We start from the raw sequence: 457,880 nt of genomic DNA, 5'->3' as shown, positions 1-457,880 counted from the left end.
GTGTTCGACCTCGAAGGGGGTTAACGTGATGTCACCACCTGCGCCCGATATTGTGATGTCACCATCGATTTCATGCAGGTTCAAGATGGGCGGATAATTGGACCCCGGTGGCTGGACAAAAGCATAGCCAAAGCGCGATATCAGATCGCTCGTGGTGGCCTTATCTGACCACACGTCGAGCCGCTCTTTCATGTTATAGACAATCTGGCGCAAGTCATCGAGGCCGTGAACATGATCGGCGTGGCTATGGGTATAGACCACGCCGTCCAGCGCACCAATGCCTGCATCCAACAACTGGCTGCGCATATCGGGGCCCGTATCGATCAGCACCGCCGTTGTGCCATCCGCGCCATGTTGTTCAATCAAAAGCGAGCACCGACGACGGCGGTTTTTAGGCTCTGAGGGATCGCATTTGCCCCAGTTCCCACCATTTGGCCCAAGTCGTGGCACGCCTCCAGACGACCCGCAACCAAGGATGGTAAAGATACGTTTCATCAGGCGGCCTTTGCAAAAAGGCGGTGGAAGTTATCGGTAGTGGCGCGGGCAAAATCTTCATAGGGCAGGCCAAACACATCAGCCCCCACTTGGGCCGTATGCACTGTGTAGGACGGCTCGTTGCGCTTGCCGCGATAAGGGGGCGGGGCCAGATAGGGGCTATCTGTTTCCACCAAAACACGGTCCAGCGGCGCGGCGGCAAAAATATCGCGCACCTGCTGGCTTTTGGGAAAGGTCGCAATGCCGGACATGGACAGATAAAACCCCAGATCGATCGCGGTTTTGGCCAAATCCGCACCGCTGGAATAACAGTGCATCACACAGTCAAACGCGCCATTGGCATATTCGTCTGTCAGGATCGCGGCCATATCATCATCTGCGGCACGGGCGTGAATAATCAGCGGCAGGCCTGTTTGGCGGGCTGCTTCAATATGGATGCGTAAGGATTGCTTTTGCACCTCGGCACTGTCGGCGGTGTAGTGGTAATCCAGGCCCGTTTCACCGATGCCGACAAACTTGGGGTGCGCCGCAAGTCTGACCAACTGATCGACCGTTGCCATAGGTTCATCGGCCGCACTCATGGGATGGGTGCCAGCGGCGTAGAATACAGGGTCAAAGCTTTCTGCAATGGCGCGCACCTGTGGTTCCAGTCGCAGTTTGGTGCAGATCGTCACCATTTTGGTCACCCCCGCATCAACAGCGCGCTGGATCACGGCGGGGCGTTCTGCATCAAAGTCGGGAAAGTCCAGATGGCAATGGCTGTCGACTATCATAGGCTACCTTTTTGCCGCCAACCGCGCGGCGGCTTGATCAATCTTGAGACCCGTATCAAGGACCAAAGCGGCAGGGTCAAGATTGACGGCCCGTCCATGTCGCAAACGTGCGCCAATCTCTTGCTGTAATCCCGCCCATTCACGGGCAGCGTGCGGGCTGGCACAGAGCCGCACCAGCAAAGATGCCTCGCGCGGTGCGGCCTCGGCCTCTGGCGGTCCCATCAGGCCTGCGCGCGCAATGCGCGACAACAACACGTCAATCTGGCCAAGGAACAATTCGAATTTAGGTGCTTTGCCCCGACCGACCATACCTTCGGCCATTTTCAAAAGTCGCCCACGATCCAGACCCGGGGCATTTTGCAACAAATCGACCAGATCAGCATACGTATCAAGCCCGCCCAGATTGATCAGGCGCAGCGCTTCACCGACCGACCCATCGGACAAAGTGGTCAGATGATGGGTGTCAGCGGGCAGCGGCACGTTGGCCGCGCGCAGCGCGCGTTCCATATCCTGAGGGTTCAGGCGCGACAAATTCAACGTCCGACAGCGCGAGCGAATGGTGGGCAGCAGTTTTGAGGGCTGATGACAAATCAGCAAGAACACCGTGTTCGCGGGCGGCTCTTCCAAAACCTTCAGGATCGCATTGGCCGTTTGGATGTTCATTTCATCGGCGGCGTCCACAATCACCACGCGGGTGGCGCCATCGGTGGCCGAAAGGGACAGGAATTCCTTGAGCTTACGGGCTTCGTCCACGGTGATGACGGTTTTAAGTTTGGTATTGTCTTTGTCGTCAACAGCACGGCGCAGCACAAAAAGCGACGGGTCACTGCCGGCAAGAATGCGCCGCGCAACTGGGTGATCGTCTGCGATGTGCAAAGATGTGGGCGGCTCTGGCGCGCCGAACATGCCGCCATCGTCAAGCGGGGGTGTTGCAATCAGAAACCGCGCAATTTGGTAGGCAAAGCTGGCTTTGCCAATCCCGCGCGGGCCTTGCAGCATCCATGCATGATGCATCCGACCACTTGAAAAACTGTCCAGAAACGAAGCTGCCGCCGCATCATGTCCGATGACCTGCGAGGTTTCACGCGGGTGGGGGGCACCGTCGACGCGGTCTGGTTGGGGCAAATCGGACATGGGGAAGGTGTGCCATGACCGCCGGGCAGGGGGAAGCGGATTTTAAAGGCAGGCAGCTTTCACATCAGCAAAGACGTCCTCGATCGGCCGATTGCCATCAATTACATGCCAGCGTGCAGGGCCCTCGTTGGCCAGCTCCAAAAACCCATCGCGCAGCTTTTGCTGGAAGGGCAGGCCAAAATCCTCGAACCGATCTTCGCCAGAGCCACGCGCCAATCCGCGGCTCAGCGCCACTGCGGGATCCATATCAATCAACAGCGTAAGGTCGGGCTCTCGACCGATCATCAGTGTATGCAGCGCGTCCACTTTGGCACGCAAATCACCCCGCGTGGCCCCTTGGTAAACGCGCGTGCTGTCTGCAAAACGATCGGAAATAACATCACGCCCAGAGGCGAGGGCCGGTTCAATGGTCTGCTCAAGATGATCACGGCGCGCGGCGGTAAAAAGCAAAAGTTCTGTTTCGGCTGACCAGCGATCAGGATCGCCTTCGACCAAAAGGCGGCGAATGTCTTCGGCCCCTATTGAGCCGCCAGGTTCACGGGTTAGAACGGCAGAGGGCAAGGCGTCGGCCAACATGCGCGCTTGGGTCGATTTGCCTGACCCATCAATCCCTTCGAACGTGATAAAGCGGGCCATCTGCTTCAATCAGTTGGCGGAAGAAGGGGCTTGCAACGGGGCGGCAGGCGATGCGGTCACCTGTTGAACCAAGACGCCCGTGGCTGTGCGCATTTTGCCCACAAATCCTGCGGCAGGGACATCATTGGCGGCCACTAATGGCAGGCGCGTTTCTGGCAGGTCATCCAAGGCGATAACCAGTTCGGCAAGTTGATCCCCTGCAGATATGGGGGCTTCCACGGGGCCGGTGTAGCGGACCTGCGCATCGACGGTATTGCCGCTTAACACAGGCAAAAGGAGGGACAGGTCTTGTGCGGGGACCAGTCCAACGGTTGTTTCCGCGCCATTCCAGACTTCGGCTTCTGCGATCACTGTGCCTGCCTTGATAAGCTCTTTTTGAGCAAATTGGCGAAACGCCCAATTTACAATCTTTTCGGATTCTTCGGCACGTGCGGCGCTGCTTTGCAGGCCAGTGAGAACAAAAATGATACGGCGGTCACCTTGTTGCGCGCTGCCAACCAGTCCGTAGCCTGCCTCGCGCGTATGTCCTGTTTTCAGTCCATCCGCCCCGATCCCAAGGCCCAGAAGCGGATTGCGGTTTAGCCTGTTTTCGCTTTCCTTTGGGTCAAAAAGAAACTCTTTTTGCGAAAAAAGCGGATAGTAGGTTGGGTAATCTTTGATCAGACGGTCTGCCAAGATCGCAAGGTCTTTCATAGACATACGGTGGCCTGCAGCGGGCCAGCCGCTGGAATTGGCAAACGTGGAATTGGTCATACCAAGTTCGCGGGCCCGTGTTGTCATCATCTGTGCAAAACCTGCTTCTGTCCCATCACGGCTCAGTGCTTCGGCGATCACAACGCAAGCATCATTACCAGACAGCACGATGATCCCGCGGATCAGATCTTCGACTTTTACGCGTTCACCCGCGCGCAGAAACAATGTGGATCCCCCAAAGCTCATGGCGTGTTGGCTGACCAAAAGCTCTTCGTCCAACTGCAGGCGGCCATCCGCAATGGCGTCAAACGCCATATAAAGCGTCATCAGCTTGGACATGGATGCAGGGGGCAGCGCTTCGTTTGCGTTTTTCGAAAGCAACACGGTTCCCGTGGTTTGATCAATGACGTAGGCGGCGGTTGCGCGTGTCTCGAACGCAGCGGCAGGCAAAGCCAGTCCGATGACAAAAGCAAAAATGCAGGCAAAACGATACATGACAGTCACTTCCTTGGCAGAATGGTGTTCACTTAATTGGTCACGTAGTACGCGTCTTCGAACCCTTTGGCCTTGACCTTCTTGAGCAAGGCTGCGCGGTCCGATGCATTGGGCGCAGGTCCGACAATCACCCGCCAGAAGGCTTTGCCGTTGCTTTCCCCCTTGAGGACTTGTGGGATGATCCCTGCTTGTCGCATCGAGGTCGCGGTATTCTTGGCGTTTTGTTCCACGCTGAAAATGCCGATCTGGATGAACGGCTTGGCCAGTGAAGACGCCGCAGGGCGGGGTGCAGGGGCAGGCGTGGGCACGGGTGTCGCAACGGCTGCGGCGTCTTGTGCCTCGTCGATGGCCGCTGCGGCCCCTTCGATGGGATCAAGTGGTGCGGCTGCAACCTCGGCAGGTGTTTCGATGGCAACAGGGGCGGTATCAGGCGTTGCGGCGGGATCTTCGACTGTTTCGCGGCGCAGGGCGGTGACATTCAATTCCACAGGCTGGCCTGCCAAAATGCCCAGTGCCGTTGCCGCATCAGAAGACGCTTGCAAGCGCGGACCCGGGTTTTCACGTTCGCGGCGGAACAGCGCGCCAATCACGAATTTCCCATTGGCCTGGTTGCGAATGATGACGCGTTCGGGGTCTTTCACGTCAGGGTGCGCGACCCATACCCCACCCAAAGACGGGCGACCGTCCCAAAGCCCTGCTTCGGTCACGGAAAACACGTCTGGTGCTTCAACGTCGCGTTCGATCAGTTTTGTCGCCGCCGCGGCGCCGCTGTCTGATGTTGCTTCGGCATCGCTTTGCGGTTGGAGTAGTGTAAATTGGCCATTCTCATCGCACCCTGCCAGGGTCATCGCACCTAGCAACAAAGCTGCGCGAACTCCAAAAGTCATGCCTGTCATCGTTATATTCCTGTGCCCAAGTCGTCTGCTTCGTTATTTTTGGGCCGGTGTCCCATCGCTTGAACCAAGCAACACGACCCAACCTTTTGGTTCGAAAGACGCAGCCGCGCCATCCATTGGGCTGAAACTACCCTAAACCGAACGGTGTTGCAAAGTATCTTGGCGTGCGTTCGGCGATATTCCACCATCACAAACACGTTCCAAAACCCTTTTAGAATCAACTTCCCTTCGGTAGGGCATGTGGATATGCGGAGGTTTGGCAGAGTGGTCGAATGCACCGGTCTTGAAAACCGGCGGGCGTGAAAGCGTCCCCAGGGTTCGAATCCCTGAGCCTCCGCCATTTTCTCACTTGTCCCTATGCCGTCGGATTGATGAGGATCGCTCTGAAATCATTGACATTTGTAAGGGTCGGGCCGGTTACGATCTGGCTGTCTAGGCGCTCAAAAAACGTGTGTGCGTTATTTTCGTTCAAATGGGTTTCTGGGCTTAGGCCCATCGAGCGCGCATGGGCAAGGGTGGCCGCATCCGCGTAGGCGCCTGCGACCTCTGCGGCTCCGTCAACACCATCCGTGTCGCAGGCCATCACGTGGATATCTGGCTGCTCACCAAGGGCAATTGCCGCTGCCAGCACGAATTCCGCATTGGGGCCGCCGATCCCGTCGCCTGTGCGGGTGACAGTGCATTCACCGCCAGAGAGCAGCAGAAGCGGTGTGCCTGTTGCAGTAACGTCTTCCAAAAGGGATTTTGCCAATTGGGCCTGATCGCGCCCGAGATCGCGGGCTTCTCCCTCCAGCGCGTCACCAAGGATCCGCACGCGGCAGCCGGCGGCTGCGGCTTTCGATGCCGCCGCCGAAAGGGATTGTGACGGGGCCGCGATCACCTTTGTTTGTGCGCGCGCAAGGCGCGGGTCGCCCGGGCGCACTACTGAGCTTTCGGTGGAAAGCGCGGCATCAATTTTCTTTGGTAAATCAATATTATAGCGATCCAAGATACGGCGTGCATCTTCCGTTGCGCTTGTCTCGCCGACGGTGGGGCCCGATGCGATCAAGGCAGGATCATCGCCCGGGACATCTGAAATCAGAAGAGACTGCACAGGTGCAGGATAACAGGCCGCTGCAAGTTGGCCGCCCTTCACAAGGCTGAGATGCTTTCTGACAATATTGATCTGGCCGATGGGCGCGCCAGAGGCAAGCAACGCGCGGTTCACGTCCATCTTGTCTTGCAAAGAAATGGCGCGCTTGGGCGCACACAGCAACGCAGAGCCACCCCCTGAAATAAGCGCCAGCACCGTATCGTCGGGCCCCAGTGAGGAGACAAGATCGTACATACGCCGTGTGGCGGCTTCGCCCGCGGCATCCGGTACGGGATGTGCGGCTTCAACAATTTCGATGTGTTGGCACGGGCGCGCATATCCGTAACGCGTGATCACAAGCCCCTCACAAGGTCCATAGTGGGTCTCGACCGCTTCGGCCATCCGCGCGCTTGCCTTGCCTGCACCGATTACGACCAACCGTCCTTGCGGTCTTGGTGGCAGGTGCTGTGGAACGACTTGCATCGGATCCGCGACATGGACAGCTGCGTCAAAAAGGGCGCGCAGAAAAGGGCGGGGCGAGGACGGAGTAAGGAGCATTTCAAGCCTTTCGGAGCGACTGGTGTGAAGCTGAACCACGACAATACCCATCAGACATGCTCTGTATCTTGCGGGCAAGTGCCCGTGAGTTGTCCTGATGCGCCCAATATCTCGCCGCGACATATGTGTCGTTCAGGCGCTACAAACAGCCCCCGCGTTGACCTTTGGGCTTGGGCAGGCGATTGTGTTAGCGCCTGACAACGTAAGTAAATAGGGCAAATCGCGATTTGGGGGATTATGATATTGGCAGGCAGTGATATTCCAAACAAGCCAGATTTCCTGACCCAAGGGTGTTTGGCGGCTTTGAACGCTGGAACGCATGATGCCCCTTTCGAAGTTTTGGGTGCCCAAAAAAGCGGCAACAGACGGTGGATTACAACCATCCAGCCCGGTGCGGTCCGCGTGGTCGCCACGCAGTCGGGCAAAGAGGTGCCATTGGACCGCATTGATGGTGATGTGTTCAGCGCCCGCGTTCCCGGCAAATCCTACACGCTGACGGTGACCTACCAAGACGGCACGCGCCATACCACGCGCGACCCGTTCTCCTTTGCCCCTGTATTGTCGGACCTTGATCAATATCTGTTTGGCGAAGGCACCCACAAAGAGCTTTGGCGCGTTCTGGGCGCGCATGTGATCAAACATCAGGGTGTTGCGGGTGTGCATTTCGCGGTTTGGGCCCCCAACGCCAAACGTGTGAGTGTCATTGGGGATTTCAACGTCTGGGACGGGCGGCGACACCCGATGCGCCCCGTAGGGGAGACTGGCATCTGGGAGATTTTCATACCTGATCTCGGGGATGGAACTTTGTATAAATATCAGGTCACTGGCGTTGACGATCAAAGGCGCGACAAAGCAGACCCTGTCGGGTTTGGCTCGCAACATCCGCCTGAACAGGCGTCTGTTGTGCGCGATCTTGCAGGCTATGGGTGGCGCGACAAAGCATGGATGAAATCCCGTGCCGAACGCGCGGACCGCTCAAAGCCGATTTCGATTTACGAGGTTCACCTGGGCTCGTGGCGGCGCAGGTATGATGACCATGGTCGGCCCTTGTCATATCAGGAACTGGCCCGCGATCTGATTGGATATGTCAAATATATGGGCTTTACCCATATTGAGCTTTTGCCGATTTCCGAATTTCCGTTTGATGGGTCTTGGGGCTATCAACCTGTCGGTCTTTATGCGCCGACAATTCGGTTTGGCCCCCCAAATGAATTTCGGGATTTCGTGGATGCAGCACATGCCGAAGGGGTTGGGGTATTGCTGGATTGGGTCCCGGGTCATTTTCCCACCGATGCGCATGGATTGGTGCAATTCGATGGCACCGCCCTTTATGAACACGCAGATCCGCGCGAAGGCTTTCACCAAGACTGGAATACATTGATCCCGAATTTCGGGCGCACAGAGGTAAAGAACTACTTTATCGCCAATGCGCTATACTGGATTGAGGAGTATCATCTGGACGGTCTGCGCGTCGATGCGGTGGCCTCTATGCTCTACCGTGACTATTCGCGCGATGAGGGAGAGTGGGTGCCTAATCATCACGGGGGGCGCGAGAATTACGAAGCGATTGCGTTCTTGCAGGAGATGAACACGGCCACTTATGGCGCCGACCCTTCGATCATGACCGTTGCGGAAGAAAGCACCTCGTTTCCCGGGGTGTCACAGCCTGCCCACACTGGCGGGCTTGGGTTTGGCTACAAGTGGAACATGGGGTGGATGAACGACACACTGCGGTACATGGAAAAAGATCCGATCTACCGCCAGCATGATCACCACTTGATGACCTTCCCGATCGACTGGGCCTTTACCGAAAATTTCATATTACCGATCAGCCACGATGAGGTGGTGCATGGCAAAGGCTCCATGCTCGAAAAAATGCCCGGCACCGAGTGGGAAAAATTTGCAAACCTTCGGGCTTATTATGGTTTCATGTGGACCCAACCGGGCAAAAAACTGTTGTTCATGGGGTGTGAATTTGCCCAGGGTCACGAGTGGGACCACGATGCCGAACTTGATTGGACCGCCGCAGAACAGCCCGCCCACAAAGGCGTGCAGCGATTGGTGCAGGATCTGAACCAACTCTATCGCACCACTCCTGCGCTGCATGTCAAGGATTGTGAACACGACGGGTTTGCATGGGTCTGCAACGATCCCGCGCAATCGGTCTCGGCCTATTTGCGCAAAGGCAATGCGGGCGACAAAGATGTTTTGATCATATGCAATTTCACACCAGTCGAGCGCAACGATTTCCGCATAGGGGTTCCAACTGAGGGTCACTGGACGGAACTTCTAAACACCGATGCCGCAATCTATGGCGGCGGTGATCGCGGCAATCTGGGAGGGTGCGATACACAACAGCTGCCAGAACATGGGCACCCTTATTCACTGGCAGTGACGCTGCCGCCGTTATCAGTGATCGTGTTTCAAAGTTAAAACGAACAAAAAGGGGGAGACATCATGGCCACAAAACGGATCACACAACGATCAATGGCTTTTGTATTGGCAGGCGGTCGGGGAAGCCGTCTGAAGGAATTGACGGACAGGCGGGTCAAACCTGCGGTGCCATTCGGGGGCAAGGCGCGGATTATTGATTTCGCTTTGTCCAACGCGGTCAATTCGGGCATCCGTAAAATTGCTGTTGCCACGCAATACAAAGCCCACAGTCTTATCCGCCATACCCAAAGGGGGTGGAATTTCTTTCGGGCAGAGCGCAACGAATTTCTGGACGTTCTTCCCGCCTCGCAACGCGGTGGCAATGAAAGCTGGTACAAAGGGACCGCGGACGCGATTACGCAAAACATAGATATCGTGGATAGTTATAACATTGACTACGTGGTCATTTTGGCAGGTGATCACATCTATAAGATGGACTACGAAATTATGCTACGCCAACACGTGGAAACGGACGCGGATGTGACGGTCGGGTGTTTGACGGTTCCGCGTGCCGAAGCATCGGCCTTTGGCGTCATGGACACCGATACATCTGGTCGGATCACGAGTTTTCTTGAAAAACCAGACGATCCGCCAGGCATGCCCGATGATCCCGAAATGGCGCTGGCGTCCATGGGGATTTACGTCTTTGGGTGGGCGTTCTTGCGTGACTTGCTTTTGAAGGATGCTGAGAATGCGGACTCTACCAACGACTTTGGCAATGATCTGATCCCGAGCATTGTTGCAAATGGCAAGGCAATGGCGCATCGTTTTGACGATAGCTGCGTGCGCGATGACGGCGCGCCTGCCTATTGGAAGGACGTGGGCACGGTGGATGCGTTTTGGGAAGCGCATATCGACCTGACAAATTTTACGCCCGAACTGGACCTGTGGGACCAAGATTGGCCCATCTGGACCTATAACGAAGGCGTGCCGCCAGCCAAATTCATTCACGACGAACGCGACAGACGCGGCGTTGCCATTTCATCGATGGTGGCGGGAGGGTGCATCATTTCAGGAACCGAGGTGCGCAATTCCATTTTGTTCACAAATGTGCACACAAACTCTTACGCCGTGCTTGACCAAGCGGTCGTCTTGCCCAACGTGGTTGTCAAGCGATCGGCGCGGCTGCGGCGTGTGGTGGTTGACAGCGGCGTGGTCATCCCCGAAGGCCTTGTGGTGGGCGAGGACCCGACCGAGGACGCCAAATGGTTCCGCGTCACTGAACGGGGGATCACGCTCATCACGCAAGACATGTTGGATAAAAAGGCCGCTGCTTTATGATCAAGGCGCTGTTTGTCGTCTCAGAATGTGCCCCGTTGGTTAAAACGGGAGGGCTTGCCGATGTTGCGGGGGCCTTGCCTGTCGCTTTGGCCGAACATGGCGTTGCCGTGCGCGTTTTGCTGCCCGGCTACCGGACGGTACTGAGCCAGATTGATAAGGCCGAGGTGGTCGAAACCTATGCGGGTCTTTTCGGTGGGGCCGCTAAATTGCTGGCCTGCCGTTTGGCAGGTGTCGACCTTCTGATCCTTGACGCGCCGCATCTTTATGATCGCGACGGCGCGATATATGCGAATGCAACGGGCAATGACTGGCCCGACAATCCAGAGCGATTTGCAGCTTTGTGCAAAGTCGCGGCGCAGATCGCAAAGGATGGCGCAGGTGGGTGGACGCCTGATCTTGTCCATGGTCATGACTGGCAGGCAGGCCTGACGCCCGAGTATTTGCATGATCTGAACCAACCCACGCCTTTCGTCTTTACCATTCACAACATCGCGTTTCATGGAAATGCGGATGCATCGAAACTAAAGACGCTGGACCTTGAACCAACGCGGTTTACAGCCGATCACTTTGAATTCTGGGGCCAAATATCAGCGCTGAAGGCAGGGCTGATCGGCGCGACCAAGATCAATACGGTGTCCCAGACCTATGCCGAAGAGCTGCTTACACCCGAGTTCGGGATTGGAATGGACGGGGTTTTGGCAGCGCGGCGTGCGGATGTGTTGGGCATCGTGAATGGCATTGATCTGGAGGCGTGGAACCCCGAAACGGACCCCAACATCCAAACCTATAAAACCGCGGCGGGCAAAGCAGCCAACAAAAAGACCTTGCGCAAAACCTTTGGTTTGCGGCCATCCAAGGGGCCGCTTTACGTTCTGGTCTCGCGGCTGACCGAACAAAAGGGCATCGACCTGTTGCTTGAAGCGTTGCCAAGCCTTCTGGCCGATGGTGGCCAGCTGGCCTTACTGGGATCAGGTGATCCACGGCTAGAGATTGCCTTGCTAGAGGCCGCGGATGGCCACGAAAATGTTGCCGTCAAGATTGGCTATGACGAGCAACTTTCCCATCAGATGATGGCGGGCGGGGACGTCATTCTTGTCCCATCGCGGTTTGAGCCGTGTGGCCTGACGCAGCTTTACGGTCTGCGTTATGGCACGGTGCCGTTGGTGGCGCTGACGGGTGGGCTTGCTGATACTGTGATCAACGCGTCACCGGCTGCGCTGGCGCGCGGTGTTGCCACTGGCGTGCAATTCTTTCCAATCACGGCGCAGGCATTGGCAAATGCGTTGGAGCGGATCAACGAACTTTTCAAAGACCGCAAAACTTGGAAAAAAATGCAACAAAACGCGATGAAACAACCTGTCGGATGGCAAACATCTGCGGCGGCCTATCACGACCTATACGTCTCAGCGCTTGAGACCACCAAGTGAGTATTGGCACATTTGAAATTCGGCCGGGCCGGCCTTCGCCGCTTGGGGCAACGCTTGACGATGAAGGTGTGAACTTTGCCATTTTTTCGCGCCATGCAACCAAGGTGATGCTGTGCCTGTTTGACGAGGACGGCAACGAACATCAAAACATTACATTGCCCGAACGCGAAGGGCATGTCTGGCATGGTTACTTCCCTGGTATGAAGGCGGGCCAACAATACGGTGTGCGTATGGATGGCCCCTATGCGCCCGATGAAGGGCACCGTTTCAATCCCTATAAGCTTCTTATCGATCCTTACGCCAAGCGCCTGACCGGTCATCCGATCTGGAACGATGCGTTGTTTGGCTATGACAACGACCACAAAGACAAGGACCTGACCTTTGATAAGACCGATAGCGCGCCGTATATGCCGCGATGTGTCGTGGTCGATCCGTCGTTTGACTGGGGCGATGATGACCACCCGCGCACGCCCATGGAAGGATCAATCATCTATGAAGCGCATGTCAAAGGGTTGACGGCCGGGCGTCCAGACATTTCGGGGCGCGGCACGTATCTTGCGATGGCATCAGATCCGATTTTGGAGCATCTGAATAAGCTAGGTGTCACGGCGGTTGAATTGTTGCCTGTGCAAGCGTTTCTGAACGAAAAGTTTCTGCTGGATCGCGGCCTGACAAATTACTGGGGGTATATGACCTACGGGTTTTTTGCGCCCGATCCGCGCTACATGCAAAATGGCGATATCGCGGAATTCCAACAGATGGTGAAGCGGTTCCATTCTGCGGGGATCGAAGTGATTTTAGATGTGGTATACAACCATACCGCAGAGGGTTCGGAACTGGGCCCAACACTGATGTTTCGCGGTCTGGATAACGCAAGCTACTATCGCTTGGCCGATAATCCACGCTACTACATTGATGATGCGGGATGTGGAAACACGCTTGATTTCGAAAACCCGTTTGTCATTCGACTTGTCATGGATAGCCTGCGTTATTGGGTTGAAGTCATGCATGTCGACGGGTTTCGGTTTGACCTGTGCTCGGCACTTGGGCGCACCGCGCGTGGCTTTGAAAGAGACGGTCCCTTTTTTCGCGCCATCGGCCAGGATCCCGTTCTCAATCAGGTGAAATTGATCGCCGAACCTTGGGATATCGGGCCAGGCGGCTATCAGTTGGGTGCCTATCCATCCCCCTTTGCGGAATGGAATGATAAGTACCGCGACAATGTGCGAGAGTTCTGGCGTGGCGATGCTGGTAAAGCCAAGGATGTGGCGGAGCGCTTGGTGGGGTCAGCCCCGTATTTTGATCATGACGGACGGGCGGCAACCTCATCGTTGAATTTTTTGACAGCGCATGATGGCTTCACCCTTCACGACACGGTCAGCTACAGTCGCAAGCACAATCTGGCCAATGGCGAAGATGACCGCGATGGTCACTCTAATAACCATTCTGACAATATGGGCGTCGAAGGACCGACTGATGACCCTGGTATTGCCGCGGCGCGAACCCGTCGCAAACGGAATATGATTGCGACGCTCATGCTGTCACAAGGCACGCCGATGATCCTTGCGGGCGACGAGCTGAGCAATTCCCAAGGTGGCAACAACAATGCCTATTGTCAGGACAATGAAATCGGATGGGTGAATTGGCCCGACGAAAGCGATCCGTTTTTTGCATTTTGCGAGCAAGCGATTGCCTTTCGCAAAATGCATCCGTTGTTGCGGCAATCGCGGTTCTTACACTCGCGTCAACGCCTGATTGATGGTGAGCCGGATCTATTCTGGCGCAGGGTGGACGGGGCCGCGATGCAACAAGACGATTGGGATAATCCGGAATTGGATACTTTGGTCGCTGAAATGCGAATGGCCTCTGGGTCACCTGAATATGTCAAACGTGAAGGTGCTTTGCTGGTGGTGCTAAACAGAGGCGGGGACATTACAGTCACACCGCCCGACCTGCCGCAGGGCGAGAAATGGGTGCGCCGTTTCGATACAAGCCAAGAAGATGCTATTAAAGTGACAGATGGAATGACCGTTGCGAGTGACAGCCTTGTGGTATTCTCGCACGAGACGCCCAACCGATAGGCAAGGAACGAACAAGAAGGAAAAACGGATGCCGATGCAAAACGTCAGGACCAGCCCGATCGAGGGCCAGAAACCCGGCACAAGCGGGCTTCGCAAAAAGACAACCGTTTTTCAGCGGCCGCATTTTTTGGAAAATTACGTCCAATCCACGTTCGATGGCATTGGTGGGATCGAAGGCAAGACCCTTGTTATCGGTGGGGACGGGCGCTTTTTCAACGATCAGGCCATCCAGATTATTTTACGCATGGCCAGCGCGAATGGTGCCAAAAAATGCATCGTCGGCCAAGGTGGACTGCTGTCGACGCCCGCCGCCTCGCACCTTATTCGTTTGCGCGCGGCAGACGGTGGGCTGATTTTGTCGGCAAGTCACAACCCGGGCGGTCCAGATGCCGATTTTGGCCTGAAGTATAACGGCCCAAATGGCGGTCCCGCGACTGAGGCCGTCACGGATGAAATTTTCAAACGGACCACACAGATCACATGCTACAGGATCGCCGCTGCCGATGACTTGGACTTGTCCAAACTGGGCACTCATTCCTTTGGGGACATGACCGTCGAAATTGTCGACCCCGTCGCCGACTATGCCGATTTGATGAAAACGATCATTGATTTTCCCAAGATACGCAGCCTGTTCGAGGGTGGGTTTCGGATGTGCTTTGATGCGATGCACGCCATTACCGGACCCTATGCGCATACCATTCTGGAAGACATGCTAGGCGCACCAAAGGGCACTGTTATCAATGGCGTGCCAAGCCCCGATTTTGGCAAAGGACATCCTGACCCCAACCCGATCTGGGCCAAGGATTTGATGGACCGCATGTATGGTGCGGATGCGCCAGATTTCGGGGCTGCGTCGGATGGCGATGGCGATCGGAACATGGTTGTGGGGCGCGGCGCGTATGTCACGCCGTCCGATAGCCTTGCTTTGCTGACCGCGCATGCGCATCTGGCGCCGGGCTATCGGGACGGGCTGGCGGGGGTTGCACGGTCTATGCCGACCTCGCGCGCGGTTGACCGTGTCGCGGCAAGCCTTGGGATTGACTGTTTTGAGACGCCAACAGGTTGGAAATTTTTTGGCAATCTGCTGGACGCAGGCAAGGTTACGCTTTGCGGAGAAGAAAGCGCGGGGACAGGATCAGACCACGTGCGTGAAAAGGACGGGCTGTGGGCTGTGTTGCTTTGGCTGAATATTTTGGCAGAAACAGGAAAGCCAGTGTCTGAGCTGATGAACGATCTGTGGCAAGCGCATGGCCGGTGTTACTATTCGCGTTTTGATTATGAAGACGTGGAGAGTGCCAAAGCGGGCGCCATGATGGATGCGCTACGCAGCAAACTGAATGCGTTGGTCGGCGTGAAGGCGGGTGACTTGGTGGTCGAAGCGGCCGATGAATTTTCCTATCTTGATCCGGTAGACTGGTCTCAGTCGTCAGGGCAGGGCATACGGATCGCTTTTGAGGGTGGTGCGCGTGCTGTGTTTCGCCTGTCTGGCACTGGCACCCAAGGGGCCACCATTCGCCTTTATCTCGAACAGCTTGAAACCGATCCTGCAAAACTACAGGTCTCGCCAGACGTGGTTTTGCAAAAGGTGCGCGATGCAGCGTTGTCCATCTCGCAGCTTGAGCCAATGACAGGCCGCACCGCACCTGATGTGATCACGTAATCGCGCCAAGCGGCGCAGCACCGTCCTGTGTCAAATAGGCAAACCCATTACCGTCAAGCACCAGCGCCTCGCCCGTGATCGTTGCGGCTTGGCCTTTGACGATCTGCGTTTGCCCAACAAGCGGGATGGTGTGTGCGTCTTTGGACAGGTTGAACACAAAGCTCATCGCCTTGCCCTCGTGGCTGCGCGAAAAGGCCAAAAGCGGTTCTGGCAGAGAGATAAATTTTGTCTTACCGCGTGCCAGCACCGCATTGGCTTTGCGATAGGCGATCATCTCTTTGTAGTAGGCCAAAATGCCCGTGTCGGTTTGTTGATCGACGGCATTGGCCGCTTGCGGCTCTTTGACGGGCAGCCAAGGTGTTCCCGTCGAAAAGCCTGCGTTCGGCGCATCTTTTTCCCATACCATCGGTGTGCGGCATCCATCGCGCCCTTTTACGGCGGGCCAATAGCGTATCGCAGGTGGATCGGTGAGTTCTTCGAAAACCAACTCGGTTTCGGTTTGGCCCAATTCTTCGCCCTGATAGATACCGATGGTGCCTTCAAATGACATCAACATCGCACATGCCAATCGTGCTATGTGATCGGGCGAAACGGCATGATCTGCCCACCGCGATACCTGTCTTGGCACATCATGGTTGCTGAATGACCAGTATGGGTGGCCATCTGGCGCACCCGCTTGAAACCCTTCGATACAATTGCGGAAGTGTTCGGCGTTGAAATCGGGACCCAACATCGCAAAACTATAGGCCATATGCAGCCTGTCACGCCCTTGGGTGTATTCACCCATGATCTCGATCGAGCGGTGACCCATTTCGCCGACTTCGCCCACCATCATGACATCATCATATTGATCGGTCAAAGCGCGAAGGCGTTCCAGAAACGCCAGGTTTTCCGGGCGTGTTTTGTTATAGATGTTGTTTTGCATTCCATAGAGATCGGTCGCCATCACCTGTGGTGCAGCTTGCGCGGGCGGGTTGGACCGCAGTTTCTGATCATGGAAGTAGTAGTTGACCGTATCAAGGCGGAACCCGTCCAACCCGCGATCCAACCAGAATTTACAGGTATCAAGGATTGCATCGATCACATCGGGATTGTGAAAGTTCAGATCGGGCTGCGATGCCAGAAAATTATGAAGGAAATACTGACCCCGTTGCGGATCAAATTCCCATGCAGGGCCCCCGAAGTGGCTGTGCCAATTCGTGGGCGGGGAGCCGTCGGGCAAGGGATCAGCCCAGACATACCAGTCCGCTTTATCGTTATCACGGCTGGTGCGGGACTGTTTGAACCACGCATGCTGGTCAGAGGTGTGTGACAGAACCTGATCGACGATAACCTTCAAACCACGCGCATGCGCGCCCTCAATCAAAGCATCAAACGCTGCCAAGTCGCCAAACAGCGGATCGACTGCTTTGTAGTCGGATACATCGTATCCCATATCTTTTTGGGGGGACGCAAAAATAGGCGAAAGCCAGATACAATCCACGCCAAGGTTTGCGATATGATCCAGCCGCTTCGTGATGCCTGCAAGATCGCCAACCCCGTCGCCGGTGCTGTCTTGGTAAGAGCGTGGATAGACCTGATAGATTACAGCGCTGCGCCACCATTCTTGCATCGTTCCACGCTCCCTTTAGCGGTAACATCTGCCACGCTCTTAGCGGTCAAACGCAGGGAAGGAAAATGAATAATGCCTCGCGGGCCCTTGCGTATCATTCTAGTTTTGCGCGCGCGCCTCTTTCACCCAAGCAACAATTTTTGTTCGGCTTTCCGCCGTCATCTGGACGGCGTTGGGCGGTGGCATGGCATGGCTTCGTCCGGCTTGAAGATAGATTGCCTCGGCGTGCCGTGCGACGTCAGCAGGCGTTTCCAGAAAAACACCTTTGGGCGCCCATTGCATATTGCCCCACACGGGTTCGCGGGCATGGCACATCGAACAGTTGCCAAGGACTGCGTCATAGGCATCGTCAAAGCTGGCAACTTGGGTGAATTGCGCCTCATAGGGTGTCAGTGCGCGTGCCTCGGCTTCCTCCCATGTCTCATGCCCCGGCACGGTTGAAAGCCACGCAATGACGAGCATCAAAAGCACTGTGACACCCCAGGTCCAATGGGGGCCTTTGCCGGTTTTGTGCATGGTGTTGAAGTAGTGGCGGATGGTGACGCCCGTCAGGAAAATCAGCGATGCGATGATCCAGGCATATTGCGTGCCAAAGGCCAGTGGATAGTGGTTGGACAACATCAAAAAGACCACTGGCAATGTCAGGTAGTTATTGTGGGTAGACCGCACCTTGGCAATCTTGCCGTATTTGGCATCAGGTGTGCGACCCTCCTTAAGGTCCTGCACCACGATCCTTTGGTTCGGCATGATCTGGAAAAACACATTCGCGGTCATGATCGTCGCCGTAAACGCACCCAAATGCAGCAAAGCAGCACGGCCTGTGAAGATCTGATTGTATCCCCACGACATGATCACCAGCACCCCAAACAAAAGCAACATCAGCACCGTGGGCGTGTCCGCCAGTTTGGATTTGCACATCGCGTCATAGACAATCCAACCGACGGTAAGCGAGCCTGCAGAGATCAAAATGCCTTGCCATAGGGCAAGGTCGGCCTTGGTCGGATCAAGCAAATAAAGCTCTCCGCCGACCCAATAGATAATCATCAGCAGGGCCGCGCCAGACAGCCAAGTGGTGTAGCTTTGCCATTTATGCCAGGTCAGATGCTCGGGCATGCGTGCCGGCGCCACCATGTATTTGACAGTGTGATAAAAGCCGCCGCCGTGCACTTCCCATTCTTCACCGTAGGCCCCATCGGGCAGCGCATCATTTGGCTTGAGCATCAGATCAAGCGCAATGAAGTAAAAAGACGCTCCGATCCAAGCCATGGCAGTGATGACGTGCAACCAACGCACGCTGAAAGCGATCCAATCCCATAAGATAGCGATGTCATACATGACGGTTCTCCGACGAATCCAGTTCCCAACACCCTATGCCAAGGTCAATTATTCTGGTATCGCAACCAAACGCCAAGCAGTATCAAAAAAGTCCGAAGAATGTCTTACCTTGATAATATCCGCACGTTTGTTCGTGTCTACGAATTGGGCAGCATGTCGGCGGCAGGCCGTGATCTGCGTATTTCGCCTGCTTTAACATCCTCGCGCATTTCGCAGCTCGAGGACAAGCTTGGTGTGCGATTGTTTCGCAGGACCACCCGAAGTTTGACCGCAACCGAACAGGGCAAGGCATTTTATGGCGGCGCCTGCGAAATCCTTGAATCCGTAGAGGCGGCAGAGGCGCAGGTTGTTCGTATCACCGATAACCCGAAAGGATCGCTTTATGTCGCAGCACCCCTTGGTGTCGGGCGCAGGTTAATCGCCCCGCAAGTGCCCGGGTTTCTTGATAAATACCCAGATGTCAGTGTTCGTTTGCGCCTGACAGATCGAAAGGTGGATTTGACGACAGAAGGCTTGGACCTTGCGTTTTTCCTAGGTCAGCCAGAAGACAGCACCTTACGCATCCGCAAGATCGCAGATGTTGAGCGGGTTTTATGCGCCTCGCCTGACTACATCGCCGCCCGCGGGATGCCAGAAACGGGGGCTGACCTGCTGAACGACAACCACGAGTGTTTGAACCTGCGTTTCCCCGGGGCGACCGAGTTTCAGTGGCCGCTGCAAACCAGCAGTGAGACGAAACGCTATTCTGTCAAAGGGCGCTACGAATCTGACGATGGCGATGTGCTGACCGATTGGGCCTTGGCGGGACGCGGCATTGCTATGAAGCCCGTGTTTGAGATTGCCGATCACTTAGAAAAGGGTCGACTTGTGCCTGTCGCATCGCAAACACCGCCCGCACCCGTCCAAATGGCGTGTTTGTTCACCCACCGCCGGCGGCAGGACCCCAAGGCGCGTATGTTTATGGATTTCGTAATTGAGCGTATAGGTGCTGTCATCCGCGATACGGCGTCATCAGGCTAACTGCCGCGATAAGTGGAATAGCCAAATGGGGAAAGCAAAAGTGGCACATGGTAGTGGCTATGCTCGGACATGCCGAACCGAAGCGGAATAACGTCCAAGAAACGGGGGGCTTCAGGTGCGACACCCGAGGCATCCAGATAGTCGCCTGCATGAAAGACCAGCTCATAAACCCCCGTTTGGAAAACTGCTTCGGGCAGGATTTGTTCATCCGTGCGGCCATCCGCATTGGTCATCAGCGTTTTGAGATGTGTGCGCGCTTCGCCGTCCAGTCTGAACAGTTCGATCTTCAGGCCCTGCGCAGGGCAACCGCGTGCCGTGTCAAGAACGTGCGTTGTCAGATATCCAGACATAGGGCGTCTCCTCAGACCATGATTTCCATCTTATAGACTGATCCGACAGCTCGCATCAAAGGCGCGCATACAAATGGGTCTTTCGAATTTTTTTTGAAAATGAAGAGCATTCTTTTGGCATAAAGTGAAGGCAACAATGAAAGAGGTCGATTCCGTGAACCGATACCCCCGTGACATGACAGGATATGGTCCGAACCCACCCAAAGCTAATTGGCCGAATGGGGCCAATATCGCTGTCCAGATTGTCTTGAATTACGAAGAAGGCGGCGAAAACAACATCCTGCATGGTGATGCGGCATCTGAGGCGTTCTTGTCCGAAATCACAGGCGCGCAGCCTTGGCCGGGGCAACGTCACTGGAATATGGAATCCTTGTATGAATACGGCAGTCGCGCGGGGTTTTGGCGCCTTCACCGCATGCTCAGCGATTTACCCGTAACGGTTTACGGCGTGGCAACTGCCCTGGCGCGTGCCCCGCAGCAGGTTGCGGCGATGAAGACGTCTGGTTGGGAAATCGCCAGTCACGGTTTGAAGTGGGTTGAACACAAGGACATGCCCGAAGATCAGGAGCGTGCTCAAATTGCCGAAGCGATCGCGCTGCATACCGAAGCCACGGGAGAGCCGCCGCGCGGTTGGTACACGGGCCGGTGCTCAAACAACACAGTGCGCCTTGCGGCTCAGACGGGTCAGTTTGCCTATGTTGCGGACAGCTACGCCGACGATCTGCCCTATTGGATGTCCTTTAATGGCACGGATCAACTCATCGTTCCTTACACGATGGATTGCAATGATATGCGGTTTGGCATTCAGGCGGGTTTTACATCGGGCGATCAATTCGAAAGCTATTTGAAAGACAGCTTCGATTATCTGCTGGAGGAGGGGCGCAACGGTCGTCCTGCCATGATGTCTATAGGCCTGCATTGCCGCATTGCGGGGCGTCCGGGGCGCGCGGCTGCCCTGCGCCGGGCCATAGATTACATGAAAAGTCATGACGATGTCTGGTTTGCCACACGCCTTGATGTTGCCGAACATTGGGCCAGCACGCATCCCGCACCCCGAATGCAACGCCCGTCCAAGATGTCACGCACGACCTTTGTCGCCGAGTTCGGAGGCATTTTTGAGCATTCACCTTGGATTGCCGAGAGCGCCTTTGACGGCGAGCTTGGGCCGACCTATGACACCGCGGCAGGCATTCACCAAGCCTTGGCGCGGGTGTTTCGGCGTGCATCAGATGCGCAGCGATTGGGTGTTTTGAAGGCGCACCCCGATCTGGCGGGCAAGCTGGCCGCCGCAGGGAAACTGACAGCCGACAGCACCGCAGAGCAAGCAGGTGCAGGGCTTGATCTGCTGACGGATGAAGAGCGTGACCTGTTTCAAAAGTTGAATGCGCAATACGTCAAACGCCATGGTTTTCCTTTCATTATTGCGGTCAAAGACAATACCAAAGCGTCTATTTTAGAAGCGTTCCGTCGCCGAATTGAGAACCCGCGCGACATCGAGTTCGCAGAGGCCTGCCGCCAAGTCGAAAGAATTGCCGAGCTTCGTCTGCTCGATAAGTTCCAGTCATGACCCATCCGATCATCATCCAGCCCCTGACGCATGATGCCTTCGCGCCTTTTGGTGACGTTCTCGATACCTCGGGTGAGGCGGACATGATCATCAACCAAGGCAAATGCGGACGCTACCATGACCGCGCCACCCTTGAGTTCACCCAAGGCAAAGCAGGCATAAGCCTTTTCAAAGCCGAGCCTCGCACATTGCCATTGGAGCTTGAGATGATGGAACGTCACCCGGAGGGATCTCAGGCGTTCATTCCGATGTCCGAGCATGGGTTTTTGATTGTCGTGGCACCTGATGAGGATGGTCAACCAGGAACACCTTTGGCTTTCGCATCATCGGCAGGACAAGCCATCAATTTCCACCGCGGCACGTGGCACGGCGTGCTGACACCGCTTTGTGAGCCTGGGTTGTTTGCGGTCGTGGACCGCATTGGGCCTGGCGCAAACCTTCAAGAACACTGGTTCGACAGCCCGTATTCGATCGTGCCAGATTAAAAAAAACACGGGACAAAGAAAACAACAGCGAGGGACTGAAATGGCTGATACTTCAATCGGAACACCGCAACAGATGCGCGATCCAAATTACACACCACCGCTTGCAAAAGCGATCCCCTTGGGGATTCAGCATGTGCTGGCGATGTTTGTGTCAAACGTCACACCCGCGATCATTGTTGCGGGGGCGGCTGGCTTCGGGTTTGGCTCAAACAGCCCCGATTTTCCTGAGCTGCTTTATCTCATACAGATGTCCATGTTGTTTGCCGGGGTTGCCACCTTGCTGCAAACCATCAGCCTTGGGCCTGTTGGCGCCAAGTTGCCCATCGTACAGGGCACGTCCTTTGCCTTTATCCCGATCATGATCCCACTTGTGGCGGGTAAGGGCGTTGATGGTTTGGCCGCACTTTTTGGCGGCGTGATCATTGGTGGTCTGTTCCACGCCGTTTTGGGCCTATTCATCGGCAAGATCCGTTTTGCCTTGCCTCCTTTGGTGACGGGACTGGTCGTGACAATGATTGGTTTGGCGCTGGTCAAGGTGGGGATTCAATATGCGGCTGGCGGCGTTCCAGCGATTGGCACGCCTGAATACGGCTCACTTTTGAATTGGTCGGCGGCATTGGTCGTCATTTTTGTCACCCTTGGCTTGAAGTTCTTCACCAAAGGCATGCTGTCTGTATCTGCTGTTCTGATCGGGCTTATCGTTGGCTATTTCTACGCCTTGGGAGTTGGTATTCTGGAGTGGTCCGCCGTGATTGGATCATGGGAACGTTCGGCAGCTTTTGCGTTACCCCAACCTTTCAAATACGGGTTCGAATTTTCTGCAGCGGCGATTATCGGTTTTTGTCTGATGGCGTTCATTTCAGCGATTGAAACCGTGGGCGATGTATCGGGTATCACCAAGGGTGGTGCGGGTCGTGAGGCAACCGACACAGAAATTCAGGGTGCGACATATGCCGATGGTGTCGGCACGGCTGTTGCGGGTATCTTCGGCGGCTTTCCCAACACATCCTTTAGCCAGAACGTCGGCCTGATCGCGATGACCGGCCTAATGTCGCGCCATGTTGTGACCTGCGGTGCAGTCTTTCTGATCATCTGCGGGCTGGTGCCCAAAGTGGGTGGGGTGATCCGCACGGTCCCGATTGAGGTTCTGGGCGGCGGCGTGATTGTCATGTTTGGTATGGTTGTGGCCGCTGGCATTTCGATGCTGTCGGACGTGGATTGGAACCGTCGCAACATGGTGATTTTTGCGATCTCGCTGTCAATTGGTCTGGGCCTTCAGCTTGAACCCGGCGCTGTTGCAGGATTGCCTGATACCGCGCGTATTTTGATGACCTCGGGTTTGCTGCCAGCGGCTTTCATCGCAATCGTGCTCAACCTTGTTTTGCCCCATGAACTTGCCGCAGAGGCCACCGAAGAAGTCTCGGGCAGTATGCAAGGCCACGGTACGGGGTCTTTGCCAAAGGACGATGCCAGATAGGTTCGCACAACCACTAAAAAAAGCCCCCGTCATGATGCGGGGGCTTTTTCATTTTTGGATCGCAACGGCTTAGGAAAGCGTGCGTGCCGCGATCTTGCGGGCCATATCTACCATACGTGCCGAAAAGCCCCATTCGTTGTCGTACCACCCGAATAAACGAAGTTGGGTCTCACCAATCATTTGCAGCTCAGGCAGAGCGATCACCAAGGATTCCGGCCTGCCGCGCATGTCAGACGACACACAGGGATCATCTGTTTTTCCGATGATATGTCCATCGGCGCAGATATTCCTGACTGCTTCATGCACCTCATCTTTGGGTGTGCGCTGCAGCTGCACCACCGCATCGATGGCTGAAACAGACAGACTTGGGACACGCACCGCGGCAACGCTAAGCCGCCCGCTCATTTGCGGGCAGACCTGTGTGATCTGGGTGGCTGCGCTGGTCGTGGTCGGGATCATCGAATTTGCTGCGGCACGGCTTCGTTCAAGCGATGGGCCAGGCACGTCCACGGTGGGCTGACTGCCTGTGTAGCAGTGGATTGTGGTGATATGCGCACGATTGATGCCAAGGCTTTGGTCCAGCCGGCACAGCAAAGGGGCAATCGCGTTCGTCGTACACGATGAATTGGATACGATGCGCGCATTTGCCAGCTCGTGATCGTTGGCGCCCAAAACAGTTGTCACATCCGCGGCCTGTGAGGGGCCGGAAATCAGAACGGACCTAGCCCCCGCGATCAGACCTGCTTGGGCAACCTCGCGTGTGGTAGCGCGGCCTGTGCATTCCAAAAGAACATCAACACCCCCCAGATCAACATCACGCAAGTTTTCGTGGCGATGCAGGGGGATGGCGTGGTCACCGATCCGCAGATCGCCAGCTTCTATGCAAACGGGCAGGGGGCAGGGGCCATAGACGCTATCGTATTTGAACAAATAAGCGCAGGTCTCAATTGGCGCGATATCATTGATCGCGACCACCTTGATGTCGGAATGATGGGGCGACGTAAGCAACTGGCGCAAAACCACGCGCCCGATCCGGCCGAACCCGTTAATTGCGATGCGTAAAGGTGTCATGTCAGGTCTTGGGACAGATTAAAAATCAACCTCGATAGCGATACCCTTTTCAATCGCAAGATCAACCACAGAAGCTGCCACCGCCAAATCCTGTAGGCCCACGCCCGTTCCATCGAATAGGGTAATCTCGTCGTCGCCTGTTCGGCCAGCATGGGTGCCATTTATGACCGCTCCAAGCTGTGCCACATCACTTTCCTTGATAAGACCATCTGCAATGGCGTGCTGCGCCTCTCCGATTGAAATGGATTGTGCGACCTCATCGGTAAAGACGGTCGCCCGTGCAAGAAGCGCCGCTTCAACCTCTTGTTTGCCTTTGGTGTCTGTCCCCATGCAGGCGATGTGTGTGCCTGCGCTGACATGCGCGGCCATCAAAGACGGGGCAAAAGCAGACGTGATCGAGATAATGACATCGGCTTGTGTCATGCCTTCCAGCGCGACCGCTTCGAACGGAACGCCCGCTTCACCCGCAACTTTTTCGATATTGGGGAGCATGTCCGGGTGATAATTCCAGCCAATCACTTTTTCGAAAGTGCCCGTTTCAAGGGCTGCGCGCAATTGGAACGTAGCTTGATGGCCCGCACCGATCATACCCAAAACCTTTGCATCCTTGCGGGCCAGATGCTTGATCGAAACCGAGGACGCTGCAGCCGTGCGCAGGGCCGTCAAAAGGTTTCCGCCCACCATTGCTTTGGCTTTGCCCGTATCGGGATCAAACAAAAAGACCGTTGACTGGTGATTGATCTCGCCCCGTTTTTCAAGGTTGTGGGGCCAGTAGCCCCCCGCCTTCAGCCCCAACGTGAGCCCTGCTTTGTCAAACCCGCCTTTAAACCCGTAAAGCGCATCTTCATGGCCAATTGCCTCGCGGATTACCGGGAAATTATAGGCGTCTTGGGCCGCCATCGCCGCAAAGACTTTTTCAACCGCGTCAAAAGCAGCGTCGCGTGTCATCAGGGTCGCGATTTCGCGCTCGGGAACGATATACATTGGGGATGTCCTTGAAACAAAAAGAAACGGGGCCGCGCATCACGGCCCCGAAAAGGGCCAATCAATAGGCTTTGCCGCGTGCGCTGACAGGCCAGACGGTTTCGACTTTTCCGCCCCGCACACCAACATACCAATCATGCACGTTACATGTTGGGTCACAGTGGCCTGGCACCAACTTGAGCTTGTCATTTACCTTGAGCACAGCTTTGGTATCCATCACCACACCATGTTCATCCGAGCATTTGACGTATTCAACGTCATCGCGGCCGTAGATCGTGGGCAGGCCACTGTCCACCGATTGTGCCTTTAGCCCCGCATCCACAATTGCCTTATCGGCCTTGGCGTGTGACATCACCGTCGTCAGGATGAACAGCGCGTTTTCCCATTCGCCTTCATCGATGCGTTTGCCGTCTTTATCAAGAATACGGCCATAATCGGCATCCATGAACGCGTAGGACCCGCACTGCAATTCATTAAACACGCCGGAATTGGACTCGAAGTAGTATGACCCCGTGCCGCCGCCGCCCACGATGTCGCATTCCAGACCATTGGCTTTCAGACCTGCAATCGCGTCCTTAACCATATCAATAGCGACATGGGTTTTGCTTTCGCGTTCCGCGTAGCTGTCAAGGTGCTGCATTGCCCCTTGATACGCCTGAATACCAGCGAATTTCAGGCCTTCGGCCGCATCAATCATCTTGGCGATATTCACCACATCCTGGGTCGATGTGACACCGCAACGACCAGCGCCGCAATCAATCTCGACCAGGCATTCAATCTGGGTTCCGTGCTTCTGTGCGGCTGCCGACAGGTCAGCCACATTGGCAGGATCATCCACGCAACATAGCGTCCGTGCCCCAAGCTTTGGCATGCGCGCAAGGCGGTCAATCTTGGCGGGTTCTGTGACTTGGTTCGACACCATGACATCCTTGATGCCGCCGCGTGCAAACACCTCTGCTTCAGACACTTTCTGGCAACACACCCCACATGCACCGCCCAATTCAACCTGCATCTTGGCCACGTCTACGGATTTATGCATCTTCCCATGCACGCGGTGGCGCATGCCGTGGGCCTTTGCGTAGTCGCCCATTTTCTTGATGTTGCGTTCCAGCGCATCAAGATCCAGCACAAGCGATGGGGTTTGGATCTCACTTTCATCCATGCCTGGTTTGGCGGGGATATCAAAGCCGACTTCAAATTCTTCGAAACTTGGCTGCTTGTTCATGGGGCACTCCGTTCAATTGGTTGGGCGGCAGGGGCCGCTATTTAGCAATCCTGGTATGTTTCCTATCGGAAACTTTGGGGCGGATAAAGGGCTTTTGTGCTATTGCGGCGTCACCCATGGCAATTTATCCAGATCAACATTTCCGCCCGTGACGATCACGCCAACGCGCTTGCCTGCGAAATAGTCTTTGTTCTTCAGGATGATCGCGAGGGGCACAGCGCAGCTGGCCTCCATGACAATGCGCAAATGCTTCCACGTCAGTTTCATCGCGTCGATAATCTCTGCGTCAGAGGCTGTCTGAATATCGGTCACGTAGTTTGAAACAAAATGCCATGTGCGTTCTTTCAACGGCACCAGCAATCCGTCGGCGATGGTCTTTGGCGCGTCATCGGCAATGATGTGGCCGGCTTTGAAACTGCGATAGGCATCATCGGCTTGTTCGGGTTCGGCTGCAATGATCTGAACCTCTGGTGCAAGCGTTGACAGGGTCAGACATGTGCCTGAAATCATACCGCCGCCCCCGATCGGGGCAACCATCATGTCCAAACCGTCTGTCTGCTCCATGAACTCTTTCGAACATGTCGCTTGGCCGGCGATCACACGTGGGTCGTTATAAGGGTGTACAAAATCGCCGCCTGTTTCGGCCTGAACTTTTGCAAAGGTCTCTTCACGCGATGTGGTCGACGGCTCACATTCGGTGATCTTCCCGCCGTACCGCGCGACCGTGTCTTTCTTGGCTTGTGGCGCGGTTTTGGGCATCACAACATTGCAAGGAATGCCGCGTAGCATCGCGGCATAACTCAAGCAGGACGCATGATTGCCGGATGAATGTGTCGCCACGCCTGCTTTGGCCTGCGCATCATCCAGTCCGAACACAGCATTGGTTGCGCCGCGCACCTTAAACGCGCCAGGTGTCTGGAAATTTTCGCATTTGAAAAACAGCTCGGCGCCCGTCAATTCATTGAGGTAGCGAGAGGTCATCACAGGAGTGCGCACGATATGGGGCGCGATGCGTTCGTGTGCGTCCAGCATGTCTTGGTAGGTCGGGATATACATCAAAAAGCTCCTTACGATCCGTAACGGTAGTGATCTTGGGCGGCCGCCACGCCAGACCCCAGTTTGATGTCGAGCCCCAGATCCACCATCACCATCTCTGCAACGCCAAGGCCCGACAGCATCATTGCATCGGTCAGAGATCCCAAATGCCCGATGCGAAACACCTTGCCTGCAACCTCGCCAAGACCTACGCCAAACGCCATACCATAGGTATCCGCCGCGCGGGTGACGATATCGGTGGCGTTGAAACCGTCTGGTGTGCGAATGGCCGATACGCTGTCCGAATAAACGTCGGGCGAGTTGGCGCAAAGCTTGAGGCCCCACGCGGCAACGGCCTTGCGCACGCCTTCGGCGATGCGGGTGTGGCGGGCAAATACGTTCTCCAGTCCCTCGGTTTCAAGCATTTCAAGCGATGTTTGCATCCCGCGCAGCAGACCAACAGGTGGCGTGTAGGGATATGCGCTGGCGGCATAGCCATTCTGCATATCTTTTACGTCAAAGAACGTGCGTGGCAGCTGCGCGGTTTCGGTTGCCTTCATCGCTTTTTCAGAGAAACCAACGATGGCCAGACCAGATGGCAGCATGAAGCCCTTTTGCGATCCGGTAACCGCAACATCAACGCCCCAATCATCCATCCGAAAGTCCATTGACCCGATAGACGACACGCCATCGACAAACAGCAGCGCAGGGTGGCCCGCCGCATCCAAGGCCTTGCGGACAGCTGCGATGTCGGACTTTACGCCTGTTGCTGTCTCGTTGTGTGTGGCCAATACTGCTTTGATGTGATGGTTGGTATCAGCGCGCAACAGCTCTTCGTAGGTGTCGGCTGGCAAGCCATCGCCCCAAGGTGTTTCAACTATTTGCACGTCCAGTCCGTGGCGTTGGCACATATCGATCCAGCGATGCGAAAACATCCCGTTGCGTGCCGCAAGGATTTTATCGCCCGCACTCAGACAGTTGGACAGCGCCGTTTCCCAACCGCCTGTCCCTGTCGAAGGGAAGATGAACACTTCGGCAGTTTTTGATTTCAGCACGCGACGAACGCCGTCCAAAACAGGATGCAAGATCTCGCCAAATATAGATGAGCGATGGTCAATCGATGGCATCGAACATGCTTGCCTGATCTCCTCAGGCATGTTCGTCGGGCCTGGTATAAAGACGGGATTTTGAAAGCTCATCGTGGATTCCTTTAATATTTGACCCTTTGTAGCGGGATAAAATGAACGCGTATATTTTTTTGAAATACTATTTCATAAATGCCAGACGCAGAAAAATTAAGCATTGTCAGTAGGTTAAATTTTTCATAATATGAATGAGTTTTTTATTTTATGCGGAATTTGATATGGATGGATCAGAAAAACAAGGGTTAGCAGGCAGACGCGCCCGTGGGCGCCCGCGCGACTGGAACGACAAGACGGACCAGAACACGATTAAATCACTGGACCGCGCCATGGAGGTTTTTGAATACCTCAGTGAAGCGCAAGGTAAAGCCCTGACGACAATCGCCAGCGAAATGAAGCAGTCGCCTGCAACGCTTTACCGTGTCCTGACCACCTTGGAAGGGCGGGGTCTTGTGGAGTTCGACACCGATGACCAGACTTGGCATATCGGCTCAAAGGCCTTTGTCATCGGCGCGCGGTTTTTGCGCCGAACCTCGCTTGTAGATCGGGCGCGACCCATTTTGCGAAAACTCATGTTTGAAACGGGGGAAACGGCCAATCTGGGGGCGCAGCGCGATGGTGCTGTTTTGTTTCTTAGCCAAGTGGAAACGCATTCGAACATTCGTGCATTCTTTCCGCCGGGGTCTTTATCGCCGATGCATTCTTCTGGGATTGGTAAGGCGCTGCTGGCGGAAATGACGCCCGAGCAGTTGGCGCTCTACCTAAATGGACACAGCCTTGAAGCCTTCACGCCGCATACAATTACGTCTGCACAGACCCTGTCTGTAGACCTCGAAAAGACGCGCGCACGTGGATTTGCGATTGATGGAGAGGAAAAAAACCTGGGGATGCGTTGCATTGCGGCCCCCGTGTTTGATGTAAATTCGGAAGCCGTGGCAGGCATTTCGGTCTCGGGCCCAACCAGTCGTGTGGGCCTTGAAGACATCCCTCATTTGGCCGCAGCAGTGATGGAGGCCGCGGTCGACCTGACCCATGCAATAGGTGGCGCGGCGCCGCGTTAGCCTTTTGACAGCGGTGTCAAAGGCATGTGGCGATTGACGTCTTTGTAAAGCAGGTAACGAAACTTGCCCGGACCGCCCGCATAACAGGCTTGCGGGCAAAAAGCGCGTAGCCACATATAGTCGCCAGCCTCCACTTCGACCCAATCGTTGTTCAACCTGTAAACGGCTTTGCCTTCCAAAACATAGAGGCCGTGTTCCATCACATGGGTTTCCAAAAACGGGATAACCGCCCCGGGTTCAAAAGTGACAATCGTGACATGCATGTCGTGACGCAGGTCAGCCGGATCTACAAACCGCGTTGTCGCCCATTTGCCATTCGTATCGGGCATGACAGTTGGTGCGATATCCTTCTCGTTGGCAATAATGAGGTCAGGTGTGTCCAGCCCAGGCACGGCTTGATAGGCTTTGCGCACCCAATGAAACCGCGTGACCGCATCTGATGTATTGCGCAATGACCAATCACAGGCGGGCGGCAGATAGGCATACCCACCTTCATTTAACTGATGCGCTTGCCCATCTACGGTCAGCGTAAACCCACCCTCAACGACGAAAAGCACAGTTTGCGCACTTGCGTCTGTTTCTGGTCTGTCGGACCCGCCACCGGGCTGCACTTCCATAATGTATTGTGAAAACGTCTCGGCAAAGCCCGACATCGGGCGTGCGATCACCCAAAGTCGCGTATCTTCCCAAAATGGCAGGAAGCTGGTCACAATATCGCGCATCGTTCCTTTGGGAATAACGGCATAGGCATCGGTAAAAATGGCCCGATCTGTCAAAAGCTGATTTTGCGGAGGATGCCCGCCTTTGGGGGCGTAATATGAAGCCGTCATATCTGGTCCAATCGACAAAAGAATGTGCTCTTACAATGGCTTTCCCGCGTCCCTATCGGAAGAGTGAAAGCGTAGAAAAGTCTTATTGGGTTATTTTGATAATCAAGACGAAATGGATGCTGAAAGGCAAACAGGGCGATCCAGGCCAATGTTCAAGGTCTGGCTTTCCATACCCGACCTTTGCTTGTGGCGACGCGACGCACAGCTTAGCTTTACCCTATGAAAACCATGAATGTGACCTTCGCAGGATCTGGTCGTGCGTTGCCAAAGCTTTGCGTAACGGCTGATGCATTGGATGCCCGCGCAGGCCTTGAAATCGGATATTTGGCGAACAAAACGGGCGTTACCAGCCGGTATTATTGCCAAGAGGAAACGCAAGTTGATCTGGCAGTCGTGGCGGCGCAGCGTGCGTTGCACGATGCCCAAATCGGGGCGGATCAGATTGATTTGGTGCTTTTTGGCGCAAGTGTTGCGTTCCACAGCATTCCTGCGACCGCCCCCCTTATCATGCAACGCCTTGGCATGGATGATGCAGCTGCGGCAGCATTTGATATCAACAGCACATGCCTGAGTTTTCTGACGGCACTTGAAACGGCTGCGCTGCGTATCTCGTCAGGACTTTCGAAAACCGCCCTTGTGATTTCAGCAGAGCACGCCAGTCGCGCCTTATCGTGGGACGATGCGCCAGAAACAGCTGCCCTGTTCGGTGATGGTGCCGCGGCGGTAGTCCTTCGGCCAACCCAAGGCGCAGGCGGTATCAAAGCAAGCCTGATGAAAACCTTTCCATCAGGATATTCTGCTTCAACCCTTCGATCGGGCGGGACCGCCGTTTCACACACCACAGACCCCCTTGCTTTTGAAGCAGGCAGTCAGTTCGCAATGAACGGCAAAGTCCTTTTTCAACTGACCACACGCCATTTCAACGACTTTTTTGACCAGCTTTTGCAGCAGTCAGGGTGGGCGCGCGATGATATCTCTTTGGTTGTTCCCCACCAAGCGAGCCCTTTGGCGCTGCAACACATGGTGCGCCAGCTTGGTTTGAAGTCTTCGCGCGTGATCAATATTGCAGCAGAGGTTGGCAATCAGGTGGCCGCATCACTTCCCTTTGCTTGGGATGTTGCGCGTCAACAGGGGCGCGTTTCGTCTGGCGATAAGGTGTTGTTTTTGGGAACAGCGGCAGGCGTTTCGTTTGGTGGCTTGGCGATGGAGATGCCCTGATATGTCTCGGGTTCTTGTTACAGGTGCGACGGGTTTTTTAGGCGGTGCTTGCCTGCGCAAATTGCGCGCGCGCGGCTATGATGTTGTTGCGACCGGTCGAAACCCCAAGCTGTGCGCCGCGCTAAAGGTGGAAGGAATTACGACGATATGTGCCGATCTGGGGGACGCAAAACCTCAGGAATTGGCAGCAGCGCTTGGTGCAGAAAGGATCACTGCCGTGCTTCATTGTGCCGGGCTTTCGGCCCCGTTTGGGCGTCTTTCGGCATTTATGACATCGAATGTCAGCGCAACCCGAACATTGCTGGCCGCGTCCAAAGCCGTTGGTGTCGGGCGATTTGTCTATGTGTCCAGCCCTACGGTCGGTTTTGCCTTTCGCGATTGCCTGAACCAGTCCGAAGACATGCCACGCCCAAGACCTGTGAATTACTATGCAAAGACCAAGGCAATCGCTGAAAATCTCGTGTTGGATGCGGCCGATGTCGGCCCAGTGGTTTTGCGTCCCAGAGGCCTTTACGGGCAGGGGGAAAGAACACTTTTGCCAAGGATGCTAAGGGCTGCGCAGGCGGGCCCATTGCCCGTTTTTCGTGACGGTGTGGCGTGCATGGATTTGACCCACATTGATGATGCTGTTGATGCCTGTGTTGCCGCTCTTGGTGCGGGGGATCAGGCGGAAGGCGAGATCATCAATGTCTCTGGCGGTGACGTGCGCGGGGTCCGCGAGATTGTGGACCGTGCCTGCGCCAAAATGGAATTTGCCCCGCGATGGCGCAAGGCACCTCTGCGGCCAGCACTTGCACTTGCGGGGCTTTTGGAGCGTGCGGCACTGTTGCGTGCGACCCCCGCCGAACCCCGCGTTACGCGGTATTCCATCGGCCTATTTGCCTATGCCCAAAGTCTGAACCTTGAAAAAGCCGCGTGTCTTTTGCAATGGCACCCACGGATTGATTTTGACGAGGGTCTCGAACGGACGTTCGCCCGATCACCATTGGAGCGTGCGCAATGACGCCGAAATTCGCAAACAGTGCATGGGTCCGAACCCGCGAGAGATTGGTTCTGCGCGGCGGGGCATGGCGACCGATTGATCTGCCTGTGCGTTACGGGATCTTCGAACACCCCAGGATCGGACTGTGCCTGATTGATACGGGCTACACCGCCGCAGCACTTGAGGGCGCAGATCGAAGCCTTGCCATGAAAGTATACGGGTGGGCCTTGAAGCCAAGGTTGATCCCCGAAGGCCAAGCCAAAGCCGTGCTGTCAGGCTTTGGCGCAAGCTGTGAGGACGTAAAAGCCGTCATCGTCACCCATTTTCATGTCGATCATATTTCGGGGCTTGGACTGTTCCCGAATGCCAAGGTCTATATGCGCAAAGATATCCATGATCGTGCGTCAAACCGCGGGACGCTGGCCAATCTAAGGCATGGCGTTTTGCCCGAATTGCTGATGGCCAACGACGCAGGGCACAGTGTTGATATCGCCGAATGCGCGCAGGTTTCCACACTCACACCATTTGCCCAAGGCCATGATCTCTTTGGCGATGGGACTGTGATTGCCATCGACTTGCCCGGGCATGCCGAGGGGCATTTTGGTGTTCTTTTCCCCAAGCTTGAGCGGCCGCTTATGTATGCTGTTGATGCGCAATGGATGCGTGCGGCGTACCAACAGGATCGCGTCCCGGGGTTTCCTGCAGCCATTGTGGCTGATGACCCGCGTGGACAGCTTCGTACGATTGCCGCACTTAAGACTTTCGAAGCCGCGGGCGGCGATATCGTTTTGTGCCACGACCCTGCCGTGACGCAGTATGATTTGGCCAGCGGTCCTGCATCATGATCAACGCGTGGGAAGCGATATCTTCTTTTGCGCTCACCAAACGCATGTCGCGGAGTGGTTTGTCCCGCACGCGGTTTGAACAGTGGCAAGCACGGGATGTTCGGAATTGGCTGACCCACAGGGTGCCGCAGGTCGGTTTTTATGACGGCACGGCCCAAGATTTATGTGATTTGCCGATCACCGATAAAGCAACAATCATGGCGCAATTCGAGGCGTTCAATACCCACCAGATCACGTCTGAACAGGTCCGCGACGCGATGGCGTGTGATTGTCAAATCGGCGCGTTGACTGTTGGGGCTAGTTCGGGGACCAGCGGTCACAAAGGCTATTTTGTCGTAAGTGATGCAGAACGGTATCGCTGGCTTGGCACGATTTTGGCCAAAACCATCGGGGATATGCTTTGGCAAAAACAGCGTGTGGCGTTGCTGTTGCCATCGGTCACCACATTGTATTCTGCAGCGGAGCAAACCCGTCGCATCAATCTGTCTGCATTTGATCTGACCCGTGATCCAGAGGAATGGGGCAGGGGTTTGGTGGCATTCAATCCAACGGTCATCGTCGCACCACCCAAAATTCTGCGTTTGCTTGCTGACATGAAAACGCCCGTCCGACCAGTGCGTATCTTTGCAGGAAGCGAAACCCTTGACCCGATTGATCGCCCTGTAATCGAAGGTTATTTCGGAATGCCCTTGCGCCAGATTTATATGGCAAGCGAAGGCTTGCTCGGCGTGACCTGTGCGCATGGTGCACTGCATCTGGCCGAGGATTCAGTTGCCTTTGAATTTGAGCCTGTGACGGAAAATCTGGTCACACCATTGATCAGTAGCTTTCGTCGCGACACGCAAATCCTCGCCCGCTACCGCATGAACGATCTACTACGCCTATCAGATTCACCATGTGTGTGTGGCTCGCCCCTTCAGGTCGCGGCCGAAGTGATTGGCCGTGTCGATGACATCTTCTGCTTAAAGACACCAAACGGCGAACGGTTTATCCCGCCTGACCGTTTGCGCAATGCTGTCACCGATGCCGATCCTTCCATTCCTGATTATCGCTTGGTTCAAACGGCGCCGGATGAAATTGAGCTAAGTCTTCCCCCTACGGTTTCATCGGAAGCGACGCAAAAGGCCATCGCAGCACTGGACCATCTGACAGACGGCCACGCGAGGATTGATTTGAAAAGCGCAGAACTGCCATGCGACCCACTTCGTAAGTTAAGGCGCGTCGAAGTGCGTTTTAACAATTCACGATGAATGATCGGGCGAAAAACAAGCCGTTGGATGTGGCACGCTTTGTTACGATGTGCCAAGCGGCGCCCGTCACGCAATTTGTCGAAAACCTCCAAACGAAGGTCCACCAATGGACGGTGAACGATCTTGATCTGCCTGTCACTATCACTGTGAAGCCAACCTGTTATATCTGCAGCCCGTCGGTTGCCTACATTGACTATGCCAAGCACGAAACGCGCCATTTTGTGCAGCATCCGTTGCTTAGGGGCCTGCTTGCGGCGCTAATCACATGTCTTGCGTTCGTGGTGCGTCTTAGCGGTTTGGACAGGCAAGTGCAGCTGAACAACTGGCTTTTGTCCACCAATCCTGTGCCTTTTATTGATGCTCCCACGGCCCATGCGCTGCGCGACAGACACCTAAAGACATTCCCCAATCATGCGCTTGTCATACGGTCTCTTAACCAAATGGCAGATAGCCGCACGATTGAGGCGCTTTGCGATATCGGGTTTTGCTTGCTGCCCGCCCGTCAGATATACATCGGACCGCCCGAGGGCAAACTGACCAAATCGGCGCGCGAGGATCGCAGAAAACTGGCCAAAACGCAGTATGATTTAGTCGAAAATGATGCGTTTGAGGTGGGCGATTATGCCCGCGCCGCCGAGCTATATGAGATGCTCTATATCGACAAATACACAGCGCTTAATCCGCAATATACGGCGCTGTATATCCAGCAGATGCACAGATCGGGACTGATGCGCTTGATGGGACTGCGTGATAAAGATGGGCAATTGGTGGCGGTTACGGGGATGTTTCAAAACGGCAAAACGCTGACCCAACCAATCGTGGGCTACGACACCAAGCGCCCTAAAAGCGATGGGCTTTACCGTATGATAATGGCGCTGGCGCAAGACGTAGCCCATAAAGAGCACCTGTTTTTCAACATCAGCGCGGGTGCGGCCGATTTCAAACGCCGCCGCGGGGCTGTCCCAACAATCGAGTTTACAGCCGTTTATGTCGCCCACCTGCCTTTGGGGCAAAGAGTGTGCGTCTGGCTGATGTCCAAGGTGCTTTGGGGCATTGGTATTCCAGTCATGAAAAGGTTCGGCTTATGACGATGCCCCCCCGCCCGCATTGGCAGGCTGTTGCGCTTTCAAAAGATCTGCGACGCAAACCCCTTCGGCTTTTGTTCAATGGTGCGCCTGTGGTCCTTTTTCGCGCGGGCAGTGAAATCAAGGCGATTGAGGACCGGTGCCCGCACCGGTTTGCAAACTTGTCTGATGGCAGGGTCGTGGAGGGGCAAATTGAATGCCCCTATCACGGCTGGCGCTTCGATGGGCAGGGGCAGTGCCGGGCCATACCTGGGCATCAAGGTCCGCTCCCTCGGGTGCGTATCCGTCGGTTTCACGTAGCACAAAAAGACGGCGCAATTTTTATAAGCGGCGATGGGCAGGACCACCCGCCCTTTACGTTTGCCCAATCGGGGCAAGACGTGGTTGTTCACCGTGCGCGCAGCACGACGCGATCAACCGTATTGGACACTGCAGAAAATATCCTTGATGCAACCCATACCCATTTTACACATAAGGGGCTGTTGCGCGGCCTAAGCCACAAGCGGCATCTTGTGGATGTCAAAGTGACAGGAGGGGCCGACTGGGTCCAAGCCGATTACACGGGTGAACCTGCACAGGAAGGACTGGTGAGTAAGTTGTTGGACGGGCTGCGCGTGCGCACCGTTGGCAGGTTTCGCGCGGGCGGGATCGTTGAGTTGGAGTATTGGGGGCCCAGAGGGTTGGTGCTAGCAACGACCTTTCATCTGCGGCAAGCAACCACGGACACAGTTGAAGGTATCGCTTGGCTGGTGGGGCCGCGTCAAAAGGGGTGGGGCCATATCAAGGGGTTGGCGTTCAAACCCCTTTTCAATATCGCGCTTTGGCAGGACAAACGGATTTTGGCTGCGACGTTTGACAACGCATCCCTGCAGCCTCGGCAATCGCCTGTGATCGGCCCGCTTGATTTTCTACGTCGCGACATCGCACGGATTTTGGAAGGTAAGACACCGAACGCCGCGCAAAAGCCGCAGGCGTTCCAGATAATGCTATAGGGCGGTCGTGTCGGGCCCATCCCATTCGATGTCGCGCGTGCTCGCCGTTTGCAAGGAAATGCGATGTTTCAACGCGGTGGCGGCGATTTCACAAAGCGCGCGAAATTGGCGTTTTTTGGGGGCAGGATCAGTGGGCCAATCCAGAATATCTTGTGTGTCTTGCAAAGCCGTTTTGAATTGGCCCAGGCGGCCATGCCTGATTGCATTGGGCAATCCATAGACCCAAAGCGCAAGGCGCACGCCTAACAAACCCGTTGCATCGGGGGCCACAAAAGGACCGCCATCGCAAACGGCATCGGCAAAGGGCGCTGAATCGGTAAAAAAATGCAGGCCACTGGTCGCACGTGGGTTACATTCGATGGGCCAGATCGTGCCGTCGGCCGCCTCAATCAGATCAAAGGAAATCTGCCCCGTCCAAGCGGTCTTTTGCACATATCGCGCGACAAACGCTTGGATCCGATCGCTCATCACAGGCTCAAAACAAACGCCTGCCCCAAGACCTGCCCGAAACAGCGAATGATACGCGGAAAGGGCGATTACGGTCCCGCTGCGGGCATAGGCATAAACGCTGATCTCGCGTCCTTCGATATGTTTCTGGGCGACCCACGCCGCCCTGTGGGTTGGCCTTACGTCCGCCAATTCCGCTTCAGTTGGTTTGATAAGAACCCGGCTGGCAAAACGGGACCACACGGGTTTGAAAACATATTCCGCTGCGTTCGGCACAAGATCCTGAACATCTTGGGTGGTTTGCAAAAGCTGCGTCTGAGGAACTGGAATACCGAAAGAGGACAGCTGTTCGATAAAAGCAAATTTGTTATGCGCTGTCGTCAGATGGTCTAGTGAAGGTGCATCCAGAGGGGCAGAAAGCGCGTCCTGCGCAACCAGCATGGCAAGGTAAAACACCTCTTCACAGGTCGGAATGATAAGGTCGATATCGTAGTCGTTGATCACCGCATTGATGGCATTGGCATAGGGCGTCAGCCCGTCAGCTGGCGCGGGGATTTGAACATAAGTGGCAAAGCGACATGCCGCGCCCAACGGGTGTTTGAAGCTGTCTGCAAGCACAATTTTGTAACCCGCTTGCCCCAACAGACGCGCCAGATGAAGCGCCACTGGCGCGCGTGCGCCGGTGATGAGCAAGGTTTGCATTACGCCAATCGGCGTAGTGTAGAAGTAATCACAAAGGCCAGTGCGGCCACGCAAATGATTGTCGGACCTGACGGCGTATCAAACAAAGCAGACGCCCACAGCCCGCCCCCGACTGAGGCCGCGGCAATCACGGTTGTCACAACCAACATGCCTTCTGGCGTACGCGACAGAGGCCGCGCAGCGGCTGCGGGAACAATCAATAGCGCTGCGATCAACAAGGCGCCGATCACCTTGATCGCCACAGCAACAACCAGCGAAAGCGATAGCGTCAGAAACAGCTGCTCGCGACGGGCATTTATCCCGCTTGCAATGGCAAGATCGGGGTTGAGTGTTGCGGTCAACAGCGGGTTCCAACGCCACGCGATCAAGGCAAGAACCAACGCCGCGCCAATCCACACAACCAGCAGGTCAGCGCGATCAACGGCAAGGATGTCGCCAAACAGATAGGTATCCAGATCAAACCTGACCTCTTGCAGAAATGAAACGGCCACCAATCCAAGCGCCAAAGCCGAATGGGACATTACGGCAAGCTGCGTGTCGCTTCCGTTGGTGCGTTCGGACATGCTGCCCAAGATCATCGCCATTGCGACGGCCGTGCCCAAAACGCCGAACAGAATTGCAACATCAAACGCAAGCGCCAGAGCGACCCCAAGAATGGCGGCATGTGCCGTCGCATCCCCGAAAAAGGCCATCCGCCGCCAAACCATCAAGCACCCTAGGGGCGCTGCGGCCAAAGCGATGCCAAACCCCGCAATCAAAGCGCGAACCAGAAAGTCGTCTAACATCACTCTGCAGCCTCATGGGGGTGGTCATGATCGCTTGCTTCGCCGTGGTGATGGTGATCGTGGTCATGACGATAAAGGGCCAAAGCACCATTCGTGCCCTTGCCAAATAGGGCGCGGTATTCTGGGGCCGATGCAACCACTTCGGGCGTGCCGTGGCAGCAGACATGACCGTTCAGACATATGACGCGATCTGACGCACTCATTACGACGTGCAGCTCGTGGCTGACCATGAGGACGGCGCATCCGGTGTCGCGTCGCACAACCTCGATCTGGCGGTAAAAATCGGCTGATCCTGGTTGGTCCAAGCCCGTTGTGGGTTCATCCAAAATCAGCAAATCAGGGCTGTCCAGCAGAGCGCGGGCCAAAAGCACGCGTTGAAATTGCCCGCCCGAAAGTTCTGACATCTGGCGGTTGCCCAACCCTGTGACGCCCGCCTTATCCAGCGCGGCGAGTGCCTTTGCCTTGGGCCTGCGTTTGGGCAGCGACAAAAAGCGCAGCACCGTTAACGGCAGATTGGCCCCGATACTTAACGCCTGTGGAACATATCCGATACGCAGGCCATCGGCGCGGGTGATCTTTCCCTGAACGGCAACCGCGCCCAACAAAGCACGCAGCAACGTGGTTTTGCCAGATCCATTTGGGCCGACAACCGTGACGATCTCTCCGCGATCAATAGAGAAATCCACATGGTCCAATGCCTGATGGTGCCCGAGATGCACGCTGATATTTTCGGCTTTGATCAAGCTCATCTTCTTATCCTTGGCAGTCGGGGCACAGGCCTTGGGCTTCTTGAACTGTGGCTTCTATCTGAAAGCCTGTGGATTCGGCCACACGCGTTAGTGTGGTCATATGCGTTTGTGCCTCAGCAACGGCATCGCAGGATCGGCAAATCATGAAGGCAGGCGTATGGTCCTGACCCGGGTGGGCGCAAGCAACATAGGCATTCAGCTTTTCGATCTTATGGGCAAAACCATTGCTGACAAGAAAATCCAATGCACGGTATGCCACGGGTGGCTGTGCGGCCAGCCCCTCTTGGCGCAGCACTTCCAAAATGTCGTAAGCCCCGATCGCACGATGTTTTTCAAGAAGAATACGCAGCACACGTTTGCGCGTTTCGGTGAACTTCAATCCGTTTGCTTCGCAATATGTCTGCGCTGCGCTCATGGCAGAGCTGACGCAGACAGAGTGATCGTGGGGGGCAAAGGCCATATGACGCTCCGTTCTCAAGTGGGGTTGTAATACTATAACATTACAGGCAATAAAACCCCAAAACCCCAAAACCCGATTCACCCCAAGGAGAATACACATGTTGCGCAATACCGCTTTATCCGTTGCTTTGATCTGCGCGGGCCCCGCATTGGCCGAGGCCCCGAATGTCATGACCGACATCCCGCCCGTTCATTCTATTGTGTCAGCGATCATGGAAGGGGTCGGAACACCTGATATAATCGTGGATCGCCAGACCTCGGTGCACAATATGCAGCTCAAACCAAGCCAGATGCGCGGGTTGCAGGAAACGGACCTTTTGATCTGGGTTGGACCCACACTATCGCCGTGGATGGAAAAGCCCGTTGCCTCGGCCGTGGGTGAGGGAAAATCCATGGTGCTTGCAGATGTAGAGGGCGTGATCCGTCTGGAAGGCCACGACCATGACCACGATCATGGCGAGGAGGATCATGCAGAGGACGAGCACGCGGATCACGAAGGACATGATGACCATGCAGATCACGAAGGGCATGATGACCACAAAGACGACGCGGCCTCATATGACCCCCATCTGTGGCTATCACCTGACAATGCGATTGTCTGGGTGCAGGCGATCACAGGCAAACTCATCGAGATTGACCCGGAGAACGCGGAAACTTACGCGGCCAATGCCTTGGAGTTCGCAAGCGGTCTGGCTTTGATGAGCCTTGCGCATGCAACCGAGCTTAACGATTATCCGCACTTCACCTACATCGTCGGGCACGATGCATTGGGCTATCTTGAGGCGTTTTATGATCGTCGCTCGATTGCTCAGATTGTGCCAACAGACGGCTCAGCTGCGTCGGTTGCACGTGTGCAAATGCTTCAAGGCTTGATCGCTGAACGCAAGATTAGCTGTGTGCTGCAAGACTATGAAACACCAGACAAAATCGTAGCACAGCTTGTAGCGGGCGAGGATATTCCGGTTCGCCGTATCGACCCGCTTGGTCAAAGCCTTGAATTTGGCCCGGACCTCTACATGGCGGTCATGACTGATCTTCATCAGGCGATGCTGGACTGTGCCCAAGCCACTCCCGCAGCGGCACATGATGACGACCATAAAGAGGAAGACCATGATCATGATGATCACGACGATCATGATCATTAAATAGGTCTGCGCGGCGTTACGTTTGGCTGTCGGCCAAACGCACGCCGCGGATACGCCCCAGAAGGCTTGGGATCTTGTCTTTGAAGCGGAAGAACCCGTGTGTGGCATGTGGCCAAGCCGCTGTATCGTAGGGCCTGCGAAGTTGGGTCAAGGTGATGCCCTTGTCAGACAAGGCGCGCTGCGCGGGTTTGAGAGCATCTCTAGCGGGTCCGACCGGCACATAAGACGTCACGACTTGGTCGAGACCCTGTTCATTGGCCCACTGGGCAAGCTGTTCGGCGTCAATAAACCCTGCCTGTGTTCCGATCCGTTCCGAATACCGCGCCGCCCCGTCGCTGATCAAATCTTGGGTGAAGCTGTGAACTGATGGTGCGACGTGCAAAGGCGATCGGTGTGCGGATGCGTTCAGACAAGCCGTTGCAACGGGTGTGACCTGATCGACGATCCAGCCAATGCTGGTGTCGTCTTCCGTGATCAAAAGACCCGTTCGCGCCCCAGTGATCAGTTCGCCGGCTTCAGGCAGGGGGCTTCTTTCAGGGTTCGGCATGCCTGTCAAAGGTTCTGCGTGCGTTGCAAGGCCCGTTGGTCGAAACCGGCCTTCGGTATATTTTGCAATGTTGTCGGGGCGGGCGAGGTAGGTTTTGCCTTTTGTGTGCAGCCCACCAACCCATCGCCATGACAATGTGTTCGATGCGGGATCGCCATCCAACAAATGCCGCAAGAAAAAATCAGCGCCCAAGGCCCAAGGAAGTCGCAGCGTGAAAATCCAGATTGAGGCAAACCACATCCGCGCGTGATTGTGCAGATACCCCGTTTGCACAAGTTCCTTGGCCCAGTGATCAAAGCAATCAATGCCCGTTTCACCCTTGCACGCCGCCTCCCATTCACTGCGCATGCCGCTTTGTGTCTGCACATCGTTCCAGGATGAATGAACGGCCTGTTTGTAGTCAGACCAGACCGACGGGCGCATCTCAAGCCAGCCTTTCCAATAGGTGCGCCAGAACACTTCCTGTACGTATTTTTCCACCGTTGAAGGGGCATAGCGGCCAAGAACGGCTTGCAAGACCTCGACCTCGGTCAACACGCGGTGCCGAATATAGGGCGATAGCACAGACACATGCGGATGGCCTGAAATATCGTAGTTACGTTTGCTGGCATAGGCGCCAGCTTTGGGGACGAATGATTGCAGCCGTTCAAGGGCTGCGGTGCGGGTTGGGGCGAAAAGCTGTTTTGTCATCTCGGGCCAGATAACGCGGCCAAGCGGTGTTTCAATAAAATGCTCAGCTGCGCCTTGTAGGTCGGGGCGGTGCGACCTACTGTCTGACAGAGTTCGAAACGCGAGCAAGATCGCAAAGCATGAAGTGAGGCGCAGATGCAAGACCCCGTAGAAACCTATATGAACCTCGTGCCGATGGTGGTTGAACAGACCAGCCGCGGCGAACGCGCCTATGATATCTTCAGCCGTCTGCTGAAAGAACGGATCATCTTTTTGAATGGGCCCGTACACGACGGGATGAGCCAGTTGGTGGTGGCACAGTTGCTCCACCTTGAGGCGGAAAACCCGAGCAAAGAAATCAGCATGTATATCAACTCGCCCGGCGGTGTCGTCACAAGCGGCCTGTCGATCTACGATACAATGCAATACATCAAGCCCAAGGTCAGCACTTTGGTGATCGGGCAGGCAGCATCTATGGGCTCGCTTTTGTTGACGGCAGGCGAGGCTGGCATGCGCTTTTCGCTGCCAAATAGCCGTGTGATGGTGCACCAGCCATCGGGTGGGTATCAGGGCCAAGCGACGGATATCATGATCCATGCGCAAGAGACCCAGAAGCTGAAAACACGCCTGAACGAGATTTACGTCAAACATACAGGCAACAAGCTCAAAGACGTAGAAGCCGCACTTGAGCGTGACAACTTCATGTCGCCCGAAGAAGCGAAAGACTGGGGATTGATCGACGAAATCGTGGAAAACCGCGCAAAAGACGACGATTGATCGCAAGCCTTAACGGTTTGTTAAGGCATCCAGCGTCAATGATCCGTGAAAATTAAGAAACGGGCATTTTCGCATTGTGGACCAAAAAGGACTGTCCTAGCATGTGTGCAAGGGCGGTCCTTTCTTCTCTTTAGGACCCGTTAACGGGGACGCACCCCGAAGGATTTGTACGATGGCGAACGCATCAGGCGGCGACAGCAAGAATACACTTTACTGTAGTTTCTGCGGAAAATCGCAGCACGAGGTACGCAAATTGATTGCGGGTCCCACAGTGTTCATTTGTGATGAATGTGTTGAACTTTGCATGGATATCATCCGCGAAGAGACCAAGGCAACGGGCTTGAAATCTTCCGAAGGCGTGCCCACCCCATTGGAAATCTGCGAGGTTCTGGACGACTATGTGATTGGTCAGGCCAAGGCCAAGCGCGTGCTGTCTGTCGCGGTGCATAACCACTACAAACGTCTGAACCACGCGGGCAAAGGCGGCGATATTGAATTGGCCAAGTCCAACATCATGCTAATCGGTCCGACTGGTTGCGGTAAGACACTGCTGGCTCAAACACTGGCGCGCATTCTGGATGTGCCGTTTACCATGGCCGATGCGACGACGCTGACCGAAGCAGGTTACGTTGGTGAAGATGTCGAAAACATCATTCTCAAACTGTTGCAGGCGTCTGAATACAATGTTGAGCGTGCGCAGCGCGGCATCGTTTATATTGACGAGGTCGACAAGATCACCCGCAAATCCGACAATCCGTCCATTACCCGCGATGTTTCGGGTGAAGGTGTGCAGCAGGCTTTGCTGAAAATCATGGAAGGCACCGTTGCATCTGTGCCGCCTCAAGGGGGGCGCAAGCATCCGCAACAGGAATTCCTGCAAGTGGATACAACCAACATCCTGTTCATCTGCGGCGGCGCATTTGCGGGACTGGACCGTATCATTGCGCAGCGCGGCAAAGGATCCGCGATGGGGTTTGGCGCAGACGTGAAAGACGAAAGCCAGAAAACGGTCGGCGAATACTTCCAGGATCTGGAACCCGAAGATCTGTTGAAATTTGGTCTGATCCCTGAGTTCGTGGGCCGCTTGCCCGTGATCGCGACGCTGGAAGATCTGGACGAAGATGCGCTTGTCACGATCCTTACACAGCCCAAAAACGCGCTGGTTAAACAATACCAGCGCTTGTTTGAACTGGAAGACGTGCAGCTGAACTTTACGGATGATGCACTGCAAGCCATCGCCAAGCGCGCGATTGAACGTAAAACAGGGGCACGCGGTCTGCGCTCGATCCTCGAAGATATCCTGCTGGATACGATGTTCGACCTGCCAGGGCAGGACAGCGTCACAGAGGTTGTGGTGAATGAAGAAGCGGTTGGCCCCGATGCCGATCCGCTGATGATCCACGGAGAGCCAGAGAAAGCCGATGCAACGGCCTAAGCATGTGGCCATGACGTAGGTTTGCGCGGTCTCGTTCCTACGGGGCCGCGCTTTTTTGTTGGGGGACATAATGATCAAACGTATCCATTCAGGTAGCGAATTCGAAAGCAAGATCGGCTACTGCCGCGCGGTCGTTGCGGGCGGGTTTGTGCATGTGGCCGGAACCGTGGGCCAAGGCGACGATGTGGTCTCGCAATGCCGCGCGGCGCTTGAAACCATCGAAGATGCGTTGCGCGAGGCAGGCAGCGACTTAACCAAAGTCGTGCGGGTGAGCTATTATTTACCCGACGCGGCCGAGTTCGAACCCTGCTGGCCTATCTTGTCGGAGGCTTTTGGCGCACACCCGCCCGCGGCCACCATGATCGAATGTGGCTTGATTGATTCGAAATACCGGATCGAAATCGAAGTTACGGCGTTGGCATAACATGCGTCGGTTTATTCTTGGTCGCTTGGTGCCGCGCGGTTTGCTGATCGTTTTGATCGTTTTGTTTTGGTAACGAATTATGACGTGGATTATTCGAATTCTGATGGTCGCTTTGATCGGGCTGACGCTTTATGCAGCACGTGATGTCTTGGCCAGTTTAGGGCTGTCAGCGAACACAAGAAATGCGATCGAAGATGCCGATGTGTTCTTTGGCCCGCTGCCAATTTCGGGTGTTCGTTCCTATAAACCGCGCCACATAGGGCCCTATGGATGTACTTACGTGCTGTTGCGCCTTGAAGCCGATGCGCCCGAAATGCCACCCAAGCTGACCGTGTCCAAATGGGGACCAACCGCCAGTCTGGAACAGGACGGCGGATGGCAACCTACGCCGCAGCTCTTCCCTGACAGTCATGGTTCTGCGCAGTATTGCTTCACAGGGTTCCCTGAAAAAATGGACGGTGTCGGCATTGACGGTCACGCGGATGAATTGCTGAGCGTGCTTCAGTCGCAAGGCGCGTGGGTGTCCTTCTTTGGGGGTGGCGAGGGGCAATACATGGCGCTTTACTCCGCAGAACACCGTTTGGCGTTTCGTCTGCGTTGGGGCGACTAGCGGCGCGCCGCTTTGCCCACTTTACCATGGCCTTCAGATGGGCCATATGTGCGGGGACGAAAACGCGAGGCGCTCATGGGTATCCTGAACTTTATCAAACGTGCGGTAACATGGTGGGACGGCCAGTCCCTTGGCACACAGCTTTGGACATGGCGCAAAGGCAAACGCGTGGGCGAAGATGACCAAGGGAATGTGTTTTACGAAACCAAAGACGGCAAGCGCCGTTGGGTTATCTATAACGGCCTTAACGAAGCATCGCGTGTATCGCCTGATTGGCATGGTTGGTTGCATCATACGTGGGACAGTGTTCCGACAGACAAACCCCTTCCACATAAGCAGTGGGAAAAACCGCATATGCCGAACCTGACAGGGACTGCGATGGCTTATGCGCCCGCTGGCTCGATCCGCAAATCCGACCCCAAAGAGCGGTCGGACTATGAGGCGTGGAGCCCAGAATAATGTCAGACACACGGGGCGAGGTGATACTGGGCGGCGCAGTTTTGGCAGCCGCCATCGGCTTTCTGGTTTATGCCGCCCAAGCAACAGGCTTTGCCAACGGTGCATCTGATTTTGAACTTACGGCAAGTTTCAGATCCGCCGAAGGCATCAGCGTTGGAACCGATGTGCGTATGTCGGGTGTCAAGATCGGCACCGTGACGGGGATGGAATTGAACCCCCAAACCCTGCGTGCCGATACGACGTTTGCTTTGATCGACGGTGTCGAGATCCCTGATGATAGTGCGATCACCATTTCATCAGAAGGTCTGTTGGGTGGCAATTTCGTTGAAATCCAGCCGGGTGGAAGCATGTTCGCTTTTGAAGACGGCGCCGAAATCGAAGACACGCAAGGTGCGGTGAGCCTTGTTTCCCTGCTTTTGGCCTTTGTGGGTGGAAGCGATCAATGATCCGCGCGCTCACTGCATGTGTGCTCGGCTTGGCCATTGCAGCCCCTGCCGTGGCACAACAGACCCGAAATGCCCCACAAGGCATCATCCGCGTCCTCGATAAAACCACTGGAACAGTCCAAGACCTAGAGCTTGAGATATTTGAAACCCGCACCGTGGGCCGTCTGAGCGTTGCAATGCAAGAGTGCCGTTACCCCAGATCGAACCCGTCGGGTGACGCTTATATCTTGCTTACCGTCACAGCGCAGGGCAGTGAAACACCTGTTTTTGAGGGCTGGATGATCGCGTCTGCGCCTGCACTGAACGCAATGGAACACCCCCGCTATGATGTTTGGGCGTTGCGCTGCAAGACCTGATCAGCGGCCGGACTGCCTGGGCCTGATGCCCAAAAATCCGCGTCTTGCGACAAACCATGGGCCAAGAGATCGTGATAGGTCTTGCGGGATATTTCGACCCCTCCGAGGCTTTCAAGGTGCGGCGTGATGAATTGCGTATCAAACAATGTGAACCCACCCATGCGCAATCGGTCCACCAGATAGGCCAGCGCAATTTTTGATCCGCCTGTTTGGCTGGAAAACATGCTTTCGCCGAAAAACACACCACGGATTGCGACCCCGTAAACACCCCCAAAAAGCGTGCCGTCGGGTGTTGAGACCTCAATGGAATGTGCAAATCCGCTTGAAAAAAGCTGTTGATACAACTTCTCAATTCTTGTGCTGATCCACGTGTCTTTACGCGCGGCACACTGCTGTAGGACTGCATCGAAGTGTTGATCCGCGGTGACTGCGTATTCCCCCTTGCGCATCTGTTTGGCCAAACTGCGCGAGATGTGGAACCCGTCCAATGGCATCACGCCACGCTTGCGCGGATCAACCCAGTAAATATCGGGATCGTGACGCCCGTCCGACATCGGAAAGATGCCCGCCTGATAGGCGCGCAGCAGCACCTCTGGCGTGAGTGTCTCGTTCATTATGGGATCTCCTGCGCCAAACCATCGCAAATGGGGCGGCAAATGAAAAGGGCCAGATCGGTGATCTGGCCCTGTGTCTTAGTATATAGTGCGTCGCGCTACCCTTGCAGGTTCGTTTCCAGCCAGTGTTCAAGCCAATGGATATCGTAATCGCCCGTCAGAATGTCTTTCTGTCCAAGCAACGCATCAAAAAGCGGGATGGTCGTATCGACGCCATCCACAATCAATTCGCCCAAAGCGCGGTTCAGACGCGAGAGAGCTTCTGGACGGTTGCGGCCATGAACAATCAACTTACCGATCAGACTGTCGTAATAAGGCGGGATCGAATACCCATCATAAAGGGCGCTATCCATGCGGACGCCCAGACCACCGGGCGCGTGATACTGGGTGATCTTGCCAGGGCAAGGCGAGAAATTGGGGAGTTTCTCTGCATTGATCCGCACTTCGATTGCGTGCCCATTGATCACCAGATCGTCCTGGTCGAACGACATGTCAACGCCCGCGGCAACGCGGATTTGCTCGCGCACCAGATCAACACCAAAGATCGCTTCGGTGACAGGGTGTTCCACCTGCAAACGGGTGTTCATTTCGATGAAAAAGAACTCGCCATCTTCATAGAGAAACTCGATGGTGCCCGCGCCGATATAGTTGATATCGGCCATGGCATCGGCGCAAATCCTGCCGATCCGTGCGCGCGTTTCGGGATCAATCGCAGGACCCGGTGCTTCTTCGAAAACCTTTTGGTGACGTCGCTGAAGCGAACAATCCCGCTCGCCCAGATGAACGGCTTTGCCTTTCCCGTCGCCAAAGACCTGAATTTCGATATGGCGCGGTTTGCCGAGATACTTCTCGATATAAACCTCGTCATTGCCAAAATTCACTTTGCCCTCTTGGCGCGCGGTCTGGAAGGCTTGCTCCATCTCGTCGGCGGATTTGGCCAGTTTCATGCCTTTGCCGCCACCACCTGCTGTCGCCTTGATGATCAGCGGATAGCCAATTTCTTCGCCCAGTGCCTTAGCCTCTTCGACTGTTGCAACACCACCTTCAGAGCCTGGCACACATGGCACACCCAGTTTCTTCATTGTGTCTTTGGCGGTGATTTTATCGCCCATGACGCGAATGTGCTCGGATGTTGGGCCGATAAATGTGATGCCGTGATCTTCGAGTATTTCGACAAACCGTGCGTTTTCAGACAAGAAACCATAGCCGGGGTGTATCGCTTGGGCGCCGGTGATCTCGCAAGCCGCCACGATCGCAGGGATCGACAAATAGCTGTCGGTTGAGGATGGCGGGCCGATGCAAATAGCCTCATCCGCCATGCGCACATGCATGGCATCTGCGTCTGCGGTCGAATGGACCGCGACAGATTGCACACCCATTTCACGGCAGGCGCGGATGACCCGCAAAGCAATTTCGCCACGGTTGGCGATCAGGATTTTATCGAACATTGCCAATGCCTTATTCGAGGATCACAAGCGGTGCGCCATATTCGACAGGGGCACCATCTTCGACCAGAATACGTTTGACGGTCCCTGCACGTGGCGCAGGAATATGGTTCATTGTTTTCATGGCCTCTACAATCAGAAGGGTATCACCTTCTTTGACCTGCGTGCCTACGCTGACAAAAGATGGCGCGCCGGGCTCTGCTTGCATGTAGATCGTGCCGACCATTGGCGATGTCACAGCGCCAGGATGATTGGCGGGGTCATCGCTGGCCTCTGCCAAGGGGGCAGGTGCTGCGGCAGGCGCTGCCGCTGCAACTGGTGCCGGCGCTGCGACAGCTGCGGGCGCGGCTGCGACCATTTGGGTTTGTCTGCTCACACGAACGTTCAGACTGTCTGCTTCGCCATAGTCCCGTTTGACCTGCAATTCTGTCAGATCATTCTCGCGCAAAAGCTCGGCCAACGCCTGAATGAACTCAACATCGCTATCGTGGGTTTTTTTCGCCATTTTTGTGTTCCCTAACGCATGCACCCTGTTGTTCGCGGGCGTCTTAGGGCCTGTATAGGTGAAGCCTGACCCAAGGAAAAGCACCCCGATGCGTTTTAACATCGGGGTGCTTTGATGGGACTTCAAGGTAAACGACGGTTCTTAGATATTCATTCTATTTTCGATGAGGTCGTCGACGACGGCGGGTTCGGCGAGTGTTGATGTGTCGCCGAGTGCGCCGAAGTCGTTTTCGGCGATTTTGCGCAGGATGCGGCGCATGATTTTGCCGGAGCGTGTTTTGGGCAGGCCGGGGGCCCATTGGATCAGGTCGGGTTTGGCGATGGGTCCGATCTCTGAGCGGACCCATGTTTCCAGCTCTTTGCGCAGCTCTGGCGTGGGCTCGACCCCGTTCATCAGCGTGACATAGGCGTAGATGCCCTGGCCTTTGATGTCATGGGGGTAGCCGACCACAGCGGCCTCGGCCACTTTGGCGTGGGCGACCAGCGCGCTTTCGACTTCGGCCGTGCCCATGCGGTGGCCCGACACGTTGATCACATCGTCCACGCGGCCGGTGATCCAGTAGTCGCCATCGGCGTCGCGGCGGCAGCCGTCACCTGTGAAGTAATAGCCCGGGTAGTCGGCGAAGTAGGTCTTCTCGAAGCGTTCGTGATCGCCCCAGACGGTGCGCATCTGACCGGGCCAGCTGTCTTTGATGACCAGCACGCCTTCAACGTCATTGCCGTGGATTTCTTCGGCCGATTGTGGGTCCAGCACCGCAGGCTGGATGCCAAAGAACGGCTGTTGGGCCGATCCGGGCTTGAGCGTTGTGGCACCGGGCAGCGGCGTCATCAGGTGGCCGCCTGTCTCGGTCTGCCACCACGTGTCGACGATGGGGCAGCGGCCCTTGCCGACCACGTCGTTGTACCAGTTCCAGGCCTCTGGGTTGATTGGCTCGCCGACGGTGCCCAGAACGCGCAGATCCGACAGATCGCAGCCTTCCACAAAGGAATTGCCCTGACCCATCAGCGCGCGCAGGGCGGTGGGGGCGGTGTAGAACTGGGTGACCTTATGCTTCTCGCAGACCTGCCAGAAGCGGCTGGCGTCGGGGTAGGTGGGCACGCCTTCGAACATGATCGTGGTCGCGCCATTGGCCAGCGGACCGTAGACGATATAGCTGTGGCCCGTGACCCAACCGACGTCTGCGGTGCACCAGAAGATATCGCCTTCGTGGTAGTCAAAGACCAGCTCCTGGGTCATCGCCGCATAGGTCAGATAGCCGCCCGATGTGTGGACAACGCCCTTGGGCTGGCCTGTCGAGCCTGAGGTATACAGAATGAAGAGCGGGTCTTCGGCGCCCATCTCGGCGGGGTGGCTGACGTCCGAGGCCTCAAGGGCCATCTCGTTGTAATCATAGTCGCGGTCTGTCCATGTGGTCTGCCCGCCGGTGCGCTTGACGACCAGACATTTGACGCTGTCCTTGCAGTGCAGCAGGGCCTGATCGGCGTTGGACTTGAGTGGGGTGACGCGGCCGCCGCGCGGGGCCTCGTCGGCGGTGATGACCACCTTGGCGTCACAGCCGTTGATCCGCGCCCCCAAAGCGTCGGGGCTGAAGCCCGCGAACACGATGGAATGGATCGCGCCGATGCGCGCGCAGGCCAGCATGGCATAGGCGGCCTCGGGGATCATCGGCAGATAGATCACCACACGGTCGCCGCGACGCACGCCAAGCTCTTCAAGGATGTTGGCCATCTTGCAAACCGACGTGTGCAGCTGCTTGTAGGTGATGTGCTTGGCAGGCGTGTCGGGGCTGTCAGGCTCCCAGATGATGGCCGTCTGATCACCGCGCGTGGCCAGATGGCGGTCAATACAGTTGGCCGCAACGTTCAGCGTGCCATCAGCATACCAGTTGATCTTGACCGACCCGAGCGTGTAATCCACGTCCTTGACCTGGCTATACGGCTTAATCCAATCCAACCGCTTACCCGCATCCCCCCAAAAACCGTCAGGATCACTGATAGAACGGTGGTACATTTCTTGGTATTTTGCCGCGTCGATATGGGCTGATTTCGAAAATTCGGGGCTCGGGGCGTAGTTCGACATCAGATCAAATCCTCCCAAATGTCATAGTCTTAAAATTTTGGCCCCACACTCTGGGGGAATGCAGGGCCAAGAGACGTCCTCGGAACGTCGCAGGGACGTCAGATCGCGAGATACTCGGCGCGCAATTCGGCGTTGTCCAGAACCTCGGCGGCGGTGCCGTCAAAGACAATGCCCCCGGTGTCGAGGATCACAGCACGGTCGGCCAATTCCAAAGCACGTACTGCGTTTTGCTCGACCAACACGGTTGTCATGCCCTGTTCTTTGATATGGATCAGCGTCTTTTCGATTTCGTCCACGATGACAGGCGCCAGCCCTTCGTAGGGTTCGTCGAGCAGCAAAACCTTGATGTCGCGGGCCAGTGCACGTGCGATGGCCAGCATTTGTTGTTCACCACCTGACAGGGTTGTGCCTTCCTGTTTGCGGCGTTCGCCCAGACGTGGGAACAACTCGTAAAGACGTTCGTGCGACCATCCGATAGGGGGAGCAATTTGCGCCAGCGTGATGTTTTCTTCAACGGTCAGGCCTTGGATGATACGGCGGTCCTCGGGAACAAGTCCCAAACCGACAGAGGCCGCTTCGTGGCTGGACATATTGTGAAGTGGCTGGTGATCCAGCCAGATCTCGCCTTTTGTTACCTGCGGATCACCGATCCGCGCGATTGAGCGCAGGGTGGATGTTTTGCCAGCGCCATTGCGCCCCAAAAGGGCGAGGATCTCGCCTTCGTGGACGTTAAAGCTGACGCCTTGGACGATGTAGCTTTCGCCGTAGTAGGCATGCATATCCCATACAGACAGAAAGGCGGGGGCGGTTTGGGCGTGGTTGGCGTTTTTGCCGAAATCGGGTTTCACGTTCATATCATCAATCCTTTAATCAGCGCTTTCGCCCAGATACGCTTCGCGCACCTTGGGGTGGCCCTTGATCTTGTCGGGCGTGTCTTCGACCAGTGGGGTGCCTTGGGCCAGAACGGTGATCCGGTCTGCAAGGCTGAACACAACATGCATGTCGTGTTCGATGATCGCGATTGTGATGTCGCGCTCTTCCTTGATCTGTTTGAGCAGGTCGATGGTGTTGTTGGTATCGGCGCGCGCCATGCCTGCTGTGGGTTCGTCGAGCAGCAGCAAGCGGGGCTCTTGGGCCAAACACATCGCGATCTCGAGGCGGCGTTTGTCACCGCGCGACATCGAGGCTGCATGCATGTGCCGCTTGTCAGCCAAGTTCATGTCCTCAAGCATGTGCATCGCTTTGTCCTGCACATCCTTTTGGTTGCGCACCGCAGAAATGGCGTTCAGTTCGAACGAGCCATCGCGCTTTGCAAAGCAGGGGATCAGCATGTTTTCCAACACCGACAGATCGGCAAAGATTTCAGGTGTCTGGAACACGCGGCTGATGCCCATTTGGTTAATCTCGTGTGGGCTGCGCCCCAAGACTGATTGACCTTCAAAGGTGACCGACCCCGTATCGGGGATCAGCTTGCCGATGAGACAGTTCAACAATGTGGATTTACCGGCCCCGTTTGGCCCGATGATCGCGTGGCAGCTGTTTTCTGCCACGCTCAGGTTAACGTCACCCAATGCCTGCAAGCCGCCGAAGCGTTTACCGACACCTTTGACTTCAAGAATACCCATGGTGGTTGCTCCTTATTCCGCAGGTTCGGTGGTTGCAGTTGGTTTATCGTCGTCGGCTTGCTTGCGCTTGAACATACGTCCGATGCGCTGGCTGCCTTCGACAAGTCCGCCCGGCAGGAAGATAACGACCAGCATAAAGATAATGCCAAGCGTCAGGTGCCAGCCTTTGCCGATAAAGGGGTAGATCATCCCCACGATCAGATTTTCCAGACCATCGGGCAGGAAAGCAAACCATGTGTGAAGGATGTCCGAGTTGATCTTGGACAGGATGTTTTCCATGTATTTGATCGCACCCGCGCCCAACACCGGACCAATCAAGGTGCCTGCACCGCCAAGGATCGTCATCAAGACAACTTCACCAGATGCGGTCCAGAACATCCGTTCAGGGCCAGCCAAAGGATCCATTGCCGCCATCAGGCCGCCCGCAAGCCCCGCATACATGCCCGAGATGACAAAAGCCGCAAGGGTATAGGGTTTGGGGTTCAGGCCAGTATAGGTCAGACGTTGCTGGTTCGATTTGACCGCCCGCAGCATCATGCCAAACGGCGAACGGAAGATGCGGATTGACAGGTAGAAGGCCAGCAACATGATAACGCCGCTGAAATAGTAGCCTGCCGAGAAGGTGAAAACCCAATCGCCCAGGTTCAGTTCGGTCGCGCTGCGCATCTCCACGCCGAAAAGGCTTGGGACAGGGATGTTGCCGCTCTCTGTAGTTTGCGCGCCCAGAATACGGGGGTCTTGCAGCGTCAGTTGCAGACCTGTTTCACCACCTGTCAGACCCTTTTGCAAAAGGCCCTGTTTGTCAGGACCGTCCATATCCGTGGCCAGCACCGAATAGGCAAGGGCGTAGGACATCATGGCAAAGGCCAGTGTCAGGATCGAAAAGTAAATCCCGGATCGCCGCAAACTGACGTAGCCGATCACAATCGCAAACAGGCCAGACATGGCAATCGCAAGCCCCAAGGCTGGAATGACATTCATCCCGAACAGCTTGAACATCCACATCGCGGAATAGCTGCCCACACCCAGAAACGCGGCGTGCCCGAACGACAGATACCCTGTCAGGCCGAAGAGGATATTGAACCCGATTGCAAAGATACCAAAGATCACGAAGCGTTGCATCAGATCAGGGTAACCCGCGTTGAACTGTGCCATCGCACTGCCTTCGGGGAAAGGGTTGAGAAGGAACGGTGCCAACAGTGTCAGGCCCGCCACGAACATCAGTAGACGTAGGTCTTTCTTTTCCAAACCGAACATGGCTTATTCCTCCATCACGCCTTTGCGACCCATAAGGCCACGTGGACGTGTCAACAGAATGATGATTGCGACCAGATAGATGATCACTTGGTTAATACCGGGGATCAGGTCGATCACGGCTGACATGGATGCCAGGCTTTCAAGGATACCAAGCAGGAAGCCCGCCAAAACCGCGCCAGGCAAACTGCCCATACCGCCCACAACAACCACGACAAACGACAGCACAAGAAAGTCCATGCCCATATGATAGTTGGGCGAGTTGATGGGCGTATACATCACGCCAGCCAAACCCGCGACCGCGGCCGCAATGCCGAACATGATGGTGAAGCGGCGGTCGATGTTGATGCCAAGCAGACCAACGGTTTCGCGGTCCGCCATACCTGCGCGCACAACCATACCAAAGGTGGTGAACTGCAAGAAGGCAAAGACAGCAGCAATGATGATGGCTGCAAAGCCGAAGTAGACCAGGCGCCAGTAAGGATAGATGATCACGTTGGGGTCAAATCCAAGTGCTGCCCCAAAATCGAACGATCCGCGAAAGACCTCAGGGGCAGGGGTCGGGATTGGGTTTGCGCCATAGTAATACTTGATGACTTCCTGAAGAACGATGGCCAGACCGAATGTCACAAGGATCTGGTCGGCATGGGGACGCTTGTAGAAGTGCTTGATCAGGCCGCGTTCCATAATCACACCGATGGAAATCATGACCGGTATGGCAAAGAGGATGGATAGAGGCACCGCCCAGTCCATCATCCACGCACCCGCCGCTTCGCCGAACCATTGTTGCACATAGAACAGATCATCATAGCTTGGGTTGCCCAAGAAGTCTGTCCCCGTGGGCTCGGGCGATTGATAGGACAGGGTCAGCAAGTTCGAGAAGGTAACCGCACAAAAGGCGCCCATCATGAACAAGGCGCCATGCGCGAAGTTTACCACGCCAAGCGTGCCGAAGATCAAGGTCAGACCCAGGGCAATCAACGCATATGCGGAGCCCTTGTCTAACCCGTTCAGAATTTGAAGGATGATTGCTTCCATTGTCCCTTACCGATGCTGGTGTTGGCTGGTGCATAAGCCGATTACACGGACCCCTTTAGGTCGGGTATGTGCGGTGACGGCTTTTGAATGTCGTATGAAGTGCAAGTGGGGCAGACCAAAGCCCGCCCCACGCCTGGGCGATTTACGCGCCCGGGTTACATGTGCCCAATGCACCGCCCGAGAATTGGGGGTGATCTGGTGCGTATGTGACCTGATCAACAGGTGTGACTTCAACGATCTCAAGAAGGTCGAACTCGGATGTCGGGTTTTCTTTGCCCTTCACAACCAGCACGTCTTTGAAGCACTGGTGATCTTCGGCGCGGTAAAGTGTTTTACCATTGCCCAGACCGTCGAATTCAAAGCCTTCAAGTGCTTCGACAACGCCACATGGGTTGAATGTGCCAGCACGTTCACAAGCATCCGCATAAAGCAGGGTCTGCACGTAGCATGTGTGCGCCGCCTGGCTTGGTGGGAAGCCGTATTTGGTGCCGAAGGATTTAACAAACGCTTTGGAGCCTTCGTCTTGCAGCGACCAGTGCCAGTTTGTCGAACCAAAGATACCTGCAACGTTTGCACCAGCACCCTTCGCCATCAGGCGCGAGTAAAGTGGCACAACGATCTGGAAGTCTTTGCCGTTCACTTGCTTGTCACGCAGACCGAACTGGACCGCGTTTGTCAGCGAGTTCACCATGTTGCCGCCGTAGTGGTTCAGAACCAGCGTGTCGGCGCCCGACTGAAGAACAGGCGCGATGTAGGACGAGAAGTCAGTCTGTGTCAGCGGCGTTTTCACGGCGTTCACAGTTTCCCAACCCATTGCTTCGGTTGACGAACGGACGGCTTCTTCTGTGGTATAACCCCAGTTGTAGTCCGCTGTCAGGTGATAGGCTTTACGGTCTGTGCCGTAGTTTGCAGCCAGAACCGGCGCAAGGGCAGCACCCGACATGTACGAGTTGAAGAAGTGACGGAAGCCATTGGCCCGCTTGTCTTTACCCGTGGTGTCGTTGGAGTGGGTCAGACCCGCCATAAAGATAACGCCTGCCTCTTGGCACAGCGCCTGAACAGCAACAGCCACACCGGACGACGAGCCGCCCGAAATCATGACCGCACCGTCTTTTTCGATCATCGACTTGGCCGACGCACGGGCTGCGTCTGATTTCGTCTGTGTGTCACCTGTGACGTAGACGACTTTCTTGCCAAGGATACCGTTGCCTTTGAGAGCTTTGGACGTAAACGTTGGCATCATGCCGCCGTCGCCTTCACCGTTCAGGTGTTCGACAGCCAATTCGAACGCGCGCAACTCGTCTGCACCTTCGTCCGCATATGGGCCAGTCTGTGGCACGTTGAAGCCAAGTGTTACAGTGTCGCCTTGTGGTGCGTTTGTGTAGCCTGCGTGGTTTGCAGCCGACAGATATGTCGGAACCGCAAGACCGGCACCAGCAACTGCACCTGTTTTGATCACGCCACGGCGTGTCAGATTCATTTTAGACATTGAAGTCCTCCCTAGGGTTTTATCACGAAAATCTGGCGTCCTCCTCAGTCAACCGGATTTACGTCGGCACTATTTGTGCTGACGTCAGCATTGCGGGGGGATGAAAACAAAGCAACAAATGCTTCAAACATATGAATTTTTTTGTAAACAAAATCACACTGCGCGTGTATAGATTGTAAATTCATTTTCTCGCATCTGCAGAAAGTAATTGGAATCTTTAAGGAATTGCCATGCCCGCGTCCGCTCTCACAGGAACCCGCATCCGCGAACACCGTCTTGCCCAGAAGATGCGTCAGGCAGATTTGGCCCGAGACGCGGGTATTTCGGCCTCCTACCTCAACTTAATCGAGCATAATCGCCGCAGAATCGCAGGCAAAGTGCTGGCCGATATCGCACGCGTCCTTGGGGTCGAGGCCAGCAGCCTTGCAGAAGGGGCCGAACGATCGGTCATCGAGGCCATTCAAACAGCGGCAGCCGAAGCACCCGGATTTGATGCAAGTGCTGCATCGGCCGAGGATGTGGCAAGCCGCTATCCCGATTGGGCACGCCTGATCGCCGACCAGAGAGCACGCATCACGCAGTTGGAGCACTCTGTCAACACGCTCACGGACCGTCTGGCCCATGACCCTTTTCTCACCGATGCATTGCACGAAGTGATTTCCAGCGTCACCTCGATCCGGTCGTCCAGTTCGATCCTGAGCAGTGATGAACCCATTGAACCTGACTGGCAAAAGCGATTTCAGCAAAACATTTTCAACGATAGCCGACGTCTTGCCGAAAGCGCCCAGTCCTTGGCGAGCTATCTTGAGGGCACATCAGGCGAGACGGCCAATGCGGGCACGCCGCTTGAGGACTGCTTTGGCGCCCTACAGGCGGCCGAATATCACTTCTCTGCACTGGAAAGCCCAGATGCAAACGCCGAAACGGTCGCCGCTATCGTTGGGCAGGCGGCGCTCAGCTCTGATGCGGCAAGGGCAATACTGCGATCAAATCTTGAACGCTATCTGTCCTTGGCGCAAAGCATGCCGATGGCTGCGTTTGCCGATGTCTCGTCGGTTCTGGCGGACCCTGTGTCATATGCCAGACATATCGGTCAGCCACTTGCGAATGTTCTACAACGATTGTCGTATTTGCCCCAAGAGGTCGTTGGCCAACCCATCGGCTTGGTCCAATGCGATGCGGCGGGCGCGCTGGTGGCGCGTAAACCGATTAAGGGGTTTGATGTTCCGCGCATTGGGTCGGCGTGTTCGCTTTGGCCCGTCTATGCCAGTTGGTCGCGTATGGGGATGCCCATCAAAAGCCTGATCCAGCAAGACGGGCAGGGTCGCCCGGCCCTGATTGCCTATACCGCGACGACAGAGGTGATCCCCGCCAGTTTTGAACGCGCCTGTGTCTACGAAGCGGTGATGCTGGTTCGGTATGCGCAATCAGGCGAAGTGCAATCAACACCGCAGCTGGTCGGTGCCACCTGCCGTGTCTGTGCAATTTCCGATTGCCCTGCGCGGCGTGAGCCATCGGTGCTTGGATCGTTGCGCAGCTCTGCTCCAGATGATGGGCTTTGACAGATGCAGCATATTGAACCAAACTTGCCAGCTATAACGCCAAGTTGACTGAAAACTGTGCGGTTTGAAAACCTGCATCTTGGGCATAAGGGCGAGGGACCAAAAATATGACGGGTGTGCAAGCCAAGGTGCTTCTTATCGAAGACGAGCCGAATATTTCGGAGGCGTTGACCTTTGTGCTGGCCCGCGATGGCCATGACGTGCGCACCCATTCGGACGGGCTGACAGCGTTGGATGCGATCAAGGACTACGGCCCTGATATCATCGTCTTGGATGTGATGCTGCCCAATCGCTCGGGTTTTGATATTCTGGCTGACCTGCGGGCTTCGGACTTTGCGCCACAGACACCTGTTTTGATGCTGACGGCGCGCGGACAGAAAAAGGACCGCGATATGGCTATTGATGCAGGCGCGTCACGTTTTATGACAAAGCCCTTTGCGAATGATGATGTTCGGCAAGCTATAAATGCGTTGTTGCGACAAACCGGTAATCACGCCTAAAATCCCCAACAAGCCGAGCAAGGGAAACCTGATGAAACCGCCAGCAAAATTGCTGTTTTTGGAGCGTAACACCTATCGTCGTCGCCGCATCGGCGACGCCATCAAAATGCTTCCAATCCTTGGCGTCATCCTGTTTTTGCTGCCTTTGCTGTGGGGAAGCCGCCAAGAGCCTGCGCTGACATCTATCACGGGTCTTTATATTTTTTGCGTATGGGGCGGGCTGGTTATTGGCCTTCTGGTGCTAACACGGCTGCGTGGCAAATCAGCGGCGCCCCCTGAAAGCGATAGCTGGACCAACCCGCAGGATCCCACACAATGATCAACGCCAACATCTTGTTGGTTGTGTCGCTGGCCTATGTGGTCTTGCTGTTTGCGGTGGCATTCTGGGCCGACAGGCGCGCAGAGGCGGGCCGCTCGACATGGCTGCGCAGCCCGTTGATTTATACGCTGTCGCTGTCGGTCTATTGCACGGCGTGGACCTTCTATGGCGCGGTCGGCTTTGCCGCGCGATCGGGGCTTGAGTTTATCACCATCTACCTCGGACCGACCCTTGTTGTCGTGGGGTGGTGGTGGATCTTGCGCAAGTTGGTGCGCATCGGAAAAGCACAACGGATCACATCAATCGCTGATTTACTTTCGTCGCGCTATGGCAAGTCAAATTTGGTGGGCGCGATTGTCACCATTCTGGCAGTGGTCGGAACAACACCATACATCGCTTTGCAGCTGCAGTCGGTCACCTTGTCGTTTGAAGCGTTCAATCAAGTGTCGCCTGCGGCATCGGGGGGCGGTGTGCGCAATACCGCACTTTGGGTCGCGGCAGGTTTGGCGCTGTTCACGATCCTTTTCGGCACGCGAAATCTGGATGTGAACGAACGCCACCACGGGGTTGTCACCGCCATCGCAATCGAGGCCATCGTCAAACTTTTTGCGCTTATTTCGGTTGGTGTTTTTGTGGTCTGGTTTGTGGCCGACGGCCCCGCCGACATCCAGCAACGTATTGATGCCTCAGCGATTTCACAATTTGATGTGGATGGCAGCCGTTGGATGGGTCTGACATTCCTTGCCGCCGCTGCCTTTATATGTCTGCCGCGCATGTTTCATGTGACGGTCGTTGAAAACGAGGACGAGAAAAACCTTGAAATGGCCAGTTGGGCCTTCCCTCTCTACCTCGGTGCGATGAGCTTGTTTGTCATTCCAATCGCCGTGGTCGGGCTTGAGCTTTTACCTGCCGATGCAAACCCTGACCTTTTTGTTCTAACCGTCCCGCTCAGCCAGGGCGCGGACGGGCTGGCATTGTTGTCTTTTCTGGGCGGGTTCTCTTCTGCCACATCAATGGTGATCGTTGCGGCCTTGGCCCTTGCGACGATGGTGTCCAATAACATTGTAATGCCGCTGTATTTGCGCAGCAGAGCAGGGGACGGCGCAACGATTTCGGGGGACGTGCGCAACGTCGTGTTGTTTTCGCGCAGGGTGGCAATCGTGGCGATCCTCACGCTTGGCTATCTGTATTACTCTGTATCGGGGGGCAGCCGCGCGCTGTCTGCGATTGGGCTGATCTCCTTTGCAGGTGTCGCACAGGTGTTGCCTGCTTTGCTTGGGGCGCTTTTTTGGCGGGGCGGAACACGCACGGGCGCCGCCGCAGGCCTGATCACCGGATTTACACTGTGGGCATTTACACTGCTTTTGCCAAATCTGGCAGGCCAGAGCGCATGGTTCGGGCCGATTATGGACAACGGATTGTTCGGCCTTGCGATGTTGCGTCCCGAAGCCTTGCTTGGCGTCACCGCGCTGGATCCGCTGGTTCATGCCATTTTCTGGACCATGCTGCTGAACACTTTGGCATATATCATCGGCTCGGTCAGTTCATTCCCGACACCTCTGGAGCGATTGCAAAGTGTGGAATTTGTGAACGCATTTGACCAGCAATCCAGCCCCAAAGGATGGAGCCAGAGCCGCGCCGAAGCAGAAGACCTGTTGGTGATGGCGCAGCGCATCATCGGTGGCCGCGAAACGCAAAGGCTTTTTGCGGCGCAAGCGCAAACGCAAGGCAAAGACGGTTATCTGCCCGACATCACGCCGGCGTTTATCGAAACACTCGAAAAGCGTTTGGCTGGTTCGGTTGGTGCTGCGACTGCCCATGCGATGATGGCCCAGATTGTCGGTGGCAGCTCTGTATCGGTCGAAGACCTTATCGCTGTGGCCGATGAAACAGCACAGATGATGGAATATTCCAACCAGCTGGAAATCAAATCGACCGAGCTGGAACGCACCGCGCGCCAACTGCGCGACGCCAACCAAAAACTAACAGCCCTTTCCGTGCAAAAAGACGCATTCCTGAGCCAGATCAGCCATGAATTGCGCACGCCGATGACCTCGATCCGGGCGTTTTCGGAAATCTTGCGTGAAGGGGAGTTGAGTGTCTTTGAGCAAAAACGCTACTCAAGCATCATCCATGATGAGGCGCGCAGACTAACGCGATTGCTCGATGATTTGCTTGATCTTGCCGTGCTCGAAAATGGGCAGGTTTCGCTGAATATCGAAGTGGACGCGATTGGCGATATACTGGATCGCTCGATTGCCGCGGTGGCCAAAAAAGACACCAAGCTGGATATCAAACGCCGTAGGATCGCCGAGCGCATAAAGGTTCAGACGGATGTCGATCGCCTGTCGCAAGTCTTTATCAATTTGATCGCAAATGCCCAAAAATACTGCGATGCCGACGCCCCCGTTTTGCATATCGAGGTCAGCCAGGTCGGGGCCGATGTGATTGTTGATTTCATCGACAACGGCAGCGGCATTGATAGCCCGCAACAAGCGGTGATCTTTGAAAAGTTCTCGCGTCTGTCAGATCATCAAAGGGCGGGGGGTGCAGGTTTGGGATTGGCAATTTGTCGAGAAATTGTCTCGAAACTCGGCGGGACCATTCGCTATTTGCCAGGCCATGACGGCGCTGCATTTCGCGTAACCGTTCCAAAAGCGCTTGCTTTGGCGGCACAATAAACGGCTTTTTGGCCCGCGCGATAAGCCTTCGTTAGGAATTTCGCGCTAGTCAGGCCGCATGGCAAAGCAAGTCAGAAACATCCAAATCAGGTCAGCGGCCCCGTGGTTGATCGTTTGAGCGGGCAACCAACAACGCCGTCTGTGTTGGCCAAAAAGCTGCGCAAAGATGGCACAGCCCAACAGGCTGATACCACCTCACTGGTTCGACGGGCGGTGGCGAAAGCCGCAGACCAAACCTACGGCCTGATGCTTGAGGTATCGCAGGCGAAATCCGAAACGATGACGCTTGATCAAGCCGTGTCCGACATCCAAGGGACACCGCTTTTGATTGAATTGGTGCACCTGACAAAAGGGCAGGGCTTCGCCGTTCTGGACGCGGCTTTGCAGACAGCGCTTGTTCAGCAAGCCACGATATCGAAAACCACAGGTGGAGCGCCTGATGATCGGCCTGCAACACTCACTGATGCGCGGCTTGTGGCGCCTTTTCTCAACAGCTTGTTTGCGTTGGGCCCAACTGCGCTTGGTGCCGAAGGATATTCGGCCCAAGATATGCTTGCCTCGCCGCGGATGATCTCCTTGCGATTGCCAGCGGGCGACTTTTGCGTTCACCGATATGGCCTAAGCATTGCAGGCGGGCAAGGCGAAGGGCAGCTTACCCTTGTCATGCCCGTGGCCCAACCCGACCCAACCCAAGACGTGCCGATCACTGCACGGCAAACCTTGTCAGAGCCGTTGCAGGACGCGCATGTCGAACTGTCCGTTGTGTTGCATCGCGTCAGCTGGCCTTTGTCAAAACTCAGGGCCTTGGAGGTGGGAAGCCATGTCCCAATTCCGCGCCACGCGCCCCAGTCGCTGGAGGTTCGTTCGGTCACAGGCGGGCTGATTGGCACTGCAGATCTGGGTATGCTGGATGGGCAAAAGGCTATTCGCTTGCACCGCGACAAGGACCTGAATGTCGTCTCTGCGCGGTCAGCCAGCCCTACGCCTGAGAGTGTCGCTGCCGACTAGTTACCGCTGGCCAACGCATCGATCTGCCCGCGCATCCCGTCCAAGGCATATCCGCCGCGCGCCGCGGCTGCGATGATATCGTCGGTGGGCATTTGTCCCGCGACCGACAAGGCCCAAACCATAGTGGACCGCGTGCCAGACGCGCAATAGGCCAAGATCGGCCCTTCGGCCTGATCCAAAAGCCCCCGCTGCGCTGTCACATGCTCCATCGACAACATCGGCGTTGGAAACTGATTAACCAGAAAGGTAAGCCCATGCGCCTTGGCTTCTTGTGCCATAACCTCCGCACTGTGAGAGGGCGGGTTTTCGGCATCGGGGCGATTGCAAATCACAGTTTTGTAGCCAAGCGCTGCGATGTCGGCCATGTCTTGGGGCTCGATTTGCGGCGCAACGGAAAAGTCGGGGGTAAGCTGTCGAATGTCCATGGTGCTTGTTAAGCCGCTTTTGCGGGGCCGTCCAGCGTGCGCCGCACAGGTGGCGCCACGGCGAAGCCCGCGACAAGGGCTGCAAAAAAGACCAATCCGCTTGTGCCGCCGAAGCTGAGCGATGCCAAAGCGGGTCCAGGACATAGCCCCGCCAACCCCCACCCCACGCCAAACAAAACCGAGCCCATAACGAAGGGGCGGTCAAACACCGTTGGTGCAGCTGCGGGGAACGTGCCGCCCAAAGAAGGGGTGCGGCCCTTGGACAGCAGCCAGGCAGCCGCCATTGGCACAATCGCGCCCCCCATGACAAACGCCAGCGTCGGATCCCAATTGCCAAAAAGATCAAGCCAGCCCTGAACCTTGCGCGTATCGGTCATGCCCGAAACCAACAATCCGGCCCCAAACAATCCGCCAGCCAAAACCGCAAACACCAAACGTATCATCACAGCGCCCCCATCATTCGCAGGATGGCCACGGTGACACCGCCCGCCCCAATGTAGATCAGCGTGGCAACAATCCCGCGCATCGAAAGCCGCGATATGCCGCAAACACCGTGTCCAGATGTGCACCCATTGGCCAGACGTGTCCCAACGCCCACACACAAGCCTGCGGCGACCAGCACAGCGAGATTGGTGGTGGCATAGGTGGATGCCCCGCCACGCAGCAAAACAATAACAGCAGGAACCGCGATAAGGCCGATCACAAAGGCCAAACGCTCGCCCTTCGCTTTGCCCGCACTGCCGTCGACCAAACTGCCAGCAATTCCGCTGGCCCCCATAACCCGTCCGTTGACCAGTAGAAAAACGGCACCCGCGCAGCCGATCATCAGCCCACCAAGCAGCCCGTATATCCAATCCATGTGCATGTGCTGTCCTTTAGAGTTTGTTGAGCGGAACCTTCAGAAAGACATCACCGTCCTGATCGGGTTCTGGCATATGCCCTGCGCGCATATTGACCTGCAATGACGGCACAATCAGCCGCGGCATGGGCAACGTGGCATCGCGGGCTTCCCGCATCTCGACGAAATCCTCGGCCGCTTTTGTTTGCGACAGGTGGATGTTCTTTGCCTTTTGCTCGCCCACGGTGCTTTCCCAAGCAAATTCATCGCGTCCCGGTGCCTTGTAATCGTGACCCACAAAGATACGCGTGTCATCTGGCAGGCTTAGAATCCGCTGGATAGAGGCGTAGAGATCTTTGGCAGACCCACCGGGGAAGTCGCACCGTGCGGTGCCAAAATCAGGCATAAACAACGTGTCGCCCACAAAGGCCGCATCCCCCATCACATAGGTCAAACAGGCGGGCGTATGACCGGGTGTGTGCAACACATCGACCCGCAGTTGCCCGATCATGATGCTATCGCCATGTTCAAACAGCTGATCGAATTGCGACCCATCGCGCTGAAATTCGGTGCCTTCGTTAAAGACCTTTCCAAAAGTATCCTGCACCAGCTTGATGTTGTGGCCGATCCCGATTTTCCCACCAAGGGCGTCTTGCAAATAGGGGGCGGCAGACAGGTGATCTGCATGGACATGGGTTTCCAAAATCCATTGAATATCAAGGTCGTGTTGTTTGACATGCGAGATAATTGTGTCGGCCGATTTTGTGTCGGTGCGTCCTGCGGCATAGTCAAAATCCAGCACGCTATCGATGATACAGGCCGCGCGGCCATTCGGGTCTTTGACAACATAGGACACGGTGTTGGTTGCCGTGTCGAAAAAAGGCGTCACATCTGGCGTCATCATCGCTTGGAACCTTTACATATCAGGCGCTTGCTCGGGCGCGGCGCTAAATTCAGTAATGGGAATGTAATGCACCTTGCCGCCCCGTGCCATCCTTATTGCTTATATTTTCTCTTGGCTGCAAACTGTGCGTAACACCACCGCACAAACGGGGGCGCGCAGGCGCGCAAGAGCAGATGAGCAAAGTAATCCAGACAACGACCCAAGATGGCGTGCGGCACATTCAGCTTTCCCATCCCCCGGTGAATGCAATCACGAAAAAGATGCGCGCGGCTTTGATTGCGGCGCTTGCACAGGCGGGTGGTGATCCGGCGGTTACGCAGGTTCTGATCTCTTCCAAAGGCAACACATTTTCTGCGGGCACCGATATTCGTGACTATCGCCATCCCCAAGGCGCACCCACGCTGGCCCACCTCTGCGATGTGATCGAACAGATGACAAAGCCTGTTGTGGTCGCTTTGCACGGAACGGTCCTTGGGGCGGGGCTGGAAATTGCCTTGGCGGCACATCACCGCGTGGCGGCTTCAGATGCCCGATTTGCGTTTTCCGAGGCCAGTTTGGGCCTTATCCCAAGTGGCGGCGCAACACAGCGGTTGCCGCGTCTGATCGGGGCGCGTGCCGCTTTTGATTTGATGGTGTCGGGCGTGCCAATGCAGGCCCAGACAGCCAAGGAACGCGGGTTGATCGATACGCTGGCGACGGGGGATTTGGTCGGGTCGGCGATGGACGTTGCACGCGCCCTTGGCCCATCAGACCTGCGCCGCACCCGCGATCAAAGACAGCGGTTTGTCCCCTTCGATGCGTTTAGTGCCGAGTTGAAAAGCATTCGCAGCCTTGCCGATGTATTGGACGGCGCACCGCCTGAGGTTTTGGCTGACCTGATCGAAGGGGCCGCCCTTTTGCCTTTTGAAGCTGGTATCGCGGCCGAAGCGGATCGGTTTGAGAACTTGCGCACCTCTCATAGCAGTCAGGCGATGCGATATGTGTATACGGCCACGCGCCGTGCCGCGCGGTCGGGCGTGGCCAAGGGCACAACCGCGCAACCCGTGGCGCAGGTCGGGGTGGTCGGGGCCAGCTCTGCCGGCTGCCGACTGGCCATTCGGTTTTTGCAAAAAAATATACCCGTCACGCTTTTGGATCAGGACGAGGCCACGCGCACTGCGGGGCTTGGGTTTATTGAAAAACAACTGGTCAAAAGTGGTAACGCAAATGGGTTTGCGCTGTTAACACCGTCGTCTGATCTGGGTGATTTGGCGCAGGCCGATGTGGTGATCGAAACGGTCAAGGAAGACCGCGCCTTGAAAGAAGGGTTGTTCCGCGTTCTCGGGGCGCGGTGCAAGAAAGACGCGGTGTTGGCGACGACCACCGAAGCCTTTGATCTGGCGGCTTTGGCGGAAATGTCTGGCCGCCCCGAAGATGTGATTGCCATCCGTATTTCCGACCGTATGCCACGGTCAGACCTTTGGGAAGTGACAAGCCACACACGCAGCGCGGACCGCGCGATTGCCACGGGATGTGCCTTGGCGCGACGGGTTCAAATGCCGCTGGTGCGTGGGTTCGGCGCGCGTGCTTCACTTGCCCAGTCGTTGTTTTACGCAGCCATCCGAGCGGGCGAACATATGGTTATGCGGGGGGCGGATATCAGCGCGGTGGATGGCGCGTTACGAGAGTTTGGCTTCCCCCTCGGGGTATTCCAGTTGATTGATATCAAAGGGGTTTCGACCCTTTCGCACCAGCTGGACGAGCATGGGCAATCCAGCGCTTTGTTGCATCATCTGTCCGAGCATGGATGGGGTGGCGTGCGGTCGGGGCGCGGGTTTTACGACTACGGGGGCAATGCGCCTGTCCCCAACGTGGCCGCGATGGAGCAGGCCAAGGTTTTGGGCGCTGACGAAGGGCTGGAGCCGCGGGTGTTCAGCGCGCCGCGTATTCAGTTGCGTATCTGGACAGCCCTTTTGGCAGAAGGGGCGCGGTTGGTATCAACGGGGGCCGCCAAGCGTCCGTTGGACGTGGATATCGCGGCCATCTGTGGGTTGGGCTTTCCGCACCACCGCGGCGGGCCGATGAAAGCCGCGGATATCGAGGGGTTGTTGTTGATGCACAAAGCACTTCGACGCTACGGCACAGAAGACGCGGTCTGGGCCCCTGATCCGTTGATCGCCGAGGCGTTGAAAACAGCCGACGGTTTTGACGTATTCAACGGTGCCTAGAGCACAAGATCGGGCGTGCCGCGGCGGTGTTTGAGCTTTGCAAAGACATCGATACCCATTTGAAGCGCCATGTGAATGACATCCATCGGAACCCAGTTTTCGCTTATTTTTCCGTCGGTTAGGTGGTAAAAATCCATCACACGCATGTCTATGTGACGCCCCGTCGGGGCCATGCCAAGCCATTCGCCGGTATGGGTTGCCGTCACCGATGGCCAACCGCCAGTGACGGCAAATGGACCATCGCCGATGCGGATGTAGTGACCTGCGCCGCGGCGGTCGGGAAAGGCGCGTAGGAAGGGGATTTGATGGTGGGCGCGAAAGCCTGACAGGCCGCGCGTTGTCCCGATGCCTGCGGGGCCATACCACAAAAAATCATCCGTCCAATAGGCCGAATGATCCATGCTATCGAGGTTGCGCCCGTCGAAATCGCCCAAGGCGGCGTGCATCTTGAGGACGGTCTGCATGGCGGTGGCACCAGCATCGGTATCGGTGGCGTGCAGCCTGACGGCGTGCCCCCCTTTGGGTGGTTGCCATTGGCCTTCAGCGCCCAGTGACGGGGCAAGTGGCCAGACGCCTGCTTGGGCCATAAGGTCCAGAAAATCCAGCATAATATAGCTGTGGCGTATCTTGTCGCCGTCGATGTGATGGGCCTCGCAATATCTTATGGTGGCGACGCCGTGGGTGGCGGGAATGCCCAACAAATCCGCGGTGAATGTGCCTTGCAACACCCCCATACAGGCGACCATATGGGGGGCGCGCGCGGTGGTGACGCGCGGGTCTGGCAGGTTGGGGCCTGCAACGGTCAAACCGGGGCGGCGCTCGAGATCGGGGAACGCGTTGCGCAAGATGGACCACACATCAGATATGCCGTCCAAGTCACTGATTTCATTGAAGGGATGCACGCCGAACCATGTTGCATCCTGGTGGTAGGCAAGGGCCACGGGGGCGCCTTGGGCCACATCGCTGAGCTGCTGTTCAAGCTGTTGTTTCATGGCTGTGAAGTCCACCACGCTGCCCTTTCGTCATTGACTTTGCAATCCTATGCAAGTCAGGTTTGCGCGGAATTTGTAACACTGTCCAGAGACAAATCGAGGAGACCCGAGATGGCTGGTGCCCGCCCTGAACAAGCCGTGCTGACACGTGATACCGACATGAGCAAAACAGATGAAACCCGCGCGGTCATCGAAGGTATGGTGGACGGTTTGAACGACCACCGCATTGCCGACATTGGAGAGTTTTTTGCCAGTAATTTCAGATGGATGGGCAATCAGGGGTGTGGCACGAAAGAGGGGCTGCAAGCCTTTCAGGACAACTGGCAAAAGCCCTTTCAGGCAGCGTTTTCCGACAAGGTCTGCATTGATGAGGCGCGGCTTTACATGGGCGAATGGGCCGCGGCCTTCGGGCGGCAGGAGGCCGTTCATTCAGGCGAATTTCTGGGCATTGCGCCAACAGGCAAGAAGGTGGAAATCCGCTATATGGATTTTTGGAAAGTGGTCGATGGGAAGATCGTTGATAATTACGTGAATGTGGACTTTGCGCATGTGGCAGCACAGCTGGGCGTCGATCTTTTTCAAGGGCACGGATGGGAGGCTTTTGACCGCGCAGAAAAGACGCCGCCCACGCCTTAACCTTCTGTTTATGAATTTTTTTTGCGGCAAAAATCGATGTATGGCCTAGCGTCTGCTATGCGTATGGCAATGCGTCAGACACTTGGGTGACACCAATGCGTACGTTGCATCCCCGCCCGAAACTTTACATGATGTTAACAGGTATGTGCAGGGTAGGCGATTATGGTGAACAGGCGACACTTCGGAACGGGTATGATTGCGGCGTCAGGCATGGTGCTTTTGGCAGGCTGCGGCGGTGCGGATGATCGCGCGGGGCGTGCGGCGCCTGTGGCCAACGATCTGCGCCCGACGCGCAACGCGGGCTACGCACGGTGGGTTGACGGGTTTCAGGCGCGCGCCTTGGGCCAAGGGATCAGCGCCCAGACCCTGAGCCGCGGTTTTCGGGGCACGGGCTATTTGCCAGGCGTGGTGCGGCGTGATCGCAATCAGGTCGAGTTCAAGCGCAGTCTGGAAGATTACTTGTCGATCGCAGTAAGTGACGAGCGGTTGCGCAAGGGCCGTGCGGCCTTTGGCCGGCACCGCGGATTGCTGCGCGATCTGGAAGGGCGTTACGGCGTGGACGCGGAGATTATCTGCGCGATCTGGGGGCTTGAGAGCTTTTTCGGAGAACGCCGCGGCGACATCTCGGTGGTTAGTGCCACTAGCACGCTGGCCTATGACGGGCGGCGGGGTCGGTTTTTTGAACAGCAGTTGATCGCCGCTTTGCGGATCGTACAGAACGGCGATATTCCCGCCAGCCGCATGGTGGGATCATGGGCGGGCGCGATGGGTCACACGCAGTTTATCCCGACCTCGTACCAGCAGTTTGCGGTTGACTACACGGGCGACGGGCGGCGCGACATCTGGAGCGATGATCCGAGCGATGCGCTGGCCAGCACAGCCGCCTATTTGCAGCGCAACGGTTGGCAGCGCGGTGTGCGATGGGGGCGTGAAACCGACAGCGGTGGATTGCAGCCGCAGGCAGGCGGGCCGCGCTTTGCCACGACCGCGAATTTCAGGGCGATCAAACGGTATAACAATTCGGATGCCTATGCGATTGGCGTGGGCCATCTGGCCGACCGCATTGCGGGGGGCGGGCCACTGCGCGCCGATTTTCCGCCCGATGCCAACGGGCTGACCAAGCGCGACCGCGTGGCTTTGCAAAGGGGTCTTACTGCGGCGGGGTTTGACACGGGCGGCGCGGACGGGGTGATCGGGCCGAAGTCTCAGGCCGCGATCCGTGCGTTTCAACGCGCCCGTGGCTTGGAAGTGACGGGGGTTCCGTCGCCTGCGTTGCTGCGGATGCTATCCTAGGATCACGCCTGCAACGACCATCATCAGACCGATGGCCGAGATGAAGAACGCGCCAAGATTGAGCGGCATCAGCTGGCTGAGGCGGGCCTTGAGCGCGTCGTCGTCCAGACCTGCACGCGCGGCTTTGCGCACTTTCGAGATGAACATGAAAATCCCGATCACCCCGATCAGGGTGATGATCGCGCCAGCGGCGATGAGCCATTCAAAGGGGAAGCCATTTTCCATGGCATGAGGCGCTAAACCATCCGTGCGGCGCTTGCAAGAGTGGGGCGCGGGCGGTAGGTGTTGGGCCTTGAAAAACAAACTTAAAAACCGCTGATATGAAGGAGCGCAGGTGATGCAAGATGCTATGGGAAACGTCGTTGAAATGGACAGCAAGCCCGACAGCTACCGTGTGACCGCTGATGAGTTGCGCCAGTTTATCGAACGTTTTGAACGGCTTGAGGCCGAGAAGAAAGACATCGCGGACCAGCAAAAGGAAGTGATGGCAGAGGCCAAGGGCCGCGGCTATGACACCAAGGTGATGCGCAAGGTGATCGCGCTGCGCAAACGCGAGGCCGATGACATCGCCGAAGAAGAAGCGGTGCTGGAGATGTATAAAGAAGCGTTAGGGATGTAAGCGAGGGGGCCATGCCCCTGCTTTGCGTTTACGGCGTGATCAAATTCACGCAGTTTTTATTTAAGGCGTGATCAAATTCACGCCAGGCATGCGCCCGATTTGGTAGACGTCTTCTTCGTAGAAGTCCGAGAGCGTGTCGATGTAGTCTTCGCTCCAGTGGGCCAGTTCGGGCGGGAATGGCACGTCGATGCGGTCGTCCATCGCGTATTTGTCGAGGAACGCCACCATGATGCGGCGCAGGTGCACTTCGGATGTGGGCGGGTTTTCGGCGATATAGGCGCGAAAGCGGACCATGCCTTCGCGTTCCATGATCTTGGACAGCAGGAAGTGCGGGTTCAGCAGGTCGATGGTGGGGTCCACCCCGCCGATCTCGCGCATCAGTTGTAGCCACAGCAGGGGGCTGTCCTCGTTGCACCAAGTAGTGATCTGGGCGTGGGGCAGGACCGATTGGATGCGGGCGATGATTTGTGACCAGCGGATGGTCAGCGGGTCAACGCCGCCCAGAAGTTCGGGGCGTTTGTCGTCATCGACTTTGCCGTAAAGATCGGGGATGAGCGTGCCGGGGTCGCGCAGGGCGAGGAAAATCTCGATCTGGTCGCCTTGGAAAATGCTGCCAAACCCCGCAAGTTTTTCTTCGAGCTGGCTGTAGAACAACCCGTCTTCGAACACGCGCTGCGGCACGCATAAAAAGCTTTCGTGGCTCATCACAAGGCGGTCGACATTGTCCTCTTCGATGATGGCATCCAGAATGATTTCGCGGGCATCGGGCGAGGGCTGGGCGCCTTTCAAGCTCTGGATTGTTTCGCGCAACAGGCGGCGATAGCGCCCCGGACCAGGCACTGCAGTGCCTTCACGCGACAAGATTGCCTTGTTTTTCAACAGGCATTTCAAGAGCTTGTCTTCATCGGTGCAATGGGCGCCGATATGAAGCGCGATTTGCATGTCCGTCCCCTTTTGGGTCTGCTCGCTGGTGCGGCCCTGCGCGGGCTCTGTTTTCTATCACGGCAGATATGACAACGGAATGGGGCCGTTTAAAGACATCTGCACGGCATTTGATTGCCTGAGTGATGCGCGGGGCAGGGTGAGGCGCAATTTTCCGCAAATTTCGCAAAAAAGGGTCTTGCGCGGCGCAATGCTACGGTCTATTTCGCCGCTTAGTGCCCCTATAGCTCAGCTGGTAGAGCAACTGATTTGTAATCAGTAGGTCCGCGGTTCGAGTCCGTGTGGGGGCACCATTTCACCAATAAAATCAATGACTTGACCGTTTCGAAAAAACACGTTCGAGTTGCGTGAAATTCTAGGAACCCTATAGGAAGCCGATTTAGGGGTGTTGCGCTATTGCGACTGCCAATCGATTGATTCCCGTAAGTTGCCTGAACGGGGCTGATGCTATGTAGCCTCAGTCGGGGATGTAGCCCATTTCGGTGAGGTGCCGAGAAGGCTCGATTTTACGATTGCGCTGATTTGCTCAATTCTGCATCGTAAAGTTGTAATGATGTGAGCGCCCAATGTCTGAGATTTCAAGTTTTATCGAAAAGTGGAAAGTCTCGGGGGGCAGTGAACGCGCCAACTACCAAATGTTTTTGAGTGAGCTTACCGAGGTCTTGGGCGTGCCCAAACCTTTGCCCGTGACGGACACGAACGAAAACGACCATTATAGGTTTGAGCGGGGGGTCAAGTCGGGAATAGCAGGTGATCAAAGTAGTAAGTTCATCGACCTTTACAAAAAAGGGTCATTTATCCTTGAAACAAAACAAGGCACGCAAAAGCGGTCAGGCGAAACCGATCAACTGACCCTACCAGATATGCCCAAGGTCACACGCACAGGGCATGGGGTGCGGGGCACGCGCGCTTGGGACAAAATGATGGATAAGGCCCGTGCGCAGGCCGATGGGTATGCGCGTTTAATTGCGCGCGATGACGGGTGGCCACCGTTCCTTATTGTTTGCGATGTGGGCTATGTGATCGAAGTTTATTCCGACTTTTCGGGGCAGGGGCACGGCTACACACAGTTTCCAGATGGCAATTCGTTTCGCATATTCATAGATGATCTTGCCGACGAAAAGATCCAAGACCGTTTGCGCGCCATTTGGACCGATCCCCAAAGTCTTGATCCGTCCAAAACTGCCGCGCGCGTCACGCGTGAAATATCGGAACAACTGGCCCGCCTTGGTAAATCGTTTGAGGCTTCGGGACACGCACCCGACAAGGTTGCAGCCTTCCTTATGCGCTGCCTGTTTTCGATGTTTGCCGAGGACGTAGACCTGATCCAGCGTGAGAGTTTCACGAACCTGTTGATCGAAATGCAGGCCAGCCCTGAACATGTGGCGCCTGCTTTGGAGTCTCTTTGGCGGGATATGAACACAGGCGCCAAGTTTTCCCCGATCTTGAAAGCAAAGGTTCTCAAATTCAACGGCGGTTTGTTTGCGGATGCAGAGGCGCTGCCCCTTGATAGTGCGCAGATTGCCCTGTTGATCGGGGCGGCCCGTAAGGACTGGCAATTCGTGGAACCTGCGATCTTTGGCACTTTGCTGGAACGCGCCTTGGACAAACGGCAACGCCATAAACTTGGCGCGCATTATACGCCGCGCGCCTATGTCGAACGGCTTGTGGTGCCTACTATCATTGAACCGCTGCGCAAGGATTGGGAAGCGGCCCGCACCTCGGCCTATACGCTTGCCAAGGATGGCCAGACACATCAGGCGCTGGACAAGGTGCGCCGCTTTCATCGCAAACTGGTGGACACCCGCGTGCTGGACCCTGCCTGTGGCTCTGGCAACTTCCTTTATGTGGCGCTGGAATTGATGAAACGGCTGGAAGGCGAGGTCACGGCCCTTCTGGACGAGCTTGGCGATGATGAGATCAACCCGGCCATGGCAGGCTTTACCGTTGATCCGCACAACTTTCTGGGGATCGAATTGAACCCTTGGGCTGCGCGTGTGGCCGAATTGGTGCTGTGGATCGGCTATCTGCAATGGCACTTTCGCACCTATGGCAAGGCCGCCCCTGCGGAACCTGTGCTGAAAGACTTTCACAATATCGAGAACCGCGATGCGGTGCTGACCTACGGTGCCAAATCCCCGCGCATGGCCGAGGATGGCACGCCCGTCACCCGTTGGGATGGCATCACCACCAAAACCCATCCCGTCACGGGCGAACAAGTCCCTGACGAGACCGCGCGGGTGCAGGTCTATGACTACACCAAACCCACCGCCGCCAAATGGCCCGAGGCGGATTTCATCGTTGGCAATCCGCCGTTTATTGGCGCGTCACGGATGCGCGATGCCTTGGGCGATGGCTATGCCGAGGCGCTGTGGGCCGCCTATAAAAAGATGCCGCAATCTGCGGATTTTGTGATGTTCTGGTGGGAAAAAGCAGCGCTGGCTGCGCGTGGGTATGCCGCCAAGACGGGCAAGGGCACGCGGCGCTTTGGGTTTATCACAACCAATTCCCTGCGCCAGACGTTCAACCGCCGTGTGCTGGAACCGCACCTGAGCGATACCAAGAAACCCCTGTCGCTGATCTACGCCATCCCCGATCACCCTTGGGTGGACGCCGCCCAAGGCGCTGCCGTGCGCATTGCCATGACCGTGGCACAGCTTGGTCGTCATGAGGGACGGTTGCTGACCATTGCAGATGAGGTGAAAGGCGAGACCGAAGACGAAGGCCGCGTCGTGCATTTCGATATGGAAGTGGGGAAGGTCTTTGCGAACCTGCGGACAGGTGCGGATGTCGGAGGGGCGAAGGCGCTGAAGGCGAATGAGGGGCTTTCACATCGAGGTGTTACTTTAGGTGGTCAAGGGTTCCTTTTAACATCAAGCGAGGCCCGAACATTCTTGAGTGGTTCTGACAAAAAATTGGTTTTCCCATACCAAAACGGACGCGATCTAATATCGGGAGTCAGTTATAGGTTCGTCATTGATGCATTTGGCTATTCGCCAGAAAAACTTCGCAGTGTATATCCGCGTAGTTATCAGCAATTACTTGATCATGTGAAGCCAGAAAGAGAGCAAAACAATCGCAAGTCATACCGAGATAATTGGTGGGTTTTCGCAGAAGCTAGAAGCGAATTTAGGAACGCAAAAAAAGGGCTGACGCGGTTCATAGCCACGACGAGAACGGCAAAATACCGTAATTTTGTCTTTGTTGAGAGCGCTACAGTAACTGAAAGCGCAATCGTTAATCTGGCCTTAGAAATGGCTTCGTCACTAGCAGTGGTTTCATCAAGACATCATATACTATGGTCATTGGCCGCTGGAGGTTGGCTAGGAGTGGGAAATGATCCAGTCTACAACAATTCAAAATGCTTTAATACTTTCCCCTTCCCAGACCCCAATGACACGCAAAAGGAAACCCTCCGTGCTTTGGGCGAGGAACTGGATGCGCACCGCAAGGAGCGTCAGAAACAGCACCCCACGCTCACTCTGACCCAGATGTATAACGTGCTGGAAAAACGCCGTGCGGGTGAACCCATCGAAGGCCGTGATCTTGAGATTTACAACGACGGGCTGATCGGCATCCTGCACGATATTCACGACCGCATAGATGCCGCTGTTGCCGATGCCTATGGCTGGCCCACTGATCTGACCGACGACGAGATTTTGCACCGTCTGGTTGACCTCAACACTGAGCGCGCCCGCGAAGAAGCCGCGGGCCACATCCGCTGGCTGCGTCCCGACTATCAGAACCCCACAGGCGCACAGGCGGCGTCAAAGGATCAAAAGGAAATGGATATGGGTGTGGCCGACACCGCCGACAAACCCGCATGGCCCAAGGATATGATGGACCAGGTCGCCGCCATCCGCGATGCCCTGTCCGATCTGGACACAGCCACCCCCGCCCAGGTCGCGCGGTCCTTCAAACGCGGGCGCGCGGCGACGGTTGAGCACCTGCTGACCAGCATGGTGGATTTGGGATTGGCTGCCCCTGCGGGCGACGGGGCCTATAGGGTGGCGCGATAGGGAAGCGGATGCGGATGGTGCGTGGTTTGACGATACTGATGTCTGTTGGTTTGGCTCATACGGCTTTTGCCGATGGAGCGGTCAGGTCTGATCGGCATTAACCCCGAATACGTGCTGCATTCAGGGGTAATTGCGCATGGTTAACGGTGCATATCGCTTGGGCTTTTGAACACATACCGATCCTTGGCCCTTTGCAGCTGTTTTGCGTAATGATCGGGATTTGCGCGTAATTTGGACTGCATGACTTGGCAGGTTTTACCGATATGCCCTTCCAAGTTATCGAAGGTTACACCCTGCAAAGCTGCGATTGTGACGGTGCATCCCAAGGATTGTTTGACGATCAGGTCAATGTGGGCCGCGCGGTCGACTTGCTTGACCGCGCTTGGGTCCACATTGGCCCTCATTTCCGCCAAATCCTGTGCAAAGCTGTGCAAGGCCACCTCCCAAATGGGGTGATTGGGCCACCGTGAGCGGTTGGTTTCGCCGCCCTGTGGGTCCGCATAGCGCGTGGCAAGGCCCATCTTTTGCACCAAATCCCCATAGCAGGTGAACAGTTGGGACCACGTTTTGATGTCCCATTGACGTAACGCGGGTTTGCCTGCCCTGAACTCTATATGCCAGATGCGGCTTGCTGTGGCGTCCTTTGGGTCCAACGTGGTCCCTTGGGGCAGGTCGCCTTGTGCTATCATGCGGTCAATGTTGCCTTGCCAGATGGTCCACCAATAGGCTTTGCGCTTGGCGGTCACCTCGGCCCGCTTGTCGTAGATCGTCACTTGCTTGCGGGCGGAACTGCCCAATGTGACTGATCCGGTGCGCCCTGATGTGCCATGCACCGCAAAGCTGTCGCTGTCCGCATATGAGCCGTGTCGCGTGTTGCTATGGGTCACAAAGTGACGTGGGTTGAGTGTGAAGTCGGGGGCCCAAATATCTGTGCAGATATCGACACGCGACAGGCTGACTTGGTGGTCGTCATACCTGATCCCGAGGGCGTCGCACACAAGGTCGATGTGCGCCCGCACGCGTCCCAAGTCCCCCACGGCAAGCGCTTTTGAGCCTATGATAAGACGCACGCCCCACGGATCTTTGGCGTTTGGTGTTTTGAAGGCAAAAGCGGCCCCGAAATCCCCCGTGTTGCACAATAGCGCATAGCCTTTGCCGCCGTGCGGTTTGACGTGCATCTGCACGCCGTTGATGTGGGTAAGCACGGGTTCGCCATCGTCGTCGGCCCTTTGCGTTTCGGCCAAAAGAGTTTCGAACATGTCATGCGGCAGGTTGGCTTCTATCGACAGATGGATGGTGTCAAAGCCTGTGTGCAGCACGGTGTAAGGGGTGCCATCGGGTGGCATGTATTTCTGGAGAGGGGGTGTTACTAGAACCCCCTCTTGCCCGTTCGGTTTGACGGTTTGGCCACCTTTCGCCTCGTCGGTGTCTCCGACGGGGCAGGCAGGGTTTTGGGGCCGAATGGTGTTGTCGTTGGCTTGATTAACGGGGTGCATTGGCGGCTCCTGTGATCCAGTTTTCGGCGCGTTGGGCGCATTTTGACAGGTTCAACAGATCGGCATAACCAAAGCTGGATGTGCTTTGCCATTGGCCTTGCGCGTCTTTGTATGAGCGGGCCAGGTCGACGGTGTAGAACCCGTCATTGTCCCAGATGGTTGCGGTGATCAGCCCGAGGCGAACCTTGTGGGCAGGTAGTTTCGACATAGGAAAATCCTTTCGGTTTGAGTTAATGGCAGGCAAAGAAAGGGCGCGAGATCGCGAAACCCCGCGCCCGTTTGAGAACCTTTCGGCCCCAAAACCCCCTAGGTTCCTGCCAAGGCCCTAGGGGTAAAACTGATGTGTGTTAGGTGGTCTGTGAGGTATTGCTGACCGTGCGGTCTGCGATCCATTTTTCCAGATCGGAACGGCGGTAACGGACAGACCGGGCCGAGACCTTTACAAAGTCAGGCCCGCCGCCGCGATGCCGCCAATTTTGCAGCGCGCGGACGGAGTAGCAGAGGATCGACGCTGCCTCGCGTTCGTCGACGAGGGTGGTTGGGGGGAAAGCAGTATTTGGCATTTCGACCTCTTTTTCGCATGGTTGCTTAGTGTGAGGTCAACGTGCACCAGCGAAAAACCAAAAAAAATGACAGTAAATTGGTTTCTAATTTATTGTTTTTTGGTTTTTCCCGCATTGCATCAAGGCGGTGCTAAAAAGAACTGAAATAACGGGATAAATAATTTCTGATCGTCTCGTTGCTAGGCGTCGTGTCGCTGTATTTTTCTGGAAAAGAAATGCAAAGTCGCTGCCTAATTACTGGGAAATGCGCAACGAGTTTGCCTTTAGGGCTAATCGCGCCCTCTTTATACAATGCGTCGATGCATTCCTCTAAATCACGTTTCATCGAAGGCCGCCCTACTTTGGGTTGATCGATCACAGATATTTTTGGCAATTCACAAATTCGAACCTCTACAAAGTGTAAGCCCTCTATTCGAATATCGTTTTTGTCCCAGTCGATGTGTCTGTGGTCAAAGGTCTTTTCGATAGTGATTGGGACGTCCTTTGCGCGGCGTGGCGGCTCAAATCCAAGGATGTAAACACCGTTCTGATTCACATGTTCAAAAAATCTTTTGTAAGTCGCCGCTGTCATTTCTTGCTCATTATGCATGATTTCCAGCTGCGCTTTGTTTTCTTGAGTAAAAGTGGTGCCTTTCTGTTGCGCCCTCAAATTTGCTTCTCCAAAGCCCCGCACCAGAGATGAGAAAAGCCCTTGCTGTTGCTGTGTAAGAGCAGCCTGTTCTGTTTTATCAGCCAAGGCATACAAAACGGTCTTTAGGGATTTCCCATTTTTCCATAAGTCGGGGGGACACATCATCATGATAAACTCCGTTTAGAAACCGCCACGCCACACTACCCAAAGCTGCTGCCAATCGTCCAGCGACCTTGCCAGCCGCTTTTTGCACGGCATCATCCGCCAGATGCGCGTAGCGTAGGGTGGTGGATAGGTTTTTGTGGCCCAGAATTTCCTTGAGCGTGAACGGATCAATGCCGCTTTGCATCACCATCGACGCATAGGTGTGGCGCAGGTCGTGGATGCGCACGTCATCGAGGCCTGCGGTTTTCCTGATCTTGCGCCACGGCTTTTGAAGGTCGTTGTAATACCCGTCGCTGTGGCTTCCCAAAATGACATTGGGGTTCCCGTCGCGCCGTTCCAGACTGTCGAGGATCGTGCGTGCTTCTTGGGGGAGGGGAATACGGCGGCGGCCTGTTTTGCTGTCGGGTAAATCCAAGTGGGTGGGCATCACATATGACCATTTGAGGCGTTGAATTTCTCCCAATCGGCATCTTGTTAAGAGCAAAAGATAGAAGGCTGCAAAAACATAGGTGGTGATTTCGCCGGTCCGTAAAAGTGTGAACATCGCTTCCCCAAGGCGTTCTTGCTCGGGTTCGCTAAGATAGCGTTTCTTTTCCAGTTCACGGTAACGCTTGATGCGGCGTGTCGGGTTTGAGTGCATCGCACGGATGCCCGAATCTTCGGCCAAATTCAGCATTTTGGACATGACCATAACGGTTCGGTTGGCCTGATAAGGGGTGTCCGCGCGTTTCAAATGAAGGGCCTGCACGTCTGCAAACGTAAGTTCGGATGCTTTGATGCTACCCAGTGCGGGATAGACGACGTTTTGCAGAAGGTTGGTGTAATCATAGTGTGTTGTCGGTTTGCAGTGCAGCGCGACGTGTTCTTTTAAAAACTGGTCTCCCAGTTCTTTGATCGTCGGGCTGGAAAGTCGCGCTTTGCGTTCTGCTGATGGATCAGAGGCGTATTGTTGCTGACTTATGCGCCATGTGTGCGGCCAAACCCTTCGATCAGGTGGCGCAGGCCGAGGCGGGCGCCGAAGATAATGGCGGCCAGGACCAGTGGTGCGCTGTAGGTCCAGATGGACATGGCCGAGATGCCTTGGCCGATAGTGCAGCCCAGAGCAAAGACGGCGCCCACCCCCATCAGGGACGCGCCAAGCACCTGACGGCCCAATTCGCGCGGGTCTTCGCATGCTTCCCATCGGAAGTGGCCTTTGATCAGGCTGCCTGCAAAAGCCCCTGCCAGAACGCCGATGACAGAGCCGACACCAAAGCTGAGGCCGCCGCCGCTGGATGTCATCAAAAACAGGATCGTTTCACCCAAGGGGGCGGTGTAGGTGTGGCTGAAGGTCTGGGTTTGGGAAAAGCCGTTTTGGGCGATCCAGTGGGTGCCGACCCATCCGCTGGTGATGGCCAAACCGACGAGGGCGGCCCAAAAAAGGCCCTTTGGGCTGGCGCGAAGGGCGGTGCTGCGTAAGGCATAAAGCGCCAGAGCTGTGCTGAGTATCGCGATGCCCGCCCAATCGGGCAGGCCCAAGTGCGCCGCGCCAAGTTCGGGCAGGGTGCGGCTGGCCACGGGCAGGGCGGACAGATCGGTCACTATCACCCGAAAGGCGGCCAATGGACCTGAGAGTGCAACATAGGCTGCAATGCCCATAACCAGCACGATCACGAAGGCGCGCAGATCGCCGCCGCCAAAGCGGGCCAACGCGCCGAACCCGCAGTTGCCCGCCAGTGCCATGCCGTAGCCAAACATCAGCCCGCCGATGATGGCCACAAGGGGCGACCAGGGGGCGAGGTGATAAAGCGTGGTGCTGAGATCCAGCAGGCCAAGTGCCACGAAAAGCGCGTTCAAAAGGCCCGCAACGGCGATTGCCAAAAACCACATCTTCAGGCGGCGGTCATTGCCTTGGTAGTAAAAATCCTCGACGGCGCCGAGGGTGCAAAACCGGCCCAAACGCGCCGCAAGTCCCAACAAAACCCCGCCGAGCAGACCGATAAGGGCCAGTGCCCAGTCATCTGACAGAAACTCCATGTGATCTCCCCTCCCAAGGCTCACAGGTGTCGAACGGTACGGCGCAGCTATTTCGATTTACAAAAGAGGTCGTAAACCAGATCCAGTATCTGGATCGCGCGATCGTCGGCCAAGCTGTAGTATATGATCAGCCCTTCGCGGCGCGGTGTCACCAGTTTTTCTGCGCGCAGCCGTGCGAGTTGTTGTGATACGGCGGCTTGCCGCGCGGACATCAGCTCTTCCAGTTCGGTGACCGATTTTTCGCCAGAGGCCAGATGGCACAGGATCATCAGTCGGCCGGGATGGCTGATCGCTTTGAGGAAATCAGAGGCTTCATCGGCGCTCGACATCATGCGATTGATGTCATCGTCGGACATATCTTTATGAAGGACGGGAAGGGACATCGGCGCTCGTGATAGGTTGAGGTGTTGTTGTGTCATAACCTGTTCGCGTTCTGTGGTGCAATCTTTGTTGCCATGTGGACTTGTGAGTGCCGCCGCGTCATTGGCGGTTGCCTAATTTTCAATCGTTGTATGTTCGGGATGCGCGTCCAGAAGTTGGCCGAGCAGGAACCAGAAAAATTCATCACCAGCGTAGCCTTCCAACCTGCCAAGTTCCTGACCGTCCTGGACCAGAACAAAGGTAGGGGTGAAAACGGGCGTGGAGGTGAAGGTCAGATCGTCTGGCAAGGCCCGCAGATCGACGCGCCGCAATGGGGCGCGTTGGCCTTCTTCCGTTTTGGGGTAGGCGGGGCCAATTTCGGCGTTCCATTGGGCGCACCAATGGCATCCCGCCTGTTCGACCATGATCAATTCGGCAGACCATAGCGCACCGGGTGTAACCGCCAAAAGAGCCGAAAAGACTAGGGACTTGATCCGCACACCACCTGCTCCGTTGACGTTCTGGTTTCAATATATGATATATTGAATATAGTTGAATGCAAGTGCGAGAGGCCAAACGGTGTTTGATGTAACCATTCTGAGCGCTCTTGCAGGCGGGTTGATCGTGTTCTTTTCGCCCTGCGTTTTGCCGATTGTCCCGTTCTATCTAAGCTATATGGCTGGCGCGTCGATGTCCGAGATCAGCGGTGATGGTCAACTGTCTGCCGGTGTGCGAAAGCGGGCGTTTTTGGCCTCTATCATGTTTTCGCTTGGGATTATCACGGTTTTTGTGCTGCTTGGCGCGGCGGCCTTCGGGCTGAGCCAGAGTTTTCGCAGCGCGCAAACCGAATTCAGGATTGTCGCGGCCCTGATCGTTTTTGTGATGGGGCTGCATTTTCTGGGGGTTATCCGCATCGGGTTTTTGAACCGCGCCTTTCAGATGGAGGCAGGAGACACCCAGAACATGTCGGTTCTAGGGGCCTATGTGGTTGGGTTTGCCTTTGCGGCGGGCTGGACACCATGTGTAGGCGGCGTGCTGACGGCCGTGGTGTTTACCGCCAGCACGGAATCCACGGCGCTGGAAGGTCTTGGGCTTTTGCTGGTGTTCGGCGTGGCGATGACGGCGCCGTTTGTTGTGGCATCCTTGTTTATCGGGCCGTTTTTAAAATTTGTTGCAAAGTTTCGCCGCCATTTGCCCAAGGTTGAAAAGGCGATGGGGCTGCTGATGATCTTGTTTGCAGTGCTGATTGCCACTGATAGCGTGAACTACATCGCCCAATGGATGCTTGAGACTTTCCCTGCGTTCCAAAATATCTAGAGGAGTTCGTTATGTCCCGTTTGTTTGCGATGATACTTGCCCTGCCATTTCTGGCGTTGAGCGTAAGTGCGGCCGAAATTGGTGATGACGGTCTGCACAAGACTACATGGATGCGCGATACCTTTAAAGACCTGCGCGAAGATCTGGAAGAGGCGAATGCGGAAGGCAAACGCCTTGTTGTGATGATAGAACAGCGCGGCTGCATTTATTGCACCAAGATGCACAACGAGGTCTATCCGCGTGACGAAATTGCCAACTATATCACCGACAATTTTTTCGTTGTGCAGATCAACCTTCATGGTGATCTTGAGGTCGTTGATTTTGACGGGGAGGTGCTGAGTGAAAAGCAGGCCGCCCGAAAGTGGGGGATGTTGTTTACACCGTCTGTGATGTTCTTTCCCCAAGAGGTTGAGGCCGATCTGACGGCACAACAAGCCACGGTTGCAATGATGCCGGGTGCGTTTGGCGCACAAACGACTCTGGATATGTTTACATGGGTGAATGAGGAGCGATATCTGGATACATCCCAAGAGGATTTCCAGCGATATCACGCCCGTAAAATCCAGGAACGCAGAGAAAGTAATTAATTCTTTCAATAGGTTGACCAACTAAAATCACTTATTCGAATATAGTGATTGCTTGCTTACATTTTTGTGTCCTACAGTATGCCGACAACAAATGTGGAGTGGAGGACACATGCGAACCCCAATAATGTCTTTTTGTGCGGTTGTGGCGACCAGCTTTGCGCTGAACGCCGCGGAAGTGTTGCCAACAGATGTAAAATACGAAGATGGCGCTGTGGCCCAGTCCCTGACAGGTGTTGCGGGTGATCCCGCAGAGGGCCGCAAAATTGTAAGCAACAAAAGCCTTGGTAACTGCGTGGCGTGCCACACAGCGACCGATTTGGCAGAGATCCCATTCCACGGTGAGATTGGTCCGATGCTTGACGGTGCAGGCGACCGCTGGAGCGAAGCAGAGCTGCGCGGCATTGTGGCAAACGCCAAGATGATGTTCGACGGATCTATGATGCCTTCGTTTTACAAAACCGAAGGGTTCACCCGCCCGGGCAAGGCCTACACAGGCAAGGCGGCGGATGACACATTCGCGCCGTTGCTGACAGCACAACAAATCGAAGATGTGGTTGCCTATCTGGTAACCCTCAAGGATTGACCCCGAGGTCGCAGGCCCAGGGCCGCGACCCACAAGATCAGGAGTTAAATATGGAACTGACACGACGCAATGCATTGCTGATGGGCGCTGGCGCGCTGGTTGTTGCGGGCATCCCTTTCCGCGTTTCGGCGGCAGGTGAAGATGCGATTGCTGCTTTTACAGGTGGCGCAGATGTTGCGGATGGCGGGGATATCACGCTGACCGCGCCAGAGATTGCCGAAAACGGCAACACTGTGCCAATCGAGGTGTCGTCAGAGGGCGCGGCTGAAATCCTCGTTCTGGCGATGGGCAACCCGACACCGGGCGTTGCGAACTTCAAATTCGGTAAGCTGGCCGCATCGCGCGCTGCTTCGACCCGTATCCGTCTGGCCGGCACACAGGATGTTGTGGCGATTGCCAAGATGAACGACGGCACATTTGCGAAAGCATCCAGCACCGTAAAAGTCACAATCGGCGGCTGCGGCGGCTAAGGTAAAGATATAGGAGAATACGACATGGCAAGTGGTGCAAAACCCCGCGTTAAGGTCCCAAAGACAGCGGCTGCCGGTGATACGATCACCATCAAGACCCTGATCAGCCACAAGATGGAATCGGGTCAGCGTAAAGACAAAGAAGGCAATGCGATCCCACGGTCGATCATCAACCGCTTTACCTGCGATTTTAACGGTGAAAACGTGATCGATGTGGCGATGGAGCCTGCGATTTCGACCAACCCGTTCTTCGAGTTCGAAGCCCTTGTGCCAGAAGCTGGTGAGTTCAAATTCACGTGGTATGACGACGATGGTTCGGTCTACGAGGAAAGCAAAACGATCGCGATGGCCTAAGGGCACTGCGTTTTTGTCATATAATAATCCGGGGAGGAGTAATAATGACACTACTCAAAAACACATTGAGCGCAGTTGCCGTTCTTTCGATCATGGGTGCCGCGGTCTCTGCCGAGCCAGCAGATGACACGCTGATCCTGAATGAAGAGACCGAGATGGTGACCAAGACAGCTGCGCCTTCGCATCTGTCGGACGCTTTGGACGAGATTTATTCGGGCTGGCTTTTCCGCGGGACAGAAACCCGCGCAATGCAGGCCGATGATTTCGACAATCCCGGTATGATCTTTGTGGAGCAGGCCGAAGAGGTCTGGAACACCCCCGAAGGGTCCGAAGGCAAATCCTGTGCAAGCTGCCATGGTGCCACGGACTCAATGGCGGGTGTGCGGGCTGTCTATCCCAAGTGGAACGAGGCAACAGGCGAAGTGCGCACGCTGGAGATGCAGGTCAACGATTGTCGTGAAAACCAGATGGGTGCTGAAAAATACGGCTACACATCAGGTGATATGACGAACATGGTTGCTCTGATCTCGTCGGTATCGCGCGGTTTGCCCATCAATGTGGCCATTGACGGCCCTGTGGCCGAGACGTGGGAGAAGGGCAAAGAGCTTTACTACACGCGCACAGGCCAGTTAGAGCTGTCATGCGCGAACTGTCATGAAGACAGCTATGGCATGATGATCCGCGCCGATCACCTGAGCCAGGGTCAGATCAACGGTTTCCCTGTATACCGTTTGAAAAACACCAAGCTGAATTCGGTGCATGCTCGTTTCAAAGGCTGTGTGCGTGACACACGTGCCGAGACATACAACCCCGGTAGCCCCGAGTTTGTCGCACTTGAGCTTTATGTCGCCTCGCGCGGCAATGGTTTGTCGGTCGAAGGTCCGTCGATCCGTAACTAACGCTTAGAAATGCCCCCGCCATGAGACTGGCGGGGGTATTTTTTCCCAACAATATTCAAAAATTCGCATGAAGATGCAGTGGAGAGAGTAGCCCGATGATTTCACGCCGTGATTTTTTGCAAAGCAGTATGGCCGCCAGCGCAATTCTTGGGGCGTCAGGCTTCGGAAATTGGTCGCGACTGGCCGCGCAACAGGCGCTGACCCAAGACCAGCTTTTGCAGTTCGATACCTTTGGCAATGTGTCGTTGATCCACGTCACAGACATTCATGCGCAGCTTAAACCGATCTATTTCCGCGAACCTTCGATCAATATCGGGGTTGGTGATAACCGCGGGAAGGTGCCCCATGTGACGGGCGCTGATTTCCGCAAGATGTATGGCATCAACGACGGTTCGCCATCCCATTATGCGCTGAGTTCGGATGACTTTACGGCGCTTGCGCAAGGCTACGGGCGCGTTGGCGGGTTGGACCGCATGGCCACTGTGATCAATCAGATCCGATCCGATCGCCCCGATGCGTTGTTGCTGGACGGCGGCGACACATGGCACGGCAGCTACACCTGCTATCATACGCAGGGCCAAGATATGGTGGATGTGATGAACGCGCTGAAACCCGATGCGATGACATTCCACTGGGAATTCACCTTGGGGTCCGAACGTGTGAACGAGCTGGTTGAAGGGTTGCCTTTTGCGGCACTGGGTCAGAACATTTTTGATGCAGAGTGGGATGAACCCGCTGAATTGTTCCCGCCCTACAAATTCTTTGAGCGTGGCGGTGTCAAGATCGCCGTCATCGGTCAGGCCTTCCCCTATATGCCCATCGCCAACCCGGGCTGGATGTTCCCCGAATATGCCTTTGGCATCCGCGACGAGAATATGCAGGAGATGGTTGATGAGGTCCGCGCACAAGGTGCGGAACTGGTGGTTGCCCTGTCGCACAACGGCTTTGATGTCGACAAGAAGATGGCCACGATCGTCAAAGGCATTGATGTGATCCTGTCAGGTCACACCCATGATGCTTTGCCTGAACCTGTGACGGTGGGCGAGACGATCATTGTCGCCTCAGGCTCAAACGGTAAGTTTGTCAGCCGCGTTGATCTGGACGTGCGGGACGGTAAGATGATGGGCTTTCGTCACAAGTTGATCCCGATTTTTTCGGACGTGATTGCCCCCGATGCGGAGGTCGCGTCGGTCATCAACAAGGTGCGCGCGCCTTATCAAGAGGCGATGGGCGAGGTCATTGGCCAAACCGGATCGCTGCTTTATCGCCGTGGTAATTTCAACGGCACATGGGATGATCTGATCTGTGATGCGCTGATTTCGGAGCGTGAAGCCGATATCGCGCTATCGCCCGGTGTGCGGTGGGGGCCAAGCCTGTTGCCAGGGCAGGACATCACTCGCGAAGACATCTGGAACGTCACATCAATGACATACGGCAAGGCCTACCGCACTGAAATGACGGGGGAATTCCTGCATGTCGTGATGGAGGACGTGGCCGATAACCTGTTCAATCCAGATCCCTATTATCAGCAGGGCGGCGACATGGTGCGCACAGGCGGACTTGGGTATCGCCTTGATATCACCAAACCGCAGGGCGAACGCATCACCGATATGACGTTGCTTAAAACAGGTGAAAAAATTGGTCCCGCCAAGACCTATCAGGTCGCGGGGTGGGCCTCTGTCAACGAAGGCACCGAAGGGCCGCAGATTTGGGACGTGGTGGAAAACCACATTCGCAAGCAAGGCACCGTCACCATTGATCCAAACAACAGCGTCGAAGTGATCGGCGCGTGACCCAAGATTAACGAGCTTATGAAGGAGGCACACAGGATGTCAAAACCCTCAAAAGGCACATCACGGCGCGGGTTTTTGCGCGGCGCGGCGGCTGCAGGCGCGGGCGCCGTTGCGGCAGGGGCGGCCAAGGCCAATACACCCGACCCCCTGATCACCGAGGTCCAATCATGGGCCAGTGGTCTGGGCGATGGCGTGGACGCCACGCCCTACGGCATGCCCATCGAATTTGAGGGCGATGTGGTGCGGCGCAATGTCGAATGGCTGACCGCGGATACCATCAGTTCGATCAACTTCACGCCCATTCATGCGCTGGACGGCACCATTACCCCGCAGGGCTGCGCGTTTGAGCGTCATCATTCGGGTGCGATTGAATTGCGCAAGCAAGACTACCGTTTGATGATCAACGGGCTTGTCGACCGTCCGCTGATTTTTAGCTATGATGATCTGGAACGCTTCCCACGTGAAAACCATGTGTATTTCTGCGAGTGTGCGGCCAATACGGGTATGGAATGGGCGGGCGCACAGCTGAACGGTGCGCAGTTCACCCACGGCATGATCCACAACATGGAATACACAGGCGTCCCGCTGCGCACGCTTTTGGAAGAAGCAGGCTTGGATACGGCGGGCGATCTGTCGGACAAATGGGTGTATGTGGAAGGGGCTGATGCGTCGTCCAACGGGCGTTCGATCCCCATGGAAAAGGCCCTAGATGACTGTCTGATCGCGTTCAAAGCCAATGGTGAGGCCCTGCGCAAAGAGCACGGCTATCCTGTGCGGCTGGTTGTGCCCGGGTGGGAAGGCAACATGTGGGTCAAATGGATCCGCCGCATTGAGGTCATGGACGGCCCCGTTGAAAGCCGCGAGGAAACCAGCAAATACACAGACGTTATGGAGGACGGCACCGCCCGCAAATGGACATGGGCGATGGATGCCAAATCGGTTGTCACCAGCCCAAGCCCGCAAGCGCCGATCAAACACGGCAAGGGGCCGTTGGTGATCACGGGGCTGGCGTGGTCGGGGCGCGGGGCGATTACCCGCGTTGATGTCTCCAAGGATGGTGGCAAGACCTGGGAGACGGCACGGCTTGCCAAACCGGGCGAGAAAATGGCGCTGACCCGTTTCTATCTGGATACGGATTGGGACGGTGAGGAAATGTTCCTGCAATCCCGCGCGATGGATGAGACGGGCTATGTCCAGCCAACCAAAGCGCAGCTGCGCGAGGTGCGCGGTCTCAATTCAATCTATCACAATAACTGTATCCAGACATGGTGGGTGCGCCCAGACGGGGAGGCGGAAAATGTCGAAGTTTCTTAAGGTAGGTGCGGCGCTGATGGTGATGGCGACCCCTGCGTTCGCCGAGGGCTTTGGCCTTGGGCGCACAGCGTTGCCAGAAGAAATTGCCGCTTGGGACATCGATATCCGTCCTGACGGGACGGGGCTGCCCGAAGGGTCTGGCGATGTTTGGACAGGTGAAGAGGTGTTCGCAGATCAATGCGCGGCCTGTCACGGCGATTTTGCCGAAGGTGTCGACAACTGGCCCAAGCTGGCCGGTGGTGCCGATACTTTGGCCGATGAAGACCCGTTGAAAACGGTCGGCAGCTACTGGCCCTATCTGTCGACAACGTGGGATTACGTGAACCGCTCGATGCCTTTTGGTAACGCGCAGTCTTTGGAACCCGATGATGTTTATGCGATTGTGGCCTACATCCTGTATTCCAACGATCTGGTCGATGATGATTTTGTTTTGTCAAAAGAGACCTTTGCCGCGTTCGAGATGCCAAATGCAGGCGGCTTTTTCGTGGATGACCGCATGGAAACCGAATTCACCAAATGGGTCGGCGAGCCATGTATGGAAAACTGCAAAGACAGCGTTGAAATTACGATGCGTGCCGCTGTTCTGGATGTCACGCCCGAAGAGGAAACGACAGAAGACACAGCCCAACAAGATGCCGCTGTGATAACCGAGGACGCCACCGAAGAGGCGGCTGAGCCTACAGCTGTGCAAGTCGCAGCCGTTGACCCTGAATTGGTCAAAGCGGGTGAAAAAGTGTTCAGAAATTGCAAGGCCTGTCATAAGGTTGGGGACGGGGCCAAAAACGGGTCTGGTCCTATGCTGAACGGCATTATCGGGATGACGGCTGGCAGTGTTGAAGGGTTCCGCTATTCCAAACCCATGGCTGCGGCTGGCGAAAACGGTTTAGTGTGGACGCAAGAAAACCTGCAAGCCTTCCTCGCTGATCCGCGTGGCTATATGAAAGGTACCAAGATGAGCTTTCGTGGCTTGAAAAAAGAAGAAGATTTGAAGGCGATCACGGCTTATCTGTCAACATTTGACGGTAGCTGAGATGCGCGTTGCGTTTGTCCTCCCCCTTGCTCTGGCTGCGCTTGTCGTGGCCGGGGCAAGTTTTGCAGAGGCGATTGGCGACGCCGAAAAGGGTGAAAAGATCTTTAATCAGTGCTCTGGATGCCATCAGGTTGGCAGCGGCGCCAAAGACCGGATTGGCCCGCATCTTAACGGCGTTTTTGGCAGCAAAGCGGGCGATCACGAAGGATATCGCTACTCCAATTCGATGCAGCGTGCGCGTGCCGATGGTCTGGTTTGGACCGCGCAAACGCTTGATACATTTATCGAAAATCCCAAAACACTTGTTTCCAAGACACGGATGAGTTTCCGTGGTATCAAGAACGCCCAAGAGCGGGCGGACCTTTTGGCATATTTGCGGATCTATTCAGATGATCCTGCCAATATACCCGAGGCCGAACCAACCGCCATTGGCACGGACCATGACCTTGATCCGGCAATTCTTGCGCTCAAAGGTGATGCTGAATACGGCGCGTATCTGAGCAGCGAGTGTTTGACCTGTCACAGGGCAGATGGATCGTCAGATGGCATACCTGCGATCACGCAATGGCCCGAAGAGGACTTTGTGATCGCGATGCACGCCTACAAGCGAAAGCTGCGCCCGCATCCAGCGATGCAAATGATGGCGGGTCGTTTGTCAGATGACGAAATTGCAGCTTTGGCTGCATATTTTAAGGACCTCGATTAACGGGGCCATTTTCTGGGAGGAAAACTATGAAACTTAACAGACGCATGTTCATCGGAACGGGTGCGGCGGCTGCAGCCTCGTTGCAAGCGCCTGCCGTTCTGGCAGCGGGCCACGGCAAACCGCGCGTGGTTGTCATTGGTGGCGGCGCGGGAGGCGCTACAGCCGCGCGCTACATCGCCAAAGACAGCAAGGGCGAGATTGATGTGACCTTGGTGGAACCAACGCGCACCTATTACACCTGCTTTTTCTCAAACCTCTATCTTGGTGGCTTCAAAGAGATGGATGATCTGGGCCATAGCTATGGCACCTTGGCCGCGAAATACGGGATCAATGTCGTGCATGACTGGGCCGTGGATGTTGACCGCGACAGCAAGACAGTTGCGCTGGCTGGTGGTGCATCGCTGCCCTATGACAAACTGATCCTGAGCCCCGGAATTGATTTCGTGGACGGCGCCGTTGAAGGCTGGTCGGTTGCGGCACAAAATGCCATGCCGCATGCCTACAAAGGTGGATCGCAGACCGAACTTCTCAAAGCGCAGATCATGAATATGCCAGAAGGCGGCACATTTGCGATGGTCGCCCCGCCAAACCCGTATCGCTGTCCGCCCGGCCCTTATGAGCGGATTTCGATGGTGGCCCACCAACTCAAGGCGAACAACCCAACCGCCAAGATAATCGTGGCGGACCCCAAGCCGAAGTTTTCGAAAATGGCGCTGTTCCAGGAAGGGTGGGGCAACCACTATGACGGTATGGTCGACTGGATTGGCGAGGACTTCGGCGGCGGCAACGTATCGGTGAACCCTGATGCGATGACACTGACCATCGACGGCGAAGAAACCAAGGTTGATGTGTGTAACGTCATCCCTGCGATGAAAGCTGGCCGTATCGCCGAGATGGCAGGCGTGACCGATGGCAACTGGGCGCCCGTCAATGCCGCGGACATGAGCAGTAAAGCCGATGCAGATGTCTATGTGTTGGGCGATGCAAGCCAACAGGGGGATATGCCCAAGTCGGGCTTTTCGGCCAATTCGCAAGCCAAGGTCTGTGCGAACGCGGTCCGCGGTGCGCTGACGGGATCACGTGTTTTCCCTGCGAAGTTCTCCAACACGTGCTGGTCGCTGATTGACACAAATGACGGTGTCAAAGTGGGCGCAACCTATGAGGCGACAGACGAAAAAATCGCCAAGGTGGATGGCTTTATCTCGCAAACAGGTGAAGACGCAGAGACCCGCAAGGCGACTTATGAAGAATCGGAAGGTTGGTACACAGGTATCACCACCGATATGTTCACCTAAAAAAGTGCCCCCGTCTGACATGGGTCAAGGCGGGGGTGCGCGCCGCGTGCTAAAAGATCAGCAATAGAGAAGGGAATACCATGAAACGACTTCTTATCGCTGGACTTATTGCGGTATGCACCGCACCTGCAATGGCCGAAGATCAGGCTGTGACCTACCCGTTTGAGGGCAGTTTTGACGATGCCACCTTTGCCGTTGAAAGCGCGATTGTCGGCCGCGGACTGGTGATTGATTACGTCAGTCACACGGGCGCTATGCTCAACAGGACGGGCGCAGATGTGGGCAGCGACGTAGAGATTTTTGCCCAAGCCGATATCTTTTTGTTCTGTTCGGCCAGCCTGTCGCGCACAGTTATGGAAGCCAACCCGATGAACATCGCCCATTGTCCTTACGGGATTTTTGTGGCCGATCAAGCGGGCGAAATCCTGATCGGTTACCGCGAATACCCTGAAGGCGAGATGCAACAGGTTGAAACCCTTCTCAAGGAAATCGTCGAAGAGGCGTTGGAGTAATCCAGCCCGTCGGCGCCCCTTTATTTGACAGAAATCAACGCACTATTTGGGGGCGTCTGCTGCGGGTGTGCCATAGCAACCAAAGGTGACATGTGCTCGAAAATCTGCTGGATACGTTTGGGGACGGGGGTGTCTTGATGATTGCAGGCGCCTGTGTCGGTATTCTGTTTGGATGTGCAGCACAACATTCCCGGTTCTGTCTGCGGGCTGCGACGGCCGAAGTGGCAGAGGGGCGATTTGCACAAAAACTTTCGATCTGGCTGGTGGCGTTCCTGGCTGCGCTGTTCTTGGTTCAAAGCTCGCTAGCAGCGGGCTGGCTGGATGTGTCGGACGCCCGCCAACTTGCCGCCACGGGCAGCTTGTCAGGGGCGATCATCGGGGGCGGTTTATTTGGCGTCGGCATGATCCTTGCACGCGGCTGTGCCAGTCGGCTTTTGGTTCTGTCGGCCACGGGAAACCTGCGTGCCATTATCACAGGGCTGGTTCTGACGCTGGTGGCCCAAGCCTCGCTAAGGGGGGTGTTGTCGCCCGCGCGTGAAAGCCTGTCACAGCTGTGGCTGGTCGATGGTGGCCCCGCGCGCAGCATGCTGGTGCAGTTGGGCTGGTCGCCTCTGTTTGCGGCCATATGTGCGGGGGTGGGACTGGTGATCGCCTTGATGTTTGCGCGGCGCAGCGGGCAGGCAGGATCACGCGTCTTGGCCGCCGCTATGGTCGGTGGCGCCGTCTGGCTTGGCTGGATGATGACCTTTGCGATTTCCCAAACCTCTTTCGATGTGGTGGCCGTGTCATCTGTGACATTCACAGGACCATCGACCGACACGTTGATGGGGTTGGTGAACTCAACCGATTTGCCGCTTGGCTTTGGTGTTGGTCTTGTTCCTGGCGTTTTCGTCGGGGCGGCGGTCATGGCCCTTTTGAGCGGGGAGTGGCGCATACAAAGATTTGGCCCCGACACCCCTATGGAGCGTTATCTTCTGGGCGCTGTCTTAATGGGGTTTGGCAGCATGTTGGCCGGTGGCTGCGCCGTTGGCGCAGGCATGTCGGGCGGATCCATCCTTGCGCTGACGGCATGGGTTGCGGTGTTTTCAATGTGGATCGGCGCGATGCTGACCCACCGCATTTTGCAAAGCGTTCAGCGCTCGGTCCACGTCTGAAGGCTACTCAAATTCCATCTGTTCGTAGACGCGGCCCGCGTTTTTCGTGGCCAATTCCTCATAGGTATCAAGGTTTTTATATGGGGTCTGGTCCACGTAGTAGGCCTCGGCCAGATCACCGCCCGCGTCCAGATGTGCGCCGATCTTGCCGCGCAGATATTCCAGATAGCCTTTGGTGTATTTGCGCACCTGATCCATGTTGGTGGGATGGCCGTGGCCTGGAATGACATAGGTGGCATTCAACGCCTCGAATTCCGTATCCCATGTCTCAAGCCAGTCAGCGGTCATCGTATCTTCAAAGATCGGCAACATACGCTCGTGAAAGGCCATATCGCCCGAAATAACAAGGCTTTGGTTTGGCAGCCAAATGACGATATCGCCCGGGCTGTGGGCAGGGCCCAGGTAGCGTGCCTCAATTCGGAAATCCCCCAGTTCGACGATGTAATTGTCGCTGAAACCTTCGGTGGCAGGTTGCACCACCGTGCCTGCAGCCTTGTCGCGGTTGTAGCGTTGCATGCCTTCAAGGATCGACCCGCCGATCGCTTCCACTTTGGCGATAGCGTCATCATGGGCAATCACGGGGATGCCCTGTTCGGTCCAGTAGTTGTTTCCGAGGACCGCATGGCCTTGGCCGTTTTCATTAAAAACCATTTTGACGGGTTCATCTGTTACCGCCTTGATTTCGTCGTGTAAGGCTTTGGCCAGCCCATATGCGGCGCCGCCGTTGACCACGACCACCCCGTCGCCCGTTACGATGAACGAAAGGTTGTTGTTGTGACCTGCGTTTTCATAGGTGGGTGGGGCCGTGGCCCCGATAGCAGACCAAACGCCCGGGATCACTTCAACGGGTTTGTTATAGAGCAACGAGCCGGGGTATTTGTCCGCGATGTCTTCATGGGCAAATGCGCTGGTTGCGACAAGGCAAAGGGCAAGGGCGATCCGCATCACATCTCTCCCGCAATGAAACGATAGCCGCTGTCTTGACGCTCGATCCGGCCCAGTCCGCCTTGGGGCAGGTGAAAGCCCAACAGCGCAATATCATCTGCAACCAATCGGTCCAATAGGGCCTGGCGTGTGCTGGCACCCAGTTCGGGGTTCTGGTCAGAGCCGCTGGCCCAAGCGGGCCGCGCAAGGGCGACGTGATGGTTGCCGATGGCGTCGCCCCCCACCAGCACGGCTGATGTGCCAGAGCGCAGCTCGAAGGACGTATGTCCAGGGGTATGTCCGTGGGTTGCAATGGCCTGCACACCCGAGAATACCTCGTCCCCGTCTTTGAAAAACGTGATCGTGTCGGCAATCGCCTCCAGCCTGCGGGCCGCCCCCACAGCAAAGGACGCACGATCTGCGCCGATGCTGTCAACGGTTTCAGGATTGGTCCAATAATCCCATTCCACCTGACTGATCATATAAGACGCATTGGGGAACATCGGATCATCGAAATCATCCAGCACACCCCACAGGTGATCGGGGTGGGCGTGGGTAAAGACCACATGGGTGATATCGTCAACGGCCACGCCAATCGCATCCAGACTGTCTTGCATCATGCCAGCCGATGGCATGAACCCGCTGCCAGAGCCTGCATCAAACAGGATCGTCGCATCCGGGGTTTGATAAAGCGTCAGATTGCATGGGGGGCTGACCGCATCGCGGGACACATTGGCCGCTTGCAAAATGGGGGCCAACTCATCCTGCGGAAGCGCGGCAAAAAACATGTCTCCCGGTAGGGACAGGCTGCCATCGCTGATGCTGTGCAATGTAGCCGCGCCAAGCTGCACTTGCGTTTGTGCAAAGGCCCGACCCGCCGCACATGTCGCCACAAAGGCACCCGTATGTTGGAGTAGCGTTCGACGACTGATCATGGTCCATCCCCCTGAATTCAATTCCTTGAATGTAGGTGGACAGCGCGTCTCTAGGCAAGTGTTAATCACGCGATACCGCAGATTGGGTGGTGCGCGGGGTTATTCGTTTGACGCGATGACCTTGTCGACTTCGGGCGTATCAAGTGTGGACCATGTGGTGTCAACCGATGGCGCATCGGGCATATCGCACGAACGCGTGTGAAGATTGACCTTGGCGATGAAATTCGCGGTCACAGGGGCCGTAACGAACAAGAACCCGATCACCAGCAATTCATGCATCGACGGTTCACCCATCAAAAACGAATGAAGCACAGATGCGATCAGGAACGAACCGATCCCGAGTGTGCCTGCCTTGGTTGGTGCATGCAGGCGCGTCATCCCGTCATTGAGTTTCAGAAGGCCGATTGCAGCAACAAACGTGAACAACAGCCCCACACAAAGGAAAAAGGCGATGGCAAGGGGAAGAAAGGTTTCGGCAATCATTCGATGATGTCCCCCCGCAAAACAAACCGCGCATAGGCGATGGTCGATACAAAGCCAAGCATCGCAATGATCAGTGTCGCCTCAAAATAGATCTGGGTGCCTTGGTAAATCCCAAGCAGAACAATCAAGCCGATGGCGTTGATCACCATTGTGTCCAGCGCAAGGATGCGGTCAGCGGTGCTTGGACCGATCCATAGGCGGATCACGGCCATGATCTGCGACAACGCGGTGATCGCAAACGCCCCCATCAGGGCATAATTCATCAGGTCGGCGGGGGCAAAGCTCATTGGAAAATCTCCATCAGGCGGCGCTCATATCGGGTTTTGATCTCGTCTCGCACGGCGGCGGGGTCGGGCGCATCAAGGGCGTGCACCAAAAGGCTATGCCCTTCATCAGACAGGTCCGCCGACACGGTTCCGGGGGTCAGGGTGATCGTGCCTGCCAACAAGGTGATCGCTTCTGGCGTTTTCAGATCCAGCGGGATTTCGACCCATGCAGGCTTCATCTTGCTGTTCGGTTTGGTCAATACAATCCATGCGACATGGATGTTGGCCACGATAATATCGTAGATCACCAAAAGCGTGTAGGACAGCATCTTGCCACCACGAAACCCCTGTGGACGATCAGGCCACCAGCGTGCCGTGCCGATCGGGATGACGATCCCGAGGATGATGCCAAAGACAAACATGCCTGCCGAGAATTCGTTTTGCAGCAAGATCCAGGATATGGCCATCAAAACGGTCAGAAGCGGGTGGGGGAACAGCCAGCGCAAAAGTGATTGAAGCATCAGTGATCCTCCCCTTTCTTATCATCGGCTTTGGCGTCTGACAGCTTGCCCGGCGTATCCAGAACCGTCGAGATATAGGCATCGGGCGCATAAAGCTGCGCCGCAATTGCGTTGGTGTAGCGTGTCATTGGACCGGCAAAAACCGTATGGGCGACCAGCAGGGCCAGCAATCCGCAAACGGCGATATAGGACATGGCCGTTGGTGTTTGCGGTGCCTTTGCGTCCGCTGGACGTTCGATGGATTTGGCCTTCCAGAACACTGTGCTGCCTGCGCGGCCAAATCCCACCACCGCCACAAGGCTTGATGTCAGGATCACAGCCCAGACCCAAACCATCGTGCTTTGTTCAATCGCCGAATGCAGGATGAGCAATTTGCCCAAAAAGCCCGAAAGCGGCGGCAAACCCGTCATGGCAATCGCAGCGATAAAAAACAGCCCCGCCGTCAGATGGGCGCCGCCGATGCTTGGCTGGTCTGTCAGGTCAAGGTTTGTGCGCCCTGTGCGCACCAGATCAGAGATCAGGAACAACGCAGCCGCGGCAAGCGTTGAATGAACGATGTAGTAAACAGCGGCGGATGTCGCCTCGGGCGTGAAGAGCGAAATCGCAATCATCACCATACCCATCGACCCGATCACGGCAAAGGTGATCAACCGGTCCAGCTTTTTTGCGGCCAGCACGCCGATCATCCCAAGCGCCAGCGAAACCAAGGCAGCAGGCAACAGCCACGCGCCATGCAATCCTGCGGTCACTTCGACCTCGGGGCCAAACACCATCGTGTAGACCCGGATAATCGCATAGGCACCCACCTTGGTCATGATCGCAAAAAGGGCGGCCACGGGGGCAGGGGCTTCTGCATAGCTTGAGGGCAACCAGAAATGCAGCGGCACAAGGGCGGCCTTGATCGCGAACACCAACAGCAACAAAACGGCTGCGATACGGATGCCGACGGTTTCTTCCGGGCTGACAAGTGCCACACGCTGCGCAAGATCGGCCATATTCAGGGTGCCTGTTTCTGCGTAGATCGAGCCCAAAGCAAACAGGAAAAGCGTTGAACCAAGCAAGTTGAACAGCACATACTGCACGCCTGCTTTCAAGCGCACAGTGCCGCCCGAATGGATCATCAACCCATAAGAGGCGATCAAAAGAACCTCGAAGAATACAAACAGGTTAAACAGATCGCCCGTCAGAAACGCGCCCATGATGCCCATCAGTTGGAATTGGAACAACGCATGGAAATGCTTGCCCCGATCATCCCATCCCGATCCGATCGCATAGAGCAGCACGAACAGGCCAAGCACCGCCGTTAGAAGCACCATCAGCGTTGACAGACGGTCGCCCACCACCACGATCCCGAATGGCGCAGCCCAGTCGCCCAGTTGATAGAGCAAAACTGTGCCATCGCTTGTGGCCCATGCAAGGCCCGCAGCCACCGCGATCAGACCGATGACACCCGCCACGGACAGAACGCGCTGGATGCCGATGTGATACCGCGCAGCAAGCACGATGAATGGCGCCAGAATGGCCGGCAGAATGACAGGCAGGATGATCCAGTGGGTCATTTGCTGTCTCCTGCGTCTGTCGGCGCAATATCGTTTACCGCGTCATCATCGGCCCCCAGATACGCACCAAGCGCGATCATCACGACCACCGCGGTCATGCCAAAGCTGATGACAATCGCGGTCAGCACCAAGGCTTGGGGCAGCGGGTCTGCATAGGTGGTGGCATCCGTCAGGATAGGCGGTGCGCTGACCGTCAGGCGACCCGATGTAAACAGGAAGATATTCACCGCATAGGTCAGCAGCGAAATTCCCATGATCACCGGGAACGTGCGCAGCCGCATGACCAGATACAGACCTGCGGCTGTCAAAACGCCAATAGCAGAAGCAACAAGAAATTCCATCGATCAGGCCTCTGCTTTCGGGGCGTCATCGCGTGACGGGTTAATATCCATCGGGTGTTCTGGGTCCTCCACATGGGCGCGGCGCGCAAGCCGCGAGAAACTTTCAAGCGATAGCATCACCGCACCAACGACCGCGAGGAACACGCCCACATCAAAAAGCGCCGCTGTCGCCAGCTCAAATTCGTTGAAGGGTGGGATGCGGACATATGTGAAATCCGACGTCAGGAACGGCTTGGCAAAGAACCAACTGCCAATCCCCGTAAGCCCTGCCACCAGCACCCCTGCGCCAATCACGCCGTGATAGGGGTAGCGCAGGCGCGACGATGTCCACGCAAAACCGCTGGCCATATATTGCATCACAAAACCGATTGAGACGACCAGACCCGCGATGAAACCACCGCCTGGTTCATTGTGGCCGCGCAAGAAGATGTAAAAGCCCACCAGCATCACAAGCGGCATGATCACGCGGGTCATCACAACCATCATCATCGGGTGCATGTCGCCTGCGCGCGGCTGATCTGGAAGGCGGTTGAGCAAACGCGCCCGCACAGGACCGTTCAACAAAGCTTCGGTCAGCGCAAATATAAGGAGGGCGGCAATGCCCAGAACAATAATCTCGCCATAGGTATCAAACCCGCGGAAATCGACCAAAATCACATTCACCATATTGGTGCCACCGCCACCTTTGTAGGAATTGGCGATGTGGAACTCGCTGATCGAAGGCGCCACGGTATCGCGCAACATATAGTGAAACGCCAATGCAAAGGTCGCCAGCCCCCCGACAATGGCAATGCCTGCATCGCGCATCCGCATAAGCACAGGGCTTTCAACAGGGGTGCGGTTTGGCAAGAAATTCAGCGCCAACAACAGCAAGATGATCGTGACAACCTCAACCGTCAGTTGCGTCATGGCAAGGTCAGGGGCGCTAAAGACCACAAAACCAACCGAAACCATCAGCCCGACAATCCCGATCAGGATAAGCGATAGAAGGCGGTGGCGATGCAACACCACCATGCCAAGCGTTGCGGTGACCAGCAGCGCCCACCCCGCAATCTCGACCACGCCAGCAGGTTGAACCGCGCGCGTCGGGGCACCGACGGTCCCCGTTGTCCATGCATGATAGCTGATGGCGATGACTGTGATTGCAAAGATCGCCGCATAGCGGGTGAAAGCGCCATTGTGCAGCGGGTGGGTCAGGGCTTTGGCCAGTGCAACGGCACTGGCGATGACAGCCTCGAAAATCGTCTTGGCTTCGGGGCGTGGTGTGGCGTCCCAAGCCGCTTGCAGCGGTTTGTAAATCGCCATCACGATCAAACCACCGACCACCGCAATGATCGACATGAAGAGCGCAGGCACAAAGCCGTGCCAAATCTTGAAGTAGTTTTTCGGCACCTCTGCGGCGTCACCAAGCACCGATGCGGTGACCGTCTTGATGAAAGGTTCGGCCAAAAACGGTGCCACGCCAATCGCCACAACAATCACCACCAGCAAGGCAGGTGGACCCCACATGCCAACGGGCGGATCATGCGGGGTGGCAGGATAGTCATCGCGGACAGGGCCAAAAAACGTATGCCCGATCAGGCGGAAGCAATAGGCCGCCGAAAACAGAGATCCGAACGTTGCAAGCGCAGGCACCAGATAGGGCGAGCTAAAGAGCACTGTGCGCTCTGCCTCTTCCAGCATCATCTCTTTAGACAAAAAGCCATTCAAAAACGGAATACCTGCCATAGAAAGTGCGGCCAGCGTGGCGATCACAAAGGTCACAGGCATCAACTTGCGCAAGCCTCCAAGGCGGCGGATATCGCGCGTATGCGCTTCGTGATCGATGATGCCTGCCGACATAAAGAGGGCGGCTTTGAACGTGGCATGGTTAAGGATGTGGAACATCGCGGCCATCGCACCAAAGGCCGTGCCGGTGCCAAGCAGCATGGTGATCAGCCCCAGATGGCTGACCGTCGAAAAGGCCAGCAGAGACTTCAGGTCATGTTTGAACAAGGCAATCACCGCGCCAAGCACCATCGTGATCAGCCCCGCGGTGGTGACAATCACAAACCATTCAGGCGTGCCTGACAGCACAGGCCATAGTCGCGCCATCAGGAAAATCCCCGCCTTCACCATCGTGGCCGAGTGCAGATACGCCGATACAGGTGTGGGCGCGGCCATCGCGTGTGGCAACCAGAAGTGGAACGGGAATTGCGCTGATTTGGTAAAGCATCCTAGAAGGATCAGGATCAGGGCGGGCAAATACATCGGCGAGGCTTGGATCGCCTCACGGTTTTGCAAGATCACAGACAGATCATAACTGCCCGCGATATTGCCAAGGATCAGCGCACCACCGATCAACGCCAGCCCGCCCATCCCAGTGACCGTCAGCGCCATGCGCGCGCCTTGGCGGCCTTCGGGAAGATGCTTCCAATATCCGATTAGCAGGAAGGACGAAAGGGAGGTCAGTTCCCAAAAAACGATCAAAAGCAATATGTTGTCGGACAGAACAATTCCGACCATCGCGCCTTGAAACAGCAAAAGATAGGTGAAAAATTCGCCCATATTGTCTTTGCGCGACAGATAAAACCGCCCGTAGGTGATGATCAAAAGACCGATGCCAAGGATCAAACAGGCAAAGAAAAACCCAAGCCCATCCAGCATTAAGGTCACGTTCAACCCAAGATCAGGCAGCCAGGTCACACCTGTCTGCACAACCTCTCCGGCCAGAACGGCGGGCAGGTTGGTCAACAGCCCGACAAGCGCGGTCAGGGTGATCATAAACGTCACGCCCGCGCAGGCATTGCGCCCCGCTGAATTCATCAAGCCGGGCAACAACGACCCGACAAACGGCAAAGCAACGATAAGGAAGAGGGACACGCGAACTCCTGATCTTATGTGGGCTCAAACGAAATGAGTGGACCCGTTTTGTGGCAATTTTGAAAGCACCTCAAGAGCAATCGTGTCGTATAACACATTGCAGGATTGGAATAATTCCCAATCCGCACTTGCGCTGGAGACGCCACCAAACGTGCGACTTCGCGAAATTTTCGTAAATGTAGGCCCAAATCTGGCGGCTGCAAGACCGCGCAAGGCAAGATTTAGCGCTAAACCGCGCCAGTATGGAGTAAAATTTGCTTCCAAATGGCTGTTTCATCAATCAGCGCGTATTCACGGCGCAGCCCCCACGGTCCGAATTCGGCCTGTGCCAGCCCCATGATATAGACAGGCGCGCCCGTCGGCGTCCCGAAGCTGCCCCAACCATCATGTGTGCCTTCCAGTGACCACAGCAGCGATGCCCGCGGGCTCATCATCGCGTCATCATTGCCGATCACTTGCAGCACTTTGAACGTGGCCGATGGAAAGGCAGAGCGAAGGCCAAGCCATGTTTGATCGACAAAACCATGGCCAAAGCCGCTGGCGTGGCGCCAATAATGTGCCTCCACCGCGCGGTCGTAGTGCGCAGGGATCACGCTGAACGCGCCTTGCATCATTTGGGTCAGCAGATCGGCATAGCGGCTGCCGATCTGAGTTTCATTGCCGCGCCCCGTGTAAGGGCCTTGCTGGTCGATTGCGGGGCTAAAGGGCGTCACACAGGCCTCTGGCCCGCCTTCGCGGGCAATCAAATCGCGGGTGAAATCCACGATATCCCATCCCATCTGTTCAACAATGGCGCTTTGATCGCGCACAAGCCATTCATCATTGATGTAGTTGGCCTGTGCATGACAGTTGGCGATGATCCTGTAGGCCAGTTTGCGACCCGTGGGGGCGCCATACATGCCCGCCCCTGTATGGGTGGCGGTGCAATACAAACGATGTGACGACAAAAAGCCGTCATTGGGTGCATCGCACCAGATCACGTCTTCCCCAAGAAGTTCGCGATCAGGAAATTCGGCAAGGGTTGATTGCGTGGCGGGGATCACGCCGCTGTTGCCAATCACCATCGAAGCAGGCGAGCGCACATGAATGTCGTCGCTGTAGTAGTCGCGCAAGGAATGGATGCGACGGTCTTCCCAGATCTCTTTGGTGACACCAATGATATAGTCAGGGACATCTTTGAACTTCGGGTCGAAGCCGGCTTTGAAAGGGTGGGTCATGGGCGCCTTAGTCAACGGGGATACCAGACGGCACGGCCAAGGGTTTGCCCATCGGTCGCATGTCGTGGTTTTTGTCGGTCAAGGCGTGCATGAAGGCGACAAGTTGGTCAACCTCCGCATCGCTCAGATCAATTGGGGTGATGTCGATTTTTGACGCCTGCCGTGCCATCTCGCGGCGGTCTGACTGTATCACGAAATCAATTTGCTGCACCTTTTCGGGCACATTGGGCAATTGCGCCAAATCCTTGGTCCAACCCTGTAACGCGGCGGCGGGATTAAGGTGGTGTCGGATCATACCTTCCAAAGTGGGATAGGCACCGTTGTGCCCATACGGACCCGTTAACGCCACATTGCGCAACATGGGTGTGCGGAAACGGTAGGCATCTTCCAACACATTGGTTTCGCCCATGCGCCCCACATCGCGCGGGATCGGATCAAACTTGCGCGTGCGCCCCGGTCCAAATGCGGGCAGGGCCAGCGCATGGAAGGATTGATCCGACAACAGCGCGCCAGAATGGCAACTGCTGCAATTTGCCTTGCCGAAAAAGAGCGCGCGGCCCGCTTCGGCCTGCGCGGGCAGTGGCGTGCCATCGCGCAAGAAGGCATCATAAGGCGTGTCGAAACTGCGCCATTCGGTGGTGATGAAAGCGCCCAGTGCATTGCCAATATGGGTGATGTCTATGTCGCCCGCGGTTTCCACATCGTCAAAGGCCGTTTTGAACAAAAAGACGTATTTCTCAATCTCGCTGACGCGATCGGCGATAAGGGGCCAGGCGCGGTCAATCCGGATCTGCGTGGCATGGGTGACATCATTTTCGCCCAGATTGCCCGCCATTTCGAATTGCGCGGTCAGCGGAAACAGGGATTGGGCGGCCACAATGTTATCAAGCCCTTGCGGCAGCCATTCTTCGGCAGGTGAATTGAAACCGTTGCCGAAAAGGTCCGATGGCGTCAGCCGCCCATCATGAAACACAACGCGCACATCTTTATGGCCCAAATTCCACAGGGCAGGGGCGTTGCGCGGCACGCGTTTGCGAATGGCGTCCTGTCCCATGCCTGCTGTGCGCTTTGTGCCAAGGCCCATGCCGCCTTCGCCGATCCCAAGCGATAACCCGTCGGTGCCTGCAAGATCATGATGATGGCAGGTCGCACAGGCGATGTTTTTGTTGCCTGACAGAACTTTGTCATAAAACAAAAGCTGGCCCAGTTGGGCTTGCAACGGGTCGGCGGCAACGTAATCATTGGCCGTGATCAGATCGGCCTGCGCGGTGGTGCCCAGTCCTACAAGGAATGCGATATGTGGAAGTATATTCTTGCGTTTTGCCTGCTTGCGGCCCCCGCCCATGCCGAATTGGAAGAGGCGCGCGACGCGATGGAGGCGGGGGACTTCACCCGCGCTTATGAGCTTTTCTGGCCAGCGGCGCGTTCGGGCAATGCCGACGCCGAAGAATTGATCGGCGTGATGTATGCGCTTGGACTTGGGGTTGAGCAAGATTACGAGCGCGCGTTTGAATGGTATCTGCGCAGCGCGATGAAAGGGCATCCGGGCGCGCAAAGCGGCGTGGGATGGTATTACGAGGTTGGACTGGGCATGCCCGCGCCCGACCTGACCCGCGCTTACATGTGGTATGTCCTGAGTGCCATTGGAGGCGACCCCGATGCGGCGATCAGTCAGGAAGAAGTCGTGAAAAAGATGACGCCAGATCAAATTGAAAAAGCCCATGTGTTGATCGATGATTATCGAGTGTGGATGTATCCCTTTCGCTGAATGTAACCGAAAGGGTGCGGCAGGGAAGCCCTGTTCTGTGCAACGGCTTGTTTCCCAAACAGCATTTAACGCCAAAGGTCTTAACACATCGTAGGGCCCGCGCACGCAGCTTGGCCAATGCCGCAACGCCGCGCTGGCTTTGTTATCCTCAGGTTTCGTAGATTTGTAAGTGTTCTGGCCTTGTGTGTCAGCGCCAAGCGGCGCAAACTGGTGTCCGACCGCGAAAAGAGTTTGGCTTGAAATCTGCTGGGCACTGCCCCACCTATCAAGCCTATGACCGGAGACGGCCGCTGCACTGTTGCAAAGGATTGCTGCCAAGCGGGATCCCTGCCGTCTGCCAAACGAGAGGAAGAGCTATGCAAGACCCCCTTAACGCCTCGTACCCCGTATTGCCCCTGCGCGATATTGTGGTGTTCCCCCATATGATCGTTCCGCTGTTTGTGGGCCGTGATAAATCTGTGCGCGCCCTCGAAGAGGTGATGGCAGATGACAAACAGATTTTGCTGTCCAGTCAGGTTGATCCCTCCGTCGATGATCCGACGTCTGACGGGATTTACAAAGCTGGCGTGCTGGCCAATGTGCTGCAACTGCTCAAACTGCCCGACGGCACCGTCAAGGTGCTGGTCGAAGGTATCGCGCGGGTGCGGATCACGGAATACCTTGAAAACGACCGCTTCTTTGAAGCGCGTGCCGACTATTTGACCGAAATGCCCGGTGATGCCGACACGATCGAGGCATTGACCCGATCGGTTGCGGAAGAATTCTCCCGCTACGCAAAGGTCAAGAAAAACGTCCCCGAAGAGGCGCTTTCGGCCGTCGAAGACACGGATGAGCCTGCCAAACTGGCCGATCTTGTGTCAGGTCATCTTGGGCTTGAAGTTGATCAAAAGCAGGACCTTCTGGAAACGCTCACCGTGTCAGAACGCCTTGAAAAGGTGTATGGCCTGATGCAGGGCGAGATGAGTGTTTTGCAGGTTGAAAAGAAGATCAAAACCCGCGTCAAAAGCCAGATGGAGCGCACACAGCGCGAGTACTATTTGAATGAGCAGATGAAGGCCATTCAGAAGGAACTGGGCGATGGCGAAGACGGTGCTGGCGAAGTGGCCGAACTTGAAAGCAAGGTGGCTGAAACCAAGCTGAGCCAAGAAGCCCGTGAAAAGGCCGACGCCGAGATCAAAAAGCTTAAGAACATGTCGCCCATGTCGGCCGAGGCGACGGTTGTGCGCAACTATCTCGATTGGATGCTGTCGATCCCGTGGGGTAAAAAATCCCGCGTTAAGAAAGACTTGGGCAATGCCCAGAAGATCCTCGACCGTGATCACTACGGGCTTGAGAAGGTCAAGGAACGCATCGTTGAATATCTTGCGGTGCAGCAACGCTCGGCCAAGCTGAAAGGCCCGATCCTGTGTCTGGTCGGACCACCCGGCGTGGGGAAAACCTCGCTCGGCAAATCTGTGGCGAAGGCAACGGGGCGCGAATTTATTCGTATCTCGCTTGGCGGTGTGCGCGACGAAAGCGAAATCCGTGGTCACCGACGCACCTATATCGGGTCGATGCCAGGCAAGATCATTCAGGCGCTGAAAAAGGCGAAAACCACCAATCCGCTTATCCTGCTTGATGAGATCGACAAGATGGGTCAGGATTTCCGTGGCGACCCCGCCTCGGCGATGCTTGAGGTTCTGGACCCAGAACAAAACGGCACATTCGTCGACCACTACCTTGAGGTGGAATACGACCTGTCGAATGTCATGTTCCTGACCACTGCGAACTCCTACAACATGCCGGGCCCTCTTTTGGACCGCATGGAGATCATTTCGCTGGCGGGCTACACCGAGGACGAAAAGGCCGAGATCGCCAAACAGCACCTTATCGACAAGCAAAAGAAGAACCACGGCCTGCGCAAAGGCGAGTTCGAGTTGAGCGATGATGCGCTCAAAGAGGTTATTCGCACCTATACCCGCGAAGCAGGTGTGCGAAACCTGGAACGCGAGATTGCAAAAGTTGCACGCAAGGCTGTGACCAAGATCGTCAAGAAAGAAGAGGAGGCGATCACCGTCACCCCTGACAACCTTGATGATTATCTTGGTGTGCCCAAATACCGCTACGGTCTTGCCGAAAAGGAAGATCAAATCGGTGTGGTCACGGGGCTTGCCTATACCTCGGTGGGGGGCGAGTTGCTTCAGATCGAAGCGCTGCGTTTGCCGGGCAAGGGCCGGATGAAGACAACGGGTAAATTGGGCGATGTGATGAAGGAATCCATCGACGCGGCCTCAAGCTATGTGCGGTCGATCAGTCCGCAGATCGGTGTGAAGCCGCCAAAATTTGACGCGCTGGACATCCACGTCCACGTGCCAGATGGCGCGACGCCCAAAGATGGTCCAAGCGCTGGTTTGGCGATGGTGACATCCATTGTCTCTGTCCTGACGCAAATCCCCGTGCGCAAGGATATTGCCATGACGGGCGAAGTCAGCTTGCGCGGAAATGCCATGCCCATTGGCGGGTTGAAGGAAAAACTTCTCGCGGCTTTGCGCGGTGGCATCAAAACGGTGCTGATCCCTGCAGACAACGAAAAGGATTTGCCTGAAATCCCCGATAACGTGAAAGAAGGGCTGGAAATCATCGCAGTGACCCATGTGAGTGAGGTGCTTGAACACGCGCTGATCCGCCAACCCGAAGCCATCGAATGGGACGAGGCGGCAGAAGAAGCGGCCGCGGCGGCAGCCTTGGCTGAACGCAGCGGTGGCACCAGCGCCACGGCCCATTAAGCAATCGGTCATCAGACCAAAGAAAGTGCCCCTGTTGATCAGGGGCATTTTTCGTTTGGGGGCCAGCGGCGTTGTTGACGCATGGGTAAGGAGAGTGTTGTCCTTTTGACTCAATTCTAAAGGAGTTTCCCCTTCGCCGTCTGGTAAGTTTTATGCGACACTGTTACCAATTACGAAACAATCCACAAAGGGCAGTGAAACAATGGCAAGATCGACCACACGTAAAACCACCACGAAAAAGACACCCGTGAAAACAGCCGCGCCAACTGCGCAGGTTGTATCGGCCGCAAAACCAGTTGTTGCGGGTCCGATGCTCAAGAAAAAAGAGCTGATTGAACGCGTTGTCGAAAAGAGTGGCATCAAAAAGAAAGACGCCAAACCAGTGATCGAAGCGATGCTGGATGTTTTGGGAACGGCCATCGCCTCGGGCGAAGAGCTGAACCTGCAACCTTTCGGTAAGGTCAAAGTGAACCGCGAAAAAGAGATGTCGGGCGCCAAGATTTTTGTGTGTAAAATCCGCCAGACCAAACAGACGCCATCGGATGGTCCAAGCGATCTTGCGAAGGCCGCAGAGTAATACTATCTCCTGAACTGACGGGTGATTAGCTCAGTGGTAGAGCGCTTCGTTCACATCGAAGATGTCAGGAGTTCAAATCTCTTATCACCCACCATTTTTCTCCGCGGTGTGATGTGCTGCGGGGCAGTTTCAAGTTGAGAGGGTTATAGATGACAATTCAAAAGACACTTGTGATCGGTGCGATGATCGTACCGCTGGCTGCATGTGGCGGCGGAAGCGCTGGCTCGGGCGATGCGCGCGTCGATGCTCTCGCTCAAGGGATTGTCGAAACGGGCTGGAATGGCTCGGTGAACGATGTTGCAAACCTTGTGGATGTCGATCCCGCAACCTTGCCGACGACCGCGGATCTGACTGGTCAGGTGGGTGTGGCTGTTTTTAACACAGAGACGACTGTTGTTGGAGATGTCAACGCAACCGCTGATTTTGACAATGGGGCTTTGACAGGCTCCGTTTCGAACCTCGCCGAATTTGACGATACAAACGAGTGCGATGTGATCCAAACCTGCACAGTCGGTCTGCTACAGGAACTCACAGGGACGCTTGATCTGGATGCGACTATTTCAGGCACCGCCTTTGATGGCGACATCTCTGGGACTTTGGGTGGCTCGGACGCCGATGGTGGCCCTGCAAGTATCCAAGTAGACGCTGTCATCGCAAACGGAAATGGCGTGTTCGGTACGGTTGACGGTGATCTGACGGGCATTGCAAACGTGGGTGGTTCCGTAACAATCACATCTGGATTTGGGACCGAGACGAGCGCAATTGGCGGTGTCCTTATTATTGAAGAAACCCAGTGAGGTGACGACATAGTGGGGGGCCTTAACCTGCCACCGTTGATGGTTTTGCGGCATGGCCAAACCGAATGGAACCGTGAAGGGCGCATGCAAGGCGCGCTCGACAGCCCTCTGACAGCTTTGGGCCAGTCGCAGGCTCTGGCGCAGAACCGTATTTTGAAAAATGTCGATGTGGGCCATTGGGACTGGGTCAGCAGCCCCCAAGGTCGTGCGCGGGCGACCGCGGCGATCGCAGCGGCGGGGATCACTGATGACGTGCGCACCGATCCTGCCCTGGTCGAGATTGGCGTGGGGGCGTGGTCGGGCCAGCTGCGGGCCGAGTGTCTGGCATCGCTGCCGCCTGATGTGACCGTGCAGGATGGGCCTGATGGGGCGTTGGAGCTATATGAATACGCGCCCAACGGGGAAGGGTTTGAGGCGTTGCGCGCGCGGTGCGAGGCCTTTGTGTCCGCATTGGACAGGCCAAGCGTGCTGATAACTCACGGGATAACCAGCCGTATGATACGTGCAGTCATCCTTGGATTGCGCAATGATCAGTTGGCTGAATTGCCCGGCGGTCAGGGCGTTGTTTATTCTTTGATAAAAGGGGTGCAAAAACGTCTCGAATAGGTCTTGCACACCAGATCGGTTTGAGGCTAAACCCTGCGCCAACGGGTCGTTAGCTCAGTTGGTAGAGCGCTTCGTTTACACCGAAGATGTCGGGAGTTCGAGCCTCTCACGACCCACCATTCCCCTCGCTAATACAGACATTCGTTAATCCACGCACATAAGCTGTGTGGATTGGGCGGTTTTGTGCATTTCCGTTTGGCGCTACCTGTATGCAAACGAAACGGAGTTAGTCACATGAGCTGGAACCCTGCACTCGACCCGCATTGCCCAACGGGGGATGACGTGGATGCCATTGAAACGGTCATCGTGCCGCGCGCCCGTGATTTGGGCGGGTTTGAAGTGCGCCGTGCCTTGCCTGCACCGAAACGCCAGATGGTTGGGCCTTTCATCTTTTTTGATCAGATGGGACCGGCCGAGTTTATCACCGGGCAGGGGATTGATGTGCGGCCGCATCCCCATATCGGTTTGGCCACTGTGACATACCTTTACCAAGGAAAAATTCATCACCGCGATAGCCTTGGCACGGATCAATGGATTGAGCCGGGGGCGGTCAATTGGATGGTGGCTGGCAACGGAATCACCCATTCTGAACGCACCGATGGTGAGGTGCGCCACAATCCCCATTCGCTTTTTGGCTTTCAGACATGGGTGGCAAGCCCGAAAGAGTTTGAGGACGCGCCCGCTGATTTTATCCATGCCCCAAAAGACAGCCTGCCGCTGTTGCAGGCCGAAGGCAAAGAGGTGCGGTTGATCCTTGGTGATGCCTACGGCGAGACCGCGCCTGTCGAAACGCAATCGGAGATGTTTTACGCCGATGCCGTGCTAGAGGCGGGGGCGGCCATCCCCATGCCTGACAATCATGAAGATCGCGGCGTTTACGTGGTTCAGGGCAGTATTGATGTTGCCGGGCAGAGGTTTGAGGCGGGCCAGATGATGGTGTTTCGCCCTGGCGATCAGATTAGTCTGAAGGCCGGCGAGCAGGGCGCACGCCTGATGCTTTTGGGGGGCGCGACCCTGGACGGGCCGCGATATATTTGGTGGAACTTTGTGGCATCGTCGAAAGACCGAATTGATGCGGCGAAAGAGGCTTGGCGCGCCGAAGATTGGGCGCATGGGCGCTTTCAATTGCCGCCCAATGACAATGCAGAGCATATTCCGCTGCCTGATCGCTAAATTATTTGTCATTGTGCCGCGAAAATGCCGTTCAAGCGGCTTGACGGGGTCACATGGCGTGGGTATCTGCTCAGGACGCTTTGGTTCAAAGTGTGCAGCGGGCGGTTGTAGCTCAGTTGGTTAGAGTACCGGCCTGTCACGCCGGGGGTCGCGGGTTCGAGCCCCGTCAACCGCGCCACTGCTGCAGATGGAACCAAACGTAAGATGCGCGGTTGTAGCTCAGCTGGTTAGAGTACCGGCCTGTCACGCCGGGGGTCGCGGGTTCGAGCCCCGTCAACCGCGCCACTTATTTCAGGACATCGTAAAAAATGAGCGGCTTGCGCCGCCCATCCTGTTTTTATGGGGGCGCTGCCCCCAACCCCCCGAGGTATTTGGGCAACAATGAAGGGTTAGTCGGCCAAAGCTGCCAGCACGCGGGCCCATGACCGGATGCCTTTGTGAAAGCTTTCGAGGTCGTATTTTTCATTTGGGGAATGGATCGCGTCATCGTCGCGGCCAAATCCGATCAGCATGGCATCTGTGTCCAATTCGGTTTTGAAATGTCCTGCGATGGGGATGGATCCCCCGCAGCCCACAAATGCCGCGGGGTTCGGCCATTCGTCGGACAGGGCCAGGCGCGCTTTTTCGAAAGCGGGGTCTGCCGTTGACATTTGCACCGCTTGGCTGGCGCCGTGATCGGCAAATTCGACTGTGCAATCATCTGGCAAGGCATCCTGAACCATTTGGCGGAAGGCCTTTCTGATTGCATGCGGGTCTTGCGTGCCGACAAGGCGGAAGCTGATTTTGGCACTGGCTTTTGCTGGCAGCACTGTTTTGAAGCCATCCCCTGTGTAGCCGCCAGTGATGCCGTTGACTTCGCAGGTGGGGCGCGCCCAAAGCATCTCGAGCGCGGTTTTGCCGTTTTCGCCTGCCAATTCGGATAGGCCGACCGCGTTCAAGAACGCATCGTGGTCAAAATTGAGGTCGTTCCATTGCTGTTTCAGATCGGCAGGCATTTGCGGCACGCCTTCATAGAAGCCGGGGATTGTGACCTTGCCTTTGCCGTCATGCAGCGAGGCGATGATCTTTGCCAAAACGCGAATGGGGTTGATGGCCGCGCCGCCATACATGCCTGAATGCAGATCAATGCGGGGTCCAGTGATCGTAATTTCTTCGCCCAGAAGCCCACGCAATTGCGTGGCGATAGCAGGTGTTTTGGGGTCGAACATGCCTGTGTCGCAGATCAGCGCAAGATCAGAGCGCAGTTCTTTGGCGTTGTCGCGCATGAAGGGCACAAGCGAGGGCGATCCGCTTTCTTCTTCGCCTTCAAAAAAGAAACTGACGTTCACAGGAAGGGTGCCATGCACGGCGTGCCATGCGCGGCAGGCTTCGACGAAGGTCATCAGCTGGCCTTTGTCGTCAGCGGCTCCGCGGCCCCGGATCACCTTGCCTGATTTGGTTGTCTCGATTTTGGGGTCAAACGGATCATTGTCCCAAAGATCAAGGGGATCAACGGGTTGGACATCGTAATGTCCATAAAACATTACGTGCTTGCCTGCGCCGTTTGTATGGGCCACGACCATCGGATGCCCCGGCGTTTCGCGTTTGCTGGCATTTGCACCAAAAGAGGCCAGATCGGCAACCAGCCAGTCGGCGGCTTGGTCACAGGCCTGTTTATACGCCGGATCGGTAGAGATGGACGGGATGCGCATCAATTGAAACAGCCTGTCCGTGGCCGCTTCGAGATTGGCGTCGATATGGGCGAGGACGGGATCGATCTGTGACATTGCCGGACCTTTGTGATGAGACATTTTCGCGAGCCTATCAGCTTCGGTTGAGGTGTCCAGTCAGCCGCGATACTGTGGCGGCACGGCATACCAAAGGGGCGGAATCATGCGTATTGTTAGCGGTTTATTGGCGGGTGTTTTAGCTGTTTCGCAGGCTTATGCGGATGCGCCGTTTGGCAATGAGGATGCAAAAGATGCTTTGTTTGCGCTTAAAGGGCGCAGCGTGGAAATTTTTAAGCAGGATTTTTTGACGCAGCGGGATGTTGCGCTTTTGGAGCAGGTGGCCGAGAGCCAGCTTTACTATGCTGCAATCGCGGCCTCGCCTGAGGACGGTATTTTGAACAAGGCGACCATTGCGGCAGCCAATCACCATTCGATCGAAGTTGCAGAGCAAGAGGCGCTGTCAGCTTGCAATGAGGCTCGGGACGGCACGCAGGAGTGTGTGGTGGTCGCCCATATCAAGCCACGCGGTTGGGTGCCGCGGGATCTGCAGTTATCGCATGATGCAACGGCGGCGTGGCGCAGCCAGTATCGCCGCGTGCGAGGCGAAAAGGCATTTGCGGTGTCGCCTTCTACGGGGCGGTTTTCTGCGGCGAAAGGGGACGGTGCGGCAGCGCTTGCGGTGAGCAGTTGTGAGGCGCTGGCAGAGGCGCAGGATTGCACGGTTTTGTTGCAGGATTGACCTATATCAAAGCGACATTTTGTAACCTTTGCATATTTCACAACTAGCCTATTTACGAAGGTAGCTGTTTGGGAGACTGCCGTGACCTACAACGATCAACTCGATGCCGCTTTGCAACGCCTTCACGATGAGGGGCGTTATCGCACGTTTATTGATATCGAGCGCACACGCGGCCAGTTTCCACATGCTGAGTGGACGACAGAAGACGGGACCCGCAAACCTGTGACGGTTTGGTGTGGCAACGACTACCTTGGTATGGGGCAGAATGAAGAAGTTTTGGATGCCATGCATGAGGCGCTGGAGGCAACGGGCGCAGGATCGGGCGGAACGCGCAACATCAGTGGCACCACAGTGTATCACAAACGTCTTGAAGCGGAATTGGCAGACCTTCACCAAAAAGAAGCGGCTTTGCTGTTCACCAGCGCATATATCGCCAATGACGCGACGCTGAGCACCTTGCCCAAACTTTTCCCCGGTTTGATCATCCTGTCAGACGCGTTGAACCACGCCAGCATGATTGAAGGCATCCGCCGCAACGGTGGTCAGAAACGCGTATTCAAGCACAATGATCTGGATGATTTGCGCCATCTGCTGCAGCAGCTGCCAGCCAATGCGCCCAAGTTGATTGCGTTTGAATCAATCTATTCGATGGATGGTGATTTTGGCCCGATTGAGGCGATCTGCGATCTGGCAGATGAGTTTGGCGCGCTGACCTATATTGACGAGGTTCACGCGGTGGGCATGTACGGGCCGCGCGGTGCGGGTGTGGCGGAACGTGATAATCTGATGCACCGCATTGATATCATTAACGGAACCTTGGCCAAAGCATATGGTGTGATGGGGGGCTACATCGCCGCCAGCGCCAAGATGTGTGATGCCATCCGCTCTTATGCGCCGGGCTTTATCTTTACCACTTCATTGCCGCCAGCTGTTGCTGCGGGTGCTGCAAAGTCGGTAGAGGTGCTCAAGCGCCGTCAGGATTTGCGTGACGCACACCAGACCCAGGCAAGCGTTTTAAAAACGCGGTTTCGCGCGCTTGGACTGCCCGTTGTCGATCATGGAAGCCACATTGTGCCCGTGATTGTGGGTGATCCAGTTCACACCAAGAAGCTGTCGGATCATCTATTGGCCGATCACGGCATTTACGTTCAACCCATCAACTTCCCCACAGTGCCGCGCGGCACAGAACGGTTGCGGTTTACGCCATCACCTGTTCATGGACCCCACGAGATTGACGCGCTTGTGTCGGCGCTTGATGGCTTGTGGTCTCATTGTGCGCTGAATCGTGCTGACTTGACGGGTTAGCATCCTCGGCGGTGTAATTCCCCCTGTTTTATGGTATGAAAACTTGCAAAAGACGTGGGGACGTCTCGAATCGCTGTGAAAAAGCGAGAGATTTGGGACAAGGCAAGTAAGGGTAAGACATGATCGGGCGCATGTTCTCTCAGAATAACGAGACAAACGAGGGCGAAACACCTCGTGGATTTGACGCTTTTGATATGCGCCTTGGCGACGTCATGCGCGGCGAACGTGCAACGCTTGGAAAATCCTTGCTGGATGTTCAACGCGAATTGAAAATCAAAGCATCCTATATCTCAGCTATCGAAAATGCCGATCCTTCGGCTTTTGACAGCCCCGGTTTTATTGCAGGGTATGTGCGGTCTTATGCACGGTATTTGCATCTGGATCCTGAATGGGCGTTTCAGGCGTTTTGTCAGGAAAGCGGCTTTGCGACGGCGCATGGAATGTCGGTTGATGCCTCCAGCCCGCGCCCGTCTCGGCCCGTTGTGGCCACAGGATTGGCGACCCGCAATGTATTCGAAGAGCCATCGACCCCTTTTGTCCCCAAACCCGACAGCGTGTTTTCACAGATCGAAGCAGGTGCCATCGGCTCGATTGCGGTGATGATCGCCTTGGTAGCGGGTCTTGGGTATGGTGCGTATTCCATCGTACAGGAAGTCCAGCAGGTTGAATTTACTCCCGTCGACCAGACACCTGTTGTTGCAGCAAGCGTTGACCCGCTGGCAACATCGCCTGTCGCGCCATCCCTGAACGGACCCGAAATGGCAAGCGTGGCCCCAGTTGCACCGAACACCGAAGCGTTGGACCGCCTTTATCGTCCGGCCGCTTTGGATGTTCCTGTTCTAACACCCCGTGATGAGCCGATCGCGGCGATTGATCCACGGTCCGTTGGGGCGTTTGTCGAAACACCAACAGAAGAAAGCAGCCTTCTGGCCGCAGCAAGCACACCGCAGGTTGTAGATGGACCCACGCCAGACGTTGTTCTGTTTGCCGTCAGTCCCACTTGGGTGCGCGTGCGGGGCGCTGATGGCAGTATCTTGTTTGAAAAGGTTTTGGACAAAGGCGAAGAATACGCATTGCCTGTCACGGAAGAAACACCCGTGCTGCGGGCAGGAAATTCCGGATCACTCTACTTTAAGGTAAACGGCACGATTGTAGGGCCCGCGGGTCAAGGCACAAGCACCGTTAAAGACGTGCAACTGGCCTCGAACGATCTGAGTGCGTCTTACAAGCAGGTGGATCCTATTGAGGACAAGGCCCTGTTTGCACTTCTCAAGGAATTGAATGCACCTGATGTTTTGCCTGCAAGCGCGAATGCAGCAGAGGCTTTAGCCGAACCTGAAACGCCCGAGCAGATTACGCTTGGTGCGGGTGAAGTCGCGCTATTCGCGGTGCGTCCTGCTTGGGTGCGTGTGCGCGACGGCGACGGCAAAGTGATCTTTGAGAAAATCCTTGAAAAGGGCGAAGAATACCGCGTTCCAGCAGAGATTGCTGGTACCAACCTGCGGGCTGGTAATTCTGGTTCGCTGTATTTCCGCGTAGGGGATCAGGTGATCGGCCCTGTTGGTCCAGGCACGTCGACGGCACGGAATGTATCGCTTGCGGTTGAGGATCTGTCTGCGAAATACCAACCTGCCGACACCGCCGCAGACCCCGCGCTGCGCGACGTTTTGCAACAATAATCTACCTTTCAAAACCTTGTCGTGCGCATCGCGGCGCAATACCTGTGGCCTAGCTATGGCGCGAGGCATTCGCCTTGTGTAAGGTAAAGTTGACACTGCTTACAAAGGTCTTCTGACATATGTCCATCAATCATGTTCGCCCTTGGAAAAACATCTACCGTCGTGAAAGCCGCCAGATCATGGTGGGCAATGTGCCAGTAGGGGGCGATGCACCAATTGCGGTGCAGACGATGACCAACACGTTGACGACCGACGTGAAAGGCACGCTGGCGCAGGTGATTGCGGCAGCAGAGGCTGGCGCAGATATTGTGCGCGTGTCGGTGCCCGACGAAGCCTCCAGCGCGGCGCTGAAGGAAATTACCCGTGAAAGCCCTGTGCCAATCGTGGCAGACATCCATTTCCACTATAAACGCGGGATTGAGGCGGCAGAAAATGGTGCGGCCTGTTTGCGGATCAACCCGGGCAACATCGGCGATGAAAAGCGTGTAAAAGAAGTGATCAAAGCCGCGCGCGATCATAACTGCTCGATCCGCATTGGGGTGAATGCGGGGTCATTGGAAAAACATTTGCTGGATAAATACGGCGAGCCTTGCCCCGATGCGATGGTCGAAAGCGGGCTGGATCATATCAAGATATTGCAGGATAACGATTTTCACGAGTTCAAAATCAGTTGCAAAGCCAGTGACGTATTTATGTCAGCGGCGGCCTATCAAAAGTTGGCCGATGCAACCGATGCGCCGATCCACCTTGGTATCACTGAAGCGGGCGGCCTGGTCAGTGGCACCATCAAATCTGCGATTGGTCTGGGCAATCTTCTGTGGATGGGGATTGGCGATACAATCCGTGTCAGCCTGTCCGCCGATCCCGTGGAAGAAATCAAAGTCGGGTTTGAAATCCTCAAATCCCTTGGTCTGCGCCACCGCGGTGTAAACATCATCTCCTGCCCAAGCTGCGCGCGTCAGGGGTTTGATGTGATCAAGACGGTCGAAACGCTTGAAAAGCGGTTGGAACACATCAAAACGCCGATGTCCCTTTCGATCATCGGCTGTGTTGTGAATGGCCCGGGTGAGGCGCTTATGACAGACGTGGGTTTTACAGGCGGCGGGGCAGGCAGCGGGATGGTCTATCTTGCAGGCAAGCAAAGCCACAAAATGTCCAACGATCAAATGGTCGAACATATCGTGGAAGAAGTTGAGAAAAAGGCGGCTCAGCTTGATGCCGAAGCCGCTAAGGCAGAACAAGCTGCTGAGTAATCAGCCGCGCTCTTCTGCGACCACTTGTTGCATGCCTTCCAGCGGCAAGTAGCCGCGCACCATCTGATCGCCCATCACAAACGTCGGCGTGCCGTTGATGCTCAGGCGTTGGCCAAGTGCCAGATTTTCTGCGATCACCTTTTGGACGGCATCGCCTGTCATGTCTGCGATGATCGCCTCTCCATCAAGGCCAAGTGTTGCCGCAAGCTGCGCCAGAACGGCATCTGATGGGTCCGGGCGCAGATCAATCAGGGCATCATGTGCAGCCTTATATGCTTCGTCACCTGCGGCCAGCTTTACGGCCACGGCGAATTGGGAACTGCGCAATGAGGCTTCGCCCAAGATCGGGAATTCTTTGACAATCAGGCGGATGTTGCCATCGCTTGTCAGAAGTTCGTTCACCTCTCCATGGGCGCGGCGGCAATACCCGCACCGGTAGTCCAGAAATTCCACAATGGTTATATCACCATCGGGGTTCCCGCCGATCCATGAGTTCGGATCGTTATAAAGGTCATCGGCATTGACGCGCAGCATTTCAACATCGCCCGCGGCCTGTTGTTCGGCTTGGCGGGCCTCTAACACGCCGATGGCTTCCATCAGCACCTCCGGGTTATCCATCAAATAGGCGCGCACCTCGCTGCGGAACGCATCCTGTTCGGCACCTGACAGCGCCGTCGAAGCCGCGATCTGTGCAGGGGCTTCTTTCGGCGCGCCGCCAACAGCGGACAGCCCGATCAGGCCCAATGCGCCCAATCCCACGACACCTGCGCCCATTGCCAAAAATGCCGAATTGCTCATTACCGTTTCCTTTTTGCGTTTTGAGAAGCAGACAACACATCTTGTGCCCTTTGCCAAGGGGCAGAGCCCCGCGACAACAGCCCTGCGGCGCGTTTTGCATGCACCTCGGCGTCCTTGAGCCGACCTGCTAATGCATAGCGTTCCGCTGTCAGCAAAGATGCCATGCCGCGATTGCCTGCTTTGGCATAGGCCCCTGCCAGATCACGCATATTGCGGCTGTCCAACGCATCGCGTGCCACCGCTTTGCGCAGCACCTCAAGGGCCTTTTTGTTGCTGGCAGGGGTGTTCTGGGCCAAAAGCGCCCGACCGTACCCCCCCAAAATCAGCGGTTGGTTTGGGGCGAGGTTCACCGCACGCGCATAGGCACGAACCGCCCGATCAAAGTCGCGATTGTCGAGGAAAATGTCAGCCTGCAACTCATGGGCATAGGGGTTGTTGGGCGCGATCTTCAAAAGGTCGGCCGCTGCAGCATAGGCCCGCTTGCGATCAGGTTTGCGCTGATAGGCCACCGCGCGACGCATGGTCGAGACATAGTCGTTTTTGCCGCGTGTCTTGCGCAGGGTCCAACTGGCTGCACGTTCATACGCGGTCACTTTGCCCTGAACGATGCGAAACCAGTAGTCAGCGGTCTTGTCGGTCGGGAAGTCACCAGAATTCGCGGCTGCCAAACCGTCAAGGGCGCGAACACGATCACGGCTGAGCGGATGGGTGCGCACATAGGGGTCTTGCCGCCCGACATTGAGCGCCTCTTGGCCACGAAACAGCTCCATCAATTCGCTGGCGGCTGCGGGATCGACGCCTGCACGCACCATGTAACGCACGCCTGATTGATCGGCGCTGGCTTCTTCGGCGCGTGTGTGGCCAAAAAAGCGGCGTTGCGACGACCGAATTGCGCCCGCGGCGGCGGCGGCGCCTGCGCCTGCGTTATCTGTTGCGGCCCCTGCCAAAAGCGAAAGTGCGGTGCCAATGCCCGCTGCGGTTTGCGCGTTTTTGAAGTTTGCCGCACGCCGTGCCATATGGCCATTTGCAATATGGGCGGCTTCATGGGCAATCACCGCTTGCAGCTGTTCGACCCGTTCCACCCGCATCACCAACCCTGAATGAATAAAGATTGCCGATCCGTTGATGACAAAAGCATTCAGCGACGGATCATCCACCAGCAGGATTTTGGTGCGCGACGCACTCAGCCCCGCGGCTTGCAAAATGGGTTGCGCCATTTTGGCCAGCCCGTGTTCGACTTCTGCGTCGCGCAAAAGGGTCACAGCTTGCGCTGGTAGGGCGGCAATGAAAGCACAGCAGACAATCACAGCATGCAAGACAGAACGATAGATCATTGACGGGCGTCCTTTGCTCGGGTTCAAAACCAATCAGCAGAGTATCGGGGGCGCAGATGACAAATTCAATACACAAGCCAGTGGGGTCAGCGATCCACGGCTCAAAACGGGGTGATGTCGATCCGTTCATTGTGATGGATGTGATGGCTGCGGCCGCGAAAGCCGAAAGCGAAGGGCGTCATATTATTCATATGGAGGTCGGCCAACCAAGCACGCCTGCACCCAAAGGGGCGCGGCTTGCGGTGGCAAACGCAATGGGTGGTGACCCGATGGGATATACGGTCGCGCTTGGTCTGCCAGCTTTGCGGGCGCGGATCGCGCAATTATATCTGGATTGGTACGGTGTGACGGTGGATCCTGCGCGCATTGTGATTACGCCCGGTTCCAGTGGTGCCTTTATTCTGGCCTTCACCGCGCTCTTTGATGCAGGCGACAAGGTGGCGATTGGAGCGCCCGGCTATCCAAGTTACCGGCAGATTTTGAAGTCATTGGACATTGAGCCCGTCGACATCCCCACAACGGCGGAAAACCGCCTGCAACCTGTCGCGGCAGAGCTTGATGATGTGCAAGGACTGCTTGTTGCATCGCCTGCGAACCCAAGTGGCACGATGCTGGACCATCGCGCGATGCGCGCGTTAATTGAAAGCTGCGCCGAAAAGGGCGCGGCGTTTATCAGTGACGAGATTTACCACGGGATCGAATATGAGGCCAAAGCTGTCACCGCGTTGGAGATCAGTGACGACGCTTGGGTGATCAACTCGTTTTCCAAATATTTCAGCATGACCGGCTGGCGTGTTGGTTGGATGGTCGTGCCGCAAACGCATGTGCGTCGGGTGGAACGTTTGGCGCAAAATATGTTTATCTGTGCCCCGCATATATCGCAGATCGCCGCGCTGGCCGCCATGGACTGCGACGCGGAGTTGCAAGAAAATATGGACGTTTACCGCCGCAACCGTGCGCTGATGCTCGACGGTCTGCCCAAAGCAGGGTTTGACAAGATCGCCCCGCCTGATGGCGCGTTTTACATCTATGCAGATGTGTCAGAGCATACGGACGACAGTTTGGCCTTTGCAGCAGAGATACTGGACAAGGCAGATGTGGCCGTAACGCCCGGGTTAGACTTTGATCCTGAGCGCGGTGCCACGACCATTCGTTTTTCCTATGCACGTCACACCGATGACATCCAAGAAGGGCTGCGCCGCCTTTCGAAATTTATGGCAGAGCGCAGGTAATCATCTTCTTTCTGTTTAGGGCCATTTGGGCTATACTGGCCGAATAATAAAAACGGGGCACAAACGCTTTGATCGCCCGAGCAGTGATATGTTGGCTTTTACTATGCTTGGCCTTGCCCGCTTTGGGGCAGGACCTGTCAGCTCGTGCGCGCTTGGACGTTTCAAAAAGCTATGTCATCGATGGCTGGTGGGGCGATAGCGCCTTGTCCCTGCACCTGTCCCAAGCTGTGCCATATCGCATCCGCCATTTGGATGATCCTTATAGAATAGTAATGGATTTCAACGGATTGCAGGGCGATGTTGATGCATCGGGCGTGGACCAATCAAAGCGTGTCACCGCACTTCGCTTTGGCGCTGTGCGTTCGGATTTATCGCGCTTGGTGCTTAACCTTGATCGGCCCATGATTGTCAAAGATGTGGATTTGCGCAGCCGTGATGACCAAGCCTTTGCCACGCTGTCGATGACACTTGATACGGTGGATGAGGCGGATTTTGCTGTGGCGGTCAATGCGGATCGAACGGATCCTGAGGTTGCTATGGCCGGTCCGCCGAAAGTGGCAGATGTGCAGGCAAAGACCAGACAAACCGGCGAGGGCGGTCTGACAATCGTTCTGGACCCGGGGCACGGCGGAATTGATCCGGGCGCAGAGGTTGGCACACTGCGGGAGGCGCATCTGATGCTGCGCTTTGCGCGTGAGTTGCGCGAGGCATTGGTGCGCGATGGCCACAGAGTTGTCTTGACCCGCAACGAGGATGTGTTCGTCTCACTGGCCCAACGGGTCACAATTGCCCATCAAACGCAGGCCGATTTGTTTTTGTCCCTGCACGCTGATGCGCTTGAAGGCGGCGGCGCGCGGGGTGCAACGGTTTACACGCTCGCCGAAAGTGCCAGCGACGAGGCAAGCGCGAAACTGGCGCAGCGTCATGAACGGGGAGACATTTTGTCGGGCGTTGATTTGACAGGACAAGACGATGTGGTGGCAGGGGTCTTGATGGATCTGGCGCGGCGCGAGACGCAACCGCGCTCGAACGCTTTGGCAGATATGTTGGTCAGGGGCCTAGAGGTTTCGGTAGATGCGATTAACAACCGTCCCCGTCGTGAAGCGGGATTTGCCGTTCTGAAGGCACCTGATGTGCCGTCCGTGTTGCTGGAACTTGGTTTTATGTCCGATGCCCGCGACCTGGAAAATCTTCAAAACCCCGAATGGCGCGCGCAAGCTGTGCTTGGAATTGTTGCGGGTATTCGCCTTTGGGCCGCCCAAGATGCGGCGATTGCGCAGCACCTGCGACAATAGGGCAAAACCTCAGCAAAATGTGAGAGGTAATGGGCGAAAAGGCGCGTCTTTCCCCCTTGGATGCTTTTGACGCCTCATGGCCTTCCATATATAGCAGGGGTAGCGCGCGAACGATGGGATGGCACGATGCTTCGACCACTTTTTTCATTTATCGGGGCGATCTTTAGTTGGATCACCTTAGGGGCCTTTTTTGGTGCCCTGACCATCGGTGCCATTTTTTGGATGTATGGCCGCGATTTGCCAAGTCATGAAAGCCTTGCGCAATACACGCCCCCGACAATCAGCCGTATTTATTCGCGTGAGGGGCAGGTCATCGACGAATTCGCACGCGAGCGCCGTTTGTTTGCACCCGCCGATGAAATCCCCGCATTGGTAAAGCACGCCTTTATCTCGGCCGAAGATAAGCTGTTTTATGAGCATAAAGGCTATGACCCCCGCGGCATGGCGGCAGCGGTTGTTGATGCGGTGAAATCGCGTGGCCAAGACGTGCGCGGCGCGTCTACGATCACACAGCAGGTGATGAAGAACTTTTTGCTGTCGGGTGATCGATCTGCCGAACGCAAGATCAAAGAGCTGATCCTCGCGGCGCGTATCGAAGACACGTTGGAAAAAGAGCAGATCCTTGAGCTTTATCTGAACGAGATTTTCCTTGGGCAGAATTCCTATGGCGTGGCTGCCGCGGCCCAGACCTATTTCAACAAGCCATTGACCGAATTGAACGTGCAAGAAGCGGCGTATCTGGCCGTATTGCCCAAAGCCCCGTCGCGTTATCACCCTGTGCGCCAACGTGATCGGGCCGTAAATCGCCGTAATTTTGTGCTGCGCGAGATGTTTGAAAACGGCTATATCCCCCGTGATCTTTATGAACAGGCGCGCAATGCCCCCCTTTTGACAGTGCAGAACGGTGATTTTGAAAGTTTCAAAGGCAGCTTGCCACCGCGTGACTATTTTACTGATGAAATTCGCCGCCAGTTAACCCAGGATTTCGGGGAAGACGAGTTCTTTACGGGCGGCATGTCAGTCCGCGCCACCGTAGACGAAGACATGCAAATCGAAGCGGCCGATGCCTTGCGGCGTGGGTTGGAGCGCTATGACCGTGGCTTGGGACGCTGGCGCCCCACCGGGCTTACGCTTCCTGCTGACGTTTTGGGTGATGAAGACGCATGGCGCGCGGCCTTGGCCGAGGTCAATATCGCCCGCGACATTCATCTGGAAAACAAATGGCACCCTGCGGTCGTTCTGAGCGTCGAGGGCAACAGCGCCCGCGTTGGCATAGAAGGTGTGCCCGAAGGTGAGGATGGGCACTTTGTGCCAGCCAAAGACGTGCAATGGGCGCGTCGCGTCAATGAGGACGGCAGTCTGGGTCCACGTGCGACACGCCCTGCGGACCTGCTGCGGGTGGGCGAGGTGATCCACATTCGCAAAATGACCGCGGATGCCGACGGGAGTTTTATCCGCTGGACCATCCGTCAGGTGCCAGAAGTGCAAGGCGGCTTTATGGCCATGGATGTGAACACGGGCCGTGTTTTGGCAATGCAGGGTGGGTTTAGCTATCAACACTCGGTCTTTAACCGCGCGACACAAGCGAAACGCCAGCCCGGTTCGGCCTTCAAACCGTTTGTTTATGCGGCTGCTCTCGACAGTGGTTACACGCCTGCAACCGTCGTGGTTGACGCACCGATCGAGATTAATACGCCGCAAGGGCTGTGGCGCCCCAAAAACGCATCGAACCGTTATTACGGCCCAACCCCCGTGCGTACAGGCATCGAACAGTCGCGCAACCTGATGACAATCCGTCTGGCCCAAGAGGTCGGGATGGGAACCATTGCCAACTATGCCGAACGCTTTGGCGTATACGAGCCTGGAACGATGGGGCGCTTTTTGGCCAATTCACTGGGCAGTCAGGAAACCACTCTTTTCAATGTGGTCGCCTCTTATGCGATGTTTGCCAATGGCGGTGAACGGGTTGAGCCGACGCTGGTTGACCGCGTGCAAGACCGATTTGGCCGCACAGTTTACAAACATGACCAGCGGATTTGTGATGACTGTCAGCTGGCGTCTTTGGAAGAAGGGGCTGCGCCGCGTATCGTGTCCGACCGCGAACGAGTGATGGACGCTGTTACGGCCTACCAATTGACCTCGATGATGGAAGGTGTCGTGAAACGCGGCACAGCCAAGAAAACAGTGGGGCTGAGCGTGCCAGTGGCAGGTAAGACAGGCACAACCAATGATGCCAAAGACGTCTGGTTTGTGGGCTTCACCAGCAACATCGTAGCAGGATGTTATATCGGGTATGATACGCCGCGTCCTCTCGGCCAAGGGGCAGGGGGCGGCAGCATGTGCGGCCCTGTGTTCAATCAGTTTATGCGCAAAGCCACCGCAAAATACGGTGGCGGCAAATTTAGCGTTCCCAAGGGCTGCGAATTTATCAAAATTGATCGCCTGACAGGGTCGCGCCTGCCAGCAGATGCCTCGGGCGAGCATGTGATCTCTGAATGTTTCCGTGAAGGCGAAGAGCCCATCTTTGGCGTTACCTTTGACGGTGGGTTTGCCATGGGCGCCGACTTGCCGCTTTATAACGCGCCGGAAACCCAAGTGGTCAAAGAGGTTGTGACCTCTTCAGGCAAAAAGGCCAAGGTTGCACCCAAAGCCAGCTTTGGCACACTTAGTTCGGGTGGCTTGTACTAGCCAAAACGCAAAATACAGGCGGGGGGCGAAGGGGCAGTGCCTTGCCGCCCCTCGTGTCGTCAGTTAGAACCGCGATGCTGATAAACGGGGCTAAGACATGCGTGCAGAAATCCAAAACATTGTCGACGATATCGAAAAGTCGCTTGAGTTGGTGCGCCAGCGTATGGACATCGAGACAGCGGCGTATCGGCTGGAAGAATTCAACGCCCGCACCGAAGATCCCGACCTTTGGAATGATCCCGATAACGCCCAAAAGCTTATGCGCGAACGGCAAGTTCTTGTGGATGCCATAGAGGTTGAAAAAAGCCTGACGCAGACGCTGTCTGACAATATGGAATTGATCGAACTGGGCGAGATGGAAGGCGACGCGGACATCGTCAAAGAAGCTGAAGACGCCCTACGCCAACTCAAACAAGATGCGGCCAAAAAGGAATTGGAAGCCCTGCTGAACGGCGAAGCCGATGGCAACGATACCTTTCTGGAAATCAATGCAGGTGCAGGGGGCACCGAAAGCTGCGATTGGGCCAGCATGCTTGCGCGGATGTACGTGCGATGGGCCGAAAAGAAGGGCTATAAAGTTGAACTGCAGTCTGAGAGCGCCGGTGACGAAGCGGGGATCAAATCAGCAGCATACAAGATTAGCGGGCCAAATGCGTATGGCTGGTTGAAGTCCGAAAGCGGCGTGCATCGTCTGGTCCGTATCTCGCCCTATGACAGCGCGGCCAAGCGCCATACCTCGTTCAGTTCGGTCTGGGTTTATCCCGTGGTGGACGACAACATCGAAATCGAGGTGAACCCTGCAGATATCCGGATTGATACCTACCGGTCGTCTGGTGCGGGCGGGCAGCACGTGAATACCACCGACTCGGCGGTGCGGATCACCCACAACCCCACGGGGATCGTTGTGACCAGCTCTGAAAAATCACAGCACCAGAACCGCGATATCGCCATGAAGGCGCTGAAATCGCGGCTTTACCAGATGGAGTTGGACAAACGGAACGCAGCGATCAACGAAGCGCATGAAAACAAGGGCGATGCGGGGTGGGGCAACCAGATCCGCAGCTATGTGTTGCAGCCCTATCAAATGGTAAAAGACCTGCGCACCAATTTCGAGACCTCTGACACCAAAGGGGTTTTGGACGGTGATCTTGATGGGCTTATGGGCGCAACGCTTGCGATGGACGTTTCGGGTAAATCACGCGCCGAAGCCAATTTGGAAGACTGACATCCCCCCTTGGCAAAGCACAGAGTGCCGCGCTAGCCTTGGGCTATGACAACCCTGACCAACCGCCGTCCACACGGACCCGCTTTGCTGAGATCGCCAACACTGGGCGATATCGTCCATGCCCTGCGTCTGGGCTGGCGTGATATGCGTCGCGCACCGCTCTACGGGATCTTCTTTTCCAGCGTATATGTGTTGCTTGGCTGGTTGATCGCGGGTGTGACCTATCGCACGGGGGAAAGCTATTGGATGGTTCTGGCCGTTTTGGCATTTCCGATGATCGGCTCGCTTGCAGCACTGGGGTTTTATGAAATCAGCCGCAGGCTGGAAGTAGGAAGCCCGCTGAATTTCGGGGAAATCCTGACAGATGTCTGGCTGCATAAAGAAGGGCAGGTGCCTTGGCTGGCTGTTATTATCGTTGTGATGATGTTGTTTTGGTTCTTTCTGGGCCACATGCTTTTTGCCCTGTTTTTGGGCAATCAAACAATGACCAACGTGTTCAGTAGCTTTGAGGTTTTTCTGTCAGGTGATGGCCTGATGATGCTGGCCGTCGGCACGACTGTGGGGGCGGTTTTTGCAGGTCTGATTTTTGCGATGACCGTTGTGGGATTGCCGATGCTTGTAGACCGCGACGTTGATTTTATGACAGCGTCGTTGATGTCCATCGGAGAGGTGAAAGATGCTCCGCTCCCCTATCTGATGTGGGGGGGGATTATCGCCATCGCCACGTTTATTGCGTTGATCCCTTGGTTTTTGGGGCTTTTTGTTGTGCTCCCCCTGTTTGGGCACGCCACATGGCATCTTTATCGCAGCATGATTGAAGATGTGTCCAACGACTAGAGGCACAACGAAAAAGGGCGCCACGAAACGGGCGCCCTTGGGTTGATCTGATAGGATTGCTTAGGATTTCGCAGGCGCTGCCTTATCGGTTGCTGGCTTGGCTTTTGTCGCCGACAGCGGATCGTCCTGCCGCTGGACCGAGCCTTCGAAATGCGCGCCGCTTTCGATTGCGATTGTTTTATGGATGATGTCGCCTTCGACCCGTGCAGTTGATGTCAGGCGCACCTTCAAGCCACGCACACGGCCAACCACATGGCCATGCACCACGACGTCATCAGCGATGACTTCACCGCGGATCGTTGCGCTTTCGCCGATTGTCAGCAGGTGGGCCCGAATGTCGCCATCTACTTCGCCTTCGACCTGAATATCGCCTGCGGTGCGCAGGTTGCCTTTGATGTGCAGATCAGACGAGATCAGCGAGGCAGGGGCCTTGGGCTTTGGCGCAGAGGGTTTGAACTCTGGCGCAGGTGCTTTTGCAGGGGCCGCAGGTGCTGCTGCTTTGGTGTCATCAGCCTTGGGTGCGGGATCGTTGATTTTGCTTTTAGAAAACATTTTGTGCAGCCTTGATGTAGATCATTGGGTTAACGGGCCGTCCGCCCACACGAATTTCATAGTGAAGGTGGGGGCCTGTTGACCGTCCAGAATTGCCAATATCACCGATACGCTGGCCTTTCGAGACCCTTTGGCCAACTTTCACGCGGATTTTTGATTGGTGGGCGTAGCGTGTTTCGATGCCAAAAGCATGCTGAATTTTCACCACACGTCCATATCCTGAGGACCAGCCGGCAAAAGTCACAACACCGTCCGCCGGTGCATAGATGGGGGTGCCAATAGGCGCCGCGAAATCGGTGCCATTGTGCATGCGGCCCCAACGCGGCCCAAAGCCTGATGTGAAGCGGAAATTGCTTTTGACGGGCATTCCGAAGGGCGCTTTTTCAGCGGCGATTCGGTATAGGTTCAGCCGGTCCAGTTTGCTCATGATGTCGTTGGCACGCGCGGCGTTGGGATCGGCTTCGCCTTTTGTTGAAAACGACAGTGGCGTCAGAGGACCGCCCTGACCAGAATAACCGCGGCGAACTTCGCGCAGCAGGTTGTCTGTAGACAGGCCCGCTTGGCGGAACATTTTATCAAGCGGCGCAACAGAGACGGTCATTGCTTCTTCGAGGCTGCGGAAAATCTCGTCATTGCGGTCCTCAAGCACTTTGATCTCTGCTGCCATTTCATCGGCGGCAATCAAAGCGGCCTGCGCATCCGCCACAACGGTATCACGTTCGGTGGCCGTATCAGACAACGCACCTGCCAGAAAATCGACGGTCGTCTCCAGATCACGTGCTTGGACAAGCGGGTTTTGCGCCGCACCGTTTTCGCCCTCAAGCGAGGCGGTCAGGTTTTCCAACGCGCCTTTTGCAAAGTCACGCTCTTCGGACACACGTAGCAAAGTCTTTTGAAACGCCTCCATGCCGATCTCAAGCTCGCGGCGGCGTTCTTCGGTGGCCAGAAGCTGCGTTTGCATGTCGGAAATCTGGTTCAGCGCGGCGTTGAACCGTTCTTGTGCCGCAATCGCTTCGCCTGCGCGTGTGTCTCGTTCTGATGCAAGTTCGTTCAGGCGAGCTTGGTAAAAGGCCTGGTCACGTTTGGCTTGATCCCGAAAATTACCCGCGCCGATGTTGTCCATTATCAGGATTGCGGTTGCAAAGATGCTCCAAGCGATAATCGCCGAGCTGCCTGCCAACGCAACAAGCTGCGTCAAAGGTTTCATCAGGATGAAACGCGTTTCGGTGTCCGAGCGCAAGAAAAGCCGGCGTTCGGGCAAGATACGTTCCAAGCCGTGATTGATACGGTTCAAGATTGATGGCTTCACAGGTGACTGCCCCGTTTTTAGTGTCCCAACTTCACTAGCCTCGTTCCCCAAAACGGACCGCGTGGGTGGGGTGTAACAATCCACCGTCCATGCTGCAACAAATTTGAGTGAATCGAAGGGCTTGAGGGTGAAAACGCTACGGAAACGGGCAGGTTTTCGCCGACGTGATCAGCGCGGTTAGGGAACCTTTGGCGCAGGTATCTCGCCCGCGTCGGTCAGTGGCCAGTAAAAATCAGGCGGCAGGCCTGCCTCGGCGCGTTTTTCTTCGTTGAAAGGCGGCTTGAGTGTGCTGTGAAAATACCGCCTGACCAAGCCATGAAAAGTGGGCGTCGGGTCAAGCGCATCACGCCCGCACAAGTAGTGAAACCATTTTGATCCGTAGGCCACGTGGTGCACCTCTTCGGAATAGATCACATCCAGCGCGTTCACGGCGTCCATATCTTTGGCCTGCTTGAACAGTTTTATCATCCCGGGGGTGACGTCCAATCCACGCGCTTCCAGCACCATTGGCACCACGGCCAGCCGCCCAAGCAGGTCTTGTGCAGTGTCCTCTGCGGCGGCCCACATGCCAGCATGCGCATCCAGATCGCCGTACTGTGATCCGTAGCGCGCCAGACAGTCCGACAGAAGGCCGAAGTGCTTGCTTTCTTCATCCGCGGATTTGACCCAATCGTCATAAAACCCGATCGGCAAATCCACGCGCCCGCCGAACCGCGCGATAATATCCCAATGCAGGTCAACGGCGTTCAGTTCGATATGCGCGACGGCATGCAACATTGCCGTGCGTCCTTCGGGCGTGCCGGGGCCACGGCGCGGCACATCACGTGGGTGCAGCAGGTCTGGCTTGGCGGGTCGGGCAGGGCGCAAAGGTGGTTCAGCCATTCCGATCGGGATGGGTTTGTTGGCTTTACGCGCCTCAAACCAAGTCTTGGCGTGCCGCCGCGAAAGCCGTGTTTTTTCCTTTGCATCCGCGGTTGTCAGAACCTCGCATGCCATCTGTGTCAGGGTGGTCATGGTCAAAGCGCTTGCGCGGCTTCCAAAACAGCATCTGCGTGGCCCGGCACTTTCACCTTGCGCCACACTTGTGCGATTTGTCCTTCGGAATCAATCAGATACGTGGCCCGTTCAATGCCCATATAGGTTTTGCCATACATGCTTTTTTCTTTCCAGACGTCATAACGTTCACACACGTCGCCCTCTTCATCGCTGATCAAAGCGACCTTCAATCCATGTTTGTCGCGAAATTTGTCATGCTTTTTGACGCTATCTTTGGACACGCCGACAATCACTGTGTTGGCGGCCTCAAAAGCGTCCAGATGTTCTGAAAAGGCGATTGCCTCTTTCGTGCAGCCGGGTGTGTCGTCACGCGGGTAGAAGTACAAAACGATGTTTTGTCCTTTTAAATCCGCCAAAGATAATGTTCCACCACCGTCACGCGGAAGGTTGAAGTCTGGTGCAGCTTGGCCGATGTCAGGCATGAGGCGATCTCCGTGATGGTATGATATCTATTCCCCTTTCGTTTTAGTGTTGTTCCTAGGAATATAAAGAGATGAACGACGAAACATCTGCACAAGGCGCACCAGAAGAGGTGACACAGCCCAATCGCCCGCGGCGCGCGTGGTTTGGTGTGCGTGCTGTGCAGTTGTTCTTTTCAATGCTGGTTCTGTTTTGTGTCGGTTTGGTCTTGGCGGTGGTGGTTTCCATTGACCGCCCGATACCCGCGCCTGACTGGCTCAAAGCGCAAGTTCAGTCGCAACTTTCCGATGCGCTTGAAAATGGGGATGTGGAGATCGGCGAGATTAGTGTGGTTCTGGACCGCGAACTTCACACCCACATTCAACTGCAGGACATCCGCCTTGCGTTCGCCGAAACGGGAACAGTGGCCCGCCTTGCTGACGTGCGCATCGATTTGCTTCGGCGTGCCTTGCCGCGCGGAGAAATCAAGGCAAAACGGGTCGAGCTTACTGGATTGCAGATGAACCTGCGCCGCGATGAAGAGGGGCGGTTCAATGTATCTTTCGGGGAAGACACCTCTGCCGTAAGAGCCCTGCAATTTGGTGATTTTATAAATGAAATCAATAGCCTGTTTTCATTGGAAACAACCCAAACCATTGATGCCGTTGTTGTTGAAGGCGTGACGCTGCGATATGTGGATGCGCTTTCAGGACAGGTTTTGGTGGCCGATGGCGGGCGCATTACGGCCGAGCAGGACAGGCAGGGCATTCGCCTGCGCACAGACATTGCCGTGTTGTCGGGTGGGGTCGATGTCACCACGATGGAGATCACCTATGAGGCACCGCGTCAGCCTGATGGTGTTACATCTGGTGGAACGGTTGGGGTCAACCTAGTGTCGGCGCCTGCACAGCTGATTGCCAGTCAGGTGCCCGCGATGGCATGGCTTTCTGTGCTGGACGCCCCCCTGTCTGGGGCCATGCGATTTGATCTGGATACGGCAGGCACCATTGGCACTGTCTTTGCAACTCTGGATATCTCGCAAGGATCGCTTTCGCCCCAAGATGGCGCACGCCCCATCCGATTTGAGGGCGCGCGCACGTATTTCACCTATGATCCAGCCGCTCAAAGCCTTTCGTTCGATGAACTTGCGTTGCGCAGCGACACGCTCTCCGCATTGGCATCGGGCACTGCCTATCTCGGCGCTTTCCAAGATGGATTTCCCCAAGACGTGGTCGGGCAATTTCAGTTCTCCGAACTGGTGGCCAATCCCGAAGGTTTGTTTCGAAATGCGCCCACGTTCAAGGATGCCGCGATTGATTTCCGTTTGGCGCTGGACCCGTTCACACTGGATATTGGCGACGCTTTTGCCATACCCGATCTTGGCGAGACCGACGCCCCTGTGCTGCGAACGAAAGGCAAAGTCGCTGTGAGCATCGATGGCTGGTCGGTCGCGCTGGATACGGTGGTTGAGCGTATCGCGGCACGCACGGTGATGGATCTTTGGCCTGCCAACGCAAAACCGCAGACCCGTGCATGGTTCGACCAAAACCTTCTGGGTGGAGAGATTTTTAACGCAGGCATGGCGCTCAGACTGATCCCGAATGCAGAGCCTGTTGTCGAAAGCAGCTTCGAGTTTTCAGACGCAAATGTCCGTTTTATGGCCCAGATGCCACCAATCGAAGGTGGTGCGGGTTTTGCGACGCTTCAAGGTGAGCGCTTTGTGCTTGCTTTGGACAAAGGGTTCGTGACTGCGCCGCGCGGGGGACGTATTCAAATCGCTGGTTCGGACATGCGTATCGCCAACTTGTTTATGCGTGATCCACCCGCTGAGATTCGTTTGAAAACAGACAGCACGATCACCGCAGCCCTGTCGTTGATCGATCAGGAGCCGCTGCAATTGATGCGTAAAAACGATCAGCCGGTCGATCTTGCAGATGGGCGGGCGCGGCTGGATGTGGATCTGTCCTTACCGTTGGCAGAGAAAATTGGCACCGATGATGTCGATTATGCGGTGCGGGGACTCTTGCAGCAGGTCACAACCACCAAATTGATCGAGGATCGGACCCTGACGGCGCAAGCCCTGAACATTCAGGTCGCGCCCCAAGGCATGTCGGTGGAAGGCGGCGTTCTGCTATCGCGTTTGCCAGCCGAGGTGCGCTGGTCGCAACAGTTTGACGGGTCGCGCACCAGCGCGTTGTCTGCCGATGTCGTCTTGGACGAACGGTTTTTAGATACCTTCAACATCGCATTGCCTGATGGTGCGCTGCGCGGCGCAGGACGCGCGCGACTAACGGCGTCATTAGAGGCAGACGGTGGTGGCAGCTATCAGCTGCGCTCGGATCTTGGCGGTGTCAGGTTATCAATTCCCGCGCTGAGCTGGCGCAAGGGGCGCAACCAAACAGGGACGCTGGAGGTCGACGGCAGATTTGGCACGCCGCCGCGGATTGATCGGCTTGTGCTGCGTGCCGCTGGCCTGGACGCGCAAGGCACAATCACGGTCTCGCCCAACGGTGGATTGCAAACGGCGCAGTTTAATCGGCTGCGGGTCGGCAACTGGCTTGATGCACCTGTCACGCTTACGGGCCGCGGGGTCGGGGCCACGCCTGCGGTCCAAATTCGCGGTGGCACGTTAGATCTGCGGCAAACCAGTTTGGGCACCTCAGGCGGCAATTCGGATGGTGGCCCCATCACTTTGGCGCTGGACCGATTGATCCTGAGCGATGGTATCACATTGACGAACATGCGTGGTGATCTGAGCACGCGCGGCGCGTTTAATGGCAAATTTCGGGGGCAGGTGAATGGCGGGGCAGCGATTACGGGCACCTTGGTTCCCGGACCACAGGGGACAGCCATCCGCATCCAGTCAAGCGATGCCGGCGCTGCGGCGCGCGGCGCCAATCTGCTTCGGCAAGCACGCGGTGGCACGCTGGATCTGACCTTGCAGCCGACAGGGGCCGAAGGGACATATGACGGGGTGCTCAAGGTCACAAACACACGGGTTTTTGAAGCCCCTGCTTTGGCAAGCCTTCTGAACGCAATAAGCGTCATTGGCCTGCTTGATCAGATGGGCAGTGGTGGGATTTTGTTTACCTCGGTGGATGCCTCCTTTCGTTTGAGCCCTTCAAACCTGACAGTGTTTTCCAGTTCGGCAACGGGGCCATCGATTGGCCTGTCGATGGATGGCAGATACAGGTTGGCCGACGGCGCGATGGATATGCAGGGCGTTGTCTCGCCGCTTTATGCCCTGAACGGTATCGGGCAGATATTTACGCGACGCGGCGAGGGGCTCATCGGGTTCAACTTTACTTTGCGCGGCTCTTCCAGCCAGCCGCGCGTTGTGGTTAACCCGCTTTCAGTTTTCACCCCTGGCATGTTCCGCGAAATTTTCCGCCGTGCGCCCCCTCAACGAAACTGAGACTTTGCGAATATGAAACTGTCCGACTTTGATTTTGATCTGCCAGATCACCTGATCGCGACGCGACCCGCACAGCCGCGCACGCATGCCAAGTTGTTGGTTGCAAGCGGTCCAAGTAACGTCATTGATGCGCAAGTCTTTGATCTGCCAAAGTTTTTACGGTCGGGCGACAGGCTGATCCTGAACAACACCAAAGTCATTCCCGCACGGCTGACGGGGACGCGGACCCGTGATAGCGGCCAAGGCCCTGTGGCCGCCAAAATTGAAGTGACCTTGCTGACACCCCAACCGCACGGCGGGTGGTCAGCCTTGGTCAAACCGCTCAAAAAGGTAAACGAGGGCGAAACCATCAGGTTTACCGACGACTTGGAGGCGGTGGTCGAAGGAAAAGTGGATGGGCAAGCCATTTTGTCTTTCAACCTTGCAGGCGATGACTTTGACGCTGCGCTAAATGCGGCGGGTGCCATGCCCTTGCCCCCTTATATTGAGGCCAAGCGAAAAGCCGACGATCAGGATAAACACGACTATCAAACGGTGTTTGCCCGCCATTCGGGTGCGGTTGCGGCCCCCACAGCCAGCCTTCATTTTGATGAAGATTTGTTGCGCCAAATCGCGGATATGGGCGTGGCCTTCACCGAAGTAACGCTACACGTGGGCGCGGGCACATTCCTGCCAGTCAAGGTTGATGACATCACCGATCATAAGATGCACGCAGAGTGGGGGCAGGTGAGCCCTGATGCGGCAGCCCAAATCAACGCAACCAAAGCGGCGGGAGGCCGCGTCATTCCAGTGGGCACCACCGCCTTGCGGCTGATCGAAAGTGCCGCGGCACAGACAGGCCAGATCACCCACTGGACAGGCGAGACCGATATCTTCATCACACCGGGCTTCGACTTTAAGGTTGCCGACGGTTTGATGACCAATTTCCATTTGCCAAAATCTACGTTGATGATGCTTGTATCGGCGCTGATGGGCTGCGACCGTATCAAATCCATTTACGCGCATGCGATCGCAGAGCGATATCGCTTTTTCAGCTATGGCGACAGCTCTTTGCTATTGCCCGAAATCGAATGAAGTGTCTGGAAACGGCATCGCTGTGTCGCACCTACGGGTGACGCAGGGTGCGGTCCGCTGATAGGGCTAACCAAAGGATCGAACGGAGATAGCAATGCTTGAAGTCCTCAAAAGCTCTTGGGCGCTCCTTCTGGGGATGATGTTGCTGATGGTTGGCAATGGCGTGCAAGGCACGTTGCTTGGCATCCGTGGGGGGCTGGAAGACTTTGGCACCTTCGAGATGTCCGTGGTGATGTCGGCCTATTTTGTGGGCTTTCTGGGGGGGTCGAAACTGGCACCGGAAATGATCCGTCGGGTCGGGCACGTGCGCGTCTTTGCGGCCCTTGGCAGTTTGATATCAGCGGTGTTGATCCTCTATCCCGCCTTCCCAAGCATTTTGCTGTGGACGTTTGGGCGGGTGATCATCGGGTTTTGTTTTTCTGCGGTCTATGTAACCGCGGAAAGCTGGCTGAATAACTCAACCGATAACGAACATCGCGGCCAAGCATTGTCACTTTACATGATCGTGCAAATGTTCGGGATTGTGTCTGCCCAGGGGCTATTGGTGCTTGGCGACCCGTCTGGGTTTATCTTGTTCATCGTGCCGTCTGTTTTGGTCTCGATCAGCTTTGCGCCCATTTTGCTGTCGATCAGTCCGACACCTGCGTTTGAGGCCACCAAACCCATGACCTTGCGAGAGTTATATGGCATCTCGCCTTTGGGATGCATCGGCATGGTCCTGCTTGGCGGGGTCTTTGCGGCGCAATTCGGCATGGCGGCTGTCTACGGGACAGAGCGTGGGCTGAGCGTTGGTCAAATCTCGGCCTTTGTCTCATCGATCTATATCGGGGCATTGTTGCTGCAATATCCGATTGGCTGGATTTCAGACAGGATGGACCGCCGCCTATTGATTTTCGCAGTGTCGGCGATTGGCGGTGGGGCAGGGGTGCTTGCTTATCTGTTCGATCAGAACTTCACTATTTTGCTGGTCTCGGCCTTTATCATCGGCGGCATGTCCAACCCGCTTTATGCGCTGTTGCTCGCCTACACCAACGACTTTTTAGAGCATGAGGACATGGCTGCGGCCAGTGGCGGGCTTGTCTTTATTAACGGCGTGGGCGCGATTGCAGGGCCGCTTGTCGTGGGGTGGATGATGGGGGTGATCGGGCCAGAGGCGTTCTTTTTGTTTGTCGCGTTGCTGATGATTGGGCTGGCGTTTTACGCCGCCTACCGTATGACGCAGCGCGCCTCGACCACCGAGGTCGAAGACATGGTATCCTATGCGCCTATCCTTGCCACAACCAGCCCCGTTGCGGTGGAAGTCGCACAGGAATACTACATCGAAACAGAGTTGGAAGACGCATCCGACGGCATTTCAGGCGACTAAAACCTGCATAAATGTGTCAAAATGCAGCAAAACGTGTCGCTCAGCGCTCTTGCGTTGCTCCCAGACACGCTTAACCTTGAGTTATCATGTCCAATCGCGAAAGGAAGCGAGATGACAAAACCTGAGGACGTTCTGGCCTATTGGATCGACGAAATCGGTCCCAAAGGGTGGTATGCGGGCGGCGAGGTGCTGGACGCGGAAATTACCCTTAAATTCCGAACGGCATGGAACGAGCTGATGGACGGCGGCATGTCCATGTGGCTGACGTATCCATCAGGCACCTTGGCTTACATCATTCTGGCCGATCAGTTTTCGCGCAACATGTTCCGCGGTTCGGCTCAGGCCTTTGCCAGCGATCGTCAGGGACTGGCCGCCGCTAAGGCAGGGATCGACAAAGGGTGGGACATGCGCATTGATGAGCCTGCGCGACAGTTCTTTTATCTGCCACTGATGCATTCCGAAAATCTGTGCGATCAGGAACGCTCTGTGCGGCTGGTGCTGACACGCATGCCGGACACGGGCGCAGACAACCTGCTTCACGCCCGTGCGCACCGCGAAGTGATCCGACGTTTCGGGCGCTTCCCCTATCGCAACGATGCTCTGGAGCGGGCGTTCACAGCCCATGAAGAAGCCTTCATCGAAGAGGGCGGTTACGGCCAGACGCTTCAACAGTTGCAGGCCTAAACCCGCGTATCAGCGATACCATGCATCCGCGTCACTTTGCGCGGGTGCAATTCCTTTGCATATCTGACAAATAATAGTTTAACGCTAAACTACTTTTGTGATGACCTGCGAGGACTGACTTTCATGGCAACTAAATCCTTTGATCTTATTGTAATTGGTGCGGGCCCCGGCGGCTATGTTGCGGCCATCCGCGGCGCACAGCTTGGGATGAATGTCTGCGTGATCGAGCGTGAAAACCTTGGCGGCATCTGCCTGAACTGGGGGTGTATCCCGACCAAAGCGATGCTGCGCAGCTCCGAGGTGTTTCACCTGATGCACCGCGCCAAAGACTTCGGCCTCAAGGCCAGCGGTATCGACTATGATCTTGACGCGGTCGTCAAGCGCTCGCGTGGTGTGGCAGGGCAACTGTCCGGCGGTATTGGCCATCTGCTCAAGAAAAACAAAGTCACTGTCATCATGGGCGAGGCAACAATCCCTGCCAAAGGTAAGGTCAGCGTCAAAACCGACAAAGGCCGAGAAGACCTGAGTGCCAAGAATATCGTCTTGGCCACCGGTGCACGCGCACGCGAATTGCCTGGCTTGGAAGCGGATGGGGATCTGGTCTGGACATATCGCACCGCGCTGACCCCGCCGCGCATGCCCAAAAAGCTGCTTGTCATCGGATCAGGGGCGATTGGGATTGAATTTGCCAGCTTCTATAACACGCTTGGTGCCGACACGACGGTTGTCGAAGTCATGGACCGTGTGCTGCCTGTCGAAGATGCTGAAATCAGCGCTTTCGCCAAGAAGGCCTTTGAAAAACAAGGCATGAAGATCATGGAAAAAGCCATGGTCAAACAGCTTGATCGCGGTAAGGGCAAGGTAACGGCGCATATCGAGAAAAATGGCAAAGTTGAAAAAATCGAATTTGATACGGTCATTTCGGCGGTCGGAATTGTTGGAAATGTGGAAGGGCTTGGCCTTGAAGCATTGGGCGTCAAAATTGATCGCACCCATGTGGTCACAGATGAATTCTGCCGAACCGGTGTTGATGGCCTCTTTGCGATTGGTGACATCGCTGGCGCACCTTGGCTGGCGCATAAGGCCAGCCACGAAGGTGTGATGGTTGCTGATTTGATTGCTGGCAAAAACAATGTTCATGCGGTTAAACCCGAAAGCATTGCAGGGTGCACCTACTGCCATCCACAAGTTGCAAGCGTGGGCTATACCGAAGCAAAAGCGAAAGAGCTTGGGTTTGATATCAAGGTCGGTCGCTTCCCCTTTATCGGCAATGGCAAGGCGATTGCCTTGGGCGAGCCTGAGGGTATGGTTAAAACCATTTTTGACGCCAAAACGGGCGAGCTTTTGGGCGCGCATATGGTTGGTGCCGAGGTGACCGAGATGATCCAGGGCTATGTGATCGGGCGCAAGCTTGAGACCACAGAAGAAGATCTGATGGAAACCGTATTCCCCCATCCAACACTGTCCGAAATGATGCACGAAAGTGTGCTGGACGCATACGACCGCGTCATTCACATGTGATCCGTAAATACGCGCGAAAGACAAAGGGGCGGTTGCGTAAAGCAGCCGCCCTTGTCATGTGGGGCGCATGGAACGGACGCAAACAGACTGGCTGCTGGTAGGCCTTATCTTCATTCTTGGGCTGTTTGCTGCGGCGCAGTTCGGCAAGGTGTCACTTCTGCTGCCCGATCTGGCTGCGCACTACGACACTGGTATGGCAAGCGTGGCGCCGCTTGTGTCGATGGTTGGCCTGATCGGTATTGCGTTTGGGGTGATCGCTGGTGCCGTTGCTGCGAAATACGGACTGAAAACAGTGCTTTTGGTGGCAATTTGGCTTGGCGCGGCCTTGTCCTTGGCCCAAAGCCTTTTGCCGGACTTACCCGTTTTGTTTGTGCTGCGCCTTTTTGAGGGGGTTTCTCATCTGGCGATTGTGGTGGCGGCACCACCCATCATGGCCGCGGCGGCCAATGATGCGCACCGCGCCATCGCCATGAGCATTTGGGCGATGTTCTTCGGGGTATCATTTGCAATTCTGGCTGCCATTTTACCGGCGCTGATCGCGATGATCGGGGTGTCTGGCGTCTTTCTGAGCCACGGGGTTGGCCTTGCAATTATGGCCCTTGTCCTGATGTGGCGCATCCCATCGATAGAACGCGAACCGGCGGTCATCGAACCCATCCAAGCCCATAAGCGCGCTTATTCATCTGCCCGCATTGCAGCGCCCGCGATGGCCTTTGTGTTTTATACCTTGATCTACATCGCTTTGCTGACGTTTCTGCCTATCGAGCTTGGCAAGCCGTCCTTGGGGACGTGGTTGCCGCTTTTCAGCCTGATTGGCACGTTCGGGGCAGGCTGGTTAGCGCGCTGGATCCACCCCTATATTCTGGCTGGTCTGGGCTTTGTCTTAACCATCGTGTGCGTCCTCATTGCCATGTGGGGTGGTCTTTGGGTGCTGGCCCCTCTTTTCGCGCTGATGGGCCTAATTCCGGGGGCCTGTTTCGCGGCAATTCCCCATTTGAACGCCTCGACGAAAGACCGCGCACGCGCGTCGGGTGTCTTGGCACAGATGGGCAACATCGGAACGTCATCAGGCACGCCGATCTTTGCGCTTGCGCTGTCAGCAGGCGGGCTTTCGGGGCTGTGGAGTGTCACGCTACTGGCATGTTTGATCGGCTTGGGGCTGGTCTGCGTGATGTGGTGGGCGCTTTCGCGTCAGCAATAGGCGGGCGTTCCTCTTTCGTTCGCAATTTTCCCTTGGCCATGCCCCTTTGGCCGCCTATGTAAGACCTAAGAGCCATGGGGGGCGACATGCCAGAGCTGAAAAAGATCGAAGTACGCGGCGCACGCGAACATAATCTCAAGAACATCGATGTTGATATTCCGCGCGATCAGCTGGTGGTCATCACGGGACTGTCTGGCTCAGGTAAATCCAGCCTTGCCTTCGATACGATCTATGCCGAAGGGCAGCGCCGCTATGTCGAAAGCCTTAGCGCTTATGCCCGTCAATTCCTTGATATGATGGAAAAACCGGACGTCGATCATATCACGGGGCTGTCGCCTGCTATTTCGATTGAGCAAAAAACGACGTCGAAAAACCCCCGCTCTACTGTCGGCACCGTGACAGAAATCTACGACTATATGCGGCTTTTGTTTGCCCGCGTTGGCACACCCTATTCTCCCGCAACAGGCGAGCCGATTGAGGCGCAGCAAGTTCAGGATATGGTGGACCGCGTCATGGCGATGGAGGAGGGCACGCGTGGCTACCTTCTGGCGCCCATCATTCGGGACCGCAAAGGCGAATATCGCAAAGAATTCATGGAGTTGCGCAAGCAAGGGTTCCAGCGCGTCAAGGTGGATGGCGCGTTTTATGAATTGGACGAGCCGCCCACATTGGACAAAAAGTTCCGCCATGATATCGATGTGGTCGTTGACCGGATCGTCGTCCGCGAGGGGCTGGAAACACGGCTGGCAGACAGCTTTCGCACAGCACTCGATCTGGCAGACGGGATCACCATTTTGGAAACGGCCCCTGCCGAGGGCGATCCCGAGCGCATTACGTTTTCGGAAAAATTTGCCTGTCCCGTGTCAGGCTTCACAATCCCCGAAATTGAGCCACGGTTGTTTTCGTTCAACGCGCCGTTTGGGGCCTGCCCTGACTGCGATGGTCTGGGCCATGAATTGTTTTTTGACGAGCGGCTGGTGGTTCCGGATGCAACGCTGAAAATCTATGATGGCGCACTGGCGCCTTGGCGCAAAGGCAAGTCCCCCTATTTCCTGCAAACGATCGAAGCCATTGCGAAACACTACAAATTCAACAAATCAGCACGTTGGAAAGACTTGTCTGAAAAGGTGCAGCAGGTGTTTCTCTATGGTTCTGGAGACGAGGAAATCCCGTTTCGCTATGATGAAGGCGGCCGCGTCTATCAGGTGACACGCACCTTCGAAGGCGTCATCCCGAATATGGAACGACGTTACCGCGAAACAGATAGCAGCTGGATCCGCGAAGAATTTGAGCGCTATCAGAACAATCGCTCCTGTGGGACCTGCGGGGGATACCGTCTGCGGGCCGAGGCTTTGGCAGTAAAAATTGCGGGTCTGCACGTGGGGCAGGTGGTCGAAATGTCGATCCGCGATGCCTTTGACTGGTGCGAAACCGTTCCAAGCCAACTGAGCAAGCAGAAGAACGAAATTGCGCGCGCTATTCTCAAGGAAATACGCGAACGCCTTGGGTTTTTGAACAACGTTGGTTTGGAATACCTGACGCTGTCGCGCAATGCGGGCACGCTTTCGGGCGGTGAAAGCCAGCGCATCAGGCTTGCAAGCCAAATTGGATCGGGTCTGACAGGTGTTCTTTATGTTCTGGATGAGCCATCCATCGGGTTGCACCAACGCGACAATGATCGGCTTTTGACAACCCTGAAAAACCTGCGCGATCAGGGCAATACCGTGATCGTGGTCGAGCACGATGAAGAAGCCATCCGCGAAGCGGACTACGTCTTTGATATTGGGCCGGGTGCAGGTGTGCACGGCGGACATGTTGTGGCCAAGGGAACGCCGGCACAGATCGCCAAAAACAAGAAAAGCGTGACAGGTCAGTATCTTACGGGAGCCCGCGAAATTCCGTTCAGCGCGGACCGACGCAAAGGCAACAAAAAGAAGATCACGGTCAAGAAGGCCACTGGCAACAACCTGCAAAACGTCACGGTTGATTTCCCGTTGGGCAAATTCGTCTGTGTGACGGGCGTATCAGGCGGCGGGAAATCGACGCTCACGATTGAGACATTGTTCAAAACCGCGTCCATGCAACTAAACGGTGCGCGCCAGACGCCCGCGCCCTGCGAAACCATCCGCGGTCTCGAACATTTAGATAAGGTCATCGACATTGACCAACGCCCCATCGGACGCACCCCGCGCAGCAATCCTGCGACGTATACAGGTGCGTTCACCCCGATCCGTGATTGGTTTGCCGGTCTGCCTGAGGCCAAGGCGCGCGGCTATAAACCAGGGCGCTTCAGCTTCAACGTCAAGGGCGGGCGTTGCGAGGCGTGCCAGGGCGACGGTGTCATTAAGATTGAGATGCATTTTCTACCTGATGTGTATGTGGAGTGCGAAACCTGTCGTGGCGCTCGGTATAACCGCGAAACTCTTGAGATTCGGTTTAAGGGCAAATCCATCGCCGATGTGCTGGATATGACCGTTGAGGACGCGCAGGAGTTCTTCAAGGCCGTGCCGAGCATTCGAGAAAAGATGGACGCGCTGATGCGGGTGGGTCTGGGCTATATCAAGGTCGGACAACAGGCGACGACCCTGTCAGGGGGGGAAGCGCAGCGGGTGAAACTTTCTAAGGAATTGGCAAAACGCTCTACTGGTCGTACTTTGTATATTTTGGACGAGCCAACGACGGGTCTGCACTTCGAAGATGTTCGAAAACTGCTAGAAGTGCTGCATGAATTGGTCGAAGGCGGCAACACGGTGATCGTGATTGAGCATAATCTGGATGTCGTCAAAACCGCAGACTGGATCATCGATATTGGTCCCGAAGGCGGGGATGGTGGTGGAACCGTGGTGGCCGAAGGCACGCCAGAACAGGTGGCCCAAGTTGCGGCATCCCACACGGGCAAATATCTTAAACCGATGCTTGAGGCCAAATCGCTGGCGGCTGAGTGATCAAAAGGTCAGTTGCGGCCAATCGTTCGGGATGGGCATGAGCATTTTGGACACTTCTACGGCAGGCACGCTTTCTATCGTATGCGGCCAGTTGGGGCTGCGGTCCTTGTCGATGATCGCTGCGCGGATCCCTTCGATAAAGCTGCCGTTTTCAGCACTGCGGCCCGTGTAGCGATATTCGGTTTCCAGTGCTTTTTCGATGCTATCAAAAGGGCGCACGCGGTGGATCATCTCGATGGTGGCAGCCATCGCCAACGGATCATTGCGCCCCATCTTTTTCAGGGTTTCCGTGGCAAAAGCACTATCCACAAATGTCAGCGGACCCACGATATCGGTGAGGCTTTCGCCACCAAAATAGCGATCAATATGGGGTTGCAGGCGGGCCAGCGTGCCGGCGGGTGGGGTCTGGGCACTTCGGTCCACCGCCTCCCAATCACCCGTTTCAATCAGTGCTTGCTTGAGTGACGGCCAATGCGCTTCGGGGATGTAGAAATCCGCAAACTCCGCATAAATGGCATCGGCGGCGTCCATACGCGTGGCGGTCGTGCCCAGATACTCGCCCAACCGGCCCCTTGCGCGTGCCAGCAAAAGCGATCCACCGACGTCCGGCACGAGCCCGATCCCACATTCGGGCATCGCGATTTGGCTGCTTTCGCACACAATACGGTGCGAGCCATGACAGCCCACGCCAACACCGCCGCCCATCGTAAACCCTTGAAGAAAGGTGATGACGGGCTTTGGGAAATGAAACAAGGCGCGGTTCATCCGGTATTCATCGGACCAGAACCGGCGCCCGTAGTCGAAATCACCCGCTTTGGCAGTGGCATACATCTCTGCAATGTCGCCGCCCGAACAAAATGCACGCTCTCCTTCGGCATCAATGATCACCAACGCAACGGCGCCATCTTCTGCCCAAGCGCCAAGCGCTTTTTCAATCTCAAGGCACATCTCCCAAGTCAGCGCATTCAGGGCTTGGGGACGGGTTAAAGTGATGCGACCTGCGCGCCCCTCTATGCGGATGTCGATATCTGTCATTTTGCCAAAAGCCCTCGCGCCACGATCATGCGCATAATTTCGTTCGTGCCTTCGAGGATTTGGTGAACCCGCAAGTCCCGCACGATTTTTTCGATCCCGTAGTCGGCCAAATAGCCGTATCCGCCGTGTAATTGAAGGCATTGATCCGCGACGCGGCTGCCGACCTCTGTGACCTGCTTTTTCGCCATGGCGCAGAATGCCGTGGCATCGGGTGACTGGGCGTCAAGTTTCCAAGCCGCTTGGCGCAGGAAGGTGCGGGCGGATTGAAGCTCGATCTCCATATCAGCCAATCGGAATTGCAGCGCTTGGAACTGGTCGATGGATTTACCAAAGGCCTTACGCTCGCCCATGTACCGCACAGTCGCATCAAGGGCGGATTGGGCCGCACCAAGCGAACAGGCTGCAATGTTCAAACGCCCGCCATCCAAGCCCTTCATCGCATAAGTGAAACCTTTGCCTTCCTTACCAAGCAATTGATCTGAAGAAATATTGCAATTATCTAACTGGACTTGGCGGGTGGGTTGGCTGCGCCACCCCATTTTTTCTTCCAGGCCACCAAAGGACAGCCCTGCTGCGCCGTCATCAACAATCACAGCCGACACTCCTTTGGGCCCATCCTCTCCTGTGCGGCACATCACGATGTAGGCGTCCGAATATCCGCCGCCAGAGATGAACGCTTTGGTGCCATTCAGCACGTATCCTTCATTCGTGCGCTCAGCCTTGGTTTTAAGGGCGGCCGCATCTGACCCTGATCCCGGTTCGGTCAGACAGTAGCTGAAAAACGTCTGCATCCCGATCGCTGGCGCAAGGTATTTTTCGCGCACGACGTCCGAGCCAAAGGTCTCGATCATTTTAGCGCACATATTGTGGATCGACAGGAACGCCGCGACAGACGGGCAGGCCATCGAAAGCGCCTCGAACACCAATGTCGCATCCAAACGGCTCAGCCCCGCACCTCCAGCCTCTTCTGATACATAAAGCCCCCCAAACCCAAGCTCTGCCAGTTGCGGCCAAAGCTCTTTCGGGATGGTGCCCTCTGCTTCCCACTGCTGCGCAAAAGGCGCGATCTGTGTGCGGCCAAAATCGCTGGCCATGTCAAAAATCGTGGTCTGTTCTTCGGAGAGTGCGAAATCCATCGTAGCCGTCCTTTTGCAGTCTGCTCGGGTAATATTGAACACTTGTTAAATTAACCGAATGTGCGGTGCGGGCAAGCGATTGCTTGACAGCCCTAGGGGGCGGGGGGCTAGGCTGATGGCACGGGGGCGCGCCATTCCCAACAAAATAAGGAAAATTTGCAACATGCTGGTTCACCAAATTCTGAAAAGCAAAGCCACAGCTGATGTGGTGACCGTGAAATCGGGGACTTCGGTGTCTGATGCTGCAAAGGTTTTGGCGGAAAACCGGATCGGGACAGTGGTGATCAGTGATGATGGCATTGTTGCCAAAGGTATCTTGTCGGAACGCGACATTGTGCGAGAGATCGGCACGCGAGGCGCAAGCTGCATGAACGAGACCGTGGACGATATGATGACAACAAACCTGATCACCTGTGGGTTAAGTGACCGCGCGGGCAAGGTGCTTCAGATGATGACAGATGGCCGCTTTCGCCACATGCCTGTCCTTGAGGATGGAAAGATGGTTGGCTTGATCACGCTTGGCGATGTGGTCAAAGCGCGGATGAGTGAACTTGAGGTGACCAAAGATGCCCTTCAGGGCATGATAATGGGCCACTAAGCGCCATCAATTTACTTGCATATCAGAAGGTTAACAGGCCATCTAGGCTCAGTTGACCGTTGAGGCCCGCCATGCGCATTGGATTGTATCCTGGAACTTTTGATCCCATCACCTTGGGACATATCGATGTCATTCGCCGTGCGACCCGATTGGTGGACAAACTGGTGATCGGTGTGGCGATCAACCGCGACAAAGGCCCGCTGTTTTCTTTGGAAGAGCGCGTCGCGATGGTCGAGGCACAAACCTCGCGGCTGTCGGCGGAGGCGGGGGTGGAGATTGTGACGCATCCGTTTGAGAATTTGTTGATCGATTGCGCCAATGATGTCGGCGCGCAGATCATCGTGCGTGGCCTGCGCGCCGTTACGGATTTCGAGTATGAGTATCAGATGGTCGGGATGAACCGCCAGCTGGACGACAGTGTTGAGACTGTCTTTTTGATGGCCGAGGCGCAGCACCAGGCGATTGCCAGTAAGCTGGTCAAAGAGATTGCCCGCCTGGGCGGTGACGTCAGCAAATTCGTAACGCCACCCGTACAGAAAGCCCTTGTCGCTAAACTGGGCTAACGCATTGATTACTTTCCATAAACCACGCGCGAGGCGATCTTTTCAGCGTCTTCTGGAAAGAGGTCGAGATCCCATCCAACTTGACGTGGCATAGCGCGCAATTCAGCAACGGTGCGACGGTAAGCGAGGCGTTTTTTTACAACTTCTGTTAGCAGTGTCATAGCGCATTTCCTTTCGTTTCGATACGGCTAACATAGGTCTGCTGCACTGCAGCAAGTAGAGGCTTTTTTAGAAAACCCGTCATGCAAAAACTGCAACTGTCGTAAGGTCAGAGCGTCCAAAAAGGCGGTTGGCAGAGCGTCTGCTCACGGTATGGCCTAGCGTCTGGCCAGCGTCAGACGTTTTGGGGTTTGTTGCCCCCTGCGCGTTGCCGCCTATCTGTGTGCCATGACACAAACCGCGCCATTGTTTCCCGACCTTCCCGAGCCGCTGGTTGACCGCTACAGGCGGCTGAGCGGTGAGGTGCTGCCCCGTCTTGCACGCACCAAAGCGCGGCACTGGCCAATTTGTGAGGATCACTGTTTTCAGCGTGTTGTACTGGATCATGTGTGTGGCGGGCGCTGGTATGATCACATCAAACGGCCCGCCTACAAACATCTGAGCACGCCACAGGCCGCCCGCGCGGTTGCCTTGTGCGAGCAGATTATAGATGGCACCGCTGATCTGTGGGCGTTGAACCGCCAGTCGCTGATCTGGCGCGGCAAAGGCGAGGGGGGCTAGCCTATGCCCAGACGCACCTATGAGGGCGATGCCAAGCACGTCGAACATGCCGAGGACCTTGAAGAGATGGTGTCCGACAAACGCGCAGGGTGGCGCGCCAACGCGGCCAAAGGGCGCCGCCGCCAGCGACGGTACAAAAAGCGGCTGACGAAGGAATTGCTGCGCGGCGGCTATGCGGACCCCGACGACGCGCTTTAGGCGTGGCTGGCGGACGCCATAAAAACGCTTTTCACGGGGTCGGATGCGTGCTGTCGATGTAGGCGGTGGGGACCGTGGGTTTGTTTTCGAAGGTGGCAATGGCTTTGCCCGTGGCAAGCTGCGCCAGAACCCCGGGCAGCATCGCCATGTGCATGAACATTTCCAAGGATGTTTTGGAATGCAGGTTCGGACCGCGCAATGGGGCTTCGATGAACCTTATATTGATCTGGGAGGCTTGCCCGTCTTCGTTTACGGCGTGGAGGTCAAGGTTGATTTGTCCGTTACCGGACGCGCTGTTGGAGGCGCGCATCTTGTAGTCTTTCAAATTGAAAGCGATAGAACTGCCGACAGGGATTACGGAAACAAATGTCATCTGGGCGGTTCCTTTCGATGTCAGTTACAAGTGTATTGGATGGACATATCCTGTTCGATGTATTGTCGGCGAATACGTTGGAAGCCGTTATCGATGACCGAGGTTTGTGGCCGTCGTGCGCCGGGGATCACTTGTGTGATTGTATAGTCACCCCCGCAGGTCACGCGGGCTTGGGGTTGGCAGGCATAATATGCGGGCACGGGTTTGCCTTTGTTTTCGCCAAAAACGGCGCGGCCGCCCACCGCGGATGTGTCCACCACGCAATCTGTCTGAAAGAGCGCTTTGCCGTTCAGTTGGCCGACTTGGCTGCCTGTGCCGTTCCATGTGGGGTTGGGGCCACATGCGCTGAGACATAGGGCGGCCAGTCCAAGGCAGGGAAAGAATTTCATGGGGTTTGCTCCCGTTATCGTTGTGCTCTGTCTTGGTGATAGCAAAGCCGCGGTGCGGTGGCTACGGTTTTGGGGGCGACAGATGCCTGCGCCACGCAAAAGACCCGCAAGCGGTTGGCCTGCGGGTCTTTTCCAAAGGGGTTCGGTGCGATTGGGTTAAAGGAATTTGCCCATGGCAACGGCTGTGTCTGCCATCCGGTTCGAGAAGCCCCATTCGTTGTCATACCATGTCAGGATGCGGCAGAAGGTGCCGTCCATCACTTTGGTTTGATCTGTGGCAAAGATCGAGGAATGTGGATCGTGGTTGAAATCCATGCTGACCAATTTGTCGTCGGTCACACCCAAAATACCCTTAAGCGGGCCGTTGGCGGCAGCGGCGGTGATGGCTGCGTTGATCTCGTCCACGCTGGTGGCGCGGGAGGCTTCAAAGGTCAGATCCACAACCGAGACATTGGGCGTTGGCACACGGATCGCCACGCCGTCCAGCTTGCCCGACAGTTCGGGCAGAACAAGACCCACGGCCTTGGCCGCACCTGTGGAGGTGGGGATCATCGACATGGCAGCCGCGCGGGCGCGGTAGAGGTCGGAGTGCATGGTGTCCAGCGTTGGCTGGTCGCCTGTGTAGCTGTGCACTGTCGTCATCATGCCTTTGGTGATGCCGATGGTGTCGTTCAGCACTTTGGCCACGGGGGACAGGCAGTTGGTGGTGCATGATGCGTTGGACACAACGATGTCATCTGCGCTCAATGTGTCGTGATTGACGCCGTAGACGATTGTTTTGTCGGCATCTTTGCCAGGTGCCGAGATCAGAACGCGGCTTGAGCCGTTTTCAAGGTGGGCTGCGCAGGCGTCTTTCGAGGTGAAGATACCTGTGCATTCCATGACGATGTCGATGTCGCCCCACGGCAGATCGGCGGGGTTGCGGATGGCCGTTACGCGGATCGGGCCGCGGCCTACATCGATGCTGTCGTCTGTGGTGGTCACCGTGGCAGGGAAGCGGCCATGCACGCTGTCAAAGCGCAGCAGGTGGGCGTTTGTTTCCACCGGGCCAAGATCGTTGATGGCGACCACTTCGATATCGGTGCGTCCCGATTCAATGATGGCGCGAAGCACGTTGCGGCCGATACGACCGAACCCGTTGATGGCTACTTTGACTGACATGCTGAAGTCTCCCCAGACCTGAGATTGCGTTGTTACCGCTAACAAACGTATTCGGCACAAAAGGTCAAGGGGGCAGGGCGGCTCAGGCGGGGTTGCGCCGCGCCAAAGCTGTCAGCGCGCCCATTGTGATCAACATCGCGCCGCCAAACCGGGCCAGCCATGTCTGCACCGACGGGCGGGTGATGCGGCTGCGCAAAGTGTCGGCCAAAAGCGCATAGGCCAGCGCGTTTACCGCGGCCAGTGCGACGAAGGTCGCGATCAGGATGACGAACTGCGGCAAGAGCGGCGCAGTGGCATCGATGAATTGGGGCACGAAGGCGATGAAAAACGCGATGGATTTGGGGTTCAGCGCCGTGACAAGGGCGGTGTGGGTCAGGATCTCGCCCGCGGCTTTTGGTGGTGCGTTTTGGGTCAGGGCATGGGCGCTACCCGCCTCGCGGACCAGCTTGACGCCCAGAAAGACCAGATAGGCCGCGCCGACCCATTTGAGGATCGTAAAAAGCGTGGCAGAGGCCAGCACCAGCGCGCCCAGACCCAACAAAGACAGGCTCATCGCGATCAAATCGCCCAAGGCCACGCCTGTGGCAGATGCAACCGCAACCCGTTTGCCCTGTGACAGCGCATAGGACAGCACCAGCAGAACCGTGGGGCCGGGAATAAGCAGAAGGGCAGTGGAGGCGGCGACAAATGCGAGCCAGAGGGTGAGGTCCATGGGGGTGTCCCGTTGTGAGTTATGTACACAGCGTAGATAGGGGCCGTGTCGATGGGAAGGGGTTTTATGGGGGCTGGCACTGATTGAGAATTCTGGCCCTGGTAGATGAGGGCTGACTTCGACGGATGTCTGGTTTGCGGACAAAGCACCATTTCGCCGCCGGTGCAGCTATGTCGGCTGTGAAAAAGCCGATCAACAAATGATAGTGTCAAGACAGGTCATGCAACCACGCCGCATGGCAGGTCTGGAAGGCAACGAACGGGGGAGGTCGTGGATCATATCACCCGGACGGAATGCCATGGAAACAGGTCACCATATCCAGCCGCTTCCAGATGCTGCTTGCACCCGTCCGAAAAGAATACGACGCTCGGCAATATGAAGTCTACCCAGATATCGGCGCCGATGAGCGCCGCTTCGGATACGGCGAAATCATCATCCTGCATCATATCGGGCGGATACCATTGTTCTGCGACCTTTCGGTTGTGACGCGGGTTGTGTTTGATCAGGCCTCGACACTCATGCGGGAGTAATACCTTCTTCTGACTCGCGATGTTCCAAAATAGATGACGGTGCGGGAGCGGTTTGCCCGCTTCATCCTCGAACGCAGTAGGGACGAACGACCCATCCCCCAGATCAAGCCGAGCTAGGCAGGCGGCCAAATCCTCCGACACCATGGGCAGCCTGCCGCTGATTTTCGTAAATGGTTTCAACTTCGGTGCGGGACTATCCATCGCCCTGACCCGCTTTGGAAACTCTTCCGCGGCCAACGGCATTCCGCGCTCCAGATAGCCAAAAAGCCTTGTTTCACTTTTTCGCGCTTCTGGCGTGTCTTGTGGTCCTGCATAGGCTGTAAACAATTCATGGTTGACGAATATACGACTGCACCAGACCAAAGGGCGGTCCGGCACTGCGCCAGTAGGGCGCGGCCGTTGCTTTGGGGTCCGCCCGTCCTGCGATGTCGGCACAGCTTTTCTGGTCGGTCTGGATGGTTCCGCAAGGCCCGGCGTGTTGCTTTCTTTCGAAGCGGTCACGCGCCGGTCCATGCGATCTTTGATATCTCCCGCAATGAGCAAACCCACACCGATAGACATCAGTATGTAGGCGCCAGACGGATGTTCAGCCAGCTGGGGAAAGAGATCGTTCAGTCGCTTCAGCCCGAAGCGATACGTGTCGAGAACCACCCCAAACCATATCACGCCGAAGGCCAGAAAGATGCCACCTATGTTTCTGAGAAGGTATCCACTCATGATCTCAACTCCTGATGAGGTCATTTACCTCTTATGGCAAATTGTCACCGTGATGGCCAAATCTTGACTTCGGTGCCAAAATTGCCGGACTGCATCACTGCGTAAGGACGTCGTTCAGACGTGCTGAGCGGTGAAGGTGGACATTCCAGTGAACAATGAAAGCCTTTACAGCCTTCACTGTCTAATGGAAATCGTATGGATACAGCTGTCTCCGAATTTGTTTGGAACCTATTCGAGCTGAGCGTGAAGGGCGCCCCTGATTTCGGAATGACTAATTGAATTGAAAAAACTGTCTCGAAACTATCGAAGATGGCAATGATTTCTGGTCATTCTGATGGTCTTGGCCATTCGAATAGAAAGCAGCATCCATCAAGGTGTGCTTAAAGCCGCTATCAGCAGCATTGCCCTCTACCGCCAGAACGCAACCCATTCGATCATTTCAAGGAACTTGCGGGCCATGAACAAAGTGGCTGTGCTTTCGTTCCATTGGTGATCCCAAAAAAGGGCCCCTACGATCAGGAGCCCCAAGATGATTGCGAGTTTGTTTGTCATGGCTCAGCCCCGATAGTTGCGGGTCTGCTGCCCGCTTTAGTGCATCAAGCGGCCCATGGCGCTGGCCACATCTGCCATACGCACCGAAAAGCCCCATTCGTTGTCATACCATGCCAGAACGCGCACGGTGCGGCCACCCACGACTTTGGTCTGGTCAGGCGCAAAGATGGACGACTGGGGGGTGTGGTTGAAATCGATGCTGACTTTTTGTTCGGCGTCATAAGACAGAACCGCGCCCATATGGCCTGCGGCGGCTTCGGCCACAATCTCGTTTACATCGGCGACGGTGACATCGCGGGCGGCCTCAAACGTCAGGTCAACGGCGCTGACGTTGGGGGTGGGCACGCGCATTGCGGTGCCGTCCAGTTTGCCACTGAGTTCGGGCAACACTTCGCCCAAGGCTTTGGCAGCCCCTGTTGATGTGGGGATCATCGCCATGGCCGCGGCGCGCGCGCGGTAGAGATCTTTGTGGCGGCGGTCCAGCGTCGGTTGGTCGCCGGTGTAGCTGTGGATCGTGGTCATGATGCCGCGTTCGATGCCGATGGCATCATTGAGAACCTTGGCCAGCGGGGCCAGACAGTTGGTGGTGCATGATCCGTTCGAGATCATCCGCTCATCGGCTTTCATATCGCGGTGGTTCACGCCGTAAACAACTGTGCGGTCCACATTGGAGGCAGGGGCGGAAATCAGTACCTTTTTGGCGCCGCGGTTCAGGTGGACGCTGGATTTTTCACCATCGTTAAAAGCGCCTGTGCATTCCAGAACCACGTCGACACCGTCCCAATCCAGTTCTTCGGGGTTGTAGGTCGATTGTACTTCGATCGGACCACGGCCCAGATCCATCGTGTTGCCTTCGGTCGTAATCGTGCCAGGGAAGCGGCCATGCACACTATCGTAGCGCAGCAGGTGGGCGTTTGTTTCAATCGGGCCAGAGGCGTTGATTTTGACGACCTGCACATCGTTGCGGGCCATTTCCGAAATCGCCGCAAGCGTGCAGCGACCGATGCGTCCAAAACCGTTGATACCAAGCGTGACTGTCATAGGGGCCTCCTGAACCATTGGGTTTCGTGTAGGCCAAGCCTGTGACCAAAAAAAGGAAAAATGGGTTTTTGGTCAGGATGTTAGCGGTAAACCAGACAGGGTGTCGCGGATAAACGGCGGTTCGCGCTAACTGTCGTGCGCTAACATGTATGCAAATGTATGCAGATGTGGCTCGGCGAAGCAGAGAGATTCGCAACGTGGGAAAATCGTGGTGATGAAGGCTTTTGCAAAAGCCTTTGGACTGCGCCTTTCGTAAGGCGCAGAGGTAACGGGCTTGGAAGCCCGTTGAGAAATGCTCTTGCAAGAGCATTAGGGCGGGAGGAAAACGTAAAAGGCCCGCCATATGAGGGGCGGGCCTTACTTCCTTGGCGATAGAGAAAGAAACTAATCTGGTAAGCCAGTTTCCATGAAAAATTCATGACAGATTTGATTTAGCAAAGCTTCATTTGGGTTTCTTTGAAAGAGAGCGCCGCAGGCTTTGTATGTTGCCACTAGAACCGTTTGGTGTCGTTGTTCTATTTTTTGCTGTTCTCTCGTTTCGCGCTCTCGTTTGACTCTAGCTTCTTCCAAAGCCAATTTTCTTTCGGCTTCGTCCCTTGCACTAACTGCGTTTTTCTCGGCTAACAGCGCCTCTTCTTCGGCTTCAACAATTGCTGCTTTTTTGAGTGCATCTTTACGAATTGCTATAACTGCGTCAGCAGAATCCTTTGGAAGATACATTTTGGAAATTGGCTCAAATACGAACGGTTCACCATAAACCCATGAAAAACAATCTATTGCGCTGTTCAGTGTAGTCCCGTTTAATGTCGTAAAACGTTTCAGTTTCTCAGTGATTTCAAGGCCAAGTTTTTTATTGTCGGTTAGCTTAGCCTCCGAACATTCGTCAAAAATTGACGCTTGTAAGGCTGTTCCATTGCCAGAAACCGCCAGAACTAAAACCGCCAACAAGCCAGAGCGAAAAATCATTTGATCAGCGACTTTGCTTTGTCGGCCACAGCCTGTGCGGTGATGCCGAACTGTTCATAGAGCACATCTGCAGGTGCCGAGGCGCCAAAACCGTGCATGCCCACAAAGCCCGATTTCTCGCGGCGGCCACGTTCGCCGTAAAGCCAGCGGTCCCATCCAAAGCGGATGGCTGCTTCAACCGCCACGCGCACGGGGCCAGCGGGCAACACTTTGCGGCGCACGCTGTCGTCTTGTTCTTCAAACAGCTCCCAACAGGGCATCGAGACGACGCGCGTGCCGATGCCTTCGGCTTGCAAGATATCGCGGGCGGCCATGGCGATTTCCACCTCAGAGCCTGTGGCCATCAGGATGGCTTGGCGTTTGCCTTCCGCATCGGCCAGAACGTAAGCGCCTTGGGCGACCATGTTCTTGTTTTTGTGATCTGTGCGCAGGGTTTTAACGTTCTGGCGGGTCAGCGACAAAACCGATGGTGTCTTTTTGCTGGTCAGCGCCAGTTCCCAGGCTTCGGCAGTTTCCACCGTGTCGCAGGGGCGGAACACGTTCATGTTGGGCGTGGCCCGCAGCATCGCGAGATGCTCGACAGGTTGGTGCGTGGGGCCGTCTTCGCCCAGACCGATGCTGTCGTGGGTCATGACGAATGTCGTCGGGATCTGCATCAGCGCCGCGAGGCGCATCGCAGGGCGGGCGTAGTCGGTGAAACACATGAAGGTGCCGCCATAGGGGCGGATGCCGCCGTGCAGGGCCATGCCGTTCATCGCACTCGCCATACCGTGTTCGCGGATGCCGTAATAGACGTAGCGACCCTTGCGGTTGCCTGTGTCGAACACGCCCAGATCTGCGGTCTTGGTGTTGTTCGAGCCTGTCAGATCGGCCGAGCCGCCCAGTGTTTCGGGCATGATTGGATTGACGACTTCCAATACCATTTCACTGGATTTGCGGGTTGCCACCGATGGGGCGGTTTCCGAGATTTGCTTTTTCAGCGCTTTGATCGTGGCCGACAGCTTTTTGGGCGCGTCACCTGCGATCACGCGGTTGAACTGGTTTTGCTTGTTGCTCGACAAGGTGTCGAACCGCGCCTGCCATGCCGTGACATCGGCGTTGCCGCGGCTGCCGATGGCTTCCCATTCGGCCTTCAGATCGGCGGGCACTTCAAAGGGGCCCGTGGTCCAGCCGTAGGCGGCTTTGGCGGCGGCCATCTGGTCTTTGTCGGTCAGCGCGCCGTGGCCTTTGGAGGTGTCTTGCGCCGCATGGCCCAGTGCAATGTGCGTTTTGCACGCGATCATCGACGGTTTGCCCGCTTTTTTGGCCGCGGTAATGGCGGCGTCGATGGCTTTGGGGTCGTGACCGTCGATTTCCTGCACATGCCAGTCGGAGGCTTTGAAGCGCTGGACCTGATCGGTGCTGTCAGACAGCTCGACCGTGCCGTCGATGGTGATGTTGTTGTTGTCCCAGAACACGATCAGTTTTGACAGCTTCTGACGGCCCGCCAGCGCGATGGCTTCCTGGCTGACGCCTTCCATCAAGCAGCCGTCACCCGCGATGACGTAGGTGTAGTGATCGACGATCTTTTTGCCGTAGTGCGCGCGCATGGATTCTTCGGCCATGGCGAAACCCACGGAATTGGCGATGCCTTGGCCCAATGGACCTGTTGTCGTTTCAACCCCTTTGGCGTGACCGAACTCGGGGTGGCCTGCGGTGATCGCGCCCCACTGGCGGAAGTTTTTCAACTGCTCAAGGGTCATATCCTCGTAGCCTGTCAGATACAGCAGCCCGTAGATCAGCATCGAGCCGTGGCCCGCCGACAGGATAAAGCGGTCGCGATCTGGCCAATCGGGGGTCTTGGCGTCGAATTTCAGATGGTTTTCAAACAGAACAGTCGCGACATCGGCCATACCGATGGGCATGCCTGTGTGACCCGAATTTGCGGCGGCCACCCCATCGAGGGCAAGGGCACGAAGGGCTGCGGCTTTGCGCCAGTGATCGGGATTTGCTTTGGCGAGGGCTTTGAGATCCACGGGGTAGGTCCTTTCGGGGCTCTGGGGGCTGTTTATTTGCGGGATATGCGGCACGCGCGATAAGATCAACTGTTGATGGGGCGTCAACAGTGCAGAAACGGGTGAAACGCTTGCATTTACCCCTTGAGAGGGCCAAACTTGGACCAGACGCAGTCATAAGAGGTGAGCAGGCCCATGAGCGATATCGAAGATCTGGAACGTCGGATCACCGCCGCGATGGAGCGGATCGGACGCAGCATTGATGGCATGTCAGCCGCCCCTGCCGATGGTGGCGATGCGGTGGCAGACTTACAAAAGCAGCTTGAAGAAGAACGTATGGTCACAGCGCAACTGGAAGCGCGCGTTGCTGCGTTGAAAGAACGCCAGGAACTGGCAGGTGACGTGGAAGCGCGGATGGCTGCGCAGTCAAGTCACATCAAACGGTTGGACAGCGAGCTGCAACAGCTGCAAGCCGCCAATCAACAGCTGCGCGATAACAATGCAGCACTCCGTGATGCAAATGAAAAGGGCGTCGCGGAGCCGCATTTGATCAACAAATCCATGATGGCAGAACTGGACGCCTTGCGCGCCGCACGCGCCGCAGACCGCAGCGAGCTGGACGCCATCTTGTCCGAATTGAAACCGATTGTTGAGGAGAGTGCGTAATGGCAAGTGTGGATATCACAATCGGCGGACGCACATTTGAGGTGGCCTGTCAGGACGGCGAAGAAAGCTATCTTCTGGCCGCCGCAGGCATGCTGGATAAAGAAGCCAGCGTTCTGGTCGATCAGATCGGGCGGCTGCCCGAGGCACGTATGCTGCTGATGTCGGGCCTGATGTTGGCCGATAAAACCGCGGCCTTAGAGGACAAGGTTCGCGTGGCCGAAGCAAAGGCGGCGCAAATTCAGGCGCAACTGGATGAGGTGCAGGCCCGTCCCGCGCCCGAGCCTGAACGTGTTGAAGTGGCCGTCATTCCGCCATCGGTGACAGACACCTTGCAAGAGCTTGCCGCACGTGCGGAAAGTCTGGCAGAGGCTGTCGAGGCAAAAGCAGGGTAGAGGTAAGGTGGATCCTGATCCACCTTACGGACCCATCATGCTCTGTAGCGCTTGAGATACGCGGCAACGCGGCGGCTAAAGACCTTCGGAGCTATTGGTGTGCGTGCTCGATTTTGCCGCTATTAGCAATTTTGATCGACTGGATGGAGCATCATTGATGTCGGAACAATCGGTAGTTGAACCTTCAAACAGCCATCCTTGAGTTTCTGATTCATTTAAAACAAAGACAGATGTCGCATCTTTCATGGGTTGTCCGAAAAGTGGCCCAAAGCAAAAACCAGTTTGAATGGAGGCGTAGTAGATGGTGTCCGTTATACGCCTTTGAGGTAGAACGACGCGAAGCACCCCTGTTTCGGTAAGAGTGATACTTGTTGGCTGCCAAGCTGCGAAAACTTGTTTTGCATCGGCAATTGTGTCGGCAAGCAAAAGTGACGGCGAGGTTAAGCCTGCTAAAATCAAACACCTGAAAAATCTCATTTGGTTGGCCTCGAAGTTAAAATTTTTGAGAAATTGATCTCATTTTCTTTCTCAAAAAGAACAAATCTACCTATGCGATCAGCCGTTGGCATCGCGGATTTGATCTGCTTTGGCTTTGTCGAATGTCACGCCGTTTTCTTCGAACATGGTATCCAGTTCGCCAGACAGCGTCATTTCTGTGATGATATCGCAACCGCCGACAAATTCGCCCTTTACATAAAGCTGCGGGATTGTGGGCCAGTCCGAGAAATCCTTGATCCCTTGGCGGATGTCCTCATCGGCCAGCACATTCACGTCCTGATAGTCGACCCCCATGAAGTTCAGCACACCCGCAACACGGCTGGAAAACCCGCATTGTGGCATCTCTTTGGTGCCTTTCATGTAAAGCACCACAGTGTTTGCGTTGATGGTTTCGGTGATACGGTCGGCTGCATTGCTCATTTGGGTGCGTCCTTTGGGATAAAGCGTTTTGCGTAGTCTTGTGGGTCTTTGGGGATTTTGTAGCTGGTCTGCTGCGTACCACCCCCCCCGCCCGAATTATAGTTAACGTGGATCACGTGATCGCCCTTGCCAGGCGGGCTGCCGCGTTCTGTTCCCTTGGTGTCTCGGATCGACATCAGCCCAAGAAGAACGGTGACGAAACCGATGCCACCAATCAGGTAGAACATCAAATCGGTCATCAGTCGGGGGCCCGTGTTGTCAGCGCCAGCGCGTGCAATTCGCCTTGGCTGCCATCCATCTTGCCCTTCAGCGCGGCATAGACGGCGCGTTGTTGTTGCACGCGGTTCTTGCCCGCAAAGCTGGCGTCGACCACTTCGGCGGCGAAATGCTGGCCATCATCGCCCTGCACGGTGATCTGCGCATCGGGAAAGCTGTCGCGGATCAGGGCTTCGATGTCGTGTGCGGTGATGGGCATGGGTGTTTACCTTTTTTGTTGACCAAAAGATAGGGTGGACCCGCAGCCGCTGCAAGCGTTTCGGGCGAGAGACTTCGAACCATAGGGTTCGTATCAGGCGACAGCGGCAGCGAAGGATGTGCGATAGACCTCGCTCAATTCGGACAAAGGTGCTTCTGATCCGCCCATTTTGACGCAATCGCCAGTGAATTTGCCGACAGAGGTCAGCGTGACACCCGACTGGCCTGCGGCGGTCATCAGCGCCTCGGCTTTGTCGAACGAACAGGCCACCAGATAGCGCGCTTGGTCTTCGCCAAACAAGGTTGGCGTGTCGTCGCTGTCCAGAACCACACCGACGCCAGCGGTTTCTGCCATCTCAAACGCAGCCAAGGCCAGCCCGCCGTCCGCGATATCTGTGCAGGCGTCAATCCATTGGGCATTGGCGCGGATGAAATCGCCGTTCTTTTTCTCTTCGGCCAGATCAACCGATGGCGCGTCGCCATCTTCGCGGTTAAAGACCTCGGCCAGAAGGGCGGATTGCCCCAGATGACCATCGCATGCGCCAATCATCAGCAAGACATGACCGTCGCGCACATCACGCAAGATCAGTTGGTCCCGATTGGCAAGCAGGCCCACGGCCCCTATGGTGGGGGTGGGCAAGATGCCCGTGCCATCGGTTTCGTTATACAGGCTGACATTGCCCGACACGATTGGCATGTCCAGCGCACTGACCGCTTCACCGATGCCTTTGATCGCGCCCACAAACTGGCCCATGATCTCGGGCTTTTCGGGGTTGCCGAAATTCATGTTGTCGGTTGTCGCAAGTGGTGTTGCACCAACGGCGGTCAGGTTGCGGTAGGCTTCTGCCACGGCCTGTTTGCCGCCTTCAACAGGATTTGCTTTGACGTAGCGGGGGGTCACATCGCTGGTAAAGGCCAGCAATTTGGGCGTGCCATGCACCCGCACGATGCCTGCGCCAAAGCCCGGGACGCGCACAGTATCGCCCATCACTTGGCTGTCGTATTGTTCATAGACCCATTGTTTGCCTGCATAGTTCGGGCTGGCCAGCAAAGCGCGCAGACCGTCGATCGGATCAATCTGCGGCACATCATCCAGCGGATCGGCGGGCGGCGTTTCCACCCACGGGCGATCGTATTCCGGCGCGGTGGATGCCAGTTTGGACAGCGGCAGGTCCGCTTTGGTCTCGCCGTTGTGCAAGATCAAGAAGCGGTCTTCGGCGATGGTTTCACCGACGATGGCAAAATCCAGATCCCATTTTTCAAAAACGGCGCGGGCTTCGGCTTCCAGCTCGGGCTTGAGAACCATCAACATGCGTTCTTGGGATTCCGACAGCATCATCTCGTAGGCTGTCATATTGTCCTCGCGTTGCGGCACGTCTTCTAGGTTCAGCTTGACGCCCAAGCCGCCTTTGTCGCCCATTTCCACCGCCGAGCATGTCAGGCCAGCGGCCCCCATATCCTGAATTGAAATCACGGCACCTGTGGCCATCAATTCAAGGGTTGCTTCCATCAGGCGCTTTTCGGTGAACGGATCACCCACCTGCACCGTGGGGCGTTTTTCCTCAATGGTGTCGTCAAATTCGGCCGATGCCATGGTCGCACCACCAACTCCGTCACGGCCTGTCTTTGCACCCAGATAAACGACAGGCATGCCCACACCGGACGCTGCCGAATAGAAAATCTTGTCAGCATCTGCCAGACCCGCTGCAAAGGCGTTGACCAGACAGTTGCCATTGTAGGCCGGGTGGAACCGCACTTCGCCGCCCACGGTTGGCACGCCAAAGCAGTTCCCATAGCCGCCCACACCTTCGACAACGCCGTTCACCAACTGGCTGGTCTTGGGGTGCGAAGGCTCTCCGAACGACAGGGAGTTCATGGCCGCGATAGGGCGTGCGCCCATCGTGAATACATCACGCAGAATGCCGCCCACGCCTGTGGCCGCCCCTTGGTAGGGCTCGATATACGAGGGGTGGTTGTGGCTTTCCATTTTGAACACGACCGCTTGGCCATCACCAATGTCCACAACGCCCGCGTTTTCGCCGGGGCCGCATATCACCTGCGGGCCTTCGGTGGGCAGGGTGCGCAGCCATTTTTTGGAGGACTTGTAAGAGCAATGCTCGTTCCACATTGCCGAAAAAATACCCAGTTCGGTAAATGTCGGCGCACGTCCGATAATCTCGAGAATGGTCTGGTATTCGTCAGGTGTCAGCCCGTGTGCGGCAATGAGATCGTCGGTGATGGCAGGATCGGTCATGTCTGGCAAAGCCCCCTTAGCAGTTGGCGCTGTCTTTAATTCAGCGCTGGCCCGAGGGAAAGGGGCTTTGCGCACCGCACTAGCGGCGGGCGCGCCCCCCAAAAAAAAGCCGGGTCTGCAAAAGCAGCCCGGCAAGTCCAACAGGGAGGTAGAGACGGCAAGCCGCCTCTGATGATGTGCAGATAGGACCACGTATTTGCGCAAACAAGAAAAAAGTGTCGCAGCGCGGGCATAGCCGCTATGCACTTGCTGCATAGCTTGCCCGTTTTTTCGGCGTTTTGCTTTGTTTTCGGACAGTTAGGAAACGCCAGACCCGTCTTTGGCGCGGCGTTTGTCATTGCTGATCTCGTCCTGAACAAAGTCCCGAAATGCCTTGATGCGCTGCGATTGGCGCAATTCTTCGGGGTAGGCCAGAAAGACCGGAACTTCCTGACTGGAAATCTGGGGCAGGACGCGTTCAATCTCGGGTGTGTCATTGACCACGTAATCGGGCAGAACGCCGATTCCAAGATTGCTCAGGATGCCTTGAAGCACCCCGAAATAATTGTTCACCGTTAAAAGGGAAGTGATCTCTTCGGTCATCAACTCTGCCACAAGACGCGCGCCTGCACCCACCTGGATCGAATTGGGGCTTTGACAAATCAGGCGGTGCTTTTTCAATTCCCGCAAGGTTTGCGGCGCGCCATGCTGAGCGATGTAGGATTTGGACGCATAGAGCGCCATCCGCACTGTCATCAGTTTTTTGCGGATCAGATCGGACTGGCTTGGCTCTTTCATACGGATGGCCACATCGGCTTCGCGCATGGGCAGGTCCAACACACGTTCTTCCAGCATCAGGTCAATCTTGAGTTCAGGATATTTGGCATAAAGCGCAGGCAGCCGCGGCGCCAACCACAAAGACCCGAAGCCTGTCGTGGTCGTGACGCGCAGTTCACCAAAAACCTCTTCTTCACTGTCTTTGATACGGGCCGATGCCGCCTCTAGCCGTTTGTTCATGGCTTGTGTCGCGTCAAACAAAAGCTCGCCCTGTTCGGTCAGGATCAAGCCGCGGGCATGGCGGTGAAACAAGGTCACGTTCAGCGATTCTTCCAGTGCGCGAATTTGGCGCGATACCGCCGATTGGGACAGATGCAACGTGTCGCCTGCATGAGTCAAAGACCCCGCATCCGCGACGGCATGAAAAATTCGTAACTTGTCCCAGTCCATTTTGGATCTTTCTTTACTGATAACTGCTCATTTTAAGCGCTAGGTATCGCAAACATGTGATGGCGACGAAAGGCAAAGTTTCGCAAAACACTGTTGATAGGTCAGATATTATGACCTAACGTTGGGAAAATGATCGTTTCGTAGGGGAGGTGCGCAATGACCATGCAAGATGTAAAGCTGTCGGATCGGTTTGATCTGACAAAAGACACAGTTCTTTTGAACGGCACGCAGGCTCTGGTCCGTCTGATGTTGATGCAAAAGGCGCGGGACACGGCCGCCGGCCTGAACACCGCGGGCTATGTAACGGGCTATCGCGGCTCGCCGCTTGGGGCGGTTGATCTGCAAATGGCGCGCGCCCAAAAAGAACTGGGCGCTGCCGATGTCACCTTCCATCCCGGTCTGAACGAGGATCTGGCCGCAACCGCGCTGTGGGGTAGCCAGCAGGCGGAATTGCGCGGCGAGGGCAAATACGATGGCGTTTACGGTCTGTGGTACGGCAAGGGGCCGGGCGTTGACCGGTCTGGCGATGTGTTGCGCCACGCCAATATGGCAGGCACGTCCCCGCATGGCGGCGTTCTGGTGGCGATGGGCGATGATCACACTGGCGAAAGCAGCACAACGTTGCACCAGTCCGAATGGACAATGGTGGACAGCTTTATGCCCGTATTGTCGCCTGCAGGTGTGCAGGAAATCATGGATTACGGCCTGTTTGGGTGGGCGATGGGGCGCTATGCGGGCGTCTGGGCGGGATTGAAATGTATGAAAGACACCGTCGAGGCCACAGCCGTCGTCAACGGTGATCCGCATCGTTTGTCCTTTGTGACGCCGCACTTCGAGATGCCCAAGGGCGGGCTGAACATTCGCCTGGTCGATACCCCACAAGATCAAGAAGCCCGCATGATGGATTTCAAGCGTCATGCGGCAGAAGCCTTTGGTCATGCCAATCAGATCGACAAGCGGATATGGGGCAAGGCGGGGGCCAAGATCGGGTTTGCGGCGGCGGGCAAAAACTGGCTCGATACCGTTCATGCGCTGCAGCTTCTGGGGCTTGATGCCGACAAGGCCGAAGCACTCGGGATCACCACCTATAAGATCGGCATGACATGGCCGCTGGACCGCAAAGGGTTTCTGGACTGGGCGGATGGTCTGGATCTGATCGTCATCGTCGAGGAAAAACGCAAGCTGATCGAGGTGCAGGCCAAGGAATACATCTTTAACAACCGTCAGGGCCGCCGCATCTATGGTGGCACCATGAACGGCGAAGAGCTTTTTTCGGCCAAAGGTGCGCTGGACCCCGTAGAGATTGCCGAGAAACTGGGCCGCATTCTGATAGCCGAAGGGCGCGAAACAGATGACATCAAGAGCGGCTTTCAACGCATTGAAAATGCAAGAAAAGCCGATAATGCCGAAGAGATTGCAACCCGTGTCCCATACTTCTGTTCGGGCTGTCCGCATAACTCCTCGACCAAAGTGCCAGACGGCAGTCGCGCCTATGCAGGCATCGGCTGTCACTACATGGTGCAATGGATGGACCGTGAAACCACGGGCTTTACGCAGATGGGCGGCGAAGGCGCGAACTGGATTGGCGAGGCCCCGTTTTCAACGCGGGATCACATCTTTCAGAACCTTGGTGACGGCACCTACAATCATTCGGGCGTGCAGGCCATTCGCGCAGCCCTGCTGAACGATACAAATATCACCTATAAAATCCTCTATAACGATGCCGTGGCCATGACCGGCGGGCAGGGCAACGATGGGGGGCTGAGTGCGGATCAGATTTGCCGCGAAGTGCTGGCGATGGGTGTCAAACACGTGGCCCTTGTGCATGATCCCAAAGAAGAATTGGACCTGTCGGTCTTTCCTTCGGGCCTTGATGTGCATGAGCGGTCCGAACTGATGCGCCTTCAGGATAAATACAGCAAGATCAATGGCGTATCCGTCATTGTTTACGTGCAAACCTGCGCCGCTGAAAAACGCCGCCGCCGCAAACGTGGGCTGTTTCCCGACCCCGATCAACGCATCTTCATCAATACGGATGTCTGCGAAGGCTGCGGCGACTGCGGCGTGCAATCCAACTGCGTCAGCCTTGTGCCGGTGGAAACCGAATTGGGCCGCAAGCGTGCGATTGATCAATCCTCGTGCAACAAGGATTTTTCCTGCGTTAACGGCTTTTGCCCCTCCTTTGTGACCGTAAAGGGCGCAAAACCACGCAAAGCCGCGACCGCGCAGGTGGAATTGCCTGATTTGCCAGACCCAAATCTGCCTGTGATCACAGGAACCCATAACGTTGTGATCACAGGTGTCGGCGGCACGGGCGTTGTGACCCTCGGTGCGGTTTTGTCGATGGCGGCCCATTTGGATGGCAAGGGGGCCGCGATGATGGAGATGGCAGGGCTGGCCCAAAAGGGCGGCGCTGTGCATATTCACTGCCGTCTGGCCAACAAACCAAGTGATATCAGTGCGATACGCGTGGCCACCGGCGAATGTGACGCGCTGATCGGCGGGGATTTGGTTGTCAGTGCAGGGGCCAAGACGCTTGCGCTGACCAGCCGCGACCGCACGGGCGCTGTTATCAACAGCCACGAGATTATCACAGGCGATTTCACACGCGACACCGAATTTACGATCCCCACAGATCGCCTGTCTGTTCAGCTGGAGGCGCGGCTTGGCGGGCATCTTTCGATGTTCGACGCCTCGGAACTGGCCCGCACCCTTTTGGGGGATGCGATCTTTAGCAACATGATTGTCTTTGGTGCGGCGTGGCAGCAAGGGCTGATCCCGTTGTCCCAAGAGGCGCTAAAACGCGCGATCACCCTGAATGGCGCGGCAGTAGACGCCAACTTGCGCGCCTTCGATCTGGGGCGTTGGGCGGTTGTTGATCCTGACGCAGCCAGCAAATTAACAGCTTCAAAAGTGATCAATAAGCCTAAGTCCTTAAAGGAAAAAATAGACTTCTGCGCAGATCATCTGACGCAGTATCAAGGCAAGCGTCTAGCCAAACGCTACCGCAAATTCGTGGATCAGTTCACCGATCCCAAGCTGAAAGACGCGGTTGCGCGGGGCTATCACAAATTGCTGGCTTATAAAGATGAATACGAGGTTGCCCGCCTTTTGCAAACCACACAGGAAAAGGCGGCCAAGGAATTCGAAGGCGATCTTGCGTTTGAGTATCACCTTGCACCACCCATGCTGTCTGGCACAGGCCCCGATGGGCGGCCCAAAAAACGCGCCTTTGGCCCGTGGGTTGCCAAAGCCTTCCCGCTGTTGGCGCGGTTCAAACGTCTGCGCGGCACCCCGTTTGACCCCTTTGGCTACACCGCCGAACGGCGTATGGAACGCGCGCTGATCAAGGAATATGAGCGCGATATGATTGCTGCCCATGATCGGTTTGACCAACAGCCTGATGCGGTCATTGCCTTGGCTGAATTGCCCCTGCAAATCCGCGGCTTTGGCCCTGTGAAAGAGGCGAATGCAAAAGCCGCTGCAAAGCGCCGCGCCGAAATCAAAGAGGTGATTGCAAGCGATCCCGCCATAGCGGCACAAGCCGCTGAATAACCTTTTGGTCGCAGGACACCGTTCTGTCACTGGTATGCGGCGGATGCTGTGCTAAACTGCGCAAACGTTCGTCAAAGGTATCACAGCCATGCCAAACCGTGCGCAGGATCGCCAAGTCGCCCGCGAGATCACTTATGCCCACTCTGCGTCGTCGCGCCCAGGACGGGCTTTGGTGCGCGTGACTGAAAATGTCACGGGGCGGATCGGCCTGATCAAACGCGTCAAAGGCTATGAAGAGGCCGTGGCCCAAGGGCAGGACTTCTGGAAGGTCATGGTCGAACGCTACGGCCTGACCCTTGATGTGGTGGGCGGCAGTCTGGACAATATCCCCAAAACGGGACCGCTGGTGTTGGTGGCCAATCATCCCTACGGCATTCTGGACGGGCTGATTATGGGGTATATCCTGTCAACGGTGCGCGGTGATTTCCGCATTCTGGCGAATTCGGTTTTTAACAAGGCCGAGGATATCCAGCGTATCATCCTGCCCATCAGCTTTGACCAAACCAAAGACGCGATGCGCCAGAACCTTGAGACCCGCAAAACCTGCCTTGATTATCTGGGGCAGGGTGGTGCCATCGGCGTCTTTCCGGGCGGCACGGTCAGCACAGCCGCCAAACCGTTCGGGCGTGCGCTGGATCCAAGCTGGCGCAGCTTCACCGCCAAGATGATCGGCAAATCAGGGGCAACGGTGGTGCCTGTCTATTTCGAAGGGGCCAACAGCCGTTTGTTCCAACTGGCCAGCCATCTGCACACAACGCTGCGCATGGCGCTGTTGATCAATGAATTCAAACGCCGCGTGGATGAACCCGTGCGCCTGCGCATCGGCACCGCGCTGCCACACGGCGAGATTGCCGCACGTTCCAAAGACCCCAAGGCAATGATGGCGTATTTACGCGAACAAACCTATGCGCTTTCCCCCGATCCGATGGGGCAGAAAGAGCTTGGCTTTGAGTTCGAAGACCAGCACAAAACACAAGAACAACGCATCGAGAAACGGGTATACTGATGGCAGTGGGAATTTTTGACAGCGGCCTTGGCGGGCTGACAGTGTTGGACGCTGTGACCAAACGTTTGCCTGATGTGCCGTTTGTCTATCTGGGCGACAATGCACATGCACCCTACGGCGTGCGCGATGCAGATGATGTCTGTGATCTGACCTCCAAAGCCGTGCACGAGCTTTGGGGCCGTGGGTGTGATCTGGTCATTCTGGCTTGCAACACCGCCTCGGCCGCCGCACTGCGCCGCATGCAAGAAGCAGGCGTGCCAGACGGCAAGCGCGTTCTTGGTGTATTTGTCCCGCTGATCGAGGCGCTGACCGAACGCGAATGGGGCGACAATTCTCCCCCGCGCGAGGTGCAGACCAAACATGTGGCCCTTTTTGCAACCCCCGCGACAGTGCGCAGCCGTGCCTTTCAACGTGAATTGGCGTTTCGCGCCGTTGGCGTCGATGTTGAGGCGCAGGCCTGCGGCGGTGTCGTCGACGCGATAGAGGACGGCGATCTGATCCTGGCCGAAGCCCTTGTGCGCAGCCATGTGGATGCGCTTAAACGCAAGATGCCAGATCCTGACGCGGCCGTTTTGGGCTGCACGCATTATCCGCTGATGGAACATATCTTTGCCGATGCCCTGGGCGAAGGCGTCAAAGTGTTCAGCCAGCCCAATCTGGTGGCCGAAAGCCTTGCCGATTATCTGGCGCGTCGCCCCGATATGATCGGCAGCGGCAAAACCAATCAGTTCCTGACGACAGGGGATCCCAAAACCGTGTCAAACCACGCCACCCAGTTCTTGCGACGTCAGATCAGTTTCGATGCGCTTTAGATTGATCTGACAGGCTTTTTGCCTTAAGCGGCTCACAGCCAAAACGGGAAGACACGATGCACCATAACGTCATTATTCTGGGGGCCTCAGGCTACACAGGCGCGGAACTTGTGCGCCTGATTGCGACCCATCCAAGCATGGAAATTGTGGGCCTTTCGGCCGACCGCAAGGCAGGTATGGAAATGGCTGCCGTCTTTCCGCATCTGCGCCATATGCAGCTGCCAAGATTGCAGCGCATCGAAGAGATTGATTTCAACCGCGCCAACCTTGTGTTCTGTGCGCTGCCCCACGCCACATCGCAGGCGGTGATCCGTGAATTGCCTGCCGATATCAAGGTTGTGGACCTCAGCGCGGATTTCCGTCTGCGTGATCCTGATGTCTATGAGAAATGGTATGGCAAACCCCATGCCGCGCTCGATCTGCAGGCGCAGGCGGTTTACGGTCTGACCGAATTCTACCGCGACGAAATCGAAAGCGCACGCCTTGTGGCGGGAACTGGCTGCAACGCCGCGACTGGGCAGTTTGCGCTGCGTCCCTTGATTGCGGCAGGGGTGATTGATCTGGACGACATTGTCATCGACATGAAGGTCGGTGTCAGTGGGGCAGGCCGCGCGCTCAAGGAAAATCTGCTGCATGCCGAATTGTCGGAAAATGCGGCCGCCTACGGCGTGGGCGGCGTTCACCGCCATCTGGCCGAATTTGATCAAGAGTTTTCCGCCATCGCAGGCACGCCCGTGGAAGTGCAATTCACCCCCCATCTGGCGCCCTTCAACCGCGGCATTCTGGCGACCGTCTATGTGTCGGGCCAGGCCGATCAGGTCTATGGCGCGCTACGCGACGCCTATGAACCCGAAACCTTCATCGACGTGCTGCCCATGGGCGAGGTGCCACAGGTCAAACACGTCCGCGGCTCCAACTTCTGCCATATCGGTGTTGTCGCCGACCGCAAAGAAGGGCGCACAATCGTCGTGGCGGCCCTTGATAATCTGACAAAAGGTAGCAGCGGCCAAGCCTTGCAGAACGCAAACCTGATGTTAGGTGAAGAAGAGACGGCAGGCCTACTTTTGGCCCCCGTTTACCCCTAGCTTTCGCCCCTTCCAAAAGGATGGACTGCCAATGAAAAGCCTCAAGAAACAACGCCGCATCCAAGTGATCGCACTGGCCACGGGTGCGTTGATCGTCTCGTTTGGGTTGATCTGGTATGCCAGCCAGGACGCGTTTCAATTCTTCCGCGCCCCGTCCGAGGTGGTAGAGGCACCGCCCGCACCAAACGAGGTGTTCCGCATCGGCGGTCTGGTCGAAGAAGGCACGCTTATTCGCGGCGAAGGGGCCACAATCACCTTCCGCGTCACCGATGGCGGCGCCTCTGTCCCTGTCAGCTACACAGGCGTTTTGCCCGATCTGTTTGGCGAAGGCGAAGGCATGGTCGGCACGGGTTCTTATATTGATGGCGAGTTCAAGGCGACAGAAATTCTGGCCCGCCACGATGAAACCTACATGCCTGCCGAAGTGATCGACGCGTTGAAAGAGCAGGGGGTCTATGTCGACCCTGACGCAAACGATACTTAACCCTTCAGTAACCCGACCGTGCGCAGGTGTTGACGATTGTTAACCCCGCTTTGGCATCTTGATCCTCGTTCAAACAAGAAACGAGGCAAGACATGCAGACCAGCGTTTATCAAATCGCATCCCAAATCGTTCACCGCGAAGGCGGGTTCGTCAATGATCCCGATGATCCGGGTGGGGCCACCAACTTTGGTGTGACCATTCATACCATGCGCCAGCTCGGGCTGGATCTGGACGGCGATGGTGCCGTGACCACCCGCGATGTGCGTCACCTGTCGCGCGCGCAAGCGATAGAGATTTTCATCGACCACTATTTCAACAAACCGCGCATCGCGGATCTGCCCGATGCCTTGCATGCCACCGTTTTTGACATGCAGGTCAACGCGGGCAGCAATGCCGTGCGCATTTTGCAGCGGCTGCTGAACCGCATGGGTCAACAGGTGGTCGTCGATGGTGCCATTGGCCCGCAAACCATCCGCGCGACCCATGCAGCCTATGCTTTGGCGCCCGCACATATCGTGGACGCCTATGGCATCGCGCGGCGCAACTACTACTACGCCATCGGCGATCGTCGTCCGGCCAGTCGCAAATTTGCCCGCCGCAGGGACGGTGGCAAAGGCGGCTGGATTATCCGTGCCGAAGAATTCATCTCGCCGCGCTATCACCTCAGCGCGACCGAGCATCTGGAAAGGACAGCACAATGGGCCTGATTTCAAACGCTGTTCAAACCCTCTTCGGCCAAGGCCGCAATCTGGTCAAAGACACCGCAGAAGTGTTTACCGAAAACCGTGAAGCCGCCGCCACACGCGCGGCCCACCTGCGCCAGGTGGCGATGGATCAATATGGTGCCGAATTTGCCGCACCGTCCCAAAGCCGCTTTGACCGTGTGATGGACGGGGTGAACCGTTTGCCGCGTCCCGCACTTGCACTTGGCACGCTTGCGTTGTTCATCGCGGCGATGGTTGACCCTTTGTGGTTTGCCGCGCGCATGCAGGGCCTTGCCCTTGTGCCCGAGCCGCTGTGGTGGTTGCTTGGTGCGATTGTCAGCTTTTATTTCGGTGCGCGTCACCAAATCAAAAGCCAGCAATTTCAACGCTCTATCGTCCGAACGTCCAACCGCGCACCGCAGGTGGCGGCGCACATATCGGCGCTGGACCAGATACGCGCCGACAGCATCGGTGCCGCAGATACCCGCACCGATGCAAAGCTTTCCCTGGGCGTCGATACGCCCATGGATAACCCCGCGCTGACAGACTGGAAAACCAGCACAGCGCAGCCCTAAAGAGGCACCCCTACAGGCAAGACGCGCCCCGTTGGTTCTCTGGATCAACGGGGCATTTCCAAGCTGACAGAATTGTCAGAGGCACAGGTGTCGCACCCCATTGGCGACACCCCTTTGACGGACTATACCTAGATTATGATTACAGAACTCGGACATTTCGCCCTGATCCTCGCCTTTGTTGTGGCGATCTTTCAGATGATCGTGCCCATGGTCGGCGCCACCAAAGGTTGGAACAGCTGGATGGCCGCGGCCGAACCTGCTGCGACGGCTCAGTTTTTGCTGACACTGCTCAGTTTCGGCGCGTTGACATATGCCTTTGTGGTATCCGACTTTTCGCTGCAACTGGTCACGCTCAACAGTCACACGGCCAAACCGATGCTCTATAAAATCACGGGCGTCTGGGGCAATCACGAAGGCTCGATGCTGCTGTGGATCCTGATCCTGACCCTCTTTGGCGCGATAGCCGCGTGGTTTGGCCAAGGGTTGCCCCCCACCTTGAAGGCCCGTGTTCTGGCGGTGCAATCCTCGGTTGCCGTGGCCTTCTTTGCTTTCCTGATTTTCACCTCAAACCCCTTTGTCCGCTTGGCAATCCCGCCATTTGACGGGCAGGATTTGAACCCACTGCTGCAAGACCCCGGTCTGGCGTTCCACCCCCCCTTCCTCTACCTCGGTTACGTGGGGCTTTCGATGTCCTTCAGCTTTGCCGTTGCCGCGCTGATCGAAGGGCGCGTTGATGCGGCATGGGGCCGTTGGGTGCGCCCGTGGACCTTGGCGGCTTGGGTGTTCCTGACCATCGGCATCGCGCTTGGCTCTTGGTGGGCCTATTACGAGCTCGGTTGGGGCGGCTTCTGGTTCTGGGATCCTGTCGAAAACGCCAGCTTCATGCCTTGGCTGATCGCAGCGGCATTGCTTCATTCGGCCATCGTTGTCGAAAAGCGCGAGGCGCTGAAAAGCTGGACCATCCTTCTGGCCATCCTTGCCTTTGGCTTCTCGCTCATCGGCGCGTTCATCGTGCGTTCGGGCGTTCTGACCTCTGTCCACGCCTTTGCCAATGATCCCGAACGCGGCGTCTATCTGCTGGCGATTACGGGTGTCTTTATGGGCGGCGCCTTGGTGCTTTACGCATTGCGTGCCGACCGCATGGAGGCCAAGGGTGTGTTCTCTGTCGTCAGCCGTGAAACCGCACTTGTGGCCAACAATGTGCTTCTGGCCGTCTCGTGTTTCGTGGTGTTCATCGGCACCATCTGGCCGCTGGTGGCCGAGATGTTCTTTGATCGCAAGCTCAGCGTCGGTCCCCCCTTCTTTAACATGGCCTTCACGCCCTTCATGGTGCTGCTGTCGATCATCATGCCGATTGGTGCGCTCATGGCATGGAAACGTGCCAAATTGGGCCGCATCAGCGCGTCGCTGACCCCCATCCTGATCCTCTCTGTCGCCATCGGTGCGCTGGCCTATGCGGTGCAATCGGAAAAAACAGCGATGGGTCCGATTGGCATGGCGCTTGGTGCGTGGCTTGTGTTTGGCTCTGCTTGGGAAATCTGGACCCGCACAGGCAAAGGTGGTGCGCGGTTTGCCCGTCTCAAAGGGCTGCCCCGCGCGGATTGGGGCAAAGCGGTCGCCCATGCAGGCATGGGCATCACCACAATCGGCGTGGCCGGCATCATGGCATGGCAGATCGAAGATATTCGCGTGGCCCAAGAAGGCGATCGCTACACGGTGGGCAACCACCAGATTGAGCTGATTGCCGTCGAAGAGGTGCGCGGACCGAATTATTTCAGCACAATGGCCGAAATCGCCGTCTACCGTGGCGGGCGCGAGGTGGCACATCTCTATCCTGAAAAACGCATCTACCCCGTGGCGGGCATGCCAACGACCGAAGCGGCCATCAAAAACGGCATCCTGCGCGATGTCTATGTGGTGATCGGTGATCCGCAACAGGGCGGTGGATGGGCCGTGCGGACCTATATCAAACCCTTTGCAAACTGGATTTGGGCAGGCTCGATCATCATGGCGATCGGTGGCTTCCTGTCACTCACAGACCGCCGTATCCGTGTGGCTGGCGGTGCGCGCAAGGCACAGACCCCCAAGGTCAGCGGAGTGCCAGCAGAATGAAACGACTGCTGTTGATCTTGTGCCTTTTGGCGACACCCGTTTTTGCGGTGCAGCCCGACGAGGTGCTCAGCGATCCGGTTTTGGAAGACCGCGCGCGCGAGCTTTCCAAAGGGCTGCGTTGCCCGGTCTGCCGTAACGAAAGCATCGACGAATCCAGCGCAGAGGTCGCCCGCGACCTGCGTCTGGTGCTGCGCGAACGGCTTGTGGCAGGCGATACTGATGCGCAGGCCATCGCCTTTCTGGTCGAACGCTATGGCGAATACGTGTTGCTGAACCCGCCTGTGAAAGGCTCCACATGGCTGTTGTGGTTGGCAGGGCCGATCATGCTGCTTTTGGCGGGCGGTGTTGCCGCGACCTATCTGCGCGGTCGATCGGACGAAGGCCGCGCCGAAGCCGCGACTCTGTCGGACGAAGAACTTGCGCGGCTGAACGACCTGATCGGCGAGAATTCTGACAAAACGTAGCGTCTTGGTGCGATTTCCTTGGCTGTTCGGCTTCCCCTTTGGGGCAGGTAAACTAAAGTGTTCAGGACACGCCGAATAAAGGACTGCACCTGATGCATTATGAAATGATCCGCTACGATGTGGCCGACAACATCGCCACCATCACACTGAACCGTCCCGAGGTGAAAAACGCCCTGAACGGGTTGATGCGGGCCGAGCTGACCCACGCGGTAAAAGCAGGCGCCAAAGATGCACGTGTTGTTGTGCTGACGGGCTCTGGTGGCGCTTTTTGTTCAGGCCAAGACCTTGGCGATGGTGGCTCTGCGGCCAGTCTGGATCTGGAACGCACTTTGCGCGATGAATATGTGCCCATGCTTGAGGCTATTTTTGACTGCCCCGTGCCGACCATTTCCGCGGTAAACGGCGCCGCGGCGGGGGCAGGGGCCAACCTTGCCCTTGCGGCGGATGTCGTCATTGCCACGCAATCAGCGTTCTTTTTGCAAGCCTTCACGCGCATCGGCCTGATCCCTGATGCAGGCGGCACCTACTGGCTGCCGCGCCAGATGGGGGCGGCCAAAGCCATGGGCGCTGCTCTTTTTGCAGATAAGATCAGCGCCGAACAAGCCAGCGATTGGGGCATGATCTATGAAGCCATCGCAGACGATGCGTTTGAGGCCCATTGGAAGGCCCGCGCGGCACATTTGGCGGCTGGACCGACGCAAACCTATAAACATCTGAAAACAGCGATCCGCAGCTCGTTCGAAAACACGCTGGAAGATCAGCTGACACTTGAAGCCCAGTTGCAAGGCGCGTGCGGTGAAACCCGAGACTTCAAAGAAGGCGTGCTGGCCTTCCTTGAAAAGCGGCCTGCAAACTTCGAAGGACGTTAGGGCGGGAAAAACCTTCAAGAAGGTTTTTCGGCGCGCAAGACTATTCTGGAATAGTCTTGCGCCCGGAACACAGTTAGACGTGTTCGCCTGATTGGATGGCATTGGCAAAAGCGTGGTTTGTATCCCGGTGCTCTGCCTCATCCGCGCGGATGACCAGAACGACTTCACGCAATCGCGCATCCTCTGCCAGCCCCCAGTAGTCCTTTGCGATTTGGGGGGCAGGGACGTTTTCCACTGTGCCCGCATCAATCTGCTCAAGGTATTGCGTATAGCTGATCACGGCTTCCTCTTCGAGATATCCCACAACGCGGTGTGCTGTTTTGGGGGCAAAGAGGTAGAGGAAAAAGTAGAAGTTATAAAAGATTGCCTGCGTGATCATAATAACCCATCGTTCAAAGCGCGACGGCTCTGCGATATGGATGAATGTCATCAGATGCATCCGCTCGTTGTCGGCCTCTTCGATCAGTTCTTTGATCCAGCCTTGGTCATCGCGGATGTGACGGATAGCTTTGAGGTGTTGCAACAATCCCCCCACCATGCCAGGCACCGCGGCCACGGTTTCGAGCACCACAGCGCGGTGCCCGTAGCGGCCTGCAAAGAATTTATCGGCAAAGACCCGTAGGAATTTCACAAAGCGCAGGGCGATCCGGTCGTGGATGTCCTGTGGTTCGTGATGGACCGTTTGGAAGTGGTCTTCCAAGGTCGAAAAGTCATGGTGGTGTTTCATAAAATTCGCGCTCCAAAACCCTTATCTGATTAGATAAATAGGGTTGGAGCGCGATTTTTCAGTGCGACAAATCAGTCGCGTTTTCCGTTCGGTATTACAGCGGAACGTCGACATCGTTCGAGATGAACTGAAGGTCTGCGGCTGCCAGTGTTTGGGCCGTTGCACCCACAACAAAGGCAATTGGTTCGCCGTCCAGCAAGATGAAGGTCCCATCGGGAACAGCCGGTGCCGCGACCTCGGCCTCAGCGGCTTCGTCGGTTGCCTCGGCCACGGCTTCAACCACGGGTTCGTCTGTTTCGGCCGCTTCTGCTTCAGTCGCTTCGACCACTGGGGTTTCGGCTTCTGTCGCTTCGCCCCCAGTCGCTTCGCCCTCAGTCGCTTCGCCTTCTGTCGCTTCACCTTCTTCGGCATCCGTTGGTTCGGCCACGGCAGCTTCTGCAAAGTTCTGATCAAAGGTGATCGCACCAGCGGCGGCCCCTGCGGGCAAGGCGATGACGATTGTATCGTCCTCTGGGGTGAAGTCGGTGATGACAGCAGCGCCGCCTTCGGCACGCGCGTCGCCTGCCAGCACAGCAAAGATATCTTCGCCTTCGCCGCCGACACCCACGTCGGTCGCGCCAAGGATCAGCGTATCGTTGCCTAACCCGCCGCTCAGCAGGTCGGTGCCAGCGCCATCGGTGAAGTCATTGGTGATGACCGTCGCTGCGGCCACGGCTTCGACGGCTTCCTCAACCTCTGCGTCGGTTGCTTCTGCTTCTGCTTCGGCAACAACAGCTTCTTCTTCGGTTGCCTCTTCTTCGTCAGCCGCACCCTCAGTCTCTTCGCCGGCCATGTCTTCGGCTACTTCTTCAACGTCGGTTGGGGCGGTCGGGTCGGCTTCGCCTTCGACCTCAGCTTCTTCTTCTTCGGCTGCAACAATCGGGGCAGGTTCGGAAGCCGCACGGTCTTCGCGCAGGTCGCGCAATTCGTCGAGACCCTGGAAGTTATCAAAGAAGGCATCGCCTGTCAGCGTATCATCACCGACGCCACCAAAGACCGAGTCGTCACCCTTGCCACCTTCAAGGAAATCGTCATCTGCGCCACCAAACATGCGGTCAGCGCCTTCGCCGCCCAGAAGATAATCATCGCCGTCGCCACCGACCAACAGGTCGTCGCCGCGGTTGCCATGCAGGATATCGTCGTCGACGCCGCCAAAGACACGGTCCTGACCAGCGCCACCGCTGAGAATGTCATCCCCTTTGCCGCCCAACAGCACATCATCGCCCGAGGCGCCATGCACAACATCATTGCCGCCGCGTGCTGCGATTTCTTCGTTGTTGGCATCGCCGAAAAAGAAGTCGCCAGCAGATGTCAGTTCTACGGCTTCGTCGGTTGGATTAGGCTCGTTGGGGCCATCATCATCGTCATCGCCAAACAGGTTTCCCAAGAAGAGAATATCGAAGGCAATCGGTATAAGTATCAGTGTCGCAAGAGCAAGCATGTCGGTTTCCCATCCCAGTATATTTGGGTCAGGATATCCGCCCTTGTCTGATTAAGGAATAGTTAAGACAAAAATGTGTTAAATCTGGACGAAATCGGGAACAATTCCCCGTCAGTAATCCGCATTGTTTCGCCCCACGCGCGCAATCGCTGTGCATCTTGCCAAAGAAAAGGCCGCATGCGGGGATGCGGCCTTTCAAATCGGGATGTGATCGCGGGATCAGCGCTGTTCGATATCGACGTAATCGCGCAGTGTTTCGCCGCAATAAAGCTGGCGGGGGCGGCCGATTTTCATGCCCGGATCGCTGATCATTTCTTTCCACTGCGAAATCCAGCCCACGGTGCGCGACAGCGCAAAGATGGGGGTGAACATGGATGTCGGGAAACCCATCGCCTCAAGAATGATGCCCGAGTAGAAATCGACGTTCGGGAACAGTTTCTTATCTGCGAAATACGGATCTTCGAGGGCGGCTTTCTCAAGCTCTTTGGCAACCTGAAGGATCGGGTTGTTTTCGACACCCAGAAGATCAAGCACCTCGTCGGCGGATTGCTTCATCACTTTGGCGCGCGGATCGAAGTTTTTGTAGACGCGGTGGCCAAAGCCCATCAGGCGGAAGGGATCATCCTTGTCCTTGGCGCGGGCGATATATTCGGGGATACGCTCAACGCTGCCAATTTCCTTGAGCATTTCTAGGCAGGCTTGGTTCGCGCCACCGTGGGCAGGGCCCCAAAGGCAGGCAATGCCGGCGGCAATACAGGCAAAGGGGTTGGCCCCTGACGACGACGCCAGACGCACGGTCGAGGTTGAAGCGTTTTGTTCGTGATCGGCATGCAGCGTAAAGATGCGGTCCATCGCGCGGCTGAGGATCGGGTTCACCTCGTAGTCTTCGGCGGGGACTGCAAAACACATGCGCAGGAAGTTGGAAGAATAGTCCAGATCATTGCGCGGATACACAAACGGCTGACCGATGGTGTATTTATAGGCCATCGCCGCGATTGTGGGCATTTTGGCGATCAAGCGGTGGCTTGCAATCTCGCGCTGGCGCGGATCAGCGATGTCGGTGCTGTCGTGATAGAAGGCGGACATGGCCCCGACAACGCCCGTCATAACAGCCATCGGGTGCGCGTCACGGCGGAAGCCGCGGAAGAAGTTCATCATCTGCTCGTGCAGCATCGTGTGACGGGTGATTGTCGTCTCAAATTCTTCGAGGGCTGTGGCCGATGGCAGCTCTCCGTAGAGCAGTAGGTAGCAGACCTCGAGGTAGTGCGATTTTTCGGCCAGTTGGTCGATAGGGTAGCCACGGTGCAGCAATTCGCCTTTGCCGCCATCAATAAAGGTGATGGTGCTGTCGCAAGCGGCTGTTGAGGTGAAACCGGGATCATAGGTAAACACTTTGCCTTCGGCATAAAGCTTGCGAATGTCGATCACCTCTGGACCCACGGTCGGCGCATACATCGGCAATTCGATGGATTTGTCGTCAAAGGTGAGTGTTGCGGTTTTGGTGCTTTCTGGCATGCGAGCGTCCCTTCCTAGCAAGGTGTGCCCCATGTGGACACACGTGTTCAGTATGCGACCTTCAACGACGGTTTACGCAGGATGCGTAACGATCAGATGTCAGCAGCGTGCGCTTCGTTCAAACGGGCGATGGTTTCATCGCGCCCCAAAACGAGCATCATATCAAAGACCGATGGGGTGACAGCGCGCCCTGCAAGGGCCGCCCGCAAGGGCCCTGCCAGCTTACCAAACCCGATCTCGTGGGCTTCGCAGATGGCGTTGGCGGCCTCCTCCAATGCGTCTCTGGACCAGCTAACAGTTTGCAAATGCGGCGTCAATTCCTTCAGTATACCAATGGATACCGCATTAAGCTGCTTTGCGGCCTTTGCATCCACGTCCAAGGGGCGTTTCGTCAGAATAAAGTGAGCCTTTTCAAGCAGATCAGGGAAATGCTTGGCCCGTTCCTTGAGGCAATACATCGCACGTTCCAACCCGTCTGATTGCGCCTGCGACAAAGGAGCCGCATCTGTGACGGCCAAGAAAGCCTCGATTTCCTGCCGCAGTGCAGCGTCATCCGCCATAGCGACCTGCGCGCTGTTGATGCTGTCGAGTTTTTTGAAGTCAAACCGTGCAGGGCTTTTGCCGATGCCGCCCAGATCAAACCAGTCTTTGGCTTGCGCGTCGGTAAAGACTTCGTCGTCGCCGTGGCTCCATCCCAGACGGGCCAGATAATTGCGCATACCGGCCGCCGAATACCCCATCGCCTGGTATTCTTCGACGCCCAACGCGCCGTGGCGTTTGGACAGTTTCTTGCCGTCTGCCCCGTGCAAAAGCGGGATATGGGCGTAGGTGGGCAGGGTCCATCCCATTGCTTGATAAATCATCATCTGGCGCGCGGCGTTGTTCAGGTGATCATCGCCGCGAATGACATGGGTCACGCCCATATCGTAATCATCCACCACGACGGCCAGCATATAGACAGGTGTGCCATCGCTGCGCAGCAAAACCATATCGTCCAGCTGGTCATTGCGGATGGTGACGTCGCCTTGCACCTGATCGCGGATCACGGTTGTGCCGTCTTGTGGGGCTTTGATGCGCACGACAAACGGCGCATCCGGGTGGGTGGCAGCATCCGCATCGCGCCAGGGCGAGCGGAACAATGTGCTGCGCCCATCGGCCTTGGCCGCCTCGCGGAAGGCGGCAATCTCGTCTTGGGTGCTAAAGCATTTGTAGGCCTTGCCCTGCGCCAGCAAGTCATGCGCCACTTGGGCGTGCCGCGGGGCGTTGTCGAACTGGCTGACCACATCGCCATCGTGATCAAGCCCGAGCCACGCCATGCCGCGCAAAATCGCATCGGTTGCTTCGGGGGTCGAGCGTTCACGGTCGGTATCCTCAATGCGCAGCAGGAATTTGCCACCGCGTCCGCGGGCATAAAGCCAGTTGAACAGCGCGGTGCGCGCACCGCCGATATGCAGAAAACCAGTGGGCGAGGGCGCGAAGCGGGTAACGACTGTCATGAGGGCATTAACCTTTGGGTAACCGTGATTGGGGTAAGTCAGGTGGGGTCTAATCGTGCAGAGGTGGAAGAACAAGTGGAACGGGCGTCCTTGCCACTTATCCTATTCGAAACACTGGAAGCGCAGAGGGATCGGACGTTCCTTTGGGCGCCTGTCTGCTTTGCCTTGGGCATCGGGCTGTATTTCGCCTTGCCTGCTGAGCCTGCAAGGGGCGCCCTATGGACGCTTGGCGCAGTCGCTATCGGGCTGGTGTGGGCGGCGTTCAAAGGCCCGCGTCTTGTTGCGCCGCTTGTTGTTCTTCTGGCCTTGGTTGTGGCGGGCATCCTCGGGGGTGCGCTTCGCACTCAGTGGGTTGCGGGCCCGGTGCTGGACTGGCGCTACTACGGCGCGGTTGAAGGGCGGGTCGTGGCCCTTGATCGCTCCCAATCAGGGGCGTTGCGCATGACCTTGGACCAAGTTCATCTTGAGCGTGTGGCGCCTGCAAAAACGCCCCGCCGCGTGCGTATCAGCCTGCATGGGGCCGCGCCCGCGGCTGCGATAGAGATTGGTCAGCGGGTTATGACAACCGCACATCTGTCGCCGCCCAACGGCCCTGTTGAACCTTATGGGTTTGATTTCAGGCGGCACGCCTGGTTTTTGCAGATCGGTGCGTTTGGCTATACGCGCAACGCGGTTTTACTGTGGGAGGATGCGGCCCCCCAAGGACTGGCGCTGCGCATCAACGCGATACGGCAGGCGATCAGCACCGAGGTTTTGTCACAGATGCAGGGGCGCGAAGGGGCTTTTGCGATGGCCGTGACCACAGGGGACCGATCGGCCATGGATGCACAGACTTTGCAAAACCTGCGCCGATCGAACCTTGCGCATTTGCTGGCCATTTCGGGGCTGCATATGGGGCTGTTGACGGGGGTTGTCTTTGGTGCGGTGCGGGCAGGTCTGGCACTGGCGCCAGCGGTCTCGATGCGGGTGCGGCCCAAGAAAATTGCTGCTGTTGTCGCTCTTGGGGCAGGGGCTTTTTATCTTGGGCTATCAGGTGGATCGGTCGCAACCGAACGCGCGTTTATCATGGTCAGCGTGATGCTTGGCGCGGTGTTGGTTGACAGGCGTGCGTTATCGCTGCGCGCCGTGGCCCTGGCGGCGTTGATTGTGTTGTGTTTGCGGCCAGAAGCATTGGTCGGGCCCGGTTTTCAGATGTCGTTTGCCGCGACAGCAGCGCTTGTGTGGGCCTTCGGGCTGCTGCGTGATTTGCAACTGCCGTTGCCCAGATGGGCCAATCCGATTTTATCGGTTGTTGTCTCGTCGGCAGTGGCAGGGGCGGCGACGGCACCCATCGCGGCCATCCACTTCAACCAGATCGTGCATCTGGGGTTGTTTGCCAACGTCATTGCGGTGCCGGTCATGGGGATGGTCGTTGTGCCTGGGGCGGTGATCGCGGCGGTGCTTTGGCCTGTTGGCCTGTCATGGATCGGGTTTGAGGTGATGGCGCTTGGCTGCACTTGGATTTTAACGGTCGCTGATTTTTTCGGCACGATGGATCAAGCGGTGTCTGGGGTGCCGATGCCGCCGCCTGCTGTTTTGCCCCTCATTGCGGTGGGTGGCGTGATCTTTTTGCTATGGCGTGGTGTCGGGAAATGGGTGGGCCCCGCTGTGGGGCTTGTTGCTCTGACGGTTTGGGGCAGTGGCCAGCGGCCCGATGTTCTGATTGCAGGCTCTGGCGGTTTGATTGGTGTGATGACCGATCAGGGGCGCGTCATCAGCCGTGCGCGTGGCAACGGATTTGTGGCGGACAACTGGTTGGAAAATGATGGTGCGCTGAAGGTGAGCCAAGAACAGGCGGCCGCGGGTTGGGCGCGCATGACAAACACGCCGTTTGTGCAAATTGCGGGAAAAAGACAAGTAAATGCGCTGAATTCGTGTGAACCCCCGCTCATTTTTATTGCAAATGTGCAGCCCGAAGAGGCGGTGCTATGCGGAATGTGGACACCAGAAACGCTTGCCCAGACGGGGGCGGTTGCGTTGCGCTTTTCACAGGACGGCTGGCAAATGATGACGGCACAAGATGTGGCGGGCAACCGACCCTGGAGCCGTGTGCCTGCGGGATATGATGACCTTGTTGGCCAGATGCGTGGTCAGGTCAAAGCCCTGCCCACGCAATCCGTTGGCGATCAATATGTGCGGATCAATCCGACCAGCCGACCCTGAACCTTCACCCGATCAGCCGGGAGAATCCGCGTCTCATAAGCGGGGTTGGCAGCTTCCAGCCCGATGGACGAGCCGTGTTTGCGCAAGCGTTTCAGCGTCGCTTCCTGATCTTCGACAAGGGCAACCACAATGTCACCGTCATCGGCCACAGACGTTTCGCGGATCACCACGACATCGCCATCATTGATGCCCGCGTCGATCATGGAATCGCCTTTAACTTCAAGGGCATAGTGGTTGCCTTGGCCGGACAGCATAGCGCCCGGAACAGCAACACTATGGCTGGCGTGTTGAATGGCTTCAATCGGCACGCCCGCGGCGATCTTGCCCATCACCGGCAGTTCGGTCGCGTGGATGGTCACTGTGTTGGCGGCGGGGGGTGTTGCGGCGGGCCTGTCGCCTTCGATGACTTTGGGCGTGAAGCCCGACGTCGGCGCACCGCCCATGCTTTCGGGCAGTTTCACAATTTCAAGGGCACGTGCCTTATGGGCCAAACGGCGGATAAACCCGCGTTCTTCAAGTGCTGTAATCAGACGGTGAATGCCCGATTTGGAGCGCAGATCGAGCGCTTCTTTCATCTCGTCAAAACTGGGGGGGACGCCATCACGCTGCACCCGATTTTGGATGAATTCGAGCAGTTCCAATTGTTTCTTGGTCAGCATGCAAGCGCCCTTTCTGCAACCCGTGTTTTACATATGTTCTAGGCATGTTCTTGTTTTGTGTCAATAATTATCGAGAAGAATGATCTCGGTCTCTTCGCCAATCGCGACGTCGGGGGCGTGGGGCGCACGTTTGATCAGGCAGTTGGCTGCATGCAAAACCTTGATGAGTGCGCTGTCCTGGCGGTCAAACACCTTGACCTGGCCGTCCTGCAAACGGCCGCGCATGTAGTGTTCGCGCGGGCCATTGGCGGGGATGGGTTTGCAGGTGGGCGCTGTGCGCGTGGCGCGGGGCCCTGCGGGCAGGCCGCGCATTTTATTCAGCAGGGGACGCAAAAAAACCTCTCCGCAGACCATTGCGGATACGGGGTTTCCGGGCAGGCCAAGCATGGCCATGTCCCCGATGTTTCCTGCCATGAGCGGTTTACCGGGCCGCATTGCGACCTTGTAAAAGGCGCGGTCCAGCCCTTTGTCCTGCGCCACTTGGCCGACCAGATCGTGGTCGCCCACCGATGCGCCGCCCACTGTCACCAAAAGATCGGCGCCCTGCGCCAGATCAAAGGCCAAGGACAGCGAGGCGGCGGTGTCGCGCGCGATTGGCAACAGACGGGCTGTCCCGCCTGCCGCTTCGACCATCGCGGCCAGCCCGTATGTGTTGGACGCGATGATTTGGTCGCGCGCGGGTGTTTCGCCGGGTTGAACCAACTCGTCCCCCGTGGCGAGGATCGCAATGACAGGTTTGCGTGTGACGGGGACCTGCGCGATGTTCATCGCAGCAAGCAATGCGATGTCGCGCGGGGCCAGAAGGCGCGGGGCTTTGATTGTGTGGCCCGTTTTGAAGTCTTGGCCCGCGGCACGGATATGGCGGGCCTGATCAAGCTGGCTGCCAAGGGTGATTGTGTCGCCTGTGCGCGTCACATCTTCTTGGATGACAACGCGGTCTGCACCCTCCGGCACGGGGGCGCCTGTGAAAATACGGACAGCCTGACCTGCGCCCAGTGGTGTGTCACAGCTATGTCCTGCCGCAGCTTCGCCGATTACGGTCAGGGTCGCACCGCCGGTCCAATCTGCATCGCGTACCGCATAGCCATCCATGGCTGAGCTTGCGAAAGGCGGTTGGGTGAGGGTGGTGGTCACGTCTTGGGCCAGCACGCGACCTGCCGCTTGGCGCAAGGGAACCTCTTCGCTTGGCATGGCATCGGCCAAGGCGAGAACGTAATCAAGTGCCTGCGCGACGGTGATCATTCGGCTTCAAACCGTCCTGATTTGCCGCCATCTTTGAGCGTCACGCGGATTGCGCCGATTTCCATATCCTTTTGCACGGCCTTCAGCATGTCATAGGCCGTTAGCCCCGCCACGGACACGGCGGTGAGGGCTTCCATCTCGACGCCTGTCTGTCCGGTTGTTTTCACCTCGGCGGTGATTTGCAGGCCGGGCAGATCGGTATCGGGGGTCAGATCCACAGTGACTTTGGCGATGGGCAAAGGGTGGCACAGCGGGATCAGATCGGCGCAGCGTTTGGCGCCCATGATGCCCGCAAGCCGCGCAACAGCGATCACATCGCCTTTCTTGGCGCGGCCTTGTTCAACCATTTCAAGGGTTTGCGCGGACATCTTGATGTAGCCCGCCGCAACGGCCACGCGTGCGGTTACGGCCTTGTCAGAGACATCGACCATCTGTGCGCGGCCCTGTTCATCGAAATGCGTCAGGCTCACATCCCACCTCCTGCCGACATCAGGGGATTGCCAATGAGCGCCTTGGTGGCGGCGGCCACATCCGCTTGGCGCATCAGGCTTTCGCCGATCAGGAACGTGCGTGCGCCGTATTTCGCCATATCGGCCAGGTCCTGCGGTGTTGACAAGCCACTTTCACACACGATTGTGCGGTCGCTTGGCACCATGCGCGACAGCTGGCGCGTTGTGTCCAGCGTTGTCTCGAACGTCTTGAGGTTGCGGTTGTTGATGCCCATGAGGGGTGATTTTAGAAGGCAGGCGCGTTCCAGTTCTTCGGCGTCATGCACCTCAAGAAGCACCGACATATTCCATTCGCTTGCTGCCGCCTCAAGCTCTGCGGCTTGGGCATCCGAAACAGAGGCAAGGATGATCAGAATGCAATCGGCATGCAGGGCGCGGGCTTCGACCACCTGATAGGGATCATACATAAAATCCTTGCGCAGGGCGGGCAGATCGACGGCGCCGCGTGCTTGGGTCAGAAATTCGTCGGCCCCTTGGAAACTGGGGGCATCGGTCAGCACTGACAGGCAGGTCGCACCACCCTTTGCATAGGCTTTGGCCAATTCGGGCGGGTTGAAATCTTCGCGGATCAACCCTTTGGACGGGCTGGCTTTTTTGATCTCTGCGATAAGCCCATACCCCGTTTTGGACGCCTGTATCAGATCGCCAGCAAAGTCGCGCGGATGGGGGGCGGCTTTGGCCAAAGCCTCAACGCTGGCCAGATCGGCTTCAGCCTTGCGGGCTGCAACGTCTTCAAGTTTGTAGGCTTTGATTTTGTCGAGGATCGTGTCGGTCATGTGGCCTCCGATGTGATGCGGGCAAGGCCCTGAACCTTGGATTTTGCAGCGCCGCTGTCGATACTCTCACGGGCCAGTTCGACACCTGCTTTCAAACTGTCGGCTTTGTCAGCAACCACAAGGGCGGCTGCGGAATTGAGCAAGACAGCATCGCGGTAGGCGCTGTGCGCGCCCTCCAGCAACGCGGCAAAGGCGCGTCCGTTTTCTTCTGGTGTGCCGCCCATGATCTCGGAAAATTTGCGTGGGGCAAGCCCTGCGTCTTCGGGGTGCACCTCAAGCGCGGTGATTTTACCATCTTGCAAGGCGGCGACGGCCGTGGTGCCCGAGATCGCAATTTCATCCGTGCCGTCAGAGCCGTGGACAAGCCATGCTTTTTCAGACCCGAGCTCTTGCAAGGTTTCGGCCATCGGGAAGATCAGATCAGGGGCAAAGGCGCCTGTCAGCTGGCGTTTGACACCAGCGGGGTTGGTCAGCGGGCCAAGGATGTTGAAGATCGTTTTGCATCCCAATTCCTGACGCACAGGCATAACGTGGCGGATAGCAGGGTGGTGCATCGGCGCCATCATGAAGGCGATGCCCACCTCGGCCAAGGCCTGTTCAACCACATCCGCGCCAACCATGACGTTGATCCCCATCTGGCCAAGCGCATCAGCCGCCCCAGACAAGGACGACAGGTTTTTGTTTCCGTGTTTGGCCACGGGCACGCCAGCCCCTGCCACAACAAAAGCCGTGGCGGTGGAGATATTCAGCGTGCCTTTGCCGTCACCACCTGTGCCGACGATATCCATCGCACCGTCGGGTGCCTTCACCGCATTGCATTTGGCGCGCATGACGGCGGCGGCGGCGGCATATTCGGCCACGCTTTCACCGCGTGCGCGCATGGCCATCAGCAACCCGCCCATTTGTGCAGGCGTGGCTGTGCCTTCAAACAGCTCCTCAAAAGCAGCCTCGGCTTGGGTACGCGACAAGGGCCCTTCGGAGGCGGCAAAAATCAGGGGTTTGAGAGCATCGCTCATGCGGGCACCTTTAGCGTGTCTGTGAAGTTCTTGATCAAGGCGTGGCCGTGTTCGGAGCGAATGGATTCAGGGTGAAACTGCACGCCGTGGATCGGCAAATCGCGGTGTTGCAGCCCCATGATTGTGCCGTCTTCCAGATCGGCTGTGATTTCAAGACAGTCTGGCAGGCTGTCACGCTCAACCACCAAAGAATGATAGCGCGTGGCTTCAAAAGGGGATGGCAGGCCTGCAAACAGCCCTTTGCCAGAGTGCCTGACGGTGCCCATTTTGCCGTGCACAATTTCCGAATGGCGCACCACTTTGCCGCCAAAGGCCTCGCCGATGGTTTGATGGCCCAAGCAGACGCCCATCAGCGGGATGCGTGTTTCGGCGGCGGCTTGGGTCAGGGCAAGGCAAATGCCCGCTTGGGCTGGATCACAAGGCCCGGGCGACAGCAAAATGCCAGCGGGGTTCATTGCCATTGCCTCTTGCACATCGATGGCATCATTGCGTTCAATGCGCACCTCGACCCCCAATTCGCCGACGTAATGCACCAGATTATAGGTGAAACTGTCGTAGTTATCGATCAAGAGCAGCATTTGGCGCGACCTTTGGTTTGCAATAATCCGTATCCTCGACGCGATGGTGTAAAAAGGGGGTGCGCGTCGTGGTTTTGTCGCGGTATAGATGGTCAGGCTTGAGGGGCAAGGTCAAGGTGCATCCGCGCATGGTCTGGCCGTCCAAAAGAAAGAAAAGCGGTTCGCGTGCTGCGTGAACCTGGCGAAAGATAGGGGTATCTCAGGGTGGCTAGGGGCGTAATTGCAGGTGTTGTTTGGGGCGTGGTTGTTGGCAGCACGGGTGTGGTGGCTACGCATATGATCGCGCCGCCTGTTTCGGTCGCGCCCACGGATGTTGTCGATGTAGCGCCCATTGCGGCCGGCCAGGCGCCCGAGATTGCAGCCACCGATCCCCAAGCCCCCGCTGCGCCGTCGTCGCCACAGCCCGAAAATATGGCGCCTGTCCTTGAAGGTGCTGATGTCGCGCAAGCCCCTGTTGCGGATACCGAAACGGCCGAGCGTCCGCAGACAACAGCGCAGGCCCCCGATCTGGGCGACGACGCACCAACCGCGCCGCCCGTGGGGGTTGAGGTGCAGATCGAAGCGCCGGTTTTACCAAACCCGCAAGCCCTGGCTCCGACAGCCCCCGCGCCAGAGGCCGAACCCGAAGCCATAACGCAGACCGAAGCGCCAGCAGATACTCAAGTCGATGCGTCAGCAGCCGAACCCACCACCAGCCCCGATGTCACCGCGCCAGAGGCTGAGGACATCGCGGCATTGGCAGAGCCCGAGGCATCGCAAGACACAACACAGCCCGCCGCGCAAACAGAGCAAGCACCCGCCGAACCAGAGCCTGCACCACAGCAGATACCATCGGTGGTTGAGACATCGCAGGGTGGCACCATCGGCAATCTGGCAGAAGGCGTGACCACAAACAGACTGCCAACAATCGGCGCAGACGCCCCAACGGATGAAGCTGCGCAAGATACAGCCGCACCCCAGACCACACCCGAGGCCACTGGCCGCGCCATCGAAGACTTTGCCGTGACCGTGGATGTGGACCCGACCAAACCACTGATGTCGATGGTGTTGATTGACGACGGCAGTGTTGAGATTGGCCCAGAGGCGCTTCAGAGCTTTCCCTATCCGATCAGTTTTGCGGTCGATGCCAGTTTGCCAAATGCTGCCGCACTTATGCAGCAATACCGCGCAGCGGGTTATGAGGTGATGGCGCTTACGAACATCCCCGAAGGCACGCAACCCAGTGATCTGGAGGTCGCTGTCGAGGCCTATCTGTCATCGGTGCCCGAGGCTGTGGGGCTGTTTGAAGTCTCGGGTCGCGTTGTCCAGACCGACCCCGACCTGCGCGCACAGATGATTGATATCGCCGCTGACCGTGGACTTGGATTGCTGAGCTATCAGGCAGGTCTGAACCCGCTTCAACAGGACGCCGCACGCAGCGATGTGCCTGCCGCGGTGGTGTTTCGTGATCTGGACGGCGACGGGCAGGACGCCAGCGTCATCCGCCGCTTTCTGGATCAGGCCGCGTTCCGCGCGTCGCAAGAGGGCGGAGTGATCATGGTGGGGCGTGTGAAACCCGAAACGATCAGCGCACTTTTGATCTGGGGTCTGGGACAACGCGCAGCGCGCGTGTCTTTGGTGCCGATTTCCACATTACTGACAGCGCGGTAGGCATCGGGCGGCTCAGCCCGCTGCGTTGCCGCCTGCATCCATGTCTGTAAACCGCACCGCATCTTCGGCGGCTTTTCGGATCGCGTTGGATTTGTGGACGGTTTCTTGATATTCCGCCTCGGCGTCGCTGTCATAAACCACGCCGCCGCCTGCCTGAATATACAGCTTTTCGTCCTTGACCACGGCCGTGCGCAGCGCGATGCACATGTCCATGTCGCCGCCTGCGCTGAAATAGCCGCAGCCCCCGCCGTAGACACCGCGCTTTTCGGGCTCAAGCTCGTCAATGATTTCCATCGCGCGGATCTTGGGTGCGCCCGACACGGTGCCAGCAGGCATGCCCGCAAAGAAGGCCGATAGCGCGTCCTGATCATCTGCCAGCTCGCCCACCACATTGCTGACGATGTGCATCACATGGCTGTAGCGTTCCACGATGAATTCTTCGGTGGGTCGGACAGTGCCTATTTTGCTGACTTTGCCCGTGTCGTTGCGGCCCAGATCCAGCAGCATCAGATGCTCGGCCAGTTCCTTTTTGTCGGCCAGCAAATCAGCCTCTAACGCGCGGTCCTCTTCGGGGGTGGCACCACGCGGACGGGTGCCAGCAATCGGACGGATCGTCACCTGTGAACCAAATACGCGCACAAGGATTTCGGGGCTGGCGCCAATCACCTGAAAACCGCCGTAATTGAAATAGAACATGAAAGGCGAGGGGTTGGTGCGCCGCAAACTGCGATAGAGCGCAAAGGGCGGTTCTTTGAAATCCTGCGTCCAGCGCTGTGACGGCACCACCTGAAAAATGTCGCCTGCGCGGATGTAGTCTTTGGCGACCTCAACCGCGTCTTTATATTCCTGATGGGTGAAGTTGGACACCGCATTGGCAGGCGCAGGGTCTGCGGCCATGGCGCGGGTGTCGCGGGGCAGTGGCCGGTCCAGATCGCGCAGCGCCTCTTGGACGCGGTCAGCGGCCTGTGCATAGGCGGCCTTGGCCGACAGCCCCGCGTTGGTCCAGGCCGGCGACACAAGGATGACCTCGCCTTTCACGCCGTCTAGAACCGCGATGACTGTGGGACGCAGCATCACCGCGTCAGGCAGACCAAGGGGGTCGGGGTTCACGCCCGGTAGGTGTTCGACCAGACGGATCATGTCATAGCCCAGATAGCCGAAAAGCCCTGCCGCCGCCGCAGGCAAATCGGCTGGCATATCGATGCGCGTTTCGTCGATGAGGGCGCGCAGATTGGTCAACGGGTCTGCGTCTTGGGCCACAAAGCTATCTGCATCTGTGCGCGCCATGCGGTTCACCTCGGCCTGTGTGCCGCGGCACCGCCAGATCAGATCGGGGCGCATGCCGACAATCGAATAGCGCCCACGCACTTCGCCGCCTGTGACCGATTCCAGCATGAAGCTGTTGGTATCCGCGCCCGCCAGTTTCAGCATGAGCGATACGGGCGTGTCCAAATCAGCAGGCAGGCGCGTGTAGACCAGTTGGTTTTTGCCCGCCTCATAGCCTTTGGCAAAGTCATCAAACGAGGGGGTGAGGGTCATAACTTATTGAAATCCTGCGTGAATAGCGTTGATCGCACCTTGATCCAGCTGGATACGTGCATCTGATTGGATGCGGGCTGTGAAAGCGTCCAACAGGTCCTGGCCCATGTCTTGTTCGGTGGCCGACGTGAGCGCATCGCGCAAGGATGCAACCTCGGCGTCGGCGGCATCTGGATCGTTGATGGCGTCCAGTCGCAACACATAGATGCGCTCTGGCCCTTCAATCACCTGAACATCGCCTGCGGCCATTTCAAAGGCGGGACCGACCAGATCAACGGTCTGCCCGGGGATGCCATCACTGCGCAGAATGTCGGTTTCGATTGTTTCATCAAGGCCCTGATCAGGCAGGGCCGTGCCGTCCCGAAGCGCAGCAGCAACGGCTTCGGCCTGCGCCAGCAACGCTGATTTCTGTTCAGCCGAACGCCATGCAGTAACGGCCGTTTCACGGACCTCTTCAAGCGGTTGCAGGCGTGGTTCAAGCACCTCGTCCAAGCGCATCGCAAAAACGCCGCCATCTTCGAGTTCCAGTACTTCGGGGAAGTCGCCATCGCTGATGGCTGCCGCGGCTTGACGGAACGCATCATAGGCTGCGATGTCCGTGTCGACGCCTGCATGCCAGTCAATCGTGCCAAGTTGCAAATCGCTTTCGGCGGCCAGATCTTCCAGCGTCGCACCTGATGCGAGGCTTTCGTCATAATCGCGTGCACCACTGGCAATCAGGCGGCCTGCACGGTCTGCCACGATCTCGGCAGCCAGATCATCGCGGGCTTGCTCAAATGTGGTTTCCTGGGCGGCCAGAATGGCATTTACACGGAAAATCGCGGGGCCGAGGTCTGTTTCAACGACGCCAGTGACGCCTGTATCGTCCAGCGCAAAGACGGGATCGGCAGAGCTGCCCAGATCAAGTGGCGTAACGGTACCCATATCAATATCGCTCAGGGTCAGGCCACGGTCTTCGACAATACCGTCAAAGCTGCTTGGATCGACAGAAAGTTGGGCGGCCGCTGAGGCTGCAGCTTCGGCATCGGGAAAAATCAGACGTTCTACCAAACGGCGCTCTGGCTGGACATATTCGGCCAGACGTTCTTCATAGAGCTGGCGCAGCGTTTCATCGTCCACATCAACGGTTTCGGCCATCATGTCGGGTGTGAGCCAGACATAGGTGATCCGTTTTGTTTCGGGCAGGGTGAATTGATCGGGGTTGGCTGTGTAAAAGGCCACCAGTTCTGCATCTGTTGGCGCACCAATGGGCGTTTCCAGATCCTCTGGACGCAATGATGCCCATGTAAAGTTGCGGCGTGCGGCAACATAATCAAAAAGCGTATCCAGATAGGTCGGAGAGGCCGTGGCCCCCGTCATTACCGCAGCTTGCAGGATAGAGCGCGCCGACTGGCGGCGTAAATCGGCTTCAAACTCTGCTTCCGACAGGCCCGAGCGTTGCAGGGTGAAGGCATAGGCCTCGCGGTCGAAATTGCCCTGAAGATCGCCAAAAGCAGGGATGGCAAGGACCTGGCGGCGCACTTCTTCGTCGCCCACCGACAGACCCATCTCGCGGGTTGCGTTATCAAGGGCGGTTTCGCCAATCACCCGCTGTAACACAACGCGGTCAAGCCCGAATTCCTGCGCTTGCTGGAAGGTCAGGTTTTGACCCAGTTGTGCGCTAAAGGCGCGCAGATCATTGTCCAGCGCGCGGCTGTAGCTGGCGGCAGGGATGTCCTGATCGCCGACGGTGCCGATGGACCGAATGTTTGTGCCAAAGCCGCCTGTGCCGAAACCCACAAGGCTGACCGCCAGAAGGCCAAGCAAGATGTAGCCTAGTGATTTGCCGTTTTTGCTCGCCATCGAATTATCCGCCCCAAAATGGTGTTTGGATTTGTTTATGCGCCCTATGCGCGGCCTTCAAGGTGTGCTGCGCGTTTTAGGCGTCTCGGGCGTGCGGCAGATCAATGTCTGCCAAACGGCGATACAGCTGTTCGATGCCCGCACGGTCGATATTGGCGAATGCGATGCGCAGTTCCGCGCCGCCGGCTGTGTCATGGCTTGGCCGAAACATTGTGCCGGGAAGGGCAAGGATGCTCTGGTTTTGAACCATCCATTTGGCCAGCGCATCGGACCGCATTGCAAACGGGTGGCGCATGTAGGCAAAATAGGCGCCGCAGCCCATCAACTGCCAGCCTTTGGCGGCAAGCACGGCAAAGCCATCTTCAATCGCGGCACGGCGATCTAGTATTTCGAGACGTTCGCCCGCAAGCCAATCGCCGAGGTTTTGCAGCCCCCAAAGTGCCGCCTTTTGACCAAGCTGGTTGGGACAAATGGCAACCGTATCAAGAAATTTTTCGACCTCTGCCAGAAAAGCTGTGCTGGCCAGCATGGCGCCCACGCGGTGTCCCGTCAGGCGGTAGGCTTTGGAAAAGCTGTAAAGCTGGATCAACGTGTCGTCCCAGTTGTCTTGGGCCAGCAGTTGATGGGGCGGCTCGTCGCGGCTGTCAAAGTCGCGGTAGGTTTCATCGATGATCAGCTTGATCCCGCGTGCATGCGCCAGATCGAAAAAAGCCTGCACGGTCGCAGCCGGGTATTCCACGCCGCCTGGATTGTTCGGAGTGACTAGCACAATGGCACGGGTGCGATTTGTGATGTGGCGTGCAGCGTCTTGGGCCGTTGGGATCAGGCCCGCGCCACAGGGCAGGGCAACGGTGCGCACGCCCGCCATATCAAGCCACATTTTGTGATTGAAATACCAAGGCGTCGGCAAAATGACCTCGTCGCCTTCGCCGCAGATGGCGGTAATCGCGGCGGAAAAGGCCTGATTGCAGCCAGAGGTGATGGCCACTTGGTCGGGGCGGGCGGTGCCGCCGAAGTGAGTAGACCATTGGCTGGCCAGTTCGGCACGCAAGGCAGGCAAGCCCAGAACGGGGCCGTAAAGATGTGTGTCATCCTCTTCCATCATCGCCGCCATTGCCGTGCGCATGGCCGCGGGGGGCGGATCAACAGGGGCCGCTTGGCTGACGTTGATCAAAGGCAGGGCGCCGAAGTCAGCGCCGTCAAGCCAGCGTCGCGCCTCCATCACGGGTGGGGCGAAGGTTGCGGCGGTGCGCGCGGTCATCCATCGGTCCCGCGGTAAGGTTGCACATATTGGAGCGCCATATCCCACGGGAAAAAGATCCATGTGTCCTGGCTGACCCCTGTGATGAAGGTATCCACCTGTGGCTCGCCCTGTGGTTTTGCGTAGACGGTGGCGAAATGCGCGTTGGGATAGAGGCTGCGCACCAGTTCAAGTGTTTTGCCGCTATCGACCAGATCATCCACGATCAAGATACCCGTGCCATCGCCCATCATCTCGGGATCGGGGCTTTTGAGGACTGTCGCATCGCGTCGCTGGTCCGCTTTGCCGCCGCCCGAGTGATAGGATTTCACGCTGATCGTATCGACTGTGCGGATATCCAATTCGCGCGCGACGATCATGGCAGGGGCCATGCCGCCACGGGTGATGGCAACAACGGCGCGCCATGCCCCATCATCAGGCCCATGCCCGTCCAGACGCCATGCCAAAGCACGGCTGTCACGGTGAATTTGGTCCCAAGAGATGTGAAAGCCTTTTTCGTGTGGCAGACGGTCGGTCATTGGTGAAGTCCTTTAAGTCAGAGCAATCTTTGCGCCCAATATGGCAAGAATACCGCCAAAGCTTCGGTCTAGCCATAGCTTGAAACGCCCGTAGGCGGCACGCGCCCGTGGTTGGGAAAAAGCCCATGCCACAACGATATACCACGCCGTTTCAACCCAGAAGATGTTGAACAGCACAATGGCCTTGTCTGCCACGGTCGCCCCAAGCGGGATGAACCCGACAAAGACAGCGCCAAAAAAGATCGCGGGTTTGGGGTTGGCCAGCATCGCCACGGTACCAAGCCGTATGGCCGACCACAGGCTGCGCGGCGCGGCACCTTGGGTGATCTGGGGCATCGGATCGGGCGCGTGGCGCCACATCATATAGGCAAGGTAGATCAGGAATAGACCGCCAATAAGCTTGGCCGCCGTGAACACTGTTGGTAAAACCTCAAACACCAAAGCCAGCCCTGCAATCGCGGCAAAGGCCCACACGCAGGCACCTAAGCCGAAGCCGATGGCAAGGCCTGTTGCTGGCACAAACCCTTCGGATGCGGCCGTGCGGACCGATAATACAAACGATGGCCCTGGCGAAATCGCTGCCAGCAAATGGACAAAGGCAACGCCGATGAAGGCCGCAAGGGTCATGCGCCGTCAGTCTTTCTTGGGGGGTGTCATGTCAGGGGCGTCAACCGCTTTCATGCCGACCACGTGGTAGCCTGCATCGACATGCAGGTTCTCGCCCGTGGTGCCGCTGCCCAGATCGGACAGCAGGAAGAGCGCGGATTTACCCACTTCGTCGATGGTCACGTTGCGGCGCAGGGGCGAGTTATATTCGTTCCACTTCATAATGTAGCGGAAATCGCCGATGCCGCTGGCGGCCAGCGTTTTGATCGGGCCTGCCGAAATCGCATTCACGCGGATGCCGTCTTTGCCCAGATCTTCGGCCAGATATTTAACCGATGCCTCTAGGGCGGCCTTGGCCACACCCATGACGTTATAGTGGGGCATGACTTTTTCGGCGCCGTAGTATGTCAGCGTCAGGCATGAGCCGCCGTTGGTCATCAACTTCTCGGCACGCTGCACAATGGCTGTGAATGAATACACAGAAATATCCATCGACATTGCGAAATTGCCGCGTGACGTGTCCACATAGCGGCCTCGCAACTCATTCTTGTCGGAAAATCCAATGGCATGCACCACAAAATCAAGGCTGCCCCATTTCTCCTTTAGCGTGTCAAACAATGCGTCCATCGATGCCTCGTCCGAGACATCGCAGGGCACAACCGTGTCGCTGCCCAGTTGCTCGGCCAATGGGCCAACACGCTTTAAAAGCGCGTCGCCTTGGTAGGAAAACGCCAATTCTGCACCTTGTTCGGCCAAGGCTTTTGCAATCCCCCACGCGATGGATTTATCGTTTGCCAGCCCCATGATGAGACCGCGCTTTCCTGCCATAAGTTGTGCCGACATCGACTTCGCCTTGCATTATTGATCAATTTCCAGCGAGGTGTAAGACAACTGCCGTTGCGCGGCAAGTCTTGCGACACCATGTTGATGACGTGAGGACGGGGGTTGCGCCTTTGTCGCAAGGTGCGATAACGCCGAGCAAAGCGAGGATTTAAACCATGTCGACCCGAGATGGAAAATTTGCAGGCGATGACCCGTTTGCCATTGTGCGCAGCTGGATGGCTGAGGCCGAAGTGTCGGAGATCAATGATCCCAACGCCATCGCCCTGTCGACGGTCGACGCAGACGGGTTGCCCAACGCGCGGATGGTTTTGCTCAAAGACGTGGAAGATGACGCCTTCGTCTTTTACACAAATTACACCAGTAAAAAGGCCCAAGAGCTGGACGGGGCCGAAAAAGCAGCCTTTGTGATGCATTGGAAGTCATTGCGTCGCCAAATCCGCGTGCGCGGTCATGTCAGCCGCGAAGACGGGCCGCAGGCTGACGACTATTACAACTCGCGATCGCTCAAAAGCCGTCTTGGGGCTTGGGCGTCGCAGCAATCACAACCGTTGTCCAGCCGCGCGGCTTTGATGGCCGAGGTGGCAAAGGTCACGGCAAAGCAGGGTCTTAATCCGGCACGACCGCCGTTTTGGGGTGGCTATCGCATTCGCCCTGTGGAAATCGAATTTTGGGCCGATGGGGATCACCGCTTGCATGATCGTTTCCGTTGGACGCGACCAACCGTTGATGCGCCTTGGTCTATTGATCGGCTAAACCCATAGCCTGACGTTTTTTTCCGAGTTTTTTGTTTTCACACAACAATGAAATTGGCGCCCTGTGACGCGGGGGTGCCACGCTTGAAAAGGTGAGGTGCGACGAGCGCGCCTTGGATAATTTGATGACCGACATAACAGAACGACACGCGCACGTTGTCGAGGGCACAGTGAAATGGTTTGACCCGGTTAAGGGGTTTGGGTTTGTGGTATCCGACGAGGGCGGCCCCGATATCTTGCTGCATGCCAATGTGTTGCGCAACTTCGGGCAGGGGTCTGTCGCTGACGGAGCGCGCATTGAAATTGCCATCCAAGAAACCGACCGCGGCGTGCAGGCGGTTGAGGTTGGATATATAGAGCCACCCACTGGCGATGAGACTTCAGGTCTGGACGATTTGGCGGATATCGACGCAGGGGATATCGCGGCATGCCCGCTTGAGCCTGCACGTGTAAAATGGTTCGATAAGTCGAAAGGCTTTGGGTTTGCCAATGTGTTTGGCAGCGGCGAAGATGTGTTTGTACATATCGAAGTGCTGCGCCGGTCCGGCTTGGCCGATCTGCAACCGGGCGAGGCAGTGGGCCTGCGGGTCATAGATGGCCAACGCGGGCGTATGGCAATGCAGGTCACAGCATGGGAAGCGGGCATCGCACGCGAAGAGTAGGGCTAGATTGAATGACGCGTTTGTTTTGTGTGATTGGCTTTTGTCTGGCGCTGTCCTCTCCTGCATGGGCCCAAGCGGACTGCCGCGAGGATACCGTTTATCTGAGGGGGCCATGGGGGCAGGCGCAGTTTTCCGTGGAAATCGCCGATGATGATGACGAGCGCGCGCAAGGCCTGATGCACCGGCAGGATTTGCCACGCGGGGCGGGGATGCTCTTTATCTACGACCGCCCGCAAGCCGTGAGCTTCTGGATGCAAAACACGCTGATCCCGCTGGATATGATTTTTGTTGATGCCCAAGGGGTGGTGCAAAAGATCCATCAGGATGCAGTGCCCATGGACACCACGGGTATTTTTGGCGGTGACGGTATCTTTGCTGTGCTGGAAATCAACGCGGGTTTAAGCGCGTTATATGGAATGGATGAGGGGACGCAGCTGCGCCATCCCCGGTTTGAAAAAGACATGGCGAAATGGCCATGTTAGGGGTTTTCATTTCTCAAAACTGATATTAAACGACACGCAGTCGGGGCGTGGCGCAGCCTGGTAGCGCACCTGTTTTGGGTACAGGGGGTCGCAAGTTCGAATCTTGCCGTCCCGACCACTTCACAAAAAGCAAACAAGATCGCGTTCGGTAGGCATATTTGGTGCCATATCGCGCGGCGGCGTAGGCTGTCGCCAGATCTTGTGGTGGCCTGTGTGTGGGGATTGCATCACCATATGTGGGTCTGGGGTTCACCTTCCCACCAAATCTGGTGGTTTTGCACATTTTTGCAGCACTATTTCTGAGTGATCAAAACTCGGCCTTTTTCCGTATGAAATTCTGAAAAGCGGCGAGTCTGCGGGCCCGGCACAGCAGCAAATTTCCAAAAGCCACTGGTTTTATTGCGAAAATATGAAACCATCCCCAAGGATGATTTCGGATGCAAATTCACCTTGGGTCAAAGTGAATCACTCAATCGCGTCCAAGGCCCATCTACCCGTGGGGGGTCAACAGAAAAGATACACCAAATATGGTAAAAAAAGCGTTGACCCAAACCGTCGCACTGGGTCATGTTGTGCGGGCTGACAGGGTAGCCACAACATATAGTGGCATCTCTGGGGCGAGGACAGGTTCGCAAGAACACAACAATATTTGAGAAAAAACCATCACTGCATCGAAGTATCGAGGCAGCGAGCAGATGAGATTTGTCCACGCCAGCAATTAGAGCGCCGCCGAAACTTCGGGGGCAGGGGATAGACGCTTTTGTATTGGGAAACAGGGCAACATGAAAATTGAACGCAACTTCACCGCAGCCGGCAATGATGCTTACGCCGAGTTGGATTTTGTCACCACAACATCGGAAATTCGCAACCCCGATGGCACAGTCGTTTTCAAGCTGGATGATCTTGAGGTGCCATCGTCGTGGAGCCAGGTGGCCAGCGATGTGATCGCACAGAAATATTTCCGCAAGGCTGGTGTCCCGTCCAAGCTTGAGAAGGTGAAGGAAAAAGGCGTTCCCGAGTTCCTCTGGCGCTCGGTCCCTGCCGAGGGCGCAACAATGGGCGGCGAAACATCCGCCAAACAGGTTTTCGACCGTCTGGCAGGCGCTTGGACCTACTGGGGTTGGAAAGGTGGATATTTCACCACCGAAGAAGACGCCCGCGCTTATTTTGATGAAATGCGGTACATGCTGGCGACACAGCGCGCCGCACCAAACAGCCCACAGTGGTTCAACACAGGTCTGCACTGGGCCTACGGTATCGATGGTCCTGCCCAAGGCCACCACTATGTGGACTACAAGACGGGCAAACTGACCAAATCCACCAGCAGCTATGAACACCCACAGCCGCACGCGTGTTTCATCCAGTCGGTTGCTGACGATCTGGTCAACGACGGCGGTATCATGGATCTGTGGGTGCGCGAAGCTCGTCTGTTCAAATACGGCTCTGGCACAGGCACCAACTTTTCGTCTCTGCGCGCCGCAGGCGAGGGCCTTTCGGGCGGAGGCAAATCGTCGGGCCTGATGGGTTTTCTGAAAATCGGTGACCGCGCAGCGGGTGCGATCAAATCGGGCGGCACAACACGCCGCGCTGCCAAGATGGTGATCGTTGATGCCGATCACCCTGACATTCAGGAGTTCATCAACTGGAAAGTGCTGGAAGAGCAGAAGGTAGCGTCGATCGTTGCGGGCTCGAAAATGCACGAAGAAAAGCTGAACGCGATCTTTGCCGCGATCAAAGCATGGGACGGCGCAGAAGAAGACGCCTATGACCCCAAGGCAAATCCACAGCTGAAAGAGGCGGTGAAATCTGCCAAAAAGGTTGCGATCCCAGAGACTTACATCAAGCGCGTGCTGGATTATGCAAAGCAGGGTCACACAAGCATCGAATTCCCGACGTATGACACGGATTGGGATTCGGAGGCCTATAACTCGGTCTCGGGGCAAAACTCCAACAACTCGATCCGCGTAATAGATGCGTTCCTGAAAGCCGTTGAAGAAGATGGCACGTGGGACCTGATCAGCCGCGTGGACGGCAGTGTGACCAAAACCGTGCAAGCGCGCGAGCTTTGGGAACAAGTGGGCCACGCCGCTTGGGCCTGCGCCGATCCGGGCATCCAATACCATGACACCGTCAACGCATGGCACACATGCCCCGAAGATGGTGCAATCCGCGGCTCCAACCCGTGTTCGGAATATATGTTCCTTGACGATACGGCCTGTAACCTCGCGTCGATGAACCTTTTGACCTTCCTCAAGGACGGTGAATTCCAATCGGCCGACTACATGCATGCCTCGCGTCTTTGGACGATCACTTTGGAAATCAGCGTGATGATGGCGCAGTTCCCATCCAAAGAGATCGCACAGCGTTCGTACGATTTCCGCACGCTCGGTTTGGGCTATGCAAACATCGGCGGCCTGCTGATGAACATGGGCTATTCCTATGACAGCGACGAAGGCCGTGCCCTGTGTGGCGCTCTGACAGCGATCATGACAGGTGTGAGCTATGCCACATCCGCCGAAATGGCAGGCGAGCTTGGCCCATTCCCGGGTTACAAAAAGAACGCAGACCACATGCTGCGCGTCATCCGTAACCACCGCACCGCGGCTTACGGCGCGTCGGATGGATATGAGAGCCTTGCGATCAAACCAGTGCCGCTTGACCACGCATCCTGCCCAGATAAATCGCTGATCGATTTGGCAATGTCGTCATGGGACGAGGCGCTCAAACTGGGTGAAAAGCACGGCTACCGCAACGCGCAAGCCACTGTTGTTGCCCCCACAGGCACCATCGGTCTGGTGATGGACTGCGACACGACAGGGATTGAGCCAGACTTTGCCCTTGTGAAGTTCAAGAAACTTGCGGGCGGTGGCTACTTCAAGATCATCAACCGTTCGGTGCCAGCCGCTTTGGAAAAACAAGGCTACAGCAGCGCGCAGATCGAAGAGATCGTCAGCTATGCAGTTGGTCACGGCACATTGGGTAACGCACCCGGCATCAACCACACATCGCTGATCGGACATGGATTTGGCCCGGCAGAGATTGAAAAGATCGAAAGTGCACTGCCTTCGGCCTTCGACATCCGCTTTGTGTTCAACCAATGGACCTTGGGCGAGGAATTCTGCACCAACGTGCTTGGCATCCCTGCACAAAAGCTGAACGATCCCACCTTTGACCTTCTGGCGCACCTCGGGTTCACCAAATCCGACATCAACCTTGCCAACGATCATGTGTGCGGAACAATGACGCTGGAAGGCGCACCGCATCTCAAAGAAGAGCACTACAGCATCTTTGATTGTGCCAACCCGTGCGGCAAGAAAGGCAAGCGTTTCTTGTCGGTCGACAGCCACATCACCATGATGGCTGCGGCGCAATCCTTCATCTCGGGGGCGATCTCGAAAACGATCAACATGCCGAATGATGCAACGATCGAAGACTGCCAAAAGGCCTATGAATTGTCGTGGTCGCTTGGTGTGAAAGCCAATGCGCTTTACCGTGACGGATCGAAACTGAGCCAGCCTCTTGCGGCCTCTCTGGTCGAAGACGACGAAGAAGCACAAGAGATCCTGGAAACAGGTGGCACGATGGAAAAGGCGCAAGTGATCGCTGAAAAAATCATCGAAAAAGTTGTCGTCAAAGAGATCGTCAAATCGCACCGCGAAAAAATGCCAGAGCGCCGCAAGGGCTATACGCAAAAGGCCATCGTGGGGGGCCACAAGGTCTATCTGCGCACGGGCGAATACGAGGACGGCAACCTGGGTGAGATTTTCATCGATATGCATAAGGAAGGCGCAGGCTTCCGTGCGATGATGAACAACTTTGCCATCGCCGTGTCGGTGGGCCTGCAATACGGTGTGCCGCTGGAAGAGTTCGTGGATGCGTTTACCTTCACCAAGTTCGAGCCAGCGGGTATGGTTCAGGGTAACGACAGCATCAAGAATGCAACGTCGATCCTTGACTATATCTTCCGCGAACTGGCCGTGTCCTATCTGGACCGCACCGATCTGGCCCATGTGAAGCCCGAAGGCGCCACATTCGATGATCTGGGTCGCGGTGAGCAGGAAGGCGTAGCCAACGTCAAGGAGCTGTCCGATGAAGGGGCCGAAAGCGCGAGCCGCACACTTGAAGCGCTCAAGCACATCAGCTCGACAGGGTATCTGCGCAAGCGCGTGCCACAAGAGCTGACGGTTCTGCAAGGTGGCGCAGCGGTGGCGTTCTCGGGATCGGCTGATCCTTCGGCCGCGCTGCAGACCATTGTATCAGAGACGGTGACTGCACCCGCCACATCTGTGGGCACAGGCACCGTCACCATGGACGCCCGCGCCAAAGCCAAGATGCAAGGCTACGAGGGTGAGGCTTGCGGCGAGTGCGGCAACTACACGCTGGTGCGTAACGGGACCTGCATGAAGTGCAACACCTGCGGCGGCACTTCGGGGTGTAGCTAAAAGACTTGCCGCGGCCCCCTGCGCAAGCGGGCGAGGGCCGCGGTGACAACAATCAGGCCGCAGGCAATAAAACTTTGAGCGGTATGAATGATGAGCCTGATTGTTAAACTAGGGGTCCTTCGGGGCCCCTTTTTCTTGTGCCTATTGTGATCGAATAGTGCGGCTTGCGCCGCGCATCATGTTTTAGCTTAGGGGCGCTGCCCCTCAAACTCCCCGAGGTATTTGGACAACAATGAAGCGGTCAGAGGCGGCCGTGTTTTTTGAGGCGTGCTGCCAGTCGCGGCAGGCCGGCATCTGCGCTTTCGAGCGCAAAGACATAGGCGTGTGTAAGGAAAAAGCAGGCCTCGTCGATATTTGCGTTCTCTTCGGACTGGTCGGCCGCATGTGTGTAAAGGCGGATCAGCGCAGCGCTATTCCCGGCAGCATGGGCTGCCAGAAGCTGTGTGTTCAGTTCAGTCGGTTTCACGGAACGTCTGGATTTGGCGTGCGACCCAGTCATGGTAGCAGTGTGTTGGTCCGTCCATCGCCGGGCTAAACCGTCCACCGTCAAAGGCGGGCGCGCGTCTGCCTGATTGCATGCCTTCGACAACCATGATGTCTTCTTCGAACACCTCTTTCCATTGGGTGGCATTTTTCACGCGCATTGCCGGATCGGTTTGGGGTGCGGCGTAATAGAGGTGAATGTGTTCGCGGGTGTGGGCGTGATCAATCGGTTCCAGCACAATCGCGAAGGCATGATCGCGCTGCGCGCCCAGAAGAACGTTGGGATAGACCGTGATGTATTCCGCACCTTCGTTCCAGAACTCTGACAGGTTGGGGAAGTCTGGAAAAACGCGCCCGTCATCGCCTTTGAGTTGGCGGTAGACCAAAGTGCCCTGGCCTGAGTATTTGCCCATTTCGGTGATGTTGTAGTGATCTTCGAGGCGAGAATAGCTGTTAAGGCCCGGGTGCACCCAAGGTAGGTGATAGCTTTCACAGTAGTTTTCGACAGCCAGTTTGTAGTTCGTTTTGACATCAAGCTGGAAAGTACTTTCCGGGCCACCGTGATAGTGGGGGCTGTCAAATTCCGACCAACGTGCGATCAGCTCTGCGTGCATCTCTTCGAACGGTGCGGCGGTGCCCGATAGGTTGATAAAGATGACATCGCGCCAGATGTGGCTGCGCACTTCGATCAGTCCCAAGTCATCTTTGACAATCGTTTCATGTGTGTTGTGGCCCGCGCCACCGACATGCGGCGTGCTAACCAGCTTGCCTGCCGTGGAATAGCACCATGAGTGATAGGGGCAGCGGATCGCGCCTTCGATTTTGCGCGGCTCGGACACAAGGATCATCCCGCGGTGGCGACAGATATTGTTAAACACGCGCACCTGGTCATCTTTGCCGCGCACCAAAAGAAGGGGGATGCCCAGAAATTCGAGCGGTTTTGCATCCCCGATTTCGGGCACATCGGCTGCAACGGCCAACCCTGACCAATTTGCCATGAGGACAGCTTTTGCTTCTTCGGCAAAGGTCGCAGGATCGGTGTAATGCGCATTTGGCAGGCCGTTTGCGGTGGCAACGGGGCGTCGCACAGCGTCAAGCGGATCGGGGCAATGGTCTTTGGCCATGGGATACTCCTGTCACGCGATTCTGCGACTAGTGTCACACCAGCAGCCCCGCCTGACGCGCCTGTTTGCGACCTGCAAGATGCCGCTCAAGTCACTTGATTTGCTAAGAGAAGGCTTGCCGATCAAAGCGCGGGTTTCCGCCATAAGCGTTTGTTTGCAATGCAAAATCGGCCATTCGCGCGGTGGAATGCGCAATTGTGCCCGATCGCCCCGATGCACTGGCGCAGGCCGCCACGCGCCGCCAATTTAGCGTCACACACCGCCAAAGGGGCGGGTGAGACAGTCTTAAAAGGAGACACCTATGACACGTTTTTTCATGAGCGCGATTGCTGCAACCCTTCTGGCAACGCCTGTGATGGCGATGACAGAGATTGATACGGATGGTGACGGGTTTTTGACGCTGGCAGAGATGCAGGCGGCGTATCCGGACATGAGTGAAGAGATGTTCACAGCCATCGATACCAATGGTGACGGTGTGGTGAATGCCGAGGAAGTATCGGCTGCCGAGGACGCGTCACTGCTGCCCAAAACCGACGGCTAACAGCACCTTCCCGAGGGTCCCTATCCCCAGTGGGGACGGCCCCGACACCCATCGTTTTACAGGCGCGTAATCGCGGGGTGTCGGGGTTTTGCTATTCCGGACCGCGGCTGAGCGCGGCCACACCCGTGCGGGCCATTTCGACCAGCCCGATGGGGCGCATCAATTCGGCGAAAGCGTCGATTTTGCCGACATCGCCCGTGATTTCAAACACGAAGCTGTCAAGCGTGCTGTCGACGACATTGGCACGAAAGATTTCGGCTAACCGTAAGGCTTCAATACGTTTGTCGCCTGTGCCCGTGACTTTGAAGAGCGCCAGTTCACGCTCGACGGCGGGGCCTTCGACGGTCAAATCATGCACGTCATAGACAGCCACGATGCGGCCAAGCTGCGCTTTGATCTGGTTGATGATCTGGGGCGTGCCTGTTGTGACGATGGTGATGCGGGACAACCCACCGTCGTGATCCACTTCGGCCACCGTCAGGCTTTCGATGTTGTAGCCGCGTCCCGAAAACAGGCCGATCACGCGGGCCAGAACACCGGCTTCGTTGGCCACAAGAACGGCCAGCGTATGCCGTTCCTCAACGTCCGAAAACGTAGGCCGCAGGTTATAAGCAGAATGGCTGGTTGAGCCTTTTTTGAGCTTGAGAGGGGACATGATTTTTTCCGTTCTATTCGTCAAATTCGATGTATGGCCTAGCGTCTGCTGATGGTATGGCAATGCGTCAGACGTTTTGCCATCCTTGGGTGCGGATCATGCGCGTCCCAAGCCCTTCGAAAGAGGCCGCGCCCGCGGGGGGATGATGCTGTATTACACCATCACAGCGCCGTCGGCTTTGATGACACCTTGGGTTTCCGCTTCGCCCAAAAGCATCTCGTTGTGGGCCTTGCCAGAGGGGATCATCGGGAAGCAGTTTTCATGCTTTTCGACCAGACAATCGAAGATCACCGGACCGTCGTAGTTGATCATTTCCATGATCGCGTCGTCCAGATCGGCAGGATCGGAACAGATGATCCCTTTGCACCCGAAAGCTTCGGCCAGCTTGACGAAATCGGGCAGGGCTTCGGACCATGACTGCGAATAGCGTTCGCCGTGCAGCAATTCTTGCCACTGGCGCACCATGCCAAGCCGTTCGTTGTTCAGGATGAACTGTTTGGCGGGCAGGCGGTATTGCACGGCTGTGCCCATTTCCTGCATGTTCATCAGCCATGACGCTTCGCCCGCCACGTTGATGACCAGCGCGTCGCGGTGCGCGGCCTGAACGCCGATGGACGCAGGTGTGCCGTAACCCATGGTGCCCAGACCACCCGATGTCATCCAGCGTTTGGGGTCTTCGAACCCCAGATATTGCGCGGCCCACATCTGGTGCTGGCCCACTTCGGTGGTGATGTAGCGGTCCATGCCTTTGGTCAGCGCCTCAAGCCGTTCAAGCGCGTATTGCGGTTTGATCACCTTGCCTTCCTGGGTAAACTTCAGACAGCGGACGGCGCGCCATTCGTCGATCTGTTTCCACCATTTCGACAAGGCCTCTGCGTTGGTTTTGCGGCCCTTGGCTTTCCAGACCTTGAGCAGGTCCTCCAGCACGTGTCCCACATCGCCCAAGATCGGGATATCAACGTGGATGACCTTGTTGATCGAGGAGGGATCGATGTCGATATGCGCTTTTGTGCTGTTTGGGCTGAAAGCATCAATGCGCCCTGTGATGCGGTCGTCAAAACGCGCGCCGATGTTGATCATCAGGTCACAGTCGTGCATCGCCATATTGGCTTCATAAAGACCGTGCATCCCGAGCATGCCAAGCCAGTTGTCGCCCGATGCAGGATAACAGCCCAGACCCATCAGGGTAGAGGTGATTGGAAAGTTCGTGGCCGCAACCAATTCGCGCAACAGCTGGCTGGCCGCGTCGCCAGAGTTGATGACGCCACCGCCTGAATAGATGATCGGGCGTTTGGCCTTGGCCATCGCCTCTGCCAATTCCTCAATCGCGGCCATGTCGCCTTTGACCTGCGGCTGGTAGTGCGATTTTTGCGGGGCAGGCGGCGTGTAGGTGCCTGTCGCGAATTGCACGTCTTTCGGGATGTCGACCAGAACGGGGCCCGGGCGGCCGTTGGTGGCCACGTGGAATGCTTCGTGGATGGTTTGCGACAGGTTGTCGGTCTCTTTCACAAGCCAGTTGTGTTTGGTGCAGGGCCGCGTGATACCAACCGTATCAGCCTCCTGAAAGGCATCCGAGCCGATCATGAATGTCGGCACCTGACCAGTCAGAACGATCATGGGGATGCTGTCCATCAGCGCATCGGTCAGACCCGTCACGGCATTTGTGGCACCCGGGCCAGAGGTGACAAGAACAACACCCGGCCGGCCTGTGCTGCGCGCATAGCCTTCGGCGGCGTGTGTCGCGCCCTGTTCGTGGCGCACCAGAATGTGCTGGATGCCCTCTTGTTGAAAAATCTCGTCATAGATCGGCAGCACAGCACCGCCGGGGTATCCAAAGACAGTATCCACACCCTGATCCTTCAGGGCTTGGACGACCATTTTCGCTCCGCTCATCTGGCGTGACATGATGTGTTCTCCGATTTGTCTACGTTTCGCGTTCCGAAATGCTGCAATATTGGGCAAATCGGGGCGCGTCAACAGGGGTGGCGGAGAAAATAACGTATGTTTGGTGTAAATCTTTTCGAAAGTTGCGCAAATATGGCCGCTTGGTGAAATTTTGCAGAAAATCACATGATTGAGATGTCGTTCAGAGCATTTCACCTGTGCCTTGCAGAACACCGTGTTCCATCGCATAGCGGGTCAGCCCCGCGGTGGTGGAAATACCGAGCTTGCGTTTGATGTTTTTGCGGTGCGTTTCCACCGTGCGCACGGAAATATCGAGCGCCAGCGCGACTTCCTTGTTTGATTTGCCCGCAGCCAGTTGCAAAAGGATGGTTTGTTCGCGGCTCGTCAGCACTTCGCGCCCGCCTGCTGTGGGGGGATCAAGCGAGCCTTTGGCGCCCGTGCACAGATAGCGGTCGCCTGCCAGCACGGCGTCGATGGCGGTTTTAATCTCTTCGGTGGGCACATCCTTGAGGATATAGCCGCGCGCGCCGTGGCTGAGTGCGGTGGAAATATATTCGGCGCTGTCATGCATCGACAGGATGACGATGCGGGTGTCGGGGCGGCGTTCCAGAATGATCTCGGTGGCTGACAGCCCGCTGACGCCTGGCATGTTCAGATCCAGCAAGATGACATCGGGAGCCAGCTCTTCAACGCGGTCGATAGCGTCTTGTCCGTTCGAAAGGGTGCCTACGACATGCAGATCGTCGTAGGTTTCCAAAAGCGCCTGAATGCCTTGGGCGACCATCGGGTGATCATCAACAATAAGGATGCGGGTCATGCGGAGGCCTTTGTGGGTGTTTCGGGGGGCAGCAGATGGGTGAGAGGCACTTGCGCTTCTATCACCGTGCCGGATTTGGATGACAGGATGCGCAGCGTGCCGTCAAGCTGTTCGATCCGTTCGGCCATATTGCGCAGACCCAGACCCGAGGGGCCATCGTCATTTTGTTGGGGCAGCCCGCGCCCGTTGTCGGAAATGCGCAAGGTCGCACCATTTCGGTGGCCTTTGAGGTCCATCCGCACGCGGGTGGCATCTGCGTGGCGTTCGATATTGGTCAGCGCCTCTTGGGCGATGCGGTAAAGCGCGATCTTGGCGTCCTGATCCAGACGGTTGCGGAACACCACGGTTTCAAAATCGGTGGCAAGGCCTGTGCGGTCGGAAAATTCATCGGTCAGGGATTTCAGGGCAGGGCCAAGCCCCAGATCATCCAGCACACCGGGGCGCAGATCACGGCTGATGCGGCGCACCTCGCCGATGGCTTCATTCAGACTTTCGATCCCGCGGTTCAGACTGTCGCCTGCGCCCGTGTCGCCTTTGGCAAAACGTCGTTTCGCCAGTTCCAGCGAATAGCGGATGCCCACAAGGATCTGGCTGATCCCGTCATGCAATTCGCGGGCCACGCGGCCGCGTTCTTCTTCCTGGGTGTCAAAAATCCGTTCGGTGAGTTGTTTCAGTTTGGCATCGGCCAAACGGCGTTCGCGGATGTTCAGCACCAGCCCGCTGACAAAAACGACCATCAGCGCACCAAGGGTGATCGCAACGATATAGACAAAGGTGCGATCGATGCGGCGTTCCACATCGGCGCGGGCTGCGGCAACCGTTGCCTGCACATCATCGACGAAGATGCCTGTGCCCACCGCCCATCGCCAGTCCTGCAGACCCGCAACGTAGGTAATGAAGGGCGCTTTTTTGCCCGTGGAGGGTTTGGTCCATTCAAAGCTGTGATAGCCACCACCCGAGCGCGCGATATCAATCAGTTGATCGGTGATCGGCACGTCGTTGATGTCGGTCAGTCCAGACCAGTCCTTGTCGATCAAGAAGGTCTGGCGCGGCGCCACAAGGTTGGTGCCGTCGTAATCAAACACAAAGAAATAGCCGTCTTGCCCGTAGAGCATCGCTGACAAAAGCTGGCGGACTTCTTCTTTGGCCACCGCATCATCAGGCGCGGCGCGGCCGTAGATATTCACAAACCCCGTGCGGGCAATCGACAGGTAATTCTTTAGCTCTTCCTTTTTGGCGGCCAAAAGCTGTGTTTCCAGCGCCGCGATTTCGCGTTCCGCCAGTTCGCGTGACTGATCAAGTACCACCCACCCGATAATCGTGGCCGCGACCACCAAGGGCAGGGTGGCCAGAAAGAATAGTTTTTGGCCGTATGACAGCCTGATGGGGGACGAGCGTTTGCGCATATTGATTCGATAGCGGGGAATCATCGAGGTGTTAAGCCAATATCTGGGCCTATGTGCTGCAAGAATAGCCGATATGCAGGGTGCGCAAGGCTGGCGGTGCAAATGTTAACGCTAAAATTGGTCAGAAAATCGGTCCAAACGTCCGATCTACGTAGTACTTGGTATGGCATCCTTTGAGAGCGCGTCATAGGCTCCGGCCACTGTTAACGATCCGGTGGGTGCGGTCTTTTGGGGCGCACTGCTGACAAAAACTATCTCGGGAGGATACTTATATGGATCGTCGTTCTTTTCTGAAAACTTCGGCTTTGGGTGGCGCAACGGCCGCTGCAGCGTCGACGCTGGCAGCGCCAATGTACGCACAAGGCAACCGCACGCTCACGATGGTTACATCGTGGGGCCGTGGTCTGGCAGGCGTTTTTGACGCCGCACAGCATGCAGCCGACAGCATCACTGCGATGACAGACGGTCAGCTGACTGTCGACATCAAAGCTGCTGGTGAGCTTGTAGGCGCGTTTGAAGTGTTTGACGCCGTAACTGCGGGTCAGGCTGACATGTATCACGCGGCTGACTATTATTTCGTAGGTCAGCACCCTGCGTATGCGTTCTTCACGTCGGTGCCATTCGGTATGACAGCCCAAGAGCTGGCAAACTGGTACTACCACGGTGAAGGTGCCGCGCTGCACGACGAACTGGGCCAGATCTTTGGTCTGAAATCGTTCCTGGCGGGTAACACAGGTGCCCAAGCGGGTGGCTGGTATCGCAAGGAAATCACATCGGCTGCTGACTTCAACGGTCTGAAGTTCCGCATGCCAGGTCTGGGCGGTAAAGCCTTGGGCAAACTGGGTGCATCGGTTCAGAACCTTCCAGGTGCCGAAGTGTATCAAGCACTGGCATCTGGTGCGATTGACGGCACCGAGTGGATCGGCCCATGGGCGGACGAAAAAGCCGGTTTCCAGGAAATCACACAGTTCTACTACACAGCGGGTTTCCACGAGCCGGGTGCGGGTCTGTCGCTTGCGACAAACCGCGACGTGTTCGACAGCCTGTCGCCAGCGCATCAGAAGATCATCGAGATCGCATCGGCGGAAGCACACCAGTGGAACCTTGCTCAGTTCCTCAACAACAACGGTTCGGCGCTGCAGCGTCTGCAATCGGGTGGCGTGAAGGTTTTGGAATTCCCGAACGACGTTTGGGATGCATTCGGTTCAGCATCGGACGAAGTGCACCAAGAGAACATGGGCGACGACATCTACAAGAAAGTCTACGACAGCTACCAAGCGTCGATGATGGCGTCCTCGGGCTGGATCAAGCAGGCCGAAAGCGCCTACCGCGACCAGCGCGACCGCGTTCTGGGCTAAGCCCAACGGCCAAAACGGGAAGGGCGCGGATATCCCGCGCCCTTTTCACACCAAAACAAGCCAAGGCCAGTGCGACCAAAAGTCGGCACGGCTAGAAGAATGAAGCTCTGAACAAGAGTGGGGGGAACATCATGGACGCGATCCTGTGGCTTTTCAAAAGTCTGGGCATGGCCTTTTACAACCTTGGATATGCGATCTTTAATCCATCGTCGTGGTTGGATTGGCTGACGTGGAACAACACCGTCGAAGATAAAGAAAGCCTGATGCGCTTTATCTATTACGGCGGCAGCCAAGAGTTCTTCTTTGTGATTTTCACCGTCCTGATCGTGATGACGATTGTGGGCGTGGTCTATCGCCCCTTTATGTGGGGTGTGGTCCGCGTGCTTGAGGGGTTTGCCAACGGGGTTGGCCGGCTTTTCGCATGGGCGGGTCTTTTGATGGTGCTGCAACAGATCGTAATTGTCTTTATGCAACGTATCTTTGCAGCCTCCGAGCTGTCGTTCGGGTTTGGCCGCGCGCTGACGCATGATGTGTCGTGGTGGTCCGAAGAACTCAAGCTTTATAATGCATTGGTGGTCACGCTGTGCTGCACCTACACCTTTGTGCAGGGCGGTCATGTGCGGGTTGATCTGGTCTACTCAGCGGTCAGCCGTAAGACCAAGAAGGTCATCGATATGATCGGCTCGATCATCTTTATGATGCCGGCGGCTGTGCTGACGTGGATGTATGGGTGGTATTTCTTGTGGCGTCACCTTGTGGTGCCGAACCCGTCGGCGTCTGACACGCTGGACCGTCTGGTGCTCAAGGCCCGTGCGCTGCGCTGGAATGTTGAAACCATCGGTTTTTCGCCCAACGGGTTCAACGCCTACTTCCTGTTCAAGGTGCTGTTGGTTGTGTTCACCGCAATGGTGTTCTTGCAGGCCGTGGCGTTCCTTTACCGCTCGTATCTTGAGCTGCGTGAGGGTCCTGAATCGGACGAAAAATATCTTGACCGTGACAAGCTTGGCGACGCTGACGCCGAACTTGCCGCCTCGATCCACTAATTCAAAGATAGGTCTAATCCCATGTTTCTAGGACTTGATGGCGTCGAGATCGGCCTGATCATTGTGTTCCTCTGCCTGTTCGCAGGTATCTTGTCGGGCTTTCCCGTGGCGTTTGCCATCGGTGGGTCGGCGGTGATTTCTTTTGCCATTATCGCGGCGCTGGACAGCAACGGTTTGCTGATCCACCAAGCGATTGACAAAGACAGCGCCGAGTTTGCGGCCCTGATTGCCGAAGGCATAAGGCCCGAGGCGATATCGATATTCCGATACCCCGAACTACCGCGCATTGGTGAGCCTGTGTTTGTGGCAGGGTGGGAAACCGCGTTGGACCGCAACGTCAGCTTTATCGTGAACCGCATCAACGAGCGCGTGTTGGCGGGCCAGTCAATCGAGACACTACTGGCCGTTTTGATGTTCGTCTTGATGGGCATCACGCTGGAACGGTCCAAGATCGCCGATGACCTGTTGAAAACAATGGCGCGGGTGTTTGGCCCGTTGCCCGGTGGTTTGGCTGTGTCTGTTGTTGTCGTGGGCGCGTTCCTTGCGGCCTCGACGGGGATTGTGGGCGCGACCGTCGTTACGATGGGGCTGCTGTCACTTCCCACCATGTTGAAAAACGGGTATTCGCCGCAGCTGTCGACGGGCGTTATCGCCGCGTCGGGCACCTTGGGGCAGATCATCCCACCCTCTATCGTGATCGTGCTTTTGGGCACGCTGGCAGGAGACCTCTATTCGGCGGCCCAAGAAGAACGCGCACAGCTTGTGGGCTGTTCGGACGCGCTGACCTATCTGGGTGAGCCTGCGGTTGTGTCGGTGGGCACATTGTTCCAGGCGGCGTTGTTGCCGGGGATCTTGCTGGCGTTGCTCTATGCGACCTATGCCTTCGTCTATGCGCTGTTCAACCCGTCCAAGGCACCTGCCGTGGAAATGGGCAGCACCAATTCAGAGCCGATCACCCGCAACGAAGCGCTGACATGGTTCCTACTGGCGCCTGTTGGCCTGATCGCGGGTTTGATCTTGTTGATGAACGTCAATGTCATTGGCAGCCAGTCGGTGCTGGTGGATAGCTTTACAGATGCGGGTCAGACGGCTGATTTGCGCACAGGCGTGTCGCCACAGTGCCAAGAGGCGATGATTGAGCTTCATGGCCAAGAGCGTTGGGACGCAGCTGTCGCACAGCAAGCCGAGATTGACGCCGCAGGTGGTGTTGAACAAAGCCGCGCCCTGACACCTGAAGAGCGTGAGGCACTGGTCCTTGAAAAGGTCGAGAACGCCGCGCCGATTGGCACAGGGTTGGCTGTTGGTCTGCTGCTGCTTGGTCTGGTTTTGACAACGGCCCGTGGTGTGGCCCCGTCGGCCAACAAGACACCGCTGTTGATTGGCGGGCTTGGCATCGTGCTGGCCTTGTTGGTGGACATCGTTTTGATGGGGCCGACCATGACCGCAGGGGCGCGGACGCTGCTGCTGGCCATTCCGCTTGGCCTGACCCTTTGGGGCTGTCGCGGGGCGGCGCAGATGCTGGCGCAGAACGAATTGCTGCGCGTGGTCTTTCCGCCGCTGGTGCTGATTGTGGCTGTGCTTGGGTCGATCCTTGGCGGGATCACCAACCCGACGCCTGCCGCTGCACTGGGTGCGGGTGGCGCGATCATGCTGGCGGCCTACCGCAAGCTGGCCGATCAGGGCAAGTCGGGCAAGATCATCTTGCAAGCGACCTTTGCGATCATCGTGCTGATCCTGATTGGCGTGAACTTTGATCTGCGGATCGGCACGGATGCGACCACGACGGAAAGCGTGATTGCGTTTATCTTTGCCAAAGCCGCGTATCTGTTTGCGATGTTCGGTATCCTGTTTGCCTGCTGGATCCTCTATGCGGGCGGGGTTCTGAGCCCTGTTGTGCGCGAAACGGCCAAGGTGACGTCGATGGTGTTTACCATCCTGATCGGCTCGCAACTGTTGAACCTTGTGGTCATCAGTTTCGGGGGCGAGCATTACATCCAGCAGTTCCTACGCTCGTTCGATAACGAGTGGACGGTGTTCCTGATTGTGATGTTGGTGCTGTTTATCCTCGGGTTCGTTTTGGACTTCCTTGAGATTATCTACATCGTGATCCCGATTGTGGGCCCGGTGATTTACGGCGGCACGATGGATCCCAAGTGGGTGACGATCATGATTGCGGTGAACCTGCAGACATCGTTCCTGACGCCGCCCTTTGGCTTTGCGCTGTTCTATCTGCGCGGGGTTGCACCCAAAGAGGTGACGACGGGTCATATCTATCAAGGGGTGTTGCCGTTTGTGTTGATCCAGGTGGCCGGTCTGGCGTTGCTTGCGGCCTTCCCCGGTGTGGTGACGATTATTCCGAACCTGCTGAACTGATCACTGGCAAGGGGGGCGGCAACCCCCCCTGCACGCAAAAGAAAACGGCGGCCCAAAAGAAGGGGCCGCCGTTTTTCATGTCAGCATGTTAGGGGGCTAGGATTTAACCGATACGGTATCGGGCAATGAAATATTCGCCACTTGTTCAGCAATAGGGTCGACCGACAAAGGATGCGTTTCCGCCTCATAATCGTTGGGATCGGTCATCGTCTCCCACTTGCCGCCACGATATACCTCAAGCCCTGTGAACTTGGCTTTGTAGTCCATTTTGGGCGAACCCGGCACCCAATAGCCCAGATAGACGTAGGGCAGGTCTGCTTCGCGGGCGATCTCGATATGATCCAGAATGATATAGGTCCCAAGAGAATTGCGGGTCAGATCGGGGTCATAAAACGAATAGACCATCGACAGACCATCATCCAAAACATCTGTCAGACAGACTGCCGCCAGATCAGGCCGCTCACCCTGCGCGGGGCTGTTGTATTCCACCACACGGCTGCGCACGGGCGTTTCTTCGACCATGGCCGCAAATTCGAAAATATCCATATCTGCCATACCGCCATCCGCGTGGCGCGTATCCAAATACCGCCGAAAGAGCGAGAACTGTTCTTCGGTGGCCCAAGGGCTTGTCGCCTTGCGTTGCAGATGGGCATTGCGTTTGAGGATACGTTTCTGGCTTTTTGACAGTTTGAAATCGGAGACTTTGATCCGCGCCGACAAACAGGCCGAACAATCTGCGCATGACGGCCGATACAGCACATTTTGCGATCGGCGGAACCCTTGCTTGGACAAGCCGTCATTCAGCTTTTCCGAGAAATCCCCTTGCAGCGCGGTAAACAGCTTCCGTTCCATCCGTCCCTCAAGATAGGGGCAGGGTTGGGGCGCTGTCACATAAAACTGTGGTGCTATGGGTAGGGTGTGGCGCATGGGTCTCCGCAGGTAGTTTTGAGTAAGCTAACAACTGCAAAGCCCTGCGCCAACCCCCCCAATATAGCGAGGGTTAAAGGGTCGCGGCAGACCTGTTCAACGCCACCGTGCCCAAGACATGATCCGTTAGCCCCTGTGCGCGCTGCGTGCTGAGCATCAGCACGATCGAGACCAGCTGAAGCGGCAGGATCGAAAACGACAGATAGAACGCCAAGGTGTGCAAGAAGGCCGTCAGCAGATCAAACCTTTGGCCATCAGCGCGGCGAAATTCGACCGAGGCCAGACGCATCCCCCAAGTGGCCGAGCGATTGGCCAGTGTGACCACGCGGTACGCAAACCCGATCAAAGCCATGATGCCAAAAAAGACAAAAAACCCGATGCCGAAGGTCAGAAGGGATACAAGCACTGCAAGAGCGGTGATGATAACCAAATCAACCAACCAAGCGATGGCCCGCTTGATGGCGGTGTCGGCATAAAACTCTGACTGGTGAACAGGATCGGGCAGGGTGGTGTGCATATCGGTTGCTGTTGCGCTCATCTGGTTGCGGGCTCTTTCGGGATACATGGGGATGGATTGTGGGGAAGGGAAGGGCCAGCCCCGATTGCGGGCGCGGTGGGGCTGGCAAAGACGGATTTACGCGTCTTCTTTTGTGGGCTCTGGCTTGGCACGGTCGTCCATGAATTGGTCGAACTCAGCCTTGTCTTTGGCTTCGCGCAGACGCTCTAGAAATTGCTCAAAGCTGGCCTGTTCTTCTTCCAGACGGCGCAGGGTATCGGCCTTGTAGGCATCAAACGCGGCGTTGCCTGTATTGCCCAAAGTCATGTGCGATTTGTAGGTGTGGCGTGTGGTGCAGGACCGTGAAAACATGTTTTTCCCCCAGATCATGTAGGCAAGAAGAGCAAGGCCAATGGGCCAAAAGAAGATAAAGCCGAACACCATCGCAGCGATCCACGCGGGTTTTCCTTTGTGATCGAGCCAGTTTTCGGCGCGACGAAACCATCCTTCGCGCGGTTGGGCGGCGTAAGTGGTTTGTGTCGCATGAGGATGCGGGGCGGCGGTGGTCATATGGTCGGCTCCTTCAAAATAGCGGGTTAGAAATTCAATGTGAATGTCTTTCACATTACATAGATGGGGTAGGCGGGCGCCGGGATCAAGGTAAAATGTAAATGTTTTTTACATAAACTTATGTAATTTAATGAAATCAACAACTTGCTTGGCGGTCGCGTGGGTGAAGTCAGTGGGTTTAGACCGGTGAAATCATATAAATCAGCCGAATTCACAAAGATACTGCGCCTTTCGTGATGGTTTTGACGGTCATTGTGGTGTCACTTGCTTGACCAAGGCATGGTGCCGCCGCAAAGCTGGTGGCATGACTTTTGCCTCTCGTATCACCCGCAGCCCGATCGCTTATGACCCCGACATCGGGGCAGACGCCGCCGCCCTGTTTCCCGAGCTCGACCGGGGTATCTTGCAGGTCATTGAGGGGGCCGCAGGCTGTAGTCCCTACCTTAAAAGCCTGATGAGCAAAGAGGCCACGTGGCTTACGGCGGCTTTTGGTGATCCAGAACAGCATCTTGCAGCCGAGCTGGCGGATCTGTCCGCCGTGCCGCTGGCCGAGATGCCCGCACGCATGCGGCAAGCCAAAAGGCGCGTCGCAGTTCTGGCGGGGCTGGCGGATCTTGCAGGCGTCTGGCCGCTGGAAACCGTGACCCGCGCGCTGACGGATTTGGCGGATCGCTGTTTGCAAGTCGGGTTGAGCGCGCTTTTGCAGGCCGAGGCCGCCCGTGGCAAACTGCCCATGCTGACGGCGGATGATCTGGCCGTTGACGGCGGTATGGTTTTTCTGGCGATGGGCAAAATGGGCGCTTATGAGCTGAATTATTCAAGCGACATCGATATGATCTGCCTGTTTGATGATAGCCGCTACGCCCGCGAGGACTTGCCCGAGATCCGTTCTGTCTTTGTGCGGGTCACACGCAAGTTGATGCAGATGATCGGGGATGTCACGCGCGACGGTTACGTCTTTCGCACCGACCTGCGGCTGCGTCCTGATGCAAGTGTGACGCCTGTTTGTATCTCAATGGCCGCCGCCGAGCTGTATTATGAGGCCGAAGGGCGCACCTGGGAGCGTGCAGCCCATATCAAGGCGCGTCCCTGCGCGGGTGATTTAGTGGCGGGGCAGGTGTATCTTGATCGTCTCAGACCCTTTGTCTGGCGCAAGCATCTAGATTTTGCGGCGATCCAAGACGCCCATGACATGCGCCAGAAAATCTGGGCCCACAAAGGCCTATCGGGGCCGATTACCCTGCCAGAACATAACGTCAAACTGGGGCGCGGGGGCATTCGAGAGATCGAATTCTATACCCAGACACGCCAGCTGATCGCAGGTGGGCGCGACGCGGATCTACGGGTCAATGGCACTTTGGTCGGGTTGGATGTTCTGACCCGAAAAGGCTGGACCGATGAGACCGTAAGCCGCGATCTGAAAAATCACTACCGCGTGCTGCGCGAGGTTGAACACCGTTTGCAGATGATCGGGGATGCACAGACCCACAGCCTGCCAAAATCCGACGACGGGTTTGACCGTTTGGCGGCTTTTATGGGGGTGACGACGGCCGATTTGAAGGCGGATTTGATTGCGCGGTTTGAGGCGGTTCATTCGCTCACCGATGATTTCTTTGCGCCCAACGCACCAGAACCGGCCAGCGCTGTGCCAGAATTCGGGGAAGAGATTTTGGCCCGCTGGCCCAGTTACCCTGCGCTGCGTTCGTCGCGCGCAACCGAAATATTCAACCGCCTGCGCCCGGATATTCTACGCAAACTGGCCCGCGCCGCCCGCCCCGAAGAAGCCCTTTTGCAATTTGACGGGTTTCTGCGCGGCCTGCCAGCGGGGGTGCAACTGTTTTCCCTGTTCGAGGCGAACCCGCCTTTGGTTGATCTGTTGGTGGATATTTGCGCCACATCGCCCGCGCTGGCCCAATACCTTGGACGCAATTCATCCGTGCTGGACGGTGTGCTGGCAGGGCATTTCTTTGCCCCATGGCCCGGCCTTGATGCCCTGCGGGATCAGCTATCGCAGGATTTGACCGCCCAAACCGACTATGAAGTCGCCTTGGGTCTTGCGCGACGGTTCAAAAAGGAATGGCATTTCCGTATTGGCGTGCATCATCTGCGCGGTCTGATCACCGCCGCTGAAGCAGGCCAACACTATGCAGACCTTGCAGAGGCGATTATCGCATCGCTCTGGCCCGTTGCGGTGGATGAGTTTGCCAAGAAACACGGGGCCCCGATGGGCCGCGGCGCTTTGCCGATTGGCATGGGGTCTTTGGGGGCAGGGCGGCTGACGGCCACTTCGGATCTCGATTTGATCGTGATCTATGATGCACAAGGGGTAGAGGCGTCAGACGGCCCAAGAGAGCTATCGACGCGCCCGTATTTCGCGCGGCTGACCCAGGCTTTTATCACCGCTTTGACCGCACAGTTGCCCGAAGGTCGGCTGTATGAGGTTGATATGCGGTTACGGCCTTCTGGGCGGCAGGGGCCTGTGGCGACCTCTTGGGCGGCTTATCAAGACTATCAATGCAACGAGGCGTGGACGTGGGAGCATCTTGCCCTGACGCGCGCGCGCGCCCTGCACGCCACGGATTTAAGTAGTGATTGGCAGGCTGCACGCCAAACAGTGCTGCACCTTGATCGGCCCCTGGCCACGCGCGTAGCGGATGTGCAAGACATGCGCAAAAGACTGGCGGATGCAAAACCTGTGCAATCGGTGTGGGACATCACCCGCGGTGCGGGCGGGTTGCAAGACATCGAATTGTTTGGCCAGACCATCGCCTTGGTGTCTGGCGCGACATCTGTCGACACGCTTGCGCAGTTGCAAGCGGGTGTCGCGATTGGATGGTTGTCTGCCGTTGAATTGCAAGACCTGTGCAATGCCTACAGCCTTTTCTGGACTGTGAAGGTTACCTCGAAACTTCTCAACGAAGGGGCCTTTGACCCGAGCGAAATCGGACAGGGGGGATGCGCGATGATGATGCGAGAAACAGCACAAACCACTCTGGACGCTTTGGCAGATGAGCTTATGTCACAACGCAGCAAAACGGCAGCAATCATTGAGGCCAAATACACATCTGCCGCAAACCGCAGCCAGAAAGACGATTAGTCATGTCACAGCAACCAGACGCCAAGATGAAAGATGTTGATCCCAAAGGATTGATCCGCGAAAGCTATCGTATTGAAGGGATCACCATGCCCGAATGCCGATCGATATTTCTGGACTGGGCCATCAATGTCGCGCTTGATCAGGACACGCCGACGCTGATCCGTCAGTTGTTGGCGCATTACGGCGAAGATGACCCCGACCATCCGATGACGGCCGTGCTAAAAGAAGGCCTCGCCGCCCCCGCAACGAAGGGACGCCGTGGAGGGCGTTCGGCCCGCGTGCCTGACGCTTAACTGGGCAGAGCTGCAGCTTGCTTGGCCAAGGCCTCAATACCCGCCCAATCTTTTGCATCGATCAGGTTTTGCGGGCACACCCATGAGCCGCCGACACAAAGCGTGTTGCTAAGGCCAAGGTAGTCAGGGGCGTTGGCAAGGCTGACCCCACCTGTTGGGCAAAAGCGCACCTGCGGGATCGGCGCGCCGATGGCTTTCAGGGCCTTCGCGCCACCGTTTGCTTCGGCAGGGAAGAACTTTTGAACCGTAAAACCCTTTTCCAACAAGGCCATCGCTTCGGATGCGGTTGCAGCACCTGGCAGCAAGGGCAATTCTTCGGTTGAACAGGCGTCCAGCAAAGTATCTGTCGCACCAGGGGAGACGCCAAAAACGGCACCCGCCTGTTTGGCGTTGCTCACATCTTCTGGTGTCAAAAGGGTGCCCGCACCCACCATTCCGCCTTTGGCCTTTGCCATCTCCGAGATCACGTCAAGTGCTGCGGGTGTACGCAAAGTCACCTCTAACGCAGGCAAGCCGCCTGCAATCAAGGCCTCGGCAAGTGGTAGGGCGATATCTGCGTCATGGACGACAAGCACAGGAATGACAGGCGCGAGGCGACACACCTCTTCGGAACGAATGCTTGCGGATGCGGGGCTTAACATTGAAAAACCTTTCAAGTCTTGGGGAAGGCTGGATGCCTTCGGCGAGGATATTTGGAAAACAAAAGAAGATTAAGAGCCTATTAACCTTAACGCGTTATCCATGAAGGGCGGTACAGGCGGGGACGCCGATGACCGTAACGAAAGAAGTCCCTCCGCGTTTGCAATAGGCGCGGAGGGCATAAAACGTGGCGCTGGTGGATATCTTCTTTTGTTCAAAAATATCCAAATCCAGCATTACACAACAACGCCGGCGCCTGCTGTGGATGGACCGACATTGGCACGGAAAACCTCAAACAATTCGCGGCCAACGCCAAAGGCATTGTTGCTCAGGTCGGGGGTTGCGGCTTGACGGCTCTCTACGCCTTCGGTCAGCACATCAAGCGTGCCCTTGTCGGCATCCACGCGGATTATGTCGCCGTCTTGGACCTTTGCCAGTAACCCGCCATGCAGGGCTTCCGGAGCGACATGGATCGCACTTGGCACTTTGCCCGATGCGCCCGACATCCGGCCGTCGGTGACCAGAGCAACCTTGAGCCCACGGTCTTGCAACACTGCCAGTGTTGGTGTCAGCGAATGAAGTTCTGGCATGCCGTTGGCTGCGGGCCCCTGAAAGCGGACCACAACGACAGTGTCGGTGGTAAATTCCCCGCGTTGGAACGCGGCCTTAACCGCGTGCTGGTCGTCAAAGACGCGGGCAGGGGCTTCGATCACATGGCGCTCCGGGGCGACGGCGCTGACTTTCATCATGCCATGGCCAAGATTGCCTTCGAGCTGTTTCAACCCGCCTTCTGGCTGGAATGGATTGCTGGCAGGGCGCAGGATCTTTTCGTTTTCGCTTGTTTTCGGGCCTTCGCGGTAGTGAAAGCCGCCGTTCAGAATTTCAGGCTCGAGGGTGTAATGCGACAGGCCGTGGCCCGCGACGGTTTTCACATCATCATGCAAAAGGCCCGCGTCCAGCAACTCGCCAATCATATAAGCAAGCCCGCCTGCGGCGTGGAAGTGGTTCACGTCAGCCAGACCATTCGGATAGACTTTGGCCATCAAAGGCACGGCGGCTGACAGGTCTGCAAAATCTTCAAGTGCCACATCAACGCCCGCCGCCCGCGCCATCGCGGGCAGGTGCAACACAAGGTTGGTAGAGCCGCCTGTGGCCATCAGACCGACCATACCGTTCACAAAAGCCTTTTCGTCCAGCACGTCGCAGACGGGTGTATAGTTGTTACCCAAGGCCGATAGGCCAACGGCTGTTTTCGCAGCTTCTTCTGTGAGCGCTTCGCGCAAAGGCGTGCCCGGATTGACAAAGGATGCGCCAGGCATGTGAAGCCCCATGAACTCCATCAACATCTGGTTTGAGTTGGCGGTGCCGTAAAAGGTGCAAGTCCCCGGACCGTGATAGCTGGCCATTTCGGCCTTCATCAACTCTTCGCGGCCCACTTCGCCCGTTGCAAATTGTTGGCGGACCTTGGCCTTCTCGTCGTTGGGCAAACCGCTTGTCATGGGGCCTGCGGGGATGAACACCCCGGGAATATACCCGAACGTCCCTGCAGCAATGATGAGACCGGGAACAATCTTGTCACATACGCCAAGGTAGACAGCGGCGTCATAGGTGTTGTGCGACAGCCCCACACCTGCGGCCAAGGCGATCACGTCGCGCGAAAAAAGCGAAAGTTCCATGCCGACCTGGCCTTGGGTGACACCATCGCACATCGCCGGAACGCCACCAGATACCTGTGCAGTTGCGCCAACTTTGGCCACGGCGGCTTTGATTTTGTCGGGGTAGTCTTTGAAGGGTTGATGGGCTGAAAGCATATCGTTGTATGCGGTGATAATCCCGAGGTTCGGAGCCTTTTCAGCGACCAGCGCGTCTTTGGCGTCCCCCATGGCAGCGTAAGCGTGGGCTTGGTTGCCGCATGTCAGGTGGGCACGGCGCGGTCCGTCTTCAGCGGCGCGGCGCATTCGGTCAAGATAGGTTGTACGGCGCGCTTTTGAGCGCTCGATGATGCGCTGAGTGACAGCTTCGATAGTGGGATTCAGTGGCATGATCGCGTCCTCGGTTTTCGTTGAGTGCTCTCTATATGGTTAGCGCTAACAGGTCCAGTGGCGAGGCGCAAAATGTGGCAATTTGGACCGCCCCCGGCCGCGGCAGGCTGTGAAATGGTCCCGAAGCTGCACGAATTGGGGCGCAATTCTGCCCAATTCGGGGTGTTTAACCGCGATCAAGCGGTAAACACCGTCAGGCCATTTGGGGGCCATGATCCAGAAAGGATTGTAAAATGAAAGTTTTGAAACTTCTTGTGGCTGCGGCCGTTCTTGGCACGCTTGGGGCCTGTGCAAATGTTGATACCGCAACACGTGGCGCAGTTGACCAGACACCGTTGAACAGCACCAGCCGTGCTGCGATTGAAAACCAACGCGCCGTTGCGATTGCGCCATCCGTCAACATTGCACAGATCAATGTGCGTGTGCCGCGCAGCCTTCGTGTGTCAGAAGCCAACCGCTATTACCCTTCGGGCGATATTGTCTGGCGCGAGGATCCTATCGGGGATCGTCATGCGCAAGTCGCCAAGGTCATCGACGAAGGCTTGCGCAAGGGCGCAACACGGCTGAACGGTGAACGCCCTGTCATCATCGACGTTCAGGTGACGCGCTTTCATGCGCTGACCGAAAAGGCGCGCTATACTGTGGGCGGGGTTCACGCGATCCAGTTCTATTTGCAGGTGCGCGACGCGCAGACCAAAGAAATCCTGATGCAGCCCCGTATCGTTAAGGCAGATTTTGATGCGCTTGGTGGCAATGCAGCGGTGCAAGCCGAGGCCAAAGGCATCACACAACGTGTTCGCATCACCGACCATCTGGCCAAAGTGTTGGAACATGAGATGACCAAACGCTACGGCTATGTCGCTGAAAGCACAGGTGTGATGGGCGCGATTAACCAACTCTAACGCTATCATCCCGCGAAAAACTGATTTAGAGGGGGCTGCATGACGCAGCCCCTTTCTTCATCCGACCTCCCCGTTGTCCGCCTCAAGCCCAAGGCCGATGCCCGATCCATCCGTTTTGGCGCCCCTTGGGTCTATGCCGCCGACCTTGTCACCGACAGGCGCACAAAGGCGCTGGATGCAGGCAGTCTGGCGGTTCTGGAAGATACCAATCGCACGCCGATGGGTGTGGTGGGGGTAACGCCCGAAAGCCAAATCATCGCGCGGATGCTGGACCGTGATCCGACAGCTAAGATTGATCAGGCGTGGTTTGCATCGCGTTTGCAAGCCGCTCTGGATCACCGCACGCGGTTGTTCGCAGAGCCTTTTTACCGTCTGATCCATGCCGAAGCCGATGGGCTGCCTGGCGTGATCATTGACCGGTTTGGTCAAACGGCTGTCGTTCAGCCCAACGCTGCCTGGGCCGATGCGCGACTTGACGCGCTGTGCGCGGCGTTGGTGGATGTGACAGGCGTGGAATGTGTGATCAAAAGCGCATCCGGTCGCGCGCGCAAGCTTGAAGGGCTTGATGATGTCTCCGCGGTTGTGCACGGCACGGCCCCTGATGCTCCGATCCCTGTGCAGATGAATGGTGCCACATATTTGGCCGATGTCATGGGTGGGCAAAAGACGGGGCTTTTTTACGACCAACGCCCTAACCATGCTTTTGCGGCATCCCTGTCCAAAGGGGCGCGGGTTCTGGACGTGTTCAGCCATGTGGGTGGTTTTGGTCTTGCGGCTTTGGCACATGGGGCTACGCATGTGACGTGTGTGGATGGTGCGCAACCTGCGTTAGACTTGGCTGAGGCTGGTGCGAAGACCATGGGCAAGGGCGCGGCGATGAGCACGCGAAAAGGCGATGCCTTTGATGTGCTGGAAGCTTTGGGCGCGGAAGGGGCACAATTTGATGTCGTCATCTGCGATCCGCCCGCATTCGCACCCAATAAACAGGCGCTTGATCGTGGGTTGCGCGCCTACGAACGTGTGGCAAAACTGGCCGCGCCATTGGTTGCCGATGGCGGGTATCTTGGGCTTTGCTCATGCTCTCATGCCGCTGATATTCAGAAGTTCGCCCGTAGCAATCACCGCGGTATCGGGCGGGCAGGGCGGCGGGCGCAGCATGTCCACACGGGCTTTGCAGGGCCAGACCATCCGCTGATGCCGCAGCTGTCGGAAAGCGGTTATCTGAAGGCCATGTTCTACCGCCTCGTTCCATGAAAGTGATGATCGACGCTTGCGTGCTTTATCCAACTGTGATGCGGCAGGTGGTGATCGGTGCCGCGCGCGCAGGATTGTATCAGCCCCAATGGTCGCCGCGCCTGCTGGAAGAATGGGCGCGGGCTGCTGCACGGCACGGCGGGGCTGACGAAGCCGCCGCACGTTCAGAGGCGGTTATGTTGAACGCCGCATTTCCGCGCGCCAATGTGCAGCCCCGTGAAGGGGATTTGAAACGCCTGTGGTTGCCCGATGAAAACGATATCCATGTTTTGGCGGCGGCGGTTGCAGGATCAACCGACATCATTTTGACCAACAACGCCAAGGATTTCCCCCGCGGCCTGCTGGCCGAAGAAGGGGTCAGCCGGGCTGATCCCGATCAGTTCCTTTTGGGGTTGTGGCAAGCCAACCCCGATCCCATCGCCCAGGTAGTCGAAGACGTGCGCGTCGAGGCTGACAGACTATCTGGTAGCACATGGAGCACGCGTGGATTGCTGAAAAAGGCACGTATGCCGCGTCTTGGCAAAGCGCTAGCTTAGCGCGCCGTTCCACTTGGCTTCATTGGCCTCAATCGCCTTGATACGATCGGCGGTTTTAGGGTGCGATGCCATCCAGACAGGGGGCGCGCCACGTGCGCCTGTCAGCTGTTCAAGCTTGGTGAACAGGGTTTTTTGCGGCTCAACACCGATCCCTGATTTATACAGCAAGGCGCTTGCGTAGGCATCGGCCTCATATTCATCTTCGCGGCTGAGACGTGCTGCCAGAAGGCTGGTCAGGGCATTCGCAATGAAAGGTCCAATGCCCGGAATAAACCGTGAAATGATCATCGCCAGGGCCGTGCGCAACGCGTTCTGGCCCGAAAAGTCGATCATGCGGCGCTTGGAATGGCCCAAAGCCACATGGCCCAATTCATGCGCAATCACGCTGGCCAATTCAGCGCCTGTTACGTCACCTTGCTGGAATTTTTTATAAAAGCCCCGCGTGATGAAAATCCGCCCATCCGGGGCGGCCAGCCCGTTGACAGGCTCAATCTCGTAAAGGTTCACGCGGATACGGTCGACATCCAATGCGGTGGCCATCGCGGACAGATGCGTGTTCAGGATCGGGTCCATCAATTCGGTGCTGTTGGCGTCCAGCTCTTTGGCCGTGCGCCAAGCCGAAAAACGGTAAAAGACATAGCCGTAAAGCACAGCCAAAAGAATGGGTAAGAATTTGATCATGCTTCTTATATGGGGCGCGGTTTTGATATTTCCCAGATTGTTCTGTTCCAAGGCATAAAAAAACGCCCTGCCAAACCGTGGCAGGGCGTTATGCGGTGTGTCAGGGCAGGGAGGGGACCCCGATCACATCGGATGTCTTAGAGGCCGGCGCGCGATTTCAATGCGGCCGCTTTGCCACTGTCACCTTCCGCTTCGGCGTCTGCGATCAGGCGGGCATAATCGATACCGCCTGTGTAGTTGTCACCGTTTTGCAGCGACTGAAGCGAGGCGACCTTGCCGCTGTCGCCATCCTGTTTTGCCTGGTCAATCAGGCGGTCAAAGTCGATGGCTGTGCCACGGGTAGAAACGCGCACGTTGTCGTTTGTGCGATCCAGCAGATAGGCGACCAATGTGGCGTTGCCGTCTTCTTTTGCGGTGATCAGCGCTGCCAAGGTGTTGTCGGAGTATACACCGGGCGCCACGCCTGCGGCTTTAGCAAGCTGGTCTGCCGATGCAGCGGTTGCTGACAGGGCAATAAGGGCGGTTGTTGCGAATGCTGCAAGTTTCATAATCGGTTCCTTTCATTGGCCAAAGGGCCGCTGTTTCATCTGTAGGGGAGCGTGTTGCTCCGATACCAAGGAATATAAACTAAACCATTCAGTTTGAAATATACTAAATTGCACCGCCCATATGTGCAAAAAAGCACATCACGGGCGTGTGATGCGCTATTGAATAACGAAAGGCAGATATAATCACCCTTAACGGGTCAGCAGCTTCATGCCGGTTTCCAACCCCTCAAGCGTCATCGGAACCATCTGATCGTCGAAAATTTCGCGGATCATGTCGATGCTTTGTGTGTAGGGCCAATATTGCTTGGGCACGGGGTTTATCCAAAGGTTGGCGGCCCATTGATCGCGGGCGCGTTGAAGCCAGACCTGGCCCGCCTCCTGGTTCCAGTGTTCGTTTGCGCCGCCTGCATAGGCCACCTCATAGGGAGACATGCTGGCGTCGCCAACAAAGATACACTTGTAATCAGGGCCATAGGTGCGCAGCACTTCATGCGTCGGGATTTGTGCGTCCCACCGGCGGCGGTTGTCTTTCCACACGCCTTCATACAGGCAGTTGTGGAAATAGTAGTATTCCATGTGTTTGAATTCGGCACGGGCGGCGCTGAACAGTTCTTCGACCACTTTGATATGCGGATCCATGCTGCCGCCGACATCCAGAAACAGCAACACCTTCACGGCGTTGCGCCGCTCGGGCCGTGTTTTGACATCAAGATAGCCGTTTTCGGCGGTGCTGCGGATGGTGGTATCTAGATCAAGCTCTTCATGGGCACCGTCGCGTGCCCATTTGCGCAGGCGTTTCAGGGCGACCTTGATGTTACGCGTGCCCAGTTCAACACTATCATCAAGGTTGCGAAACTCGCGTTTGTCCCAGACTTTCACGGCGCGTTGATGGCGGCTTTTGTCTTGCCCGATACGCACGCCTTCGGGGTTGTAGCCATAGGCACCAAAAGGCGAGGTGCCAGCGGTGCCGATCCATTTGTTGCCACCCTGATGGCGGCCTTCTTGTTCTTTCAGGCGCTCTTTGAGGGTTTCCATCAGCTTGTCGAACCCGCCCAACGCCTCAACCTCGGCGCGCTCTTCCTCTGACAGGTGCTTTTCGGCCATTTTGCGCAGCCACTCTTGCGGGATGTCCACGGCGTCCAGAACCTGTTCAGAGGTGATCGCCTCAAGCCCCTCAAAGCTGGCTGCAAAAGCGCGGTCAAATTTGTCGACGTGGCGTTCGTCTTTGACCAGACAGGTGCGGGCCAGATAATAAAAGCCTTCCATATCGTAGGTGGTCAGGCCAGCCTGCATCCCTTCCAAAAACGCCAGATGCTCGCGCAGCGACACAGGGACGCCGTGGGTTCTGAGGTTTTCAAAGAACGGCAGGAACATAAGGCGCGCCTAACGTGCGCTGAGGACCAGATAGAACATGGTCACGATCAGCCCGATAATGCCCCACACAAAGAAATAGTGGATCATGTCATTGCGCTTGCCCTTGCGCAGTTTAGCTGTAACAGCCCCTGCGACACCCCCACCTAAAAAGCCAATCAGCAAAACAAGCGGGTAGGGGATCATGTGGGTCTAGCCTCCGATACGCCACGTCATGGGCGAAAGTGATGCGATCTCTTTAAGACGCGATTTAACTTCTTTGTCCGAGCCAAATCCGTATCGCGCCCAACCAAGACTGTCCACCCTGACAAGTTGCGCCGCAGATGCCCGTCCCTGCAGTGCCAAACCTTCTGCTTTGATCATCATAAGCGTCGCCAAAAGCGCCGCGTTTTCGGATGTCTGTGCGACGGGCAGGTGCAAATCGGCCCATGCGACAGCGGCTTCGCCGTCACCCGATGTCAGCGCGAAAGCCGCCATGTGCACCCCCACATGGGCGCGTTGCAACTCGGCACCGGGGATGCGGGCATAGATGCTGTCGGCCATGCGGAACTGTTCAAATGCCACGTCATTGTCGTGGCCCATGTGCAGCCGCCCTTTGGCAAAATGCGAGAACGCGCGGCGTGCATCGGTCCAGCCTTCTTTTGATGCGATATTCAATGCAGCTTCGGCAGCTTGGCGGCGTTGGGCGGCGGCCATGCTTGGACCCAGGGCGCGTTGCACGGCTTGCGACCAGCTGCGCGGCGTAGAACTTGCAGGGCGGGGCGAGACGTTTTCGCCCGATGGGTTCAACCGCGCAAGGATTGAGGGCAAAGCGGCCGCCACTTGCGCGCGCGTCATACCACTGCGCAATTCAGGCGCATAGGTCGCCCGCAGGATGAGCATGTCAAATCCCGTCAGAACCGTATGGAAATTGTCGTCGTTGAATGTGCTGTCAGGCAAGCGATACAGGTCATTGAGCGGGCCAAGACCTTGCGCCACTTCTTCATGCAGGCAGTCGCGCATTTCTTGTGGGCTTGTGTCACCGGGCAGGAATACGGCGATACGGTCACGGGTTTTCAGGCGCGTCCAGTCCAGGACACCACTGCGACGGGCAGCGCGGTATTCGCTCCAGCTTGAAACGCCGGGGACTACGAAACACGCAGCGTTCGGAACCACGCGGCGCAATTCTTTGGTGCTGATCACCTCGATATTGATCTGTGCATTTGCAACATTTGCAGGGCTGCGTGTGATGTCGATGCGGGCTTCATTGCGCAGGCGGCGCAATAACGTATCAAGGTCGCGATTGACGCTGGAGGGCACAGCATCCCCCGTCATCCGCACTTTGATCGGACCCTCAAAGCGGGTCATGTATGGAATTTTGCGGCCGCTTTCGAGCTGGAATGTCAGATCAAGGAAATCGCGTGCGATATCGCGGTTTGAGCGTTTGGGTGCTTTGTTGCTGATCGTTGAAAAGACCTTCATCGGCGGAAGCTCTGTGTTTGCCGCACGGCTGGCCACATCGGGCGAAAAGTTCGGCGCACAAGAGCTGAGGGCGAAGAGCCCCGCAAGAATAACGGATCGCATTAATTATTCCCAAACATGTCAGAAGGGAACATCGCATTGCGGGTCTGATCCAGCTTGCGGGTAGCGGGGCGCAATGCCAAACGGCACTGGGCAAAACTACCTTTGTAGCGAAGGATCAGGGACATGCTCGGTTCCACGGTTTTTATCGTTGGAACCAGCGTATGCGGGTCAAATTGGGCGAAATTAGGGTTTGCGGGGGAAATTCCCGCGGCAAGCGTCAAATGTGACGCGCCGATAGTGGGGGTGCCGCGATTATTGCGGCCGCGCGCCCCTGTCATGATCCGCGCCGCGCCATAAAGGCAAGTCGCTCAAACAGGTGCACATCCTGCTCGTTTTTCAGCAATGCGCCGTGCAACTTGGGAAGGGCGTTTGTGCCATCGCGCTTGAGGTCGGCTGCGGTCAAATCTTCGGCCAACAACAGTTTGAGCCAATCCAGCACCTCGGAGGTGGATGGTTTTTTCTTCAGACCCGGGGTGTCTCGCACCTCCATAAACTGGGTCAGCGCGGCGCTAAGCAAGTCTGATTTGATATTGGGGTGATGCACCTCGACAATTTTGCGAAGGGTCTCTTCATCGGGAAAACGGATGTAGTGGAAAAAGCAGCGGCGCAAAAACGCGTCGGGCAATTCTTTTTCATTGTTCGATGTGATGATGACAATGGGGCGATGTTTGGCGGTGATCGTCTGGCCTGTCTCATAGACATAAAACGCCATTTTATCGAGTTCTTGCAGAAGATCGTTGGGGAATTCGATGTCGGCCTTGTCGACCTCGTCGATCAGCAGAACCACGCGCTCATCGGCCTCAAAAGCCTCCCAGAGCTTTCCTTTGCGGATGTAATTGGCCACGTCGCGCACCCGTTCATCGCCTAACTGGCTGTCACGCAGGCGACTGACGGCGTCATATTCGTAAAGGCCTTGCTGCGCGCGGGTGGTGGATTTGATGTTCCATTCGATCATCGGAACACCCAAGGACGCGGCCACCTGCAACGCAAGCTCGGTCTTGCCTGTGCCAGGTTCGCCTTTCACCAAAAGGGGGCGCTGCAACGTGACGGCTGCGTTTACCGCAACAGTCAGGTCATCCGTGGCCACATAGCCGTCGGTTCCTGTGAATTTCATAACTGCCTCATTATCGCGCACTTTTATGCGTCGTTAACGGCACATTAGCAGGTTGCGCGAATCAGGCAAGCCTGCAGTTGACGCTGGATATATCGTGCGTCGCGCATACGTTGTTGGTTGGGTTTTCTGCTTGGCAATTGCCTTCCGTTAGGGTAGTGCGCAGGCAGGGAAGCGGTGGGATAGCAGGAGAACGTTATGACCCGCAGCACAGCTAAGGGAAAAACAAAAATGAAAGCAGAGTCCTTTCTGCCCGACGATTATCGTCCTGCCGAAGACGAACCGTTCATGAACGACCGTCAAGTTGAATACTTCCGCCGTAAACTGCTGGAATGGAAAGCGGATTTGCTTTCCGATACACGCGATACCATCGAAGGGCTGCAAGACGGCACGCGCAACATCCCTGATGTTGCTGACCGCGCCTCGGAAGAAACAGACCGCGCACTAGAACTTCGCACCCGGGACCGTCAGCGCAAGCTGGTGTCGAAAATTGATGCAGCCCTGCGCCGCATCGATGAAGGCGAATACGGATATTGCAGCGTGACGGGCGAACCAATCAGCCTCAAGCGCCTTGATGCACGCCCGATCGCGACCATGAGCCTTGAGGCCCAAGAACGTCACGAGCGCCGCGAAAAAGTCCACCGCGACGACTAATCCTATTGCGGATGATCAGAATTCTAGGCATCGCTGCGTAAAACCAGCGGTGCCTTTTATGTTTGAAACAACCCAATTTCACATTGCCGGAGCAGGGGTTGCAGGTCTTGCAACTGCCAATGCACTGGCGCAACGTCGCGCGCCCGTGTCCGTCTATGATCCGGCCCCGGCCATCACAGAAGTCGGCGCAGGCCTTCAGATCAGCCCCAATGGATTTGCTGTGATGGATGCGCTTGGATTGGGCGATGCGTTGCGCGACAGATCGCTTGAAAGCCGCGCGGTCGTGCTGCGCAATCAAGCGGGGCGCGAGGTGTTGCGGATGGATTTGGCACAGCACGCGCATGGGGTCTTTTTGCTGGCGCACCGCGCGGCATTGATCGATGTTTTATATGAGGGGATCAAGGGCTTAGGTGTCGATCTTCACCTAAATAAAGCGGTCGATACACCTCTGTCGGTTCCAGACGATCAGCTTTGGATCGCGGCCGATGGTGTGCGCTCAAAAACACGGGCCAAGATGAACCGCGATGGCAATCCGTTTTTTACCGGCCAAGTGGCGTGGCGCGCCCTGATCGAAGGGGATGGCCCGCCAGAGGCTGAAGTGTTCATGGGCCCCGGCTGTCATTTGGTCAGCTATCCGCTGCGCGGTGGGCTGCGCAACATCGTAGCGGTGCAAGAGCGTAGCGCGTGGGCCGAAGACAGCTGGAATGCCCGAGACGACCCCGACAACCTGCGTGCCGCTTTCAAAGGGTTCGGCGGTCCTGTCCAAGACTGGCTGGCACAGGTTAAGACCGTGCAGATCTGGGGGCTATTTCGCCGTGAAGTTGCACGCGTTTGGCATAAAAACCGCACCGCACTTGTGGGCGACGCCGCCCATCCCACGCTGCCCTTTCTGGCGCAGGGCGCCAACCTTGCTTTGGAAGACGCATGGGTGCTCACCCAATGCCTTGCCGATCATGAAACAGCCGCCGCTGCCTTTGAAAGCTATCAATTCAAACGCCACGACCGCGCCATACGCGTCATCAAAGCCGCCAATAACAACGCCAGAAATTATCACATTCGTAACAAGGGGTTACAGGCAATAGCTCATTCAGGATTGCGGGTGGGATCACGTCTGTTTCCGCAAGCGGCGCTCAAGAAATACGCGTGGATCTACGGTCACGATGTAACACGGTCCTAAAGGTCCAATTCAACCCAGATCGGCACGTGATCTGATGGTTTTTCACGGCCCCTGACGTGGGCGTCAATCTGACAGTCGGTTAGCATATCGGCGGCTTGCGGCGACAGCAGGAAATGATCAATGCGGATGCCATCGTTGCGATTGTAGGCCCCCGCCTGATAGTCCCAGAACGTGTATTGTTCGGGCGCCATATTGCGGGCGCGGAAGGCTTCGGTCAGCCCCAGAGCGCAAAGCGTGCGAAATTTGGCACGGCTTTCAAGGCGAAACAGCGCGTCGTCTTTCCAAGCGGCAGGGTTTGCGCAGTCTTCGGGCTGCGGGATGATGTTATAATCACCTGCCATGAGGAAGGGAATATCGTGTGATAACATAGACTTGGCATGGGCGATCTGCCGATCCATCCAAGCCAGTTTGTAATCATACTTAGGCCCCGGTGTCGGGTTTCCGTTCGGCAAATAGAGCCCGCAAATACGGATCGCCTGTTTGCCAACAACCGTCGCTTCGATCCAGCGCGCTTGTTCGTCGCTGTCATCACCGGGCAGGCCGCGGGTCACATCTTCCAAAGGATGCTTTGACAAGATCGCCACGCCGTTAAAGGATTTTTGCCCGTGCGTTTCGACGATATAACCAAGGTCCTCAATCGGCTCGCGGGGAAAGGCCTCGTCCACGGATTTGATTTCCTGCAGCACAGCTACATCGGGTTGCGCTTCTGACAACCAATCCAAAAGGGCAGGCAGGCGGGCTTTGATCCCGTTGATGTTAAAACTTGCAATTTTCATACAGGCTTAGTGCCATGCAGGTGCGCGACGGGGAAGGCAAAAAAGCAAAATTATCGGTAAGGGTAATGGCCTGTGCAAATCGGGTGTGATGCAGGTGCAGCAAAATGATGCGGGCGCGGCATTTTTCCCATGCAACCGAGTGGAAAATACCATATGATCAAAGATAACATAGGGGGCTATTATGCTTAAATTTCTTTTCAAACGTCGTGGCGCCGAAGTCGAAGCCAAGGTCGAAACGCAGCGCGAACAGTTCGGGCGCGTCACGTCCGAGCTTAACGCCCTGATGGCGTTGCAAGGCGACAAACCCAAAGTCACGATTGACCCTGCATCCGGCACCATCGAATTTGAGTTGCCAGAACAACTGGCCGACGAAGCCTTGGCACTGCCGGCCCCATCGCAGGAGCAAGCAGAAGAAGAACCAGCCGCAGACACCGATGATGCGGTTGTTGAAGGCAAAGCCGATGATGCCGAGCCGAAGGAAGAAAAAGCGGCCTAGCTTTACCGAAATACCGGTCAAAAGCGCGGTGGTCACAAAACCAACCGCGCTTTTTTATTGGAAAACACCGCGGTCAGCCACTCTGATGATTGAATGATTAATGGAAACAGACTGTTCGCCATATTGATGCCCAATTTGCAAGTTACCTTTACGGCAAGCAGTTCAAAAAGGAGATCAATTATGGTCCGAGCAGTTTGTTTAATTATTGCCCTTGGTGGTTTGTCCGCATGTGGTTCACCCGTCGAAACTTCGCGCAGTTATTCGCTGCACACAGGCCCCATTCTGGCAGGCAGGTAAGGCCGTACGGCCAACTTACATCGAAAAACTGGTCCCGCAGCCACAAGAGCTGCTGGCGTTCGGGTTGTTGATCACAAACCGCGCGCCGATCAGTTCTTCGGAAAAATCAATGATCGCGTCTGCCAAAAATGGCAGTGATACACTGTCGACGACAACTTTCTCTCCAGATCCCTCCAAGATCAAATCGTCGTCCTTCGGGTCATCCAGATCAATTTCATACTGGAACCCCGAACATCCGCCGCCTTCGACCGCAACGCGCAAGGCTTTGCCTTGTGCGGCGGCGCCAATTTCGGACAGCCGTTCAAATGCGCGTTCTGTGACTTTGGGCGGAATGGTCAGCATATCTGTCGTCCGTTGAATGTTTGTTTGACCAGTATATAAGCGCAGGCAAAGGCACCACAAGAGAGATGGTAGAATTCCAATGAGGACGGCAGCGCCTTATGCATCAGATCCCTCCCGCGTTCGTGGGCGGCTGTTTGCCGAAGATGAAAGCGCCTTTCGCAGCCCGTTTCAGCGCGACCGTGATCGGATTATCCACGCCAGCGCGTTCCGGCGGCTCAAACACAAAACGCAAGTGTTTGTAGAACATGAAGGGGACAGCTTTCGCACACGCCTGACCCATACGATTGAGGTGGCACAGGTCGCCCGAACAATCGCGGGCGTTTTGGGCCTGAATGGTGAGCTGACCGAGGCTGTCGCCTTGGCCCATGATCTTGGCCATACGCCGTTCGGTCATACGGGCGAAGACGCGCTTGAGGCGCTGATGCAGCCCTATGGTGGGTTTGATCACAACGCCCAAGCGCTCAAAATCGTGACATCGCTGGAAAGGCACTACGCTGAATGGGACGGATTGAACCTGACTTGGGAGTGTCTGGAAGGGATCGCCAAGCACAACGGCCCCGTAACGGGTGCGTTGCCATTTGCGTTGGCTGAATATTCAGCGCGTCACGATCTGGAACTGCACACCCACGCCAGTGCAGAGGCTCAGGTGGCCGCACTGTCCGATGATATCGCCTACAACAATCACGACTTGCACGATGGTTTGCGCGCAGGTCTGTTCAGCGATGATGACATCTGCGTGCTGCCCATCGTCGGTGCGGCCTATGAACAAGTAGACCGTCTCTACCCGGGGCTTGAGGCGAAACGACGTCGACATGAAGCGTTGCGCCGTGTGTTCGGGGTGATGGTCGAAGATGTGATCGACACCTCGCGCGGGTTGCTCGAAGGGCTCGGCTCGGTCGAAGAGGTCAGGGGACTGGGCGCGCCCTGCGTACAGTTTTCACCGGCCCTCTGGGGCGATCTGAAAGTGATCCGTAAGTTCCTGTTCACCCAAATGTATCGCGCCCCTAGCGTGGTGGAGATGCGCAAACAGGTCACTGCCGTCGTGGAAGGCTTGTTCCCGCTATATATGGAGCGGCCCGACCTGTTGCCGACCGAATGGGCCAAGGACGTCGACGCCGCCACCACAGACATCGCGCGCGCCCGCCTGGTGGCTGACTATATCGCGGGAATGACCGATCGGTTCGCTCTGGCTCAGGCCGAGGTGTTGTTGTGAGGCGGTAGGGAGAACGGGTCCGTGGGTGAGGGTTTCAAAGGACTGCATTGCGGACGAAGCGCCATTTCGCCGCGATTGCTCCAATAGCTGCTTTGGACCAAACGAACAGTTTGGAATGGTCATCGCAATTCGATTTGGTGCGCGCGGATGGCTACGTTTCCATGAAGAGAACTGTTCGTACCAACGTTTGGAAAACAGGGAGATGTAAGGACATGAGAGACGGGTTCGATAGCGATACTCTGGGCCTGGGGTGGGACGTGGATTGTCACTTCATCGAATGCACCGAACAGCCCTAGGCTGAGTTGGATCCCCGCCAATTGCTTCACGAGTCGCACGTCTGGACCCGAAAGGCGGTATGAACGGGTCGACGCTACATCGCGCAGTCGCATTTTCAAAGCCTCGGACCGACGCGTGAACGGGCGCGCAAATCCTTCGGGGTCATTCATCGATACCGCGTCGGCGTCCAGCAGAAGAAGGCTGTCCCCGTCTGCGCGGAAATACGGATGCCATCCAAGTGCGAACGGTGCTGGGCCTTCTGTCGTTCCTACGGATTGAGAAACCTCAAAACGATCATCAAACGCCGCGAATGTCATTTCGCAGTGACCCTCAAACGGCCAGTCCGTGCTCGGCCAATCGAGTGACAGCGTTGCAGCATTTGGGGAGCGATATTTCAAACCCCAAGGTCGTCGCGCGCCGTCTCCATGCAACACAAGGCCCGATTCAGGCGGGTGTTCGGGGACGCGGACCATGCCTGTTTCGGTTTGAACGGCGGCATCCCTCAATCGCCCCCCAAAGGGGATGAGCGGAAAAGCCGTAGCTTTTTTGCCGGCATAGGGCGGTGGTCCTGCATCTGGCATCAGTGCCTGCCATTGGCCTGCGTCGTCGCGCCAATCAAGCGATATCAGGCGGCCGCCGTGATGCGGGGCAAGTGTTGCTCGGTAGCGGTCGCTTGCAATTTTGACTAAGGGATCAATCAAGAAAATCTGTTTCGGCGTCGGCGGCAACGGGTCCGCCCATAAGGGGCCATGGTTCAACGTCCGGATCGCCCGTAATATTGGCGATATGCGATTCCGCGTTTTGCTGTGGATGGTATTCGATACGCCGCGCAGTTGGATCATCAACCTCGACACGGGTGTTGCCGGACAGGCCCCAAATCATCTGATAGCCCTGTGTTTCGTCACAAAGGCAGCGATCAAACAGATGCACTGTATCGTCGTATCCGATCCATGTACGGAGTTCGCGCGCGTCAACAGGGGCAGGACGAAAACTGCAAATTCTCACCGAAATCGCACGTATATCAGCCTTCTGTGAATAGACTCGCAGCAACCCTTCAGAGGCGAGTTTTGATACGCCGTAGCTGCCACTGGGCCGATCCGGCAAGTCTGGCACGAACGGTGTGCGCGCTGGAAGGCCGCCAATCGTGTGAATTGAGCTAGCGTAGATGATCTGCGACACACCCTCGCGACGCGCGGCCTCCAGTATCGTTCGCGTGCCGTCGATATTGAGCCGGTTGACCGCTTCCCAGCCCGGTTTGGCATTAGGCGTACCCGCCAGATGGATAACCGAGCGGCAGCCTTTCATCAGGCCCTGCATCGTTTCAAGGTCACAAATGTCGCCTTGCGCGACGCCGTCAGGGCCATCTGCCACATCACAGCCCCGAACAGACCAGCCCGCTTTTGCCAGCCCTTCCATAAGCAGGGAGCCGATACGACCGTTTGCACCTGTAATCAGCACTGAGCCAGACATGCGCGACTCCCTAGTGGCCGTTCTTGGTTTTCCACTCTTCGAATTTTTCGAGGTTCGCAGGGTCGGTTGCTGGATAGAGGCCGATGATTGGCGCGCCACTGTTGACCTGTTCCAGAACAAAGTCTTCGTAAAGCTCCATAGGTGCGCCTTCCTCGGCAATCTGCTTGGCCATATGGCGGGGAATGACCATCACCCCGTCGCCGTCGCCCACAACGATATCGCCTGGGTAAACCGGACAGGTGCCGCAGCTAACGGGCACATTTATATCGACAGCATGATGTTTGGTGAGGTTCGTCAAAGCACTGGGGCCGGCGGCATAAACCGGCATTTCAAGCTCGCCGGCGCCATCAGCGTCACGCACGCCACCATCTGTCACAACGCCTTCCCCGCCGCGCACTTGAAGGCGGGTCAGAAGGATCGAACCCGCAGAGGCGGCGGTGGCATCTTGACGGCAATCCATGACGAGAACATGCCCTTCTGGGCAGGTTTCAATCGCCTTGCGTTGCGGATGATCAGCTTTGCGGAATTCGGTCAGCTGGTCGGTGTCCTCACGGGCTGCCATATATCGCAAGGTAAATGCAGGGCCGACCATACGAGGCTTACCGCCGCCACCTAGACGCCCTACACCCTGAACAAAAGCGTTCCGGATACCATGCTTATACAACAATGTGGCAATAGTGGCTGTGCTGCAATTGCGCAGTGCTGCGATGGTCTCGTCAGAGACGTCAATCGAATGGGTCATGTCTATCCTTCAAACAGTCGCGATTGGGCATTTCGTAAATGGGTCATCATCGCGTGTGCCGCACCGTCGGCATCGCCTTGCGTCAAGGCTTCGATGATCATGCCATGTTCATTTTGAACCAGTGACAGTCGCGGCCCGGAGCTTTCCAAAGACAGTGTCCGGTTGATCGCAATGCCTTGTGCGATGTGGCTGCGCACTTGTTCAAGGCCTGACACGAAGAAACGGTTCTGACTGGCGCGGGAGACGGCAAGGTGGAAGGCAAAGTCCTCCTCAACGCCGGTCTGCCCAGCGGCATTGCGGCTGTCCATGGCATCAAATGCACGTTTGATCCGATCAAGGTCCGCCTCGCTCCGATGCATCGCAGCTAGGCGGGCGGCCTCACTTTCCAATCCGACGCGGTAGTCAAAGCAGCGCTGTAAATCCGTCAAGTTGGCCAGCGGTTCTACCTTTTGAACACGCTCCTGGCCGGCTTGCACGTATGCACCGGAGCCCTGTTTGGACTTGATCAGACCGTCTTCACGCAACCGCGCAAGCGCTTCGCGAACGGTGGGGCGTGATACGCCATATTCGCGGGCGATCTCGGTCTCAGACGATAGTCGGGCGCCTGGGGCCAGCCGGAGCGATTCGATGTCCGCCAGCAGCTGATCGTAAATTTCGTCACTGCGACGACCGCTTGATGATTTTGACGTTTGAACTGATGCCACTTGCGCGCCTCCTTTCGCTAGAAACTACGCTTTGGTCGCTAATTCGTCAAACAAAAATCAAATATGTTTGACAACTTTCTAAGGTTGTCATACCCGTCGATCTACTTGTATTGGGAGGACAGCATGAAATTCACGACATTCACGGCCGCCGCAGTAGCAACTGTTATGGGCACCACCGCATTCGCGCAGGACATCACACTGCGCTATGCGATCCAGAACCCCGAAAGCCATGTCTCGGCCAAAGCCGCTATGGAGTTCGATCGCGTCTTGCGCGAGGAAACTGACGGCGAAATGGGCATTCAGCTGTTCGCTGGTGGCCAACTTGGCGGCGTTAAAGACGTGATCCAGAGCGTCCAGCTTGGCGCGATTGACATGACGATCGTGCGCCCGGGCCACGTAGCCGATCTTGGTGCGACCGAGTTCAATGCGCTCAGCATGCCCTACATCTTCTCGGATGACGAACACCAGGATGCCGTGTTGTTTGGCGACGTTGGTGAACGCATCCTTGCGACGCTTGAGTCAATCGACATTAAGGGCGTCGGCTTCTACCGTGACCTGCCGCGTCACTTCTTTTTCACGGACACTGCCGTGACCGAAATTGCCGACATGGAAGGCCTTAAGCTGCGTTCGCTGACGTCTGAACTGGCCGTCGATACGATTGCCGCTGTGGGTGCTGCCCCAACGCCGATGCCGTTCTCTGAGCTATACGGCGCGCTTCAATCCGGTGTCGTTGACGGCGGCGACCAACCGATCACAGGCTTTGCTGCCCAGCGGTATCAGGAAGTAGCCAAGCACATCATTCTTGACGGTCATGACGCGTCGCCACTGATCGTTCTGATGTCTAAGCGCACTTGGGACGGTCTGAACGAAGCCCAGCAGGCCGCTGTCATGACCGCGCAGGATGCCGCAGCCAACATCTTCGTCCAAATCAATGATGAAAGTGTTGGCGCATTGACGGAAGAGTTGACCGCTGCTGGCGTCACGATTGTTCCGGTTGAGGACAAGACACCTTGGCAAGAAGCCACCGCGCATCTGATTGATGAATACGGTGCGGACTTCCCTGACCTGATCGAAGCCATCCGCGCTGCCGATTAATACGATATGACCGGGTCGCCCTTTGGGGCGGCCCGTATTCTTAGGGGGGCTCATGAAAAATTTGATGAATATGCTGTTTGCTGGCGTCGACATCCTGTGTCGGTCGCTGCTGGTCGCGTTATCGCTCAGCGTGTTGTCGACCGTGTTTGGTCGATATATTCTGAACAGCACACCACGCTGGGGCGAGGAACTCGCCCTGACCTTGATCGTTTGGCTTTCCCTTTTGGCTGTTCCCCTTGGTTTTCGTAACGGCTGGCATATCCGGCTTGACCTCTTGCAACGCTCGCTCGCGCCTGTGGGCAAACGCGGACTGGATGGGCTGAATTGGATTCTATCCTTCGGAATGGGGATATTGTTCGTTTGGTATGGGGTAAAGATTGCCATTCAGAACCTGAGCAACCTTATGCCAGGCTTGGGCATTTCCGCATTCTGGCAATACCTGTCAGTGCCGGTGTCCGGCGTTCTTATCGTGATTGCACTGGCTGAAATCGCGCTGACCCGCACTCCCGAAACGCCCGTAGAAGGAGCGCCCCGCAAATGACCGATCCTATCGCAGTCTCGCTCCTTCTGGGCTCATTCTTCCTTTTGCTCATCTTGGGAACCAACATTGCGTTCTCGATGGCGATCGCAGCCATTGGTACGATGATTTACCTCGACCTGCCGCTTGAAATCGCATTTCAGCGGATCGTTTCGGGGCTTTCGTCCTTTTCGCTTCTGGCGGTTCCGTTCTTTATTCTCGCCGGTGACATCATGTCCGAAGGGGGCATTACTGATCGCTTGCTACGACTTGCGAGGGCTGTCGTCGGTTGGATGCGTGGCGGCCTTGCGATGGTCAATATCATGGCGTCCATGTTCTTTGGCGGCATCTCGGGTTCGGCCATTGCGGACATGTCCAGCCTTGGCAACATCCTGATCCCTGCCATGCACAAGGGCGGCTATGACAAGGATTTCGCGACGACCGTAACCATGGCAAGCTCGGTTCAGGGTATGCTGATCCCGCCAAGCCACAACATGATCATCTATGCAATGGCTATCGGTGGCGGTGTGTCTGTCGGGGCGCTGTTTATGGCTGGGCTGGTGCCAGGTGTGGTGCTTGGCGTCGCGCTGATGGGGTATTCCTATTACATCTCGCGCAAGCGCAATTATCCGGTGGATTCAAACTTCACAGCATCGGAATTGATGACGTCTTTCGTCGGAGCAATCTGGGGGATGATGACCATCTTTATCATCCTGTCGGGCGTTCTCACTGGCGTTTTTACAGCCACGGAAAGTGCCTCGGTAGCGGTGCTATGGGCCGTGATTTGTGCGCTGTTTATCTATCGGGCAACGGACCTGAAAGGGATCTGGCGCGCGCTGGGGTCAACCGTTGTGCCCTTGGCCCAGATCATGATCATCATTGGCGCGGCTGGTGCCTTTGGCTGGGTCATCGCGTTCTTGCGGGTGCCCGATTATCTGGCAAATTCTGTGTTCGACTTTATCGGCAGCAAATATGCGTTCCTGCTGGCTGTGAATGTGCTACTACTGGGTCTTGGACTGCTGGCGTCGATGACATCTATCATCGTGATCATGACGCCGATCATCATTCCGTTCCTCGACAAATTCGAGATCAGCTATGTCCACTTTGGCGTTATCCTGATCCTGAACCTCGGCATCGGGTTGATTACGCCGCCCGTGGGGGGTGTCCTGTTTGTCGGCAGTGCCATCTCGAAAATATCAATCGAAAGGCTGAGCGTCGCGATGTTGCCCTTTTATCTCGTGATGATTGTGGTCCTGCTGCTTGTAACCTTCATTCCGGCAATCTCGCTGTGGCTTCCACGGCTGATGGGGCTGGGCGTATAGAACGAATAAAGGAAACGAACTCGTGTTCAAACAAAAACATCTGATCGCAGGCAAATGGGTCGGCGGGTCCGAAACCTTCGCCAATGAACCAACCACAGGCACGCCTGATACCTTTAGTGTTGGCACGGTCGAGAATGTCAAAGCCGCATGTAGCGCGGCAGAGGGGGCCTTCCCTAGCTACGCAGCGACCAGCCGTGCGGAGCGGGCCGACTTCTTGCGTCGCATCGCCGATGAGATCGACGCGCGCGGCGGCGACATAACGGCCATTGGCACCCGCGAAACCGGCCTGCCTGCGGCGCGTCTTGAAGGGGAACGTGGCCGCACCTGCGGTCAGCTGCGCCTGTTTGCGGATCATATTGAAGATGGGGCCTATCTGGACAAGCGCCATGATACAGCTTTGCCGGATCGCGCCCCGCTGCCACGTCCCGATCTGAAGATGATGCAGCGCCCCGTTGGCCCGGTCGCTGTCTTCGGGGCCTCCAATTTTCCGCTCGCCTTCTCGACCGCAGGCGGCGATACAGCCAGCGCCTTGGCAGCAGGTTGTCCGGTCGTTGTCAAAGGCCATTCTGCCCATCCCGGCGTCAGCGATCTTGTAGCGCAAGCCATTGAGGCCGCTCGTATCGCTTGCGATTTGCATGAAGGTGTCTTCAATCAGGTGCAGGGTGGTAACCGTCACGTCGGCACGGCGCTTGTCCAGCATCCGCTAATTAAGGCTGTCGGCTTCACCGGCTCGCTGGGCGGTGGGCGCGCTCTGTTTGACCTCTGTGCGTCACGCACAGAGCCAATCCCCTTCTTCGGCGAGCTTGGCTCTGTCAATCCGATGTTCCTGTTCTCCGCGGCGCTCAAGTCTCGCGGTGCAGAGATCGGCTCCGCTTGGGCGGGGTCATTGACGATGGGTTGCGGGCAGTTTTGTACCAATCCCGGTATCGCAGTGGTGCTTGACGGTGACGGCATAGACGCCTTCACCGGCGCAGCACATGCGGGCCTGTCAGATACGGCACCACAGGATATGCTGACCGGATCAATGGCGGAGACCTATCGCAAAGGGGCCAGCGAATTGGCCGGACGGCCAAAGGTCGAAACGCTCTTGTCTGCTCCGAGCGACGGGCGGCGGGGCGCACCTGTTTTGCTGAAAGTCAGCGCGAGCGATTGGTTACGTGACGAAACATTGGGTCATGAAGTGTTTGGCCCGCTGGGGCTAATCGTCGTGGCAAAGGACGGCGATGAAATGATGCGTGTTGCGCAGGCCTTGGACGGCCAGTTGACATGCACATTACATCTCGATGACGCCGACGCTACCAAGGCCGCCCTCATGGTTCCGATCCTTGAACGCAAAGCCGGTCGCCTTTTGGCCAACGGTTTTCCGACCGGGGTCGAAGTGGCGGATGCCATGGTCCACGGCGGACCGTATCCGGCCTCGACAAACTTTGGCGCGACCTCTGTCGGTACGTTGTCGATCCGGCGCTGGTTGCGGCCTGTGTGCTATCAGAACATGCCTGATGCGCTTTTGCCCAAGGACCTGCAAACATGAAAATCGAAGCCGTCGAAACCTTCCTTGTCCATGCCGGTGCGCCGGGCGAAACAGCATGGTCCGGCAATACCGGCACAAAGGCCGGCGGGATGAGCATGGGCACGACACGGCATTGGCTGTTCGTCCGTGTCACCGTCGAAGGCGGATTAACCGGCGTCGGCGAGGGAAGCGGCTGGCCACGTGTGGTCGAAACTGCTGTAAACGATCTTGCCCCACTTTTAATTGGCCAAGACGCCCGTCACATCGAAAAGCTGTGGGGGATGATGCACCTCGCCACGATGAGTCATGGGCAGGTCGGCACAGTCGGCGGCGGTGCAGTTGGTGCGGTTGACATGGCGCTTTGGGACATCAAGGGCAAAGCACTGGGCGTTCCTGTCCACGAGCTGTTGGGTGGCAAGGTCCGCGACAGCCTGCCCGCCTATGCTCATGCCTCAACCCCCGAAAAGGCGCGCAAGGCGTGGGACATGGGATATCGCGCGTTTAAATCCGGGAACGTCAAAGGCACAGTTGAAAAGGTCGCCGCACTGCGCAAGGAACTGGGCCCCCAAGCGGATCTGATGGTCGATCTGCACGGTCCACCCTGGCTGACCGTTGGCGATGCAATCGCTATGGGCCGCGCCTTAGAACCCTTTGATTTGATGTTTCTTGAAGAGCCGCTACCGCCCGAAAACCTCGAAGGCTACGGCCGGGTGCGTGATGCCGTGGCCTTGCCGCTGGCCGCGGGTGAACGTCATTCCAGTAACCTGTGGTCTGCCGCTCCGCTTATCCAACGCGGTTTGATCGACGTGGTGCAACCTGACAGCGGCCGCTGCGGCGGCATCACCCAGTTCCGCAAAATTGCAGCACTGGCGGAATCGCATTTTGTTCAGGTCGCACCGCACGCAGGCACCCTTGGCCCTGTGGCTGAATTTGCGGCGCTGCATTCCATGTCCGCGATCCCAAACGCAATGGTGCTTGAAAAGTTCGCGACCGACTGGGAGGGCCGTTATCAGGTCGTCACGCAGGAACCGCAGATGAAGGACGGACGTATGGTCGTGCCGGACGCGCCCGGTCTTGGCGTTGATCTCAACCTTGACGAGGTGCGCAAGTATCCCGGCGGTCACAATGCGTCGATACCCAATACCGTGTCCTATGCGGACGGCACTCAGGAAGAATATGTCTATGTCCAGCCGCGCTGGCAGCGCACGACAGCCTTCGGCCATGAGCGAGATTAAGGTCGACATACTACCCCTTCCGAAAATGAACGTGGGAGAGGGGATTATCTGGTGCGATCGTAAGCAGTGCCTGTGGTGGGTCGATATCGGGCGCGATCAAGTGTGGCGATATGCGCCTGAAACGGGCGAGGCCCAATCATGGCCAATGCCAGACAAACCGGGGTGTCTTGCTCTGACCGAGGGCGATGATATCCTCGTCGCATTGACTGGTGGTTTGCACCGATTTGATCCGAAAACCGGTACACTCGCGTTTGTCGCACCGTTCAAGAGTTTCCCCGAAGGACACCGGCCCAACGATGGCGCAGTGTCACGTGCCGGTCGGTTCTATATCGGGAGCACAGCGCTGGGGAATCGAAGTGCGCCTAATGCACGGCTTTGTGTCTTCGATGGTCACGATATCGACGACCTGATGGGAGGATTGCACGTTTCGAATGGATTGGCGTTCAGCCCTGATGACCGCACCGCCTATCTCTCTGACAGTTGGCCGGATGTCCAAACGATCTGGGCGTTCGACCACGATCCCATGACGGGTGAGCTATCTCAGCGGCGCGTTTATTTCGATGCGGAAATTACAGCCGGACGACCAGATGGCGCCTGTGTCGATCGACAAGGCGGTTACTGGATGGCCGGCGTCGGCGGAGGCGAAATGCTTCGGCTTGATCCATCAGGCGCTATCGCGCTACGAATTCCCGTGCCGACGAGCCGCCCAAGTAAGCCATGTTTTGGAGGAGCGAACCTGTCCACCCTTTTTGTGACGAGCATTGGGACCGGGGAAGACGCCGCAGCCAATGACGGACGAATTATGTCAATCAAGCTGCCTTTTCAGGGTCTTGCGGAGCCCCGGATCAGATTGCTTTAAGACTCGCTGGCCAAAACAATCGGTAATACTATCCTACCAACTGGCTGGGGACTTGAGGAGCAATCATTTCTCGCTGTTAGGTTGGCAAACGCGGCGACAATTCTTCCGGCACCAACCCAAAAACTGTAGCAACCCTCTCTTAGAAAATTGCCCTATCTGCGGGTTTCGAAGCCTGCCGTTAAATGCCATTGATCGGATAAGTCAGAAAATGCATGTGCTGATAATGCCTTGCGCGTGCTCATTCCTATCTATCTTGCGCACTGTCCATCACGAATTTTGTGAAGCAACCCGTATCTTGCCCAGTTCGGCGGATAGGACGTTCGTGCAGAACGCAGCATTAGTCACTTTGGGCTCAAAGCGGTCTTTCGCGGCGGTCTGTATCAATGTCTGCTCTTTGGCAAGGAACCTCTCCGTCCTCCAATTTATTGACCTCCACCCCACGCGTGGTAAGGGGAAAGCTTAAATTTCAGGAGTGACCCCGATGAACCTTTTTGCCGATATGCGCGCGCTTGTGATTTCTTCGCTGGACGAGATGGTGCGCCGAGGTGATCTGCCTGAGGGGTTGGACTTTGCAAATGTCACGGTTGAGCCGCCGCGTGATGCAAGCCACGGCGATATGGCGACAAACGCGGCGATGGTGCTGGCCAAGCCTGCCAAGATGAAGCCACGCGATATTGCCGAAGCGCTGGCCGCCCTGTTGGTGGCCGATGCACGGGTCGTGACCGCCGATGTTGCAGGACCGGGTTTTTTGAACCTGCGGTTGGATGCAAGCCTGTGGCGTGATGTGGTGCGTGCGGCCCTGACGGATGGTGGTTTTGGCCGCTCGGAGATGGGGGCGGGGCGCAAGGTGAATGTCGAATACGTCAGCGCGAACCCCACGGGGCCGCTGCATGTGGGCCATACGCGGGGCGCGGTCTTTGGCGATGCGCTGGCGGGGCTGCTGGAATACGCGGGCTATGACGTCACGCGCGAATACTACATCAATGATGGCGGCGGGCAGGTCGATACTTTGGCACGCTCTGTCTATCTGCGCTACCTTGAGGCGCATGGCCAAGAGGTTGCCTTTGAGGATGGCACCTATCCCGGTGATTACCTGATCGCCGTGGGCGAGGCGCTGAAAGCCAAGGTTGGTGATGCCTACGTGAACCAGCCCGAAGATATCTGGCTGGCCGATGTGCGGGTCTTTAGCACGGATGCGATGATGGACATCGTGCGCGAGGATTTGGCGGCATTGGGCATTGAAATGGATGTGTTTTATTCCGAAAAATCGCTATATGGCACAGGCCGCATCGAAGCGGCGATCGAGGACTTGCGCGGCAAGGGCCTGATCTATCGCGGCACGCTTGAGCCGCCCAAAGGCCAGATGCCCGAAGATTGGGAACCACGCGAACAGACGCTCTTTAAATCAACAGACTACGGCGATGATCAGGATCGCCCGATCCAGAAATCGGATGGCGCGTGGACCTATTTCGCCCCCGACATTGCCTATCACTATGACAAGGTGACCCGTGGCTTTGATCTGCTGATTGACGTCTTTGGCGCCGATCACGGTGGCTATGTCAAACGCATGAAGGCAGCCGTGGCGGCGCTGTCGGAAAACAAGGTGCCGCTTGAGATCAAGCTGGCACAGATTGTGAAGCTGTTCAAAAACGGTGAAGAATTCAAAATGTCCAAACGGGCAGGGACGTTTATCACTGTGCAGGATTTGCTGGCCGAAGTTGGCCGCGATGTGACGCGGTTTATCATGCTGACGCGCAAGAATGACGCGCCGCTGGACTTTGATTTTGACGAGGTGACGGCCCAATCCAAGGACAACCCTGTGTTTTACGTGCAATACGCCAGCGCGCGTGTGCACAGCGTGTTGCGCAAGGCGGCCGATGCGGGGATCGCTGTGGATGATGCGGCGCTGGCCGCGGCCGATCTGGACCAGTTGGCCCATGAGGCTGAATTGGCACTGGCCGCTAAACTGGCTGAATGGCCACGTCTGGTCGAGATTGCCGCACGCACCCAAGAGCCGCATCGCGTGGCGTTTTACCTTTATGATCTGGCATCTGATCTGCACGCACTTTGGAATAGGGGCAATGACGACACCTCGCTGCGCTTTATTCAGGAAGACGCCCCCGCCACGTCACAGGCGAAAATCGCCCTTATCCGCGCGGTTTCAGTTGTTATTTCGTCAGGATTGGGTATCTTGGGGGTAACTCCTGCGACAGAGATGCGCTGATCTAACAAGCCGCACCTGCCGCACCAAAGGGGTATTGAGGCAGCAAAAGAGACCTGAAGGCGCGTCAAACATGATGCGACCAGCGGGCAGTGAGGCGAGATGTATAGCGATTTCGACCGTGACAGCGGCGCAGCGCACCCCCATGCGGGTGGTGAACAGGGTATGCCGTTTTCCCGAAACGTAGGGCGCAAAGCCACAACATTTGTAAACTGGGCAGGGGCGGTAACTTCGGTCGCACTGATCATTGGCGTGGGCGTCTGGGGCTACAAACTGATGGTGCGCGATGTCAGCGGCGTGCCGGTCGTTGCCGCGATTGATGGACCCATGCGCGTACAACCCGACAATCCAGGTGGCCGCGAAGCGCGGCATCAAGGGCTTGCCGTCAATGAAGTGGCCGCTCTTGGCACCTCGGCGCCGCCACCCGATCAACTTGTCCTGGCCCCTGCGCCGGTGGATATTGAGGCCGATGACGCCGTTGGTGTCGTTCTACCTGTATCAGGTGAAAATATTGTAAATGAAGAAGTCCCCATCGAAGTTTCTGGCCAAAATGCTCAGTTGAATGTTGAAAATGTGCAAGACGTATCCGCCACACCCAATGCGCCCGCAACACAAGCGGCGCTAGAAGAGCTGGTCGCGGCAATCGGGGCCAGCACGCCCGCACTGACCGCCACGACGCCTGCGGTCGTCACAGGCGGGCTTGGAACGTCGCTGCGTCCCAAAACGCGTCCGGCCGTTATTCCTGCAAGTGCACCGGCCTCGCAGCCCAACAGTGTTGTAACAGGGGCGGAAATTGCACCGGAAAGCATTCCCGCCGGAACGCGCCTTGTCCAGCTTGGCGCCTTCGATAGTCCAGATGTTGCCCGCGCCGAGTGGCGCAAGCTTGCCAAACAATTCGATGGATATCTTGCTACCAAAAAGCGCGTGGTCCAGCGCGCCGAAAGTGGCGGCAAGATTTTTTACCGCTTACGGGCCGTAGGATTTGAAGATCTGGCAGATGCGCGACGGTTTTGTACGGCTCTGGTGGCCGAAAATGCAGCCTGTATTCCTGTTGTGACCCGATAAGTGGCGCAACGGGGCGCCTATATCCTAGGCTGTGTAGGGCAAAGCCTGACCCCTGATGAACGCGCATTTTTCCGCGCGGCCGATCCTTGGGGCTTTATCTTATTCGCTCGTAACATTGCGGACCCAGAGCAGTTGAAACGGCTGACAGGACAGCTGCGTGAAGCTGTCGGGCGCAATGCAATGATCACCATTGATCAAGAAGGCGGGCGCGTCCAACGCATGCGCGCGCCGCACTGGCGCGAATGGATGCCACCACTGGATCAGATGCGTGCGGCGGGGCCTGCACATGCGGCCCGTGCAATGTATTTGCGGTATCGTATCATTGCAGCGGAACTTCTGGGCGTGGGGATTGATAGCAACTGCGCGCCCATGGCGGATGTGGCGACATCCGAAACGCACCCGTTTTTGCAAAACCGGTGCTATGGCGATGATACGGCGATTGTGGTCGGTGCTGCGCAAGCGGCCAGCCGCGGGTTGCTGGATGGCGGCGTCCTGCCTGTGTTAAAGCACATGCCGGGCCACGGACGGGCGACAGTGGACAGCCACAAGGACTTGCCACGGGTTTCGGCGACTGCGCGCAGTTTGCGGGCCACGGATTTTGCGGCTTTTCGCGCGCTCAATGATCTGCCGATGGCAATGACCGCGCATATTGTGTTTGAAGCCTTCGACAGCAAGCCCGCCACCACATCTATGATCATGCAACAATTGATCCGCGAGGAAATTGGCTTTGGTGGTCTATTGATGACAGACGATATCAGCATGCAGGCTTTGTCGGGCACCGTGGCCGAACGATCTGCCGCCGCGATCAGGGCAGGTTGCGACGTCGTCTTGCATTGCAACGGCGTTTTGGATGAAATGCACGCCGTGGCTGACGCAGCGGGACAGATGAGCCTGACCAGCGCTTTGCGGGCAAAAGCGGCGCTGGCGATGCGGACACCTGCGCAAAGCGTTGACATTGCGGCTCTGGAAGCGGAATTTGAGGAACTTCTGACCGCGTAAGGGCACAGCTGCTTTCATGTCTGCCGATCTCACCTCTGAGGACCCGAAATTCGACACGGACGCCGTGGCCGAACGGCTGGCGGCCGAGGCGCTGATCATCGATGTTGACGGGTTTGAAGGGCCTCTTGATCTGCTGTTGACGCTGTCGCGCACCCAAAAGGTGGATTTGCGCAAAATCAGTGTTCTGCAATTGGCCGAACAATATCTGGCGTTTATCGAAAAGGCGAAAGCGCTTAGGCTGGAATTGGCGGCGGATTATTTGGTGATGGCGGCGTGGCTGGCGTTTCTGAAATCCCGCCTTCTGTTGCCGCCCGATCCGGCCGAAGAGGGACCATCTGGCGAAGAACTTGCCGCGCATCTGGCGTTTCAACTGGAGCGTTTGGCCGCCATGCGGGACGCTGCGGCCAAACTCATGGCGCGCGATCAAAAGGGACGCGACTTTTTTGTGCGTGGTCTCCCCGAGGACGTGGCCCGCGTGCGCAAGATCACATATACCGCCACGTTGATGGATCTGATGCAGGGCTATGCGCGGATCAAAACCAAAGATGAATTCCGGCCCTTCGTGATGGACCGCGAAGCGGTGATGACGTTGGAGCAAGCGTTGGAACGCATGCGCAGTTTGATTGGCTACGCAGGCGAATGGACCGACCTGACCAGTTATTTGCCAGAAGGGTGGGAACTGGATCCCAAGAAACGCAGATCGGCGACAGCGGCAAATTTTGCGGCTTCGTTGGAATTGGCGAAGGCGGGTAAAATTTCGATCAGGCAAGGCGAGATATTTGCGCCCATCCAGATCAAAAAGCGAGACGATGGATAGATGAACGACGACCCACAAGACATTGAAGGTGAAGCTGAAAGCCTGTTTGAGGCCCCGCCCATGGGCGAGCAGGAACGCATGGTAGAAGCGATCTTGTTTGCCAGTGCGGACCCCGTCACCGTCAAGGAGATCGAAGGGCGTATGCCGCTTGGCTGTGACGTGGCAGAGGCGTTGGTTCACCTGCGCAAACGGTATGACGGGCGCGGTGTGAACCTTGTGAAAGTTGGCGATGCCTGGGCCATGCGCACTGCGGGTGATTTGGGGTTCTTGATGCAAAAAGAGACGGTTGAGGTGCGAAAACTAAGCCGCGCTGCCGTTGAGACATTGGCGATCATCGCCTATCATCAACCTGTGACCCGTGCCGAGATTGAGGAAATCCGTGGCGTCGCAGTAAGCCGCGGCACCGTTGACCAGTTGCTGGAAATGGAGTGGATCAGATTTGGGCGGCGGCGTATGACACCGGGCCGTCCCGTTACCTTTGTGGTCACCCAGGAATTTTTGGATCATTTCGGTCTGGAAACGGCACGCGACTTGCCTGGTTTGAAAGAGCTGCGTTCGGCTGGACTGTTGGACAATCGCGCGCCGATGGGCGAGATGCCGATTGGTGGCGATGGTGAAAACGATCCAGACGAAATGGAAGCCCAAGAGGGGCAATCGGAACTCTTTGAGGACTGATGGTCGAAATTCTGCCCATTTTACCCTATATAAAACGGTAATGGCAGTTTTTGGAGCGAATAGATGAACCAGATCATCAACATGATCACACGGATGTTGCTACGCAAAGTGGTAAACAAGGGGATCAACGCAGGGATGGGCGCAATGGCCAACCGCGGACAAAACGGGCAGGGCGCGGATCACGCCCCCGATCAAACTGCCGCGGCCAAGCAAGCCGCCAAAAAAGCGCGCAAAGCTGCGCGTGTGACCCGTAAGTTCTGATCGGAATGTGCGGGCAAGCCCGCCATTGATGCTAATTATCGCGGCTTTTCAGCCACGATAAGGGTGCGAGACGCTGTCTCGCGCTCTGAGGTATTTTCGGCAACAATGAAAGCTAGAGGGCCTTGAAGTGTTTGGACAGTTTAAGGCCCTGGCCTTGATAGTTGCTGGCAATTCCAGCCCCATAGAGCTGTGTGGGCACGTCTGACATACGTTCATAGACCAGACGCCCCACGATTTGGCCGTGTTCCAGCACAAATGGGGCTTCGTGACAGCGGACTTCCAATACCCCGCGCGACCCTTGCCCGCCTGCGCGCGCATGACCGAAGCCTGGGTCAAAGAAGCCTGCGTAATGGACCCGAAACTCACCAACCATGGCCAGATAGGGGGCCATTTCTGCGGCGCAATCAGGGGGGATGGTGACAGCTTCCTGACTGACGAGGATGTAGAACGCCCCAGGATCGAGGATGATCCGTTTGTCGTGAGTGTAGATTGGTTCCCAATACTCGGCTGGATCGTAGTGGGCGATCCTGTCCAGATCGATCACACCTGTGTGGGGCTTGGCACGAAACCCGACAAGTCCTGATGCTGCGCTGTCATTTGACGGGGTCAGGTCGACTGAAAAGCCCAAGCCATTGTCGATATGTGCGGGGCCGTTGACCAAAGGGTCTTCGGCGTGGAGTTTTTTGAGTTCGGGATCACTGAGGATGGCCTGACCCTTGCGAAAGCGGATCTGGTTCAGGCGTTGGCCCGGACGGACGAGCACCGAAAAAGAGCGTGGGCAGATTTCTGCATATAGCGGCCCTGTGTAGCCCCGCGGAATGCGATCAAATTCCGTGCCGCCATCGGTGATGGTGCGCGTCAACAGATCGAGACGGCCTGTGGAGGACTTTGCATTTGCCACAGCGTTGATCGTGTCCGGCAAATCAAGCGATTCCATCAAAGGGACCACATAGACCGCGCCTTTTTCCAGAACGGCACCATCTGACAGATCAATGCGGTGCATTTCAAATTCTTCGAGGCGGTCCGCAACGCTGCGTCCGGTCCCTGCCAGGAAGGATGCACGCACGCGGTATGCAACGCTGCCGAGGCGTAAATCCAGGCTGGCAGGTTGGATTTGTTCAGGCGTGATCGCGGGATTGCCCGTCAGCTGGCCATCCGCGATGAGCGTTTCAATCTCTTGGCAAGGCAAAACACCCATCAGCAGCGATCCTTATATGCAAAACGCCCCTGCGATATCTCGCAAAGGCGTTTTAAGCGGTAAAAAATGGTCGGGCTAGCAGGACTCGAACCTGCGACCTTCCGTCCCCCAGACGGACGCGCTACCAGGCTGCGCCATAGCCCGCTTGTGGTGTCTTTAATCGCAAAGCGGATCACAGCACAAGCGTGTTTTGCGGTAAATTGAAAGTGAGGGCGAGACAGATACACGTCGGTTCGCACGTCAGCTGTTTGCGTTCATTTTTTCCGCCAAGGCGGTCAGACGCGCATAGAGGGGTTTCATACGCGAGGCGTTTGCCGTCATCGTCTCTTGCGATGCCGCGCCAAGGGCGGCCAGACCTGACGGGACCACTGATGCGTCATCATCTGCCGGATCGTCTGGCGTTGTTACCACGAGTGGTTTGGGAGGGGTCGGGGCCGAGGCGGCAGGTTGGATATCCGTTGCGGTTTCAGGGGATTGCCGCGCATCTTCGTTCGAAGCATTTTCTGGCTCTGGCTCTGGCTCTGGCTCTGGCTCTGGCTCTGGCTCTGGCTCTGGCTCTGGCTCTGGCTCTGGCTCCGCTTGGGTCGGGAACTCTACGACCTCTGCTTCTGGAACAGCGGTTTCGACAGTCGCGGGGGCTGTCTGTGGCGCTTCTGGCGTATTTTGGGGCGCTGCGTCGTCGCCTTCGAATGGCGGCGAGAATGACGCAACATGCTTGGCGCCTTGCTCAGATAGAAGCTTTTGCACGCCTTTCACCGTCATTCCCTGATCGTGGAGCAAGGTTTTTATACCGCCAAGAAGTTGCATGTCAGACGGGCGATAGTAGCGCCGACCACCAGCACGCTTTACCGGTTTCACAGATGAAAATTTGCTCTCCCAGAAGCGCAGCACATGGGGTGCCACGTCCAGCCATTCGGCCACTTCCGAGATGGTGCGAAATGCGTCTTTGGTCTTGGCCATGGGCCGTCCTTACCGCTTTTGCCTATCGCTTGTTGCCTGAGGCCACGCGCTCTTTCATCAAATGCGAGGGGCGGAACGTCAAAACACGGCGCGGCGGGATCGGGGCGCTTTCGCCTGTCTTTGGGTTGCGCCCGACGCGGGCTGCTTTGTCGCGGACGCTGAATGTGCCGAAAGACGAGATTTTGACCTGTTCACCGCGCACAAGGGCATCCGACAAATGATCAAGGACGGATTCAACCAGAGAGGCACTTTCGTTGCGAGATAGGCCGACCTCGCGAAATACAGCTTCGGATAAATCCATGCGCGTCAGAGTTTTTTCGGCCATTTGTTTTCTCCCTCGATCAGTTGAGGGAGTGTGGCCTGCGCAGAATAATGAGTCAATAACAACGGCTTAAAGAACGCAGCTAAGGTGCGGAAATCCGCGACGTGGGGGGCTGTCTTACCAGCGCAGAACCACCGATCCCCAAGCAAGGCCGCCGCCGATGGCTTCGGTTACCACCATATCGCCCTGTTTGATCTGTCCGCGTTCAACACCAACCGACAGGGCAAGTGGGATGGACGCGGCAGAGGTGTTGCCGTGATCTTGCACCGTAACAACAACGTTTTCCAGCGGAAGCCCCATTTTGGTGGCGGTTGCCTTAATGATCCGAAGGTTCGCCTGATGGGGCACGACCCAGTCAACATCGCGTGTCTCGACGCCTGCTTTTTCCATGGCTTTATGCGCTGTGGCGGCCAGTTTTTCAACGGCGTGGCGGAAAACCTCTTTGCCTTCCATGCGCAATTTACCGCTGTTTTGGTCGTTTACGCCGCCATCCACATAGAGCAGGTCTTTGTAGGTGCCGTCACTATTGAGGTCCGTGGCCAGGATGCCGCGGTCGGCTTTTGTGCCATCCCCTGTGCCTGCTTCCAGCAAAACCGCACCAGCACCATCACCGAAAAGCACGCACGTGCCGCGGTCCGTCCAATCCATGATGCGGCTGAATGTTTCCGCGCCGATCACCAAAACGCGTTTGGCCTGCTGCGACACGATCAGTGCATTGGCATTGGCCAGCGCATAGACAAATCCCGCACAGACCGCCTGAACATCAAAGGCAAAGCCGTTTTTCATGCCCAATTCGGCCTGAACCATCGTCGCCGCAGACGGGAAGGTCAGATCGGGGGTAGACGTGGCAAGGACAATGGCATCAACCTGCGCGGCATCCACACCTGCCATATCCAGCGCTTTGCGTGCAGCATGGGCGGCCATCTGGCTGGTGGTTTCGCCGTCGGCTGCAAAATGGCGCCGCTCGATGCCCGAACGCGCCTTGATCCATTCATCTGTGGTCTCAAGTGTGGCTTCGAATTCGCTGTTTGGAACGACACGGGCAGGAAGATAGTGGCCAACGCCTTTTATGATCGCACGGGTGGTCATGGGGGTCAGGTGTCCTCTTTGTCCATATCAGCGATCAATTCATTGGCGCTGGCAATTCGTGCGGCCAGCCGTTCGGTAAAGCCCGATTCTGCCAAAGTGCTGGCCAGATGTACGGCCGAGGCTATGCCAAGGGCGTCTGCACCGCCATGCGACTTCACGACCGTGCCGTTCAGACCAAGAAAGACACCGCCATTTACGCGGCGCGGGTCAATCCGTTTGGTCAAACGGCGCAGAGATGTGAGGGCCAAAAGAGCGGCTAGACGCGACAGGGGGGTATGTTTGAACGCTTCTTTCAGAAAATCGCGGATCAGGCTTGCGGTGCCTTCCCCTGTTTTGAGTGCGACATTGCCAGTAAACCCGTCGGTGACAATCACGTCCACACGGCCTGATGGAATATCACCGCCCTCAACGAATCCCACATAGTCCAGATCGGCACGTTTCGCGGCGCGGCCGATCAGTGTGTTGGCAACCTTCAGTTCTGCACGGCCCTTGTGTTCTTCGGTGCCGACGTTCAAAAGACCGATGCGCGGCCGCGCAAGGCCCAGACCGTTGCGCGCGTAAGACGCGCCCATCAATGCGTATTGCAGCAAATCATGCTCATCAGCGCGGATATCAGCGCCGACATCCAACATGACGTTAAAACCGCCCTTGCTGCGCGACGGCCAAAGGCAGGCAATGGCAGGGCGATTGACGCCCTCAACCTTGCGCAGGCGGATCATCGATATGGCCATCAACGCGCCTGTGTTGCCGCAAGACACCGCAACGTCCGCGTCGCCATTGCGCACCGCATCAATCGTCGACCACATAGAGGTGTTTTTGCCGTGCCGCATGACGTGGCTTGGCTTGTCTGTCATCTGAACCACGGCTTCGGCGTGACGGATTTCAACCACATCCCCCAGTTTCCGCTTTTCCACCAAGGGCCGCAACACGTTCTCGGGCCCGTGCAGGATATACCGCAGGTCAGGGTCTTTGTGCATGCAACGTGCAAGACCCGCAACAACCGTTGCGGGCCCGTTATCGCCACCCATGGCGTCAACCGATACAATGGTCGTGCTGCGCTTTGCGGACCCAGATGTCACTTGGTTAGCGGCCAAACCGCTGTGATCTATCGGGTGGTCTGCTGGCATTGCGCCTCACATTAAGTTGGTTGTTGGAAGCAGCTTACGCCGCGTCGTCTTCATCCAACTCAACTTCGTCGACCAGTGCAACCACTTCTTTGTCGTCATAGTGGCCGCAAGCTGCACAAACGTGGTGCGGGCGCTTGAGTTCGCCACAGTTCGAACATTCGTTCGGATTCGCAGCCGTCAAAGCGTCATGTGCGCGACGGTTGTTGCGACGGGATTTTGAAATCTTATTCTGGGGGACAGCCATGTCTCAACCTCAGGTATTTGCAGGGGACCATTTGGTGCCCTTAGGTGTCTGTTGTGGTGCGTGTGCGGCGCAGCTAAGGGATTCCCGCCGCACTGTCCAGCCCCGTTTGATCGGATTGGTATATCTCAGAGCCGCGACCTACAGCCAAACCCCCCATAAGCGCAAGCATTTTTACATTTGTCTGCGCGTTGCATCGCCATTTTTGTGGCAGACGCCGAAAGACAGGCTAACCTCACCTGCATGCGGGACAGTCCCGCCGACAGATCAAAGGATCCTGAAACATGCGTTATTCCATGAAATCCCTGAGTGCTGCATCGCTGATCGCGCTTTGCACGGCCGCGCCAGTGCAGGCCGAAACCTTCAAGTGGGCGGGCACGACCGATCCGCAGACAATGGACCCCCATGCCGTCAATTCGGCCCCTGTTCTTGGCTTTTTGAACAATGTTTACGAAGGGCTTGTGCGGCGCGGCAAAGATATGGCGGTTGAGCCGGCGCTTGCGACCTCTTGGGAACCCATCGGAGATGGCGAGGGCTGGCGCTTTACACTGCGCGAAGGGGTCACCTTCCACGGGGGGCAGGCGTTTACGGCCGAAGATGTCCTTTTTAGCTATCAGCGCGCCAGTTCTGAAACCGCGGACACGGCCAGCTGGTTTGCCCCTGTGTCGCAGGTTAAGGTCGTCGATGACTTCACCGTTGATATCATGACCACGGCGCCAAATCCGATCTTCCCTGATAGTATTGCCAACTGGATGATCATGGACAGCGGGTGGGCCGCTGAAAATGACGTGGTGGCGCCCACCAAAGAGGGCGAGAATTTTGCCACGCTCAATGCCAATGGCACAGGCGCGTTCCAGTTGGTTGAACGCCAGCCCGGTCTGAAAACGGTGCTGGAACCCAATGCCACTTGGTGGGGCGAGGCAGAGCACAACATTACCCGTGCGGAATTCACCCCGATCCAGAACTCGGCCACGGCTGTTGCTGCGCTGCTGGCGGGCGATGTGGATATGATCAACCCTGTGCCCATTCAGGATGCGGCGCGCTTGCAAGGTGCGGACGGCGTTGATGTGATCCAAGGCATCGAGGCGCGTGTCATTATGCTTGGGTTCCCGCATGCCGCCGACAGTTTGAAATACGCCGCCGATGCAGGCGCACCAAACCCGTTTCAGGACGTGCGCGTGCGCAAAGCCGTGGCCCACGCGATCAATGTGCCAGCGATTTTGCAGACAATCATGCGCGGCAACGCCGAACCTGCCAGCCAGTTGGTCAGCCCCGCGATGCGCGGCTACACATCTGCATTGGCCGATCGCCCCGCCTTTGACGTCGAGGGTGCAAAAGCACTTCTGGCCGAGGCGGGCTATGCGGATGGGTTCTCATTTGGTCTCAAATGCCCCAATGACCGCTATCTGAACGACGAAGCCGTGTGTCAGGCGGTGGTGTCGATGCTGGCGCAAATCGGCATTTCAGCCGAGCTGGAGGCGATGCCTGTGCGCGGCTATTGGGCCGAACTGCGTGAAGATAATTTTGACATGTATCTGCTTGGCTGGTCGCCAGGCACGTTTGACGCAGAACACCCTGTGCGCTTTTTGGCCCATACGCCGGACACCGAAAAGAAACTGGGCAGCTGGAACTTCGGGGACTTTTCGAACGCACGTGTGGACGAACTGCTGCCGATGATTCAATCCGAGATTGACGATACCAAGCGTCAGGCGATGTTGGATGAGGTTGCGCAGATTTTGCAGGACGAACAGGCCTATGTGCCGCTTTATGTGCAGCCGCTTGTTTGGGGCGCGCGGGACAATATCTCGCTTACGCAACGCCCCGACAACTTCTTTATCCTGCGGTGGGTGACGGTAGGCTAGGGCGCAATCCTGTGCGCGCCGTTAGGTTTCGTCGCTTTTCTTCAGCAAATCTGCCAAGCCCGCAAAGGGCTTGGCATCATCATCTGTCATCGCCTCTTTGCCGGGCTCGGTGACGCTGATCTCAACGGCAGGGGCATCTTCCGCGCGTGGAAACGCCGGGATCGCCAAGGCCAGCGCCTCTGACAAAATTGCCATCAGATCAATCTCTTCGGGCAAGGCCTCGATGCGGTCGTCTTCGGGCATTTCGATCTCCGAGGCGTCTTCGACTTCGGGGGGGGTGTCTGTGTAAAGCCGCTCGACCTCTTCTTCGATCCGCGTGGTCACAGGCGCGAAGGTGCTCACGCAAGGTTGCACCACCGTGGCGCCCAGATGGGCAGACAAAAACCAGTTGCGCTTGCCTTGCGGACTGATGTGCCCCTCAAACCGCAACTTGCGCAGATCATCGACCTCAAACATCTCTTGGAGGGCCGCAAGCGCGGCACCCGTGGGGGCGATGTTGAAACGTGTTGGTTTGCGTGACGCCAGATCAGCCAAACGCAATCGTGTCGGGGCAGAGGTCATGGGGCATCTTTCCATTCTTGAACACATCGTGCGCGTTCTATAAGCCTGAGCCAAGCAAAGGCCAAGGGCAGGGGCATGATCGGCACAATGACACGACTAAAGGCGCGGATCGCAAAAGCAATTCTTATCGGCGGGGTTGTCATCAGCTTGGCTGCATGTGCCGCACAATTTCGCAATCACGGCTATGCGCCGACCGATGCGGAACTGGCCGAGGTGCTGGTGGGTGTTGATATCCGCGATTCCGTGATCGAACTTGTTGGTCCCCCCACAGCGGGCGGTGTGACCAACGACGCAGGCCTCTACTATGTGGCAAGCCGCTGGAGATACTTTGCCTATCAACAGCCCCGGCCCATTGATCGTCAGGTCGTTGCGATCACGTTTGATGATGCGGATTTTGTCGCCAATATCGAACGCTTCACCCTTGAAGACGGCAAAGTTGTTCCGATTTCCAGACGCGTGACCGACAGCAATGTCCAAGGCGTGACGTTCCTGCGCCAGTTGCTTGGCAACCTTGGACGCTTTGATGCGGGCACGGTGCTGAACCCCGACGGATAACGGTGTTGGCGGGGGCAGCCCCCCGCCAAGCATTGTCTAATCGTCCTCAGGCTCAAACTCCAAAGCGACGCCATTGATGCAATAGCGCAGGCCTGTCGGGTTTGGACCATCGGGAAAGACATGCCCCAGATGCCCGTCGCAGCGATTGCAATGCACTTCTGTGCGGCGCATGAAAAAGCTGTTGTCCTGACTTTCGCCAACCATTTCACCGTCCAGCGGCTGATAGAACGATGGCCAGCCTGTGCCGCTTTCAAACTTATGGGCCTGATCGAACAGCGGCGCACCACAGCCCTTGCACATATATGTGCCGGGCTCTTTGGGGAAATCATCATGCGTGCCTGCGCGTTCGGTGCCGTGTTTGCGCAGCACTTTGAACGCCAGATCGTCCAGTTGCGCACGCCATTCGGCGTCTGATTTGACGACTTTATCCATACCGTCTCCTTTTTTGCCCGTATCTTGGTGCCTTGGTCATCCCAATGCTTGCTAAGGGCGTGACCTTGTGTGCAACACTAAATAGGGTCAGATCGGCAATCACCAAGGGGCCGGTGGTGCAAAGCGCGATGAACAAAGGACACATCACTGTGACGGCACAGGCGAAAATCACGCAACGCTACATCGTCCAAGAGGCGCACAGCCCAGATGCGATCCGTGATGTGCAGCGCCTGCGCCATCGTGCCTTTTTCGGCCGCCCGGGAATTGATCAAGACCGCTTTGATACCGCATGTCGCCATTTTGCCGTGCGCGATCAGCGCAATGGCGCGGTCGTTGGCGGGTTTCGCGCATTGGTTCTGGCCAATGGGGCCCAGGCCGCGCAGAGCAGTTATTCGGCGCAGTTTTATGATCTGGCTCCATTGGCCGTCATTCAAAAACCGCTGTTGGAACTGGGCCGCGTCTGTGTCGAGCCTGACACTACAGACCCCGATGTCTTGCGTTTGGCGTGGGGGGCTTTGGCCCAGATTGTCAATCAGCTAGACGTCGCATTGATCTTTGGCTGTTCCAGCTTTGCGGGCGCGGATGCCACACGCCACAGCGCCGCGCTGTCACGCCTGAACGCGCGTCATTTGGGGCCAGCTGCTCTCAGGCCCAAGATCAAATCCGCTGACGCGGTTGCCTTGCCGCTGATAGAAGGCGCGCAAAACACGCCGCTTCCGCCCTTGTTGCGTACCTATCTGATGATGGGCGGTTGGGTTGGTGACCATGCGGTGCAAGACACGCAAATGCAGACAACCCATATTTTTACCGCCCTTGAAATCGACGCAATTCCCGAAAATCGCCGCCGTCTTTTGATGGCATGGCAGGGCTAGTGCTTGACGGGCGCGTGGTGGCCCTCTAGCTGCAGCTCATGGCACGCGCACCCCTATTACAGCTTTCCGACATTTCGCTGACCTTTGGCGGCGAACCCGTATTTTCTGATCTGTCCCTGATCGTTCAGCAAGGCGACCGTGTGGCGCTTGTGGGGCGCAACGGATCGGGTAAATCCACCTTGATGAAGGTCATGGCCGCATTGGTGGAACCCGATACAGGCGACCGTGTGGTGCCGCCGGGCTTTAGCGTGGGGTATATGGAACAAGACCCAACGATGGAGGGCTTTGCCACGCTTGGGGATTACGCCACCAGCGGGCTTGATCCGTCCGAGATGTACAAGGTCGAAATGGTAGCGGAAGGGTTAAAATTTGATCCTGCAGGCGATGTTAACACAGCCTCGGGCGGTGAACGCCGACGCGCGGCGCTGGCCAAGCTGATGGCCGAAGCGCCCGATCTGATGCTGCTGGACGAACCCACGAACCATCTGGATATCGAAGCGATCAACTGGCTTGAGGCCGAGCTAAAACAAACCCGTAAAGCCTATGTGCTGATCAGCCACGACCGCGCCTTTTTGCGGGCCTTGACCAAAGCCACCCTATGGATCGATCGCGGCGCGGTGCGACGCCAGGAAAAGGGGTTTGATGCGTTTGAGGCATGGCGCGACAAGACCTGGGAAGACGAAGACATGCAGCGCCACAAGCTTGATCGCTTGATCAAGGCGGAAGGCAAATGGGCCGTAGAAGGCATCTCTGCGCGGCGCAAACGTAACCAAGGGCGGGTGCGTGCGCTGCAAGAGCTGCGCGCAGAACGATCCAGCATGATCCGCCGTCAGGGGGCCGCCGCGATGACGCTAGAGGCCGGGCCGACATCTGGCAAGAAAGTCATTGAAGCGGTGGGAATTTCAAAGGCTTACGGCGAAAAACGTATCCTCGATGATTTTTCGATAAAAGTGCACCGCAAGGACCGCGTGGCCTTTGTGGGTCCAAACGGCGCAGGCAAGACAACGCTGCTCAAAATGCTGATCGGCGACGAAACACCTGACAGCGGATCGGTGAAAATGGGCACCAATCTGGAATTGGCGGTTTTTGATCAAAGCCGCGCACAGTTGGATCCTGACATGACCCTTTGGGACAGTCTGACAGGGGACAAGGATATGCGGGTGTCGGGCAAAGCCGATCAGGTGATGGTGCAGGGCAACCCGCGCCATGTGGTCGGCTATCTCAAGGACTTTTTGTTTGACGAACGTCAGGCGCGCGCGCCTGTGCGGTCTTTGTCGGGCGGTGAGAAAGCGCGGCTCCTTTTGGCGAAAATCATGGCGCGGTCGTCGAACTTGTTGGTCTTGGACGAACCGACCAACGATCTGGATGTTGAAACGCTGGACCTGATGCAAGACCTTTTGGGTGATTACGACGGAACGGTCCTGCTGGTCAGCCACGACAGGGATTTTCTGGACCGCGTCGCCACAACAACCATCGCAATGGAAGGCGATGGCCGGGCCACGGCCTATGCTGGCGGATGGAGCGATTACCAAGAACAGCGCCAAGAGGTAGCTGCGGCACAGATGGCCCAAACAAAGACCCCCAAACCGCAAGACAAACCAAAAGCGGTCGAAAAACCATCGGGCCTGTCATTCACACAAAAGCATCGCTTAGAGGCCTTGCCCGCTGAGATGGAGCGCCTGCAGGCCGAGATTGCGAAGCTGGAACACTATCTGGCGCAACCCGACCTTTATACCGCAGAACCTGTGAAGTTCGCCAAAGCCACCGAGGGGCTGGTCGAGCGGCAAAACAAGCTGGCCGCGGCAGAAGAAGAGTGGCTGGATCTGGCCGAAAAATCCGAAAGCTAGGGTGCACCCGACATCGCAGGTCACGCCGCCTGCGGCGCAGGTATTTGTGCAACAATGAAAGAGCGGGCGGCTTAGCCTTTCAGGCCAAAGCGCGGCGTCTGGCACGGATGTATTTTGCCGCAGATCGGTAGTGACTGGGTCCTGCGGCTTCGGCCCAACGGCCTGTGGTCCATGTATTTTTCGCCCCCTTCATCGGGCCGCCATAAAGCGCGCTTTCCGGCAATTTGGTTATGAACAGCAAAGGTGTTTCATGGGCCGTGGCGAACATCTGCTTGGCTTGCGGCCAATCCACAGTGGCTTGTTTGGCACGCAAATCGGCATTGTAGCGCGGCAACGCGTTCCATTTATAGCCCGCGGCAGGGAAGGCCGCGTCTTTGCCGGCTTGCCCGTCCGCATACCATCCCATGAACAAGGTGATCCAACGGGCGCGGTGCGCGATGATATCCTTGATGGATATATCATCACTGTCTTTTTTCTGCGCCTCGGTGCTGCTGATTGCGTCGATCAGGCTTTGAAGTTTCTGGTATTCCTTGACCGTTATCTCTTGCAAAGCACGTTTTGATGTCGCTGGCATAGCGGGCCTCCTGCAAAAACGATATCAGGTGGCCGCCGTGCCGGCTTTGATGCGGATCAAGGCATGCGTAAGGCGCCGTCAAGGCGAATGACCTCGCCGTTCAGATAGTCACATTCGATGATAAACTGCGCCAGGCGTGCAAATTCGGCCGGGTCCCCCAAGCGTTTGGGAAATGTGACATCGGCTGCCAGGTCATCCATGATATCTTCTCCCAGACCCTCCAGCATGGGCGTGCGAAAAATCCCCGGTGCAATGGCCATCACGCGGATCCCCAAGCTGGCCAGATCGCGGGCCATCGGAAGTGATAGTCCCGCAATACCGGCTTTAGAGGCTGCATAAGCGGTTTGGCCCTTTTGCCCGTCAAAAGCGGCGATGGAGGCGGTGTTAATCACAACACCCCGCATGGGGCCGTCATTTTGCGCCATTTTGGCGGCTGCAAGGCGTGCCACGTTGAAACTGCCTACAAGGTTGATATCCACCGTGCGCCGAAAGGACGCCAGTTGATGCGCCCCGTCACGGCCCACGGTTTTTTCACCCGTCGCAATACCGGCGCAATTGACCGCGACGTCCAGTTTCTCAAGATCGGCAAGCGCGGTCTGCACGCTGGCGTCATCCGTTACATCGGTTTGTGCAAACCGCGCACCGATCTGCGCGGCAACCTGCGCCCCTTTTGGGTCAAGATCCAGCAAAAGCACCTCGGCCCCTGCCGCCAAAAAACCTTTGGCCGTGGCCAAGCCAAGGCCAGACGCGCCCCCCGTTACAATGCAGCTTGCACCTTTGATGTTCATCGCAAAACCCCTTGCTTCATTGTTGCTTAAAATACCTAAAAAGCGCGGCAGGCCAAGGGCACCCGAGATGGATAATTGAGGAACGGGTTATCCACTTCCAGCTGACAGCCACATGCCCTTGCACTCATTCAGATTGCCGCCGCCGTGCTTGGCCGCGCGGCAAAGCAAAGTGTTGCCGACCGTCTTTGACTGCGCAGACATCTGCCGCATGGCGGTTGTGATGGGCGAAACGCTGCGCGGGGTTGCACGATTGTCGCGTTTTCCGCACGCATTTCGGGCGTCCGCCGAGCGTCAAAAAACTGTGATCGGACAAATTCAAAACGGGGTGATCAGCCTGTGACACGTGTCGCGCAACAGGGCGCGAGACGCATCCAAAGGAGAACGACAGATGACGTTTCAACACATGAAACCCCGTGCAATCATTGGCGCATTGGCTTTAACGGCAATGGTGGGGGGCGCGCAGGCAGGCTCAATCGACGCGCCGATCGAGGACACCCCCATCCAACCCGCACCTGTGCCTGTTGCGGCCAGTGGTGATTGGTCGGGATTCTACGGCGGCCTGCAGCTTGGCTACGGCGATGTCGGCACCAGCGGTGCGGCTGATCTGGACGGCGATGGTCTGGTCGGCGGTCTTAGCCTTGGCTATGATCTCGACCTTGGGAATTGGGTCGTTGGCGGTGGCTTGGATTTCGACGTGACTGATATCGACATCGGCGGTGCCACAGACCTTGATAGCGTGCTGCGCCTTAAGCTGCGTGGGGGCTATGATCTGGGCGAAAGTTTGATCTATGGCACGGGTGGATGGGCGCAGGCCGACACCAGCGATATCGGCAGCGATGACGGTTATTTCATTGGTGCGGGGTATGAGCAGTTCATCACCGATACGATTACCGTGGGGGGAGAGGTGCTCTACCATGACTTCGACGACTTTGATGGCAGTGGCATCGACGTGCGGGCCACCACCGCTCAGGTCAAACTCAACTATCGTTTCTGAGCAGTCAAAAGGGCGTCTACCGCGTCGCCCGCCATGCCGTGTGACAAAGGAATAAACGTGCCGTCGCCAAAAATGGCGGCGGCCGCGTCATGGATGGCGTGGTGTGTGACGCGCGCCAACGCCGAGCCCAAGGAGACCCGCGCAACACCTGCTTTTGCAAAATCAGAAAGCGTGTAGCGTGCGAACGGACCTGCAGCCAAAGCGTTTACAGGGATGGAAACACTGGCACAGATGCGCGTCAGGTCGTCCATTGTCTTGGGCAATGGCACATAGACGCCGTCAGCTCCTGCAGCCTCAAACGCCTGAATGCGGGCAATGGCTTCGGTGATGTCATAATGACCGGTCATGATACCATCTGCGCGGGCCACCAGAAAGAAATCCTGCGGCGCGGCACGGGCTGCGGCTGCAGCCGCTTTGATCCGCTCTGCGGCAAGCTTCGGATCATAGGGGGTGCCAGCAGGGAAGGCGATATCTTCGATGCAGATACCGGCCAGTCCAATTTCGGCAGACAGGCGCACGGTTTCGGCGCATGTGTCGGGGGCGTCACCAAAACCGTTTTCAAAATCACCCGAGACAGGGATCCCGACAGCCGCAATCAGGTCTTGTGCATGGGCCAAGGCTTCGTCGCGGCTGATGGTGCCGCCGTCAGGCCGCCCAAGTGTGAAGGCCTGGGCAGCACTTGATGTGGCAATGGCCTGCGCCCCCAAGGCCTGCAGCATTTTGGCAGACCCCGCGTCCCAGGCATTGGCCAAAACAAAAGGGTTGAAGGGGCGATGCATCGCACGAAAGGTCATTCGGTTCTCCATCTAGTGTGCAGATTTTTCAGGAAAAATCTGCTGGCGAAAAATCATTCTGGAATGATTTTGGGTCAGGATGCGAGGGTCTGCGCAAAGGTCAAAAGACGGCGTAATGCCGCTTTGAAGGCTGTGTCATCTATGGTCATGGCCACACGTATGTGGCCAGCGGCGGCGGTGCCGAAGCTTTCGCCGGGCATGGTGGCGATGTGGTGGGTTTCAAGAAGGGCATTGGCAAAGGTTTCGCCGCTCAGGCCTGTTGCGCGGATATCGAGCATCAGATACATCGCGCCGCCGTTGGGGATCGCTTTTATAATCGTCTGCTGCCCCAAAAGGTCCATGGCGATGGCGCGTCGGCGCTTGAAGGGGGCGGCCACCTCGGCCTCAAGTTCGGGGCGCGCAGTTAGGGCAAAGACGGCGGCATCCTGAATGTAGCCAGGCACACCGTAGGTGGTGTGGGTGGCCAAGGTGATCATATGCTCGATGATCGGCGCAGGGCCACAGACCCACCCCACGCGACTGCCTGTCATGGCGTGGCTTTTCGACATTGACCCCACCACCAAGACGCGGTCTGCCATGCCCGGCAGGGCGCGGGGTGACAGATGCGTGCCCTCCCAGATCTGGGTGTCATACACCTCGTCCGAGATCAGCCAGAGGTCATGGTCGCGGGTTGCTTGGGCGATATGCTTCAGGGTCTGGCCGGAATAGACAACACCTGTGGGATTGTTTGGCGTATTTATCAACAAGCTGCGCGCGCCTGCGCAATTTTCCAACGCCTTTTCAGTGGGTTGGAAGGCGGTGTCGGGAGTTGTGACAATTGCTTTTGGCACGGCGCCCACGGCGCGGATTGTGCCCGGGTAGGTCGCATAATACGGATCAATGTAGCAGGCGATATCTCCGTCGTCGCAGGTGGCGTGATGTGCCGCGAAGAGTGCGGATTGCCCACCGGGTGTGATCATGATGTTGGCGGCTGTCGTTGGCACGCCAGTGCGCTGCGCGATCCGCGCGGCCACGGTGTCGCGCAGATGTTGGGTGCCTGGCACCATCGCATATCCTGTATGTCCTGACAGGGCCGAACGGTGCATCGCGTCCAGAATGGTGGGGTGTGTGCGGATGTCGTGTTCGCCGATTGTCAGCTCGGTCACGGGCGTGCCGGCGGCGATCATGGCGCGGGCGCGGTAGAACACGTCCCACCCGTCCGAGCCGCCGCCGGTAAGAGTTGATATGCGGTGCGAGGGTTTCATGGGGGGATGGGGCCGAAAAACCGCTGTTGCGTCAAGTCCCGCCCTGAAAATGGTAACAATTTGTTAGGGTTAAGCGAAAATATCGCTGCCACGCAACGTATGGCCTAGCGTCTGCTCACGGTATGGCACTGCGTCAGACGTTCGGTGGTGTAAGGTTTTGGTAACACATCAGAGAATCAGACGATCATGGCCGCGATTGAGACCTATGTGCAGATTGCTGTGACCAGCCGCCAGCCCACCCATGACCAGGCGTTCGCACGGCGTGCCTTGCAAGTGCTTTATGATGCGGACGCGCGGCTGCACCCCGACCGCGTGGGTCTGGATGACACGGACCTGCGCAAACGGCTGTCCTGCGCGAAAGCGGCGGAGGTAGAGCCGCTTTCGGCCATATGCACCGATCCTGTAACCGATTTTTCGCGCGAGGGGTGCCCGATGCACCCGCTGTTTCCGACGTATTAGCCCGATCAGGCCTGTTTGCATCTGTTCACCGCGCCACAGTTGCAGCCGATCGTTACGCAAGAGGTGTCTATCGCCAACCTTGGGCGGGATGCGGCCAAGCAGATCATCGGGCGGGAGGGGTTTGAAATCAGGCGGGAGCCTGTGCGGCCAGAAGGCATTTCGTAAGCACCGCCTTGTAGGTGCTGTAGTGGCCCAGGCCTTCGTGGCGGTGCAGCACGGCATTGGGCAATGCCTTCATCAGTTGATCTGCCATGCGTATGGGCGCCCATGTATCAGCGGTGCCGTGGTGCAGGGTCACGGGCGCTGTGATCTGCGGCAAAAGCGCGGACCAGTCTTGGACATATGCCGTCAGGGCCGCGCGGTAGGCGGGGCCGTGATACAGTAGACTGTCGCGCAGAACGCTGATCAGTTGTGATTGGTGGCCTGCCGCAAAGCTTTGATCGGCTGAGCAGGTATCTTGGAAGAGCATCGCGAGGAAGCGGTTAGGGGCTGCGCGCAAAAACAGCGATTGCCCCAGATGCAGGCCACGCAGGCCAAGGGGGGAGCGAGCTGCTTTGAACACGGGCGCGCCTGCCACGCCGTGCAGATCGGCAGGGGTGCGGATGGGGGCTGCGGGGGATATGAGCGTGATCTGGGTCACGCGGTCAGGGTATGCCGCGGCGTAGGTCAGGGCGCGGTGCGCCCCAAGTGAAAAGGCGATCAGGTGGCCATTGTGGGTCGATAGGGTGCCGAAATCTGTGGGGGCGTGGCCTGCAAGGGCCACCTCTGCTGCGGCGCCGGGGATGCCGTGGAAATAGAGCGGCTGTGTCATAGGCTGGCTTGGACCTTCTTGGGCAGGCTTGCGCGGATGGTGGCATAGCTGGTGGTCAGCCGCGCACGCAGATCGTCTGTGTCTTGGAAGCTGTCCCAAGCGATCCACATCCAGCCGCCACGTTTGAGGTAGGGGGCGGGTTTGGCCACGCCGATGTCAATGAGGAATGCAGCCTGTTCGGGATCGGCGGCTTTGAGGCTGATGCCATCGGTTTTCCATAGCGCGAAGAGCTTGCCACCCACTTTGTAGGTATGGGTTTCGGGGCCAAAGGGTTGATCGTATGTGGCGCCTGGCTGGGCTGCGCAGATGTCATGGGCGGTTTGCATGGGGCCACTGTGCCGCAAGCGGGGGGTTGGCGCAATCGGGGCAGGGTGATAAGCCGCGCTGCAAGCCAAAACGGAACGTCTGACATGACCATCACGCTCTATAACACCAAGACCCGCCGCAAGGAGGCATTTGCCCCTTTGGACCCAGAAAATGTGCGCATGTATGTCTGTGGACCCACCGTCTATGACCGCGCGCATCTGGGCAATGCGCGGCCTGTGGTGGTGTTTGATGTGCTGTATCGGTTGTTGCGCCATACCTACGGCGCAGATCATGTGACCTATGTGCGCAATTTCACCGATGTGGACGACAAGATTAACGCCAAAGCGGCCGAGACCGGGCGCGCCATTGGCGAGATCACGGATGAGACCATCGGCTGGTTTCTGGACGACATGGGCGCGTTGGGCGCGTTGGAGCCTGATGCCGCGCCGCGGGCTACGGCCTATATCGCGCAGATGGTGGCGATGATTGAGGGGTTGATCGCCAAGGGCCATGCGTATGAGGCCGAGGGCCATGTGCTGTTTTCCGTGAGCAGCTATGCAGAATATGGCGCGCTGTCGGGACGATCTGTCGATGATATGATTGCAGGTGCGCGTGTGGAAGTGGCGCCCTACAAGCGTGATCCGATGGATTTTGTGCTGTGGAAGCCTTCGGATGCGGGCACCCCTGGTTGGGACAGCCCGTGGGGGCGCGGGCGGCCCGGTTGGCACATCGAGTGTTCGGCTATGGCGCATGATCTGCTGGGGCCGTCCTTTGATATTCACGGGGGTGGCAACGATCTGCAATTTCCGCACCACGAGAACGAGATCGCGCAGTCGCGCTGTTCGGGTCATGATTTTGCACAAGTGTGGATGCACAACGAGATGTTGCAGGTCGAGGGCAAGAAGATGTCCAAGAGCCTTGGCAATTTCTTTACGGTGAAAGACCTGCTGGATCAGGGCGTGCCGGGCGAGGTGATCCGGTTCGTGATGCTGAGCACGCATTACAGGAAGCCGATGGATTGGACGGCTGAGAAGGCTGCGAGTGCTGTGAAATGCTTGGGCAAATGGGCCGAGATTGTGGGCGATGCGGATGCGGGGGATGTGCCTGCTTCGGTGGTCGCTGCGCTGTCGGATGATTTGAATACGGCAGGCGCGATTGCCGAGATGCACAAGCTGGCAGGCGCAGGCGATGGCGCTGGGCTGAAGGCGGCGGCGATGATGGTCGGTTTGGATTTGTCGGCAGGTGACACAGTCGATTTGAGCGAGTTTGAGGCACGGTTTGCGACAGTGCGTGCCGCGGCGATGGCGAGCAAGGATTTCGCGGCGGTGGATGCATTGAAAGCGGCGTTGTTGGATGCGGGCGTCGAGGTTCAGATGTCGAAAGACGGTGTTGCGTTGAAAACGGGACCTGCATTTGATGCAGCGAAGTTGGAGGCGTTGAAATGATGCGACGCAAAGTGACGTGCCAGACCGCGGGGGGGCGTGTGCGCCCGCCCATGGGGGCGGTCGGGCGCGGCACGTGCAAAGCACGCGCCAGTTGGAGCGGGTAAATGACCGAACGCCTTTACATCTATGACACCACGCTGCGCGACGGGCAGCAGACCCAAGGGGTGCAGTTCAGCACCTCCGAAAAGCAGCGCATCGCGCAGGTGCTGGATCAGCTGGGCGTGGACTATATCGAAGGCGGCTGGCCCGGGGCGAACCCCACGGACAGCGAGTTTTTCGAGGCGGCCCCTGCGACGCGGGCCACCATGACCGCCTTTGGGATGACCAAGCGGGTGGGCCGCTCGGCCGAGAATGACGACGTGCTGGCGGCGGTCATGAATGCGGGCACGCTAGCGGTGTGTCTGGTGGGCAAGGCGCATGACTATCACGTGACGCAGGCCTTGGGCGTGAGCCTTGAGGAGAACCTGCACAGCATCCGCGACAGCATTGCGCATATCGTGGCGCAGGGGCGTGAGGCGCTCTTTGATGCCGAGCATTTCTTTGACGGATTTGCCGCCAATCCCGACTATGCGCTGGCCTGCGCCAAAGCGGCCTATGACGCTGGCGCGCGGTGGGTGGTGTTGTGCGATACGAACGGTGGGGCGTTGCCAGCCGCGGTTGCGGAGGCGACACGCGCGGTGATTGCGGCAGGGGTTTCGGGCGATCATGTGGGTATTCACACGCATAATGATACAGAAAACGCAGTGGCCAATGCCTTGGCCGCGGTGGATGCGGGCGCACGGCAGATCCAAGGCACGCTGAATGGTCTGGGCGAGCGGTGCGGCAACGCCAATCTGACGACCTTGCTGCCGCTTTTGGCGCTGAAACCCGCCTATGCAGAGCGGTTTGAAACAGGTGTGACGGCACAGGCGCTGGAGGGGCTGACGCGCGCCTCGCGGCTTTTGGATGATATTTTGAACCGCGTGCCTGCGCGGCAGGCGGCCTTTGTGGGGGCCTCAGCCTTTGCCCATAAGGCGGGGTTGCACGCGAGTGCAATTCTCAAAGACCCGAGCACCTATGAACACGTCGATCCCGCCCGCGTGGGCAATGCGCGGAGTGTGCCGATGTCGAACCAGGCGGGGCAAAGCAACCTGCGCAAGCGGCTGGCCGATGCGGGGCTTCAGGTCGCCAAAGGCGATCCCGCGCTGGCCCGTATTCTGGAGCGGGTGAAGGCGCGCGAGGCGCAGGGCTATTCCTATGACACGGCGCAGGCGAGCTTTGAGCTGCTGGCGCGGGACGAATTGGGGCAGCTGCCGCAGTTTTTCGAGGTCAAGCGCTACAAGGTGACGGTCGAGCGGCGCAAGAACAAATACGACCAGATGGTCAGCCTGTCAGAGGCCGTGGTGGTTGTGAAAGTGGGCGACGACAAGATGCTGTCGGTCAGTGAAAGCATGGACGACACCGGCAGCGACCGCGGCCCCGTGAACGCGCTGGCCAAGGCGCTGGCCAAGGATTTGGGGCCTTATCAGACGCTGATCGACGATATCCGGCTGGTGGATTTCAAAGTGCGGATCACCGATGGCGGCACAGAGGCGGTGACGCGGGTGATCATCGACAGCGAGGACAGCCAAGGGCGGCGCTGGTCGACCGTGGGGGTCAGCGCGAACATCGTAGATGCGAGTTTCGAAGCACTTCTGGATGCGGTGAACTGGAAGCTGGTGCGCGATGTGTGACGCGGGCGTTTGGGCGGTGGCCGCGATTTCGAAATCGCGGGGGCAAGAGCCTTCGAAGGCTCTTGCGGGGTGGCGCCCGTGAGCTTTGAGGCCTGCGCTGCGCTGGTGGAACGCGGGGATGCGGATCGCTTCGCCGCCGTGATGGCCGCCCCTGTGGCGGTGCGGCGTGTGCTGTTCCCGCTCTTTGCGTTCAACGTCGAGGTGTCGCGCGCGCCTTGGGTCACAAAAGAGCCGATGATCGCAGAGATGCGCCTGCAATGGTGGCGTGATGCTTTGGAGGAGATCGCCAAAGGCACGGCACGGCGACATGATGTGGTGGATGCGCTGGCGGGTGTTCTGGATGCGCAGGCCTGTACGGTTCTGGACGGTTTGATCGCGGCACGGCGGTGGGATTGCTACAAAGACAGCTTTGAGGATGCGGCGCATTTCGAGGATTACATCGGTGCGACGTCTGGGGCTTTGCTGTGGACTGCGGCGCGGCTGATGGGCGCGCAGGACGAGGCGGCGGTGCGTGGTTATGCGCGCGGTGTCGGCATGGCCAACTGGTTGCGCGCGATCCCTGCGCTTGAGGCGGCAGAACGTAAGCCGATGATTGATGGCACGCCGCAGGGCGTGGTCGATCTGGCGCGGTCGGGTCTGGCGGATCTGGACCGCGCGCGCGGTCCATTGCGGCGCGAGACCGCGGATGTCAGAGCGGTGATGCGCACGGGCTGGCGGGCCAGGGCCACGCTAAAGGCCGCGATTGCCGTGCCTGAACGGGTGATAGAGGGCAAGCTGGACGAAAGCCCCTTTGCGCGCAACGCGGGCCTGACGTGGAAGGCGCTGACGGGCGGGTTTTAGACCGCTTCTTTGGGGCGCATCACCAGCCAGATCAGCGCGCCACCTGCCAGCGCCAGCATCGGCACCATCGCCAGATTGACGGCGGTCCAGCCCTGAACGACATCACCGCCCGAACAGTTCATCAACCCGCCAGAGGCCAGCGAGGCGAGGGTAACAAGACCGTAGATCAGCATGTCGTTCATACCTTGCATCCGCCCGCGCTCGGCCGGGGAATGGGCGCTGGTCAGCATTGTTGTCGCGCCGATAAAGCCAAAGTTCCAACCGATGCCCAAAAGGACCAGCGCGAGGTAGAAGTTAAACAAATCAATGCCTTGCAGCGCAACGACACCCGCAGCCGCAAGAATGATAAGCCCCGTGGCGATGATCTTTTCAACGCCAAAGCGCACGATCAGATGGCCCGTAAAGAACGACGGCCCGAACATGGCCAGCACATGGCCCGTGACCACATTGGCCGCATCCGCGGTGCTGTAGCCACAGCCCACAACCGCAAGCGGCGTGGAGGTCATCACGAGGTTCATTAACCCGTAGGACACCATCCCGCAGATTACCGCGACAAGGATGCGCGGATCGCGCATGAGTTGCCCGCGTGTGCGCCCACCGCCCAGATCGCCTTTTTCCACCTTGGGCGGCTTGGGAATGTCGAGGCCGAAGAAGATCACAAAGCCTATGACGTTCAGCAATGCGGCGGCGATATAAACGCTGAAATAGCGCATCTCGGTGTTGTCGGCGCTGCCCGAGGTCAGAAAGCTGACCAATTGCGGACCGATGATGGCCGACAGAAGCCCGCCTGCCAGCACGTAAGAAATCGCTTTGGGGCGGAAGGCGTCGGAGGCCGTATCGGCGGCGGCAAAGCGGTAAAACCCTTGGGCGGCCATATAGGTGCCCGTGATGAAACTGCCAAAAAGGAACAGATAGAAGCTGTCGATCCAGATGGCGTAGGCGCCGATGGCGGCCCCCATCATGCCTGCGAAGGTGCCAACAAGGAATCCTGTGCGGCGTCCCTGGCTTTGCATCAGGTTCGACATCCACGGTGCCGAGGTCATGGTGCCAAAGACAATCAGCGAGATGGGCAGGGTCGCAAGGCAGGCGATAGGTGACATGATCTGGCCTGTCAGCCCACCCACCACAAAGATCATGGTGATCTGGCTGCCAAGCAGGGCTTGGGCGGCAACAAGGACGGCCACGTTGCGCTTGGCGCGGCGGTCGTCGACGTAAGGGCTGGATGTATCTGTCATATGCGGATCGCTAGACCTGTTTTATGACGCTGGCAAGCCTGCGTCGATGATATGCGCAAAGGAGCCGCAGGTGCGCGCGGCACGCAGCCCCATCGGCGGCAGCGCGGTGCCTTCGGCGTCTGTGGCTTTGAAAAGCGGGGTGCCGTCGGCGCGTAGGGTCGTGGCGTAGTGAAATTCGTGGCCTGTGTAGCTGCCGTGCAAAAGCGGGTGATCGGTGGTCAGGGCGCGGTAGCCAAGGTGCAGCTTACGCGCGGCAAAAGAGGTCTCTAACGCAAGCAGTCCTGCCATGCGGTGGCGCGTGCCATCCGCATCGATTAGGCCCTCGCCAAGCGCCATGTATCCACCGCATTCGCCGTATATATCAGATGTTTGCGCGGCGTTTCTAAGGCTTTGCATGAAGTTCGAGTTGGCGGCCAGTTTGCCTGCGTGAAGCTCTGGGTAGCCGCCCGGCAGAAAGACGAAATCGGCGGGCGGCACGGCGTCATCATTCAGGGGCGAAAAGGGTGTGACCTGAGCGCCTGCGCGGCGCCAGTCGTCCAGCATATGCGGATAGCAGAACCCGAAGGCGAGGTCCTGGGCCACGGCGATGGTTTGCGCGGGCGGGCGCATGGGGTGCGATGTGCCAAGGGGCACCTTGCGTTCCATCGACAGGCGCAGCAGCGCGTCGGTTTCCAGATGCGCGTCCATGATATCGGCGGCGTGGTCCAGAAATGCGTCAAGATCGGCGCGTTCACCTGCCTGCTGCAAACCAAGGTGGCGTGAGGGGTGTGCCAGCCCCGTGTCCCGCGGCACCGCGCCGAACACAGGCGTGTCGCCAAGGGCGCGGCGCAACATCGCCTCGTGACGGGGCGAGCCGACGTTGTTGAGAATCACGCCAGCCAGATAAATGCGCGGGTCGTGGTGCTTGAACCCATGATAGATCGCCGCGACCGACCCTGCCATGCGTGCGCAATCGATGATCAGAACGACAGGTTGACCAAGGATGCGCGCCAGATCGGCGGTGCTGCCGCGACTGTCGGGCGGGGCGCCGTCAAAAAGGCCCATGGCCCCTTCGATCAGCAGGGTTTCGCCTGCTTTGTGACGGGCCAGACTGCGCAGACGGTCGGGCGTCATGGCCCATGCATCAAGGTTAATGCAGGGGTGGCCAGATGCGGCGGCATGAAAGCGGGGGTCGATGTAATCCGGTCCTGATTTGGCCGAACGGATCGCAGCGCCGCTGCGCGAAACGGCCCTTAGAAAACCAAGGGTCAGGGTTGTTTTGCCGCTGCCAGAGGAAGGCGCGGCAAAGATCAGGCCGCCCATGGCTCAGGCGCTTTCGGCGGGGCGGCCACGGCCAAGCGGATCAAGGTTGCGCACAGGTTCGCCCATCATTTGGCCTTTCCAGTCAAGGACTTGGCGCATGGTCACGGCTTGGCCGACGCAGATGATTGCGGGTGGTTCCAGGCCTGCTTGGGCGATGTCGGCCTCAATCGTGCCAAGGGTGGTTTCCAGCACGTGTTGTTGGTCTGTGGTGGCGGTGGTGACAACGCCCACAGGTTCGGACGGGCTGCGCCCGCCTGCGATCAATTCCGACGCGATGCGCGCGATATGCTTCATGCCCATGTAGATCACGATGACCTGCGAGCCTTGGGCAATGGCGCGCCAATTGAGCGACGAGGGCGTGTTGCCCGACTGGTCATGACCCGTCACGAAGGTGACCGATTGGTTCACATCGCGGTGGGTGACGGGGATGCCCGCATAGGCCAGCCCGCCGATGCCTGCCGAAATACCGGGGATAATACGCACGGGCACGCCGTGTTGGATGAGGGTCTGTGCCTCTTCCCCGCCGCGTCCGAACACAAACGGATCGCCGCCCTTGAGCCGCAAAACGCGTTTGCCCGCGCGGGCCAGATCGACAAGGCGCAGCGAGATGTCGCGCTGCTTGGCCGAAGGTTTGCCGCCGCGTTTACCTGCGTAGATATGTTCGGCCTGCGGCGCCCAGTCCAGAATCGCCTCTTGCACCAGCGCGTCATAGATCACCACATCGGCCTGACGCAGCGCATTCAGTGCATGCAGCGTCAAAAGCCCCGGATCACCGGGGCCTGCGCCACAAAGCCAGACCCATCCGGGCTGAAGCTGAGGCCAATCATGCGAAGGCAGTTGAGTCGTCATGGGCCTGTTATGGCGCGGCCTGCGGCGCGATGGAAGGGCGCAAAACGACCCAAGTTAGCGGCTTGGCGTCAGAGTTCACCGCGGTATAGTCTGGCGTGAGGAATTGAGGGCAGATGGCGCGCAAACCGACAGGAGAGTTACGGCGGGGCTGGACGACGGGCGCCTGCGCCACGGCGGCCGTGAAGGCGGCGCTGATGCGGCTGCGCGATGGCGCGTTTGGCGCGGATGTTGGTATTACGTTGCCACGCGGCGAAACCCCGGTGTTTCCGCTGGCCCATCATGCGGCAGGCGATGGGTGGGCCGAAGTGGGCATCACCAAAGATGCAGGCGACGACCCTGATGTCACCCACGGTGCGCTGGTGATTGCGCGCGTGGATCTGGATGGCACAGGCGTGACGTTCAAGGCGGGTGAAGGGGTCGGAACTGTCACCAAAGAGGGGTTGCCGATTGCGGTGGGCGAACCTGCGATCAACCCGGTGCCGCGCCAGATGATGCAAGGTGTTGTGGCGGAATTTCCAGAATTTCCAGATGTTTGCATCACCATCAGCATTCCCGACGGGGCGCAGATTGCCCTGAAAACATGGAACCCGCGTTTGGGCATCGAAGGGGGCTTGTCGATCCTTGGCACCACGGGCGTTGTGCGCCCCTTCAGCTGTGCGGCGTGGATCGCCAGCATCCACCGCGGCATTGATGTGGCCCGCGCCGAGGAGCTAACCCATGTGGCGGGCTGCACGGGCGCGACCAGTGAAAAGGTGGTGCAGGGCATGCACGGTTTGCCCGATCACGCCATGCTGGACATGGGCGATTTTGCAGGGGGCCTTTTGAAGTATCTGGCCAAACACCCCGTGCCGCGCATCACAATCGGCGGGGGCATCGGCAAGATGACCAAGCTGGCGCAGGGGGCGGTGGATTTGCACTCGGGCCGCTCGCAGGTAGATTTTGCGGCCCTTGCAGAGGTTCTGGAGCGTCCAGAGGTCGCCCAAGCCAACACCGCACTGGCCGCCTATGAGTTGGTCGGTGCCCCCATGGCCGAATGGGTGGCGCAACACGCACAGGCCAAGGCTGCCGCAATGGTGCCGAATGTTGTGGTGGATGTGGTTGTGATTGACCGCGCAGGCACCGTGCTGGCGCAAAGGGGATAGGCAGGCATGAAGGTTTTGTTGCTGGCAGGCACGGGCGAGGGACGGCGCATTGCAGCCGAATTGCACCGCATGGGCGTGCCTGCGGTGGCCAGCCTTGCAGGGGAGACGCGCGAGGCCATGCCGCTGGCTTTGCCAACACGGGTTGGCGGTTTTGGATCGGCGCAGGGGTTTGCGGACTATCTGCGCAAGGAAAAGATCACCCATGTTCTTGATGCCACACATCCTTTTGCGGTCAATATTTCGGCCCGCAGTGCACAGGTTGCTGCGCAGCAGGGGGTGAAATACCTGCAATTTTTGCGCGACCCTTGGGTGGCGGGGCCAAATGATCTGTGGACCGAAATCGACACAGAAGAGGCGGTTGCGGGACTTCTAAGCACACCGTCGACCGTGTTTCTGGCCACGGGGCGCAAGACACTTGCCAAGTTCAAAAACCTTGAAGGGCACCGCGTGTTGGTGCGCCAGATTGATCCGCCCACCAGCCCCATCCCGTTTGAGGGCGGAGAGTTCATTATCGGACGTCCCCCGTTTTCGGTCAAACAGGAGGTCGCGCTGTTTGAAGCGCTTGGTGTAGATTTGCTGGTGGTCAAAAACGCAGGCGGGCAGGCCAGTTATTCAAAGCTGGAAGCGGCCAGCGTGCTTGGATTGCCGGTAGCGATGATCCGCAGGCCCGCGCAACCCGATGTGGCGCGCGTGGCACATATCGAGGCCGCCCTTGATTGGGTGCGGGCCAGATAGATGGGCGAGCGGATCATCACCGGTGATGCCTGCGTGGCCGAAGGGGCTGCGTGGCTGGCGGCCCATGAGCCGCGCTTTGCCCCTGCGCTGGATGCGGTTGGCCCTTTGCCGCTGCGTCTGCGCAAAGACGGGTTTTTGGCGCTGATGGATGCGATCATCAGCCAGCAGGTGAGTGTGGCTGCGGCGCGCGCGATCTCGGCCAAGTGTCGCGCAGGGGGGCTGACGGGCCCGCGCAAGGTGATGTGGGCCAGCGAGGACCAGATTCGCGCCTGCGGGTTAAGTGGCCAGAAGGTGCGCTATATCAAGGCCCTGGCCGCAGCGAATATCAACTATCGCGGGTTGCGCGATGCGCCCACATCGCAGGTGATTGACACGCTTGTGGCCGTGCCTGGCATTGGTGTCTGGACCGCCGAGATTTACGCGATGTTCAGTTTGGGGCGTGCGGATGTCTTTGCGCCCGGTGATCTGGCCTTGCAAGAAAGCACGCGGGTGCTGTTTGATCTGCCTGCACGCCCCACCGAAAAAGAGCTGCGCGCGATGGCGGCGCATTGGTCGCCGTGGCGGTCGGTTGCGGCCCGCGCACTCTTTGCCTACTACCATGTGGCAAAGGACAGGGAAGGCATCACATGACACGAGCACTTGAAGCACTGCGGCGCGAACCGCTTTCTGGCGAAACACGATCTGCGGTGGTTTTTCTGCATGGCTATGGTGCGAATGGCCAAGACCTGATCGGTCTGGCCGATCCGCTGGCCGAACATATGCCCGACACGCTGTTTATCAGCCCCGATGCGCCCGAAACCTGTGACGGGGCGCCGATGGGACGGCAGTGGTTCCCGATCCCGTGGATTGATGGCTCGTCCGAGGAAGTCAGCCGCGCGGGTATGCTGGCCGCCGTGGATGATCTGAACGCCTTTCTGGACGGTGTGATGGTCGACGAAGATCTGTTGCCCGAGCAGGTGGTTGTCTTGGGCTTCAGTCAAGGCACGATGATGGCGCTGCATGTTGTCCCGCGCCGCGAAGATCCGATTGCAGGGCTTGTGGGGTTTTCGGGGCGCCTGTTGGAGCCTGACCAACTGCCCGACGAGGTGCAATCGCGCCTGCCCGTGCTTTTGGTGCATGGCGATCAGGATGATGTGGTGCCCATCGACAGCCTGCCTGCCGCGGTTGAGGCACTACAGGCTGCCAAGTTCAAAGACGTCTATGCCCATGTCATGAAAGGCACGCCCCACGGCATTGCCCCTGACGGGCTGTCGGTGGCGCTGGCCTTTATGCGCGAGCAACTGGGCTATCAGTAACTAGTCTGTGCGGCGGGTCGCGGTCAGCGCGATCTGCACATCAACTCCGAACAAAAGCGACGATTCATCGGCCATGCTGGCGCCGATGTTAAAATCCATGCGGTTCAATCGCACGGTGCCTGACATGGTTGCCGTGTCGCCCTCAAGCGTCATGGTGAAGGGGAAGCTGACAGGCATGCTTTGATCGCGGATCGTCAGCGTGCCTGTGGCCATGTAGGTTTCATCATCGCCCCCTGTGATCGTGCCCTCATAAGTGGCGGTGGGGAAGGTATCGGCATCAAAGAAATCGGGGCCAAGGGCCTGATCGGTGACAGAGCCAAGCTGGAGCGAGGGGATATTGATCGTCGTGGTCACGCGCCCCGTTGCGTCCGCCCCATCGGGCGTTGAGGGCGGGGTAAAGGCGATATCGGCGGTCCAGTCGGCGAACGCGCCATCGACCTGACTGCCGAACTGCGTGATGGTCAGCCCGATGGTGCCATCGACGACCTGCCATTCACCTGTGGCTTGTTCCAGCGCGTCGACCTGTGCGGCCTCTGACGTGGAATACAGCCCTGCGGCCCCCCCGATACCAAGGGCGATCACCCAAACGCCCAACGCACCTGCCAGCGGAAGGGCGCGGCCATGGGGCTGCGTGGTCGGTTCCAGACATGCGCCACCTGCCATGCGGCGCAGCGTGTCGTCGCGGTCCACAAAATGGTGTTTCAGCGCGCCTGCGATGTGCAAGGCCAGCGCGATCACCATGACCCGTTCAAAAAGCAGATGAAGATTTGCTGTCACCTCGGCCACCTGTGCTGTCTGCGCGACAAAGGGCAGGGATTGGCCAAACGGCCACCAGATCGGCGCGAAGCCAGAGGTCGATGCGTGATGGATCCAACCCGTGAGCGGCACCAGAACCAGCGAGCCGTAAAGCAGCCAGTGCACCACAGCCGACAAAGTATGTTCCCACCCTTTATGACGGGCCAGGGGCGCGGGTTTGGGTTGCGTTACCGCCCAGAAAATACGGGCGAGGGCCGTGAAAAAGATCACCAAGCCGATGGTCTTGTGCAACGAAAACAACGTCGCAGTCAGTTGGATCGTTTCAGACGATGCCGTGCCCGCTTTGATGCCAAGGCTGAGGTTATGGGCGATCACCCCCAAGGGGATCACCGTGAAAATACCAATCGCAATGGTCCAGTGGAAAAAACGGGCCACGCTTCCGTAGCGTGTGGCGGTGTTGGCGATGGCCATGGCGGGTCTCCTGTCGGTGCTGAACGATATGTAGCCCCTCGGCGGCCTGCGGCCAATCGCACGCGGTGCACATCATTTGTGCGAATGGATTGCAGGGGGAGATGGGGCAGGATAAACCAGCGCTTAATAAAGAGATAACGCGAAGGACAGTGCCAATATGAGCCGAGCATTTCTATTTCCCGGGCAGGGGGCGCAAACCATCGGGATGGGCAAGGCCCTGGCCGATGCATACCCCGCCGCTAAGGCCGTGTTTGAAGAGGTGGATGACGCCTTGGGCGAAAGCCTGTCCAGCCTGATCTGGGAGGGCGCGCAAGACACGCTGACCCTGACACAAAACGCACAGCCTGCGCTGATGGCCACATCATTGGCCGCCGTGCGGGCGTTGGAGGCCGAAGGATTTTCCATTGCGGGTGGCGCCTTTGTGGCGGGCCATTCGCTTGGGGAATATTCGGCGCTGGCCGCCGCGGGGGCCTTTTCGGTGGCCGATACAGCACGTCTGTTGCGCATCCGCGGAGAGGCGATGCAAGCAGCCGTCCCTGTGGGTGTGGGCGCGATGGCAGCACTTTTGGGGTTGGATTTCGCCGCTGTGCAAGCGGTGGCCGCCGAGGCCGCAGGTGATGAGGTCTGTGAAGCCGCCAATGATAACGACCCCGGTCAGGTGGTTGTTTCGGGGCACAAAGCGGCTGTTGAACGCGCGGTCGAGATTGCCAAGGCCAAAGGCGCCAAACGTGCGGTTTTGTTGCCGGTCAGTGCTCCGTTCCATTGCTCGCTTATGCAGCCCGCTGCGGACAGGATGGCGGAAGCGTTGCAAGATGTGACGATCCACGCGCCGTCGATCCCTGTGGTGGCCAATGTGCGCGCTCAGGCGGTCAGTGATCCTGACACCATCCGCACCCTTTTGATCGAACAGGTCACATCATCGGTGCGCTGGCGCGAAAGCGTGGCATGGATGAGCGCCCAAGGTGTAAACGAAGCTTGGGAAATCGGTGCAGGCAAAGCACTGTCCGGGATGGTGCGCCGCATAGATCGCGACATTGCGTGTCAAGCGATTGGCACGCCCGACGATATCGCGAAACTGTCATCATAAGGCCAAAAATCCTCCAGAGGATTTTTCGGCCCACAGGATTTTTCTGGAAAAATCCTCTTAGTCAAAGGAATGGAAGCAATGTTCGATTTATCTGGTAAAAACGCACTCGTTACGGGGGCATCGGGCGGAATTGGTGGCGAAATTGCAAAGGCGCTCCATACGGCAGGCGCCACCGTTGGTCTGTCTGGCACGCGCACCGAACCGCTTGAGGCGCTGGCCGGCGAACTGGACGAGCGTGCCCATGTGCTGCCGTGCAACCTGAGCGATGCAGAGGCGGTGACGGCGCTGCCCAAACAGGCGGCCGAGGCGATGGGCGCGGTGGATATTTTGGTCAACAATGCAGGCATCACCCGCGATAACCTCTTTATGCGGATGTCGGATGAGGAGTGGGAGACGGTGCTGAATGTCAATCTGACCAGCACGATGCGCCTGTGCAAAGGGGTGATGCGCGGCATGATGAAGGCCCGTTGGGGCCGTATCGTCAACATCTCCAGCATTGTGGGGGCCACGGGCAACCCAGGGCAGGCCAACTATGCCGCGTCCAAGGCGGGCATGGTCGGCATGAGCAAATCACTGGCCTATGAAGTGGCCAGCCGCGGCATCACGGTAAACTGTATCGCGCCGGGCTTTATCACCACGGCCATGACCGACAAGCTGACCGATGATCAGAAGTCGGGCATCCTGACCCAAGTGCCCGCTGGACGCATGGGCGAGGCCGCAGAGATCGGCGCAGCTGTGCTCTATCTGGCCAGCCCCGAGGCGGGATATGTGACAGGCGCGACCTTGCATGTGAATGGCGGCATGGCCATGTTATAAGCCAATCGCGGTCCTTGGCGTCGGGTGACGCAAGGGCCGCGAAAGCGTTTGCGTTGTCTGAAATCTATGATAAAGGCGGCGCAGAATTTGAAGGTCTCACGGAATCGTGGGCGCCTGCGACCCGCCCTTTGGGGCAAAACCCTGAGGCCCTAGGCTTCAATAAAAGAACGAGGATTGCCATGAGCGACGTTGCTGATCGAGTGAAGAAAATTGTAGTTGAGCACCTTGGTGTGGAAGAAGACAAGGTTGCGGAAAACGCGTCCTTCATCGACGATCTGGGCGCAGACAGCCTCGACACAGTTGAGCTGGTCATGGCGTTTGAAGAAGAGTTCGGCATCGAAATCCCTGACGATGCGGCCGAAACAATCCAGACATTTGGCGACGCGGTGAAGTTCATCAGCGAAGCAGCCTAATTTCTGTTTGATACGTCAAAGCGGCGTCCCTTGGGGCGCCGTTTTGCATTTTTAAGCGCCTTTTTTCAATTTAGACGGGCAGGGCAGCGCTTATAAGCGCAACCGCCTCTTGCCCCTGAGTATTGTGGCGCGGTAAGAAGCAGCCACTATGGACAGTAGTAATTTGGGAGTAGTCCACATGCGTCGTGTCGTTGTCACAGGTCTTGGAATGGTCTCGCCGCTGGCAGACGGGGTGGATGCGACGTGGTCGCGTCTGCTGGCTGGCAAATCAGGCGCGGGCACAATCACCAAATTCGATGCCAACCACCTTGGCACCAATTACGCGTGCGAAGTGCCATACGGCGATGGCAGCGATGATACGTTCAACCCCGATACCTACCTTGCGCCCAAAGAGCAGCGCAAAGTCGATGATTTTATCCTGTATGGCATGGCCGCCGCCGATCAGGCGATTGCCGATGCAGGCTACACGCCTGAAACCGAAGAACAACAATGGCGCACCGGCGTCATGATCGGTTCGGGTATCGGCGGGTTGAATTCCATTGCCGATACGGCTGTGTTGATCAACGAAAAAGGACCGCGCCGCGTGTCGCCTTTCTTTATTCCGGGCGCGCTGATCAATCTGGTCAGCGGTCAGGTCAGCATCAAATACGGGCTCAAGGGCCCCAACCACGCGGTGGTCACCGCCTGTTCCACAGGGGCGCATGCGATTGGCGATGCGGCCCGTCTGATTGCGCTGGATGACGCCGATGTCATGATCGCGGGCGGCGCTGAAAGCCCGATTTCCGAGATCGGGATCGCCGGGTTCAACGCCTGCAAGGCGCTGTCGACCAAACGTGCCGATGATCCGACCACCGCCAGCCGCCCTTGGGACGCAGACCGCGACGGGTTTGTCATGGGCGAGGGCGCGGGCGTTGTGGTGCTGGAAGAATATGAACACGCCAAAGCCCGCGGCGCGAAAATCTATGCCGAAATACTGGGCTACGGCCTGTCAGGTGACGCCCATCACATCACGGCCCCACCCCCCGATCACGAAGGGGCGGAACGCGCCATGCGCGCCGCCGTCAAGCGCGCGGGCATAGAGTCAAGCGCGATTGACTACGTCAACGCCCACGGCACATCGACCATGGCGGACACGATTGAGCTTGGCGCGGTTGAACGCGTGCTTGGCGACAGTGCCGCAAGCTGTTCCATGTCCTCTACCAAATCGGCCATCGGGCATCTGTTGGGCGCGGCTGGCGCGGTTGAGGCAATCTTCTGCATCCTGGCGATCCGCGATCAGGTGGCCCCGCCGACATTGAACCTTGAAAATGTCGATTGTGCGCACACGATTGATCTGATCGGCCCTGAAAAGCGCGAACGCGACATCAACATCGTCCTGTCCAATTCCTTCGGCTTTGGCGGCACGAATGCCAGCTTGATTATGGGTAAGGTGTAAGCGGATATGTGGCGGCACGTGGTCTCGAATGTCCTGACACTGGCGATTGTCGTGCTGTTCCTTGTGGGAGGGGTTATCCTGTGGGGGGCCAACACCTACAGCGCCCAAGGCCCGCTGGACCGCGCGATTTGCCTGCAAGTGCAATCAGGCAGCACCATGCGCCGCGTCAGTCAGAACCTTGCCGATCAGGGCGCGATTTCCAGCGCCTCTATCTTTCGGATGGGCGCTGATTATTCGGATAAAACAGGTCAGCTTAAGGCAGGCAGCTTTCTGATTGAGCAAGGCGCCAGCATGGAAGAGATCGTAGATATCGTCACACGCGGCGGGCGCAACACCTGCGGCACGCGCGTTGTCTACCGGATCGGCGTGACACGCTCGCTTGTGCAGGTCAGTGAATTGGACCCGGCCAGTGGCGATATGGTCGATCTGGCACGGTTTAACCCCGCGACCGAAGACACACCCGATGCCTATACCCAAGTCAAAGACCAACAGGATACGCAATTCCTGATCGCGTTGGCCGAAGGCGTGACCAGCTGGACGATTGTCGAGGCGCTGAACGATCTGGATTTGCTGGAAGGCGAAATCACCGCCATTCCGCCAGAAGGCAGCCTTGCCCCCGATACCTATGAAATCAGCGAAGGCCAGAACCGCGCGGATGTGCTGGCCCGTATGGCCGCACGTCAGGACACCATTCTGGCCGAAGCCTGGGCCAACCGCGCCGAAGGCCTGCCGCTTGAAAGCCCTGAAGAGGCGTTGATCCTTGCCTCGATCGTTGAAAAAGAGACAGGTGTCGCCGAAGAACGCAGGCAGGTGGCCAGCGTGTTTATCAACCGTCTGAACCGCGGCATGAAATTGCAAACGGACCCCACTGTGATCTATGGCATCACCAAAGGGCAGGGCACCCTTGGGCGCGGTCTGCGCCGCAGTGAATTGCGTGCCGCAACGCCGTGGAACACATATGTTATCGACGCGCTGCCGCCCACGCCCATCGCCAATCCGGGGCGCCTGTCGATTGAAGCCGCACTGAACCCCGATGAAACGCCCTACATCTTCTTTGTGGCCGATGGCACGGGCGGGCACGCCTTTGCCGTGACGCTGGAAGAGCACAACCGCAATGTTGCGGTCTGGCGTCAGATCGAGGCGGAACGCGCGGCGGAAACGCAAGAAAACTAACGCCACATTTGCGAGAGGGGGGCGCGATTTCGAAATCGCGCAGTGCTGCGTTTTCCAAAACGCAGCCCCCTCAAGCCTCTGATTTTCCAAGATATTAAAGGTTTGTTAATCCCCACCGCGCGGTGGGGTGTTGCGTCTGCCCTGCGCTTTTATTGCCTGGCACAACCATAACGTGTAATTTCCATATCACGCTAGCAGAGCCAAGGCGCTGATCCACACCAGATCACCCCCCACACTCTGTCGGTCTTTGGCGGGGCAATGAAAAACCCAACCATAGGCAAGATTACAAATGAGCAACATGACACACAAAGGCTTCGACGAAGCCTCCAAAACGACTGCGCTGGAAACGGATCTGCAAAGCACGCTTGCACAAGTGCGCTTTTACGAAAAACGGATCACCGACCTGCTGGATGACATCAACAACGGCGTCTTTGACGACGCCCCGAAAATTCAAAATGCGATCACCAGCCTGCTTCGGGCCAAGGACGCAACAATCGCGGAAAGGGCGCGGCTTTATGACAAAGAGCTTAAGCAACAAGGCAAGCATTCCGAGCATGACATCGACTTCGATGCAGCCCGAACTGCGCTCGGCTGTCGCCTGGCTAAGCTGCGCACCTGCTGCCACGCAAAGCGCCTTTCTGAATGATCTGAGCGCCGATGAATTACGCGCCTTGCCCTTCCTGTTCGAGGTCTGGGCGCATGATCATCAACTCCCCCCCGCGGCAACGGCTGCGGGGGACACCTGGCGCACATGGGTCATCATGGGCGGGCGCGGTGCGGGCAAAACCCGTGCCGGTGCGGAATGGGTCCGTGCGCAAGTCGAAGGCAATCTGCCGCTTGACGAAGGGCGCGCCAAACGCGTCGCACTGATCGGGGAAACCTATGATCAGGTCCGCGATGTCATGGTCTTTGGCGACAGCGGCATTCTGGCCTGTTCGCCCCCCGATCGCCGCCCCGAATGGCAGGCCTCCAAGCGCAAGCTGGTTTGGCCCAATGGGGCCCAGGCACAGTGTTTTTCGGCAACCGAGCCTGAATCCCTACGCGGTCCGCAATTTGACTGCGCTTGGGTCGATGAATTGGCCAAATGGAAAAAGGCCCGCGATACGTGGGATATGCTGCAATTTGCCCTGCGTTTGGGCGACAACCCGCAGCAATGCGTCACCACCACGCCGCGCAATGTTGGTGTGCTCAAAGACGTGCTGGATGCGCCATCAACGGTCACAACCCACGCCCCGACCGAGGCCAACGCCGCTTATCTGGCCGGCAGCTTTCTGGAAGAAGTGCGCACGCGCTATGCAGGCACCCGTCTGGGCCGCCAAGAACTGGATGGCGTGCTTTTGTCGGACGCAGACGGCGCGCTTTGGACGACCGACCAGCTTGAAAGATGCGCGGCCAAATCCATCCCGCCGCTGGACCGCGTTGTGGTGGCCGTTGATCCGCCCGTCACAGGGCATGCAGGATCGGATGAATGTGGCATCGTCGTTGTGGGCGTCGTCACCCAAGGCCCGCCGCAGGACTGGTGCGCCTATGTGCTGGCCGATTGTTCGGTCACCGCCGCGTCGCCCTTGGCATGGGCCAGCCGTGCCATTGCCGCGTGCGATGATCACAGCGCCGATTGCATCGTGGCCGAGGTAAATCAGGGCGGCGATATGGTCGAACAGATGATCCGCCAGATCGATCCGCTGGCCCCGTACAAACCCGTGCGCGCCACACGTGGCAAGGCCGCCCGCGCCGAACCCGTGGCGATGCTTTATGAACAGGGCCGCGTGCGCCACCAGCGCGGCCTCAGCGCGCTGGAAGACCAGATGTGCAAAATGACCGCCCGCGGCTTTGAAGGGCGCGGATCGCCCGACCGTGTCGATGCGCTTGTCTGGGCGCTCAGCGAGACCATGCTTGATCCCGCTGCCGCCCTCCGAAACCCCACCATTCGTAGCCTTTAACCCCTGATCAGGAGCCGTCCCGATGATGAATTTCCTTCGCGGAAAAACCGCCACGCCCCCCGCGCAACAGGGGCTCGACCACAAAGCCCGCGCCTATCGCCCTGTGGGCGTGTCAGGCGGTGGCATCGCGTGGTCTGCACGCGACACAGGCTCGCTCACACGCTCTGGGTTTACAGGCAACCCCGTGGGCTTTCGCGCCGTCAAACTGATCGCAGAAGCCGCAGCCGCCTTGCCGCTGGTGCTCCAAGACGCCAGCCGCCGCTACGATGCGCACCCCGTGCTGGACGCTTTGGCCCGCCCTAACGCAGGGCAGGGCCGCGCCGAACTTCTTGAGGCGCTTTACGGCCAGATCCTTTTGTCGGGCAACGGCTATCTTGAGGCCGCGATGGACGCACACGATGCGCTGGCGCTGCATGTGCTGCGCTCTGATCGTGTGGTCGTTGTTCCGGGCGCCGATGGCTGGCCCGTGGCCTATGACTATGTGGTTGGCAGCAAAACCCACCGTTTCAACGTGGGTGATGTCAGCCCCATCTGCCATATCAAGAATTTCCACCCGCTGGATGACCACTATGGTCTGTCCCCCATGCAGGCAGCCGCCACGGCGCTGGATGTGCATAACGCCGCCTCGCGGTGGTCCAAGGGCCTTCTGGACAACGCGGCACGCCCCTCTGGTGCGATTGTGTATCAAACCCCTGACGGCGCAGGCACGATGACCACCGATCAATATGACCGACTGGTCCACGAGATGGAAACCCACCACCAAGGCGCGCGCAACGCAGGACGGCCGATGCTGCTGGAAGGCGGGCTGGACTGGAAACCGATGGGCTTTTCGCCCTCCGACATGGAGTTCCAGAAAACCAAGGACGCCGCCGCCCGCGAAATTGCCACCGCCTTTGGCGTCCCGCCGATGCTGCTCGGGATCCCGGGCGATGCGACCTATGCCAATTACGCCGAAGCCAACCGCGCCTTTTACCGCCTGACGGTTTTGCCGCTTGCCACGCGCGTTACGGCCGCATTGGCCAAGTTTCTGGCGCAGTTTCACGACGATCAGGTCACGCTCAAACCCGACCTTGATGGCATCCCCGCACTGGCCGCTGAACGCGACCAGCAATGGAAACGGGTGGGCGATGCGGCCTTTTTGTCGGATGCCGAAAAGCGCAGCCTTCTGGGGCTGCCCGCCCTGTCGCTGGAGGACACCGCATGAGCGATCCCGATCTATCCCTGATCGACTGTCTGCCCGCCCAACGCATCACGCTGCACGAACGGGTCAGCCAGTTGCAATTCGATGCTTTGGCCACGCGGCTTGATCGTCTCGAAGACCTGCTGGAACGGCTCGAACGCCGTCTGTGGCTGATCGTGTTCGGTGTTGTTGGCGTGATCCTTGCCCAAGCCTTTCAATCTGTTCTGTCCGTCACCCCATGAAGGAGACTGCACCCATGACCCCACTTCAACGGCCCCTCGAACGCAAAGACTGCGCCACGGCTCTCAACCTGCAAGCGCGCGGTGGCGCAGGCGTCAGCGTTGCGGGCTATGCCTCGCTTTTCGGACTGCCCGATCAGGGCGGCGATATCGTCGCGGCGGGCGCCTATACCCGCAGCCTTGCGCGGCTGGCCCAAAAGGGCGGCACCGTGCGCATGTTGTGGCAACACGACCCCGCCCAACCCATCGGCGTCTGGGACGAGGTGCGCGAGGACGCCCGTGGTCTGTTTGTCAAAGGCCGCCTGCTGATGGATGTGGCGCGCGCCAAAGAAGCCGCGGCGCTGCTTGAGGCAGGCGCAATGGACGGGCTGTCCATCGGATACCGCACCATCAAGGCGGGCAAGGACGACAAGGGCCGCAGGCTGTTGTCTGAACTGGAGCTTTGGGAGGTGTCACTTGTGACCTTCCCGATGCTTCCCCAGGCGCGGGTCGCGGCCAAGGGCCATGCCCTTGATGCGCCCTGTGCCTTCACCCGCGCGTTACAAGACGCGCGCACCCAACTGGCGACCTGAAGGCGCCACTCACCACCAGTAAACAGGATTTTATCCATGCAAACCCCCGAGACCACGTCACGGGCCAGAGAGCGTGTGCCTTCTGCCCCTCAAACGACCACCAGCCAGACCTTCGACGAGGCGCTGACAGGATTTGTCAGCGATCTCAAGCACTTCAAGGCGGACATCACCGCGCAACTCAACACACAGGACACAAAGATGACCATGCTTTCCACGAAAATGACTGCCGCCCGCCCGATGCTTGAAGGGGCCCGTCAAGACGCGCCACACCAAAAGGCCTTTGACGCCTACATCCGTTCGGGCGACGACGATGGCCTGCGCGGGTTGGATATTGAAGGCAAATCGCTGAACACTTCGGTGGCAGGCGACGGGGGCTATCTGGTCGATCCGGTCACATCGGCCACGATCAAATCCGCGCTCTCCTCAACGGCGTCAATCCGGTCCATCGCATCGGTCGTCAATGTCGACGCCACATCCTATGACGTGCTGGTCGACCACGGCGACATGGGGTCGGGATGGGCCAGCGAAACGGCCGCCCTGACCGAAACAGGCACCCCCGCGATTGAACGTGTGTCCATCCCGCTGTACGAGCTTTCGGCCCTGCCAAAAGCCAGCCAGCGCCTGCTGGACGACAGCGCCTTTGACATCGAAGGATGGCTTGCAGGCAAGATCGCCGACAAATTCGCCCGCGCCGAAGCGGCCGCCTTCGTCAGCGGTGACGGTGTCGACAAGCCCATGGGGTTCCTGAGCCACCCAACGGTTGAAAACGACAGCTACGCATGGGGCAACATCGGTCACATCATCACCGAAGAAGCAGGCGGTCTGGGCGATCCTGATAAGCTGGTTGAGCTGGTCTACACCCTGGGCGCCGAATACCGCGCCAATGCGACCTTTGTGATGAATTCCAAAACCGCAGGCGAAATCCGCAAGGTCAAAGACAGCGAAGGCCGTTTCTTGTGGTCTGATGGTCTGGCCGCGGGCGAACCTGCCTTGCTGCTTGGCTATCCTGTGCTCATTGCCGAGGACATGCCAGATGTGGCCATCGACAGCTATGCCATCGCCTTTGGGGATTTCAACGCAGGCTACACCGTGGCCGAACGCCCCGATCTGCGGGTATTGCGCGATCCCTTCAGCGCCAAGCCGAATGTCCTGTTTTACGCCACCAAACGCGTGGGCGGGGACGTCACGGATTTTGCAGCGATCAAGCTGCTGAAGTTCGCGGCCCTCTAAACCGCGCATCAGACAGACCGGCCCCGCGCCACCATGCGGGGTCGCTCTCAGGGCAGGGCGCGTCTGCGGCGTCTAGCTGCTCCCCCCCGATGACCGAGCGTTGCAATCGCGCGCCCTGCCTGCCTTTTGATCCACCCCATTCATAGGACCCTCCCATGACCCTTCAGACCCTTATCTCTGTGCCCGATAGCGCCTTGCCGGTGGCCGCCCTCAAAGCGCATTTGCGCCTTGGCACGGGCTTTAGTGACAATACGGTCCAAGACCCTGTTCTTGTGGGGTTTTTACGCGCGGCCATGGCCTTGATCGAAGCGCGGATCGGCAAAATCCTGATGCGCCAGACGGTCGAATGGACCCGCGATGACCTGCCTGCGCAATTCGTGCTGCCCGTGGCCCCCGTCACGGCGATTGAACAGGTGTTGCTTGCCCAGTTTGATGGCCCTGATGTGGATGTCACCGACACGTTCCATCTGCACCAGGACCCCCACCGCCCTGTGCTGCAAGGCAGGGCTGCGCTTTTGTCCCAAGGCGACCGCGCGGTGATCCGCATGGTCATCGGTCTGGCCGAGGATTGGGCGGATGTGCCGTCTGATCTGGCGCAGGCGGTGTTGCTTTTGGCCACGCATTACTACGAACACCGCGACCAGACGGGGCTGGACCAATCATGCATGCCCTTTGGTGTGACGGCCCTTTTGCAACGCCACCGCCAGATGCGGCTTGGGGGTGCAACATGAGCGCGCCGCGTCTGAACCGCGCGGTCTGGCTGCAACAGCCCACCGCAACCCCTGACGGGGCAGGCGGCTACAATACGGGCTGGACGGAAATGGGCATGCTGTGGTGTGCGATCAAACACGGCTCGGGCCGCGTCAGCACCGGTGACGGCGGCGCTGTGTCCAAGATGGCCCACCGCTTTATCGTGCGCGCCTCGCCCGTAGGCACCTCTAGCAGGCCCATGCCAGGCCAGCGCTTTGTCGATGAAACGGGGCATTTCACGATCACCGCCGTGGCCGAACATGATCCGATGGGCCGCTTTCTGATCTGCTTTACCGAAAAGGAGATCGCGGTATGAGCTATGCAATCGCGGCTGATCTTCAGGCCCATATCTATATGCGTTTGACCACGGGTGATGGTGCGACTGCGCTGAACGGCGTGCCAGTTTACGACGTGCCGCCACCTGCCAGCACAGATGAAACCTTTGTGCTGATCGGCATGGACAAGACCCGCAGCACCCGCGACAGCGCAGGGGCGCAAAGCCGTCACCAGCTGGTGATTTCGGTCATCTGCAAAACCAGTGGCTTTCATCAGGCCAAGACCATCGCAGGCCGTGTGAGCGATCTTTTGCAGGCTGCCCCGCACGGCGTTTTACCCTCTGGCACATTGCTCGATCTGCGTTTTGCGCAGGCCACCGCGCGGCGCATCGACAACGGCGCAGGCCGCAGGATTGACCTGCAATTTGTGGCCCAGGCGGACACTGAAACGCCAACCCCAACCCTCTAAACCCAATCACTGACGGAGTTTCGATATGACAGTTCAAAACGGCAAAGATCTTTTGATCAAGATGGATATGACAGGCGATGGCCTGTTTGAAACGGTCGCAGGCCTGCGGGCCACGCGCATCAGTTTCAACGCCGAAACGGTTGATGTGACCAACATCGCCTCGCAAGGCGGCTGGCGCGAATTGCTTGGCGGTGCGGGTGTCCGCTCGGCGGCAATCTCGGGGTCAGGTGTGTTCCGCGATGCGGCCACGGATGAACGCGCACGCGCCACATTCTTTGACGGGGCCACGCCCGATTTTCAGGTGGTGATCCCCGATTTCGGGATTGTCGAAGGGGCGTTCCAAATCTCGGCGCTGGAATACAGCGGCAGCTTTGACGGCGAGGCGACCTACGAGATCTCGATGGCCTCAGCCGGTGCGCTGAGCTTCACGGCGGTCTGAGCCGATGGTCAACCCCCATCGCGGCGAGGTCGAAGTGCCCATCAACGGCGTGCCATTTACCGCACGCCTGACCCTTGGCGCATTGGCCGAGCTGGAACACGCGCTTGGCGAGGACAGTCTGATGGCGCTTGTCGAACGGTTCGAAAGCCAGCGTTTTGCCGCCACCGATATCCTGCATTTGCTGCATGCAGGTCTGCGTGGCGGGGGCGGCTGGCACGGCGGCACCGATGATCTGATGGCCGCCCATATCGGCGCAGGACCACTGGATGCCGCGCGGCTGGCCGCACAGCTTCTGGCCCGCGCCTTTGGACCGGTTGATGCCAGCTGACGGTCTGGACTGGGGCGCATTGATGCGCGTGGGTCTGGGGCAGGCAGGTCTGCCGCCGGCCACCTTCTGGGCCATGACACCTTATGAATTCAGCCTCTCGCTTGGGCTGGAGCCACCTCAAACCCCTCTGCGCTTTCAGGGCTTTGCCGATCTGATGGCAGCCTTTCCCGACGGCGCAGATGATCAAAAAGGACACCAAGATGAGTGACGCCGACGACTTTGACGCGCTGGACGACGAGATCGCCAGCCTTGGCACATCGTTGCAACAGGCCACGCAAATGGCCGCCGCCTTTTCGGGCGAATTGGGCAAGGTGCAACGATCGTTTTTGCAAACCAGCCAGACCAGCGGCGTGCTGGCCAAGGGCATGGACCGCGGGCTGCGCCGTGCGTTTGACGGTGTGGTCTTTGATGGCATGCGCGTCTCTGACGCCATGCAGCAGGTGGGCCAGACCTTGATGAAAGCGGCCTATTCGGCGGCAATCAAACCTGTGACAGGTCATTTTGGACAGCTTTTTGAGGGCGCTTTGGGCGGTATTCTGGGCGATGCGATGCCCTTTGCAAAGGGCGGTGCCTTTTCGCAAGGGCGCGTGCAGCCGTTTGCCAAAGGCGGTGTTGTGGCCGCGCCCACGACCTTCCCGATGCGCGGCGGCACGGGGCTGATGGGCGAGGCGGGGCCAGAGGCGATCATGCCGCTGACCCGCGGCCCCGACGGATCGCTTGGCGTCAAGGCGCAGGGCGGGGCTGCGCGGCCCGTGACGGTGGTGATGAACATCACAACACCGGATGTGCAGGGCTTTGCCCGCAGCCAATCGCAGATTTCCGCGCAGATGACCCGTGCCTTGGCACGCGGTCAGCGCAATCAATAAACCAATTCGGAGGGCCACGACATGGGGTTTCACGACGTCAGATTTCCAACCGCGCTCAGCTTTGGGTCCATGGGCGGACCAGAGCGGCGCACCGATATTGTCACGCTGGCCAACGGCCATGAGGAGCGCAACACCCCCTGGGCCCATTCGCGCAGGCGCTATGATGCAGGGATCGGGCTGCGCAGTCTGGATGATGTGGAAACGCTTGTGGCGTTTTTTGAAGCGCGGCGCGGCCCGTTGCACGGGTTTCGCTGGAAGGATTGGTCGGATTGGCGCTCGGCCCGCGCCAGCCGCACGATCACGCCCGAAGATCAGGTCATTGCCAAAGGCGACGGGATGCAAACCGTCTTTCAGCTGCAAAAGCAATATATATCGGGCGCATTTTCTTATGAACGGCCTGTCACCAAACCCGTGGCTGGCACAGTGATTGTGGCGCTGGACCGCGAACCGCAGGTGCTCGACGTTGATTTCACCGTCGACGCAGGCACCGGCAAACTGACCTTCGCGGTGCCGCCCGAAGTGGACGTGCAAATCACCGCAGGCTTTGAATTTGACGTGCCAGTGCGCTTTGACGTGGACCGCATTCAGACCTCGGTTGCCACATTTCAGGCGGGCGAAGTGCCTGACGTGCCAGTGGTCGAGGTGCGGGTATGAGCGGCGCGAACACTCTGATCGCCCATCTGGAAAGCGCCAGCACAAGCGTGTGCCGCGCGTGGCATCTGCGCCGCGCCGATGGGCAGGCCTATGGGTTTACCGATCACGACTGTGATCTGGAATTCGACGGCATGATCTTTCGCGCCGACAGCGGCCTGACGGCGCGCGCGGTGCAGCAAACCACAGGATTGGCCGTGGACAATACCGAAGCTGTGGGCGCGTTGATGTCGGATGCCCTGCGCGAGGATGACATCCAGGCAGGCCGTTTTGACGGCGCCGAGGTCACGGCGTGGCTGGTGAACTGGCAAGACGTGACGCAACGCAAAACCGTGTTCAAAGGCACCCTTGGCCAGATCGAGCGTGCGGCAGGGGCCTTTACGGCCGAATTGCGCGGTCTGACAGAGCCTTTGAACCAACCGCGCGGGCGCGTCTTTCAGCGCACATGCAGCGCGGTTCTGGGCGATGCGACCTGTGGATTTGATCTGGGCCAACTGGGATATGGCGGTCTGGGGACCGTGACCCAAGTGCGCTCTGACAGTGTGTGCGTGGTGACATTCGACGACAGCTTTGCGCCTGACTGGTTCGAACGCGGTGCGTTCGAGGTGCGCACGGGCGCGGCCACGGGGCTGCAAGGCCAGATCAAACGCGACCGCGTCGAAGGCGACGGACGCCTGCTAGAGCTGTGGCAGGACCTGCGCGCGCCTGTGGCTGTAGGCGACCGCATCTATGCGCGTGCGGGCTGTGACAAACGGCAGGCGACCTGCAAGCTGAAGTTTGCCAACTTCCTGAACTTTCAGGGTTTTCCAGATATTCCCGGCGATGACTGGTTGATGAGCTATCCTGCCATCACCAGCGCCAAAAGCGGGGGCAGCCGCCGATGAGCCGCGCAGATATCATCGTGGCGGCTGCACGCAGCTGGATTGGCACGCCCTATCAGCATCAGGCCGCGCTGAAAGGCGCTGGCGCGGATTGTCTGGGGCTGGTGCGCGGCGTCTGGCAAGAGGTTCTGGGCGATGCGCCTGTGGACCTGCCTGCCTATAGCGAGGACTGGAACGAAGCACGCGGATCCGAACATCTGTGGACCGCTGCCGCCCGTATTCTGGCGCCTGCGCACAGCCAGGCAGAGGGGCAGGTGCTGTTGTTTCGCATGCGCGACGGCGGCATTGCCAAGCATCTTGGGATCACCGCCACACGCGACGGTGCGCCCAGTTTTATCCACGCTTATTCGGGCCACGGCGTTGTTGAAAACGCGCTGACGGCCCCGTGGCGCAAGCGCGTGGTCGCGCGTTTCGCCTTCCCAACACAAGGAGATTGACCCATGGCGACACTTGTTCTTTCAGCCGCAGGCATGGCGCTTGGCAATGCCGTGGGCGGCACGGTTCTGGGCCTGTCATCTGCCCTTGTGGGGCGCTTTGTGGGCGCCAGCATCGGGCGTTCGATCGACACGCGTCTGATGGGCGGCAGCCAAGCGGTTGAAACGGGCCGTGTGGACCGGTTTCGCCTGACAGGTGCCTCAGAAGGCACGGCCATCGCCCGCGTCTACGGGCGCATGCGCACGGGCGGGCAGGTGATCTGGTCGTCGCATTTTGAAGAAACCAAAACCACCAGCGGTGGCGGCAAGGGCAGCCCCAAGCCCAAGGTGACCAGCTTTAGCTATTCGGTGAACCTTGCGATTGCGCTGTGTGAAGGTCCGATTTCGGGGGTGGGGCGCATTTGGGCCGACGGGGTCGAGATTGCCCGCGATGAGCTGACCATGCGTGTTTACACAGGCACCCCTGACCAGATGCCCGATCCCAAGATGGAAGCGATTGAAGGGGCAGGCGAGGTGCCAGCTTACCGCGGCACGGCCTATGTGGTGTTCGAGGATCTGGCGCTGGCGCCTTTTGGCAACCGCGTGCCCAGTTTTTCGTTCGAGGTGCTGTCGGGGGGCAACCAAGACGCCGATCTGCCCGATGTGGCCGATGCCGTGCAGGCCATCGCCTTGATGCCGGGGACGGGCGAATATGCGCTGGCGACCCAGGCGGCTTATGTCGACAAGCCCGAAGGGACGGTGGCCGTGAACGTCAATTCGCCTTCGGGCAAGGCTGATCTGCCTACATCGATTGATACGCTCGGGGCAGAGGTGCCAGGCTGCAAGGCGACATCGCTGATCGTCAGCTGGTTTGGCGATGATCTGCGCTGCGGGTCGTGCCGGGTTGAGCCTCTGGTCGAACCCAATGGGGCCGATGCACAGGACCCCGTTGGCTTTCGCCTGACGGGTGGTGGCAATTTCGAGATACTGGACCGGCTGCGCTGGCGCATTGGCGATCACGTGCGCGGCGATGCAAAGGCGGTCCCCGTGGATACGCAGGGACGCGCGGTTTACGGTGGCACGCCTGCGGATTTTGCCGTGCGCGAGGCGATCACCTATTTGCGCGATAGCGGACAGGAGGTGCTGTTTTACCCATTCGTGCTGATGACCCAGATGGCGGGCAACACATTGGCTGATCCCTATTCGGACGCGCAAAGCCAGCCTGCCTTGCCGTGGCGCGGACGGATCACGGCCAGCAAGGCGCTTGGCCAGGATGGCAGCCCCATCGGAACGGCGCAGACCCGCGCCGAAGTGGATGCGTTTTTCGGGCAGGCACAGGTGTCGGACTTTGGCGAGGCGGATGGCGAGATCGTCTATTCCGGCCCCGATGAATGGAGCTACCGCCGCTTTATCCTGCACTACGCCAAGCTGTGCCAGATGGCAGGCGGGGTGGATGCGTTTTGCGTGGGCACCGAAATGCGCGGCCTGACATGGCTGCGCGATGATCAGGGCTTTCCTGCCGTAGATCAGTTTATCGCACTGGCCCGCGACGTGCGTGCCCTTCTGGGGCCCGATACCAAGATCAGCTATGCCGCCGACTGGTCGGAATACTGGGGGTATCAGCCGCAAGACGGCTCAAACGACCGTCTGTTTCACCTTGATCCGTTCTGGGCCGATGACAACGTGGATTTCGTGGCCATCGACAATTATTTCCCGTCCGCGGATTGGCGCGACGGGACCGATCACGCCGATGCCCATTGGGGCAGCATCTACAACCCCGACTACCTTCAGGCCAATATCGAAGGCGGCGAAGGCTATGACTGGTTTTACCATTCGCCCGAGGCGCGGGCCGCGCAAATCCGCACGCCGATCACCGATGGCGCTTACGGCGAGCCTTGGGTCTACCGTTTCAAAGATGTGCGCGGGTTTTGGGAAAACCTGCACCACGACCGCATTGGGGGCGTGCGATCAGAACGGCCTACGGCTTGGGTGCCGATGTCAAAACCCATCTGGTTTACCGAAATCGGCTGCGCGGCCGTCGACAAGGGGGCCAACCAGCCCAACAAGTTTCTGGATGCCAAATCATCTGAAAACGCCTTGCCGCATTTTTCCAACGGGGGGCGGGATGAATTGATGCAGATGCAATATCTGCGCGCGCATCTGAGCTATTGGAGTGCGCCGGACAACAACCCCATGTCCGATCTGTATGATGGGCGGATGCTGGATATGGCGCATGCCTATGTCTGGGCGTGGGACGCGCGGCCCTATCCGCATTTTCCCGCCAATCGCGACCTTTGGACCGATGGTGTGAACTATGACCGCGGTCATTGGATCAACGGGCGCAGCTCTGCGCGGGCGCTGGCCTCTGTGATCAAGCAGATTGCCGCAAATGCGGGTGTGCAGGATGTGGATACCACGTCCCTTTATGGCTATGTGCGCGGCTATCTGGATGACGGGGCAGAGACCGCACGCGCGGCCCTGCAACCCTTGCTGACGGCTTATGGCGTGGATGCGTTGGATCAGGACGGCGTGTTGCGGTTTCGGATGCGCGACGGCATCAGCACCGGGCAGGTGGCGCGGGGGGATTTTGCGGTCAGTGACGGGCTGTCGCGTGGCGTGGCCAGCACCCGTGCGCCGCAAGCCGAGATGGCAAGCCGCGTGCGTCTGACCTATGTGGAAGCCGATGGCGATTACGCGGTGCGCAGTCTTGAGGCGGCTTTGCCAAATCAGGACAACACCGCCGTTGCAGGCAGCGAAGTCAGTCTGGCGCTGACCGATGGCGAGGCGCAGCTGATTGCAGAACGCTGGCTGGCCGAAGCGCAGGTGGCCCGCGACACGGTGCGCGCCGCGCTGCCCCCGTCGATGGCGGGTGTGCGGGCGGGCGATACGCTCACGCTTGATGTGGATGGCGCAACGGGTGACTACCGCGTTGATACGATTGAAACATCCGACCGGCTCGAGGTTGAGGCCACCCGCGTAGAAGCAGGCGTCTATGAAGGCGCGGACCTGCTGGAACCTAGCGTCAGCCTTGCGCCCTTTGTGCCGCCTGTGCCGTTTACGGGCATCTTGATGGATCTGCCGCTGTTGCGCGGGGATGAGGTGCCGACCAACCCCTATCTGGCGGCCTATGCGCGGCCGTGGTCAGGGGGGGCGGCGGTCTATTCATCTGTCACGCAAGATGATTTCACCCTGCGCACCGTGGCAGAAACCCCCGCGCGGATTGGCGCCTTGGAGGTTGATTTGCCCAAAGGCCAATGCGCGTTGATCGATCGAGTGGCAACGATGGAGATCAGCCTGCGCAATGGTGTACTGGCCTCGATCGAGCGGGCGCAGCTTTTGGCAGGCGGCAACACGCTTGCGCTTGGGCGTGCTGATGCAGGAGGGTGGGAAATCATCCAGTTTGAAACGGCCGAGTTGATTGGCCCGCGCAGATATCGGCTCAGCGGTCTGGTGCGCGGGCAGGCGGGCACAGATGCGATCATGCCCGATGTGTGGGACGCTGGCACGCCGCTGGTGATCCTTGATGGGGCGGTGCAGCAATTTGATCTGGCCCCCAATCTGCGCGATGTTGCGGTGAACTATCTGATCGGTCCAGATGGCCGCCCGTTTTCGGATGCAGCCTACCGCGCACAAAGTTTCACGACCACGGGCGTGGGCCTGCGCCCCTATGCGCCTTGCCATCTGCGGGCCGAGGATGCAGGCAGCGACTGGGCCATCCGCTGGATCAGGCGCACGCGCAAGGACGGTGACAGTTGGGCAGGGCTTGATGTGCCGCTGTCAGAGGATCGCGAGGCCTATGTGGTGCGGCTGATGGATGGGGCGCAAATCGTGGCTGAATACAGCGCCACACAGCCCTGGATCACCGTGCCAAAACCTGCCAAAGCAGGGCAGGTGGCGGTTGCGCAAATCTCGGATCAGTTCGGCTATGGCCCGTTCCAAACCATTGATCTGCCTGCCTAAAGTGGCAATCATTCGAAATTGTGACCCCCTGCGCCACAAGTTTTGACTTGGCGTGCGGGGCCGCGGGCGTATATGGCTGCGGGTAAGGAGGTGCCAAATGTTTGAACAAAGCACCAAGGTAAGCGAAGTGGATCCGATCTGGGCGCAGGTCCAGCTGGAAGCGCGTCAGGCGATTGTGGACGAGCCGCTTTTGGGCGGGTTGGTCCATTCGTCGATCCTACACCACGACACGCTTGAACGGGCGTTGTCCTATCGTTTGGCGCTGAAACTGGCGTCTGGCGAGATGTCGGAACAACTGCTGGCCGAGATTATTGACGGCGTTTTGGCCGCGGACACGGGCTTGGGGCACGCAGCGCGTGCAGATCTTGCGGCAATCTATGATCGTGATCCCGCCTGTTCGCGTCTGATGCAACCGCTGCTTTATTTCAAAGGGTTTCAGGCGGTGCAGGCCTACCGCGTCAGCCATTGGTTGTGGTGTGAAGGGCGCAAGGATTTGGCCTATTTCATCCAGATGCGCAATTCCGAGATGTTTGGGGTGGATATCCATCCTGGCGCGCAGATTGGCAAAGGCATCATGATTGATCACGCCCATTCGATTGTGGTCGGCGAAACGGCCGTGGTGGGGGACAATGTGTCGATGCTGCATTCGGTCACGCTTGGCGGCACGGGCAAGGAACATGACGACCGTCACCCCAAGATCGGCGATGGTGTGCTGATCGGCGCGGGTGCGCATGTGCTTGGCAATATCCACGTCGGCCATTGCAGCCGCATTGCTGCGGGGTCTGTGGTGTTGGAAGATATTCCGCCGATGAAAACTGTGGCGGGCGTTCCTGCCAAGATTGTCGGCGAAGCGGGCTGTTCGCAACCGTCGATCAGTATGGACCAGCTGCTTGGCAAGTCGATGGGCAAATGAGGTCCTAGCCTTTTGAAAAAGGAAAGCCGCGCGATTGGGCGCGGCTTTTTCTTTTTTTCAGCGTCCCTTGCCGCCGTGGATGGGCGATGTTGGGTTGTGACAAATGGACAAGGCGCCGCGCGGGAAGCGCAACGCCTTTTTGAGGGTCTTTGGATTGGACCTGGGCTTAGGCCAACATGCCCATCGGATTTTCAAGGTTGTCCTTGATCGCGTTCAGCAGGTTGGCACCCATTGCGCCGTCAATCACGCGGTGATCCACCGAAAGTGTTGTGGACATGACTGTTGCTACCTTCAGCTCTCCATCCGCGCCCACGACGGGTTTTTTCGCACCAGCGCCCACGGCCAGGATTGCGGCGTGGGGTGGGTTGATGATCGCGTCGAAGTTGTCGATGCCGAACATACCGAGGTTTGAGATTGCAAAGCTGCCGCCTTGGTATTCATTGGGGGCAAGTTTGCGGTCGCGTGCGCGGGCGGCCAGATCCTTCATCTGCGTGGACAAAGCGGAAAGCGATTTTTGATCCGCATCCTGCAACACAGGTGTAAAGAGGCCACCTTCGATGGCCACAGCCACGGCAACATCTGATGATGTCATCTGCAAGGTGCGGTCGCCTGCCCAGACGGCGTTGGCTTCTGGCACTTGTTGCAGGGCCAATGCGCAGGCCTTGATGATGAAGTCGTTGACCGACAGTTTCACGCCGCGCCCTTCGAGATTTTTGTTCAACTGGCCGCGGAACGCCAGAAGCGCGTCGAGTTCAATGTCGCGGCGCAGATAGAAGTGCGGCACGGATTGTTTGGCTTCGGTCAGGCGGGCTGCGATGGTTTTGCGCATGCCGTCCAGTTTGACCTCTTCGAAGTCGCGGCCCTGATACATCGCGATGACCTGATCTGTGGTCGGGCCTTGCGCCATGGCGGCACCTGCGGCAGGGGCTGCGGCTTTTGGGGCATCTGCGGCGGGGGCCGAAGCGGCAGCGGCGGGTTGGGCCGTTGCATTTTCGACGTCTGCCTTGATGATGCGCCCATGCGGGCCTGACCCTTTGATCGCTGACAGATCAAGGCCTTTGTCTGCGGCGATGCGGCGGGCCAGAGGTGTCGCAAAAAGCCGGCTGCCATCGCTGGATTTTGGCGCAGCGGGGGCAGGGGTCGCGGCCGCGGCCGCAGCGGCGGGCGCGGGGGCCTCATCTGCGGCGGGTGCCGCGTCTTGGGTTTTGGCAGGTGCTGCACCGATGTCATCGGCGCTTTCACCGTCTTCGAGCAAGACCGCGATGGGGCTGTTGACCTTGACGCCTTCGGAGCCTTCGGGAACGAGGATTTTGCCAACAACCCCTTCGTCGACGGCTTCAAATTCCATCGTGGCTTTGTCGGTTTCAATCTCGGCCAGAAGATCGCCCGAGTTGACGGTGTCGCCTTCCTTGACCAGCCATTTGGCCAGCGTGCCCTCTTCCATTGTGGGCGAGAGCGCGGGCATGAGAATTTCTGTAGGCATTGTCCGTGCTCCTTAGCGGTAGGTGACTTGTTTGCAGGCGTCGACCACTTCTTCGGTCGTGACCAGCGCAAGTTTTTCAAGGTTGGCCGCGTAGGGCATTGGCACGTCCTTGCCTGTGCAGCTGATCACGGGGGCGTCGAGGTAATCGAACGCTTCTTGCATGATGCGGCTGCCGATGTAGCTGCCGACGCTGCCTTGGGGCCAGCCTTCTTCGACGGTCACGCAGCGGTTGGTTTTCATAACCGACGCCAGAACTGTGTCCATGTCCATCGGGCGCAGGGTGCGCAGGTCGATGACCTCGGCGCTGATGCCCTCTTCGGCCAGTTTTTCGGCGGCTTCGAGTGCGTATTTCATGCCGATGCCAAAGCTGACGATCGTCAGATCCGTGCCTTCGCGCCAGATCCGGGCCTTGCCGAAGGGGACGGTGAAATCATCCATCACAGGCACATCGAAAGACTGACCATAAAGGATTTCGTTTTCCAGGAAGATCACAGGGTTGGGATCGCGGATCGCGGTTTTCATCAGGCCTTTGGCGTCAGAGGCCGAATAGGGCATGACAACCTTGAGACCGGGCACCTGCATATACCACGCCGCATAACACTGCGAGTGTTGCGCGCCAACGCGGGCAGCGGCGCCATTGGCCCCGCGGAATACCATCGGACAGCCCATTTGACCGCCCGACATATAAAGGGTCTTGGCCGCGGAATTGATAAGGTGATCAATGGCTTGCATGGCGAAGTTAAACGTCATGAATTCCACAATCGGGCGCAGACCAGCCATGGCCGAGCCTGTGGCAATCCCCGCAAAGCCGTGTTCGGTGATGGGCGTGTCGATCACACGTTTGTCGCCGAATTCGTCCAGCATACCTTGGGAGATTTTATAGGCGCCTTGGTATTCGGCAACCTCTTCACCCATCAGATAGACACGGTCGTCGCGGCGCATTTCTTCGGACATTGCATCGCGCAGGGCTTCGCGGACTGTCGTGGATTTCAGCTCGGTGCCTTCGGGCCAGTCGGGGGTCTGGTCCGGCACGGGCGCAAGCGGTGCCGCAGCAGCCGGTGTGGCGGCGGGCGCTTCGACATTGGTCGGCGCAGCAGCGGCAGGCGCGGGGGCGGCATCGGCCACGGCGTCTGCATCTTCACCCTCTTCCAAAAGCACGGCGATGGGGCTGTTGACCTTGACGCCTTCGGTGCCTTCTTCGACCAGAATTTTGCCGATCACCCCTTCGTCGACGGCTTCAAATTCCATCGTGGCTTTGTCGGTTTCGATCTCGGCCATGATGTCGCCCGAGTTGACGGTGTCGCCTTCCTTGACCAGCCATTTGGCCAGCGTGCCTTCTTCCATAGTGGGCGAGAGGGCGGGCATGAGGATTTCTGTTGCCATGATTTAGGCCTCCGCTTCTGCGTAGATGTCTGTCCAAAGCTCGTCCACATGGGGCTCTGGGCTTTCTTTCGAGAATTCTGCCGCTTCGTTCACGATGGCTTTGATCTCTTTATCGATGGCCTTCAGATCGTCTTCTGAGGCGTGTTTGCCTGTGGTCAGCATGTCGCGGATCTGTTCGATCGGGTCCCGTTCGTCTCGCATTTTCTGCACTTCTTCGCGGGTCCGGTATTTGGCAGGGTCCGACATGGAGTGGCCACGGTAACGGTATGTTTTGATTTCCAGAATGTAGGGGCCTTTGCCTGCGCGGCAGTGCGCTACGGCCTTTTCACCTGCGGCTTTGACAGCCAGAACATCCATGCCGTCCACTTCTTCGCCTTCGATGCCGTAAGCGGCGCCACGTGCAAAGTAGGAAGGGGATTTGGTGGACCGTTGGGTCGATGTGCCCATGGCGTATTGGTTGTTTTCGATCACAAAGACCGCGGGCAGATCCCAAAGCTCGGCCATGTTGTAGGTCTCGTAGACCTGCCCCTGGTTGGCCGCACCGTCGCCGAAGTAGATGAAGGTGACGTTGTCGTTGCCATTGTATTTGTCCGCAAAGGCCAGACCCGCGCCAAGAGGCACCTGGGCCGCAACAATGCCGTGACCGCCGTAGAAATGCTTTTCTTTGGAGAACATATGCATCGAGCCGCCTTTACCGCGGCTGTAGCCCCCTTCGCGGCCTGTCAGTTCGGCCATCACGCCTTTGGGGTCCATGCCGCAGGCCAGCATATGGCCGTGGTCGCGGTAGGATGTGATGCGCTTGTCGCCCTCTTTGGCGGTGGCTTCCAGACCGACGACAACAGCTTCCTGACCGATGTAGAGGTGGCAGAACCCGCCGATCAGACCCATGCCGTAAAGCTGGCCTGCTTTTTCTTCAAACCGCCGGATCAGCAGCATTTCGCGGTAATAATGCAGCAGCTCTTCGGCTGATACGTTGGATTTTGCGGAAGATTTCTTCGCAGCCATTTGGGGGCTCCCTTCACCAGTCGGCACAGGTTTTCAAAACAGTTTAACGTTAAACTATCTCCTAAAGCGCACAAAAGCATACCGCAACAGGTATAAATGTCGCGGAAGAAATTATCTGATTTGGGGGGGGCGGCAGGCGCGTTAGCGGATGACGATCTCGTCGTGGCGGACATACCCAAGCACGTCGCGGGCCTGTTGATCCAGAAGGTCCAGATCAAGGAAGGTGTCGGACAGGCGTTTGGTTTTGTTTTCCATCACGCTGACCTGCACGCGCAGGCTGTCGCGTTGGGCGCGCAGGGTTTCGGCATCGGCGTTGATTTCGGCGCGGCTGAAAATGCCGTAGTCGCCCTGAACGGCGGCGAAGGTGAAGTAGAGGCCAAGGGCAAAGGCAATCACAAAATAGACAAACACCCCGATCGCGGGGCGCGCATAAGCTGAGCCTTGGGAATAAAGTGCCATTGGTGTCGTGCCTCAATATCGGACGGACCTCGTTAAGCGGGCCCGATACCAAGACACTACAGCAAGCGATTCGCCGTGTGAATCCCCTTTGTGCTGTTTTTTGGACGCAGTGGCGGGGATCAGCCTGCGATTGAGGCGTCGTAAATTTCGCCGATGGTCTGGGCGAGTGTGGCGTCAAATTCCGCGTCCGTTTGCTGTGCCGACAAGCCTTCGGTCAGCGCACGGCTGAAGCTGGCGACAACGCCTGTGTTCTGGCACAGACGCGCATTGGCCTCGGCGCGCGAATAGCCACCCGACAGGGCCACCACGCGCAACACCTGAGGGTGTTCGCACAGGGCTTGGTATTGGTTGGCCGTCTCGGGCAGGGTCAGTTTGAGCATGATCTTTTGGTCGCTTGGCAAAACCGCAAGCTCTGCCAGAATGGCGTCGCGTAGCATGTTCTCGGCCTGTGCCTTGTCGGCCATGTTGATGTTGATCTCGGGTTCGATGATCGGGACCAGACCGTGCCCGATGATTTGGCGCCCGATGGCAAATTGCTGTGCGACGATGGCCTTGATGCCTTTGGTGTTGGCGTGGTTGATGACACTGCGCATCTTGGTCCCGAAAATGCCCTTGTCCACGGCGCGCGACAGCAGCGCATCCAGATCGGGCATGGGTTTCATCAGTTGCACGCCGTCTTCTTCGTCCTCCAGCCCCTTGTCGGTTTTCAGGAAGGGGACAACACCGCGTTCGTTCCACAGGTATTGCGCGGTGGGGGTGCCGTCGATGTCGCGGTCCATTGTCATCTCAAAGAGGATCGCGCCTGCCACCTTGTCGCCCGTGAAGGCGGGGGATTTGATAATGCGGCGGCGCATGGCGTGGATCAGGTCAAACATTTCCGCGTCATTGGTGTAAGCATCCGCGGTGACACCGTATAGGCCAAGCGCCTTGGGCGTTGATCCGCCAGATTGGTCGAGGGCTGCGATAAAGCCAGATTGTTCGGTGATTTTTGCGGCTTGTGCGGCATTCGACATAGAAAAGACCCCTTAAATATTGCTGTCTTAAAGGGTCTTTAGGTGAGGTTATTGCATCGCACAATCTCGGTTGCGCTAACGGTGCGCGAATAGCGCAGGTCAGCTCATTAAAGCGGCAACACCGGGAAGCGTTTTGCCTTCCATCCACTCAAGAAATGCACCACCCGCGGACGAGATATAGGTGAAATCATCGGCCGCGCCTGCCTGATTGAGGGCCGCGACCGTGTCGCCACCGCCTGCGACCGAGATCAGAGCGCCCGCGCGTGTCAGTTTGGCGGCCTGCGCTGCGGCGGCGTTGGTGGCCGCATCGAAAGGGGTGATCTCGAACGCGCCGAGCGGGCCATTCCAGATCAGGGTTTTGGCGCTCGCCAGTGTTGCGGCGATTTTGGCGACAGACGCGGGGCCTGCGTCAAGGATCATAGCATCGGCGGGGCAGGCATCGGCGGCCACGGTTTCGTTGGCGGCACCTGCTGCAAATTCGCGGGCCACAACCACGTCCACTGGCAGGATCAATTCGCAATTCTGCGCGCGGGCTTTGTCCATCACGGCGCGGGCGGTATCGGCCAGATCGTTTTCACACAGCGATTTGCCCACATCAATGCCTTGGGCGGCCAGAAAGGTGTTGGCCATGCCGCCACCGATCACCAGATGATCGACCTTTTCAATCAGGTTAGACAGCAAATCCAGCTTGGTCGAGACTTTGGCCCCGCCCACAACGGCCACCACGGGCCGTTTGGGCGTGGCAAGGGCTGCTTCAAGCGCGAAAAGCTCGGCTTGCATCAGGCGACCGGCGCAAGCGGGCAGATGGTGCGCCACACCTTCGGTGCTGGCATGGGCGCGGTGGGCGGCGGAAAACGCATCGTTGCAATAGACATCCCCCAAGGAGGCCAGAAACTGCGCCATTTGCGGATCGTTGGCCTCTTCCATGGGTGAAAAGCGGGTGTTTTCGATCAGGATGATGGCATCTGCGGGCAGCGCGTCGATCGCTGTGCGCTCGGGTTTGGCGATAAAGGTCACAGGCGCGCCGAAGGCATCAGACAGGGCAGGGACCAAAGGTTCAAGCGACATTTCGGGCACGACTTTGCCCTTGGGCCGTCCAAAATGGGCCAAAAGAACGGGCGATCCGCCTTTTGCGCGGATGTCGGTGATGGTGGGCACAATCCGATCAATCCGGGTTGCGTCGGTGATCTGGCCTGCGTCATCCATCGGCACGTTAATGTCCACGCGGGTCAGCACGCGTTTGCCAGACAGCGCCATATCATCCAGTGTTTTCCAGCCCATGTCGCGGTCTCCTTGATCGAATGGTGAAGCGCCCTCGTCTTACGCAGCGGCGACCTGCTTGGCAATCGGGTTGATCCGCCCTAGGTTGCCGCGCAACGGACAACAGGAGTTTCCAATGGCTGAAATCAAAGACCCAGAAAATACAATTCTTATGGAACTGAAGGGCGGCACCGTCACCATCGAACTGATGGCAGATGTCGCGCCCGAACACACAGCGCGCATGAAGGAATTGGCGCGCAGCGGACAGTATGACAATGTGGCCTTTCACCGTGTGATCGACGGGTTCATGGCGCAGACAGGCGATGTGGCCAACGGCAACATGGAAAACGATTTCAACCTGCGTATGGCAGGCACCGGTGGCTCAAGCCTGCCTGATCTGCCAGCCGAGTTTTCCAAGCTGCCCCATGACCGCGGCACGCTTGGTGCGGCCCGTTCGGCCAACCCCAACAGCGCAAACAGCCAGTTCTTTATCAACTTTAACGACAACCATTTCCTGAACGGTCAGTACACGGTCTATGGCCGCGTGATCGAGGGGATGGAGCATGTGGATGCCATCACGCGGGGCGAGCCACCTGCGGAACCTGACCGTATGATCAGCGTGAAAGTGGCCGCCGATGCGTAAGGCGCTTTTGGCAATATTGCTCAGCGCGAGCCCTGCATTTGCTGCGGGGATCGAGATTGATGTGGCTGGCGAGGCGAATGGCACGATCAAGATTGATCTGTTTGAAACCATCGCCCCGCAGCATGTCACACGCATTCAGACGCTTGCGGCCGAAGGCCAGTATAACGACGTGGTGTTCCACCGTGTCATCTCGGGCTTTATGGCGCAAACGGGTGATGTGGAGAACGGCAAGATGGGCAGCGACATGCGCCGCGCGGGCATGGGTGGCTCCAGCTTGCCTGATCTGCCTGCCGAGTTCACGGACCAGCGCAGTTTCGAGCGCGGCGTTGTAGGCATGGCGCGGTCGCAAAGCCCCAACAGTGCAAACAGCCAGTTCTTTATCATGTTCGCGCCTGCGCCCCATCTGGATGGTCAATATACCATCGTGGGTGAGGTGACCGAAGGGATGGATGTGGTCGATGCAATCAAGCAGGGCAATCGCAACGGGGCCGTCACCGGCCAGCCTGACCGCATGGTTGAGGTGCGTGTGACCGACTGATCACGCGCTTGTGGCTTTGAGAATGAAGGCTTCTTTGGCTAGGGTTTCACCCATTGGTCAAAGGAGCCTTTTTTTATGATCCGTATGCTTATCGGTTCAGCCTGTCTGAGCCTTGTCGCGCTGAGTGCATCGGCCAGTCCCGAGTTCTGGAAGTTCGAGTGGCCCCAGACCGATTTCGAGACCACGAGTGTGGACAACTGGGTCGAAATCCTGTCGGGTGGTCCGCCCAAAGACGGCATTCCTGCGCTGGATGATCCGCAATTTATTGTTGTGCGTGACGAGGACCAGATCGGCGAGCGCGAACCTGTAATTGCAGTCGAGATCGGGGACGCGCGGCCAAGAGCCTATCCAATCCGCTATCTGACATGGCATGAAATTGTGAATGACACGGTGGGCGGTGTGCCTGTTGCGGTCACGTTTTGTCCCTTGTGCAATTCGGGCATCACCTTTGACAGGCGCGTGCGCGGGCAGGTCTTGTCCTTTGGTGTGTCGGGCAAGCTGCGCAATTCGGATATGATCATGTATGACCGCGAAACCCAGAGCTGGTGGCAGCAGGCGCTTGGGCAGTCAATTGTGGGCGAGATGACAGGCGCACAGCTGACTCAACTGCCGACATGGATGGAAAGTTGGGCCGAGTTCAAGGCGCGCAACCCCGACGGGTTGGTCATGGCGCAGCCTGCGTTTAACCGTCAATACGGGCGCAATCCTTATGTGAGCTATGACAGTTCACACAAACCGTTTCTTTATTCAGGCGATATGCCGCCCCACGGGATCCCTGCGCTGGCGCGGGTGGTGCGCGTCGGCGATACGGCCTGGCCTGTTGCGCGGCTCACCAAGGGCGAGGTGCGCGAAAACGGGCTGGTGTTGTCGTGGAGCAGCGGGCAGGCCAGTGCGCTGGACAAAGGCAGCATTGCCAACAGCCGTGATGTGGGCACCGTGCGGGTCCGCGACCGCGCAGGAAACGATGTGCCCCATGATGTGATGTTCGCTTTTGCGTTTCACGCATTTTGGCCTGAGGGGACGTGGCGGATTGATTAGGCGCGCGTGTGTGTGACGGGCGGATTTTGTGTGAAGGGGCACGCCCCTTCACGCCTGCGGCGCGGATATTTTTAAACAAAAGAAGTTTGGTGTTGGTGCTTTTATTCGGCGGGCCGTTAAGGTTAATCATGTGGCATGAGCGCGAAAGACATCATTGAGCATCTTGGTTTGGAACAGCATCCCGAAGGGGGATGGTATCGACAGACCTGGGTAGGTGAGGGTGCGGGGCGCCCTGAGGGAACCTGCATTTATTTTCTGTTGGCTGACGGCGAGGCGAGCCATTGGCACAAGGTGGATGCAACAGAGATCTGGTTTTATCACGCCGGTGCGCCGTTGGTTTTGTCTGTTTCGCAAAGCGAAGCCGGACCTGCGAAAGACATGCGGCTTGGGCCAGATGTGCTGGCAGGCGAGGCAGGGCATTTGATTGTGCCCAAAGATGCATGGCAAGCGGCACGCACCACGGGCGATTATACGTTGGTAAGTTGCACCGTGACGCCCGGGTTTCGGTTCGAAGGATTTACGCTGGCAGAGGCCGGTTTTGATATTCCACGGGCGTGATCAGTTGCCAGACGGTTGGCTGAGGGTGCCGCCGCCGACGGCTGCTGATACACCTGTGGTAGAGGGACCAGAGGTGGGCAACCCGCGGGCCACGCGCACGGCCAGATAGCCGAACGCTTGTGCTTCGAGCATGTCACCGTTGAGGCCAACGGCATCGACCGGCTTAACTGGCACATTAATTTCGCGCTGTAGCGCATTCATAATAAAAGAATTATTTCGCCCGCCTCCTGTGACGTAGATCGCTGTTGGCTGGCTTGGACAATGGCTGAGACCTGCAGCCACGCTTTGCACCAGACACGCCACCAGCGTGGCGGCTGCATCAAAGGGCGAGAGCGTGTCGATGGCGTGCACCAGTGCGTCGAAACTGTCGCGGTCGAGCGATTTGGGGGGGATTTTGAAGAAATACGGGTGCTTGAGAAACTCGCCAACAATGGCGTGATCCACGGTCCCATCGCGGGCGGTGTCGCCATCTGCGTCATAGGGTTTGCCAAACCAGTCCATCATCACATCGTTGATCGGGGCATTCGCGGGGCCCGTGTCAAAGGCCAAAAGCGCGCCGTCATCTTCGGGCTTTGCCTTGCTTGGGTCGACCCAGGTGATGTTGCCAACCCCCCCGAGGTTCAGGAACGCCACAGGCGCGCAGGCGCCGATGTATTTTGCGCAGGCAAAGTGGAAAAACGGGGCAAGGGGCGCGCCTTGACCACCCATCTGCATATCGGCGCTGCGAAAATCCCAAACGAGCGGTTTGCCCAGAACATCTGCAAGGATTTGTCCATCGCCTGCCTGATGGGTGCGGCCTGCGTCGGGGTCATGGGCAAGGGTTTGGCCATGAAAACCGATCAGTTCTGCATCCTGAAAACGGTGGAGCGCTTGGGCGTGGGCCGTCTCGATCAACTCGCAGGCTTCGGACAGATCATCATCGTCTTGCCAGCGCCCGAGGGCCGCGCGAAGGATAGACTGTTCGTTGTCCGAATAGGGGCGAAAATGATGCGGGCCGAAGCCTTTGATCACGTCGCCATCGGTGACAACAATCGCGGCGTCCACACCGTCCAGAGAGGTTCCCGACATCGCACCGAGGGCGCGCACCATACCGCTTTTCAACATGCTCTTTTCCTTGGGCCTTTGCGCCCTTATAGAGACGTGAAACGGCCCAAGGAAGAACCAATGACATACCATCCCAAATCGGAATTCATCGCCATCATGATGGAACGTGGCTATCTGGCCGATTGCACCGATTATCAGGGCCTTGATGAGGCGCTGATCAAGGGGGTGGTGCCTGCCTATATCGGGTTTGACGCAACGGCCAAATCGTTGCATGTGGGCAGCCTTATCCAGATCATGATGTTTCGTTGGTTGCAAAAGACAGGCCACAAGCCGCTTGTTTTGATGGGCGGTGGCACGACAAAAGTGGGCGACCCCAGTTTTCGCGCAGATGAACGGCCTTTGCTGAACGAAGAGCAGATCAACGCGAATATCGACGGGATCAAGCAGGTATTTGCCAATTACGTCACCTTTGGGGACGGTCCCACGGATGCCACGATGCTGAATAATGCCGAATGGCTGGACGGGCTGAACTACCTTGAGTTCCTGCGCGATATCGGGCGGCACTTTAGTGTGAACCGCATGCTGTCGTTCGAAAGTGTGAAATCACGGTTGGACCGCGAACAATCGCTGTCGTTTCTTGAGTTCAATTACATGATTTTGCAGGCCTATGATTTTCTAGAGCTGAACCGCCGCTACGGGTGCCTGTTGCAGATGGGCGGCAGCGATCAATGGGGCAATATTGTCAACGGGATCGACCTGACGCGCCGTGTGCTGGACCATGAAATATATGGGCTGACCTCGCCTTTGCTGACCACCAGCGATGGCAAGAAGATGGGTAAATCGCAAGATGGCGCTGTCTGGTTGAATGGCGACATGGTCAGCCCCTATCAGTTCTGGCAGTTCTGGCGGAACACCACGGATGCCGATACAGGCCGGTTCCTTAAACTTTATACCGAATTGCCAGTGGACGAATGTGAGCGGCTTGGTGCACTGGCAGGCTCCGAGATCAATGAAGCCAAGATCATTCTGGCCAATGAGGTCACTGCGCTTTTGCACGGGCGTGCCGCGGCCGATGCGGCGGCGGCCACGGCGAAAGAGGTGTTCGAAAAGGGTGGTGTGGGTGATGATCTGCCCACGCTTGATTTGAGCGCGGCAGAGGTGGGCGACGGCATGTCCATCGTGCAGCTGATCGTCAAATCCGGGTTGGCCAAGTCAGGTAAAGACGCCAAACGCTTGATCGCGGAGGGCGGCGCCAAGATCAACGATGCCCCGTTGAGCGATGCGGGACTGATGATTGATGTGGCGGCTCTTGCCAGCCCGATAAAGCTGAGTGCGGGAAAGAAACGTCATGCGCTGGTGAAGCTAAGCTAGAAGCTTTTGTCGCCCCCATAGGCGTCCTCAACAACTCCAAGGATGGCACGGGGGAGGCAGAAATCATGCTTCCCCTTTCTGTAGACCGGGAAGTAATTCGTCGGGCAGGGCGCACCATTGGCGATCCACGTGTCGCCTACTTTTTGATCACAGCTGTCTTTACCCTCAGGAAATCCTGCGATGCCCGTGAAATAGTCCTTACGATAGCGATGCTTTCGTGCGTCCCGTGCGTTGCAGCTATCGCGGGTTGTATCGACATTGATGAAACATACCCGCGCCTGTGTGGTGCATGTGTACGTGCGGCCCAATGTACGCAAGCGCCACACGTTGCGTGTGCAATTTGTGGTCAGATTGCCCGTGCGTTGGAGCATCTCAAGCGAGATCGGATTTTCCGTCTCGCTCCAGCCCATCTTGGTGCGCATCATGTTGTAGATCCGGGCATGCAGGTTTTTTTCCGAGGCACTTCGGGCGCGGTCTTCGCGTTTGAAGTTGGAGGTCGTGTTTTTCACAATCCCCACATCGTCAAAGCAGGCCATTGACCCGATTTCGCCGTCAAGGCGGTCTAAATAGGCATCGGCCAGACCCAAGGACGGGAGGGTCAGGCTTGCAGTCAGAAGAGCAGAAAGAATAAGGTTTTTCATAAACGGGCCTCTCGAATTAAAAATAATCCAAGAGTGCCCGCCCTGTTTTGCCCTGTGAAGTCAGGATTTCCCGACCCCTGCGGCAGACGTATTTTCAAGAAAATACGTGCGGGGCGAAGAGTTTTCGGGAAAACTCTTCTGCCTTGCCCGCGTTACGCTTTTAGGATCGAACGGCCCGCGTATTCCGCGGCTTCGCCCAACTGTTCTTCGATGCGGATCAGTTGGTTGTACTTTGCCAACCGGTCGGACCGTGCCAACGAGCCTGTTTTGATCTGGCCACAGTTTGTCGCCACAGCCAGGTCTGCAATCGTGGCGTCTTCGGTCTCGCCCGAACGGTGCGACATCACATTGGTCATGCGCGCACGGTGCGCCATATCAACGGCCTTGAGCGTTTCGGTGAGCGTGCCAATCTGGTTCACCTTGACAAGCATCGAGTTGGCCGAGCCGCGCTCGATCCCCATGGCAAGGCGGGCAGGGTTTGTCACAAACAGGTCGTCACCCACCAGCTGGCAACGGTCGCCGATTAGATCGGTCAGGGCCTTCCAGCCGTCCCAATCGTCTTCGGACATACCGTCTTCGATGCTGAAGATCGGGTAGTCGTTGACCAGCGCTTCGAGGTATTGGGCGTTTTCTTCCGAGGTCAGCGATTTGCCTTCGCCAGCCAATTCATATTTGCCATTTTTGAAGTATTCTGTTGCCGCACAATCCAGCGCCAGCATCACGTCATCACCCGCTTTGTAGCCTGCTTTTTCAATAGATTTCAGAATGAAATCAAGGGCATCGCGGGTAGAGCTGATGTTGGGTGCAAAGCCCCCTTCATCGCCGATCCCAGTGGACAGACCTGCCGCCGACAGCTCGCCCTTGAGCGTGTGAAAAATTTCGGAGCCCATCCGCACCGCGTCGCGAATGTTGTCGGCATTCACAGGCATGATCATGAATTCCTGAATGTCGATGGGGTTGTCGGCATGTTCGCCGCCGTTGATGATGTTCATCATGGGCACAGGCAGCACGCGGGCGGATGTGCCACCCACATAGCGATAGAGCGGTTGGGCGGTGAAATCAGCGGCAGCTTTGGCGGCGGCCAGCGACACACCAAGGATTGCGTTGGCGCCCAGGCGCCCTTTGTTTTCTGTGCCGTCAAGTTCGATCATCGTCATGTCGATTTCGACCTGTTCGGTCGCATCAAAGCCCACCAGCTCTTCGGCCAATTCGCCGTTTACGGCGGCCACGGCCTCAAGCACGCCTTTGCCTTTGTAGCGCGATTTATCGCCGTCACGTTTTTCAACGGCCTCATGGACGCCAGTGGAGGCGCCAGAGGGAACGGCTGCGCGGCCCATTGTGCCGTCCTCAAGGACCACATCGACCTCGACCGTTGGGTTGCCGCGACTGTCCAGGATCTCGCGGGCGTGAATGTCGATGATGGTGCTCATGTCAGGTCTCCAGTTGGCTACGTTTGGGCGCTCTATACTAAGGGTGGTGCGCGGTGGGAAGCCCGTTTCAACGCGGCCTCACGCAGCAAGGTGAAAAGGCCAGAGCCTACGATGATCGCCGCCCCAAGCAATGTCAGCCAATCGGGGCGTTCTCCAAAGACCGCGATGCCGATGATCAGCGCGAACAGCAGGCGGCTGTATCTAAAGGGTGTCACGAAGGCGACTTCCCCCACACGCATGGCCGCCACGATCATGTAATAGGCAATCACACCGACGATCAGTGCTGCCCCGAGTGTGAGCCATTGGCTTTGCGTGGGCATCACCGCTTCGCCCCAAAAAAGCATCAAGATACCGCCCGCTGGCACAAGCATTGCAAAGGCGAAGGTCGAAAGCTGCATAGATGTGATGTCTTTTGGCACACGGCGCGTGGCCAAATCCCGTATCGCAAGCCCGACCACGCCTTGGACGGCAAAGAAGGAATTGGGTTCAAAATCCGCAGCACCTGGCCGAATGATCAGCAAGACGCCGAAAAATCCGACAAGGATTGCGGCCCATCTGCGCCAGCCCACTTGCTCTTGCAAAAACACGGCAGCCCCCAGGGTGACAACCAATGGCGTGGCCTGCAAAATCGCGGATGCGGTCGACAAGGGTGTCAGGATAATGGCCGTGACAAACCCAACCGTGCCGATCAATTCACCAAGGTTTCGAAGGATGACCCCAGGATGCAAAATGGCGCGTGACCAAAGGGACTGCCCCTGAAGCTGCACCATGATCCCGAAAAGAACCGCACCCCCAAAACCGAAGATCATCAGGATCTGCCCGACAGGCATGGCGCCTGCCAGCGTTTTGATAAAAGCGTCCTCGATGGCGAAACCGAGCATGGCGCTGACCATTAAAATGGCGCCGCGTAGATTGTCATTCATGGCTGTTATCCTGCACGTCCCCGTTGGCCGCAGCCCTAGCAGGTTCCAATTTGCAACGACATCTCAAAAATGATGGCGCTTAGGGTGGGAGATTCACTTTTTGGGAACGCCATATAGCTCCAGCCGGTGACCGCGTAATTCATAGCCAAGTTTCGCTGCGATCTTTTCTTGCAGGGCTTCAATCTCGGGATCGACGAACTCAATCACGGCACCGGAATTCACATCGATAAGATGGTCATGGTGGCTGCGGTCTGCGGCCTCATAGCGGGCGCGGCCGTCGCCGAAATCATGTTTGTCCAAAATGCCCGCTTCTTCAAAAAGTTTGACCGTGCGGTAGACCGTTGCCAGCGAAATACCTGCGTCTTGGGCGCTGGCGCGGTTATACAGCTCTTCGACATCGGGGTGATCTGTCGCGGCTTCCAGCACGCCCGCAATGATCCGCCGTTGATCTGTCATGCGCAGGCCCTTTGCCTCGCAACGGTCAAGAATGCTGGTGTGCATGATGCGCCTCGCCTTGGTGAATGCTCAATTTTTAGCCTGATTTTCCGAAAGGGACCAGTAGCAAGCCGTAGCTAAATGACAAGAAACGGGGAAAAGGGGTGCTGCTTTAACCGTGATTTTACCTCTGTCATGCCACATTCCTTTTGCATGGTTTGAATTGAAAGGATGCGCGATGGACTTTGCGTCAACAGCTTCGGCCTGGCCCTATGTGGCCCTATGTGTCTTTGCAGGCCTTCTTGGCTTTTCTTTGCTGCTCACCTTTGTTGAGGCGCGGATGCGGCGGTTTGCAAACACCGTTTTGCCTGTGCCAACCACGCGGCGCGCACAGCATATAGAAACCGCTATCGCTGCAGTTTTGATCCTTTCAAACCCCGTCCTGATCTGGGGTGGGGTCAAAGCGATCGGGTTGATCTGACATGAAAAAAGCCCCGCAGCATATGCGCTACGGGGCCTTCGGGTATCACAGTTGGGTGGCTTAGCTGTAAAGCGGCTGAACACCCATTTGATTGTGGATCATGTTCACCTGCTGTTGATCCAGACCCATGGCTTGCGCCAGATCGTTCAGATATTGTGCCTCGCCTTGGGTATCCACTTTGATGGCCATCAGCGACATCGCGTAGACTTCGGGTTTCTGCGCATCGGTGGCGGATGCCGCAAGGCCTTGAACATCAATCGGTGCGGCAAGCTGCGCTTTTACAAAGGCGATTTCCTCTGCATCGGCATCATCGCCGAGCGAGCCCAAGATGCGCTCTTGCTCTGTCGCGTCGATCTGGCCGTCGGCTTTGGCGGCCTGGATCATGGCACGCAACATCAGCTCTGCCTTTTGATCGGCATCAGGCTGCGCGGCCCCCATTTGGTCCAGCATGCCAGCCAATGCACCGCCGCCGCCCGTTGCCGCGGCCATGCCACCCGCCGCTGCCAGCAAGCCTGCCAGACCAGCGCCACCGCCAGTGAGCGAGCCGAGCATGTCTTGCATACCACCGCCTTGCTGACCGTCCGTGCCGCCGCCCATCATGCCACCAAGCATGTCTTGCAAGCCGCCGGCCTGACCGCCCTGCGCGCCGCCCATCAACCCGCCAAGCATATCTTGCAGACCGCCAGCGCCGGATTGTGCCGCATCCTGTGCGCCGCCCATCATCTGACCCATCATGTCCTGTAGCGCGTTGCCGCCTGCTTGGGCATTGCCTGCCGCCATCTGTCCGCCTTGCTGCAGCTGGCCGAGCAATCCGCCCAACCCTTCGCCACCAGACGCCTTGTTGACGGCTTGGCTTGCGGCATAGCCGATTGCAACTTTTGCGAGTGTTCCCATAAGACCCATGGATAAATCCCCCTGATTGGTCAGTATTTCATTGGGGGCAGCCTGCCACGTTACCGTCGCCCGCGGAAAGGGGAAAAGCGCGACCTGTGCGTCTTGGCCACAAGGCTTAGGTGCCGCAAAAGGTTGCTTGAACAACTTCTTCGGGGCGGGGGGGGGCGGTCAGGTCATCATCTCGTTGGGCAAATGGGTTGGCAAGCGCCGTATGGAGCCGCTCAAACGGGGCCATATCGCCTGCGACAGCCGCGTCAATCATCTGCTCAATCCGGTGATTGCGCGGAATGATGGCTGGATTGATCGCCTGCATCACCGCTTCCGGGTCCGGCTCTTTGGCGATCCGTGCGGCCCATTCGGCCTGCCAATCGGGGAAGGGGGCTTGGGCCAAATTGCGGAAGGTGTTGGTGAAATCGGCCTCCGCCAGTGCCATTTGCTTCATCAGATCATTCAGCAAATCCATATCGCCATCTTGGGGTGTGGTGATGCCAATTTTGCGCAGGAAAATCCTGTCGTATGCGGCCTCGAATATCGGCCCGAACCCGTGCACCACTTCGGTGAATGTGGCCACCGCCGCATCGCGGTCCGCCTCAAGCGGCAGCAGTGCGGTCGCCAGTTGCGCACAGTTCCAAGCAGCAATGTTGGGTTGGTTGCCATAGGCATAGCGCCCCGTGTGATCGATGCTGGAATAGACCTGCATGGGGTGAAAGGCATCCATAAAGGCGCAAGGGCCGTAATCAATCGTGAGCCCGCCAACATGGGCGTTGTCGGTGTTCATCACCCCGTGGATAAAGCCCAATGACAGCCATTTGGCGACAAGTTCGGCCTGTGCGCGGACCACATGTGCAAGAAAGTCCTTGGGGCTATTGGCCGTCGGATAGTGACGCGCACTTGTATGCTCAAGAAGCGCGCGCAGGCTGTCCGTATCGCCCACGCTGGCAAAATACTGGAAGGTGCCAACACGGATGTGGCTGGTGGCCACGCGCGTCAACACCGCACCGGGCAGCGGGCCTTGTTCGCGCAAAACGGGCGCACCGGTGCCAACCGCCGCCAAGGCGCGGGTGGTGGGCACGCCAAGCGCGTTCATGGCCTCCGAGACCACATATTCACGCAAGACGGGCCCAAGCCACGCCCGACCATCGCCGCCACGCGAATAGGGCGTGCGGCCTGCGCCCTTTAGCTGGATGTCATGGCGTGCGCCCGAACGGTCCAAAACCTCGCCAAGCAAAATCGCGCGGCCATCCCCCAAGCGGGGGTTCCAGTTGCCAAACTGATGACCTGCATAGACTTGGGCGATCGGGTCTGCACCATCGGGCAATGCGTTACCACTGAAATATCTAGCTTTGTCAGTATCTTGCAGGTCGATCTTCAAGTCATCAGCAAGTGGTTGGTTCCATGCCAAGACATGCGGCGCAGGCACTTCGGTGGGCTGGACGCGGGCAAACATGGCGTGCGGCAAGCGGGCGTAGCTGTTGTCAAATGCGATGGTCATGTCAGCGCCAGTTGCATGGTTTGCGCATCAGTTTCGATAAAGCGCAATCGCGCGAACAAGGACTTGGCGCGTGTGTTGTCTGACGGAATATGGGCACGCATGGTCATGACGCCAGCGGCGGCCAGTGCTTTGGGCAGGGCGATCAACACTTCGCTGCCCATGCCGCGCCCGCGGATGTTTTCACGAATAAAAATCTGGTCAATCGTGGCGGTCATCCCGCCCGCATTGACGCACCAGCCAAAACTGACCAGCACAAACCCCACAGGTGCGCGGGCCGGGCCGATAAGATACGCCGCACCGTGGGGCGTGCCATTCAGGATCGGGGCCAGCGCGCCTTCGATTTGTGCAAAGTCCAAAGGGCTGCCTGCAGCGTCTATCATCGTGGCCAAACGGGCCAAGGCATCGGGGCCAGCAAGATGCAAAGACGCGCTCATAATGTGGCCAATCGTGCGGTGAGCAGGGCATAAAACCCGTCAGCATCAACATCTTGCATAAACATCGCGTTGGGGGCGCGGTCGGTCACTCGCCAGTAATCGGCCACTGTCATTCCAAGGGTCAGGGGCGAATCTGTCTCGATCTCGACATTGATGTGGCGCCCGTCAAACAAGTCAGGCCTGATCAAATAGGCAATCACACAAGGATCATGCAGCGGCGCGCCTTCGCTGCCGTATTTTTCCATGTCGAACCGTTCAAAGAAGTCTGTCCAGGCTGCCACCATGTCGCCAACCTGCGTGCCCATATCGCGAAAGGCCTGTATGCGCGGTTTGGTGGTCAGCGCCTTATGGGTGACGTCCAGCGGCATCACCGTCAGCGGGACGCCTGATTTGAACACAATCGCGGCCGCTTCGGGATCGACGAATATGTTGAATTCGGCTGTTGGCGTGATGTTGCCCCCTTCGAAATACCCGCCGCCCATCAGCACAATTTCCTGAATGCGGCCAACGATGTCAGGGGCTTCTTGCATGGCCAAGGCGATGTTTGTCAAAGGTCCGAGCGGGCACAGCGTAACTGTGCCTTCCGCCTCGGAGCGCAGGGTTTCGATGATGAAATCCACGCCGTGCTGGTCTTGCAAGGGCATGGTGGGGTCATCCATTTTTGGACCGTCCAACCCCGTTTTGCCGTGCACATGTTCTGCGGTGACAAGTTTGCGTTGCAACGGCGCGTCGCACCCTGCAAACACCTTGACGTCTGACTTGCCCGCCAATTCGCAAACGATCCGTGCATTCTTTTGGGTGAGGGGAAGCGGTACGTTGCCAGCAACCGCCGTGATGCCCAGAACCTCCAGATCGTCGGGCGAACCGAGCGCCAGAAGAATTGCAACGGCATCGTCCTGACCGGGATCGGTATCGATGATGATTTTGCGGGGCATGTGCCCTCCCGTGGTGGTTAATTGCTGCGTGCGTTGTGGTTAATGTGCGCCCTGTCGGTCAGGGTTTCAATGCGTCTTTGGCCTTGTTCCAAAGCGCGTCCATTTCCGCCAGATCACTGTCTTCGGGGCTGCGGCCTGTTTTGGCCAGTTCCGCTTCGATCCATTCAAAGCGTTTGGTGAATTTGGCGTTGGTGCGCCGCAATGCGGCTTCGGGATCAACCTTGAGATGCCGGGCAAGATTGGCCATGACAAACAACAGATCGCCCATCTCGTCCTCCAGCGCATCGGCATCCATTTGGTCGCGGGCCTGCACAAGTTCTGTGGCTTCTTCCTGAATTTTTTCAAGCACTTGGACCGTATCGGGCCAGTCAAACCCGACCCGTGCCGCGCGTTTTTGCAGCTTCACGGCACGCAACAGGGCGGGCAGGGCCTTGGCCACATCATCCAACACGCCTGCGGCCCCTTTGGTGTCGCGTTCGGCGGCTTTGATCGTTTCCCAGTCCAGCTTTTGCTGCTCGGATGATTTGGCGTTGCTTTCGTCGCCAAACACATGCGGATGGCGGGCCACCATCTTGTCGGAAATCGCATCTGCGACCTCATCGAACGTAAAATGCCCCGCCTCTGACCCGATTTGCGTGTGGTAAACGGTTTGCAGCAAAAGATCGCCCAACTCCCCCTTCAGATCGGCCATATCGCCGCGTTCGATCGCATCCGCGACCTCATAGGCTTCTTCGATTGTGTAGGGCGCGATGGATTGGAATGTCTGCTCTATGTCCCAAGGGCAGCCTGTGGCCGGGTCGCGCAAACACGCCATAATATGAAGCAGACGCGGCATGCCGCCTTTGGGGTCGTGGATCAAATCAGGTTTTTGCATTGCGGGGCCGCCGTGATCGGTGTTTTGTGTCCCCAACAGGAGTATCAGTCCCATGCCCATCATCAACCGAATTGCGGGATTTTCTGACGAAATGACCCAATGGCGTCGCCATCTGCACGCCAATCCAGAGCTTGGGTTTGAGTGTCACAACACCGCAGCTTTTGTGGCAGACCGCCTGCGCGCCTTTGGTGTGGATGAGGTGCACCAAGGGTGGGCAACAAGCGGTGTGGTGGGCATCATCAATGGGCGCGCGGACGGGCCGACGATCGGGTTGCGTGCGGATATGGACGCGCTGCCTATTCACGAAGAAACAGGGTTGGCACATGCCTCTGGCATCGACGGTGTGATGCACGCCTGCGGCCACGACGGGCACACGACAATGCTGCTTGGTGCGGCGAAGTATCTGGCAGAGACGCGCAACTTTGCTGGCCGCGTCGCGCTGGTTTTCCAACCTGCCGAAGAAGACGGTGGCGGCGCGGGGGTTATGGTTGAAGAAGGGCTGCTAAGTCATTTTGATATCAGCCGAATTTACGCGCTGCACAACGCGCCCAACACCCCCGTTGGTCAGTTTTTCACCACTCCGGGGCCGATTATGGCAGCGGTGGACAGCTTTCATATCCACATCACCGGACGCGGCGGACATGGCGCGATGCCCCATGAAACCGCCGATCCCGTGATGGCGGCCGTGGGGGTCGCACAGGCGTTACAAACCATTGTCAGCCGCAACCATTGCGCGCTGGACGATCTGGTCTTGTCGGTCACCCAGATCCACACAGGCAGCGCCGAAAACATTGTGCCCGAGACCGCTTATGTCGGTGGAACCGTCCGCACGTTTGATCCGCTGGTGCAGGACATGGTGGAAAAGCGCATGGGCGAGGTTGTGCAAGGGCAAGCCGCCAGTTTCGGGGTGACGGCCCACCTGCAATACGACCGCTGGTATCCTGCCACAATTAACCATGAAAAACCCACCGAGTTTGCTGTCTCGGTGGCCAGTGCGCTGGTGGGGGCCGATAAGGTGGATGGCGACGCAGGCCGCGAGATGGGAGCCGAGGATTTCGCCTACTTCCTGCAGGCCATCCCCGGCGCATATCTGTTTATCGGCAACGGCAAAAGCGCGGGTCTTCACAGTGCCTCTTACGAATTCAATGATGAGGTCAGCCCAATCGGTGCGTCGTATTTTGCGCGGTTGGTTGAATGTGCGCAACCTGTCGAAGGGGCAGCGTGATGGCGTTGGAAGATGCAAAAACCCAAGTTGATCATGCCTTCACCCGCGACGATCCCAAGGGATTGAGCTTTGAAAACGCCTTTGGCGGCGCGCCGTCGTTTATGCGCCGCAAATACACCAAAGATCTCACAGGCGTCGATATTGCAGTCACAGGTGTGCCGTTTGACCAAGCCGTCACAAACCGCCCTGGCTGTCGTTTGGGACCGCGCGCGATCAGAGAGGCCAGCACCCTGCAGCCGTTCGATCCGCCCTACGGGTGGGGTTTTGATCCGCTGTCCGACTTTACCGTGATAGATTTTGGCGATGTGCCTTTTGACTACGCCAAGGTCAGCGCCGTTCCGCAGGCGGTGACAGATCATACCGCCCATTTCGTCAAGCATGGCGTCAAGCCGCTCACACTGGGCGGGGATCATTCCATTTCCCTGCCCATCCTGAAGGCTTTGGCCGCCAAACACGGTCCTTTATCGCTGATCCATTTCGACGCCCATTCCGACACATGGCCCGATGACGATATGGACAGAATTGACCACGGAACGATGTTTTACAAAGCTGTGAAACTTGGATTGATCGATCCTGCCACCTCTGTGCAAATCGGTATACGCACAACAAATCCCGATACCTTGGGGCTTCACCAGATTGATGCGCGCGCCGTTCACGAAAGGGGCCCCGCGCAGGTGGCGCAGGACATAAAAGCGATCACACAGGGCCGTAAAACCTACCTTACCTTTGACATCGATTGTCTCGATCCCGCGTTTGCGCCCGGCACAGGCACCCCTGTTTGGGGCGGTCTAAGCAGTGGGCAAGCGGCGATTATCCTGCGCGATATCGCGGGGGTTGAGGTGGTAGGCGCGGACGTCGTAGAAGTTGCTCCGCCCTATGATCCAAGCGGCGCAACCGCCATTGCAGGGGCGCATGTCGCGATGGAACTTTTATGCCTGATGACATATACGATGCGGTGATGGCCGCAAAAGCTTGGGGCGGTATGCGCGCGAAATTAGGAACAAGGCGACATGAAAATGATCGGTTGGATTTTAACAGGGCTGGCAGTCGCGGTGGTTGCGACCATGATCTACGTGCGCGTCACCCCGGTGAATACGGATCGCGCGCCCAAACCCCAAAATATGGCGGCGGGCGACTATCCTGTGGCGGGGGGCTTTTATGCCGTCCGTGACAAGGCTGCGGATAAACGGGATGCGCTGATTGACGTGATTGAAAATACGCCCCGCACCCGAAAACTCTCGGACGGTATTTACGTAACGCGCTCGGCCCTTTGGGGCTTTCCCGATGTGACGCGGGTCTGGACACACGACGACACCCTTCATGTCTCGGGGCATCTGGTTTACGGCCGCTCGGATCTGGGCGTCAATCGCAAACGGATCGAAGACTGGTTACAGCAAGCAGGTGTTTAGCCTGTCTCGTTGATCAGTGGGGATGCCTTGGCCGAATGTGGCAGCGGGCGGGACTGCGATGACAGGCACCCGGGGTTCATCTCGCGCCACATAGGCGAATTCAGCGACATCTGGCATTGCGCGGTAAAGCTGCGTCCACCAACGGTCATGCAAATGGACTGCCCGATTTCGATGCGTCCACCTGTACTGTCCGTGCAATAGCAGTCCACGGTTTTCTTGGTCTCAGCAAAGGCTGGTGTGCCAACAACACACAAAACAAGAAGTATCCTTTTCATATTTACCTTTTAGCATGTTTTCATTGTTGTTGAAATACCTCGGGGGTTTGGGGGCAGCGCCCCCATCGCGACCATGGCCCTTGACCCGCAGTCGGCTTTAGGAAAAACCACCACTATGGTTCCAGCAGATACACTCGCCCAAATCATCCAACGGTTTGAATACCTTGAAGCGGCCATGGCCGAAGTCGGGGCCGATATCGCGACCCTGTCCAAAGAGTATTCAGACTTGCGCCCTGTGGTGGAGCAGATCACAGAATACCAGCAACTTCTTGCCGATCTCGAAGAGGCAGAAGCCATGATGGCCGACCCCGAGATGAAAGAGCTTGCAGAAGCCGAACTGCCGCATCTCAAGGCCCGCTTGCCAGAGGTTGAGCAATCGTTGCAACTGGCGCTGTTGCCAAAAGATGCTGCCGATGCGCGTCCGGCGATGATCGAAATTCGTCCCGGCACGGGCGGAGACGAGGCCGCGTTGTTCGCTGGCGATCTGTTGCGCATGTATCAACGCTATGCCGATGCACAGGGTTGGAAATTCGAAATCATCGAAGAACAGGCAACGGAACTTGGTGGCATCAAGGAAGTCACAGCCCATGTGCAGGGGCAGGGCGTTTTTGCGCGGCTCAAGTACGAAAGCGGCGTGCACCGCGTGCAGCGCGTGCCAAGCACGGAAAGCGGCGGGCGCATCCATACGTCGGCCGCCACGGTCGCTGTTTTGCCCGAGGCGCAAGACGTCGACATTCACATCGATCCATCCGATCTGCGCATTGATACGATGCGGGCCAGTGGGTCGGGCGGGCAGCACGTCAACACTACGGATTCGGCGGTGCGGATCGTTCATGAACCCACGGGCATCATGGTGGTCAGCTCTGAAAAATCACAGCACCGCAACCGCGAAATTGCGATGCAGGTTCTCAAAACGCGGCTCTATGATCTTGAGCGGCAACGCGTCGACGATGAACGCTCGGCGGATCGTAAAAGCCAGGTGGGAAGCGGCGACCGCTCTGAGCGCATCCGCACCTATAACTTCCCGCAAGGTCGGATGACGGATCACCGCATCAACCTGACGCTTTATAAACTGGACCAAGTGATGCAGGGCGATCTGGACGAGATCATTGACGCTCTCAGAGCCGAGGCACAGGCCGCGATGCTGGCCGAGATGGAAGGGTGAGCCTGACAGTCAACGCCGCTCTGACCCAAGCGATTGCGGCGCTGCGCGAGGCAGGTATCGAGGGGGCTGCGACGGATGCGCGTCGTCTTATGGCTGCAGCACTTGGGGCGGATGGATCACGCCTGTCACTTGTGGGGCCCGATACGCTGGAACCCGATCAATCGGCGTTGTTGCAGGCCTATGTCACAGCGCGTCTGAGCCGCCAGCCCGTGGCGCAGATAATTGGCAAACGTGCGTTTTACGGGCGCGATTTCAAAGTGACTGCGGATGTATTGGATCCGCGCCCCGAAACGGAAACGCTGGTGGATATTGCGCTGTCCGCGCCGTTTGAAACGGTATTGGATGTCGGCACGGGATCAGGCTGCATCCTTGTCACCCTTCTGGCCGAGGTGCCGAATGCGCGCGGTGAAGGGGTGGATCTGTCCGCCCGCGCCCTTGATGTGGCCCAAGAAAACGCACGCTGGCACGCAGTGGCAGAGCGCGCGGTGTTTTACCGTTCGGATTATTTGGGCGCTGTGACCGGCCCTTATGACCTGATCGTCTCCAACCCGCCCTACATTGCCGCCCGCGAGATGGCAGATTTGTCGCCCGAGGTGCGTGAGTGGGAACCGCATTTGGCGCTGACACCCGGGACAGACGGACTGGCGGCGTATCGGGTGTTGGCGGCCCAAGCTGCGCAGTTTTTGAACGAGACAGGCCGCATCGTGGTTGAGATCGGATATGCGCAAGGCGCAGATGTGTGCGCCTTGTTCAAGCAGGCGATGTGGGATCGCGTTACCTTGCATGCCGATTTAAATGGGCACGATCGGGTGGTCAGTGCCGTCAAATCGGCATCGCAACTGCTCTAAATACCGCCGATGATCGGTTTTTGACGTTTTTGGCTTGCCCTAGGGGCGGTTAAATGGTTTGACGAGGTATCAGCGGTTAAGAGGCCTGCCTCCCGCGTGATACCAAGCTGACAGTATGGGTTCGGATGACGCTCAAAAAAGCGATCAAATTTAGGAACCACCCTGAAAAACTGTCACCAAGATAACCGCGCGTCTGCTGCGCGATAAACTGGGCGAATTGAGACCTATGAGATCCTCCAAAAACCGTTCGCGGAACAAAAACCGCAACAACAATCGACCGTCTGGCGGCAATATCATCAACCGTGTGTTTGATAGCTCTGGACCCGAAGGCAAAGTTCGCGGAACACCGCAGCAGATCATCGACAAATACAACCAGCTTGCCCGTGACGCGCAGCTGTCTGGCGACCGTGTTGCCGTGGAAGCATTCCAACAACACGCCGAGCATTACACCCGTATTTTGGGCGAAGCGCAGCGCGAGGTAGATGCCAAACGCGAAGAGCAGGAACGCCAGAACCGCGAACGTCAGGAACAACGTGATCGTGAACGTGCCGAACGTCAGGAACGCGAAAGCAATGGCAGCGGCGAGCAGGCACAAGCTGCCGAAGAGGGCGGGTTGGTCGAAACACCAGAAGCCAAGGCCGATGCACCCGAAGCAGAGGCCAAAGCGGAAAAACCAAAACGTGCGCGTCGCCCCCGCAAACCCAAGGCCGAAACACAAGATCCGGCAGACGCGCCAGCCGAAGCACCTGCGCCGGACGCTGCCGAATAAAGGCTTAGTTCAGCAAAACCTGATCTGCGCCTTGGGCGCGGATCAACGTGCTGATGGCGCAGTGCGACTGCGCATAAAGGTCCAGATCATTCCTCCACATATGACGATCGCTGTAGCCCTGAGGCAGCTCTTTTGTGACTGTGCAGGTTGATGGCGCGGGGCCTTTGGCAACCCATTCAGCGATGCCTTCTTCGCGCCAGAGTGTCGGATATCTCAGTGGTCCTAGGACAGTGCGACGTCGCGCGATATGGGTCAGCTCATGGGTGACGATGATGGCATCCACACCGCGCGGCGCCAGTTTTATCACAAAAGTCCCATAGGCAATCCCACGTGGCCCTTGTGCCCCGAGCCGTGCGCTGCAGGCGTCGCTTGTGCAGATCAGCACCCGTGCGGCGCTGCTGACTTCGCCAAAAAGACGATCCACCCGCGCGTGACTGGCCGCAACCATTGTCACAAGACGCTGGTGTATTTGCGGATCAGTGGTGTCTGTCCACACAGACGGCGCGATGCGCTGCAGCCCGAACATCGGCGGGAACAGTCCCGCCAGAATGGGACGCGCAAACAGATAAAGGATCAGAGCGATTGGCCAGACCAGAAGGGCGCCGCGTCTGATCCAGACCCTCACGTTTCAAGCCCACGCGCCAACGCGCACCATTGTTCGAGATGCACAGTCTCGGCGCGGTCTGTCGGTTGAATGCCTGCCGCGATCAGACGGTCCTCGATGTCGGGGGCCTGACCTTTGAGAGAGGCGCGCAGCATCTTGCGCCGCTGGTTGAATCCCGCCGCCACAATACGCGACAGGATTTTGGGATCAGCGGGGTAGCGCGGCTCAGGCAAAGCGGTCAGGTGAACAACGGCGGAATGGATTTTTGGCGGGGGGGTAAACGCCTCTGGCGGCAAGGTCATGGCGATCCGCGCGTCTGCGCGCCATTGCGACAGGATCGCCAAGCGGCCGTATTGCTTGGCGCCCGGTTTTGCCACAACGCGTTCAGCAACTTCTTTTTGGAACATCAGCGTCAGGCTGTCCCAAAAGGGTGGCCACTGTGGCGGGGTCAGCCAACGCACCAACAATTCGGTGCCCACATTATAGGGCAGGTTCGCAGCGATGCGGATGGGCGGTGTGAGGTGATCAAGGGGGTCAACCTCAAGCGCGTCACCGTTGATGACCTCAAGGCGGTCTGGATAGGCCTGCGCGATTTCGGCCAAGGCAGGCAAGCAACGCGCATCCTTTTCGATGGCCAGAACACGGCGTGCGCCTTCTGCCAGCAAACCGCGCGTCAACCCACCTGGGCCGGGGCCAATCTCAAGCACATCACAGCCCGCTAAATCACCTGCTTGCCGCGCAATTTTCGCAGTCAGGTTCAGGTCCAGCAAAAAGTTCTGACCAAGCGACTTCTTGGCCGATAGCTGATGGTCAGCAATCACTTGGCGCAAGGGTGGAAGGCTGTCGATCGTTCCCATGGTTCAGCGTGCCGCGGCCATTGCTGCGGCTTGGCGCAGGGCATGGATCAGGCTGGTCGCATCCGCGATATCCTGGCCTGCAATATCAAATGCCGTGCCATGATCGGGCGAGGTGCGCACAAATGGCAGGCCAAGCGTGACGTTCACCCCACTGTCAAAACCAAGCGTCTTGATCGGGATCAGCGCCTGGTCGTGATACATGCAGATGGCCACATCATATCGCGCACGCGCGGCGGCATGAAACATCGTATCCGCAGAAAGCGGCCCTGCGATGTCCAGCCCTTGGCCGCGCAGCGCATCCAGCGTTGGTGTGATCATTTCGATCTCTTCATTCCCCATCGCGCCACCTTCGCCTGCGTGCGGGTTCAGCCCCGCCACCGCAATGCGCGGCGCAGGTAATCCGAAGTCACGGCGCAGGGCGGCATGGGTGATCAGTATCGTGTCGGTCAACTTGGCGGCGGTCAGCTGGTCAGGGACATCGGTCAACGCAATATGGATGGTCACGGGCACAACCCGCAGCGCATCGCAGGCAAGCATCATCACCACTTGGTCGGTGCCCGCCAGTGCCGCTAGATATTCCGTGTGACCGGGATAGTCGAAATCGGCCCCATCCTTGAGCGCTTTTTTGTGGATCGGATTGGTGCACACGGCGCTGGCGTGCCCCGTTTTGACCAGATCAACAGCGCGCGCAATTACGTCTATCACACCTTGCGCGTTTGCCTGATCTGGAAGGCCCGGCGTGGCATGGCCATCAAAGGCGTGGGGCAGCACGGGCAGCGATGTTGCTGTGCGCGCCTCCAGCGGATCGGTGATGACCTGAAAGGCGGTGCCTTGGGGCAGATGACGTGGATCCCCTATCCAGAAAAACGGCACATCGCCTTGCAGCGCCGTCCACGCCTTGATGGTGATTTCCGCGCCGATGCCCGCAGGCTCGCCGCAGGTCAACGCAACAGGCGGTGTGGGTTTACTGTTCACGGATCAATGCGTCGGCCTCAAGATCGGCCAAGAAGCCTTCGGCCAGACGTTCCACACGCTCGTTAAACAGCGCGTTGCGAATGCTTTCGCGGTCTGCATCCTCACCAAGGGCCGTCGTGCGCCCGCAGAGCATCAAAAACACCAGCGTTTGGCCATTGGCGCGGGTCAGATTTGTCGACACCTCTCCATCGTCCAGTTTGGCCAGTTCCAGCGCGATATCCTGTGGAACCTCTGATGGGGGCAGGGCGCCGCGTTCCAGCACCTCGTCTGGTTGGCCCTTTGCAATCCCGTAGAGATCATCGCAGGTGTCAACACGCGACCGGATGCGTTTGGCCTGTGCCAGTGTTTCGGCGGTGCGCCCGCCGGGAATGTAGTAAGCGGCATAATCCACAGCAGCGATTTCCGCAGGGGCAGAGGGTGTTTCTTCAATGTCGCGCAATTGAAGGACGACCAAGGCCTGTCCTGCATTCAGCGGCTGTGTTGTTTCACCCGGTGACAGGCCCAAAAGTAGTTGGCCCAACTGTGGTGGATAGTTGGAAAGCGGCGCCCAGTCCAAACGCCCACCGCGCGCGCGCGATGGTGAAAATGAAAACTCCCGTGCAAGCGCGGAAAATTCGGAAATGGATGTCACACGCGCCGCACGTTCTGCACGGGCACGGCTTTGTTCGGCCAGTTGGGGCACGTTTGGCAGCACGATCTCTGACAGCAGCACCCGCAATCCACCGCCTGATCCTGCCTGGGCCACGCGGCGGTCAATCTCGGCTTCGGTCACTTGGGCGCGTGGCGCAAAGCGTTGGCCGACAAATTGCCGCCAGCCCAGACCGACCGATACAAAATCACGAAAGGATTCTTCATCCACCCCGCCTTGGCGCAGAGCGGCGACAAATTGTTCAGCGCTCAGGTTCGCGCGGGCCGCAAATTCTTCCATGCCGCCAGACACTTCTTCTGGTGTGGGCTGGATGCCTGCACGCGCCATTGCCTCTTGCTTGAGACGTTCTTCAATCAGCTGTTCGCGTGCGACGGTCTCGGGATCGCCCGGGGCATTGAGAAGGCGGATAAAGCGCGCGCGCTGGTCCAGCTCATAATAGGTGATCGCACGATCGTTGACTTTGATCGCCGTGGCGAAGGGGTTGTTTTGCGCCACCGCGACGGGGGCTGTCATCAACGCGCATATCACTGTGATCAAAGCAGTGAAGCGGCGCAGTGGGGTCAGGCGGCCTGTAGATTTAGAGGTCACTGTGTTGTCCTTTGCTCTGCCATCAGGTCAGTTGCAACGATGTGCGGTGTCGACCGTGCCACGCGCACCGCCTGTGCTGAACCCTTTTAGTGAAACCGACAAATCAAAATCCGTCGTTGGGTTCAAGGTTGTGGTTTCAGTAAATCGCCGTGATAGGCCCATATTCACCAAGATACATTCGTTTTCGTAGCGCAGGCCCAGTCCCGCGCTTGCGGCTTCATCTGCGTTGAAGTCATAGCGCAGATCGGCCAGTCCCGTCCAATAGCGGTTGAATTTGTAGCCTGCGTCCAGTGTCAGTTCGGAAAATTCGGTCTGGGCGGGCGCCAGTGCGGGATCGTCGATGGACCAGTAATAGGTGCTTGCCAGGGTCCACAGCTCGTTGCGCCAATCAATACGCAGGTCATTGCGGGTCAGCGACAGATCATCGTCAAAGATCGCGCGGTTGGTCAGTGACAACCCATTGCGGTTTTTGATCTGAAGTGTGGTCAACCAGTCAGAGCGTTTACCGTCCAGCCCCGATGAGACTGTAAATTGGTTATGGTCATCGGAGCGGTAGCTGCGCCCGACAGCGGCCGATAGTGTCCATCCGTTTGGATCAATGCGGGTGTAGCCCAACCCAAGGGTCGCGCGTGCGCCGACTTCTTGCGCATCAACACCCGCAAAGCGGTTGAGCGCATAAAGATTGCCTTCGTCAAAACTGACACGCGTGCTGTCTTCGTTGAACACATCATCGCCATCCGTATCCGACCACGCAAGGTGCACCACAGGTTCGATCAGATGCGAAATTCCAGTCCGTCCCCACTTGTGCAGGGGATAGCGCAAGGTCAATGCCGCAGCGGGTGTGCTGCGCACTTGCGTGCCTTGGAAGTTCGGATCTTGCCCGACGTTATAGGCATCAACCCTCAAGCCCAGATCCAGCCCCAACAAAACCCCGCCGTTCAGCAGCCAGTCGCGTTGGTATATCGCTTCGGCCGAAAGCCGTGCCACATCACGTCCGTTGGCATCTGTCAGCGTGGCATCGGTGTCATCGAACCGGTTGTGGCCGTGGATCGCTGCACCCAGATCAAGCGTGCCCCCGAACCGCGCAGGGCGCAGCCGTGTGTTATATCGCACATCGCCGACCAGTGGCGGCAAAGCATCGGTTTGTTCCCCTGCGCGCAGTGTTTTGTAATAGGTCAACGTCGCGTCGAATGTGTCGTCGCTGCGGGTGCGTGCAATAGAAATGGCACTGTCCAGACGGTCTTTGCTGGAATAGCCATAGTCCAGCAAATAGGCATCGTCGCTGGTGACTTCCAGATCGAAGGTAAGCGTATAGCCACGCGCCAAATCAAACTGGCCTTGGCCGAAGATATAGCCGCGATTGTCGTTCAAAAGATCATCGTTGGTCACCGCGCCAACAAAGTTGATGTCCCCTTTGACAAAGGCTTGGCGATAGCGGAACTCCAGCGTGGTTGTCTTGGACGAAAGGTAAGGGGTGAGTGTCAGATCCTTATCATCGCCAATAGGAATGAAATAGGGAATTTTCAGACCCGTTCCCAGTTGTGACGTTGTGCGCAGGCGCGGCACCATAAAGCCGCGGGCGCGGTCAAGCGTTGGATCGGGCAACCGCATGCGGGGCAGCCAGAACACCGGCACATCCAGCACCCGCAGTTGCACATTGTCGAAATAGAGTTGGCGTTCAAGCTGGTCGTGGACAACGCGTTTGGCACGGATTTGCCACAACGGTTGATCATCGGGGCCGCACACATGACAAGACGAGGCGCTGACCTTGTAAAGCTGCGTGTAACGGCCATCAACGCGGTTCACCTCAAGGGCGGCAAGCTGAAGCTGCTCGGCCAGAACGATACGCGCACCCGACAAGACACCGTTGCGCAGGTCGTCCGATAGCTGTGCCTGATCGGCGATGACAATCAATGTGTCGCCATCGATCAAGGTGATCGGCCCGTCGATCTGAAGCGTGTCGGTGGTTTGATCATATGTCACGCGTGTGGCTTTCACGCGGGTTGTCTCATAAAGAATTTCGACATTGCCTGTCGCCACAAGGCGGTCGCGTCCTTCGATGGTCATCGCATCCGCGACAAGGATTGCTTGCTGCGCCTGTGCGGTTGTCGTCGCAAAGATCAGCGCAAGCGCCCAAAGCCAGCGCATCAGCCGTCCTCCAGATGCAGCAACAACGCCAGCGAGCCGCAGATGCCTGCGATAGGCGGCGCCCAAGCGGCCAGCAGGATCGGGATTTGGCCGTTTTCCCCAAGCACCTGGGCAAAGTTGCGCACAAAATAGAGCCCAAACCCCGTTAAGATCGCCATCAACACCATTTGCCCCGTCTTTCCAAACCGCACATGCCGCATCGTGAACCCGGCCCCAATCATTACCATCGCGATCAAAAAGAGCGGCAATGCCAGTTCCATCTGATACCAGATGCGATGACTTTGCGCCGAAAACCCCGCGCGTTCCAGATCAGAAATGAAGGTGGGCAATTCCCAGATCGGAATGGCGCTTGGCGTGCCGAAACTGTCCTGAATACGGTCGCGGGTCAGATCGGTGGCCACGGCAAGGCTTGCGTAGGTGCGTGCGGCCTGTTCGGGGTTTAAGCGGCCTGTCAGCTCCCACTCTTTTGCATTCAACAAGGTCCACGCGCCAAGCGTCAGTGTTGCGCTATCGGCTTCGATGCGGCGGGTCGGGGTGCCATCTGGCGAGAAGGTCAGAAACGTCACATTTTGCAGCGTGGTTCCGTCAAGATTGGCGCGCACCGCGCGGATCACCGTTTGGCCTGCATCCCCGCCCTGACGCAACCACAGCCCTTCATCGGAAATTGACAGCACCGAGGCGGTATCATCTTTGAATTGTGCCGAACGCAGCTCGTATTGCTTTTGCGTGGCGGCAACGATGGGGTTGAACGCAGCAATGGCAATCACGCCCACAAGTCCCGCGACCAACACAGGCGACATCAGCGATCGCAAAGCGGACCGGCCCGCCGCACGTGTCACCACCAATTCCGACGTGCGCGACAGGCCCAGAAACAAGGTGACAGTTGCGATGATCGTCAACAGCGGCAGGATGGTATAGATCGCCGTTGGCACGTTGAGCACCGACAACCCGATGGTATCGGCAAAACTGACGTTTTCGCCCGAATAGCGGCGCAACTGTTCGACCAGATCAATCAGCATCAAGATCACGAAGAAAATGAACGTCACAACCAAAAAACTGCGCAAGAACTTTAGCGCGAAATAGAGATGCAGCCTCATGCCATCCCCCTTTTGCGGCGGACGAAAAGCGTGGGTTTTGTGGACAGCCAGAGCAAGCCATAGGCTGCGGCCAGCCCCAAGCCCGTGGGCAGATACATCAGCATCCATTGATCGGGATTGGTTTCCACCTGATCGGTCAGCTTATTTTCAATCAGTTTAAGTGCGATGATCAGAAACACAGCGAAATTCACCTGCCGCCACACCCCGAAGCGGCTGAAACTGCCGACCATCAGCGTGGCAAACCCGATCAGCGCACCGACAAGCGCAAAGAGCGGTTGGGTAAAGCGCGAATGGCCTTCCTGCACCAAGGTGCCCCGCGTGCGGTTCGCCTCTGCCAAAATGGCGGGGGACGGGTTGATCAGATCAATTGTGGGCATCTCTCGGAACGAACGGGCCGTATCATCGGTGTCGTCAATCAGCCCGCCGATATCGTAGGCAAAATCGCTGAAGGACGTGATGGACAGCCGGCGTGTTTCGACGGTCAGCGCCTGGGCCTGCCCATCAAACATGACCAGCTTTGGCCCGGTGTCTGACCGCACAAGCAGCGCAGACCGTGCGGTATACGTCACGCGGCGATCAGGTGTGCGATTGTCAGACAGAAACAAACCCTTCAGCTCGCCATTCGACGTCACCTCGCGAATATAGATCGTCACACCGTCGGTCGGGTGTTGAAAGCGGCCTTCGGATAACAAACGCGCGGTGACATTCTGGGAAATCTCGCTGGTGCGGTCGGCAAGACGGCCAGAGCTTATGGGCACCAAAAAATGCGTCAGCACCGATAAAAGCAAAGCAACGGTCACACCAAAGGTGATGATCGGGCGGGCCATGCGATAAGGTGAAAACCCTGTGGCCTGCACCACCACCAATTCACTTTCAGATGACATACGATTGGTGACATAGATGCTGGCTGCCACCGCGGCGATGGGCAAAACCAGCCGTATGGCATTGGGCAGGGTCAGGGCCGTGAATTCCAAAAATACCACCGCCGATTGCCCGTCTGCAATCAGTTGATCAAACAGCACAACCGCCCGGTTGATCCAGTAGACGAAAACCAGAACAAGGCTGAAAAATCCGAACACCACCATCAATTGGGACAGCAGGTAACGGTCAAAGCGGGGCATGGGCGCCAATGCTCCTGTCAGGTGGGTGTCGGCAGACAATTAAGGGCGTTGTAAACCATGCGGCACGGGTGTGAAACTCGTTTCTGGTCAAAGCCCGGGGGCTGCATTAGGTATAAGGCGAAACGCTGCCGACGCTTGCGCGCTGCAAATGCCAATTCTCTAGCCACAGGACATATTCCCATGACCACACCCGTTGATCTGAGCTTTATCGAGACATCGCTTGATGAAATCGCCGAACGCGAAGGGCATCTTGCAGTCTGCGTCGCAAGTTCGGGCAAGCTGGATCAAACAGCGCGGCGTCTGAACCGCCTGTTGAAAGGCGCGGTAGAGCGGTTTGCGGACAGCGAACAGTTCGATGATATGGAAGTGGGTGGCCTGCAAACACTGCGATTCCCCTCTGGCGTGGTGGCGCAATCGGTGCATGTGATCAAACTGGACCGTCGCCCATCGCAAGACGAGGCACGCAAAGCAGGCGTGTCCTTGGGCAAAACCATGGGCAAGTCACCACTCACCGTTCTTGCGGGAAACCTTAAACACGCCGATCAACTGGCGTTGGGGGTGATGCTGCGGGCCTATAATTTCCAAGACCACAAATCGTCCGAGCCGACCCAGATGGGGGCAGTGCAGGTCATGGTCTCCAAACCGGATGAGGAAACCGCAAAGTTAGAGGCTTTGCGCGCCGTGGCCGAAGGCGTGTTCTTCACCCGTGATCTGGTGGCCGAGCCTGCAAATATTCTGACAACGACAGAGTTCGCGGACCGCCTAAAGGCATTGGAAACTCTGGGTCTTGAGGTCGAAGTGCTGGACGAGCCTGAGTTGGAAAAACTTGGCATGCGCACCTTGCTGAGTGTTGGCCAAGGCAGCGACAGCCCGTCCAAAGTGGTGGTGATGAAATGGAATGGCGGCGGCGATGAAGCGCCGTTTGCCTTTGTCGGTAAGGGGGTCGTCTTTGATACGGGCGGCATCAGCCTCAAGCCCGCGGGCGGCATGGAAGACATGACCATGGACATGGGCGGCGCGGGCGTTGTGGCTGGTGTGATGAAGACACTGGCGATGCGCAAAGCAAAGGCCAATGTTGTCGGACTTGTTGGATTAGTGGAAAACATGCCCAGTGGTAACGCGACCAGGCCCGGTGATATTGTTCGATCTATGAAAGGCGACACAGTTGAGATTATCAACACCGACGCCGAAGGGCGCCTCGTTCTGGCTGATGTCTTGTGGTACGCGCAAGAGCGTTTCAAGCCAACAGGCGTGATCAATCTGGCCACACTGACAGGCGCGATTATCATCGGTTTGGGACATGAAAACGCGGGCGTCTTTTCAAATGATGACACGCTTGCCAATGATTTTCTGGCCGCGGCCAGCGCCGAAAACGAAGGGGCGTGGCGGATGCCAATGGGCCCTTCCTATGACAAGCTGATCAAGTCACAGCTGGCGGATATGAAAAACGTAGGAGGGCGCGGCGCAGGGTCGATCACGGCGGCACAATTTTTGCAGCGGTTTGTCAAAGACGACACGCCGTGGATCCACTTGGACATCGCAGGTGTTGCAAGCGTAAAGGCCGATACGACCTACGCGCCCAAAGGGGCAACAGGGTGGGGCGTGATGGCGTTGAACCGCCTGATCGCGGACCAGTTTGAGAGCTGATGGGCGCTGTCTATTTCTATCACCTGACGCGCCGCCCGCTTGAGGCGACCTTGCCTATGCTGCTGGAAAAGGCGGTTGGGGCAGGGTGGCGCTGTGTTGTGCGCGGCACAGACCGCACGGCACTCAGCCGTTTGGACGAGGCGCTTTGGACCTTTGGCAAAGACAGTTTTCTGCCCCACGCGTTGGATGGCGGGCCGCATGATGCGGAGCAACCGATCTTGTTGACCGATCAATCGCAAATGGCGCAATGCGTGATGAGCGTGCATGGCGCAGCGGTGAGCGCCGACGACATCAATGCCAGCGAACGCACCTGTATTCTGTTTGATGGCAATGACCCCGATGCCCTGCAACACGCGCGTGGCCAATGGAAATCCCTGACAGGGGCGGGTGTTTCTGCGCAATATTGGTCAGAAGAAAGCGGTCGGTGGGAAAAGAAGGCCGAGACCTGAGTGTGCCGCGTGCCTAAATCTGCGCGAGGCGCTGATAGTGGCGCAGCACGAACAGCCGAATGGCCGAGGCCAACCCAATATCAGTGCCGCGCCCTTCGTCAATTTGCGCCGCCAAAACATTGATCGGCAAGCCGCGGTCTTCCGCGATGGCGCGAAATGCAGTCCAGAATTCATCTTCCAGCGACACAGATGTGCGATGCCCCCGCAAGGTGAGCGAGCGTTTTTTTGGCCGCTCACTCATCGCGTTTGTGTTGATCAAGCCGTATAACGCGCTGATCTTCCTTCGCTTTTTCCAAATCCCGTTGCGCTTTGCTGCGCCCGAACTTCACCGCATTGGCATCGGCCCGCGCTGATTTCTCGGCGCGGGCCTTCGCCTTTCGGGCTTTGTTCAGATTGATTGGCTTCATTTAGGGCCGATCATCAATTCGGGGCGCACCACACGGTCAAAGGTTTCTTCATCAACATACCCAAGGGCGATCGCCTCTTGTTTGAGGGTCGTGCCGTTTTTGTGGGCCGTCTTGGCCACCGTTGTTGCGTTGTCATAGCCAATCTCGGGGGCCAACGCGGTCACCAGCATCAGGCTTTCATTCATGATGCGGGTAATATTGTCGGTGTTGGCTTTGATGCCCACGACGCAATTATCGGTGAATGCCGCCGATGCATCCCCCAAAAGTTGCATGGATTGCAGGACGTTATAGGCCATCATCGGTTTGTAGACGTTCAATTCAAAGTGGCCTTGGCTGCCCGCAAACCCGACGGCTGCATCGTTGCCAAAGACATGGGCGCACACTTGGGTAAGTGCTTCGCACTGGGTCGGGTTCACCTTGCCCGGCATGATAGAAGAGCCCGGCTCGTTTTCAGGCAACATCAATTCGCCCAAGCCGCAGCGCGGGCCAGACCCAAGCAATCGGATGTCATTGGCGATTTTGAACAGCGATGCGGCCACTGTTTTCAGCGCACCTGACATCTCGACCATGGCGTCATGGGCGGCCAGTGCTTCAAATTTATTGGGCGCGGTGACGAAGGGCAGATCGGTGATGCTGGCCATATTGGCGGCGACTTGTTCGCCCCATCCCTGCACGGTGTTCAACCCGGTGCCTACAGCCGTGCCGCCCTGGGCCAGCTCATAAATGCGGGGCAGCGCCGTTTTGATGCGTTCCAGCCCCATCGCGACCTGATGTGTGTAGCCTGAAAATTCCTGCGCCAGCGTCAGCGGTGTCGCATCCATCGTGTGGGTGCGACCGATTTTGATAATGCCGTCGAATTCCGCAACCTTGGCAGCCAAAGCGGCGTGCAGTTTTTCCAGCCCCGGGATTAGCACATCACGCGCTGTCATCGCCGTCGCGATATGCATGGCGGTGGGGAAGGTATCGTTGGAGGACTGACCCATGTTGCAGTGATCGTTGGGATGCACAGGATCTTTGGAGCCGATCACACCGCCCAGAATTTCGATGGCGCGGTTCGCGATCACTTCATTGGCGTTCATGTTGCTTTGGGTGCCTGAGCCTGTTTGCCAAACAACAAGCGGGAAGTTGTCATCAAACTTGCCTGCGACAACCTCAGAGGCGGCTTGCACAATCGCCTCGCCCAGTTTGGCGTCCAGTTTACCGTTTTCCACGTTGGCCTGCGCACAGGCCTGTTTAATCACGCCAAGGGCGCGCACCACTGCGATGGGTTGCTTTTCCCAACCGATGGGGAAGTTCATGATCGAGCGTTGGGTTTGTGCGCCCCAGTATTTCTCGGAGGGGACTTCGAGGGGGCCAAAGCTGTCGGTTTCTGTGCGGGTGGTTGTCATCATGCTACTCCAGTATGCCGTTGCATGCCGTTTAGCGGGGCTATGTGCCAAGAGCAACGGGCCAAATGGCGCAGGCCGACACAGATCGGATCATGACTTGCGGAAACTGTCCAAGCTGACCACTTCTGCTTCCTTCGGGCCGTCATCTTCGTCCGCCGTATCTTCGACCAATTCGGTCATAGGGGCTTCTGCGATCTCTTCGATATCATCGTCGTCACCCTCTTGCGTTTCAAAGCGTAGGCCGAATTCAACGGACGGGTCTACAAATGTCTTGATCGCATCATAGGGAATATAGAGTGGTTCTGGGCTGTCGCCGAAATTCAACGTGACGGCAAAGCCTTCGTCGGTCACGGTCAGATTGTCGAACCAATGCTGCATAACTACGGTCATCTCGCCAGGATAGCGGTCAGAAAGCCAATCGGCGATTTCGACATCAGGATGCATGGTGTCAAAGGTAATAAAGAAGTGGTGATCACCCGGCAGTCCGCCAGATTTCACATCTTCCAGCACCTTTTGGATCAAGCCGCGCATCGCTTGATGCATCAGGTTTCCGTAGTCAATTTTGCGGTCCATGGCAGGGATCCCTTGCTCCGTTATAGACAGCATAATCCAATTTCTGGGAAACAAAAGGCCGAAGCGCTGATTTATTGACCCAAGGGTAACCGCGGCAACGCGATGTTTATTATTGCGATCGATGCTTTGCGTGCTTGTCAGAAAGCCGCGTGATATGGTATTCGCCTTTACAAACGCTACCTTATTTTGGGGTGGTCCATAATTATGATCGGCTTCTGTCAAAGCCGACACGTCTGGGGGAAATCGAGATGAATACACTTCAAGCAGCTGGTCTTGTTGGCGCAGGCGTTGCCTTTGGTCTGGGCAGTGCATTTTTGATGGGCGGCGGCGAAACGCAGGCGCCGCAGCAGCAGGCCGAAATGGCCACGCAAGCCGCTGAAACGCAAGATGCAGCAGAGGTCACGCGCCAAGCCGCCGATCCGCTTACCTTGAATACCATTTCAAAACTCAATGCGGTTGTGTCCAAAGCACAAACTCCGCTTACACGAACAGAGGATCTGACCGACGAACAGTTGGAAGTTATCGCCTTTTTCGAACGCACAGCCCGCGAGATGAATGAAAGCGGCCAAGCGCGCGGCGGACAGGCATTGCGATTCAATAATATGACAATCGACCGTCTGAACGTGCGCTATTATTACACCGTCGGCCAGACCTTCGACCGTATCAGCCCTGCTGCAGTAATGGCTGAACAGGACGCTTTGGTGCACGAACAAATCTGCAATGACGCATCGATTCAGACACTCATGCGCGATTATGGGTTTGAATATACCTATCGCTATGCGTCTCAGGATTTCCGATTTGTCGGCGAGGTTAAAGGTGATCTGGCCAAATGTGAGGCCTAAAAGGTCCACATATTACGTTACAGGGGCAGCTTCTGCTGCCCTTTTGCGTATCTAGGGAAGGAAAATGCAGGTTTCTGTTGCCAGGTACCTGCGAACCCCGCCTATCGCGGCTAGGCAATAGGGCTTAAGATTTCAGTATTACGCGCTGCTTACGCTGCGAGTGCTACTGGAGCTTTGTTGTCATTTGCAACTAGCTTAAACGAACCGATAACGGTGGTATCTCACCGAGACAAAGCTAACCCCTTTAGACGTTCGTCGATCCTGTTTCGGCCCCATGATCCCCAAATGAGGGATTTTGGTGGAGCCGCCGGGTACCGCCCCCGGGTCCGATCCGCTTATTACGAGCGCGTTTATGTCCATAGTCCCGAGGGACATTCGGTATATAGGCGGACATCCCGGTCTTTGCAATGCGCGGCGTTAGATGTTCCACGTGATTAGCCATGCGGCTGGCAGGGCTTCAAACAGGAAGAACACCAGAGCTTTGGGCATGGGAGGTTTGTCTATTACGATTGAGATAAATCGCCCTGCTGCGGCCCCTGTGTAGGCCACGCCAAGCATCACATATGTCATGGGCTCGGCCGAGATCAGACACACCACCCCGATTGCGACAAACAATCCGCCGGCGCTGGCGCGCATTTCGGACAACCCCATGGTGCTTTTCACGGCCTCAAGATCAAGCGCACTGGCTGTAAAGCGCGGTGCCAGAAAGCCAAACAGTCCCAAACCGATGGTCAAAAGGGCTAGGGCAGGGTTTATCAGATCGAGCATTGTTGACTTTCACGAAAAGTTAACGCCTAGTTTACGTCGAGTTATCTGGTTTTTGTTTGGGCCGCGTACCCAGTTCAGATTTAAGTTTAGTTTGTTTTGTGCCCAAGATCCAACATGATTAAGGGATTTCAATGTCAATACGCTCTAGTTTTTTCACACTTCCGACGATCCGCGTCATTAATGATGTCGATGACATCTATAATTGGTCATCGATCGTAGAAGTGTTCGATCCTGATACAGATGTCGTAACACAGCGCACAATTACGCGTGATGACGGTACGCAACGCGAGTTTCGATATGACGAAACTGGCGTTTTGACCACGCGTGTGCTGCGCGATGCAGAGGCCAACCTGAAGCCGTACGAAAAGATCACCTTCACCTATGACGCAACCGGCGAAATAGCCGGCAAAGAGGTCGAGTTCGACAACGGGGTGCGTCAGGTATCGCAAAACTTTGAAGGGTCTTCATATCGCAATAGGTTCGATGAGGATGATGTTTTCGAGTGGTCTACGAAGACATGGAGTTATGATAACGAGGGGACCCTGACACAACGATCGGTCTTTTTCGACGATGGTGCACGGATCATAAGAGAATTCGATCAAATCGGCAGCGATGTGTGGGAAGAGGTCTCGATTTTTGACGGTGAAGACGACAGATACAACTTTTCTTCGTTTGAACAAACGAAGGTAAATGGTGAGGTGGTCTACTCGCGTGTTACCAAGGATTCGGGGCTACGGATCGAGACTGGTCTGACAGACGAAAACGGGTTGAAATATACTTTTCTTGAAGACTTACCCGTAGGCGGCGATCGTTTTGAAGCGACTGAGGTGCTCGTTGGTATCGACGAGGATCCTGGCATGACGTCCGATGCTTTTGTATGGGCAACGACATTGCGGGTGTTCGACGAAGACGGAAACATGCAGGCCCGCCTACGCACAATGGACGATAATGATGCGACGGCAGTGTTGTTTGCAGAAGATGGATCAATGACCCACCGGTTGCGGTTTGAGTCTGACAACCTGTCACCAGGCGATTTTCTGGGGGAGCCGATCGTGGTGGGGACGCCGGGCGACGCGCCTTCGATAGACCCTGGTGTTGATGACTGGCTGTTCCAGTTGCAGCTATTTGACGAAACAGGTGCCCTTTCGGAAACCAAGTTATACTATTCGATCGGCGAGCTTTTGAATGATCAGGCAGTGCTGGCAGAATTTACCGCGGGGTTTGATTCAGATGGGGATCTGTCGCTGATATCTCAGGTAATTCCGGATTTCTTTGACATCATCGATTAGACGGTTTGACGACACGTCTAACTGTACAAAAAAGCCCCGCAAAAGCGGGGCTTTTTATTGTTTGATGGCCAGGGCTTTAAAAGCCCGCTTTGATCTTTTCAAACTCAGCCGATTGCTGTTCGCGGCGCGCATCATCCATGGGCAGTTGCGCCAGGACGGGCGCATCGATGGGGCCAAGACCTGCGGCAATCAAATCGTCTTGGGTCATCTGGTCGGCCATGGCCGCTGCGTTTGCGTGACCGTAGCCATCATCCATCAGCGCTTGGGTCGAGGACGGATCCAGAAACGCGTTCAGATAATCATAGGCTTTATCCTCAACGCCTTCGCCGTCTTTGAGGTTCACATATCCGCACAACCACAGCGAGGATCCTTCGGCCGCTTCACGTTGGAACCCCACGGGAAATCCTTCGTCCGCAAGCGTGGGATAGGTTTCGTTCCACGCCCACGAGACCAGAACTTCGCCTGTTGCCATCAGTTGCGCCAGCTCGCCCGGGTCAACCCAGTAGGTACGCAGGTTTGCATGCGCCTGACGCAGCCAGTCAGAGGCGGCGGCGAACTGTTCATCCGTGGCGGTTGTCCAGTCGGTGGTGCCCGTTGCCAGATACGCCAAAGCGTAGGCATCATCCACATTGTCAGGGATGGTCATGCGGCCTGCATATTTGGGGTTCAGGAACACATTGAGCGATGCCACATCATCGGCGGGAACTTCATCGGTGTTGTAGGCGATTGCGGTCGAGCCGAAATCAACGGGAATGAAATACGTGTCTTCACCAGCCACGTTTTGGCCCGTCAGATTGGCGTCCAGATTTGCGAATTCAGGGATTTTTGCGGTGTCCCAAGGCTCAAGAATACCAGAGGCGGTCCATTTGTTGACCGATCCTGCGCAAACATGGCTGACATCTGCGCGAAAGCCCGAGCGGATTTTCTGGAAGGCTTCTTCTTCATCGCCGAAGAAGGCAAAGCGGGGGCTTTGGCCGTGCTGTTCCACATATTTGCTGTGGAACGCAGGGAATTCAAAGCCGGAATAGTCGAAAACCAGAAGATCGGCGTCTTCTGCAAAGCTGGCGGTGGCCAACATGACAGCGGTGCTGGCAAGTAGGATATGTTTCATGATTGGAAGGCTCCCCAAAGGTGTTATCGCGCCAGACGCTATGGCGCAGCGCAGGTTGGTGCAAGTGGATAAGGGCGCAAGTCGCATGGGATCGGCGGTTTTTTGAAGGCCCGCCTACGAGGTTTTTTGCGTTGCCTGGCGTGCGGCGAACACCGATAGGGCCAACTGCGTTGTGTAATGGGCCAGATCAGCGAGTTTTTGATCGACCGTCGCGGCATCACGGGCATCGAGCGCATCAGCGATATCGGTGTGCAAACCGATGATATGGTCGCGGCTGCGGGCAGTAAAGGTGATCATGTTCATCAAGGGCTGCATCGCTTCAACCGCGCCGGCAAGCTGATAGGACAACACAGGGTTGGCCGCACCATCCACCAAAGCACGGTGGAAGGCCACATCACTGGCGCACCACGCCTCATCAGACAGACCTGTTTGCCCCTGACGGTGGATCTCGGCCCGCATGGTGGCCAGTTGGTCAGGGGTTCGGCGCTTGGCCGAAAGGGGCGCGCAGGCGCGTTCCAGTGCAAAGCGCGCCTCACAGGCGGTTTCGAAATTCACCGCATTCATCGACAGCAAAAGCGTAGAGGTCGTGATCTGTTGGGCGTGCGCGTCGGCATAGCTGAGGCGGTTGACAAAAGCGCCACCCGTTGCGCCGCGCTGCGTGCGGATGAGAGACTGCGCAGCAAGACGTTTGAGCGCTTCGCGCACCGTCGATCTGCCGACCTCGAAGGTCTCGCACAGCTCGGATTCAGAGGGCAGCCGTTCGTCAACGGGCAGGGCGCCCGAGATGATGGCATCGCGGATTGCAGTGGCAATCTGGATGGATAAATCGGCAGAGGGGTCGAGTTGCGTTTTCATCGGGCTCGCTATTGTCAGACATTTATTGTTTGCCCCGTTTCTAAAAGTCTGACATTTAATTTGCAACGCATGAGTCGCTTGGGAGGGCACGTTGGCTCAACTTATCTCGAAATTGCCGACACGGTCGCTGCTGTGGATCACGTTTTTCGTGGTTATCCTGTTGGCGTGGTGGGTGATGTGGATGATGGCGCAAATGTCGGGCGTGGATATGATCGGCCGGCCTGTTGGCGCAAATATGATGCCCATGGAAACCTTTGGAGCCCTTTTCCCGATGTGGGCCATCATGATGGCGGCGATGATGTTGCCGACACTTGTGCCGACATTGCGCGCTTACGAGGATTTGATGACCAGCGCCAATGGCACCCGCGTGGGATGGACGGGGGTTTTACTTGGCTATTTTGTGGTCTGGGTTGGCTTTGCCGCGTTGATTTCTGTGGCGCAGTTGGCGCTGACATCTGCGGGCATGATTGACGCGCTTGGCATTGCCACGTCACCTTGGTTTGCGGGCGTGTTGCTGATCGTGGTGGGCGCGTTCCAATTCAGCCGCACCAAAGAGGTGTGCCACGGCGTGTGCCACGCGCCGATGATGTATTTTCTAGGCCACTGGCGCACCGGCTTTTTAGGCGGCGCCCGCATGGGGCTTGGGCTTGGCGCGTTTTGTGTGGGCTGTTGTTGGGGGTTCATGGCGCTTGGGTTTGTGGGCGGCGTGATGAGCCTTCTTTGGATGGGGCTTGCGACGTTGTTGATGGTGTTGGAAAAACTGCCAGCCGTGGGCCATGTCATCACACGGCCTTTGGGCTTTGGTCTCATTGCAGCGGGCGCGGGCCTGTGCCTCTACGGAATTCTTTAGGAAAGGTCAGACCATGACTGCGAAAACACGACAACCTGCGGATAAACTGCCGATCTCGCAACGCATCGACCAGCGAATGGATAACAACCCGTTGCGCCGTAAAATGGACCCCACCGATTGGGCCATCAAGGGCGAGTTGTTTTTGAATTGCTCTTGCACGGTCTTTTGCCCTTGTGTGGTCAGCCTTGGGGCGCACCCGCCCACAGAAGGGCATTGCCATGCCTGGATGGCGATTGCGATTGATGAAGGCCATTTTGAAGGCGAGGACCTGTCTGGCCTGAACGTCGGTTTGCTGGTCGATATCCCAGGCCGCATGGGCGAAGGCAACTGGCGTGTCGCGGCCTATGTGGATGAACGCAGCACGCAAAAAGCCTATAACGGACTGCTCAAGATATTTAGCGGGGCAGCGGGCGGCACGACGGGGCTGTTTACTTTCCTTGTGTCCGAAATCATCGGGGCCGAGCGCGAAAAGGTCGAGATTGTCCGCGATGGCAAGAAACGCGGGCTCTATATTGGGCGCAAGATTGCCGGTGAAATCGAGATGATTGACGGTGGCAACCCGGACCACCCCGTTATGATCACCAACTCGAAATACTGGATGGGACCCGATATTATTGCAGCGCGCGGCGTGAAGTCCAAAGTGCGCGACTATGGCCGCGTGTGGGACTTTGGTGGCATGTCCGCTGAGATTTGCCCGATCGACTGGAAAGGCCCCAAGCCATGATCACCGCTGATTATTGCCGCCATATGGCGCGGTATAATCAATGGCAAAACAACGGCTTGCGTGCAGCACTTCTGGCGATGGATGAAGATGATCTGACCCGCGATCACGGGAGCTTTTTTGGCTCGATCATGGCCACGGCGAACCATCTGTTATGGGGCGATATGCTTTGGATGTCGCGCTTTGACGGTGGCGAGGCGCCAACGGGTGGCATTTCCGAAAGTGTCTCGTTGTTTGAAGATGCAGGCACTTGGGATGTCGCGCGGTTTCGCACCGACGGGCGCATTATCAAATGGGCCAAATCGCTGAAATCCATTGATCTGACGGGGCAAATGACATGGTTTTCAGGCGCCCAAAATCGTCATGTCAGCCAGCCCATTCAGGCCTGTGCGATACATATGTTCAACCACCAGACGCATCACCGCGGTCAACTGCATGCCATGCTTACCGCCAGCGGTGTGACCATGCCTGACACCGATCTCGTCTTTATGCCAGAGGACAGCTAAATGGCCATGATTTCCCCCTCGCGGCGTGTGCGTCGCACCCCGTTTTCCGATGGTGTCGAAGCGCAGGGCGTCAAAGCTTACACGGTTTACAACCGCATGCTGTTGCCCACCGTGTTCGAAAGTGTCGAATACGACTACCGCCACCTGAAGGAGGCGGTGCAGGTCTGGGATGTTTCCGTTGAGCGGCAGGTAGAATTGCGTGGTCCGGATGCGGGCCGTTTGATGCAGATGCTAACCCCGCGCGATCTGCGCGGCATGCTGCCGGGGCAGTGCTATTACGTGCCGATGGTGGATGAAACAGGTGGGATGCTGAACGACCCTGTGTGCGTAAAACTGGCCGAGGACCGGTATTGGGTATCGATCGCCGATAGCGACTTGTTGCTCTGGGTCAAAGGCATCGCATATGGCTACCGTCTTGATGTGCTGGTCGATGAGCCTGATGTCTCGCCGCTGGCCGTGCAGGGGCCGCTGGCTGATGATCTGATGGCACGCGTTTTTGGCGAAGGGGTCCGCGATGTGCGGTTCTTCCGCTTCGGCATGTTCGATTTTGAAGGCAACACCTTTGCCGTCGCGCGGTCTGGCTATTCCAAACAGGGCGGGTTCGAGATTTATGTCGAGGGCACGGAAAATGGTATGCCGCTTTGGAATGCGTTGTTTGACGCAGGCAAAGACCTTGGGGTGCGGGCAGGTTGTCCAAATCTGATCGAACGGATTGAGGGTGGTTTGCTGTCCTACGGCAATGACATGACCCGCTGGAACACGCCGCATGAGGCCGGTTTGGGCAAATTCTGCAGCACACAAACTGCGATTGGCTGTGTGGGGCGTGATGCGTTGCTGCGTGTGGCCAAAGAAGGCCCTGTGCAGCAGATACGTCCGATTTCGATTGATGGGGGCCTGCCGCCGTGTGACCGTATTTGGCCCATCGTGGTCAACGGCAAAAAGGTGGGGCAGGTCACATCGGCGGCCAATTCACCCGACTTTGATACAGGCGTGGCCATTGGCATGGTCCGCATGACCCATTGGGACGAAGGCACCAAGGTGCAAGTCGACACGCCAGACGGCATGCGCGACGCAACCGTTTTGGAAAAATTCTGGATTTAGCAGGGAGAGCACGATGTTCAACGCATTGGTGGTAGAGAAAGACGGCGACGGAAAAACAAGCGCATCGGTGCAGCAGATTGGCGAAGACCGTTTGCCCGATGGCGACGTGACGGTGGCGGTCGAATACTCAACTGTGAACTACAAAGATGGTCTGTGCATCGGACCTGGCGGCGGATTGGTGCGCAACTATCCGCATGTGCCTGGCATTGATTTTGCGGGCACCGTCGAAAGCTCGGATGATACGCGCTACAAGGCGGGCGACAAGGTGGTCCTGACGGGCTGGCGCGTGGGCGAGGCGCATTGGGGTGGCTATTCGCAAAAAGCGCGCGTCAAAGCCGACTGGCTGGTGCCGTTGCCAGACGGTTTGGACACACGTCAGGCCATGGCCGTTGGCACCGCAGGTTTCACCGCGATGCTGGCTGTGATGGCGCTGGAAGATCACGGCATCAAAGACGGTCCTGTGTTGGTCACAGGTGCTGCGGGCGGCGTCGGTTCGGTTGCCACAGCGATCCTTGGAAACCTTGGTCATGACGTTGCGGCGGTGACAGGGCGGCCTGATACGGCGGACTACCTCAAGAGCCTTGGCGCGACACAGATTGTGGCGCGCGAAGATCTGAACGAGACCACCAAACGCCCGCTTGAGGCCGAAACATGGGGCGGCTGCGTTGATGCGGTGGGCGGCGAAATGCTGGCCCGCTTGCTTGGACAAATGAAATACGGCGCCAGCGTGTCTGCCGTGGGTCTTGCGGGTGGCGCGGCGTTGCCTGCGACCGTCATTCCGTTTTTGCTGCGCGGTGTGAACCTGCTTGGCATCGACAGCGTGATGCAGCCGTATGACAACCGCCTGCGCGCTTGGCAACGTATAGCCAAGGATCTGCCGATGGATAAGCTGGAGGCGATGATCCAACCTGCGGTGCTGTCTGATCTGCCCGCTTTGGGCAAAGACATCCTGAAAGGACAGGTCAAGGGCCGCGTTGTCGTCGACGTCAACGGCTAGGGATTCGTTTGGCCTTGCAGCATTCAGATGCTGCAAAACAGCAAAGCAAAAATGGCTCCGAATGGTTCAGTTCGGGGCCATTTTTATGGTTAAAAGCGCAAAAAATAAGCGATTTTGCACGGTTTTTCGTCGTATTTCATTTCATGAATGCAACCATGTGCGATAGGCTTTCCTCATAATAAACAGAGAGGGAACCACATGGCCATCAAAGAGCCTTTAACCGAACTGCCAATCAGGACCGCCGAAAAGGGGTTTTATCGCGGCTTCAGCATAGACGTAACGGTTGTCAGCAAAATCATCATCAGTTTGCTTGTCGTCTGGTGCATCGTCTGGCCCACCCAAGCAGGCACGATCCTTGGCAATTGGAATAGTGTGATCCTTGCCAACTTTGCCGCCTGGTATATCTGGGCGGTCGCTTTCTTTATCATTTTCTGTCTGGGCCTTGCGATCTGGCCGACAGCGGGGCGCATGAACCTCGGGTTGGATGGGGAAAAGCCGGAGTTCAGCAATTTCTCGTGGTTTTCCATGATGTTTGGCGCGGGGATCGGTGTGGGCATGCTGACGTGGGCGGTGGCCGAACCCGTGGCGCATTTCGGGTCGAACCCTGAAACCATTCAGGGCCTTACGACAGGCGGCGAAGCCGACAACGTGCGTATGGCCTACAAATGGTCGTTCCTCCATTGGGGGTTGGGGGCTTGGGCCTGTTACGCTGTGGCGGGGCTTTCGCTTGCGTTTTTCAGTTATCGCCGCGGCTTGCCGCTTACGATCCGGTCATCGCTCACACCGCTTTTCGGCAAGGCGCTTTCGGGCAACCTGGGCCATCTTATTGATATTGTTGCAGTTGTTGCGACTATTCTTGGTGTCGCCCAAACCTTGGGCTTTGGCGTTGAACAATTCGTGGCAGGCCTGACACGTATCGGCATTGGCGGTTTGGTCGAAGAAAGCGGTGCGGCCACCACATTCGGCATCGTCGTCGCTTTGCTGGCCATTATGGGGGCATCGACCCTTTCAGCGCTGTCAGGTGTTGGTAAAGGCATCAAATGGCTGTCGAATATCAATATGGTTTTGTCCATCATCCTGTTGGGTTTCTTCATCATTTTCGGGGCCACGTGGTTTGGCGCACAGGCGATGTTTGTCGGCCTGTGGGACTATCTGGTGGCGCTCCCCGAGATGAGCTTCAACGTATTCAAATCAGATGGCGTTGACGGGTCCGAAGCGTTCCTGCTGGCGCAGTGGCAGGGCTGGTGGCCCGTGTTCTACTGGGCATGGTGGATCGCCTTTGCGCCCTTCGTCGGCCTGTTCCTTGCGCGGATCAGCCGTGGACGCACCATTCGTGAGTTCGTCTTGGGGGCGATGATCGTCCCGTCGCTGATGTGTTTTGTCTGGTTTGCATGGGCGGGCGGCACGGCCATCGACCTGGAGCTGAACGGGGAGGCGAACGGCGTCATTTTTGACGCGGCCAACGGTGACAAGATCTTTGCCATGACCGAATTCATGCTGGCCCCGATTGCGGAAGCTCTGGCATGGGGGATGGCGATGCTGATCGTTGTATTGTTGATGACGTTCCTTGTGACCTCTGCTGACTCTGCTGTGTTGATCGTGAACACCATCAATGCGGCAGGCGATGAAGGCCCCAAAGCACGCCCGCACATTCTGTTCTGGGGCGCTGCCCTTGGTCTGGTGGTTGCAGGCTTGCTGATTTCTGGCGGCACATCGGCCATTCAAACGGCGATGGTGATCGGTGCCTTGCCATTCAGCTTTGTGATGGTGTTGATGTGCCTTTCGATGATCAAGGCGATCTGGAACGATGGGCGGCGCGAAGCCATGGGTGTTGCGACAACGGTGCCTGCGGAATAAAGGTGCTTGGCAGTTAGGCAATAGCCCCGCATCTGGCGACAGGTGCGGGGCTTTTTCTATGGGGGTGAGTTGGCTGAACACCCTGTGGGGACATATTCGCAAATATTGATATTTCTGCGATTTCTGTGCATATAATTCTGTATGCAATTGGACACCGATTTTATCCGCGCCCAGTTTCCTGCTTTTGCAGAACCAAGCCTGCGCAACCTTGCGTTTTTTGAAAACGCAGGCGGGTCTTTTACCTGTCGGCACGTGGCGTGGCGCCTGTCGCGGTTTTACCGTGAACGAAAAGTGCAGCCCTATGCGCCTTACAAAGCGTCTTTCCTTGCGGGCAACGAAATGGACGATGCCCGCACCCGACTTGCCCGCATGTTTGGCGTGGCCTCCGATGAAGTGTCATTCGGCCCCTCGACCTCGCAAAACACATATGTGCTGGCCAAGGCGTTCGGGGAATGGCTTAGCCCTGGTCAGGCCATCATTGTCACCGAACAGGACCACGAAGCGAATGCAGGCGTGTGGCGTCGGTTGGAAGATCGCGGCATCGAAATTCGTGAATGGACGATCGACCCCGAGACGGGGGCGCTCGATATCGACGATCTGCATGATCTGATCGACGACAATGTGAAATTGCTTTGCTTTCCCCATTGCTCAAACGTGGTCGGGCAGATCAATGATGTGGCCGCGATCTGCAAAATTGCGCGTGACGCCAGTATTTTTACCTGCGTCGACGGGGTGAGTTATGCCCCACATGGTTTCCCGAATGTTGGCAAGTTGGGCTGTGATATTTACCTTTTCAGCGCTTATAAAACCTATGGCCCCCATCAAGGGATTATGTTGATCCGCCGCCCCCTTGGCATGGCTTTGCCCGGGCAGGGGCATTACTTCAACAATGATACGTTGCACAAACGCTTTACCCCCGCAGGTCCCGATCACGCGCAAGTTGCGGCCTGCGCTGGCATGGCAGACTACATCGATGCGGTTTATGCGCATCACCGAAAAGAAGGGCGCGACGGGGCAGGGCGCGCCGCCGTTGTGGCCGATATGATGCAAAATGCAGAGGCGGCATTACTGGAACCGCTGATGGATTATCTGCGCACAAGATCTGATCTGCGCATCATCGGGCCTCAAACCCATAAGGGGCGTGCCCCCACGGTTGCGCTGGCCCTCAAGACCCCTGGCGAAGAGATGGCCGAGGCGCTGTCGCATCACGGTATCATGGCGGGGGGCGGTGACTTTTACGCTCGCCGATCACTGGACGCGATGGGCGTTGACCCTGACAAAGGTGTGCTGCGTCTTTCTTTTGTGCATTACACCACCCCCGCCGAGGTTGACCTGCTGATCCGTGCCCTAGATCAAACGCTATAAGGCAGGGCGTCCAAGACCCTGCGCAAGTAAGGGCTGACTATGGCACATACCTCTCCGACCATTCTTTGGCTTCGCCGCGACTTTCGACTGGGCGACCATCCCGCGCTTTGTGCCGCAGTCGAACGCGGTGGTCCTGTGATCCCGGTGTTTATTCTGGACGAGGTCGCCGAAACCCACGGGGCTGCGCCAAAATGGCGATTGGAACAGGCCGTTGCGCAATTTGCCGAAACGCTGAAGGCGAAAGGCAGTCGCCTGATCTTGCGGCGCGGGAAAGCCAGTGATGTCTTGGCGCAGTTGGTGCGCGACACCGGTGCGGGTGCCGTTTATTGGTCGCGGGCTTATGTGCCAGATCAACAGGCGCGTGACACCGATGTGAAGTCCACCCTGAAAGATCAGGGTGTCGATGCGCAAAGTTTCAAAGGGCATTTGTTGTTCGAGCCCTGGACCGTCGAGACCAAGACAGGCGGTTTTTACAAAGTGTTCACCCCGATGTGGAACATGGTGAAAACCCGCGATGTGCCTGCGCCGCTTGCAGCACCTGGCGACATACCCGCCCCTGATAATTGGCCCGCCTCGGACAGTTTGCAAGACTGGGGCATGGGAGACGCTATGCAGCGGGGCGCATCGGTTGTGGCGCAGCACGCCTGTATCGGCGAGGAGAAGGCCAAGGGTCGCCTTGGTGCGTTCATCGCGCACAAAGTTCAGGGCTATGACACCAACCGTGATCTTCCGTGGAAAGATGGCACCAGCCGCCTTTCGGAAAATCTGGCCGTCGGCGAAATCAGCCCAAGAAGTTGCTGGCATGCAGGCATGCGCGCGCGCGAGGAAGGAAAAGCAGGGGCAGAAACCTTTCTCAAAGAATTGGTCTGGCGCGAGTTTGCCTATCATCTGGCCCATCACACGCCGCGTATTCTGGACCGTAACTGGAAAGAGGATTGGGACGCCTTTCCATGGAAAACCGATGAACGTCTGGCCGAGGTCAAAGCGTGGAAACAAGGACGCACAGGTATTCAATTCGTGGATGCGGCCATGCGCGAGATGTATGTGACAGGCACCATGCACAACCGCGGTCGCATGATCGTGGCAAGCTATTTGACCAAACACCTGCAGTGTCATTGGAAAATCGGTCTTGCGTGGTTTGAGGACTGTTTGATTGATTGGGACCCCGCCAGCAACGCGATGGGCTGGCAATGGTCCGCAGGCTCTGGTCCAGATGCCACGCCGTATTTCCGCGTGTTCAACCCTGTCACACAGCTCGATAAATTCGACAAAAACCGCGATTATGTGGGCGCGTGGATCGCCGAAGGGCGCAGCCGCCCCGCCGATACGGCACTGGCCTATTTCGACGCCATCCCGCAGGCGTGGCCGATCCATGCCGATGATGCCTATCCATCGCCCATCGTGACAGCCGAAGAAGGGCGCAAGAAAGCCCTTTCCGCATATGAAAACCGAGACTTTTGAAAGGCTTGCCCCTGACGCCTATCCGCGTCACAAGGGGCGTAACACTAAAATACCACACTCCCAAACAGGTAGCGATTTATGATCCTGACCACGACGCAGGGGCAAGACAATCTGCCCCGCTATTTCACCCAAGTCTTTGCCATGGCGCAAAACATGAACCGCGGCCAACTGGACATGGTTTTGCCAGATGGTCGCCGGTTTCGCGCAACAGGCAAGGCGCCCGGTTTTGTGGCAGAACTGGACATCCACAACGATGACATCTTCGGCCGCCTGATCCGCGAAGGCGATCTGGGCTTTTGCGATGCCTATCTTGACGAGTGGTGGTCGACCCCCGATTTGCAGGCCTTTATGGATCTGATCCACGACGACAATGATGAAATCTACGATGGATTTGCAGGGCAGGCCCTGGTCCGGATGTACGAAAAGCTGCGCTTTTGGTGGCAGTCAAATTCAAAGGCGCAGGCCAAGAAAAACATCAGCTATCACTACGACCTTGGCAATGATTTTTACGCCGCTTGGTTGGATGACACGATGACCTATTCATCGGCCCTGTTCAAAACGGGTCAGGAAAGCACCGAAAAAGCCCAAGAACAGAAGTACGCGCAACTTATCGACGAAATGGGCGCGGTTGCAGGCGACCACCTGCTGGAGATTGGCTGTGGTTGGGGTGGGTTTGCCGAATATGCGGCCCGCGAACGTGGGATCAAGGTGACAGGATTAACGATCAGCCAAGAGCAGTTTAACTATGCCGTGGATCGCATTGAAAAGGCTGGACTTTCCGATATGGTGACCTTCAAGTTGCAAGACTACCGCGACGAAAAGGGGCAGTATGACGGCGTTGCAAGCATCGAGATGTTTGAAGCCGTCGGCGAAAAATATTGGCCTGTCTATTTCGAAACGCTCAAGAAGTGCCTGAAGCCGGGCAAGCAGGCGACCTTGCAGATCATCACTGTCAAAGATGCGCGTTGGCCTGTCTATAAACGCGGTCCCGATTTTATCCAGAAATACATCTTCCCCGGCGGAATGCTGCCCGCACCCTCTATCCTCAAGCAAGAGGTGGAAAAAGCGGGTCTTGATGTAGCGAAGTCGGTTGAATTCGGCGAAAGCTATTCCATCACGTTGCGCCGTTGGTTTGATGACTTCAATGCGCAGTGGGACACGATCAAGCCGATGGGGTTTGATGATCGTTTCCGCCGCATGTGGAACTTTTACTTGACCTCTTGCGCTGCGACCTTTTCCAGTAAAAACTGTGACGTAACGCAAATAACAGTGGCGCGGCCTGTCTGATACATAGGGGAACGCGCCCTTGCACATAGGGAGAGCAGCCCGAATGCCAACCGCCGCACGTTTAGTTGCCGCCGTCATCCTTGCCGCGATGGCGTGGTATGTTTCGGACCTGATCCAGCCCTTGATGGTCGAGGACCCGCCGCACCCGCGGTTTCAGCTGATCAACGCGGGCTTGGGCCTGCTGGTTGGATGGACCGTTATCGGCAGCCGCGCCCGCGATACCTATGTCGCGGCATTTGCCCATGGTTTGACGGGGGCCGCGGCTTGGGTTTTCTGGGCGATGCTGGCCCATTCCACGATCAAAATGGTCGAACTGTCGCTGCGCAAACAATATGACGACGCCATGCAAGCGGTCGTGGGCGTCTTTGAGATCGCTTTGAAAGACGGCCAGATCATGGGAAGCGCTTTGGTTGTGACGACGATTATCATCGTTGGAATGGGAGCAGGTCTGGCCGCAACTTGGGCATCGCGACGCTTTGACTAGACCGCTGATCGTTTATGGCACGTTGCGCGACCACACGCTTCTTGAAATCGTTGTGGGTGACACCGCGCACCTGCGGCTGACGCCAACCACACTTCATGGCTATGCGGTTCACTGGGTGCAGGATGCGCCTTTTCCGATGTGTGTGGCGCAGGATGGCGCATGTGCTGAGGCTCTGTTGATCGATGGGTTGACGCAAGCCGATCAAGATCGGCTGGATTTTTATGAAGGTGGCTTTGCCTATGATCTGGTCGATGTGGGCGGTGCGCGGCTTTACGTGCCGCAGCAGGGGCGTTGGCCCAAGGGAGCGCCGTGGTCGCTCGGTGATTGGCAGGCGCGTTTCGGGGCGCTGACATATGCGGCCGCCCGTGAAGTGATGGCCTATTACGGCCAACTGACCGCCGAGGAAGTGGCCGCGCGGTTCGAGATGATCCGCGTCAGGGCATCTGCCACTGTGCGCGCCAAAGCGGCGCAATCACTGCCCACGGGCAGTGCGTTTCGGTCAGATGACGTGACGCTGCATGCAAGCCGCTATCCCTATTCAAACTTCTTTGCCCTGCGCGAGGTGGATCTGGCGTTCGAAACCTATGGCGGCGGGCGCAGTCAGGTGGTCACACGCGCGGGATTTGTGGGCACCGACGCAGCAATCGTTTTGCCATATGACCCCATGCGCGACCGCGTCATGCTGGTGGAACAATTTCGCATCGGCCCGTTTCTGCGCGGCTCGGACGCGCCGTGGTCCATTGAACCGATTGCTGGCCGTGTCGATGCCTTTGAGACACCGCAGCAGGCTGCATTGCGCGAAGCCCACGAAGAGGCGGGCCTGTCCATCACGCGGTTGGAGCCTGTGGCAGAAGCATACCCGAGCCCCGGCTGTTCGACCGAGTTTTTCTATTGCTATGTCGGTCTGTGCGATTTGCCAGATGGCATCACAGGCATTGGCGGAGAGGCCAGCGAAGCCGAAGACATCCGCTCGCTTTTGATGCCTGCCGAAGAATTGATTGCCCATGCCGATGCCATGCGTCTGACCAATGTGCCGCTGATGACCTGTGCCCTTTGGCTGGCCCGTCACCGCGCGCGTTTGCAAGCAACGTATTGAGGTTAGGCAAACCCTGTCCTACATCTGGTGCAACGATAAAAGGACGCGCCCAATGCGTATTGCAAAAGACCTCGCCGATGCTGTTGGCAACACCCCTCTGATCCGCCTGAACAAAGCCAGTGATGAAACGGGCTGTGAAATTCTGGGCAAGGCCGAATTTCTCAATCCCGGTCAATCGGTCAAGGACCGCGCGGCGCTTTATATCATCAAACAGGCCGTGGCCTCGGGGGCATTGAAACCGGGTGGCACGATTGTTGAGGGGACCGCGGGCAATACGGGCATCGGACTTGCGTTGGTCGGGGCCTCAATGGGGTTCAAAACGGTCATCGTGATCCCCGAGACCCAGTCAGAAGAAAAGAAAGACATGCTGCGTTTGGCGGGGGCCGAATTGGTGCAAGTGCCCGCCGCGCCCTATAAAAACCCAAACAATTACGTGCGCTATTCCGAACGTTTGGCAAATGCGCTGGCCCAGACAGAGCCGAATGGCGCAATTTGGGCCAACCAGTTCGACAATACCGCCAACCGCCAAGCCCATATCGAAACCACAGGGCCTGAGATTTGGGAACAGACAGGCGGTAAGGTTGATGGATTTATCTGCGCCGTTGGCTCTGGTGGCACAATGGCGGGCGTCGGGATGGCGTTGCAGCCCAAAGGTGTCAAAATTGGTTTGGCCGATCCCATGGGGGCTGCGCTTTATAGTTTTTACACCGATGGTGAGCTGAAATCCGAAGGCAGCAGCATCACAGAAGGGATCGGGCAGGGGCGCATTACTGCGAACCTTGAAGGGTTCACCCCCGATATGGCCTTTCAGATCCCCGATAGCGAAGCTGTGCCGATTGTCTTTGATCTGCTTCGCGACGAAGGGCTTGTCTTGGGCGGCTCCAGCGGCGTGAACATCGCAGGGGCGATGCATATGGCCAAGCAAATGGGGCCGGGTCATACGATCGTGACGATTTTGTGTGATTACGGCACGCGGTATCAGTCCAAATTGTTCAACCCCGAGTTTTTGCGTTCAAAAGACCTGCCAGTCCCTGATTGGCTGGACCGTGCCCCACGCGCGATCCCGACGGTCTTTGAAAACGTTTAAGGGGATGGCACCCGTTTTTCAGGCACTCTGGCTGGCGCTGTGGATTGCATGTGCGTCTGCCACAGGGGCGCTGGCGCAAACCACGCCGTCGTCTGATGTGGCGCTTGCAGCAGAGGATTACACGGCCTTTCGCAACTTCGCAGCAGAGGTCGAAGGCGCGCTGGAACAAGATCGCGCGACCAGCCTTTTAGAGGCCATGCGCACGGAATTGGCCACGTGGAGGGCGCAATTTGTAGAAGCGCAGACCGAAAACGCGGCGCGCATTGATAACGTCCGCGATCAGCTGGATGTGTTGGGCCCCCCGCCCGAAGAAGGCGAGACCGAAAGCGAAGATATCGCCGACCGCCGCGAGGCCTTGAACACACAGCTCAATACGTTGCGCGCGCCCGTGATTGCGGCCGAACAGGCCAATACCCAAGCCGATGGGTTGATCTCTGAAATCGATCAGGTCATCCGCGAACGTCAAGCCGAGGCGCTTTTTTCGTCAGGCGCCAGCCCGCTTGACCCAAGCAATTGGGCCACCGCGTCACGTGCCGTGATCCGCACAACGGAACGGATGGGCGCCGAAGTGACCTCAGCCCTCGGCAACCGCACGCGTTTGACCGAAGTGGCCAGCAAAACACCCGAAATCCTGTTCTATCTGGCGTTGGCGCTGATCCTGTTGCTGCGGGGGCGGTTCTGGATGGAGCAACTGGCCAACCGTTTTATCGCCCGCGGCTACGGGTTGGCCAGTTTTGTGATTTCCCTGGGCCAAATGCTTTTGCCCATTTTGGGGCTGGTGGCCTTGTCTCGTGCGTTGCTTGCAACGGATCTGGTGGGGCTGCGCGGCTATATCCTGGTGGATGCTTTGCCCGTGATCGGGGTGTTTGTCTTTGTGGCCCGCTGGCTTGGCAACCGCATGTTTCCCAAGGTTGATGACGGCAATGGCCTGGCACAAATGTCGCCTGATGACCGGACAATGGGACGCCGTGTGTTCAGTTGGATTGGCGGGGTGTTGTGCGTTCCCTATCTGATTTCCTCTTTTGGCAGTTTTGAAGGGTGGAGTGATGCAACGCTGGCTGTGCTGCAGTTTCCTGTCATCCTTGGCCTCAGCGTTCTATTTTTTCTGTTTGCCCGGCTTTTGCGCGGACAGATCGTTTCGGACGGCGACGAAAGCGATGAAGCACCGCGCCTGAAGGGCAGAGTGTGGAGCCTGTTGGCCACTGCGCTGACCTTTGCCGCGATTGCGGGGCCGGTGCTTGCTGCGATCGGCTATATGGCGGCCGCCGTCGCGCTGGTCTATCCCACGGCCTACAGCTTGGGGCTCATGGCGATGCTGTGGATCGCGCAACAGGTTGTGGGGGGTATCTATACCCTTGTGACGCGCAAACCGTCCGATGCGCTTATCCCCATTCTGATCGGCTTTGGTCTGGTGATCTTGTCGCTGCCGCTTTTTGCGCTGATCTGGGGTGCACGGCTTGCCGATTTGACGGAACTTTGGACGCAGTTCCGACAAGGGTTCCAATTCGGTGAAACGCGGATTTCGCCAACGAATTTCCTAACCTTCGCGATTGTTTTTGTGGTGGGCTACACGCTGACGCGTTTGTTTCAGGGGACGCTCAAAACCAACGTGCTTCCCAAAACCCAGATCGACAAAGGTGGCCAGAACGCAATCACCAGCGGGGTTGGCTATGTCGGAATATTCCTTGCGGCGCTTATTGCGATTACCACCGCGGGGATTGATCTAAGCGGGCTGGCCATTGTTGCTGGTGCGCTATCCGTGGGGATCGGTTTTGGTCTGCAAAACATCGTGTCGAACTTTGTTTCGGGCATTATTTTGCTGATCGAACGTCCCATCAGTGAAGGTGACTGGATCGAAGTGGGCGGTCAGATGGGATATGTGCGTGACATCTCGGTGCGGTCGACCCGCATCGAAACATTTGATCGCACGGACGTCATTGTGCCCAACGCGGATTTGGTCAGCGGCACTGTGACAAATTACACGCGCGGCAATACCGTTGGCCGCGTGATTGTCCCTGTTGGCGTAGCTTATGGCACCGACACCAAGAAGGTTGAAAAGATCCTGATGGATATCGTGACCAGCCATCCCATGGTCTTGCTGAATCCTGCGCCTGCGGTGGTATTTCAGGGGTTCGGGGCCGACAGTATGGATTTCGAAATCCGCGGTATCCTGCGGGACGTGAATTGGGTTCTGAGCGTCAAATCCGAGATGAACCACACGATCGCCCAACGCTTTGCCGAAGAGGGGATTGAAATTCCATTCGCACAACGCGATGTCTGGCTGCGCAATCCCGAAACGTTGAATCCGCAAGGTGATACATGACCGAACCGCTTTTTCTGACCGATGCTTATTTGCGTGACGCCACAGGCAAGGTGGTTGCCCATACCGAAGAGGGCGGAATCGTTGTCGATCAAACCAATTTCTATGCCACAGGTGGCGGCCAACCGGGGGACAGTGGGGTCATTCGCTGGCAGGCCCAAGGCGGTCAGGCCAGTATGGAAATTGCCACCTGTGTCAAAGGGTCGGGCGGGTTGATCCTTATTCCCGCCGAACCTGTGGCACTGCCACCTGTCGGGGGCCAGATCACCCAGGAAATCCATTGGGACCGCCGCCATCGTCACATGCGGGTCCACACGCTTTTGCATCTTTTATCGGTGGTCATCCCTTTGCCCGTCACAGGCGGCGCGATCGGAGCCGACAAGGGACGGTTGGACTTTGCCATGCCAGAGCCACCAGAAGACAAAGCTGCAATAGAGACGGCGTTGAAAGCGCTGATCGAAGCTGATCACTACGTCACGGATGCATGGATCACCGAACGCGAGCTTGAGGAAAATCCCGCGCTGGTCAAAACCATGTCCGTGCAGCCCCCCAAAGGCGCGGGGGTGGTGCGCCTTGTGCGCATCGGCGACCAAGCCACCCAAATTGATCTGCAGCCCTGCGGTGGCACCCATGTGGAACGCACGGGCGAGATTGGTGCCATCCGTCTTGGAAAGATTGAAAAGAAGGGCAAGATCAACCGCCGCGTTTATGTCCATCTGGAGGCATAGATGTTTCGTGCGCTTTTGACGGTGTCAGGTGTGTTTGCTGTGGCGTTGGGGCTTTTGCTGTTGATCGCGCCAGACGCCTATCTTGCTGTTTATGTCGACGTCAGTGACGGCATGGGATTTGGCGCGCGGCGTTTGTCGCCAGCCATCATCGGACTTGGCGTTGTTTTGCTCTTGGTGGCACCAATGCCGCCGGGTCCGTTTCCATCGCGCTTCGCGGCGGCCACGGCGTTTGTATGGTTGGGTGTGGCAGCAACAGGCATTTACGATTTTCTGACAGGCACCGCGCACGCGAACATTTTGCTGGCAGCGGTCACTGAAGTGATCCTTGGGGCTCTGTTTCTTTGGGCGGCGCGGGCGCATCGCTAATTCGCTCTTGAACCCAGACCATCTTTGCAGGTATTGCGCTTTTTAACGGAGCGGTGGCCGAGTGGTCGAAGGCGCACGCCTGGAAAGTGTGTAGGCGGGAGACCGTCTCCAGGGTTCGAATCCCTGTCGCTCCGCCATTTTTTCCGACCATTTTATTGCGTCAGGGCGGCGCGCTGCGGGTGTGACAACACCCTAGACCCTGTGCTAGTCAGAATAACCTGATTAATGGAAAGACGCCCCAGATGTTCCACCGCTTGACCCCTAAGAACGCTCTTGGATGGGCGGGGCTGTTTTGGGGCGTTCTCAGCGTATTCAGCCTGATCATCCTGATCGAGGCATTGTGGGATCCCGAAAGTTACTACACCACAGACTTTGCGATTAAGTATGTCGACGGGTTCGCCCGCCGTGGATTAGGTGGCGAGGTCCTTTATTTTCTCAGCGATCTATCCGCCATTCCGATGACCACGGTTTTGACGCTCCTTCTGGTGCCGCTTCAAGCCGTATTTTTATGGAGAATGTGGCGTATTTTGCGTGTGGCGATGACGGAACCAGCCCTGTGGCCCCTTGTCCTGAGCCCGGTCATGCTGATCGGCTATTCCGTCACCCAACAGATGGGCCACAAAGAAATCCTGATCCTGCCGCTCTTGGCAGCGATGACCGCATCTACATTGCAAGGCGGGCGCGTGCCGCAAAAGCTCCTTGCAGTTGGCTGTCTTGCGTCGGGGCCGATCGTGTTGGTCCATGAAGGGCTGATTGCTTGGCTTTTGTTCTTGCCTGCACTGGCCGCTTTGACGTGGCGGGATCTGTCAGGTGCCACGCGGTTGGCTGTGCTTGTGGGCGGCGCGGGGGCAGGGGCGGCGTTGCTGGCCTCCTTGATGGCACCCGGCACGCCTGCCCAAGGTCTTGCCATGTGCATCCTCTACCTTGAACGGATTGGCAGCGACGCGTCCCAATGTCCTGACTTCAAGGCCTTCACCTACTTTGGTCAGGACAGCGCCCAAGGGGTGGCCCTTCTTTTTGAGAAGATGAACGGCGACGGGTGGCTGCCCGTGCTTGGCGCCTTGGTCTATGTTGCGCCACTTGCTTTTGTGGCGGCGCTCATCTGGCGGCGCGGCGGCTTTCGCGGCGCGGGCTTTGGCGGGTTGCTGGCGGCCGTGTTGATGGTTGCGATGATTGTTATGACGGCATCCATCATGATGGTTGCGGTGGATTGGGGGCGGTTTGTGTCGCTTGTGGTGATCGTTCTTGGCTTTTTGACGCTCATTTTTGCATTGCGCCCCGAGGTGTTCGGCGCAAACCGTGTCTCGCTTGATGTGGCGTGGATCACCACGCATCGCAACGGGTGGGGGTGGCTGATGGCCGCTTGGGCGCTGTCTTGGGCGCCATCCAAAGTGGTGCCTGAACTTGTGTCGCCATTGCCTATGCCGCTGATCGTGCTGGTGATATGGGGCCTGACAAAGCTGCTGCGCAAACAACACCCGCAGCCTGAATAACCAATGTCACAGAAATGGCGGAGCCACAGGGATTCGAACCCTGGGTGGGCTTGCACCCACACCGGTTTTCGAAACCGGCCCGTTCGACCACTCCGGCATAGCTCCGCGCATGAAGTGGTGGGGGCGGTTTATGCAAAGCGTCTGACCCATGCAAGGGCCGAAATGCACGCAAGATGCGAAAAATCATGGGCGCAAACGCGTCTGGCGATGGAAATGCGAACCGATCATGCTTAGTCTTGGGAGTAACGCGGTGCATCTTTGCACCGAAGCTATTGGAAAGGTTGCCTATGCTGCGCTGCTCACTTGCTGTTCTTGCCACTGTTTTGATCCCTGTGACCGCGCCCGTCGCGGCCCAAGCGGCCACGGCCCAAGCCCTGTTGGACGCGCTGCGCCTTGATGACATGGTGGCGCTCATGCAGCGCGAGGGTCTGGACTACGGGGCTGATCTGGGCACGGAAATGATGCCCGGACGTGACACCGCCGAATGGGAGCGCGAGGTCGCCCGCGTCTATGATCTGGACGTGATGGTTGATGGCATGTCCGCGGCGTTCCTGCGCGAGATGGAAGGCGTGGATGTCACCCCGCTTGAGGCGTTCTTTACCTCTGATCTGGGCACCGAAATTGTCACGCTGGAATATACGGCGCGCGAAGCGTTTCTGGATGAAAGCGTCGAGGAAGCTGCAATCGCGCGTGTCGTCACGATGGAGGAGGCCGGTGATGCCCGCCTTGAGCAGGTCAAGGATTTCGTGGCGGCCAACGATTACATCGAAACCAATGTCGTTGGTGCGTTGAATGCCAATTACGCTTTCTACATCGGCATGATCGACGGGGGTGGCATCAACATGGGGCTGACCGACGATCAAGTGCTGTCAATGGTCTGGGAACAAGAGCCCGAGATCAGGGAAAACACGACCGAATGGCTCTATTCCTATCTTTACATGGCCTATCAGCCCTTGGAGGACGCGGAACTGGCCGAGTATCAGGCGCTTTTGCAAACAGATGCCGGCCGCGCCATGAACCGTGCCCTCTTTGCAGGATTTGACCAGATGTATGTGGCCATCAGCCGACAGTTGGGGATTTCGGTTTCGCGGTTCTCGGGCGGGGAAGAACTTTAGCGACCGTGCACCATGATGGCCACGACAAGCGCCTCTTGATTGGTGGCGTATAGCTCTGCATCCGCTTTTAAGACGTGACGCAATTCGCGGTGGCGATCCGCAGGCACACGCGCGATCTGCATTGCTTTGGTCAGGGCAGGGCCGCCGCCAGCTTTTGCATCTTGTAAAATGGCATCGCTGTTGGCCGCAACATAGCGGCTGACTTTGCCGCGCCGTGTGGTGTAAGCACTGTTTTCAAGTCCGGTGATAACCGCCTGTCCGGGCAAAAGAAGCGGGTTGGGTAAATGGCTGGCTGTGCCGCCGCATCCCGCAAGGGCAAAGGCCAGAAAAACAATGGGTTTCATCCCCCCAGTCAGCGCGATTCAGGCTTGACTTGCAAGGCAATCCGTCCCATATGCGCCATTCCCCCGCTCATTCGGAGCGCGTGGGGTGCATGAAATATCGTCTGCCCCGGTCGCGGGGATACATCAGGCGCGCTGTTAACAGGTAGTCCAACGCCTTATTTATAAGGGGCCTGTAAGACGCGGAAGACAAGGAAGAACGATATGTTCGCTGTTATGAAAACAGGCGGCAAGCAATACAAAGTTTCCAGCGGCGATGTGCTGCGCGTGGAAAAATTGGCTGCCGATGCTGGTGAAAAAGTCCAGTTCAACGAAATTCTGATGATCGGTTCGACAGTGGGTGCACCACTGGTAGACGGCGCTGCGGTTCAGGCCGAAGTGATCGACCAGATCAAAGGCGAAAAGGTGATTAACTTCGTTAAGCGCCGCCGTAAGCACAGCTCCAAGCGCACCAAAGGCCACCGCCAGCAACTTACACTGCTGCGCGTGACGGACCTGCTGGAAAAAGGCGCGGACAAATCGGGCGTAAAAGCGGCTGTCGGTGCCGGTTCGGTTGCTGGTGTTGCTGTTGCAGCGGCCGCTGCTGCCAAACCCGCCAAAAAAGCAGAGCCCAAAAAAGCCGCGCCAAAGAAAGCGGCTGCCCCAAAAGCAGAAGCGCCTGCAGAAGGCGGCACAAAGCCTGCCAACCTGCTGAGCGAAGCCCGCGGTGGCCAGCCAGACGATCTCAAGAAGATCTCGGGCGTGGGTCCGAAACTGGAAGGCCTGTTGCATGACAACGGCGTATTCCACTTTGACCAGATCATGGCTTGGGGCGCAGACGAAATTGCCTATATGGATGACAAGCTGTCGTTCAAAGGCCGCATCGAACGCGATGACTGGATTGCACAAGCAACCAAATTCGCAGCTGAAAAGGAGTAATTCCAGATGGCACACAAAAAAGCAGGTGGTTCGTCCCGTAACGGTCGCGACTCAGCAGGTCGCCGCCTTGGCGTGAAGAAATATGGCGGCGAAGCTGTCATCCCAGGCAACATCATCGTGCGTCAGCGCGGCACCAAGTTTTGGCCGGGTGAAGGCGTAGGCATGGGCAAAGACCACACAATCTTTGCAACTGTCGAAGGTGGTGTTCAGTTCCATAAGGGCCTGAAAAACCGCACATTTATTTCGGTTCTGCCAGCAGCAGAGGCCGCTGAGTAAACCGAAACCTAAGCGTTTGAGATTAAGGGATCGGTCATCAGACCGGTCCCTTTTTCTTTTAGGGTCAATCATGGCCCGACAAAATGGGGAGGAGAACCCATGAGCCTCGACACCAGCAACGTACCACAAGTGCGCTACGACACCGACCGCATGATTTTGCGCCCTCTGCGCATGTCTGACCTTGGGCTGGTCGAAATGTATGCAAGTGATCAGCGCGTCGCGCGAATGACGTCCTCTATCCCCCATCCTCTGCCGCCGGGCGCAATCGAAGCCTATATCACCCGCTCATTGGCTGACGATCGCACAGAAGACGTTTGGGTGATGGATGGCTCTCATACGGGTTTGGCCGAAGTTTTGGGCCTCATCAGTTTGACCCGCCTTGATGAAAAACAATCCGAAATCAGCTATTGGGTTGCCCCTGCCTTTTGGAACACCGGCTTTGCATCCGAGGCGTTGGACGGGATCGTCGCGGCAAATCCGCAAAACGTCCAAACGCTGTTTGGCAGCGTGTTTCAAGACAACCCCGCCAGCGCACGCGTGCTGACCCATTGCGGTTTTCAATACTTGGGCGACGCAGAAGTCTATTCTGTCGCGCGCGAGACAACCGTGCCCACATGGACCTATTTGCGCAAACTGGATTAAGGCGCTAAGGCAGTCCTCGAAAGGACCCTGACATGAAATTTCTCGATCTGGCCAAAGTCTATATCCGCTCAGGCGCGGGTGGGGGCGGCGCTGTCAGCTTTCACCGCGAGAAATTCGTGGAATACGGCGGTCCCGATGGCGGCGATGGCGGGCGTGGCGGTGATGTGATTGCCGAATGCGTCGAAGGGCTGAACACGCTTATCGATTTTCGCTATCAACAGCACTTTTTTGCCAAAAACGGTGTGCCCGGAATGGGCAAACAGCGGACAGGCGCAGACGGCAAGGCGATCGTTCTGCGCGTGCCAGTCGGCACGGAAATTCTCGACGAAGATCAGGAAACGGTCATCGCGGATCTGACAGAAGTGGGCCAGAAGGTCATTTTGGCAAAAGGGGGCAACGGCGGGTTTGGCAACCTGCATTTCAAATCCTCCACCAATCAGGCGCCGCGCCGTGCCAATCCTGGGCAAGACGGAGTGGAACGCACGATCTGGCTGCGGCTGAAACTGATTGCGGATGCGGGTCTTTTGGGCCTGCCTAACGCGGGAAAATCGACGTTTCTGGCGGCGACATCAAACGCCCGCCCCAAGATCGCGGACTATCCATTTACCACGTTGCACCCCAACTTGGGTGTGGTCGGCGTGGACAATACGGAATTTGTGATGGCCGATATTCCGGGCCTCATCGAAGGCGCGTCGGATGGCAAAGGCATCGGGGATCGCTTCCTTGGGCACGTAGAGCGCTGCGCGGTTCTGCTGCACCTGATCGATGGCACCTCTGAAACCATCGCGGAAGATTATCGCACCATTATCAACGAGTTAGAGGCCTATGGTGGTGAGCTGGCAGAGAAGCCGCGCGTCACGGCCCTCAACAAGATTGACGCTTTGGACGAAGACGAACGTCAAGCCGCCAAAGCTGCCCTTGAGGCCGAAGTGGGCGCGCGCGTCATGCTGATGTCGGGCGTCAGTCGCGAAGGGCTGGATACCGTTCTACGTGCGGTGCGTGGTCAGATCGATGATGACCGCTTGCGCCAGAAAAAAGGGGCCGAGGAAGACGCGCCATGGCAGCCCTAGCAGACGCCAAACGCGTGGTTCTCAAAATCGGGTCTGCCTTGCTGGTGGACCGCGAGACAGGGGCGCTGCGCGAGGACTGGCTCTATTCTCTGGCCCAAGACGTGGCTTGGCTCAAATCCTTGGGCAAAGACGTGGTGCTGGTGTCGTCCGGTTCGATTGCGCTTGGTCGCGGTGTGCTTGGACTGCCTGCGACAGAATTGGCTTTGGAACAATCGCAAGCCGCCGCCGCCGTTGGGCAAATCCGCTTGGCCCGTGCATATGAGGAGGCCTTGGCGCCCCATGCGATCACCACCGCACAGGTTCTTGTCACGCTTGAGGATTCTGCGGATCGCAAACGCTATCTGAATTCCCGCGCGACCCTTTCGCAGTTGCTTAGCCTCGGTGTGGTGCCAATCGTCAATGAAAACGACACGGTGGCCACCGATGAAATTCGCTATGGTGATAATGATCGTTTGGCCGCGCAAGTGGCCGTCACCGTCGGGGCGGACCAGCTGATCCTTTTGTCGGATGTGGACGGCCTTTACAGCGCCAATCCGCAAGATGATCCAACGGCCACACGCTTTGACGTGATCGAAGCGATCACGCCCGAGATAGAGGCCATGGCAGGCGATGCGGGGTCAGGGCTGTCAAAAGGCGGCATGAAGACCAAAGTGATGGCGGCCAAGATGGCCACCGCTGCGGGCTGCGCTATGGCAATTACATTAGGATCGACCAGCAACCCATTGAAAGTATTGGAAAGTGGTGCGCCATCGACATGGTTTTTGGCGCAGGACAATCCGCAACACGCGCGCACCCGCTGGATCGCCGCGATGAAACCCAAAGGGTCTGTGAGTGTCGACGAAGGGGCTGCGCGGGCTCTTGCACGCGGCAACAGCCTTTTACCCGCGGGCATTACACAGGTGCGGGGCGATTTTGAACGTGGTGACCCCATTGATATTCTGGATGCGGGCGGGGCTAAACTGGGTCTTGGGCTGACACGCTACACCGCGGATGAGGCCCGAAAGATAAAAGGCCATCAAACCAGCGACATTGCCGACTTGCTTGGCTATTCTGGCCGCGCGACCCTGATCCACCGAGATGACATGGTGATATGATGAAAGACCTGACAGATATTCCCAACCTGATGGCACAGATCGGCCGCGATGCAAAAAAGGCCAGCGTGGCATTGGCCAATGCCAGTGCCGAGCGCAAATACGCAGCCTTGATCGGTGCGTCCGAACATATGTGGCGGACACGGGAAGATATCATTGCAGCAAATGCCAAAGACATGGCTTACGGCCGCGACAAAGGGTTGAGCGCCGCGATGCTGGATCGCCTCATGCTGGACGAGGACCGCATCCGCGCCATGGTGGATGGGCTGCGTTCGGTGGCAGAGCAGGCCGATCCGGTGGGGGCGGTGATCGCAAACTGGCAGATGCCATCGGGGTTGGACATCAGCCGCGTCCGCACACCACTCGGTGTGGTTGGTGTGATCTATGAAAGCCGCCCGAATGTGACGGCGGATGCTGCGGCCTTGTGTGTCAAGTCCGGCAACGCTGTGATCTTGCGGGGCGGATCAGAAAGCTTGCACAGTGCCACAGCCATCCATGCAGCGGTCGTGCAGGGCCTTGTAGAAGCTGGCTTGCCGGAAGCGGCCGTTCAACTTGTGCCAACACGCGACCGCGCTGCCGTGTCGGAAATGCTAAGCATGACACAATTCATTGACGTGATCGTGCCGCGCGGCGGCAAAGGTCTGGTCGGTTTGGTCCAGCGCGAGGCACGGGTGCCCGTCTTTGCCCACCTTGAAGGCATCGTGCATATCTACATCGACAAGCAAGCGGATCCCCAAAAGACAATGGATGTTGTTTTGAATGCAAAAACCCGACGCACGGGCATTTGCGGCGCGGCTGAATGTCTGTTGATCCACCAAGATATCGCGGACGGTCTTGGGGCCGATGTGATCCAGATGCTACTGGATGCGGGCGTGACGGTAGATGCCGACATGGCGCTTCAAAGCGACAGAACGAAGACGGCCACCGATGATCACTGGGGCAAGGAATTTCTGGATATGGAAATCGCGGCAAAAACTGTTTCGGGGCTGGACGACGCCTTGGCCCATATCCGTCAGTTTGGGTCAGATCACACCGACTGTATCCTGACCGAAAACGCGGCAACAGCCGAGCGGTTTTTGACCGAATTGGACAGCGCCATTGTGATGCACAATGCGTCGACCCAATTTGCCGATGGTGGCGAATTTGGCATGGGGGCGGAAATTGGCATTGCCACCGGCAAGATGCACGCGCGTGGCCCTGTCGGGGCAGAGCAGCTAACCAGTTTCAAATATATCGTGCGTGGTGATGGCACCGTTCGGGCCTAAAATGTTATGGCAATCTCAGTATCGCTGACATCGGCTGTCACACGAAATCCGTGGTCGTGTTGTAGCTGCGCAATCAGTTCAAAATGCACTTGGCTGGCTTGGAGTGGTTGGTCAGCGTTTTGTGTATCATCGACATATCGCCACAATGCAGGGTCATGGACCAGCCGATCTGCGGTTCCTTTAATCACCCATGTGCCGGCTGTTTCAGACACTGTAATCTGCCCACCGTAAGCCATGGCGGTTTCCAGGGCCTGAACCAGTAACAGCGCAAATCGGGCGTGGATGCGCAATGCACTGCCCTGCGCTTGCCAGTCATACCTAAGCCTGCCGCCACGGGTTAACCCCACCATAATCGCCTGCATATCGCTGGCGTTGACCTGTTGATCGGCCGATGCCGCACCAAAGGCGATGCGAAACATCTTGATGCGCGCGTTCGCGTTTTCCACGCTATCGGCAATCAGGGCCATTTCGGGCGTTTGTGGCAGGCCAGATAGGCTGAGCAATTCAACCCCATTGGCAATCGCACCCAATGGGCTAATTAGATCGTGACAGATGCGCGAGCCTACAAGTGTGCTAATATCAAGGTCGGTTTTGGTCATCGGGCATTCCTAGCTTTCGAAATGGACGAAAAAATGTCGGAAATGAATTCATTGCTTGAACCTGGCCAGTTGGTGCGCAATCCCAACGCGCCCAATTGGGGGGTGGGGCAGGTGCAATCCAATATCGGCGGCAAGATCACCGTGAATTTTCGTGAAGAGGGCAAAGTGGTCATAGATGGCGCGCGTGTTGAGCTTGAGTTGGTGTTTGACCACTCCTAACCGCTTGATGGTTAAAACCACGTTAATGGCTGGACGCTTGCGCAAGTCGGACCTGCACAGTAGGACACATCAATGCCCTTTGACGGACCGCTGCACGTTATGCCCGACACCCCAGACTTTCTCACGCGCTTGGCCCAGAACGAGGCGGATCTTCGCGCGGCCCAAACCTTGCGGTATCAGGTGTTTGTCAAAGAGCTTGGGGCGGATGGTCCTTTGGTGGATCATGCAGAGGGCCTCGAAAAAGATGCGTTTGATCCGTTTTACGATCATCTTTTGCTGATTGATCGGGCAGGTGATGTTGAACGGGTCGTAGGGGTCTATCGTCTGTTACGCAGTGATCAGGCCGCACGGGCAGGGCGGTTTTATTCCGAAGGGGAGTTTGATCTATCGCCTCTCAAACAAAGTGGTCGGCGCCTGCTTGAACTTGGCCGGTCGTGTTTGCACCCCGATTACCGCGGCGGGACGGCCATGCTGCACTTGTGGGCTGCTTTGGCCGACTATATTGCCGATCACCAGATTGATGTATTGTTTGGCGTCGCCAGTTTTCACGGAACAGATGCCCAAGCCTTGGCCCATCCGTTAAGCAACCTGCATCACACCCATCTTGCGCCCAGTGATCTACGCACCCGCGTTCTACCGGGCGCGCACGCGCAGCCCTTGGCGCTTTTGGCGCGCGAAGATGTTGATCGCAAACGCGCCATGCTTGAGACACCACAGCTTATCAAAGCCTATCTGCGGCTTGGCGGCTATGTGGGGGACGGTGCGTTTATCGACCGTGATTTCAATACAACCGATGTGTGCCTTATCCTTGATGCGGCCAAGGTGAACGACAAGCAGGCCGCCCTGTTCGCACGCGGGCGCGGGACATGAGCAAGCCTGCGTGGAACCCCGATGATATGCCGCCCTTGCCGCCTATGACAGCGATGGCCCTTGTGCGCGTGGCATGGCGCGGGGGCATCCTTGGGCTGGTGACCTTCAGCTGTCTTGCCCTTTTGTTGCTGGTGCGGTTGATCGAACGTCCGGTTTTCGGGCAGGCACGGCCTGTGACACCTTTCATTACGCAATTTGTGTGCCGTGCGGCCTTTGTCATTTTGGGGATCAAACGGCGTGTGATCGGCGAGGTCATGCCCCACAAGGGCGCGATTGTTGCCAATCATTCAAGCTGGCTGGATATTTTTACTCTGAACGCCAGCAAGCGCATCTATTTCGTGAGCAAAGCCGAGGTCGCCAAATGGCCCGGCATCGGTTGGCTGGCGCGGGCCACAGGCACGGTCTTTATCGCGCGCGACCCACGTCAGGCACGCATCCAAAAGCAGATGTTCGAAGACCGTCTGAAGGCGGGCCACCGTCTTTTGTTTTTCCCCGAGGGCACAAGCACCGATGGCAAACGTGTTTTGACCTTCAAGCCGACCCTATTTGCCGCGTTTTTTGAGGATGCCTTGCGCGAAGAGATGTGGATACAGCCCGTTTCGGTCATCTACCACGCCCCCAAAGGCGCCGAGCCGCGGTTTTACGGCTGGTGGGGGGATATGGATTTCGCGCCGCACCTGTTGTCCACTTTGGCGGCACATCGCCAGGGATCGGTTGATGTGGTGTATCACCCCGCGCTCAAAGTCGGTGACTTTGCCGATCGCAAAGCATTGGCGGCGGCCGCCGAGGCACAGGTGCGTGCAGGTCTGGACAGCTATTTGACCGATCAGACCATCGCCGCGTGAAATGCCTTGAGCGTTGCAACGGGATCATCGCTGGCCCAGATTTCATCACCCAGACCAAAGAAATCAGAGTAGGGCGCAAGCTGGCGCACAAGGGGCAGATCCAGCGCGCCTTCTGCAATGCATGGCACCTCAATCATCTCGGACCACCATTGAAACAGCTCTGTCTCTGCCACGCTGCCATCGCCCAAAGGCGTCTGACCAACAGGACCAAACCCCGCATAGTCTGCGCTGGCCTCTCCTGCGCTCATCCCGTCATGCCGCGACGTGCCGCAAAACGTGCCAACAATCGCATCATCGCCCAATTCCTTGCGGGCATATCGGATGCTGCGGGCCCCATCGGTCAAATGCACGCCGTCCAGCCCAAGCCGTTCGACCATCATCAAATGCTTTTCGATCACAATCGCAACGTCGCGTGCGTGGCATATCTCGCGGGTGGCATCCGCTACGCGCGCGATATGGTCTTCATCGGTGCCTGACAGGGCAAGGCGGAAACAGGCGACAGGAACCGCATCAAGAACGTCTGCCAACACATTGGCAAAGCTTGATAATTCGACCTGAGGGGGCGAAGTCAGATAGACCTGCGGGATGATCTGTTCGTCTGCTGTAGCATCTGTCATTGGGTGGCCTGCGTTCATCTTGATTTCTGTCTCTCTATCAAGGGCTTGCGCCGCCGCCAAGAGGTTGTAAGTGAAAGGCATGACACCAGATCCGCAACCCACCTTTATCCTTGTGCGCCCACAGATGGGCGAAAACATCGGCGCGGCGGCCCGCGCCATGTGGAACTTCGGCCTCGACCGCATGCGCATCGTTGATCCCCGCGACGGCTGGCCCAATCAAAAAGCCGTGGCGATGGCCAGTGGCGCAGGGCGCTTGCTGGACGAGGCAGGCTTGCACACAGGGCTGCCAGAGGCTTTGGGGGATTGCGACTACATTTTTGCAACCACTGCGCGCCACCGCGGATTGACCAAACCGATCTATTCGCCCGAACGCGCCATGCAAATTGCCGCGGAAAAAATCGCGGCAGGCCAGCGCGTGGGCGTGATGTTCGGCCCCGAAGCATCGGGCCTTGAAAACGAGGATATCGCGCGGGCCAACGCCACAATCACCGTGCCCGTAAACCCCGATTTCCCAAGCCTGAACCTTGGGCAATGTGTGCTTCTGACCGCTTATGAATGGCGCCGCCAAATGGCAGAGGTGACCCACGAGACCCATGAGATGGTCAAAACCGACTGGGCGCCGCAGATTGAGGTCGAAAAACTGGCCGATCATATCGAAAGCCGGATGGAGACTGCTGGCTTTTTCTACCCGGTTGAGAAGGCCGAAAACATGAAGTTGAACCTGCGCAACATGTGGAGCCGCATGCCACTAACCCGCGCAGATGTTCAGATGTTGCACGGTATGATGCGACAGCTTGTCTGGTGGAAAGAGAACGACAAGAGCTAATTGCGCTGAAAGACGCGCCGCAATAGGCTGCGCCCAGAAGAGGTGAGACATGGCACAAAAACGCTCCATTTTTGAAGAGGTTGGCACTGATCAGAAGGTGGCCGCGGCCCCCACAACAGGTGTGATCGACGCCGCCAAACGCGGTGCGCGCGGGGCCATCCGCATTTGGCTGATGGTACTGTTTGCCTTGGTGGTTGTCATGATCGCAGTGGGCGGGCTGACACGGCTGACCGACAGTGGTCTCAGCATCACCGTCTGGGAGCCGATCAAGGGCGCGATCCCGCCGCTCAGCGCCGCCGAATGGGAGGCCGAGTTCGACCTTTACCGCCAAATCCCTGAATACATTGAACAAAACCGCGGGATGAGTATGGCGGAGTTCAAGGTCATCTATTGGTGGGAATGGGGGCACAGACAGTTGGGCCGCTTCATCGGGCTGGTTTGGGCGCTTGGATTTCTGTTCTTTCTTGGCACGCGCAAGATCCCCACAGGCTGGACAGGCAAGCTGGTGTTTGTCGGCGCCCTTGGTGGGCTGCAGGGCGCGATTGGCTGGTGGATGGTCTCAAGCGGTCTGCAGGCGGGCATGTTGGATGTGGCCAGCTACCGTTTGGCGACGCATCTGGGGCTTGCCTTTGTGATCCTCGGGGTGCTGGCGTGGTATGTTTTCCAGCTTGGCCGCAAAGAGGCGGATTTGATGCAGGCGCGGCGCCAAAAGGACGCCAAACTGTGGTCCATGGGCACAGGGCTGATGCATTTCGCGTTCCTGCAAATTCTGATTGGCGCGTTGGTTGCGGGCATTGATGCGGGCCGCAATTACACCGATTGGCCGCTGATGGCAGGGGGCTTTTTGCCGCCCGATCTGTTCGCGTTAGAGCCGTGGTGGCGCAACTTTTTCGAAGACGACGGATTGGTGCAATTCATGCACCGGATCGCGGGCTATCTATTGTTTGCCTTCGGTCTGGTGGTCTGGCTGCGCGCGCGCAAATCCCCCAATGGTCAGACGCGGTTTGCCTTCAATCTGGTCTTTGCGGTGATGGTTTTGCAGATGGTTTTGGGCATCGTCACGGTGATGAATTCGGCGCCTTGGTATTTAGCGATCACCCATCAATTCTTTGCCGTGGTTCTGTGGGTGTCGATCCTGCGCGCGCGGTTCCTGGCGGGCTATCCGCTGGCTCAATCCATCAGGGGATAAGACATGTCATATAGCGAAATGATGGCCTATGTGCGCGAAACAACCGCACTGGGGCAGGTGGCTGGCCGCTTGGGTTGGGATCAGGAAACCATGATGCCGCGCGGAGCTGCGCCGCAACGTGGCGAGGAATCAGCGGCTATGGCGGCTGTGTTGCATGCGCGATCGACTGATCCGCGACTGGGCGCATGGCTTGAAAATGTAACACCTGCTGATGAGGTGGAAGCGGCCCAAATGCGCCTTGTGCGCCGCGGCTATGAGCGGGCGGTGAAAGTGCCTGCCGATCTGGCCAGCGAAATTGCGCGCGTAACATCGCAAAGCCAAGGCATCTGGGCGGAAGCCCGCGCCAATGATGACTTTAAGTCTTTTGTGCAAACCTTTGAAAATGTGGTGCGATTGAAGCGCGAGGAGGGGGCGGCACTGGCTGATGGTGGCGATGTCTATGACGCGATGTTGCAAGACTACGAGCCCGGTGCAAACGCCCAAAGACTGAGCGGCATGTTTGATGCGATGCGCCCGAAGCTGGTTGAGTTGCGCGACCGCGTGTTGGCCAGTGCGCAGCCCCCCGCGCTGACGGGCCTGTTTGACGAGGCCAAGCAATTGCAGGTGTCCACTTTATTGGCCCAGACCTTTGGCTATGATCTGACACATGGGCGGATCGACAAGGCGGTGCATCCGTTTTCCAGCGGGTCGGGATTGGACGTGCGGATTACAACCCGCACGGCACCACAGGATCCGTTTAACTGTTTTTATTCGACCATCCATGAGGTCGGCCACGCCTGTTACGAGCAAAACATCGACCGCGCCTATTTGATGACCCCTGTGGGGTCCGGGGCGTCAATGGGTGTGCACGAAAGCCAAAGCCGCATTTACGAAAACCAGCTTGGCCGCAGCCGCGCCTTCACGGGCTGGCTGTTTGGACAAATGCGCGACACGTTCGGCGATTTTGGCGTCGCTGATGAAGAGGCCTTCTATCGCACCGTTAATCGTGTGCAAAACGGGTTCATCCGCACAGAGGCCGATGAGGTGCAGTATAATCTGCATGTCATGCTGCGTTTTGATCTGGAGCGTGCCCTGATTGCAGGGGATTTGCAGGTGGCTGATCTGGAAGCTGCGTGGAACGATCGCTTCAAGGCCGATTTCGGTTACGACGTGGACCGCGTTAGCAATGGCGTGCTGCAAGACGTACATTGGCCCGTTGGCCTATTTGGGTATTTTGCGACCTACACGCTTGGAAATGTCTATGCGGGGTGTCTGTATCAGGCCTTGCGCCGCGATGTGGCTGATCTGGATGCGCAGCTTGCCAAAGGCAACACGAGCGGCGCGACGGGGTGGTTGCGGCGCAATGTGCAAACGTACGGCGGGCTTTTTGAGCCTGAGGCTCTCATCGTGCGGGCTGCCGGAGAGGTGAGTGAGGCGCCACTATTGGGGTATCTGGAAGAGAAGTTCGGCGCGTTTTGCTGAAGGCCGACTGGGGCGCTGCCCCAGACCCCGAGGTATTTGGACAACAATGAAGACATGAAAAAGGGCGCTCTGGTTAAGGAGCGCCCTTTGTCGTTTCGTGGTGAGGCGCTTTAGGCCGCTTTGGCCAGATTGCGCAGCACGTAATGCAGCACGCCGCCGTTTTCGATGTATTCAATCTCGATCATTGTATCGATGCGGCACTTCAGAGTGATCTGTTTGGTGCTGCCATCGGCCATGGTGATCGTGGCTGGAACCTCTTGAAGGGGTTGGATGGTGTCCAGGCCGTGGATTGCTACGGTTTCATCGCCTGTCAGACCAAGCGATTTACGTGTGTCGCCGCCCGTGAACTCAAAGGGGATAACGCCCATGCCAACGAGGTTCGAGCGGTGGATCCGCTCAAAGCTTTCTGCGATCACGGCTTTGACGCCCAGAAGCGCTGTACCTTTGGCCGCCCAGTCACGCGACGAGCCTGCGCCGTATTGTTCACCACCGAAGATGACCAGCGGTGTGCCCTGTTCCTGGTATGCCATGGCGGCATCGAAGATCGAAGTTTGCTGTCCGTCGGGACCTTTTGTGTAGCCACCTTCAACGCCGTCCAGCATCTCGTTTTTGATGCGGATGTTGGCGAAGGTGCCGCGCATCATCACCTCGTGGTTGCCGCGGCGCGACCCGTAAGAGTTGAATTCACGCACAGGCACCTGACGGTCCATCAGATACTGACCTGCAGGTGTTGTGTCTTTGAACGAACCTGCGGGGCTGATGTGGTCAGTTGTGATCATATCGCCCAGAACAGCCAGCACTTTGGCGCCTTCGATGTTTTCGATCTTCTTGGTGTCCATCGTGATACCCTGGAAATACGGCGGGTTTTGCACGTAGGTCGATGTCGGCGGCCAGTCGTAGGTTTTTTCTTCCGTGGTCTCAACGCTTTGCCATTTTTCGTCGCCTTTGAAGACGTCGGCGTATTTCTCAAGGAACGCATCGCGAGTCACGGTCTGTTCAACCAGTTCGGCGACTTCCTGGCTGGTGGGCCAGATGTCTTTGAGGAAGACATCGTTGCCGTCTTTGTCCTGACCGATGGCATCTGTGGCCAAGTTAATGTCGAGCGTACCTGCCAGCGCATAGGCCACAACAAGGGGCGGCGAGGCCAGATAGTTGGCGCGCACGTCGGGTGAAATCCGCCCTTCAAAGTTACGGTTGCCCGACAGAACGGAGGTTGCGACCAGATCGCCCTCGGCGATTGCGTCTGACAGCTCTTTTTGGATGGGGCCCGAGTTGCCGATACAGGTTGTGCAGCCGTAGCCGACAAGGTTGAACCCGATTTTGTCCAGATCGTCTTGCAAGCCAGCGGCTTCAAGGTAGGCCGACACAACTTGCGAGCCCGGTGCCAGAGATGTCTTGACCCATGGCTTGCGGTCCATTCCCAAGGCGGCCGCTTTGCGCGCAACAAGGCCCGCGCCGATCATGACGTAAGGGTTGGATGTGTTGGTGCATGATGTGATCGAGGCGATCACGACCTTGCCGCTTTCCATAGTGTAGTCTTCACCAGCGACAGCCACTTCTTTGCCCATGGGGCGTTTGAAGGTTTCTTCCATTTCGCGGCGGAATGCGGTCTGGCCTTCGGTCAGGGCAACGTAATCCTGCGGACGCTTTGGACCCGAAATCGCGGGAACGATCGTGCCCATATCTAGGTGCAGCGTGTCGGTGTAGACAGGTGCGTAATCGTCGCCGCGCCAGAAGCCATTTTCCTTGGCGTAGGCTTCGACCAGTGCAATGCGGTCCATCTCGCGGCCTGTGGTTTTCAGGTAGCGCAGGGTTTCGTTATCGATCGGGAAGAAGCCACATGTTGCGCCGTATTCGGGTGCCATGTTGGCGATTGTGGCACGGTCGGCCAGTGGAAGTTTGTCCAGACCGGCGCCGTAAAATTCGACGAATTTGCCCACAACGCCTTTTTCGCGCAGCATCTCGACAACCTTCAGCACAAGGTCGGTGCCTGTGGTGCCTTCCATCATTTCGCCTGTCAGTTCAAAGCCCACAACCTCGGGGATCAGCATGGAAATCGGCTGGCCAAGCATTGCGGCTTCGGCTTCAATCCCGCCAACACCCCAACCAAGCACTGCAGCGCCGTTCACCATGGTGGTGTGGCTGTCCGTGCCCACAAGCGTATCAGGGTAGGCCACATTCGCGCCGTTCTGATCTACGTCGGTCCAAACGGTTTGGGCCAGATACTCAAGGTTCACCTGGTGACAGATGCCCGTTCCGGGGGGCACAACGCGGAAGTTGTCAAATGCCTTTTGGCCCCACTTGAGGAAGGTGTAGCGTTCCATGTTGCGTTCATATTCGCGGTCGACGTTCATCTGGAACGCGCGCGGGTTGCCGAATTCGTCGATCATAACAGAGTGGTCAATGACCAGATCAACAGGGTTCAGCGGGTTGATCTTTTCAGGGTCACCGCCCAAAGCCACCAGACCATCGCGCATCGCAGCCAGATCCACCACGGCAGGCACGCCTGTGAAGTCCTGCATCAAAACGCGGGCAGGGCGGTAGGCGATTTCGCGGGGGTTCTTGCCGCCTTTGGCGCCCCACTCGGCGAAGGCTTTGATGTCATCCACAGTCACCGTTTTGCCATCTTCAAACCGCAGCATGTTTTCCAGCACCACCTTCAGGGCAGCTGGAAGTTTGCTGAAATCACCCAGACCGGCCGCTTGGGCTGCGGGGATCGAATAATAGGCGATCTCCTGATCTCCGACTTTCAGCGTTTTGCGGGTTTGGGCGCTATCTTGTCCTACGACGATGGTCATGGCGGTCCTTTCAGATGGCTACATGTAGAAAAATGAATATCTTGGGGGCGGTGTAGCCCTGCTTTGCCCCTACGATCAATGGCAAATGGTGGCCCTGCGTCACTTTTGTATACCGTTGCACACATTTTTTATGCGCGATTGTAACAAAAGGCCGAAAAGCCTCGCAAAACCTTGATTGGCAGCCTGGTCCTTGATGGCCTATCTATGAGGCAACACAGATTTGGAAACCGATATGCGCGCTCTTACCCTCGCCTTTGCTCTGGCTCTTTTCCCACTCGCGGCTTTGGCGGATGATCATCCTGTGGTGCTGGAACTGTTTACCTCGCAGGGCTGTTCCAGCTGCCCGCCTGCGGACAAATTGTTGCATGAGCTTGCGGACCGCGACGATGTGATCGCGCTGGCACTGCATGTCGATTACTGGGACTACATCGGTTGGAAAGATGTCTTTGCCAACCCCGCCTTTACCGAACGACAAAAGGGCTATGCCCGTGCCGCGGGCTCGCGCTCAATCTATACACCGCAGATGGTGATTGGCGGTAGTGATCACGTGGTAGGCTACAAACCGATGAAAGTGGCCGAAATGCTGCGCAAACATTCGGAATTGCAAGAGGTCGTATCGGTCTCGATCGACCGCGACGGGGCAGCGCTTAACATCGCCGCCCGCACGGATGCCCCGCAGGATATGGTGGTTCATTTGGTGCGTTATCAACCGTCTGAAACCGTGGATATCAAACGCGGTGAAAACCGTGGTAAGACGTTTGAATACGCAAATATCGTGCGCGAATGGCATGTGCTTGAGACATGGGACGGCCAAGCCGATCTGACACTTCAAGCCGATGTCGACGGGGACATGCCCATCGTCGTGCTGGTGCAAAAATCAGAGAGCGGCGCTGTGCTTGGTGCTGCACGGCTGCGTTAACTTCGCGCTACAATTTATTGATTATATGATATTTTTCCAGCGCCTGTGAATCCAGAACCATTGCGCGGGGTCGTCTTGCACGCGGGCTTCCAACCGGTGTGAAAGCGCCTGCATAACTTGCTCTGGCGTATCGCCGTCAACAGGGCGTTCCAGAACGACCCGAAAGCTATGACCATCCGCTTGGCGGATACCGAAAAACGGGATAACCACCGCATCGAACTTCTGTTTCAATTCGCCTGCCGTGGTCGCGGTAAGTGTCGGCTGCCCCATAAATTGCAGCTCGGCACCTTCATAGTCAAAAATATCGAACAGCAATACCAACGCACCGCCCGCACGCAGGTGTTTGACAAACCCGCGCGTGCCACGCGGACCTTGCTCAAACACGGGTCCGCTGACATCTGTCATTGTTTTTACATAATGCTCGTTAAAAAACGGATTTCGCATCGGGCGATACAACCCGCCAATGTTAAACCCTTGTTTATGCAACAAGATCCGCGGCACCTCATGATTACCAAAATGGCCCGTCATCAACAAAACCGGGCGGCCTTCGGCTTGGGCCGCCTGTAACGCGGCCAAACCTTCGCCTTCGATCTGGGCGCCTGTGATATGTCGCTCCAGATCATTGCCCGAGTAGTTTTCAATAATGGTGCGCCCTGCGTTATTACAGGCTGCCTTGGCCAATGATCTACGCCTGGCCGCAGACATGTCGGGATAGACCAGCGCAATGTTGCGTTCCGCGCGCTTGCGATACCCGGCCACCCGCGCGATGCCCCCCGATACAATCCAGCCCATCAAACGCACGCGCTGCTTGAACGGGATCAATCGCAAACCACCGATCAATCCACGCAAAACACGGTCAATCAGCCATTCGCTTAGGGTGCCGCGGTGTTGGGGTGTGCTTGTAGCCATGGCGAGCGTTTAAAACGCCGCGGCGTCCAAGGGAAGGCCTGTTCCGATCATGCTGTCGCGGGTGACCAATGCGGCCAACGCGTCTGCATCCATATGCTCTGTGCCCTCGGGGCGGGCAGGGATCACGATATAGCGCATATCGGCGGTGCTATCATGCACACGCACCTCCACATCAGGCGGCAGGAGGACACCGAACTCGGCCAGAACACTGCGCGGTTCACGGACCGTGCGACTGCGGTAAGCGCGGGTTTTATACCAATCGGGCGGCAGCCCAAGCAAATTGCGCGGATAGCAACTGCACAGGGTGCACACGATGATGTTGTGCAGCTGTGGGGTGTTTTCAACCGCGATTAATTTCATCGGGCCGATGTCAAAGCCCATCTTGCGCGTCGCCTCTGATGCGTCCGCCAGCAAGTCGCGCCGAAAATCGGGGTCTGTCCAGGCACGTGCCACCACTTTGGCGCCATCGCTTGGGGACCGCGCATCCATCGCCTCGATCTGTCTGGCAATCTCAGATGACGTTGTCACACCTTTTTCGACAAGCAATTCCCGAACGGCAATTTCCATGCATTGCCAGTAGCTTAGCGCGCCGTCATTGTCTGTTCGATACGGGTGTCCTGATGCGGACACCCCATTATCGTGGGGGTGGTCATGTGGCATGGTGGCGTGTCCTTGGGGTTGGCGCAGGCTCTAACCAATGCTCATAGATCTCTGCTTCGATGGTATCGCTGGCCGCTTCGCAATCTGGCCCCCAAACCTCGGACATCGTAAAGCGCACACGCCGCAACAGGGTAGGGGTGCCATCATGCCCGTAGGCCAGCTCTTCGGGGTTGCCAAATGGGCCAAGGCTACGTTCGATCACACCCGTTTTGCCGCGCAGGTAGGCAGGGGTGCGCACATGTCCGGGGGGCGCCCATGTTTTGACGCGGACATAGATCATGATGTGCGCTCTGGCGCGGCGGCCGTGGCATAGTCTGCCCCACGCCGCGCGACCTGTTCCATTTTTGCTGCCAGTTCCGCCACGCTATAGCTGCCCGCTTCCAGCAAGTTCTGGTTCACAGATGCGATCCAGCGTTCGTAATAGCTCATCGTTTCAAACGCATCCGGCCCCATATCTTCCAGCACGCGGCGCAGGCCGTCGACGGTAAACAATCCTTTGCTGGAACACAGCACCATCAGCGCATCCACGCGCTTTTCCCACAGCGCAAAATCGTGCTGCGCTATATCGATTGTGCCCGCTTCATCGCCACCCATATCGTGCCAACGCTTCATGGTGTGCCTTTCACCTTGCTCACGGTGAAAAGCGTAGGCGAGCCGACGCTGTCCCGCAAGTCAGTTTGGCGTGTCCTGCTCAACCCGCAATACGATTTCGCCTGTGGACTCTAACGCGCGTATGGCCGCGACAACCTCGCCCATCGCGGCCTCGCCGGCATCCTCTTTGATATTCCCAAGTTCGGCCATCTCGTCACGGATACCTTGGGACAGGCGTTTTGACATATTGTCCAAAATGAAGTTTGCAGGCCCCTCCATATTGCTTTGCATCGCGGCTTGCAGGGCCACCGCCAAAACATCTGCTGCCACATCTTTGGTCACTTTTGGCACGTCGCGGTCGGTCAGGCGCGCGGGGATATTTTCGAAGGTAAAGATGGACTTGCGGACCTGTTCGGCCAGGTCCTTGTCCTCTTCGTCCAACCCCACCAAGACATCGTCGCGGGTGCGCGCCTGGCTGAAATTCAGGATCGCGCCCATACGCTCGATCGGGTCATCGTCAAACGCCGTTTCAGGTGTATTGTCGATCTGATCGATGAGGGCTTGGCCAATGATGGCCACCGATTGCGGGGATACGGTTTTTGTCAGCGACATGGCAAAGGTGATCTTGCGCGCGCGCGACCCTGCCATCTTGCCAAGCAATTCCGCCGCGCGGGCAACGCTGAGCTTGGACAGGATAACGGCTGCAACCTCAATGCTTTCGCATTCCACAAGCGGCAAAAGCACTTCGGGATCCAACGTCGTCAAACGCTCCCACGGGTCGGCCGTGTCACCACCGCTGGCATCACGCTTCATCTGTTCGGCAAGGGCGGGGTCAATCTTGCCGCCCAAAACCTCCAAGGCGCCCATGATCCCGCCCTGAAAGGATACGCCGATGCGGTCCAACGCGTTTAGGAATTCCTCGACCACAGCGGCAACAGTGCTGCGATCGACATGAGACATCTGTGCCATCTGTTGCATCAGTTGTGCCTGGCTGTGCGCATCCAGCTTATCAAGCGAGAGATCCACACCTTCGGCCAACAAGAACCGCACCACCACGGCTGCCTTTTCGCGCGAGGTCAAAGCCTGCGGCCCAGAAACCGCAGGGGCAATACGCGTAGCAGTGTCGGCAACCAGCTGTGTCATCCCGTGCCCTTAAAGTCCCATCCAAAGGTGGGTATCGCACGAAATTATGAAGAAGCTGCTAAAGATCGAACTTTAACGATCAGTACGCAAACCCCTGACCGTTTTCGATGGCCAACCGCAAAGATACCTCTGGCCAACTGCCGCGGCCGCCTCTTGTGCGGATTTCGGTCAGTTGAGCTGCGGCCAGTTCAACAGCGCCGGTTTCCACAAAGGCCTGACCCATATAGGACCGCGCTGCAAGGTTATCGGGGTTGATCGACAATGCCTGCTTATAGAACGTCATCGCATCCTCCATCCGCCCTTCTTTGCGGGCGGTGAACCCCATATAGGTCAACACGCGATCGCTGTCGGCCTCATCCATGGCTTCAAGGGCGGCACGCGCATCTGCAAAACGGCCATGATAGGCCAATTCGCGTGCGTTTTCATAAAGGGCATCAGGGCTCAGGCTGCTTTCTTTGATCTCTTCACAGCTTTGCGTATCCGCGTTCCACACAGTGCCTGTGGCACATTCGGTTGTTGTATTGGTTTGTGTCGGTGGTGTGGATGTTTCGCCGCCGGCGGCAAAAAGGACAGTCGGGCCGATCAAAGCGGCGGCAGTCAGAAGGGCGAAGCGCATGATGAATTCCTTTTCCTGTATGCCGATAAAGTAGTCTGGTCTGCGATAAACCAAGGGTGCAGACAAGAAAAAGGCACTGGCTTATGTTCAGCCAATGCCTTTTTCACTTCGCATTCCCAGTGTGGTTAGCTGGTTGTCGACGGCACACATGCGCCTTGGTCGGCATCCCAACTTGTCCCTTCCGCACACGACATCTGGGCCGTGTGCCCATCACTGCATCCCATCGCAAACCCGAAGGTGGGCACAACGGCCAAGGCGAGGGCGGCAAGGATCGTCTTCATCTTCATGTTGGCTCTCCTTTATTACGTAGAGGTAAGGTAGCACGGGTTTTGAATATGTCCAAACGGCCACCACGGTCAGAGGATTTTTCTGAAAAAATCCTGCGCCCGAAGAGTGTTCTTGAACACTCTTCTTAGCCGAACACCCGCTTGAAAATCGTATCGACGTGCTTGGTGTGATAGCCCATGTCGAATTTTTCATTGATCGCATCGACGCCAAGCGCTTGGACCACATCTGCGTCAGCCAGCAGCTCCTCGCGGAAATCCGTGCGATGTTCCCAGACCTTCAGCGCATTGCGTTGCACCATTGTGTAGGCGTCTTCGCGGCTGACACCCGCTTGGGTCAAGGCCAGCAGAACCCGCTGGCTCATCACCAAACCGGGGAACTTGTTCATGTTGTCCAGCATATTGTCGGGGAAGATCAGCATCTTATCGATAACGCTGGTCAGGCGGGCCAAGGCGAAATCCAGCGTAATCGTGGTGTCAGGGCCGATGTTGCGTTCAACCGAGCTGTGCGAGATATCGCGCTCGTGCCAGAGCGCCACGTTCTCCATCGCAGGCACAACCGCCATGCGCACCACGCGGGCCAGACCTGTCAGGTTTTCGGTCAGCACGGGGTTTTTCTTATGCGGCATCGCGCTTGAGCCCTTTTGGCCCATGCTGAAAAACTCCGCACCTTCCAGAACTTCGGTGCGTTGCATGTGACGGATTTCGGTGGCGACGTTTTCAATGCTGCTGGCCACAACGCCAAGAGTTGCAAAGAAAGCGGCGTGACGGTCGCGGGGAATCACTTGGGTGCTGATCGGCTCTGGGTTTAGACCAAGCTGCGCACAGACATGCTCTTCGACGCGCGGATCGATATTGGCAAATGTGCCGACCGCACCGCTGATGGCACCCGTCGCAATCTCGTCGCGGGCCACTTTCAGGCGGGCGAGGTTGCGGTCCATTTCCGCGTAGAACCGTGCAAATGTCAGCCCCATTGTCGTAGGCTCGGCGTGGATGCCGTGGCTGCGCCCGACGCGCACGGTGTCTTTGTGCTCGATCGCGCGGCGCTTCAACGCGGCCAGCAACCCTTCCATATCCTTGATCAAGATATCGGAGGCCCGCACAAGCTGGACGTTGAAACAGGTGTCCAACACATCCGAACTTGTCATCCCCTGATGGACGAAACGCGCTTCCTCTGATCCCACATGCTCGGCCAGATGGGTCAGAAATGCGATCACGTCATGCTTGGTCACGGCTTCAATCTCGTCGATGCGGTCGACATCGAATTCCACATCTTTGGCTTTCCAAACGGCTTGCGCGTTCTCGCGCGGGATCACGCCAAGATCAGCCATGGCATCACAGGCGTGGGCCTCGATCTCGTACCAGATTTTGAACTTGGTCTGCGGCGACCAGATAGCGACCATTTCGGGGCGGGAATAGCGAGGAATCATGAGCTTTGGGCCTTTCGTCTGCGGTTGCGGCCTCTTAAACTGCGTGGTGACTATGAACAAGAGAGCGCGCCCGAAATGAGACACCTTGCCCTGATCGCAGCCTTTGTTTGCGGGCCTGCCTTGGCCCATGTCGGTGGCCACTGGCAAACCTTTACGGGCGATGAAATCAAATATATGCTCAACGATCGTCAACTGACCTACACGACGGGCGGCGCGCAGGTGTTCTACAGCTCGGGGCGCACGCTTTTTAATGCGGGCCAAGAGTCGTGGGGCACTTGGGAGGTGCGGGGCGATCAGTATTGCAGCCAGTGGCCCCCCGGCGATCAATGGGACTGCTACACCATTCAGGGCGATTTCGAGAGCGGCGGCGTGCGCTTTATCGCACCAGATGGCAGCTATACCGAAGGGTATCCGCCGCGGTGATTGCATTGACCGATTTTGCAGGCAGGTGGGCGATTGACCGTGAGGTGATACACGACAACGGCCAGACCATGCAGGCCCAAGGCACCGCGACCTTCACACCCGATGATGGCGGGCTGGCCTATTACGAAACGGGCCAGATGCACATGGACGGGCTGGCCCCGCTGACATTTGAGCGGCGCTACCGCTTTGGCCCGGATCTATCGGTTTATTTTGAGGATGGTCGCTTCTTTCATCACATCCCCGCAGGTGGGGGCAGGGCGCATCATCACTGTGCGCCCGATGATTATAACGTCACCTACACCTTCACATCTGCCACCGAATGGAGCGCCGTCTGGCAGGTCAGTGGGCCCAAAAAGGGGTATAAGATGACAACGCGCTACACCCGCCGTTAGCGCTTAGCGCTTGCGTATCGGCTTTTCGCTTGGTTAAACGGAGGCAAGATAACCAAATGTGGAGACCGACCCATGAGCATTGCTCTGAACGACAAAGCGTTGACCGAGGCCTTTGGCCCGACCGAAGGCACAAGCCTGCGCATCAAACAAGCCATTCTCGTGGTTCTTGGCATCGCCGCTCTGGCCATCGCCGCAAAAATCAAAATCCCGATGTTCCCGTCGCCTGTGCCAATCACACTTGGCACATTTGCTGTCCTGACCATCGGCGTAACATACGGGCCCCGTCTGGGTCTGGCGACAATCATGGGCTATATGATCATCGGCGCGCTTGGCTTTGACGTGTTCGCATCCTCGTCGGCTGAAGCAAACGGCATCAGCTACATGATGGGCGGCACTGGCGGCTACCTGTTGGGCTATGTTGCTGCAACGCTCTATCTGGGCTACGCGGCCCGCCGCGGTCTTGACCGTTCGATCGAAGGCATGGGCGGCGCGCTTTTGGTGGCAAACGCGCTGATCTACGTGCCTGGCGTTTTGTGGTTGCACCAGTTCACAAGCGGTTGGGCGCAGACAATGGAATGGGGCCTGACACCTTATGTCATCGGTGACCTGATGAAGCTGGCACTGGCAGCCCTGTTGATCCCCTCCCTGTGGAAGCTGGTCGGCAAAGCCCGCGGCTAAACCACTTCGATATGCGAACAAAAGGTGCCATTCGTGGCACCTTTTTTTATGCAAGAGAGCGGCGGCGTCATGTTTGGCGTCTGGTAGCGATTGTCACATCAGGCCAGTACGGTCTCGATCCGACTGCTGTGTTCCAGCGTCTTGTGAACGGGGCACTTATCTGCAATCTCAAGCAACCTTTGGCGCTGTTCAGCGCTCAGATCGCCGTGCAGGTGGATTTCGCGGCGGAAGTTGTCAATCCGCACCCCTGTGGCCGTTTCTGAATCCTGGGCGTGCATTTTGTCATGGGTCACATCGACAAAAATATGATCCAGCGGCCAGCCTTTGCGACGCGCATACATGCGGATCGTCATAGAGGTGCAGGCCCCAAGACCTGCTGCCAGAAATCCGTAGGGCGACATGCCCAGATCGGTTCCGCCGTAGGCCATCGGTTCATCGGCGCGCACATGATGTTTTGGCCCGCTTTGAACGTCCTGCAAAAAGCCCTTGGGATCAGCCTCTGACACGCGCGTGATGCCTTCTGGCACACCGATGGGTGGGGCAGGCGGGCGCAGGTTGAGGTATCTTTTTACCCACGCGCTGATCACTTCGGCTGCGTATTCCGCATCGTCTTTTCGGGTGATCAAATGGTCTGCGTCATCCAGCGTGACGAAGCTTTTGGGGTGTTTGGCGGCTAAAAAGATTTCAGACGCGTTCGAGATGCTAACCGTTTCATCCAAAGGTGCGTGCATGACCAGCAAGGCTGCTTTGAGGTTCGAGATAGCAGGCGTCAACGCGCCCTGCGCCACATCGTCGAGAAACTGTTTGCCGATCGTAAAGGGCCGTCCCCCAAGGGACACTTGTGCAATGCCTTTTTCGATAATCTCGGGCAGGGCGTCTGCGAAATTATGGGTCACGTGTTCGGGATCAAACGGTGCGCCAAGCGTGACCACTGCCTTCAATGTGGCGATCTCGGGCGCGGCTTTCAAAACGGCGGCACCGCCAAGCGAATGACCAATCAGAAGGGACGGCGCCATGTCGCGCCCCGCCAGATAGCGGCTGGCGGCCAACAAGTCTTGGACGTTCGAGGTGAAATTGGTGTTTTCAAATTCGCCTTCGGAATGGCCGAGCCCTGTGAAATCAAACCGTAAAACCGCGATGCCCATAGCCGACAGCCGCGCTGCGATCCGACGAGCTGCGGGAATGTCTTTGGAACAGGTAAAGCAATGGGCAAACAGCGCCGTTGCGAGGTGGTCGCCGTCCGGTAAATCCAGCCGTGCGGCAAGTTTTTGGCCCGAGTGGCCTTCGAATGTGATGCGTTCAGTGGTCATGTGACAGGGCCTTTGTTGTTGCCCTCTACATCGGGCAGGCCCCGCTTGTGCGCAAGGATCGTGACAAAGCTGTCACGCGATGGTGAGGCCTTGCAACACTTCATGCGCACGAAGATATCTCTGTGCGCGCCTGTCCCCGCGGGGACAAAAGGTTAACTTAACCCTTTGTTAAGGTTAATTAATCCCAGAGGTGCGGAGGTTTATCCGTCAATCCGTTTGCCCATGATGGCGATCGCTTTTTGATAAACACCCGCGGCATTCCAAGCCTGAATAACTTTGAAATTCGGCTCGCCTTCTTGATAGCCTTTGCCCTTGCGCCACCCTTTGCCTGCCAGAAAATTCGCTGTGCTTGCCAGAGCATCCGCTTGGTTGGTCAGATCAATGCGCCCATCTCCATTTCCGTCCACACCGTATTTGAGCGCATTGCCGGGCAAAAACTGCGTATGCCCCAACTCGCCATGTTTGGCCCCGATTGCCGAGGCACTTATGATCCCCTTGTCGACCATTTTCAGCGCAGCAATGGCGTGGGGGCGGAAGAAATCCGAACGGCGGCAATCATAGGTTAAGGTGTTAATTGCGCTGACAACATTGGTGTCGCCCATAAACCCGCCAAACCCTGTTTCCATCCCGTGAATGGCAATGATGACGCCCGCGGGCACACCGTATTTGCGCTCAAGTGCTGCGTAGAAGTCGGCGTTGCGGGCTTTGCGTTTGCGCCCTTGGGCCACGATGGTATCGCCACCGCGCACTTGCCAGAACCGCTCAAACGTCAACTTAAACGATTTTTGATTGCGGTCCGCCTTGATCGTCCCTGTTGAGTATGTGGTGTTGGCCAAAGCCTGCAAGCCACGCGCGCCTACACCTGCCTTTTGGGCTTCAGCGGCGAATGCAGCTTTCCATGCGCCATAGCCAGAGCTGGTGTTGCCACATGCAGCAGCATGGGCCGCAACGGGGGCCACAGATATTATCAGAGCAGTAAAGATTGGCTTAAGCATGGTTAACCCTCCACGGAAAACTGGTTAGCCGTGATCGTAAAGAGGGCCGCGGCCCATGACCAGCCGTTTATTCGCGTAGGCAAAATGGGGTCAGGTTTCGCCCATCAGGTCAGGGTCAAATGGGTAGGTCGTCAGGTTTTCGAACCCGTTTTCGGTAATCAGTACCTGATCTTCCAATTTGATCGAAAAATCACCGCCCACTTCACCAACGAGCGCCTCTACACAAATCACCATTCCCGCTTCCAGTTCGTGATCAAACGCCCCTTCGACCATTTTATCGGGATAGGCCACCAGCGGCCATTCATCGCAAAGTCCGACCCCATGCATCAGGCAGCCATATTTTAATGCCTGGTATTTGTCGTGCAAAACATGAGTGTTGCGCGACAAATCCTGAATATTCACCCCCGGGCGCAGCATTTGCATGTTGGTCTGTATATGTTCGACCCCGTGCTTCATCGCTTCGATCATGTCAGGGCGGGGCTTATCGGGGCCAATCCACCAAGAGCGGCTCATATCGATACAAATCCCGTAAGACCCAATCAGATCGGTATCAAAGCTGATTACTTCGTTTTTTTGCGTGATGCGTGGGCCGCATTCCTGAAACCATGGATTTGTCCGCGGACCCGACGCCAAAAGGCGCGTTTCAATCCATTCACCACCTCGTTTGATGTTTTCGGCGTGCAGAACGGCCCATATGTCATCTTCGCTACACGTGCCATTGCCCGCATTGGCACGCGCGAAATCCTCCATCGCTTTGACGGCCGTTTCGCACGAATGATTGGCACAGCGCATGGCCAGAATTTCGTCAGGTCCCTTGATCGATCGGGCGTGTTCGGTAACCTCTTCGCCTTCCATCACTTCAAAGCCGCGCGCCTCCAAAGCGCGCAATCCGTCGACCATAATCTTATCAACCGCCAAACGCATGTTCGTGCCCGCATGATCGCGCATCACATCCTTGATTTGGTCAGCGAAATCAGAAGCGGCCTGCAAGCCTTTGTTTCCATTTGAAAAATAGAACATGGATGCACCGCTGCGTTGTTCTTTCACCAGCGGATTGAATTCACTTAGGAACGGCGAATTCTTGTAGTCCCATATCACCATATAGCCATCCGCGCACAGTAGGACCGCGCGGAACGGATTATGTGTGTTCCATAGCTGCATGTTCGTGCTGTCTGTCGCATAACGAATGTTGAGCGGGTCGAACATCAACAATCCACCATAACCGCGATCGACGATATGTTGCGTCAGTCGCTTGTGACGAAAGGCGCGCATGGCTTGTAGATCAGGCAGTTGAAGACCCGCGGCTTCCCATTCTGAAAAGGCCAGTTGGGTTGGTCCAATTTCGATGCGTTCGTTGTCGTTAGGTGTGTTGTCCCCCAACGTTGCCCCGCAGCTTGGGTCAATCTTGCGCGTGTCACGGTAATGCTGGTTCATCTTTGTGGTTCCATATGCTTTTATCACTCAAGGTGAGTGGGTAAGCAGCGCAAGTCATGTTGGTTTCCGACAGGACGATGCCGCAATAAGACGGGAAGGGCGCGACAGCAGATGTCGCTTTTGACATATCAAAACCAGATCCCGTGGATCGCTGCTGCGCAAAGGCCGCTGCCTGGTGTGCAGCCTTTGGGCGACCTTCCTTGGCTGATAAGGGGCGATGATTATGCGGTTCAGATGACCGAGCGCGCGCGTCTGATACGGGACCACTTTGGTGATGTGGCCGCGCAAACCGATCTGGGATCTAGCGCCGTAGATGAGTTGAAAAGCCTTGTTATCAATGCGGTAGGGCATGACGCTGATGTAAATGATGCCGCGCCACTGGCGTCTTTAGCGCTGCTGGCGCAAGAGGATTTTTGCATTTTGGTGAAACAGGGTGCACAGCATGTTTTGGCGGCTGCACTGGTGTGCTTTCCTGCCAGCTGGCAGTTAAAGGAAAAAATGGGCAAGCCAATGACAGATATTCACGCCCCCGTCGAAAGCTATGCGCCCGTTGCGCAGCGTGTCGAGCGGTTGTTTGACGGGGTGCAGGTCGGGCGCCCTTTGTGGCGGGCCAATGTTTTGTGGTATGAAGATCCTGCGTTGTTTCAGCCCCGTTCGGTCAGCCAACCCCGCCGCATGCCTGATTGTAAGGCGCGGTTTTTGCGATCCGAGCGTCAGGTTATCTTGCGGTTGCCTGAAACGCGCGCAGTGGTGTTTTCAATTCGGACCAAGGTGGTGCCCGTATGAGACGATTTGTGAGCATTGGTCTTTGTATGCTTCTGGCCACGTCAGCGCTGGCCGACAACAGGCGTGCCGCTATGGCCGCGCAGATTGAGGCGGCAGGGCGCAACGAGGCCCCTGCAAAACGGCATGCCGTTGAAATCGACGGCTGCATAATGACCACCTTTGTCTGGAAGCCTTACAAAACACACGGGTTTCAGCTTTGGTCGTCATGGCGCATTGATTTGCGAGGGCTTGATCCGGCTGAAAGCTTCGGGACAACACAGAACCGGTTTTTGATTGAAAAACAGTTTGTTGCGGATGGTCAGCTGCCGATGGACCCAAGTGTGCGCATCTTTTTACGCGCCTCTGCGGGATGGATGTTTCGCCATGAAATCCCGATGTCGCGCGCCCCGGTGGCCCCGTATCAGACCAGCCCGCGCGAGGGCGTAGAGGACTATGTTTACCAAGACAAGAACGGCCTGATGATTTGGATGCAAGGCCCTGATGTGGTTGAGAAAGCGCAGGCCTTTACCGAAGGGTTAATCCAATACCGCGCGGATTATTGCCAGCTTATCGGATAAAAAAACCCGCGATGCACAAGGGATGCACACCGCGGGTGACAGTCTAGGGGGAGATGAAACCTTTGAGACTAGCAGGGGCTACAGATCATTTGATGCCGCAGGCGCTGTTCCATTGAGGGTTTGGCAGCGCGCGGTGTGCCGAGGCGAAAACGGATTTCTGACCAGCCGCCATTGCCGCGTTTGCGCAGCGAAATGGTTTGCAACCGTGTGGGTTTGGGCGCCACGCGGCGCGGAACAACGGGTTGGTTGATATTTAGCTGTGTCATTTTGAACCTCATACTATTCGATGATCCCTGATTAGAGGGCGAATTGGGAACAATTTGGGTCAAAATGTGGAATTGTTTTGTTTCTTTATCCGCAACAATCTTATGCAGGGGCATTTGGGGGCAGGGACAACAGCAAAACAAAAAGGGCGCTCCGAAGAACGCCCTTTTCTATAATTGTGCGCTGATTAGCAGCTGTAGTAGAGTTTGAATTCCACAGGGTGTGGTGTGTGCTCGTACTGGATCAGCTCTTCCATTTTCAGCTCAACGTAACCGTCGATCTGGTCTTTGGTGAACACATCGCCAGCCAGCAGGAATTCGTGATCTTCTTCCAATGCTTCGAGTGCTTCGCGCAGGCTGCCGCAGACCGTTGGGATGCCAGCCAGCTCTTCTGGTGGCAGGTCGTAGAGGTCTTTGTCAGAGGCCGCACCCGGATCGATCTTGTTCTTGATGCCGTCAAGGCCAGCCATCAGCAGGGCTGCAAAGCACAGGTATGGGTTAGCTGCGGGATCAGGGAAACGCGCTTCGACGCGCTTGGCCTTGGGCGATTCTGCCCATGGAATACGCACACAACCCGAGCGGTTACGCGCCGAGTAGGCCCGCAGAACAGGAGCTTCAAAGCCTGGGATCAAACGCTTGTAGCTGTTTGTCGACGGGTTGGTGAACGCGTTCAACGCTTTGGCGTGCTTGAGGATACCACCTATGAAATACAGCGCCTCTTGGCTCAGATCGGCGTATTTGTCGCCAGCAAAAAGCGGCTTGCCGTCTTTCCAGATCGACATGTTCACGTGCATGCCTGTGCCGTTGTCGCCTGCGATGGGCTTGGGCATAAAGGTTGCCGATTTGCCGTAGGCGTGGGCCACGTTGTGGATGACGTATTTGTATTTCTGCAGCTCATCGGCTTGCTTGGTCAGCGAACCAAAGATCAGGCCAAGCTCGTGCTGACACGATGCCACTTCGTGGTGGTGCTTGTCCACTTTCATGCCCATGCGCTTCATGGTCGACAGCATTTCGCCGCGGATGTCTTGCGCATCATCGATTGGGTTAACAGGGAAGTAACCGCCTTTGATGCCGGGACGGTGGCCCATGTTGCCCATTTCGTATTCTGTATCGCTGTTCCAGGATGCGTCTTGCGCGTCGATCTGGTAGGACACTTTGTTCATCTCAACCGAGAACCGCACGTCATCGAACAGGAAGAATTCAGCTTCTGGGCCAAAGAACGACTGATCGCCGATACCAGACGAGATCAGATAGGCTTCGGCTTTTTCGGCTGTGCCGCGTGGGTCACGGGCGTATGCCTCGCCTGTGTCGGGCTCTACGATCGAGCAGTGCAGGCAGAGTGTTTTTTCTGCATAGAAGGGGTCGATGTAGGCCGAGTTGGGATCGGGCATCAGTTTCATGTCGGATTCGTCGATCGATTTCCAACCCGCGATGGACGACCCATCGAACATGAAGCCACCGTCAAGAAAGTCTTCGTCTACTTCGTCATTGATGACGGTGACGTGCTGCAGCTTGCCGCGTGGGTCGGTGAAACGGATATCGACATATTCGATGTCTTCGTCCTTGATCATCTTTACGATGTCAGCGTTCGTGGTCATGTGTGTCATGCTCCCTTGGAATGAACTGAGAATTGAGGGGGTTAGATAGCTTCGTCGCCAGATTCGCCTGTGCGGATACGGATCGCTTGGGCAATGTCGGAGACAAAGATTTTGCCATCACCGATTTTGTCGGTTTTGGCGGCGTTGATGATCGCTTCGATTGCGGCGTCGGCCTGATCGTCGGCCAACACGACTTCGATTTTCACTTTGGGCAGGAAGTCCACGACATATTCGGCGCCGCGGTACAGTTCTGTGTGACCTTTTTGACGACCAAACCCTTTGACTTCGATGACCGAAAGGCCCTGAACGCCAACATCCTGAAGGGCTTCTTTCACCTCGTCCAACTTGAACGGTTTGATGATCGCTTCGATCTTTTTCATGGCCACGACTCCCTTGGCGTAAACGTATTGGGAAAGGGCAGACCATGTTCGGTCAGGGGCGACAATGCGAGGCGAGGATTGCCTGTTTTTTGAGCACCGACTTTTCGCTATAATGCACAAAAAATAAGCATAATGCTGGAAATTGACGCAAAAAAAGAACGCACATTGTGCAAATCAGCGTAATTCTGCGTCAATCGTTCAGACTTGGACGGCCAATTCGGGTTGATGGCTGATCACTTCCATCCCGCTGGCATAGAGAATATGCGCACGCTCGAACCCAAGGCGGAACAGGATCAAGCGGGCATGTCCTGCCTTTTGAAGATATTCGCCATCGACCAGCCGATGTGCGGGCACAGCCACGCGGGGCGCACCGAAAACGGCCTTGGCGCGCCAATCGCGCAAATAGATGTTTTGACCCGCGGGCATCAGCATATCGCGCACGGGGCGCCCTTTGCCAAATGCGCCGGCCGCAATTTTGATCATGTCGCTGCGCACCGAGATTTTTTGAATGATCTCGAGCCGCGCCATACCGCTGTCGCGGGTAATGACACGGTCGCCCACCTCAAGAAACTCGACAGGGATCATCCCATCGGCGGTCATAATGTCGGTTCCGGCTGTAAAGCCGTGTTGGTGAAGATATCGCGCCTGAACGCCCGCAGATGCCTTGCCAGTTTTCTGGTCAAGAACGGTTTGGTGTTCAGTTGCGCGCTCGGCCTTTTTCGGCTCCATTGCGCGTGTCCTGCTGTTTTTATTGCCTCAGTGGGTCTCATAATACCCTTAATAAAGCGTGATGTCTTGGAAAAAACGCGTTCATTTTTGACATGGGCGCGACAACGCGGGGGCGGGGGCGTGCGCGGCTTTGTGAATATAGCCAAAAAGGCGCAAAAAACGCCTGTTTTGCTCTCGCAATCCGCGGCGTGCTTTGCTACACGGCGCGCAACGCGGGTGTGGCGGAATTGGTAGACGCACCAGATTTAGGTTCTGGCGCCGCAAGGCGTGGGGGTTCAAGTCCCTTCACCCGCACCAAAGTTGTTGAAAAGGACGATAAAATGCAGGTCACCGAGACGCTGAACGAAGGCCTCAAGCGCGGCTATTCGATTGTGGTTCCCGCCACCGAGCTGGACGCAAAGGTCAACGAAAAGCTGGCCGAAGCGCAGCCCGAAGTTGAAATGAAGGGCTTCCGCAAAGGTAAGGTGCCGATGGCGCTGCTCAAAAAGCAGTTTGGCCCACGTATCCTCGGCGAAGCGATGCAAGAAGCCATCGACGGCGCGATGAACAAGCATTTTGAAGAAACAGGTGACCGTCCTGCGCTTCAGCCTGACGTCAAAATGACGAATGAAGACTGGAAAGAAGGCGACGACGTGCATGTTGACGTGTCGTACGAAAACCTTCCAACGATCCCAGAGGTCGATTTCTCGGACGTCACACTTGAGCGCATGGTTGTCAAAGCCGACGACGCTGCGGTGGACGAGGCGCTGGCGTCGCTGGCCGAAACGGCCCAGAATTTTGAAGACCGCAAAAAAGGCAGCAAAGCCAAAGATGGCGATCAGGTTGTTATGGACTTCGTGGGCAAGGTCGATGGCGAGGCCTTTGATGGTGGCTCTGCCGAAGATTATCCGCTGGTTCTTGGCTCCAACTCCTTCATCCCGGGCTTTGAAGAAGGTCTGGTTGGCGTGAAAGCGGGCGACGAAAAAGACGTAACCGTCAACTTCCCCGATGACTACCAAGCCGAGCATCTGGCTGGCAAAGAAGCCGTTTTCACATGCACGATCAAAGCTGTGAAAGAGCCGAAGGCCGCAGAAGTAAACGACGAAATGGCAACTAAATTCGGCGCCGAAGACCTGAACGCGCTGAAAGGCCAGATCGCCGAGCGTTTGGAAGCTGAATATTCGGGTGCAAGCCGCGCTGTTATGAAACGCGCTTTGTTAGATGCGCTGGACAGCAAGGTTGATTTCGAATTGCCACCAAGCCTTCTGGATGCCGAAGCGGGCCAGATCGCCCACCAACTGTGGCACGATGAAAACCCTGACGTCGAAGGCCATGATCACCCCGAGATCGAAGCCACAGACGAGCACAAAGAGCTTGCAGCCCGCCGTGTCCGTCTGGGTCTTTTGCTGGCAGAGGTTGGTCAAAAGGCAGAGGTTGAAGTGACCGACGCTGAAATGACCCAAGCCATTATGAACCAAGCACGCCAGTACCCTGGCCAAGAGCGTCAGTTCTTCGAGTTTGTTCAGCAAAACCAGCAGATGCAGCAGCAGATGCGCGCACCAATTTTTGAGGACAAGGTTGTCGATATGATTATCGAACAGGCCACTGTAACCGAAAAAGAAGTGAGCAAAGAAGAGCTGCAAAAAGCGGTTGAAGCGCTCGACGAAGAGTAATCGTCACCGCTGATGCGTTTTTGAAAGCCGCTCTCTTAACCGAGGGCGGCTTTTTTCATGCCCGAAGCACGCCCTGTCGACTGTCGTAGGTATTTTTTCAACAATGAAGTTGCTAGGCCGAGCGCAGCAGAGGAGAATTTGATGAAAAAAGTGATTTTGTTTGCCCTGGTTTTGGCGGGCTGTGCGCCATCTTCGGCACGGTTGGAGCAGGCCAGTCAGGAACGCAGCAAGTCGATTGTGGTCGCGCAGCAAGAGTATCAGGCCCTGTATCTTAGCACGACCGGAATAATCTATATGAATAAGGCGACGGGGCTGACGCCGGGCGAAGAGATGGCAGCAGTTCGCGCAGGCGAAAACCCGTTTAGCCCCATCTCGATTGCCGAGGCACGCATGGCTGCTTTGGTCCTGACGCGGCGCGAAGAGGGGCGTGATTGCACGATCACCGATTTTGAGCAGAGCGCCGAAACGTTGGTCCGGTTGGAATTCCGCTGTTAGCACCAACGAAAAAAGCCGCCCCGAAAGGAGCGGCTTTTGTGTTTTGTTAACGATCGCTTACGCGTCGTCTTTGGTCTCTGCTTCGGCGTCATCTGCGGTTTCAACACCTGCAGCTTCGGCCAGATCATCATCGTCTTCAGCGGCAGCACCGATATCGTCAAAAAGCTCTGCGATTTCGAATTCTGCTTCTGCTTCCGCTTCGGCAGCCAGTTCCTGAATAGACTTACCGCTTGCTTGCAGCTCGGCCTCTTCTGTCGAACGGGCCACGTTCAATGTGATCGTGCATTCGACTTCTGGGTGCAGGCGCACTGTCAGATCATGCAGACCAAGGTTTTTGATCGGGTCGACCAGAGCGACTTGCTTGCGGTCAATGGTGAAACCTTCGGCGGTTGCCACATCAGCAGCGTCACGTGTTGTGACCGAACCGTAAAGCGCACCTGCATCCGATGCAGAGCGAATCACGATAAATTGCTGACCACCAAGCTTTTCAGCCATAGCTTCGGCTTCTTTCTTGGTTTCGAGGTTCTGAGCTTCAAGCTGTGCTTTTTGAGCTTCAAAGCCTTCGATGTTGGCTTTTGATGCTGTCAGGGCTTTGCCTTGGGGCAACAGGAAGTTGCGGGCGTAGCCTGGCTTGACGTCAACGACTTCACCCATCTGGCCCAGTTTGGCCACACGTTCGAGAAGGATAACTTGCATGTGCTTTCTCCTTACTTAACGGCGTATGGCAGAAGGGCGAGGAAGCGGGCGCGTTTGATGGCGCGGGCCAGCTCACGTTGCTTCTTGGCCGAAACAGCGGTGATACGGGACGGAACGATCTTACCGCGCTCGGAAATGTAGCGTTGCAGCAGACGTGTGTCTTTGTAGTCGATCTTTGGTGCGTTCTCGCCCGAGAAGGGGCACACTTTGCGACGGCGGAAAAATGGTTTGGTTGCCATGGTTTAGCTGTCCTTCTTGCTTACGAGCGACGTTCGCGGCGTTCGCCACGTTCTTCGCGTTTTTGCATTTGTACCGAAGGCAGTTCGGCGTGTTCGTCCACTTTGATCGTCAGCACGCGCATGACGTCTTCGTGCAAGCGCATCAGGCGTTCCATCTCTTGGACGGCAGCGGCTGGTGCATCAGAGCGCAGATAGGCGTAGTGGCCTTTGCGGTTCTTGTTGATTTTGTAAGCCATCGTTTTGACGCCCCAATATTCGTGATCAACAGCTTTGCCGCCGTTGTCCGAAAGGACTGTCGAAAAATGTTCAATGAGGGCTTCGGCTTGCGTGTTGGACAGGTCCTGACGCGCAATAAAGACATGCTCATACAAAGGCATGTAAGTCTCCAGTTTTTCTGGCGCACTTCAAAGGGCGGGCTTGGCTGCTGATCCCCACCCACGAGAGGTCACGCGGTTCAAATCTTTGATCAACAGAGCTGCCGTTTAGCGCGCCATGGGTGGTCGCGCAACCCTTCATTCGCGCGCAAAAGCGGGCATAAATCGTTCGCGTTTACGTTGAGGAAACAGTCCGTTTCGCAACTTTGTAGGCCCTTTGCCGCTTTTTTGCCCCTTTGTGCCATCAAACGTCATCTTGCAAACGACAACACCACGGGGACCACGGTTAAATGACCATCGCGAACAGCTTTGACAAATTTGACGCGCAGCCGATCCAGAGCGCCACTGGATTGCAGATCACGCATACGCCTTGGGGCATGATCCTGAAAGAGGCCCGCCTGTCCAACAATCGTGTGGTTGAACAGATCGCATCCGCGATGGTGGGGGGCGCGTTTATCATGGTGGCTCTGATGATGTTCTTTTCAACGGGGCTCGATAGCCAGTTTGCAATGACAGAGGTCAAGCTGGCCCTGACGGGGCTCTTTGGCATCATTGGCGCATTGCTGATCCGGTTTTCGCTGGATTCAGGGGCGATTAAAACCGAAGTGGATTTGGAACGCCGGGTGATCCGCATTTGCAAGGTCACGCCGAAACGCAAAGTTGTTGATCAGATCTTCATTGGTCAGATGGCGGATATCTTGGTTGTGCAAACACCCGAAGGGGCAGGGTTGGCGATTGAACGCGCCCATGGCGCGCGGGCAGACCTTCTGGCTGTGGGGACGCAGTATCAGATTGCCATGATTCACCAGCGCATCAGCGATGCCATGCCAGAGACGCACGTCTGATACCGTCTAACGCGTGTCTGCGCGCAAATGAACACGCAGTGTTGAACGCCGTGGAATTGCCTTTGAGCGAGTCGCGCTAAATACTTGGCGCATAACTGATGCAAAGGATTTCGCACATGACCTCTCGTTTCACCGCCGCTTTTATGGGCACCGCTTTGGCAACAACGCTGGCATTCGGGGCAACAACTGCCGCGGCTGACGCGCAGAAATTCGAATTGGATGCAAGCCATAGCCAAGTGCTGTTTAGCTACAACCACCTCGGATTTTCGACCACCTTCGGCATGTTCTCCGGCTTTGAGGGCGAGATCATGTTTGACGAAGAAAACCCTGCGGCCAGCAGCGTTTCGGTGTCCATGCCGGTGATGTCGATGTTCACGGGGTGGGAAGCCCGCGAAAGCCACTTTATGTCGGATGACTTCTTTGGCGCGACACCTGAAGATATGATCACCTTCACCTCCACGGGTATTGAAGTAACAGGCGACACAACGGCACTGATTACCGGTGATCTGACCATGAACGACGTCACGCAATCGGTTGTGTTGGAAACCACTTTGAACAGCTCGGCGCCATATCCGTTCGGTCCAAAGCAGGGCACACCGACCCTTGGCTTTGACGCAACGACAACAATCCTGCGTTCAGACTTTGGCGTGGGCAATTTCGCGCCAGCGGTCAGCGATGAAGTTGAGGTTCAAATCTCGCTTGAGGCTTTGGCCGCCGAATAATCGACAGGCGATTTGTTGCAACCGAAGGCGCGCTCTGAACGGGCGCGCCTTTTTTGTGTGTCTGGGGGCGGTCTGTTTTGGTTCAAAACACCGCATATGAGGGGCTTGTCAGGGGCAAACCGCGATATATAGTCAAGATCAGACGGGACGCTGCGACCCGCCAATAAACCGCGCGCGATCCCGTGATTTGGGCCCTCATCCGGCCCACTGTGTCATGTGGAGGACGCAAACGCGATGCAAGCAGAGTTCAGGACCAGTTTCGTCAGAGAGCCGAATAACCTGCGCCATAATCCAGCATTGGTTCTGAATGCTGATTACCGACCGCTGAGCTATTACCCGCTGTCTTTGTGGCCTTGGCAGGAAGCGGTCAAAGCCGTCTGGCTGGACCGCGTGGATATCGTGGCTGAATACGACGACTATGTTCATTCCCCATCCACGCAGATCCGCATCCCGTCTGTCGTGGTGCTGAAAGACTATGTGAAACCGCAAAAACGCGTGGCCTTTACCCGCTTTAACCTGTTTTTGCGCGATGAGTTTTGTTGCCAATATTGCGGCAGCAAGGGCGATCTGACCTTTGACCACGTTGTGCCACGCGCCTCTGGCGGCATCACCAGTTGGGAAAACGTTGTGGCGGCCTGTTCGCGCTGCAATTTGCGCAAGGGCAGCAAATCCTTGCGCCAATCGGGGATGAGCCTGCGCAAACCGCCCAAACAGCCCCAAGCCGAACAGCTGCGCAACATGGGCCGCAAGTTTCCGCCAAACCATTTGCACGAAAGCTGGCTCGACTTTCTCTATTGGGATGCAGAGCTGGAAGCGTGATCGCCCCCTAGACATAACACACGTGTCGGACTAACAAGGCGCCAATTGTTTGTTACCGCTAACGGCGGACCTGCCGAGAGGATAGCCCGATGGTCTCACGCGTCATTCCAGTTGATGATTTTGATTTGGTGATTTTTGGCGGCACGGGTGACCTTGCACGTCGCAAAATCCTGCCAGGGTTGTTTCGCCGTTTTTGTTCGGGCCAGATGCCCAAAGATGCCCGCATCATCGGCGCGGCGCGCTCTGATATGGATGACGCCGGTTTTCGGCAAATGGTGCGTGATGCGATTGCGGAATTTGGCGGCAAAAATGCCACCGAGTGTGATGAACTGGACGCCTTTCTGGCCGCGCTACACTATGTGACAATCGATGCGCGGGGCGAAGGCGGGTGGTCCGAACTGGCGGGCAAAATGCGCTCTGGCGTCGTGCGCGCCTTCTATTTCAGCGTGGGCCCAGGCCTGTTCGGTGATCTGGCTCAACGCCTGAAAACACATAACCTCGCCGATGATGACAGCCGTATCGTGGTTGAAAAGCCGTTTGGCCGCGATCTGGCCTCGGCCAAGGCGTTGAACAAGGACTTGGCCACCTATTTCGATGAAAGCCAGATTTACCGCATCGATCATTATCTGGGCAAGGAAACGGTCCAGAACCTGATGGCCGTGCGCTTTGGCAACGTCTTGTTTGAACCCCTTTGGAACAGCCAATACGTTGATCATATCCAGATCACTGTGGCCGAAACCGTGGGCGTTGGTGGGCGCGGCGGTTACTACGACAAATCGGGCGCGATGCGCGATATGGTTCAAAACCACCTGATGCAATTGCTGTGCCTGATTGCGATGGAGCCGCCATCAAAGTTTGATCCCGATGCGGTGCGCGACGAAAAACTAAAGGTGATCCGCGCGCTTGACCCCGTGGACAGCCATCACATCGTGCGCGGCCAATATGCGGCGGATGGCGACAAGAATTCCTACCGCGATGATGTCGAAAATCCCAAATCCTTTGTGGAAAGCTTCATCGCGATGAAGGTGCATTTGTCGAACTGGCGTTGGGCGGGCACACCGTTTTATCTGCGCACGGGCAAATGTATGAAGGCGCGGTCCAGCGAAATCACCGTTGTGTTCAAAGATGCGCCCCATTCGATCTTTGGCGCCGATGAGGGCCGCCACCGCAATGTGCTGTCAATCCAGTTGCAACCCAATGAAGGCATGACGCTGGATGTGACCATCAAGGAACCGGGACCGGGTGGCATGCGCCTTGTCGACGTGCCGCTGGATATGACCTTTGCCGATGCGCTTGGGCCAGAGGCCGAAGATGTCCCAGACGCCTATGAGCGGTTGATCATGGATGTCATCCGCGGCAACCAGACGCTGTTTATGCGCGGCGACGAGGTTGAGGCCGCATGGGCTTGGACCGACCCGTTGATTGAGGGCTGGCAGGCGCGCAATGATGTGCCAAAACCATACGAGCAAGGATCAAACGGCCCCGAGGATGCGTTGATGTTGATGCACCGCGACGGGCGCCGCTGGCGCGAAATCAAGGGGTAAGTCATGGAATTTATTGAGTATCCTGACAGTGAAATGATGATGATCGACCTTGCCAACCAACTGGCAGGCGAACTTGAAAACTGTCTGTTTAACCACGATCACGCCAGCCTTGCGGTGCCCGGTGGCACCACGCCCGGACCCGTTTTTGATGCGCTCTGCGCCGCGGATCTGGATTGGAGCCGCGTGCACGTCATGCTGACCGACGAACGATGGGTGCCTGAAACCTCGGACCGCTCGAACACGCGGCTGTTGAAGGAACGCCTGTTTACCGCCCGTGCCGCCAAAGCGCAGTTCGTGCCGTTCTACACAGGTCACGCCACGCCCGAAGACGGGCTGGACGAGATTGCAAAGCGGCTGAAAGGCGAATTGCCGATTTCGGTTATGTTGCTTGGCATGGGAGAGGATATGCACACCGCAAGCCTGTTCCCCGGCGCCGACCGTTTGGATGATGGGCTGGCCGCAAATGCACCGCCAGTTTTGCCCATGCGGGCCGCGGGCGCACCTGAACCGCGTGTGACACTGACCGCGCCTGTGCTTGAGGGCGCGATGAGCACCCATGTGCTGATCAAAGGAGCGGCCAAGAAAACCGCGCTGGAGGGCGCACATGGGTTGTCACGCGCGCAGGCGCCGATCAACACGGTGCTGAAAAACGCCAAAGTGCATTGGGCAGAAACCTAGAAAGGCCTTACGATGTGGACTGATCTGAAAGCGCGTGCGGACAAGGCGCGTCATCGCTCTATTTCCGAGCTCTTTGCCGATGACACACGTGCAGCCACGTTCACCGCGCGTTTGGGCGATGTGTTGTTTGATTTTTCGAAAACGCATCTGACGGCTGACGATCTGGCGGCACTTGTTGCGATGGCAGCCGAAGCGGGGGTCGAGGCCAAACGCGATGCGATGTTTGCGGGCCAGCAGATCAATGAAACCGAAGGCCGCGCGGTGCTGCATACGGCGCTGCGCAACCTTGACGGTGGCGCCCTGATGGTGGACGGCAAGGATGTGATGGGGCAGGTGCTGGCGACGCTGGAGCGGATGAAAACCTTTGCCCAAGCGGTGCGCAGCGGCGCTTTTGCAGGGCAGGGCGGCAAGATTACGGATGTGGTCAACATCGGGATCGGAGGATCGGATCTGGGGCCTGCCATGGCGTGCCTTGCGCTGGCGCCATATCACGACGGGCCGCGCACACATTTTATCAGCAATGTGGACGGAGCTGATGCGACCGAAACCTTGAAGGGGCTGGATCCGAAAACGACGCTTGTGATTGTGGCCTCCAAGACCTTCACGACCATCGAGACGATGACCAATGCGCAAACCGTGCGCGACTGGATGGCGGGGCAAGTTACTGATCCTGCAGCACAATTTGTGGCGCTTTCGTCGGCACCTGACAAGACGGGGGCCTTTGGTATCCCGCCCGAGCGTGTGTTCGGATTTGAGGATTGGGTCGGCGGGCGCTATTCGATGTGGGGGCCGATTGGCCTGTCGATTATGCTGGCGGTTGGGCCTGAAAATTTCACCGATATGCTGCGCGGGGCGCAGGCAATGGACCAGCATTTTGTGTCTGCGCCATTGGCTGAAAACCTGCCCGTTCTTCTGGCGCTTGTCGGCGTTTGGCATCATCAGGGCATGGGGCTGCCGACGCGCGCTGTGCTGCCGTATGATCAGCGTCTGAGCCGGTTTGCGGCCTACCTGCAGCAGATGGAGATGGAGAGTAACGGCAAGTCGGTGCGCGTGGATGGCAGTGATGTCACCACCGTGACGGGGCCTGTTGTGTGGGGCGAGCCTGGCACGAATGGGCAGCACGCATTTTACCAGTTAATCCACCAAGGCACGACGCCTGTGCCGTGCGAATTTATGGTGGCCGCCGAAGGGCATGAGCCTGAATTGCGCAATCATCACAACCTGTTAGTGGCAAATTGTCTGGCGCAATCCGAAGCCCTGATGCGCGGGCGCAGCTTGGACGAGGCGCGTGCGATCATGGCCGCAAAGGGGCTGTCGGGCGACGAGCTGGAACGCCAAGCACGCCACCGTGTGTTCAGTGGCAACCGCCCTTCGACAACCTTGGTCTATCCCAAGCTGACACCGCATATTCTGGGGCAGGTCATCGCGCTTTATGAACACCGCGTGTTCGTGGAGGGGGTGATGCTTGGCATCAATTCCTACGACCAGTGGGGCGTTGAACTGGGCAAAGAACTGGCAACTGCATTACAGCCGATTGTTGAGGGAAAACAAGGGGTTGACGGCAAGGACGGTTCAACCGCCCAACTGGTCAATTACGTGCAACAGCACCGTCACGGGTGATTAACGTTTGCTTAACCTGATCGGACAGGGGCCGTTTGGTCCCGTCCTGATTAAGCTGCACAATCACTGCCTGACCTGTGGTCCGCAGATCGCCTGAAAACACGGCATAGTGCATCACGAAACTTGTGGTGCCGAAAGAAACAGTTTTGCCGCAGACGATGTAATCCTCGTTTAACAGCATTTCCTTATGAAATTCTAAACCGATCGCTTTAAGCACAATTTTGGGTGCATCCGCTTTGGTGTAATCCGAGATGCCGTAGTCGCGCAAATAGTGCAGGCGGAACGCCTCAAGCCAGCGCAGGTAGGCGGCATTGTTGACGTGGCGCAGCGCATCCAATTCGCCAAATCGCACGCGGTCGGAAACGCCAAAAGTCCAATCTTCTGGCACCTTTGCAGCGCGAAGTTCATCCAATGATAGCGGTGTGAGATACGGGTGCATAGCAGGCCTGTTGACGGGTGGAGCGGGTAACGGGAATTGAACCCGTAACTTAAGCTTGGGAAGCTCGCGTGATACCTTTTCACCATACCCGCATGACCTTTGATTTATGCGCGACAATCGGTCCCGTCAACGGGCAATCTGGGCCAAAAACCGGTGTATGGCATAGCGTCTGCTACGGGTATGGCAATGCGTCAGACGTTCTGCCTTTTGCGGTTTGCGCAACAGGGGGCATGTGTCGCAGGCGCAACGGGGTGCGACCGTTGCGTGGTCTCAGGCGCGGCGGCGTCTGCGCCGTCCGCCCCCTTCACCGCCCGAGCCTGTGTTGAAATTCACGTCCGGCAGGGGCGCGATAGTGGCCAGATGCGGGAAGGGATCGGTGGCATGGGGGATCGCATTGGCATTGACGAAATGTTCTTGGAACTTCGGTTCAATCGCCGTTTCGACCTTTTCGATGGCGCGCACTGTTTTCGAGATACCTGCGCGTTGCGTGCGGTTGCACAGCGCGATGCGCGCACCGTGACCTGCTGCATTGCCCGCAGAGGTGACGTTTTCAAGCGTTGCGTCGGGGATCATGCCAAGGACCATCGCGTGTTTGGGGCTGATATGTGCGCCAAACGCGCCTGCCAGCGTAACCTTATCAACGGTATCCACGCCCATTTCATCCATCAAGAGCCGCGCACCCGCATAGAGCGCGGATTTCGCTAGTTGAATGGCGCGGATGTCGCCTTGGGTGACGGTGATGCGGGGACCGTCTTGGTCGGTTCCGTCGTAAATGAGGTAGCTGTGGGTGCGCCCATCGGGAATGCTGCGTTCGGTGCCTGTTTGCGCAGCCGATCCGATCAGGCCCGATGGGTCCAAAAGCCCCGCCATGCGCATTTCGGCCACAGCTTCGATGATGCCAGAGCCGCAGATGCCCGTGATGCCTGTCTGTGCCGTAGCGGCCGCAAACGCAGGGTCATCGGACCACAGATCGCAGCCGATGACCTGAAAGCGTGGTTCTTTGGTGGTGGGGTCGATCTCGATCCGTTCGATTGCTCCCGGGGCCGCGCGTTGCCCGCTGGAGATTTGTGCGCCCTCGAACGCGGGGCCTGTGGGCGACGAACAGGCGAGGACTTTGGTGGTGTTGCCAAGCAGGATTTCGGCGTTGGTGCCCACATCGACCACAAGCACCAGCTCGTCGGATTGATCTGGCGCCTCTGACAAGGCCACGGCAGCGGCGTCTGCGCCCACGTGACCCGCGATGCAGGGCAACAGAAAGATGCGGGCGCTGTCGTGCATGGAATTCAGGTCAAGTTCGGCTGCGGGCAGTTCGACCGCTTCCGATGTGGCAAGAGCGAACGGGGCTTGGCCCAATTCAACAGGGTCAATCCCGAGCAGCAGATGATGCATGACGGGATTACAGACGAAGACACATTCGACGATGTCTTTGGGGTCGATCATGGCGTCGGTTGCGATCGCCTCGGTCAGCCCGTTGATGGAGGCGCGCACGGCGGCGGTCATTTCGGCGTCGCCACCAGGGTTCATCATGGCGTAGGACACACGGCTCATCAGGTCCTCGCCAAAGCGGATTTGCGGGTTCATCACGCCAGAGGAAGCCACGACGTCGCCATCGGTGAGCGAACACAGATGCGCGGCAATCGTGGTCGAGCCCAGATCGATGGCCAACCCGTAAAGCGGACCTTCGAAGTAGCCGGGCCAGACATCGATGATGCGCGGGCGGTCGTCGTGCAATGCGCTGTGCACGGCCACGGTGACCGACCATTGCCCCTTGCGCAGGGCGGTTTGCAGTTTGCGCATGACGGTGAGGTCGGCAAAGAGATCGGTGAGGCCCCATTGCTTTTTGAGCGCGCGTTTGAGGCGTTCGAGATCGCCAGAGGGCTCGTGCATGTCGGGCTCGACCACTTCGACGAAATAGAGGCGAGTGGCAGGATCCATTGTGATGGGGCGGGCGCTGGCGGCTTTGCGCACAACTTGTTTATGCACTTGGCTTTCGGGGGGCACATCGACCACCACATCGCCTTGGACCGTGGCCTGACAACCCAACCGGCGGCCATCTATCAGGCCGCGTTTGTCCTTGTAGCGTTGCTCAACGCTGTTCCATTTCGACAAAGCATCGGGCGCGACCGTCACACCGTGTTTGGAAAATTCGCCTACCCCGGGCGTGATCTGGCACTTGCTACAAATGCCGCGTCCACCGCACACGCTGTCCAGATCAACGCCAAGCTGACGGGCCGCTGTCAGAATGGGTGTCCCCACGGGAAAATGGCCGCGTTTGCCAGAAGGCGTAAAGACGACAAGGGGATCAGACATATACAACACCTTTGCATGTGGGGTGCCATCCGCAGAACGGCTGAAGATTTTTCTGGAAAAATCTTCAGCGCGAAAAAACTTCTGGAAGTTTTTTCGGGGATCAGACGATGACGCGTAGACCACCCTTGGAGCAGATGACGATAAATTGACCACCTGCCTCAATAAGGTGAAATTGCCGACGCCGCACTTCCAGCTCCAAAGCGTCGCGGCCGACTTTGCGTTCCACGTCTTGAACCGATCTTCGGATGACACCTCCGTTTTGGGCGGCCTTGGCATGAAAGAGTTGCTGCAGCCAGATTTCGTTTGTCGGTATTTTGCGAAGATATGTCATAGGACATGCCTTGCAAAATAAAGTTAAGCTTTCGTTTATGCGCGGCGGCGGCGGCGGCCACCTGCGCGCCCGCCTTGGGGGGCGGCGTCGGGGTCTTTGTTGAAGTTGATCCAGGCACCGCCAGAGGGATCATGGTTCATCAGGAAGTTGGCGGCGCGGATCGCTTCCATCTCTTTGCCCGCACGTGGTTTGGTCGATCCCAGTCCAAAGAGTTTGACGAATGTTTCATCGTCCATTCCTTCGGGCAGGACGATGCCAGAGGCGGCTACTTTTTCCTTGTGTTCGGCGATTTTCTTTGGGCCCACGGGCAGGGCGACGGGGTTCATGATCGCGCTGGTCATACCTGCCTGAAAGGCCATCGGCAGGAACGCGTTGTTGATCCCGTGACGATTGGGCAGGCCAAAGCTGATGTTTGAGGCGCCGCAGGTGGTGTTCACGCCCAGTTCCTCGCGCAAGCGGCGCACGAGCGTGAACACTTGTTCGCCCGCGGTTGCCATGGCGCCGATGGGCATGACCAGCGGGTCCACGACGATGTCATGGGCTTTGATGCCAAAGTCGGCGGCCCGTTCCACGATCTTTTTGGCCACGGCAAAGCGCACATCCGGGTCTTCGGAGATGCCTGTGTCATCGTTTGAAATGGCGACCACGGGGACATTGTATTTGGCCACAAGTGGTAACACCAGTTCGAGGCGTTCTTCTTCGCCGGTGACGGAATTGAGCAGGGGGCGGCCTTCGGCGGTGGCCAGCCCGTTTTCCAACGCACCTGGCACAGAGCTGTCGATGCACAGCGGCGCATCCGTGACGGCCTGCACACATTCGACCAGTTCTTTCATCAGAGTTGGTTCGACAAAGTTGTTGTCGGCATAGCGGGGGTCTTCGGCCATTTTGTTGGAGAACACCGCACCCGAGTTGATGTCGAGGATGTCAGCGCCCGCTGCCATCTGCGCAATCGCGTCGGCTTGCACGCGTGAAAAATCGCCGCGTTCCAGTTCTTCGGCAAGGATTTTTCGACCTGTGGGATTGATGCGTTCGCCGATCACGCAGAAGGGCTGATCAAACCCGATGATGGCAGTTTTTGTTTTTGATTCAACGACAGTACGGGTCATTCTTAATCCTGTTGTTCAGAGGCTGGAACGGCAGAAGCGCCGCCATTTTCGATGGCCCAGTTTGCGTTTGTCTTGATCCCGCCAAGGGGAAAGAAATGCACATGGGTGATGTTAAAATCCGGGTTTGCGGCCTTATGCGCTGCCAGATCGGCGATGAACTGGGTTGGTTCAAACGGCAAGAGCAGTTTGGTTACGTCTTTGGCACGTTTTTGCAGCACCTTGAGCGAGGCACCCACGCCGCAGGCGATGGAGAATTTGATCAGCGTTTGCAATTTGGCAGGGCCCGCGACGCCGATATGGATGGGCAGGGTAATGCCTGCCGCCTTGAGATCGTTGGCCCATTGGATCACCGGCTGTGCTTCAAAACAGAACTGTGTGGCGATGGCCATGTCAGCATCGGTCGTTTCTGAAAACTTCTGTTTCCATTCAAGGGCTTGTTGCACGTTCTTCATGCTGCCATCGGCGTCAATGTCGCGGTTGCCTTCGGGGTGGCCTGCAACATGCAGGCGTTTGAACCCTGCTTTATCAAAAAGGCCCGTTTCCAAAAGCTGCATGGAATCTGAAAAATCACCGTGTGGCTTATCGACCCCGCCCGCCAGTAGCAGGGCTTGATCAACATTCGCTTCGCCCTGATAGCGTGCGATCCAGTCGGCAAGGGTGGCGCTGTCTTTGATGATGCGCGCAGGAAAATGCGGCATGACTTTGAAACCGTCGGCGGATAGTCGTTTGGCCGTGGCCACCATATCGTCGATGGGCGTGCCTTCGATATGGGCAATGTAGACGCGGGTGCCTTGGGGCAGCAGGGCGCGGAAGTCTTCGACCTTTTCGGCGGTGCGCGGCATCACTTCGATCGAATAGTCCTGCAAGAAGGCCTCAACCTGTGGATCAACCCCTTTCGGGGTCCCTGTGTCTTTACGTTTGAAGTTCAACAGAGCCATTTTGCGGCCTCCTTTGCGTCGCTGGCCTAAGCCCATCCATTGTTGGCGATCAGCGCCTTGATGCGGTCTTGGTCGTATTCTGTGTCGATACGGGCGATTTCGGCGTCGGCGACATCTTCGTCGGCGCCTTCGACCGTATAGGGATCGGCCTTGCGCCATTCGGCCAGATAGTCATCGGTGCCTGCCGCGCCTGATTTCATGGCCGCGCGGTCAATGGCTTGTTCAAAGCGTTCGGGAAGGGGTTTTTTCACGCCGCGCCGCCCTTTGCCCACGATAACCTGTGCAGGCATGTCGCGCCAATAAACGATTGTGACTTGCGCCATGTGATTCCGCCTCCCCAAGAGTTCTGCCCCAAGTGTTACGCATGTGATGTGCAAACTTTGGTTCTGTTTTCGACACCTCGCAGCAACCCTGCGACGCATTGGCTAAAATGGGATTTTTTTCGCCAGACGCCAGAGGGCGGCGTCCTCAAAACACGCATGGAGATTATGAATATGACCACACGTCCCACCTTGCGCGGGATGTCGCGGATGGCTACGTTAGGGCTAACTCGATATGAAAGGCGTTCAAGATGACGCCACTGCGTCCCGATGGTGCGGGCGCGGTCCCTGAAACGGTAGATAGCCCCGCGCCTGAAAACCAAGGCTCGGATGTTGCCCCGCTCTATGCGGCGCTTGATCTGGGCACAAATAGTTGTCGTATGCTGATTGCGCGCCCCAAGGGTGCGCAATTTGAGGTGGTCGACAGTTTTTCGAAATCCGTGCAGTTGGGCGTGGGCCTTGAAAGCAGTGGCAAGCTGCATCGCTCAAGCATGGCGCGCACGGTTCAGGCGCTCAGGATTTGCAAGCAAAAGCTGAAAAAACACAAGGTTCAGCGGATGAAACTGGTGGCGACCGAAGCGTGCCGCCGGGCCGGCAACGGGCGCGATTTCATGCGCTACATCAAACGCGAAACGGGCCTGGAGCTGGAGATCATCACGCCTGAGGAAGAAGCGCGTTTGGCTGTGATCAGTTGTGCGCCTTTGGTGAGCCGCAAAACCGAGCAGCTTTTGGTGGTAGATATCGGGGGCGGGTCGACCGAATTGGTCTGGATTGATCTGTCGGGCGTTGAGAAGGCCAAGCGACCTCAGGCGATTATGGCGCTGCATGCCGGGTTTGAATACGATGGCGGCGCGCGCGTGGTGGACTGGATTTCGGTGCCACTGGGTGTGGCCACGCTGCGCGAACAATTCAGCGATGTGGATGATGATGCAGCCTGCTTTGCGCTGATGTCGTGGTTTTTTGAGGAAAACCTTGCGCCGTTTGCGCCCTATGCAGAAGAGCAATCGCGCGAGGGGTTTCAGATTATCGGCACCAGCGGGACTGTCACAACGGTGGCGGCTTCGCATCTGGGGTTGAAACGCTATGACCGCACCAAGGTAGACGGGCTGCGGATGACGAGTGACGAAATTGATCTGGTGATCCGCGATTATCTGGCGCTTGGTCCTGAAGGGCGGCGCAAAGACCCGCGCATCGGGCGCGACCGTCATTCGCTGATTATGTCGGGCAGTGCGATTTTGCAGGCGTTGCTGCGCTCGTGGCCGACAGATCGTTTGTCGGTGGCAGATCGCGGTTTGCGCGAAGGATTGCTTTATGCGCAGATGTCTGCGGATGGGGTTTTAGAGGATGTAGGCTATGACTGATGGCACAGCGGGCGGGCCAAGCGGCCCCAAGAAACCTGCCAAGAAAAAGAACACATCGGGCCGCGGGCAGCGGGATCTGAAAGTGAAGGTCAAGACAGCGCGGGGGCGCAAGATGTCGTCCACGCTGTGGCTGCAACGGCAGTTGAACGACCCTTATGTCAAGCGTGCGCAGGCCGATGGCTACCGTGGGCGGGCGGCTTATAAGATATTGGAGCTGGACGATAAATTCCGCTTTCTGGTGCCGGGTGCGCGGGTTGTGGACCTTGGATGTGCGCCGGGGGGGTGGTGTCAGGTGGCGGTGCGCCGCGTAAATGCGCTTGGCGACCGGCCTGCCAAGAAACAGGGTACAATTCTCGGGATTGATCTGCAAGAGGTTGAACCGATTGCAGGGTGCGATCTGCATGTTCTGGATTTTCTGGAAGACGATGCGGATGAAAAGGTGAAGGGCTGGCTTGGCGGCAAGGCCGATGTGGTGATGTCGGATATGGCGGCGGCCAGTTCGGGCCATAAACAGACCGATCACTTGCGGATCATGGCGCTTTGCGAGGCGGCGGCTTACTTTGCCTTTGACGTGCTGGACCCTGGCGGCACCTTTGTGGCCAAAGTGCTGGCGGGCGGGGCCGAAGGCGATTTGCAAAAGCTGCTCAAGCAGAAGTTTACCAAAGTGGCCAACGTCAAACCGCCTGCGTCGCGGTCGGACAGTTCAGAAAAATTTGTTGTGGCCACAGGGTTTCGTGGTGGTGACTGACGCCCATTGGCTTGAGGCGGGATCAAACCGTGTTGGGCTGGAAACGGATGTGGGGCATCTGACGGGGCTGTGTTTGGACGGGCGTGCGCCGCTGCATGCGGTGCCGTGGCGCGGCGAACCTGATGTGCAGGCGGATGATGCGATCCCATTGGTGGACCGTCGCCTGTCCGAGGACTTTTTCGCCATGCCGTTTGGCGGTGAAGGCGCGGGGCCGCCGCATGGGCCATGCGCGCAAAGCCCTTGGGATCATCGCGGCCGCAACAACGGCGTGGATTGGTTTGATCTGCGGACGCCTGTCTTGGGGGCGCGGCTGTGCAAGGGGCTGGCGCTCTCGGAAGAGGCACCGATCCTCAAGCAATGTCATGTGATCGAAGGTGGGTCTGGCGCGGCCAGCCTTGCCCATCATCCGATGGTTCATATGCAGGACGGCGGGCGTATTTTCACCTCTGCCAAGCGGCGTGTGATGACGCCCCAGACCGCGCTGGAGGCGGGGAAAAACTGGTTGCCCAGTGGACAGACAGCGACGGCGTTTGGTGCGTTTCACGGCTTTGATCTGACGCGCTACCCCGATCAGGTGACCGAGGATTTTGTGGTCTGCGTTGAGGAGCCAGGCAATGATCTGGGCTGGACGGCGGTGATGCGCGAAGCTGAACGCGATATCGTGCTGATCCTGAAGCGGCCTGCGCAACTGCCCATAACGATGCTTTGGTATTCCAACGGCGGGCGCAGTGCGCGGCCTTGGAACGGACGGCACCGCGGTGTTCTGGGGGTAGAGGACGGCTGCGCGGCGGCGTTGGTGGGGGATGCATTGCGTGCGGCAGGCGTGCCTACGGCTTATGCGCTTGGCCCAACCCATGTGATTGACCACGCCATTGTGTCACTTGCATGGCCCCAAGGCTGGTCGGGCATCAGCGATGTGACACTGGAAAACGAGGCGTTGAGGATTGTCGGCGATGACAAGAGGGCGGTTTGCCTGCCCTTTGGGTCTTGGATTTCACAGTCAGATTTGTTAGCGCCACCGTAGTGGGATGCGGGGGGAGCGCGTAACATGACCGAAGACAACACCCTTTATGACCTGTTTGTTATTGGCGGCGGTGTGAACGGCTGCGGTATTGCGCGTGATGCGCAGGGGCGGGGGCTGAAGGTGGCGCTGGCCGAGATGAATGATCTTGGATGGGCCACGTCAAGTTCATCGACCAAGCTGTTTCACGGCGGACTGCGGTATCTGGAATTTTTTGAGTTTCGTCTGGTACGCGAAAGCCTGATCGAGCGTGAAACGCTGCTCAAGGCGATGCCGCACATCAGTTGGCCCATGCGGTTTGTGTTGCCGTTTCACAAAGATATGCGGTTTGAAAGCGATACGCCCACGTCCAAGCTGTTGTCGTTTGTGATGCCTTGGATGAAAGGGCGTAGGCCCGCGTGGCTGATCCGATTGGGCTTGTTTCTCTATGACAATATGGGCGGGCGCAAAGTGTTGCCCGGCACAAAGACGGTGGATTTGACGCGCGACCCTGTTGGTGCGCCGCTGGATGATCGTTTTGCCAAGGCGTTCGAGTATTCGGATTGTTGGGTCGAAGACAGTCGTCTGGTCATTCTGAACGCGCGGGATGCGCAGGCGCGCGGTGCCAAGATCATGCCGCGCACCAAGGTGGTGAGTGCCGATCGGCGGCCCGATCACTGGGAGGTCACGCTGGAGGACGGTGCGGTGATCCGCGCCAAATGTCTGGTCAACGCTGCGGGGCCGTGGGTTGAAGATGTGATCCGTGGCGTGGTGCGCCAGAACACAAGCGAGGGCGTGCGGCTGGTGCGCGGCTCGCACATCGTGACGCGCAAATTGTTCGATCATGACAAGTGCTACTTTTTTCAAGGCGAGGACGGGCGGATCATTTTTGCCATTCCCTACGAATATGATTTTACGCTGATCGGCACGACAGATGCAGAACACACACAGGCTGATACAGCTGCCGAAATATCTGATGCTGAGCGCGACTACCTGATTGATTTCATAAATAATTATCTGAAAAAGGACATATCGCCGAAAGACATTGTCTGGACCTATTCGGGGGTAAGACCGCTTTATGATGACGGGGCCAGTTCGGCCACGGCTGCAACGCGCGACTATGTGTTGTCTCTGGATGAAGCCGGCGCGCCTGTTTTGAACATCTTTGGTGGGAAAATCACAACATATCGCAAACTGGCCAAACACGCGCTGGCCAAGCTGGACGAAATTTTCCCGCAGATGGGATCTGACTGGACGGCAGGCGTTGCGATGCCGGGTGGGGACTTTCCCGTCGACGGGGTTGACGCGTTGGTGGCCAAGCTGCAAGGAGACTACCCGTTTTTGATAGACAGGCACGCCCTGCGGCTGATCCGCGCCTATGGGACCGAGGCGTGGGACGTGTTGGGCGATGCCAAAATCATGGATGATTTGGGCAAACATTTTGGTGCAACGCTGAGCGAACGCGAGGTGCGCTGGCAGATCGCAAACGAATTTGTCACCTGCGCCGACGATGTGTTGTGGCGGCGCACAAAACTGGGTCTTCACATGGGAACAACCGAACGGGCGATGCTGTCGGCGTGGTTCAAGTCCGAAGGGAGCATGCAATGACGTTTATTCTGGCGATTGATCAAGGCACGACGTCCAGCCGTGCGATCCTGTTTGACCAAGACATGGGCGTGCATGCGACGGCGCAAGAAGAGTTTCCGCAGCATTTCCCGCAATCAGGTTGGGTCGAACATGATCCGACCGATCTATGGTCCACCACAGCGGGCACCTGCCGCGCGGTGATGGAGAAGGCGGGGATTTCTGCGGCCGATATTGCTGCGATCGGCATTACCAACCAACGCGAAACAACGGTGGTGTGGGACAAAGCCACCGGGCAGGCGGTTGGCAATGCGATTGTTTGGCAAGACCGCCGCACGGCCGAGATGTGCCAGGCGCTCAAAGCCGATGGTCACGAGGCGATGATCACCCGCAAGACTGGCCTGCTGCTGGATCCGTATTTCAGCGGGACGAAACTGAAATGGATTTTGGACAATACCGATGGCGCGCGCGCACGCGCCGAAAAGGGCGAATTGCTGTTCGGCACGGTGGATAGCTTTTTGATCTGGAAGCTGACAGGTGGTGCGTCCCACGTCACGGATGCCACCAATGCCGCGCGGACGATGCTGTATAATATCCGCGATGGGGTATGGGACGCCGAGATTTGCGCCTTGTTGAATATTCCGATGCAAATGCTGCCAAAGGTCCATGACTGTGCGGCCCATTTCGGTGAAACCCGCGCCGATCTCTTCGGGGTGCCCTTGCCGATCTTGGGGGTCGCAGGGGATCAGCAGGCGGCAACGCTTGGGCAGGCCTGTTTTGCACCGGGGATGTTGAAAAGCACCTATGGCACAGGTTGTTTTGCGCTGTTGAACACGGGTGATACGCTTGTCGAGAGCCAAAACCGCCTGCTTGGTACAATCGCCTATCAGTTCGATGGCAAGCCGACCTATGCGCTTGAGGGGTCGATCTTTATTGCGGGTGCTGTTGTGCAATGGCTGCGCGACGGCGTGAAGATGATCCGCGAGGCATCCGAAACCCAAGGGTTGGCGGAAAAGGCGGATCCGGGCCAAGAGCTCTATCTGGTGCCTGCCTTCACGGGACTGGGCGCGCCATATTGGGATGCAGAGAGCCGTGGCGCGATTTTCGGGCTGACGCGTGGGTCGGGGCCAGAGGAGTTTGCGCGTGCGGCCCTTGAAAGTGTGGGCTTTCAGACCCGCGATTTGCTGGAAGCGATGACTGCCGATTGGCAGGCGCAGGGCGGACAGGCCGTATTGCGTGTTGATGGCGGCATGTCGGCAAGCGATTGGACCATGCAGTTTTTGGCCGACATCATCGGGGCGCAGGTGGACAGGCCCAAGGTTTTGGAGACAACGGCGCTTGGTGCGGCGTGGCTGGCAGGCATGCAAGCGGGCGTTTACCCCGATCAGGCGGGATTTGCGCAGACGTGGGCGCTCGACTGGCGGTTTGAGCCGCAAATGGCCGATGACACCCGCGCGGCACGCTATGCGGGGTGGAAAGATGCCATCGCGCGCACGCTCAGTTCGGGCGGCACACGCTAAGCCCTTGGCGCTGTCGCGGCTGCGTGTCACTGTGCTCCCATGCGATTGATTTTGGCGATATCTTTGATGATTTGGGCAGGCGCTGCGCAGGCAGCGCAGGTCACAGTTTTTGCGGCCGCCAGCCTGAAACCTGCGATTGACCCGATCGCCGAGGCGTTCGAGGCCGCGACTGGGCATTCGGTCTTTGTGTCTTATGCTGCGACATCCTTATTGGCCCGCCAAATTCAGCAAGGCGCACCTGCGGATGTGTTTTTATCCGCCAATACCGCGTGGAGCGATGTTTTGGACGGCACAGGCCATGTTGCTGATGCGCAGGTTTTTGCACGCAACCGTCTGGTTGTGGTGGGGGCGCAGGCAGTGGCATTTGACCCTTATGATGCGCAGGCTTGGACGCAGCAGTTAGGCGCGGGGCGGCTGGCGCTTGGCTTTCTCGATGCGGTGCCGGTGGGGATTTATGCGCGCGAGGCGCTGGACAACCTGCGCGTCTGGGATGATCTGGCCGCGCGCATTGTGGAAGCTGATAATGCCCGCGCCGCTTTGGTTTTGGCAGAGCGCGGAGAGGTGCCTTTGGCCGTCGTTTACGCAACCGATGCGCAGAGCAGCGAAAAGGTGCACGTGGCCGCACAGATACCAGCGGACGTGCACGCGCAGGTTGCCTATGTGGCAGCACGGGTCAGCGGGGGGCAGGACCACGGGTTTGTGCAATTCTTGTTGTCACCTGCCGCGCAGGACGCGTTGTTGGCCGCGGGTTTTGAGGCGGCGCCATGATGCAGCTTCCGCCAGAGGTGTGGCAGGCCGTTTTGCTGTCTTTGAAGGTGGCATCCGTTGCCACAGTGGTGATGTTTCCACTGGCGTTGTGGGTCGCGCATCTGTTGGCTCGGGGTCAGTTTCGGGGCCGTGTGGCCCTGTCTGCTTTGGTGCATTTGCCGTTGGTGTTGCCGCCCGTGGTCACGGGGTATTTCCTGTTGATCGCCTTTGGTGTGCAGGGGCCAATCGGCGGGTTTTTGGCAGATTTCGGGATTGTCCTGGCCTTTCGCTGGACGGGGGCCGTGCTGGCGGCGGCTGTCATGGGGTTTCCGTTGATGGTGCGTGCCTTTCAACAGGCGATAGAGGCCGTGGACCCCAAGGTCGAGCAAGCCGCGGCAACACTGGGGGCCAAGCGATTTGCGCGGTTTCGATTGATCACCTTGCCCTTGATGAAAAACGGTTTGATCGCAGGTTGCGTGTTGGCTTTTGCCAAAGCTTTGGGCGAATTTGGCGCAACGATCACCTTTGTGGCCTCGATCCCGGGGCAAACGCAAACGATCCCTTCGGCCATCTATGCCTTTTTGCAGGTGCCCGGTGCGGAAGGGGCGGTTGCGTGGTTGGTGGGCATGTCATGCGTTTTGGCTGTGGGCGCTGTTGCGCTGAGTGAATGGCTGATCCGACGGGGGCGCCGCGCATGATTTCGGTCGCGTTTCAGCATCATCTTGGACAGCTGCCCTTTGATGTGCGGTTCGAAGCGCCTGCGGGTGTGACCGCGTTGTTTGGCCCGTCAGGTGCTGGCAAGTCAACGACGCTAAAGGTGATTGCAGGGTTGGAAAGCCCCAAAACAGGTATGGTGACAATCGCAGGCAAGACCCTTTTGGATACCGAACGAGGCGTGAACTTGCGCCCCGAAGCCCGCGGGCTTGGCGTGGTCTTTCAGGAGCCGCGGTTGTTCAGCCATATGTCGGTGCGGCGCAACTTGCTGTTTGGTGCGGGCTTTCGCAAAGGCGGCACCCTTGGGCTTGACGAGGTGGCAGGCCTGTTGGGCATTTCGGCGCTTTTGGACCGTGATTGCCCAAGCCTGTCTGGTGGAGAAGCGCAGCGCGTGGCCATCGGGCGTGCGTTGTTGTCGGCCCCGCATGCGTTGATCCTTGATGAGCCTTTGGCCTCGCTTGATCAATCCCGCAAATCCGAAATTCTGCCCTATCTGGCGCGGCTACGCGATCATCTTGCCATGCCGATGCTGTTGGTAACCCATGATCTGAATGACGTGGCGCAGCTGGCCGATTACATGGTTTTGATGGACACGGGCCGTACAATCGCAAGCGGGCCTGTGACAGATATTCTGGCCGATCCCGTTGTCGCGCCGCGGCTTGGCATCGCGCAGATGGGCGCGGTGATCACGGGTCAGCTAAACGCCCATTTCGATGACGGGCTGTCGCAACTGAACTGCGCGGGCGGCACGTTGTTGGTGCCCCTTACCGATGATCCATTGGGGACACGCTATAAGCTGCGGGTTCTGGCCAAAGACATCACCATCAGCTTGTCACAGCCCAAGGATGTCAGCGCATTGAACACTTGGCCCGCGATTGTCCGGGCCATACGGCGCGGCGACGGCCCCGGGGCTTTGGTGACGCTGGAGTGTGGCGGTGATATGCTTTTGGCGCGTCTGACCAAGCGGTCGCTGGACGGGCTTGAGCTGCGCGAGGGGCAGGCGTGTTGGGCCATGCTCAAGACCATGTCGATGGCGCCTGCGCAGATCGGTGCCTAGACCGCGCTTGCCGCCAGATGATTGGCGCAGCCCGTCAGAGCGGCGTAGTCATCTTCAACGACCGATACACCAAAGTTGCGCATGAACCCCGCAAAACGGCCCTTGTCACGGAAGCTGTCTGAAAAGCCCATATCCTGCAGATAGGGCAACACGGCCCGCGCGACACCGCCCACCAGATAGACGCCCCCAAAGGGCAGGTGGATCAGCGACAGATTGCCCGCAACCGTGCCGAGGATTTTGATAAAGACCGCCAGCGCACGCTGCGCGCGGTCTTCGCCATCTGCCACGGCCTGCATGATTTGTGCTGCTTTCAGCGGGCGGGGATCGCCATCTTCTTGACCAAGCCAGTCATAGACGCGCTCCAGACCGCGCCCTGACAAGACGTCCTCAACGGCGGGAAATCCATGCGCCGTTTCAACAAACTGGCACAAACGCAATTCTTCTTCATTGCGGATCGGCAGGTTGGCGTGACCGCATTCCGAAGGCGTGACCACACGGTGCGTTTCAAGCTGCAAAACAGGGGCCGCGTTGAAGCCTGTGCCCACGCCAATCACCAGCCGCGCAGCCAAGGGGCTGGCCTCTGGTTGTGGAATAATTTCCGTGAGCGTGCCATGTGCCAAATGCCCCAACGCATGGCCTTGGGCTTGCAGATCATTCAGGATGGCCACATTGGTCGCGCCCGTGGCCGCAGCCAATGTCGCTTTGTCGATCGTCCAATCCAGATTGGTCATCGTCCCTACGCTGTCGCGCACCGGACCTGCCACAGCAACGCAGGCCGCGTCGCACTGTCCAACGGCCTCTGTCGCCATATATTCGGCGATAATCGGGGCAAGGCCTGCGTAGTTTTCGTTCTTGAAGCGGCGCACGGATGCCATCTGGACTTCGGTGCCATGGGCAAAGGCCACACGTGTGTTTGTGCCGCCGATATCCGCCACAAGTGCGACGCTGTTTGATGAAGTAGACATGAGTTACCTTTTAAGAGCGGCTGCCAGCGCCTGATACGAGGCTTTGGGGGTGCGCTTCAAGGTGTCAAAATCCACATGCACCAGTCCAAAGCGTTTTTCATAGCCCAAGGCCCATTCGTAATTGTCCAAAAGCGACCAGATCATGTAGCCTTTCAGCGGCACGCCATCGTCCATCGCCTTTCGCGCCATGGCGATATGCGCCTGCAGATAATCGATGCGGGGTTGATCCACATCTTCGGCGGGACAGGCGTGGGCCATTCCGTTTTCAGTCACGTAGAGGGGCAGGGTGCCTGTGTAGGTGTCGGCTGTGCGTTTGAGGAATTCGTAAAGCCCTTGGGGATAGATTTCCCATGCCATATCGGTTTTGGGCAGCGGGCCTTCAACCTCTTCATGAGACGGCCATGGATCGGTGTTGGGCGCGATTAGCTTGCGTGTGTAGTAGTTTACGCCAACCCAGTCTAAAGGTGCCTGAATGACGTTGAAATCGTCCTGCCACCCCTGGGGCATATGTGGGCCAAGCCCCTCCATCACAGTGTCAGGATAGCGCCCCTTGAACACACCACTGAGGAAAAAGTGATTGTAGTAGCCGTCATAAAGCTCTGCGGCGCGGGCAGCTTCGGGGCTATCATCGGCGGGGGTGGCCCATTCCATATTGAACACGCCGCCAAGGTTTTTCAGCCCCAGATCCCGCATGACACCAATCGCTGTGCCATGGGCCAGCATCACGTGGTGCATCGCGTGGGCCGTGGCGCGGATGTCGCGCAAGCCGGGCGCATGATGGCCCAAAAAATGCGATAGCCAGCCCACGCACCACGGCTCGTTAATCGGGGCGACGCTGTGCATCCGATCGCCGATTTTGCCCATGATGGTATGTGTGAACTCACCAAACCATTTTGCGACATCGCGGTTTTGCCAGCCGCCTTGCACGGCCAATGCTGCGGGCAATTCCCAATGATACAGTGTGGCGCAGGGTTTCAGCCCGCGTTCCAGCATCGCGTCTGTGAGCCTGTCGTAAAAATCCAGACCGTCCGGATTGACCGCTTTTCCATCCGGCATCACCCGCGCCCAAGATGTTGAAAAGCGATAGGCGTCCAAGCCTGCGTCTTTGATCAGATCAAGGTCTTGTTCGTATCGGTGATAATGGTCGCACGCCGTATCCCCATTTTCGGCCCGCACCACATTGCCCGGGGTCGCGGCAAAGGTGTCCCAATGGGTTGGGCCCGCGCCGCCAAAGGCATGGCCTTCGATTTGATAACTTGATGTTGCAGCGCCCCAGATAAAATCCTGTGGAAAATCACTGCGCGAGAAGGAAAATTTGGTCACGTCGATAGGTCTTTCGGAGCAGGGCCAGTTGAGGAGCCAACAATCAAGGCGGCTTCCAGAAGGTGGCTTTTGGGCGGGGCGGTCGGGGTCAGGATGCGTTCGATCAACATATCAGCGACCATGCGGCCTGCCTGTCGCACAGAACTTTGCGTCGATGTAAAAATCGGAACATCCCCGCCATTAGGAAAGTAGCTCAGCCCGTCGTCATGCGTCAGGATCGAGACGTCTTGGCCCATGCGCAGCCCCAATTCGTCCAAGGCGCGGCGCACGCCCAGTGCCATAATGATCGACGAGACCAAAAACGCGGTCGGCGGGGTGTCGGTTTTGAGCAGATCACGCGCATGAAGATAGCCATAGCTTTCGGACATTTCTTCGCTGCGCATCAGCGCGGTGTCTGTTGTCAAACCCGCCTCGGTCATCGCGCGTTCGTATCCGTTGCGCCGCCGAAGGGCAAAGTCCATATGCTCCAACCCGTTAAAAAGCGCGATGCGGCGATGGCCCAGATCCAGCAAAAAGCGTGTGGCGCGGTAAAACGCCTGAGCGTTGTTCATATCAATCCACCAATAGCTGTCGGGATCGGCCGCGGTGCGCCCATGCACCACGAATGGCAGACCCAGATCCGTCAGCAATGCGGGGCGCGGGTCGTTGCGGTGCGGGCCGTGAATGATGACACCATCAATCGTGCCCTTGGCCTTGAGATCGCGGTAGGCGCGTTCTTCCTGGCCGTCGTCGACAATCGACAAAACCATATCATAACCGCGCTGCGCATAGACCTCTCCTGCGCCGGATATGAAGTCTCCGAAAACGGGGTTCACCATCTCGTGCTGATTGGACAAAGGGATCACATGACCGATCGCCATGGCGCGGCCCGTGGCCAGTGCTTTGGCGCGGGTGTTGGGATGGTAATTATGTTGCTGCGCAGCATTGCGCACGCGCTCGCGGGTGGCCTCTGACACTTCGGGATAGCCATTCAAAGCGCGGCTGACTGTTGTGGGCGATAGCCCCAGATTCTTGGATAACTCTTTGAGGTTCATGTATTTATTACGTCCAAAGCGCTTTCAATTTCAAAAGGACGTTAGCTGTGGCGTGTCACCTCGTCAAAGTGATTTCGCGGCAGGTGAAAATGCTGCACCTGCGAATAGACTATTGAAATAAGGATGTTTTTGCGCAGAGCGATTGACACATTGGATGGATTGAACAACGGTGTTCGTGTTCAAAGCGCTTTGGAAGTGATTCCGCCGCGCAGGAAACGTTAAGGGAGGGAAACTGGCGTGCGCAGATACGAATAGTTTCCAAAATGGGAGAATACACATGAAAAAATCACTCTACGCGAGTGTAGCCGCCTTTGCGATGACCGCAGGTATGGCGGCGGCTGATGGCCATCTGGCAGGTCAGCAGGTGACAGTCTTTGGTCCGTGGCTTGGCCCCGACCAGGAAACCGTTGAAACAGTTTTGTCAGGTTTTGCAGAAAAAACAGGCGCGGATGTGCGCTATGTGGGTTCGGACAGCTTTGAAAGCCAGATCCTTGTAGATGCCGAAGCGGGCTCTGCCCCCAACGTGTCCGTTTTCCCACAGCCGGGCCTTGCGGCTGACATGGCGGGTCGCGGGTTCCTGACGCCGCTCAAAGACGGCACAGGCGATTGGATCCGTGAAAACTATGCAGCGGGTCAGTCCTGGGTTGATCTGGGCACTTACGCAAACGCAGACGGTGCCGATGAACTTTTTGGCTTTTTCTACAAAGTCGATGTGAAATCGCTGGTCTGGTATAGCCCTGAAAACTTTGAAGACGCGGGTTATGAAATCCCGTCGACAATGGAAGAGCTGAAAGCGCTGACAGATCAGATCGTTGCAGATGGTGGCACACCGTGGTGCATCGGTCTGGGATCGGGTGGTGCGACAGGTTGGCCTGCAACCGACTGGGTTGAGGACATGATGCTGCGCACACAAGAGCCAGCTGTCTATGACGCGTGGGTTGCCAATGAAATGCCATTCGACGCACCCGAAGTTGTGGCCGCGATCGAAGAGTTCGGCGCATTTGCGCGCAATGATGCCTATGTTGCAGGTGGTGCAGGGGCCGTGGCCTCGACCGATTTCCGCGACAGCCCCAAGGGTCTTTTTGCATCGCCACCACAGTGCTACATGCACCGTCAGGCATCGTTCATTCCTGCGTTCTTCCCAGAAGGCACTGAAGTCGGCACAGATGCGGATTTCTTCTATTTCCCCGCCTATGAAGGCAAAAACCTTGGAAGCCCCGTTTTGGGCGCTGGCACGCTTTGGGCCATCACCAACGAAAACGACGCAGCACATGAGTTGATGGCGTGGCTGCAAACACCAGAGGCGCATGAGGCGTGGATGGCGTTGGGTGGTTTCTTGACACCACACAAAGGTGTCGACAGCTCCAAATTCTCGGACCCTGCGACAGCCAAGATGAACGAAATTCTGCTTGGCGCGACAACTTTCCGCTTTGATGCATCCGATCTGATGCCCGGCGGTGTTGGTGCAGGCTCGTTCTGGACAGGCATGGTGGACTACGCAGGTGGCAAAGATGCCGGCGAAGTGGCATCGGCCATCCAAGACAGTTGGGACGCGCTGAAGTAAGCGCCTTTGACCTCAGGAAGAGGGGCGGCACCAGATCGCCCCCTTCCACGCTTTTAGCATCTTTACCTTTGGGAGGGGACGGGAATGCATCCAGCTTTACTTGGATTGATCACCATCATTGTGGGCGTCGGTGCCTGTATCGGCTATTTCTGGGCCTCAAACCAAATCCTGGACAAATTCATTTTTCCAGCCAAAGGGCCAAACGCGGGGCGCAATATCAACCGCGCCAATATGATCCGCCCTTGGTTGTTTCTGTTTCCAGCCCTTACCGCACTTGGGCTTTATCTGGCCTATCCCGTGGTTGAGACGGTCCGCCTGTCACTGACCGACCGCGATCAGGGCGGCGCTTTTGTGGGGCTTGCAAACTACCAGCAAATGATGGGCGAGCCCAAGTTTTGGGAAGCCCTGCGCAACAATATGTTGTGGCTGATTATTGTGCCTGCATTCTCGACGGGCTTTGGACTTTTGGCCGCACAGCTGACCGATCGCCTTAAATGGGGCAATATTGCAAAGTCGCTTATCTTTATGCCAATGGCGATTTCCTTCGTGGGTGCGGCGGTGATCTGGAAACTGGTCTATGACGCGCGGCCCCCGGGGACAGAGCAGATCGGCGTTCTGAATGCGATCTATGTCTATTTCAGCGGCAACGATCCACAGCAATGGCTGACCATTCCGTTCTGGAACAGTATTTTGCTGATGATCGTTCTGATCTGGATCCAGACGGGGTTTGCGATGGTTATTCTGTCGGCCGCTCTGCGGGGCATCCCCGAAGAAACCGTTGAAGCCGCGATTGTTGACGGGGCCAACCCGTTTCAGATTTTTTTCAAGATCAAGGTGCCGCAGATCATGGGCACCATTGTGGTGGTCTGGACGACCATTACCATCGTCGTGCTGAAGGTTTTTGACATCGTTTTTGCAATGACCAACGGGCAATGGGAAACGCAGGTTCTGGCCAACTACATGTATGACAAGCTGTTCCGCGCAAATGATTGGGGTGTCGGCTCGGCCAGCGCGATGGTGATCATGCTGCTGGTTCTGCCGATCCTTGTGTGGAACGTGCATAACGCGCGCAAAGAAATGCGATAGGGGACAGACAGATGGACAATATTGCAGGAACAAAATCCAGCCTGAACTGGGCTGTGCAAATCTCGACCCTTGCGCTGGTATTGCTTTGGCTTTTCCCGACGGTTGGATTGTTCGTGTCGTCGTTTCGCACGGCCGATCAAATTTCATCCAGCGGGTGGTGGTCCGCACTTGGCACCCAAACCAGCCAGAACCCCGCGATCCGTATTGAAGGCGAAGAATTTGTCGACGGTGATCTGTTTGTGATCGAAGGGCAGCTGTTTACCAACGCCGATATCGAAGTGTCAGCCTGGGGCACATCAAGCCGCGCACCCCAAGCCTTTGTGCCCGGCGATGTGGCCGAGCTGAGCCGTGACCGCACGATTACAGTCGATGTTGGGGGCGCATACCGCTTTACGGCCACCGAAAGCCAAGAGGGGCAACGCTTGCCGCGCGTCTTTACGACGGCCACCGCACCGCCAGAATTTACGCTTGATAATTACCGCACTGTATTGGTCAGCGGCAACGCCACCGACAATCTGGCCAAGGCGTTTTTCAACACGCTGACAGTGACAATTCCTGCGACAATCATCCCCATCTTGATCGCTGCTTTTGCGGCCTATGCGCTGGCGTGGATGGACTTTCCGGGGCGCGCGCTCTTGGTGGCGGTGGTTGTCGCTTTGCTGGTGGTGCCTTTGCAACTTGCACTGATCCCGCTGCTCAAATTCCACAACGAGATCGGCATCGGAAAGGGCTATATAGGGGTGTGGATGGCACACACAGGATTTGGCCTGCCGTTGGCGATTTATCTGTTGCGCAACTACATGGTCGGTTTGCCCCGCGATATTATTGAAAACGCGCGTGTGGACGGTGCAACGGATTTCCAAATTTTCGTGAAGATCATTTTGCCGCTGTCGTTCCCCGCGCTGGCCAGTTTCGCCATCTTCCAGTTTCTGTGGACGTGGAACGACCTGTTGGTGGCTCTGGTGTTCCTGATTGATGCAACCGGTGAAACGACCGTGATGACCAAACAGATCGTAGAGCTTTTGGGCACCCGCGGCGGCAACTGGGAAATCCTCGCGACTTCGGCGTTTGTCAGTATCGCTGTGCCGCTGGTAGTGTTCTTCGCAATGCAAAAATATCTCGTGCGCGGCCTGTTGGCTGGTTCGGTTAAGTAAAGAAAGACAAAGAGTTGACAGCACAAGCTAATGTAACTGGGCAAGTGGCCTCTCATGTTGATGCAAACTGGTGGAAAGGTGCGGTGATCTATCAGATTTACCCGCGCTCTTATCAGGACAGCAATGGGGACGGGATCGGTGATCTTTTGGGCATCGTCCAGCGCCTGCCGTATATAGCAAGCCTTGGTGTCGATGCCATCTGGATTTCGCCGTTCTTCACCTCGCCGATGAAGGATTTTGGCTATGACGTCAGCGATTATTGCGACGTTGATCCGATGTTCGGAACGCTTGCCGACTTTGATGCGCTGGTCGATACCGCGCACAAACTTGGCATGAAGGTGATGATTGATCTGGTGCTGTCGCACACCTCGGATCAACACGCCTGGTTTACCGAAAGCCGCGCCAACCGCACCAACGACAAGGCCGATTGGTATGTGTGGTCCGACCCCAAGCCCGATGGCACGCCGCCTAACAACTGGCTGTCGATCTTCGGGGGGTCGGCCTGGCAATGGGACGCACGACGCGAGCAATACTATCTGCACAATTTTCTGGTCAGCCAGCCCGATCTGAATTTCCACAATGAAGAGGTGGTCCAAGCGGTGCTGAATGCCACCCAGTTCTGGCTGGACCGCGGTGTTGACGGCTTCCGCCTTGATACCATCAATTTCTACTACGCCGACAACGAATTACGCGACAACCCGCCTTTGCCGGCCGAAGAGCGTAACGCCAATATTGCGCCATCGGTGAACCCGTATAATCACCAAATGCATCTGCATTCCAAAAACCAGCCCGAAAATCTGGAATTTTTGCGCAAGTTCCGCGCCTTGCTGGATCAATACGGTGCGGCGGCCGTGGGCGAGGTTGGTGACGCGCAGCTTGGTTTGGATCTGCTTGGTGAATACACGGCGGGCGAAGATTTTGTGCAGATGTGTTATGCTTTTGAGCTTTTGGCCAAAGATACGCCCACGCCTGAACGGTTGGCACAGGTTTTTGCCAAAGTGGATGAGGTTGCAGCCGATGGGTGGGCCTGTTGGGCGTTTTCAAACCACGATGTGATGCGTCATGTGTCACGGTGGAATTTGACACCAGCCGCTGCACGCGCGTTTTGCACGCTGATGATGTGCTTGCGTGGCTCGGTTTGTATTTATCAGGGCGAAGAGCTTGGGTTGCCAGAAGCAGACGTGCCATTTGAAGCGCTCCAAGACCCCTACGGCATCGAGTTTTGGCCAGAATTCAAAGGCCGCGATGGGTGCCGCACCCCAATGGTGTGGGAGCCGTCCAACCAAAACGGCGGGTTTTCGGCCCATCAACCATGGCTGCCCGTCAGCAATGAACACCTGCAAATGTCTGTCGCCGATCAGGAAGAAGACCCCGCTGCGCTTTTGCATCACTACCGCCGCGCCATCGCGTTTCGCCGTGCGCATCCCGCGCTTGTTGCAGGCGATCATTCGGGTGTTCAGGCAACTGACGACATCGTCCATTTTATCCGCATGGCAAAGGGTCAGCAGATTTTCTGCGCGTTTAACCTAAGCGATAGCCCAACCGCTTTGACCATGCCCGATGGCAACTGGCAGCCCATTGGCGCCGAATTGGGAAGTGCGCATCCTTCGGCTGATGGAAAACTGCATCTGGGCCCATGGCAATGCGCCTTGGCGCTTCACGTATAAAAGGGAGAGGGGACAACCATGACCAATCTGAAACTGACAGATGTGGCCAAAACCTACGGCGGCACGGTGGATGTTCTCAAGAACATCAATCTTGATATCGAACAGGGCGAATTGATCGTCTTTGTTGGCCCGTCGGGATGCGGTAAATCGACTTTGCTGCGCATGATTGCGGGCCTTGAAAAGATCACGGGCGGCACGCTTGAGATTGACGGGCAGGTGGTCAACGATGTGCCCCCTTCCGAACGTGGCATCGCAATGGTGTTTCAGTCCTATGCGCTTTACCCGCATATGACCGTGCGCGAAAACATGCAGTTCGCGCTGAAATTGGCGAAAAAGCCCCAGTCCGAAATTGATGCAGCCGTCGACAAAGCCGCCAAGATTCTACAGTTGGATGAATATCTGGACCGCTTGCCCAAAGCCCTGTCTGGCGGGCAACGCCAGCGGGTGGCCATTGGCCGCTCGATCGTGCGCGATCCCAAAGTCTACCTTTTTGACGAGCCACTGTCGAACCTTGACGCGGCCCTGCGGGTCGCCACGCGCATCGAAATTGCCCAACTTAAAGAAGCAATGCCAGAACGCACGATGATCTACGTCACCCACGATCAGGTCGAAGCGATGACGCTGGCCACACGGATTGTCGTGCTGGCCAACAAAGGCATTGCACAGGTCGGCACGCCGCTTGAGCTTTATGAACGCCCCGAGAACGAATTTGTGGCACAATTCATCGGCTCGCCTGCCATGAACCTGCTGCCCGGCGAAGTGATTGAAACAGGGGCGCAGACGACCGTGCGTATGGACAGCGGCCTGACAATTCATTCTGCCGTGCCGACAACGGATGCGGACATGGGGCTAAAGGTCAATGTGGGTGTGCGCCCCGAAGACATGGTTGTGACCGAAGGCGAAGGCGTGTTTGAGGGCAAGGTCAGCTATACAGAAGCCCTGGGCGAGGTCACAGTGCTCTACTTCGAAAGCGTGAATGGCGCGGACCAGGTGCTGGCGAAGATGCCAGGCATTCACCGTGACATGCGCGGCAAAACCGTGCGTGTGGGGGCCGACCCTGCCAAGGTCCAGCTGTTCTCTAACGGTCAGTCGCTGTATTACCGCTGATGGGCGCTGCTGTTAATACTTTGAAAAGCCGCCTTGCCGCGGGCGAGATGCAATTGGGCATCTGGCTCGCTTCGGCCAGTCCGACCATTGCGGAACTGGCCACTGGCGTTGGGTTTGACTGGTGCCTGATCGATGCGGAACACGGGCCGAACACATCTGCCTCAATCCTCGCGCAGTTGCAGGCCTTTCGGGATGCACAGCCCGTGGTGCGCGTGCCCATCGGACAAGACTGGGTGATCAAACAAGTCCTCGATCTGGGCGCGCAATCCATTCTTGTGCCAATGGTCAACACGGGCCAGCAGGCCCAAGACATCGTCGCCATGACCCGTTATGCGCCTGCAGGGCGTCGTGGTCTGGGCGGTGCCGTTGCACGCGCCACCTTCTACAATCAGACGCCTGACTACGCGACCACCGCGAATGACCAAATCTGTGTCATGGTGCAGGTCGAAACGCGGGAGGCATTGGAGAACCTTGATGAGATCGTTTCGACCGATGGTGTTGATGTGGTCTTTATTGGCCCTGCGGATTTGTCTGCTGATATGGGATATCTGGGGCAGATGGATGCGCCCGCGGTGCAAACGGCCATCGATGATGCGATCAAACGCATCACGGCTACAGGCAAATCTGCGGGCATTATCACCTTCGATCCTGCCGAAATGCGCCACTATAGCGATCTTGGTGTGACGTTTTTGGGCGTTGGTTCTGATGTCACAACACTCAGCTCGGCGCTGCGCATGCTCGCCCAAGACGCAAAAAGCCGTACATCTGGCGAATAGGACTTTATCCATCCCTACATCTATGCGATAGGGCAGCGTCAAACGATGCTTTCCAATTTGTCCAGATTTTACGAAGGGGACCTGTCATGGAAATTCGCGAGGCGCTCACCTTTGATGATGTTTTGTTGGTCCCCGGGGCTTCCAGTGTTTTGCCGTCTACGGCTGACACGCGGACGTTTGTGACCCAATCCATCGCGTTGAACATTCCGCTGCTCAGCTCTGCGATGGACACGGTGACAGAAGCACGTATGGCCATTGCGATGGCACAGGCAGGCGGCATGGGCGTTATCCACCGCAACCTTGATATAGAAGAACAAGCGCGCGAAGTGCGCCGCGTTAAACGCTTTGAAAGCGGGATCGTCTACAACCCGATCACGCTGACCTCCAACCAAACCCTTGCTGACGCCAAGGCGCTGCAAGAACGCTACCGCGTCACGGGCTTTCCTGTCGTTGACGGGTCTGGGCGCGTCGTGGGCATTGTGACCAACCGTGACATGCGGTTTGCCAAGGATGACAAGACACCCGTTTCAGCGATGATGACATCCGACAATCTGGCCATGTTGCGCGAACCCGCCGATCTGGACGAGGCCCGTAGCCTAATGAAGGCGCGCCGCATTGAAAAACTGCTTGTCGTGGATGGCGATGGTAAATTGACGGGTCTTTTGACCCTCAAAGACAGTGAACAGGCGGTGCTGAACCCACAGGCGTGCAAAGACGAATTGGGCCGCCTGCGCGTTGCCGCGGCAACCACAGTCGGAGACGCGGGTTTTGAACGCTCGCAAGCGCTTGTGGATGCAGGCGTTGATATGATCGTCATTGATACGGCCCATGGACACTCGGAAGGTGTTGCACACGCGGTGGAACGCGCCAAGACGCTGTCCAGCGCCATTCAGGTGGTCGCGGGCAACGTGGCCACGGGAGAGGCGACCAAGGCGCTGATTGGTGCTGGTGCAGATGCCGTAAAAGTGGGTATTGGACCAGGCTCGATCTGCACCACGCGCATGGTTGCAGGCGTCGGTGTTCCGCAGTTGACCGCAATTATGGATTGCGCCGCCGCAGGGGGCGACGTGCCAGTGATCGCCGATGGCGGTATCAAGTTCTCGGGCGATTTTGCCAAGGCCATCGCGGCAGGCGCATCTTGCGCGATGGTCGGCTCAATGATTGCAGGCACCGATGAAAGCCCCGGTGAGGTGATCCTTTATCAGGGCCGTTCGTTCAAATCCTATCGTGGCATGGGCAGTCTTGGGGCCATGGCGCGCGGCTCTGCCGATCGGTATTTCCAGAAAGACGCCGCAAGTGACAAGCTGGTGCCCGAAGGTATCGAAGGGCAGGTGCCTTACAAGGGGTCCGCAGGCGCCGTGGTGCATCAACTGGTCGGTGGCTTGCGTGCCGCAATGGGCTATACGGGCTGCGCGACGGTCGCGGAAATGCGTAAAAACTGCAATTTCGTGAAGATCACAGGCGCAGGCCTGAAAGAAAGCCATGTGCATGATGTGCAGATCACTCGCGAAAGCCCGAACTACAGAATATCATGATATATCAATGATATGTAGCGCATACTTAATGTCGATGGGGGCAAGATGACGCCTGTGGCCCGCTATGCGGCGGCCATTGATGTTCTGGACAATATCCTTGTGGGTGCGTCTGCCGAACAATGCCTGACCACATGGGGGCGCAAAAACCGCTATGCAGGCTCCAAGGATCGGGCCGCCGTCCGCGATATCGTGTTCCGTGCATTGCGATGCAAAAACTCCTTTGCGGCTTTGGGCGGATCGGCCACAGGGCGCGGACTGGTCCTTGGTAGCCTTCGGACAGATGACATCGCGCCAGAAACGGTCTTTACAGGGCAGGGGTATGCACCGACACCACTTGACCCTGAAGAACAGACAGCGCCGCAATTACAACAGCTTCCCCCAGACGCGCCCGATTGGATCGTCGATAAACTACATGCACAACTGGGGCAGGCGGCGGCAGATGCGGCGCTGACGCTTTTTAGGGACCGCGCGCCCATTTCCCTGCGGATCAATACCAGCAAAACCACCGTTGCAGAGGCTCAGGATTCCCTTTTGCACGACGGTATCACAACGCAAAGCGCCGCCGATTGTGCAACGGCACTGATTGTCACGGATGGCGAAAGACGCATCCGAAACGCGACGGCCTATCAGACGGGACTTGTAGAACTGCAGGATTGCTCCAGCCAGCAGGCCTGTCTGGAATTGCAACTGCGGCCTGATGATCATGTGCTTGATTATTGCGCGGGGGGCGGTGGCAAGTCTTTGGCGATTACGGCGCGCGGTGTTCGTAAAATTTCCGCCCATGATGTGTCGGCTGATCGCATGCGCGATATTCCGGACCGTGCCAGTCGTGCAGGTGCCCAGATCGAAGTGCTGCCAGACCTCACCGGCCGTACGGAATTTGACGTCGTTCTGGTCGATGCCCCCTGTTCGGGAAGTGGCACGTGGCGGCGAACCCCACAAGCCAAATGGGCGCTTACACCTGATGACCTTGCAGCCTATCAACAGCTGCAACGAACCTGCCTCACCCAAGCGGCGGGGTATGCCAATCGCCTTTTGGCCTATGCAACATGTTCCGTTTTTGAGGAAGAAAACGAAGAGCAGGTTGCATGGGTCTTGCAGAATTTTCCGCAGTTTGGCCTTGTCTCGAAAACGCGATACCCGATTTCGATGTCTGGCGACGGATTTTTTCTTGCGCAATTTGAAAGAAAAATGCCCGTATAGCGTGTAAAACGTGTTATCGCTCCTCCTCTTAGGTGTTTCTTAAGATTTATGCTGCGAAATGAGGGCAGGCATTTGTGGGAGGCTGATTTGCTCAGGCATGTTGCGGGGCCGCGTTGGATGGGCCCAGATTGGACGGTTTGGAAACGCGTGGGCGCGCTTTTGGCGCTCGCAGCTGTTGGCGTGGGTCTGATCATCTCATCTGGTATGGTGTCTCAAGGTCTTTTTGCGATTTCATTTCTTGGGTTGGGCTGTGCATTGCTGGCCTTTGCTGGCGTGCTGTCCTTTGCGGTTGAACGTGACCATGTGCGAAAAAAATCCGCAAATTCAGAGGTTTTGAGCTATCTCGAGGACGATCACGCCGCTTGCCTTGTGGTGGATGCGCTTGGCGACGTGCTATTTGCGAACCGCAAGGCCCGCCTTGATCTGCCAATCCCAGATCAAAATGCCACGCTCGCAGGTGCCTTGAAAGGTGCGTTTGCAAACCCTGTTGCAGTTCTTCACCGTCTGCAAAGCAAAGCACTTGTGCAAGGTGCGGGGCAAGAAGATGTGGTGACCCGCCAAGGCCAAATTCGCATCGCTGTTCGCCCGTTCGGAACCGGCAGTTATGTCTGGCGCGTTGAAAAAGTCCCGTTCTCCGCCTCGTCTCGCACGGGCGCGAATGCCCTTGGTGCGGCGATGCTTACAACAGGCAGCCGCGATGCAATCTTGTTCATGAACGATGCATGCCGCAGGCTTTTTGGCGGGCGTGCCAAGAACCTGTCTGATATCTTGCTGAATCAATGCGTCACATCGGGTGCGCTACACCAAATGCGGGGGCAGGACGAAGCCTTCCATGCGCGTATATTTGAAACGTCCCATTCATCTGGGCGCAGGGAGCTTTTGGTGTTTCCCACGGCAGATGTTGGGCCCTCAGTCGGCGGTCCGTCCAGCGTGGAAGAGTTTGTTGGCAGCCTGCCAATTGCGATGCTCAAGCTCGGTCAAAGCGGCGAAATCCTGCATGCCAACGATATTGCAGATGATCTTCTGGCAAGCCATGCGCTGGTTGGCACAAAACTCGGATCGGTTCTTGGTGGGCTTGGGCGCGATGTGGATGACTGGATCGGGGAGGTCACGCGCGGTCACGGGCTGGACCGGCCAGAGGTTTTGAAACTGCGGCGCAAGGATATTGAGCGCTTTGTTGAGGTGCATCTTTGCCCGATTGCGGATGACCCAAACGCTGTTTTGGCGCTAATGCATGACGCCACAGAATTCAAATCACTTGAGCTGCAATTTGTGCAGAGCCAGAAAATGCAGGCGATTGGCCAGTTGGCAGGCGGCGTGGCCCATGATTTCAACAATTTGCTGACCGCCATATCAGGCCACTGCGATCTTTTGTTGCTGCGGCATGATCAGGGTGATCAAGACTACGGCGATCTGATCCAGATCCATCAAAACGCCAATCGCGCAGCCAGTCTGGTGGGGCAACTTCTGGCTTTCTCGCGCAAGCAAAACCTCAAACCCGAAGTGCTTGATTTGCGTGATACCTTGTCCGAACTCACCCATTTGCTGAACCGGTTGGTCGGCGAAAAAGTGACATTGACACTGTCGCATGACCCAACCCAAGCGCCCGTTCGGGCAGATAAACGCCAACTTGAGCAAGTCTTGATGAACCTTGTTGTAAACTCACGCGATGCGATGCCCGATGGCGGAGAGATCAAAATCGCCACGTCCTTGTTCGAAACGGCATCTCCCACGAAACGCGACCGCGCCGAGATTCCCCCCGGCACCTACGCCCAAATCAAAGTGTCCGATTGCGGCACGGGCATTCCCGCAGAAAAAATCGGCAAGATTTTTGAGCCCTTTTTTACAACTAAGAAAACAGGCGAGGGAACAGGCCTTGGGCTTTCGACGGCCTATGGCATTGTCAAACAAACGGGCGGTTTCATCTTTGTGGACAGTGCTGTTGGTGTCGGAACAGAATTCACATTGCTGTTCCCTGTCCACGAGGCCGGACCCACGCAGCCGTCCCTGCCGCCTCTGGCGCAACCTGTTTCCAAGCCGACCCCCTGCAGCGGTGTTGTCCTGCTTGTGGAAGACGAGGCGCCTGTACGCGCTTTTGCATCACGTGCTTTGTCAATGCAGGGGTTTACCGTGATCGAAGCGGATTGCGCGGAAATGGCGTTGGAGACGCTTGAAGATCAAAGCCTTCACGTCGATATTTTTGTCACCGACGTTATAATGCCCGGCATGGACGGGCCAACATGGGTCCGCCAAGCACTTGAAACACGCCCAGAAACCAGTGTTGTCTTTGTGTCGGGCTATGCTGAAGATGCGTTTAAAGACAACGAAAAAACCATTCAGAACGCCGTTTTTTTGCCAAAACCGTTTTCACTTTCGGACCTGACGTCGACCGTACAATCGCAAATTCCAACGCGCCTGCAATAAAAACGATTTGGCCGCCCAAAGCATCGTAATGGTTTGTTAACGATCGTGGACCAAGATGAAGGTGTGAAAAATCACTTGCAATGTTCTTCTTTTGATCTCATACCAGAACATAAGAACAAGAGGCGAACATCAGCAGTGATTGCCGCGACAACCGACCTATGAAATAAGGAGCCGAACACATGGCAACGGCAGATATTTTAAAAATGGACAGCAAGCGTAATTCCGACAAGCAAAAGGCACTCGACAGTGCTTTAGCTCAAATTGAGCGGCAATTTGGCAAAGGGTCGATCATGAAACTGGGTGGCGAGAACGCTGTTCAGGAGATTGAAGCAACGTCGACAGGATCTTTGGGCCTTGATATCGCACTGGGCATTGGTGGTGTCCCGAAGGGACGGATCGTTGAAATTTATGGCCCCGAAAGTTCTGGTAAAACAACACTGACGCTGCATTGTGTGGCCGAAGAGCAGAAAAAAGGTGGTGTGTGCGCATTTGTCGATGCGGAACACGCGCTGGACCCACAGTACGCCAAGAAATTGGGCGTGAACCTTGATGAATTGCTGATCTCTCAACCCGACACTGGCGAGCAGGCGCTCGAGATTGTTGATACGCTTGTGCGCTCTGGTGCCGTAAGTATGGTTGTCGTGGATTCGGTTGCGGCCCTTACGCCGAAGTCAGAGCTTGAAGGTGATATGGGTGACAGCAGTGTTGGCGTGCACGCACGTTTGATGAGCCAAGCGATGCGCAAGCTTACCGGATCGATCCACCGTACGAACTGCACGGTCGTATTTATCAACCAAATCCGCATGAAAATCGGGGTAATGTTCGGCAGCCCGGAAACCACAACCGGCGGTAACGCGCTGAAATTCTACAGCTCTGTCCGTCTGGACATTCGCCGCATCGGTGCAATCAAGGACCGTGATGAGGTGGTCGGCAACCAGACGCGGGTGAAAGTCGTTAAGAACAAAGTCGCCCCTCCATTCAAGCAGGTTGAATTTGACATCATGTATGGCGAAGGCATCAGCAAAATGGGCGAATTGCTTGATCTTGGTGTAAAAGCAGGCGTCGTGGAAAAATCGGGCGCGTGGTTCAGCTGTGGCGATGAACGCATTGGGCAGGGCCGCGAGAATGCCAAAACCTATCTGCGCGAACACCCCAAAATGGCGTGGGAGATCGAAGATAAAATACGCGCAGCGCATGGTCTGGACTTTGATATGCCGAAAGAAGAGCAGATCGAAGACGACGGCGGCGATCTTTTGGAAGAATAAAGATCCTGTACTTACCTTCATCAAAGCGGTCGCAATAATATGCGGCCGCTTTTTTGCTGCGTTGCGCTTGGTTTTTCGTCCTGCGTTATGGACAGGGCGCAGCGGCAAAGTTACATCCGTTTGACACATAAGCATTTTGTATCGGACACCCTATGCGCACCTTGAATGATATTCGCAGCACCTTTCTGGGCTATTTTGAAAAGCAAGGTCATGCTGTTGTCGACAGCTCGCCCTTGGTGCCGCGTAACGACCCGACCTTGATGTTTGCCAATTCGGGAATGGTGCAGTTCAAAAATCTGTTCACTGGCGTTGAGACACGCGACTATCAACGTGCCACCACCGCGCAAAAATGTGTGCGGGCAGGGGGTAAACACAACGATCTCGACAATGTCGGGTATACCGCGCGGCACCATACGTTTTTCGAAATGCTCGGCAATTTCAGCTTTGGTGACTATTTCAAGGCCGACGCCATCGCATTTGCTTGGGAGTTGATCACGAAGGACTTCGGGATCCCCAAGGACAAGCTTTATGTCACGGTTTACCATACCGATGATGAAGCCGCAGAGATCTGGAAGAAAGTCGCAGGTCTGAGCGATGACCGGATTATTCGCATCGGCACCTCGGATAACTTTTGGATGATGGGCCCGACCGGCCCGTGCGGCCCGTGCACGGAAATCTTTTATGACCACGGCGAGGCCTTCTGGGGCGGCCCTCCCGGATCGCCCGAAGAAGACGGCGACCGCTTTATTGAGATCTGGAACATCGTTTTCATGCAAAACGAGCAGTTCGAAGATGGCTCTATGACACCATTGGACATGCAGTCTATCGATACCGGCATGGGAATTGAGCGCGTCGCGGCCCTTATGCAGGGCACCAACGATAACTATGCCACCGATCTGATGCGCAATCTGATTGAGGCGAGTGCCCATGCCACCTCAACCGATCCCGATGGCCCCGGCAAAACCCACCACCGCGTTATCGCGGATCACCTGCGTTCGACGTCCTTCTTGATCGCCGATGGGGTTATGCCGTCCAAAGACGGTCGCGGGTATGTTTTGCGCCGCATCATGCGTCGCGCGATGCGTCACGCGCATTTGTTGGGGGCGCAGGACCCCCTGATGCACCGTCTTGTGCCAGCCCTGGTGCAACAGATGGGTGCGGCCTATCCAGAATTGGGACAGGCGCAGGCACTTATCGAAGAAACGCTGCGCGCGGAGGAAACGCGTTTCCGCACAACCTTGGACCGTGGTTTGAAACTGCTAGACGACGCGCTGGATGATCTGCCAGCAGACGCTGCTTTGCCGGGCGAGACCGCTTTCAAGCTCTATGATACGTTCGGCTTTCCGCTTGATCTGACCCAGGATGCCTTGCGCGAAAAAGGTCGCGATGTGGATACCGACGGCTTTGATCAGGCGATGGCGGCACAAAAAGCAACCGCGCGTGCCGCGTGGTCTGGCACGGGCGAGACGGCGGATGCGCAGCTCTGGTTTGATATCGCCGATGCGCACGGAGCCACGGATTTTCTGGGCTATGATACCGAGCAAGCTGAGGGCCAGATATTGGCGTTGGTCAAAGATGGCGCTTCGGTTCAAGAGGCGACGGCCGGTGATGAGGTGATGGTGGTCCTGAACCAGACACCGTTTTATGCCGAAAGCGGCGGGCAGGTTGGCGACAGCGGAAGTATCAAGACAGACACAGGTGTATTGGACGTCACAGACTGTAAAAAGCAGGCCGATGTTTTCATTCACATCGCAAAACTGCGCGACGGCACGATTTCGGTAGGTCAGGGGGCTGAATTATCTGTAGACCATCAGCGCCGATCCACCATTCGCGCCAACCACTCTGCGACCCACCTTTTGCATGAAGCGTTGCGCAACGCCTTGGGCGAGCATGTGGCGCAGCGTGGATCGTTGAACGCGCCGGACCGTTTGCGGTTCGACTTCAGCCATAATGCGGCGTTGACAGCGGCCGAGCTCAGAAAGGTAGAGCGGCAGGTCAATGACTTCATCCGCCAGAACACGACGGTTGAAACCCGTATCATGACGCCCGATGATGCGCGCGCCATTGGGGCACAAGCGCTGTTTGGTGAAAAATACGGTGACGAGGTGCGCGTGGTCAGCATGGGGCGGGCGGACACGGGCAAAGGCGCGGATGGTCAGACCTATTCATTGGAACTATGTGGCGGCACCCATGTGCGCCAGACGGGTGACATCGGGATGTTCGTGACCCTTGGCGATAGTGCGTCAAGTGCGGGCGTGCGGCGCATTGAGGCGCTGACCGGTGATGCGGCCTTGGCGTATCTGAGCGAACAGGACGCGCGGTTGACCCAGGTTGCAGGGCAGTTAAAGGCGCAGCCCGCTGACGTCGCCGACCGCGTCAAAGCGCTGATGGACGAACGAAAGACTCTTCAAAATGAGGTCGCACAGCTTCGCAAAGACTTGGCTATGTCAGGTGGTGCTGCGGCGTCGCCTGCGGTTGGGGATGTAAACGGCACGTCCTTTCAGGCGCAGGTGTTACAGGGCGTGACGGGCAAGGACCTGCCGTCGATCATCGACGAGATGAAAGCACAAATGGGGTCTGGCGCTGTCCTGTTGATCGCTGAAAGCGGTGGCAAAGTGGCGGTTGCTGCGGGTGTGACGGCTGACAAAACAGCGACGCTGTCGGCGGTTGATCTGGTCAAAGCAGCTGTGGCCGAAATGGGGGGCAAGGGCGGCGGCGGTCGGCCCGATATGGCCCAAGGTGGCGCCAAAGATGTGGCAGGCGCAGATGCCGCGATTGCCGCGGCCCGTAAGGTGCTTGAAGCATGAGCGCCCTTTGGATCAGTCACGTCACCGTTACGGACCCCGACGAATACGCGAAATACGCAGCACTCGCCACGCAAGCCATTGCGGAACACGGCGGCGTCTTTTTGGCGCGTGGTGGCCGTTATGTGCAAAAGGAAGGCACAGATCGCCCCCGCAATGTTGTGGCGCGTTTTGACAGCGTCGAGGTGGCAGAGGCATGCTATGCCAGCGCGACCTATCAACAAGCACTGAGCCATGCGCGCAAAGCCAGTGAACGCGAGTTGGTGATCGTCGAAGAACTTTAAGCGGCTCAAAAGAAAAGCCCGCGACCAGATTGGCGCGGGCTTTTTTGTTTTGTTGTCAGCCGCTTACGCGCTGCGTGCGGCGCGCTTGCGTTCATGCGGATCAAGGTGACGTTTGCGCAAACGGATCGCATTTGGGGTGACTTCGACCAGTTCATCGTCGTCGATATAGGCGATTGCCTCTTCCAGCGATAATTTGATGGGGGTGGTCAGGCGCACCGCTTCGTCGGTGCCTGAGGCACGGACGTTGGTCAATTTCTTGCCCTTCAGCGGGTTCACTTCCAGATCGTTCTCGCGGCTGTGTTCGCCGATGATCATGCCTTGATAGACATCTTCTTGGCTGCCGATGAAAAACTTGCCGCGGTCTTCAAGGTTGAAGATCGCATAGGCCACGGACACACCGTTTTCCATCGAGATCAGGACACCCGCACGTCGCCCCGGGATGGCGCCTTTGTGGTCAGCCCAACCGTGGAACACGCGGTTCAAAACACCTGTGCCGCGGGTGTCGGTCAGAAATTCGCCGTGATACCCGATCAAACCGCGCGACGGCACCGTTGCGATGATGCGGGTTTTGCCCGCGTTTTGCTTCATCTCAACCAGTTCGCCTTTGCGTGCGCCTGTGATCTTCTCGATCACAGCACCCGAATATTCATCATCCACGTCGATGGTAACTTCTTCGATCGGCTCCAGACGTTCGCCGTTTTCGCCTGTTTGGAACAAAACCTGTGGGCGCGAGATGGACAACTCGAACCCTTCGCGGCGCATGTTTTCAATCAGGACACCCATTTGCAATTCGCCGCGACCAGCGACTTCGAACGCATCGCCGCCCGGTGTGTCGGTGACACGGATCGCCACATTGGTTTCGGCTTCTTTCATCAGACGTTCGCGGATGACACGGCTTTGAACCTTTTTGCCGTCACGTCCCGCCAGCGGGCTGTCATTGATCCCGAAAGTAACCGTGATGGTGGGCGGATCGATGGGTTGGGCAGGGATCGCGGCGTCGACCGACAGATCGCAGATCGTATCGGCCACGGTTGCTTTTGACATGCCTGCAAGGCTGACGATATCGCCAGCTTCGGCCACGTCGATGGGCGACTGGGCCAGCCCGCGGAACGCAAGGATCTTGGTCACGCGGAACTGTTCAACCTTTGTGCCGTCGCGCGACAGGGCTTTGACGGTCTCGCCTGTTTTCAGCGTGCCAGCTTCAACGCGGCCTGTCAGGATACGTCCAATAAACGGGTCAGCGCCCAGTGTCGTGGCCAGCATGCGGAAGGGCTCATCCCGTTTGGCAACCTGCGCAGGGGCGGGCACATGTTCGACGACCAGCTTGAACAAAGCGTCAAGATTTTCGCGAGAACCGTCCAGCGTCTCATCACACCAACCGTTGCGACCTGATGCATAAAGTGCAGGGAAATCAAGTTGTTCGTCGGTTGCGTCCAGCGATGCAAAGAGGTCAAAGACTTCATCCAGGGCGCGGTCAGGCTCGGCGTCGGGTTTGTCGACCTTGTTCAACACAACAATCGGTTTGAGGCCGAGCGCAAGGGCTTTGGACGTCACAAATTTGGTTTGTGGCATCGGGCCTTCGGCTGCGTCGACCAGCAGGACAACGCCGTCAACCATCGACAGAATGCGTTCGACCTCTGCGCCGAAATCGGCGTGACCGGGTGTATCCACGATATTGATCCGCAGGCCGTTCCATTCGACAGAGGTCGCTTTGGCCAGAATTGTAATCCCGCGCTCGCGTTCCAGATCGTTGCTGTCCATTGCGCGTTCTGCGACGGCTTGCTTCTCGCGGAAGGCGCCAGATTGTTTCAGAAGTTCGTCCACGAGCGTTGTTTTGCCGTGGTCAACGTGTGCGATAATCGCGATATTGCGAAGGTCCATGGGTCGGGTTGCCTGTCTTGGAAATGATGTGTTGGGCGCGCCTTACAGGGGCTTTACCAAAAAGGCCAGAACTTCGTGCTGTGGGGCGTTGACGCGGGTTGGAAGTGGGGCTACACGGACGCGGCGTGCCGGTGTGGCGGAATGGTAGACGCAGGGGATTCAAAATCCCCCGATAGCAATATCGTGTCGGTTCGAGTCCGACCACCGGTACCATGAACATTCCTAGGAAGCCTCGAGTGAGGCGTTGGAAACCCCAATCGAGATTATGATAATGATTCGGCAGTTTGTGGCGGGTTTGTTAACGTTTCGTGGAGAACGCTGCTTTTTTCATCGGATTGATGCTGGATATTTAGCCAATTGAGGAAAAGGGTTAACGCAGGGTCATCTCGTGGACCATGTGAATGCCGCGTGTGATATCGGTTTCCAAAACATAAACAATCCTTGCGTGAAATTGGCGGACATTCGTAACTTTATTGCAAACGGAAATGCGAATGCGTTCCATTATTTCCTAAAATCCCCAATCAAGTATCGTTTTGAGGCCTGTTTGTTTCCATTTGAGATATTTTGAGCTGGCAGATCTGGCCCTGAAGGGCCGATTGCGACAAATATATCGGCCACGTTTTGAACAAATTTGGCCATGTTCCCCGAACATTCCCCTTTGTGCCGCCTTGGCATGTGCTAAAACCAATCTTGCCCAACTGGGGGGCATAATGACCGTGGGGGCGGTCACGGCTGAATAACTGTGTTTGGTCGATTTATGGTGTCTGTTGAATTGGGTCTCCCAAATTACAGCGCTTTGAGTGAGGGCACGTTCGCGCGTGTCGAAGAGGAACGTTTCGGATCAGTTGTTTCGACTGGTCTGAACACTGAAAGCAATTTGTGAGACCGTTTCGGTGAACGCCGACAGACGGTTAGGAGTAAAAAGAATGACTGACTATACTCTCGATTGGAGTTCGGCGAATTCGAATGGCGGCAATACGCTGTCGGCGAATGGGCAAGATGTACATGTAAACGTGTCGACACCGGGAAGTGGTGATGCAGAATTCCGTCTGGATCACTTTGAAGGCAAAGATGCCCTTGTTTCGGCACAAGATGACGACACAACAAAAGCCTTCATTACATTCGGCACGGGTGTTGAGAACGTAAACTTCCAGATCCTTGATGTGGATAAGAAGTGGACTGGCAACTACAACGACAGTTGGGGTGACAAGGTCCAGATCATCGCGCGCGATGCCCATGGCAATGTTGTGCCCGTTACATTTTCCAACGTCGATTCCTCTCAGACGGTTAATGGAAACACCATCAGCGGCCACCAAGTTCTCGACAACAGCACCCCCGTAACAGTTCAGGTTCAAGGCGAAATCGTATCGCTGGAAATTATCCACAGCAAAGCGCACAGCGGCGTTGCTGAAACGGGTACAGTGGGCATTACCGATATTAAATTCGATGTTGCCGCAACCGAAGACGGCTATGTGGATGGCACAAGCGGCGGCGATCTGATCAACGGTGCTTATGTTGACCAGGATGGCGACCGGATTGACCAAAACGACCAGCTTCTGCCTGGCGAGGCGTCGCAGGACGATGTTGTCCTTGCTGGCGCAGGCAACGACACTGTCTACGCGGGCCAAGGCAACGATGAAGTCTTTGGCGGCAATGGCGCAGACATTCTTTATGGTCAGGGCGGCAACGATTACATCGCTGGTGAGAACGGCAACGACATGCTGTTTGGTGGCTCGGGCGACGATCAGTTGGTCGGCGGTAAGGGCAATGACAAGCTGGAAGGATCGTCTGGCGACGATACGCTTTCTGGCGGCGGCGGCGCTGACGACCTTTGGGGCGGCCTCGATGAGGATTTCATCAGCGGTGGCCGTGGCAACGACAACATTGAAGCGGGTGACGGAAAAGATGTCGTCTATGGCGGCGCTGGTGCTGATGTCATCAAAGGCGGAGATGGTAACGACGTCATTTATGGTGGCAACCAATCTGTTAACCAGAATTACAATTTCAACCATCTGCACTCGGGCGAGATTGTAACCACGCAATTTACCGATGGCGGTTTCACCGTATCCAGCGGCGATGCGAAAACACCCGTGATGGTGTTTGACAGCTCCCACCCAACGGGCGACGATGGTGATCTGGCGACAAACAACCTCGGCAATGTGTTGATCTTGTCCGAAGATCGCGACGGCCACGACCCCGATGACAATGCGGGTGGCGGTGATATGATCTTTGATTTCGAGGGTCCAAGCACAGTTAACAGCCTGCGCGTTCTTGACGTAGAACAGGGCGCGACGATCACATTGTTTGATGGCGGCGGAAATATTCTGGCAACACAAACGGTAACAACGCCCAACAACGGCCAGGCAACTGTTACGTTCAACCAATCTGGCGTGTCGCAAATGGTCGTGACGCTGAATGCCTCTGGCGCGGTCGATAACCTTAACTTTATCACAAACGCGGATACCGCGGATGGTGATGACGTCATTCACGGCGGCAACGGCAACGACGAAATCTTTGGTAACGCTGGTGATGATACCATTACGGGTGATGCTGGCCACGACGTCATTGAAGGCAATGACGGCAATGATGTGATCGATGGCGGTGCGGGCGACGACGATATCCTTGGTGGCGCTGGCAATGACGATCTGTCTGGCGGCGACGGCAAAGACAGTATCCTTGGCGGAACTGGCAACGACGACATCGCGGGTGGTGAAGGTGAAGATAAAATTGACGGCGGCGCGGGCGACGATGTGATCGACGGCGGTGCGGATAAGGATGAAATTGAGGGTGGCGCTGGCGACGACGTTCTGTTGGGCGGCGACGGCGACGACAAGATCGAAGGCGGCGACGGTGACGATACGATCACAGGCGGCGAAGGCGAAGATAAGCTGTTCGGCGATGACGACCGTGATACGTTTATTGTCAACCGTGACGACTATGAAATTGATGGTGGCTCGGGCGGTGACGATTTTGATACGCTTGATCTGCGCGGCTTGGGTGATTTCCGTTTCAAAGACCTCAAGCCCGATCACAATGGCAATGGTCAAGATGGTAAAATTGAATTCCTAGATGACAACGGCCACGTCGTTAGCACGCTGAAATTCAAAGAAATCGAGAACTTTATTTTCGATGCGAACGAAGCGCCGTCTGCCAACGACGACACGGCAACGACAGATGAAGATACGCCTGTCACAATCAACGTATTGGGCAACGATACCGATCCGGAAGATGACGTTCTTACCATCACGGACGCTTCGGTTCCTGCCGATCAAGGCACGGTCGAGATTGTTGGCAATCAGCTGGTCTTTACCCCTGCTGATGACTTCAACGGTGATGCGACCATCACCTACACAATCGAAGATGAGGGCGGTAACACGGACACGGCAACGGTTGATGTTACTGTCACCCCTGTAAACGACGGTCCCGACGCAGTAGATGACACGGCGTCAACCGACGAAGATACGCCTGTCACGATTGACGTGTTGGGCAATGACACTGATCCCGATGGTGATGATCTGACAATCGTCGATGCGTCAGTGCCTGCAAACCAGGGCACAGTGGAAATCGTTAACAATCAGCTGGTGTTCACACCCGCGGATAACTTCAACGGTGATGCGACAATCACTTACACGGTTGAGGATGAAAACGGCGCCCAGGATACGGCGACTGTTGATGTTGATGTGGCATCGGTCAACGATGTACCCATCGTTTGCCCAGACCTTTACTTCGTGACCGAAGAAGAAGGCGACGGCGATGTCGATGGTAACGTCATCACAAATCCGTCTGACAACAACGCAGGTCTGGATATCGATCCTGATGGCGATACGCTGACCGTTGTTGAAGTGAACGGCAATGCAAACGGCGTTGGTTCGGAAGTTGTTGGATCCAACGGCGGTGTATTTACACTGAACCCCGATGGATCGTTCGACTTCTCTGCCAACGGCGAATTTGATGAGCTTGCACCGGGCGAAAGCGCGGAAACAACAATCACTTATACCGTAAGCGATGGTAACGGCGGAACAGGCACAGCGACGCTGACAATTAACGTCCAAGGCGTGAATGATGGCCCCGAGGCTGTTGACGACACCGCATCCACGGATGAGGACGAACCTGTCACCATCGACGTTCTGGGCAACGACAACGACCCGGAAGGCGATGATCTCACAATCGTTGAGGCCTCTGTTCCAGCCGATCAGGGCACAGTCGAAATTGTCGACAATCAGCTGGTGTTCACACCTGCGCCTGATTTCAACGGCGATGCGACAATCACCTACACCATCGAAGACGAAGACGGTGCGCAAGACACAGCCACAGTCGATGTCGACGTGGCAGCGGTGAATGACGGCCCTGTTGCGACCGACAATGATTATCTCGTTGATCAAGACGAAGATGATGCTGCGGCCGAGGGCAATGTTCTGAACCAGGACACTGGCGACGGTGTTGACAGTGATGTGGATGGCGACACCATCCGCGTTGTGTCGGTCACAGGGGATGATGGCACTTCAACGATTGCCGATCCGTTTGGCGATCTTGGCCAAGGTGTGACCGTTGAAGGCGACAATGGTGGTCTGATCACGATCAACAACGGCGGCAACGTCAACTTCAACGCAAATGGTGATTTCGACGACCTGGGCGAGGGCGAAACAGCCACGACCACAGTCACATATACCATTTCCGACGGGAATGGCGGCACAGACACTGCGACTGTCACCTTTACAGTTGAAGGTATCAATGACGGCCCAGAGGCTGTTGATGACACCGCAGCCACGGATGAGGACGAACCCGTCACCATCGACGTTCTGGGCAACGACAGCGACCCAGAAGGCGATGATCTGACAATCGTTGAGGCCTCTGTTCCAGCCGATCAGGGCACAGTCGAAATCGTTGACAACCAGTTGGTGTTCACACCTGCGCCTGACTTCAACGGCGAGGCGACCATCACTTATACCGTCGAAGACGAAGGCGGATTGCAGGACACGGCCGATGTTACTGTTGCTGTTGCATCCGAAAACGATGGTCCGGTTGCTGTTGATGATGCAGATGAAACAGATCAGGACACAGCGATCACGCTGGACAATGTTCTGAACAACGACAGCGACGCCGATGGCGATGATCTGACAGTTCTGCGCGTCGAAGGCCTGACAGGGAATGTCGGGTCACCGATTGAAGGCAGCAACGGCGGTCTGATCACCATCAATGAAGATGGGACAGCCAGCTTTGATCCAAACGGCGACTTTGACGAACTGGGTGAAGGCGATACAGCTGAAACGACTGTTCTTTATACTGTGACAGACGGCAACGGCGGCACTGCAATTGCAGAAGTCACTGTGACTGTGACTGGCACAAATGATGATCCGGTTGCTGAAAACAGCAGCTATATCGTCAGCCAGGACGAAGCCTTTGGTGACACGGACGGTAATGCGATCACCGATGACACAGGTGAAGGCGCTGACAGCGATGTCGATGGCGATCCTTTGATAGTGTTGGAAGTGGATGGTGCTGCTGGCAACGTCGGAGAGCCTGTTGCAGGTGACAACGGTGGTTTGTTCACCATCAATGAAGATGGCACAGTCGACTTCAGCGCGAATGGTGAATTCGATGATCTGGGCGAGGGCGAAGAGGCCTCAACCACCGTCACATACACAATCACCGATCCCGAAGGTGGCACCGATACGGCGACTGTGACCTTCACGGTCACGGGCACAAATGATGGCCCCGTCGCGGTTGAAGACACCGATGAGACCGATCAGGACACCATTATCGATCTAGATAACGTCCTCGGAAATGACAGCGATCCAGACGATGATCCGCTGACAGTTGCCGAAGTTGATGGCGATGATGCCAATGTTGGACAGCCTGTGGCTGGCGACAATGGCGGCCTGATCACGATCAACGAAGATGGCACCGCCAGCTTTGATCCAAACGGTGAGTTCGACGATCTGGACGAAGGTGAAACGGCGCAAACGTCTGTCACCTACACCATCAGCGATGGCAATGGTGGCGAAGACACAACCACGGTCACGATCACAGTTACAGGCACTGACGATGCACCAACAGCAGTTGCTGACACCGCATCGACAGATGAAGATGCGCCTGTCACCATCGACGTTCTGGGCAACGACAGCGACCCGGAAGGCGATGATCTGACAATCGTTGAGGCCTCTGTTCCAGCCGATCAGGGCACAGTCGAAATCGTTGACAACCAGTTGGTGTTCACACCTGCGCCTGATTTCAACGGCGAAGCGACAATCACCTATACGATCGAAGATCCATCAGGCAATTCGGACTCGGCTGATGTAACCGTTGACGTCACACCTGTGAATGATCTGGAAGCCGTCGATGACACAGCCACAACCGATGAAGACACACCTGTCACCATCGACGTGGTTGCCAACGACGAAAACCCAGAAGGCGACGCGCCAACGATCATCGATGCATCGGTCCCTGCGGATCAGGGCACAGTCGAGATCGTGGACAACCAGCTTGTGTTCACGCCCGCCGAAAACTTCAACGGCGAAGCGACGATCACCTACACGGTTGAAGATGAAGAGGGTGCGACTGACACAGCCGAAGTGACTGTTGATGTGACGCCTGTGAACGATCTGGAAGCCGTGGATGACACCGCGTCGACAGACGAGAACACGCCTGTCACAATTGACGTCATTGCCAACGACGAGAACCCCGATGGTGGTGAACCTGTGATCATCAGCGCCGATGTTCCTGCGGATCAAGGCACGGTCGAGATTGTCGATAACCAGCTGGTGTTCACACCTGCCGAAAACTTCGACGGTGAAGCGACAATCACCTACACCATCGAAGACGAAGAAGGTGCGCAAGACACTGCCGAGGTCACAGTGGACGTTGCAAACGTCAACAAAGTGCCAGACGCCGTGGACGACGCCTTCGACGTGCCAGCAGATGAAACATCTGATGTCACCAATATCCTTGGCAACGACGAAGATGGCGACGGTCCATCCGAAGTGTCGGAAGTGAATGGCGATCCAGCCAATGTTGGTGCACCTGTTGCAGGCGACAATGGTGGCCTGGTGACCATCAACGATGATGGCACCACCAGCTTTGATCCGAACGGTGAATTCGATGACTTGGCCACGGGCGAAGAAGCCACAACATCGGTGACCTACACAATCACCGATGAGGACGGCGATACATCCGAAGCAACGGTGACATTCACAGTCACCGGCGTGAACGATGCGCCTGAAGCCAATGACGAAGCGGTCACGACAGACTTCAACACACCGATTGTGATTGACCTTCTGGGCAATGACACGGACGTGGATGGCGATGATCTAACCGTTGTGTCGGCATCAGTGCCCGCAGAAGAAGGAACACTGGACGAAAACCCAGATGGCACCTTCACCTTTACACCTGCACAGAACTTCACAGGTGTGGCCACGGTCACTTACACGATCGAGGACGAAGAAGGGCTGCAAGACAGCGCGATCCACACCATCACAGTTGGTGATGCGCCGCTTGATGGCACGGTTTCGGGCACCGACGGTGATGATCTGATCGATGTGAATTACATGGGCGATCCCGATGGCGACATGGTCGACAACGAAGACGCGATTGTCCCAGGTGAAGCACCAAACGATGACATCATCGAAGCTGGCGACGGCAACGACAGCGTCATCGCGGGTCAAGGCGACGACACCATCATCGGTGAAGGCGGCGACGACACGATCAGTGGCAACCAGGGTGATGATGAAATCTCAGGCGGCGACGGTGACGACAGCGTTATCGGTGGTCAAGGTGATGACATCATTTCCGGGGACGCAGGCGATGACGATCTTGCTGGCAACCTTGGCGACGATGAAATCGACGGCGGCGATGGTAATGATACCATCGGTGGCGGTGACGGCAGTGACGCGTTGTTCGGCGGCGAAGGTGACGATACCTTAAACGGTGGCGAAGGCGACGACTTGCTGGATGGCGGCAACGGCGAAGACGACATCACTGCTGGCTCTGGCGATGACATCATCAATGCGGGTGACGACAACGATACTGTCGATGCTGGTTCGGGTGACGATGACATCGATGGCGGTGAAGGCGACGATTCCATCATCGGTGGCGATGGTAGCGATGTGGTCGACGGCGGCGATGGCGATGACATCATCGACACATCGGGCCACGCACCACTGCCTGATCTGAGCTATGGCGATTTGATCCCGGAAGACGGTGTGACGATCGTTCTGCCAGATGGCACAGTGGTCAACACTTCGCCCACAGATGATCTGGACACGGTCTTTGGCGGCGCTGGTAACGACAGCATCACCACAGGCGACGACGCTGACTTCATCGACGGTGGCACTGGTGATGACACGATCGACGGCGGTATCGATGCCGACACCATCCTTGGTGGCGAAGGCAATGATACGATCATCGGTGGTGAAGGATCCGATACCATCGAAGGTGGTGATGGCGACGACCTGATCTATGCAGGTATCGAACCTGGCACGACAGTGCTGCCCGATATCCCTGGTGCGCCGTTTATCCCCGAGCAGATCGACGATGATCTGGGTGATCCAGAGCCCGACAACGGCGATGACACCGTATCGGGTGGTGCGGGCAACGACACCATCTTCGGGGCGGACGACAGCGATGTTCTGTTCGGTGACGAAGGCGATGACTTTATCGACGGTCAAATCGACGACGACACAATCGACGGCGGCACTGGCAATGACACATTGCTCGGTGGCGAAGGCGAGGACACCATTACAGGTGGCGACGGCGATGACCTGATCGAAGGCGAAGAAGGCGACGACAGCATCTTTGGGGGTGACGGTAACGACACCATCCTTGGTGGTGACGGCGACGACATCCTGCGCGGCGGAGAGGGCGAAGACGTTCTCGATGGTGGCGACGGCGACGACACGATCTTTGGTGGCGGTCAGTTTGACACCATCACAGGTGGCGACGGCGACGATGTCATCGAAGGACGCGGCGGTGCTGACCAAATCGATAGTGGTGACGGCGACGACATCGTTGACGCAGGTGAAGGCAACGACACCATCCTCGGCAGCCTTGGTGAAGACGAGCTATCAGGCAACATCGGCACCGATACCTTCGTGATCGACAGTGCAGAGGACGGCATCGGTGATGTGATTGTTGGTGGTGAAGACCCCGATGATAGCGACATCGACGTTCTGGATCTGACCGGTTCGGGCCCGATCAACATCATCTTTGATGAAAACGATCCCGAAGCGGGTACTGTTGAATTCCTTGATGGTGTGGGCGGTGACGTCACGGGCACGCTGACTTTCTCGGAAATCGAGAATGTGATCCCGTGCTTCACACCTGGAACGCTGATTGCAACACCGCAAGGCGAACGCCTGGTGGAAGAGCTGCAGGAAGGTGACCGCATCATCACCCGCGACAACGGCATCCAAGAGATCCGTTGGGTTGGTCAGAAGGACATGGACTACAAAGGTCTGGCCGCAGCGCCGCACCTCAAGCCAGTTCTGATCAAAGCGGGCAGCTTGGGCAACGGTTTGCCAGAGCGTGACATGATGGTATCGCCAAACCACCGCATGCTGGTGGCCAACGATCAAACGGCCCTCTACTTTGAGGAACGTGAGGTTCTGGTCGCTGCCAAGCATCTGGTGAACGGTGCAGGCATCCAGCAGGTCGACACACTGCGGACGTCCTACATCCACTTCATGTTCGACCAGCACGAGGTTGTTCTGTCGGATGGCACATGGACGGAAAGCTTCCAGCCGGGTGATTACAGCCTGAAAGGGATCGGCAACGCGCAACGCAACGAGATCATGGAGCTCTTCCCAGAGCTGCAAACCCAAGATGGTCTTGAAAGCTACACCAGCGCACGCAAATCGCTGAAGGCGCATGAAGCCAAGCTGATCGGCCTGAAATAAATCCGAATCTATCAAAAAAAGGGGCGGCCTGGTTGGGCCGCCCTTTTCCATTCCATAAACAGTCCCGATATCCTGCGCATTATTGTTGCGCTGCGGCACAGGCTCTTTCCGCATTTTCGGGGAAATATGCCCAAAGTTGGGCATGTATGCTGCAGATGCAAAGGTAAATTTGCACGGATGATCCACTCTCCCGTATAGTTATGTCGAACATCTTGGGGGATGGACGAATGGCCGACATCACAGGCACCAGCAACAACGACACGCTTCAAGGCACCAATGATCAAGACACCATTCTTGGTCTGAATGGTCAGGATTTGATCAGCGGTGAAGGCGACGATGACAGCATTGATGGCGGGGGTGGTGACGACATCATCTATGGAGATGAGGGTGTGGGCACGAGCCCCGGCAACAACGCAACACCGCTCAGCCTACGCAATTCCAATGCCACCAACGATACATCTTCAGGCAACAATGCCGTGGTGGGCGATAGCGTTACCTATCAAAACATTGCAACGCTGGATGACGGAACCGTTGTTGCGGGGCGTCTGGTTCTGTTGGAAAAATCCGATCCAAACTTGCGGGTCGATATTACTGGCGGGACGGGCAGCGAGATTTTAATCAACAATGCTGTGCGCCTGCCAGCTGGTGAAACCGCGCGCTTTCGGTTGGAGTTTTTCAACCAAGCGACGGGGCAATCTGTTTCCCTCAATTCCGTGGCCACCTTTGGTGATCTGGACCGCAATAGACCGGGTGATCAGGAAAGCGTCACCATCGATTCAAATAGCTTTGGTACATTCGGCACGGATTCCAATACGTCGCTGTCCGTAACGGAACAAAACGGCGCGATCACCGCATCGGGGACACAAGCCAACAGCCCCAACGACCAAGACGCATGGTTTTCCGCGCGGTTTGAAGATCGCTCCAGCATCGAATTCACCCTTGAGGCACGCTCCACGCCATCGGGCTTCACGCTCAATGGGTCTGTGATTGACGATGAGGTGGTCGAGGTCGTTCCCGCCGGCGATGACAGTATCTTTGGCGGCACGGGGCAGGATACCATTTTCGGACAGGGCGGTCAGGATACGCTCGATGGCGGCGACGGCGACGACCGCCTGTTTGGTGGTGCCGATGATGACAGCTTGTTCGGCGGGCAGGGTCAGGACCTTTTGGACGGTGGCACAGGCAACGACAGCCTGTCAGGTGGCCAAGGCGATGACACGCTGCGCGGCGGCGATGGACAAGACACCATTGGCCTTGGTCCCGACAATGACTTGGCCGAGGGCGGTTTTGGGTCTGATCTGTTTACTGTGGAAGAAGCAGGCAATCACCGTGTGATCGGTGGTGAAGATGCAGACGGATCCGATATTGACGTGCTGGACCTACGCGGCCAGCCCTTCAATCTGATTGAAACGGGGCCTGAATCCGGGCGCGTTGAGTTTCTTGATGAAAACGGCAACGTCACCCGCCGACTTGAGTATTCTGAAATCGAACAGGTGATTGTCTGTTTTACCACGGGTGCGATGATCGCCACGCCCCAAGGCGAACGCGCCATTGAGACGTTGCGCGCAGGCGACAAAGTGTTCACCCGCGACAATGGTATTCAGGAAATCCGCTGGATCGGCCAACGCCGTTTGGGCAAGAAAAAGCTGGCACAAGCGCCGCAGTTCCAGCCAATTTTGGTGCAAAAAGGCAGTCTGGGCGAGAATATGCCCGAACATGATATTCTGTTCAGCCCGAACCACCGCATTTTGATGAGCAACGAAAAAACCCGCGTTCTTTTTGATGAGCCCGAAGTTTTGGTGCCTGCAAAATTCATGACGGACCAGGCAGGAATTGATCAGGTGGAAACGGACGCTGTGACCTATTTCCATATGTTGTTTGATAACCATGAGGTTGTTCTGGGCAACGGCTTGTGGAGCGAAAGTTTCCAACCAGGGGATCACTCGTTGAAAGGGATCGGTGCGGATCAACGGGCTGAAATCATTTCGCTTTTCCCAGAGCTTGAGACTGAAAGCGGCCTGGTTGACTACGGATCTGCGCGCCAGTCGGTCAAATCCCATGAAGCACGGTTGTTGCTGAGTTAACCACGCGCGGCAGTGATTGTTTCTGGTTTAGGGCGAAAGGCACCTCAACGGCCCGATTGTGTCACGGGTAGGAACGCGATTTCACGCCGCCGACACAATCACTCCGCCATTTCACCATTATGCGAGCTTAACTCTTATCGCTAGCTGGCTCGAAAACCGAGTCACATCGCGATTTGGAGATGCGTAATGGGTTTTGTCCTCGGAAACGGGCTGTTCATCAGTGAGATCATGGCAGATAACGCCGGTACGAATGCCGTCGATATTGACAATGATGGCACTGCGAACAAGGCCGATGAGTTTGTCGAAATCCAAAACGCCTCTGGTGGCCCTGTGTCCCTTGACGGGCTTGAACTTTGGTCCGCGACGGGTGGTTTGCTGTATTCCTTTGGGGCAAGCGATACGATTGAAGCGGCTGGAACCGCCACAATCGTCGGCGAATACACAGGTGCCTTGCCCGCGGATTTCTACGAGGCGACAACCAACGATAGCGTAAATTTCCTGCCCGATGGCGAATTCAGTCTGCGCGAAACGCTCTATCTGCTGGACACAAACACGGGTGAATACGTGGCGATCGCTTACGGCGACCCGGCCAACCCGGCCTTGCCAACCGGATTTCCCGGAACAACCGATCTGGGCACAGAAACCATCGACACAAGTGTGGTCAACGGAACATCAATCCAGCGCGACGCGAACGGTGATTTGACCGAAACTGCACCAACAGCTGGCACCGCAGGCGCAACCGTTGCATTCACGCCCACAGCTGCGCCCAACGACATCGTTGATGGGACAGGTGGGGACGATACAATCGTTGCAGGCTCTTATACCGACGGGCAGGGCGAAGAAGTTGATGCGCTTGATAATGTGGCGGGATCCAATGAAGACGTCATTAACGCAGGCCAAGGCAGCGACACAGTCAGTGCTGGCGAAGGCGACGATATCGTTTACGGCGGCGGTGGAAGCGACTCCATCGAAGGCAACGATGGCAGCGACATTCTTTATGGCGACACAGTGCAAAGCCCCGCAGCGCAGCAAAGCGAATTTCTGGATTGGACAGCGCAGGGCAGCGGTGGCACCGATATTTCTGGCGGGTTTGTTCAGAACACAGGCTCGGTCAATGTTATTGTCGATATCATAAATGATGGTGGCCTGACGGGTGCGGTCATCGACAATTCGTTGAACTACGCACCGGAAACAAACATCGACACCAATTCATCCCTAAGCTTGAATGGTGCCGGCAACGGTGGGGCGGGCGTGTCTGACACGACGACCATCAACATGGAATTTCAAACCGATCCAGAAAGCGGTTTTGGCTATGGTGTCGAAAACGTCCAGTTCCGAATCAATGACATCGATCAGCAGTCCTGGGATGATTTGGTCACCGTGACAGCCATCGGCGTGGACGGTCTGCCCGCGCTGGTCACGTTTTCTATCGCGGGCGATGAAACCCTTATTAACGGTAATTCGACCATTGATGGGGCGGGCAATGATACCCAAGCCAGCTCAGGTGGGTCGGTTCTGGTCGAAATCGCCGGACCTATTCAAAGCTTGTCGATCGACTACGACAATGCGGGAACAGGCGGCCAAGCGCTTTGGATTACCGATGTGCACTTTGACACCGTTCTTGATGATATAGGCGACGGCGACGAAATCGACGGCGGTGCAGGGTCTGATGAGATTTACGGCCAAGAGGGTCAAGACATCCTCACTGGTGGCACGGGCAATGACTATATCATCGGTGGTGATGACAACGATTCCATCTCGGGCGGTGCAGACGATGATGTGATCTATGGCGACGGCGAAACGTCTGTTTCGGCAAATGAGGATTTCGAAGGCGGTGCAACGGGCTGGTCGAACAATACGACCAATGACACCGAAGCGGGCTATACCGAAGTGCTTGGTTTGGTCGAAGGCACGGTATCCGCGACAGATGTTGAACTCAGCAAAACCTTCCAGCTTGATCCTACTTTTGATGATGCGGTGATCGAGTTTGATTTTCATCAGATTGACAGTTGGGATAGCGAAGACTTCATCATTTTCATTGATGGACAAGCCATCGACACGCGCACTTTTGCGACCGGAAACAACAACCCTGGCGGGACAAATACTGTCACCGTTGGCGGTACTGACTATACCATCACCTTCACCCCCCAAGGGCCATCAGCCGAGCAAGGTTTCTGGAATTCGGGTGCTAATTGGACGTGGGATCAGTCGTTCCGCGTGCGCATCGAGATGGAAAATGCCCCGTCCGAGTTTGAACTTGGCTTCGGCTCGACGCTCGATCAGGACGCCACCGATGAAAGCTATGCGATCGACAATGTTGTCATCGTTTCAACCAACGACACGTCGATTGACGTGGCCGAGGTTGCTGCCGCTGTTGAGGAAACGGGCGACGATACAATCGACGGTGGCGCTGGCAATGACCTGATTTTCGGCCAGTCTGGCAGCGACTCGATCCTGGGCGGCGACGGCAACGACACAATCTGGTCAGGCGTTGGCAATGATGACCTGTCAGGCGGCACGGGTAACGATTTTCTTGGCGGCGAAGAAGGGGATGATACGCTCTTTGGCGGCGATGGCGATGATACGCTGGATGGTGCAGAAGGCAACGACAGTCTATTTGGTCAGGCTGGCAACGACACGCTTTATGGTGAAGATGGCGATGATTACGTCGATGGCGATGCAGGCGATGATCTGGTCATGGGCGGCGCTGGCAATGACGTACTGATTGGCGATGAAGGCAATGACACGCTTCTTGGTGGCACCGACAATGATCAAATTTCCGTTTCATCAGGCAACAACTCGATTGATGGTGGGTCGGGAATTGACCAGGTCTTTGCAGGAACAGGCGATGACCTGATTGCAGGTGGCACAGACGCCGACAATTTGAACGGTGGCGACGGTGACGACATTATCTACGGCGGTATGGGGCCTGATGCGGCGCCAACGTCTGCGACGCTGGATTGGTCGAATGTTTCACTGACCTCTGGCGACGGCACGGTGACCGTGAATGATGGCACGACCGATATCGACATTACGATCACGGGTAATGGTGGTATCAGCTCTTCATTTTTTCCAGAAGACAGCTATCGCCCTGGCGGAAGCGTTACGCAAGCCAACCCGACACTGATTGAGTTTGATGAGCCTGTCCAGGACATCAGTTTCTTGATTTATGGTGTCGAAGAGAACCTCAGCATCCCCTATGACGACCAGATCACAATCGTCGCTTTGGATGCCAACGGCAATCAAGTGCCTGTCACATTCAGTGGCCTGACCCATCAAACGGTTAACGGCAATTCCATCGAGGGTGATGGCGATGCGGGCGACAACATTGACAACCAGATTACGGTAAACATCTCGGCACCGATCGTGAGCCTGCAAATTATTCACGAGCCTGGTCCGGATGCACCGGCTTCGGGTGGTGTGGGTATTGGGGATCTGACCTTCTCGCTCAGCGATGGGTTTGTCGATGATGAAGCGGCAGATAACATGTCTGGCGGCGACGGGACCGATACCTTCTATGCAGGATCATTTGATACGGTCACAGGCGGCGAAAGCACAGACGACAATGACACATTGGTCGTGCAAGACGTTGATTACATTGATTATGTGAATGGCAACCCCGAAGCGGGCACCGTTTACTTCAATGATGGAACGACCATGACGTTCTCGGAAATCGAGAATGTGGTGGTCACCGAACGCGACGGGACCGTAAGTGGGACCGCAGGCGATGATGTGATTGACGTTGGCTATACGGGCGACCCCGATGGTGATGTTGTCGACGGCAATGATCAAATCCTTGCGGGTGCAGACACGAATGATGACCTGATCCTCGCTGGCGACGGCAACGACAGGGTGTTTGCTGGTGCGGGCGATGATGAAGTCTATGGCGGCGCCGGTGACGATGTTCTTTCCGGCGATGTCGGGTCGGACACGCTCTTTGGTGATGACGGCAACGACACGATCTATTCGGGTTCGGGCAACGACACCGTTTATGGCGGTGCTGGCAACGACTCGATCGGTTCGTCCATCGGCTCTGACGAAGTTTATGGCGGCGATGGCGACGATTATATGTCCGCTGGCGGCTTTGCAGGTGCGGGGGATATCCTCGACGGTGGCGCAGACAACGATACGATCATAGGTGGTGCAGGCGATGACACGCTGATCGGCGGCACGGGGGACGATAGTCTGACTGTGCGCAGCACGGGTGGGACCGATACCATTACCGGTGGCGAAGACACAGATGATCTGGATGTCGATACGCTCACATTCCTCGATGATAACGGCCCCGATGGCGTGAGCGTGACGACAAGTGGCAGCGAGACAGGGTCCTATACCTTCGCAGGTGAACTGGGGTCAGGTGATTTCGCCGAGATTGAGTCCATCGAAGGCACGCAGCAAGATGACGTCTTTGACGTTCAGGGTGGCAGTGATGGCATGACCCTGAGCGGCAATGACGGTGATGATGTGTTCACGGGCGTTGGTTCGGGCTCAACCGTTTTTGGCGATGACGGCAATGATACCATTACTGGCAACGCCTCGGACGGTGCAGGTGTTTCGAGCATCTTTGGTGGTGCAGGGGATGACACCATCGACGGTGCTGACCGCAGTGACATTATTGACGGCGGCAGCGGCAACGATACCATCGAAGCGGGCGAAGAAAACAGCCAAGGCGACGACGACACTATTTTCGGCGGCACAGGTAACGACACAATCACGTCGTCCGAAACAGACAGCGGTTCGAACGACTCGCTTTATGGTGAGGATGGCAACGATACGATCACTGTCGTCGGCGGTGATGCCAACCTTCTGGATGGCGGCACAGGCGATGATACGCTGACAAGTGGGACAGGCGACGACACTCTGGTGGGTGGCGATGACGCGGATGCCATTTATGCAAACGGCGGCGATACCGTTGATGGCGGCGAGGGCGGAAACGACCTTGATGTACTTTACGTCGAAGGCGTCGCGAGCATTGATTATGATCTCAACCCCGAAAACGGTACCGTTAACTTCAACGATGGGTCGACGCTGACCTTTAGCAATATCGAAGATGTCATCATTACAGATCAGGATGGTACAATCTCTGGCACTGCAGGCGACGATATCATTGATGCCGCATACACGGGGGATCCTGAAGGTGATTTGGTCGATGCGGGGGATGCGATCCTTGCTGGTGCCCAAGATGATGATGACCTGATTTTTGCTGGTGCAGGTGTGGATGTCATCTCGTCAGGTGCTGGCGATGATGAGGTCTACGGCCAAGACGGAAACGATATTCTAACGGGTGGGATTGGTGACGACACGCTTGATGGCGGTTCGGGATCCGACACATTCAATATCGAAGACGGGCATGGCAACGATACCATTGTCGGGGGGGAAGATGTATCGGAAACCGATCGCCTTGTCTTTTCCTCAAATCTGACTGACGGCGTTGATGTCGTTCTGAATAATGCAGAAGATGGCACGTATTCCTACCAGACAGGCCCGGCTTCGGGTGAGTTTTCAGAAATCGAACTCACCATTCTGACATCCGAGGACGACAATTTCGACGCCTCAGCTGTGACAGGTGGCATAACAACGTCGCTTGGGTCTGGTGATGATACAGCCCTTGGTGGGGCGGGCAGCGATACGATTTTTGCGGGCGCAGGCAACGACTCCATTGATGGTGGTGCGGGTGACGACCGCATCACTGGCAATATCGGCAGCAACACACTTTCGGGCGGCGCTGGTGCGGACGAGATCTTTGGTGGCGCGGGCAGTGATCAGATTTTTGGTGGCGATGACGCCGATCTGATTTTTGCGGGCGAGGGTGATATCGTTGATGGCGGCGATGGCGGCAATGATGATGATACGCTTGATCTGACAGGCTCTGTCGCCGTTGGTGGCAGCTACGCGATCACCAAATCTACGGACAGTGATGGCAATGGGTTTGACGGAACGGTCACCTATTTTGACGACACAGGCGCACAAACAGGCACGTTGGATTTTACCAATATTGAAAACTTTGTGCCGTGCTTCACACCTGGCACCCGAATTGCCACGATGCGCGGTCAGATTGCGGTGGAAAACATTTTGCCCGGCGACAAGGTGCTGACCCGCGATCACGGGTTCCAACCCGTGCAATGGGTCGGGCAAAAGCATGTGGATGCAAACGGTCTGACGGAAAATGAAGCTCTTATGCCAATTCGTATCCGCACGGGTGCCTTGGGCAATGGCGTGCCAGAACGCGATATGCTGGTCTCTCCACAGCACCGCATGCTGATCAGCGCGCATAGTGCCGAAATGTGGTTTGGTGAGGCAGAAGTTCTTGTCGCGGCCAAGCACCTTACCTGTCTTGATGGCGTTGACGTCGCTGATGCGGCAGAGGTGACATATATCCACATTATGTTCGCACGCCACGAGGTTGTTTTGTCGGACGGCACATGGAGCGAAAGCTTCCAGCCCGGTGATCTGTCCATAGCGGGGCTGGACGGCGAAGCGCGCCGTGAACTCTTTGCCCTGTTCCCCGAGTTGGCCAGCGCAGATGGTGTTGCAGCTTACGAAGCTGCACGCCTGTCCCTCAAAGCGCACGAAGTGCCCTTGTTGTTCTAAGAACGACGGGTCCGCCAGCGGGCCCAATCCTCTGGCGTATCCAGATCAAGAATGGCGCGGTCCCCATCCAAAGGGATCCGCGCCATGTCTTTACCTGCCTGTTCAATCACGCGTTTTGCGCCGTTGTCACCCTCTAGCGACCTCAACGCGTCAAAAAGGGAACGGGCAAAGATGACAGGGTGGCCCGGTTGCATTTTGGCGCTTGTGGCCTGAAGCACCTTTGCTTTGGCCACGCCGAATATCGCGATCATCTGTGCCATATCTTCGCCAGTGATGTCAGGCATGTCTGCTGGCACGATCATCACAGCATCAATGGCAACGGGCAGGGCAGCCACACCTGTTCTGATGGACGCAGCCATGCCTTCGGACGCGTCTGGCACCTGGGTGACGTTGACGTCAATATCCCCGATGGCCTGCGCGCGCGGATGATCAAGGCTTGGCACCGTCACATATACAGTCGGACACGCCTGCGCGGCACGCCTGACAACATGGGCAAGACACGGTCTGCCATCCACATCTTCAAGCAATTTATCTGCCCCGCGCATCCGCGTTGATGCGCCCGAGGCCAGAACCAAAATGGCGACTTTCATAAGTGCGATGATAACGGGCCACGCATTCTTGCGCCATCTTCATCAAAGAGGGGTGTGGTGATCAGACGGGCAGGGCGCATCTGACCCAGAATTTCAATCTCAACTTCCAGCCCGTCCATCGCCTGATCTGCAGGCACAAAGCCCAAAGCGATGCTTTTGCCAGTATAATGCGAAAACCCGCCCGACGTGCAAAAGCCCGCAACCGCGCCCGCGATAAAAATCGGCTCATAGGCCACAACATCTGCATCATCTGCATCGACCTCAAAGGCACAGAGTTTGCGTGTGGGCGTGTCAGCCTCTGCCGCTGCGCGACCAATGAAATCAACGTTTTTCTTGAAACTTATGAAGCGATCGAGACCCGTTTCTGCCGCGGTGTAGTCGGGCGAAAACTCCGCCAGCCACGAGCCGAAAAACTTATCAAGGCGCAACGACATCATCGCGCGCATCCCAAAGGGTTTGATTTCAAACGCCTGTCCGTTTTCCCACAAAGATGTCCACAGGGCGCGTTGCTGCATGGGTGTGCAGTAAATCTCAAAACCCAGATCACCTGTGTAGCTGACGCGCTGCACCAGACAATCGGCCATGCCGACGGTCATCCGCCGAAGATCCATGAAGCGCATATCGGTGATGTCTGTCCGCGTGCAGGCTTGCAGCAAACGCGCAGCATTGGGTCCGGCGATCTGAAAGCCGTTCAGCGTATCGCTTATGTTTTCAAGGGTAACACCTTCATCCTGGTGCTGTTTGAACCACCGCCAGTGATAGGCTTGTGATCCGTAACTCGCGGTCAATTGGAAGGTCTGGTCATCAATGCAAGACACAGTGAAATCGCCGATCAGCCGCCCTTTTTGCGATAGCATCGGGGTGAGCGAAAGGCGCCCTTGCGCAGGAATACGGCCCGCCATGATCCGGTCCAGCCAACTGCGCGCATTGGGTCCGGTGACACGGTATTTTCCAAAGTTATGCACCTCGTTGATGCCAACGCTTTTTCGGACGGCCTGAACCTCGCGCGCTGTCGCCTCAAACGCATTGGAGCGGCGGAACGATGGTGTCTCGTATCGCGGCTCGTCGTCTTGCGCGAAATAGTTAGGCACCTCAAGGCCGAACTGCTGGCCCCAAACCGCGCCCATGCCATCGAAAATATCATACATCGGTGTCGTTTTCATGGGGCGCGCGGCGGGCAATTCCTCGTTCGGATAAACCACGCTGAACCGCGTTTGATAGTTTTCGGTCACTTTAGGCAAGGTGTAGCCCGCGTTGATCCAGTCGCCAAACCGCGCGACATCCATCGCCATGGTGTCACGCTCGCATTCCCCTTCGATCATCCATTGCGCCAACATCAGTCCAACGCCGCCGCCCTGACTAAAGCCTGCCATCACACCGCAGGCGGACCAATAGCCGCGCAAACCAGGAATTGGGCCCACAAGCGGGTTGCCATCAGGCGCAAAGGTAAAGGGGCCATGAATGACCGATTTGACGCCTGCACGCTCCAGAACGGGGAAACGATTATAGGCGAAGGCGATGCTGTCTTCGATTTTATCCAGATCGTCAGGCAATAACTCATGGCCGAAATCCCAAGGCGTGCCGTCAATCGCCCAGGCCTTGGCCTTTTGCTCGTAAAAGCCGATGCACAGACCGCGCCCTTCTTGGCGCAGATAGCTTTCGCCAGCGGGGTCCATCACATGGGGATGTTCTGCGTCGCGCTCGTAAATCTCGGCCACGTCATCGGTGACGATATATTGGTGCTCCATCGGATGCAGCGGAAGATAAACACCCGCCATCTCGCCGACCTCTCGGGCCCAAAGGCCGCCCGCGTTGACCACGTGTTCGGTATGGATTGTGCCTTTGTCGGTGACCACGTCCCATGTGCCATCGGGGCGTTGCGTTGTGGCCTCAACCTTGCAATGGGTGACGATTTCGGCGCCGCCCATACGTGCGGCCTTGGCATAGGCATGGGTGGTGCCGCTTGGGTCAAGGTGTCCGTCCAACGGGTCATAAAGACCACCGATGATACCATTCAGATTGGTAATGGGTGCGATTTCCTTGATTTCAGCAGGGCCGACAATGCGGGTATCAAGCCCCATATGCTTGTGCTTGGCGCGTTCGGCGATCATCATATCAAAACGCTCTTGGGTATCGGCCAGGGTCACACCGCCCACATGGTGAAGACCACACGACATTCCCGTCAGCGCCTCAAGCTCGCGGTAAAGCCCGATGGTGTATCCTTGCAAGGCGCACATATTTGTGTCGCCGTTGATCGTATGAAATCCACCCGCGGCATGCCACGTTGATCCGCTTGTCAATTCCGAGCGTTCAACCAACATCACATCTGACCACCCAAGCTTGGTCAGGTGATACAAAACCGAACAACCGACGACACCGCCGCCAATCACAACAACCCGAGTGGTGGTTTTCATAAGCGTTTCTCCTGCTTCGTTGTTTTTGAATAGAGCGGAAATTCCTTTTGCAGGGAAACACAAACGCGACATGAAATGTCGCGCGCGGGAAAACGTCTGCCGCGTCATCAGATCAACCTTGAGTGCAAAGGCGTCAAACACAGGATCAATTCCCATGCGCACACATGCCCAAGCCGTTGTTATCGGAGGCGGCGTTATCGGCTGCTCTATCCTCTATCACCTGACCAAACTGGGCTGGTCAGATGTGGTTTTGCTGGAACGCGACGAGCTGACAAGCGGCTCGACATGGCACGCAGCTGCCAACATTCATGGCCTGCACGACAACACCAACATCACGCGGATCCAGCATTATACGATGAACCTTTACAAGGAACTTGAGCAGACCACAGGGCAGGGGTGCGGTGTGTTCCAACCAGGGTCGCTTTATCTGGCGCAGACACAAGCGCGCGAACATCAACTGCGATTGCAGGCCGCCAAAGCCAAATACTACGGCATGAATTTTCACGAAGTCAGCCGTGACGAGGCCGAACGCCTGCATCCGCTTGTCAACTATGATGGTGTGCGCTGCATCATGTATGAACCCGATGGCGGTAACGTTGATCCATCAGGTGTGACAAACGCCTATGCCGCAGGTGCCCGCAAAAACGGCGCGGAAATTCATCGCTTCACACCTGTTACAGCTACCGAACAGCAGCCCGATGGCGCCTGGATTGTGCGAACGCCCAAAGGCGATATCCATACACAATGGGTGGTGAATGCCGCAGGCCTTTGGGGGCGCGAGGTCGCCGCGATGGCGGGAATTGATC

439 protein-coding genes, 13 tRNA genes and 1 other RNA gene (2 of these 453 cut by a window edge) are annotated in these 457,880 nt (G+C 57.1%); 246 read left to right on the top strand and 207 right to left on the bottom strand.

The genetic code is table 11. The features are described 5' to 3' along the window. The 6 genes in view from L1065_RS03315 to L1065_RS03290 are tightly spaced (at most 42 nt apart) and all read right to left on the bottom strand, a layout consistent with a single transcriptional unit that may run on beyond the window. Window positions 1-495: the 5' portion of an MBL fold metallo-hydrolase gene (locus L1065_RS03315; RefSeq protein ID WP_237094019.1), read on the bottom strand. 309 nt of this gene lie to the left of the window's left edge; only the first 495 of its 804 coding nucleotides appear in the window; its start codon is at window positions 493-495; its stop codon lies beyond the left edge, outside the window. Then, complete coding sequence (locus L1065_RS03310; RefSeq protein WP_237094018.1) at window positions 495-1,268, bottom strand: TatD family hydrolase; 774 nt, start codon at window positions 1,266-1,268, stop codon at window positions 495-497. The genes L1065_RS03315 and L1065_RS03310 overlap by 1 nt, the downstream gene beginning before the upstream one ends. 3 nt (window positions 1,269-1,271) lie before the next feature. Next, entirely contained in the window at window positions 1,272-2,402 is a 1,131-nt protein-coding gene (locus tag L1065_RS03305) for a DNA polymerase III subunit delta' (RefSeq protein WP_237094017.1), read from the bottom strand. A 42-nt stretch (window positions 2,403-2,444) separates the two neighbouring features. Further along, complete coding sequence (tmk, locus tag L1065_RS03300; protein WP_237094016.1) at window positions 2,445-3,038, bottom strand: dTMP kinase; 594 nt, start codon at window positions 3,036-3,038, stop codon at window positions 2,445-2,447. A 9-nt stretch (window positions 3,039-3,047) separates the two neighbouring features. After that, a complete protein-coding gene (locus L1065_RS03295; RefSeq protein ID WP_237094015.1) occupies window positions 3,048-4,226 on the bottom strand; it encodes a D-alanyl-D-alanine carboxypeptidase family protein in 1,179 nt (392 codons plus the stop codon). A 32-nt stretch (window positions 4,227-4,258) separates the two neighbouring features. Next, entirely contained in the window at window positions 4,259-5,113 is an 855-nt protein-coding gene (locus L1065_RS03290) for an SPOR domain-containing protein (RefSeq protein WP_237094014.1), read from the bottom strand. A gap of 259 nt (window positions 5,114-5,372) precedes the next feature. On the opposite strand from L1065_RS03290, the gene L1065_RS03285 reads away from it, so the two are divergent. After that, window positions 5,373-5,462: transfer RNA gene (locus tag L1065_RS03285), tRNA-Ser, on the top strand. A gap of 15 nt (window positions 5,463-5,477) precedes the next feature. Here L1065_RS03285 and L1065_RS03280 read toward each other — a convergent pair. Then, entirely contained in the window at window positions 5,478-6,752 is a 1,275-nt protein-coding gene (locus tag L1065_RS03280) for a glycerate kinase (protein ID WP_255766014.1), read from the bottom strand. Between the two features lie 237 nt (window positions 6,753-6,989). Here L1065_RS03280 and glgB point away from each other — a divergent pair, with 237 nt between their 5' ends. Genes glgB through L1065_RS03255 form a run of 5 tightly spaced genes read left to right on the top strand, consistent with a single transcriptional unit; the run spans window position 6,990 to window position 15,634 of the window. After that, window positions 6,990-9,185, top strand: coding sequence for a 1,4-alpha-glucan branching protein GlgB (gene glgB, locus L1065_RS03275; protein ID WP_237094012.1), 2,196 nt, complete (start codon window positions 6,990-6,992; stop codon window positions 9,183-9,185). A gap of 24 nt (window positions 9,186-9,209) precedes the next feature. Then, a complete protein-coding gene (gene glgC / locus L1065_RS03270) occupies window positions 9,210-10,466 on the top strand; it encodes a glucose-1-phosphate adenylyltransferase (RefSeq protein WP_237094011.1) in 1,257 nt (418 codons plus the stop codon). Beyond that, entirely contained in the window at window positions 10,463-11,893 is a 1,431-nt protein-coding gene (gene glgA, locus L1065_RS03265) for a glycogen synthase GlgA (RefSeq protein WP_237094010.1), read from the top strand. The genes glgC and glgA overlap by 4 nt, the downstream gene beginning before the upstream one ends. A 2-nt stretch (window positions 11,894-11,895) precedes the next feature. Beyond that, window positions 11,896-13,974: a glycogen debranching protein GlgX gene (glgX, locus tag L1065_RS03260; RefSeq protein WP_237094531.1), complete on the top strand. Its 2,079-nt coding sequence runs from the start codon at window positions 11,896-11,898 to the stop codon at window positions 13,972-13,974. A gap of 28 nt (window positions 13,975-14,002) precedes the next feature. Further along, window positions 14,003-15,634, top strand: coding sequence for an alpha-D-glucose phosphate-specific phosphoglucomutase (locus tag L1065_RS03255; RefSeq protein ID WP_237094009.1), 1,632 nt, complete (start codon window positions 14,003-14,005; stop codon window positions 15,632-15,634). Here L1065_RS03255 and L1065_RS03250 read toward each other — a convergent pair. Continuing rightward, complete coding sequence (locus tag L1065_RS03250) at window positions 15,627-17,246, bottom strand: alpha-amylase family glycosyl hydrolase (RefSeq protein WP_237094008.1); 1,620 nt, start codon at window positions 17,244-17,246, stop codon at window positions 15,627-15,629. The two genes, L1065_RS03255 and L1065_RS03250, sit on opposite strands and share 8 nt — an antisense overlap. Before the next feature lie 99 nt (window positions 17,247-17,345). Then, window positions 17,346-18,581: a urate hydroxylase PuuD gene (locus L1065_RS03245; protein ID WP_237094007.1), complete on the bottom strand. Its 1,236-nt coding sequence runs from the start codon at window positions 18,579-18,581 to the stop codon at window positions 17,346-17,348. 99 nt (window positions 18,582-18,680) lie between these two features. Between L1065_RS03245 and L1065_RS03240 the strand changes: the two genes are divergently transcribed. Beyond that, on the top strand, window positions 18,681-19,601 hold the full coding sequence (locus tag L1065_RS03240) for a LysR family transcriptional regulator (RefSeq protein ID WP_237094006.1): 921 nt from the start codon (window positions 18,681-18,683) through the stop codon (window positions 19,599-19,601). Here L1065_RS03240 and uraH read toward each other — a convergent pair. Then, entirely contained in the window at window positions 19,598-19,951 is a 354-nt protein-coding gene (uraH, locus tag L1065_RS03235) for a hydroxyisourate hydrolase (protein ID WP_237094005.1), read from the bottom strand. The two genes, L1065_RS03240 and uraH, sit on opposite strands and share 4 nt — an antisense overlap. 154 nt (window positions 19,952-20,105) lie before the next feature. Between uraH and puuE the strand changes: the two genes are divergently transcribed. Genes puuE through L1065_RS03220 form a run of 3 tightly spaced genes read left to right on the top strand, consistent with a single transcriptional unit; the run spans window position 20,106 to window position 23,480 of the window. Beyond that, window positions 20,106-21,518 (top strand): allantoinase PuuE, encoded by a 1,413-nt coding sequence (gene puuE, locus L1065_RS03230; RefSeq protein ID WP_237094004.1) that lies wholly within the window; start codon window positions 20,106-20,108, stop codon window positions 21,516-21,518. Continuing rightward, window positions 21,515-22,003 (top strand): ureidoglycolate lyase, encoded by a 489-nt coding sequence (locus L1065_RS03225; protein WP_237094003.1) that lies wholly within the window; start codon window positions 21,515-21,517, stop codon window positions 22,001-22,003. Before puuE ends, L1065_RS03225 begins: the two co-directional genes overlap by 4 nt. A gap of 40 nt (window positions 22,004-22,043) precedes the next feature. After that, a complete protein-coding gene (locus tag L1065_RS03220; RefSeq protein WP_237094002.1) occupies window positions 22,044-23,480 on the top strand; it encodes a uracil-xanthine permease family protein in 1,437 nt (478 codons plus the stop codon). A 69-nt stretch (window positions 23,481-23,549) separates the two neighbouring features. Here the strand turns inward: L1065_RS03220 and L1065_RS03215 are convergent, their stop codons facing one another. The 5 genes from L1065_RS03215 to bhcA form a co-directional block, all read right to left on the bottom strand. Next, window positions 23,550-24,551, bottom strand: a complete 1,002-nt coding sequence (locus L1065_RS03215) for a type I glyceraldehyde-3-phosphate dehydrogenase (RefSeq protein WP_237094001.1) — start codon at window positions 24,549-24,551, stop codon at window positions 23,550-23,552. Between the two features lie 18 nt (window positions 24,552-24,569). Further along, window positions 24,570-25,535: an iminosuccinate reductase BhcD gene (bhcD, locus tag L1065_RS03210; protein WP_237094000.1), complete on the bottom strand. Its 966-nt coding sequence runs from the start codon at window positions 25,533-25,535 to the stop codon at window positions 24,570-24,572. Between the two features lie 61 nt (window positions 25,536-25,596). Next, window positions 25,597-26,760 (bottom strand): 3-hydroxy-D-aspartate aldolase BhcC, encoded by a 1,164-nt coding sequence (bhcC, locus tag L1065_RS03205; RefSeq protein WP_237093999.1) that lies wholly within the window; start codon window positions 26,758-26,760, stop codon window positions 25,597-25,599. A gap of 99 nt (window positions 26,761-26,859) precedes the next feature. After that, window positions 26,860-27,816 (bottom strand): beta-hydroxyaspartate dehydratase BhcB, encoded by a 957-nt coding sequence (gene bhcB / locus L1065_RS03200; protein ID WP_237093998.1) that lies wholly within the window; start codon window positions 27,814-27,816, stop codon window positions 26,860-26,862. 11 nt (window positions 27,817-27,827) lie between these two features. After that, the gene (gene bhcA / locus L1065_RS03195; RefSeq protein WP_237093997.1) at window positions 27,828-28,994 is read right to left on the bottom strand and encodes an L-aspartate--glyoxylate aminotransferase BhcA; all 1,167 of its coding nucleotides are present in this window, start codon (window positions 28,992-28,994) and stop codon (window positions 27,828-27,830) included. Between the two features lie 164 nt (window positions 28,995-29,158). Here bhcA and bhcR point away from each other — a divergent pair, with 164 nt between their 5' ends. Then, window positions 29,159-29,998: an HTH-type transcriptional regulator BhcR gene (gene bhcR, locus L1065_RS03190; RefSeq protein ID WP_237094530.1), complete on the top strand. Its 840-nt coding sequence runs from the start codon at window positions 29,159-29,161 to the stop codon at window positions 29,996-29,998. Here bhcR and L1065_RS03185 read toward each other — a convergent pair. Continuing rightward, window positions 29,995-30,828, bottom strand: coding sequence for a bifunctional allantoicase/(S)-ureidoglycine aminohydrolase (locus L1065_RS03185; RefSeq protein ID WP_237093996.1), 834 nt, complete (start codon window positions 30,826-30,828; stop codon window positions 29,995-29,997). The two genes, bhcR and L1065_RS03185, sit on opposite strands and share 4 nt — an antisense overlap. A gap of 219 nt (window positions 30,829-31,047) precedes the next feature. Here L1065_RS03185 and L1065_RS03180 point away from each other — a divergent pair, with 219 nt between their 5' ends. From L1065_RS03180 to L1065_RS03155, 6 genes are read left to right on the top strand one after another with little or no spacing between them, the layout of a single operon-like run. Then, a complete protein-coding gene (locus L1065_RS03180; protein WP_237093995.1) occupies window positions 31,048-32,046 on the top strand; it encodes a 3-oxoacyl-ACP synthase III family protein in 999 nt (332 codons plus the stop codon). A gap of 1 nt (window position 32,047) precedes the next feature. After that, window positions 32,048-33,049 (top strand): NAD(P)-dependent oxidoreductase, encoded by a 1,002-nt coding sequence (locus L1065_RS03175; protein ID WP_237093994.1) that lies wholly within the window; start codon window positions 32,048-32,050, stop codon window positions 33,047-33,049. Beyond that, window positions 33,046-33,873, top strand: a complete 828-nt coding sequence (locus L1065_RS03170; RefSeq protein ID WP_237093993.1) for an MBL fold metallo-hydrolase — start codon at window positions 33,046-33,048, stop codon at window positions 33,871-33,873. The genes L1065_RS03175 and L1065_RS03170 overlap by 4 nt, the downstream gene beginning before the upstream one ends. Continuing rightward, window positions 33,870-35,123, top strand: coding sequence for a CoF synthetase (locus tag L1065_RS03165; protein ID WP_237093992.1), 1,254 nt, complete (start codon window positions 33,870-33,872; stop codon window positions 35,121-35,123). Before L1065_RS03170 ends, L1065_RS03165 begins: the two co-directional genes overlap by 4 nt. Beyond that, window positions 35,120-36,211, top strand: coding sequence for a GNAT family N-acetyltransferase (locus L1065_RS03160; RefSeq protein ID WP_237093991.1), 1,092 nt, complete (start codon window positions 35,120-35,122; stop codon window positions 36,209-36,211). Before L1065_RS03165 ends, L1065_RS03160 begins: the two co-directional genes overlap by 4 nt. Further along, on the top strand, window positions 36,208-37,200 hold the full coding sequence (locus L1065_RS03155) for a Rieske 2Fe-2S domain-containing protein (RefSeq protein WP_237093990.1): 993 nt from the start codon (window positions 36,208-36,210) through the stop codon (window positions 37,198-37,200). The genes L1065_RS03160 and L1065_RS03155 overlap by 4 nt, the downstream gene beginning before the upstream one ends. Here L1065_RS03155 and L1065_RS03150 read toward each other — a convergent pair. The 4 genes from L1065_RS03150 to L1065_RS03135 are packed head-to-tail and all read right to left on the bottom strand — an operon-like array spanning window position 37,195 to window position 40,343. Then, window positions 37,195-38,349, bottom strand: coding sequence for an ATP-grasp domain-containing protein (locus tag L1065_RS03150; RefSeq protein WP_237093989.1), 1,155 nt, complete (start codon window positions 38,347-38,349; stop codon window positions 37,195-37,197). The genes L1065_RS03155 and L1065_RS03150 overlap by 6 nt on opposite strands. Next, window positions 38,349-39,134, bottom strand: coding sequence for a metal ABC transporter permease (locus L1065_RS03145; RefSeq protein ID WP_237093988.1), 786 nt, complete (start codon window positions 39,132-39,134; stop codon window positions 38,349-38,351). The genes L1065_RS03150 and L1065_RS03145 overlap by 1 nt, the downstream gene beginning before the upstream one ends. After that, complete coding sequence (locus tag L1065_RS03140) at window positions 39,134-39,883, bottom strand: metal ABC transporter ATP-binding protein (protein WP_237093987.1); 750 nt, start codon at window positions 39,881-39,883, stop codon at window positions 39,134-39,136. Before L1065_RS03140 ends, L1065_RS03145 begins: the two co-directional genes overlap by 1 nt. Window positions 39,884-39,887: 4 nt before the next feature. Then, complete coding sequence (locus tag L1065_RS03135) at window positions 39,888-40,343, bottom strand: transcriptional repressor (protein WP_237093986.1); 456 nt, start codon at window positions 40,341-40,343, stop codon at window positions 39,888-39,890. Between the two features lie 97 nt (window positions 40,344-40,440). Between L1065_RS03135 and L1065_RS03130 the strand changes: the two genes are divergently transcribed. Further along, complete coding sequence (locus L1065_RS03130) at window positions 40,441-41,487, top strand: zinc ABC transporter substrate-binding protein (protein ID WP_237093985.1); 1,047 nt, start codon at window positions 40,441-40,443, stop codon at window positions 41,485-41,487. Window positions 41,488-41,503: 16 nt separating this feature from the next. Here L1065_RS03130 and L1065_RS03125 read toward each other — a convergent pair whose 3' ends face one another. Continuing rightward, window positions 41,504-42,724, bottom strand: coding sequence for an FAD-binding domain-containing protein (locus L1065_RS03125; protein WP_237093984.1), 1,221 nt, complete (start codon window positions 42,722-42,724; stop codon window positions 41,504-41,506). Window positions 42,725-42,859: 135 nt separating this feature from the next. Between L1065_RS03125 and L1065_RS03120 the strand changes: the two genes are divergently transcribed. From L1065_RS03120 to L1065_RS03090, 7 genes are all read left to right on the top strand, one after another. Further along, window positions 42,860-43,480 carry an ATP-dependent Clp protease proteolytic subunit gene (locus L1065_RS03120; protein ID WP_237093983.1) on the top strand — a complete coding sequence of 207 codons (621 nt, stop codon included), beginning with the start codon at window positions 42,860-42,862 and terminating at the stop codon, window positions 43,478-43,480. A gap of 172 nt (window positions 43,481-43,652) precedes the next feature. Further along, the gene (gene clpX / locus L1065_RS03115) at window positions 43,653-44,915 is read left to right on the top strand and encodes an ATP-dependent Clp protease ATP-binding subunit ClpX (RefSeq protein WP_237093982.1); all 1,263 of its coding nucleotides are present in this window, start codon (window positions 43,653-43,655) and stop codon (window positions 44,913-44,915) included. A gap of 70 nt (window positions 44,916-44,985) precedes the next feature. Beyond that, window positions 44,986-45,339, top strand: coding sequence for a RidA family protein (locus L1065_RS03110; RefSeq protein ID WP_237093981.1), 354 nt, complete (start codon window positions 44,986-44,988; stop codon window positions 45,337-45,339). Window positions 45,340-45,418: 79 nt separating this feature from the next. Next, window positions 45,419-45,949 carry a hypothetical protein gene (locus L1065_RS03105; protein ID WP_237093980.1) on the top strand — a complete coding sequence of 177 codons (531 nt, stop codon included), beginning with the start codon at window positions 45,419-45,421 and terminating at the stop codon, window positions 45,947-45,949. 75 nt (window positions 45,950-46,024) lie between these two features. After that, window positions 46,025-46,408 (top strand): NADH:ubiquinone oxidoreductase subunit NDUFA12, encoded by a 384-nt coding sequence (locus tag L1065_RS03100; RefSeq protein WP_237094529.1) that lies wholly within the window; start codon window positions 46,025-46,027, stop codon window positions 46,406-46,408. After that, window positions 46,408-46,854 (top strand): outer membrane lipid asymmetry maintenance protein MlaD, encoded by a 447-nt coding sequence (gene mlaD / locus L1065_RS03095; protein ID WP_237093979.1) that lies wholly within the window; start codon window positions 46,408-46,410, stop codon window positions 46,852-46,854. Before L1065_RS03100 ends, mlaD begins: the two co-directional genes overlap by 1 nt. Then, window positions 46,851-47,210, top strand: a complete 360-nt coding sequence (locus L1065_RS03090) for a DUF2155 domain-containing protein (RefSeq protein ID WP_237093978.1) — start codon at window positions 46,851-46,853, stop codon at window positions 47,208-47,210. The genes mlaD and L1065_RS03090 overlap by 4 nt, the downstream gene beginning before the upstream one ends. Here L1065_RS03090 and aat read toward each other — a convergent pair. The 9 genes from aat to L1065_RS03045 form a co-directional block, all read right to left on the bottom strand. Next, a complete protein-coding gene (gene aat / locus L1065_RS03085) occupies window positions 47,177-47,827 on the bottom strand; it encodes a leucyl/phenylalanyl-tRNA--protein transferase (protein ID WP_370641145.1) in 651 nt (216 codons plus the stop codon). The genes L1065_RS03090 and aat overlap by 34 nt on opposite strands. A gap of 95 nt (window positions 47,828-47,922) precedes the next feature. Continuing rightward, complete coding sequence (gene accC, locus L1065_RS03080) at window positions 47,923-49,272, bottom strand: acetyl-CoA carboxylase biotin carboxylase subunit (protein ID WP_237093976.1); 1,350 nt, start codon at window positions 49,270-49,272, stop codon at window positions 47,923-47,925. 10 nt (window positions 49,273-49,282) lie between these two features. Beyond that, window positions 49,283-49,774, bottom strand: a complete 492-nt coding sequence (accB, locus tag L1065_RS03075) for an acetyl-CoA carboxylase biotin carboxyl carrier protein (RefSeq protein WP_237093975.1) — start codon at window positions 49,772-49,774, stop codon at window positions 49,283-49,285. A 141-nt stretch (window positions 49,775-49,915) separates the two neighbouring features. Further along, window positions 49,916-51,853 (bottom strand): acetate--CoA ligase, encoded by a 1,938-nt coding sequence (gene acs, locus L1065_RS03070; protein WP_237093974.1) that lies wholly within the window; start codon window positions 51,851-51,853, stop codon window positions 49,916-49,918. A 98-nt stretch (window positions 51,854-51,951) separates the two neighbouring features. Then, complete coding sequence (locus L1065_RS03065; RefSeq protein ID WP_237093973.1) at window positions 51,952-52,707, bottom strand: ABC transporter ATP-binding protein; 756 nt, start codon at window positions 52,705-52,707, stop codon at window positions 51,952-51,954. A 12-nt stretch (window positions 52,708-52,719) separates the two neighbouring features. Then, window positions 52,720-53,478 carry an ABC transporter ATP-binding protein gene (locus L1065_RS03060; RefSeq protein ID WP_237093972.1) on the bottom strand — a complete coding sequence of 253 codons (759 nt, stop codon included), beginning with the start codon at window positions 53,476-53,478 and terminating at the stop codon, window positions 52,720-52,722. 12 nt (window positions 53,479-53,490) lie between these two features. Then, window positions 53,491-54,735 carry a branched-chain amino acid ABC transporter permease gene (locus L1065_RS03055; RefSeq protein ID WP_237093971.1) on the bottom strand — a complete coding sequence of 415 codons (1,245 nt, stop codon included), beginning with the start codon at window positions 54,733-54,735 and terminating at the stop codon, window positions 53,491-53,493. Between the two features lie 3 nt (window positions 54,736-54,738). Then, window positions 54,739-55,770, bottom strand: coding sequence for a branched-chain amino acid ABC transporter permease (locus L1065_RS03050; RefSeq protein WP_237093970.1), 1,032 nt, complete (start codon window positions 55,768-55,770; stop codon window positions 54,739-54,741). A 142-nt stretch (window positions 55,771-55,912) separates the two neighbouring features. Continuing rightward, window positions 55,913-57,259: a substrate-binding protein gene (locus L1065_RS03045; RefSeq protein WP_237093969.1), complete on the bottom strand. Its 1,347-nt coding sequence runs from the start codon at window positions 57,257-57,259 to the stop codon at window positions 55,913-55,915. A 230-nt stretch (window positions 57,260-57,489) separates the two neighbouring features. Between L1065_RS03045 and L1065_RS03040 the strand changes: the two genes are divergently transcribed. From L1065_RS03040 to L1065_RS03020, 5 genes are all read left to right on the top strand, one after another. Further along, a complete protein-coding gene (locus L1065_RS03040; protein WP_237093968.1) occupies window positions 57,490-58,821 on the top strand; it encodes a helix-turn-helix domain-containing protein in 1,332 nt (443 codons plus the stop codon). Window positions 58,822-58,928: 107 nt separating this feature from the next. Then, on the top strand, window positions 58,929-59,321 hold the full coding sequence (locus L1065_RS03035; RefSeq protein ID WP_239029946.1) for a response regulator transcription factor: 393 nt from the start codon (window positions 58,929-58,931) through the stop codon (window positions 59,319-59,321). Window positions 59,322-59,352: 31 nt separating this feature from the next. Then, the gene (locus tag L1065_RS03030) at window positions 59,353-59,640 is read left to right on the top strand and encodes a hypothetical protein (RefSeq protein WP_237093967.1); all 288 of its coding nucleotides are present in this window, start codon (window positions 59,353-59,355) and stop codon (window positions 59,638-59,640) included. After that, complete coding sequence (locus L1065_RS03025) at window positions 59,637-62,321, top strand: ATP-binding protein (protein ID WP_237093966.1); 2,685 nt, start codon at window positions 59,637-59,639, stop codon at window positions 62,319-62,321. Before L1065_RS03030 ends, L1065_RS03025 begins: the two co-directional genes overlap by 4 nt. Before the next feature lie 114 nt (window positions 62,322-62,435). Then, on the top strand, window positions 62,436-63,329 hold the full coding sequence (locus L1065_RS03020) for a FliM/FliN family flagellar motor switch protein (protein ID WP_237093965.1): 894 nt from the start codon (window positions 62,436-62,438) through the stop codon (window positions 63,327-63,329). Here L1065_RS03020 and L1065_RS03015 read toward each other — a convergent pair. Genes L1065_RS03015 through L1065_RS03000 form a run of 4 tightly spaced genes read right to left on the bottom strand, consistent with a single transcriptional unit; the run spans window position 63,326 to window position 65,493 of the window. Beyond that, window positions 63,326-63,754: a TIGR01244 family sulfur transferase gene (locus L1065_RS03015; protein ID WP_237093964.1), complete on the bottom strand. Its 429-nt coding sequence runs from the start codon at window positions 63,752-63,754 to the stop codon at window positions 63,326-63,328. The two genes, L1065_RS03020 and L1065_RS03015, sit on opposite strands and share 4 nt — an antisense overlap. Before the next feature lie 8 nt (window positions 63,755-63,762). Beyond that, window positions 63,763-64,197 (bottom strand): DUF6691 family protein, encoded by a 435-nt coding sequence (locus L1065_RS03010; RefSeq protein WP_237093963.1) that lies wholly within the window; start codon window positions 64,195-64,197, stop codon window positions 63,763-63,765. Further along, the gene (locus L1065_RS03005; RefSeq protein ID WP_237093962.1) at window positions 64,197-64,619 is read right to left on the bottom strand and encodes a YeeE/YedE family protein; all 423 of its coding nucleotides are present in this window, start codon (window positions 64,617-64,619) and stop codon (window positions 64,197-64,199) included. The genes L1065_RS03010 and L1065_RS03005 overlap by 1 nt, the downstream gene beginning before the upstream one ends. A gap of 10 nt (window positions 64,620-64,629) precedes the next feature. Then, window positions 64,630-65,493 carry an MBL fold metallo-hydrolase gene (locus L1065_RS03000; RefSeq protein ID WP_237094527.1) on the bottom strand — a complete coding sequence of 288 codons (864 nt, stop codon included), beginning with the start codon at window positions 65,491-65,493 and terminating at the stop codon, window positions 64,630-64,632. A 176-nt stretch (window positions 65,494-65,669) separates the two neighbouring features. Here L1065_RS03000 and L1065_RS02995 point away from each other — a divergent pair, with 176 nt between their 5' ends. Then, window positions 65,670-67,703: an enoyl-CoA hydratase-related protein gene (locus L1065_RS02995; protein ID WP_237093961.1), complete on the top strand. Its 2,034-nt coding sequence runs from the start codon at window positions 65,670-65,672 to the stop codon at window positions 67,701-67,703. Here L1065_RS02995 and L1065_RS15900 read toward each other — a convergent pair. After that, window positions 67,700-68,710, bottom strand: coding sequence for an ester cyclase (locus L1065_RS15900; protein WP_237093960.1), 1,011 nt, complete (start codon window positions 68,708-68,710; stop codon window positions 67,700-67,702). The two genes, L1065_RS02995 and L1065_RS15900, sit on opposite strands and share 4 nt — an antisense overlap. A 96-nt stretch (window positions 68,711-68,806) precedes the next feature. Between L1065_RS15900 and L1065_RS02985 the strand changes: the two genes are divergently transcribed. After that, window positions 68,807-69,331: an ester cyclase gene (locus L1065_RS02985; protein ID WP_237093959.1), complete on the top strand. Its 525-nt coding sequence runs from the start codon at window positions 68,807-68,809 to the stop codon at window positions 69,329-69,331. Between the two features lie 159 nt (window positions 69,332-69,490). Continuing rightward, window positions 69,491-70,624: a lytic murein transglycosylase gene (locus L1065_RS02980; protein WP_237094526.1), complete on the top strand. Its 1,134-nt coding sequence runs from the start codon at window positions 69,491-69,493 to the stop codon at window positions 70,622-70,624. Here L1065_RS02980 and L1065_RS02975 read toward each other — a convergent pair. Further along, on the bottom strand, window positions 70,616-70,849 hold the full coding sequence (locus tag L1065_RS02975) for a hypothetical protein (protein WP_237093958.1): 234 nt from the start codon (window positions 70,847-70,849) through the stop codon (window positions 70,616-70,618). The two genes, L1065_RS02980 and L1065_RS02975, sit on opposite strands and share 9 nt — an antisense overlap. 112 nt (window positions 70,850-70,961) lie before the next feature. Between L1065_RS02975 and L1065_RS02970 the strand changes: the two genes are divergently transcribed. Next, the gene (locus L1065_RS02970; RefSeq protein ID WP_237093957.1) at window positions 70,962-71,243 is read left to right on the top strand and encodes a DUF2312 domain-containing protein; all 282 of its coding nucleotides are present in this window, start codon (window positions 70,962-70,964) and stop codon (window positions 71,241-71,243) included. Between the two features lie 60 nt (window positions 71,244-71,303). On the opposite strand, the gene L1065_RS02965 is transcribed toward L1065_RS02970, so the two are convergent. Continuing rightward, window positions 71,304-72,185, bottom strand: a complete 882-nt coding sequence (locus tag L1065_RS02965) for a hypothetical protein (protein ID WP_237093956.1) — start codon at window positions 72,183-72,185, stop codon at window positions 71,304-71,306. 217 nt (window positions 72,186-72,402) lie between these two features. Between L1065_RS02965 and L1065_RS02960 the strand changes: the two genes are divergently transcribed. Together L1065_RS02960 and L1065_RS02955 are read left to right on the top strand one after the other, a co-directional pair. Continuing rightward, window positions 72,403-72,478 (top strand) — tRNA-Thr (locus tag L1065_RS02960). A 273-nt stretch (window positions 72,479-72,751) separates the two neighbouring features. Next, window positions 72,752-76,204: a DNA methyltransferase gene (locus L1065_RS02955; RefSeq protein ID WP_237093955.1), complete on the top strand. Its 3,453-nt coding sequence runs from the start codon at window positions 72,752-72,754 to the stop codon at window positions 76,202-76,204. A 140-nt stretch (window positions 76,205-76,344) separates the two neighbouring features. On the opposite strand, the gene L1065_RS02950 is transcribed toward L1065_RS02955, so the two are convergent. The 8 genes from L1065_RS02950 to L1065_RS02915 form a co-directional block, all read right to left on the bottom strand. After that, complete coding sequence (locus L1065_RS02950; protein WP_237093954.1) at window positions 76,345-77,700, bottom strand: hypothetical protein; 1,356 nt, start codon at window positions 77,698-77,700, stop codon at window positions 76,345-76,347. Further along, window positions 77,687-77,908, bottom strand: a complete 222-nt coding sequence (locus tag L1065_RS02945; protein ID WP_237093953.1) for a hypothetical protein — start codon at window positions 77,906-77,908, stop codon at window positions 77,687-77,689. Before L1065_RS02945 ends, L1065_RS02950 begins: the two co-directional genes overlap by 14 nt. Window positions 77,909-78,047: 139 nt before the next feature. Continuing rightward, entirely contained in the window at window positions 78,048-78,263 is a 216-nt protein-coding gene (locus L1065_RS02940) for an AlpA family transcriptional regulator (RefSeq protein WP_237093952.1), read from the bottom strand. Between the two features lie 130 nt (window positions 78,264-78,393). Continuing rightward, window positions 78,394-78,999, bottom strand: coding sequence for a hypothetical protein (locus L1065_RS02935; RefSeq protein ID WP_237093951.1), 606 nt, complete (start codon window positions 78,997-78,999; stop codon window positions 78,394-78,396). Then, window positions 78,992-79,792: a site-specific integrase gene (locus L1065_RS02930; protein ID WP_237093950.1), complete on the bottom strand. Its 801-nt coding sequence runs from the start codon at window positions 79,790-79,792 to the stop codon at window positions 78,992-78,994. Before L1065_RS02930 ends, L1065_RS02935 begins: the two co-directional genes overlap by 8 nt. 224 nt (window positions 79,793-80,016) lie before the next feature. Next, window positions 80,017-81,075 (bottom strand): YeeE/YedE family protein, encoded by a 1,059-nt coding sequence (locus L1065_RS02925; protein WP_237093949.1) that lies wholly within the window; start codon window positions 81,073-81,075, stop codon window positions 80,017-80,019. 47 nt (window positions 81,076-81,122) lie between these two features. Continuing rightward, on the bottom strand, window positions 81,123-81,458 hold the full coding sequence (locus L1065_RS02920) for a helix-turn-helix transcriptional regulator (protein WP_237093948.1): 336 nt from the start codon (window positions 81,456-81,458) through the stop codon (window positions 81,123-81,125). 111 nt (window positions 81,459-81,569) lie between these two features. Then, window positions 81,570-81,935 carry a hypothetical protein gene (locus L1065_RS02915; RefSeq protein WP_370641129.1) on the bottom strand — a complete coding sequence of 122 codons (366 nt, stop codon included), beginning with the start codon at window positions 81,933-81,935 and terminating at the stop codon, window positions 81,570-81,572. 79 nt (window positions 81,936-82,014) lie between these two features. Between L1065_RS02915 and L1065_RS02910 the strand changes: the two genes are divergently transcribed. From L1065_RS02910 to L1065_RS02850, 13 genes are all read left to right on the top strand, one after another. Further along, window positions 82,015-82,752 (top strand): cytochrome c biogenesis protein CcdA, encoded by a 738-nt coding sequence (locus L1065_RS02910; protein WP_237093946.1) that lies wholly within the window; start codon window positions 82,015-82,017, stop codon window positions 82,750-82,752. 11 nt (window positions 82,753-82,763) lie between these two features. Beyond that, entirely contained in the window at window positions 82,764-83,339 is a 576-nt protein-coding gene (locus L1065_RS02905; protein WP_237093944.1) for a thioredoxin family protein, read from the top strand. Between the two features lie 124 nt (window positions 83,340-83,463). Beyond that, window positions 83,464-83,922, top strand: coding sequence for a sulfur oxidation c-type cytochrome SoxX (gene soxX, locus L1065_RS02900; RefSeq protein WP_370641128.1), 459 nt, complete (start codon window positions 83,464-83,466; stop codon window positions 83,920-83,922). Between the two features lie 50 nt (window positions 83,923-83,972). Beyond that, window positions 83,973-84,392, top strand: a complete 420-nt coding sequence (gene soxY, locus L1065_RS02895) for a thiosulfate oxidation carrier protein SoxY (RefSeq protein ID WP_237093940.1) — start codon at window positions 83,973-83,975, stop codon at window positions 84,390-84,392. A 24-nt stretch (window positions 84,393-84,416) separates the two neighbouring features. Continuing rightward, entirely contained in the window at window positions 84,417-84,746 is a 330-nt protein-coding gene (soxZ, locus tag L1065_RS02890; protein WP_237093938.1) for a thiosulfate oxidation carrier complex protein SoxZ, read from the top strand. Between the two features lie 92 nt (window positions 84,747-84,838). After that, the gene (soxA, locus tag L1065_RS02885) at window positions 84,839-85,645 is read left to right on the top strand and encodes a sulfur oxidation c-type cytochrome SoxA (protein WP_237094524.1); all 807 of its coding nucleotides are present in this window, start codon (window positions 84,839-84,841) and stop codon (window positions 85,643-85,645) included. A 95-nt stretch (window positions 85,646-85,740) separates the two neighbouring features. Next, entirely contained in the window at window positions 85,741-87,438 is a 1,698-nt protein-coding gene (soxB, locus tag L1065_RS02880; RefSeq protein ID WP_237093937.1) for a thiosulfohydrolase SoxB, read from the top strand. Between the two features lie 36 nt (window positions 87,439-87,474). Further along, window positions 87,475-88,752: a sulfite dehydrogenase gene (soxC, locus tag L1065_RS02875; RefSeq protein WP_237093936.1), complete on the top strand. Its 1,278-nt coding sequence runs from the start codon at window positions 87,475-87,477 to the stop codon at window positions 88,750-88,752. Then, entirely contained in the window at window positions 88,736-89,782 is a 1,047-nt protein-coding gene (locus L1065_RS02870) for a c-type cytochrome (protein ID WP_237093934.1), read from the top strand. The genes soxC and L1065_RS02870 overlap by 17 nt, the downstream gene beginning before the upstream one ends. Window position 89,783: 1 nt before the next feature. Then, window positions 89,784-90,488 (top strand): c-type cytochrome, encoded by a 705-nt coding sequence (locus L1065_RS02865; RefSeq protein WP_237093933.1) that lies wholly within the window; start codon window positions 89,784-89,786, stop codon window positions 90,486-90,488. A gap of 26 nt (window positions 90,489-90,514) precedes the next feature. After that, on the top strand, window positions 90,515-91,783 hold the full coding sequence (locus L1065_RS02860) for an NAD(P)/FAD-dependent oxidoreductase (protein ID WP_237093932.1): 1,269 nt from the start codon (window positions 90,515-90,517) through the stop codon (window positions 91,781-91,783). 80 nt (window positions 91,784-91,863) lie between these two features. Next, entirely contained in the window at window positions 91,864-92,295 is a 432-nt protein-coding gene (locus L1065_RS02855; RefSeq protein ID WP_237093931.1) for a DUF302 domain-containing protein, read from the top strand. A gap of 92 nt (window positions 92,296-92,387) precedes the next feature. Then, the gene (locus tag L1065_RS02850) at window positions 92,388-93,449 is read left to right on the top strand and encodes a YeeE/YedE thiosulfate transporter family protein (RefSeq protein ID WP_237093930.1); all 1,062 of its coding nucleotides are present in this window, start codon (window positions 92,388-92,390) and stop codon (window positions 93,447-93,449) included. A 3-nt stretch (window positions 93,450-93,452) separates the two neighbouring features. On the opposite strand, the gene L1065_RS02845 is transcribed toward L1065_RS02850, so the two are convergent. The 10 genes from L1065_RS02845 to L1065_RS02800 form a co-directional block, all read right to left on the bottom strand. Beyond that, window positions 93,453-94,394 carry an MBL fold metallo-hydrolase gene (locus L1065_RS02845; RefSeq protein ID WP_237093929.1) on the bottom strand — a complete coding sequence of 314 codons (942 nt, stop codon included), beginning with the start codon at window positions 94,392-94,394 and terminating at the stop codon, window positions 93,453-93,455. Then, window positions 94,394-95,308, bottom strand: coding sequence for an MBL fold metallo-hydrolase (locus tag L1065_RS02840; RefSeq protein ID WP_237093928.1), 915 nt, complete (start codon window positions 95,306-95,308; stop codon window positions 94,394-94,396). Before L1065_RS02840 ends, L1065_RS02845 begins: the two co-directional genes overlap by 1 nt. Before the next feature lie 99 nt (window positions 95,309-95,407). Further along, window positions 95,408-95,791, bottom strand: a complete 384-nt coding sequence (gene mnhG / locus L1065_RS02835) for a monovalent cation/H(+) antiporter subunit G (protein ID WP_237093927.1) — start codon at window positions 95,789-95,791, stop codon at window positions 95,408-95,410. Further along, window positions 95,788-96,078: a K+/H+ antiporter subunit F gene (locus tag L1065_RS02830; RefSeq protein ID WP_305082538.1), complete on the bottom strand. Its 291-nt coding sequence runs from the start codon at window positions 96,076-96,078 to the stop codon at window positions 95,788-95,790. Before L1065_RS02830 ends, mnhG begins: the two co-directional genes overlap by 4 nt. Beyond that, window positions 96,075-96,578: a Na+/H+ antiporter subunit E gene (locus tag L1065_RS02825; protein WP_237093926.1), complete on the bottom strand. Its 504-nt coding sequence runs from the start codon at window positions 96,576-96,578 to the stop codon at window positions 96,075-96,077. The genes L1065_RS02830 and L1065_RS02825 overlap by 4 nt, the downstream gene beginning before the upstream one ends. Further along, window positions 96,578-98,137: a monovalent cation/H+ antiporter subunit D gene (locus L1065_RS02820; protein WP_237093925.1), complete on the bottom strand. Its 1,560-nt coding sequence runs from the start codon at window positions 98,135-98,137 to the stop codon at window positions 96,578-96,580. Before L1065_RS02820 ends, L1065_RS02825 begins: the two co-directional genes overlap by 1 nt. Further along, window positions 98,134-98,478, bottom strand: coding sequence for a Na+/H+ antiporter subunit C (locus L1065_RS02815; RefSeq protein ID WP_237093924.1), 345 nt, complete (start codon window positions 98,476-98,478; stop codon window positions 98,134-98,136). The genes L1065_RS02820 and L1065_RS02815 overlap by 4 nt, the downstream gene beginning before the upstream one ends. A gap of 3 nt (window positions 98,479-98,481) precedes the next feature. Further along, window positions 98,482-101,340: a monovalent cation/H+ antiporter subunit A gene (locus L1065_RS02810; RefSeq protein WP_237093923.1), complete on the bottom strand. Its 2,859-nt coding sequence runs from the start codon at window positions 101,338-101,340 to the stop codon at window positions 98,482-98,484. 227 nt (window positions 101,341-101,567) lie between these two features. Further along, window positions 101,568-102,557, bottom strand: coding sequence for an ester cyclase (locus L1065_RS02805; protein ID WP_237093922.1), 990 nt, complete (start codon window positions 102,555-102,557; stop codon window positions 101,568-101,570). Between the two features lie 7 nt (window positions 102,558-102,564). Continuing rightward, window positions 102,565-103,902, bottom strand: a complete 1,338-nt coding sequence (locus L1065_RS02800; protein ID WP_237093921.1) for a cytochrome-c peroxidase — start codon at window positions 103,900-103,902, stop codon at window positions 102,565-102,567. Between L1065_RS02800 and L1065_RS02795 the strand changes: the two genes are divergently transcribed. From L1065_RS02795 to L1065_RS02750, 10 genes are all read left to right on the top strand, one after another. Next, window positions 103,855-104,325, top strand: a complete 471-nt coding sequence (locus L1065_RS02795) for a tetratricopeptide repeat protein (RefSeq protein WP_237093920.1) — start codon at window positions 103,855-103,857, stop codon at window positions 104,323-104,325. The two genes, L1065_RS02800 and L1065_RS02795, sit on opposite strands and share 48 nt — an antisense overlap. Window positions 104,326-104,681: 356 nt before the next feature. Continuing rightward, window positions 104,682-107,090 (top strand): endopeptidase La, encoded by a 2,409-nt coding sequence (lon, locus tag L1065_RS02790; protein WP_237093919.1) that lies wholly within the window; start codon window positions 104,682-104,684, stop codon window positions 107,088-107,090. 202 nt (window positions 107,091-107,292) lie between these two features. Beyond that, window positions 107,293-107,667, top strand: a complete 375-nt coding sequence (locus L1065_RS02785) for an HU family DNA-binding protein (protein WP_237093918.1) — start codon at window positions 107,293-107,295, stop codon at window positions 107,665-107,667. A 19-nt stretch (window positions 107,668-107,686) separates the two neighbouring features. Next, window positions 107,687-107,761, top strand: a tRNA-Val gene (locus L1065_RS02780). Window positions 107,762-107,816: 55 nt separating this feature from the next. Next, window positions 107,817-108,464, top strand: a complete 648-nt coding sequence (locus L1065_RS02775) for a hypothetical protein (protein WP_237093917.1) — start codon at window positions 107,817-107,819, stop codon at window positions 108,462-108,464. A 12-nt stretch (window positions 108,465-108,476) separates the two neighbouring features. Next, entirely contained in the window at window positions 108,477-109,070 is a 594-nt protein-coding gene (locus L1065_RS02770; RefSeq protein WP_237093916.1) for a histidine phosphatase family protein, read from the top strand. Between the two features lie 43 nt (window positions 109,071-109,113). Then, window positions 109,114-109,189, top strand: a tRNA-Val gene (locus L1065_RS02765). A gap of 115 nt (window positions 109,190-109,304) precedes the next feature. Next, the gene (locus L1065_RS02760) at window positions 109,305-110,243 is read left to right on the top strand and encodes a pirin family protein (RefSeq protein ID WP_237093915.1); all 939 of its coding nucleotides are present in this window, start codon (window positions 109,305-109,307) and stop codon (window positions 110,241-110,243) included. Window positions 110,244-110,344: 101 nt separating this feature from the next. Continuing rightward, a tRNA-Asp gene (locus L1065_RS02755) sits at window positions 110,345-110,421 on the top strand. Between the two features lie 30 nt (window positions 110,422-110,451). Next, window positions 110,452-110,528 (top strand) — tRNA-Asp (locus tag L1065_RS02750). Between the two features lie 104 nt (window positions 110,529-110,632). Here the strand turns inward: L1065_RS02750 and L1065_RS02745 are convergent. Next, window positions 110,633-112,009 (bottom strand): M20/M25/M40 family metallo-hydrolase, encoded by a 1,377-nt coding sequence (locus L1065_RS02745; protein ID WP_237093914.1) that lies wholly within the window; start codon window positions 112,007-112,009, stop codon window positions 110,633-110,635. Window positions 112,010-112,115: 106 nt separating this feature from the next. Here L1065_RS02745 and L1065_RS02740 point away from each other — a divergent pair, with 106 nt between their 5' ends. The 4 genes from L1065_RS02740 (at window position 112,116) to ispG (ending at window position 116,928) form a co-directional block, all read left to right on the top strand. Then, window positions 112,116-112,691, top strand: coding sequence for a 5-aminolevulic acid synthase (locus L1065_RS02740; RefSeq protein ID WP_237093913.1), 576 nt, complete (start codon window positions 112,116-112,118; stop codon window positions 112,689-112,691). Between the two features lie 81 nt (window positions 112,692-112,772). Further along, window positions 112,773-113,996 (top strand): 5-aminolevulinate synthase, encoded by a 1,224-nt coding sequence (gene hemA / locus L1065_RS02735; RefSeq protein WP_237093912.1) that lies wholly within the window; start codon window positions 112,773-112,775, stop codon window positions 113,994-113,996. A 131-nt stretch (window positions 113,997-114,127) separates the two neighbouring features. Further along, complete coding sequence (locus L1065_RS02730) at window positions 114,128-115,675, top strand: helix-turn-helix domain-containing protein (protein WP_237093911.1); 1,548 nt, start codon at window positions 114,128-114,130, stop codon at window positions 115,673-115,675. A gap of 119 nt (window positions 115,676-115,794) precedes the next feature. Beyond that, window positions 115,795-116,928, top strand: coding sequence for a flavodoxin-dependent (E)-4-hydroxy-3-methylbut-2-enyl-diphosphate synthase (ispG, locus tag L1065_RS02725; RefSeq protein ID WP_237093910.1), 1,134 nt, complete (start codon window positions 115,795-115,797; stop codon window positions 116,926-116,928). Here the strand turns inward: ispG and L1065_RS02720 are convergent, their stop codons facing one another. Beyond that, complete coding sequence (locus L1065_RS02720; protein WP_237093909.1) at window positions 116,929-117,726, bottom strand: DsbA family protein; 798 nt, start codon at window positions 117,724-117,726, stop codon at window positions 116,929-116,931. It lies immediately after the preceding gene. Beyond that, the gene (locus L1065_RS02715) at window positions 117,726-119,060 is read right to left on the bottom strand and encodes a M48 family metalloprotease (RefSeq protein ID WP_237093908.1); all 1,335 of its coding nucleotides are present in this window, start codon (window positions 119,058-119,060) and stop codon (window positions 117,726-117,728) included. The genes L1065_RS02720 and L1065_RS02715 overlap by 1 nt, the downstream gene beginning before the upstream one ends. Window positions 119,061-119,116: 56 nt before the next feature. Here L1065_RS02715 and L1065_RS02710 point away from each other — a divergent pair, with 56 nt between their 5' ends. The 5 genes from L1065_RS02710 (at window position 119,117) to L1065_RS02690 (ending at window position 126,337) form a co-directional block, all read left to right on the top strand. Next, entirely contained in the window at window positions 119,117-120,292 is a 1,176-nt protein-coding gene (locus tag L1065_RS02710) for a pyridoxal phosphate-dependent aminotransferase (protein ID WP_237093907.1), read from the top strand. Window positions 120,293-120,444: 152 nt separating this feature from the next. After that, a complete protein-coding gene (locus tag L1065_RS02705; RefSeq protein WP_237093906.1) occupies window positions 120,445-121,587 on the top strand; it encodes an N-acetylmuramoyl-L-alanine amidase in 1,143 nt (380 codons plus the stop codon). Between the two features lie 126 nt (window positions 121,588-121,713). Further along, complete coding sequence (locus tag L1065_RS02700) at window positions 121,714-124,275, top strand: penicillin-binding protein 1A (protein ID WP_237093905.1); 2,562 nt, start codon at window positions 121,714-121,716, stop codon at window positions 124,273-124,275. A 97-nt stretch (window positions 124,276-124,372) separates the two neighbouring features. After that, window positions 124,373-125,500 (top strand): peptide chain release factor 2, encoded by a 1,128-nt coding sequence (gene prfB, locus L1065_RS02695; RefSeq protein WP_237093904.1) that lies wholly within the window; start codon window positions 124,373-124,375, stop codon window positions 125,498-125,500. A gap of 45 nt (window positions 125,501-125,545) precedes the next feature. Beyond that, window positions 125,546-126,337, top strand: coding sequence for a DUF2189 domain-containing protein (locus L1065_RS02690; protein ID WP_237093903.1), 792 nt, complete (start codon window positions 125,546-125,548; stop codon window positions 126,335-126,337). A gap of 60 nt (window positions 126,338-126,397) precedes the next feature. Here the strand turns inward: L1065_RS02690 and L1065_RS02685 are convergent, their stop codons facing one another. The 4 genes from L1065_RS02685 to bcp all read right to left on the bottom strand — a co-directional run bounded on the left by L1065_RS02685 (window position 126,398) and on the right by bcp (window position 129,676). Further along, entirely contained in the window at window positions 126,398-126,889 is a 492-nt protein-coding gene (locus tag L1065_RS02685) for a polymer-forming cytoskeletal protein (protein ID WP_237093902.1), read from the bottom strand. Further along, window positions 126,879-128,198, bottom strand: a complete 1,320-nt coding sequence (locus tag L1065_RS02680) for a DUF5930 domain-containing protein (protein ID WP_237093901.1) — start codon at window positions 128,196-128,198, stop codon at window positions 126,879-126,881. The genes L1065_RS02685 and L1065_RS02680 overlap by 11 nt, the downstream gene beginning before the upstream one ends. Before the next feature lie 177 nt (window positions 128,199-128,375). After that, window positions 128,376-129,212, bottom strand: a complete 837-nt coding sequence (locus L1065_RS02675; RefSeq protein WP_237093900.1) for a ferritin-like domain-containing protein — start codon at window positions 129,210-129,212, stop codon at window positions 128,376-128,378. Window positions 129,213-129,214: 2 nt separating this feature from the next. Beyond that, entirely contained in the window at window positions 129,215-129,676 is a 462-nt protein-coding gene (gene bcp, locus L1065_RS02670) for a thioredoxin-dependent thiol peroxidase (RefSeq protein WP_237093899.1), read from the bottom strand. A 71-nt stretch (window positions 129,677-129,747) separates the two neighbouring features. Here bcp and L1065_RS02665 point away from each other — a divergent pair, with 71 nt between their 5' ends. From L1065_RS02665 to uvrA, 7 genes are all read left to right on the top strand, one after another. Next, the gene (locus tag L1065_RS02665) at window positions 129,748-133,068 is read left to right on the top strand and encodes a DUF3971 domain-containing protein (protein ID WP_237093898.1); all 3,321 of its coding nucleotides are present in this window, start codon (window positions 129,748-129,750) and stop codon (window positions 133,066-133,068) included. Between the two features lie 12 nt (window positions 133,069-133,080). Next, window positions 133,081-134,142, top strand: coding sequence for a tRNA preQ1(34) S-adenosylmethionine ribosyltransferase-isomerase QueA (gene queA, locus L1065_RS02660; protein ID WP_237093897.1), 1,062 nt, complete (start codon window positions 133,081-133,083; stop codon window positions 134,140-134,142). 94 nt (window positions 134,143-134,236) lie between these two features. Beyond that, window positions 134,237-135,508, top strand: a complete 1,272-nt coding sequence (locus L1065_RS02655; RefSeq protein WP_237093896.1) for an MFS transporter — start codon at window positions 134,237-134,239, stop codon at window positions 135,506-135,508. 111 nt (window positions 135,509-135,619) lie between these two features. Beyond that, window positions 135,620-136,192: a DUF924 family protein gene (locus L1065_RS02650; protein WP_237093895.1), complete on the top strand. Its 573-nt coding sequence runs from the start codon at window positions 135,620-135,622 to the stop codon at window positions 136,190-136,192. A 123-nt stretch (window positions 136,193-136,315) separates the two neighbouring features. Next, window positions 136,316-137,713, top strand: a complete 1,398-nt coding sequence (gene lpdA, locus L1065_RS02645; RefSeq protein ID WP_237093894.1) for a dihydrolipoyl dehydrogenase — start codon at window positions 136,316-136,318, stop codon at window positions 137,711-137,713. Between the two features lie 67 nt (window positions 137,714-137,780). After that, window positions 137,781-138,914 (top strand): MFS transporter, encoded by a 1,134-nt coding sequence (locus L1065_RS02640; RefSeq protein ID WP_237093893.1) that lies wholly within the window; start codon window positions 137,781-137,783, stop codon window positions 138,912-138,914. Between the two features lie 86 nt (window positions 138,915-139,000). Then, window positions 139,001-141,859 carry an excinuclease ABC subunit UvrA gene (gene uvrA / locus L1065_RS02635; RefSeq protein WP_237093892.1) on the top strand — a complete coding sequence of 953 codons (2,859 nt, stop codon included), beginning with the start codon at window positions 139,001-139,003 and terminating at the stop codon, window positions 141,857-141,859. On the opposite strand, the gene L1065_RS02630 is transcribed toward uvrA, so the two are convergent. Together L1065_RS02630 and L1065_RS02625 are read right to left on the bottom strand one after the other, a co-directional pair. Beyond that, entirely contained in the window at window positions 141,860-142,894 is a 1,035-nt protein-coding gene (locus tag L1065_RS02630) for an enoyl-CoA hydratase/isomerase family protein (RefSeq protein WP_237093891.1), read from the bottom strand. Next, window positions 142,891-144,030 (bottom strand): acyl-CoA dehydrogenase family protein, encoded by a 1,140-nt coding sequence (locus L1065_RS02625; RefSeq protein WP_237093890.1) that lies wholly within the window; start codon window positions 144,028-144,030, stop codon window positions 142,891-142,893. Before L1065_RS02625 ends, L1065_RS02630 begins: the two co-directional genes overlap by 4 nt. A 163-nt stretch (window positions 144,031-144,193) precedes the next feature. Here L1065_RS02625 and L1065_RS02620 point away from each other — a divergent pair, with 163 nt between their 5' ends. After that, on the top strand, window positions 144,194-144,628 hold the full coding sequence (locus L1065_RS02620) for a CBS domain-containing protein (RefSeq protein WP_237093889.1): 435 nt from the start codon (window positions 144,194-144,196) through the stop codon (window positions 144,626-144,628). A 71-nt stretch (window positions 144,629-144,699) separates the two neighbouring features. Next, complete coding sequence (gene coaD, locus L1065_RS02615; RefSeq protein ID WP_237093888.1) at window positions 144,700-145,191, top strand: pantetheine-phosphate adenylyltransferase; 492 nt, start codon at window positions 144,700-144,702, stop codon at window positions 145,189-145,191. Window positions 145,192-145,199: 8 nt separating this feature from the next. On the opposite strand, the gene L1065_RS02610 is transcribed toward coaD, so the two are convergent. Then, window positions 145,200-145,352 (bottom strand): hypothetical protein, encoded by a 153-nt coding sequence (locus L1065_RS02610; RefSeq protein ID WP_237093887.1) that lies wholly within the window; start codon window positions 145,350-145,352, stop codon window positions 145,200-145,202. Between the two features lie 226 nt (window positions 145,353-145,578). Here L1065_RS02610 and L1065_RS02605 point away from each other — a divergent pair, with 226 nt between their 5' ends. Together L1065_RS02605 and L1065_RS02600 are read left to right on the top strand one after the other, a co-directional pair. Beyond that, window positions 145,579-145,911: a hypothetical protein gene (locus L1065_RS02605; protein ID WP_237093886.1), complete on the top strand. Its 333-nt coding sequence runs from the start codon at window positions 145,579-145,581 to the stop codon at window positions 145,909-145,911. 3 nt (window positions 145,912-145,914) lie between these two features. Continuing rightward, window positions 145,915-146,109 carry a hypothetical protein gene (locus L1065_RS02600; protein WP_237093885.1) on the top strand — a complete coding sequence of 65 codons (195 nt, stop codon included), beginning with the start codon at window positions 145,915-145,917 and terminating at the stop codon, window positions 146,107-146,109. A 31-nt stretch (window positions 146,110-146,140) separates the two neighbouring features. Here L1065_RS02600 and L1065_RS02595 read toward each other — a convergent pair whose 3' ends face one another. The 9 genes from L1065_RS02595 to tkt all read right to left on the bottom strand — a co-directional run bounded on the left by L1065_RS02595 (window position 146,141) and on the right by tkt (window position 154,565). Further along, the gene (locus L1065_RS02595) at window positions 146,141-146,482 is read right to left on the bottom strand and encodes a hypothetical protein (RefSeq protein ID WP_237093884.1); all 342 of its coding nucleotides are present in this window, start codon (window positions 146,480-146,482) and stop codon (window positions 146,141-146,143) included. Between the two features lie 20 nt (window positions 146,483-146,502). Next, window positions 146,503-146,871: a hypothetical protein gene (locus L1065_RS02590; RefSeq protein WP_237093883.1), complete on the bottom strand. Its 369-nt coding sequence runs from the start codon at window positions 146,869-146,871 to the stop codon at window positions 146,503-146,505. Window positions 146,872-147,027: 156 nt separating this feature from the next. Continuing rightward, window positions 147,028-148,032, bottom strand: a complete 1,005-nt coding sequence (gene gap, locus L1065_RS02585) for a type I glyceraldehyde-3-phosphate dehydrogenase (protein ID WP_237093882.1) — start codon at window positions 148,030-148,032, stop codon at window positions 147,028-147,030. Between the two features lie 82 nt (window positions 148,033-148,114). Then, on the bottom strand, window positions 148,115-148,744 hold the full coding sequence (locus tag L1065_RS02580) for a LysE family translocator (RefSeq protein ID WP_237093881.1): 630 nt from the start codon (window positions 148,742-148,744) through the stop codon (window positions 148,115-148,117). Window positions 148,745-149,019: 275 nt separating this feature from the next. Beyond that, window positions 149,020-149,991, bottom strand: coding sequence for a hypothetical protein (locus L1065_RS02575; RefSeq protein ID WP_237093880.1), 972 nt, complete (start codon window positions 149,989-149,991; stop codon window positions 149,020-149,022). A 408-nt stretch (window positions 149,992-150,399) separates the two neighbouring features. Next, window positions 150,400-150,543, bottom strand: coding sequence for a hypothetical protein (locus tag L1065_RS02570; protein WP_237093879.1), 144 nt, complete (start codon window positions 150,541-150,543; stop codon window positions 150,400-150,402). Between the two features lie 36 nt (window positions 150,544-150,579). Further along, window positions 150,580-151,584 (bottom strand): type I glyceraldehyde-3-phosphate dehydrogenase, encoded by a 1,005-nt coding sequence (gap, locus tag L1065_RS02565; RefSeq protein WP_237093878.1) that lies wholly within the window; start codon window positions 151,582-151,584, stop codon window positions 150,580-150,582. A 384-nt stretch (window positions 151,585-151,968) separates the two neighbouring features. Next, complete coding sequence (locus tag L1065_RS02560; protein WP_237093877.1) at window positions 151,969-152,550, bottom strand: hypothetical protein; 582 nt, start codon at window positions 152,548-152,550, stop codon at window positions 151,969-151,971. Then, complete coding sequence (gene tkt / locus L1065_RS02555) at window positions 152,547-154,565, bottom strand: transketolase (protein WP_237093876.1); 2,019 nt, start codon at window positions 154,563-154,565, stop codon at window positions 152,547-152,549. The genes L1065_RS02560 and tkt overlap by 4 nt, the downstream gene beginning before the upstream one ends. Window positions 154,566-154,739: 174 nt before the next feature. Between tkt and L1065_RS02550 the strand changes: the two genes are divergently transcribed. Continuing rightward, window positions 154,740-155,210: a hypothetical protein gene (locus L1065_RS02550; protein ID WP_237093875.1), complete on the top strand. Its 471-nt coding sequence runs from the start codon at window positions 154,740-154,742 to the stop codon at window positions 155,208-155,210. Next, complete coding sequence (locus tag L1065_RS02545; protein WP_237093874.1) at window positions 155,210-155,602, top strand: cell division protein ZapA; 393 nt, start codon at window positions 155,210-155,212, stop codon at window positions 155,600-155,602. Before L1065_RS02550 ends, L1065_RS02545 begins: the two co-directional genes overlap by 1 nt. Before the next feature lie 75 nt (window positions 155,603-155,677). Here the strand turns inward: L1065_RS02545 and L1065_RS02540 are convergent, their stop codons facing one another. The 6 genes from L1065_RS02540 to L1065_RS02515 all read right to left on the bottom strand — a co-directional run bounded on the left by L1065_RS02540 (window position 155,678) and on the right by L1065_RS02515 (window position 160,454). Further along, window positions 155,678-156,079: a hypothetical protein gene (locus tag L1065_RS02540; RefSeq protein WP_237093873.1), complete on the bottom strand. Its 402-nt coding sequence runs from the start codon at window positions 156,077-156,079 to the stop codon at window positions 155,678-155,680. Between the two features lie 78 nt (window positions 156,080-156,157). Then, the gene (gene grxD / locus L1065_RS02535; protein ID WP_237093872.1) at window positions 156,158-156,520 is read right to left on the bottom strand and encodes a Grx4 family monothiol glutaredoxin; all 363 of its coding nucleotides are present in this window, start codon (window positions 156,518-156,520) and stop codon (window positions 156,158-156,160) included. Then, the gene (locus tag L1065_RS02530; protein ID WP_237093871.1) at window positions 156,517-156,759 is read right to left on the bottom strand and encodes a hypothetical protein; all 243 of its coding nucleotides are present in this window, start codon (window positions 156,757-156,759) and stop codon (window positions 156,517-156,519) included. Before L1065_RS02530 ends, grxD begins: the two co-directional genes overlap by 4 nt. Then, window positions 156,759-156,995, bottom strand: coding sequence for a BolA family protein (locus tag L1065_RS02525; RefSeq protein ID WP_237093870.1), 237 nt, complete (start codon window positions 156,993-156,995; stop codon window positions 156,759-156,761). The genes L1065_RS02530 and L1065_RS02525 overlap by 1 nt, the downstream gene beginning before the upstream one ends. A gap of 93 nt (window positions 156,996-157,088) precedes the next feature. Next, window positions 157,089-159,248, bottom strand: coding sequence for a phosphoribosylformylglycinamidine synthase subunit PurL (gene purL / locus L1065_RS02520; RefSeq protein WP_237093869.1), 2,160 nt, complete (start codon window positions 159,246-159,248; stop codon window positions 157,089-157,091). Window positions 159,249-159,545: 297 nt separating this feature from the next. After that, window positions 159,546-160,454, bottom strand: a complete 909-nt coding sequence (locus L1065_RS02515; RefSeq protein WP_237093868.1) for a LysR family transcriptional regulator — start codon at window positions 160,452-160,454, stop codon at window positions 159,546-159,548. A 156-nt stretch (window positions 160,455-160,610) separates the two neighbouring features. Between L1065_RS02515 and L1065_RS02510 the strand changes: the two genes are divergently transcribed. The 10 genes from L1065_RS02510 (at window position 160,611) to L1065_RS02465 (ending at window position 172,120) form a co-directional block, all read left to right on the top strand. Beyond that, complete coding sequence (locus L1065_RS02510) at window positions 160,611-164,009, top strand: indolepyruvate ferredoxin oxidoreductase family protein (RefSeq protein WP_237093867.1); 3,399 nt, start codon at window positions 160,611-160,613, stop codon at window positions 164,007-164,009. Window positions 164,010-164,097: 88 nt separating this feature from the next. Continuing rightward, a complete protein-coding gene (locus L1065_RS02505) occupies window positions 164,098-165,015 on the top strand; it encodes a lysophospholipid acyltransferase family protein (RefSeq protein WP_237093866.1) in 918 nt (305 codons plus the stop codon). Next, window positions 165,015-165,827, top strand: coding sequence for a glutamate racemase (locus L1065_RS02500; RefSeq protein WP_237093865.1), 813 nt, complete (start codon window positions 165,015-165,017; stop codon window positions 165,825-165,827). Before L1065_RS02505 ends, L1065_RS02500 begins: the two co-directional genes overlap by 1 nt. Window positions 165,828-165,883: 56 nt before the next feature. Continuing rightward, on the top strand, window positions 165,884-166,912 hold the full coding sequence (argC, locus tag L1065_RS02495; protein WP_237093864.1) for an N-acetyl-gamma-glutamyl-phosphate reductase: 1,029 nt from the start codon (window positions 165,884-165,886) through the stop codon (window positions 166,910-166,912). Window positions 166,913-166,943: 31 nt separating this feature from the next. Beyond that, a complete protein-coding gene (gene ccmE, locus L1065_RS02490; RefSeq protein WP_237093863.1) occupies window positions 166,944-167,396 on the top strand; it encodes a cytochrome c maturation protein CcmE in 453 nt (150 codons plus the stop codon). A gap of 92 nt (window positions 167,397-167,488) precedes the next feature. Then, window positions 167,489-168,103: a holin-associated N-acetylmuramidase gene (locus tag L1065_RS02485; protein WP_237093862.1), complete on the top strand. Its 615-nt coding sequence runs from the start codon at window positions 167,489-167,491 to the stop codon at window positions 168,101-168,103. Beyond that, on the top strand, window positions 168,094-168,675 hold the full coding sequence (locus L1065_RS02480) for a holin family protein (protein ID WP_237093861.1): 582 nt from the start codon (window positions 168,094-168,096) through the stop codon (window positions 168,673-168,675). The genes L1065_RS02485 and L1065_RS02480 overlap by 10 nt, the downstream gene beginning before the upstream one ends. Before the next feature lie 135 nt (window positions 168,676-168,810). Continuing rightward, complete coding sequence (locus L1065_RS02475) at window positions 168,811-170,787, top strand: heme lyase CcmF/NrfE family subunit (RefSeq protein WP_237093860.1); 1,977 nt, start codon at window positions 168,811-168,813, stop codon at window positions 170,785-170,787. Next, the gene (locus L1065_RS02470) at window positions 170,784-171,251 is read left to right on the top strand and encodes a cytochrome c-type biogenesis protein (RefSeq protein WP_237093859.1); all 468 of its coding nucleotides are present in this window, start codon (window positions 170,784-170,786) and stop codon (window positions 171,249-171,251) included. Before L1065_RS02475 ends, L1065_RS02470 begins: the two co-directional genes overlap by 4 nt. Window positions 171,252-171,343: 92 nt before the next feature. Next, window positions 171,344-172,120, top strand: coding sequence for an enoyl-CoA hydratase-related protein (locus L1065_RS02465; RefSeq protein WP_237093858.1), 777 nt, complete (start codon window positions 171,344-171,346; stop codon window positions 172,118-172,120). A 73-nt stretch (window positions 172,121-172,193) separates the two neighbouring features. On the opposite strand, the gene L1065_RS02460 is transcribed toward L1065_RS02465, so the two are convergent. From L1065_RS02460 to gltX, 4 genes are all read right to left on the bottom strand, one after another. Continuing rightward, entirely contained in the window at window positions 172,194-172,847 is a 654-nt protein-coding gene (locus L1065_RS02460) for an alternative oxidase (RefSeq protein WP_237093857.1), read from the bottom strand. Window positions 172,848-172,941: 94 nt separating this feature from the next. Continuing rightward, window positions 172,942-174,327: a calcium-binding protein gene (locus tag L1065_RS02455; RefSeq protein ID WP_237093856.1), complete on the bottom strand. Its 1,386-nt coding sequence runs from the start codon at window positions 174,325-174,327 to the stop codon at window positions 172,942-172,944. 219 nt (window positions 174,328-174,546) lie between these two features. Then, complete coding sequence (gltA, locus tag L1065_RS02450; protein ID WP_237093855.1) at window positions 174,547-175,842, bottom strand: citrate synthase; 1,296 nt, start codon at window positions 175,840-175,842, stop codon at window positions 174,547-174,549. Window positions 175,843-175,934: 92 nt separating this feature from the next. Further along, complete coding sequence (gene gltX / locus L1065_RS02445; RefSeq protein WP_237093854.1) at window positions 175,935-177,338, bottom strand: glutamate--tRNA ligase; 1,404 nt, start codon at window positions 177,336-177,338, stop codon at window positions 175,935-175,937. Between the two features lie 42 nt (window positions 177,339-177,380). Here gltX and L1065_RS02440 point away from each other — a divergent pair, with 42 nt between their 5' ends. Next, on the top strand, window positions 177,381-179,540 hold the full coding sequence (locus tag L1065_RS02440; protein WP_237093853.1) for a ComEC/Rec2 family competence protein: 2,160 nt from the start codon (window positions 177,381-177,383) through the stop codon (window positions 179,538-179,540). Here the strand turns inward: L1065_RS02440 and lexA are convergent. Genes lexA through L1065_RS02410 form a run of 6 tightly spaced genes read right to left on the bottom strand, consistent with a single transcriptional unit; the run spans window position 179,504 to window position 184,320 of the window. Continuing rightward, entirely contained in the window at window positions 179,504-180,199 is a 696-nt protein-coding gene (gene lexA / locus L1065_RS02435; RefSeq protein WP_237093852.1) for a transcriptional repressor LexA, read from the bottom strand. The two genes, L1065_RS02440 and lexA, sit on opposite strands and share 37 nt — an antisense overlap. A gap of 60 nt (window positions 180,200-180,259) precedes the next feature. After that, complete coding sequence (glp, locus tag L1065_RS02430) at window positions 180,260-181,441, bottom strand: gephyrin-like molybdotransferase Glp (protein WP_237093851.1); 1,182 nt, start codon at window positions 181,439-181,441, stop codon at window positions 180,260-180,262. Next, on the bottom strand, window positions 181,438-181,911 hold the full coding sequence (gene moaC, locus L1065_RS02425) for a cyclic pyranopterin monophosphate synthase MoaC (protein ID WP_370641127.1): 474 nt from the start codon (window positions 181,909-181,911) through the stop codon (window positions 181,438-181,440). The genes glp and moaC overlap by 4 nt, the downstream gene beginning before the upstream one ends. Then, window positions 181,908-182,726, bottom strand: coding sequence for an indole-3-glycerol phosphate synthase TrpC (gene trpC, locus L1065_RS02420; protein ID WP_237093850.1), 819 nt, complete (start codon window positions 182,724-182,726; stop codon window positions 181,908-181,910). The genes moaC and trpC overlap by 4 nt, the downstream gene beginning before the upstream one ends. Then, a complete protein-coding gene (gene trpD / locus L1065_RS02415) occupies window positions 182,723-183,742 on the bottom strand; it encodes an anthranilate phosphoribosyltransferase (protein WP_237093849.1) in 1,020 nt (339 codons plus the stop codon). Before trpD ends, trpC begins: the two co-directional genes overlap by 4 nt. After that, on the bottom strand, window positions 183,739-184,320 hold the full coding sequence (locus L1065_RS02410) for an aminodeoxychorismate/anthranilate synthase component II (protein WP_237093848.1): 582 nt from the start codon (window positions 184,318-184,320) through the stop codon (window positions 183,739-183,741). The genes trpD and L1065_RS02410 overlap by 4 nt, the downstream gene beginning before the upstream one ends. Window positions 184,321-184,524: 204 nt before the next feature. On the opposite strand from L1065_RS02410, the gene L1065_RS15895 reads away from it, so the two are divergent. Then, window positions 184,525-185,970: a divergent polysaccharide deacetylase family protein gene (locus L1065_RS15895; RefSeq protein WP_237093847.1), complete on the top strand. Its 1,446-nt coding sequence runs from the start codon at window positions 184,525-184,527 to the stop codon at window positions 185,968-185,970. 12 nt (window positions 185,971-185,982) lie between these two features. Here the strand turns inward: L1065_RS15895 and trpE are convergent, their stop codons facing one another. The 6 genes from trpE to fabI all read right to left on the bottom strand — a co-directional run bounded on the left by trpE (window position 185,983) and on the right by fabI (window position 192,579). Next, window positions 185,983-187,509, bottom strand: a complete 1,527-nt coding sequence (gene trpE / locus L1065_RS02400) for an anthranilate synthase component I (protein ID WP_237093846.1) — start codon at window positions 187,507-187,509, stop codon at window positions 185,983-185,985. A 3-nt stretch (window positions 187,510-187,512) separates the two neighbouring features. Then, window positions 187,513-189,351: a peptidylprolyl isomerase gene (locus L1065_RS02395; RefSeq protein ID WP_237093845.1), complete on the bottom strand. Its 1,839-nt coding sequence runs from the start codon at window positions 189,349-189,351 to the stop codon at window positions 187,513-187,515. A gap of 76 nt (window positions 189,352-189,427) precedes the next feature. Then, the gene (locus tag L1065_RS02390; RefSeq protein WP_237093844.1) at window positions 189,428-190,612 is read right to left on the bottom strand and encodes an aminotransferase; all 1,185 of its coding nucleotides are present in this window, start codon (window positions 190,610-190,612) and stop codon (window positions 189,428-189,430) included. Further along, a complete protein-coding gene (gpt, locus tag L1065_RS02385) occupies window positions 190,609-191,130 on the bottom strand; it encodes a xanthine phosphoribosyltransferase (RefSeq protein ID WP_237093843.1) in 522 nt (173 codons plus the stop codon). Before gpt ends, L1065_RS02390 begins: the two co-directional genes overlap by 4 nt. Window positions 191,131-191,142: 12 nt before the next feature. After that, window positions 191,143-191,757 (bottom strand): LysE family translocator, encoded by a 615-nt coding sequence (locus tag L1065_RS02380; RefSeq protein WP_237093842.1) that lies wholly within the window; start codon window positions 191,755-191,757, stop codon window positions 191,143-191,145. Between the two features lie 6 nt (window positions 191,758-191,763). Then, window positions 191,764-192,579, bottom strand: a complete 816-nt coding sequence (gene fabI / locus L1065_RS02375) for an enoyl-ACP reductase FabI (protein WP_237093841.1) — start codon at window positions 192,577-192,579, stop codon at window positions 191,764-191,766. A gap of 155 nt (window positions 192,580-192,734) precedes the next feature. Between fabI and pdxH the strand changes: the two genes are divergently transcribed. The 5 genes from pdxH (at window position 192,735) to L1065_RS02350 (ending at window position 198,917) form a co-directional block, all read left to right on the top strand. Beyond that, window positions 192,735-193,340, top strand: a complete 606-nt coding sequence (pdxH, locus tag L1065_RS02370; protein ID WP_237093840.1) for a pyridoxamine 5'-phosphate oxidase — start codon at window positions 192,735-192,737, stop codon at window positions 193,338-193,340. Between the two features lie 116 nt (window positions 193,341-193,456). Then, entirely contained in the window at window positions 193,457-193,993 is a 537-nt protein-coding gene (locus L1065_RS02365; protein ID WP_237093839.1) for a cold-shock protein, read from the top strand. An 11-nt stretch (window positions 193,994-194,004) separates the two neighbouring features. After that, entirely contained in the window at window positions 194,005-194,475 is a 471-nt protein-coding gene (locus tag L1065_RS02360; RefSeq protein WP_237093838.1) for a DUF192 domain-containing protein, read from the top strand. A gap of 41 nt (window positions 194,476-194,516) precedes the next feature. After that, window positions 194,517-194,593: transfer RNA gene (locus tag L1065_RS02355), tRNA-Pro, on the top strand. A gap of 664 nt (window positions 194,594-195,257) precedes the next feature. After that, entirely contained in the window at window positions 195,258-198,917 is a 3,660-nt protein-coding gene (locus tag L1065_RS02350; protein ID WP_237093837.1) for a vitamin B12-dependent ribonucleotide reductase, read from the top strand. A gap of 241 nt (window positions 198,918-199,158) precedes the next feature. Here L1065_RS02350 and L1065_RS02345 read toward each other — a convergent pair whose 3' ends face one another. Further along, window positions 199,159-199,383 (bottom strand): hypothetical protein, encoded by a 225-nt coding sequence (locus L1065_RS02345; RefSeq protein WP_237093836.1) that lies wholly within the window; start codon window positions 199,381-199,383, stop codon window positions 199,159-199,161. Continuing rightward, window positions 199,370-200,524: an aromatic ring-hydroxylating dioxygenase subunit alpha gene (locus L1065_RS02340; protein WP_237093835.1), complete on the bottom strand. Its 1,155-nt coding sequence runs from the start codon at window positions 200,522-200,524 to the stop codon at window positions 199,370-199,372. The genes L1065_RS02345 and L1065_RS02340 overlap by 14 nt, the downstream gene beginning before the upstream one ends. 301 nt (window positions 200,525-200,825) lie before the next feature. Here L1065_RS02340 and L1065_RS02335 point away from each other — a divergent pair, with 301 nt between their 5' ends. Beyond that, on the top strand, window positions 200,826-201,065 hold the full coding sequence (locus tag L1065_RS02335) for an EF-hand domain-containing protein (protein WP_237093834.1): 240 nt from the start codon (window positions 200,826-200,828) through the stop codon (window positions 201,063-201,065). 91 nt (window positions 201,066-201,156) lie between these two features. Here the strand turns inward: L1065_RS02335 and ilvN are convergent, their stop codons facing one another. From ilvN to L1065_RS02315, 4 genes are all read right to left on the bottom strand, one after another. After that, window positions 201,157-201,720, bottom strand: a complete 564-nt coding sequence (gene ilvN / locus L1065_RS02330; protein WP_237093833.1) for an acetolactate synthase small subunit — start codon at window positions 201,718-201,720, stop codon at window positions 201,157-201,159. A 153-nt stretch (window positions 201,721-201,873) separates the two neighbouring features. Beyond that, entirely contained in the window at window positions 201,874-203,625 is a 1,752-nt protein-coding gene (locus L1065_RS02325) for an acetolactate synthase 3 large subunit (protein ID WP_237093832.1), read from the bottom strand. A 181-nt stretch (window positions 203,626-203,806) separates the two neighbouring features. Beyond that, complete coding sequence (locus tag L1065_RS02320; protein ID WP_237093831.1) at window positions 203,807-204,442, bottom strand: response regulator transcription factor; 636 nt, start codon at window positions 204,440-204,442, stop codon at window positions 203,807-203,809. Next, a complete protein-coding gene (locus tag L1065_RS02315; RefSeq protein ID WP_237093830.1) occupies window positions 204,439-205,848 on the bottom strand; it encodes a cache domain-containing protein in 1,410 nt (469 codons plus the stop codon). The genes L1065_RS02320 and L1065_RS02315 overlap by 4 nt, the downstream gene beginning before the upstream one ends. A gap of 272 nt (window positions 205,849-206,120) precedes the next feature. On the opposite strand from L1065_RS02315, the gene L1065_RS02310 reads away from it, so the two are divergent. From L1065_RS02310 to L1065_RS02300, 3 genes are all read left to right on the top strand, one after another. Then, on the top strand, window positions 206,121-207,206 hold the full coding sequence (locus tag L1065_RS02310; RefSeq protein ID WP_237093829.1) for a TRAP transporter substrate-binding protein: 1,086 nt from the start codon (window positions 206,121-206,123) through the stop codon (window positions 207,204-207,206). A 131-nt stretch (window positions 207,207-207,337) separates the two neighbouring features. Then, window positions 207,338-208,249: a TRAP transporter small permease subunit gene (locus tag L1065_RS02305; RefSeq protein ID WP_237093828.1), complete on the top strand. Its 912-nt coding sequence runs from the start codon at window positions 207,338-207,340 to the stop codon at window positions 208,247-208,249. Window positions 208,250-208,270: 21 nt separating this feature from the next. Then, window positions 208,271-210,622: a TRAP transporter large permease subunit gene (locus L1065_RS02300; RefSeq protein ID WP_237093827.1), complete on the top strand. Its 2,352-nt coding sequence runs from the start codon at window positions 208,271-208,273 to the stop codon at window positions 210,620-210,622. Window positions 210,623-210,718: 96 nt separating this feature from the next. Here L1065_RS02300 and L1065_RS02295 read toward each other — a convergent pair whose 3' ends face one another. The 3 genes from L1065_RS02295 to L1065_RS02285 all read right to left on the bottom strand — a co-directional run bounded on the left by L1065_RS02295 (window position 210,719) and on the right by L1065_RS02285 (window position 212,615). Beyond that, window positions 210,719-211,549, bottom strand: coding sequence for an arginyltransferase (locus L1065_RS02295; protein ID WP_237093826.1), 831 nt, complete (start codon window positions 211,547-211,549; stop codon window positions 210,719-210,721). Between the two features lie 73 nt (window positions 211,550-211,622). Then, window positions 211,623-212,087: an RDD family protein gene (locus tag L1065_RS02290; protein ID WP_237093825.1), complete on the bottom strand. Its 465-nt coding sequence runs from the start codon at window positions 212,085-212,087 to the stop codon at window positions 211,623-211,625. A gap of 96 nt (window positions 212,088-212,183) precedes the next feature. Beyond that, the gene (locus L1065_RS02285) at window positions 212,184-212,615 is read right to left on the bottom strand and encodes a DUF2852 domain-containing protein (protein ID WP_237093824.1); all 432 of its coding nucleotides are present in this window, start codon (window positions 212,613-212,615) and stop codon (window positions 212,184-212,186) included. 304 nt (window positions 212,616-212,919) lie between these two features. On the opposite strand from L1065_RS02285, the gene L1065_RS02280 reads away from it, so the two are divergent. Both L1065_RS02280 and L1065_RS02275 read left to right on the top strand, forming a co-directional pair. Beyond that, complete coding sequence (locus tag L1065_RS02280) at window positions 212,920-215,712, top strand: glutamine-synthetase adenylyltransferase (protein ID WP_237093823.1); 2,793 nt, start codon at window positions 212,920-212,922, stop codon at window positions 215,710-215,712. Between the two features lie 2 nt (window positions 215,713-215,714). Next, the gene (locus L1065_RS02275; protein ID WP_237093822.1) at window positions 215,715-216,005 is read left to right on the top strand and encodes a hypothetical protein; all 291 of its coding nucleotides are present in this window, start codon (window positions 215,715-215,717) and stop codon (window positions 216,003-216,005) included. Here L1065_RS02275 and eda read toward each other — a convergent pair. Then, a complete protein-coding gene (eda, locus tag L1065_RS02270; protein WP_237093821.1) occupies window positions 216,002-216,646 on the bottom strand; it encodes a bifunctional 4-hydroxy-2-oxoglutarate aldolase/2-dehydro-3-deoxy-phosphogluconate aldolase in 645 nt (214 codons plus the stop codon). The two genes, L1065_RS02275 and eda, sit on opposite strands and share 4 nt — an antisense overlap. 234 nt (window positions 216,647-216,880) lie before the next feature. Continuing rightward, window positions 216,881-218,686, bottom strand: a complete 1,806-nt coding sequence (gene edd, locus L1065_RS02265; protein ID WP_237093820.1) for a phosphogluconate dehydratase — start codon at window positions 218,684-218,686, stop codon at window positions 216,881-216,883. 233 nt (window positions 218,687-218,919) lie between these two features. Between edd and L1065_RS02260 the strand changes: the two genes are divergently transcribed. Genes L1065_RS02260 through L1065_RS02250 form a run of 3 tightly spaced genes read left to right on the top strand, consistent with a single transcriptional unit; the run spans window position 218,920 to window position 221,378 of the window. Next, entirely contained in the window at window positions 218,920-219,588 is a 669-nt protein-coding gene (locus L1065_RS02260) for a DUF6778 family protein (RefSeq protein WP_237093819.1), read from the top strand. Between the two features lie 39 nt (window positions 219,589-219,627). Continuing rightward, window positions 219,628-220,842, top strand: coding sequence for an RSP_2647 family RNA methyltransferase (locus L1065_RS02255; protein WP_237093818.1), 1,215 nt, complete (start codon window positions 219,628-219,630; stop codon window positions 220,840-220,842). Continuing rightward, window positions 220,839-221,378 (top strand): RSP_2648 family PIN domain-containing protein, encoded by a 540-nt coding sequence (locus tag L1065_RS02250; protein WP_237093817.1) that lies wholly within the window; start codon window positions 220,839-220,841, stop codon window positions 221,376-221,378. Before L1065_RS02255 ends, L1065_RS02250 begins: the two co-directional genes overlap by 4 nt. Here the strand turns inward: L1065_RS02250 and L1065_RS02245 are convergent. The 7 genes from L1065_RS02245 to L1065_RS02220 form a co-directional block, all read right to left on the bottom strand. Further along, window positions 221,370-222,059, bottom strand: a complete 690-nt coding sequence (locus L1065_RS02245) for a M48 family metallopeptidase (protein WP_237093816.1) — start codon at window positions 222,057-222,059, stop codon at window positions 221,370-221,372. The genes L1065_RS02250 and L1065_RS02245 overlap by 9 nt on opposite strands. 137 nt (window positions 222,060-222,196) lie before the next feature. After that, a complete protein-coding gene (locus L1065_RS02240; protein WP_237093815.1) occupies window positions 222,197-222,607 on the bottom strand; it encodes a hypothetical protein in 411 nt (136 codons plus the stop codon). A 189-nt stretch (window positions 222,608-222,796) separates the two neighbouring features. Continuing rightward, window positions 222,797-223,981, bottom strand: coding sequence for a VWA domain-containing protein (locus L1065_RS02235; protein WP_237093814.1), 1,185 nt, complete (start codon window positions 223,979-223,981; stop codon window positions 222,797-222,799). Between the two features lie 9 nt (window positions 223,982-223,990). Beyond that, window positions 223,991-224,164: a hypothetical protein gene (locus L1065_RS02230; RefSeq protein ID WP_237093813.1), complete on the bottom strand. Its 174-nt coding sequence runs from the start codon at window positions 224,162-224,164 to the stop codon at window positions 223,991-223,993. A 6-nt stretch (window positions 224,165-224,170) separates the two neighbouring features. Beyond that, complete coding sequence (locus L1065_RS02225; RefSeq protein ID WP_237093812.1) at window positions 224,171-225,541, bottom strand: DUF2927 domain-containing protein; 1,371 nt, start codon at window positions 225,539-225,541, stop codon at window positions 224,171-224,173. Beyond that, window positions 225,541-225,666: a hypothetical protein gene (locus tag L1065_RS15810; RefSeq protein ID WP_255765995.1), complete on the bottom strand. Its 126-nt coding sequence runs from the start codon at window positions 225,664-225,666 to the stop codon at window positions 225,541-225,543. Before L1065_RS15810 ends, L1065_RS02225 begins: the two co-directional genes overlap by 1 nt. A 149-nt stretch (window positions 225,667-225,815) precedes the next feature. After that, window positions 225,816-226,655 carry a MoxR family ATPase gene (locus L1065_RS02220; protein WP_237093811.1) on the bottom strand — a complete coding sequence of 280 codons (840 nt, stop codon included), beginning with the start codon at window positions 226,653-226,655 and terminating at the stop codon, window positions 225,816-225,818. Between the two features lie 228 nt (window positions 226,656-226,883). Here L1065_RS02220 and dksA point away from each other — a divergent pair, with 228 nt between their 5' ends. Beyond that, on the top strand, window positions 226,884-227,306 hold the full coding sequence (gene dksA, locus L1065_RS02215) for an RNA polymerase-binding protein DksA (protein WP_237093810.1): 423 nt from the start codon (window positions 226,884-226,886) through the stop codon (window positions 227,304-227,306). A 58-nt stretch (window positions 227,307-227,364) separates the two neighbouring features. Beyond that, the gene (locus L1065_RS02210) at window positions 227,365-228,483 is read left to right on the top strand and encodes an FAD-dependent monooxygenase (RefSeq protein ID WP_237093809.1); all 1,119 of its coding nucleotides are present in this window, start codon (window positions 227,365-227,367) and stop codon (window positions 228,481-228,483) included. On the opposite strand, the gene xth is transcribed toward L1065_RS02210, so the two are convergent. Next, window positions 228,480-229,259 (bottom strand): exodeoxyribonuclease III, encoded by a 780-nt coding sequence (gene xth, locus L1065_RS02205; RefSeq protein ID WP_237093808.1) that lies wholly within the window; start codon window positions 229,257-229,259, stop codon window positions 228,480-228,482. The genes L1065_RS02210 and xth overlap by 4 nt on opposite strands. A gap of 181 nt (window positions 229,260-229,440) precedes the next feature. Here xth and L1065_RS02200 point away from each other — a divergent pair, with 181 nt between their 5' ends. Then, on the top strand, window positions 229,441-229,755 hold the full coding sequence (locus tag L1065_RS02200; protein ID WP_237093807.1) for a hypothetical protein: 315 nt from the start codon (window positions 229,441-229,443) through the stop codon (window positions 229,753-229,755). 312 nt (window positions 229,756-230,067) lie between these two features. On the opposite strand, the gene L1065_RS02195 is transcribed toward L1065_RS02200, so the two are convergent. After that, the gene (locus L1065_RS02195) at window positions 230,068-230,394 is read right to left on the bottom strand and encodes an iron-sulfur cluster assembly accessory protein (protein ID WP_237093806.1); all 327 of its coding nucleotides are present in this window, start codon (window positions 230,392-230,394) and stop codon (window positions 230,068-230,070) included. Between the two features lie 79 nt (window positions 230,395-230,473). Between L1065_RS02195 and L1065_RS02190 the strand changes: the two genes are divergently transcribed. Next, entirely contained in the window at window positions 230,474-231,607 is a 1,134-nt protein-coding gene (locus L1065_RS02190) for a deoxyguanosinetriphosphate triphosphohydrolase (RefSeq protein ID WP_237093805.1), read from the top strand. Between the two features lie 119 nt (window positions 231,608-231,726). Here the strand turns inward: L1065_RS02190 and L1065_RS02185 are convergent, their stop codons facing one another. Genes L1065_RS02185 through L1065_RS15890 form a run of 4 tightly spaced genes read right to left on the bottom strand, consistent with a single transcriptional unit; the run spans window position 231,727 to window position 234,799 of the window. Further along, window positions 231,727-232,584 (bottom strand): hypothetical protein, encoded by an 858-nt coding sequence (locus tag L1065_RS02185; RefSeq protein ID WP_237093804.1) that lies wholly within the window; start codon window positions 232,582-232,584, stop codon window positions 231,727-231,729. Then, window positions 232,577-233,353, bottom strand: a complete 777-nt coding sequence (locus L1065_RS02180) for an NAD(P)-dependent oxidoreductase (protein ID WP_237093803.1) — start codon at window positions 233,351-233,353, stop codon at window positions 232,577-232,579. The genes L1065_RS02185 and L1065_RS02180 overlap by 8 nt, the downstream gene beginning before the upstream one ends. A gap of 10 nt (window positions 233,354-233,363) precedes the next feature. Further along, on the bottom strand, window positions 233,364-234,095 hold the full coding sequence (locus L1065_RS02175) for a ribonuclease activity regulator RraA (protein WP_237093802.1): 732 nt from the start codon (window positions 234,093-234,095) through the stop codon (window positions 233,364-233,366). A gap of 2 nt (window positions 234,096-234,097) precedes the next feature. After that, on the bottom strand, window positions 234,098-234,799 hold the full coding sequence (locus L1065_RS15890; protein WP_237093801.1) for an FCD domain-containing protein: 702 nt from the start codon (window positions 234,797-234,799) through the stop codon (window positions 234,098-234,100). A gap of 123 nt (window positions 234,800-234,922) precedes the next feature. On the opposite strand from L1065_RS15890, the gene L1065_RS02165 reads away from it, so the two are divergent. From L1065_RS02165 to L1065_RS02110, 12 genes are all read left to right on the top strand, one after another. Next, window positions 234,923-235,894, top strand: coding sequence for a TRAP transporter substrate-binding protein (locus L1065_RS02165; RefSeq protein WP_237093800.1), 972 nt, complete (start codon window positions 234,923-234,925; stop codon window positions 235,892-235,894). 52 nt (window positions 235,895-235,946) lie between these two features. Further along, window positions 235,947-236,435 carry a TRAP transporter small permease gene (locus L1065_RS02160; RefSeq protein WP_237093799.1) on the top strand — a complete coding sequence of 163 codons (489 nt, stop codon included), beginning with the start codon at window positions 235,947-235,949 and terminating at the stop codon, window positions 236,433-236,435. Next, a complete protein-coding gene (locus tag L1065_RS02155) occupies window positions 236,432-237,733 on the top strand; it encodes a TRAP transporter large permease (protein WP_237093798.1) in 1,302 nt (433 codons plus the stop codon). The genes L1065_RS02160 and L1065_RS02155 overlap by 4 nt, the downstream gene beginning before the upstream one ends. A 22-nt stretch (window positions 237,734-237,755) precedes the next feature. After that, the gene (locus L1065_RS02150) at window positions 237,756-239,264 is read left to right on the top strand and encodes an aldehyde dehydrogenase family protein (protein WP_237093797.1); all 1,509 of its coding nucleotides are present in this window, start codon (window positions 237,756-237,758) and stop codon (window positions 239,262-239,264) included. After that, window positions 239,261-240,478: a mandelate racemase/muconate lactonizing enzyme family protein gene (locus L1065_RS02145; protein WP_237093796.1), complete on the top strand. Its 1,218-nt coding sequence runs from the start codon at window positions 239,261-239,263 to the stop codon at window positions 240,476-240,478. Before L1065_RS02150 ends, L1065_RS02145 begins: the two co-directional genes overlap by 4 nt. Next, window positions 240,465-241,337 (top strand): SMP-30/gluconolactonase/LRE family protein, encoded by an 873-nt coding sequence (locus tag L1065_RS02140; RefSeq protein ID WP_237093795.1) that lies wholly within the window; start codon window positions 240,465-240,467, stop codon window positions 241,335-241,337. Before L1065_RS02145 ends, L1065_RS02140 begins: the two co-directional genes overlap by 14 nt. 481 nt (window positions 241,338-241,818) lie before the next feature. Continuing rightward, a complete protein-coding gene (argS, locus tag L1065_RS02135; RefSeq protein WP_237093794.1) occupies window positions 241,819-243,561 on the top strand; it encodes an arginine--tRNA ligase in 1,743 nt (580 codons plus the stop codon). Between the two features lie 99 nt (window positions 243,562-243,660). Further along, the gene (locus L1065_RS02130) at window positions 243,661-244,623 is read left to right on the top strand and encodes an SPOR domain-containing protein (RefSeq protein WP_237093793.1); all 963 of its coding nucleotides are present in this window, start codon (window positions 243,661-243,663) and stop codon (window positions 244,621-244,623) included. Then, window positions 244,624-245,622 carry a beta-N-acetylhexosaminidase gene (nagZ, locus tag L1065_RS02125; protein ID WP_237093792.1) on the top strand — a complete coding sequence of 333 codons (999 nt, stop codon included), beginning with the start codon at window positions 244,624-244,626 and terminating at the stop codon, window positions 245,620-245,622. Window positions 245,623-245,638: 16 nt separating this feature from the next. Further along, window positions 245,639-246,439, top strand: coding sequence for a ScpA family protein (locus L1065_RS02120; protein ID WP_237093791.1), 801 nt, complete (start codon window positions 245,639-245,641; stop codon window positions 246,437-246,439). Then, on the top strand, window positions 246,440-247,114 hold the full coding sequence (gene scpB / locus L1065_RS02115; protein WP_237093790.1) for an SMC-Scp complex subunit ScpB: 675 nt from the start codon (window positions 246,440-246,442) through the stop codon (window positions 247,112-247,114). A 63-nt stretch (window positions 247,115-247,177) separates the two neighbouring features. Then, window positions 247,178-247,375 carry a hypothetical protein gene (locus tag L1065_RS02110; protein ID WP_237093789.1) on the top strand — a complete coding sequence of 66 codons (198 nt, stop codon included), beginning with the start codon at window positions 247,178-247,180 and terminating at the stop codon, window positions 247,373-247,375. A gap of 112 nt (window positions 247,376-247,487) precedes the next feature. Here L1065_RS02110 and L1065_RS02105 read toward each other — a convergent pair whose 3' ends face one another. The 7 genes from L1065_RS02105 to rpmF all read right to left on the bottom strand — a co-directional run bounded on the left by L1065_RS02105 (window position 247,488) and on the right by rpmF (window position 252,315). After that, window positions 247,488-248,576: a 2'-deoxycytidine 5'-triphosphate deaminase gene (locus L1065_RS02105; RefSeq protein WP_237094521.1), complete on the bottom strand. Its 1,089-nt coding sequence runs from the start codon at window positions 248,574-248,576 to the stop codon at window positions 247,488-247,490. A gap of 64 nt (window positions 248,577-248,640) precedes the next feature. Beyond that, window positions 248,641-248,717: transfer RNA gene (locus tag L1065_RS02100), tRNA-Pro, on the bottom strand. 96 nt (window positions 248,718-248,813) lie between these two features. Beyond that, on the bottom strand, window positions 248,814-249,533 hold the full coding sequence (locus L1065_RS02095) for a MerR family transcriptional regulator (RefSeq protein WP_237093788.1): 720 nt from the start codon (window positions 249,531-249,533) through the stop codon (window positions 248,814-248,816). 22 nt (window positions 249,534-249,555) lie between these two features. Beyond that, window positions 249,556-249,858, bottom strand: coding sequence for an integration host factor subunit alpha (gene ihfA, locus L1065_RS02090; protein ID WP_237093787.1), 303 nt, complete (start codon window positions 249,856-249,858; stop codon window positions 249,556-249,558). A gap of 114 nt (window positions 249,859-249,972) precedes the next feature. Beyond that, the gene (locus L1065_RS02085; protein ID WP_237093786.1) at window positions 249,973-250,944 is read right to left on the bottom strand and encodes a beta-ketoacyl-ACP synthase III; all 972 of its coding nucleotides are present in this window, start codon (window positions 250,942-250,944) and stop codon (window positions 249,973-249,975) included. A gap of 5 nt (window positions 250,945-250,949) precedes the next feature. After that, window positions 250,950-252,071: a phosphate acyltransferase PlsX gene (plsX, locus tag L1065_RS02080; RefSeq protein WP_255765989.1), complete on the bottom strand. Its 1,122-nt coding sequence runs from the start codon at window positions 252,069-252,071 to the stop codon at window positions 250,950-250,952. Window positions 252,072-252,105: 34 nt separating this feature from the next. Beyond that, the gene (gene rpmF, locus L1065_RS02075; RefSeq protein WP_237093785.1) at window positions 252,106-252,315 is read right to left on the bottom strand and encodes a 50S ribosomal protein L32; all 210 of its coding nucleotides are present in this window, start codon (window positions 252,313-252,315) and stop codon (window positions 252,106-252,108) included. A gap of 293 nt (window positions 252,316-252,608) precedes the next feature. Between rpmF and L1065_RS02070 the strand changes: the two genes are divergently transcribed. Beyond that, window positions 252,609-254,174, top strand: a complete 1,566-nt coding sequence (locus L1065_RS02070) for an ABC transporter substrate-binding protein (RefSeq protein ID WP_370641144.1) — start codon at window positions 252,609-252,611, stop codon at window positions 254,172-254,174. Between the two features lie 21 nt (window positions 254,175-254,195). On the opposite strand, the gene L1065_RS02065 is transcribed toward L1065_RS02070, so the two are convergent. Then, window positions 254,196-254,735 carry a DUF177 domain-containing protein gene (locus L1065_RS02065; RefSeq protein WP_237093783.1) on the bottom strand — a complete coding sequence of 180 codons (540 nt, stop codon included), beginning with the start codon at window positions 254,733-254,735 and terminating at the stop codon, window positions 254,196-254,198. Window positions 254,736-254,810: 75 nt separating this feature from the next. Between L1065_RS02065 and L1065_RS02060 the strand changes: the two genes are divergently transcribed. Then, complete coding sequence (locus tag L1065_RS02060) at window positions 254,811-255,290, top strand: outer membrane protein assembly factor BamE (RefSeq protein ID WP_237093782.1); 480 nt, start codon at window positions 254,811-254,813, stop codon at window positions 255,288-255,290. 36 nt (window positions 255,291-255,326) lie between these two features. On the opposite strand, the gene msrB is transcribed toward L1065_RS02060, so the two are convergent. Then, on the bottom strand, window positions 255,327-255,722 hold the full coding sequence (gene msrB, locus L1065_RS02055) for a peptide-methionine (R)-S-oxide reductase MsrB (RefSeq protein ID WP_237093781.1): 396 nt from the start codon (window positions 255,720-255,722) through the stop codon (window positions 255,327-255,329). Between the two features lie 128 nt (window positions 255,723-255,850). On the opposite strand from msrB, the gene L1065_RS02050 reads away from it, so the two are divergent. Continuing rightward, window positions 255,851-256,594, top strand: a complete 744-nt coding sequence (locus tag L1065_RS02050) for a GNAT family N-acetyltransferase (RefSeq protein WP_237093780.1) — start codon at window positions 255,851-255,853, stop codon at window positions 256,592-256,594. A 38-nt stretch (window positions 256,595-256,632) separates the two neighbouring features. Beyond that, window positions 256,633-258,441, top strand: a complete 1,809-nt coding sequence (locus L1065_RS02045) for an ABC-F family ATP-binding cassette domain-containing protein (RefSeq protein ID WP_237093779.1) — start codon at window positions 256,633-256,635, stop codon at window positions 258,439-258,441. A gap of 79 nt (window positions 258,442-258,520) precedes the next feature. Here the strand turns inward: L1065_RS02045 and L1065_RS02040 are convergent, their stop codons facing one another. Together L1065_RS02040 and L1065_RS02035 are read right to left on the bottom strand one after the other, a co-directional pair. Beyond that, window positions 258,521-259,015, bottom strand: a complete 495-nt coding sequence (locus tag L1065_RS02040) for a ClbS/DfsB family four-helix bundle protein (RefSeq protein WP_237093778.1) — start codon at window positions 259,013-259,015, stop codon at window positions 258,521-258,523. A gap of 56 nt (window positions 259,016-259,071) precedes the next feature. Next, window positions 259,072-259,803: an SDR family NAD(P)-dependent oxidoreductase gene (locus L1065_RS02035; RefSeq protein WP_237093777.1), complete on the bottom strand. Its 732-nt coding sequence runs from the start codon at window positions 259,801-259,803 to the stop codon at window positions 259,072-259,074. 112 nt (window positions 259,804-259,915) lie between these two features. Between L1065_RS02035 and L1065_RS02030 the strand changes: the two genes are divergently transcribed. Next, the gene (locus L1065_RS02030) at window positions 259,916-260,143 is read left to right on the top strand and encodes a hypothetical protein (protein ID WP_237093776.1); all 228 of its coding nucleotides are present in this window, start codon (window positions 259,916-259,918) and stop codon (window positions 260,141-260,143) included. Window positions 260,144-260,191: 48 nt separating this feature from the next. Further along, the gene (locus tag L1065_RS02025; protein WP_237093775.1) at window positions 260,192-260,797 is read left to right on the top strand and encodes an outer membrane protein; all 606 of its coding nucleotides are present in this window, start codon (window positions 260,192-260,194) and stop codon (window positions 260,795-260,797) included. Here L1065_RS02025 and L1065_RS02020 read toward each other — a convergent pair. Both L1065_RS02020 and L1065_RS02015 read right to left on the bottom strand, forming a co-directional pair. Continuing rightward, a complete protein-coding gene (locus L1065_RS02020; protein ID WP_237093774.1) occupies window positions 260,785-261,591 on the bottom strand; it encodes an isocitrate lyase/phosphoenolpyruvate mutase family protein in 807 nt (268 codons plus the stop codon). The two genes, L1065_RS02025 and L1065_RS02020, sit on opposite strands and share 13 nt — an antisense overlap. A 74-nt stretch (window positions 261,592-261,665) precedes the next feature. Further along, window positions 261,666-262,835, bottom strand: coding sequence for a pyridoxal phosphate-dependent aminotransferase (locus tag L1065_RS02015; protein ID WP_237093773.1), 1,170 nt, complete (start codon window positions 262,833-262,835; stop codon window positions 261,666-261,668). 186 nt (window positions 262,836-263,021) lie between these two features. On the opposite strand from L1065_RS02015, the gene L1065_RS02010 reads away from it, so the two are divergent. After that, entirely contained in the window at window positions 263,022-263,294 is a 273-nt protein-coding gene (locus L1065_RS02010; protein ID WP_237093772.1) for a hypothetical protein, read from the top strand. A 127-nt stretch (window positions 263,295-263,421) separates the two neighbouring features. On the opposite strand, the gene L1065_RS02005 is transcribed toward L1065_RS02010, so the two are convergent. Both L1065_RS02005 and L1065_RS02000 read right to left on the bottom strand, forming a co-directional pair. Continuing rightward, window positions 263,422-264,105 carry an alpha/beta fold hydrolase gene (locus L1065_RS02005; RefSeq protein WP_237093771.1) on the bottom strand — a complete coding sequence of 228 codons (684 nt, stop codon included), beginning with the start codon at window positions 264,103-264,105 and terminating at the stop codon, window positions 263,422-263,424. Further along, window positions 264,102-264,431, bottom strand: coding sequence for an MmcQ/YjbR family DNA-binding protein (locus tag L1065_RS02000; RefSeq protein WP_237093770.1), 330 nt, complete (start codon window positions 264,429-264,431; stop codon window positions 264,102-264,104). The genes L1065_RS02005 and L1065_RS02000 overlap by 4 nt, the downstream gene beginning before the upstream one ends. Window positions 264,432-264,515: 84 nt before the next feature. Between L1065_RS02000 and cysS the strand changes: the two genes are divergently transcribed. The 3 genes from cysS to L1065_RS01985 all read left to right on the top strand — a co-directional run bounded on the left by cysS (window position 264,516) and on the right by L1065_RS01985 (window position 268,408). Further along, the gene (cysS, locus tag L1065_RS01995; RefSeq protein WP_237093769.1) at window positions 264,516-265,856 is read left to right on the top strand and encodes a cysteine--tRNA ligase; all 1,341 of its coding nucleotides are present in this window, start codon (window positions 264,516-264,518) and stop codon (window positions 265,854-265,856) included. Window positions 265,857-265,960: 104 nt separating this feature from the next. Beyond that, entirely contained in the window at window positions 265,961-267,568 is a 1,608-nt protein-coding gene (cimA, locus tag L1065_RS01990) for a citramalate synthase (RefSeq protein ID WP_237093768.1), read from the top strand. A gap of 69 nt (window positions 267,569-267,637) precedes the next feature. Continuing rightward, on the top strand, window positions 267,638-268,408 hold the full coding sequence (locus L1065_RS01985; protein WP_370641126.1) for a squalene/phytoene synthase family protein: 771 nt from the start codon (window positions 267,638-267,640) through the stop codon (window positions 268,406-268,408). Here the strand turns inward: L1065_RS01985 and L1065_RS01980 are convergent. Genes L1065_RS01980 through cobA form a run of 3 tightly spaced genes read right to left on the bottom strand, consistent with a single transcriptional unit; the run spans window position 268,405 to window position 271,794 of the window. Continuing rightward, window positions 268,405-269,643: an MFS transporter gene (locus L1065_RS01980; RefSeq protein WP_237093767.1), complete on the bottom strand. Its 1,239-nt coding sequence runs from the start codon at window positions 269,641-269,643 to the stop codon at window positions 268,405-268,407. The two genes, L1065_RS01985 and L1065_RS01980, sit on opposite strands and share 4 nt — an antisense overlap. 21 nt (window positions 269,644-269,664) lie before the next feature. Beyond that, window positions 269,665-270,945, bottom strand: coding sequence for a cobyrinate a,c-diamide synthase (locus L1065_RS01975; RefSeq protein WP_237093766.1), 1,281 nt, complete (start codon window positions 270,943-270,945; stop codon window positions 269,665-269,667). Window positions 270,946-270,948: 3 nt separating this feature from the next. Then, window positions 270,949-271,794, bottom strand: coding sequence for a uroporphyrinogen-III C-methyltransferase (gene cobA / locus L1065_RS01970; RefSeq protein ID WP_237093765.1), 846 nt, complete (start codon window positions 271,792-271,794; stop codon window positions 270,949-270,951). 113 nt (window positions 271,795-271,907) lie between these two features. On the opposite strand from cobA, the gene L1065_RS01965 reads away from it, so the two are divergent. From L1065_RS01965 to L1065_RS01950, 4 genes are read left to right on the top strand one after another with little or no spacing between them, the layout of a single operon-like run. After that, window positions 271,908-272,936 carry a cobalt-precorrin-5B (C(1))-methyltransferase gene (locus L1065_RS01965; protein WP_237093764.1) on the top strand — a complete coding sequence of 343 codons (1,029 nt, stop codon included), beginning with the start codon at window positions 271,908-271,910 and terminating at the stop codon, window positions 272,934-272,936. 6 nt (window positions 272,937-272,942) lie between these two features. Beyond that, on the top strand, window positions 272,943-273,671 hold the full coding sequence (locus L1065_RS01960; protein WP_237093763.1) for a cobalt-precorrin-6A reductase: 729 nt from the start codon (window positions 272,943-272,945) through the stop codon (window positions 273,669-273,671). Next, a complete protein-coding gene (locus L1065_RS01955) occupies window positions 273,672-274,301 on the top strand; it encodes a DNA-3-methyladenine glycosylase (protein ID WP_237093762.1) in 630 nt (209 codons plus the stop codon). Continuing rightward, window positions 274,298-274,966, top strand: a complete 669-nt coding sequence (locus L1065_RS01950) for an alpha/beta hydrolase (RefSeq protein WP_237093761.1) — start codon at window positions 274,298-274,300, stop codon at window positions 274,964-274,966. The genes L1065_RS01955 and L1065_RS01950 overlap by 4 nt, the downstream gene beginning before the upstream one ends. On the opposite strand, the gene L1065_RS01945 is transcribed toward L1065_RS01950, so the two are convergent. Continuing rightward, on the bottom strand, window positions 274,967-276,193 hold the full coding sequence (locus L1065_RS01945; RefSeq protein WP_237093760.1) for a cytochrome b/b6 domain-containing protein: 1,227 nt from the start codon (window positions 276,191-276,193) through the stop codon (window positions 274,967-274,969). Window positions 276,194-276,350: 157 nt separating this feature from the next. Here L1065_RS01945 and fabD point away from each other — a divergent pair, with 157 nt between their 5' ends. The 23 genes from fabD (at window position 276,351) to cysE (ending at window position 296,223) form a co-directional block, all read left to right on the top strand. Then, window positions 276,351-277,280 carry an ACP S-malonyltransferase gene (gene fabD, locus L1065_RS01940; protein WP_237093759.1) on the top strand — a complete coding sequence of 310 codons (930 nt, stop codon included), beginning with the start codon at window positions 276,351-276,353 and terminating at the stop codon, window positions 277,278-277,280. 78 nt (window positions 277,281-277,358) lie between these two features. Further along, window positions 277,359-278,096 (top strand): 3-oxoacyl-[acyl-carrier-protein] reductase, encoded by a 738-nt coding sequence (fabG, locus tag L1065_RS01935; RefSeq protein WP_237093758.1) that lies wholly within the window; start codon window positions 277,359-277,361, stop codon window positions 278,094-278,096. A 179-nt stretch (window positions 278,097-278,275) separates the two neighbouring features. Beyond that, complete coding sequence (locus L1065_RS01930) at window positions 278,276-278,509, top strand: acyl carrier protein (RefSeq protein ID WP_237093757.1); 234 nt, start codon at window positions 278,276-278,278, stop codon at window positions 278,507-278,509. Window positions 278,510-278,687: 178 nt separating this feature from the next. Further along, a complete protein-coding gene (gene fabF / locus L1065_RS01925) occupies window positions 278,688-279,944 on the top strand; it encodes a beta-ketoacyl-ACP synthase II (RefSeq protein ID WP_237093756.1) in 1,257 nt (418 codons plus the stop codon). A 6-nt stretch (window positions 279,945-279,950) separates the two neighbouring features. Then, window positions 279,951-281,117 (top strand): endolytic transglycosylase MltG, encoded by a 1,167-nt coding sequence (mltG, locus tag L1065_RS01920; protein WP_237093755.1) that lies wholly within the window; start codon window positions 279,951-279,953, stop codon window positions 281,115-281,117. Window positions 281,118-281,406: 289 nt separating this feature from the next. Further along, complete coding sequence (locus tag L1065_RS01915) at window positions 281,407-281,763, top strand: hypothetical protein (protein WP_237093754.1); 357 nt, start codon at window positions 281,407-281,409, stop codon at window positions 281,761-281,763. After that, on the top strand, window positions 281,672-283,057 hold the full coding sequence (locus tag L1065_RS01910) for a DNA-packaging protein (RefSeq protein WP_237093753.1): 1,386 nt from the start codon (window positions 281,672-281,674) through the stop codon (window positions 283,055-283,057). The genes L1065_RS01915 and L1065_RS01910 overlap by 92 nt, the downstream gene beginning before the upstream one ends. Before the next feature lie 22 nt (window positions 283,058-283,079). After that, complete coding sequence (locus L1065_RS01905; protein ID WP_237093752.1) at window positions 283,080-284,261, top strand: phage portal protein; 1,182 nt, start codon at window positions 283,080-283,082, stop codon at window positions 284,259-284,261. Continuing rightward, on the top strand, window positions 284,258-284,479 hold the full coding sequence (locus tag L1065_RS01900; RefSeq protein WP_237093751.1) for a hypothetical protein: 222 nt from the start codon (window positions 284,258-284,260) through the stop codon (window positions 284,477-284,479). The genes L1065_RS01905 and L1065_RS01900 overlap by 4 nt, the downstream gene beginning before the upstream one ends. Window positions 284,480-284,493: 14 nt before the next feature. After that, window positions 284,494-285,048 (top strand): HK97 family phage prohead protease, encoded by a 555-nt coding sequence (locus L1065_RS01895; RefSeq protein ID WP_237093750.1) that lies wholly within the window; start codon window positions 284,494-284,496, stop codon window positions 285,046-285,048. A gap of 36 nt (window positions 285,049-285,084) precedes the next feature. Beyond that, window positions 285,085-286,278 carry a phage major capsid protein gene (locus L1065_RS01890; protein WP_237093749.1) on the top strand — a complete coding sequence of 398 codons (1,194 nt, stop codon included), beginning with the start codon at window positions 285,085-285,087 and terminating at the stop codon, window positions 286,276-286,278. A 155-nt stretch (window positions 286,279-286,433) separates the two neighbouring features. Continuing rightward, entirely contained in the window at window positions 286,434-287,009 is a 576-nt protein-coding gene (locus L1065_RS01885; protein WP_237093748.1) for a head-tail connector protein, read from the top strand. After that, window positions 287,006-287,344, top strand: a complete 339-nt coding sequence (locus L1065_RS01880) for a head-tail adaptor protein (protein WP_237093747.1) — start codon at window positions 287,006-287,008, stop codon at window positions 287,342-287,344. Before L1065_RS01885 ends, L1065_RS01880 begins: the two co-directional genes overlap by 4 nt. Then, entirely contained in the window at window positions 287,341-287,772 is a 432-nt protein-coding gene (locus tag L1065_RS01875; RefSeq protein WP_237093746.1) for a DUF3168 domain-containing protein, read from the top strand. The genes L1065_RS01880 and L1065_RS01875 overlap by 4 nt, the downstream gene beginning before the upstream one ends. Before the next feature lie 25 nt (window positions 287,773-287,797). After that, the gene (locus L1065_RS01870; protein ID WP_237093745.1) at window positions 287,798-288,211 is read left to right on the top strand and encodes a phage major tail protein, TP901-1 family; all 414 of its coding nucleotides are present in this window, start codon (window positions 287,798-287,800) and stop codon (window positions 288,209-288,211) included. A 4-nt stretch (window positions 288,212-288,215) separates the two neighbouring features. Further along, window positions 288,216-288,539 carry a gene transfer agent family protein gene (locus tag L1065_RS01865; protein ID WP_237093744.1) on the top strand — a complete coding sequence of 108 codons (324 nt, stop codon included), beginning with the start codon at window positions 288,216-288,218 and terminating at the stop codon, window positions 288,537-288,539. After that, a complete protein-coding gene (locus L1065_RS01860; protein ID WP_237093743.1) occupies window positions 288,529-288,747 on the top strand; it encodes a phage tail assembly chaperone in 219 nt (72 codons plus the stop codon). Before L1065_RS01865 ends, L1065_RS01860 begins: the two co-directional genes overlap by 11 nt. After that, a complete protein-coding gene (locus L1065_RS01855; RefSeq protein ID WP_237093742.1) occupies window positions 288,740-289,405 on the top strand; it encodes a phage tail tape measure protein in 666 nt (221 codons plus the stop codon). The genes L1065_RS01860 and L1065_RS01855 overlap by 8 nt, the downstream gene beginning before the upstream one ends. A 21-nt stretch (window positions 289,406-289,426) precedes the next feature. After that, window positions 289,427-290,059, top strand: coding sequence for a DUF2460 domain-containing protein (locus tag L1065_RS01850; protein WP_237093741.1), 633 nt, complete (start codon window positions 289,427-289,429; stop codon window positions 290,057-290,059). Then, window positions 290,056-290,940, top strand: coding sequence for a DUF2163 domain-containing protein (locus tag L1065_RS01845; RefSeq protein WP_237093740.1), 885 nt, complete (start codon window positions 290,056-290,058; stop codon window positions 290,938-290,940). Before L1065_RS01850 ends, L1065_RS01845 begins: the two co-directional genes overlap by 4 nt. Then, window positions 290,937-291,374 (top strand): NlpC/P60 family protein, encoded by a 438-nt coding sequence (locus tag L1065_RS01840; RefSeq protein WP_237093739.1) that lies wholly within the window; start codon window positions 290,937-290,939, stop codon window positions 291,372-291,374. Before L1065_RS01845 ends, L1065_RS01840 begins: the two co-directional genes overlap by 4 nt. A 3-nt stretch (window positions 291,375-291,377) precedes the next feature. Continuing rightward, complete coding sequence (locus L1065_RS01835; RefSeq protein WP_237093738.1) at window positions 291,378-295,310, top strand: glycoside hydrolase/phage tail family protein; 3,933 nt, start codon at window positions 291,378-291,380, stop codon at window positions 295,308-295,310. Between the two features lie 97 nt (window positions 295,311-295,407). Beyond that, entirely contained in the window at window positions 295,408-296,223 is an 816-nt protein-coding gene (gene cysE / locus L1065_RS01830) for a serine O-acetyltransferase (RefSeq protein WP_237093737.1), read from the top strand. A 166-nt stretch (window positions 296,224-296,389) separates the two neighbouring features. Here the strand turns inward: cysE and L1065_RS01825 are convergent, their stop codons facing one another. The 6 genes from L1065_RS01825 to pgk all read right to left on the bottom strand — a co-directional run bounded on the left by L1065_RS01825 (window position 296,390) and on the right by pgk (window position 302,847). Beyond that, window positions 296,390-297,706, bottom strand: coding sequence for a pyruvate dehydrogenase complex dihydrolipoamide acetyltransferase (locus tag L1065_RS01825; RefSeq protein WP_237093736.1), 1,317 nt, complete (start codon window positions 297,704-297,706; stop codon window positions 296,390-296,392). A 12-nt stretch (window positions 297,707-297,718) separates the two neighbouring features. Beyond that, on the bottom strand, window positions 297,719-299,089 hold the full coding sequence (locus L1065_RS01820) for a pyruvate dehydrogenase complex E1 component subunit beta (RefSeq protein WP_237093735.1): 1,371 nt from the start codon (window positions 299,087-299,089) through the stop codon (window positions 297,719-297,721). A 3-nt stretch (window positions 299,090-299,092) separates the two neighbouring features. Continuing rightward, window positions 299,093-300,094 carry a pyruvate dehydrogenase (acetyl-transferring) E1 component subunit alpha gene (gene pdhA / locus L1065_RS01815; RefSeq protein ID WP_237093734.1) on the bottom strand — a complete coding sequence of 334 codons (1,002 nt, stop codon included), beginning with the start codon at window positions 300,092-300,094 and terminating at the stop codon, window positions 299,093-299,095. Between the two features lie 141 nt (window positions 300,095-300,235). Beyond that, window positions 300,236-300,553 (bottom strand): septum formation initiator family protein, encoded by a 318-nt coding sequence (locus L1065_RS01810; RefSeq protein ID WP_237093733.1) that lies wholly within the window; start codon window positions 300,551-300,553, stop codon window positions 300,236-300,238. Window positions 300,554-300,672: 119 nt separating this feature from the next. Then, window positions 300,673-301,566 (bottom strand): fructose bisphosphate aldolase, encoded by an 894-nt coding sequence (locus L1065_RS01805; RefSeq protein ID WP_237093732.1) that lies wholly within the window; start codon window positions 301,564-301,566, stop codon window positions 300,673-300,675. A gap of 99 nt (window positions 301,567-301,665) precedes the next feature. Further along, the gene (pgk, locus tag L1065_RS01800) at window positions 301,666-302,847 is read right to left on the bottom strand and encodes a phosphoglycerate kinase (RefSeq protein WP_237093731.1); all 1,182 of its coding nucleotides are present in this window, start codon (window positions 302,845-302,847) and stop codon (window positions 301,666-301,668) included. A gap of 115 nt (window positions 302,848-302,962) precedes the next feature. Between pgk and L1065_RS01795 the strand changes: the two genes are divergently transcribed. The 4 genes from L1065_RS01795 (at window position 302,963) to L1065_RS01780 (ending at window position 305,603) form a co-directional block, all read left to right on the top strand. Further along, the gene (locus L1065_RS01795) at window positions 302,963-303,469 is read left to right on the top strand and encodes a peptidylprolyl isomerase (protein WP_237093730.1); all 507 of its coding nucleotides are present in this window, start codon (window positions 302,963-302,965) and stop codon (window positions 303,467-303,469) included. Next, complete coding sequence (locus L1065_RS01790; RefSeq protein ID WP_237093729.1) at window positions 303,462-304,007, top strand: peptidylprolyl isomerase; 546 nt, start codon at window positions 303,462-303,464, stop codon at window positions 304,005-304,007. The genes L1065_RS01795 and L1065_RS01790 overlap by 8 nt, the downstream gene beginning before the upstream one ends. A 75-nt stretch (window positions 304,008-304,082) precedes the next feature. Then, complete coding sequence (locus L1065_RS01785; protein ID WP_237093728.1) at window positions 304,083-305,045, top strand: DUF3179 domain-containing protein; 963 nt, start codon at window positions 304,083-304,085, stop codon at window positions 305,043-305,045. A 135-nt stretch (window positions 305,046-305,180) separates the two neighbouring features. After that, a complete protein-coding gene (locus tag L1065_RS01780; protein WP_237093727.1) occupies window positions 305,181-305,603 on the top strand; it encodes a cupin domain-containing protein in 423 nt (140 codons plus the stop codon). Here L1065_RS01780 and L1065_RS01775 read toward each other — a convergent pair whose 3' ends face one another. After that, complete coding sequence (locus L1065_RS01775) at window positions 305,604-306,707, bottom strand: anhydro-N-acetylmuramic acid kinase (RefSeq protein WP_237093726.1); 1,104 nt, start codon at window positions 306,705-306,707, stop codon at window positions 305,604-305,606. Between the two features lie 60 nt (window positions 306,708-306,767). Here L1065_RS01775 and tyrS point away from each other — a divergent pair, with 60 nt between their 5' ends. Next, on the top strand, window positions 306,768-308,018 hold the full coding sequence (tyrS, locus tag L1065_RS01770) for a tyrosine--tRNA ligase (protein WP_237093725.1): 1,251 nt from the start codon (window positions 306,768-306,770) through the stop codon (window positions 308,016-308,018). Here tyrS and L1065_RS01765 read toward each other — a convergent pair. From L1065_RS01765 to L1065_RS01750, 4 genes are all read right to left on the bottom strand, one after another. Continuing rightward, the gene (locus tag L1065_RS01765) at window positions 308,015-308,659 is read right to left on the bottom strand and encodes a hypothetical protein (RefSeq protein ID WP_237093724.1); all 645 of its coding nucleotides are present in this window, start codon (window positions 308,657-308,659) and stop codon (window positions 308,015-308,017) included. The two genes, tyrS and L1065_RS01765, sit on opposite strands and share 4 nt — an antisense overlap. A 152-nt stretch (window positions 308,660-308,811) precedes the next feature. Then, a complete protein-coding gene (gene eno, locus L1065_RS01760; RefSeq protein WP_237093723.1) occupies window positions 308,812-310,089 on the bottom strand; it encodes a phosphopyruvate hydratase in 1,278 nt (425 codons plus the stop codon). Window positions 310,090-310,121: 32 nt separating this feature from the next. Then, window positions 310,122-311,012 (bottom strand): DMT family transporter, encoded by an 891-nt coding sequence (locus L1065_RS01755; protein ID WP_237093722.1) that lies wholly within the window; start codon window positions 311,010-311,012, stop codon window positions 310,122-310,124. A 93-nt stretch (window positions 311,013-311,105) separates the two neighbouring features. Beyond that, window positions 311,106-311,513 carry a Fur family transcriptional regulator gene (locus tag L1065_RS01750; RefSeq protein ID WP_237093721.1) on the bottom strand — a complete coding sequence of 136 codons (408 nt, stop codon included), beginning with the start codon at window positions 311,511-311,513 and terminating at the stop codon, window positions 311,106-311,108. A gap of 172 nt (window positions 311,514-311,685) precedes the next feature. On the opposite strand from L1065_RS01750, the gene L1065_RS01745 reads away from it, so the two are divergent. Next, a complete protein-coding gene (locus L1065_RS01745) occupies window positions 311,686-311,928 on the top strand; it encodes a hypothetical protein (RefSeq protein ID WP_237093720.1) in 243 nt (80 codons plus the stop codon). Between the two features lie 60 nt (window positions 311,929-311,988). On the opposite strand, the gene L1065_RS01740 is transcribed toward L1065_RS01745, so the two are convergent. From L1065_RS01740 to mazG, 5 genes are all read right to left on the bottom strand, one after another. After that, window positions 311,989-312,831 carry a DUF533 domain-containing protein gene (locus tag L1065_RS01740; RefSeq protein WP_237093719.1) on the bottom strand — a complete coding sequence of 281 codons (843 nt, stop codon included), beginning with the start codon at window positions 312,829-312,831 and terminating at the stop codon, window positions 311,989-311,991. A gap of 106 nt (window positions 312,832-312,937) precedes the next feature. Further along, window positions 312,938-314,314: a YdiU family protein gene (locus tag L1065_RS01735; RefSeq protein ID WP_237093718.1), complete on the bottom strand. Its 1,377-nt coding sequence runs from the start codon at window positions 314,312-314,314 to the stop codon at window positions 312,938-312,940. Further along, window positions 314,311-314,748, bottom strand: coding sequence for an N-acetyltransferase (locus L1065_RS01730; RefSeq protein ID WP_237093717.1), 438 nt, complete (start codon window positions 314,746-314,748; stop codon window positions 314,311-314,313). The genes L1065_RS01735 and L1065_RS01730 overlap by 4 nt, the downstream gene beginning before the upstream one ends. Then, a complete protein-coding gene (locus L1065_RS01725; protein ID WP_237093716.1) occupies window positions 314,745-315,683 on the bottom strand; it encodes a nucleoside hydrolase in 939 nt (312 codons plus the stop codon). Before L1065_RS01725 ends, L1065_RS01730 begins: the two co-directional genes overlap by 4 nt. 58 nt (window positions 315,684-315,741) lie before the next feature. Then, complete coding sequence (gene mazG / locus L1065_RS01720) at window positions 315,742-316,557, bottom strand: nucleoside triphosphate pyrophosphohydrolase (RefSeq protein ID WP_237094518.1); 816 nt, start codon at window positions 316,555-316,557, stop codon at window positions 315,742-315,744. Between the two features lie 52 nt (window positions 316,558-316,609). Between mazG and L1065_RS01715 the strand changes: the two genes are divergently transcribed. Genes L1065_RS01715 through L1065_RS01705 form a run of 3 tightly spaced genes read left to right on the top strand, consistent with a single transcriptional unit; the run spans window position 316,610 to window position 319,191 of the window. Beyond that, a complete protein-coding gene (locus tag L1065_RS01715; RefSeq protein WP_237093715.1) occupies window positions 316,610-317,782 on the top strand; it encodes a M20 aminoacylase family protein in 1,173 nt (390 codons plus the stop codon). Then, complete coding sequence (gene speB, locus L1065_RS01710; protein WP_237093714.1) at window positions 317,782-318,741, top strand: agmatinase; 960 nt, start codon at window positions 317,782-317,784, stop codon at window positions 318,739-318,741. The genes L1065_RS01715 and speB overlap by 1 nt, the downstream gene beginning before the upstream one ends. A 57-nt stretch (window positions 318,742-318,798) precedes the next feature. Continuing rightward, entirely contained in the window at window positions 318,799-319,191 is a 393-nt protein-coding gene (locus L1065_RS01705) for a DUF1499 domain-containing protein (protein ID WP_237093713.1), read from the top strand. Here the strand turns inward: L1065_RS01705 and L1065_RS01700 are convergent. Next, entirely contained in the window at window positions 319,188-319,466 is a 279-nt protein-coding gene (locus L1065_RS01700) for a hypothetical protein (RefSeq protein ID WP_237093712.1), read from the bottom strand. The genes L1065_RS01705 and L1065_RS01700 overlap by 4 nt on opposite strands. 115 nt (window positions 319,467-319,581) lie before the next feature. On the opposite strand from L1065_RS01700, the gene prfA reads away from it, so the two are divergent. The 3 genes from prfA to L1065_RS01685 all read left to right on the top strand — a co-directional run bounded on the left by prfA (window position 319,582) and on the right by L1065_RS01685 (window position 322,248). Continuing rightward, a complete protein-coding gene (prfA, locus tag L1065_RS01695) occupies window positions 319,582-320,631 on the top strand; it encodes a peptide chain release factor 1 (RefSeq protein WP_237093711.1) in 1,050 nt (349 codons plus the stop codon). Further along, on the top strand, window positions 320,628-321,479 hold the full coding sequence (gene prmC / locus L1065_RS01690) for a peptide chain release factor N(5)-glutamine methyltransferase (RefSeq protein ID WP_237093710.1): 852 nt from the start codon (window positions 320,628-320,630) through the stop codon (window positions 321,477-321,479). The genes prfA and prmC overlap by 4 nt, the downstream gene beginning before the upstream one ends. A gap of 226 nt (window positions 321,480-321,705) precedes the next feature. Further along, window positions 321,706-322,248 (top strand): DUF4167 domain-containing protein, encoded by a 543-nt coding sequence (locus L1065_RS01685; protein ID WP_237093709.1) that lies wholly within the window; start codon window positions 321,706-321,708, stop codon window positions 322,246-322,248. A gap of 4 nt (window positions 322,249-322,252) precedes the next feature. Here L1065_RS01685 and L1065_RS01680 read toward each other — a convergent pair whose 3' ends face one another. From L1065_RS01680 to lptF, 7 genes are read right to left on the bottom strand one after another with little or no spacing between them, the layout of a single operon-like run. Beyond that, the gene (locus L1065_RS01680; RefSeq protein ID WP_237093708.1) at window positions 322,253-322,873 is read right to left on the bottom strand and encodes a hypothetical protein; all 621 of its coding nucleotides are present in this window, start codon (window positions 322,871-322,873) and stop codon (window positions 322,253-322,255) included. Further along, window positions 322,870-323,709, bottom strand: coding sequence for a 16S rRNA (adenine(1518)-N(6)/adenine(1519)-N(6))-dimethyltransferase RsmA (gene rsmA / locus L1065_RS01675; RefSeq protein WP_237093707.1), 840 nt, complete (start codon window positions 323,707-323,709; stop codon window positions 322,870-322,872). The genes L1065_RS01680 and rsmA overlap by 4 nt, the downstream gene beginning before the upstream one ends. A gap of 3 nt (window positions 323,710-323,712) precedes the next feature. Continuing rightward, the gene (pdxA, locus tag L1065_RS01670; RefSeq protein ID WP_237093706.1) at window positions 323,713-324,684 is read right to left on the bottom strand and encodes a 4-hydroxythreonine-4-phosphate dehydrogenase PdxA; all 972 of its coding nucleotides are present in this window, start codon (window positions 324,682-324,684) and stop codon (window positions 323,713-323,715) included. Next, a complete protein-coding gene (locus L1065_RS01665; protein ID WP_237093705.1) occupies window positions 324,674-325,921 on the bottom strand; it encodes a peptidylprolyl isomerase in 1,248 nt (415 codons plus the stop codon). The genes pdxA and L1065_RS01665 overlap by 11 nt, the downstream gene beginning before the upstream one ends. A gap of 27 nt (window positions 325,922-325,948) precedes the next feature. Beyond that, a complete protein-coding gene (locus L1065_RS01660; protein ID WP_237093704.1) occupies window positions 325,949-328,069 on the bottom strand; it encodes an LPS-assembly protein LptD in 2,121 nt (706 codons plus the stop codon). Next, window positions 328,069-329,166, bottom strand: a complete 1,098-nt coding sequence (gene lptG, locus L1065_RS01655) for an LPS export ABC transporter permease LptG (protein ID WP_237093703.1) — start codon at window positions 329,164-329,166, stop codon at window positions 328,069-328,071. The genes L1065_RS01660 and lptG overlap by 1 nt, the downstream gene beginning before the upstream one ends. Continuing rightward, the gene (gene lptF / locus L1065_RS01650) at window positions 329,163-330,287 is read right to left on the bottom strand and encodes an LPS export ABC transporter permease LptF (protein ID WP_237094517.1); all 1,125 of its coding nucleotides are present in this window, start codon (window positions 330,285-330,287) and stop codon (window positions 329,163-329,165) included. Before lptF ends, lptG begins: the two co-directional genes overlap by 4 nt. 180 nt (window positions 330,288-330,467) lie before the next feature. On the opposite strand from lptF, the gene L1065_RS01645 reads away from it, so the two are divergent. Beyond that, entirely contained in the window at window positions 330,468-331,934 is a 1,467-nt protein-coding gene (locus tag L1065_RS01645; RefSeq protein WP_237093702.1) for a leucyl aminopeptidase, read from the top strand. Then, entirely contained in the window at window positions 331,934-332,383 is a 450-nt protein-coding gene (locus tag L1065_RS01640) for a DNA polymerase III subunit chi (protein ID WP_237093701.1), read from the top strand. The genes L1065_RS01645 and L1065_RS01640 overlap by 1 nt, the downstream gene beginning before the upstream one ends. Window positions 332,384-332,396: 13 nt before the next feature. Here L1065_RS01640 and L1065_RS01635 read toward each other — a convergent pair whose 3' ends face one another. From L1065_RS01635 to L1065_RS01620, 4 genes are all read right to left on the bottom strand, one after another. Continuing rightward, window positions 332,397-332,624, bottom strand: a complete 228-nt coding sequence (locus L1065_RS01635; RefSeq protein WP_237093700.1) for a ribbon-helix-helix domain-containing protein — start codon at window positions 332,622-332,624, stop codon at window positions 332,397-332,399. Continuing rightward, complete coding sequence (locus L1065_RS01630) at window positions 332,617-332,790, bottom strand: DUF4169 family protein (protein WP_237093699.1); 174 nt, start codon at window positions 332,788-332,790, stop codon at window positions 332,617-332,619. The genes L1065_RS01635 and L1065_RS01630 overlap by 8 nt, the downstream gene beginning before the upstream one ends. Beyond that, window positions 332,787-334,178 (bottom strand): class II fumarate hydratase, encoded by a 1,392-nt coding sequence (fumC, locus tag L1065_RS01625; RefSeq protein WP_237093698.1) that lies wholly within the window; start codon window positions 334,176-334,178, stop codon window positions 332,787-332,789. Before fumC ends, L1065_RS01630 begins: the two co-directional genes overlap by 4 nt. Window positions 334,179-334,268: 90 nt before the next feature. Next, window positions 334,269-334,751, bottom strand: coding sequence for an SspB family protein (locus L1065_RS01620; protein WP_237093697.1), 483 nt, complete (start codon window positions 334,749-334,751; stop codon window positions 334,269-334,271). A gap of 248 nt (window positions 334,752-334,999) precedes the next feature. Between L1065_RS01620 and L1065_RS01615 the strand changes: the two genes are divergently transcribed. Beyond that, window positions 335,000-335,593 (top strand): hypothetical protein, encoded by a 594-nt coding sequence (locus L1065_RS01615; protein ID WP_237093696.1) that lies wholly within the window; start codon window positions 335,000-335,002, stop codon window positions 335,591-335,593. A gap of 63 nt (window positions 335,594-335,656) precedes the next feature. Here the strand turns inward: L1065_RS01615 and ssrA are convergent. Next, window positions 335,657-336,005, bottom strand: a transfer-messenger RNA (tmRNA) gene (ssrA, locus tag L1065_RS01610). Window positions 336,006-336,010: 5 nt separating this feature from the next. Further along, complete coding sequence (locus L1065_RS01605; RefSeq protein ID WP_237093695.1) at window positions 336,011-336,361, bottom strand: DUF4345 family protein; 351 nt, start codon at window positions 336,359-336,361, stop codon at window positions 336,011-336,013. A 131-nt stretch (window positions 336,362-336,492) separates the two neighbouring features. On the opposite strand from L1065_RS01605, the gene L1065_RS01600 reads away from it, so the two are divergent. Further along, window positions 336,493-337,650 carry a hypothetical protein gene (locus L1065_RS01600; RefSeq protein WP_237093694.1) on the top strand — a complete coding sequence of 386 codons (1,158 nt, stop codon included), beginning with the start codon at window positions 336,493-336,495 and terminating at the stop codon, window positions 337,648-337,650. A 76-nt stretch (window positions 337,651-337,726) separates the two neighbouring features. On the opposite strand, the gene L1065_RS01595 is transcribed toward L1065_RS01600, so the two are convergent. Together L1065_RS01595 and L1065_RS01590 are read right to left on the bottom strand one after the other, a co-directional pair. After that, complete coding sequence (locus L1065_RS01595) at window positions 337,727-338,761, bottom strand: extracellular solute-binding protein (RefSeq protein ID WP_237093693.1); 1,035 nt, start codon at window positions 338,759-338,761, stop codon at window positions 337,727-337,729. Between the two features lie 114 nt (window positions 338,762-338,875). Further along, the gene (locus L1065_RS01590; protein ID WP_237093692.1) at window positions 338,876-339,616 is read right to left on the bottom strand and encodes a FadR/GntR family transcriptional regulator; all 741 of its coding nucleotides are present in this window, start codon (window positions 339,614-339,616) and stop codon (window positions 338,876-338,878) included. Between the two features lie 91 nt (window positions 339,617-339,707). Here L1065_RS01590 and L1065_RS01585 point away from each other — a divergent pair, with 91 nt between their 5' ends. From L1065_RS01585 to L1065_RS01505, 17 genes are all read left to right on the top strand, one after another. Then, on the top strand, window positions 339,708-340,466 hold the full coding sequence (locus L1065_RS01585; protein WP_237093691.1) for a DUF2182 domain-containing protein: 759 nt from the start codon (window positions 339,708-339,710) through the stop codon (window positions 340,464-340,466). Between the two features lie 13 nt (window positions 340,467-340,479). Then, the gene (locus L1065_RS01580) at window positions 340,480-341,190 is read left to right on the top strand and encodes a DUF1326 domain-containing protein (protein WP_237093690.1); all 711 of its coding nucleotides are present in this window, start codon (window positions 340,480-340,482) and stop codon (window positions 341,188-341,190) included. Beyond that, window positions 341,187-341,693 carry a DinB family protein gene (locus L1065_RS01575; protein ID WP_237093689.1) on the top strand — a complete coding sequence of 169 codons (507 nt, stop codon included), beginning with the start codon at window positions 341,187-341,189 and terminating at the stop codon, window positions 341,691-341,693. Before L1065_RS01580 ends, L1065_RS01575 begins: the two co-directional genes overlap by 4 nt. Beyond that, a complete protein-coding gene (locus L1065_RS01570) occupies window positions 341,694-342,794 on the top strand; it encodes a dimethylsulfoniopropionate demethylase (protein ID WP_237093688.1) in 1,101 nt (366 codons plus the stop codon). 13 nt (window positions 342,795-342,807) lie between these two features. Beyond that, window positions 342,808-343,791: an acryloyl-CoA reductase gene (gene acuI / locus L1065_RS01565; RefSeq protein WP_237093687.1), complete on the top strand. Its 984-nt coding sequence runs from the start codon at window positions 342,808-342,810 to the stop codon at window positions 343,789-343,791. Window positions 343,792-343,989: 198 nt separating this feature from the next. Further along, entirely contained in the window at window positions 343,990-345,648 is a 1,659-nt protein-coding gene (locus L1065_RS01560) for a BCCT family transporter (RefSeq protein WP_237093686.1), read from the top strand. A gap of 141 nt (window positions 345,649-345,789) precedes the next feature. After that, entirely contained in the window at window positions 345,790-347,013 is a 1,224-nt protein-coding gene (locus L1065_RS01555) for an aminotransferase class V-fold PLP-dependent enzyme (protein ID WP_237093685.1), read from the top strand. A gap of 39 nt (window positions 347,014-347,052) precedes the next feature. After that, a complete protein-coding gene (locus L1065_RS01550) occupies window positions 347,053-348,474 on the top strand; it encodes a deoxyribodipyrimidine photo-lyase (protein ID WP_237093684.1) in 1,422 nt (473 codons plus the stop codon). 78 nt (window positions 348,475-348,552) lie between these two features. Then, on the top strand, window positions 348,553-349,761 hold the full coding sequence (locus tag L1065_RS01545; protein WP_237093683.1) for a cyclopropane-fatty-acyl-phospholipid synthase family protein: 1,209 nt from the start codon (window positions 348,553-348,555) through the stop codon (window positions 349,759-349,761). Between the two features lie 43 nt (window positions 349,762-349,804). After that, window positions 349,805-350,245, top strand: coding sequence for a TrgA family protein (locus L1065_RS01540; RefSeq protein ID WP_237093682.1), 441 nt, complete (start codon window positions 349,805-349,807; stop codon window positions 350,243-350,245). Beyond that, a complete protein-coding gene (locus L1065_RS01535; RefSeq protein ID WP_237093681.1) occupies window positions 350,238-351,341 on the top strand; it encodes an NUDIX domain-containing protein in 1,104 nt (367 codons plus the stop codon). The genes L1065_RS01540 and L1065_RS01535 overlap by 8 nt, the downstream gene beginning before the upstream one ends. A gap of 52 nt (window positions 351,342-351,393) precedes the next feature. Beyond that, window positions 351,394-352,428 carry a cysteine synthase A gene (locus L1065_RS01530; protein ID WP_237093680.1) on the top strand — a complete coding sequence of 345 codons (1,035 nt, stop codon included), beginning with the start codon at window positions 351,394-351,396 and terminating at the stop codon, window positions 352,426-352,428. Between the two features lie 4 nt (window positions 352,429-352,432). Continuing rightward, on the top strand, window positions 352,433-354,751 hold the full coding sequence (locus L1065_RS01525; RefSeq protein WP_237093679.1) for a DUF3772 domain-containing protein: 2,319 nt from the start codon (window positions 352,433-352,435) through the stop codon (window positions 354,749-354,751). Further along, window positions 354,748-355,476 (top strand): alanyl-tRNA editing protein, encoded by a 729-nt coding sequence (locus tag L1065_RS01520; protein ID WP_237093678.1) that lies wholly within the window; start codon window positions 354,748-354,750, stop codon window positions 355,474-355,476. Before L1065_RS01525 ends, L1065_RS01520 begins: the two co-directional genes overlap by 4 nt. Continuing rightward, complete coding sequence (locus L1065_RS01515) at window positions 355,477-355,842, top strand: hypothetical protein (protein ID WP_237093677.1); 366 nt, start codon at window positions 355,477-355,479, stop codon at window positions 355,840-355,842. Window positions 355,843-355,889: 47 nt separating this feature from the next. Beyond that, a tRNA-Ser gene (locus L1065_RS01510) sits at window positions 355,890-355,979 on the top strand. A 105-nt stretch (window positions 355,980-356,084) separates the two neighbouring features. Then, window positions 356,085-357,335 carry a hypothetical protein gene (locus tag L1065_RS01505; RefSeq protein ID WP_237093676.1) on the top strand — a complete coding sequence of 417 codons (1,251 nt, stop codon included), beginning with the start codon at window positions 356,085-356,087 and terminating at the stop codon, window positions 357,333-357,335. Window positions 357,336-357,350: 15 nt separating this feature from the next. Here the strand turns inward: L1065_RS01505 and L1065_RS01500 are convergent. Further along, window positions 357,351-357,440, bottom strand: a tRNA-Ser gene (locus tag L1065_RS01500). 182 nt (window positions 357,441-357,622) lie between these two features. Here L1065_RS01500 and L1065_RS01495 point away from each other — a divergent pair. Further along, window positions 357,623-358,450 (top strand): hypothetical protein, encoded by an 828-nt coding sequence (locus L1065_RS01495; RefSeq protein WP_237093675.1) that lies wholly within the window; start codon window positions 357,623-357,625, stop codon window positions 358,448-358,450. Here the strand turns inward: L1065_RS01495 and L1065_RS01490 are convergent. After that, a complete protein-coding gene (locus L1065_RS01490; protein ID WP_237093674.1) occupies window positions 358,447-358,794 on the bottom strand; it encodes a hypothetical protein in 348 nt (115 codons plus the stop codon). The genes L1065_RS01495 and L1065_RS01490 overlap by 4 nt on opposite strands. 201 nt (window positions 358,795-358,995) lie before the next feature. Between L1065_RS01490 and L1065_RS01485 the strand changes: the two genes are divergently transcribed. The 6 genes from L1065_RS01485 (at window position 358,996) to L1065_RS01460 (ending at window position 364,053) form a co-directional block, all read left to right on the top strand. Next, on the top strand, window positions 358,996-359,709 hold the full coding sequence (locus tag L1065_RS01485; protein WP_237093673.1) for a 50S ribosomal protein L21: 714 nt from the start codon (window positions 358,996-358,998) through the stop codon (window positions 359,707-359,709). Between the two features lie 6 nt (window positions 359,710-359,715). Continuing rightward, window positions 359,716-359,985: a 50S ribosomal protein L27 gene (rpmA, locus tag L1065_RS01480; RefSeq protein WP_237093672.1), complete on the top strand. Its 270-nt coding sequence runs from the start codon at window positions 359,716-359,718 to the stop codon at window positions 359,983-359,985. Between the two features lie 99 nt (window positions 359,986-360,084). Further along, window positions 360,085-360,627, top strand: a complete 543-nt coding sequence (locus tag L1065_RS01475; RefSeq protein ID WP_237093671.1) for a GNAT family N-acetyltransferase — start codon at window positions 360,085-360,087, stop codon at window positions 360,625-360,627. 32 nt (window positions 360,628-360,659) lie between these two features. Continuing rightward, window positions 360,660-361,697: a GTPase ObgE gene (gene obgE, locus L1065_RS01470; protein ID WP_237093670.1), complete on the top strand. Its 1,038-nt coding sequence runs from the start codon at window positions 360,660-360,662 to the stop codon at window positions 361,695-361,697. Then, window positions 361,685-362,791 carry a glutamate 5-kinase gene (gene proB, locus L1065_RS01465; RefSeq protein WP_237093669.1) on the top strand — a complete coding sequence of 369 codons (1,107 nt, stop codon included), beginning with the start codon at window positions 361,685-361,687 and terminating at the stop codon, window positions 362,789-362,791. Before obgE ends, proB begins: the two co-directional genes overlap by 13 nt. Further along, the gene (locus L1065_RS01460; RefSeq protein WP_237093668.1) at window positions 362,791-364,053 is read left to right on the top strand and encodes a glutamate-5-semialdehyde dehydrogenase; all 1,263 of its coding nucleotides are present in this window, start codon (window positions 362,791-362,793) and stop codon (window positions 364,051-364,053) included. Before proB ends, L1065_RS01460 begins: the two co-directional genes overlap by 1 nt. On the opposite strand, the gene L1065_RS01455 is transcribed toward L1065_RS01460, so the two are convergent. Beyond that, on the bottom strand, window positions 364,050-364,652 hold the full coding sequence (locus tag L1065_RS01455; RefSeq protein ID WP_237093667.1) for a histidine phosphotransferase family protein: 603 nt from the start codon (window positions 364,650-364,652) through the stop codon (window positions 364,050-364,052). The two genes, L1065_RS01460 and L1065_RS01455, sit on opposite strands and share 4 nt — an antisense overlap. A gap of 33 nt (window positions 364,653-364,685) precedes the next feature. Between L1065_RS01455 and L1065_RS01450 the strand changes: the two genes are divergently transcribed. The 3 genes from L1065_RS01450 to L1065_RS01440 all read left to right on the top strand — a co-directional run bounded on the left by L1065_RS01450 (window position 364,686) and on the right by L1065_RS01440 (window position 366,586). Then, complete coding sequence (locus L1065_RS01450) at window positions 364,686-364,871, top strand: DUF3553 domain-containing protein (protein ID WP_237093666.1); 186 nt, start codon at window positions 364,686-364,688, stop codon at window positions 364,869-364,871. A 99-nt stretch (window positions 364,872-364,970) separates the two neighbouring features. Next, complete coding sequence (locus L1065_RS01445) at window positions 364,971-365,741, top strand: GNAT family N-acetyltransferase (RefSeq protein WP_237093665.1); 771 nt, start codon at window positions 364,971-364,973, stop codon at window positions 365,739-365,741. Further along, window positions 365,738-366,586: a 1-acyl-sn-glycerol-3-phosphate acyltransferase gene (locus L1065_RS01440; RefSeq protein WP_237093664.1), complete on the top strand. Its 849-nt coding sequence runs from the start codon at window positions 365,738-365,740 to the stop codon at window positions 366,584-366,586. Before L1065_RS01445 ends, L1065_RS01440 begins: the two co-directional genes overlap by 4 nt. Here the strand turns inward: L1065_RS01440 and L1065_RS01435 are convergent. Next, window positions 366,568-367,203 (bottom strand): thiamine phosphate synthase, encoded by a 636-nt coding sequence (locus L1065_RS01435; protein WP_237094516.1) that lies wholly within the window; start codon window positions 367,201-367,203, stop codon window positions 366,568-366,570. The two genes, L1065_RS01440 and L1065_RS01435, sit on opposite strands and share 19 nt — an antisense overlap. A 79-nt stretch (window positions 367,204-367,282) precedes the next feature. Here L1065_RS01435 and L1065_RS01430 point away from each other — a divergent pair, with 79 nt between their 5' ends. Genes L1065_RS01430 through L1065_RS01420 form a run of 3 tightly spaced genes read left to right on the top strand, consistent with a single transcriptional unit; the run spans window position 367,283 to window position 370,679 of the window. Beyond that, the gene (locus L1065_RS01430; RefSeq protein WP_237093663.1) at window positions 367,283-368,029 is read left to right on the top strand and encodes an RNA methyltransferase; all 747 of its coding nucleotides are present in this window, start codon (window positions 367,283-367,285) and stop codon (window positions 368,027-368,029) included. A gap of 49 nt (window positions 368,030-368,078) precedes the next feature. Then, entirely contained in the window at window positions 368,079-369,218 is a 1,140-nt protein-coding gene (gene ctaA, locus L1065_RS01425) for a heme A synthase (RefSeq protein WP_237093662.1), read from the top strand. A gap of 3 nt (window positions 369,219-369,221) precedes the next feature. Next, complete coding sequence (locus L1065_RS01420) at window positions 369,222-370,679, top strand: carboxypeptidase M32 (RefSeq protein ID WP_237093661.1); 1,458 nt, start codon at window positions 369,222-369,224, stop codon at window positions 370,677-370,679. Between the two features lie 110 nt (window positions 370,680-370,789). On the opposite strand, the gene acnA is transcribed toward L1065_RS01420, so the two are convergent. Then, window positions 370,790-373,477, bottom strand: coding sequence for an aconitate hydratase AcnA (acnA, locus tag L1065_RS01415; RefSeq protein WP_237093660.1), 2,688 nt, complete (start codon window positions 373,475-373,477; stop codon window positions 370,790-370,792). Between the two features lie 232 nt (window positions 373,478-373,709). Between acnA and L1065_RS01410 the strand changes: the two genes are divergently transcribed. After that, window positions 373,710-374,396 (top strand): thioredoxin family protein, encoded by a 687-nt coding sequence (locus tag L1065_RS01410; protein ID WP_237093659.1) that lies wholly within the window; start codon window positions 373,710-373,712, stop codon window positions 374,394-374,396. A gap of 21 nt (window positions 374,397-374,417) precedes the next feature. Here L1065_RS01410 and L1065_RS01405 read toward each other — a convergent pair whose 3' ends face one another. The 8 genes from L1065_RS01405 to purB all read right to left on the bottom strand — a co-directional run bounded on the left by L1065_RS01405 (window position 374,418) and on the right by purB (window position 380,029). Then, window positions 374,418-375,305 (bottom strand): lysophospholipid acyltransferase family protein, encoded by an 888-nt coding sequence (locus L1065_RS01405; protein WP_237093658.1) that lies wholly within the window; start codon window positions 375,303-375,305, stop codon window positions 374,418-374,420. A 9-nt stretch (window positions 375,306-375,314) separates the two neighbouring features. Continuing rightward, window positions 375,315-375,965 carry a nitrile hydratase subunit alpha gene (nthA, locus tag L1065_RS01400; protein ID WP_237093657.1) on the bottom strand — a complete coding sequence of 217 codons (651 nt, stop codon included), beginning with the start codon at window positions 375,963-375,965 and terminating at the stop codon, window positions 375,315-375,317. Beyond that, complete coding sequence (locus L1065_RS15800) at window positions 375,955-376,245, bottom strand: SH3-like domain-containing protein (protein WP_255765967.1); 291 nt, start codon at window positions 376,243-376,245, stop codon at window positions 375,955-375,957. The genes nthA and L1065_RS15800 overlap by 11 nt, the downstream gene beginning before the upstream one ends. Beyond that, window positions 376,242-376,577 carry an SH3-like domain-containing protein gene (locus tag L1065_RS15795; protein WP_255765964.1) on the bottom strand — a complete coding sequence of 112 codons (336 nt, stop codon included), beginning with the start codon at window positions 376,575-376,577 and terminating at the stop codon, window positions 376,242-376,244. Before L1065_RS15795 ends, L1065_RS15800 begins: the two co-directional genes overlap by 4 nt. Window positions 376,578-376,637: 60 nt before the next feature. Beyond that, entirely contained in the window at window positions 376,638-377,699 is a 1,062-nt protein-coding gene (locus tag L1065_RS01390) for a FliG C-terminal domain-containing protein (RefSeq protein WP_237093656.1), read from the bottom strand. Window positions 377,700-377,778: 79 nt separating this feature from the next. Continuing rightward, window positions 377,779-378,315, bottom strand: a complete 537-nt coding sequence (locus L1065_RS01385) for a tetratricopeptide repeat protein (RefSeq protein ID WP_237093655.1) — start codon at window positions 378,313-378,315, stop codon at window positions 377,779-377,781. Window positions 378,316-378,440: 125 nt separating this feature from the next. Further along, window positions 378,441-378,602 carry a carbohydrate-binding module family 14 protein gene (locus L1065_RS01380; RefSeq protein WP_237093654.1) on the bottom strand — a complete coding sequence of 54 codons (162 nt, stop codon included), beginning with the start codon at window positions 378,600-378,602 and terminating at the stop codon, window positions 378,441-378,443. Between the two features lie 125 nt (window positions 378,603-378,727). Continuing rightward, a complete protein-coding gene (gene purB, locus L1065_RS01375) occupies window positions 378,728-380,029 on the bottom strand; it encodes an adenylosuccinate lyase (RefSeq protein WP_237093653.1) in 1,302 nt (433 codons plus the stop codon). A 75-nt stretch (window positions 380,030-380,104) separates the two neighbouring features. Between purB and L1065_RS01370 the strand changes: the two genes are divergently transcribed. From L1065_RS01370 to L1065_RS01360, 3 genes are all read left to right on the top strand, one after another. After that, entirely contained in the window at window positions 380,105-380,452 is a 348-nt protein-coding gene (locus L1065_RS01370) for a hypothetical protein (protein ID WP_237093652.1), read from the top strand. A gap of 5 nt (window positions 380,453-380,457) precedes the next feature. Next, on the top strand, window positions 380,458-380,844 hold the full coding sequence (locus L1065_RS01365) for a DUF6314 family protein (protein WP_237093651.1): 387 nt from the start codon (window positions 380,458-380,460) through the stop codon (window positions 380,842-380,844). Between the two features lie 72 nt (window positions 380,845-380,916). Then, window positions 380,917-381,522 carry a biotin transporter BioY gene (locus tag L1065_RS01360; protein ID WP_237093650.1) on the top strand — a complete coding sequence of 202 codons (606 nt, stop codon included), beginning with the start codon at window positions 380,917-380,919 and terminating at the stop codon, window positions 381,520-381,522. Window positions 381,523-381,620: 98 nt separating this feature from the next. On the opposite strand, the gene L1065_RS01355 is transcribed toward L1065_RS01360, so the two are convergent. The 3 genes from L1065_RS01355 to dddP form a co-directional block, all read right to left on the bottom strand. After that, window positions 381,621-382,832 (bottom strand): bifunctional alpha/beta hydrolase/OsmC family protein, encoded by a 1,212-nt coding sequence (locus L1065_RS01355; RefSeq protein WP_237093649.1) that lies wholly within the window; start codon window positions 382,830-382,832, stop codon window positions 381,621-381,623. A gap of 200 nt (window positions 382,833-383,032) precedes the next feature. Then, the gene (locus L1065_RS01350) at window positions 383,033-383,827 is read right to left on the bottom strand and encodes a lytic transglycosylase domain-containing protein (RefSeq protein WP_237093648.1); all 795 of its coding nucleotides are present in this window, start codon (window positions 383,825-383,827) and stop codon (window positions 383,033-383,035) included. 90 nt (window positions 383,828-383,917) lie between these two features. After that, on the bottom strand, window positions 383,918-385,261 hold the full coding sequence (dddP, locus tag L1065_RS01345; protein WP_237093647.1) for a dimethylsulfonioproprionate lyase DddP: 1,344 nt from the start codon (window positions 385,259-385,261) through the stop codon (window positions 383,918-383,920). Between the two features lie 111 nt (window positions 385,262-385,372). Between dddP and L1065_RS01340 the strand changes: the two genes are divergently transcribed. Both L1065_RS01340 and L1065_RS01335 read left to right on the top strand, forming a co-directional pair. Continuing rightward, window positions 385,373-386,047 carry a DUF3445 domain-containing protein gene (locus tag L1065_RS01340; RefSeq protein ID WP_237093646.1) on the top strand — a complete coding sequence of 225 codons (675 nt, stop codon included), beginning with the start codon at window positions 385,373-385,375 and terminating at the stop codon, window positions 386,045-386,047. After that, window positions 386,044-386,604 (top strand): hypothetical protein, encoded by a 561-nt coding sequence (locus tag L1065_RS01335; RefSeq protein ID WP_237093645.1) that lies wholly within the window; start codon window positions 386,044-386,046, stop codon window positions 386,602-386,604. The genes L1065_RS01340 and L1065_RS01335 overlap by 4 nt, the downstream gene beginning before the upstream one ends. Window positions 386,605-386,672: 68 nt before the next feature. Here the strand turns inward: L1065_RS01335 and L1065_RS01330 are convergent, their stop codons facing one another. From L1065_RS01330 to L1065_RS01315, 4 genes are all read right to left on the bottom strand, one after another. After that, entirely contained in the window at window positions 386,673-386,870 is a 198-nt protein-coding gene (locus tag L1065_RS01330; protein WP_237093644.1) for a hypothetical protein, read from the bottom strand. A 185-nt stretch (window positions 386,871-387,055) separates the two neighbouring features. Next, a complete protein-coding gene (gene glnA / locus L1065_RS01325; protein WP_237093643.1) occupies window positions 387,056-388,465 on the bottom strand; it encodes a type I glutamate--ammonia ligase in 1,410 nt (469 codons plus the stop codon). A 41-nt stretch (window positions 388,466-388,506) separates the two neighbouring features. Further along, window positions 388,507-388,845: a P-II family nitrogen regulator gene (locus L1065_RS01320; protein WP_237093642.1), complete on the bottom strand. Its 339-nt coding sequence runs from the start codon at window positions 388,843-388,845 to the stop codon at window positions 388,507-388,509. A 198-nt stretch (window positions 388,846-389,043) separates the two neighbouring features. Then, window positions 389,044-389,574, bottom strand: a complete 531-nt coding sequence (locus tag L1065_RS01315) for a Hint domain-containing protein (protein ID WP_237093641.1) — start codon at window positions 389,572-389,574, stop codon at window positions 389,044-389,046. Between the two features lie 212 nt (window positions 389,575-389,786). Between L1065_RS01315 and L1065_RS01310 the strand changes: the two genes are divergently transcribed. From L1065_RS01310 to L1065_RS01300, 3 genes are all read left to right on the top strand, one after another. Continuing rightward, window positions 389,787-389,871: transfer RNA gene (locus L1065_RS01310), tRNA-Leu, on the top strand. Between the two features lie 23 nt (window positions 389,872-389,894). Then, window positions 389,895-391,226 (top strand): trigger factor, encoded by a 1,332-nt coding sequence (tig, locus tag L1065_RS01305; RefSeq protein ID WP_237093640.1) that lies wholly within the window; start codon window positions 389,895-389,897, stop codon window positions 391,224-391,226. A 141-nt stretch (window positions 391,227-391,367) separates the two neighbouring features. Continuing rightward, entirely contained in the window at window positions 391,368-391,721 is a 354-nt protein-coding gene (locus tag L1065_RS01300; RefSeq protein WP_237093639.1) for a hypothetical protein, read from the top strand. 57 nt (window positions 391,722-391,778) lie between these two features. On the opposite strand, the gene rplI is transcribed toward L1065_RS01300, so the two are convergent. From rplI to rpsF, 3 genes are read right to left on the bottom strand one after another with little or no spacing between them, the layout of a single operon-like run. Further along, on the bottom strand, window positions 391,779-392,417 hold the full coding sequence (gene rplI / locus L1065_RS01295) for a 50S ribosomal protein L9 (protein ID WP_237093638.1): 639 nt from the start codon (window positions 392,415-392,417) through the stop codon (window positions 391,779-391,781). An 11-nt stretch (window positions 392,418-392,428) separates the two neighbouring features. Then, window positions 392,429-392,656: a 30S ribosomal protein S18 gene (gene rpsR / locus L1065_RS01290; RefSeq protein ID WP_093361330.1), complete on the bottom strand. Its 228-nt coding sequence runs from the start codon at window positions 392,654-392,656 to the stop codon at window positions 392,429-392,431. A 20-nt stretch (window positions 392,657-392,676) separates the two neighbouring features. Beyond that, window positions 392,677-393,033 (bottom strand): 30S ribosomal protein S6, encoded by a 357-nt coding sequence (rpsF, locus tag L1065_RS01285; protein ID WP_237093637.1) that lies wholly within the window; start codon window positions 393,031-393,033, stop codon window positions 392,677-392,679. Window positions 393,034-393,320: 287 nt separating this feature from the next. Between rpsF and L1065_RS01280 the strand changes: the two genes are divergently transcribed. The 6 genes from L1065_RS01280 (at window position 393,321) to pgi (ending at window position 399,258) form a co-directional block, all read left to right on the top strand. Beyond that, on the top strand, window positions 393,321-393,875 hold the full coding sequence (locus L1065_RS01280; protein ID WP_237093636.1) for a hypothetical protein: 555 nt from the start codon (window positions 393,321-393,323) through the stop codon (window positions 393,873-393,875). 116 nt (window positions 393,876-393,991) lie between these two features. Beyond that, window positions 393,992-394,597 carry a YceI family protein gene (locus L1065_RS01275; RefSeq protein WP_370641121.1) on the top strand — a complete coding sequence of 202 codons (606 nt, stop codon included), beginning with the start codon at window positions 393,992-393,994 and terminating at the stop codon, window positions 394,595-394,597. A 234-nt stretch (window positions 394,598-394,831) separates the two neighbouring features. Then, window positions 394,832-395,416, top strand: a complete 585-nt coding sequence (locus L1065_RS01270) for an HNH endonuclease (protein ID WP_237093635.1) — start codon at window positions 394,832-394,834, stop codon at window positions 395,414-395,416. Between the two features lie 89 nt (window positions 395,417-395,505). Then, the gene (gene zwf, locus L1065_RS01265; RefSeq protein WP_237093634.1) at window positions 395,506-396,960 is read left to right on the top strand and encodes a glucose-6-phosphate dehydrogenase; all 1,455 of its coding nucleotides are present in this window, start codon (window positions 395,506-395,508) and stop codon (window positions 396,958-396,960) included. Window positions 396,961-396,963: 3 nt separating this feature from the next. Then, on the top strand, window positions 396,964-397,638 hold the full coding sequence (gene pgl / locus L1065_RS01260; protein WP_237093633.1) for a 6-phosphogluconolactonase: 675 nt from the start codon (window positions 396,964-396,966) through the stop codon (window positions 397,636-397,638). Window positions 397,639-397,650: 12 nt separating this feature from the next. Next, window positions 397,651-399,258 carry a glucose-6-phosphate isomerase gene (gene pgi / locus L1065_RS01255; protein ID WP_237093632.1) on the top strand — a complete coding sequence of 536 codons (1,608 nt, stop codon included), beginning with the start codon at window positions 397,651-397,653 and terminating at the stop codon, window positions 399,256-399,258. Here pgi and L1065_RS01250 read toward each other — a convergent pair. The 7 genes from L1065_RS01250 to L1065_RS01220 form a co-directional block, all read right to left on the bottom strand. Further along, entirely contained in the window at window positions 399,227-399,697 is a 471-nt protein-coding gene (locus tag L1065_RS01250; protein ID WP_237093631.1) for a thioesterase family protein, read from the bottom strand. The genes pgi and L1065_RS01250 overlap by 32 nt on opposite strands. Window positions 399,698-399,715: 18 nt before the next feature. Continuing rightward, window positions 399,716-399,789 (bottom strand) — tRNA-Gly (locus L1065_RS01245). A 178-nt stretch (window positions 399,790-399,967) separates the two neighbouring features. Further along, window positions 399,968-402,007: an ASKHA domain-containing protein gene (locus L1065_RS01240; protein WP_237093630.1), complete on the bottom strand. Its 2,040-nt coding sequence runs from the start codon at window positions 402,005-402,007 to the stop codon at window positions 399,968-399,970. Window positions 402,008-402,107: 100 nt separating this feature from the next. Next, complete coding sequence (locus L1065_RS01235; protein WP_237093629.1) at window positions 402,108-402,338, bottom strand: N-(5'-phosphoribosyl)anthranilate isomerase; 231 nt, start codon at window positions 402,336-402,338, stop codon at window positions 402,108-402,110. Between the two features lie 35 nt (window positions 402,339-402,373). Continuing rightward, entirely contained in the window at window positions 402,374-403,444 is a 1,071-nt protein-coding gene (locus L1065_RS01230) for a methyltetrahydrofolate cobalamin methyltransferase (protein WP_237093628.1), read from the bottom strand. 2 nt (window positions 403,445-403,446) lie between these two features. After that, window positions 403,447-404,382 carry a methylenetetrahydrofolate reductase gene (locus L1065_RS01225; RefSeq protein WP_237093627.1) on the bottom strand — a complete coding sequence of 312 codons (936 nt, stop codon included), beginning with the start codon at window positions 404,380-404,382 and terminating at the stop codon, window positions 403,447-403,449. A 26-nt stretch (window positions 404,383-404,408) separates the two neighbouring features. Then, window positions 404,409-404,705, bottom strand: coding sequence for a virulence factor (locus L1065_RS01220; protein WP_237093626.1), 297 nt, complete (start codon window positions 404,703-404,705; stop codon window positions 404,409-404,411). Between the two features lie 248 nt (window positions 404,706-404,953). Here L1065_RS01220 and L1065_RS01215 point away from each other — a divergent pair, with 248 nt between their 5' ends. From L1065_RS01215 to modC, 8 genes are read left to right on the top strand one after another with little or no spacing between them, the layout of a single operon-like run. Continuing rightward, entirely contained in the window at window positions 404,954-406,063 is a 1,110-nt protein-coding gene (locus L1065_RS01215) for a Ppx/GppA phosphatase family protein (RefSeq protein ID WP_237093625.1), read from the top strand. Then, on the top strand, window positions 406,056-406,811 hold the full coding sequence (locus L1065_RS01210) for an RlmE family RNA methyltransferase (protein ID WP_237093624.1): 756 nt from the start codon (window positions 406,056-406,058) through the stop codon (window positions 406,809-406,811). The genes L1065_RS01215 and L1065_RS01210 overlap by 8 nt, the downstream gene beginning before the upstream one ends. Further along, window positions 406,804-407,835, top strand: coding sequence for a hypothetical protein (locus L1065_RS01205; RefSeq protein ID WP_237093623.1), 1,032 nt, complete (start codon window positions 406,804-406,806; stop codon window positions 407,833-407,835). Before L1065_RS01210 ends, L1065_RS01205 begins: the two co-directional genes overlap by 8 nt. A gap of 24 nt (window positions 407,836-407,859) precedes the next feature. Further along, a complete protein-coding gene (gene glpD / locus L1065_RS01200; protein WP_237093622.1) occupies window positions 407,860-409,419 on the top strand; it encodes a glycerol-3-phosphate dehydrogenase in 1,560 nt (519 codons plus the stop codon). Next, a complete protein-coding gene (glpK, locus tag L1065_RS01195) occupies window positions 409,416-410,915 on the top strand; it encodes a glycerol kinase GlpK (protein ID WP_237093621.1) in 1,500 nt (499 codons plus the stop codon). Before glpD ends, glpK begins: the two co-directional genes overlap by 4 nt. Window positions 410,916-410,954: 39 nt before the next feature. Then, a complete protein-coding gene (gene modA / locus L1065_RS01190) occupies window positions 410,955-411,683 on the top strand; it encodes a molybdate ABC transporter substrate-binding protein (protein ID WP_237093620.1) in 729 nt (242 codons plus the stop codon). Beyond that, window positions 411,680-412,360: a molybdate ABC transporter permease subunit gene (modB, locus tag L1065_RS01185; protein ID WP_237093619.1), complete on the top strand. Its 681-nt coding sequence runs from the start codon at window positions 411,680-411,682 to the stop codon at window positions 412,358-412,360. Before modA ends, modB begins: the two co-directional genes overlap by 4 nt. Beyond that, window positions 412,330-413,433, top strand: coding sequence for a molybdenum ABC transporter ATP-binding protein (gene modC, locus L1065_RS01180; RefSeq protein ID WP_237093618.1), 1,104 nt, complete (start codon window positions 412,330-412,332; stop codon window positions 413,431-413,433). The genes modB and modC overlap by 31 nt, the downstream gene beginning before the upstream one ends. Here the strand turns inward: modC and L1065_RS01175 are convergent. From L1065_RS01175 to L1065_RS01165, 3 genes are read right to left on the bottom strand one after another with little or no spacing between them, the layout of a single operon-like run. Then, window positions 413,430-414,398 (bottom strand): ROK family protein, encoded by a 969-nt coding sequence (locus tag L1065_RS01175; protein WP_237093617.1) that lies wholly within the window; start codon window positions 414,396-414,398, stop codon window positions 413,430-413,432. The two genes, modC and L1065_RS01175, sit on opposite strands and share 4 nt — an antisense overlap. Window positions 414,399-414,401: 3 nt before the next feature. After that, window positions 414,402-415,721, bottom strand: a complete 1,320-nt coding sequence (locus tag L1065_RS01170) for a GH1 family beta-glucosidase (RefSeq protein ID WP_237093616.1) — start codon at window positions 415,719-415,721, stop codon at window positions 414,402-414,404. Next, the gene (locus tag L1065_RS01165) at window positions 415,718-416,755 is read right to left on the bottom strand and encodes a LacI family DNA-binding transcriptional regulator (protein WP_237093615.1); all 1,038 of its coding nucleotides are present in this window, start codon (window positions 416,753-416,755) and stop codon (window positions 415,718-415,720) included. The genes L1065_RS01170 and L1065_RS01165 overlap by 4 nt, the downstream gene beginning before the upstream one ends. 277 nt (window positions 416,756-417,032) lie before the next feature. Between L1065_RS01165 and L1065_RS01160 the strand changes: the two genes are divergently transcribed. The 12 genes from L1065_RS01160 to L1065_RS01105 all read left to right on the top strand — a co-directional run bounded on the left by L1065_RS01160 (window position 417,033) and on the right by L1065_RS01105 (window position 433,624). Next, entirely contained in the window at window positions 417,033-418,319 is a 1,287-nt protein-coding gene (locus L1065_RS01160) for an ABC transporter substrate-binding protein (RefSeq protein ID WP_237093614.1), read from the top strand. An 84-nt stretch (window positions 418,320-418,403) separates the two neighbouring features. Continuing rightward, window positions 418,404-419,405: a carbohydrate ABC transporter permease gene (locus L1065_RS01155; protein WP_237093613.1), complete on the top strand. Its 1,002-nt coding sequence runs from the start codon at window positions 418,404-418,406 to the stop codon at window positions 419,403-419,405. Between the two features lie 11 nt (window positions 419,406-419,416). Then, complete coding sequence (locus L1065_RS01150; RefSeq protein ID WP_237093612.1) at window positions 419,417-420,559, top strand: carbohydrate ABC transporter permease; 1,143 nt, start codon at window positions 419,417-419,419, stop codon at window positions 420,557-420,559. Window positions 420,560-420,573: 14 nt separating this feature from the next. Beyond that, window positions 420,574-422,226 carry an alpha-amylase family glycosyl hydrolase gene (locus L1065_RS01145; protein ID WP_237093611.1) on the top strand — a complete coding sequence of 551 codons (1,653 nt, stop codon included), beginning with the start codon at window positions 420,574-420,576 and terminating at the stop codon, window positions 422,224-422,226. 18 nt (window positions 422,227-422,244) lie between these two features. Then, the gene (locus tag L1065_RS01140; RefSeq protein WP_237093610.1) at window positions 422,245-423,333 is read left to right on the top strand and encodes an ABC transporter ATP-binding protein; all 1,089 of its coding nucleotides are present in this window, start codon (window positions 422,245-422,247) and stop codon (window positions 423,331-423,333) included. A 20-nt stretch (window positions 423,334-423,353) separates the two neighbouring features. Further along, the gene (locus L1065_RS01135) at window positions 423,354-424,109 is read left to right on the top strand and encodes an HpcH/HpaI aldolase/citrate lyase family protein (protein WP_370641120.1); all 756 of its coding nucleotides are present in this window, start codon (window positions 423,354-423,356) and stop codon (window positions 424,107-424,109) included. A gap of 86 nt (window positions 424,110-424,195) precedes the next feature. Further along, the gene (gene guaB / locus L1065_RS01130) at window positions 424,196-425,644 is read left to right on the top strand and encodes an IMP dehydrogenase (protein WP_237093608.1); all 1,449 of its coding nucleotides are present in this window, start codon (window positions 424,196-424,198) and stop codon (window positions 425,642-425,644) included. Between the two features lie 45 nt (window positions 425,645-425,689). Next, the gene (locus tag L1065_RS01125) at window positions 425,690-426,847 is read left to right on the top strand and encodes an RsmB/NOP family class I SAM-dependent RNA methyltransferase (protein WP_237093607.1); all 1,158 of its coding nucleotides are present in this window, start codon (window positions 425,690-425,692) and stop codon (window positions 426,845-426,847) included. Window positions 426,848-426,964: 117 nt separating this feature from the next. Further along, the gene (locus tag L1065_RS01120) at window positions 426,965-429,271 is read left to right on the top strand and encodes an ATP-binding protein (protein WP_237093606.1); all 2,307 of its coding nucleotides are present in this window, start codon (window positions 426,965-426,967) and stop codon (window positions 429,269-429,271) included. A 179-nt stretch (window positions 429,272-429,450) separates the two neighbouring features. Further along, window positions 429,451-430,536 (top strand): recombinase RecA, encoded by a 1,086-nt coding sequence (recA, locus tag L1065_RS01115; RefSeq protein ID WP_237093605.1) that lies wholly within the window; start codon window positions 429,451-429,453, stop codon window positions 430,534-430,536. 152 nt (window positions 430,537-430,688) lie between these two features. Continuing rightward, window positions 430,689-433,343: an alanine--tRNA ligase gene (gene alaS / locus L1065_RS01110; RefSeq protein ID WP_237093604.1), complete on the top strand. Its 2,655-nt coding sequence runs from the start codon at window positions 430,689-430,691 to the stop codon at window positions 433,341-433,343. Then, window positions 433,340-433,624: a DUF1330 domain-containing protein gene (locus L1065_RS01105; RefSeq protein WP_237093603.1), complete on the top strand. Its 285-nt coding sequence runs from the start codon at window positions 433,340-433,342 to the stop codon at window positions 433,622-433,624. Before alaS ends, L1065_RS01105 begins: the two co-directional genes overlap by 4 nt. Before the next feature lie 63 nt (window positions 433,625-433,687). On the opposite strand, the gene typA is transcribed toward L1065_RS01105, so the two are convergent. Continuing rightward, on the bottom strand, window positions 433,688-435,505 hold the full coding sequence (gene typA / locus L1065_RS01100; RefSeq protein ID WP_237093602.1) for a translational GTPase TypA: 1,818 nt from the start codon (window positions 435,503-435,505) through the stop codon (window positions 433,688-433,690). Window positions 435,506-435,632: 127 nt separating this feature from the next. Between typA and L1065_RS01095 the strand changes: the two genes are divergently transcribed. The 4 genes from L1065_RS01095 to L1065_RS01080 all read left to right on the top strand — a co-directional run bounded on the left by L1065_RS01095 (window position 435,633) and on the right by L1065_RS01080 (window position 454,070). Next, a tRNA-Leu gene (locus tag L1065_RS01095) sits at window positions 435,633-435,718 on the top strand. A gap of 713 nt (window positions 435,719-436,431) precedes the next feature. Then, the gene (locus L1065_RS01090) at window positions 436,432-445,395 is read left to right on the top strand and encodes an Ig-like domain-containing protein (protein WP_237093601.1); all 8,964 of its coding nucleotides are present in this window, start codon (window positions 436,432-436,434) and stop codon (window positions 445,393-445,395) included. Window positions 445,396-445,595: 200 nt separating this feature from the next. Further along, complete coding sequence (locus tag L1065_RS01085) at window positions 445,596-447,479, top strand: Hint domain-containing protein (RefSeq protein ID WP_237093600.1); 1,884 nt, start codon at window positions 445,596-445,598, stop codon at window positions 447,477-447,479. Between the two features lie 186 nt (window positions 447,480-447,665). Further along, entirely contained in the window at window positions 447,666-454,070 is a 6,405-nt protein-coding gene (locus tag L1065_RS01080) for a Hint domain-containing protein (RefSeq protein WP_237093599.1), read from the top strand. Here the strand turns inward: L1065_RS01080 and L1065_RS01075 are convergent. Next, window positions 454,067-454,660 (bottom strand): NTP transferase domain-containing protein, encoded by a 594-nt coding sequence (locus L1065_RS01075; RefSeq protein WP_237093598.1) that lies wholly within the window; start codon window positions 454,658-454,660, stop codon window positions 454,067-454,069. The two genes, L1065_RS01080 and L1065_RS01075, sit on opposite strands and share 4 nt — an antisense overlap. Continuing rightward, window positions 454,657-457,074: an FAD-dependent oxidoreductase gene (locus tag L1065_RS01070; protein ID WP_237093597.1), complete on the bottom strand. Its 2,418-nt coding sequence runs from the start codon at window positions 457,072-457,074 to the stop codon at window positions 454,657-454,659. The genes L1065_RS01075 and L1065_RS01070 overlap by 4 nt, the downstream gene beginning before the upstream one ends. Before the next feature lie 154 nt (window positions 457,075-457,228). Between L1065_RS01070 and L1065_RS01065 the strand changes: the two genes are divergently transcribed. Then, window positions 457,229-457,880: the start of an FAD-dependent oxidoreductase gene (locus L1065_RS01065; RefSeq protein WP_237093596.1), read on the top strand. 1,760 nt of this gene lie beyond the right edge of the window; the window shows 652 of its 2,412 coding nt (coding positions 1-652); the start codon lies at window positions 457,229-457,231; its stop codon lies beyond the right edge, outside the window.

The organism is Nereida sp. MMG025, from assembly GCF_021654165.1.
Taxonomy (GTDB): domain Bacteria; phylum Pseudomonadota; class Alphaproteobacteria; order Rhodobacterales; family Rhodobacteraceae; genus Nereida.
Note: the sequence above shows the minus strand (reverse complement) of the source record. Positions and strands in the feature narration are given on the sequence as shown.

Excerpts from the sequence above, each read along its gene's own strand:
- L1065_RS03310 (WP_237094018.1), bottom strand. The coding sequence starts at position 1,268 with ATGATAGTCGACAGCCATTGCCATCTGGACTTTCCCGACTTTGATGCA.
- L1065_RS03305 (WP_237094017.1), bottom strand. The coding sequence starts at position 2,402 with ATGTCCGATTTGCCCCAACCAGACCGCGTCGACGGTGCCCCCCACCCG.
- tmk (WP_237094016.1), bottom strand. The coding sequence starts at position 3,038 with ATGGCCCGCTTTATCACGTTCGAAGGGATTGATGGGTCAGGCAAATCG.
- L1065_RS03295 (WP_237094015.1), bottom strand. The coding sequence starts at position 4,226 with ATGTATCGTTTTGCCTGCATTTTTGCTTTTGTCATCGGACTGGCTTTG.
- L1065_RS03290 (WP_237094014.1), bottom strand. The coding sequence starts at position 5,113 with ATGACTTTTGGAGTTCGCGCAGCTTTGTTGCTAGGTGCGATGACCCTG.
- L1065_RS03280 (WP_255766014.1), bottom strand. The coding sequence starts at position 6,752 with ATGCTCCTTACTCCGTCCTCGCCCCGCCCTTTTCTGCGCGCCCTTTTT.
- glgB (WP_237094012.1), top strand. The coding sequence starts at position 6,990 with ATGATATTGGCAGGCAGTGATATTCCAAACAAGCCAGATTTCCTGACC.
- glgC (WP_237094011.1), top strand. The coding sequence starts at position 9,210 with ATGGCCACAAAACGGATCACACAACGATCAATGGCTTTTGTATTGGCA.
- glgA (WP_237094010.1), top strand. The coding sequence starts at position 10,463 with ATGATCAAGGCGCTGTTTGTCGTCTCAGAATGTGCCCCGTTGGTTAAA.
- L1065_RS03255 (WP_237094009.1), top strand. The coding sequence starts at position 14,003 with ATGCCGATGCAAAACGTCAGGACCAGCCCGATCGAGGGCCAGAAACCC.
- L1065_RS03250 (WP_237094008.1), bottom strand. The coding sequence starts at position 17,246 with ATGCAAGAATGGTGGCGCAGCGCTGTAATCTATCAGGTCTATCCACGC.
- L1065_RS03245 (WP_237094007.1), bottom strand. The coding sequence starts at position 18,581 with ATGTATGACATCGCTATCTTATGGGATTGGATCGCTTTCAGCGTGCGT.
- L1065_RS03240 (WP_237094006.1), top strand. The coding sequence starts at position 18,681 with ATGTCTTACCTTGATAATATCCGCACGTTTGTTCGTGTCTACGAATTG.
- uraH (WP_237094005.1), bottom strand. The coding sequence starts at position 19,951 with ATGTCTGGATATCTGACAACGCACGTTCTTGACACGGCACGCGGTTGC.
- L1065_RS03225 (WP_237094003.1), top strand. The coding sequence starts at position 21,515 with ATGACCCATCCGATCATCATCCAGCCCCTGACGCATGATGCCTTCGCG.
- L1065_RS03220 (WP_237094002.1), top strand. The coding sequence starts at position 22,044 with ATGGCTGATACTTCAATCGGAACACCGCAACAGATGCGCGATCCAAAT.
- L1065_RS03215 (WP_237094001.1), bottom strand. The coding sequence starts at position 24,551 with ATGACACCTTTACGCATCGCAATTAACGGGTTCGGCCGGATCGGGCGC.
- bhcD (WP_237094000.1), bottom strand. The coding sequence starts at position 25,535 with ATGTATATCGTTCCCGAGCGCGAAATCGCGACCCTGATGACACGCGAC.
- bhcC (WP_237093999.1), bottom strand. The coding sequence starts at position 26,760 with ATGAACAAGCAGCCAAGTTTCGAAGAATTTGAAGTCGGCTTTGATATC.
- bhcB (WP_237093998.1), bottom strand. The coding sequence starts at position 27,816 with ATGTATATCCCGACCTACCAAGACATGCTGGACGCACACGAACGCATC.
- bhcA (WP_237093997.1), bottom strand. The coding sequence starts at position 28,994 with ATGAGCTTTCAAAATCCCGTCTTTATACCAGGCCCGACGAACATGCCT.
- bhcR (WP_237094530.1), top strand. The coding sequence starts at position 29,159 with ATGGATGGATCAGAAAAACAAGGGTTAGCAGGCAGACGCGCCCGTGGG.
- L1065_RS03185 (WP_237093996.1), bottom strand. The coding sequence starts at position 30,828 with ATGACGGCTTCATATTACGCCCCCAAAGGCGGGCATCCTCCGCAAAAT.
- L1065_RS03180 (WP_237093995.1), top strand. The coding sequence starts at position 31,048 with ATGAAAACCATGAATGTGACCTTCGCAGGATCTGGTCGTGCGTTGCCA.
- L1065_RS03175 (WP_237093994.1), top strand. The coding sequence starts at position 32,048 with ATGTCTCGGGTTCTTGTTACAGGTGCGACGGGTTTTTTAGGCGGTGCT.
- L1065_RS03170 (WP_237093993.1), top strand. The coding sequence starts at position 33,046 with ATGACGCCGAAATTCGCAAACAGTGCATGGGTCCGAACCCGCGAGAGA.
- L1065_RS03165 (WP_237093992.1), top strand. The coding sequence starts at position 33,870 with ATGATCAACGCGTGGGAAGCGATATCTTCTTTTGCGCTCACCAAACGC.
- L1065_RS03160 (WP_237093991.1), top strand. The coding sequence starts at position 35,120 with ATGAATGATCGGGCGAAAAACAAGCCGTTGGATGTGGCACGCTTTGTT.
- L1065_RS03155 (WP_237093990.1), top strand. The coding sequence starts at position 36,208 with ATGACGATGCCCCCCCGCCCGCATTGGCAGGCTGTTGCGCTTTCAAAA.
- L1065_RS03150 (WP_237093989.1), bottom strand. The coding sequence starts at position 38,349 with ATGCAAACCTTGCTCATCACCGGCGCACGCGCGCCAGTGGCGCTTCAT.
- L1065_RS03145 (WP_237093988.1), bottom strand. The coding sequence starts at position 39,134 with ATGTTAGACGACTTTCTGGTTCGCGCTTTGATTGCGGGGTTTGGCATC.
- L1065_RS03140 (WP_237093987.1), bottom strand. The coding sequence starts at position 39,883 with ATGAGCTTGATCAAAGCCGAAAATATCAGCGTGCATCTCGGGCACCAT.
- L1065_RS03135 (WP_237093986.1), bottom strand. The coding sequence starts at position 40,343 with ATGGCCTTTGCCCCCCACGATCACTCTGTCTGCGTCAGCTCTGCCATG.
- L1065_RS03130 (WP_237093985.1), top strand. The coding sequence starts at position 40,441 with ATGTTGCGCAATACCGCTTTATCCGTTGCTTTGATCTGCGCGGGCCCC.
- L1065_RS03125 (WP_237093984.1), bottom strand. The coding sequence starts at position 42,724 with ATGACAAAACAGCTTTTCGCCCCAACCCGCACCGCAGCCCTTGAACGG.
- L1065_RS03120 (WP_237093983.1), top strand. The coding sequence starts at position 42,860 with ATGCAAGACCCCGTAGAAACCTATATGAACCTCGTGCCGATGGTGGTT.
- clpX (WP_237093982.1), top strand. The coding sequence starts at position 43,653 with ATGGCGAACGCATCAGGCGGCGACAGCAAGAATACACTTTACTGTAGT.
- L1065_RS03110 (WP_237093981.1), top strand. The coding sequence starts at position 44,986 with ATGATCAAACGTATCCATTCAGGTAGCGAATTCGAAAGCAAGATCGGC.
- L1065_RS03105 (WP_237093980.1), top strand. The coding sequence starts at position 45,419 with ATGACGTGGATTATTCGAATTCTGATGGTCGCTTTGATCGGGCTGACG.
- L1065_RS03100 (WP_237094529.1), top strand. The coding sequence starts at position 46,025 with ATGGGTATCCTGAACTTTATCAAACGTGCGGTAACATGGTGGGACGGC.
- mlaD (WP_237093979.1), top strand. The coding sequence starts at position 46,408 with ATGTCAGACACACGGGGCGAGGTGATACTGGGCGGCGCAGTTTTGGCA.
- L1065_RS03090 (WP_237093978.1), top strand. The coding sequence starts at position 46,851 with ATGATCCGCGCGCTCACTGCATGTGTGCTCGGCTTGGCCATTGCAGCC.
- accC (WP_237093976.1), bottom strand. The coding sequence starts at position 49,272 with ATGTTCGATAAAATCCTGATCGCCAACCGTGGCGAAATTGCTTTGCGG.
- accB (WP_237093975.1), bottom strand. The coding sequence starts at position 49,774 with ATGGCGAAAAAAACCCACGATAGCGATGTTGAGTTCATTCAGGCGTTG.
- acs (WP_237093974.1), bottom strand. The coding sequence starts at position 51,853 with ATGTCGAACTACGCCCCGAGCCCCGAATTTTCGAAATCAGCCCATATC.
- L1065_RS03065 (WP_237093973.1), bottom strand. The coding sequence starts at position 52,707 with ATGAACGTGAAACCCGATTTCGGCAAAAACGCCAACCACGCCCAAACC.
- L1065_RS03060 (WP_237093972.1), bottom strand. The coding sequence starts at position 53,478 with ATGGGTATTCTTGAAGTCAAAGGTGTCGGTAAACGCTTCGGCGGCTTG.
- L1065_RS03055 (WP_237093971.1), bottom strand. The coding sequence starts at position 54,735 with ATGTTCGGTTTGGAAAAGAAAGACCTACGTCTACTGATGTTCGTGGCG.
- L1065_RS03050 (WP_237093970.1), bottom strand. The coding sequence starts at position 55,770 with ATGGAAGCAATCATCCTTCAAATTCTGAACGGGTTAGACAAGGGCTCC.
- L1065_RS03045 (WP_237093969.1), bottom strand. The coding sequence starts at position 57,259 with ATGTCTAAAATGAATCTGACACGCCGTGGCGTGATCAAAACAGGTGCA.
- L1065_RS03040 (WP_237093968.1), top strand. The coding sequence starts at position 57,490 with ATGCCCGCGTCCGCTCTCACAGGAACCCGCATCCGCGAACACCGTCTT.
- L1065_RS03035 (WP_239029946.1), top strand. The coding sequence starts at position 58,929 with ATGACGGGTGTGCAAGCCAAGGTGCTTCTTATCGAAGACGAGCCGAAT.
- L1065_RS03030 (WP_237093967.1), top strand. The coding sequence starts at position 59,353 with ATGAAACCGCCAGCAAAATTGCTGTTTTTGGAGCGTAACACCTATCGT.
- L1065_RS03025 (WP_237093966.1), top strand. The coding sequence starts at position 59,637 with ATGATCAACGCCAACATCTTGTTGGTTGTGTCGCTGGCCTATGTGGTC.
- L1065_RS03015 (WP_237093964.1), bottom strand. The coding sequence starts at position 63,754 with ATGGACATTCGACAGCTTACCCCCGACTTTTCCGTTGCGCCGCAAATC.
- L1065_RS03010 (WP_237093963.1), bottom strand. The coding sequence starts at position 64,197 with ATGATACGTTTGGTGTTTGCGGTTTTGGCTGGCGGATTGTTTGGGGCC.
- L1065_RS03005 (WP_237093962.1), bottom strand. The coding sequence starts at position 64,619 with ATGCACATGGATTGGATATACGGGCTGCTTGGTGGGCTGATGATCGGC.
- L1065_RS03000 (WP_237094527.1), bottom strand. The coding sequence starts at position 65,493 with ATGACGCCAGATGTGACGCCTTTTTTCGACACGGCAACCAACACCGTG.
- L1065_RS02995 (WP_237093961.1), top strand. The coding sequence starts at position 65,670 with ATGAGCAAAGTAATCCAGACAACGACCCAAGATGGCGTGCGGCACATT.
- L1065_RS02985 (WP_237093959.1), top strand. The coding sequence starts at position 68,807 with ATGGCTGGTGCCCGCCCTGAACAAGCCGTGCTGACACGTGATACCGAC.
- L1065_RS02975 (WP_237093958.1), bottom strand. The coding sequence starts at position 70,849 with ATGGAAAATGGCTTCCCCTTTGAATGGCTCATCGCCGCTGGCGCGATC.
- L1065_RS02970 (WP_237093957.1), top strand. The coding sequence starts at position 70,962 with ATGCAAGATGCTATGGGAAACGTCGTTGAAATGGACAGCAAGCCCGAC.
- L1065_RS02965 (WP_237093956.1), bottom strand. The coding sequence starts at position 72,185 with ATGCAAATCGCGCTTCATATCGGCGCCCATTGCACCGATGAAGACAAG.
- L1065_RS02955 (WP_237093955.1), top strand. The coding sequence starts at position 72,752 with ATGTCTGAGATTTCAAGTTTTATCGAAAAGTGGAAAGTCTCGGGGGGC.
- L1065_RS02950 (WP_237093954.1), bottom strand. The coding sequence starts at position 77,700 with ATGCACCCCGTTAATCAAGCCAACGACAACACCATTCGGCCCCAAAAC.
- L1065_RS02945 (WP_237093953.1), bottom strand. The coding sequence starts at position 77,908 with ATGTCGAAACTACCTGCCCACAAGGTTCGCCTCGGGCTGATCACCGCA.
- L1065_RS02940 (WP_237093952.1), bottom strand. The coding sequence starts at position 78,263 with ATGCCAAATACTGCTTTCCCCCCAACCACCCTCGTCGACGAACGCGAG.
- L1065_RS02925 (WP_237093949.1), bottom strand. The coding sequence starts at position 81,075 with ATGGAGTTTCTGTCAGATGACTGGGCACTGGCCCTTATCGGTCTGCTC.
- L1065_RS02920 (WP_237093948.1), bottom strand. The coding sequence starts at position 81,458 with ATGTCCCTTCCCGTCCTTCATAAAGATATGTCCGACGATGACATCAAT.
- L1065_RS02905 (WP_237093944.1), top strand. The coding sequence starts at position 82,764 with ATGTCCCGTTTGTTTGCGATGATACTTGCCCTGCCATTTCTGGCGTTG.
- soxX (WP_370641128.1), top strand. The coding sequence starts at position 83,464 with ATGTCTTTTTGTGCGGTTGTGGCGACCAGCTTTGCGCTGAACGCCGCG.
- soxY (WP_237093940.1), top strand. The coding sequence starts at position 83,973 with ATGGAACTGACACGACGCAATGCATTGCTGATGGGCGCTGGCGCGCTG.
- soxZ (WP_237093938.1), top strand. The coding sequence starts at position 84,417 with ATGGCAAGTGGTGCAAAACCCCGCGTTAAGGTCCCAAAGACAGCGGCT.
- soxA (WP_237094524.1), top strand. The coding sequence starts at position 84,839 with ATGGGTGCCGCGGTCTCTGCCGAGCCAGCAGATGACACGCTGATCCTG.
- soxB (WP_237093937.1), top strand. The coding sequence starts at position 85,741 with ATGATTTCACGCCGTGATTTTTTGCAAAGCAGTATGGCCGCCAGCGCA.
- soxC (WP_237093936.1), top strand. The coding sequence starts at position 87,475 with ATGTCAAAACCCTCAAAAGGCACATCACGGCGCGGGTTTTTGCGCGGC.
- L1065_RS02870 (WP_237093934.1), top strand. The coding sequence starts at position 88,736 with ATGTCGAAGTTTCTTAAGGTAGGTGCGGCGCTGATGGTGATGGCGACC.
- L1065_RS02865 (WP_237093933.1), top strand. The coding sequence starts at position 89,784 with ATGCGCGTTGCGTTTGTCCTCCCCCTTGCTCTGGCTGCGCTTGTCGTG.
- L1065_RS02860 (WP_237093932.1), top strand. The coding sequence starts at position 90,515 with ATGAAACTTAACAGACGCATGTTCATCGGAACGGGTGCGGCGGCTGCA.
- L1065_RS02855 (WP_237093931.1), top strand. The coding sequence starts at position 91,864 with ATGAAACGACTTCTTATCGCTGGACTTATTGCGGTATGCACCGCACCT.
- L1065_RS02845 (WP_237093929.1), bottom strand. The coding sequence starts at position 94,394 with ATGCGGATCGCCCTTGCCCTTTGCCTTGTCGCAACCAGCGCATTTGCC.
- L1065_RS02840 (WP_237093928.1), bottom strand. The coding sequence starts at position 95,308 with ATGATCAGTCGTCGAACGCTACTCCAACATACGGGTGCCTTTGTGGCG.
- mnhG (WP_237093927.1), bottom strand. The coding sequence starts at position 95,791 with ATGATTGCCGAAACCTTTCTTCCCCTTGCCATCGCCTTTTTCCTTTGT.
- L1065_RS02830 (WP_305082538.1), bottom strand. The coding sequence starts at position 96,078 with ATGAGCTTTGCCCCCGCCGACCTGATGAATTATGCCCTGATGGGGGCG.
- L1065_RS02825 (WP_237093926.1), bottom strand. The coding sequence starts at position 96,578 with ATGCTTCAATCACTTTTGCGCTGGCTGTTCCCCCACCCGCTTCTGACC.
- L1065_RS02820 (WP_237093925.1), bottom strand. The coding sequence starts at position 98,137 with ATGACCCACTGGATCATCCTGCCTGTCATTCTGCCGGCCATTCTGGCG.
- L1065_RS02815 (WP_237093924.1), bottom strand. The coding sequence starts at position 98,478 with ATGGAATTTCTTGTTGCTTCTGCTATTGGCGTTTTGACAGCCGCAGGT.
- L1065_RS02805 (WP_237093922.1), bottom strand. The coding sequence starts at position 102,557 with ATGACCCACCCTTTCAAAGCCGGCTTCGACCCGAAGTTCAAAGATGTC.
- L1065_RS02795 (WP_237093920.1), top strand. The coding sequence starts at position 103,855 with ATGTGGAAGTATATTCTTGCGTTTTGCCTGCTTGCGGCCCCCGCCCAT.
- L1065_RS02800 (WP_237093921.1), bottom strand. The coding sequence starts at position 103,902 with ATGGGCGGGGGCCGCAAGCAGGCAAAACGCAAGAATATACTTCCACAT.
- lon (WP_237093919.1), top strand. The coding sequence starts at position 104,682 with ATGCAAGACCCCCTTAACGCCTCGTACCCCGTATTGCCCCTGCGCGAT.
- L1065_RS02785 (WP_237093918.1), top strand. The coding sequence starts at position 107,293 with ATGGCAAGATCGACCACACGTAAAACCACCACGAAAAAGACACCCGTG.
- L1065_RS02775 (WP_237093917.1), top strand. The coding sequence starts at position 107,817 with ATGACAATTCAAAAGACACTTGTGATCGGTGCGATGATCGTACCGCTG.
- L1065_RS02760 (WP_237093915.1), top strand. The coding sequence starts at position 109,305 with ATGAGCTGGAACCCTGCACTCGACCCGCATTGCCCAACGGGGGATGAC.
- L1065_RS02745 (WP_237093914.1), bottom strand. The coding sequence starts at position 112,009 with ATGTCACAGATCGATCCCGTCCTCGCCCATATCGACGCCAATCTCGAA.
- L1065_RS02740 (WP_237093913.1), top strand. The coding sequence starts at position 112,116 with ATGCGTATTGTTAGCGGTTTATTGGCGGGTGTTTTAGCTGTTTCGCAG.
- L1065_RS02730 (WP_237093911.1), top strand. The coding sequence starts at position 114,128 with ATGTTCTCTCAGAATAACGAGACAAACGAGGGCGAAACACCTCGTGGA.
- ispG (WP_237093910.1), top strand. The coding sequence starts at position 115,795 with ATGTCCATCAATCATGTTCGCCCTTGGAAAAACATCTACCGTCGTGAA.
- L1065_RS02720 (WP_237093909.1), bottom strand. The coding sequence starts at position 117,726 with ATGAGCAATTCGGCATTTTTGGCAATGGGCGCAGGTGTCGTGGGATTG.
- L1065_RS02715 (WP_237093908.1), bottom strand. The coding sequence starts at position 119,060 with ATGATCTATCGTTCTGTCTTGCATGCTGTGATTGTCTGCTGTGCTTTC.
- L1065_RS02710 (WP_237093907.1), top strand. The coding sequence starts at position 119,117 with ATGACAAATTCAATACACAAGCCAGTGGGGTCAGCGATCCACGGCTCA.
- L1065_RS02700 (WP_237093905.1), top strand. The coding sequence starts at position 121,714 with ATGCTTCGACCACTTTTTTCATTTATCGGGGCGATCTTTAGTTGGATC.
- prfB (WP_237093904.1), top strand. The coding sequence starts at position 124,373 with ATGCGTGCAGAAATCCAAAACATTGTCGACGATATCGAAAAGTCGCTT.
- L1065_RS02690 (WP_237093903.1), top strand. The coding sequence starts at position 125,546 with ATGACAACCCTGACCAACCGCCGTCCACACGGACCCGCTTTGCTGAGA.
- L1065_RS02685 (WP_237093902.1), bottom strand. The coding sequence starts at position 126,889 with ATGTTTTCTAAAAGCAAAATCAACGATCCCGCACCCAAGGCTGATGAC.
- L1065_RS02675 (WP_237093900.1), bottom strand. The coding sequence starts at position 129,212 with ATGACCACCCTGACACAGATGGCATGCGAGGTTCTGACAACCGCGGAT.
- bcp (WP_237093899.1), bottom strand. The coding sequence starts at position 129,676 with ATGCCTGACATCGGCCAAGCTGCACCAGACTTCAACCTTCCGCGTGAC.
- L1065_RS02665 (WP_237093898.1), top strand. The coding sequence starts at position 129,748 with ATGAACGACGAAACATCTGCACAAGGCGCACCAGAAGAGGTGACACAG.
- queA (WP_237093897.1), top strand. The coding sequence starts at position 133,081 with ATGAAACTGTCCGACTTTGATTTTGATCTGCCAGATCACCTGATCGCG.
- L1065_RS02655 (WP_237093896.1), top strand. The coding sequence starts at position 134,237 with ATGCTTGAAGTCCTCAAAAGCTCTTGGGCGCTCCTTCTGGGGATGATG.
- L1065_RS02650 (WP_237093895.1), top strand. The coding sequence starts at position 135,620 with ATGACAAAACCTGAGGACGTTCTGGCCTATTGGATCGACGAAATCGGT.
- lpdA (WP_237093894.1), top strand. The coding sequence starts at position 136,316 with ATGGCAACTAAATCCTTTGATCTTATTGTAATTGGTGCGGGCCCCGGC.
- L1065_RS02640 (WP_237093893.1), top strand. The coding sequence starts at position 137,781 with ATGGAACGGACGCAAACAGACTGGCTGCTGGTAGGCCTTATCTTCATT.
- uvrA (WP_237093892.1), top strand. The coding sequence starts at position 139,001 with ATGCCAGAGCTGAAAAAGATCGAAGTACGCGGCGCACGCGAACATAAT.
- L1065_RS02630 (WP_237093891.1), bottom strand. The coding sequence starts at position 142,894 with ATGACAGATATCGACATCCGCATAGAGGGGCGCGCAGGTCGCATCACT.
- L1065_RS02625 (WP_237093890.1), bottom strand. The coding sequence starts at position 144,030 with ATGGATTTCGCACTCTCCGAAGAACAGACCACGATTTTTGACATGGCC.
- L1065_RS02620 (WP_237093889.1), top strand. The coding sequence starts at position 144,194 with ATGCTGGTTCACCAAATTCTGAAAAGCAAAGCCACAGCTGATGTGGTG.
- coaD (WP_237093888.1), top strand. The coding sequence starts at position 144,700 with ATGCGCATTGGATTGTATCCTGGAACTTTTGATCCCATCACCTTGGGA.
- L1065_RS02610 (WP_237093887.1), bottom strand. The coding sequence starts at position 145,352 with ATGACACTGCTAACAGAAGTTGTAAAAAAACGCCTCGCTTACCGTCGC.
- L1065_RS02605 (WP_237093886.1), top strand. The coding sequence starts at position 145,579 with ATGACACAAACCGCGCCATTGTTTCCCGACCTTCCCGAGCCGCTGGTT.
- L1065_RS02600 (WP_237093885.1), top strand. The coding sequence starts at position 145,915 with ATGCCCAGACGCACCTATGAGGGCGATGCCAAGCACGTCGAACATGCC.
- L1065_RS02595 (WP_237093884.1), bottom strand. The coding sequence starts at position 146,482 with ATGACATTTGTTTCCGTAATCCCTGTCGGCAGTTCTATCGCTTTCAAT.
- L1065_RS02590 (WP_237093883.1), bottom strand. The coding sequence starts at position 146,871 with ATGAAATTCTTTCCCTGCCTTGGACTGGCCGCCCTATGTCTCAGCGCA.
- gap (WP_237093882.1), bottom strand. The coding sequence starts at position 148,032 with ATGTCAGTCAAAGTAGCCATCAACGGGTTCGGTCGTATCGGCCGCAAC.
- L1065_RS02580 (WP_237093881.1), bottom strand. The coding sequence starts at position 148,744 with ATGGACCTCACCCTCTGGCTCGCATTTGTCGCCGCCTCCACTGCCCTT.
- L1065_RS02575 (WP_237093880.1), bottom strand. The coding sequence starts at position 149,991 with ATGAGTGGATACCTTCTCAGAAACATAGGTGGCATCTTTCTGGCCTTC.
- L1065_RS02570 (WP_237093879.1), bottom strand. The coding sequence starts at position 150,543 with ATGACAAACAAACTCGCAATCATCTTGGGGCTCCTGATCGTAGGGGCC.
- gap (WP_237093878.1), bottom strand. The coding sequence starts at position 151,584 with ATGACAGTCACGCTTGGTATCAACGGTTTTGGACGCATCGGTCGCTGC.
- L1065_RS02560 (WP_237093877.1), bottom strand. The coding sequence starts at position 152,550 with ATGATTTTTCGCTCTGGCTTGTTGGCGGTTTTAGTTCTGGCGGTTTCT.
- L1065_RS02550 (WP_237093875.1), top strand. The coding sequence starts at position 154,740 with ATGAGCGATATCGAAGATCTGGAACGTCGGATCACCGCCGCGATGGAG.
- L1065_RS02545 (WP_237093874.1), top strand. The coding sequence starts at position 155,210 with ATGGCAAGTGTGGATATCACAATCGGCGGACGCACATTTGAGGTGGCC.
- L1065_RS02540 (WP_237093873.1), bottom strand. The coding sequence starts at position 156,079 with ATGAGATTTTTCAGGTGTTTGATTTTAGCAGGCTTAACCTCGCCGTCA.
- grxD (WP_237093872.1), bottom strand. The coding sequence starts at position 156,520 with ATGAGCAATGCAGCCGACCGTATCACCGAAACCATCAACGCAAACACT.
- L1065_RS02530 (WP_237093871.1), bottom strand. The coding sequence starts at position 156,759 with ATGACCGATTTGATGTTCTACCTGATTGGTGGCATCGGTTTCGTCACC.
- L1065_RS02525 (WP_237093870.1), bottom strand. The coding sequence starts at position 156,995 with ATGCCCATCACCGCACACGACATCGAAGCCCTGATCCGCGACAGCTTT.
- purL (WP_237093869.1), bottom strand. The coding sequence starts at position 159,248 with ATGACCGATCCTGCCATCACCGACGATCTCATTGCCGCACACGGGCTG.
- L1065_RS02515 (WP_237093868.1), bottom strand. The coding sequence starts at position 160,454 with ATGGACTGGGACAAGTTACGAATTTTTCATGCCGTCGCGGATGCGGGG.
- L1065_RS02510 (WP_237093867.1), top strand. The coding sequence starts at position 160,611 with ATGACCATGCAAGATGTAAAGCTGTCGGATCGGTTTGATCTGACAAAA.
- L1065_RS02505 (WP_237093866.1), top strand. The coding sequence starts at position 164,098 with ATGCCAAACCGTGCGCAGGATCGCCAAGTCGCCCGCGAGATCACTTAT.
- L1065_RS02500 (WP_237093865.1), top strand. The coding sequence starts at position 165,015 with ATGGCAGTGGGAATTTTTGACAGCGGCCTTGGCGGGCTGACAGTGTTG.
- argC (WP_237093864.1), top strand. The coding sequence starts at position 165,884 with ATGCACCATAACGTCATTATTCTGGGGGCCTCAGGCTACACAGGCGCG.
- ccmE (WP_237093863.1), top strand. The coding sequence starts at position 166,944 with ATGAAAAGCCTCAAGAAACAACGCCGCATCCAAGTGATCGCACTGGCC.
- L1065_RS02485 (WP_237093862.1), top strand. The coding sequence starts at position 167,489 with ATGCAGACCAGCGTTTATCAAATCGCATCCCAAATCGTTCACCGCGAA.
- L1065_RS02480 (WP_237093861.1), top strand. The coding sequence starts at position 168,094 with ATGGGCCTGATTTCAAACGCTGTTCAAACCCTCTTCGGCCAAGGCCGC.
- L1065_RS02475 (WP_237093860.1), top strand. The coding sequence starts at position 168,811 with ATGATTACAGAACTCGGACATTTCGCCCTGATCCTCGCCTTTGTTGTG.
- L1065_RS02470 (WP_237093859.1), top strand. The coding sequence starts at position 170,784 with ATGAAACGACTGCTGTTGATCTTGTGCCTTTTGGCGACACCCGTTTTT.
- L1065_RS02465 (WP_237093858.1), top strand. The coding sequence starts at position 171,344 with ATGCATTATGAAATGATCCGCTACGATGTGGCCGACAACATCGCCACC.
- L1065_RS02460 (WP_237093857.1), bottom strand. The coding sequence starts at position 172,847 with ATGAAACACCACCATGACTTTTCGACCTTGGAAGACCACTTCCAAACG.
- L1065_RS02455 (WP_237093856.1), bottom strand. The coding sequence starts at position 174,327 with ATGCTTGCTCTTGCGACACTGATACTTATACCGATTGCCTTCGATATT.
- gltA (WP_237093855.1), bottom strand. The coding sequence starts at position 175,842 with ATGCCAGAAAGCACCAAAACCGCAACACTCACCTTTGACGACAAATCC.
- gltX (WP_237093854.1), bottom strand. The coding sequence starts at position 177,338 with ATGACAGTCGTTACCCGCTTCGCGCCCTCGCCCACTGGTTTTCTGCAT.
- lexA (WP_237093852.1), bottom strand. The coding sequence starts at position 180,199 with ATGCTGACCAAGAAACAATTGGAACTGCTCGAATTCATCCAAAATCGG.
- glp (WP_237093851.1), bottom strand. The coding sequence starts at position 181,441 with ATGATCACCGTCGCGCAGGCACTTGATTACGTTCTCGCCTTGGCCGAT.
- trpC (WP_237093850.1), bottom strand. The coding sequence starts at position 182,726 with ATGACCGACACGATCCTCGACAAAATCAAAGCCTACAAACTTGAAGAC.
- trpD (WP_237093849.1), bottom strand. The coding sequence starts at position 183,742 with ATGAGCGATGCTCTCAAACCCCTGATTTTTGCCGCCTCCGAAGGGCCC.
- L1065_RS02410 (WP_237093848.1), bottom strand. The coding sequence starts at position 184,320 with ATGCTGCTCTTGATCGATAACTACGACAGTTTCACCTATAATCTGGTG.
- trpE (WP_237093846.1), bottom strand. The coding sequence starts at position 187,509 with ATGACCCTCACCCCCTCGTTTGATGACTTTGCCAAAGGCTATGAGGCG.
- L1065_RS02395 (WP_237093845.1), bottom strand. The coding sequence starts at position 189,351 with ATGGCGAGCAAAAACGGCAAATCACTAGGCTACATCTTGCTTGGCCTT.
- L1065_RS02390 (WP_237093844.1), bottom strand. The coding sequence starts at position 190,612 with ATGACCGCGCGCACCGCCGCAACCTTCGCCCCACCCGTGATGGAGGCG.
- gpt (WP_237093843.1), bottom strand. The coding sequence starts at position 191,130 with ATGACCGACCGTCTGCCACACGAAAAAGGCTTTCACATCTCTTGGGAC.
- L1065_RS02380 (WP_237093842.1), bottom strand. The coding sequence starts at position 191,757 with ATGACCCTTGCGGCCTTCATCGGCGTTGCCTTTGTCCATTTGCTGGCA.
- fabI (WP_237093841.1), bottom strand. The coding sequence starts at position 192,579 with ATGTCGGCACAACTTATGGCAGGAAAGCGCGGTCTCATCATGGGGCTG.
- pdxH (WP_237093840.1), top strand. The coding sequence starts at position 192,735 with ATGTCGACCCGAGATGGAAAATTTGCAGGCGATGACCCGTTTGCCATT.
- L1065_RS02365 (WP_237093839.1), top strand. The coding sequence starts at position 193,457 with ATGACCGACATAACAGAACGACACGCGCACGTTGTCGAGGGCACAGTG.
- L1065_RS02360 (WP_237093838.1), top strand. The coding sequence starts at position 194,005 with ATGACGCGTTTGTTTTGTGTGATTGGCTTTTGTCTGGCGCTGTCCTCT.
- L1065_RS02350 (WP_237093837.1), top strand. The coding sequence starts at position 195,258 with ATGAAAATTGAACGCAACTTCACCGCAGCCGGCAATGATGCTTACGCC.
- L1065_RS02340 (WP_237093835.1), bottom strand. The coding sequence starts at position 200,524 with ATGGCCAAAGACCATTGCCCCGATCCGCTTGACGCTGTGCGACGCCCC.
- L1065_RS02335 (WP_237093834.1), top strand. The coding sequence starts at position 200,826 with ATGACACGTTTTTTCATGAGCGCGATTGCTGCAACCCTTCTGGCAACG.
- ilvN (WP_237093833.1), bottom strand. The coding sequence starts at position 201,720 with ATGTCCCCTCTCAAGCTCAAAAAAGGCTCAACCAGCCATTCTGCTTAT.
- L1065_RS02325 (WP_237093832.1), bottom strand. The coding sequence starts at position 203,625 with ATGTCACGCCAGATGAGCGGAGCGAAAATGGTCGTCCAAGCCCTGAAG.
- L1065_RS02320 (WP_237093831.1), bottom strand. The coding sequence starts at position 204,442 with ATGACCCGCATCCTTATTGTTGATGATCACCCGATGGTCGCCCAAGGC.
- L1065_RS02315 (WP_237093830.1), bottom strand. The coding sequence starts at position 205,848 with ATGCGCAAACGCTCGTCCCCCATCAGGCTGTCATACGGCCAAAAACTA.
- L1065_RS02310 (WP_237093829.1), top strand. The coding sequence starts at position 206,121 with ATGGATCGTCGTTCTTTTCTGAAAACTTCGGCTTTGGGTGGCGCAACG.
- L1065_RS02305 (WP_237093828.1), top strand. The coding sequence starts at position 207,338 with ATGGACGCGATCCTGTGGCTTTTCAAAAGTCTGGGCATGGCCTTTTAC.
- L1065_RS02300 (WP_237093827.1), top strand. The coding sequence starts at position 208,271 with ATGTTTCTAGGACTTGATGGCGTCGAGATCGGCCTGATCATTGTGTTC.
- L1065_RS02295 (WP_237093826.1), bottom strand. The coding sequence starts at position 211,549 with ATGCGCCACACCCTACCCATAGCACCACAGTTTTATGTGACAGCGCCC.
- L1065_RS02290 (WP_237093825.1), bottom strand. The coding sequence starts at position 212,087 with ATGAGCGCAACAGCAACCGATATGCACACCACCCTGCCCGATCCTGTT.
- L1065_RS02285 (WP_237093824.1), bottom strand. The coding sequence starts at position 212,615 with ATGACCACCGCCGCCCCGCATCCTCATGCGACACAAACCACTTACGCC.
- L1065_RS02280 (WP_237093823.1), top strand. The coding sequence starts at position 212,920 with ATGACTTTTGCCTCTCGTATCACCCGCAGCCCGATCGCTTATGACCCC.
- L1065_RS02275 (WP_237093822.1), top strand. The coding sequence starts at position 215,715 with ATGTCACAGCAACCAGACGCCAAGATGAAAGATGTTGATCCCAAAGGA.
- eda (WP_237093821.1), bottom strand. The coding sequence starts at position 216,646 with ATGTTAAGCCCCGCATCCGCAAGCATTCGTTCCGAAGAGGTGTGTCGC.
- edd (WP_237093820.1), bottom strand. The coding sequence starts at position 218,686 with ATGCCACTGAATCCCACTATCGAAGCTGTCACTCAGCGCATCATCGAG.
- L1065_RS02260 (WP_237093819.1), top strand. The coding sequence starts at position 218,920 with ATGAAAGTTTTGAAACTTCTTGTGGCTGCGGCCGTTCTTGGCACGCTT.
- L1065_RS02255 (WP_237093818.1), top strand. The coding sequence starts at position 219,628 with ATGACGCAGCCCCTTTCTTCATCCGACCTCCCCGTTGTCCGCCTCAAG.
- L1065_RS02250 (WP_237093817.1), top strand. The coding sequence starts at position 220,839 with ATGAAAGTGATGATCGACGCTTGCGTGCTTTATCCAACTGTGATGCGG.
- L1065_RS02245 (WP_237093816.1), bottom strand. The coding sequence starts at position 222,059 with ATGATCAAATTCTTACCCATTCTTTTGGCTGTGCTTTACGGCTATGTC.
- L1065_RS02240 (WP_237093815.1), bottom strand. The coding sequence starts at position 222,607 with ATGAAACTTGCAGCATTCGCAACAACCGCCCTTATTGCCCTGTCAGCA.
- L1065_RS02235 (WP_237093814.1), bottom strand. The coding sequence starts at position 223,981 with ATGTTCCTGCCGTTCTTTGAAAACCTCAGAACCCACGGCGTCCCTGTG.
- L1065_RS02230 (WP_237093813.1), bottom strand. The coding sequence starts at position 224,164 with ATGATCCCCTACCCGCTTGTTTTGCTGATTGGCTTTTTAGGTGGGGGT.
- L1065_RS02225 (WP_237093812.1), bottom strand. The coding sequence starts at position 225,541 with ATGCGATCCGTTATTCTTGCGGGGCTCTTCGCCCTCAGCTCTTGTGCG.
- L1065_RS15810 (WP_255765995.1), bottom strand. The coding sequence starts at position 225,666 with ATGTCCCTGATCCTTCGCTACAAAGGTAGTTTTGCCCAGTGCCGTTTG.
- L1065_RS02220 (WP_237093811.1), bottom strand. The coding sequence starts at position 226,655 with ATGAAATTCACAGGAACCGACGGCTATGTGGCCACGGATGACCTGACT.
- dksA (WP_237093810.1), top strand. The coding sequence starts at position 226,884 with ATGAAAGCAGAGTCCTTTCTGCCCGACGATTATCGTCCTGCCGAAGAC.
- L1065_RS02210 (WP_237093809.1), top strand. The coding sequence starts at position 227,365 with ATGTTTGAAACAACCCAATTTCACATTGCCGGAGCAGGGGTTGCAGGT.
- xth (WP_237093808.1), bottom strand. The coding sequence starts at position 229,259 with ATGAAAATTGCAAGTTTTAACATCAACGGGATCAAAGCCCGCCTGCCT.
- L1065_RS02200 (WP_237093807.1), top strand. The coding sequence starts at position 229,441 with ATGCTTAAATTTCTTTTCAAACGTCGTGGCGCCGAAGTCGAAGCCAAG.
- L1065_RS02195 (WP_237093806.1), bottom strand. The coding sequence starts at position 230,394 with ATGCTGACCATTCCGCCCAAAGTCACAGAACGCGCATTTGAACGGCTG.
- L1065_RS02190 (WP_237093805.1), top strand. The coding sequence starts at position 230,474 with ATGAGGACGGCAGCGCCTTATGCATCAGATCCCTCCCGCGTTCGTGGG.
- L1065_RS02180 (WP_237093803.1), bottom strand. The coding sequence starts at position 233,353 with ATGTCTGGCTCAGTGCTGATTACAGGTGCAAACGGTCGTATCGGCTCC.
- L1065_RS02175 (WP_237093802.1), bottom strand. The coding sequence starts at position 234,095 with ATGACCCATTCGATTGACGTCTCTGACGAGACCATCGCAGCACTGCGC.
- L1065_RS02165 (WP_237093800.1), top strand. The coding sequence starts at position 234,923 with ATGAAATTCACGACATTCACGGCCGCCGCAGTAGCAACTGTTATGGGC.
- L1065_RS02160 (WP_237093799.1), top strand. The coding sequence starts at position 235,947 with ATGAAAAATTTGATGAATATGCTGTTTGCTGGCGTCGACATCCTGTGT.
- L1065_RS02155 (WP_237093798.1), top strand. The coding sequence starts at position 236,432 with ATGACCGATCCTATCGCAGTCTCGCTCCTTCTGGGCTCATTCTTCCTT.
- L1065_RS02145 (WP_237093796.1), top strand. The coding sequence starts at position 239,261 with ATGAAAATCGAAGCCGTCGAAACCTTCCTTGTCCATGCCGGTGCGCCG.
- L1065_RS02140 (WP_237093795.1), top strand. The coding sequence starts at position 240,465 with ATGAGCGAGATTAAGGTCGACATACTACCCCTTCCGAAAATGAACGTG.
- argS (WP_237093794.1), top strand. The coding sequence starts at position 241,819 with ATGAACCTTTTTGCCGATATGCGCGCGCTTGTGATTTCTTCGCTGGAC.
- L1065_RS02130 (WP_237093793.1), top strand. The coding sequence starts at position 243,661 with ATGTATAGCGATTTCGACCGTGACAGCGGCGCAGCGCACCCCCATGCG.
- L1065_RS02120 (WP_237093791.1), top strand. The coding sequence starts at position 245,639 with ATGTCTGCCGATCTCACCTCTGAGGACCCGAAATTCGACACGGACGCC.
- scpB (WP_237093790.1), top strand. The coding sequence starts at position 246,440 with ATGAACGACGACCCACAAGACATTGAAGGTGAAGCTGAAAGCCTGTTT.
- L1065_RS02110 (WP_237093789.1), top strand. The coding sequence starts at position 247,178 with ATGAACCAGATCATCAACATGATCACACGGATGTTGCTACGCAAAGTG.
- L1065_RS02095 (WP_237093788.1), bottom strand. The coding sequence starts at position 249,533 with ATGGCCAAGACCAAAGACGCATTTCGCACCATCTCGGAAGTGGCCGAA.
- ihfA (WP_237093787.1), bottom strand. The coding sequence starts at position 249,858 with ATGGCCGAAAAAACTCTGACGCGCATGGATTTATCCGAAGCTGTATTT.
- L1065_RS02085 (WP_237093786.1), bottom strand. The coding sequence starts at position 250,944 with ATGACCACCCGTGCGATCATAAAAGGCGTTGGCCACTATCTTCCTGCC.
- plsX (WP_255765989.1), bottom strand. The coding sequence starts at position 252,071 with ATGCCAGCAGACCACCCGATAGATCACAGCGGTTTGGCCGCTAACCAA.
- rpmF (WP_237093785.1), bottom strand. The coding sequence starts at position 252,315 with ATGGCTGTCCCCCAGAATAAGATTTCAAAATCCCGTCGCAACAACCGT.
- L1065_RS02070 (WP_370641144.1), top strand. The coding sequence starts at position 252,609 with ATGAAATCCCTGAGTGCTGCATCGCTGATCGCGCTTTGCACGGCCGCG.
- L1065_RS02065 (WP_237093783.1), bottom strand. The coding sequence starts at position 254,735 with ATGACCTCTGCCCCGACACGATTGCGTTTGGCTGATCTGGCGTCACGC.
- L1065_RS02060 (WP_237093782.1), top strand. The coding sequence starts at position 254,811 with ATGATCGGCACAATGACACGACTAAAGGCGCGGATCGCAAAAGCAATT.
- msrB (WP_237093781.1), bottom strand. The coding sequence starts at position 255,722 with ATGGATAAAGTCGTCAAATCAGACGCCGAATGGCGTGCGCAACTGGAC.
- L1065_RS02050 (WP_237093780.1), top strand. The coding sequence starts at position 255,851 with ATGAACAAAGGACACATCACTGTGACGGCACAGGCGAAAATCACGCAA.
- L1065_RS02045 (WP_237093779.1), top strand. The coding sequence starts at position 256,633 with ATGGCACGCGCACCCCTATTACAGCTTTCCGACATTTCGCTGACCTTT.
- L1065_RS02040 (WP_237093778.1), bottom strand. The coding sequence starts at position 259,015 with ATGCCAGCGACATCAAAACGTGCTTTGCAAGAGATAACGGTCAAGGAA.
- L1065_RS02035 (WP_237093777.1), bottom strand. The coding sequence starts at position 259,803 with ATGAACATCAAAGGTGCAAGCTGCATTGTAACGGGGGGCGCGTCTGGC.
- L1065_RS02030 (WP_237093776.1), top strand. The coding sequence starts at position 259,916 with ATGCCCTTGCACTCATTCAGATTGCCGCCGCCGTGCTTGGCCGCGCGG.
- L1065_RS02025 (WP_237093775.1), top strand. The coding sequence starts at position 260,192 with ATGACGTTTCAACACATGAAACCCCGTGCAATCATTGGCGCATTGGCT.
- L1065_RS02020 (WP_237093774.1), bottom strand. The coding sequence starts at position 261,591 with ATGACCTTTCGTGCGATGCATCGCCCCTTCAACCCTTTTGTTTTGGCC.
- L1065_RS02015 (WP_237093773.1), bottom strand. The coding sequence starts at position 262,835 with ATGAAACCCTCGCACCGCATATCAACTCTTACCGGCGGCGGCTCGGAC.
- L1065_RS02010 (WP_237093772.1), top strand. The coding sequence starts at position 263,022 with ATGGCCGCGATTGAGACCTATGTGCAGATTGCTGTGACCAGCCGCCAG.
- L1065_RS02005 (WP_237093771.1), bottom strand. The coding sequence starts at position 264,105 with ATGACACAGCCGCTCTATTTCCACGGCATCCCCGGCGCCGCAGCAGAG.
- L1065_RS02000 (WP_237093770.1), bottom strand. The coding sequence starts at position 264,431 with ATGCAAACCGCCCATGACATCTGCGCAGCCCAGCCAGGCGCCACATAC.
- cysS (WP_237093769.1), top strand. The coding sequence starts at position 264,516 with ATGACCATCACGCTCTATAACACCAAGACCCGCCGCAAGGAGGCATTT.
- cimA (WP_237093768.1), top strand. The coding sequence starts at position 265,961 with ATGACCGAACGCCTTTACATCTATGACACCACGCTGCGCGACGGGCAG.
- L1065_RS01980 (WP_237093767.1), bottom strand. The coding sequence starts at position 269,643 with ATGACAGATACATCCAGCCCTTACGTCGACGACCGCCGCGCCAAGCGC.
- L1065_RS01975 (WP_237093766.1), bottom strand. The coding sequence starts at position 270,945 with ATGGGCGGCCTGATCTTTGCCGCGCCTTCCTCTGGCAGCGGCAAAACA.
- cobA (WP_237093765.1), bottom strand. The coding sequence starts at position 271,794 with ATGACGACTCAACTGCCTTCGCATGATTGGCCTCAGCTTCAGCCCGGA.
- L1065_RS01965 (WP_237093764.1), top strand. The coding sequence starts at position 271,908 with ATGGCGCGCAAACCGACAGGAGAGTTACGGCGGGGCTGGACGACGGGC.
- L1065_RS01960 (WP_237093763.1), top strand. The coding sequence starts at position 272,943 with ATGAAGGTTTTGTTGCTGGCAGGCACGGGCGAGGGACGGCGCATTGCA.
- L1065_RS01955 (WP_237093762.1), top strand. The coding sequence starts at position 273,672 with ATGGGCGAGCGGATCATCACCGGTGATGCCTGCGTGGCCGAAGGGGCT.
- L1065_RS01950 (WP_237093761.1), top strand. The coding sequence starts at position 274,298 with ATGACACGAGCACTTGAAGCACTGCGGCGCGAACCGCTTTCTGGCGAA.
- L1065_RS01945 (WP_237093760.1), bottom strand. The coding sequence starts at position 276,193 with ATGGCCATCGCCAACACCGCCACACGCTACGGAAGCGTGGCCCGTTTT.
- fabD (WP_237093759.1), top strand. The coding sequence starts at position 276,351 with ATGAGCCGAGCATTTCTATTTCCCGGGCAGGGGGCGCAAACCATCGGG.
- fabG (WP_237093758.1), top strand. The coding sequence starts at position 277,359 with ATGTTCGATTTATCTGGTAAAAACGCACTCGTTACGGGGGCATCGGGC.
- L1065_RS01930 (WP_237093757.1), top strand. The coding sequence starts at position 278,276 with ATGAGCGACGTTGCTGATCGAGTGAAGAAAATTGTAGTTGAGCACCTT.
- fabF (WP_237093756.1), top strand. The coding sequence starts at position 278,688 with ATGCGTCGTGTCGTTGTCACAGGTCTTGGAATGGTCTCGCCGCTGGCA.
- mltG (WP_237093755.1), top strand. The coding sequence starts at position 279,951 with ATGTGGCGGCACGTGGTCTCGAATGTCCTGACACTGGCGATTGTCGTG.
- L1065_RS01915 (WP_237093754.1), top strand. The coding sequence starts at position 281,407 with ATGAGCAACATGACACACAAAGGCTTCGACGAAGCCTCCAAAACGACT.
- L1065_RS01910 (WP_237093753.1), top strand. The coding sequence starts at position 281,672 with ATGACATCGACTTCGATGCAGCCCGAACTGCGCTCGGCTGTCGCCTGG.
- L1065_RS01905 (WP_237093752.1), top strand. The coding sequence starts at position 283,080 with ATGATGAATTTCCTTCGCGGAAAAACCGCCACGCCCCCCGCGCAACAG.
- L1065_RS01900 (WP_237093751.1), top strand. The coding sequence starts at position 284,258 with ATGAGCGATCCCGATCTATCCCTGATCGACTGTCTGCCCGCCCAACGC.
- L1065_RS01895 (WP_237093750.1), top strand. The coding sequence starts at position 284,494 with ATGACCCCACTTCAACGGCCCCTCGAACGCAAAGACTGCGCCACGGCT.
- L1065_RS01890 (WP_237093749.1), top strand. The coding sequence starts at position 285,085 with ATGCAAACCCCCGAGACCACGTCACGGGCCAGAGAGCGTGTGCCTTCT.
- L1065_RS01885 (WP_237093748.1), top strand. The coding sequence starts at position 286,434 with ATGACCCTTCAGACCCTTATCTCTGTGCCCGATAGCGCCTTGCCGGTG.
- L1065_RS01880 (WP_237093747.1), top strand. The coding sequence starts at position 287,006 with ATGAGCGCGCCGCGTCTGAACCGCGCGGTCTGGCTGCAACAGCCCACC.
- L1065_RS01875 (WP_237093746.1), top strand. The coding sequence starts at position 287,341 with ATGAGCTATGCAATCGCGGCTGATCTTCAGGCCCATATCTATATGCGT.
- L1065_RS01870 (WP_237093745.1), top strand. The coding sequence starts at position 287,798 with ATGACAGTTCAAAACGGCAAAGATCTTTTGATCAAGATGGATATGACA.
- L1065_RS01865 (WP_237093744.1), top strand. The coding sequence starts at position 288,216 with ATGGTCAACCCCCATCGCGGCGAGGTCGAAGTGCCCATCAACGGCGTG.
- L1065_RS01860 (WP_237093743.1), top strand. The coding sequence starts at position 288,529 with ATGCCAGCTGACGGTCTGGACTGGGGCGCATTGATGCGCGTGGGTCTG.
- L1065_RS01855 (WP_237093742.1), top strand. The coding sequence starts at position 288,740 with ATGAGTGACGCCGACGACTTTGACGCGCTGGACGACGAGATCGCCAGC.
- L1065_RS01850 (WP_237093741.1), top strand. The coding sequence starts at position 289,427 with ATGGGGTTTCACGACGTCAGATTTCCAACCGCGCTCAGCTTTGGGTCC.
- L1065_RS01845 (WP_237093740.1), top strand. The coding sequence starts at position 290,056 with ATGAGCGGCGCGAACACTCTGATCGCCCATCTGGAAAGCGCCAGCACA.
- L1065_RS01840 (WP_237093739.1), top strand. The coding sequence starts at position 290,937 with ATGAGCCGCGCAGATATCATCGTGGCGGCTGCACGCAGCTGGATTGGC.
- L1065_RS01835 (WP_237093738.1), top strand. The coding sequence starts at position 291,378 with ATGGCGACACTTGTTCTTTCAGCCGCAGGCATGGCGCTTGGCAATGCC.
- cysE (WP_237093737.1), top strand. The coding sequence starts at position 295,408 with ATGTTTGAACAAAGCACCAAGGTAAGCGAAGTGGATCCGATCTGGGCG.
- L1065_RS01825 (WP_237093736.1), bottom strand. The coding sequence starts at position 297,706 with ATGCCTACAGAAATTCTCATGCCCGCGCTCTCGCCCACAATGGAAGAG.
- L1065_RS01820 (WP_237093735.1), bottom strand. The coding sequence starts at position 299,089 with ATGGCAACAGAAATCCTCATGCCCGCCCTCTCGCCCACTATGGAAGAA.
- pdhA (WP_237093734.1), bottom strand. The coding sequence starts at position 300,094 with ATGGCTGCGAAGAAATCTTCCGCAAAATCCAACGTATCAGCCGAAGAG.
- L1065_RS01810 (WP_237093733.1), bottom strand. The coding sequence starts at position 300,553 with ATGGCACTTTATTCCCAAGGCTCAGCTTATGCGCGCCCCGCGATCGGG.
- L1065_RS01805 (WP_237093732.1), bottom strand. The coding sequence starts at position 301,566 with ATGTCGAATGCCGCACAAGCCGCAAAAATCACCGAACAATCTGGCTTT.
- pgk (WP_237093731.1), bottom strand. The coding sequence starts at position 302,847 with ATGGGCTGGAAAACACTGGATGATATGGCGCTGTCTGGCAAACGCGTG.
- L1065_RS01795 (WP_237093730.1), top strand. The coding sequence starts at position 302,963 with ATGGCTGAAATCAAAGACCCAGAAAATACAATTCTTATGGAACTGAAG.
- L1065_RS01790 (WP_237093729.1), top strand. The coding sequence starts at position 303,462 with ATGCGTAAGGCGCTTTTGGCAATATTGCTCAGCGCGAGCCCTGCATTT.
- L1065_RS01785 (WP_237093728.1), top strand. The coding sequence starts at position 304,083 with ATGATCCGTATGCTTATCGGTTCAGCCTGTCTGAGCCTTGTCGCGCTG.
- L1065_RS01780 (WP_237093727.1), top strand. The coding sequence starts at position 305,181 with ATGAGCGCGAAAGACATCATTGAGCATCTTGGTTTGGAACAGCATCCC.
- L1065_RS01775 (WP_237093726.1), bottom strand. The coding sequence starts at position 306,707 with ATGTTGAAAAGCGGTATGGTGCGCGCCCTCGGTGCGATGTCGGGAACC.
- tyrS (WP_237093725.1), top strand. The coding sequence starts at position 306,768 with ATGACATACCATCCCAAATCGGAATTCATCGCCATCATGATGGAACGT.
- L1065_RS01765 (WP_237093724.1), bottom strand. The coding sequence starts at position 308,659 with ATGAAAAACCTTATTCTTTCTGCTCTTCTGACTGCAAGCCTGACCCTC.
- eno (WP_237093723.1), bottom strand. The coding sequence starts at position 310,089 with ATGAGCACCATCATCGACATTCACGCCCGCGAGATCCTGGACAGTCGC.
- L1065_RS01755 (WP_237093722.1), bottom strand. The coding sequence starts at position 311,012 with ATGAATGACAATCTACGCGGCGCCATTTTAATGGTCAGCGCCATGCTC.
- L1065_RS01750 (WP_237093721.1), bottom strand. The coding sequence starts at position 311,513 with ATGCACACCAGCATTCTTGACCGTTGCGAGGCAAAGGGCCTGCGCATG.
- L1065_RS01745 (WP_237093720.1), top strand. The coding sequence starts at position 311,686 with ATGGACTTTGCGTCAACAGCTTCGGCCTGGCCCTATGTGGCCCTATGT.
- L1065_RS01740 (WP_237093719.1), bottom strand. The coding sequence starts at position 312,831 with ATGGGTCTTATGGGAACACTCGCAAAAGTTGCAATCGGCTATGCCGCA.
- L1065_RS01735 (WP_237093718.1), bottom strand. The coding sequence starts at position 314,314 with ATGACCATCGCATTTGACAACAGCTACGCCCGCTTGCCGCACGCCATG.
- L1065_RS01730 (WP_237093717.1), bottom strand. The coding sequence starts at position 314,748 with ATGAGCGCGTCTTTGCATCTTGCTGGCCCCGATGCCTTGGCCCGTTTG.
- L1065_RS01725 (WP_237093716.1), bottom strand. The coding sequence starts at position 315,683 with ATGCCCCGCAAAATCATCATCGATACCGATCCCGGTCAGGACGATGCC.
- mazG (WP_237094518.1), bottom strand. The coding sequence starts at position 316,557 with ATGCAAAAACCTGATTTGATCCACGACCCCAAAGGCGGCATGCCGCGT.
- L1065_RS01715 (WP_237093715.1), top strand. The coding sequence starts at position 316,610 with ATGCCCATCATCAACCGAATTGCGGGATTTTCTGACGAAATGACCCAA.
- speB (WP_237093714.1), top strand. The coding sequence starts at position 317,782 with ATGGCGTTGGAAGATGCAAAAACCCAAGTTGATCATGCCTTCACCCGC.
- L1065_RS01705 (WP_237093713.1), top strand. The coding sequence starts at position 318,799 with ATGATCGGTTGGATTTTAACAGGGCTGGCAGTCGCGGTGGTTGCGACC.
- L1065_RS01700 (WP_237093712.1), bottom strand. The coding sequence starts at position 319,466 with ATGAAAAGGATACTTCTTGTTTTGTGTGTTGTTGGCACACCAGCCTTT.
- prfA (WP_237093711.1), top strand. The coding sequence starts at position 319,582 with ATGGTTCCAGCAGATACACTCGCCCAAATCATCCAACGGTTTGAATAC.
- L1065_RS01685 (WP_237093709.1), top strand. The coding sequence starts at position 321,706 with ATGAGATCCTCCAAAAACCGTTCGCGGAACAAAAACCGCAACAACAAT.
- rsmA (WP_237093707.1), bottom strand. The coding sequence starts at position 323,709 with ATGGGAACGATCGACAGCCTTCCACCCTTGCGCCAAGTGATTGCTGAC.
- L1065_RS01660 (WP_237093704.1), bottom strand. The coding sequence starts at position 328,069 with ATGCGCTGGCTTTGGGCGCTTGCGCTGATCTTTGCGACGACAACCGCA.
- lptG (WP_237093703.1), bottom strand. The coding sequence starts at position 329,166 with ATGAGGCTGCATCTCTATTTCGCGCTAAAGTTCTTGCGCAGTTTTTTG.
- lptF (WP_237094517.1), bottom strand. The coding sequence starts at position 330,287 with ATGCCCCGCTTTGACCGTTACCTGCTGTCCCAATTGATGGTGGTGTTC.
- L1065_RS01645 (WP_237093702.1), top strand. The coding sequence starts at position 330,468 with ATGACCACACCCGTTGATCTGAGCTTTATCGAGACATCGCTTGATGAA.
- L1065_RS01640 (WP_237093701.1), top strand. The coding sequence starts at position 331,934 with ATGGGCGCTGTCTATTTCTATCACCTGACGCGCCGCCCGCTTGAGGCG.
- L1065_RS01635 (WP_237093700.1), bottom strand. The coding sequence starts at position 332,624 with ATGAGTGAGCGGCCAAAAAAACGCTCGCTCACCTTGCGGGGGCATCGC.
- L1065_RS01630 (WP_237093699.1), bottom strand. The coding sequence starts at position 332,790 with ATGAAGCCAATCAATCTGAACAAAGCCCGAAAGGCGAAGGCCCGCGCC.
- fumC (WP_237093698.1), bottom strand. The coding sequence starts at position 334,178 with ATGACAACCACCCGCACAGAAACCGACAGCTTTGGCCCCCTCGAAGTC.
- L1065_RS01620 (WP_237093697.1), bottom strand. The coding sequence starts at position 334,751 with ATGGACCGCAAAATTGACTACGGAAACCTGATGCATCAAGCGATGCGC.
- L1065_RS01615 (WP_237093696.1), top strand. The coding sequence starts at position 335,000 with ATGAATACACTTCAAGCAGCTGGTCTTGTTGGCGCAGGCGTTGCCTTT.
- L1065_RS01605 (WP_237093695.1), bottom strand. The coding sequence starts at position 336,361 with ATGCTCGATCTGATAAACCCTGCCCTAGCCCTTTTGACCATCGGTTTG.
- L1065_RS01600 (WP_237093694.1), top strand. The coding sequence starts at position 336,493 with ATGTCAATACGCTCTAGTTTTTTCACACTTCCGACGATCCGCGTCATT.
- L1065_RS01595 (WP_237093693.1), bottom strand. The coding sequence starts at position 338,761 with ATGAAACATATCCTACTTGCCAGCACCGCTGTCATGTTGGCCACCGCC.
- L1065_RS01590 (WP_237093692.1), bottom strand. The coding sequence starts at position 339,616 with ATGAAAACGCAACTCGACCCCTCTGCCGATTTATCCATCCAGATTGCC.
- L1065_RS01580 (WP_237093690.1), top strand. The coding sequence starts at position 340,480 with ATGACTGCGAAAACACGACAACCTGCGGATAAACTGCCGATCTCGCAA.
- L1065_RS01575 (WP_237093689.1), top strand. The coding sequence starts at position 341,187 with ATGATCACCGCTGATTATTGCCGCCATATGGCGCGGTATAATCAATGG.
- L1065_RS01570 (WP_237093688.1), top strand. The coding sequence starts at position 341,694 with ATGGCCATGATTTCCCCCTCGCGGCGTGTGCGTCGCACCCCGTTTTCC.
- acuI (WP_237093687.1), top strand. The coding sequence starts at position 342,808 with ATGTTCAACGCATTGGTGGTAGAGAAAGACGGCGACGGAAAAACAAGC.
- L1065_RS01560 (WP_237093686.1), top strand. The coding sequence starts at position 343,990 with ATGGCCATCAAAGAGCCTTTAACCGAACTGCCAATCAGGACCGCCGAA.
- L1065_RS01555 (WP_237093685.1), top strand. The coding sequence starts at position 345,790 with ATGCAATTGGACACCGATTTTATCCGCGCCCAGTTTCCTGCTTTTGCA.
- L1065_RS01550 (WP_237093684.1), top strand. The coding sequence starts at position 347,053 with ATGGCACATACCTCTCCGACCATTCTTTGGCTTCGCCGCGACTTTCGA.
- L1065_RS01545 (WP_237093683.1), top strand. The coding sequence starts at position 348,553 with ATGATCCTGACCACGACGCAGGGGCAAGACAATCTGCCCCGCTATTTC.
- L1065_RS01540 (WP_237093682.1), top strand. The coding sequence starts at position 349,805 with ATGCCAACCGCCGCACGTTTAGTTGCCGCCGTCATCCTTGCCGCGATG.
- L1065_RS01530 (WP_237093680.1), top strand. The coding sequence starts at position 351,394 with ATGCGTATTGCAAAAGACCTCGCCGATGCTGTTGGCAACACCCCTCTG.
- L1065_RS01525 (WP_237093679.1), top strand. The coding sequence starts at position 352,433 with ATGGCACCCGTTTTTCAGGCACTCTGGCTGGCGCTGTGGATTGCATGT.
- L1065_RS01520 (WP_237093678.1), top strand. The coding sequence starts at position 354,748 with ATGACCGAACCGCTTTTTCTGACCGATGCTTATTTGCGTGACGCCACA.
- L1065_RS01515 (WP_237093677.1), top strand. The coding sequence starts at position 355,477 with ATGTTTCGTGCGCTTTTGACGGTGTCAGGTGTGTTTGCTGTGGCGTTG.
- L1065_RS01505 (WP_237093676.1), top strand. The coding sequence starts at position 356,085 with ATGTTCCACCGCTTGACCCCTAAGAACGCTCTTGGATGGGCGGGGCTG.
- L1065_RS01495 (WP_237093675.1), top strand. The coding sequence starts at position 357,623 with ATGCTGCGCTGCTCACTTGCTGTTCTTGCCACTGTTTTGATCCCTGTG.
- L1065_RS01490 (WP_237093674.1), bottom strand. The coding sequence starts at position 358,794 with ATGAAACCCATTGTTTTTCTGGCCTTTGCCCTTGCGGGATGCGGCGGC.
- L1065_RS01485 (WP_237093673.1), top strand. The coding sequence starts at position 358,996 with ATGTTCGCTGTTATGAAAACAGGCGGCAAGCAATACAAAGTTTCCAGC.
- rpmA (WP_237093672.1), top strand. The coding sequence starts at position 359,716 with ATGGCACACAAAAAAGCAGGTGGTTCGTCCCGTAACGGTCGCGACTCA.
- L1065_RS01475 (WP_237093671.1), top strand. The coding sequence starts at position 360,085 with ATGAGCCTCGACACCAGCAACGTACCACAAGTGCGCTACGACACCGAC.
- obgE (WP_237093670.1), top strand. The coding sequence starts at position 360,660 with ATGAAATTTCTCGATCTGGCCAAAGTCTATATCCGCTCAGGCGCGGGT.
- proB (WP_237093669.1), top strand. The coding sequence starts at position 361,685 with ATGGCAGCCCTAGCAGACGCCAAACGCGTGGTTCTCAAAATCGGGTCT.
- L1065_RS01460 (WP_237093668.1), top strand. The coding sequence starts at position 362,791 with ATGAAAGACCTGACAGATATTCCCAACCTGATGGCACAGATCGGCCGC.
- L1065_RS01455 (WP_237093667.1), bottom strand. The coding sequence starts at position 364,652 with ATGACCAAAACCGACCTTGATATTAGCACACTTGTAGGCTCGCGCATC.
- L1065_RS01450 (WP_237093666.1), top strand. The coding sequence starts at position 364,686 with ATGTCGGAAATGAATTCATTGCTTGAACCTGGCCAGTTGGTGCGCAAT.
- L1065_RS01445 (WP_237093665.1), top strand. The coding sequence starts at position 364,971 with ATGCCCGACACCCCAGACTTTCTCACGCGCTTGGCCCAGAACGAGGCG.
- L1065_RS01440 (WP_237093664.1), top strand. The coding sequence starts at position 365,738 with ATGAGCAAGCCTGCGTGGAACCCCGATGATATGCCGCCCTTGCCGCCT.
- L1065_RS01435 (WP_237094516.1), bottom strand. The coding sequence starts at position 367,203 with ATGACAGATGCTACAGCAGACGAACAGATCATCCCGCAGGTCTATCTG.
- L1065_RS01430 (WP_237093663.1), top strand. The coding sequence starts at position 367,283 with ATGACACCAGATCCGCAACCCACCTTTATCCTTGTGCGCCCACAGATG.
- ctaA (WP_237093662.1), top strand. The coding sequence starts at position 368,079 with ATGGCACAAAAACGCTCCATTTTTGAAGAGGTTGGCACTGATCAGAAG.
- L1065_RS01420 (WP_237093661.1), top strand. The coding sequence starts at position 369,222 with ATGTCATATAGCGAAATGATGGCCTATGTGCGCGAAACAACCGCACTG.
- acnA (WP_237093660.1), bottom strand. The coding sequence starts at position 373,477 with ATGACCATCGTCGTAGGACAAGATAGCGCCCAAACCCGCAAAACGCTG.
- L1065_RS01410 (WP_237093659.1), top strand. The coding sequence starts at position 373,710 with ATGCGCGCTCTTACCCTCGCCTTTGCTCTGGCTCTTTTCCCACTCGCG.
- L1065_RS01405 (WP_237093658.1), bottom strand. The coding sequence starts at position 375,305 with ATGGCTACAAGCACACCCCAACACCGCGGCACCCTAAGCGAATGGCTG.
- nthA (WP_237093657.1), bottom strand. The coding sequence starts at position 375,965 with ATGCCACATGACCACCCCCACGATAATGGGGTGTCCGCATCAGGACAC.
- L1065_RS15800 (WP_255765967.1), bottom strand. The coding sequence starts at position 376,245 with ATGATCTATGTCCGCGTCAAAACATGGGCGCCCCCCGGACATGTGCGC.
- L1065_RS15795 (WP_255765964.1), bottom strand. The coding sequence starts at position 376,577 with ATGAAGCGTTGGCACGATATGGGTGGCGATGAAGCGGGCACAATCGAT.
- L1065_RS01390 (WP_237093656.1), bottom strand. The coding sequence starts at position 377,699 with ATGACACAGCTGGTTGCCGACACTGCTACGCGTATTGCCCCTGCGGTT.
- L1065_RS01385 (WP_237093655.1), bottom strand. The coding sequence starts at position 378,315 with ATGCGCTTCGCCCTTCTGACTGCCGCCGCTTTGATCGGCCCGACTGTC.
- L1065_RS01380 (WP_237093654.1), bottom strand. The coding sequence starts at position 378,602 with ATGAAGATGAAGACGATCCTTGCCGCCCTCGCCTTGGCCGTTGTGCCC.
- purB (WP_237093653.1), bottom strand. The coding sequence starts at position 380,029 with ATGATTCCTCGCTATTCCCGCCCCGAAATGGTCGCTATCTGGTCGCCG.
- L1065_RS01370 (WP_237093652.1), top strand. The coding sequence starts at position 380,105 with ATGAGACACCTTGCCCTGATCGCAGCCTTTGTTTGCGGGCCTGCCTTG.
- L1065_RS01360 (WP_237093650.1), top strand. The coding sequence starts at position 380,917 with ATGAGCATTGCTCTGAACGACAAAGCGTTGACCGAGGCCTTTGGCCCG.
- L1065_RS01355 (WP_237093649.1), bottom strand. The coding sequence starts at position 382,832 with ATGACCACTGAACGCATCACATTCGAAGGCCACTCGGGCCAAAAACTT.
- L1065_RS01350 (WP_237093648.1), bottom strand. The coding sequence starts at position 383,827 with ATGCTTAAGCCAATCTTTACTGCTCTGATAATATCTGTGGCCCCCGTT.
- dddP (WP_237093647.1), bottom strand. The coding sequence starts at position 385,261 with ATGAACCAGCATTACCGTGACACGCGCAAGATTGACCCAAGCTGCGGG.
- L1065_RS01340 (WP_237093646.1), top strand. The coding sequence starts at position 385,373 with ATGTCGCTTTTGACATATCAAAACCAGATCCCGTGGATCGCTGCTGCG.
- L1065_RS01335 (WP_237093645.1), top strand. The coding sequence starts at position 386,044 with ATGAGACGATTTGTGAGCATTGGTCTTTGTATGCTTCTGGCCACGTCA.
- L1065_RS01330 (WP_237093644.1), bottom strand. The coding sequence starts at position 386,870 with ATGACACAGCTAAATATCAACCAACCCGTTGTTCCGCGCCGCGTGGCG.
- glnA (WP_237093643.1), bottom strand. The coding sequence starts at position 388,465 with ATGACCACGAACGCTGACATCGTAAAGATGATCAAGGACGAAGACATC.
- L1065_RS01320 (WP_237093642.1), bottom strand. The coding sequence starts at position 388,845 with ATGAAAAAGATCGAAGCGATCATCAAACCGTTCAAGTTGGACGAGGTG.
- L1065_RS01315 (WP_237093641.1), bottom strand. The coding sequence starts at position 389,574 with ATGGAGCCGAAAAAGGCCGAGCGCGCAACTGAACACCAAACCGTTCTT.
- tig (WP_237093640.1), top strand. The coding sequence starts at position 389,895 with ATGCAGGTCACCGAGACGCTGAACGAAGGCCTCAAGCGCGGCTATTCG.
- L1065_RS01300 (WP_237093639.1), top strand. The coding sequence starts at position 391,368 with ATGAAAAAAGTGATTTTGTTTGCCCTGGTTTTGGCGGGCTGTGCGCCA.
- rplI (WP_237093638.1), bottom strand. The coding sequence starts at position 392,417 with ATGCAAGTTATCCTTCTCGAACGTGTGGCCAAACTGGGCCAGATGGGT.
- rpsR (WP_093361330.1), bottom strand. The coding sequence starts at position 392,656 with ATGGCAACCAAACCATTTTTCCGCCGTCGCAAAGTGTGCCCCTTCTCG.
- rpsF (WP_237093637.1), bottom strand. The coding sequence starts at position 393,033 with ATGCCTTTGTATGAGCATGTCTTTATTGCGCGTCAGGACCTGTCCAAC.
- L1065_RS01280 (WP_237093636.1), top strand. The coding sequence starts at position 393,321 with ATGACCATCGCGAACAGCTTTGACAAATTTGACGCGCAGCCGATCCAG.
- L1065_RS01275 (WP_370641121.1), top strand. The coding sequence starts at position 393,992 with ATGACCTCTCGTTTCACCGCCGCTTTTATGGGCACCGCTTTGGCAACA.
- L1065_RS01270 (WP_237093635.1), top strand. The coding sequence starts at position 394,832 with ATGCAAGCAGAGTTCAGGACCAGTTTCGTCAGAGAGCCGAATAACCTG.
- zwf (WP_237093634.1), top strand. The coding sequence starts at position 395,506 with ATGGTCTCACGCGTCATTCCAGTTGATGATTTTGATTTGGTGATTTTT.
- pgl (WP_237093633.1), top strand. The coding sequence starts at position 396,964 with ATGGAATTTATTGAGTATCCTGACAGTGAAATGATGATGATCGACCTT.
- pgi (WP_237093632.1), top strand. The coding sequence starts at position 397,651 with ATGTGGACTGATCTGAAAGCGCGTGCGGACAAGGCGCGTCATCGCTCT.
- L1065_RS01250 (WP_237093631.1), bottom strand. The coding sequence starts at position 399,697 with ATGCACCCGTATCTCACACCGCTATCATTGGATGAACTTCGCGCTGCA.
- L1065_RS01240 (WP_237093630.1), bottom strand. The coding sequence starts at position 402,007 with ATGTCTGATCCCCTTGTCGTCTTTACGCCTTCTGGCAAACGCGGCCAT.
- L1065_RS01235 (WP_237093629.1), bottom strand. The coding sequence starts at position 402,338 with ATGACATATCTTCGCAAAATACCGACAAACGAAATCTGGCTGCAGCAA.
- L1065_RS01230 (WP_237093628.1), bottom strand. The coding sequence starts at position 403,444 with ATGACCCGTACTGTCGTTGAATCAAAAACAAAAACTGCCATCATCGGG.
- L1065_RS01225 (WP_237093627.1), bottom strand. The coding sequence starts at position 404,382 with ATGGCTCTGTTGAACTTCAAACGTAAAGACACAGGGACCCCGAAAGGG.
- L1065_RS01220 (WP_237093626.1), bottom strand. The coding sequence starts at position 404,705 with ATGGCGCAAGTCACAATCGTTTATTGGCGCGACATGCCTGCACAGGTT.
- L1065_RS01215 (WP_237093625.1), top strand. The coding sequence starts at position 404,954 with ATGACGCCACTGCGTCCCGATGGTGCGGGCGCGGTCCCTGAAACGGTA.
- L1065_RS01210 (WP_237093624.1), top strand. The coding sequence starts at position 406,056 with ATGACTGATGGCACAGCGGGCGGGCCAAGCGGCCCCAAGAAACCTGCC.
- glpD (WP_237093622.1), top strand. The coding sequence starts at position 407,860 with ATGACCGAAGACAACACCCTTTATGACCTGTTTGTTATTGGCGGCGGT.
- glpK (WP_237093621.1), top strand. The coding sequence starts at position 409,416 with ATGACGTTTATTCTGGCGATTGATCAAGGCACGACGTCCAGCCGTGCG.
- modA (WP_237093620.1), top strand. The coding sequence starts at position 410,955 with ATGCGATTGATTTTGGCGATATCTTTGATGATTTGGGCAGGCGCTGCG.
- modB (WP_237093619.1), top strand. The coding sequence starts at position 411,680 with ATGATGCAGCTTCCGCCAGAGGTGTGGCAGGCCGTTTTGCTGTCTTTG.
- modC (WP_237093618.1), top strand. The coding sequence starts at position 412,330 with ATGGCTGATCCGACGGGGGCGCCGCGCATGATTTCGGTCGCGTTTCAG.
- L1065_RS01175 (WP_237093617.1), bottom strand. The coding sequence starts at position 414,398 with ATGTCTACTTCATCAAACAGCGTCGCACTTGTGGCGGATATCGGCGGC.
- L1065_RS01165 (WP_237093615.1), bottom strand. The coding sequence starts at position 416,755 with ATGAACCTCAAAGAGTTATCCAAGAATCTGGGGCTATCGCCCACAACA.
- L1065_RS01160 (WP_237093614.1), top strand. The coding sequence starts at position 417,033 with ATGAAAAAATCACTCTACGCGAGTGTAGCCGCCTTTGCGATGACCGCA.
- L1065_RS01155 (WP_237093613.1), top strand. The coding sequence starts at position 418,404 with ATGCATCCAGCTTTACTTGGATTGATCACCATCATTGTGGGCGTCGGT.
- L1065_RS01150 (WP_237093612.1), top strand. The coding sequence starts at position 419,417 with ATGGACAATATTGCAGGAACAAAATCCAGCCTGAACTGGGCTGTGCAA.
- L1065_RS01140 (WP_237093610.1), top strand. The coding sequence starts at position 422,245 with ATGACCAATCTGAAACTGACAGATGTGGCCAAAACCTACGGCGGCACG.
- guaB (WP_237093608.1), top strand. The coding sequence starts at position 424,196 with ATGGAAATTCGCGAGGCGCTCACCTTTGATGATGTTTTGTTGGTCCCC.
- L1065_RS01125 (WP_237093607.1), top strand. The coding sequence starts at position 425,690 with ATGACGCCTGTGGCCCGCTATGCGGCGGCCATTGATGTTCTGGACAAT.
- L1065_RS01120 (WP_237093606.1), top strand. The coding sequence starts at position 426,965 with ATGGGCCCAGATTGGACGGTTTGGAAACGCGTGGGCGCGCTTTTGGCG.
- recA (WP_237093605.1), top strand. The coding sequence starts at position 429,451 with ATGGCAACGGCAGATATTTTAAAAATGGACAGCAAGCGTAATTCCGAC.
- alaS (WP_237093604.1), top strand. The coding sequence starts at position 430,689 with ATGCGCACCTTGAATGATATTCGCAGCACCTTTCTGGGCTATTTTGAA.
- L1065_RS01105 (WP_237093603.1), top strand. The coding sequence starts at position 433,340 with ATGAGCGCCCTTTGGATCAGTCACGTCACCGTTACGGACCCCGACGAA.
- typA (WP_237093602.1), bottom strand. The coding sequence starts at position 435,505 with ATGGACCTTCGCAATATCGCGATTATCGCACACGTTGACCACGGCAAA.
- L1065_RS01090 (WP_237093601.1), top strand. The coding sequence starts at position 436,432 with ATGACTGACTATACTCTCGATTGGAGTTCGGCGAATTCGAATGGCGGC.
- L1065_RS01085 (WP_237093600.1), top strand. The coding sequence starts at position 445,596 with ATGTCGAACATCTTGGGGGATGGACGAATGGCCGACATCACAGGCACC.
- L1065_RS01080 (WP_237093599.1), top strand. The coding sequence starts at position 447,666 with ATGGGTTTTGTCCTCGGAAACGGGCTGTTCATCAGTGAGATCATGGCA.
- L1065_RS01075 (WP_237093598.1), bottom strand. The coding sequence starts at position 454,660 with ATGAAAGTCGCCATTTTGGTTCTGGCCTCGGGCGCATCAACGCGGATG.
- L1065_RS01070 (WP_237093597.1), bottom strand. The coding sequence starts at position 457,074 with ATGAAAACCACCACTCGGGTTGTTGTGATTGGCGGCGGTGTCGTCGGT.